The organism is Sphingomonas sp. MMS24-J13, from assembly GCF_044905095.1.
GTDB lineage: Bacteria > Pseudomonadota > Alphaproteobacteria > Sphingomonadales > Sphingomonadaceae > Sphingomonas_I.
Genome location: NZ_CP173258.1, coordinates 4,209,190 through 4,657,349 on the forward strand (window position 1 = coordinate 4,209,190; position 448,160 = coordinate 4,657,349).

452 protein-coding genes, 9 tRNA genes, 1 other RNA gene and 3 pseudogenes (2 of these 465 only partly in view) are annotated in these 448,160 nt (G+C 64.5%); 226 read left to right on the plus strand and 239 right to left on the minus strand.

Going from position 1 to position 448,160, the window contains the following annotated elements; all coding sequences use genetic code 11:
• Both AB4Z44_RS19515 and AB4Z44_RS19520 read right to left on the minus strand, forming a co-directional pair.
• Window positions 1-2,011 carry the 5' portion of a circularly permuted type 2 ATP-grasp protein gene (locus AB4Z44_RS19515; protein ID WP_404711318.1) on the minus strand. 497 nt of this gene lie to the left of the window's left edge, so 2,011 of the gene's 2,508 nt are visible here — the first part of the coding sequence; its start codon is at window positions 2,009-2,011; the stop codon falls past the left edge of the window.
• Between the two features lie 34 nt (window positions 2,012-2,045).
• Window positions 2,046-5,408 carry a DUF2126 domain-containing protein gene (locus tag AB4Z44_RS19520; protein ID WP_404711319.1) on the minus strand — a complete coding sequence of 1,121 codons (3,363 nt, stop codon included), beginning with the start codon at window positions 5,406-5,408 and terminating at the stop codon, window positions 2,046-2,048.
• 160 nt (window positions 5,409-5,568) lie between these two features.
• On the opposite strand from AB4Z44_RS19520, the gene AB4Z44_RS19525 reads away from it, so the two are divergent.
• The 9 genes and pseudogenes from AB4Z44_RS19525 to cutA all read left to right on the plus strand — a co-directional run bounded on the left by AB4Z44_RS19525 (window position 5,569) and on the right by cutA (window position 14,860).
• Window positions 5,569-6,681, plus strand: coding sequence for an S-(hydroxymethyl)glutathione dehydrogenase/class III alcohol dehydrogenase (locus AB4Z44_RS19525; protein WP_404711320.1), 1,113 nt, complete (start codon window positions 5,569-5,571; stop codon window positions 6,679-6,681).
• A 16-nt stretch (window positions 6,682-6,697) separates the two neighbouring features.
• On the plus strand, window positions 6,698-7,075 hold the full coding sequence (locus AB4Z44_RS19530; protein WP_404711321.1) for a VOC family protein: 378 nt from the start codon (window positions 6,698-6,700) through the stop codon (window positions 7,073-7,075).
• A 16-nt stretch (window positions 7,076-7,091) separates the two neighbouring features.
• Window positions 7,092-7,928: an S-formylglutathione hydrolase gene (gene fghA, locus AB4Z44_RS19535; protein WP_404714292.1), complete on the plus strand. Its 837-nt coding sequence runs from the start codon at window positions 7,092-7,094 to the stop codon at window positions 7,926-7,928.
• Window positions 7,925-8,338 (plus strand): annotated as a pseudogene (locus AB4Z44_RS19540) (NAD(P)H-dependent oxidoreductase subunit E); the annotation flags it as partial. The gene fghA and the pseudogene AB4Z44_RS19540, both read left to right, overlap by 4 nt.
• A 171-nt stretch (window positions 8,339-8,509) precedes the next feature.
• Window positions 8,510-10,063, plus strand: a complete 1,554-nt coding sequence (locus tag AB4Z44_RS19545; RefSeq protein ID WP_404714293.1) for an NADH-ubiquinone oxidoreductase-F iron-sulfur binding region domain-containing protein — start codon at window positions 8,510-8,512, stop codon at window positions 10,061-10,063.
• Between the two features lie 6 nt (window positions 10,064-10,069).
• Window positions 10,070-12,916 carry a formate dehydrogenase subunit alpha gene (fdhF, locus tag AB4Z44_RS19550; RefSeq protein ID WP_404711322.1) on the plus strand — a complete coding sequence of 949 codons (2,847 nt, stop codon included), beginning with the start codon at window positions 10,070-10,072 and terminating at the stop codon, window positions 12,914-12,916.
• Window positions 12,913-13,200 (plus strand): formate dehydrogenase subunit delta, encoded by a 288-nt coding sequence (locus AB4Z44_RS19555; RefSeq protein ID WP_404711323.1) that lies wholly within the window; start codon window positions 12,913-12,915, stop codon window positions 13,198-13,200. The genes fdhF and AB4Z44_RS19555 overlap by 4 nt, the downstream gene beginning before the upstream one ends.
• 116 nt (window positions 13,201-13,316) lie before the next feature.
• Window positions 13,317-14,552, plus strand: coding sequence for an NAD(P)/FAD-dependent oxidoreductase (locus tag AB4Z44_RS19560; RefSeq protein WP_404711324.1), 1,236 nt, complete (start codon window positions 13,317-13,319; stop codon window positions 14,550-14,552).
• Window positions 14,549-14,860 carry a divalent-cation tolerance protein CutA gene (cutA, locus tag AB4Z44_RS19565; RefSeq protein ID WP_404711325.1) on the plus strand — a complete coding sequence of 104 codons (312 nt, stop codon included), beginning with the start codon at window positions 14,549-14,551 and terminating at the stop codon, window positions 14,858-14,860. Before AB4Z44_RS19560 ends, cutA begins: the two co-directional genes overlap by 4 nt.
• Window positions 14,861-15,053: 193 nt before the next feature.
• Here cutA and AB4Z44_RS19570 read toward each other — a convergent pair whose 3' ends face one another.
• Window positions 15,054-15,245, minus strand: a complete 192-nt coding sequence (locus tag AB4Z44_RS19570) for a hypothetical protein (protein WP_404711326.1) — start codon at window positions 15,243-15,245, stop codon at window positions 15,054-15,056.
• Window positions 15,246-15,398: 153 nt separating this feature from the next.
• Between AB4Z44_RS19570 and AB4Z44_RS19575 the strand changes: the two genes are divergently transcribed.
• The 6 genes from AB4Z44_RS19575 (at window position 15,399) to hisN (ending at window position 20,301) form a co-directional block, all read left to right on the plus strand.
• Complete coding sequence (locus AB4Z44_RS19575; protein WP_404711327.1) at window positions 15,399-16,583, plus strand: acetyl-CoA C-acyltransferase; 1,185 nt, start codon at window positions 15,399-15,401, stop codon at window positions 16,581-16,583.
• A complete protein-coding gene (locus tag AB4Z44_RS19580; protein ID WP_404711328.1) occupies window positions 16,583-16,954 on the plus strand; it encodes a tRNA-binding protein in 372 nt (123 codons plus the stop codon). The genes AB4Z44_RS19575 and AB4Z44_RS19580 overlap by 1 nt, the downstream gene beginning before the upstream one ends.
• Window positions 16,954-17,325 (plus strand): GFA family protein, encoded by a 372-nt coding sequence (locus AB4Z44_RS19585; RefSeq protein WP_404711329.1) that lies wholly within the window; start codon window positions 16,954-16,956, stop codon window positions 17,323-17,325. Before AB4Z44_RS19580 ends, AB4Z44_RS19585 begins: the two co-directional genes overlap by 1 nt.
• Before the next feature lie 86 nt (window positions 17,326-17,411).
• Window positions 17,412-17,927 carry a hypothetical protein gene (locus AB4Z44_RS19590; protein ID WP_404711330.1) on the plus strand — a complete coding sequence of 172 codons (516 nt, stop codon included), beginning with the start codon at window positions 17,412-17,414 and terminating at the stop codon, window positions 17,925-17,927.
• A 26-nt stretch (window positions 17,928-17,953) separates the two neighbouring features.
• Window positions 17,954-19,540, plus strand: coding sequence for an MFS transporter (locus AB4Z44_RS19595; protein ID WP_404711331.1), 1,587 nt, complete (start codon window positions 17,954-17,956; stop codon window positions 19,538-19,540).
• Window positions 19,537-20,301, plus strand: a complete 765-nt coding sequence (gene hisN, locus AB4Z44_RS19600; protein ID WP_404711332.1) for a histidinol-phosphatase — start codon at window positions 19,537-19,539, stop codon at window positions 20,299-20,301. Before AB4Z44_RS19595 ends, hisN begins: the two co-directional genes overlap by 4 nt.
• Window positions 20,302-20,334: 33 nt before the next feature.
• Here the strand turns inward: hisN and AB4Z44_RS19605 are convergent, their stop codons facing one another.
• Window positions 20,335-22,248 (minus strand): CocE/NonD family hydrolase, encoded by a 1,914-nt coding sequence (locus tag AB4Z44_RS19605; protein ID WP_404711333.1) that lies wholly within the window; start codon window positions 22,246-22,248, stop codon window positions 20,335-20,337.
• Window positions 22,249-22,554: 306 nt separating this feature from the next.
• Between AB4Z44_RS19605 and leuA the strand changes: the two genes are divergently transcribed.
• From leuA to gatA, 3 genes are all read left to right on the plus strand, one after another.
• Window positions 22,555-24,213, plus strand: a complete 1,659-nt coding sequence (gene leuA / locus AB4Z44_RS19610; protein ID WP_404714294.1) for a 2-isopropylmalate synthase — start codon at window positions 22,555-22,557, stop codon at window positions 24,211-24,213.
• Between the two features lie 374 nt (window positions 24,214-24,587).
• Window positions 24,588-24,875, plus strand: coding sequence for an Asp-tRNA(Asn)/Glu-tRNA(Gln) amidotransferase subunit GatC (gene gatC, locus AB4Z44_RS19615; protein ID WP_404711334.1), 288 nt, complete (start codon window positions 24,588-24,590; stop codon window positions 24,873-24,875).
• On the plus strand, window positions 24,872-26,353 hold the full coding sequence (gene gatA / locus AB4Z44_RS19620) for an Asp-tRNA(Asn)/Glu-tRNA(Gln) amidotransferase subunit GatA (RefSeq protein WP_404711335.1): 1,482 nt from the start codon (window positions 24,872-24,874) through the stop codon (window positions 26,351-26,353). Before gatC ends, gatA begins: the two co-directional genes overlap by 4 nt.
• 4 nt (window positions 26,354-26,357) lie before the next feature.
• Here gatA and AB4Z44_RS19625 read toward each other — a convergent pair whose 3' ends face one another.
• From AB4Z44_RS19625 to AB4Z44_RS19635, 3 genes are read right to left on the minus strand one after another with little or no spacing between them, the layout of a single operon-like run.
• A complete protein-coding gene (locus AB4Z44_RS19625) occupies window positions 26,358-27,701 on the minus strand; it encodes an oligosaccharide flippase family protein (protein ID WP_404711336.1) in 1,344 nt (447 codons plus the stop codon).
• The gene (locus tag AB4Z44_RS19630; protein ID WP_404711337.1) at window positions 27,698-28,306 is read right to left on the minus strand and encodes a serine O-acetyltransferase; all 609 of its coding nucleotides are present in this window, start codon (window positions 28,304-28,306) and stop codon (window positions 27,698-27,700) included. Before AB4Z44_RS19630 ends, AB4Z44_RS19625 begins: the two co-directional genes overlap by 4 nt.
• Entirely contained in the window at window positions 28,299-29,315 is a 1,017-nt protein-coding gene (locus AB4Z44_RS19635; RefSeq protein WP_404711338.1) for a glycosyltransferase family 2 protein, read from the minus strand. Before AB4Z44_RS19635 ends, AB4Z44_RS19630 begins: the two co-directional genes overlap by 8 nt.
• Before the next feature lie 102 nt (window positions 29,316-29,417).
• Between AB4Z44_RS19635 and gatB the strand changes: the two genes are divergently transcribed.
• Window positions 29,418-30,911: an Asp-tRNA(Asn)/Glu-tRNA(Gln) amidotransferase subunit GatB gene (gatB, locus tag AB4Z44_RS19640; protein ID WP_404711339.1), complete on the plus strand. Its 1,494-nt coding sequence runs from the start codon at window positions 29,418-29,420 to the stop codon at window positions 30,909-30,911.
• 26 nt (window positions 30,912-30,937) lie between these two features.
• On the plus strand, window positions 30,938-31,936 hold the full coding sequence (locus AB4Z44_RS19645) for a glycosyltransferase (protein ID WP_404711340.1): 999 nt from the start codon (window positions 30,938-30,940) through the stop codon (window positions 31,934-31,936).
• Window positions 31,937-31,955: 19 nt separating this feature from the next.
• Here the strand turns inward: AB4Z44_RS19645 and AB4Z44_RS19650 are convergent, their stop codons facing one another.
• Window positions 31,956-32,123, minus strand: coding sequence for a hypothetical protein (locus AB4Z44_RS19650; RefSeq protein WP_404711341.1), 168 nt, complete (start codon window positions 32,121-32,123; stop codon window positions 31,956-31,958).
• A gap of 115 nt (window positions 32,124-32,238) precedes the next feature.
• On the opposite strand from AB4Z44_RS19650, the gene AB4Z44_RS19655 reads away from it, so the two are divergent.
• From AB4Z44_RS19655 to copD, 8 genes are all read left to right on the plus strand, one after another.
• Window positions 32,239-32,323 (plus strand) — tRNA-Leu (locus tag AB4Z44_RS19655).
• Window positions 32,324-32,374: 51 nt separating this feature from the next.
• Complete coding sequence (tig, locus tag AB4Z44_RS19660; protein WP_404711342.1) at window positions 32,375-34,030, plus strand: trigger factor; 1,656 nt, start codon at window positions 32,375-32,377, stop codon at window positions 34,028-34,030.
• On the plus strand, window positions 34,030-34,983 hold the full coding sequence (locus AB4Z44_RS19665) for a glycosyltransferase family 2 protein (protein ID WP_404711343.1): 954 nt from the start codon (window positions 34,030-34,032) through the stop codon (window positions 34,981-34,983). The genes tig and AB4Z44_RS19665 overlap by 1 nt, the downstream gene beginning before the upstream one ends.
• 76 nt (window positions 34,984-35,059) lie before the next feature.
• Window positions 35,060-36,172, plus strand: a complete 1,113-nt coding sequence (locus AB4Z44_RS19670; protein ID WP_404711344.1) for a glycosyltransferase — start codon at window positions 35,060-35,062, stop codon at window positions 36,170-36,172.
• Between the two features lie 93 nt (window positions 36,173-36,265).
• The gene (clpP, locus tag AB4Z44_RS19675) at window positions 36,266-36,904 is read left to right on the plus strand and encodes an ATP-dependent Clp endopeptidase proteolytic subunit ClpP (RefSeq protein WP_404711345.1); all 639 of its coding nucleotides are present in this window, start codon (window positions 36,266-36,268) and stop codon (window positions 36,902-36,904) included.
• A gap of 129 nt (window positions 36,905-37,033) precedes the next feature.
• The gene (gene clpX, locus AB4Z44_RS19680; RefSeq protein ID WP_404711346.1) at window positions 37,034-38,305 is read left to right on the plus strand and encodes an ATP-dependent Clp protease ATP-binding subunit ClpX; all 1,272 of its coding nucleotides are present in this window, start codon (window positions 37,034-37,036) and stop codon (window positions 38,303-38,305) included.
• 145 nt (window positions 38,306-38,450) lie between these two features.
• Entirely contained in the window at window positions 38,451-38,804 is a 354-nt protein-coding gene (gene copC / locus AB4Z44_RS19685) for a copper homeostasis periplasmic binding protein CopC (protein ID WP_404711347.1), read from the plus strand.
• Between the two features lie 3 nt (window positions 38,805-38,807).
• A complete protein-coding gene (gene copD / locus AB4Z44_RS19690; protein WP_404711348.1) occupies window positions 38,808-39,707 on the plus strand; it encodes a copper homeostasis membrane protein CopD in 900 nt (299 codons plus the stop codon).
• Window position 39,708: 1 nt separating this feature from the next.
• Here the strand turns inward: copD and AB4Z44_RS19695 are convergent, their stop codons facing one another.
• Window positions 39,709-40,467, minus strand: a complete 759-nt coding sequence (locus AB4Z44_RS19695) for a molybdopterin-binding protein (RefSeq protein ID WP_404711349.1) — start codon at window positions 40,465-40,467, stop codon at window positions 39,709-39,711.
• Complete coding sequence (locus tag AB4Z44_RS19700) at window positions 40,460-41,287, minus strand: cytochrome b/b6 domain-containing protein (RefSeq protein WP_404711350.1); 828 nt, start codon at window positions 41,285-41,287, stop codon at window positions 40,460-40,462. The genes AB4Z44_RS19695 and AB4Z44_RS19700 overlap by 8 nt, the downstream gene beginning before the upstream one ends.
• Window positions 41,288-41,400: 113 nt before the next feature.
• On the opposite strand from AB4Z44_RS19700, the gene AB4Z44_RS19705 reads away from it, so the two are divergent.
• Window positions 41,401-41,787: a MerC domain-containing protein gene (locus AB4Z44_RS19705; protein ID WP_404711351.1), complete on the plus strand. Its 387-nt coding sequence runs from the start codon at window positions 41,401-41,403 to the stop codon at window positions 41,785-41,787.
• 42 nt (window positions 41,788-41,829) lie between these two features.
• On the opposite strand, the gene AB4Z44_RS19710 is transcribed toward AB4Z44_RS19705, so the two are convergent.
• Entirely contained in the window at window positions 41,830-42,765 is a 936-nt protein-coding gene (locus tag AB4Z44_RS19710; RefSeq protein ID WP_404710065.1) for an IS630 family transposase, read from the minus strand.
• Window positions 42,766-42,883: 118 nt separating this feature from the next.
• Between AB4Z44_RS19710 and AB4Z44_RS19715 the strand changes: the two genes are divergently transcribed.
• Complete coding sequence (locus tag AB4Z44_RS19715) at window positions 42,884-43,177, plus strand: plasmid stabilization protein (RefSeq protein ID WP_404711352.1); 294 nt, start codon at window positions 42,884-42,886, stop codon at window positions 43,175-43,177.
• Window positions 43,178-43,180: 3 nt separating this feature from the next.
• Here AB4Z44_RS19715 and AB4Z44_RS19720 read toward each other — a convergent pair whose 3' ends face one another.
• Window positions 43,181-44,929, minus strand: a complete 1,749-nt coding sequence (locus tag AB4Z44_RS19720) for a tetratricopeptide repeat protein (protein WP_404711353.1) — start codon at window positions 44,927-44,929, stop codon at window positions 43,181-43,183.
• Window positions 44,930-44,970: 41 nt separating this feature from the next.
• The gene (locus AB4Z44_RS19725) at window positions 44,971-45,774 is read right to left on the minus strand and encodes a helix-turn-helix domain-containing protein (RefSeq protein ID WP_404711354.1); all 804 of its coding nucleotides are present in this window, start codon (window positions 45,772-45,774) and stop codon (window positions 44,971-44,973) included.
• Window positions 45,775-45,875: 101 nt separating this feature from the next.
• Between AB4Z44_RS19725 and AB4Z44_RS19730 the strand changes: the two genes are divergently transcribed.
• Genes AB4Z44_RS19730 through AB4Z44_RS19750 form a run of 5 tightly spaced genes read left to right on the plus strand, consistent with a single transcriptional unit; the run spans window position 45,876 to window position 51,195 of the window.
• Entirely contained in the window at window positions 45,876-47,090 is a 1,215-nt protein-coding gene (locus tag AB4Z44_RS19730) for a Tm-1-like ATP-binding domain-containing protein (RefSeq protein ID WP_404711355.1), read from the plus strand.
• A 2-nt stretch (window positions 47,091-47,092) separates the two neighbouring features.
• Window positions 47,093-47,551 carry an acetyl-CoA carboxylase biotin carboxyl carrier protein gene (locus AB4Z44_RS19735; RefSeq protein ID WP_404711356.1) on the plus strand — a complete coding sequence of 153 codons (459 nt, stop codon included), beginning with the start codon at window positions 47,093-47,095 and terminating at the stop codon, window positions 47,549-47,551.
• The gene (locus tag AB4Z44_RS19740) at window positions 47,548-48,882 is read left to right on the plus strand and encodes an acetyl/propionyl/methylcrotonyl-CoA carboxylase subunit alpha (RefSeq protein WP_404711357.1); all 1,335 of its coding nucleotides are present in this window, start codon (window positions 47,548-47,550) and stop codon (window positions 48,880-48,882) included. Before AB4Z44_RS19735 ends, AB4Z44_RS19740 begins: the two co-directional genes overlap by 4 nt.
• Window positions 48,879-50,357, plus strand: coding sequence for a biotin carboxyl carrier protein (locus AB4Z44_RS19745; RefSeq protein WP_404711358.1), 1,479 nt, complete (start codon window positions 48,879-48,881; stop codon window positions 50,355-50,357). Before AB4Z44_RS19740 ends, AB4Z44_RS19745 begins: the two co-directional genes overlap by 4 nt.
• Window positions 50,350-51,195 carry an HAD-IIA family hydrolase gene (locus tag AB4Z44_RS19750; RefSeq protein WP_404711359.1) on the plus strand — a complete coding sequence of 282 codons (846 nt, stop codon included), beginning with the start codon at window positions 50,350-50,352 and terminating at the stop codon, window positions 51,193-51,195. The genes AB4Z44_RS19745 and AB4Z44_RS19750 overlap by 8 nt, the downstream gene beginning before the upstream one ends.
• Before the next feature lie 38 nt (window positions 51,196-51,233).
• Here the strand turns inward: AB4Z44_RS19750 and AB4Z44_RS19755 are convergent, their stop codons facing one another.
• The 4 genes from AB4Z44_RS19755 to AB4Z44_RS19770 all read right to left on the minus strand — a co-directional run bounded on the left by AB4Z44_RS19755 (window position 51,234) and on the right by AB4Z44_RS19770 (window position 56,598).
• A complete protein-coding gene (locus AB4Z44_RS19755; protein WP_404711360.1) occupies window positions 51,234-52,055 on the minus strand; it encodes an SDR family NAD(P)-dependent oxidoreductase in 822 nt (273 codons plus the stop codon).
• 166 nt (window positions 52,056-52,221) lie between these two features.
• Window positions 52,222-52,755 carry a 2,4'-dihydroxyacetophenone dioxygenase family protein gene (locus AB4Z44_RS19760; protein WP_404711361.1) on the minus strand — a complete coding sequence of 178 codons (534 nt, stop codon included), beginning with the start codon at window positions 52,753-52,755 and terminating at the stop codon, window positions 52,222-52,224.
• 117 nt (window positions 52,756-52,872) lie between these two features.
• Window positions 52,873-55,476: a TonB-dependent receptor gene (locus AB4Z44_RS19765; RefSeq protein ID WP_404711362.1), complete on the minus strand. Its 2,604-nt coding sequence runs from the start codon at window positions 55,474-55,476 to the stop codon at window positions 52,873-52,875.
• 195 nt (window positions 55,477-55,671) lie between these two features.
• Window positions 55,672-56,598, minus strand: a complete 927-nt coding sequence (locus tag AB4Z44_RS19770; RefSeq protein ID WP_404711363.1) for a helix-turn-helix domain-containing protein — start codon at window positions 56,596-56,598, stop codon at window positions 55,672-55,674.
• 387 nt (window positions 56,599-56,985) lie between these two features.
• Between AB4Z44_RS19770 and AB4Z44_RS19775 the strand changes: the two genes are divergently transcribed.
• Both AB4Z44_RS19775 and AB4Z44_RS19780 read left to right on the plus strand, forming a co-directional pair.
• Complete coding sequence (locus AB4Z44_RS19775; protein WP_404711364.1) at window positions 56,986-58,233, plus strand: MFS transporter; 1,248 nt, start codon at window positions 56,986-56,988, stop codon at window positions 58,231-58,233.
• Window positions 58,234-58,270: 37 nt separating this feature from the next.
• On the plus strand, window positions 58,271-59,356 hold the full coding sequence (locus AB4Z44_RS19780; protein ID WP_404711365.1) for a Rieske 2Fe-2S domain-containing protein: 1,086 nt from the start codon (window positions 58,271-58,273) through the stop codon (window positions 59,354-59,356).
• A gap of 42 nt (window positions 59,357-59,398) precedes the next feature.
• Here the strand turns inward: AB4Z44_RS19780 and AB4Z44_RS19785 are convergent, their stop codons facing one another.
• The 3 genes from AB4Z44_RS19785 to AB4Z44_RS19795 all read right to left on the minus strand — a co-directional run bounded on the left by AB4Z44_RS19785 (window position 59,399) and on the right by AB4Z44_RS19795 (window position 61,336).
• A complete protein-coding gene (locus tag AB4Z44_RS19785; RefSeq protein WP_404711366.1) occupies window positions 59,399-59,950 on the minus strand; it encodes a YceI family protein in 552 nt (183 codons plus the stop codon).
• A 112-nt stretch (window positions 59,951-60,062) separates the two neighbouring features.
• Window positions 60,063-60,674 carry a cytochrome b gene (locus AB4Z44_RS19790; RefSeq protein ID WP_404711367.1) on the minus strand — a complete coding sequence of 204 codons (612 nt, stop codon included), beginning with the start codon at window positions 60,672-60,674 and terminating at the stop codon, window positions 60,063-60,065.
• Between the two features lie 98 nt (window positions 60,675-60,772).
• Window positions 60,773-61,336 carry a helix-turn-helix domain-containing protein gene (locus tag AB4Z44_RS19795; protein ID WP_404711368.1) on the minus strand — a complete coding sequence of 188 codons (564 nt, stop codon included), beginning with the start codon at window positions 61,334-61,336 and terminating at the stop codon, window positions 60,773-60,775.
• 256 nt (window positions 61,337-61,592) lie between these two features.
• Here AB4Z44_RS19795 and AB4Z44_RS19800 point away from each other — a divergent pair, with 256 nt between their 5' ends.
• From AB4Z44_RS19800 to AB4Z44_RS19830, 7 genes are all read left to right on the plus strand, one after another.
• Window positions 61,593-62,363 (plus strand): TlyA family RNA methyltransferase, encoded by a 771-nt coding sequence (locus AB4Z44_RS19800; RefSeq protein WP_404711369.1) that lies wholly within the window; start codon window positions 61,593-61,595, stop codon window positions 62,361-62,363.
• The gene (locus AB4Z44_RS19805) at window positions 62,360-62,836 is read left to right on the plus strand and encodes a TspO/MBR family protein (protein ID WP_404711370.1); all 477 of its coding nucleotides are present in this window, start codon (window positions 62,360-62,362) and stop codon (window positions 62,834-62,836) included. The genes AB4Z44_RS19800 and AB4Z44_RS19805 overlap by 4 nt, the downstream gene beginning before the upstream one ends.
• Before the next feature lie 62 nt (window positions 62,837-62,898).
• The gene (locus AB4Z44_RS19810; RefSeq protein ID WP_404714295.1) at window positions 62,899-63,195 is read left to right on the plus strand and encodes an accessory factor UbiK family protein; all 297 of its coding nucleotides are present in this window, start codon (window positions 62,899-62,901) and stop codon (window positions 63,193-63,195) included.
• A 52-nt stretch (window positions 63,196-63,247) separates the two neighbouring features.
• Window positions 63,248-65,053: a translation elongation factor 4 gene (gene lepA / locus AB4Z44_RS19815; protein ID WP_404714296.1), complete on the plus strand. Its 1,806-nt coding sequence runs from the start codon at window positions 63,248-63,250 to the stop codon at window positions 65,051-65,053.
• A gap of 7 nt (window positions 65,054-65,060) precedes the next feature.
• On the plus strand, window positions 65,061-65,957 hold the full coding sequence (locus AB4Z44_RS19820; protein ID WP_404711371.1) for an HNH endonuclease: 897 nt from the start codon (window positions 65,061-65,063) through the stop codon (window positions 65,955-65,957).
• A gap of 13 nt (window positions 65,958-65,970) precedes the next feature.
• A complete protein-coding gene (locus AB4Z44_RS19825; RefSeq protein ID WP_404711372.1) occupies window positions 65,971-66,810 on the plus strand; it encodes a sulfurtransferase in 840 nt (279 codons plus the stop codon).
• Window positions 66,811-66,923: 113 nt separating this feature from the next.
• The gene (locus tag AB4Z44_RS19830; protein WP_404711373.1) at window positions 66,924-67,109 is read left to right on the plus strand and encodes a hypothetical protein; all 186 of its coding nucleotides are present in this window, start codon (window positions 66,924-66,926) and stop codon (window positions 67,107-67,109) included.
• On the opposite strand, the gene AB4Z44_RS19835 is transcribed toward AB4Z44_RS19830, so the two are convergent.
• The 5 genes from AB4Z44_RS19835 to AB4Z44_RS19855 form a co-directional block, all read right to left on the minus strand.
• A complete protein-coding gene (locus tag AB4Z44_RS19835; protein WP_404711374.1) occupies window positions 67,075-67,506 on the minus strand; it encodes a hypothetical protein in 432 nt (143 codons plus the stop codon). The two genes, AB4Z44_RS19830 and AB4Z44_RS19835, sit on opposite strands and share 35 nt — an antisense overlap.
• A gap of 10 nt (window positions 67,507-67,516) precedes the next feature.
• Window positions 67,517-67,939, minus strand: a complete 423-nt coding sequence (locus tag AB4Z44_RS19840) for a hypothetical protein (RefSeq protein WP_404711375.1) — start codon at window positions 67,937-67,939, stop codon at window positions 67,517-67,519.
• 69 nt (window positions 67,940-68,008) lie between these two features.
• Window positions 68,009-68,551 (minus strand): response regulator transcription factor, encoded by a 543-nt coding sequence (locus AB4Z44_RS19845; protein WP_404711376.1) that lies wholly within the window; start codon window positions 68,549-68,551, stop codon window positions 68,009-68,011.
• A 202-nt stretch (window positions 68,552-68,753) separates the two neighbouring features.
• The gene (locus AB4Z44_RS19850) at window positions 68,754-70,091 is read right to left on the minus strand and encodes a sensor histidine kinase (RefSeq protein WP_404711377.1); all 1,338 of its coding nucleotides are present in this window, start codon (window positions 70,089-70,091) and stop codon (window positions 68,754-68,756) included.
• Window positions 70,081-71,496 carry a sigma-54-dependent transcriptional regulator gene (locus AB4Z44_RS19855; protein WP_404711378.1) on the minus strand — a complete coding sequence of 472 codons (1,416 nt, stop codon included), beginning with the start codon at window positions 71,494-71,496 and terminating at the stop codon, window positions 70,081-70,083. The genes AB4Z44_RS19850 and AB4Z44_RS19855 overlap by 11 nt, the downstream gene beginning before the upstream one ends.
• 222 nt (window positions 71,497-71,718) lie before the next feature.
• Here AB4Z44_RS19855 and AB4Z44_RS19860 point away from each other — a divergent pair, with 222 nt between their 5' ends.
• From AB4Z44_RS19860 to cyoD, 8 genes are all read left to right on the plus strand, one after another.
• Complete coding sequence (locus AB4Z44_RS19860; RefSeq protein WP_404711379.1) at window positions 71,719-72,063, plus strand: UrcA family protein; 345 nt, start codon at window positions 71,719-71,721, stop codon at window positions 72,061-72,063.
• Window positions 72,064-72,191: 128 nt separating this feature from the next.
• A complete protein-coding gene (locus AB4Z44_RS19865; protein WP_404711380.1) occupies window positions 72,192-73,499 on the plus strand; it encodes an efflux RND transporter periplasmic adaptor subunit in 1,308 nt (435 codons plus the stop codon).
• A gap of 26 nt (window positions 73,500-73,525) precedes the next feature.
• Window positions 73,526-74,206 (plus strand): ABC transporter ATP-binding protein, encoded by a 681-nt coding sequence (locus AB4Z44_RS19870; RefSeq protein ID WP_404711381.1) that lies wholly within the window; start codon window positions 73,526-73,528, stop codon window positions 74,204-74,206.
• Window positions 74,207-74,334: 128 nt separating this feature from the next.
• Window positions 74,335-76,833, plus strand: coding sequence for an FtsX-like permease family protein (locus tag AB4Z44_RS19875; protein WP_404711382.1), 2,499 nt, complete (start codon window positions 74,335-74,337; stop codon window positions 76,831-76,833).
• A 176-nt stretch (window positions 76,834-77,009) separates the two neighbouring features.
• Window positions 77,010-77,894 (plus strand): ubiquinol oxidase subunit II, encoded by an 885-nt coding sequence (cyoA, locus tag AB4Z44_RS19880; protein ID WP_404711383.1) that lies wholly within the window; start codon window positions 77,010-77,012, stop codon window positions 77,892-77,894.
• Window positions 77,894-79,888, plus strand: a complete 1,995-nt coding sequence (gene cyoB, locus AB4Z44_RS19885; RefSeq protein WP_404711384.1) for a cytochrome o ubiquinol oxidase subunit I — start codon at window positions 77,894-77,896, stop codon at window positions 79,886-79,888. Before cyoA ends, cyoB begins: the two co-directional genes overlap by 1 nt.
• Window positions 79,885-80,484 (plus strand): cytochrome (ubi)quinol oxidase subunit III, encoded by a 600-nt coding sequence (locus tag AB4Z44_RS19890; protein WP_404711385.1) that lies wholly within the window; start codon window positions 79,885-79,887, stop codon window positions 80,482-80,484. Before cyoB ends, AB4Z44_RS19890 begins: the two co-directional genes overlap by 4 nt.
• A complete protein-coding gene (gene cyoD / locus AB4Z44_RS19895; protein WP_404711386.1) occupies window positions 80,481-80,858 on the plus strand; it encodes a cytochrome o ubiquinol oxidase subunit IV in 378 nt (125 codons plus the stop codon). The genes AB4Z44_RS19890 and cyoD overlap by 4 nt, the downstream gene beginning before the upstream one ends.
• Here cyoD and phhA read toward each other — a convergent pair.
• Window positions 80,855-81,718, minus strand: coding sequence for a phenylalanine 4-monooxygenase (gene phhA, locus AB4Z44_RS19900; RefSeq protein ID WP_404711387.1), 864 nt, complete (start codon window positions 81,716-81,718; stop codon window positions 80,855-80,857). The two genes, cyoD and phhA, sit on opposite strands and share 4 nt — an antisense overlap.
• 43 nt (window positions 81,719-81,761) lie before the next feature.
• Here phhA and AB4Z44_RS19905 point away from each other — a divergent pair, with 43 nt between their 5' ends.
• Genes AB4Z44_RS19905 through AB4Z44_RS19915 form a run of 3 tightly spaced genes read left to right on the plus strand, consistent with a single transcriptional unit; the run spans window position 81,762 to window position 85,448 of the window.
• The gene (locus AB4Z44_RS19905; RefSeq protein WP_404711388.1) at window positions 81,762-82,718 is read left to right on the plus strand and encodes an ornithine cyclodeaminase family protein; all 957 of its coding nucleotides are present in this window, start codon (window positions 81,762-81,764) and stop codon (window positions 82,716-82,718) included.
• Between the two features lie 38 nt (window positions 82,719-82,756).
• Window positions 82,757-83,236, plus strand: coding sequence for a (2Fe-2S)-binding protein (locus AB4Z44_RS19910; protein WP_404711389.1), 480 nt, complete (start codon window positions 82,757-82,759; stop codon window positions 83,234-83,236).
• Window positions 83,226-85,448 (plus strand): molybdopterin cofactor-binding domain-containing protein, encoded by a 2,223-nt coding sequence (locus AB4Z44_RS19915; RefSeq protein WP_404711390.1) that lies wholly within the window; start codon window positions 83,226-83,228, stop codon window positions 85,446-85,448. The genes AB4Z44_RS19910 and AB4Z44_RS19915 overlap by 11 nt, the downstream gene beginning before the upstream one ends.
• 176 nt (window positions 85,449-85,624) lie before the next feature.
• On the opposite strand, the gene AB4Z44_RS19920 is transcribed toward AB4Z44_RS19915, so the two are convergent.
• The 5 genes from AB4Z44_RS19920 to AB4Z44_RS19940 form a co-directional block, all read right to left on the minus strand.
• Window positions 85,625-86,080, minus strand: coding sequence for a nuclear transport factor 2 family protein (locus tag AB4Z44_RS19920; protein WP_404711391.1), 456 nt, complete (start codon window positions 86,078-86,080; stop codon window positions 85,625-85,627).
• Window positions 86,081-86,142: 62 nt separating this feature from the next.
• Window positions 86,143-86,619 carry a DUF1348 family protein gene (locus AB4Z44_RS19925; RefSeq protein WP_404711392.1) on the minus strand — a complete coding sequence of 159 codons (477 nt, stop codon included), beginning with the start codon at window positions 86,617-86,619 and terminating at the stop codon, window positions 86,143-86,145.
• Between the two features lie 116 nt (window positions 86,620-86,735).
• On the minus strand, window positions 86,736-87,959 hold the full coding sequence (locus tag AB4Z44_RS19930) for an MFS transporter (protein ID WP_404711393.1): 1,224 nt from the start codon (window positions 87,957-87,959) through the stop codon (window positions 86,736-86,738).
• Between the two features lie 61 nt (window positions 87,960-88,020).
• The gene (locus tag AB4Z44_RS19935) at window positions 88,021-88,146 is read right to left on the minus strand and encodes a MerR family DNA-binding transcriptional regulator (RefSeq protein WP_404711394.1); all 126 of its coding nucleotides are present in this window, start codon (window positions 88,144-88,146) and stop codon (window positions 88,021-88,023) included.
• Window positions 88,143-90,494 (minus strand): heavy metal translocating P-type ATPase, encoded by a 2,352-nt coding sequence (locus AB4Z44_RS19940; protein ID WP_404711395.1) that lies wholly within the window; start codon window positions 90,492-90,494, stop codon window positions 88,143-88,145. The genes AB4Z44_RS19935 and AB4Z44_RS19940 overlap by 4 nt, the downstream gene beginning before the upstream one ends.
• A 308-nt stretch (window positions 90,495-90,802) precedes the next feature.
• Here AB4Z44_RS19940 and AB4Z44_RS19945 point away from each other — a divergent pair, with 308 nt between their 5' ends.
• Complete coding sequence (locus AB4Z44_RS19945; protein ID WP_404711396.1) at window positions 90,803-91,495, plus strand: Spy/CpxP family protein refolding chaperone; 693 nt, start codon at window positions 90,803-90,805, stop codon at window positions 91,493-91,495.
• A gap of 236 nt (window positions 91,496-91,731) precedes the next feature.
• Here the strand turns inward: AB4Z44_RS19945 and AB4Z44_RS19950 are convergent.
• Window positions 91,732-91,822, minus strand: a tRNA-Ser gene (locus tag AB4Z44_RS19950).
• A gap of 85 nt (window positions 91,823-91,907) precedes the next feature.
• Here AB4Z44_RS19950 and AB4Z44_RS19955 point away from each other — a divergent pair.
• The 5 genes from AB4Z44_RS19955 (at window position 91,908) to kdsA (ending at window position 96,549) form a co-directional block, all read left to right on the plus strand.
• Window positions 91,908-92,801 carry a peptidylprolyl isomerase gene (locus AB4Z44_RS19955; RefSeq protein WP_404711397.1) on the plus strand — a complete coding sequence of 298 codons (894 nt, stop codon included), beginning with the start codon at window positions 91,908-91,910 and terminating at the stop codon, window positions 92,799-92,801.
• Between the two features lie 8 nt (window positions 92,802-92,809).
• Window positions 92,810-93,559, plus strand: coding sequence for a metallophosphoesterase (locus tag AB4Z44_RS19960; protein WP_404711398.1), 750 nt, complete (start codon window positions 92,810-92,812; stop codon window positions 93,557-93,559).
• Window positions 93,560-93,921: 362 nt separating this feature from the next.
• Window positions 93,922-94,923 carry an SIS domain-containing protein gene (locus AB4Z44_RS19965; RefSeq protein ID WP_404711399.1) on the plus strand — a complete coding sequence of 334 codons (1,002 nt, stop codon included), beginning with the start codon at window positions 93,922-93,924 and terminating at the stop codon, window positions 94,921-94,923.
• On the plus strand, window positions 94,920-95,717 hold the full coding sequence (locus tag AB4Z44_RS19970; RefSeq protein ID WP_404711400.1) for a 3-deoxy-manno-octulosonate cytidylyltransferase: 798 nt from the start codon (window positions 94,920-94,922) through the stop codon (window positions 95,715-95,717). Before AB4Z44_RS19965 ends, AB4Z44_RS19970 begins: the two co-directional genes overlap by 4 nt.
• A 4-nt stretch (window positions 95,718-95,721) precedes the next feature.
• The gene (gene kdsA, locus AB4Z44_RS19975) at window positions 95,722-96,549 is read left to right on the plus strand and encodes a 3-deoxy-8-phosphooctulonate synthase (RefSeq protein ID WP_404711401.1); all 828 of its coding nucleotides are present in this window, start codon (window positions 95,722-95,724) and stop codon (window positions 96,547-96,549) included.
• A 12-nt stretch (window positions 96,550-96,561) separates the two neighbouring features.
• On the opposite strand, the gene AB4Z44_RS19980 is transcribed toward kdsA, so the two are convergent.
• From AB4Z44_RS19980 to AB4Z44_RS19990, 3 genes are all read right to left on the minus strand, one after another.
• Window positions 96,562-97,323 (minus strand): DUF5672 family protein, encoded by a 762-nt coding sequence (locus tag AB4Z44_RS19980; RefSeq protein ID WP_404711402.1) that lies wholly within the window; start codon window positions 97,321-97,323, stop codon window positions 96,562-96,564.
• Complete coding sequence (locus AB4Z44_RS19985) at window positions 97,305-98,864, minus strand: glycosyltransferase (protein ID WP_404711403.1); 1,560 nt, start codon at window positions 98,862-98,864, stop codon at window positions 97,305-97,307. The genes AB4Z44_RS19980 and AB4Z44_RS19985 overlap by 19 nt, the downstream gene beginning before the upstream one ends.
• Before the next feature lie 114 nt (window positions 98,865-98,978).
• On the minus strand, window positions 98,979-100,154 hold the full coding sequence (locus tag AB4Z44_RS19990; RefSeq protein WP_404711404.1) for a polysaccharide biosynthesis/export family protein: 1,176 nt from the start codon (window positions 100,152-100,154) through the stop codon (window positions 98,979-98,981).
• A gap of 180 nt (window positions 100,155-100,334) precedes the next feature.
• Between AB4Z44_RS19990 and AB4Z44_RS19995 the strand changes: the two genes are divergently transcribed.
• Both AB4Z44_RS19995 and AB4Z44_RS20000 read left to right on the plus strand, forming a co-directional pair.
• Window positions 100,335-102,128: a glycosyltransferase family 2 protein gene (locus AB4Z44_RS19995; protein WP_404711405.1), complete on the plus strand. Its 1,794-nt coding sequence runs from the start codon at window positions 100,335-100,337 to the stop codon at window positions 102,126-102,128.
• An 18-nt stretch (window positions 102,129-102,146) separates the two neighbouring features.
• Complete coding sequence (locus AB4Z44_RS20000) at window positions 102,147-103,253, plus strand: phytanoyl-CoA dioxygenase family protein (protein ID WP_404711406.1); 1,107 nt, start codon at window positions 102,147-102,149, stop codon at window positions 103,251-103,253.
• Between the two features lie 56 nt (window positions 103,254-103,309).
• Here AB4Z44_RS20000 and AB4Z44_RS20005 read toward each other — a convergent pair whose 3' ends face one another.
• From AB4Z44_RS20005 to AB4Z44_RS20045, 9 genes are all read right to left on the minus strand, one after another.
• Window positions 103,310-103,957, minus strand: coding sequence for an ABC transporter ATP-binding protein (locus AB4Z44_RS20005; RefSeq protein ID WP_404711407.1), 648 nt, complete (start codon window positions 103,955-103,957; stop codon window positions 103,310-103,312).
• Window positions 103,954-104,733 carry an ABC transporter permease gene (locus tag AB4Z44_RS20010; protein ID WP_404711408.1) on the minus strand — a complete coding sequence of 260 codons (780 nt, stop codon included), beginning with the start codon at window positions 104,731-104,733 and terminating at the stop codon, window positions 103,954-103,956. Before AB4Z44_RS20010 ends, AB4Z44_RS20005 begins: the two co-directional genes overlap by 4 nt.
• A gap of 2 nt (window positions 104,734-104,735) precedes the next feature.
• Window positions 104,736-105,848: a capsule biosynthesis protein gene (locus AB4Z44_RS20015; protein ID WP_404711409.1), complete on the minus strand. Its 1,113-nt coding sequence runs from the start codon at window positions 105,846-105,848 to the stop codon at window positions 104,736-104,738.
• A gap of 261 nt (window positions 105,849-106,109) precedes the next feature.
• Window positions 106,110-107,228, minus strand: coding sequence for a DegT/DnrJ/EryC1/StrS family aminotransferase (locus tag AB4Z44_RS20020; RefSeq protein WP_404711410.1), 1,119 nt, complete (start codon window positions 107,226-107,228; stop codon window positions 106,110-106,112).
• Complete coding sequence (locus AB4Z44_RS20025; RefSeq protein WP_404711411.1) at window positions 107,225-108,511, minus strand: acetyl-CoA carboxylase biotin carboxylase subunit family protein; 1,287 nt, start codon at window positions 108,509-108,511, stop codon at window positions 107,225-107,227. The genes AB4Z44_RS20020 and AB4Z44_RS20025 overlap by 4 nt, the downstream gene beginning before the upstream one ends.
• A 205-nt stretch (window positions 108,512-108,716) precedes the next feature.
• On the minus strand, window positions 108,717-110,942 hold the full coding sequence (locus AB4Z44_RS20030; RefSeq protein ID WP_404711412.1) for a glycosyltransferase: 2,226 nt from the start codon (window positions 110,940-110,942) through the stop codon (window positions 108,717-108,719).
• A 10-nt stretch (window positions 110,943-110,952) separates the two neighbouring features.
• Window positions 110,953-111,417, minus strand: a complete 465-nt coding sequence (locus tag AB4Z44_RS20035; RefSeq protein WP_404711413.1) for a hypothetical protein — start codon at window positions 111,415-111,417, stop codon at window positions 110,953-110,955.
• A 480-nt stretch (window positions 111,418-111,897) separates the two neighbouring features.
• Window positions 111,898-112,794, minus strand: coding sequence for a class I SAM-dependent methyltransferase (locus AB4Z44_RS20040; protein ID WP_404711414.1), 897 nt, complete (start codon window positions 112,792-112,794; stop codon window positions 111,898-111,900).
• Window positions 112,795-113,084: 290 nt separating this feature from the next.
• Window positions 113,085-113,606, minus strand: coding sequence for a methyltransferase domain-containing protein (locus tag AB4Z44_RS20045; RefSeq protein ID WP_404714297.1), 522 nt, complete (start codon window positions 113,604-113,606; stop codon window positions 113,085-113,087).
• A gap of 31 nt (window positions 113,607-113,637) precedes the next feature.
• Between AB4Z44_RS20045 and AB4Z44_RS20050 the strand changes: the two genes are divergently transcribed.
• Window positions 113,638-113,793, plus strand: coding sequence for a hypothetical protein (locus AB4Z44_RS20050; protein ID WP_404711415.1), 156 nt, complete (start codon window positions 113,638-113,640; stop codon window positions 113,791-113,793).
• Window positions 113,794-113,890: 97 nt separating this feature from the next.
• Here the strand turns inward: AB4Z44_RS20050 and AB4Z44_RS20055 are convergent, their stop codons facing one another.
• From AB4Z44_RS20055 to AB4Z44_RS20065, 3 genes are read right to left on the minus strand one after another with little or no spacing between them, the layout of a single operon-like run.
• The gene (locus AB4Z44_RS20055) at window positions 113,891-115,120 is read right to left on the minus strand and encodes a glycosyltransferase family 4 protein (protein WP_404711416.1); all 1,230 of its coding nucleotides are present in this window, start codon (window positions 115,118-115,120) and stop codon (window positions 113,891-113,893) included.
• Window positions 115,121-115,167: 47 nt separating this feature from the next.
• On the minus strand, window positions 115,168-116,520 hold the full coding sequence (locus AB4Z44_RS20060; protein WP_404711417.1) for an aminotransferase class I/II-fold pyridoxal phosphate-dependent enzyme: 1,353 nt from the start codon (window positions 116,518-116,520) through the stop codon (window positions 115,168-115,170).
• Window positions 116,521-116,554: 34 nt separating this feature from the next.
• Window positions 116,555-123,901, minus strand: coding sequence for an SDR family NAD(P)-dependent oxidoreductase (locus AB4Z44_RS20065; RefSeq protein WP_404711418.1), 7,347 nt, complete (start codon window positions 123,899-123,901; stop codon window positions 116,555-116,557).
• Window positions 123,902-124,232: 331 nt separating this feature from the next.
• Between AB4Z44_RS20065 and AB4Z44_RS20070 the strand changes: the two genes are divergently transcribed.
• The 3 genes from AB4Z44_RS20070 to AB4Z44_RS20080 are packed head-to-tail and all read left to right on the plus strand — an operon-like array spanning window position 124,233 to window position 127,808.
• On the plus strand, window positions 124,233-125,507 hold the full coding sequence (locus tag AB4Z44_RS20070; protein WP_404711419.1) for a capsule biosynthesis protein: 1,275 nt from the start codon (window positions 124,233-124,235) through the stop codon (window positions 125,505-125,507).
• The gene (locus AB4Z44_RS20075) at window positions 125,504-126,283 is read left to right on the plus strand and encodes an SDR family NAD(P)-dependent oxidoreductase (protein WP_404711420.1); all 780 of its coding nucleotides are present in this window, start codon (window positions 125,504-125,506) and stop codon (window positions 126,281-126,283) included. The genes AB4Z44_RS20070 and AB4Z44_RS20075 overlap by 4 nt, the downstream gene beginning before the upstream one ends.
• Before the next feature lie 10 nt (window positions 126,284-126,293).
• Window positions 126,294-127,808, plus strand: coding sequence for an LTA synthase family protein (locus tag AB4Z44_RS20080; protein WP_404711421.1), 1,515 nt, complete (start codon window positions 126,294-126,296; stop codon window positions 127,806-127,808).
• Here AB4Z44_RS20080 and AB4Z44_RS20085 read toward each other — a convergent pair.
• From AB4Z44_RS20085 to AB4Z44_RS20095, 3 genes and pseudogenes are all read right to left on the minus strand, one after another.
• Window positions 127,805-128,995, minus strand: coding sequence for a hypothetical protein (locus AB4Z44_RS20085; protein WP_404711422.1), 1,191 nt, complete (start codon window positions 128,993-128,995; stop codon window positions 127,805-127,807). The two genes, AB4Z44_RS20080 and AB4Z44_RS20085, sit on opposite strands and share 4 nt — an antisense overlap.
• Window positions 128,992-130,010: pseudogene (locus AB4Z44_RS20090) on the minus strand (phytanoyl-CoA dioxygenase family protein). The gene AB4Z44_RS20085 and the pseudogene AB4Z44_RS20090 overlap by 4 nt, the downstream one beginning before the upstream one ends.
• A 50-nt stretch (window positions 130,011-130,060) precedes the next feature.
• Window positions 130,061-130,136, minus strand: a tRNA-Ala gene (locus tag AB4Z44_RS20095).
• 193 nt (window positions 130,137-130,329) lie between these two features.
• Between AB4Z44_RS20095 and AB4Z44_RS20100 the strand changes: the two genes are divergently transcribed.
• Together AB4Z44_RS20100 and AB4Z44_RS20105 are read left to right on the plus strand one after the other, a co-directional pair.
• Complete coding sequence (locus tag AB4Z44_RS20100; RefSeq protein WP_404711423.1) at window positions 130,330-131,274, plus strand: DUF2171 domain-containing protein; 945 nt, start codon at window positions 130,330-130,332, stop codon at window positions 131,272-131,274.
• A 268-nt stretch (window positions 131,275-131,542) separates the two neighbouring features.
• On the plus strand, window positions 131,543-131,815 hold the full coding sequence (locus AB4Z44_RS20105; RefSeq protein ID WP_404711424.1) for a hypothetical protein: 273 nt from the start codon (window positions 131,543-131,545) through the stop codon (window positions 131,813-131,815).
• Between the two features lie 56 nt (window positions 131,816-131,871).
• On the opposite strand, the gene AB4Z44_RS20110 is transcribed toward AB4Z44_RS20105, so the two are convergent.
• The gene (locus AB4Z44_RS20110; protein WP_404711425.1) at window positions 131,872-132,354 is read right to left on the minus strand and encodes a GFA family protein; all 483 of its coding nucleotides are present in this window, start codon (window positions 132,352-132,354) and stop codon (window positions 131,872-131,874) included.
• Window positions 132,355-132,367: 13 nt separating this feature from the next.
• Entirely contained in the window at window positions 132,368-132,970 is a 603-nt protein-coding gene (locus AB4Z44_RS20115) for a TetR/AcrR family transcriptional regulator (RefSeq protein ID WP_404711426.1), read from the minus strand.
• A gap of 187 nt (window positions 132,971-133,157) precedes the next feature.
• On the opposite strand from AB4Z44_RS20115, the gene AB4Z44_RS20120 reads away from it, so the two are divergent.
• Both AB4Z44_RS20120 and AB4Z44_RS20125 read left to right on the plus strand, forming a co-directional pair.
• Window positions 133,158-134,261 carry a Rieske 2Fe-2S domain-containing protein gene (locus AB4Z44_RS20120; protein ID WP_404711427.1) on the plus strand — a complete coding sequence of 368 codons (1,104 nt, stop codon included), beginning with the start codon at window positions 133,158-133,160 and terminating at the stop codon, window positions 134,259-134,261.
• A 142-nt stretch (window positions 134,262-134,403) separates the two neighbouring features.
• Window positions 134,404-135,429: a hypothetical protein gene (locus tag AB4Z44_RS20125; protein ID WP_404711428.1), complete on the plus strand. Its 1,026-nt coding sequence runs from the start codon at window positions 134,404-134,406 to the stop codon at window positions 135,427-135,429.
• A 12-nt stretch (window positions 135,430-135,441) separates the two neighbouring features.
• Here the strand turns inward: AB4Z44_RS20125 and AB4Z44_RS20130 are convergent, their stop codons facing one another.
• A complete protein-coding gene (locus tag AB4Z44_RS20130; RefSeq protein WP_404711429.1) occupies window positions 135,442-135,792 on the minus strand; it encodes a hypothetical protein in 351 nt (116 codons plus the stop codon).
• A 139-nt stretch (window positions 135,793-135,931) separates the two neighbouring features.
• On the opposite strand from AB4Z44_RS20130, the gene uvrA reads away from it, so the two are divergent.
• From uvrA to pbpC, 5 genes are all read left to right on the plus strand, one after another.
• Window positions 135,932-138,883, plus strand: coding sequence for an excinuclease ABC subunit UvrA (uvrA, locus tag AB4Z44_RS20135; protein WP_404711430.1), 2,952 nt, complete (start codon window positions 135,932-135,934; stop codon window positions 138,881-138,883).
• Between the two features lie 35 nt (window positions 138,884-138,918).
• Window positions 138,919-139,428 (plus strand): hypothetical protein, encoded by a 510-nt coding sequence (locus tag AB4Z44_RS20140; RefSeq protein ID WP_404711431.1) that lies wholly within the window; start codon window positions 138,919-138,921, stop codon window positions 139,426-139,428.
• A 378-nt stretch (window positions 139,429-139,806) separates the two neighbouring features.
• Complete coding sequence (locus AB4Z44_RS20145) at window positions 139,807-140,847, plus strand: hypothetical protein (RefSeq protein WP_404711432.1); 1,041 nt, start codon at window positions 139,807-139,809, stop codon at window positions 140,845-140,847.
• A gap of 520 nt (window positions 140,848-141,367) precedes the next feature.
• Window positions 141,368-145,528 carry an alpha-2-macroglobulin family protein gene (locus AB4Z44_RS20150; protein WP_404714298.1) on the plus strand — a complete coding sequence of 1,387 codons (4,161 nt, stop codon included), beginning with the start codon at window positions 141,368-141,370 and terminating at the stop codon, window positions 145,526-145,528.
• Complete coding sequence (gene pbpC, locus AB4Z44_RS20155; protein ID WP_404714299.1) at window positions 145,528-147,654, plus strand: penicillin-binding protein 1C; 2,127 nt, start codon at window positions 145,528-145,530, stop codon at window positions 147,652-147,654. The genes AB4Z44_RS20150 and pbpC overlap by 1 nt, the downstream gene beginning before the upstream one ends.
• Before the next feature lie 141 nt (window positions 147,655-147,795).
• Here pbpC and AB4Z44_RS20160 read toward each other — a convergent pair whose 3' ends face one another.
• Window positions 147,796-148,710, minus strand: coding sequence for an alpha/beta fold hydrolase (locus AB4Z44_RS20160; RefSeq protein ID WP_404711433.1), 915 nt, complete (start codon window positions 148,708-148,710; stop codon window positions 147,796-147,798).
• 101 nt (window positions 148,711-148,811) lie between these two features.
• On the opposite strand from AB4Z44_RS20160, the gene AB4Z44_RS20165 reads away from it, so the two are divergent.
• Window positions 148,812-149,720: a LysR substrate-binding domain-containing protein gene (locus AB4Z44_RS20165; RefSeq protein ID WP_404711434.1), complete on the plus strand. Its 909-nt coding sequence runs from the start codon at window positions 148,812-148,814 to the stop codon at window positions 149,718-149,720.
• Between the two features lie 86 nt (window positions 149,721-149,806).
• On the opposite strand, the gene AB4Z44_RS20170 is transcribed toward AB4Z44_RS20165, so the two are convergent.
• The gene (locus AB4Z44_RS20170; protein ID WP_404711435.1) at window positions 149,807-150,052 is read right to left on the minus strand and encodes a CsbD family protein; all 246 of its coding nucleotides are present in this window, start codon (window positions 150,050-150,052) and stop codon (window positions 149,807-149,809) included.
• Between the two features lie 288 nt (window positions 150,053-150,340).
• Here AB4Z44_RS20170 and AB4Z44_RS20175 point away from each other — a divergent pair, with 288 nt between their 5' ends.
• Complete coding sequence (locus tag AB4Z44_RS20175) at window positions 150,341-150,790, plus strand: hypothetical protein (RefSeq protein ID WP_404711436.1); 450 nt, start codon at window positions 150,341-150,343, stop codon at window positions 150,788-150,790.
• A gap of 38 nt (window positions 150,791-150,828) precedes the next feature.
• Here AB4Z44_RS20175 and AB4Z44_RS20180 read toward each other — a convergent pair whose 3' ends face one another.
• On the minus strand, window positions 150,829-151,215 hold the full coding sequence (locus tag AB4Z44_RS20180) for a type II toxin-antitoxin system VapC family toxin (RefSeq protein ID WP_404711437.1): 387 nt from the start codon (window positions 151,213-151,215) through the stop codon (window positions 150,829-150,831).
• Window positions 151,212-151,457, minus strand: coding sequence for a type II toxin-antitoxin system Phd/YefM family antitoxin (locus AB4Z44_RS20185; RefSeq protein WP_404711438.1), 246 nt, complete (start codon window positions 151,455-151,457; stop codon window positions 151,212-151,214). Before AB4Z44_RS20185 ends, AB4Z44_RS20180 begins: the two co-directional genes overlap by 4 nt.
• A 179-nt stretch (window positions 151,458-151,636) precedes the next feature.
• On the opposite strand from AB4Z44_RS20185, the gene AB4Z44_RS20190 reads away from it, so the two are divergent.
• Window positions 151,637-151,710 (plus strand) — tRNA-Gly (locus AB4Z44_RS20190).
• A gap of 8 nt (window positions 151,711-151,718) precedes the next feature.
• On the opposite strand, the gene AB4Z44_RS20195 is transcribed toward AB4Z44_RS20190, so the two are convergent.
• The 8 genes from AB4Z44_RS20195 to ccmC all read right to left on the minus strand — a co-directional run bounded on the left by AB4Z44_RS20195 (window position 151,719) and on the right by ccmC (window position 157,407).
• A complete protein-coding gene (locus AB4Z44_RS20195) occupies window positions 151,719-152,492 on the minus strand; it encodes a Crp/Fnr family transcriptional regulator (protein WP_404711439.1) in 774 nt (257 codons plus the stop codon).
• 113 nt (window positions 152,493-152,605) lie between these two features.
• Window positions 152,606-153,232, minus strand: coding sequence for a tetratricopeptide repeat protein (locus AB4Z44_RS20200; RefSeq protein ID WP_404711440.1), 627 nt, complete (start codon window positions 153,230-153,232; stop codon window positions 152,606-152,608).
• A complete protein-coding gene (locus AB4Z44_RS20205; protein WP_404711441.1) occupies window positions 153,229-153,648 on the minus strand; it encodes a cytochrome c-type biogenesis protein CcmH in 420 nt (139 codons plus the stop codon). The genes AB4Z44_RS20200 and AB4Z44_RS20205 overlap by 4 nt, the downstream gene beginning before the upstream one ends.
• The gene (locus AB4Z44_RS20210) at window positions 153,645-154,175 is read right to left on the minus strand and encodes a DsbE family thiol:disulfide interchange protein (protein WP_404711442.1); all 531 of its coding nucleotides are present in this window, start codon (window positions 154,173-154,175) and stop codon (window positions 153,645-153,647) included. The genes AB4Z44_RS20205 and AB4Z44_RS20210 overlap by 4 nt, the downstream gene beginning before the upstream one ends.
• Entirely contained in the window at window positions 154,172-156,115 is a 1,944-nt protein-coding gene (locus AB4Z44_RS20215; protein ID WP_404711443.1) for a heme lyase CcmF/NrfE family subunit, read from the minus strand. Before AB4Z44_RS20215 ends, AB4Z44_RS20210 begins: the two co-directional genes overlap by 4 nt.
• Entirely contained in the window at window positions 156,112-156,546 is a 435-nt protein-coding gene (ccmE, locus tag AB4Z44_RS20220; protein ID WP_404711444.1) for a cytochrome c maturation protein CcmE, read from the minus strand. Before ccmE ends, AB4Z44_RS20215 begins: the two co-directional genes overlap by 4 nt.
• Before the next feature lies 1 nt (window position 156,547).
• Window positions 156,548-156,694 (minus strand): hypothetical protein, encoded by a 147-nt coding sequence (locus AB4Z44_RS20225; protein ID WP_404711445.1) that lies wholly within the window; start codon window positions 156,692-156,694, stop codon window positions 156,548-156,550.
• Window positions 156,691-157,407, minus strand: a complete 717-nt coding sequence (gene ccmC, locus AB4Z44_RS20230) for a heme ABC transporter permease CcmC (RefSeq protein ID WP_404711446.1) — start codon at window positions 157,405-157,407, stop codon at window positions 156,691-156,693. Before ccmC ends, AB4Z44_RS20225 begins: the two co-directional genes overlap by 4 nt.
• Before the next feature lie 138 nt (window positions 157,408-157,545).
• On the opposite strand from ccmC, the gene AB4Z44_RS20235 reads away from it, so the two are divergent.
• Entirely contained in the window at window positions 157,546-158,469 is a 924-nt protein-coding gene (locus AB4Z44_RS20235) for a DMT family transporter (protein ID WP_404711447.1), read from the plus strand.
• Window positions 158,470-158,530: 61 nt separating this feature from the next.
• On the opposite strand, the gene AB4Z44_RS20240 is transcribed toward AB4Z44_RS20235, so the two are convergent.
• Window positions 158,531-158,607 (minus strand) — tRNA-His (locus AB4Z44_RS20240).
• A gap of 36 nt (window positions 158,608-158,643) precedes the next feature.
• Entirely contained in the window at window positions 158,644-158,907 is a 264-nt protein-coding gene (locus tag AB4Z44_RS20245) for a DUF2061 domain-containing protein (protein WP_404711448.1), read from the minus strand.
• 228 nt (window positions 158,908-159,135) lie between these two features.
• On the opposite strand from AB4Z44_RS20245, the gene cysT reads away from it, so the two are divergent.
• From cysT to AB4Z44_RS20285, 8 genes are all read left to right on the plus strand, one after another.
• On the plus strand, window positions 159,136-159,981 hold the full coding sequence (cysT, locus tag AB4Z44_RS20250) for a sulfate ABC transporter permease subunit CysT (protein WP_404711449.1): 846 nt from the start codon (window positions 159,136-159,138) through the stop codon (window positions 159,979-159,981).
• Window positions 159,978-160,898, plus strand: a complete 921-nt coding sequence (cysW, locus tag AB4Z44_RS20255; protein WP_404711450.1) for a sulfate ABC transporter permease subunit CysW — start codon at window positions 159,978-159,980, stop codon at window positions 160,896-160,898. The genes cysT and cysW overlap by 4 nt, the downstream gene beginning before the upstream one ends.
• Window positions 160,895-161,929, plus strand: coding sequence for a sulfate/molybdate ABC transporter ATP-binding protein (locus AB4Z44_RS20260; protein ID WP_404711451.1), 1,035 nt, complete (start codon window positions 160,895-160,897; stop codon window positions 161,927-161,929). The genes cysW and AB4Z44_RS20260 overlap by 4 nt, the downstream gene beginning before the upstream one ends.
• A 66-nt stretch (window positions 161,930-161,995) precedes the next feature.
• Complete coding sequence (rnc, locus tag AB4Z44_RS20265; protein ID WP_404711452.1) at window positions 161,996-162,670, plus strand: ribonuclease III; 675 nt, start codon at window positions 161,996-161,998, stop codon at window positions 162,668-162,670.
• The gene (era, locus tag AB4Z44_RS20270) at window positions 162,667-163,560 is read left to right on the plus strand and encodes a GTPase Era (protein ID WP_404711453.1); all 894 of its coding nucleotides are present in this window, start codon (window positions 162,667-162,669) and stop codon (window positions 163,558-163,560) included. The genes rnc and era overlap by 4 nt, the downstream gene beginning before the upstream one ends.
• A 62-nt stretch (window positions 163,561-163,622) precedes the next feature.
• On the plus strand, window positions 163,623-165,188 hold the full coding sequence (locus AB4Z44_RS20275) for an FAD-binding oxidoreductase (RefSeq protein WP_404711454.1): 1,566 nt from the start codon (window positions 163,623-163,625) through the stop codon (window positions 165,186-165,188).
• Window positions 165,185-165,502 (plus strand): c-type cytochrome, encoded by a 318-nt coding sequence (locus tag AB4Z44_RS20280; RefSeq protein ID WP_404711455.1) that lies wholly within the window; start codon window positions 165,185-165,187, stop codon window positions 165,500-165,502. Before AB4Z44_RS20275 ends, AB4Z44_RS20280 begins: the two co-directional genes overlap by 4 nt.
• Window positions 165,499-165,870 carry a hypothetical protein gene (locus AB4Z44_RS20285; protein ID WP_404711456.1) on the plus strand — a complete coding sequence of 124 codons (372 nt, stop codon included), beginning with the start codon at window positions 165,499-165,501 and terminating at the stop codon, window positions 165,868-165,870. Before AB4Z44_RS20280 ends, AB4Z44_RS20285 begins: the two co-directional genes overlap by 4 nt.
• A 91-nt stretch (window positions 165,871-165,961) precedes the next feature.
• On the opposite strand, the gene AB4Z44_RS20290 is transcribed toward AB4Z44_RS20285, so the two are convergent.
• The 4 genes from AB4Z44_RS20290 to AB4Z44_RS20305 form a co-directional block, all read right to left on the minus strand.
• Complete coding sequence (locus AB4Z44_RS20290; protein WP_404711457.1) at window positions 165,962-166,714, minus strand: SDR family NAD(P)-dependent oxidoreductase; 753 nt, start codon at window positions 166,712-166,714, stop codon at window positions 165,962-165,964.
• The gene (locus tag AB4Z44_RS20295; protein ID WP_404711458.1) at window positions 166,711-166,968 is read right to left on the minus strand and encodes a hypothetical protein; all 258 of its coding nucleotides are present in this window, start codon (window positions 166,966-166,968) and stop codon (window positions 166,711-166,713) included. The genes AB4Z44_RS20290 and AB4Z44_RS20295 overlap by 4 nt, the downstream gene beginning before the upstream one ends.
• Window positions 166,969-167,096: 128 nt before the next feature.
• A complete protein-coding gene (locus tag AB4Z44_RS20300) occupies window positions 167,097-167,285 on the minus strand; it encodes a Thivi_2564 family membrane protein (RefSeq protein ID WP_404711459.1) in 189 nt (62 codons plus the stop codon).
• A gap of 124 nt (window positions 167,286-167,409) precedes the next feature.
• A tRNA-Ser gene (locus AB4Z44_RS20305) sits at window positions 167,410-167,496 on the minus strand.
• A 154-nt stretch (window positions 167,497-167,650) separates the two neighbouring features.
• Between AB4Z44_RS20305 and AB4Z44_RS20310 the strand changes: the two genes are divergently transcribed.
• The 7 genes and pseudogenes from AB4Z44_RS20310 (at window position 167,651) to AB4Z44_RS20340 (ending at window position 170,680) form a co-directional block, all read left to right on the plus strand.
• The gene (locus AB4Z44_RS20310) at window positions 167,651-167,863 is read left to right on the plus strand and encodes a hypothetical protein (RefSeq protein ID WP_404711460.1); all 213 of its coding nucleotides are present in this window, start codon (window positions 167,651-167,653) and stop codon (window positions 167,861-167,863) included.
• A gap of 21 nt (window positions 167,864-167,884) precedes the next feature.
• Window positions 167,885-168,064 carry a hypothetical protein gene (locus tag AB4Z44_RS20315; protein ID WP_404711461.1) on the plus strand — a complete coding sequence of 60 codons (180 nt, stop codon included), beginning with the start codon at window positions 167,885-167,887 and terminating at the stop codon, window positions 168,062-168,064.
• A pseudogene (locus tag AB4Z44_RS20320) lies at window positions 168,064-168,695 on the plus strand (SOS response-associated peptidase family protein). The gene AB4Z44_RS20315 and the pseudogene AB4Z44_RS20320 overlap by 1 nt, the downstream one beginning before the upstream one ends.
• A gap of 70 nt (window positions 168,696-168,765) precedes the next feature.
• Window positions 168,766-169,044, plus strand: a complete 279-nt coding sequence (locus AB4Z44_RS20325; RefSeq protein ID WP_404711462.1) for a hypothetical protein — start codon at window positions 168,766-168,768, stop codon at window positions 169,042-169,044.
• A gap of 961 nt (window positions 169,045-170,005) precedes the next feature.
• Window positions 170,006-170,248 (plus strand): hypothetical protein, encoded by a 243-nt coding sequence (locus tag AB4Z44_RS20330; protein ID WP_404711463.1) that lies wholly within the window; start codon window positions 170,006-170,008, stop codon window positions 170,246-170,248.
• Between the two features lies 1 nt (window position 170,249).
• Complete coding sequence (locus tag AB4Z44_RS20335) at window positions 170,250-170,498, plus strand: hypothetical protein (RefSeq protein ID WP_404711464.1); 249 nt, start codon at window positions 170,250-170,252, stop codon at window positions 170,496-170,498.
• A gap of 23 nt (window positions 170,499-170,521) precedes the next feature.
• Window positions 170,522-170,680 (plus strand): hypothetical protein, encoded by a 159-nt coding sequence (locus tag AB4Z44_RS20340; RefSeq protein ID WP_404711465.1) that lies wholly within the window; start codon window positions 170,522-170,524, stop codon window positions 170,678-170,680.
• Between the two features lie 39 nt (window positions 170,681-170,719).
• Here the strand turns inward: AB4Z44_RS20340 and AB4Z44_RS20345 are convergent, their stop codons facing one another.
• Window positions 170,720-171,532 (minus strand): DNA adenine methylase, encoded by an 813-nt coding sequence (locus tag AB4Z44_RS20345; protein WP_404711466.1) that lies wholly within the window; start codon window positions 171,530-171,532, stop codon window positions 170,720-170,722.
• Between the two features lie 229 nt (window positions 171,533-171,761).
• Here AB4Z44_RS20345 and AB4Z44_RS20350 point away from each other — a divergent pair, with 229 nt between their 5' ends.
• The 3 genes from AB4Z44_RS20350 to AB4Z44_RS20360 all read left to right on the plus strand — a co-directional run bounded on the left by AB4Z44_RS20350 (window position 171,762) and on the right by AB4Z44_RS20360 (window position 173,319).
• Window positions 171,762-171,950, plus strand: coding sequence for a type II toxin-antitoxin system HicA family toxin (locus AB4Z44_RS20350; RefSeq protein WP_404711467.1), 189 nt, complete (start codon window positions 171,762-171,764; stop codon window positions 171,948-171,950).
• Between the two features lie 47 nt (window positions 171,951-171,997).
• Window positions 171,998-172,378, plus strand: coding sequence for a type II toxin-antitoxin system HicB family antitoxin (locus AB4Z44_RS20355; protein ID WP_404711468.1), 381 nt, complete (start codon window positions 171,998-172,000; stop codon window positions 172,376-172,378).
• A gap of 158 nt (window positions 172,379-172,536) precedes the next feature.
• Window positions 172,537-173,319 carry a hypothetical protein gene (locus AB4Z44_RS20360; protein WP_404711469.1) on the plus strand — a complete coding sequence of 261 codons (783 nt, stop codon included), beginning with the start codon at window positions 172,537-172,539 and terminating at the stop codon, window positions 173,317-173,319.
• A gap of 72 nt (window positions 173,320-173,391) precedes the next feature.
• Here AB4Z44_RS20360 and AB4Z44_RS20365 read toward each other — a convergent pair whose 3' ends face one another.
• The 12 genes from AB4Z44_RS20365 to AB4Z44_RS20420 all read right to left on the minus strand — a co-directional run bounded on the left by AB4Z44_RS20365 (window position 173,392) and on the right by AB4Z44_RS20420 (window position 191,851).
• Window positions 173,392-173,787, minus strand: a complete 396-nt coding sequence (locus AB4Z44_RS20365) for a hypothetical protein (RefSeq protein WP_404711470.1) — start codon at window positions 173,785-173,787, stop codon at window positions 173,392-173,394.
• A gap of 25 nt (window positions 173,788-173,812) precedes the next feature.
• On the minus strand, window positions 173,813-174,160 hold the full coding sequence (locus AB4Z44_RS20370) for a hypothetical protein (protein ID WP_404711471.1): 348 nt from the start codon (window positions 174,158-174,160) through the stop codon (window positions 173,813-173,815).
• A 246-nt stretch (window positions 174,161-174,406) separates the two neighbouring features.
• On the minus strand, window positions 174,407-174,709 hold the full coding sequence (locus tag AB4Z44_RS20375) for a hypothetical protein (protein ID WP_404711472.1): 303 nt from the start codon (window positions 174,707-174,709) through the stop codon (window positions 174,407-174,409).
• A complete protein-coding gene (locus tag AB4Z44_RS20380) occupies window positions 174,706-175,044 on the minus strand; it encodes a DUF6527 family protein (RefSeq protein ID WP_404711473.1) in 339 nt (112 codons plus the stop codon). The genes AB4Z44_RS20375 and AB4Z44_RS20380 overlap by 4 nt, the downstream gene beginning before the upstream one ends.
• Window positions 175,041-175,736, minus strand: a complete 696-nt coding sequence (locus tag AB4Z44_RS20385) for a glycoside hydrolase family 19 protein (protein ID WP_404711474.1) — start codon at window positions 175,734-175,736, stop codon at window positions 175,041-175,043. Before AB4Z44_RS20385 ends, AB4Z44_RS20380 begins: the two co-directional genes overlap by 4 nt.
• A gap of 22 nt (window positions 175,737-175,758) precedes the next feature.
• Entirely contained in the window at window positions 175,759-176,154 is a 396-nt protein-coding gene (locus AB4Z44_RS20390; RefSeq protein WP_404711475.1) for a hypothetical protein, read from the minus strand.
• Window positions 176,151-176,681, minus strand: coding sequence for a hypothetical protein (locus AB4Z44_RS20395; protein WP_404711476.1), 531 nt, complete (start codon window positions 176,679-176,681; stop codon window positions 176,151-176,153). Before AB4Z44_RS20395 ends, AB4Z44_RS20390 begins: the two co-directional genes overlap by 4 nt.
• A gap of 26 nt (window positions 176,682-176,707) precedes the next feature.
• Complete coding sequence (locus AB4Z44_RS20400) at window positions 176,708-178,168, minus strand: hypothetical protein (RefSeq protein WP_404711477.1); 1,461 nt, start codon at window positions 178,166-178,168, stop codon at window positions 176,708-176,710.
• Between the two features lie 3 nt (window positions 178,169-178,171).
• Window positions 178,172-179,425, minus strand: a complete 1,254-nt coding sequence (locus AB4Z44_RS20405; protein ID WP_404711478.1) for a hypothetical protein — start codon at window positions 179,423-179,425, stop codon at window positions 178,172-178,174.
• A 45-nt stretch (window positions 179,426-179,470) separates the two neighbouring features.
• Window positions 179,471-182,941: a hypothetical protein gene (locus tag AB4Z44_RS20410; RefSeq protein WP_404711479.1), complete on the minus strand. Its 3,471-nt coding sequence runs from the start codon at window positions 182,939-182,941 to the stop codon at window positions 179,471-179,473.
• Between the two features lie 97 nt (window positions 182,942-183,038).
• Window positions 183,039-186,452 (minus strand): hypothetical protein, encoded by a 3,414-nt coding sequence (locus AB4Z44_RS20415; protein ID WP_404711480.1) that lies wholly within the window; start codon window positions 186,450-186,452, stop codon window positions 183,039-183,041.
• On the minus strand, window positions 186,449-191,851 hold the full coding sequence (locus AB4Z44_RS20420; RefSeq protein ID WP_404711481.1) for a phage tail length tape measure family protein: 5,403 nt from the start codon (window positions 191,849-191,851) through the stop codon (window positions 186,449-186,451). Before AB4Z44_RS20420 ends, AB4Z44_RS20415 begins: the two co-directional genes overlap by 4 nt.
• A 53-nt stretch (window positions 191,852-191,904) precedes the next feature.
• Between AB4Z44_RS20420 and AB4Z44_RS20425 the strand changes: the two genes are divergently transcribed.
• Window positions 191,905-192,369, plus strand: coding sequence for a hypothetical protein (locus AB4Z44_RS20425; protein WP_404711482.1), 465 nt, complete (start codon window positions 191,905-191,907; stop codon window positions 192,367-192,369).
• On the opposite strand, the gene AB4Z44_RS20430 is transcribed toward AB4Z44_RS20425, so the two are convergent.
• From AB4Z44_RS20430 to AB4Z44_RS20500, 15 genes are all read right to left on the minus strand, one after another.
• Window positions 192,366-192,686 carry a hypothetical protein gene (locus AB4Z44_RS20430; RefSeq protein WP_404711483.1) on the minus strand — a complete coding sequence of 107 codons (321 nt, stop codon included), beginning with the start codon at window positions 192,684-192,686 and terminating at the stop codon, window positions 192,366-192,368. The genes AB4Z44_RS20425 and AB4Z44_RS20430 overlap by 4 nt on opposite strands.
• 110 nt (window positions 192,687-192,796) lie before the next feature.
• Window positions 192,797-193,213: a hypothetical protein gene (locus AB4Z44_RS20435; protein WP_404711484.1), complete on the minus strand. Its 417-nt coding sequence runs from the start codon at window positions 193,211-193,213 to the stop codon at window positions 192,797-192,799.
• Window positions 193,214-193,325: 112 nt separating this feature from the next.
• Window positions 193,326-193,775, minus strand: a complete 450-nt coding sequence (locus AB4Z44_RS20440) for a hypothetical protein (RefSeq protein ID WP_404711485.1) — start codon at window positions 193,773-193,775, stop codon at window positions 193,326-193,328.
• A gap of 96 nt (window positions 193,776-193,871) precedes the next feature.
• Complete coding sequence (locus AB4Z44_RS20445) at window positions 193,872-194,078, minus strand: hypothetical protein (RefSeq protein ID WP_404711486.1); 207 nt, start codon at window positions 194,076-194,078, stop codon at window positions 193,872-193,874.
• 15 nt (window positions 194,079-194,093) lie between these two features.
• A complete protein-coding gene (locus tag AB4Z44_RS20450; protein WP_404711487.1) occupies window positions 194,094-194,495 on the minus strand; it encodes a hypothetical protein in 402 nt (133 codons plus the stop codon).
• Window positions 194,492-195,019, minus strand: coding sequence for an HK97 gp10 family phage protein (locus AB4Z44_RS20455; RefSeq protein ID WP_404711488.1), 528 nt, complete (start codon window positions 195,017-195,019; stop codon window positions 194,492-194,494). Before AB4Z44_RS20455 ends, AB4Z44_RS20450 begins: the two co-directional genes overlap by 4 nt.
• Window positions 195,019-195,369, minus strand: a complete 351-nt coding sequence (locus AB4Z44_RS20460) for a head-tail adaptor protein (RefSeq protein WP_404711489.1) — start codon at window positions 195,367-195,369, stop codon at window positions 195,019-195,021. Before AB4Z44_RS20460 ends, AB4Z44_RS20455 begins: the two co-directional genes overlap by 1 nt.
• The gene (locus AB4Z44_RS20465) at window positions 195,366-195,977 is read right to left on the minus strand and encodes a head-tail connector protein (protein ID WP_404711490.1); all 612 of its coding nucleotides are present in this window, start codon (window positions 195,975-195,977) and stop codon (window positions 195,366-195,368) included. The genes AB4Z44_RS20460 and AB4Z44_RS20465 overlap by 4 nt, the downstream gene beginning before the upstream one ends.
• Before the next feature lie 2 nt (window positions 195,978-195,979).
• Entirely contained in the window at window positions 195,980-196,324 is a 345-nt protein-coding gene (locus AB4Z44_RS20470; RefSeq protein ID WP_404711491.1) for a hypothetical protein, read from the minus strand.
• Window positions 196,325-196,326: 2 nt separating this feature from the next.
• On the minus strand, window positions 196,327-196,557 hold the full coding sequence (locus AB4Z44_RS20475) for a hypothetical protein (protein WP_404711492.1): 231 nt from the start codon (window positions 196,555-196,557) through the stop codon (window positions 196,327-196,329).
• 73 nt (window positions 196,558-196,630) lie between these two features.
• The gene (locus tag AB4Z44_RS20480; protein WP_404711493.1) at window positions 196,631-197,938 is read right to left on the minus strand and encodes a phage major capsid protein; all 1,308 of its coding nucleotides are present in this window, start codon (window positions 197,936-197,938) and stop codon (window positions 196,631-196,633) included.
• Window positions 197,939-198,003: 65 nt separating this feature from the next.
• Complete coding sequence (locus AB4Z44_RS20485; RefSeq protein WP_404711494.1) at window positions 198,004-198,660, minus strand: HK97 family phage prohead protease; 657 nt, start codon at window positions 198,658-198,660, stop codon at window positions 198,004-198,006.
• A gap of 2 nt (window positions 198,661-198,662) precedes the next feature.
• The gene (locus AB4Z44_RS20490) at window positions 198,663-200,015 is read right to left on the minus strand and encodes a phage portal protein (protein ID WP_404711495.1); all 1,353 of its coding nucleotides are present in this window, start codon (window positions 200,013-200,015) and stop codon (window positions 198,663-198,665) included.
• Complete coding sequence (locus tag AB4Z44_RS20495) at window positions 200,012-201,727, minus strand: terminase TerL endonuclease subunit (RefSeq protein ID WP_404711496.1); 1,716 nt, start codon at window positions 201,725-201,727, stop codon at window positions 200,012-200,014. Before AB4Z44_RS20495 ends, AB4Z44_RS20490 begins: the two co-directional genes overlap by 4 nt.
• Entirely contained in the window at window positions 201,728-202,279 is a 552-nt protein-coding gene (locus AB4Z44_RS20500) for a hypothetical protein (RefSeq protein ID WP_404711497.1), read from the minus strand. It abuts the gene before it with no gap.
• Window positions 202,280-202,646: 367 nt separating this feature from the next.
• On the opposite strand from AB4Z44_RS20500, the gene AB4Z44_RS20505 reads away from it, so the two are divergent.
• Entirely contained in the window at window positions 202,647-202,838 is a 192-nt protein-coding gene (locus AB4Z44_RS20505) for a YodC family protein (RefSeq protein ID WP_404711498.1), read from the plus strand.
• Here the strand turns inward: AB4Z44_RS20505 and AB4Z44_RS20510 are convergent, their stop codons facing one another.
• The 26 genes from AB4Z44_RS20510 to AB4Z44_RS20635 all read right to left on the minus strand — a co-directional run bounded on the left by AB4Z44_RS20510 (window position 202,839) and on the right by AB4Z44_RS20635 (window position 219,202).
• Entirely contained in the window at window positions 202,839-203,180 is a 342-nt protein-coding gene (locus AB4Z44_RS20510; protein ID WP_404711499.1) for an HNH endonuclease, read from the minus strand.
• A 202-nt stretch (window positions 203,181-203,382) separates the two neighbouring features.
• Window positions 203,383-203,634: a hypothetical protein gene (locus tag AB4Z44_RS20515; RefSeq protein ID WP_404711500.1), complete on the minus strand. Its 252-nt coding sequence runs from the start codon at window positions 203,632-203,634 to the stop codon at window positions 203,383-203,385.
• A 17-nt stretch (window positions 203,635-203,651) separates the two neighbouring features.
• Window positions 203,652-203,726, minus strand: a tRNA-Thr gene (locus tag AB4Z44_RS20520).
• A gap of 103 nt (window positions 203,727-203,829) precedes the next feature.
• A complete protein-coding gene (locus AB4Z44_RS20525) occupies window positions 203,830-204,579 on the minus strand; it encodes a transcription termination/antitermination NusG family protein (protein WP_404711501.1) in 750 nt (249 codons plus the stop codon).
• Window positions 204,580-204,653: 74 nt separating this feature from the next.
• The gene (locus AB4Z44_RS20530; protein WP_404711502.1) at window positions 204,654-205,556 is read right to left on the minus strand and encodes a TPM domain-containing protein; all 903 of its coding nucleotides are present in this window, start codon (window positions 205,554-205,556) and stop codon (window positions 204,654-204,656) included.
• 32 nt (window positions 205,557-205,588) lie between these two features.
• Window positions 205,589-206,242 carry a hypothetical protein gene (locus tag AB4Z44_RS20535; RefSeq protein ID WP_404711503.1) on the minus strand — a complete coding sequence of 218 codons (654 nt, stop codon included), beginning with the start codon at window positions 206,240-206,242 and terminating at the stop codon, window positions 205,589-205,591.
• Complete coding sequence (locus AB4Z44_RS20540) at window positions 206,235-207,002, minus strand: hypothetical protein (RefSeq protein WP_404711504.1); 768 nt, start codon at window positions 207,000-207,002, stop codon at window positions 206,235-206,237. The genes AB4Z44_RS20535 and AB4Z44_RS20540 overlap by 8 nt, the downstream gene beginning before the upstream one ends.
• A complete protein-coding gene (locus AB4Z44_RS20545; protein ID WP_404711505.1) occupies window positions 206,999-207,790 on the minus strand; it encodes a PRTRC system ThiF family protein in 792 nt (263 codons plus the stop codon). The genes AB4Z44_RS20540 and AB4Z44_RS20545 overlap by 4 nt, the downstream gene beginning before the upstream one ends.
• Window positions 207,780-208,442 carry a PRTRC system protein A gene (locus AB4Z44_RS20550; RefSeq protein ID WP_404711506.1) on the minus strand — a complete coding sequence of 221 codons (663 nt, stop codon included), beginning with the start codon at window positions 208,440-208,442 and terminating at the stop codon, window positions 207,780-207,782. The genes AB4Z44_RS20545 and AB4Z44_RS20550 overlap by 11 nt, the downstream gene beginning before the upstream one ends.
• Window positions 208,439-209,233 carry a PRTRC system protein B gene (locus tag AB4Z44_RS20555; protein ID WP_404711507.1) on the minus strand — a complete coding sequence of 265 codons (795 nt, stop codon included), beginning with the start codon at window positions 209,231-209,233 and terminating at the stop codon, window positions 208,439-208,441. Before AB4Z44_RS20555 ends, AB4Z44_RS20550 begins: the two co-directional genes overlap by 4 nt.
• The gene (locus AB4Z44_RS20560) at window positions 209,230-210,279 is read right to left on the minus strand and encodes a hypothetical protein (RefSeq protein ID WP_404711508.1); all 1,050 of its coding nucleotides are present in this window, start codon (window positions 210,277-210,279) and stop codon (window positions 209,230-209,232) included. Before AB4Z44_RS20560 ends, AB4Z44_RS20555 begins: the two co-directional genes overlap by 4 nt.
• 159 nt (window positions 210,280-210,438) lie before the next feature.
• Window positions 210,439-210,645 carry a PRTRC system protein C gene (locus tag AB4Z44_RS20565; protein WP_404711509.1) on the minus strand — a complete coding sequence of 69 codons (207 nt, stop codon included), beginning with the start codon at window positions 210,643-210,645 and terminating at the stop codon, window positions 210,439-210,441.
• 34 nt (window positions 210,646-210,679) lie between these two features.
• Window positions 210,680-211,108: a PRTRC system protein E gene (locus AB4Z44_RS20570; RefSeq protein WP_404711510.1), complete on the minus strand. Its 429-nt coding sequence runs from the start codon at window positions 211,106-211,108 to the stop codon at window positions 210,680-210,682.
• 5 nt (window positions 211,109-211,113) lie between these two features.
• Window positions 211,114-211,497, minus strand: a complete 384-nt coding sequence (locus AB4Z44_RS20575; protein ID WP_404711511.1) for a hypothetical protein — start codon at window positions 211,495-211,497, stop codon at window positions 211,114-211,116.
• A complete protein-coding gene (locus AB4Z44_RS20580) occupies window positions 211,494-212,414 on the minus strand; it encodes a PRTRC system ParB family protein (RefSeq protein WP_404711512.1) in 921 nt (306 codons plus the stop codon). Before AB4Z44_RS20580 ends, AB4Z44_RS20575 begins: the two co-directional genes overlap by 4 nt.
• Window positions 212,411-212,713, minus strand: coding sequence for a hypothetical protein (locus AB4Z44_RS20585; protein WP_404711513.1), 303 nt, complete (start codon window positions 212,711-212,713; stop codon window positions 212,411-212,413). The genes AB4Z44_RS20580 and AB4Z44_RS20585 overlap by 4 nt, the downstream gene beginning before the upstream one ends.
• Complete coding sequence (locus tag AB4Z44_RS20590; protein WP_404711514.1) at window positions 212,710-213,261, minus strand: hypothetical protein; 552 nt, start codon at window positions 213,259-213,261, stop codon at window positions 212,710-212,712. Before AB4Z44_RS20590 ends, AB4Z44_RS20585 begins: the two co-directional genes overlap by 4 nt.
• A 74-nt stretch (window positions 213,262-213,335) precedes the next feature.
• Entirely contained in the window at window positions 213,336-213,575 is a 240-nt protein-coding gene (locus AB4Z44_RS20595; protein ID WP_404711515.1) for a DUF2312 domain-containing protein, read from the minus strand.
• 23 nt (window positions 213,576-213,598) lie between these two features.
• Window positions 213,599-214,795, minus strand: a complete 1,197-nt coding sequence (locus AB4Z44_RS20600) for a hypothetical protein (protein ID WP_404711516.1) — start codon at window positions 214,793-214,795, stop codon at window positions 213,599-213,601.
• The gene (locus AB4Z44_RS20605) at window positions 214,788-214,964 is read right to left on the minus strand and encodes a hypothetical protein (RefSeq protein WP_404711517.1); all 177 of its coding nucleotides are present in this window, start codon (window positions 214,962-214,964) and stop codon (window positions 214,788-214,790) included. The genes AB4Z44_RS20600 and AB4Z44_RS20605 overlap by 8 nt, the downstream gene beginning before the upstream one ends.
• Window positions 214,961-216,154: a DNA-methyltransferase gene (locus AB4Z44_RS20610; protein ID WP_404711518.1), complete on the minus strand. Its 1,194-nt coding sequence runs from the start codon at window positions 216,152-216,154 to the stop codon at window positions 214,961-214,963. Before AB4Z44_RS20610 ends, AB4Z44_RS20605 begins: the two co-directional genes overlap by 4 nt.
• Window positions 216,155-216,162: 8 nt before the next feature.
• Window positions 216,163-216,885, minus strand: a complete 723-nt coding sequence (locus AB4Z44_RS20615) for a hypothetical protein (protein ID WP_404711519.1) — start codon at window positions 216,883-216,885, stop codon at window positions 216,163-216,165.
• A 1-nt stretch (window position 216,886) separates the two neighbouring features.
• Window positions 216,887-217,621 carry a hypothetical protein gene (locus AB4Z44_RS20620; RefSeq protein WP_404711520.1) on the minus strand — a complete coding sequence of 245 codons (735 nt, stop codon included), beginning with the start codon at window positions 217,619-217,621 and terminating at the stop codon, window positions 216,887-216,889.
• A complete protein-coding gene (locus tag AB4Z44_RS20625) occupies window positions 217,618-218,151 on the minus strand; it encodes a hypothetical protein (protein WP_404711521.1) in 534 nt (177 codons plus the stop codon). Before AB4Z44_RS20625 ends, AB4Z44_RS20620 begins: the two co-directional genes overlap by 4 nt.
• A 111-nt stretch (window positions 218,152-218,262) precedes the next feature.
• Window positions 218,263-218,736, minus strand: a complete 474-nt coding sequence (locus AB4Z44_RS20630) for a hypothetical protein (RefSeq protein ID WP_404711522.1) — start codon at window positions 218,734-218,736, stop codon at window positions 218,263-218,265.
• A 235-nt stretch (window positions 218,737-218,971) separates the two neighbouring features.
• Window positions 218,972-219,202 (minus strand): transcriptional regulator, encoded by a 231-nt coding sequence (locus AB4Z44_RS20635; protein ID WP_404711523.1) that lies wholly within the window; start codon window positions 219,200-219,202, stop codon window positions 218,972-218,974.
• An 86-nt stretch (window positions 219,203-219,288) separates the two neighbouring features.
• On the opposite strand from AB4Z44_RS20635, the gene AB4Z44_RS20640 reads away from it, so the two are divergent.
• The 14 genes from AB4Z44_RS20640 to AB4Z44_RS20705 all read left to right on the plus strand — a co-directional run bounded on the left by AB4Z44_RS20640 (window position 219,289) and on the right by AB4Z44_RS20705 (window position 226,106).
• The gene (locus tag AB4Z44_RS20640; RefSeq protein ID WP_404711524.1) at window positions 219,289-219,963 is read left to right on the plus strand and encodes a helix-turn-helix transcriptional regulator; all 675 of its coding nucleotides are present in this window, start codon (window positions 219,289-219,291) and stop codon (window positions 219,961-219,963) included.
• A gap of 3 nt (window positions 219,964-219,966) precedes the next feature.
• Window positions 219,967-220,359, plus strand: coding sequence for an HIRAN domain-containing protein (locus AB4Z44_RS20645; RefSeq protein ID WP_404711525.1), 393 nt, complete (start codon window positions 219,967-219,969; stop codon window positions 220,357-220,359).
• 111 nt (window positions 220,360-220,470) lie between these two features.
• Window positions 220,471-220,914, plus strand: a complete 444-nt coding sequence (locus tag AB4Z44_RS20650; RefSeq protein ID WP_404711526.1) for a hypothetical protein — start codon at window positions 220,471-220,473, stop codon at window positions 220,912-220,914.
• Entirely contained in the window at window positions 220,907-221,050 is a 144-nt protein-coding gene (locus AB4Z44_RS20655; protein ID WP_404711527.1) for a hypothetical protein, read from the plus strand. The genes AB4Z44_RS20650 and AB4Z44_RS20655 overlap by 8 nt, the downstream gene beginning before the upstream one ends.
• Window positions 221,050-221,493, plus strand: coding sequence for a hypothetical protein (locus AB4Z44_RS20660; RefSeq protein ID WP_404711528.1), 444 nt, complete (start codon window positions 221,050-221,052; stop codon window positions 221,491-221,493). The genes AB4Z44_RS20655 and AB4Z44_RS20660 overlap by 1 nt, the downstream gene beginning before the upstream one ends.
• On the plus strand, window positions 221,490-221,666 hold the full coding sequence (locus tag AB4Z44_RS20665) for a hypothetical protein (RefSeq protein WP_404711529.1): 177 nt from the start codon (window positions 221,490-221,492) through the stop codon (window positions 221,664-221,666). Before AB4Z44_RS20660 ends, AB4Z44_RS20665 begins: the two co-directional genes overlap by 4 nt.
• On the plus strand, window positions 221,666-222,058 hold the full coding sequence (locus AB4Z44_RS20670) for a hypothetical protein (RefSeq protein WP_404711530.1): 393 nt from the start codon (window positions 221,666-221,668) through the stop codon (window positions 222,056-222,058). Before AB4Z44_RS20665 ends, AB4Z44_RS20670 begins: the two co-directional genes overlap by 1 nt.
• A complete protein-coding gene (locus AB4Z44_RS20675; RefSeq protein ID WP_404711531.1) occupies window positions 222,058-222,984 on the plus strand; it encodes a DUF5131 family protein in 927 nt (308 codons plus the stop codon). The genes AB4Z44_RS20670 and AB4Z44_RS20675 overlap by 1 nt, the downstream gene beginning before the upstream one ends.
• Window positions 222,981-223,361 carry a hypothetical protein gene (locus tag AB4Z44_RS20680; RefSeq protein ID WP_404711532.1) on the plus strand — a complete coding sequence of 127 codons (381 nt, stop codon included), beginning with the start codon at window positions 222,981-222,983 and terminating at the stop codon, window positions 223,359-223,361. Before AB4Z44_RS20675 ends, AB4Z44_RS20680 begins: the two co-directional genes overlap by 4 nt.
• An 11-nt stretch (window positions 223,362-223,372) precedes the next feature.
• Entirely contained in the window at window positions 223,373-224,035 is a 663-nt protein-coding gene (locus AB4Z44_RS20685; protein ID WP_404711533.1) for a hypothetical protein, read from the plus strand.
• Window positions 224,032-224,778, plus strand: coding sequence for a hypothetical protein (locus tag AB4Z44_RS20690; protein ID WP_404711534.1), 747 nt, complete (start codon window positions 224,032-224,034; stop codon window positions 224,776-224,778). The genes AB4Z44_RS20685 and AB4Z44_RS20690 overlap by 4 nt, the downstream gene beginning before the upstream one ends.
• The gene (locus tag AB4Z44_RS20695; RefSeq protein WP_404711535.1) at window positions 224,775-225,041 is read left to right on the plus strand and encodes a hypothetical protein; all 267 of its coding nucleotides are present in this window, start codon (window positions 224,775-224,777) and stop codon (window positions 225,039-225,041) included. Before AB4Z44_RS20690 ends, AB4Z44_RS20695 begins: the two co-directional genes overlap by 4 nt.
• Window positions 225,034-225,525, plus strand: a complete 492-nt coding sequence (locus AB4Z44_RS20700) for a DUF1643 domain-containing protein (RefSeq protein ID WP_404711536.1) — start codon at window positions 225,034-225,036, stop codon at window positions 225,523-225,525. Before AB4Z44_RS20695 ends, AB4Z44_RS20700 begins: the two co-directional genes overlap by 8 nt.
• On the plus strand, window positions 225,522-226,106 hold the full coding sequence (locus AB4Z44_RS20705; RefSeq protein ID WP_404711537.1) for a J domain-containing protein: 585 nt from the start codon (window positions 225,522-225,524) through the stop codon (window positions 226,104-226,106). Before AB4Z44_RS20700 ends, AB4Z44_RS20705 begins: the two co-directional genes overlap by 4 nt.
• Before the next feature lie 29 nt (window positions 226,107-226,135).
• Here AB4Z44_RS20705 and AB4Z44_RS20710 read toward each other — a convergent pair whose 3' ends face one another.
• Window positions 226,136-226,426: a hypothetical protein gene (locus AB4Z44_RS20710; RefSeq protein WP_404711538.1), complete on the minus strand. Its 291-nt coding sequence runs from the start codon at window positions 226,424-226,426 to the stop codon at window positions 226,136-226,138.
• Between AB4Z44_RS20710 and AB4Z44_RS20715 the strand changes: the two genes are divergently transcribed.
• The 7 genes from AB4Z44_RS20715 to AB4Z44_RS20745 all read left to right on the plus strand — a co-directional run bounded on the left by AB4Z44_RS20715 (window position 226,425) and on the right by AB4Z44_RS20745 (window position 231,149).
• Window positions 226,425-227,114 carry a hypothetical protein gene (locus tag AB4Z44_RS20715; RefSeq protein ID WP_404711539.1) on the plus strand — a complete coding sequence of 230 codons (690 nt, stop codon included), beginning with the start codon at window positions 226,425-226,427 and terminating at the stop codon, window positions 227,112-227,114. The genes AB4Z44_RS20710 and AB4Z44_RS20715 overlap by 2 nt on opposite strands.
• Window positions 227,115-227,119: 5 nt before the next feature.
• A complete protein-coding gene (locus tag AB4Z44_RS20720) occupies window positions 227,120-227,713 on the plus strand; it encodes a hypothetical protein (protein WP_404711540.1) in 594 nt (197 codons plus the stop codon).
• Window positions 227,710-228,021, plus strand: a complete 312-nt coding sequence (locus AB4Z44_RS20725) for a hypothetical protein (protein WP_404711541.1) — start codon at window positions 227,710-227,712, stop codon at window positions 228,019-228,021. Before AB4Z44_RS20720 ends, AB4Z44_RS20725 begins: the two co-directional genes overlap by 4 nt.
• Window positions 228,022-228,068: 47 nt before the next feature.
• On the plus strand, window positions 228,069-228,485 hold the full coding sequence (locus AB4Z44_RS20730) for a hypothetical protein (protein ID WP_404711542.1): 417 nt from the start codon (window positions 228,069-228,071) through the stop codon (window positions 228,483-228,485).
• A complete protein-coding gene (locus tag AB4Z44_RS20735) occupies window positions 228,482-228,934 on the plus strand; it encodes a hypothetical protein (protein ID WP_404711543.1) in 453 nt (150 codons plus the stop codon). The genes AB4Z44_RS20730 and AB4Z44_RS20735 overlap by 4 nt, the downstream gene beginning before the upstream one ends.
• A 135-nt stretch (window positions 228,935-229,069) precedes the next feature.
• Window positions 229,070-230,344 (plus strand): hypothetical protein, encoded by a 1,275-nt coding sequence (locus AB4Z44_RS20740; RefSeq protein ID WP_404711544.1) that lies wholly within the window; start codon window positions 229,070-229,072, stop codon window positions 230,342-230,344.
• Window positions 230,345-230,603: 259 nt separating this feature from the next.
• Complete coding sequence (locus AB4Z44_RS20745; protein WP_404711545.1) at window positions 230,604-231,149, plus strand: hypothetical protein; 546 nt, start codon at window positions 230,604-230,606, stop codon at window positions 231,147-231,149.
• Between the two features lies 1 nt (window position 231,150).
• Here the strand turns inward: AB4Z44_RS20745 and AB4Z44_RS20750 are convergent, their stop codons facing one another.
• The 4 genes from AB4Z44_RS20750 to AB4Z44_RS20765 all read right to left on the minus strand — a co-directional run bounded on the left by AB4Z44_RS20750 (window position 231,151) and on the right by AB4Z44_RS20765 (window position 232,789).
• A complete protein-coding gene (locus tag AB4Z44_RS20750; protein WP_404711546.1) occupies window positions 231,151-231,921 on the minus strand; it encodes a DUF4145 domain-containing protein in 771 nt (256 codons plus the stop codon).
• 36 nt (window positions 231,922-231,957) lie between these two features.
• Window positions 231,958-232,359, minus strand: a complete 402-nt coding sequence (locus AB4Z44_RS20755; protein WP_404711547.1) for a hypothetical protein — start codon at window positions 232,357-232,359, stop codon at window positions 231,958-231,960.
• Window positions 232,356-232,520, minus strand: coding sequence for a hypothetical protein (locus AB4Z44_RS20760; protein ID WP_404711548.1), 165 nt, complete (start codon window positions 232,518-232,520; stop codon window positions 232,356-232,358). The genes AB4Z44_RS20755 and AB4Z44_RS20760 overlap by 4 nt, the downstream gene beginning before the upstream one ends.
• Window positions 232,521-232,712: 192 nt before the next feature.
• Window positions 232,713-232,789 (minus strand) — tRNA-Pro (locus AB4Z44_RS20765).
• Window positions 232,790-232,941: 152 nt separating this feature from the next.
• Between AB4Z44_RS20765 and pnuC the strand changes: the two genes are divergently transcribed.
• From pnuC to AB4Z44_RS20790, 5 genes are all read left to right on the plus strand, one after another.
• Window positions 232,942-233,514, plus strand: a complete 573-nt coding sequence (gene pnuC / locus AB4Z44_RS20770) for a nicotinamide riboside transporter PnuC (RefSeq protein ID WP_404711549.1) — start codon at window positions 232,942-232,944, stop codon at window positions 233,512-233,514.
• Entirely contained in the window at window positions 233,511-234,470 is a 960-nt protein-coding gene (locus tag AB4Z44_RS20775; protein WP_404711550.1) for an AAA family ATPase, read from the plus strand. The genes pnuC and AB4Z44_RS20775 overlap by 4 nt, the downstream gene beginning before the upstream one ends.
• A gap of 113 nt (window positions 234,471-234,583) precedes the next feature.
• Window positions 234,584-235,093, plus strand: a complete 510-nt coding sequence (locus AB4Z44_RS20780) for a YbjN domain-containing protein (protein WP_404711551.1) — start codon at window positions 234,584-234,586, stop codon at window positions 235,091-235,093.
• Window positions 235,090-235,902, plus strand: coding sequence for a pyrroline-5-carboxylate reductase (gene proC, locus AB4Z44_RS20785; RefSeq protein ID WP_404711552.1), 813 nt, complete (start codon window positions 235,090-235,092; stop codon window positions 235,900-235,902). Before AB4Z44_RS20780 ends, proC begins: the two co-directional genes overlap by 4 nt.
• 216 nt (window positions 235,903-236,118) lie before the next feature.
• Window positions 236,119-236,895, plus strand: coding sequence for a hypothetical protein (locus AB4Z44_RS20790; protein ID WP_404711553.1), 777 nt, complete (start codon window positions 236,119-236,121; stop codon window positions 236,893-236,895).
• Between the two features lie 37 nt (window positions 236,896-236,932).
• Here AB4Z44_RS20790 and AB4Z44_RS20795 read toward each other — a convergent pair whose 3' ends face one another.
• Together AB4Z44_RS20795 and AB4Z44_RS20800 are read right to left on the minus strand one after the other, a co-directional pair.
• Window positions 236,933-238,111, minus strand: a complete 1,179-nt coding sequence (locus tag AB4Z44_RS20795; RefSeq protein WP_404711554.1) for a glycosyltransferase family 4 protein — start codon at window positions 238,109-238,111, stop codon at window positions 236,933-236,935.
• An 83-nt stretch (window positions 238,112-238,194) separates the two neighbouring features.
• Entirely contained in the window at window positions 238,195-238,731 is a 537-nt protein-coding gene (locus AB4Z44_RS20800) for a CHAP domain-containing protein (RefSeq protein ID WP_404711555.1), read from the minus strand.
• Between the two features lie 243 nt (window positions 238,732-238,974).
• On the opposite strand from AB4Z44_RS20800, the gene AB4Z44_RS20805 reads away from it, so the two are divergent.
• The 9 genes from AB4Z44_RS20805 (at window position 238,975) to rplL (ending at window position 244,379) form a co-directional block, all read left to right on the plus strand.
• Window positions 238,975-239,050: transfer RNA gene (locus tag AB4Z44_RS20805), tRNA-Trp, on the plus strand.
• Window positions 239,051-239,214: 164 nt separating this feature from the next.
• The gene (secE, locus tag AB4Z44_RS20810; protein WP_404711556.1) at window positions 239,215-239,412 is read left to right on the plus strand and encodes a preprotein translocase subunit SecE; all 198 of its coding nucleotides are present in this window, start codon (window positions 239,215-239,217) and stop codon (window positions 239,410-239,412) included.
• Window positions 239,413-239,432: 20 nt separating this feature from the next.
• Window positions 239,433-239,972, plus strand: coding sequence for a transcription termination/antitermination protein NusG (gene nusG / locus AB4Z44_RS20815; protein ID WP_404711557.1), 540 nt, complete (start codon window positions 239,433-239,435; stop codon window positions 239,970-239,972).
• 194 nt (window positions 239,973-240,166) lie between these two features.
• Window positions 240,167-240,598 carry a 50S ribosomal protein L11 gene (gene rplK / locus AB4Z44_RS20820; RefSeq protein WP_404711558.1) on the plus strand — a complete coding sequence of 144 codons (432 nt, stop codon included), beginning with the start codon at window positions 240,167-240,169 and terminating at the stop codon, window positions 240,596-240,598.
• Between the two features lie 4 nt (window positions 240,599-240,602).
• Window positions 240,603-241,295: a 50S ribosomal protein L1 gene (rplA, locus tag AB4Z44_RS20825; RefSeq protein ID WP_404711559.1), complete on the plus strand. Its 693-nt coding sequence runs from the start codon at window positions 240,603-240,605 to the stop codon at window positions 241,293-241,295.
• A 136-nt stretch (window positions 241,296-241,431) separates the two neighbouring features.
• Window positions 241,432-242,565: a GGDEF domain-containing protein gene (locus AB4Z44_RS20830; protein ID WP_404711560.1), complete on the plus strand. Its 1,134-nt coding sequence runs from the start codon at window positions 241,432-241,434 to the stop codon at window positions 242,563-242,565.
• Between the two features lie 118 nt (window positions 242,566-242,683).
• Window positions 242,684-243,109 (plus strand): organic hydroperoxide resistance protein, encoded by a 426-nt coding sequence (locus AB4Z44_RS20835; protein WP_404711561.1) that lies wholly within the window; start codon window positions 242,684-242,686, stop codon window positions 243,107-243,109.
• Between the two features lie 334 nt (window positions 243,110-243,443).
• A complete protein-coding gene (rplJ, locus tag AB4Z44_RS20840) occupies window positions 243,444-243,959 on the plus strand; it encodes a 50S ribosomal protein L10 (RefSeq protein ID WP_404714300.1) in 516 nt (171 codons plus the stop codon).
• A 42-nt stretch (window positions 243,960-244,001) separates the two neighbouring features.
• A complete protein-coding gene (rplL, locus tag AB4Z44_RS20845; protein WP_404711562.1) occupies window positions 244,002-244,379 on the plus strand; it encodes a 50S ribosomal protein L7/L12 in 378 nt (125 codons plus the stop codon).
• Between the two features lie 52 nt (window positions 244,380-244,431).
• Here the strand turns inward: rplL and AB4Z44_RS20850 are convergent, their stop codons facing one another.
• From AB4Z44_RS20850 to gspG, 5 genes are all read right to left on the minus strand, one after another.
• The gene (locus AB4Z44_RS20850) at window positions 244,432-244,926 is read right to left on the minus strand and encodes a GNAT family N-acetyltransferase (protein ID WP_404711563.1); all 495 of its coding nucleotides are present in this window, start codon (window positions 244,924-244,926) and stop codon (window positions 244,432-244,434) included.
• 186 nt (window positions 244,927-245,112) lie between these two features.
• Window positions 245,113-246,330, minus strand: coding sequence for an FAD-dependent monooxygenase (locus AB4Z44_RS20855; protein ID WP_404711564.1), 1,218 nt, complete (start codon window positions 246,328-246,330; stop codon window positions 245,113-245,115).
• A gap of 35 nt (window positions 246,331-246,365) precedes the next feature.
• A complete protein-coding gene (locus AB4Z44_RS20860) occupies window positions 246,366-247,919 on the minus strand; it encodes a lipopolysaccharide biosynthesis protein (protein ID WP_404711565.1) in 1,554 nt (517 codons plus the stop codon).
• Between the two features lie 181 nt (window positions 247,920-248,100).
• Window positions 248,101-250,857 (minus strand): DNA polymerase I, encoded by a 2,757-nt coding sequence (gene polA, locus AB4Z44_RS20865; RefSeq protein ID WP_404711566.1) that lies wholly within the window; start codon window positions 250,855-250,857, stop codon window positions 248,101-248,103.
• Window positions 250,858-250,924: 67 nt separating this feature from the next.
• Complete coding sequence (gene gspG, locus AB4Z44_RS20870; protein WP_404711567.1) at window positions 250,925-251,392, minus strand: type II secretion system major pseudopilin GspG; 468 nt, start codon at window positions 251,390-251,392, stop codon at window positions 250,925-250,927.
• Between the two features lie 23 nt (window positions 251,393-251,415).
• Here gspG and gspL point away from each other — a divergent pair, with 23 nt between their 5' ends.
• From gspL to AB4Z44_RS20890, 4 genes are all read left to right on the plus strand, one after another.
• Complete coding sequence (gene gspL / locus AB4Z44_RS20875) at window positions 251,416-252,537, plus strand: type II secretion system protein GspL (RefSeq protein ID WP_404711568.1); 1,122 nt, start codon at window positions 251,416-251,418, stop codon at window positions 252,535-252,537.
• Window positions 252,534-252,992, plus strand: a complete 459-nt coding sequence (gspM, locus tag AB4Z44_RS20880) for a type II secretion system protein GspM (RefSeq protein ID WP_404711569.1) — start codon at window positions 252,534-252,536, stop codon at window positions 252,990-252,992. Before gspL ends, gspM begins: the two co-directional genes overlap by 4 nt.
• The gene (locus AB4Z44_RS20885; RefSeq protein WP_404711570.1) at window positions 252,989-254,440 is read left to right on the plus strand and encodes a GspE/PulE family protein; all 1,452 of its coding nucleotides are present in this window, start codon (window positions 252,989-252,991) and stop codon (window positions 254,438-254,440) included. Before gspM ends, AB4Z44_RS20885 begins: the two co-directional genes overlap by 4 nt.
• A gap of 160 nt (window positions 254,441-254,600) precedes the next feature.
• On the plus strand, window positions 254,601-255,818 hold the full coding sequence (locus AB4Z44_RS20890; RefSeq protein ID WP_404711571.1) for a type II secretion system F family protein: 1,218 nt from the start codon (window positions 254,601-254,603) through the stop codon (window positions 255,816-255,818).
• Window position 255,819: 1 nt separating this feature from the next.
• Here the strand turns inward: AB4Z44_RS20890 and AB4Z44_RS20895 are convergent, their stop codons facing one another.
• The gene (locus AB4Z44_RS20895; RefSeq protein ID WP_404711572.1) at window positions 255,820-256,488 is read right to left on the minus strand and encodes a hypothetical protein; all 669 of its coding nucleotides are present in this window, start codon (window positions 256,486-256,488) and stop codon (window positions 255,820-255,822) included.
• Window positions 256,489-256,514: 26 nt separating this feature from the next.
• Here AB4Z44_RS20895 and AB4Z44_RS20900 point away from each other — a divergent pair, with 26 nt between their 5' ends.
• From AB4Z44_RS20900 to AB4Z44_RS20910, 3 genes are all read left to right on the plus strand, one after another.
• Window positions 256,515-257,519 (plus strand): hypothetical protein, encoded by a 1,005-nt coding sequence (locus AB4Z44_RS20900; protein WP_404711573.1) that lies wholly within the window; start codon window positions 256,515-256,517, stop codon window positions 257,517-257,519.
• Between the two features lie 292 nt (window positions 257,520-257,811).
• On the plus strand, window positions 257,812-261,030 hold the full coding sequence (locus AB4Z44_RS20905; protein WP_404711574.1) for an autotransporter domain-containing protein: 3,219 nt from the start codon (window positions 257,812-257,814) through the stop codon (window positions 261,028-261,030).
• A gap of 305 nt (window positions 261,031-261,335) precedes the next feature.
• Window positions 261,336-261,545, plus strand: coding sequence for a hypothetical protein (locus AB4Z44_RS20910; protein WP_404711575.1), 210 nt, complete (start codon window positions 261,336-261,338; stop codon window positions 261,543-261,545).
• Window positions 261,546-262,202: 657 nt separating this feature from the next.
• Here AB4Z44_RS20910 and AB4Z44_RS20915 read toward each other — a convergent pair.
• Complete coding sequence (locus tag AB4Z44_RS20915; protein ID WP_404711576.1) at window positions 262,203-262,493, minus strand: DUF1330 domain-containing protein; 291 nt, start codon at window positions 262,491-262,493, stop codon at window positions 262,203-262,205.
• Between the two features lie 66 nt (window positions 262,494-262,559).
• On the opposite strand from AB4Z44_RS20915, the gene AB4Z44_RS20920 reads away from it, so the two are divergent.
• The 4 genes from AB4Z44_RS20920 to AB4Z44_RS20935 all read left to right on the plus strand — a co-directional run bounded on the left by AB4Z44_RS20920 (window position 262,560) and on the right by AB4Z44_RS20935 (window position 266,009).
• On the plus strand, window positions 262,560-263,051 hold the full coding sequence (locus AB4Z44_RS20920) for a MarR family winged helix-turn-helix transcriptional regulator (protein WP_404711577.1): 492 nt from the start codon (window positions 262,560-262,562) through the stop codon (window positions 263,049-263,051).
• Between the two features lie 356 nt (window positions 263,052-263,407).
• On the plus strand, window positions 263,408-264,898 hold the full coding sequence (locus tag AB4Z44_RS20925) for a diguanylate cyclase domain-containing protein (RefSeq protein ID WP_404711578.1): 1,491 nt from the start codon (window positions 263,408-263,410) through the stop codon (window positions 264,896-264,898).
• 743 nt (window positions 264,899-265,641) lie between these two features.
• The gene (locus tag AB4Z44_RS20930; protein WP_404711579.1) at window positions 265,642-265,854 is read left to right on the plus strand and encodes a hypothetical protein; all 213 of its coding nucleotides are present in this window, start codon (window positions 265,642-265,644) and stop codon (window positions 265,852-265,854) included.
• Between the two features lie 26 nt (window positions 265,855-265,880).
• Window positions 265,881-266,009: a hypothetical protein gene (locus AB4Z44_RS20935; protein ID WP_404711580.1), complete on the plus strand. Its 129-nt coding sequence runs from the start codon at window positions 265,881-265,883 to the stop codon at window positions 266,007-266,009.
• A gap of 75 nt (window positions 266,010-266,084) precedes the next feature.
• On the opposite strand, the gene AB4Z44_RS20940 is transcribed toward AB4Z44_RS20935, so the two are convergent.
• The 4 genes from AB4Z44_RS20940 to AB4Z44_RS20955 form a co-directional block, all read right to left on the minus strand.
• Window positions 266,085-266,366, minus strand: a complete 282-nt coding sequence (locus AB4Z44_RS20940; protein WP_404711581.1) for a hypothetical protein — start codon at window positions 266,364-266,366, stop codon at window positions 266,085-266,087.
• A 43-nt stretch (window positions 266,367-266,409) separates the two neighbouring features.
• The gene (locus AB4Z44_RS20945; protein ID WP_404711582.1) at window positions 266,410-266,562 is read right to left on the minus strand and encodes a hypothetical protein; all 153 of its coding nucleotides are present in this window, start codon (window positions 266,560-266,562) and stop codon (window positions 266,410-266,412) included.
• Between the two features lie 847 nt (window positions 266,563-267,409).
• Complete coding sequence (locus AB4Z44_RS20950) at window positions 267,410-268,252, minus strand: hypothetical protein (protein WP_404711583.1); 843 nt, start codon at window positions 268,250-268,252, stop codon at window positions 267,410-267,412.
• Window positions 268,253-270,224: 1,972 nt separating this feature from the next.
• On the minus strand, window positions 270,225-271,733 hold the full coding sequence (locus AB4Z44_RS20955) for a YifB family Mg chelatase-like AAA ATPase (protein ID WP_404711584.1): 1,509 nt from the start codon (window positions 271,731-271,733) through the stop codon (window positions 270,225-270,227).
• Between the two features lie 136 nt (window positions 271,734-271,869).
• Here AB4Z44_RS20955 and AB4Z44_RS20960 point away from each other — a divergent pair, with 136 nt between their 5' ends.
• From AB4Z44_RS20960 to yihA, 6 genes are all read left to right on the plus strand, one after another.
• Entirely contained in the window at window positions 271,870-272,157 is a 288-nt protein-coding gene (locus AB4Z44_RS20960) for a hypothetical protein (RefSeq protein WP_404711585.1), read from the plus strand.
• A gap of 90 nt (window positions 272,158-272,247) precedes the next feature.
• Window positions 272,248-272,382: a 50S ribosomal protein L34 gene (gene rpmH, locus AB4Z44_RS20965; protein ID WP_404711586.1), complete on the plus strand. Its 135-nt coding sequence runs from the start codon at window positions 272,248-272,250 to the stop codon at window positions 272,380-272,382.
• 77 nt (window positions 272,383-272,459) lie between these two features.
• Window positions 272,460-272,726: a ribonuclease P protein component gene (rnpA, locus tag AB4Z44_RS20970; RefSeq protein WP_404711587.1), complete on the plus strand. Its 267-nt coding sequence runs from the start codon at window positions 272,460-272,462 to the stop codon at window positions 272,724-272,726.
• A complete protein-coding gene (gene yidD, locus AB4Z44_RS20975) occupies window positions 272,723-272,935 on the plus strand; it encodes a membrane protein insertion efficiency factor YidD (protein WP_404711588.1) in 213 nt (70 codons plus the stop codon). Before rnpA ends, yidD begins: the two co-directional genes overlap by 4 nt.
• 22 nt (window positions 272,936-272,957) lie before the next feature.
• The gene (yidC, locus tag AB4Z44_RS20980; RefSeq protein ID WP_404711589.1) at window positions 272,958-274,688 is read left to right on the plus strand and encodes a membrane protein insertase YidC; all 1,731 of its coding nucleotides are present in this window, start codon (window positions 272,958-272,960) and stop codon (window positions 274,686-274,688) included.
• Complete coding sequence (gene yihA / locus AB4Z44_RS20985) at window positions 274,685-275,350, plus strand: ribosome biogenesis GTP-binding protein YihA/YsxC (protein ID WP_404711590.1); 666 nt, start codon at window positions 274,685-274,687, stop codon at window positions 275,348-275,350. The genes yidC and yihA overlap by 4 nt, the downstream gene beginning before the upstream one ends.
• 94 nt (window positions 275,351-275,444) lie before the next feature.
• Here yihA and AB4Z44_RS20990 read toward each other — a convergent pair whose 3' ends face one another.
• Entirely contained in the window at window positions 275,445-276,683 is a 1,239-nt protein-coding gene (locus tag AB4Z44_RS20990) for a hypothetical protein (RefSeq protein WP_404711591.1), read from the minus strand.
• A gap of 124 nt (window positions 276,684-276,807) precedes the next feature.
• Between AB4Z44_RS20990 and AB4Z44_RS20995 the strand changes: the two genes are divergently transcribed.
• A complete protein-coding gene (locus AB4Z44_RS20995; protein ID WP_404711592.1) occupies window positions 276,808-277,476 on the plus strand; it encodes a glutathione S-transferase family protein in 669 nt (222 codons plus the stop codon).
• Window positions 277,477-277,512: 36 nt separating this feature from the next.
• Entirely contained in the window at window positions 277,513-278,634 is a 1,122-nt protein-coding gene (dapE, locus tag AB4Z44_RS21000) for a succinyl-diaminopimelate desuccinylase (RefSeq protein ID WP_404711593.1), read from the plus strand.
• On the opposite strand, the gene AB4Z44_RS21005 is transcribed toward dapE, so the two are convergent.
• Genes AB4Z44_RS21005 through AB4Z44_RS21015 form a run of 3 tightly spaced genes read right to left on the minus strand, consistent with a single transcriptional unit; the run spans window position 278,612 to window position 281,116 of the window.
• Window positions 278,612-279,103: a Smr/MutS family protein gene (locus AB4Z44_RS21005; RefSeq protein ID WP_404711594.1), complete on the minus strand. Its 492-nt coding sequence runs from the start codon at window positions 279,101-279,103 to the stop codon at window positions 278,612-278,614. The genes dapE and AB4Z44_RS21005 overlap by 23 nt on opposite strands.
• A gap of 34 nt (window positions 279,104-279,137) precedes the next feature.
• Complete coding sequence (locus AB4Z44_RS21010) at window positions 279,138-280,460, minus strand: murein transglycosylase A (RefSeq protein ID WP_404711595.1); 1,323 nt, start codon at window positions 280,458-280,460, stop codon at window positions 279,138-279,140.
• Window positions 280,461-280,468: 8 nt separating this feature from the next.
• Window positions 280,469-281,116, minus strand: coding sequence for a Tim44/TimA family putative adaptor protein (locus AB4Z44_RS21015; RefSeq protein ID WP_404711596.1), 648 nt, complete (start codon window positions 281,114-281,116; stop codon window positions 280,469-280,471).
• Between the two features lie 222 nt (window positions 281,117-281,338).
• Here AB4Z44_RS21015 and secB point away from each other — a divergent pair, with 222 nt between their 5' ends.
• Both secB and murJ read left to right on the plus strand, forming a co-directional pair.
• Window positions 281,339-281,842 carry a protein-export chaperone SecB gene (secB, locus tag AB4Z44_RS21020; RefSeq protein ID WP_404711597.1) on the plus strand — a complete coding sequence of 168 codons (504 nt, stop codon included), beginning with the start codon at window positions 281,339-281,341 and terminating at the stop codon, window positions 281,840-281,842.
• Between the two features lie 27 nt (window positions 281,843-281,869).
• Window positions 281,870-283,432, plus strand: coding sequence for a murein biosynthesis integral membrane protein MurJ (gene murJ / locus AB4Z44_RS21025; protein ID WP_404711598.1), 1,563 nt, complete (start codon window positions 281,870-281,872; stop codon window positions 283,430-283,432).
• 34 nt (window positions 283,433-283,466) lie between these two features.
• Here murJ and AB4Z44_RS21030 read toward each other — a convergent pair whose 3' ends face one another.
• On the minus strand, window positions 283,467-284,615 hold the full coding sequence (locus AB4Z44_RS21030) for an alpha-hydroxy acid oxidase (protein ID WP_404711599.1): 1,149 nt from the start codon (window positions 284,613-284,615) through the stop codon (window positions 283,467-283,469).
• Between the two features lie 117 nt (window positions 284,616-284,732).
• Entirely contained in the window at window positions 284,733-285,866 is a 1,134-nt protein-coding gene (locus AB4Z44_RS21035) for an acyltransferase family protein (protein WP_404711600.1), read from the minus strand.
• Window positions 285,867-286,013: 147 nt separating this feature from the next.
• On the opposite strand from AB4Z44_RS21035, the gene AB4Z44_RS21040 reads away from it, so the two are divergent.
• The 12 genes from AB4Z44_RS21040 to AB4Z44_RS21095 all read left to right on the plus strand — a co-directional run bounded on the left by AB4Z44_RS21040 (window position 286,014) and on the right by AB4Z44_RS21095 (window position 300,957).
• Window positions 286,014-286,469: a GFA family protein gene (locus AB4Z44_RS21040; RefSeq protein WP_404711601.1), complete on the plus strand. Its 456-nt coding sequence runs from the start codon at window positions 286,014-286,016 to the stop codon at window positions 286,467-286,469.
• A gap of 49 nt (window positions 286,470-286,518) precedes the next feature.
• Window positions 286,519-287,514 (plus strand): C13 family peptidase, encoded by a 996-nt coding sequence (locus AB4Z44_RS21045; protein ID WP_404711602.1) that lies wholly within the window; start codon window positions 286,519-286,521, stop codon window positions 287,512-287,514.
• Window positions 287,515-287,722: 208 nt separating this feature from the next.
• Window positions 287,723-288,508: a succinate dehydrogenase iron-sulfur subunit gene (locus AB4Z44_RS21050; protein ID WP_404711603.1), complete on the plus strand. Its 786-nt coding sequence runs from the start codon at window positions 287,723-287,725 to the stop codon at window positions 288,506-288,508.
• 10 nt (window positions 288,509-288,518) lie between these two features.
• Window positions 288,519-289,631 carry a cell division protein ZapE gene (zapE, locus tag AB4Z44_RS21055; RefSeq protein WP_404711604.1) on the plus strand — a complete coding sequence of 371 codons (1,113 nt, stop codon included), beginning with the start codon at window positions 288,519-288,521 and terminating at the stop codon, window positions 289,629-289,631.
• 124 nt (window positions 289,632-289,755) lie between these two features.
• A complete protein-coding gene (locus AB4Z44_RS21060) occupies window positions 289,756-291,306 on the plus strand; it encodes an O-antigen ligase family protein (protein WP_404711605.1) in 1,551 nt (516 codons plus the stop codon).
• 158 nt (window positions 291,307-291,464) lie between these two features.
• Window positions 291,465-292,301, plus strand: a complete 837-nt coding sequence (locus AB4Z44_RS21065; RefSeq protein ID WP_404711606.1) for a 2OG-Fe(II) oxygenase — start codon at window positions 291,465-291,467, stop codon at window positions 292,299-292,301.
• Between the two features lie 173 nt (window positions 292,302-292,474).
• Entirely contained in the window at window positions 292,475-293,437 is a 963-nt protein-coding gene (gene mdh / locus AB4Z44_RS21070; RefSeq protein ID WP_404711607.1) for a malate dehydrogenase, read from the plus strand.
• Between the two features lie 97 nt (window positions 293,438-293,534).
• A complete protein-coding gene (gene sucD, locus AB4Z44_RS21075) occupies window positions 293,535-294,419 on the plus strand; it encodes a succinate--CoA ligase subunit alpha (protein ID WP_404711608.1) in 885 nt (294 codons plus the stop codon).
• A gap of 85 nt (window positions 294,420-294,504) precedes the next feature.
• Window positions 294,505-297,417 carry a 2-oxoglutarate dehydrogenase E1 component gene (locus AB4Z44_RS21080; RefSeq protein ID WP_404711609.1) on the plus strand — a complete coding sequence of 971 codons (2,913 nt, stop codon included), beginning with the start codon at window positions 294,505-294,507 and terminating at the stop codon, window positions 297,415-297,417.
• A 10-nt stretch (window positions 297,418-297,427) separates the two neighbouring features.
• Window positions 297,428-298,696: a 2-oxoglutarate dehydrogenase complex dihydrolipoyllysine-residue succinyltransferase gene (gene odhB / locus AB4Z44_RS21085; protein WP_404711610.1), complete on the plus strand. Its 1,269-nt coding sequence runs from the start codon at window positions 297,428-297,430 to the stop codon at window positions 298,694-298,696.
• A 122-nt stretch (window positions 298,697-298,818) separates the two neighbouring features.
• Entirely contained in the window at window positions 298,819-300,213 is a 1,395-nt protein-coding gene (lpdA, locus tag AB4Z44_RS21090; RefSeq protein ID WP_404711611.1) for a dihydrolipoyl dehydrogenase, read from the plus strand.
• Between the two features lie 99 nt (window positions 300,214-300,312).
• Window positions 300,313-300,957: a hypothetical protein gene (locus AB4Z44_RS21095; protein ID WP_404711612.1), complete on the plus strand. Its 645-nt coding sequence runs from the start codon at window positions 300,313-300,315 to the stop codon at window positions 300,955-300,957.
• A gap of 19 nt (window positions 300,958-300,976) precedes the next feature.
• Here the strand turns inward: AB4Z44_RS21095 and AB4Z44_RS21100 are convergent, their stop codons facing one another.
• From AB4Z44_RS21100 to sdhC, 7 genes are all read right to left on the minus strand, one after another.
• Entirely contained in the window at window positions 300,977-301,777 is an 801-nt protein-coding gene (locus tag AB4Z44_RS21100; RefSeq protein WP_404711613.1) for a TrmH family RNA methyltransferase, read from the minus strand.
• A gap of 69 nt (window positions 301,778-301,846) precedes the next feature.
• Window positions 301,847-302,548, minus strand: coding sequence for a DUF4136 domain-containing protein (locus AB4Z44_RS21105; protein WP_404711614.1), 702 nt, complete (start codon window positions 302,546-302,548; stop codon window positions 301,847-301,849).
• Between the two features lie 119 nt (window positions 302,549-302,667).
• Window positions 302,668-303,660, minus strand: a complete 993-nt coding sequence (gene trpS / locus AB4Z44_RS21110) for a tryptophan--tRNA ligase (protein ID WP_404711615.1) — start codon at window positions 303,658-303,660, stop codon at window positions 302,668-302,670.
• A gap of 101 nt (window positions 303,661-303,761) precedes the next feature.
• Window positions 303,762-304,097, minus strand: a complete 336-nt coding sequence (locus AB4Z44_RS21115) for a hypothetical protein (RefSeq protein ID WP_404711616.1) — start codon at window positions 304,095-304,097, stop codon at window positions 303,762-303,764.
• A 134-nt stretch (window positions 304,098-304,231) separates the two neighbouring features.
• Window positions 304,232-306,019 carry a succinate dehydrogenase flavoprotein subunit gene (gene sdhA / locus AB4Z44_RS21120; protein WP_404711617.1) on the minus strand — a complete coding sequence of 596 codons (1,788 nt, stop codon included), beginning with the start codon at window positions 306,017-306,019 and terminating at the stop codon, window positions 304,232-304,234.
• Window positions 306,019-306,408, minus strand: a complete 390-nt coding sequence (sdhD, locus tag AB4Z44_RS21125; RefSeq protein ID WP_404711618.1) for a succinate dehydrogenase, hydrophobic membrane anchor protein — start codon at window positions 306,406-306,408, stop codon at window positions 306,019-306,021. Before sdhD ends, sdhA begins: the two co-directional genes overlap by 1 nt.
• Window positions 306,408-306,824: a succinate dehydrogenase, cytochrome b556 subunit gene (gene sdhC / locus AB4Z44_RS21130; RefSeq protein WP_404711619.1), complete on the minus strand. Its 417-nt coding sequence runs from the start codon at window positions 306,822-306,824 to the stop codon at window positions 306,408-306,410. The genes sdhD and sdhC overlap by 1 nt, the downstream gene beginning before the upstream one ends.
• 164 nt (window positions 306,825-306,988) lie before the next feature.
• On the opposite strand from sdhC, the gene AB4Z44_RS21135 reads away from it, so the two are divergent.
• Window positions 306,989-308,371 (plus strand): methyl-accepting chemotaxis protein, encoded by a 1,383-nt coding sequence (locus AB4Z44_RS21135; RefSeq protein WP_404711620.1) that lies wholly within the window; start codon window positions 306,989-306,991, stop codon window positions 308,369-308,371.
• 16 nt (window positions 308,372-308,387) lie between these two features.
• Here the strand turns inward: AB4Z44_RS21135 and AB4Z44_RS21140 are convergent, their stop codons facing one another.
• Window positions 308,388-308,930, minus strand: coding sequence for a type 1 glutamine amidotransferase domain-containing protein (locus AB4Z44_RS21140; protein ID WP_404711621.1), 543 nt, complete (start codon window positions 308,928-308,930; stop codon window positions 308,388-308,390).
• A gap of 100 nt (window positions 308,931-309,030) precedes the next feature.
• Window positions 309,031-310,905: a M3 family oligoendopeptidase gene (locus AB4Z44_RS21145; protein WP_404711622.1), complete on the minus strand. Its 1,875-nt coding sequence runs from the start codon at window positions 310,903-310,905 to the stop codon at window positions 309,031-309,033.
• Window positions 310,906-311,037: 132 nt separating this feature from the next.
• Between AB4Z44_RS21145 and AB4Z44_RS21150 the strand changes: the two genes are divergently transcribed.
• The 6 genes from AB4Z44_RS21150 to AB4Z44_RS21175 all read left to right on the plus strand — a co-directional run bounded on the left by AB4Z44_RS21150 (window position 311,038) and on the right by AB4Z44_RS21175 (window position 317,341).
• Window positions 311,038-311,703 carry an OmpA family protein gene (locus AB4Z44_RS21150; RefSeq protein WP_404711623.1) on the plus strand — a complete coding sequence of 222 codons (666 nt, stop codon included), beginning with the start codon at window positions 311,038-311,040 and terminating at the stop codon, window positions 311,701-311,703.
• Window positions 311,704-311,917: 214 nt separating this feature from the next.
• The gene (locus AB4Z44_RS21155; protein ID WP_404711624.1) at window positions 311,918-312,256 is read left to right on the plus strand and encodes a P-II family nitrogen regulator; all 339 of its coding nucleotides are present in this window, start codon (window positions 311,918-311,920) and stop codon (window positions 312,254-312,256) included.
• Between the two features lie 68 nt (window positions 312,257-312,324).
• Window positions 312,325-313,737: a type I glutamate--ammonia ligase gene (gene glnA / locus AB4Z44_RS21160; RefSeq protein ID WP_404711625.1), complete on the plus strand. Its 1,413-nt coding sequence runs from the start codon at window positions 312,325-312,327 to the stop codon at window positions 313,735-313,737.
• A 366-nt stretch (window positions 313,738-314,103) separates the two neighbouring features.
• Window positions 314,104-314,934: an alpha/beta fold hydrolase gene (locus tag AB4Z44_RS21165; protein ID WP_404711626.1), complete on the plus strand. Its 831-nt coding sequence runs from the start codon at window positions 314,104-314,106 to the stop codon at window positions 314,932-314,934.
• A gap of 89 nt (window positions 314,935-315,023) precedes the next feature.
• A complete protein-coding gene (locus AB4Z44_RS21170) occupies window positions 315,024-316,598 on the plus strand; it encodes a M28 family metallopeptidase (RefSeq protein ID WP_404711627.1) in 1,575 nt (524 codons plus the stop codon).
• Between the two features lie 260 nt (window positions 316,599-316,858).
• The gene (locus AB4Z44_RS21175) at window positions 316,859-317,341 is read left to right on the plus strand and encodes a GAF domain-containing protein (RefSeq protein WP_404711628.1); all 483 of its coding nucleotides are present in this window, start codon (window positions 316,859-316,861) and stop codon (window positions 317,339-317,341) included.
• A 24-nt stretch (window positions 317,342-317,365) separates the two neighbouring features.
• Here the strand turns inward: AB4Z44_RS21175 and AB4Z44_RS21180 are convergent, their stop codons facing one another.
• The 5 genes from AB4Z44_RS21180 to AB4Z44_RS21200 are packed head-to-tail and all read right to left on the minus strand — an operon-like array spanning window position 317,366 to window position 320,586.
• Entirely contained in the window at window positions 317,366-317,866 is a 501-nt protein-coding gene (locus AB4Z44_RS21180; RefSeq protein WP_404714301.1) for an NUDIX hydrolase, read from the minus strand.
• A gap of 26 nt (window positions 317,867-317,892) precedes the next feature.
• Entirely contained in the window at window positions 317,893-318,555 is a 663-nt protein-coding gene (locus AB4Z44_RS21185; protein ID WP_404711629.1) for a TPM domain-containing protein, read from the minus strand.
• Window positions 318,556-318,560: 5 nt separating this feature from the next.
• The gene (locus AB4Z44_RS21190; RefSeq protein ID WP_404711630.1) at window positions 318,561-319,433 is read right to left on the minus strand and encodes a TPM domain-containing protein; all 873 of its coding nucleotides are present in this window, start codon (window positions 319,431-319,433) and stop codon (window positions 318,561-318,563) included.
• Window positions 319,430-319,984, minus strand: coding sequence for a TPM domain-containing protein (locus AB4Z44_RS21195; protein ID WP_404711631.1), 555 nt, complete (start codon window positions 319,982-319,984; stop codon window positions 319,430-319,432). The genes AB4Z44_RS21190 and AB4Z44_RS21195 overlap by 4 nt, the downstream gene beginning before the upstream one ends.
• Before the next feature lie 5 nt (window positions 319,985-319,989).
• Window positions 319,990-320,586, minus strand: coding sequence for a LemA family protein (locus AB4Z44_RS21200; protein WP_404711632.1), 597 nt, complete (start codon window positions 320,584-320,586; stop codon window positions 319,990-319,992).
• Window positions 320,587-320,706: 120 nt separating this feature from the next.
• On the opposite strand from AB4Z44_RS21200, the gene mscL reads away from it, so the two are divergent.
• The 5 genes from mscL to AB4Z44_RS21225 all read left to right on the plus strand — a co-directional run bounded on the left by mscL (window position 320,707) and on the right by AB4Z44_RS21225 (window position 324,101).
• A complete protein-coding gene (gene mscL / locus AB4Z44_RS21205; RefSeq protein WP_404711633.1) occupies window positions 320,707-321,162 on the plus strand; it encodes a large conductance mechanosensitive channel protein MscL in 456 nt (151 codons plus the stop codon).
• 15 nt (window positions 321,163-321,177) lie between these two features.
• Window positions 321,178-321,519, plus strand: a transfer-messenger RNA (tmRNA) gene (gene ssrA / locus AB4Z44_RS21210).
• Window positions 321,520-321,643: 124 nt separating this feature from the next.
• On the plus strand, window positions 321,644-322,390 hold the full coding sequence (locus AB4Z44_RS21215) for a glutathione S-transferase family protein (protein WP_404711634.1): 747 nt from the start codon (window positions 321,644-321,646) through the stop codon (window positions 322,388-322,390).
• 168 nt (window positions 322,391-322,558) lie between these two features.
• The gene (locus AB4Z44_RS21220; protein WP_404711635.1) at window positions 322,559-323,140 is read left to right on the plus strand and encodes a hypothetical protein; all 582 of its coding nucleotides are present in this window, start codon (window positions 322,559-322,561) and stop codon (window positions 323,138-323,140) included.
• 82 nt (window positions 323,141-323,222) lie between these two features.
• Entirely contained in the window at window positions 323,223-324,101 is an 879-nt protein-coding gene (locus AB4Z44_RS21225) for a bifunctional 5,10-methylenetetrahydrofolate dehydrogenase/5,10-methenyltetrahydrofolate cyclohydrolase (protein WP_404711636.1), read from the plus strand.
• 72 nt (window positions 324,102-324,173) lie between these two features.
• Here AB4Z44_RS21225 and AB4Z44_RS21230 read toward each other — a convergent pair whose 3' ends face one another.
• Window positions 324,174-324,980 carry a sterol desaturase family protein gene (locus AB4Z44_RS21230; RefSeq protein WP_404711637.1) on the minus strand — a complete coding sequence of 269 codons (807 nt, stop codon included), beginning with the start codon at window positions 324,978-324,980 and terminating at the stop codon, window positions 324,174-324,176.
• A gap of 80 nt (window positions 324,981-325,060) precedes the next feature.
• The gene (locus AB4Z44_RS21235) at window positions 325,061-325,162 is read right to left on the minus strand and encodes a PEPxxWA-CTERM sorting domain-containing protein (protein ID WP_404711638.1); all 102 of its coding nucleotides are present in this window, start codon (window positions 325,160-325,162) and stop codon (window positions 325,061-325,063) included.
• Here AB4Z44_RS21235 and AB4Z44_RS21240 point away from each other — a divergent pair.
• On the plus strand, window positions 325,161-325,808 hold the full coding sequence (locus tag AB4Z44_RS21240; protein ID WP_404711639.1) for a hypothetical protein: 648 nt from the start codon (window positions 325,161-325,163) through the stop codon (window positions 325,806-325,808). The two genes, AB4Z44_RS21235 and AB4Z44_RS21240, sit on opposite strands and share 2 nt — an antisense overlap.
• A gap of 284 nt (window positions 325,809-326,092) precedes the next feature.
• Here the strand turns inward: AB4Z44_RS21240 and AB4Z44_RS21245 are convergent, their stop codons facing one another.
• The 11 genes from AB4Z44_RS21245 to rimP all read right to left on the minus strand — a co-directional run bounded on the left by AB4Z44_RS21245 (window position 326,093) and on the right by rimP (window position 338,981).
• Entirely contained in the window at window positions 326,093-326,836 is a 744-nt protein-coding gene (locus AB4Z44_RS21245; protein WP_404711640.1) for a PEPxxWA-CTERM sorting domain-containing protein, read from the minus strand.
• A gap of 267 nt (window positions 326,837-327,103) precedes the next feature.
• Window positions 327,104-329,461, minus strand: coding sequence for a polyribonucleotide nucleotidyltransferase (gene pnp, locus AB4Z44_RS21250; protein WP_404711641.1), 2,358 nt, complete (start codon window positions 329,459-329,461; stop codon window positions 327,104-327,106).
• 168 nt (window positions 329,462-329,629) lie between these two features.
• Window positions 329,630-329,899: a 30S ribosomal protein S15 gene (gene rpsO, locus AB4Z44_RS21255; RefSeq protein ID WP_404711642.1), complete on the minus strand. Its 270-nt coding sequence runs from the start codon at window positions 329,897-329,899 to the stop codon at window positions 329,630-329,632.
• 7 nt (window positions 329,900-329,906) lie between these two features.
• A complete protein-coding gene (truB, locus tag AB4Z44_RS21260; protein ID WP_404714302.1) occupies window positions 329,907-330,926 on the minus strand; it encodes a tRNA pseudouridine(55) synthase TruB in 1,020 nt (339 codons plus the stop codon).
• Window positions 330,923-332,335 carry an alpha/beta fold hydrolase gene (locus AB4Z44_RS21265; protein WP_404711643.1) on the minus strand — a complete coding sequence of 471 codons (1,413 nt, stop codon included), beginning with the start codon at window positions 332,333-332,335 and terminating at the stop codon, window positions 330,923-330,925. Before AB4Z44_RS21265 ends, truB begins: the two co-directional genes overlap by 4 nt.
• Entirely contained in the window at window positions 332,332-332,880 is a 549-nt protein-coding gene (locus AB4Z44_RS21270) for a GNAT family N-acetyltransferase (RefSeq protein WP_404711644.1), read from the minus strand. Before AB4Z44_RS21270 ends, AB4Z44_RS21265 begins: the two co-directional genes overlap by 4 nt.
• A complete protein-coding gene (gene rbfA, locus AB4Z44_RS21275; protein ID WP_404711645.1) occupies window positions 332,870-333,271 on the minus strand; it encodes a 30S ribosome-binding factor RbfA in 402 nt (133 codons plus the stop codon). The genes AB4Z44_RS21270 and rbfA overlap by 11 nt, the downstream gene beginning before the upstream one ends.
• 156 nt (window positions 333,272-333,427) lie before the next feature.
• The gene (gene infB, locus AB4Z44_RS21280) at window positions 333,428-336,013 is read right to left on the minus strand and encodes a translation initiation factor IF-2 (RefSeq protein WP_404711646.1); all 2,586 of its coding nucleotides are present in this window, start codon (window positions 336,011-336,013) and stop codon (window positions 333,428-333,430) included.
• Between the two features lie 65 nt (window positions 336,014-336,078).
• The gene (locus AB4Z44_RS21285; RefSeq protein ID WP_404711647.1) at window positions 336,079-336,747 is read right to left on the minus strand and encodes an RNA-binding protein; all 669 of its coding nucleotides are present in this window, start codon (window positions 336,745-336,747) and stop codon (window positions 336,079-336,081) included.
• Between the two features lie 78 nt (window positions 336,748-336,825).
• Complete coding sequence (nusA, locus tag AB4Z44_RS21290; protein WP_404711648.1) at window positions 336,826-338,448, minus strand: transcription termination factor NusA; 1,623 nt, start codon at window positions 338,446-338,448, stop codon at window positions 336,826-336,828.
• Between the two features lie 8 nt (window positions 338,449-338,456).
• Window positions 338,457-338,981, minus strand: a complete 525-nt coding sequence (gene rimP / locus AB4Z44_RS21295) for a ribosome maturation protein RimP (RefSeq protein ID WP_404711649.1) — start codon at window positions 338,979-338,981, stop codon at window positions 338,457-338,459.
• A gap of 317 nt (window positions 338,982-339,298) precedes the next feature.
• Here rimP and AB4Z44_RS21300 point away from each other — a divergent pair, with 317 nt between their 5' ends.
• Window positions 339,299-340,519 carry a PQQ-dependent sugar dehydrogenase gene (locus AB4Z44_RS21300; protein ID WP_404711650.1) on the plus strand — a complete coding sequence of 407 codons (1,221 nt, stop codon included), beginning with the start codon at window positions 339,299-339,301 and terminating at the stop codon, window positions 340,517-340,519.
• A 15-nt stretch (window positions 340,520-340,534) separates the two neighbouring features.
• A complete protein-coding gene (locus tag AB4Z44_RS21305) occupies window positions 340,535-342,172 on the plus strand; it encodes a helicase HerA-like domain-containing protein (protein WP_404711651.1) in 1,638 nt (545 codons plus the stop codon).
• A gap of 43 nt (window positions 342,173-342,215) precedes the next feature.
• Here the strand turns inward: AB4Z44_RS21305 and AB4Z44_RS21310 are convergent, their stop codons facing one another.
• Window positions 342,216-342,965: a metallophosphoesterase gene (locus tag AB4Z44_RS21310; RefSeq protein WP_404711652.1), complete on the minus strand. Its 750-nt coding sequence runs from the start codon at window positions 342,963-342,965 to the stop codon at window positions 342,216-342,218.
• A gap of 43 nt (window positions 342,966-343,008) precedes the next feature.
• On the opposite strand from AB4Z44_RS21310, the gene AB4Z44_RS21315 reads away from it, so the two are divergent.
• On the plus strand, window positions 343,009-343,959 hold the full coding sequence (locus AB4Z44_RS21315) for an isopenicillin N synthase family dioxygenase (RefSeq protein WP_404711653.1): 951 nt from the start codon (window positions 343,009-343,011) through the stop codon (window positions 343,957-343,959).
• Between the two features lie 12 nt (window positions 343,960-343,971).
• On the opposite strand, the gene AB4Z44_RS21320 is transcribed toward AB4Z44_RS21315, so the two are convergent.
• Both AB4Z44_RS21320 and queF read right to left on the minus strand, forming a co-directional pair.
• Window positions 343,972-344,319 (minus strand): hypothetical protein, encoded by a 348-nt coding sequence (locus AB4Z44_RS21320; protein ID WP_404711654.1) that lies wholly within the window; start codon window positions 344,317-344,319, stop codon window positions 343,972-343,974.
• 20 nt (window positions 344,320-344,339) lie between these two features.
• Window positions 344,340-344,786, minus strand: a complete 447-nt coding sequence (gene queF / locus AB4Z44_RS21325; protein ID WP_404711655.1) for a preQ(1) synthase — start codon at window positions 344,784-344,786, stop codon at window positions 344,340-344,342.
• A 78-nt stretch (window positions 344,787-344,864) separates the two neighbouring features.
• Here queF and AB4Z44_RS21330 point away from each other — a divergent pair, with 78 nt between their 5' ends.
• Entirely contained in the window at window positions 344,865-346,427 is a 1,563-nt protein-coding gene (locus AB4Z44_RS21330) for a cryptochrome/photolyase family protein (protein WP_404711656.1), read from the plus strand.
• On the opposite strand, the gene AB4Z44_RS21335 is transcribed toward AB4Z44_RS21330, so the two are convergent.
• Window positions 346,406-347,161: a sulfotransferase gene (locus AB4Z44_RS21335; protein WP_404711657.1), complete on the minus strand. Its 756-nt coding sequence runs from the start codon at window positions 347,159-347,161 to the stop codon at window positions 346,406-346,408. The genes AB4Z44_RS21330 and AB4Z44_RS21335 overlap by 22 nt on opposite strands.
• A 281-nt stretch (window positions 347,162-347,442) precedes the next feature.
• Here AB4Z44_RS21335 and metC point away from each other — a divergent pair, with 281 nt between their 5' ends.
• From metC to AB4Z44_RS21350, 3 genes are all read left to right on the plus strand, one after another.
• Complete coding sequence (gene metC / locus AB4Z44_RS21340) at window positions 347,443-348,624, plus strand: cystathionine beta-lyase (RefSeq protein WP_404711658.1); 1,182 nt, start codon at window positions 347,443-347,445, stop codon at window positions 348,622-348,624.
• 216 nt (window positions 348,625-348,840) lie between these two features.
• Window positions 348,841-349,632: a TorF family putative porin gene (locus AB4Z44_RS21345; RefSeq protein ID WP_404711659.1), complete on the plus strand. Its 792-nt coding sequence runs from the start codon at window positions 348,841-348,843 to the stop codon at window positions 349,630-349,632.
• Between the two features lie 374 nt (window positions 349,633-350,006).
• Entirely contained in the window at window positions 350,007-351,134 is a 1,128-nt protein-coding gene (locus AB4Z44_RS21350; protein ID WP_404711660.1) for an OmpA family protein, read from the plus strand.
• Window positions 351,135-351,215: 81 nt separating this feature from the next.
• On the opposite strand, the gene thpR is transcribed toward AB4Z44_RS21350, so the two are convergent.
• Window positions 351,216-351,749, minus strand: a complete 534-nt coding sequence (gene thpR, locus AB4Z44_RS21355; RefSeq protein WP_404711661.1) for an RNA 2',3'-cyclic phosphodiesterase — start codon at window positions 351,747-351,749, stop codon at window positions 351,216-351,218.
• 205 nt (window positions 351,750-351,954) lie between these two features.
• On the opposite strand from thpR, the gene AB4Z44_RS21360 reads away from it, so the two are divergent.
• Complete coding sequence (locus AB4Z44_RS21360) at window positions 351,955-352,695, plus strand: Bax inhibitor-1/YccA family protein (protein ID WP_404711662.1); 741 nt, start codon at window positions 351,955-351,957, stop codon at window positions 352,693-352,695.
• Window positions 352,696-352,803: 108 nt separating this feature from the next.
• Here AB4Z44_RS21360 and AB4Z44_RS21365 read toward each other — a convergent pair whose 3' ends face one another.
• From AB4Z44_RS21365 to AB4Z44_RS21380, 4 genes are all read right to left on the minus strand, one after another.
• Window positions 352,804-353,403 carry a hypothetical protein gene (locus AB4Z44_RS21365; protein ID WP_404711663.1) on the minus strand — a complete coding sequence of 200 codons (600 nt, stop codon included), beginning with the start codon at window positions 353,401-353,403 and terminating at the stop codon, window positions 352,804-352,806.
• On the minus strand, window positions 353,400-355,445 hold the full coding sequence (locus tag AB4Z44_RS21370) for a prolyl oligopeptidase family serine peptidase (RefSeq protein WP_404711664.1): 2,046 nt from the start codon (window positions 355,443-355,445) through the stop codon (window positions 353,400-353,402). Before AB4Z44_RS21370 ends, AB4Z44_RS21365 begins: the two co-directional genes overlap by 4 nt.
• 212 nt (window positions 355,446-355,657) lie before the next feature.
• The gene (locus AB4Z44_RS21375; RefSeq protein WP_404711665.1) at window positions 355,658-357,031 is read right to left on the minus strand and encodes a glutamate--cysteine ligase; all 1,374 of its coding nucleotides are present in this window, start codon (window positions 357,029-357,031) and stop codon (window positions 355,658-355,660) included.
• Window positions 357,032-357,087: 56 nt separating this feature from the next.
• A complete protein-coding gene (locus AB4Z44_RS21380) occupies window positions 357,088-357,825 on the minus strand; it encodes a 16S rRNA (uracil(1498)-N(3))-methyltransferase (protein ID WP_404711666.1) in 738 nt (245 codons plus the stop codon).
• A gap of 117 nt (window positions 357,826-357,942) precedes the next feature.
• On the opposite strand from AB4Z44_RS21380, the gene ubiA reads away from it, so the two are divergent.
• Genes ubiA through AB4Z44_RS21395 form a run of 3 tightly spaced genes read left to right on the plus strand, consistent with a single transcriptional unit; the run spans window position 357,943 to window position 361,022 of the window.
• Window positions 357,943-358,857 carry a 4-hydroxybenzoate octaprenyltransferase gene (gene ubiA / locus AB4Z44_RS21385; RefSeq protein ID WP_404711667.1) on the plus strand — a complete coding sequence of 305 codons (915 nt, stop codon included), beginning with the start codon at window positions 357,943-357,945 and terminating at the stop codon, window positions 358,855-358,857.
• Window positions 358,858-358,903: 46 nt separating this feature from the next.
• A complete protein-coding gene (locus tag AB4Z44_RS21390; RefSeq protein ID WP_404711668.1) occupies window positions 358,904-360,250 on the plus strand; it encodes a TldD/PmbA family protein in 1,347 nt (448 codons plus the stop codon).
• On the plus strand, window positions 360,243-361,022 hold the full coding sequence (locus tag AB4Z44_RS21395) for an inositol monophosphatase family protein (RefSeq protein WP_404711669.1): 780 nt from the start codon (window positions 360,243-360,245) through the stop codon (window positions 361,020-361,022). The genes AB4Z44_RS21390 and AB4Z44_RS21395 overlap by 8 nt, the downstream gene beginning before the upstream one ends.
• Before the next feature lie 7 nt (window positions 361,023-361,029).
• On the opposite strand, the gene AB4Z44_RS21400 is transcribed toward AB4Z44_RS21395, so the two are convergent.
• Both AB4Z44_RS21400 and AB4Z44_RS21405 read right to left on the minus strand, forming a co-directional pair.
• Entirely contained in the window at window positions 361,030-361,455 is a 426-nt protein-coding gene (locus AB4Z44_RS21400) for a CoA-binding protein (RefSeq protein WP_404714303.1), read from the minus strand.
• Window positions 361,456-361,460: 5 nt separating this feature from the next.
• Window positions 361,461-362,471, minus strand: a complete 1,011-nt coding sequence (locus AB4Z44_RS21405; RefSeq protein WP_404711670.1) for an Mrp/NBP35 family ATP-binding protein — start codon at window positions 362,469-362,471, stop codon at window positions 361,461-361,463.
• Between the two features lie 70 nt (window positions 362,472-362,541).
• On the opposite strand from AB4Z44_RS21405, the gene hflK reads away from it, so the two are divergent.
• The 3 genes from hflK (at window position 362,542) to AB4Z44_RS21420 (ending at window position 366,143) form a co-directional block, all read left to right on the plus strand.
• Window positions 362,542-363,597: an FtsH protease activity modulator HflK gene (gene hflK, locus AB4Z44_RS21410; RefSeq protein WP_404711671.1), complete on the plus strand. Its 1,056-nt coding sequence runs from the start codon at window positions 362,542-362,544 to the stop codon at window positions 363,595-363,597.
• Entirely contained in the window at window positions 363,594-364,454 is an 861-nt protein-coding gene (gene hflC / locus AB4Z44_RS21415; protein WP_404711672.1) for a protease modulator HflC, read from the plus strand. Before hflK ends, hflC begins: the two co-directional genes overlap by 4 nt.
• Before the next feature lie 111 nt (window positions 364,455-364,565).
• Entirely contained in the window at window positions 364,566-366,143 is a 1,578-nt protein-coding gene (locus AB4Z44_RS21420) for a Do family serine endopeptidase (RefSeq protein ID WP_404711673.1), read from the plus strand.
• A 40-nt stretch (window positions 366,144-366,183) separates the two neighbouring features.
• On the opposite strand, the gene AB4Z44_RS21425 is transcribed toward AB4Z44_RS21420, so the two are convergent.
• Genes AB4Z44_RS21425 through AB4Z44_RS21445 form a run of 5 tightly spaced genes read right to left on the minus strand, consistent with a single transcriptional unit; the run spans window position 366,184 to window position 372,265 of the window.
• Window positions 366,184-366,888: a class I SAM-dependent methyltransferase gene (locus tag AB4Z44_RS21425; RefSeq protein ID WP_404711674.1), complete on the minus strand. Its 705-nt coding sequence runs from the start codon at window positions 366,886-366,888 to the stop codon at window positions 366,184-366,186.
• Complete coding sequence (prfB, locus tag AB4Z44_RS21430) at window positions 366,885-368,012, minus strand: peptide chain release factor 2 (protein WP_404711675.1); 1,128 nt, start codon at window positions 368,010-368,012, stop codon at window positions 366,885-366,887. The genes AB4Z44_RS21425 and prfB overlap by 4 nt, the downstream gene beginning before the upstream one ends.
• Window positions 367,912-370,602 carry a penicillin-binding protein 1A gene (locus AB4Z44_RS21435; protein WP_404711676.1) on the minus strand — a complete coding sequence of 897 codons (2,691 nt, stop codon included), beginning with the start codon at window positions 370,600-370,602 and terminating at the stop codon, window positions 367,912-367,914. Before AB4Z44_RS21435 ends, prfB begins: the two co-directional genes overlap by 101 nt.
• A 50-nt stretch (window positions 370,603-370,652) precedes the next feature.
• Entirely contained in the window at window positions 370,653-371,411 is a 759-nt protein-coding gene (locus tag AB4Z44_RS21440; RefSeq protein WP_404711677.1) for a class I SAM-dependent methyltransferase, read from the minus strand.
• The gene (locus AB4Z44_RS21445; RefSeq protein ID WP_404714304.1) at window positions 371,408-372,265 is read right to left on the minus strand and encodes an N-acetylmuramoyl-L-alanine amidase; all 858 of its coding nucleotides are present in this window, start codon (window positions 372,263-372,265) and stop codon (window positions 371,408-371,410) included. Before AB4Z44_RS21445 ends, AB4Z44_RS21440 begins: the two co-directional genes overlap by 4 nt.
• A 459-nt stretch (window positions 372,266-372,724) precedes the next feature.
• On the opposite strand from AB4Z44_RS21445, the gene AB4Z44_RS21450 reads away from it, so the two are divergent.
• From AB4Z44_RS21450 to AB4Z44_RS21460, 3 genes are all read left to right on the plus strand, one after another.
• Entirely contained in the window at window positions 372,725-375,391 is a 2,667-nt protein-coding gene (locus AB4Z44_RS21450; RefSeq protein ID WP_404711678.1) for a ribonuclease E/G, read from the plus strand.
• Window positions 375,392-375,481: 90 nt separating this feature from the next.
• Complete coding sequence (locus AB4Z44_RS21455) at window positions 375,482-376,852, plus strand: M48 family metalloprotease (RefSeq protein WP_404711679.1); 1,371 nt, start codon at window positions 375,482-375,484, stop codon at window positions 376,850-376,852.
• Window positions 376,852-377,583, plus strand: a complete 732-nt coding sequence (locus AB4Z44_RS21460) for a DsbA family protein (protein ID WP_404711680.1) — start codon at window positions 376,852-376,854, stop codon at window positions 377,581-377,583. Before AB4Z44_RS21455 ends, AB4Z44_RS21460 begins: the two co-directional genes overlap by 1 nt.
• A gap of 68 nt (window positions 377,584-377,651) precedes the next feature.
• Here the strand turns inward: AB4Z44_RS21460 and AB4Z44_RS21465 are convergent, their stop codons facing one another.
• The 7 genes from AB4Z44_RS21465 to AB4Z44_RS21495 form a co-directional block, all read right to left on the minus strand.
• On the minus strand, window positions 377,652-379,040 hold the full coding sequence (locus tag AB4Z44_RS21465; RefSeq protein ID WP_404711681.1) for an exopolysaccharide biosynthesis polyprenyl glycosylphosphotransferase: 1,389 nt from the start codon (window positions 379,038-379,040) through the stop codon (window positions 377,652-377,654).
• A 270-nt stretch (window positions 379,041-379,310) separates the two neighbouring features.
• Window positions 379,311-380,183: a glucose-1-phosphate thymidylyltransferase RfbA gene (gene rfbA, locus AB4Z44_RS21470; protein ID WP_404711682.1), complete on the minus strand. Its 873-nt coding sequence runs from the start codon at window positions 380,181-380,183 to the stop codon at window positions 379,311-379,313.
• Window positions 380,180-381,070: a dTDP-4-dehydrorhamnose reductase gene (gene rfbD, locus AB4Z44_RS21475; RefSeq protein ID WP_404711683.1), complete on the minus strand. Its 891-nt coding sequence runs from the start codon at window positions 381,068-381,070 to the stop codon at window positions 380,180-380,182. Before rfbD ends, rfbA begins: the two co-directional genes overlap by 4 nt.
• Window positions 381,070-382,155 carry a dTDP-glucose 4,6-dehydratase gene (gene rfbB / locus AB4Z44_RS21480; protein WP_404711684.1) on the minus strand — a complete coding sequence of 362 codons (1,086 nt, stop codon included), beginning with the start codon at window positions 382,153-382,155 and terminating at the stop codon, window positions 381,070-381,072. Before rfbB ends, rfbD begins: the two co-directional genes overlap by 1 nt.
• Window positions 382,152-382,715: a dTDP-4-dehydrorhamnose 3,5-epimerase gene (gene rfbC / locus AB4Z44_RS21485; protein WP_404711685.1), complete on the minus strand. Its 564-nt coding sequence runs from the start codon at window positions 382,713-382,715 to the stop codon at window positions 382,152-382,154. The genes rfbB and rfbC overlap by 4 nt, the downstream gene beginning before the upstream one ends.
• A gap of 97 nt (window positions 382,716-382,812) precedes the next feature.
• Window positions 382,813-383,577, minus strand: a complete 765-nt coding sequence (locus AB4Z44_RS21490; protein ID WP_404711686.1) for a WecB/TagA/CpsF family glycosyltransferase — start codon at window positions 383,575-383,577, stop codon at window positions 382,813-382,815.
• Window positions 383,578-383,591: 14 nt separating this feature from the next.
• Entirely contained in the window at window positions 383,592-385,055 is a 1,464-nt protein-coding gene (locus AB4Z44_RS21495) for a tetratricopeptide repeat protein (RefSeq protein ID WP_404711687.1), read from the minus strand.
• 299 nt (window positions 385,056-385,354) lie between these two features.
• On the opposite strand from AB4Z44_RS21495, the gene AB4Z44_RS21500 reads away from it, so the two are divergent.
• From AB4Z44_RS21500 to AB4Z44_RS21515, 4 genes are read left to right on the plus strand one after another with little or no spacing between them, the layout of a single operon-like run.
• Window positions 385,355-385,948, plus strand: a complete 594-nt coding sequence (locus AB4Z44_RS21500) for a polysaccharide biosynthesis/export family protein (protein ID WP_404711688.1) — start codon at window positions 385,355-385,357, stop codon at window positions 385,946-385,948.
• Window positions 385,949-385,968: 20 nt separating this feature from the next.
• A complete protein-coding gene (locus AB4Z44_RS21505; RefSeq protein ID WP_404711689.1) occupies window positions 385,969-387,108 on the plus strand; it encodes a hypothetical protein in 1,140 nt (379 codons plus the stop codon).
• The gene (locus tag AB4Z44_RS21510) at window positions 387,105-388,550 is read left to right on the plus strand and encodes a GumC family protein (RefSeq protein WP_404711690.1); all 1,446 of its coding nucleotides are present in this window, start codon (window positions 387,105-387,107) and stop codon (window positions 388,548-388,550) included. The genes AB4Z44_RS21505 and AB4Z44_RS21510 overlap by 4 nt, the downstream gene beginning before the upstream one ends.
• A 52-nt stretch (window positions 388,551-388,602) precedes the next feature.
• Window positions 388,603-389,391, plus strand: a complete 789-nt coding sequence (locus AB4Z44_RS21515) for a CpsD/CapB family tyrosine-protein kinase (RefSeq protein WP_404711691.1) — start codon at window positions 388,603-388,605, stop codon at window positions 389,389-389,391.
• Window positions 389,392-389,498: 107 nt separating this feature from the next.
• On the opposite strand, the gene AB4Z44_RS21520 is transcribed toward AB4Z44_RS21515, so the two are convergent.
• The 7 genes from AB4Z44_RS21520 to AB4Z44_RS21550 form a co-directional block, all read right to left on the minus strand.
• The gene (locus AB4Z44_RS21520; RefSeq protein ID WP_404711692.1) at window positions 389,499-390,413 is read right to left on the minus strand and encodes a hypothetical protein; all 915 of its coding nucleotides are present in this window, start codon (window positions 390,411-390,413) and stop codon (window positions 389,499-389,501) included.
• Between the two features lie 83 nt (window positions 390,414-390,496).
• The gene (epsI, locus tag AB4Z44_RS21525) at window positions 390,497-391,183 is read right to left on the minus strand and encodes an exosortase-associated protein EpsI, V-type (RefSeq protein ID WP_404711693.1); all 687 of its coding nucleotides are present in this window, start codon (window positions 391,181-391,183) and stop codon (window positions 390,497-390,499) included.
• A complete protein-coding gene (gene xrtV / locus AB4Z44_RS21530) occupies window positions 391,180-392,082 on the minus strand; it encodes an exosortase V (RefSeq protein WP_404711694.1) in 903 nt (300 codons plus the stop codon). The genes epsI and xrtV overlap by 4 nt, the downstream gene beginning before the upstream one ends.
• Before the next feature lie 195 nt (window positions 392,083-392,277).
• Window positions 392,278-393,597 (minus strand): UDP-glucose dehydrogenase family protein, encoded by a 1,320-nt coding sequence (locus AB4Z44_RS21535; protein WP_404711695.1) that lies wholly within the window; start codon window positions 393,595-393,597, stop codon window positions 392,278-392,280.
• Window positions 393,598-393,711: 114 nt separating this feature from the next.
• A complete protein-coding gene (locus tag AB4Z44_RS21540) occupies window positions 393,712-394,647 on the minus strand; it encodes an L-threonylcarbamoyladenylate synthase (RefSeq protein ID WP_404711696.1) in 936 nt (311 codons plus the stop codon).
• A gap of 35 nt (window positions 394,648-394,682) precedes the next feature.
• Window positions 394,683-395,030 carry a GntR family transcriptional regulator gene (locus AB4Z44_RS21545; RefSeq protein WP_404711697.1) on the minus strand — a complete coding sequence of 116 codons (348 nt, stop codon included), beginning with the start codon at window positions 395,028-395,030 and terminating at the stop codon, window positions 394,683-394,685.
• A 79-nt stretch (window positions 395,031-395,109) separates the two neighbouring features.
• Complete coding sequence (locus AB4Z44_RS21550; RefSeq protein WP_404714305.1) at window positions 395,110-395,688, minus strand: nitroreductase; 579 nt, start codon at window positions 395,686-395,688, stop codon at window positions 395,110-395,112.
• A gap of 163 nt (window positions 395,689-395,851) precedes the next feature.
• Here AB4Z44_RS21550 and AB4Z44_RS21555 point away from each other — a divergent pair, with 163 nt between their 5' ends.
• The 7 genes from AB4Z44_RS21555 to AB4Z44_RS21585 all read left to right on the plus strand — a co-directional run bounded on the left by AB4Z44_RS21555 (window position 395,852) and on the right by AB4Z44_RS21585 (window position 403,074).
• Window positions 395,852-397,645 (plus strand): peptide MFS transporter, encoded by a 1,794-nt coding sequence (locus AB4Z44_RS21555; protein WP_404711698.1) that lies wholly within the window; start codon window positions 395,852-395,854, stop codon window positions 397,643-397,645.
• Complete coding sequence (locus AB4Z44_RS21560; RefSeq protein WP_404711699.1) at window positions 397,632-399,044, plus strand: amidohydrolase; 1,413 nt, start codon at window positions 397,632-397,634, stop codon at window positions 399,042-399,044. Before AB4Z44_RS21555 ends, AB4Z44_RS21560 begins: the two co-directional genes overlap by 14 nt.
• Window positions 399,041-400,327 (plus strand): amidohydrolase family protein, encoded by a 1,287-nt coding sequence (locus tag AB4Z44_RS21565; protein WP_404711700.1) that lies wholly within the window; start codon window positions 399,041-399,043, stop codon window positions 400,325-400,327. The genes AB4Z44_RS21560 and AB4Z44_RS21565 overlap by 4 nt, the downstream gene beginning before the upstream one ends.
• Window positions 400,328-400,395: 68 nt before the next feature.
• A complete protein-coding gene (gene glmM, locus AB4Z44_RS21570; RefSeq protein ID WP_404711701.1) occupies window positions 400,396-401,733 on the plus strand; it encodes a phosphoglucosamine mutase in 1,338 nt (445 codons plus the stop codon).
• The gene (locus tag AB4Z44_RS21575; protein WP_404711702.1) at window positions 401,733-401,957 is read left to right on the plus strand and encodes a DUF1272 domain-containing protein; all 225 of its coding nucleotides are present in this window, start codon (window positions 401,733-401,735) and stop codon (window positions 401,955-401,957) included. Before glmM ends, AB4Z44_RS21575 begins: the two co-directional genes overlap by 1 nt.
• Complete coding sequence (gene thiD / locus AB4Z44_RS21580) at window positions 401,954-402,724, plus strand: bifunctional hydroxymethylpyrimidine kinase/phosphomethylpyrimidine kinase (protein WP_404711703.1); 771 nt, start codon at window positions 401,954-401,956, stop codon at window positions 402,722-402,724. The genes AB4Z44_RS21575 and thiD overlap by 4 nt, the downstream gene beginning before the upstream one ends.
• Window positions 402,721-403,074 carry a winged helix-turn-helix domain-containing protein gene (locus AB4Z44_RS21585; RefSeq protein ID WP_404711704.1) on the plus strand — a complete coding sequence of 118 codons (354 nt, stop codon included), beginning with the start codon at window positions 402,721-402,723 and terminating at the stop codon, window positions 403,072-403,074. The genes thiD and AB4Z44_RS21585 overlap by 4 nt, the downstream gene beginning before the upstream one ends.
• Here the strand turns inward: AB4Z44_RS21585 and AB4Z44_RS21590 are convergent.
• Entirely contained in the window at window positions 403,071-404,549 is a 1,479-nt protein-coding gene (locus AB4Z44_RS21590; protein ID WP_404711705.1) for a M28 family peptidase, read from the minus strand. The genes AB4Z44_RS21585 and AB4Z44_RS21590 overlap by 4 nt on opposite strands.
• A 161-nt stretch (window positions 404,550-404,710) precedes the next feature.
• Between AB4Z44_RS21590 and modA the strand changes: the two genes are divergently transcribed.
• Genes modA through AB4Z44_RS21605 form a run of 3 tightly spaced genes read left to right on the plus strand, consistent with a single transcriptional unit; the run spans window position 404,711 to window position 406,747 of the window.
• Window positions 404,711-405,457 (plus strand): molybdate ABC transporter substrate-binding protein, encoded by a 747-nt coding sequence (gene modA / locus AB4Z44_RS21595; RefSeq protein ID WP_404711706.1) that lies wholly within the window; start codon window positions 404,711-404,713, stop codon window positions 405,455-405,457.
• Window positions 405,454-406,146, plus strand: coding sequence for a molybdate ABC transporter permease subunit (gene modB / locus AB4Z44_RS21600; protein ID WP_404711707.1), 693 nt, complete (start codon window positions 405,454-405,456; stop codon window positions 406,144-406,146). Before modA ends, modB begins: the two co-directional genes overlap by 4 nt.
• A complete protein-coding gene (locus AB4Z44_RS21605) occupies window positions 406,136-406,747 on the plus strand; it encodes a molybdenum ABC transporter ATP-binding protein (protein ID WP_404711708.1) in 612 nt (203 codons plus the stop codon). Before modB ends, AB4Z44_RS21605 begins: the two co-directional genes overlap by 11 nt.
• On the opposite strand, the gene AB4Z44_RS21610 is transcribed toward AB4Z44_RS21605, so the two are convergent.
• A complete protein-coding gene (locus AB4Z44_RS21610; RefSeq protein ID WP_404711709.1) occupies window positions 406,686-407,804 on the minus strand; it encodes an AI-2E family transporter in 1,119 nt (372 codons plus the stop codon). The genes AB4Z44_RS21605 and AB4Z44_RS21610 overlap by 62 nt on opposite strands.
• Window positions 407,805-407,911: 107 nt before the next feature.
• Here AB4Z44_RS21610 and AB4Z44_RS21615 point away from each other — a divergent pair, with 107 nt between their 5' ends.
• On the plus strand, window positions 407,912-408,571 hold the full coding sequence (locus AB4Z44_RS21615; RefSeq protein ID WP_404711710.1) for a ribonuclease HII: 660 nt from the start codon (window positions 407,912-407,914) through the stop codon (window positions 408,569-408,571).
• Between the two features lie 27 nt (window positions 408,572-408,598).
• Here AB4Z44_RS21615 and folP read toward each other — a convergent pair whose 3' ends face one another.
• Window positions 408,599-409,666 carry a dihydropteroate synthase gene (gene folP, locus AB4Z44_RS21620; RefSeq protein ID WP_404711711.1) on the minus strand — a complete coding sequence of 356 codons (1,068 nt, stop codon included), beginning with the start codon at window positions 409,664-409,666 and terminating at the stop codon, window positions 408,599-408,601.
• 135 nt (window positions 409,667-409,801) lie between these two features.
• Window positions 409,802-410,926: a site-specific DNA-methyltransferase gene (locus AB4Z44_RS21625; RefSeq protein WP_404711712.1), complete on the minus strand. Its 1,125-nt coding sequence runs from the start codon at window positions 410,924-410,926 to the stop codon at window positions 409,802-409,804.
• 265 nt (window positions 410,927-411,191) lie between these two features.
• On the opposite strand from AB4Z44_RS21625, the gene AB4Z44_RS21630 reads away from it, so the two are divergent.
• The 7 genes from AB4Z44_RS21630 to AB4Z44_RS21660 all read left to right on the plus strand — a co-directional run bounded on the left by AB4Z44_RS21630 (window position 411,192) and on the right by AB4Z44_RS21660 (window position 416,078).
• Complete coding sequence (locus AB4Z44_RS21630; RefSeq protein WP_404711713.1) at window positions 411,192-411,326, plus strand: aa3-type cytochrome c oxidase subunit IV; 135 nt, start codon at window positions 411,192-411,194, stop codon at window positions 411,324-411,326.
• A gap of 3 nt (window positions 411,327-411,329) precedes the next feature.
• Window positions 411,330-412,457, plus strand: coding sequence for a Re/Si-specific NAD(P)(+) transhydrogenase subunit alpha (locus AB4Z44_RS21635; RefSeq protein ID WP_404711714.1), 1,128 nt, complete (start codon window positions 411,330-411,332; stop codon window positions 412,455-412,457).
• A gap of 110 nt (window positions 412,458-412,567) precedes the next feature.
• Window positions 412,568-412,936, plus strand: coding sequence for an endonuclease domain-containing protein (locus AB4Z44_RS21640; protein WP_404711715.1), 369 nt, complete (start codon window positions 412,568-412,570; stop codon window positions 412,934-412,936).
• Window positions 412,936-413,217: a proton-translocating transhydrogenase family protein gene (locus tag AB4Z44_RS21645; RefSeq protein WP_404711716.1), complete on the plus strand. Its 282-nt coding sequence runs from the start codon at window positions 412,936-412,938 to the stop codon at window positions 413,215-413,217. The genes AB4Z44_RS21640 and AB4Z44_RS21645 overlap by 1 nt, the downstream gene beginning before the upstream one ends.
• 43 nt (window positions 413,218-413,260) lie before the next feature.
• On the plus strand, window positions 413,261-414,670 hold the full coding sequence (locus AB4Z44_RS21650) for an NAD(P)(+) transhydrogenase (Re/Si-specific) subunit beta (RefSeq protein WP_404711717.1): 1,410 nt from the start codon (window positions 413,261-413,263) through the stop codon (window positions 414,668-414,670).
• A 38-nt stretch (window positions 414,671-414,708) separates the two neighbouring features.
• The gene (locus tag AB4Z44_RS21655) at window positions 414,709-415,611 is read left to right on the plus strand and encodes a hypothetical protein (protein ID WP_404711718.1); all 903 of its coding nucleotides are present in this window, start codon (window positions 414,709-414,711) and stop codon (window positions 415,609-415,611) included.
• On the plus strand, window positions 415,611-416,078 hold the full coding sequence (locus tag AB4Z44_RS21660; RefSeq protein WP_404711719.1) for a DUF3237 family protein: 468 nt from the start codon (window positions 415,611-415,613) through the stop codon (window positions 416,076-416,078). Before AB4Z44_RS21655 ends, AB4Z44_RS21660 begins: the two co-directional genes overlap by 1 nt.
• 33 nt (window positions 416,079-416,111) lie before the next feature.
• Here the strand turns inward: AB4Z44_RS21660 and AB4Z44_RS21665 are convergent, their stop codons facing one another.
• Window positions 416,112-418,280 carry a TonB-dependent receptor gene (locus AB4Z44_RS21665; RefSeq protein WP_404711720.1) on the minus strand — a complete coding sequence of 723 codons (2,169 nt, stop codon included), beginning with the start codon at window positions 418,278-418,280 and terminating at the stop codon, window positions 416,112-416,114.
• Between the two features lie 152 nt (window positions 418,281-418,432).
• On the minus strand, window positions 418,433-419,005 hold the full coding sequence (locus tag AB4Z44_RS21670; RefSeq protein WP_404711721.1) for a hemerythrin domain-containing protein: 573 nt from the start codon (window positions 419,003-419,005) through the stop codon (window positions 418,433-418,435).
• Window positions 419,006-419,098: 93 nt separating this feature from the next.
• On the opposite strand from AB4Z44_RS21670, the gene AB4Z44_RS21675 reads away from it, so the two are divergent.
• Window positions 419,099-419,506: a hypothetical protein gene (locus tag AB4Z44_RS21675; RefSeq protein WP_404711722.1), complete on the plus strand. Its 408-nt coding sequence runs from the start codon at window positions 419,099-419,101 to the stop codon at window positions 419,504-419,506.
• A 149-nt stretch (window positions 419,507-419,655) separates the two neighbouring features.
• On the plus strand, window positions 419,656-419,982 hold the full coding sequence (locus AB4Z44_RS21680) for a hypothetical protein (RefSeq protein WP_404711723.1): 327 nt from the start codon (window positions 419,656-419,658) through the stop codon (window positions 419,980-419,982).
• A gap of 30 nt (window positions 419,983-420,012) precedes the next feature.
• Here the strand turns inward: AB4Z44_RS21680 and AB4Z44_RS21685 are convergent, their stop codons facing one another.
• The gene (locus tag AB4Z44_RS21685) at window positions 420,013-420,186 is read right to left on the minus strand and encodes a hypothetical protein (RefSeq protein WP_404711724.1); all 174 of its coding nucleotides are present in this window, start codon (window positions 420,184-420,186) and stop codon (window positions 420,013-420,015) included.
• Window positions 420,186-420,428, minus strand: coding sequence for a hypothetical protein (locus tag AB4Z44_RS21690; RefSeq protein ID WP_404711725.1), 243 nt, complete (start codon window positions 420,426-420,428; stop codon window positions 420,186-420,188). Before AB4Z44_RS21690 ends, AB4Z44_RS21685 begins: the two co-directional genes overlap by 1 nt.
• A gap of 274 nt (window positions 420,429-420,702) precedes the next feature.
• Here AB4Z44_RS21690 and AB4Z44_RS21695 point away from each other — a divergent pair, with 274 nt between their 5' ends.
• Window positions 420,703-420,951, plus strand: coding sequence for a hypothetical protein (locus AB4Z44_RS21695; RefSeq protein WP_404711726.1), 249 nt, complete (start codon window positions 420,703-420,705; stop codon window positions 420,949-420,951).
• 22 nt (window positions 420,952-420,973) lie between these two features.
• On the opposite strand, the gene AB4Z44_RS21700 is transcribed toward AB4Z44_RS21695, so the two are convergent.
• Window positions 420,974-421,909: an SGNH/GDSL hydrolase family protein gene (locus AB4Z44_RS21700; protein WP_404711727.1), complete on the minus strand. Its 936-nt coding sequence runs from the start codon at window positions 421,907-421,909 to the stop codon at window positions 420,974-420,976.
• Window positions 421,910-422,176: 267 nt separating this feature from the next.
• Between AB4Z44_RS21700 and AB4Z44_RS21705 the strand changes: the two genes are divergently transcribed.
• Window positions 422,177-422,716 carry an acyltransferase gene (locus AB4Z44_RS21705; protein WP_404711728.1) on the plus strand — a complete coding sequence of 180 codons (540 nt, stop codon included), beginning with the start codon at window positions 422,177-422,179 and terminating at the stop codon, window positions 422,714-422,716.
• Here AB4Z44_RS21705 and AB4Z44_RS21710 read toward each other — a convergent pair whose 3' ends face one another.
• From AB4Z44_RS21710 to AB4Z44_RS21745, 8 genes are all read right to left on the minus strand, one after another.
• The gene (locus AB4Z44_RS21710; RefSeq protein ID WP_404711729.1) at window positions 422,717-423,625 is read right to left on the minus strand and encodes a WcbI family polysaccharide biosynthesis putative acetyltransferase; all 909 of its coding nucleotides are present in this window, start codon (window positions 423,623-423,625) and stop codon (window positions 422,717-422,719) included. It abuts the gene before it with no gap.
• A 314-nt stretch (window positions 423,626-423,939) separates the two neighbouring features.
• Window positions 423,940-424,680 carry a hypothetical protein gene (locus tag AB4Z44_RS21715; RefSeq protein WP_404711730.1) on the minus strand — a complete coding sequence of 247 codons (741 nt, stop codon included), beginning with the start codon at window positions 424,678-424,680 and terminating at the stop codon, window positions 423,940-423,942.
• Window positions 424,677-427,373, minus strand: a complete 2,697-nt coding sequence (locus AB4Z44_RS21720; protein ID WP_404711731.1) for a hypothetical protein — start codon at window positions 427,371-427,373, stop codon at window positions 424,677-424,679. Before AB4Z44_RS21720 ends, AB4Z44_RS21715 begins: the two co-directional genes overlap by 4 nt.
• On the minus strand, window positions 427,370-427,702 hold the full coding sequence (locus AB4Z44_RS21725; protein WP_404711732.1) for a hypothetical protein: 333 nt from the start codon (window positions 427,700-427,702) through the stop codon (window positions 427,370-427,372). Before AB4Z44_RS21725 ends, AB4Z44_RS21720 begins: the two co-directional genes overlap by 4 nt.
• A 22-nt stretch (window positions 427,703-427,724) precedes the next feature.
• A complete protein-coding gene (locus tag AB4Z44_RS21730) occupies window positions 427,725-431,888 on the minus strand; it encodes a phage tail protein (RefSeq protein ID WP_404711733.1) in 4,164 nt (1,387 codons plus the stop codon).
• 43 nt (window positions 431,889-431,931) lie between these two features.
• A complete protein-coding gene (locus tag AB4Z44_RS21735) occupies window positions 431,932-432,354 on the minus strand; it encodes a hypothetical protein (protein ID WP_404711734.1) in 423 nt (140 codons plus the stop codon).
• On the minus strand, window positions 432,351-433,208 hold the full coding sequence (locus AB4Z44_RS21740) for a DUF2163 domain-containing protein (RefSeq protein WP_404711735.1): 858 nt from the start codon (window positions 433,206-433,208) through the stop codon (window positions 432,351-432,353). Before AB4Z44_RS21740 ends, AB4Z44_RS21735 begins: the two co-directional genes overlap by 4 nt.
• Window positions 433,205-433,861 carry a DUF2460 domain-containing protein gene (locus AB4Z44_RS21745; RefSeq protein ID WP_404711736.1) on the minus strand — a complete coding sequence of 219 codons (657 nt, stop codon included), beginning with the start codon at window positions 433,859-433,861 and terminating at the stop codon, window positions 433,205-433,207. The genes AB4Z44_RS21740 and AB4Z44_RS21745 overlap by 4 nt, the downstream gene beginning before the upstream one ends.
• 168 nt (window positions 433,862-434,029) lie before the next feature.
• Between AB4Z44_RS21745 and AB4Z44_RS21750 the strand changes: the two genes are divergently transcribed.
• On the plus strand, window positions 434,030-434,587 hold the full coding sequence (locus AB4Z44_RS21750; protein ID WP_404711737.1) for a zinc ribbon domain-containing protein: 558 nt from the start codon (window positions 434,030-434,032) through the stop codon (window positions 434,585-434,587).
• Window positions 434,588-434,597: 10 nt separating this feature from the next.
• Here AB4Z44_RS21750 and AB4Z44_RS21755 read toward each other — a convergent pair whose 3' ends face one another.
• From AB4Z44_RS21755 to AB4Z44_RS21825, 15 genes are all read right to left on the minus strand, one after another.
• On the minus strand, window positions 434,598-435,056 hold the full coding sequence (locus AB4Z44_RS21755; protein ID WP_404711738.1) for a hypothetical protein: 459 nt from the start codon (window positions 435,054-435,056) through the stop codon (window positions 434,598-434,600).
• A gap of 18 nt (window positions 435,057-435,074) precedes the next feature.
• Window positions 435,075-435,611, minus strand: a complete 537-nt coding sequence (locus tag AB4Z44_RS21760; protein ID WP_404711739.1) for a hypothetical protein — start codon at window positions 435,609-435,611, stop codon at window positions 435,075-435,077.
• Window positions 435,612-435,665: 54 nt separating this feature from the next.
• Entirely contained in the window at window positions 435,666-435,836 is a 171-nt protein-coding gene (locus AB4Z44_RS21765; protein WP_404711740.1) for a hypothetical protein, read from the minus strand.
• A gap of 60 nt (window positions 435,837-435,896) precedes the next feature.
• Window positions 435,897-438,326: a hypothetical protein gene (locus AB4Z44_RS21770; protein WP_404711741.1), complete on the minus strand. Its 2,430-nt coding sequence runs from the start codon at window positions 438,324-438,326 to the stop codon at window positions 435,897-435,899.
• Between the two features lie 12 nt (window positions 438,327-438,338).
• Entirely contained in the window at window positions 438,339-438,461 is a 123-nt protein-coding gene (locus AB4Z44_RS21775) for a hypothetical protein (protein ID WP_404711742.1), read from the minus strand.
• Between the two features lie 176 nt (window positions 438,462-438,637).
• Window positions 438,638-439,006: a hypothetical protein gene (locus tag AB4Z44_RS21780; RefSeq protein WP_404711743.1), complete on the minus strand. Its 369-nt coding sequence runs from the start codon at window positions 439,004-439,006 to the stop codon at window positions 438,638-438,640.
• Between the two features lie 59 nt (window positions 439,007-439,065).
• Window positions 439,066-439,824, minus strand: a complete 759-nt coding sequence (locus tag AB4Z44_RS21785; RefSeq protein WP_404711744.1) for a hypothetical protein — start codon at window positions 439,822-439,824, stop codon at window positions 439,066-439,068.
• 83 nt (window positions 439,825-439,907) lie between these two features.
• Window positions 439,908-440,333 carry a hypothetical protein gene (locus AB4Z44_RS21790; RefSeq protein ID WP_404711745.1) on the minus strand — a complete coding sequence of 142 codons (426 nt, stop codon included), beginning with the start codon at window positions 440,331-440,333 and terminating at the stop codon, window positions 439,908-439,910.
• The gene (locus AB4Z44_RS21795; protein WP_404711746.1) at window positions 440,330-440,815 is read right to left on the minus strand and encodes an HK97 gp10 family phage protein; all 486 of its coding nucleotides are present in this window, start codon (window positions 440,813-440,815) and stop codon (window positions 440,330-440,332) included. Before AB4Z44_RS21795 ends, AB4Z44_RS21790 begins: the two co-directional genes overlap by 4 nt.
• Window positions 440,812-441,366: a hypothetical protein gene (locus tag AB4Z44_RS21800; RefSeq protein ID WP_404711747.1), complete on the minus strand. Its 555-nt coding sequence runs from the start codon at window positions 441,364-441,366 to the stop codon at window positions 440,812-440,814. Before AB4Z44_RS21800 ends, AB4Z44_RS21795 begins: the two co-directional genes overlap by 4 nt.
• A 3-nt stretch (window positions 441,367-441,369) precedes the next feature.
• Window positions 441,370-441,585 (minus strand): hypothetical protein, encoded by a 216-nt coding sequence (locus tag AB4Z44_RS21805; protein ID WP_404711748.1) that lies wholly within the window; start codon window positions 441,583-441,585, stop codon window positions 441,370-441,372.
• A 157-nt stretch (window positions 441,586-441,742) separates the two neighbouring features.
• Window positions 441,743-443,368 (minus strand): hypothetical protein, encoded by a 1,626-nt coding sequence (locus AB4Z44_RS21810; protein WP_404711749.1) that lies wholly within the window; start codon window positions 443,366-443,368, stop codon window positions 441,743-441,745.
• A gap of 93 nt (window positions 443,369-443,461) precedes the next feature.
• Window positions 443,462-444,526 (minus strand): hypothetical protein, encoded by a 1,065-nt coding sequence (locus AB4Z44_RS21815; RefSeq protein ID WP_404711750.1) that lies wholly within the window; start codon window positions 444,524-444,526, stop codon window positions 443,462-443,464.
• Window positions 444,527-444,602: 76 nt separating this feature from the next.
• On the minus strand, window positions 444,603-445,520 hold the full coding sequence (locus tag AB4Z44_RS21820) for a PEP-CTERM sorting domain-containing protein (RefSeq protein ID WP_404711751.1): 918 nt from the start codon (window positions 445,518-445,520) through the stop codon (window positions 444,603-444,605).
• Between the two features lie 154 nt (window positions 445,521-445,674).
• Window positions 445,675-445,956, minus strand: coding sequence for a hypothetical protein (locus AB4Z44_RS21825; RefSeq protein WP_404711752.1), 282 nt, complete (start codon window positions 445,954-445,956; stop codon window positions 445,675-445,677).
• A 181-nt stretch (window positions 445,957-446,137) separates the two neighbouring features.
• On the opposite strand from AB4Z44_RS21825, the gene AB4Z44_RS21830 reads away from it, so the two are divergent.
• Window positions 446,138-446,959: an NYN domain-containing protein gene (locus tag AB4Z44_RS21830; protein ID WP_404711753.1), complete on the plus strand. Its 822-nt coding sequence runs from the start codon at window positions 446,138-446,140 to the stop codon at window positions 446,957-446,959.
• Here the strand turns inward: AB4Z44_RS21830 and AB4Z44_RS21835 are convergent.
• A protein-coding gene (locus AB4Z44_RS21835; RefSeq protein WP_404711754.1) for a phage portal protein crosses the window boundary here: on the minus strand, window positions 446,956-448,160 show its 3' portion. 157 nt of this gene lie beyond the right edge of the window; the window shows 1,205 of its 1,362 coding nt (coding positions 158-1,362); its start codon lies beyond the right edge, outside the window — the gene reads right to left on this strand; it ends in the stop codon at window positions 446,956-446,958. The two genes, AB4Z44_RS21830 and AB4Z44_RS21835, sit on opposite strands and share 4 nt — an antisense overlap.

The following is a 448,160-nucleotide window of genomic DNA, read 5'->3' on the forward strand; positions in this document are numbered from 1 at the left end:
CGGCCGCCAGCCCCGCGAGCGCCGCGAAGCGTTCCTGCAGCGCCCCGGTTCGCGCCAGCAGCGCGCCGGTGTCGCCGCCGGCCGCGGGCGGTAAGGGCATATCGATCAACCGCCACACATCGGCGGAGAGACGATCGCGGATGCCCTCTGCGATCCCGTGCGCCGATCCGAACAAGGTGCGAATGCTCGACAAGCCGCTGCCGTCGAGCGCGTCTTCCGCGAGTTCCGCCAGGTCGTGGATCGCGCCATCGTCCTCGTCCGCATGCTCGTCGTCGTCATCATCGATGACGGAAGAGGCGCCGGTCGAAATAAGCAGCGTTGCCAACCGGTCGAGCGTCACCGGTACGAGGCTCGCGCCCGAATCGGCGTCGATCGTGCCGCCAAGCGTCGCGCGCACCAGCCGCAAGGTCGCCTCGCCGCGCTCGAGATAGCGGCCGAGCCAGAACAGATTGTCCGCCGCCCGACTGGGCAGGGTGCCCGGATTGCGCCGGATCGCAACCGAGGTCGGCAGCAGCGACACCTGCTCGACCTGCTGGAGCGCGACGATGCCCACGTCGGCCGAGAAGGCGCCTTCGTCCATGACCGGCGCGCGCTCGTCGGAGGTTTCGCCGAGTCGGGCAAAGCCGCCCGGCATCACCGTCCATGCGCCATTCGCGTCGCGCACCGCGAAGGCGCGCAGGGTGAAGGGGCGGGGCACGAGCCGGCCGTTCACCACGGTCGGCATGGTCGAGAGATGGACGATTTCGCGCCCGACATAATCCTGTGGCCGCAACGCCATCGCCGCATCGAGTGCGGCGCGCTGGTTGCTGTCGAGGGTCGAGCCGAGCACATGCTGGCCCGGCACCGCTGCCACCCGCTCGCCGAAGGCCGGTGCAACGATCAGGTCGTCCAGCCGCCGCCGCATCTCGCGGCACGGCCCCTCCTGCCCGCACCACCAGGTGGCGATATTGGGCAGCAGCAAATTCTCGCCGGTCAGGGTTCGCGCAAGTGCGGGCAGGAACGCGCCGAAGGCCGCGGATTCGACCACGCCCACGCCGGGCGCGTTGGTGACCACCGCCTCGCCGCTCGCGATCGCATCCATCAACCCCGGCACGCCGATCCGCGACTGCGAATCGAAGGCGAGCGGATCGATGAAGCGCGAATCCATCCGCCGCCACAGCGCGTCGACCCGCTTGAGTCCTTCGATGGTCCGCACGTAGAGGCGTCCGTTGCGGACGGCGAGATCGTCGCCTTCGACCAGCAGCATGCCCAGATAGCGGGCGAGATGGGCCTGCTCGGGATAGGATTGGTTGAAGCGGCCGGGCGTGAGCAGCCCGATGCGCGGATCGGAGCGCTTGCACGCCGCGGCAATGCCTTCGCGGAAAGAGGCGAAAAAGGGTGCGAGGCGATGCAGGTTGAGCCGCGTCTGGAGCGTGCCCATCACCCGGCTCGACGCCAGCCGGTTTTCGAGCGCGTAGCCGGCCCCGGTCGGCGTGCGGACATGATCGGCCAGCACGCGCCATTCGCCATCGGGTCCGCGCGCCAGATCGACGGCGTAGATGTGCAGGCGATGGCCGCCGGTCGGCTCCATGCCGATCATCGATCGCCAGAAATGACGCGATCCGCTGATCAAAGGGGCGGGCAATTTGCCCGAAGCAACCAGTTTCGCCTCGCCGTAAATATCGGCCAGCAACCGTTCGAGCACCTCGGCGCGCTGCATGACGCCCGCGGAGATCGTCCGCCACTCATCCTCACCGATCAGCAAAGGCAGCGCGGAGAGCGGCCAGGGTCGTTCGTTCGAATCGCCGGGCAGGCGGAAAGCGGTGCCGATCTCGTCGACCTGCCGGCCGATCCGATCCTGCAGCCGCTGCAACTTGCCCTCGGTCAGCGTGGCGACGCCGTCGAACAGATGGTTCCACCACTTGCCGCCGCGCCCCATGTCGCCGCGCACGACATCGCCCGCGCCGGCCTGCGCGATATAGGATTCGAGCCAGCCCTGCCCCCATGAGGGCAGGCCCGGCAATTGGGCCATGTTGGTCCCCCCCGCCATGGTTAGGTGCCGTTCCTCACAGCCCCAGCGGCCGTCTGAGATCGAGCGTCATCGGAAAATCCCCTGCCCGCTCTTCGGGCGGCATCTCGACTCGTCCGGGCGTGTGGCCGAAGTCGATGAAACGCGCCTTGCGACGGGCTTCCGCCTCGTAATCGTTGACCGGCATCGTATCATAATTGCGGCCGCCGGGATGGCCGACATGGTAGACGCATCCGCCGAGCGAACGGCTGTTCCACGTATCGAGCAGATCGAAGGTCAAAGGCGCGTTCGATTTGAGGCGCGGGTGGAGGCAATTGGCCGGCTCCCACGCCTTGTAGCGCACGCCGCCGACACCTTCGCCCTGCGTGGCCGTAGCGGTCATCGGCACGCGGCGGCCGTTGCAGGTCACGATATGCCGTCCGGGGACGAGCCCCTTGGCGCGTACCTGCAGTCGCTCGGTCGAGCTGTCGACATAGCGTACCGTGCCGCCGATCGCGCCGGTCTCGCCGAGCACCGGCCAGGGCTCGAGCGCGTGGGCGATCTCCAGGGTCACGCCGCCGGCGGTGACGGTGCCGTGGACCGGGAAGCGAAACTGACGCTGTGCTTCGAACCAGGCGGGATCGAAATCATAGCCGGCGCGACGAAGATCGCCGAGCACGTCGAGGAAATCCTCCCACACGAAATGCCCCAGCATGAAGCGATCGTGGAGCGTCGTGCCCCAGCGAACGAGGCTCCCCGATTGCGGTTCGCGCCAGAACCAGGCGGTAAGTGCCCGCAGCAGCAATTGCTGGGCGAGGCTCATCTTCGGCTCGGGCGGCATTTCGAACCCGCGAAACTCGACCAGACCCAGCCGTCCGGTCGGGCCGTCGGGCGAGAAGAGCTTGTCGATGCAGATCTCGGTGCGGTGGGTGTTGCCGGTCACGTCGACCAGCAGGTTGCGGAACAGCCGATCGACCAGCCACGGTTGCGGTGTTTCCGCGCCGCCACCCGCGAACGGATTGGGTACCTGCGCCAGTGCGACCTCGAGTTCGTACAGCCCATCGTGCCGCGCCTCGTCGATGCGCGGCGCCTGGCTGGTCGGCCCGATGAACAGGCCCGAGAAGAGGTAGGAGAGCGATGGATGTTGCTGCCAGTAGAGCACGAAGCTCTTCAGCATATCGGGCCGGCGAATGAAGGGCGAATCACTCACCGATCGCCCGCCCAGCACGATATGGTTGCCGCCGCCGGTGCCGACCGATCGCCCGTCGACCAGGAACTTGTCGGCGGTCAGTTTGATCTCGCGCGCCATCTCGTAGAGGCTCGTGGTCAGATCGACCGTCTCCTCCCATTTGGCGGTGGGCTGGATGTTGACCTCGATGACGCCCGGATCGGGCGTCACCTTGAGCACGTTGAGCCGTGGATCGGGCGGCGGCGCGTAGCCCTCTATACGGACCGGGATGCGGGTCGCCTCGGCAGTTCGTTCGACGGCGGCGATCAGCTCGAGATAATCTTCGAGCCTCTCAGTTGGCGGCAGGAAAACCGCGACATAGGCGCCGCGCGGCTCGACCGTGATCGCGGTGCGGACCGCGCCCTCGATGATGACCTGTTCCTGCCGCTCCTGCGCGCTCTGGCTGCCTTCGGTCGCGACGACCGCTTCGCTGCGCTGCGGATGCTGGTCGATCCCGGCCGGGATGGGACCCTGCGCATAGAAATCGGGCAGTGGCGCGCGCGGCTCGGTGGTATCGCGCGGATGGATGTAGGGATATTGCGCCGGTGGCACATAAGGCAGCGATCCGAGCGGCAGGCGATAGCCGACCGCACTGTCGCCCGGCACGAGGAAGAGCCGGCCGCGTCGCACCCGCCATTGCTCGCTCTTCCAGCGGCGTGGCTCCGGCATCGAGGCTGCCTGCCATGCCTGGATCGGCAGGACGTAGCCTACGGGCCGCGACAGGCCATGCGCGAACGCCTTGACCATCCGCGCGCGTGCTTCGGGATCGTCGATCTCGGGCGAGGTCGGATCGGTATTGTCGGGGAGTTCGGCCTCCTTGATCGACCATTCGACCGGATCCTCGAACGCCGGCTGGACATAGTCCTGCGGCACATCGAGCGCGTCGGCGATCGCCTTCAGGAAGCGATCGGCCTCGTCCACGTCGATCTGGCGGACGGCCTGCCCGTCATCGATCGCGATCAGGCTGGCATCGCGCCACACCGGCATGCCATCGGTGCGCCAATAGACCGAATAGCCCCAGCGCGGCAGGCTCTCCCCCGGATACCATTTGCCTTGGCCGTGATGGATCATTCCGCCCGGCGCGAACTTGTCGCGCATCATGCGGATCAGCTTGTCGGCATAGCCCGCCTTGGTCGGGCCGACCGCGGCGGCATTCCATTCGGGCGCCTCGCCCGCGCCTTCGGCGACGAAGGTCGGTTCGCCGCCGGTCGTCAGGCGCACATCCTGCGCCTCCAGATCGGCGTCGACCTGGCGACCGAGCGCGTCCAGCGCCTGCCAGCGCGGCTCGGTGAAAGGCTTGGTGATCCGCACCGCCTCCGCGATGCGCTGCACGTCCATCGCGAAGCCGAAATCGGTATGGACCGGCTCGAGCACGACGCCTTCGATCGGGGTGGCCGAACGGTAATGGGGGGTCGCGCAGAGCGGAATATGCCCCTCGCCCGCGAACAGGCCCGAGGTCGCGTCCATGCCGACCCAGCCGGCTCCGGGGACATAGGCCTCGGCCCAGGCGTGGAGATCGACCACATCCTGCGCGACGCCCTTCGGGCCCTCGACCGGAACGATGTCGGGGGTGAGCTGGATCGAATAGCCCGAAACGAAGCGCGCCGCGAAGCCCAGCTTGCGCAGCAGCTGCACCATCAGCCACGCCGAATCGCGGCACGATCCGGTGCCGATCTCCAGCGTCTCCTCGGGCGACTGCACCCCCGCTTCCATGCGGATGACGTAGCCCACGGCCTGGTTCACCGCGCGGTTGATCTCGACCAGAAAGTCGATCGTCCCCATCTCAACATTGCGGAAGCGATCGTAGAGCGTGTCGAACAGGGCACCTTGCGGCTCGACCTCGAAATAGGCCGACAGATCGGTCTTCAGGTCGGGCGCGTAATGGAACGGCCGCTGCGTGGCATATTCCTCGACGAAGAAGTCGAACGGGTTGATCACCACGAGATCGGCGATCAGATCGACCGTCACGCGGAATTCGCTGGTCGGTTCTGGCACGACGATCCGCGCGAGCCAGTTGCCGTGCGGGTCCTGCTGCCAGTTGATGAAGTGTTTTTCGGGCAGGATCGTGAGCGAATAATTGGGGACCGCGGTGCGGCTGTGCGGCGCGGGCCGCAGGCGGATCGTCTGCGGCCCGAGCATGACCGGATGGTCGTACCGGTAGGACGTCAGATGGTGGAGGGCAGCCTGAATCACGTTCGCGCTTGCAGCACAGCCATGCAGCATGAGCAAGCAATGCCTGTGTGCGACGTCTTACCCTCCCGCAAATTTAGGATGCAACACATCGCATCGGCTTGTCGATTTGGGGGAAGCGCGCCTAAGAGCGCGCAAAGCCTTTCGGGAGGAGGAGCCACCCATGAAGACCCGCGCCGCCGTCGCGTTCGAAGCCAAAAAGCCGCTCGAGATCGTCGAACTCGACCTTGAAGGCCCGAAGGCGGGCGAAGTCCTCGTCGAGATCATGGCGACCGGCATCTGCCACACCGATGCCTACACGCTCGATGGGCTCGATTCGGAGGGCCTGTTTCCCTCGGTGCTGGGCCATGAGGGTGCGGGTATCGTCCGCGAAGTTGGTGCGGGCGTCACCAGCGTGAAGCCGGGCGATCACGTCATCCCGCTCTACACCCCCGAATGCCGCCAGTGTAAGTCGTGCCTCAGCGGCAAGACCAACCTCTGCACCGCGATCCGCGCCACCCAGGGCAAGGGCCTGATGCCGGACGGCACCAGCCGCTTCAGCTACAAGGGCGAGACGATCTTCCATTATATGGGCTGCTCGACCTTCTCCAACTTCACCGTCCTGCCCGAGATCGCCGTCGCCAAGATTCGCGAAGACGCGCCGTTCAACTCGGCCTGCTATGTCGGTTGCGGTGTCACCACCGGCGTCGGCGCGGTGGTCAACACCGCCAAGGTCCAGGTCGGCGACAATATCGTCGTGTTTGGCCTCGGCGGCATCGGCCTCAACGTGCTGCAGGGCGCGAAGATGGCGGGCGCCAACAAGATCATCGGTGTCGACATCAACCCCGATCGCGAGGAATGGGGCCGCCGCTTCGGCATGACCGATTTCATCGACGGCCGCGGCAAGGATCGCGCGGCGACGATCGCCGAGATCCTCGCGCTCACCGATGGCGGTGCCGACTATACGTTCGACTGCACCGGCAACACCGAAGTGATGCGTACCGCGCTCGAAGCCTGCCATCGCGGCTGGGGCACATCGATCATCATCGGCGTGGCCGAAGCAGGCAAGGAGATCAGCACGCGGCCGTTCCAGCTCGTCACCGGGCGCAACTGGCGCGGCACTGCGTTCGGCGGCGCCAAGGGCCGCACCGATGTGCCGAAGATCGTCGACTGGTACATGAGCGGCAAGATCGAGATCGATCCGATGATCACCCACGTTCTGTCGCTGGAAGAGATCAACAAGGGTTTCGATCTGATGCATGCGGGCGAGTCCATCCGCAGCGTCGTGGTTTACTAAGGGAGAGGGCAAGCTCATGTTCACGCACGCATTTTTGGGTTCGAACGACGTCGAGAAATCGCGCAAATTCTACGACGCGACGATGGCCGCGCTCGGCCACAGCAACTTCTTCCCGCCCGAAAGCGGCAAGCTCGGTTACAATAGCGGGCATGGCACCTTCATCGTCGGTGCGCCGCTGAACGGCGAGGCCGCGACCTTCGCCAATGGCGGTACCTTGGGCTTCGCAGCTTCCAGCGATGAGCAGGTCGATGCGTGGCATGCCGCCGGCGTCGCCAACGGCGGGACGTGCGACGGCGGCCCGGGGCCGCGCGCCGCAGCGCCCGGCAATCCGCGTGGCGCCTATCTGCGCGACCCGGACGGCAACAAGATCTGCTGCTTCAACATGTCGCATTGATCGGGTGACGATGAGCCTGGAAACCGTATCGACCAACAAGGCCTTCGGGGGCGTCCAGGGCGTGTACAAGCACGCTTCGGCCGTCACCGGCACCGATATGACCTTCTCGGTTTTCGTGCCCGCGCATGAAGCGGGCGCGAAATTGCCGGTCGTCTGGTATCTTTCCGGGCTCACCTGCACCCATGCCAATGTCACCGAAAAGGGCGAGTTCCGGCGTGCCTGCGCCGAACTCGGCCTGATCTTCGTCGCGCCCGACACCAGCCCGCGCGGCGACGGTGTTCCCGACGATGCCGCCGCGGCCTATGATTTCGGCCTCGGCGCCGGCTTTTATGTCGATGCTACGGTCGAGCCGTTCGCGAAGAATTATCGCATGTGGAGCTACGTGACCGAAGAGCTGCCCACGCTGGTCGCGGCCGAGTTTCCGATCGATACCGATCGCCAGTCGATCATGGGCCATTCGATGGGCGGCCATGGCGCGCTCACGATCGGTCTGACCTTCCCCGATCGCTACAAGGCGGTCTCGGCCTTCGCGCCGATCGTCGCGCCGTCGCAGGTGCCGTGGGGGCAGAAGGCGCTGCCCGGCTATCTGGGCGGCGATCAGTCGGCGTGGCGCAAGCATGATGCGGTCGCGCTGATCGAGGATGGCGCGCGCGTGCCCGCTCTGCTCGTCGATCAGGGCGCGGCAAACTCGTTCCTCGAGGGCCAGCTCAAGCCCGAACTGCTGAAGGCGGCGTGCGAGAAGGCCGGCATCGATCTGACCCTGCGGCTCCAGCCGGGTTATGATCACTCTTATTATTTCATATCGACATTCATGGCCGATCAACTCCACTGGCATAAAGAGCGCCTGGCATGAGCGCTTCGGTCGATAACACCCCGCTGACCCAACAGCAGATTGCCGACGTCGAACGTCTCGTTGCCCGTCACAGAAGCGAGCGCGGGGCGCTCCTGCCTCTGCTCCACGCCATACGTGACGAGCTCGGCTATGTGCCCGACGCCGCCGTCCCGTTCGTGGCCGAGGGGCTCAACCTCAGCCGCGCCGACGTCCACGGTGTGCTGACCTTCTATCACGATTTCCGCCGCGCCCCGGCCGGGCGCCACATGGTCAAATTGTGCCGCGCCGAGGCGTGCCAGGCGCGCGGTGGCGCCGCCAATGAGATTGCCGTCGCCGATCGTCTCGGCGTGCCGATGGGCGAGACCCGCGCGGATCGCGAGGTCACGCTGGAGGCGATCTATTGCCTCGGCCTGTGCGCCAATGGTCCCAGCGCCTTGGTCGATGGTGTGCCTCTGGCGGATGCAACTCCCGACGCAATCCTGGAAGCCCTCTCCCCTTCAGGGGAGAGGGTTGGGAGAGGGGGAGTCCCCAGCCACGAGCGCTCCGCCGGTTTTTCGGACAGTCCCCTCTCCCCGACCCTCTCCCCTGAAGGGGAGAGGGAGATTAAACGCGTTTACATCTCCGATGACATGGCATCGATCGCGCTCGGTGCGGACAAGGTCGCGGCGGCATTCGAAGCGGCGGGCTGCGAGGTGGTCCGCACCGGATCGCGCGGGCTGTTCCCGATCGAACCGTTGGTCGAGATCGACAGCGAGGCCGGCCGTGTCGGCTTCGGCCCGGTTACGCCCGACGATGTTGTGGCGGTGCTGGACGGTACCCACGCCAACGCCCTCGGCGATGTCGGCGCGCTGCCTTTTTTCACCAAGCAGCAGCGCTTCACCTTCGCGCGGGTCGGTATCACCGATCCGCTGAGCCTCACGGACTATGCCGCGCATGGCGGCTGGAAGGGCCTCGAGGCGGCGCGCGCGATGGCATCCAATGATGTCGTGGCGCAGGTCAAGGCTTCCGGGCTGCGCGGGCGTGGCGGTGCGGGCTTCCCGACGGGCATCAAGTGGCAGACCGTGCTCGATGCCAAGGGGCCCGAGAAGTTCATCGTCTGCAATGCCGACGAGGGCGACAGCGGCACCTTTGCCGATCGCATGCTGATGGAGGGCGATCCCTATTGCCTGATCGAGGGCATGGCGATCGCGGGCCACGCCGTCGGCGCCGCATCCGGTTACATCTATATCCGCTCCGAATATCCCCATGCCATCGCCAAGATGGAGGCGGCGATCCGCCGCTCGGCGCATATTGTAGCCCCCTTCGCGCTCGAGGTCCGCACCGGCGCCGGCGCCTATGTCTGCGGCGAGGAGACGGCTCTGCTCGACTCGATCGAGGGCAAGCGTGGGCAGGTACGCGCGAAGCCGCCGTTGCCGGCGCATGTCGGCCTGTTCGGCAAGCCGACGGTCATCAACAACGTCCTCTCGCTCGCCGCCGTGCCGTTCATCATGGCCGAGGGCGCACAGAAATATGCCGATGTCGGCTTCGGTCGATCGCGCGGGACGATGCCGGTCCAGCTTGCCGGCAATATCAAGAATGGCGGCCTGTTCGAGATCGGCTTCGGCATTACGCTCGGCGAGCTGGTCGACGAGATCGGCGGCGGTACCGAGAGCGGGCGCCCGGTCAAGGCGGTGCAGGTCGGCGGGCCGCTCGGCGCCTATTTCCCGCCCTCGATGTTCCACATGCCGTTCGATTACGAGACGTTCGCCCAGAATGGCGGGCTGATCGGCCATGCCGGCATCACGGTCTTCGACGATACCGCCGACATGGCGCATATGGCGCGCTTCGCGATGGAATTCTGCTCCGTCGAAAGCTGCGGCAAATGTACGCCTTGCCGTATCGGCTCGACGCGCGGGGTCGAGACGATGGATCGCATCATCGCCGGCGGCAAGCGCGGCACCGACAGCGTCGAGGCACTGCCCCAGATCCGCAACGCCAAGGGCGGCAGGCGATCGGTCGCGCAAGAGGTCGAAATCCTCCGCGATCTGTGCGATACGATGAAATACGGTTCGCTCTGCGCGCTCGGCGGGTTCACCCCCTATCCGGTGCTCAGCGCGCTGGACTTTTTCCCGGAAGACTTCGGCCTGACACCCAGGCCGGCCGAAGCGGCGGAGTAGCTTACAATGGCATGGCTCGGTGAAGTGGATCTCGGCACCAAGGCACCGCCGGCGCAGGCGATGTCGATGGTGACGCTCACCATCGATGGCGAGAGCGTGACGGTGCCCGAGGGCACGTCGGTAATGCGGGCCGCGGCCCTGATGGGCACGACCATCCCGAAATTATGCGCGACCGACAATCTCGAGGCGTTCGGCTCATGCCGCCTCTGCCTCGTCGAGATCGAAGGGCGCGCAGGCTATCCTGCCTCGTGCACCACGCAGGTGATGAACGGCATGACGGTCCAGACCCAGACGCCGAAGCTCAAGAAGCTCCGCCGGGGCGTGATGGAGCTCTACATCTCCGATCACCCGCTCGATTGCCTGACCTGCCCCGCCAATGGCGATTGCGAACTGCAGGACATGGCGGGCGCGGTCGGCCTGCGCGAAGTGCGCTACGGCTATGAGGGCGACAATCACCTTGCCCAGGAAAAAGACGTTTCCAACCCCTATTTCGATTTCGACCCGACCAAGTGCATCGTGTGCTCGCGCTGCGTGCGCGCCTGCGACGAGGTGCAGGGAACGTTCGCGCTGACGATCGACGGGCGCGGCTTCGCGTCGAAGATTTCGCCGTCGCAGAACGAGAATTTCCTCTCGTCCGAATGCGTGTCGTGCGGCGCCTGCGTCCAGGCCTGCCCGACCTCAACGTTGCAGGAGAAGAAGGTCGCCGAGATCGGTACCCCCGATCGCGCGGTCATCACCACCTGCGCTTATTGCGGCGTCGGCTGCACCTTCCGCGCCGAGATGCGCGGCGAGGAACTGGTGCGGATGGTGCCGTGGAAGGACGGCAAGGCCAATCGCGGGCATAGCTGCGTCAAGGGCCGCTTCGCCTGGGGCTATGCGCATCATAAGGAGCGTATCCTCAACCCGATGATCCGCGAGTCGATCGATCAGCCGTGGCGCGAAGTCAGCTGGGACGAGGCGATCGCCTACACCGCCAGCGAGTTCAAGCGGCTGCAGGACAAATATGGCACCCGCTCGGTCGGTGGCATCACCTCCTCGCGCTGCACCAACGAGGAGACGTTCCTCGTCCAGAAGATGATCCGCCAGGGTTTCGGCAACAACAATGTCGATACCTGCGCGCGCGTCTGCCACTCACCGACCGGCTATGGCCTCAAGACGACCTTCGGGACGTCGGCCGGCACGCAGGATTTCGACAGCGTTCAGTTTTCCGACGTGATCTTTGTGATCGGCGCCAACCCGACCGACGGCCATCCGGTGTTCGCCAGCCGCATGAAGCAGCGGTTGCGCGAGGGCGCCAAGCTGATCGTCGCCGATCCGCGCCGCACCGATCTGGTCAAGTCGCCGCACATCGAGGCGCAGCACCATCTCCCGCTCCGCCCCGGCACCAACGTCGCCTTGCTGACCGCAATCGCCCACGTGATCGTGACCGAAGGGCTCGCCAACGAAACCTATATCCGCGAGCGCTGCGACTGGGACGAATATCAGGATTGGGCGGCGTTCGTGTCCGATCCCAAGAAGTCGCCCGAAGCCGTCGAGCAGCTGCTCGGCGTGTCGCCGGAGGACGTTCGGGCGGCGGCGCGGCTCTATGCCACCGGGGGCAATGGCGCGATCTATTATGGCCTCGGCGTAACCGAGCATAGCCAGGGCTCTTCGACCGTGATGGCGATCGCCAACCTCGCGATGGTCACCGGCAATGTCGGCCGCCCCGGGGTCGGCGTGAACCCGCTGCGCGGGCAGAACAACGTCCAGGGCGCGTGCGACATGGGCTCGTTCCCCCACGAATTTTCGGGCTATCGCCACGTTTCGGACAACGCCACCCGCGAAATGTTCGAAAAGGCTTGGGGTGTGCCGCTGGATAGCGAGCCGGGTCTGCGCATTCCCAACATGCTCGACGCCGCCGTCGACGGCGTCTTCAAGGGGCTGTTCGTGCAGGGCGAGGATATCCTCCAGTCCGATCCCGACACCAAGCATGTCGCCGCCGGCCTCGCGGCGATGGAATGCGTCGTCGTGCAGGATCTGTTCCTCAACGAAACCGCCAATTACGCCCACATCTTCCTGCCGGGCTCGACCTTCCTCGAGAAGGACGGAACCTTCACCAATGCCGAGCGCCGCATCCAGCGCGTCCGCCGCGTGATGGAGCCGATGAACGGTTATGCCGATTGGGAGATCGTCCAGCTGGTCGCCAATGCGATGGGGCTGGGCTGGCATTACGCCCATCCCTCCGAGATCATGGACGAGATTGCGGCGCTGACCCCGACCTTCAAGCGCGTGAGCTACGATACGCTCGACGCGCGTGGTTCGCTGCAATGGCCCGCGACCGATACCGCGCCGGAGGGCACGCCGACCATGCACATGGAGGCGTTCGTGCGCGGCAAGGGCAAGTTCGTCGTCACCGATTATGTGCCGACCGACGAAAAGACCGGCCCGCGCTTTCCGCTGTTGCTGACGACCGGGCGTATCCTCAGCCACTATAATGTCGGCGCACAGACGCGGCGGACCGAAAATGTCGCCTGGCATCCGGAAGACCTGCTGGAAATCCATCCGCACGATGCCGAAAACCGTGGGTTGAAGACGGGCGACTGGGTCCGTCTGGCATCGCGCGCGGGCGAGACGACGCTGCGGACCAAGGTTACCGATCGGGTGGCGCCGGGCGTGGTGTATACCACCTTCCACCATCCCGACACGCAGGCCAATGTGGTCACGACCGAATATTCGGATTGGGCCACCAACTGCCCCGAATATAAGGTCACCGCCGTCCAGGTCACGCCGTCCAATGGACCGACCAAGTGGCAGGAGGCCTATGAGGAACTGGCCCGTCGTTCGCGGCGGATCGAGGCGGTCGCTGCGGAATGAATTCGATCGAACGGCTCGTTTACATGGCCAACCAGATTGCGAAAAATCTCGCGACGATGGGCGTGGAAAAGGCAGCGGTGGAGACCGCCGACCATATTCACGCTTTCTGGGACCCGCGGATGAAATCGATGATCTTCGCGCGGTTCGATGCGGGCGGCGAGGGGCTCGATCCGATCGCGCGCGAGGCGATCCACATTCTTCGCCACGACGGGCCTCCCGGTTCCGACAATCGTGCGACCGACTTCAACACGGTGGATGAAGTCGGCCATTCGGATGCCGGCTGATAAATCCTGCCAGCACACCTTTCCGTGCGTGATCAGCCAAGTCGATGCAGGATAGGTGATGTCATAAGGCCGGGCCGATCCGTCGGGATCGTCGGGGAGGGAACGAGGGGAGGCTGATGTCTGATCGCTACGATGTCCTGATTGTCGGCGCTGGCCATGGCGGTGCGCAGGCGGCGATCGCGCTGCGCCAGAACAAGTTTACCGGATCGATCGCGATCGTCGGCGATGAACCCGAACTCCCCTACGAACGACCGCCGCTCAGCAAGGATTATCTCGCTGGCGACAAGACGTTCGAACGCATCCTGATCCGTCCGCCGGCCTTCTGGGGTGAACGCGACGTGGCGATGCTGACGAGTCGCCGCGTCGTTGCGGTCGAACCTCAGGCTCATCGGGTAACCACCGATGACGGTACGACGATCGGCTACACATACCTGATCTGGGCGACCGGCGGCGCGCCCCGCCGGCTTACCTGCGCCGGCCACGATCTCGTCGGCGTCCATACCGTCCGCACCCGGGCGGATGCCGATCGGATGAGGGCTGAAATGGCGGGCGTCACCCATGCGGTGGTGATCGGTGGCGGCTATATCGGGCTGGAAGCGGCGGCCGTTCTCGCCAAGTTCGGCAAGAAGGTCACGGTGCTCGAAGCGCTCGATCGCGTCCTCGCCCGTGTCGCCGGCGAACCGTTGTCGCGCTTCTACGAGGCCGAGCATCGCGCGCACGGCGTCGATGTCCGCCTCAATGCGCGGGTCGATTGCATCGTGGAGCAGGACGGCCGCGCGGTCGGCGTGCGTCTGGCCGATGGCGAAGTCCTGCCCGCTCAGATGGTGATCGTCGGCATCGGCATCATCCCCGCAGTCCAGCCGCTGATCGCGGCAGGGGCCGAGGGCGGCAACGGTGTCGCGGTCGATGCGCAATGTCGCACCAGCCTGCCCGACATCTTCGCGATCGGCGATTGCGCGCTACACGCCAATCGCTTCGCCGCAGGGGCGCAGATTCGGCTCGAATCGGTCCAGAACGCCAACGATCAGGCGACCACCGTCGCCAGGGCGATCACGGGCAATCCGGTCGATTACGACGCCGTCCCCTGGTTCTGGTCGAACCAATATGACCTCCGTCTCCAGACGGTAGGCCTCTCGATCGGCTTCGATGAGGCGATCGTGCGCGGCGACCCTGCAACGCGCAGCTTCTCGGTCGTCTACCTGAAGGATGGCCGGGTGCTCGCCCTGGACTGCGTCAACGCGACCAAGGATTATGTTCAGGGTCGCGCGCTCGTCCTGGAAGGTGCGCGGCCCGATCCCGCCCGGCTGGCGGATCCCGCAATCCCCCTCAAACAGGTCCTCGAACCGGCATGACCGGGGTGGTGCTGATCCTCTGCACCACCGGGACGATCGGGGAGGCCGAAGCAATTGCCCGCGCACTGGTCGACGAGCGATTGGCCGCGTGCGTCCAGATCTCGGAAATCGGGAGCTGGTATCGCTGGCGGGGCGAGGTGGAGCATGCGCCCGAACAGCGGCTCCACATCAAGACCAGCGCTGATTGCGCCGATCGGGTAGAGGCCAGGATCAAGGCGCTGCACAGTTATGATCTGCCGGAGATCGTGACGATAAATATCGGCGGATCGGCCGAATATCTTGCGTGGATCGCCACGAACGTGAGTTGAAAAGAGAGCGTCCATTATAGGCCGCCCCGCGATCGCGCCAAATTTGCTCCGGCAACGGCGTGGTCACGCTGAGCTCGGCGCGTGACGACGAACCCGTGGCATGACAATCAATGCTATTCGGCCGATCGCACAACGCGCGATCCGGAGGGCGTGACGGGATTTCGAACCTGCGATCGCCGCACTTGAGCCGAGCTCAGTGTCCCGTGACCGTCGGCGCGGGCTTTGGCATATCCTTCGATGCCAACTCGAAACTGTCCGCAATCATGATCGCCAGCATCTGACAGTCGCATCCCGCGCTCGGCGCCAGCATCGCCGCCAAAGCGGGCCAGCTATTGCTGTTGTCGGCCCAGCGCGGCTGCGGATCGGCAGGCGGGTTCATAGCCATGAGCATGCTCTCCTGCGTCGCCTTATAGGGGGGCGATCGCGGTCACGATTGTACGCCGATTCGGGAAAGCCGCCAAGGCACTGCTGACGGATCGTGCACGCACCCCTATATCGCTGCAAAGCGTGCCCCCAGGACGGCCGTACGGAGACTGAAATGAGCGACGACCCCGTGGTGATCTGCAGCTATGCACGCACGCCGATGGGCGGATTCATGGGCGGCTTGTCGGGCGTCAGTGCTACTGTGTTGGGCGCGACGGCGGTGAAGGCGGCGGTCGAGCGTGCGGGCGTCGCACCCGCCGATATCGAGCGCATCTATATGGGCTGCGTATTGCCTGCCGGGCTTGGCCAGGCGCCGGCGCGACAGGCGGCGCTCGGCGCGGGTCTACCGCTCTCGGTCGAGGCGACCACGGTCAACAAGATGTGCGGATCGGGCATGCAGGCGGCCATCATGGCGGAAGAAGCGCTGAAGGCCGGCGCGATCGATGTCGCCGTTGCCGGTGGCATGGAGAGCATGTCCAACGCGCCTTATCTTATGGCCAAGCATCGCGCCGGCGCGCGTATCGGCCATGATCGGGTCATGGATTCGATGATGCTCGACGGGCTCGAGGATGCCTATGAACCGGGCAAGGCGATGGGTGTCTTCGCGGAGGCGACCGCCGCCGAATATCAATTCACGCGCGAAGCGCAGGATGCCTTTGCGATCGAAAGCCTCGCCCGCGCCAACCAGGCAATCGCGAGCGGCGCCTTTGCCGGCGAGGTGGTTCCGGTGACGGTCAAGGCACGCGGCGGCGACGTGCTGGTCGAACTGGACGAGCAGCCGGGCAAGGCGCGGCCCGACAAGATCCCGACGCTCAAGCCCGCCTTCAGCAAGGATGGTACGATCACCGCTGCCAACGCCTCGTCGATTTCCGACGGCGCGGCCGCTTTGGTACTGGCGCGCGAGAGCGTCGCGAAAGAGAAGGGCTTGGCGATCGAGGCGCGGATCATCGCGACCGCCGCGCATGCGCACGAACCCGCACGCTTCACCACCGCCCCCGTTCCCGCCATTCGCAAGGTGCTCAAGAAGGCAGGCTGGTCGGTCGACGATGTCGATCTGTTCGAGGTCAACGAGGCGTTCGCCACCGTCACGATGATCGCGATGCAGGAACTCGGGCTCCCGCACGGCAAGGTCAACGTCAATGGCGGCGCGACCGCACTCGGCCATCCGATCGGGGCATCGGGTGCGCGCATCGTTGCGACCCTGATCGCGGCGTTGAAGGCGCGCGGGCTAAAGCGCGGCGTGGCGGCGCTCTGCATCGGCGGGGGTGAGGCGACAGCGCTGGCGCTCGAGATCGCCTGATGCACCTCGTCCACGATCCCGCCAGCGGCGCGGCGGATCCGATCGCCTTCGACGATTTCCTGAAGGTCGATATCCGCATCGGCACGATCGTCGCGGTCGATCCGTTTCCCGAGGCGCGCAAACCGGCGCTCAAGCTGACGATCGATTTCGGCCCGGCGATCGGCACCAAGCGATCCAGCGCGCAGATCACCCGCCATTATCGCGCGGAGGATCTGGTCGGCCGTCAGGTTGCCGCGGTGGTCAACTTTCCGCCGCGTCAGATCGGCAAGTTCATGTCGGAGGTGTTGACGTTGGGCTTCCCCGACGGCGATGGCGAAGTCGTGCTGTTCGCGCCCGATCTGCGGGTACCCGACGGAGGGCGATTATTCTGATGACGCAGACGGTGGAGGGGGGATGCCATTGCGGGCTCGTCCGGTTCGAGGCGGATCTGCCCGATGGGCCGGCCGAAGTGCTGGCATGCGATTGCTCGATCTGCAGCATGACCGGCTACTTGCATTTGATCGTGCCGGAGAAGCACTTTCGCCTGATCGAAGGGCGTCGCGATACGACGACTTATCGCTTCGGCACGGGGGCGGCGCGGCACATATTCTGCAGTCAGTGCGGCATCAAGAGCTTCTATAAGCCGCGTTCGCACCCCGACGGCGTAAGCATCAACCTGCGTTGCCTCGACGAAGGCCATGGATTGCAGGTGGCGATCGTGCCGTTCGATGGCCGGAACCATCCGGGCGAGGTCAGGCCCTGACGGGGCGGACTATTCCCGCCGCGGGATGGCGCTATGTTGCGACGACGTGTGCGGCTATGCTGCTGGTGGCAACGGGAGGACGGGCTTTGGCGAAACATGCGTACGCGGGGATAGCTTTGGCGTTGCTGCTCGGCGGCCCGGCGCTGGCCGAGGACAAGGGGCGTCCGTCCGATCGGGCGTTGGCCCCCCTGGTGGCCTGTCGCCCCATACCCGATCCGAAGACGCGTGCACTCTGTTACGATGCTGCGCTCGACAGGCTCCAGCAATCGGTGATCGATCGCAGCGTCGTCGTGATGGATCGCGAGCAGGTGAAAGCCAATTTCGGCTTCGGCGGCACCCAGCCGCTGCCGAAAAGTCCAGCCGCCAGGGCTCAGCCCATCCAGGTCGACGAGGTTGAATCGACCATCACCTCGGTGACGTCTTACGGCTACGACAATTGGGGCATACGCATTGCCTCGGGCGGGCTTTGGCGCACGACCGATTCGGCGCTGCCGTTCCCGCCGAAAGTCGGCGCGACGATCAAGATCAAGCGCGCGAGCCTGGGTGGCTATGTGATGTATCTCGGCAATAACAAAGCGGTGCGGGTCTTACGCTCGAACTGAACGACGGGATTGAGGGGATTTCGGGGGTGGCTGAGACGCGTCAGCATAAGCAATCGTCGGTGCGTCTGGTGATCATCGCCTCGACGCTCGGCACCGTTTTCGAATGGTATGATTTCTTCGTCTACGGGACGCTCGCCACGATCATCGGGCAGCATTTCTTTCCGTCGGGGAATGCCTCGGTCTCGCTGCTGATCGCGCTCGGCACCTTCGGGATCGGGTTCGGCATGCGGCCGATCGGTGCAATCCTGTTCGGGGTGCTCGGTGATCGGTTGGGGCGCAAATACACCTTCCTCATCACCGTCGCGGCGATGGGCGGTGCCACCGCTGGCGTCGGCCTGCTGCCGACCTATCAGCAGATCGGCATCACCGCCTCGTTCCTGCTGCTCGGCCTGCGCGTGATCCAGGGGCTTGCGCTCGGTGGCGAATATGGCGGGGCGGCGGTCTATGTCGCCGAGCATTCACCGCCCGAGAAACGCGGTTTCTACACCAGCTTCATCAACGCGGCTTCGGCGGGCGGCTTCCTGCTCAGCCTGTGCGTGGTGGTCGCCGCCAATCTCTTCATCTCGAAAGATGCCTGGGCCGATTGGGGCTGGCGCGTGCCGTTCCTGTTCAGCCTGGTCTTGCTCGGCGTCTCGCTATGGGTGCGCCTGCTGCTCCACGAAAGCCCGGTCTTCCGCGCGATGCAGGAGCAGGGCGAGATTGCGAAAAACCCGCTGCGCGAGAGCTTCGACACCTGGGCCAAGTGGGGCAAGGTCGCCGTCGCCCTGTTCGGCGTCTCGGCGGGGCTGACCGTCACCTATTACACTGCGCAATTCCAGTCGCTCTACTTCGTCCAGAACGCGGTGCGGATCGACGACACCCCGGCGCGCCTGATCGTGGGCGCGACCGCGGCGATCAGCCTGTTCTGGTATGTCTTCTTCGGCTGGCTGTCTGACAGGATCGGGCGCAAGCCACCGATCCTGATCGGTAATCTGCTGGCCGTGCTGCTGTTGTTTCCGCTTTTCCACTGGGTCGCTGCCGCGGGCAATCCACCCCAGTCCCAGGCGGTCGCGAGCGCGCCGGTCGTGGTACGCGGCAGCGATTGCCGCTTCGATCCCTTCGCCACCGGCAAGCAGCCGACCTTGTGCGGTCAGGCACTCGATGCGCTATCGAAGCGGGGTGTCGCCTATACCAAGGTCGCAGGTGCGCCCGGACTTGCCCCGATCGTCACCGTCGGCGGCACCAGCGTCGATCCCGCCGATGACAAAGCCCTGGAGGCCGCACTCGGCAAAGCGGGATATTCGAACCGGAAGGTCACCCCGCCTCTCGGGAGCGCGCTCAAGGTCGTGTTGGGGATCATGGTCCTCGGCATCATCTCGGGCATGACCTACGGCCCCGCAGGCGCACTGCTGGTCGAGCTGTTCCCGGCGCGCGTGCGCTACACCTCTCTCTCAATTCCCTATCACATTGGCTCGGGCTATTTCGGCGGGTTCCTGCCCTTCATCTTCCAGTACATCGTCGCCAAGACGGGCGATCCGTTCGCTGGCCTCTGGTACACGGTGGCGGTGTCGGGCATGGCGTTCGTGATCATGTTGGTCGGCTATCGCGAAACGGCAGGCAAGACACTCGAATGACCGAAGACGATGTGGCCCTTGCCGGCGCGCTGGCCGATGCCGCCGGCGATGCGATCCGGCCCTTCTACCGCGCGCGTTTCACGATCGAAACCAAGCCCGATCAGAGCCCGGTCACGCAGGCCGATCGCGCATCCGAAAGTGCGATCCGCGCGATCCTGGCGAAGCTGCGCCCCGACGACGGCGTCATCGGCGAGGAATATGGCGCCGACCGCCCCGATGCGCCGCGCGTCTGGGTAATCGATCCGATCGACGGCACCCGCGCGTTTCTGGCGGGGCGGCCGCTGTTCGGAACGCTGATTGCGCTGCTTGAAGAGGGGCGTCCGGTGCTTGGGGTGATCGACCAGCCGATCGCGCGCGATCGTTGGCTCGGGGCGGCCGGAGTGCCGACGACGCTTAACGGCGCGGTAGCGCACAGCCGTGCCTGTGCAACGCTGGCGCAGGCGCATCTTGCCACGACCGGGCCGACTTACTTCGTCGGCGAGGACGGTGTGGCCTTCGAACGCCTGCGTCGTGAGGCGCGCGATACGCTCTGGGGCGGGGACTGCCACAATTACGGCCTGCTCGCGTCGGGACATCTCGATCTGGTGGTCGAAGCCGGGCTCAAGCTCTATGATTATGCGGCACTGGTGCCGGTGGTCGAAGGCGCCGGCGGGCGGATGACCGATTGGCAAGGCCGGCCGCTCGATGCGTCGAGCGATGGCCGGGTGATCGCTGCCGGCAATTCTGCCTTGATCGAAACGACCGTAGCGGCGCTGGCCTGAAGATCCTCCCCACGAATCGTGGGAGGAATTTGGCTACGGCACGACCGGCAATTCCACATAACTCGCCTGCCCGGGCGCGTGGAACACGCGCTGGGTCGCCTTCACATAATCGGCCGGCTTGGCGAGGAAGATGTTGTCGACCCAGCTTTGCGGGTTGCGGTCGTAGAGCGGGAACCAGCTCGACTGGATCTGCACCATGATTCGGTGGCCGGGCAGGAAGACGTGGTCGGCATAAGGCAGCGGCAAGGTGAATTTGGTCGCGACGTTCGATGGGATCGGCGTCGGTTTGGCCGGATCGTCGCGATAGCGACCACGCATGATATCCATCGTGACCGGCAACTCATAGCCGCCGAGCTCGGGCTGGGTCGGCACATAATCCGGATAGACGTCTATCAGCTTGACCACCCAGTCGCTGTCGCGCCCGCTCGTCGATGCGATCAGGTGGGCGATCGTCTGGCCGGCAATGTGGACCGGCGCGGTCAGAACCGGCGTAGTGTAGGTCAGCACGTCGGGCCGGTCGGCGGCGAAGCGCTGGTCGTCGACCAGCCATCGTCCCCAGGTCGAATTGGAGGAATAGGTCGGCCGGATCGGGCGCGGGCGATAGGTGACCGGCTTGGCCGGATCGGAGACATATTCGTCGAACGCCGCGCCACCCGACGGCGGGCTCGCGAAAGCCAGTCGCTTGCCGGGCTGCAGGTAGAGCGCCTGAGACGGCGCAGTACAGCCCTGCGCACAGGATTGCGGCCAGCTGGCATAATGACGCCAGACGTTGGTGCCGGTTTCGAACACCGTGACCGGCGCGATTTCTGCCTTGGGCGCGCCGTCCTTCAGATAGCGATCGAGGAACGGGATCATCACATCGTGGCGGAAGGCGTAGCCGGTGTCCGACCCGAACTTGATCGCGCCCAATTCGCTGCCATTGCCGACGCCGCCACCATGCTTCCATGGGCCGATGACGAGGAAGTTGAGGTCGTTCGCCTTGTCCTTGGCCTCGATCGCGCGATACGCCGCGATCGGGCCGTAAATATCCTCCTGATCCCATTGGCTGTGTATGTTCAGTGTCGGCACGGTCAGCGGCGTGTCCTTGAGCAGCCGGTCGATCGCCTGATCCTGCCAATAGCTGTCATACGCCGGATGCTCGATCACGCGCTGCCAGAAGGGGAGCTTGTCCATCCCCTGCGCGCTTGCCACCGCGCCGGCCGATCCCCCCAGCCAGGTCTCGTACGCGTCGTAGCGCGGCTCGGGCCAGGGCAAGGCGCTGCTCTTGTCGCTCACCAGCGAATAGACCCAGTCGAGATAGGTCTGGCGGAACGCGCCATGGTGGAACAGATCGTCGCCGGTCCAAACGTCCACCACCGAGTTGAACGGTACCGCTGCCTTCAGTGCCGGGTGCGGATCCATCTCGGCCATCAATGTGGTGAAGCCGCCATAGCTGCCGCCGAACACGCCGACGCGGCCGTTCGATTGCGGCACGTTCTTCACCAGCCAGTCGATCGTATCCCAGGCATCGGTGCTCTCGTCGACCTTGGTCGGATTGAGCGGCGTGCCGGCGCGCGGGCGCAGCAGGCGATAATCGCCCTCCGAGCCATAGCGCCCGCGAATGTCCTGCCCGACCAGGATGTAGCCCGCCTGGCTGAGCTCGCGATACATGCCCGACAGCGTTTCGGTGATCGATCGCGCGTTGCGTTTGAAGGCGCCATCGATGCCGTAAGGGGTGCGCGTCAGCAAAATCGGCGCACCCGTCATGGTCTTCGGCATGGCGATGATCGTGTGCAGCTTCACCCCGTCGCGCATCGGGATCATCACCTCACGCAGGATGAAGTCGGTCTGCGGCGCGACTGGCACGAAGCCTGCCGGAATATCGCTCGGGGGAATCGCGGCGGGGGCCGGCAGGCTGGCCATGATGCCGAGCAGGAAAGTCGCTGCTAGCCGCGTCCCAAGCCTCATGACGTCCCTTTCTTATGCCGACCCGAAGCGATCCTAGAGCGATTCCCGCACAAGGAAACAGCTGTCCTAAATTCCTGCTCCGGTTGTGGGGGATTTGGATCAAGCAGGGTGGACGTCAGGGCGCCGCTCCTCTATGCGCGCCGCCATGCCGTCGTGTTGCGACCTTCTTGTGCTTCGACTTACGCGCCCTTAGGCGCGTCGATCGTTCGTGGCCGGGATCGGCCGCCGCTCACCGCCTAAGGGACCGCCGCAGCGCCGCCAGCCAGCGCGCTTTGACGCCTTTTCAGCACGAGACCGCTCATGACCATGCTTGCCGATCCTTCCGTCAAATACCGCCCCTTCCCGCAGATCGCCTTGCCCGATCGCCAATGGCCGTCGCGCACGATCACCAAGGCGCCGCGCTGGCTGTCGACCGACATGCGCGACGGTAATCAAGCGCTGATCGATCCGATGGACGAGGAGAAGAAGACCCGCTTCTTCGACCTGCTCGTCAAGATCGGGCTGAAGGAGATCGAGGTCGGCTTTCCCGCGGCCGGCGCCACCGAATTCGATTTCATCTCCGGGCTGGTCCGCAACGGACGCATCCCCGACGACGTCACGGTTCAGGTCCTGACCCAGTCGCGCCGCGATCTGATCGAGCGGACCTTCCAGAGCCTGGAGGGTGCGCCGCGCGGGATCGTCCATCTCTACAATGCGGTCTCGCCGGCCTGGCGCCGGATCGTGTTCGATATGACGCGCGATCAGGTGCGCGACATTGCCACCACGGGCGCCAGCATCCTGCGCGACGAAGCCGCCAAGCGGCCCGGCACCGACTGGGCGTTCGAATATAGCCCGGAAACCTTCTCCACCGCCGAACTCGATTTCAGCCTGGAGGTTTGCGAGGCGGTGATGGACGTGCTGCGCCCCACGCCCGAAAAGCCTTTGATCCTCAACCTGCCGGCGACGGTCGAGGCGGCGACGCCCAACGTCTATGCCGATCAGATCGAATATTTCTGCCGCAACATCCCCAACCGCGATTCGGTTGTGATCTCGCTGCACACGCATAACGATCGCGGCACCGGCGTTGCCGCAGCCGAACTGGGGCTGATGGCGGGGGCCGATCGCGTCGAGGGCTGTCTGCTCGGCAATGGGGAGCGCACGGGCAATTGCGATCTCGTGACGGTCGCGCTCAATCTTTACACGCAGGGCATCGATCCCGGCCTCGACTTCTCGGACATCGACGAGATCGTCAACACGGTGACCTATTGCACCAACATCGCGGTCCACCCGCGCACGCCTTATGCGGGCGAATTGGTGTTCACCGCCTTCTCGGGATCGCACCAGGACGCGATCAAGAAGGGCTTCGCCGCGCAGGAGCAGCGCAACGATCAGCTGTGGGACGTGCCTTACCTGCCGATCGATCCCAAGGATCTGGGGCGCGATTACGAAGCGGTGATCCGCGTCAATTCGCAGTCGGGCAAGGGCGGGGTCGCCTGGGTGCTGGAGCAGGACAAGGGATTCAAGCTGCCCAAGCGGATGCAGGCCGATTTCAGCCGCTCGGTCCAGGCGCTCGCCGACGAGACCAGCCGCGAACTGAACGCTGCCGATATCTGGGGCCGCTTCCAGCAGCATTACCGGCTGGTGGGGCCGCAGTCTTTCGAACTGGTCAGCTATTCGGAAGGCCATTCGGGCAGCGACCGCATCTTCACCGGCCGCGTGCGCCATGCCGGCGAGGAGAAGTCGGTTTCGGGCCGCGGCAACGGCCTGCTCTCGAGCGTGCTCTCGGCGTTGAAGGAGGGCTTCGGCATCACGCTCGATATCGTCGATTACAGCGAGCATGCGATCGGCCAGGGCGGCGGCGTGCAGGCGGCCGCCTATGTCGAGGCGCGCACCGAAGACGGGCGGACGCTTTTCGGCGTCGGTGTGGACACTGACGTTGCGACAGCCTCCGTCAGGGCGCTCCTGGGCGCGGCAAACGCAGCCTGAATAAGCCCTCTCCCCCTGAAGGGGAGAGGGCGTTTCGCTCAGCGCCAAGTGCAGCGGCGAACCTTGCGATGGTGCACCCAGCGGGTGCTGCAAACCTTGTGGCGGCGATGGTTCACCTGCGGGCGACGATCGACCACGTGGGTCGTCGTCGTCGTGCGCGACACTTCGACATGACGCTCCTGCGCTGCGGCGGGGGGGCCAAAGCGATCGTTCCTGCCAGTGCCGTCGCGAGAAGGGAAAGGCTCGTCAGTTTCATCCTGCGCTTCCTTATTGTTGCGCAGGCAGAACCGGCCCGGCCGCCAAAAGGTCCGTGCCCGACAATCGTTCGGCGGCGGATGTTGCCTAATGGCCTCGGGCTCGCTAGCCGCCGGGCTATGTCCGTAGACGAAAAAGCTGTCCGCAAGATCGCCAGCCTCGCCCGGATCGCCGTGACCGAACAGGAAGTCGCGGCGATGACGGGGGAGCTCAACAATATTCTCGGCTGGGTCGAGCAATTGGGCGAGGTCGATACCGACGGGGTCGAGCCGCTCGCCGCCGTCATCCCCAACAAATTGCGCCTGCGTGATGATGTCGTGACCGATGGCGACATCCGCGATGACGTGCTCGCCAATGCGCCCCAGGCCGAACACGGTTTCTACGCCGTGCCCAAGGTGATCGAATGACCGATATTACCGATCTCGGCATTGCCGACATCCGCGATGGTTTCCGCGCGGGCGATTTCACCGCGCGCGAGGCGGCGGAGGCGTTCAACGACGCAGTCGCCTCCGCACGCGCGCTCAACGCCTTCATCACCGAGACGCCCGAGCATGCGTTAGCGGCGGCCGATGCCGCCGATCAGGAGCGGAGCGAAGGGTCGGTGCGGCCGCTGTCGGGCGTGCCGCTCGGCATCAAGGATCTGTTCTGCACAGACGACGTCCAGACCACCGCTGCGAGCCACATGCTCGAAAGCTTCGTGCCGACCTACGAATCGACCGTGACCGAGCGGCTGTTTCTCGCGGGTGCGGGTATGCTCGGCAAGCTCAACCTCGATCAGTTCGCGATGGGGTCGTCGAACGAGACCAGCTTCTTCGGCAACGTCATTTCGCCCTGGCGGCGCAACGACGGCGGCAATGCGCCGCTCGCACCGGGTGGCTCTTCGGGCGGCAGTTCGTCGGCGATCGCGGCGCGGATCGTCCCCGGCGCGACCGGCACCGATACCGGCGGCTCGATCCGCCAGCCGGCGGCCTTCACCGGTATTTCAGGGATCAAGCCGACCTATGGCCGCTGCTCGCGCTGGGGCGTGATCGCCTTCGCCTCGAGCCTCGATCAGGCCGGCGCGATGGCGCGCGACGTCAAGGATTGCGCGATCCTGCTCGAGGCGATGAGCGGCTTCGATGCGAAGGATGCGACTTCGCTCAAGCTCGATGTCCCTGCCTGGGAGGACAATCTCTCGCCCGATCTCAAGGGCAAGACGATCGGCATTCCGAAAGAATATCGCGTCGACAATATGCCGCGCGAGATCGAGGCCTTGTGGGAACGCGGCATCGCCATGGCGAAGGATGCCGGCGCCGAGGTGATCGAGGTCTCGCTGCCGCATACGAAATATGCGCTGCCGACCTATTACATCATCGCGCCGGCCGAAGCGTCGTCCAACCTCGCGCGCTATGATGGTGTCCGCTACGGGCTGCGCGATCTGCCCGACGGTGCGAGCCTGCAGGATATGTACGCCGCCACCCGCGCCGATGGCTTCGGGCCCGAGGTCAAGCGCCGCATCCTGATCGGCACCTATGTGCTGTCGGCAGGCTTCTACGACGCTTATTACACGAAGGCGCAGAAGGTCCGCGCTTTGATCGTGCGCGATTTTCAGCAGGCATTCGAGAAATGCGATCTGCTGCTCACCCCGACCGCGCCTTCGTCGGCATTCGCGCTCGGCGAGAAATCCGCCGATCCGCTGGCCATGTATCTGAACGACGTCTTCACCGTGCCGTCCAGCCTTGCCGGCCTGCCGGCGATGTCGGTGCCGGGTGGGCTCGATTCGGCTGGCCTGCCGCTGGGCCTGCAGATCATCGGCCGGCCGCTCGACGAACAGGGTGTGCTCGATGCCGGGCTCGCGATCGAGCAGCGTGCGGGCTTCACCGCACGGCCGGGCGAATGGTGGTAGCGGCTCAGATGTGCGGGAAAAGGTGGAGGGTGGCCGTCGCCGCCGCCCAGCCGACCCCCGCTCCCGCGCCGACGCTGCCGAGTTCGAACGCTTCGGAACGGAAATCCAGCAATCCTTCGCGCTGAAGGTTCCACCAATAGCAGAACAGGCTTGGGACCTCGGCTGTCCCGACCACCGCTACCAGCAGCATGATATTGCCGAGCCACAGGCTGATCCCGCCGCCGATCAGCAACCACAGGCCCGAGCATAGATTGCAGAAGAAGGTCGCGCGCGTGCGACCCAGCGCGATCAGCGCCCATTTCGCGCTAAAATTGGGCATGCGCAGCGCGGTCGCGATCAGCAGCAGCTGCAGATAGGGCGTCACCGCATTGTAGCGCGGCTGGTAGAGGATGGCGACGAGCAGCGGCGCACCGCCGATCATCCCGCCCACGCTGAACATGTAGAGCAGCGCAACCTTGCGCCGCCGCACATAGTAGATCTCGCGCAGCTTTTCCCTGCCGGCCCGCGCTGCCTGGGCATAGGCCGACAGGAGCACGCGGGATGAGTAGGGGCCTGCGAGCCCGGCCGGGGCCGCGGCCAGCTGCGACGCGATTCCATAAAAGCCGTAGGCCGCCAGCGGCATCACGCGCGCCAGCACAAGCTTGTCCGATTGCATCACGATCAAGGTCAGAATGCTCGACATCGCAATGTAGCGCGAAAAGCCCCACAGCTCGCGGGATCGGGTGAAATCGAAATGCCAGCGTCGCCGCGATTGCGGAAACATCACGTAGGACAAGATCGTCTTGGTCAGGGCGCCCGTGGTCATGCCCGCGATCATCGACCAATAGCTGTGCGTCAGGAATGCAGCCGTCACCGACATGAGCAGCGTGGCGACGTTGGCGGCCAGTTCCATCATGCTCAGCCGCCAGAATTGCTGGTTGCGGACTGCCACAGCGAAGCTCAGCGATGACAGGCCATCGAGCACGAAGGACAGGCTCCAGACGGCGATAACAGGGCCCAGCACCGGCTTGCCCAGCGCCAGGGCGATGGGATGGGACAGCAGCGCCATCGCCGCGGCGAGCATCGCGCCGCGGGCGAGCCTGATCGTCCAGATCTGGTCCTGGAAGCGTTTCTCGTCGCCCTCCTTGTGCTGGACGATGAAGTCGAAGAGCCCGACGTCGGAAATCAGCACCAGCATCGTCGATACCGAGACGATGATGCTGACGATGCCGAAGGCTTCGGGATCGAGCAGCCGGGTCAAGGTGATGTTGCTGAAGATGCGCAGCACGTTGTTGGCAATGGCGCTGGCAGCAACGCTTGCCGCGCCGCCGGTGGCGGCCTGCTTCAATCGGCGAATCGAAAGGTTCATGCGCGGCGAAGCGTCCGGATCAGCGGTTTGGGAACGGTCACGATGCTATGCGGCGGCACATCTTGCGCCAGCACCACGTTGGCGCCGATGGTCGATCGCTCGCCGACGACGATCGGGCCGACGATGACGGCGCCCGCACCGATCTGGCAGCCAGGGCCGATCACCGGTTTCAACCAGCGCGCATCGCCATGCTGCCGCAGCCCGAACGTCACGTTCTGACGGATATGGACATCGTCGCCGATTTCCAGCGCCTCCAGCGTCATCCCGCCATGATGCCAGATGCGCACCCGGCGCCCGACCTTGACGGTATATTTGATGTCGATACCGCCAAACCATTCGTTGGCCTTGGCCAAGACGCGGTAAAGAAACGATAAAGGCGCCCGCAGGATGCCGACGCGCACGCCCATCCGCCAGTTGCCGAAGCGATGCACCGCAATCGCCCAGAAGCCCTGGCTGAACGGGTCGCGGTCGTGCGTCGCAAAGTCTTCCGCGATGAGCGCGCGCAAGGATAGCCCCGGCGGATTATGATCGAGGCGACCCAGGTCGAGGTCGCTTTGCGGGCGCACGGCAGGGTCGCTCGAAGGATGTACAGGAAGCTCAGCCATTCCCCACGCCCATGGTTCGCGCACGATCGGTCGGCCGATACATGATCCCGCCGTGCCCATAATAAGCGTGGAGGAAGTCAAGCCAAAGACGGGGCGGATCGTCGCGCGTCCGGCCCCGGGCCCAAGCGATGAGCCGCCCCAGCGGATAGCCCAGCAGCCACATCAGATTGGCCAGATGGGTGCACGCCAGGCCGTGGGCGTGCAGGAAGAAGCGCGCACGCGACGCGAACCAGTAGCGTGGGCGCCGTTTCACGGCACGGGCCTCTCCCGTCACGCCGGTTGCCTGGCCGCCGATATGGACGACACGGCTGGCCGGCACCGTCCAGATATCGAAGCCGGCGTCGCGGGCGCGGGCGCAATAATCGGTTTCCTCGAAATAGAGGAAATAGCCTTCGTCCATCAGCCCGATCCGTTCGATCACCAACCGGCGGACCATCATGCTGGTGCCGCTTACCCATTGTGCCTGCATCGGTTCATCGGTCGGCCGCGGCGCGATGACGGGATTGCCGAGCAGCCGGGTCACCGGCCCGAAATTGATCGCACCGTCGAGTTCGCTGCGCACGTCCATGAAACGAAACGCGCTCGGCCAGACCGTGCCGTCGCGCTCGAGGCAGCGGCTGCCGACGATGCCGACCGTCGGGTTGATCTCGAGAAAATCCACGAGCGCGCCGAGCGCACCGGCTTCGGCGATCGTATCGGGATTGAGCAGCCAGGCATATTCCGGATAGCCTCCGGTCCGCTCATGATACCAGCGCAGTCCGGCATTGTTGCCCGCCGCGAAGCCGCCATTCCTGTCTTCGCTGATCAGCGAGCACCAGCTATCATAGCCACGCGCCGCGATCGCGGCCGCGATCGTTTCGGCGGAGCCGTCGCCCGACTGATTGTCGACGATCGCGACATGGACGTCGCCCCGCGCCATCACTTCCGCAGCCAACGCGCCAGCCGCGTCCACGGCCATCACGGGCGTGCGATAGTTGACGATGACGACGAGCACCGAAACAGGCTTCATGCCACCTCACGCACGCGGCCGACCCTGCGACCAGACAATGTTCGGCGCATGCCTAACGGCGGATGGATTGACAATGACCTAATCGTGGGGAACCGGTGAGACATGACAGAAGCATCCTACCGGATCGAAGGCGCGACCGGCCCGTGGGAGGTCGTGATCGGCCTCGAAGTCCATGCGCAGATCACCTCCAACGCCAAGCTCTTCTCGGGCGCGGCGACCGCGTTCGGCGCCGAGCCCAATTCCCAGGTCAGCCTGGTCGATGCCGCCATGCCCGGCATGCTGCCCGTGCCCAACCGTGAATGCATCCGCCAGGCCGTGCGCACCGGCATGGCGCTGGGATCGCAGATCAACCGCTGGAGCCGGTTCGACCGCAAGAATTATTTCTACGCCGATTTGCCGCAGGGTTACCAGATCAGCCAGCTCTACCACCCGCTGGTGGGCGAGGGCACGATGCTGATCGAGCCCGAGGGCGCCGCTCCCAAGACGGTCGGGATCGAGCGTATCCATGTCGAGCAGGATGCCGGCAAGCTGATGCACGATCAGCATCCGACGCGCTCCTATGTCGACCTCAACCGCTCGGGCGTGGCGCTGATGGAGATCGTTTCGCGCCCCGACATGCGCTCGCCCGCCGAGGCCGGGGCCTATCTGCGCAAGCTGCGCGCGATCCTGCGTTATGTAGGCAGCTGCGACGGCAATATGGAGCAGGGGTCGATGCGCGCCGACGTCAATGTCAGCGTGCGCAAGCCCGGCGATCCGTTCGGTACCCGCACCGAGACCAAGAACGTCAACTCGATTCGCTTCGTCATGGCCGCGATCGAGGGCGAAGCGCGGCGCCAGGTCGACGTGCTGGAGGCCGGGGGCAAGATCGTCCAGGAAACCCGGCTCTACGATCCCGATCGCAACGAGACGCGGTCGATGCGCTCCAAGGAGGATGCGCACGATTATCGTTATTTTCCCGATCCCGATCTGCTGCCGCTGGAACTGGACGACGCCTTCCTTGCCGAATGCGAGGCGAGCCTGCCCGAACTGCCCGACGCCAAGGTGAAGCGCTATGCCGACGTGCTCGGCATCTCGCCGGGCAACATAGCGGTGATCATGGCGGATGTGGAGGACGTCCGCTATTTCGAGGCGTTGCTCGCCGAGACCGCACGGCGCCAGGGCAAGAGCGAGGCCGAGGTTGCGCGGGCCGCGTCGAACTGGCTGGTGTCGGATCTGTTCGGTGGACTCAATCGGATCGGGCGTAGCGTGAGCGATTCGCCGATCAGCCCCGCGCAGGGCGCCGAACTGCTCGGGCTCGTCGCCGATGGGACGCTTTCGGGCACGCTTTCCAAGCAGGTGTTCGAGATCATGCTGGAAACCGGCGACGATCCGGCCGAGATCGTCGAGAAACGCGGGCTCAAGCAGACCAGCGATACCGGCGCGATCGAGGCGGTGATCGCCGAGATTTTGGCCAAGAATCCCGGCCAGCTGGAACAGTATCGCGGCGGCAAACAGGCCTTGTTCGGCTTTTTCGTCGGCCAGACGATGAAGGCGATGGGAGGCAAGGCCAATCCATCGGTGGTGAACGAGCTGTTGCGCAAAGCGTTGGACGGCTGAGTCCAGCCGGCACGGGAGGGGGCAACTTGACGGACAAGGTGTCGATCGCGATCGCCAGCTACAATGGCGCCGCCTTCATCGGCGAGCAGCTTGCGAGCATCGCGAGACAAACCCGCCTGCCGGACGAGGTCGTTGTTTCGGATGACGGCTCGACCGACGACACGGTGGCAATCGTCGAGCGGTTCGGGGTCACCGCACCGTTTGCCGTGCGGGTCGTGCGCCGGACCGAGCGGCTCGGCATATTGGAAAACTTCTACGCGGCTTTCGCAGCCTGTTCGGGCGACATAATCGTCTATTGCGACCAGGACGATGTCTGGCGGGAGAACAAGCTCGCTCTGCAACTCGCCGCGCTTGGGCAGGGCGCCGTGCTGACGATGCATCCCAGCCAGATCGTCGATGGCGCGCTTCAGCCGATCGGGGGGCAGGAGCCGTTCAATGGGCGCCACGGCCTGATCCCGGCCCCGTTTGATTCCCAGACCATTTACGGTTTCGGGCATCAGATGATGTTCCGGCGGGTGGTGCTCGATGTCATGGTGCGTGTTCGGCCGGTCGTCGATAGCCTGTCGAAAACGCGCCTGGCGCATAATTTTGATCGCTACATCCCGTTTTGCGCGAGCCTGGTTGGCGGGGTTGTGATCCTACCCGAGGCGCTGACCCTGTTCCGCCGCCATGCCGATGCGACCAGCCCCGCCGGAATCGACACGCACGCCCCCGTTGGGCTCGCTGCACGGGCAGCGGCGGCGATCCGACGCGACGAGGAGTTCGCCGCCGAGGCGGCGGCAATCACGGCAGAGGCCGCGCGCCGGAGCATTGGCGACCTCGCCACGGTACAAGCGCTCGCCCGCGCCTATGAGCGCAAGTCCAGGCTGGCCACACGTCAGGCGGCGATCGTCGGCGCGTCTTCTCGCGTGGCCAAGCTGGCGCGGCTCGTGGCTGCGCTGTTCGTGGCGGCGCGCCCGGCGGGGTTCAGCAACGATCGTTCGGGCCACGCTGCCAAGGTCGCCATCGTGGCCGCCCTGCGCTGAGCACCGAATTCGGGGCCGGCTACTGATCTTGCACGATCTTTTCTCGCGTGCCGGCGGTGTGGCCAAGATCGGTCGGGATATCTTCCACGCTCTCGCGGCCCGGATCGGTAGGCGACGTAATCTGCTCGGGCGAATCGGATGGCTCGGGCGGAACCGAATCGGGATGGGCGTCGGGTATACTCGCCATGATCGCTCTCCTATGCGCTTGAACGCTTGCAACGATCGGGTCGGCAAATGGTCTCCCTTGCGCCTTGCCCTCTCGCTGCCTCTGCTATAAGCGCCCCGCTTCCGAATTGCGTCCCGCGGGCGTGGCGGAACTGGTAGACGCGCTGGATTTAGGTTCCAGTATCGCAAGATGTGGGGGTTCGAGTCCCTTCGCCCGCACCAGCCTTCAAGGCCCGCACGGACCACCCACCCGCAGAGGTTGAGTGAAGACCCATGCAGACTGTCGAGACGTTGAACGAAGGCCTGAAGCGGGCCTACACCCTGACCATCCCGGCGGGTGATATTGCCGCCAAGGTCGATGCCGAGGTCAAGCGCGCCGCGCCGACCGTGCGCATGCCCGGCTTCCGCCCCGGCAAGGTGCCGGCGAATCTGATCAAGAAGATGCATGGGCCGGCGCTGGAGCGCGAGGCGCTCAATACCGCGGTGCAGGAAGGCATCCAGTCGCTGATCACCGAGCAGGGGCTGCGCCCCGCGATGCAGCCGCAGGTCGAGTTGGACGAGGATTACAGCGCCGGCAAGGATGTCGAGGTCAAGATCGCGCTCGAAATCCTGCCGCAGGTGCCGGCTCCCGCCATCGACGCCATCAAGCTCGAGCGTCTGACCGCCGAGCCGACCGACGCGGAGATCGATGCTTTGCTCAAGCGCTTCGCCGCACAGCAGAAGAGCTTCGAGCCCGCGCTCGAAGGCCATCCGGCGGTCGAAGGCGATCAGGTCGTGATCGATTTCGTCGGCAAGACCGAAGACGGCGTGGCCTTCCCGGGCGGCACGGGCACCGGCATGTCGGTCGAGCTCGGGTCGGGTCAGCTTATCCCCGGCTTCGAAGCCCAGCTCGAAGGCGCCAAGGTCGGCGAGGAGCGCACGCTCAACGTGACCTTCCCCGAAAGTTACGGCGAGAAGAGCCTAGCGGGCAAGCCGGCGACCTTCGACATCACCGTCACCGCGGTGAACACGCCCAAGGATGTCGCGATCGACGACGATTTCGCCAAGGGGCTCGGCCTCGAGGGCATCGACAAGCTGCGTGAGCTGTTCAAGGGACAGGTCGAGCAGGAGCTCAACGGCCTCACCCGCACCCATATGAAGCGCAAGCTGCTCGATCAGCTCGCCGCCGGCCACGATTTCCCCGTGCCGCCGTCGATGGTCGATGCCGAGTTCGCCCAGATCTGGAGCCAGCTCGAGCACGAGGCCACGCATGAGGCCGATCCGGCTGCGGCGATGGCCGAGATGGAAAAGGAGCGCGACGATTATGTCGCGATTGCCGAGCGCCGCGTGCGTCTGGGCCTGCTCCTGTCGGAAATCGGCCAGCAGAACGGCGTCGAAGTGAGCCAGGCCGAGATGCAGCGTCTCGTCGCGCAGGCCGCGCAGCAATATGATCCCAAGGATCGCCAGCGCTTCGCCGAATATGTCCAGCAGGATCCGATCGCGGCTGCCCAGCTGCGCGCGCCGCTCTATGAGGACAAGGTCGTCGATTTCCTGTTCGGCAAGGCCGAGATCGCCGATCGTCCGGTGACACGCGAAGAGCTGGAAGCCGCGATTGAGGAAGAGGACGGCTTCGCCAGCGGCACGCACGTCCACAATCACGACGACCATGACCATCACGATCATGCCGGCCACGATCATGATCACGCTGCGCACGATCATGCGGACCATGACCACGACGAGCCCAAGCCGAAGAAGGCCGCCAAGAAGGCTGCCGAGCCCACGGCAGAGGTCGCCGAGGTGAGCGAGGCTCCGGCCAAGAAGCCGGCTGCCAAGAAGGCGAAGAAGGTTGAGGCGGTCGAGGAAGCATCCGCAGAGGAAGCCCCCGAGCTGCATGAGGCACCCGCCCCGAAGAAGAAGCCGGCCAAGAAAAAGGCCGAGGCTGAAGGCTGATGAACTCCGGATCGACGGCGGCGCCCCTGCGCGTCGCCGTCATCCTGCCCTGTTATAACGAAGAAGCTGCGATCGGCTCGACCATCGCCGGCTTCCGAAAGGCGCTGCCCGACGCCCGCATCTACGTCTACGACAACAATAGCGCCGATCGTACGAGGGAGGTCGCGGCCCGCGCCGGTGCGATCGTCCGGCGCGAGCGGATGCAGGGCAAGGGCCATGTCGTCCGGCGCATGTTCGCCGACGTCGAGGCCGACATCTATGTGATGGCGGATGGCGATGCGACCTACGATCCCACCGCCGCTCCCGGCCTGATCGATCGCCTGATCGAAGAGCAGCTCGACATGGTCGTCGGCGCGCGCGCGAGCGAGGTTGAGGAGGCGTATCGTCGCGGTCACCGCTTCGGCAATGCGATGCTTACCGGCATCCTGGCCCGCATCTTCGGCCGCACCTTCAGCGACATCCTGTCGGGCTATCGCGTCTTCTCGCGTCGCTTCGTGAAGAGCTTCCCGATCCTGTCGGCCGGGTTCGAGATCGAGACCGAGATCAGCGTCCATGCGCTGGAATTGCGCATGCCGGTCGGTGAGGTGGTCACACGCTATGGCGCGCGGCCGGAGGGATCGACTTCCAAATTGTCGACCTACCGCGACGGTTGGCGGATTCTGCGCACGATCCTCACCTTGTTTCGGATCGAGCGGCCGGTGCTCTATTTCGGCATGATCGGGCTGGCGCTGGCGCTGTTGGCGGTGATTCTGGCGATTCCGCTCGTGGTCACTTACGTCCAGACCGGGTTGGTGCCGCGCTTCCCGACCGCATTGCTGGCGACCGGCCTCGTCATCGTGGCGTTCCTCTGCTTCTTCACCGGCCTGATCCTCGATACCGTGGTACGCGGGCGGCGCGAGGTCCGGCGGCTCGCCTATCTCGCTTTCTGTGCTCCGACTCGCGACGAAGCCTGAAATAATCTCGCCACATCGGTGGCTTTTAAGGCGGCTGTAAATCGATGAAGGTATGAGCGGCGTGGAAGGCAGGGCAGTGATTCAGCAGGACATAGCCCTTGCCCGGCCGGCCGAGCTCGCGATCATCGTGCCGACCTTCAACGAAGCGGCCAACCTGGAACTGCTCGTCGATCTGGTCGACAAGGCGATTCCGCATATTCGCTGGGAATTGGTGTTCGTCGATGACGACTCGCCCGACGGCACGGCCGAACTCGCGCGCACGATCGCCAAGCGCGATAGCCGCATCCGCGTTCTCCGCCGCCACAACCGGCGTGGGCTTTCGACCGCCTGCGTCGAGGGCATCCTTGCCACCGCCGCCGATTATGTCGCGGTGATGGATTCGGACCTCCAGCATGACGAGCGCATTCTGGGCTTGATGCTCGATCGCCTTAAGCGGGGCGACGTCGATCTGGTCGTCGGCAGCCGCTACGTCGAAGGCGGCTGTGTCGGCGAGTGGAGCAAAGGCCGTGCGGCCGGCAGCATGCTCGCGACCCGTATCGCGCTCAAGCTGACCCGCACCCCGATCAGCGATCCGATGAGCGGCTTCTTCATGATCCGCCGCGATGCCTTCATGCGATCGCTGCCGTATCTCTCTTCGATGGGCTTCAAGATCCTGCTCGATATCGCCGCGAGCGCGCCGCAGCCGATCAAGGTGGCCGAGGTGCCGTATACGTTCCGCTGCCGCCAGCATGGCGAGAGCAAGCTCAATTCGCTTGTATTGTGGGAATATTTCGAGCTGCTGCTCGACAAGGCGATCGGCAAATATGTGCCGGTCCGATTCCTGAGCTTCGCGCTGGTCGGCGGGTTCGGCCTCTTGGTCCATTTCGCGGTATTGACCACCCTGTTTGTGGGGTTGGGTGCCAGCTTCGGCCTGTCTCAGACGGCAGCTACGGTCATTGCGATCAGCAACAACTTCTTCCTCAACAATATGCTCACCTATCGCGATCAGCGGCTACGCGGCCGTGCGCTGCTGTGGGGCTGGATCACCTTCAATCTCGTCTGCGCGACGGGGGCTGCCGCCAATATCGGCGTGGCCGAATGGCTGTTCGGCCGGCACACATATTGGGTCTTCTCGGCGGTCGCGGGGGTGCTGGTGAGCGTCGTGTGGAACTATGCGATGTCCTCGCTCTTCACGTGGCGCCGCAAATAGCCCAAACGACCACCGATGCCCGGGGGCCTTGAACCCGATCGCGCGAACGCCGATGTTGGTGGCCATCAGAGGGCAAAAGGACACAGATACCCCATGACCGACCACGCCGACATCACTGCGGGCCTCGTTCCGATCGTCATCGAGCAGTCCAACCGCGGCGAGCGTAGCTTCGACATTTATTCGCGCCTGCTGCGCGAGCGCATCGTCTTCGTAACCGGTCAGGTCGAAGATCACATGGCCAGCCTGATCACCGCGCAGCTGCTCTTCCTCGAGTCCGAGAACCCGAAGAAGGACATCTTCATGTACATCAACTCGCCCGGCGGCGTGGTGACGGCGGGTCTCGCGATCCACGATACGATGCAATATATCCGTCCGCGCGTCGGCACGGTCTGCATCGGCCAGGCAGCTTCGATGGGCAGCTTCCTGCTCTCGGCCGGCGAGCCCGGCATGCGCGTGGCGCTGACCAACAGCCGCATCATGATCCACCAGCCTTCGGGCGGCGCGCAGGGCATGGCGGCCGATATCGAGATCCAGGCGCGCGAGATCCTGCGCATGCGTCACTCGCTGAACACGCTCTACGCCAAATATACCGGCCAGCCGCTGGAGGCGATCGAGCGGGCGATGGATCGCGACAAGTTCCTGGAAGCGGATGAAGCCAAGGAATTCGGCATCATCGACGAGGTGTTCCACAAGCGCCCGGCGCCGACGGAAGATGCCCAGCAGGCTGCGTAATGGCGACGGCGGCCGTAAACCGCCCGTTTATGGGGTGCTGGCATATAAGCTTGCCGCTCGACAAGGGCGGGGGCTAGGATGCCAGCGACTCGCGAAAGAGCCATGTAAGGCTCGAGGATATGGACGATCATGACCAAACTTAGTGGCGGCGATTCCAAGAGCACGCTCTATTGCTCCTTCTGCGGCAAGTCGCAGCACGAGGTGCGCAAGCTCATCGCCGGCCCGACGGTGTTCATCTGCGACGAGTGCGTGGAGCTGTGCAACGACATCATCCGCGAGGAGACGAAGGCGACCTTCGTCAACCGCAAGGATGGCGGCGTGCCGACTCCGCAGGACATCAACCAGCATCTCGACGATTATGTGATCGGTCAGAAGCGCGCCAAGCGCGTCCTGTCGGTCGCCGTTCATAACCATTACAAACGGCTCAACCATGGCGCCAAGGGCGCCGATGTCGAATTGGCCAAATCGAACATCCTGCTCGTCGGGCCGACCGGTTGCGGCAAGACGCTGCTGGCGCAGACGCTCGCCAAGACGTTCGACGTGCCCTTCACCATGGCTGATGCGACGACACTGACCGAGGCCGGCTATGTCGGCGAGGATGTCGAGAACATCATCCTCAAGCTGCTCCAGGCGAGCGATTACAATGTCGAGCGTGCGCAGCGCGGGATCGTCTATATCGACGAAATCGACAAGATCAGCCGCAAGGCCGACAATCCCTCGATCACGCGCGACGTGTCGGGCGAGGGCGTCCAGCAGGCGTTGCTGAAGCTGATGGAGGGCACGACCGCGTCGGTGCCGCCGCAGGGCGGGCGCAAGCATCCGCAGCAGGAATTCCTCCAGGTCGACACGACCAATATCCTCTTCATCTGCGGCGGCGCATTCGCCGGGCTCGAGCGGATCATCGCGGATCGCCTGCAGGGCAAATCGATCGGCTTCGGCGCGTTCGTGGCTGCCCCCGACGAGCGCCGCACCGGCGAGGTGCTGCGTCAGTGCGAGCCCGAGGATCTGCTGAAGTTCGGCCTGATCCCCGAATTCGTTGGCCGTCTGCCGGTTATCGCCACGCTTGAGGATCTCGACGAAGCGGCGCTGGTCAAGATCCTGGGCGAGCCCAAGAACGCGCTGGTCAAGCAGTATCAGAAACTGTTCGAGATGGAGGGGGTCAAGCTCTCCTTCACCGACGATGCGATGATCGCGGTCGCCAAGAAGGCGATCCTGCGCAAGACCGGCGCACGCGGACTGCGTTCGATTCTCGAGGGCATGCTGCTGGATACGATGTTCGACCTGCCTTCGATGGACGGCGTCGACGAGATCGTGATCGACAAGGACGTCGTCGAAGGCCGCAAGGAACCCGTCCGCGTCTTCGCCAAGAAGAGCAAGGAAAAGGCCGGCGACGCGGCCTGAACTGAACCCGACCCTCCCTTTCATGGGAGAGGTCGGGCGTGTTTGCGAGGGCAGGCAGCTAGCGAAGCCATTTCCCCGGGCGTTCATCAGCCAGCTAACCGTTCACGCGCAACGCGGCAGGACATCTCGGTTGAGGACATTCCCAATGCGCAAAGCCTATATCGCCGCCATGCTGGTTGCATCGTCCGCGGTGACGGCCGCTGAGGCGCATCCCAAGCTTCTGAGCGCGTCGCCGGCGGCGAACAGCGCGGTCGCAGCGCCGGGCAAGATCGAGATGCATTTTTCCGAAGGGCTCATCCCGGCTTTTGCCAGCATCGATCTGGTGGAAAAGAAGACGTCCGCCAAGGTCGCGGTGAAGACCAATGTCAGCGGCGGCGGCAAGACGCTGACCGGAGTGCCCGCCAGGCCGCTGACGCCTGGCGCATATCATCTCACCTATCGCGTCACCTCGGTCGACACGCATCGGATCCAGGCAAGCTACGACTTCACGGTGCGCTGAGGCGTGGCCGATCCGCTGGCCATTGCGGTTCGGCTCGGCCTTTTTCTTGTCCTCGGCCTGCTGTTCGGGCTGCCTGCGTTTGTGCTGATGTTGCTGCGCGACGATCCACGCGCGCTGCGGCTCGGCTCGATCGTGCCGCTCTTGGCGCTGGTGGCGGCCTTGCTTTCGCTCGCGCAGGTCGTGCTGCTCGCGGCATCGATGTCGGGCAGTGATCTCGCCAGCGTCGACAAGACGATGGTCGATGCCGTCCTGACGGCAGGATCTTTGGGCGTGGCGTGGAAGGCGCGGATGATCGCGCTGGCTTTGGGCCTGGTCGCGGGTCTGGGATACCCGCGTCGGCCGGGACCGGCGCTCGCTCTGGGCAGCCTGGCAGGTGCGATCGCGCTTGGCTCGCTCGCCTGGACGGGCCACGGAACGATGGGTGACGATGCGGCTGGCTGGCTCCATCTCGGGGCCGATCTGCTCCATCTCGGTGCGGCTGGCCTGTGGCTGGGGGCGCTAGTGGGGCTGGTCATTCTCGTGGCGCACCCGACGCAACCGGCGTTGTGTGCCCGCGCGCTGAGCGGATTCGCGCATATCGGCACCGCGATCGTGGTGACGCTGGCGATTACCGGGCTGGTCAATGTCTGGATATTGGTCGGTCCGTCGGCGATCGGCGGGCTGGTTACGACCGTCTATGGCTGGTTGCTCGCGGGGAAGATCAGTCTTTTCGCCGCGATGTTGGGCCTCGCTGCGGCGAACCGATTCCGGCTCGGCCCAGCGCTGACGCGGTCACCGGCCGGGGAAAGCGGTCCGGCGATACGGAACCTGAGGATCAGCCTGGCGATCGAGACCGGCTGCATCCTCGCGATTTTGCTGCTCGTCGCCTGGCTTGGCACTCTCCCGCCGACCGGCGACGCCTAGGTCAGATGCCGGCATACCAGGCGTAATCGCTCACATCCTCCCAATAGCCGCCTTTGCCGGCACCGATCGCGTCGAGGCTGGCGACCGCTTCGATCGCGCGGATATATTTGGCCTGCTTGTAGCCGAGCTGGCGTTCGACCCGCAGGCGCAGTGGGGCGCCGTTGGCAACGGGGAGGATCTGGCCGTTGAGCGCCCAGGCGAGGATGGTCTGGGGGTGGAAGGCGTCGATCAGGTCGATACTCTCATAATAAGCGGTGCCGCCGAAATCGTCGAAACAGTGGAAGACGATGTAGCGCGCCGCCGATGCCACGCCAGCTGCGTTGAGCAGCAAGGCCAGCGGCACCCCGGTCCAGCGGCCGATCGCACTCCATCCCTCGACGCAATCGTGGCGGGTGATCTGGGTCCGGGCCGGCAAAGTCCTCATCTTGTCGAGCGAGATACTCAGTGGCCGGCCGACCAGGCCGATCACTTGAAGTCGGTAATCGGCGAAGCCGTTTGCGAGCAGTTGGGCATAAGCCGGATTGTTCGGGCTCGCATTGCCGTTCGAACGGAAGATCGGCGAGATGTCGGCGCCGCTAAATTCGGGGGCGAGCGCGTTGCGCGGGGTGATCAGCCGATTGAAGCGATAGGTCAGGTCCTCGGCGCCCTTGAAGGTCGCTTTGGCGCTCTTGGTGCTCGCGATCCGATCGCAACCGGCGAGCAGCAGGCCGCCGCCGCCGATGGTCGCGATCGCGGTGCGGCGCGTAACGATCTCACCCATGGTCGCGCTCCGGCGGCAGTTTGAACCAGCCGGTCAGCATCGATCGTATTTCTCGGATCGGGCCGGCCAGCAATACCATCGCGAGATGGACGAAAATGAAGGCGACCAGCCCCATCGCGCACAGAAAGTGAATCGATCGGGCAGATTGGCGTCCGCCGAACAGGGTGAGCAATTGCGGGAAGGTCGCGTTGAAGCCCGGGCCCATCGTCAGGCCGGTCAGGATCATCAGCGGTATCAGCCCGAAGATGACGATGCCGTAGCTCAATTTCTGCAGGATATTGTAGCGCGCCGCCGCCTCGCCGGTGGGGAAGCGCAGCCGGGCGTGATCCTTGATGTCGTGCCAGATATGCCGCGGCGCGATCTCGTCGCGCGACGGGAGCAGATCGCGCCGGAAATGGCGATTGATCAGGCTCGCGATGACATAGAGCAAGCCGCCCAGTGCCAGTACCCAGGCAAAGACGAAATGCCAGCGCCGTGCGCCCGACAGGCTGTAATGCGACGGGATCGTCATCCAGTAGGGGAAGGCGCGCGTCTGGACGTGGCCCTGCGGGTCTTTCCAGTGGCCGAGTACGCCAGTGGTCGGGATCTCGATATGCCGGCCGAGCTGAAAGAGGCCGCGTCCATCGGTCGTGCCGCCGATCCGCAGCCAGGCCTGGTCGAAATTGGCGCCATATTGGCCCCAGTAGAGGCGAGGATGGGCGTTGAAGATCATCAACCCGCTCATCAGCATGATGAAGATCGTCAGCGCGTTGAGCCAGTGCCATAGCCGCGTCGGCCAACGATGCCGGTAGAGCCATGATCCTTCGCGCCGTTCCGCCATACATTGCTCCTGCGCCGTCTTCCTTAGCGCAACGATGAATGGTCGTCACGATGCGACGGACTGATACATTATATCATTGCGTTTGGACCGGTCCGCGCCCATGTGGGCTCGCGATGAGACGCTTTCAGGACGTAATCGAGGGACTCGCGGTGGGCGCCACGCTCGCCTGCCTGATCCATTGCATCGCTTTGCCGGTGATCCTCGCGGCTCTGCCTGCGCTTTCGAGCGTCGTGCCGATCCCCGAGACGTTCCACATATTGGCGCTCGCCTTCGCGGTGCCGGCGACCGGCGGAGCACTTTACGTCGGCTATCGCCATCACCGGCTGGCCGCGCCATTGCTGGTCGGGGGCGCGGGCATCGCGTTGCTGGCATTAGGGGTGCTGCGTTGGGGCGAAACTCCGCTGGAGGCCCCGGTTACGATCCTCGGCAGCCTGCTGATCGCCGGCGCGCACGTCGCCAACTGGCGTCTGCGCCGGGCGCGCCACGTGCATCTGGCGTAAGTGGATATTCGGGCTTTCGCAGGCGTTTAGAGTCTGATGACGTTAAGTTGCACCATAGCCTGAGTTTCGCAGGTAATTGCTGCATTCATCGGGTGGGAACCGATCCAGCAGCGCTCCGACGCGCTGCCATGTTGCGTCGTGCGTTCGCTCTGCGGCCTTTCGGAGCAGGTGTTTGAGCTTGGCGAAGACCTGCTCGATCGGATTGAGGTCTGGGCTGTAGGGCGGCAGGAAGAGAAGGCGAGCGCCTCTGGCGCGGATGGCGGCCCTGACGGCGGGTGTCTTGTGGCTGGAGAGGTTGTCCATGATGACGATGTCGCCTGCGCGCAGCGTTGGGCAGAGCTGGGTTTCGACCCACGCGGTGAAGCTGGCGGCGTTGATCGGCTGATCGAACACGAACGGCGCATCGATCCGGTCGGAGCGCAGGGCGGCGATGACGGTCATCGTTTTCCAGTGGCCGTAAGGCACCTTGGCATGGAGCCGTTTGCCGACCGGCGCCCACCCACGCAGAGGCGCCATGTTGGTCTTGGCCCAGGTCTCGTCGATGAAGACGAGGCGCGCTGGATCAGGCCGGCTCTGGAACTTCTTCCACTGCTCGCGCCGCCGTGCCACTGCGGGTCGTAGCTGCTCGGCGGGGAGCACGCTTTTTTTAAAGCTCAGGCCCTCGGCATGGACGAAACGCCAGACCTGCACATAGTCTACCGTGACGTCGCGTTCGGCGAGTTCGGCCACCAGCCCGCGCAGGGTGAAGTCTGTCTTTGCCCGCTCCAGCAACCAGTCGCGGTTGCCGCCCGACAATATGCCGATCTTGTGGCCGCCCACCTTGCCCGGAGCCACGCTGCCCGATCCGCGATATCGCTGCGCCCAGCGCACCACTGTCGCGGCGCTGACACTCAGCGCCTCCGCCACCGATCGAACCGTCTCCCCCGCCAGCACCCGCGCAATCGCGCGATCCCGCAAATCCATCGAATAGGGTTTCATCGTCGCTGGCCTCCAACCCAGCACGAAGCTTGAATCAGAAAATCAGACCCGTGTGAATCCCCCAATTCATTCAAACGTCATCCCGCTCTAGCTGTTTCCTGAGAAATGGAGACGGATCATGCCCCAGGGTGACAAGAGCAGTTACACCGAAAAGCAGAAGCGTCGCGCCGAGCATATCGAGGAAGGTTACGAGAAGCGCGGCACGCCCAAGAAAGTGGCCGAGAGCCGCGCCTGGGCGACGGTGAATAAGGAAACCGGCGGCGGCAAGAAGTCCGGCTCGGGCCGTGGCAAGCCTGAGAATTGTTCGGCCTCCTCACGCGGTGGACGCGCGCACAAATCGGGCTCGCCCGAACAACGCTCCGCGGCGGCCCGCAAGGGCTGGGAGACGCGGCGTCGCAACGCCGGCGCGTGACGATCAGCTGCGTCGTGGCGCCAGGTCGAAGGCTGCGGTGATGCGCTCGCCGCCCTCGATCGGCCTCGTGCCGTGATGCAAGGTGCTCGGGAACAGGACGAGGCGGCCCGGCATCGGCTCGATCGTGGCGATCGGTGCCAAGTCGATGCCGAGATAAGCGGGCGGTCGACCAAGCTCGAGCCATCCGGCGCCATCGGGCCCTGCCTCGCTCGCCTGCGGTACCACCCAGTAAGACGCCGACGACACGATACCCTTGGGGTGGATATGGCTGATATGGAAGCCGCCGCCGCTCAGCCGGATCGACCAGCTTGCCGTCATGCGCCACGCGGCGTCGCGATGGCGTAGGATCGGGTGCGTCGGATCGGCCGGGGGCAGGCCGGCGCGGTATGTTTCGACCGCGTCCAAAATCGCCGCCTTGGCCTGACGTAGTTCGGGCTCGATCCGGTCGAACAGGTTGCCATGCGTTTGCGTCCCGGCGCGGACCGAATGACCGATATGGAGCATCGCGTCGGCGTGGAGCGCGCGGAGACGTTCGATCACGGCGGAGCGTTGGTCGGCATCCAGACCGAGATCGAAGCTTGCGACCATCCCCGACTGGCCGTTTAGCCATTTCCAGCGTGGATCGCCCAAGAGCTGCCAAGCTAGACCGCGCAAGGCCCATGTCTCGACATTCTGGGGTAGAACGGCGAGCAGAGCCTCAGCGCCTTCCGGATCGCGCCGGCGTAGCAAGTGCTTGGCGATCGCCAGCGGGGGAATGAGAGGCGCGATCGCGCGGTCGTCGAGCAGTTCGGCCGCTGCATCCGCTTCGCCGGCCGCATCGTGGAAGGCGAATGCAGCCGCACGGAAGCCGACATCCCCGGTCGTCTGCGCCGCGCGGCGGGCCACGGCGGCGGCGGCGGAGAAATCATCGACGGCATTGTTGAGCTCGATCAGCCCACGCCACAGATCGCTATCGCGCGGGCGGGCCGCGAGAGCCGCTTCGTGCAGCGCCAGCCAGTCGCTGCGTCTCTCGCGCTGGCGGCGATGGAGCGCCAGCGCGCGGCGGCCGGCGTGCCAGCCGGGTTCCGCCGTCAATCGCCGCTCGATCGCCAGAGCATGCTGCGGTTGCCCCAATTCCTCGATCGCTTCGATCAGCAGATCGGGATCGTCGGGATAAGCCGATACCAGCCGCCGCAACCCCTCGTGCGCCTGCGCCTCGCCGCGATCGAGCGCGACCCGCACGCGGGCCCGCGCAACTCCGGCATGGTTCGGCGCCAAAGTCAGCGCGCGGTTGAGCAGATCGGCCGCGCGATCGAGTTCACCCTCGTCCATCTCGAGCCCGGCCAGCGCCGATAGAGCGTCCACATTGTCACCCAGCGCGGCATAGCCGGCCCGCGCTTCCTCGATCCGGCCGAGTTCTTGCAGCGCAGCTCCACGATGCAGCCGGGCGGGCGCGAACGCCGGATCGGCGGCCAGCGCACGATCATAAGCGGTCACCGCTTCCTCATACCGGCCGAGATCGCCCAGCACGTTGCCGAGCGTATCGGCGATGCGCGGGTCGCGGGGGCTGGCGGCATGCGCCGCGGCAATCGATCGCAACGCCTCGTCCTGCCGTCGGAGCGCGCGGAGCAGGATGGCGTGGAACTGGAGGATTTGCGGATGGCCCGGCGCGATCCGCAGCACTTGCTCGATCAGCGGCAGGGCGGCGGCCGGGGCGCCGTTGGCATGATGCTGCTCTGCCGCCCGCAGCAGCGCATTGGGATCGGTGGCCATGGAGCATGCTTATGCGCAGCCTGCGCCGGGCTGAAAAGGGATCAGGCGTGCGCGACGACCGCGCCCTCCGCCCGCGCGGCCACCGTCTGCGCAGTCTCGACCAAAGCAGGCAAATGACGCTCGACGATCTCCGCATAGGTCGATCGGCGCCCCGGCCAGGTGATGTTGATTGCGGCGACCGGTCGTCCGCCGATGCGTACTGCGACCGCGATCGATCGCCGCCCGTCGCGAATCACGTTGATCCGGCTGCGATCGGGCCACGGATGCGACGGATCGCGCGAGGACCAGCCGCGCTGCTGGGTTTCGGCGATGATCGCGTCGAGCTGGGCTTCGCTGGCCGGGCTGGCATCCTCGGGTCGCACCCGAGCGATGATCCGCGCGCGCTCCTGGTCCTCGCATGCGGCGAGATAGGCGCGCCCGACTGCGGTGTGGATATAGCTGAGCTTGACCCCAACCGGACCCAGGGTGGCGGCATCCAGCCGCGCCATCGGGCTGTTGGTCTCGACGATCTCGATATGGTCGGCACGCGGCACCCCAATGACCGATGGCCAGGCGATGCGACGGCTCAGCCGGGCGAGTTCGGGCGAAGCGATCTCGGCCAGCCGGCGGTCGAGATCATGATCTGCCGCCGGCAGTGCGGCGGGCAGATAGGCGCCATCGGCCAGCCGCTGCCAGATCAGCCCGCGCCCCGACAGGGTCACCAGCATCCGCAGCAGGGTCGCCTTGGGCAGGCCGGTGGCGAGGTGAAGATCGTGCAGGCTCGATGCCCTACGCTGCTGAATTTCGAGCAGGACGTCCAGACCGCGCTCCAGTGCGCGTACCGATTTGACTTTTCGTTCGATCATGAGCGCCGTGCCCTATTTCACCTGGTGCAAGATAGCCACTGTCAGCCGGTTCGACTACATCGTTTGCGGGAGTATGATCTGTGAAAATCGGAGGGGATTTCGTGGCAGACAAACCCAAGGTGATGTTGATCATCACGCAGGACACGAAGGGCGAAGAGGCGCGCTTCATCCGCGCCGAGCTCGAAAGCGCGGGCTGCGAGGTCGTCCACCTCGATCCCAGCGTGCGCCGCACGGTCGGCGGCGCGGAGATTTCGCCCGAGCAGATTGCCGAGGCCGGGGGCAGCACGATCGAGGAGGTCCGCGCGCTCGGGCATGAGGGGAAGTGCCAGGCGGCGATGGTCGCCGGCGCGATCCCGCTCGCGATCAAGGCGGTTGCGGAGGACGGGATCGCCGGCGTGCTCGCGGTCGGCGGATCGATGGGCACCGGGCTGGCCGGCGCGGTCATGCAGCAATTGCCGTATGGCCTGCCCAAGCTGATCGTCTCGACCATGGCCTCGGGCTTCACCGCGCCTTATGTCGGCCTCAAGGATATCGCGATGATGAACGCGGTGACCGATATTGCCGGCATCAATTCGATCAGCCGCGAAGTCTATCGCAACGCCGCGCATGCGGTCGCCGGCATGGCCAAGGGCTACGAACCCACGACCAAGAGCGACAAGCCGCTGATCCTGATCGGCACGCTCGGCACGACCGAGGCGGGCACCCGCCAGATCCGCGAGCAGCTCGAGGCATTGGGGTGCGAGGTGATGGTGTTCCACACGTCGGGGGCGGGCGGGCCGACGATGGATTCGATCGCGGCCGAGCGCGATGTCGCCGCCGTGCTCGATCTGTCGTGGACGGAGATGGTCGATCAGCTCTTCAACGGGCTGGCAGCGGGCGGGCCCGATCGCGGCAAGGCGGCGCTCCGGCGCGGCATTCCGGTGATCTTCGCGCCGGGCAATATCGACTTCATCATTGGCGGCCCGATCGATCAGGCGCGCGAAACCTATCCGGGCAAGCGCTACCACGTCCACAATCCGGCGCTGACTGCGGTGCGCACCGACATCGGTGATCTGAAGACGATCGCCGAGCATATCGCCGGGCTGGTGGCCGAGGCGAAGGGACCGGTGAAATTGTTCGTGCCGCTCCAGGGCTTCTCCAGCCATGATAGCCCGACCGGACATCTTCACGACCCCAGCCTGCCACCGCCCTTCGCCGAGCATCTTAGGAAAGTCGTGCCGGAAGGAACCGACGTGCAGGTGCTGCCGCATCATTTCAACGACCCTGAATTCGCGGGCGCGATCGTCGCCGCGACGCGTGGCCTGATCGGAATCTGACCTTGGCAACCGACCTTCCCCTGACGCCCGAGGATGTGGCTGAGATCGTCTCGATTCTCGATGGCGGCGGCTACGACAAACTCGATATCGCCACCGCGCGCTTCCGCCTGCGCGTCCGCCGCGAGGGCGACGGCTGGACCCAGGAATGGGATTATAGCGGCGGCGAGGCATCGCCCGCGGCAGCGATCGACGCGGCCGCGGTGGCAGTCGAGGAAGATGGGGAGGGGCTGGCCGTGCGGGCGGCGCTGCCCGGCACCTTCTATCGCGCGCCGCAGCCAGGGGCGCCAGCCTTCGTCGACATCGGCGACGAGGTCGTGCCCGATACGGTCGTCGGGATCATCGAGACGATGAAGCTGATGAATCCGGTTCATGCCGGTGTGACCGGCAGGGTCACTGCAATTCTTGTCGGCAATAGCCAAGCAGTCGATGCGCAAGCGGTGCTGATGCGGGTCGAGGCGTGATCCGGCGCCTGTTCATTGCCAATCGCGGCGAGATCGCACTGCGCGTTATCCGCACCGCGCGGAGGCTCGGCATCACGACGATCCTCGGCGCATCCGAGGGTGATCGCGACAGCCTGCCGGCGCTGCTGGCGGACGAGGTGGTCATCGTCGGTCCGGCCCCCTCGGCGCAAAGCTATCTCGCGATCGATCGCGTCGTGGCGGCGGCCAAGGCGGCCGGCGCCGACGCGGTCCATCCGGGCTACGGCTTCCTGTCTGAGAATGCCGCGTTTTCGCGCGCATTGACGGCAGCGGGGATCAAACTGGTCGGGCCCGATGTGAGCAGCCTCGAAGCGATGGGCGACAAGCTGCAAGCGCGCGCGGTCGCGGTCGAGGCGGGACTTCCCGTCGTCCCCGGCGGCGAGGCGGCGGACAAGGCGGCGGCAAAAGCGCGCGCCGAAGAGACCGGCTATCCCTTGCTGCTGAAGGCCGTCTCCGGCGGCGGCGGGCGCGGCATGAAGCGGGTCGATATGCCATCGGATCTCGATGCGATGATCGATCTGGCGATGGGCGAGGCGCAGGCGGCGTTCGGCGATCCGCGCGTCTATGTCGAACGCTTCATCACGCGCGGCCGCCATGTCGAGGTGCAGGTGCTGGGCGACGGCAAACGCGCCGTGCATCTCGGCACGCGCGATTGCTCGATCCAGCGCCGCTTCCAGAAACTGGTCGAGGAGGCGCCGGCGCCCGGCATCCCGCCCGACAGGCTCGACGCGCTCTGCATGACGGCGGTCCGCATCGCCGAGTATCTCGGCTACAAGGGGGCGGGCACGGTCGAATATCTGGTCGATGCCGAGACGTTCGATTTCTACTTCCTCGAAATGAATGCCCGCATCCAGGTCGAGCATCCGGTGACCGAGGAGGTGACCGGGATCGATCTGATCGAACAGCAATTGCTCATCGCGGACGGCCAGGAACTGGGCCTGGCGCAAGGCGAGATCCGCATAACCGGCCATGCGATCGAGGTTCGGCTCAATGCCGAGGACCCTACCCGGGATTTCCGGCCCAGCCCGGGCCGCGTGACGCGTGCGGCGTGGCCGGCTGGCGAAGGCATCCGGGTCGATACGCATATTGCCGGGGGTGGTGCGGTGCCGCCTTATTATGATTCGCTGATCGGCAAGCTGATCGTGCGCGGCGCCGATCGCCCGGCGGCGGTCGCGCGGCTGGCCGAGGCGCTCGCGACGCTGAAGATCGAGGGCGTTCCCACCACGGCGGAGCTCCACCGCACGATCGCCGCCGATCCGCGCTTCGTGGCGGGCGGCGTCGATACGCGCTTCTTCCAGAGGCTGACCCCATGACTGAAATCCAGCTCACCGACGTCTCCGTCCGCGATGGCAACCAGTCGCTTTGGGGCGCCACCGGCCTCGGCACGCACCACATGCTCGAGATCGCTGGCTTGATGGACCGTGCCGGCTTCCGCGCGATCGATTTCACCTCGTCCAGCCACATGGCGGTGGCGGTCCGTTACTTCCAGAACGATCCATGGGAGCGGATCCGCCGGATGCGGGCCGCCATGCCGCGCACCCCGCTGCAGTTCATCACCACCGGGCTGCGCTTCATCGCCTGGCAGCAGGCCGATCCGGAATTCATGCGGCTGGTCTATCGCCGGCTGCAGGCGAACGGCATCCGCAAGGTGATCGTGCTCGATCCGATGCACGATGCCGATGCGGTGCTGGAGGCGGCACGGATCGTCAAGGAAGAGGGCGATGCCGAGGTGATGGGCGCGCTCACCTTCACGCTTTCGACCGTCCACGATGATAAATTCTACGCCGATTTCGCCGCAAAACTGGCGAAAAGCCCGCATATCGATCTCTTCTATCTGAAGGATCCGGGCGGACTGATGTCGCCCGATCGCGCCCGTTCGCTGGCGCGCGCGGTCAAGGCGGTGATCGGCATCAAGCGGCTCGAGGTCCACGCCCATTGCACGATCGGTTACGGCCCGCTCGCGAGCCTGGCGGCGATCGAGACGGGCTGCGTCGATACGGTCCATGTCGGGATCGGGCCGTTGGGGGAGGGCAGTTCGCTGCCCGAGGCCGAACGGATGGTCGCCAACCTGCGTGAAGCCGGGCACGAGGTCGCGATCGACGACAAGGTATTGGCCAAGCTCAGCGACTATTGGTGGCGCCTCGCCCGTGCCGAAGGTCTCCCGCCCGGCACGCCGCAGCCGTTCGACGCCAGCTTCCTGCGCCATCAGATCGCCGGGGGCGTCATGACCACCACCCGCCGCCAGCTCGAGGAACTGAAGCTCGGCTATCGCTTCGACGAGGTCGTCGCCGAGACGCAGCGGGTGCGCGAGGAATTGGGCGCGCCGATCATGGTCACGCCCTTTCCGCAAATGGTCATGAGCCAGGCCCTGTTCAACGTGATCGGAACCAAGCGCTATGCCCAGGTCTCCGATCAGGTGCTGCGTTACGTGCTCGGCAAGTTCGGGCGCCCGACCGCGCCGGTCGATCCGGCGGTCGAGGCGGCGATCCTCGATCGCCCGCGTGCGCGGGAGATCGAGGCAGAGCCGACCTTTCCGTCCTATGTCGATCTGCGCCGGCGCTTCGGCGTGCATATGGATGACGAGGAGTTCCTGTTGCGTGCGGTAATGCCCGCGGAGCAGGTCGATGCGATGCGCTCCGCCGGACGCTCGCGCGGAACCTACACGCCTGAGGCGGCGCCCTTGCTGTCGCTGCTCAAACAACTCGCCGCCAAGCCTGCCGCACGCGACATCGTCGTCGAGCGGCCGGGTCTGCGGATTGCCCTGCATGCCGGAGCCGGCCTTGACTGATCTCGATCTCAAAGCGCGCCTCGCCGCCACGCGCGGTGTCATCCTCGATATGGACGGCACGTTGGTGCTGGGCGATCATGCCAGCGGCGGGCATGTCGCCCTGCCGGGCGCGATCGATCTGATCGCGCATATCCGCGCGAAGGGCATTCCGTTCCGCATCTTCACCAACGGCTCGGCCAAATCACCCAGGACCTATGCCGCCAGCCTGCGCCGCGCCGGTTTCGAATTGGCCGACGAGGAGTTCATGACGCCAACCACGGTCGCCGCCTCCTGGTTTCTGCAAAAGGGGATCAAGCGGGTGCGCGTGCTCGGCGATCCCGGGGTCGAGGTGCCGCTGCAGGAGGCGGGGCTCGAGACGATCGCCGGTGACGACCCGACCGGCGATGTCGAGGCTGTCTACAGCGCGTGGTTCCGCAGCTTCACCTTCCCCGCGCTGGAACTGGCGTGCCGCGATATCTGGGCGGGCGCGATCCTCGCCACCGCCAGTCATGTGCCCTTCTTTGCAGCGGCGGGTGGTCGCGCGATCGGATCGTCGTTCGCGATCAATGCGATGCTGAAGGCGATGACGGGGAAGAAGGCAACGATCGTCGGCAAGCCCTCTCTGGTGGCTTTTCAACAATCGCTGCGGCTGATGGGGCTGAAGAAGGCCGACGCGCCGCATGTGATCGTGGTCGGCGATGATTCGGCGCTGGAATCGCGCATGGCCAATGCGGCGAGTGCGATTTCGGTCGGCGTGGCGACGGGATTGAACCCGCTCGATTTCTGGCACGCGCTGCCGCCGCGCGATCGGCCGTTGCTGGCGCTGGAGAAAGCGGCGGAACTGATACCGATGCTGTAAAGATACTCCCCTGCGAAGAGCAGGGGAGGATCTTCAGGTCACCCGAACTTGCCCAGCGACATGCCCCCGTCGATCATCATGTGCGCGCCGGTCACATAGCTCGACGCATCCGACGCCAGGTACAACGCCAAAGGCTTGATCTGATAGGTTTCGGCGATCCGCCCCAGCGGCACCGATTTATCCCATGCCTCGCGCACGACCGGATCCTTGAGCGATCCGCCGCCGATGTTGGTGACGAACGGCCCTGGGGCGATCGCGTTCACGCGGATGCGGTATTCGGCAAGCTCCAGCGCGACATGCCGCACCATATGCGCCACGCCGGCCTTGGCGGCCATGTAGGGCATGCCGACGATCGGCTCGCAGATCACCGCGGCGTTGGAGGATGTGGCGATGATCGCGCCACCTTTGCCCTGCGCCTTCATGTGGCGCGCGGCCGCGCGGATCGAGGCGTAGACGCCGCTCAGATTGACCGCGATCGTCTTGTCCCATTTGGCGGGATCGTAAGTATCGATCTGGCCGATCGGGTTGCGGTGGCCGTTCGGGTCCCAGAAGCCCGCACCGGCATCGATGCCGGCATTGGCAAAGGCGATGTCGAGGCTGCCATAGGTGGCGGCATGATCGTCGAATACCTTGTCGGTGGCGTCGCGATCGGCGGCGTCGAGGCGTACCGCGCGTGCTTCTAAACCCTGCCCACGCAGACGTTCGGCATGGGCCTCGGCGGCGTCCAGATCGATATCGGTCAGCGTCACCTTGCAGCCGGCCTCGGCCATGGCCTCGGCATAAGCGAGGCCGATGCCCGATGCTGCGCCGGTGACGATCGCGGTGCGGCCGGCGATATTGAACTGATCGAGCGTGTTCATGAGGGGCTCCTGTCAGATCCTCCCCTGCCATAGCAGGGGAGGGGGACCACCAGCCGCAGGCTGGTGGTGGAGGGGCCGCCGTCGCAGACGGCGGTTTGCACCGCCGCCCCTCCACCATCCTTCGGATGGCCCCCCTCCCGGCAAATGCCGGGGAGGAATTTATGGTTTACCGAAACAAAGTATCCACATAGTCCGCGCCGATGCCGTTGGCGGCGTAATGCGTCCGGGCGGCGGCGATATAATCGTAGACGTCGTAATGGGCGACGCCGTTGCCCGCTTCGTCCAGCCAGATCAGCGGACCCGAGACGACGAAGAAGACCTTCATCGGCTCGTCGCTCTCATAGGCGACCAGCGTATGCCCCTCCCCCGGCGATTCGTAGACGAAGTCGCCCGCGGTCGCGGTCCAATCATGCTCCAGATAGCCCCATTTGCCCGAGATCGTGTAGGCGAACACCTGGTGCGGATGGTAGTGGCGGTTGACCAGCCCGGCCGAACTCGCACGCAGGATATCCGCCCACATGTTGCGCTGGGGCGAGATCCAGATCGGGCGCGACGACACTGTCTCGCTGATCGGCACGAAGTAGCGTTCGTCGCTGTTCGCCGGATCCTTCACATAATGTTCGGGCAACGCGTGCGGTTTGAAGCTGTTCGCGATCGGCTTCAGGTCGCGCCAGAATTCGGTGGTGGCGGCTTCGGGCATCGGGCTCTCCGGATGGACGTTTTGTGTAGAATGCTAGGCTTTGCTGGCGGCTCTGGCACGCAAAAAAAGGCCCGCGGCTTGGTAAAAGCCGCGGGCCGATTGGGCGAATGCGGACTTTTAGAAGTTCCGCTTCACCGTCACCATCCAGGTCCGTGGCAGGCCCGGGGTGCCGGTAACTTCGCCGAGCGAGGTGGTGATGTCGCTCTTGGTCATGAAGTAATATTTGTCGAACAGGTTCTGAACTTCCAGCGAAATGCGCCAGTCTTTGTTGTCGGAGGTGAAGCTCAGGCGCGCATTGCCGAGGAAGTTTCCGTCGATCTTGCTCCAGACAGAGTTGGACGGATCAGTGTAGATTTTCGACTGATAGCTGCCGTCGAAGCGGAGGCTGACAATACCAGGCTTGATGGCATAATCATATTGCGCGCCGATGCTGCCCGTCCATTTTGGCGTATAGGGCGTCGTGTTGCTGAGCGGTATGCCCGACGAGCCCGTGGTCTTGTACTTGAAATCGATGTAGCTCAGCGAGCCATCGAAGCTTAGACCTTCCGCAGGACGGATCGTCGTTTCGAGCTCGAAACCCTTCACGTTGGCCCGGCCGACATTGGATGGCTTGAGGCAGGGCGTCGCGGGGCAGGCCGAGAGAGTCAGGATGATGTCGTTATATTTGTTGTAGAAGACGGCACCGTTGAGCCGCACCATGCGATCGAAGAGATCGGACTTGAAGCCGAGTTCGTAGGTGGTGATCGTTTCAGGCTGGAAGCTGCCAAGCTCGTTGCAGGGCGCGCCGTTGACATAGCCCGGCGCGGTGCATGACCCGGCGGATGGCCCGAAGAACGGACGCGGATTGACGCCGCCGCCCTTATAGCCGGTCGAGATCGATCCATAGGCCATCAGTTCGTCCGAGAAGCGATAATCGGTCGAGATGCGCCAATCCCAGCGGCTGCCCTTGAACGTATCCGAAATGCCGAAGAGGCCGGCCAGCAGGCAGTTCGGGCTGTTGCCGACTGCGGTGGGCAAGGGCGCCCCATTGGGCGCCGTTGGCCCTGCTCCATAGAAGGACTGACAAATCGGCGGAGCACCCGCAGGTGGCGGTACCGTCACGAACGGGATCGTGCCGTCGGGATTGCGGCGATAGTAAGTGTAGGTCTTCTCGTCCTTCGTATAGCGGACGCCGCCCGAGAAGCTCCAGGCCGAAGTAACGTGGTAAACGCCGTTGGCGAACCCGGCCTTCGATGTCGATGGCGTCGTATCCGGGCCGTGCAGGAAGTCGATGCCGGCATAATTCAGATCGACGCGCGCCGTGTAGCGGCCATTCTGATCGAAGTAGAAGCCGCCAAGGGTATATTCCAGCTTCTTGTCGAATAGCGAGCCATTGAGACGCAGTTCCTGGCTCCAGGCACGGTGGTTCAGCTGGTTGTCGAGCTGCGATGATGGAACCGGCGTGATGTCCTGGTCCTGTCCCCAGTTCGACTGATATTTGCGGTAGGAGGCGATCCAGACGGCGCTGAGATTGTCCGCGAAGCGATAGGTGACGTTGCTGGCCAGGCCCCAGCCGGTGAAATCCTGGTTCTGGAGTGCAGCATAGGGTTTGTAGGGTGCCTGGCTGGTCGGCGTCATGCCATCCAGGAAATTGGCATAGCTGACATAGCCACTATTGACCTTCACACCGGTGAGCCCGGAGTCGCAGCTGTAGGGCCCCGAAGGCACAAAGTGGCAATCGATCGGCACCGGCTGACCGTTCTTGCCTACCAGCCAAGCGCCGCCATTGGCGTTGGTGGCGGGGTTGACCGATTTCGGATTGAAGGCGGCCGGTGTCCCCGAAACCGCGCCGGCGGCGATCAGCACATCGGGGCTCGGCTCGCTGCGGTCGCGCGTGTAGTCGCCGGTCACGTTGATCTCGAGCCGTTCGCTCGGCATCCAGCGCAAGGCGATGCGGCCGGCCACGTAGGACTGGCCACCCTGCGTGCCGACCTTGCCTTCAGCGCCGCGGGTGTTGGTCGGCAGGACGTTGGACGACGGGTGCGTATAGCCATAGTCGAGCACATCGACATAACCCTTGCTGCTCTTGGCGGCGGCCGAGATGCGCGCGAAGAAATTGTCGGCGACCTTGAAGTCGGCCATGCCGCGCGCTTCGACCTTGTTGAACGAGCCGTAGCCGACCTGCAGCGATCCCTTGCCCGATCCGTCCGGCTTGGCGCTGAACAGCTTGATTGCGCCACCGATCGAGTTCTTGCCCGCCAGCGTGCCCTGCGGGCCGCGCAGGATCTCGATACGGTCAAGGTCCATCAGGTCGAGCAGCGAACTCGACAGCGTCGGGATATAGACATCGTCGATATAGACGCCGACGCCGGGATCGAGCGCGAAGTTGAAATCGGTCTGCCCGACGCCGCGGATGAACGCGATCAGGCCGGCACCGCCATTTTGCGGCTGCGGCCGCAAGGTCACGTTCGGTGCCTGCGCGGCGACCTGCGCGATGCTGGTCTGGCCACGCGCTTCGAGCAAAGCGTTGTTGACCGCCGTGATCGCCAGCGGTGTGTCTTGCAGCTTGGTCGAGCGGAACTGCGCGGTGACGACGATGTCGGCTACGCTGTTCGCTGGTTCGGTCGCCGCCGACGGCTTTGCACCAGTTTGCGCCGCGGCATCCTGCGCCTGGACAGGCGCGGCGAAGGCGAGCGCCGCCGCCAGCGAACCCAAAGATACGAGTGCCCTATTCGCCCCCATTGTCGATTCCTCTCTCTGTTCCGGTTCAAGCCGGTTTGAATTCCTTTTCGGGGACTATGCGCGCGGCGGCTTGCACTAGGGCGAAACAGGCCGGGACGGAGACGCAAGATCGAAAGAGTGGCGCCGGCGCAACAGGGGTGTTGCGGGTAACAGGTCGGATCGAGCGGCGCCCTCTCTTCTCAGGGGCGGGTTATTTCAATGCCGCGCGCGCCAGGCACTCGGTGGAGCGCCGAACTGCTGGCGGAAACAGCGCGTGAAATAAGCGCTGTCGTTGAATCCCAGTTCGAAGGCGAGGGCGGTTATGCTCAAGTCCGGATCGCCCGAGAGCAATTCGGCCGCGCGTTCCAGCCGGCGCCGCAATATGTAGGCCGATGGCGTCGTCGCGCGCTGTGCGAACAGGTTCTGCACCGATCGCGGCGATATGCCGAGCTCGTCGGCCAGCATCGCGGTGGACAAGGCGGGATCTGTCAGCCGGGCGTCGATCAGCGCGTTGAGCCGCCGGGTCGCATGGCCACCGTCGCGCGCGATCGGCATATCCTCACGCAGCGCCAGCGCCAGCAGATCGAGGAAGATCGTCGATACGCTCTCCTGCCACGCCGGTTCGGCATCGCTCTGGTCGCCCTGGCGCCAGAGCGAGAGCAGGAAATCGTGGAGCAGCCGCACCGCGGGCGATGTACCGCGCATCGCGAGTGCGATCCGGTCGTCCAGATGGGGTATGCGTGCATCCAGCGCCGCGCGCGGCAACTCGACCGCCAAAGTAGCATGATCGTTGGAGAGCGACAGGCGGTAAGGCTCGTTCGATGCGCAGACCGACATGTCGCCCGGCCGCATCAGCACCGTCTTGCCACGGTGGACCTGTTCGAACATGCCGCGGCTCTGCAGGTGCAGGACAACGCGATCGCCGGCGTTAGGGTCGCCCGCACGATGGACGGTCGAGGCTTCCGATCGTGGCTGGATCAGCACAAGCTCGCCCAACCGCCAGCGCAGCATCTCCCCCCGGAAAGCCGGATTGGGCGAATCCACCCGCATGCTGCCGAAGGTGCGTTCGGCAAGCTCGTTCCAAAAGGCCAGCCGTCTGGCCGGTTCGATATCGTGCGTCGTAAAGCGTTCCACCAACGCCATATCGCCTCCCCAGGGCCCGCGCTCTTCGGCGCATCGCCCACACGATCAAATATCGCTGCCCGTAACAAAGCACGTCGGCGTTTCGATTTCCATGCTAAAATGTAACAGCTGTTATGATGCATAGCGGATATTCATGCAGCGTGGCGGGATCATCGCGCGCTCATCCTTTATGGCCGCTCAAATAAGTCGCAAAATGATGGATTTACTTGATGAAAGGGAAGGCGGGCAGCGCTGGCCGCTGTGTCCTGTGTGACGCTTGCCAAAAAAGATTTCACCAGACGGATTTGCCGGGCTTAGGGTTGCTTGGATCAGCCGACGCGCTTTGATAACCTGTCGATGATCCGCAAAGAGCGCAGCGCCGGGATCGCGTGGAGGGGATTGAGGTTCATGTTGATGACAAGTGCGGCTGCAGGCCGCGGGGCGCGAAACAGCACCCGATACCAGATCGTCCTGGTGGCGCTGCTCAGCCTGAATTTCGGCATCGTCTTCTTCGATCGCAATTCGCTGAATTTCCTGATGCCGTTCGTGCAGCCCGAACTGCATCTCACCAACACCCAGATCGGCAATCTCGCGAGCGCCCTCTCCTTCACCTGGGCGATCGCCGCGTTCGCGATGGGCGGGCTGTCGGATGCGCTCGGCAAGCGCAAGCTGCCGCTGGTGGTCGCGACCCTGCTTTTCTCGGTCTGCTCCTTCATAACCGGTATCGCCGGCACCTTCGGGATGCTGCTTGCGGCGCGGCTGCTGATGGGCGTGGCGGAAGGCGGCGTGATGCCGATCAGCCACGCGCTCGTCGCCGAGGAGGTCGATCCCAAACGACGCGGGCTCGCGCAGGGAATCGCGCAGAATTTCGGATCGAACCTGCTCGGCTCGTTCGTCGCGCCGGTGCTGCTCGTGCTGGTCGCCAAGGCGTTCGGCTGGCGCCACGCTTTCTATCTTGCCGGCCTCCCCGGCATCTTCTCGGCCCTGCTGCTGATCTGGCTGATCAAGGAGCCGGCAATGGCGCCGAAGAAGGCGCGCGAGAAGGTGGTCGGCCCGCGTTACACGATGTGGGATGCGCTCAAGGAGCGGAACATCCTCATCTGCGTGCTGCTGGCGATCCTGCTGGTCGGCTATCTGGTCACCTGCTGGGCGTTCATGCCGCTGTATCTCGATCAGGTGCTGCACGTGTCGAAGGAGACGAACGGCTGGCTGATGGGGACTCTCGGCATCTCGGCGACGATCGGTAGCTTCGCCGTCGCCGATCTGTCCGATCGCATCGGGCGGCGGCCGGTGATGATCGCAGCGCCCTTCATCAGCATCCTGCTGCCGCTGGGTGCGCTCTATTTCGGTGGCACGGTGTGGCTGCTCTTCCCGATCTTCTTCATCGGCTGGTGCGTCAACGGCATCTTCCCGCTGTTCATGGCGACCGTGCCGTCCGAGACGGTCGATGCGCGCCACGCGGCGACGGTGCTCGGCCTTTGCATGGGTGCCGGCGAGATATTGGGCGGGGCGGGCGGGCCGACGATCGCGGGCATGGCGGCGGACAGTTTCGGGCTGATCGCGCCGCTCTGGATCATGGTGGGCCTGGCCGCAGTCTCGGGTTTCATCGCCATGGGGTTGCGGGAGACCGCACCCTCGCAAATACGAGCGGGCTGATCGCGGCCCGGCTCGATCGTGTGACGGGAGAGTGGGTATGAACATCGAACGTGGGGCAATTCCCCGGCTGGATCGATCGGGTGCGCCGGGCCGCTATCTGCGCAACGCCTGGTATGTGGCAGGCTGGGCCGACGATCTCGGCGAGGAGCCGGTCGCACGCATCTTCCTCGAGGAGCCGGTCGCCCTGTTCCGCGACGAGGCGGGAGTGGCGCACGCGATCGGCGGGCGTTGCCCGCACCGCTTCGCCCCGCTCGGCCACGGCAAAGTGATCGATGGACAGCTCGAATGCCCCTATCATGGCCTGCGCTTCGACGGCGTCGGCAAGTGCGTGTTCAATCCGCACGAAAAGGGCGTCGTCCCGCGCGTCGGGGTGCCTGCCTACCCCTTAGTCGAGCTCCACAATCTGCTGTGGATCTGGATGGGCGAAGTATCGGCGGCCGATCCCGCGCTGATCCCCGACTTCGGCTGGCTCGCCGATCCGAAGTGGGAGCCGGTGCGCGGTGCCACGATCGCCGAAGGGCATTACGAACTCTACAGCGACAACATCCTCGATATCTCGCACTCAAACTTCGTCCACCCGGCGCTCAAGGCCGATGCCTGGACCATCGGTAAGCGCAGCTTCCGCACCGATGGCGATACGGTCTGGACCGAATATGATCATCTCGACGATTATCTGTCGGACGGCATCAACGCGATCCTCGGCACGGCGGGCAAGAAGCAGGATTTCTGGTGCGGCATCCGCTGGAATGCGCCGGCCGTCCTGCTGCTCGATTACCGCGCTGCCGATCCCGGCACCCCGCGCGAGGATATGACGATCCTGCCGTCGCTCCACGCCTTCACGCCCGAAACGAAGGATACGACCCACTATATCTGGGCGGTCGCGCGCGATTTCGCGCTCGGCAATCAGGAATTCAACGCGGCGATGAAGGGCGCGCTCGAACATGCGTTCGAGCATGAGGACATGCCGGTGATCCGCGACGCACACCGGCTGATGGGCGGTCAGGAATTCTGGTCGCTGAAGCCGATCGTGCTGACCGGCGATTCGGGCGGCGTGCGCGCGCGGCGCGTGCTCGAGCGGCTTATCAGCGCCGAGGAAGAGCTGATGAGAGCGGCGGCGGAGTAGGGATCAGGCCCTCTCCCTAATGGGAGAGGGCGTTTTGCCGTCCTACTTCCTTGCGGTCACTGCGATCGTCAGCCCGATCTGCTTTGACACCCACTGCCCGCTTGGGTCGGATTTAGCACCCATGCCGAAGGCGAGCCGGTCGACCGCGACCGCGCCGTTCATCGTCGCCACATTGCCCGCAATCTTCAGCGTGAAAGGCAGTTTCACCGGCACGGCCTTGCCCTTGATCGTGAGTAGGCCGTCGGCAACGTAGCGGCCCGGTCCGGCAGCGCTGATCTTCGTGGTGGCGAAGGTGGCGCGCGGGAAATGCGCCGTATCGAACCATTCTTCCTGATCGAGCGAGGCATCCTTCATCCCGTCGCCGGTCTTTCCGGTCGCGGTCGCGATCACGACACGCGCACTCGAATGCGGCAGATCGGCAGGATCGAACACGATCTGGGCGACCCACTGGCCGAACTTGCCGGTGAAGGGAGTGCCCGATTGCGTGCCGGAGAAAGTGATGCTGCTGCTCGCCGGCATAACGGTCCATGCAGTGGGGGCCGCCATGGCGGGTGCGGCGGCGATCAGCGCTAGGGCGGGCAAGATGAGGCGCATCGGTCACTCTCTCCGGAATTTGTTGATAAAGTCATCGGAATGGTTGCTCTAGTCATCGCCGTATGAACGTGGCTTGTCGAGGCAGCGTGTCTTTCGGCGCCCCAACCCGGCCTTATCCGCGCGGGCGTAGCAACGGCACCATCCGCGCCAACACGTCGTCGCGGTCGAAGACGTGGTGCTTCAGCGCCGCGGCTGCATGCAGCGCGACCAGGGCGACCGCCCCCCAAGCCAGGCTCGAATGGATCGCCATCGATGTCGCCGCGGTGCTCGCCCGCGTCGCGTCGGACGCTTCGGCGATGCCCGGAATATGCGGCCACTGGAACAGCCCGAACCAGAAGGTGGGAACCGGGAATGGCACGTGCATCTGCACGTTCCAGCCGGCCGAGACATAGATCCAGCCGGTCAGCGGCATCGCGATCATGATGACATAGAGCAGGACATGGCTGATCCGCGCCGCCGCTTTTTCCCAGCCCGGCATGTGCGGCGGCAATTCGGGGAAACGGTGGGTCAATCGCCACACCAGCCGGAGCAGGCTCAGCACCAGGATCGTCAGGCCGATCGACTTGTGGATCTGGTAGGCCTTGAAAGCGCGCGCGGTCTGGCTCGGATCGGTGATATGGTCGGTCATCCACCAACCGAGCGGGATCATCAGGATGATGCCGAGTGCGATCGCCCAATGGAGCAGGATCGCGATCATGCTGTAGCGGCTTCTTGTGTCCTGCATCTTCGCTCCCCGTCTTGCCGTTCGCCGTCATCTTAAGCGGTCGGACGGGGTTTTTGAACTCATCATGCGGAAAGCATGCGGTGACGGAATTTGGCTCCTTAAAGCTCGCGCACGAGCCGCCGCGCAACCGCGATCCAGGCTGGTTCGGTGAGCACGGTCTGCCGGCTGCCGCTGACGAGTGGGAGCAACAGAATGCGATCGCCCTCGCGCTGGATCATCCGACCGAACGCGAAGCGACCGCCGGGGCGTGGCGCCAATATGTCGCGGTTGAGCGCCTGGCCGAACGCGTCGGACGCCAGTTTCTCGCACCAGATCACATCGCCCGCGCGATAATCGCCGACACCCTCCTCGACGACCAGCGCGATCGTGCCCGGTTCGGGCTGGGGCGGCGTGGCTTGCATTGACTTGGCCGGAGCATCGGCCCCGTTGCGATTGAGCAACGCCGCGACCGGCAGTTCGGCACGATCGGGGGTCTGCACCAGATCGGCCGCCGTGACGCCCAAGGCTGCTGCGATGCGGTTGAGCCAGCCAACCGACACCGTCCGGGTTCCGGTCTCGAGTTGGCCGATCGTCTGGGCGGTGGTCGGCGGCGCGCAGGCGGACGCGACATCGGTCAGCGTCATCCCTTTGGCGCGCCGCACCTCGCGAATGCAGGTCTTCATCGGCGCTCTCCTATAACCGATGCGGTTCGTTTCTTGTCCGGCGGGGCGGCGGATTTGGCAAGCGAAAAGCGCGGGATGGCGATTGATCGGATCAGCCGCTATCAGCGGGCGATGATCGAAAATCCTCCCGGGAACGGGGAGGGGGACCATGCGCAGCATGGTGGAGGAGACCCGCCACGAGCGCTGCGTCCCGCCGAGAGCCCCTTCCATCACCGCTTCGCGGCGGTCGCCCTTCCCGTTCCGGGGGGATTTAGACGTGGCCAAAATCCGCGCCGACCAGTTGCTCGTCGATCGCGGGCTTGTCGAAAGCCGAACCCGCGCGCAGGCCCTGATCCTCGCCGGGCTCGTTTTCTCCGGTGACCGCAAGCTCGCGAAAGCGGGCGAACAGCTCCAACCCGATGCCGCGCTCGACGTGCGCGGCCGCGATCATCCCTGGGTCTCGCGTGGCGGCATCAAGCTCGATCACGCGCTTACCCACTTCCGATGGGACGTCGCCGGCGCCATCGCGATCGATGTCGGTTCCTCGACCGGCGGCTTTACCGACGTCCTGCTGACACGCGGCGCCACGCGGGTCTATGCGGTCGACAGCGGCACCAACCAGCTTGCCTGGAAGCTTCGTCAGGACGAACGCGTGGTGGTGCTGGAACAGACCAATGCTCGGAGCCTCACCGAGGCCGAAATACCCGAGCCGGTCGATCTGATCGTATGCGACGCCAGCTTCATCGGCCTCGCCAAGGTGCTCGATCGCCCGATGACTTTCGCAAAGGCTGGCGCCCGTCTGGTCGCCTTGATCAAGCCGCAGTTCGAGGCCGGGCGCGAGGAAGTCGGCAAAGGGGGTGTCGTGCGCGATCCCGCCGTTCACGACCGTGTCTGTGCCGAGGTGCAGACGTGGGTGGAGGGGAAGGGCTGGCATGTCGAGGGGATCGAGAAGAGCCCCATCACCGGCCCCGAGGGCAATGTCGAATTCCTGCTGGCCGCAAGACTTTGGGATGAAGAAGAAACGAGGGCAGGAGGCACATGCTTGTGAAGAGGTCGCTTGTTTTTGGCCTGATCGCCGCGCCGATCATTGTCGCGCTCGGCAGCGCATCCGGGCTGCTGTCGGGGTCGGGCTACGGCAATCCGTGGTTCGATGGTATCGCGAAGCCCTGGTTCATGCCGCCGGGCTGGGTCTTTCCGATCGCATGGACCACGCTCTACGCCCTGATGGGATTCGCGCTGGGTGACGTGCTGGCCGCTCCGCCCTCCGCTGCGCGGCGTACGGCTTTGGGGTTGTTTGCGCTTCAGTTGCTTCTCAACCTCGCCTGGTCGTCGATCTTTTTCGGGGCGCATCGCGTCGGTCTCGCTCTGGCAACCATATTCGCGATCGATATCGTCGTGATCGCCACGATTCTCGCGTTTCGGCGCGTCCGCCCCTGTGCCGCTTTACTTCTTATACCGTATCCGTGCTGGCTGGTGCTCGCGACCGCGCTCAACTGGTCGATCCTCCGTCTCAACGGCTGACCGTTGCAAATTCCGGCGCACGGGCCATCTATTCCCCTAACACACCGTATCGGAGACCGATGATGCAGTCCGACAACAAGATCTTCGAGGATTTCGTGAAGATGGCCAACGGCTTCGCCGGCACGATGGCGGGGGCTGCGCGCGAGGGCGAGAATGCCTTCAAGGAGAAGGTGAAGGCCTGGGTCGGTGGCATGGACTTCGTCAGCCGCGAGGAATTCGAGGCGGTGAAGGCAATGGCAGCGGCCGCGCGCGATGATGTCGAGGCGCTCAAGGCCGAGCTTGCGGCTGTCAAAGGCAAGGCCAAAAGCAAGGGTGCCGCCCCGGACGATGAAACACCCCCGCCGGGCGCCGGAATCTGATCGGCGAAGGCTGGCCTTTGCGGGCGCGGCAATGCCCTGCTAGGCGGCCGGGATCATGACACCTCTCGACAAGATCCGTAACTTCTCGATCATCGCCCATATCGATCATGGCAAGTCCACGCTTGCCGATCGTTTGATCCAGCGCACCGGCGGCCTCTCCGAACGCGAGATGTCCGCCCAGGTGCTCGACAATATGGACATCGAGAAGGAACGCGGCATCACCATCAAGGCGCAGACCGTGCGCCTCGACTGGAAGGGCTATGTCCTCAACCTGATGGACACGCCCGGGCACGTCGACTTCGCCTACGAAGTGTCGCGCAGCCTCGCGGCCTGCGAGGGCGCATTGCTTGTGGTCGATGCGGCGCAGGGCGTCGAGGCGCAGACGCTCGCCAACGTCTATCAGTCGATCGAGCATGATCACGAGATCGTGCCCGTCATCAACAAGATCGATCTGCCTGCGGCCGAGCCCGAAAAGGTGCGCAAGGAGATCGAGGACGTCATCGGCATCGATGCCTCCAACGCGATCCTCGCCTCTGCCAAGTCGGGCATCGGTATCGACGAGATCCTCGACGCGATCGTCGAGCGGATCCCCGCGCCGAAGGGCGATATCGACGCCCCGCTCAAGGCGATGCTCGTCGATAGCTGGTACGATCCGTATCTCGGCGTCGTCATCCTCGTGCGCGTGGTCGCGGGCGTGCTTAAAAAGGGCCAGCAGATCGCCTTCATGGCGGGCGGCACCCAGCATCTGGTCGATCGCGTCGGCTGCTTCCGCCCCAAGATCGAGCAATTGAACGATCTCGGCCCGGGCGAGATCGGCTTCATCACCGCGCAGATCAAGGAGATCACCGAGACCCGCGTCGGCGACACGATCACCGATGCCCGCCGTCCTGCCGCCGAGCCTTTGCCGGGCTTCAAGGAGGTCCAGCCGGTCGTCTTCTGCGGCCTCTTCCCGACCGACGCGAACGATTTCGAGAAATTGCGCGACAGCATTTCCAAGCTGCGCCTCAACGACGCCTCGTTCAGCTTCGAGATGGAGACATCCGCGGCGCTCGGCTTCGGCTTCCGCTGCGGCTTTCTCGGCCTGCTCCACCTGGAAATCATCCAGGAGCGGCTGACGCGCGAATATGATCTCGATCTGATCACGACCGCGCCGTCGGTGGTCTATCATATCCATCTCTCGCACTCGAAGACCGAGGATGCGAAGACGATCGAGTTGCACAATCCGGCCGACATGCCCGATCCCAACCGGATCGAGGTGATCGACGAGCCGTGGATCGAGGCAACGATCTATGTGCCCGACGAATATCTCGGTTCGATCCTGAAGCTGTGCCAGGATCGGCGCGGCATCCAGAAGAACCTGACCTATGTCGGCGGACGGGCACAAATCACCTACGAACTGCCGCTCAACGAGGTCGTGTTCGATTTCTACGACCGGCTGAAATCGATCAGCCGCGGCTATGCCAGCTTCGATTATCACCAGATCGGCTATCGCGAAGGCGATCTCGTCAAGATGCAGATCATGGTCAATGGCGAGCCGGTCGACGCGCTCAGCATGATCGTCCATCGCGGCGTCGCCGAGGCGCGCGGGCGCGGCATGTGCGAACGGCTCAAGGATCTGATCCCCCGTCACCTGTTCAAGATCCCGATCCAGGCGGCGATCGGCGGCAAGGTGATCGCGCGCGAGACGATCGCGGCGATGCGCAAGGACGTCACCGCCAAATGCTATGGCGGCGATATCTCGCGCAAGAAGAAGCTGCTGGAGAAGCAGAAAGAGGGCAAGAAGCGGATGCGCGAATATGGCTCGGTGAGCATTCCGCAGGAGGCGTTCATCGCGGCGTTGCGGATGGGCGAGGAATAGGAACGCGATGGCTCGGGGTGTATTCCTTCACCGCGCTGACTCCATCTACGATGACCGCCCTGCCGAACAATATCAATTTCCGAAGCAATATCTCTCTCGTGCGTCACAGTTCGTCGGGGACTGGATTATCTACTACGAACCGCGGAAAGGCGGCGGGCGCGGCTATTATGCTATCGCAAGGGTGGGTAAGATCGTTCCCGATCCGATTGCGGCTGACATGTATCTCGCTTTGATTGAGCCGGGCAGCTATTTGCAGTTCGAGAATGTAGTTCCCTTCAGCGATGCCGAAGGCTTGGTCGAGCGCGGGCTTCTCAACGACACCGGAGCAATATCGGGACGAGCGCAGGCTGCGGTTCGTCCGATTTCTGCTTCTGATTTCAATCGTATCGTCGATCGGGCGTTTGACGAAGAAGCTGACCTGCTCCCGCGCGTCGACGACCCGAGCGCTGCATCTGCCTTCCATGAAGCGCGCCTGCCTTTCTCCTACGAAGTAGATAGGGATCGGGTGATATATCTAACGTCGCGACCAGTGCGCGATCGGATTTTCCGCAAACTGGTTCTGGATGCCTATGACTGCCGATGTGCGCTGACCGGCTTGAAGCTGATCAACGGCGGCGGCAGGGCAGAGGTTGAAGCCGCACATATTCGTCCCGTCGAGCATAACGGTCCCGATACCCTCAGCAACGGCATCGCTCTTTCGGGCACAGTACACTGGATGTTCGATCGCGGTCTAATCTCCCTTTCGGAAGATCTGGATATTCTCGTCTCACGTCAGGTGAATGATTCGCAAAGCGTCTGGTCGCTGATGAATCCGGAGCGCAAAGCGCGCTTGCCGGTTATTCCGGGGGCCAGACCCAATCCAGCGTTCACGCGGTGGCATCGCGAAAATTGCTTCAAGCATTAGGTCGGAGGCGATCATGTATCGAACTTTGGTTGATGTGGATGCTCTGGCCGTCATGGTGGACGAGGGCCGAGTGGCGCTGTTCGACTGCCGCTTTCACCTTAACGATCCCGATGCCGGCCGCGCGGCGTTCGAGGCCGGCCATATTCCCGAGGCCGAGTACCTCGATCTGGAGCACGATCTCTCCGCACCGGCGAGCGTCGAGGGCGGGCGGCATCCCTTGCCCGATCGTGAAGGTTTTGCTGCCCGGCTGCGGACATTCGGCGTTCGGTCGGGCGATCAGGTGGTCGTCTACGACGATGTCGGTGGATCGCTTGCCGCGCGCGCATGGTGGATGCTGCGCTGGATCGGGCATGAGGCGGTGGCGTTGCTCGACGGCGGGCTTGCGGCCTGGGCGGCGAGCGGACGGGCGCTGGAGAGCGGGCTCGGCATGCCCCGGCCGGAGGGTGATATTATGGTTGGGCCGGCGCTGGTCGGCACGGTGGACACTGCCGATATCGTCGCGGCGCTTGGCAGCGATCGCCTGCTCGTGATCGATGCACGCACTCCAGCCCGATTTGCGGGCAAGTCGCACCCGCTCGACACCGCTGCGGGACATATCCCGGGCGCGCGCAATCGCTTCTGGGGCGATAACCTGATCCAGAATGGTCGGTTCAAGCCGGCCGAAGCATTGCGCGCCGAATTCGATGCGGTGCTTGCCGGCGTTTCTCCGGCCAATGTTGCGCTGCAATGCGGATCGGGGGTGACGGCCTGTCACGACCTGCTGGCGATGGAGATTGCGGGGTTGAACGGCGCGCGCCTCTATCCTGGCTCATGGAGCGCCTGGACCGGAGATCCTGCACGACCGATCGCGTGAGGCGAGGCCACCAGATTGTGTGACGGCCAGCGGTGTTTACTTCCTGCGGGAGTACGCTAACTAAGTCGCATCGACGCGGATCCGGGCGCGCAGTCTGATTGGAGACGTTTCGGATGAATGCACCGGTCGCAGCCTCGGTTCTGAGAGAGGTCGAGCAGCATCTCGCCCAGGCCCTCGCGCTGCTCGATCAGCACCAGCTCGGCCTTGTTGCAGCGCCGCATATCGACTTTGGCCTGAGCTATGTGCGCGATGCTCTGACCGAACTCAGTTCGCGTTTGCCGGAGCGATCCGCGGGTTGATCCGCTCCAGATAGGCCGTCATCTGCGCGTGCGCGGCGGCGGTCAGGGTCAGCCATTTGCGCCGCCCGTCGGCGGGATCGGGCTGGTCCTCGATCAGCTTCATCGCCTTCAACCGTGCGATCCAGCGCAATGCGGTGGTCGAGGGTACGGCGGCGGCGATGCACGCGCTCGACGTAGCGACCTTCTTGCCTTCCGTTACTGCCGCATAGAGATCGAGCAATATATCCAGTGCCGGATCGGCAAAGAGATCGGGATCGAAATAGCGTGTTATCAGCCGACGCGACGTCAGCAACTCGCGCGCGAAGGCGCCATGCGCGGTCCAGTCCTCCGGGCGACGAACGCTCACCGGCTGGCGCGCTTTCCGGCGCGATCGGGCATTGGCATAAGTCCGGTCCATTCCATTCCCTTTACCAGCGGATCGGCGACCAGCAGCGGTCGCTCCCATAAATCTGCAGGCGCCGGCGGTGCCGCCAGGTGCCGGCGATGATCAGAATCAGGATGACGTAAGACCATCCCTTGAGCCCGACCGCATAAGCGAACGGTGCGATATCGGGCGCGATCGCGCGGGTGATATGGACCAGCACCGCCGCCTGCTGCAGGCCCGCCACCCAGGTCGTCCAGAAGCGATCAGCCGCCAGAGCCAGCGACTGGAACGCGATCAGCATCGCCAGATCGAGCAGGAACATGCCGACGGCGATCGATCCATAGGGGTGCAGTCCGAGCGGCTCCGCCACGAAGGCCAGCACCGTGCCGATCACGACGATCACGGCCGCCGCGCGCTCGGGGCCGCCGCCATAGAGCAGCGCATAGCCTGAGCTCAGTACGGCCAACGCCAGGAAGATCGCGACGTGTACCAGTGTTCGTTCCGATGATGCCGCCGCCGTCAGCCATCCTCGCCGTCATCGCGGAAGGCTATGGCCTGTCAGGATCAGGCTGATGTGCAGGATGCCGTAGAGCCCCGACGCCATCGCCCCGATTGCGAAAACCGCGAGCAGCATCGCCTGGACGCTATCGCGGAGTCTTTGCCTTATGGTCAGATCATTGCCCCGCCCCGTCTGTCTCTCTGCCGGCATGCGGAGCAGTTGGCGGAGCCAATCGACGAAATGTGCCGGCCGGCCCGTGCTTCCCTCCCCATGCGGCCCCCCGCCTGAAGTCGATGATGGCGTACTTATGGGCAATGGATCGGGGTCGGGAAGGGGGGCCGGCTGGTCTCCCCCAAATTGGGGAGGCGTCGGGCTCGCTTCATGATCGCGCAGCATCTGGGCTGCACGCACGCTGCTGCTGACGTCGAGCTTACGCATCGCGCTTTTGAGGTGGCCATAGACCGTGTTCGGCGCGATGCCGAGCAACCGGGCAATTTCCTTCTGGTTGTCGGTCGTGAGAACGAGGCGCAGGCAATCGCGCTCGCGTTCGGTCAATTTCGACAGGCCATCCGGGTCCATCAGCACGCCATCCACACAATCACGCTGCACGATATAGGGACGCCGTGCCGACAAAGTTAACGGCGGCCGAGAGAAAGCTTCATGCTGCGCGCGCGGCGCGGACGGAGCGTACCCCCCGGAGGCCCTCGAAGTGCAGGCATATCAGCGACGTTGCAGCGAAGCGAGCGAGGCTTTGCTCGAAATGGTAAAAAGTTAACACAAATCAGATCGTCAGTTCGAAGCAGGCACCGCCTTCGCGCGGCTCGCCGAGTATGATGGTGCCGCCATGCGCGATCATGATCCGTCGTGCGAGGCTCAGGCCGACCCCGGTGCCCGAGCCCTTGGTGGTGAAGAAGGGCAAGAAGATCTCCTCCGCCAGTTCAGGTGCGATGCCGGGACCGTTGTCCGACACGATCAATTGCGATCGCCCGCCGGGCAACATGCCGATCGAGAGACGGATATGGGGATTGGCGGCATGGCCTGTTGCGGCTTCGGCGGCGTTTTTGAGCAGGTTGATCACCACCTGGGCAAGCAGATCGGGATCGGCATCGAGGATGAGGTCGGCGGGATCGACACCGGTTTCCAGGGTCACTCCCGCCGCCTGATCCGATGCCTCGAACAGCCTTGCCAATTCCTTTACCCAGGGTGTCGCGGCAAAACGCCGCCGCTCGATCACCGGCGCGCGGCTAAAGGCGCGATAGGCCTCGACGAAATGCATGATCCCGCTCGCACGGCGCGCCAGCGTCTCGATCGCGCCGCGCGCATCCTCGATCGCGGGATCGTCGCTTTCGATCTCGGCCATCAGGCGCTCGGCGCTCCCGGCCAGGCTGACCACCGGGGTCATCGAGTTCATGATCTCGTGGGTCAGCACGCGCACCAGATCGGCCTGTGCGGCGAGTTCGACCGTCGACAGCTCGTTCTGGATCGATTGGATCGAAACGATACCGAGCGTGCGGCCGGCACGGCTGACCTCCGCGCGGGCAACCACGGCGCGCTGGACCACGCCGTCGATGCGGAGCGGCATCACCTTGCGGGTGCCGGGAGCGCCGTCGCGCAACAGGCCCACAAACTCGACCCCGAACGTGGCGAAATCCTCGATCCGCGTGCCGGGTAAGCGGTTGAACAATTTGCGCGCCGCCTTGCTGGCAAGCGTGATGCGGCCATCCTCGTCGATGAGGAGCAAGGCAGCTGGCGCTTCGTCGGCGAGCGCAGCCTGGACCCGACTTTCTTCAGTGATCCGGACGCGTTCGGCACGGAGCTGGCGAATCGCATCGTCGAGAGCGATGCCGAGCTGATCGAAGCTGCCTCCGCCGCCACGTCGAACGAAGCCTTGGGTGAAATCGCCGTAACGGAGCGCTTCGAGGAAGCGGGCAATGTCGCGATTGGTCCGGCCGACATGATACCAGAGCTGCCAGACGGCACCGGCGAGGATCAGAACGGCGACGATCCGTGCCGCGGCGAGGCCGGGCGTCCACAGGGTGAAGGCCAACAGGCCGGCGGCCAACAGCAGCCCGAGCACTCGCCGGCCATAGCCGGCCGCGAAACTGCGGCTAGAGGCCATATTTCTCCATGCGCCGATAGAGCGAACCGCGGGTCAGCCCCAACTCCCCTGCCGCCGCGGAGATATTATAGGCGTGCTTTTGAAGTGCGCGCTCGATCATCTGCTTCTCGGCCTTGCCGAGATGGAGTTCGGCGGCGGCGCTCGTCTGGACGGGGGCAGGGTCTGGCACGAGGCGAATCGGGGCGGCGGTGACGCGCGGTAGCGGGAAGTCGCTCAGCGCATAAGCCGAACCCTCGGCCAGGATCACCGCGCGTTCGGCGGCGTGGCGCAAGGCGCGGACATTGCCCGGCCAGTCATAATCGGCCAACGCGAGCAGCACCGAAGCCGGGAGCGCGCGCACGGGTTTGCCATATTTGCGGGCGTAGAGGCCAAGAAAATGGTCGAGCAAGGGCGGGATGTCTTCGCGCCGCTCGCGCAAGGGCGGCAGCTCGATTTCGATCGTATTGAGACGGAACAGCAGATCGGTGCGGAAAACGCCCGGGTCGGTCAGCCGATCGGGGGTGAGATTTGTGGCCGAGACGATGCGGACATCGATCGGCACCGGGCGGTTGGCGCCGACGGGCGTGACCTGGCGTTGTTCGAGCGCAGTCAGCAATTTGGGCTGGAGATGGAGCGGCAGATTGCCGACCTCGTCGAGGAATAACGTGCCGCCATCGGCGGCCTGCATCCGTCCGACCCGATCACCGCGCGCATCGGTGAATGCCCCCTTCACATGGCCGAACAATTCGCTGTCGATCAAATTCTCGGTGACCGCGCCGAGATCGACCGACAGCATCAACTTGGCGGAACGACGCGACCGGCGATGGATTTCGCGCGCGACCAGTTCCTTTCCGGTGCCGTTCTCGCCGAGGATCAGCACGTTGGCCTCGGTCGGCGCGGCGCGATCGATCAGCGACTGGACATGCGCCATCGCCCGGCTTTGCCCGAGCAAGGGCGCCTCGCCCGCAGGTGTTGCGATCGTCTCGACCTTGGCTTTCTCGATGCCGGTCGCGCGGCGCTGGCCCCTCAGCTGGGCGGCGGTGCGGACGGTGGCGAGCAGGCGCTCGTTCGACCATGGCTTGGTGACGAAATCGGTCGCCCCCTGCTTCATCGCCTGCACGGCCACCTGGATACCGCCATGCGCGGTGATCAGTACCACTACCGCATCGGGATCGCGCTCGAGAATGCGGCCGAGCCAGAGGAAGCCTTCGCGTCCGTCGGTGGCGCCGCGCATGAAATTGGCGTCGAGCAGGATCGCATCGGGGCTGCGCTGCCCGATCAGGTCGATCGCCTGCTCGGGAGAGGCCACGCCGACGACCTCGGCGAACAGCTCACGCAGCAGCAGCCGCGCGGAGAGCAGGATGTCCGCATCGTCGTCGATCACCACGCACAGATCGAAAGCCGGTTTGCCTGCCACCCGCACCATCCTCTTGTCGCGCCTTGCGGCCCCGACCGTTCCCAAATCAAATATCGTGCCAGACTGTCCGGGACCGGACACCGTTCTGTCCGGCCGCGAACAGATTACAGACGTAGTCTTCAGCGTGCCAGCGCATTTTATCCTTTGATATCAAATCGATATAAAACTGGCACGGACGATGCTGAGGAGAGGCGGTCGGCAAATGGCGCCGGCTTGAAGAGGATTTCCATCATGGCCCGTCTGTCTCCCCTCGCACTGGCCGCCGCTATGATCGCGACCAGCCTGTCCGTCCTCGCACCCGCTGGTGCGGCGTCGACCTACGATCCTGATGTACGGATCGTCCACTACGGCGATCTCGATCTTTCGACCGAGGCCGGCCGTGCTGTCCTCGACCACCGCGTGCGGAGCGCGATTAACCGCATTTGCCATAATGGTTCGGTGGTCGATCTCGAGGCGCTCCGGCTCTGCCAGGAGAATGCGATGGCGGCGACCAGGCCGGCGGTCCAGCTCGCGATTCGCAACTCGGAAAATCTGCTTGCCACGGCTGACAGCGCCTTCCGCACGGTACTGCGCTGACTGGCGGTGGTGCCCCTGCCTGTCCACGACCGGACACCATAGTGTCCGGAACCGGACAGGCGGGATGGCGCCTAATCGTCGCTACCGCTTCGTCGGTCATTTGGCACGGCAGGTGCAGGAAGAACGTCATGAGCGTCGTCCGCATGAAATCCGATCAACCCACGCCAGCGCCGGTCACCGGCGGCATGGATCGCGTGATCGAGAAGAAACGCCTGCCCGTCTGGGTAAAGATCGCCGCTGCCGGCGGGGTGCTGCTGGTCCTCGCCTTGGTCTGGTGGCTGGCGCCGAGCGCGGGCAGCCAGACCGTCGATGCCGATCGCGTTACCATCTCCGAAGTGCGGCAGGGCACGTTCGACGACTTCCTGCCGCTGCGCGCCCGCGTCACCCCGCTCGTCACCGTCTATCTCGACGCGGTCGAGGGCGGCCGGGTCGACAAGGTGCTGGTCGAGGATGGTGCCACGGTCACCAAGGGCCAGCTGCTCGCGGTCCTGTCCAATGCCGAACTGCAGCTCTCGACCTTGCGCGACGAGGCCGAGGTCGCGAACCAGCTCAACAATCTGCGCGTGACCGAACTCAATCTCGCCCGCACCCGGCTCGACAATCAGCGCGCGGTGACCCAGGCGCAGACCGATCTCGCCAAGGCCAAACGGCTCAACGACCTGCAGGCGCCCTTGTTCGCGCGCGGCTTCGTCGCCTCGAAGGTCTATGGCGACACACGCGACGATCTCGATAACGCCCAGAAAAGGCTGGTCGAACTGCGGGAGGCGCAGGCGACTGACGAGCGGCTGCAATCGAGCCAGCTTGCCGAGCTCCAGACTTCGGGCCACTCGTTGCGCTCGGCGCTGGCGGTGGCGCACGCCAATCTCGACGCGCTCAACCTGCGCGCGCCGGTGTCGGGCCAGCTCACCGCCTTCTCGATCCAGGTCGGTCAGTCGATGAATCGCGGCGAGCGGCTCGGTCAGATCGATAGCCCCGGCCGCACCAAGCTCAACGCCGATGTCGACGAATATTATCTCGGCCGGGTCCAGCCCGGTCAGTCGGCAACGCTGGAACGCGACGGCAAGACGTACCGGATGAAGGTCGCGAAGATCTATCCGCAGGTGAAGAACGGCGTCTTCCAGGTCGATCTATGGTTCCTCGATGCCGAACCGCAGGGCATCCAGCGCGGCCAGACGCTGCCGGTCAAACTCACGCTGGGCGATCCTTCGCCCGCCCGCCTGCTCCCCAATGGCAGCTTCTACAGCGATACCGGCGGCGCCTGGGTGTTCGTGGTCGCGCCCGACGGCCGCAGCGCAACCAAACGCCCGGTCCGCCTCGGGCGCCGCAATGCCGATTTCGTCGAAGTCCTCGACGGGCTCGATCCGCACGAAAAAGTGATCACCTCGCCCTATGCCGGGCTTACCGACAAGACCCGGCTCGATATCGCCCGCCCCTGAAGACACGTGGCTTGAAAGGAAAGCCGATGCTGAGCCTGCGCAACCTTTCGCGGACCTACCGCACCGACACCGTCGAGACGACCGCGCTCGATTCGATCGATCTCGATATCCTCGATGGCGAATTCGTCGCGATCATGGGGCCTTCCGGGTGCGGCAAATCGACCCTGCTCAATATATTGGGCCTGCTCGATAGCCCGACCAGCGGCTCCTATCGCTTCGGCGAGAAGGAGGTCGCGGGCCTGCGCGAGGCGGAATTGGCCGACGTCCGCAAGCGCCACATCGGCTTCATCTTCCAGAGCTTCAATCTGGTCGATGAATTATCGGTGCGCGAGAATGTCGAGCTGGCTTTGCTCTATCACGGCATCCCGGTGAGCGAGCGGCGCCAGCGGGTCACTGCGGTGATGGACAAGGTCGGTATCGGTCACCGCGCCGATCACCGGCCGAGCCAGCTTTCGGGCGGCCAGCAGCAGCGCGTCGCGGTCGCGCGCGCGGTCGTCGGCAATCCCGATCTGATCCTGGCGGACGAGCCGACCGGCAACCTCGATACCGTACATGGCGAAGAGGTGATGCGGATGCTCCAAGCCTTGAACCGCGAGGGGACGACGGTGGTGATGGTCACCCACTCGCCGGCGCATGCCGATTATGCCGGCCGCGTGGTCAACATGCTCGACGGGCAGGTGCAGGCCGAGCGCCGCCGCGCGGCGTGAAACGAGACAGCCCTGCCTGGTAGTGCGGGCAGGGCGGGTGGGGGCTTCGTTCTTTCGGTGTGGTTTACCCTTGGACCGCGCACGGCAGGCGAAACCCTCACCCAACCCATGATTGGAGGACGCGGGCGATGCTGCGCAATTATTTCACGGTCGGGCTGCGCTCTCTGTTCAAGAACCGCGTCTACGCGCTGATCAATATTTTGGGCCTCGCCATCGGCATGGCAGCCTGCCTGATGATCCTGCTGTTCGTGCGCTACGAACTCGGCTTCGATCGCTGGATCCCCGGAGTCGAGCATGCCTACCAGTTTCAGTCCTGGTATCACGGCAAGGATACAGGCCAGCCTGCTTATCTGCAGATGACCGCTTATACGGCGGGCAAGGCATTCAAGAAGGATTTTCCCGAAGTCGAGCAGGAGGTCTATGCAGCCAGCAGCGCACCCGCGATCGTCAAGGATGGGCAAGCGCTGGCGGCCGATGATTATCTCTTCGCCGACGGCAACCTGCTCGACGTGATCCGCCTGCCGGTCGTCCGCGGCAGCGCCGCCGGTCTGGCGGCGATCGATACGATCGCGCTGACACAGAAAGAGGCGATCGCGCGCCTTGGCAGCGAGGACATCGTCGGGCGCACCGTCTCGCTGATCTCGAAGGGGGAGACGCGCGATTATCGGGTCGTGGCAGTGCTGAAGGACATTCCGCGCAACAGCCACATCAAGCTCAATGCGATCGTCCATGTCGACTTCCCGCGCTGGATGGCCAAGGAATCGCAATTCCTCAGCTGCTGGGGCTGCCAGGGCGGATTCGTCTACGTGACCTTGCGTCCGGGCGCGGATGCCGAAGCGATGCAGGCGCGCGTGACGGCGTGGAAGAAGCGCAACATCCCCGACGATGTCAGCGATGGCGTCCGCACCAATCAGGGCGACGATCAGGATTTCCGTATCGTCAATCTGGCCGACATCCATCTCGGCAGGGGCCAGGTCGGCGCGATGACGCCTGGCAATGACGAACGCTCGATCGCGACCTTCGCGGTGGTCGCGCTGCTGATCCTCGCCATGGCGGTGGTGAACTTCACCAATCTGGCGACCGCGCGCGCCAGCCAGCGCGCGCGCGAGGTCGCGCTGCGCAAGGTGCTGGGGGCCAGCCGCCAGCAGCTGATCGCGCAGTTCGTCGGCGAGGCGACGTTGGTCGCGGCGATCGCGATGCTGGTGGCGCTGGCGATCGTCGAGCTTTCGCTGCCGGCCTTTGCCAATTTCCTCGATGCCGATCTCGCGCTCCATTATTTCGGGCGTGACGGCATATTGCTGCCGGTGATCGGGCTGGTTTTATTGGTGGGTGTGCTGGGTGGGCTCTATCCGGCCTTCTTCCTGTCGCGTTTCCAGCCGGCAGCGGTGCTGCGCGCCAATCGATCGGCTGCCGAAACCCCCGGATCGGGGCGGTTGCGCACCATCCTTGTGGTGGGTCAGTTCGCGGTCTCGATCGGCCTGATCATCTGCACGGCGACGATCTATGCGCAAACCGTCTACGCCCGCACCGTCGATCCCGGTTTCAGGCGCGACCATATCCTCCAGATCAATGGCCTGTCGCGCTACCAGATCATCCACCTAGGCGACCAGCTCGTCGAGCGGATGAGGCGGGTGCCGGGCGTCGATGCCGTCGGGCGGACCCGAATCGGCGTATCCACCTATGACAGCAGCAATACCGGCGTGTTGCTGCCCGGCGCGACCCAGCCGATCACGCTCGGCAGTTATATCGTCGATACCGGTTTCAAGGATGCGATGGGGCTCGAGCTGATCGCCGGGCGCTGGTTCGATCGGAACCGGCCGATGGACGATACGACGATCCCGTTCCCGATCACCGATGAGGCGCAGAAGGCGTTGGCGCAGAGGGGCGGCAATGTCGTGATCAACGCGCTCGCCGCAAGCAAGCTCGGCTTTGCCCATCCGGCCGATGCGGTCGGCAAGCTCATCCGCGTCGGGCTGGTCGATAACGCTTATGGGCTTGTGCCACTGACGATCGTCGGCGTGGTCAAGGACTCACGCTTCCGATCGGTGCGCGATCCGATCGATCCGATCGTGTTCGGCAATGCCCATGAAGGGCACAGCTATATGGTGATCCGCTACCATGGCGATCCCAATGCGGTCCGGGCCGCTGTCGAACGCGTGTGGACCGGCTTCACCCGGGAGGTGCCGTTCGACGCGAAGTTCAGCGAGGATATTGTCGGCGAACTCTACCGGGCGGAGGAAGGCCGCGCGAAGACCTTCGCCGGTTTCGCGGTCCTCTCGGTCATCGTCGGCTGTCTCGGCCTGTTCGGCCTCGCTTCCTTCACCGCCGAGCGGCGCACCAAGGAGATCGGCATCCGCAAGGTGCTGGGTGCGCGTACGCGGGATATCGTGCGATTGCTGGTGTGGCAGTTCAGCCGACCGGTCTTGGTCGCCAATCTGATCGCCTGGCCGATCGCCTGGTGGGTGATGCGCGACTGGCTGGACCGCTTCGACGCCCGCATCACCCTCGGGCCGGGACCGTTTCTCGCCGCGGGCGCGCTGGCGCTGGTGATCGCGGTGCTGACGATCGGTAGCCATGCCGTTCGGGTGGCGCGGGCGAATCCGATCAACGCGCTGCGGTATGAATAGAACGGAACCGTTCCGGTCGAGCGGGGTTCGGGGCCAAGTGAGGTTATGGTAGGCTAGCCTCCGGACTTGCTCGGGACGGACACGTGGCGGCTGGAGCAGTGCACCTCGGAACGACGGTAAGCGATGCCGTCATCCCCGCGAAGGCGGGGATCCATAACCTCCGAACTCTTGAGAATATGGATTCCCGCCTTCGCGGGAATGACGGTATTAAGGACGCAATTCGTCGCGTCGCATGCTCCGTAAGCCTCCTGTTTCTCGCCGGCTGCGGCAAGGGCGTGCTCAACCCGCAAGGCCCCATCGGCGCCGCCGAGCGGACGATCCTTGTCAACGCGCTGGCGATCATGCTGGCGATCGTGGTGCCGACGATCATCGCAAGCCTTGTCTTTGCCTGGTGGTTCCGCGCTGGCAATCCGCGCGCGAAACGGCTGCCCGATTGGCAATATTCGGGGCGGATCGAGCTGATCGTCTGGTCGATCCCGATCCTCGTGATCATGTTCCTCGGCGGCTTGATCTGGGTCGGAAGCCATCGGCTCGATCCCTACCAGCCGATCGCGTCGCGCGCGGCACCGATCGAGGTGCAGGTCGTGGCGCTCGATTGGAAATGGCTGTTCCTCTATCCCGGCCAGAATATCGCGAGCGTTAACCAATTGGTGGTTCCGGTGGGCGTGCCGGTCCATTTCACGCTGACCTCGGGCAGCGTCATGAACAGCTTCTTCGTGCCGCAGCTCGGCGGGCAGATCGCGGTCATGAACGGGATGGTGACCCAGCTTTCGCTTCAGGCCGACAAACCGGGCACCTATCGCGGGCAATCGGCCCAGTTCAGCGGCGATGGCTTTTCGGGCATGGGCTTCACGCTACGGGCGGTGCCGCAGGCGGATTACGACGCCTGGATTGCCGGTGCTCACGCCGGCGGTCCGAGCCTCGATCTGCCCGCCTATCGTGCGCTCGCCCGCCAGAGCCAGAACGTGCCACCCACCACTTGGCGCGCGATCCAGCCGGGCTTGTTCGAAGCGATCGCGCACCAGCAGGTACCGCCCGCCGGCGGCCCGGAGACGCATTGATGCTCGGCAAGCTCAACTGGGCGGCGCTGCCGCTCGATCAGCCGATCCCGATGGTCGCGTCCGCCGTGGTCGGTCTCGGCATTCTCGCGGTGCTCGGCTTCGCGACGTTCAAGGGCTGGTGGCCTTATCTCTGGAACGAATGGCTTACGAGCGTCGATCACAAGCGCATCGGCGTGATGTATTGCCTGCTCGCGGGCGTGATGCTTTTGCGCGGTTTCTCCGACGCGATCATGATGCGCAGCCAGCAGGCCCTGGCCTTCCATGCGCCCGGCTACCTACCGCCGGAACATTATGATCAGGTCTTCTCGGCGCACGGGACGATCATGATCTTCTTTGTCGCGATGCCGTTCATGGTCGGGCTGATGAACTTCGCGGTGCCGCTGCAGCTTGGGGTTCGCGACGTCGCCTTTCCCACGCTCAATTCGGTCAGCTTCTGGCTGACCGCGTCGGGCGCGCTCCTGGTCAATGTCAGCCTCGTGATCGGTGAGTTCGCACGCACCGGCTGGCTGCCCTATCCGCCGCTGTCCGAACTGGCTTACTCGCCCGGCGTGGGCGTCGATTATTATTGCTGGGCATTGCAGATATCCGGCGTGGGCACGCTGATGGCGGGGATCAACCTTGTCACCACCATCCTCAAGTTGCGCGCGCCGGGGCTGACCTACATGCGCATGCCGATGTTCTGCTGGACGAGTCTGGCGGCGAACATGCTGATCGTCGCGGCCTTCCCGATCCTCACCGCAACGCTCGCGATGCTGTCGCTCGATCGCTACCTCGGCTTCCATTTCTTCACCAACGAGGCGGGCGGCAACATGATGATGTTCGTCAACCTCATCTGGGCGTGGGGTCATCCGGAGGTCTACATCCTGATCCTGCCCGCGTTCGGCATCTTCTCCGAAATCTTCGCGACCTTCTCGGGCAAGCCGTTGTTCGGCTATCGATCGATGGTGATGGCGACGCTCTTCATCACGATCGTCTCCTTCCTCGTCTGGCTGCACCATTTCTTCACGATGGGTGCCGGCGCCGACGTCAATGCCGTGTTCGGCATCGCCACCTCGATCATCGCGGTCGGCACCGGTGTGAAGATCTACAACTGGCTGTTCACCATGTATGGCGGGCGGGTGCGGTTCGAGACGCCGATGCTATGGGCGTTGGGCTTTCTCGTCACCTTCACCGTCGGCGGGATGACCGGAGTGCTGCTCGCGGTGCCGCCGGCCGATTTCGTGCTTCACAACAGCCTGTTCCTCGTCGCGCATTTCCACAATGTGATCATCGGCGGCGTGCTGTTCGGGGCGTTTGCCGGCTATTCCTACTGGTTCCCCAAAGCGTTCGGCTTCCGCCTCCACGAAGGCTGGGGCAAGGCGGCCTTCTGGTTCTGGCAGATCGGCTTCATCCTTGCCTTCGCGCCGCTCTATTGGCTCGGACTCGAGGGGATGACGCGCCGGCTCCAGCATTATGACGTCCCAGGCTGGCATCCCTGGCTCTTGGCGGCGGCGGCGGGTGCGGCGGTGATCGCCTGCGGGATCGCCTGCCAGCTCATCCAGCTCATCGTCAGCATTCGCCGACGCGAAAGCCTGCGCGATACAACCGGGGACCCATGGGATGGGCGCAGCCTCGAATGGGCGACGCCCTCGCCGCCGCCGGCGTTCAACTTCGCGATATTGCCCCATGTCGAGGGCGAGGACGCCTATTGGGGCGCCAAAAGGCGCGCGCGCGAGCAGCTGAGCTTCGGCGACGAGCCGGACTACGAACCGATCGAGATGCCGCGCAACAGCGCCACCGGTTTCATAACGGCCTTTTTCGCCACGTTGATCGGCTTTGCCCTGATCTGGCACATTTGGTGGCTGGCAGGCGCAGGCTTTGTGGGGGCTTACGCGACCTTCGTCGCATTCGCCTGGCGCGATCGGAGCGAGGACGAAATCCCGGCCGACGAGGTCGCGCGGATCGACCGCGCCGCCCGCGCGTCGCGCCTTTCGCTGCTGGAGCGGTCGGCATGAGCGCGGCGGCGATCCCGGCCGCAGACGGGCCGGCGCCGATCCGCGTCGTGGTCGGCTACGGTTTCTGGATCTTCCTGCTTTCCGATATCGTCATGTTCTCGGCCTTCTTCGCCGCCTATGCGGTGCTGGTCGGGGCGACGGCCGGCGGCCCGGGCCCGCACGAATTGTTCGATCTGAAGCGGGTGGGGATCGAGACCGGATTTTTGCTACTCTCCAGCTTCACCTGTGGCGTCTCTTATGTCGGCGCACAGGCGCGCAGCCAGATCGTGGCGCAGGCAGGATTGCTGATCACCGGCCTGCTCGGCTTCGCTTTCGTCGCGATCGAGGTTCAGGAATTCGCGCATATGATCGCCGAAGGCGCCGGCCCGCAGCGCAGCGCCTTCCTGTCATCCTTCTTCGCGCTGGTCGGCTGCCACGGGTTGCATGTCAGCGTCGGTTTGCTGTGGCTGGGCACGATGATGGCGCAGCTGTGGGTCAAGGGCTTCCGCACGGACATCATGCGGCGCCTGCTCTGCTTCAACCTGTTCTGGCACGCCCTCGACATCATCTGGGTCGCGCTCTTCACGATCGTCTATCTGATGGGGACGCTGACATGAGCCAACCCGACGAGCCCAAGACCGACGCCGTCGCCGGTGAAGGTGACGGGGGGCGGCACAGCATCGCAGTTTACCTGATCGGTCTCGGGCTGGCGGTGGCGCTGACCATCGCCTCGTTCCTCGTCGCCGCCACCAATCTGATCTGGCCACCGGCCATCCCCGCCGCGCTGATCGCGCTCGCGGTGGCACAGATGGGCGTCCATCTGGTCTTCTTCCTGCATATTACGAGCGGGCCGGAACACACCAACAATGCGATCGCTCTGGCGTTCGGCACGTTCGTGGTGGTGCTGGTGATCGGTGGATCGCTGTGGATCATGGGGCATCTGGACCACAATATGCTGCCGATGGATCTGGTGATGCAGATGCAGCGCTAGCCCTCCGCCCGCTCCAGTGCATATGCCTGAGTACCTCGCGTGATCACCGTGTCGTCCGGCAGGATATCGGTGATCGCCAGATCGGGCAGGTCCTTCAGCCGCGCGTAAAGCGGTGCGAAATCGGTATCGAGGGTCGCGCGCAGCAACTGATCGAAGCTGTCGATCACGAAATAGGTCTGCTGGTAATCGTCGATCCGGTAGAGCGTGCGCATCACGCGCTCCAGATCGAAGCCAATCCGGTTGGGCGAGGGATCGTCGAGCGCGAACAGGCTCTCGCCGCGCGAGGAGACGATGCCCGCGCCGTAGATCTTCAGTCCAGCGCCCGATCGAATCAGCCCGAACTCGACCGTATACCAGTAAAGCCGCGCCAGTTTCTCGATCGCGCCATGGCGCATCGCGCGCAGCCCGCCCTGGCCATAGGCCTGGATATAATCGGCGAAGACCGGGTGGGCGAGCATCGGGACGTGGCCGAACACGTCATGGAAAACGTCGGGCTCTTCCAGATAGTCGAGCTGGTCGGGTTTGCGGATGAATTGGCCGGCGACGAAGCGGCGGTTGGCGAGATGCTCGAAGAAGACGTCGTCGGGCACCAGCCCGGGCACCGCCACCACCTGCCAGCCGGTCGCCTTGTACAATTTGTCCGAAAGCTCGTCGAAATCGGGAATGCCGGGGCGCGACAGATGCAGCATCTCGATCCCGGCAAGAAACTCGTCCGCCGCGCGGCCGGGCAGCATCGCCGACTGGCGTGCGAACAACGTGTCCCACGTTGCATGCTCCGTGGCGGTGTAGGAGGCCCAGTCCTGCGGGATGGTCCAATCGGGCGCGGCGCCCGGGGGCGGGGTTGAGTCGGTTGCGGCCATGGTCCAGCCTTATAGCATGGGCTTGCCGCGAGACATGGATGCGATGACGATCAGGGTTTACGAGGCGGATCGGGTGCGGGCCTTGCTCGATTATCCGGGCTGTATCGATGCGGTCCGGCGCGCGATGGCGGCGTTCAGCGCGAGCGAAACCGAGCAACCGTTGCGCCAGATCGTCGAACTCAGCGAGGGACGGCTGTTCGGGCTGATGCCGGGCAGCCAGCCCGATGCGCCCGGCTTCGGCGCGAAGGTGATCAGCGTGTTCGGCGATCCTGCCCGCCCGGGCCGCGCCGAGCATCGCGGGGTCGTGGTGCTGTTCGATGGCGTGAGCGGCGCGGTCGCCTGCATCGCCGATGCCGCTGCGGTGACCGAGATCCGGACCGCGGCCGCCAGCGCGGTCGCGACCGATGCGCTCGCGCGGGCCGATGCGCGCACGCTCGCGATCTTCGGCTGCGGCGCGCAGGCGGAAAGCCATATCCGCGCACTTGCGGTGGTGCGGCGCTTCGATGCGATCATGGTGTGGGGCCGCGATCCCGTGCGGGCTGCTGCTTTTGCGGAACGGCTGGCGGGTGAGACGGGCCTGCCGATCAGGCCCGAACCCAATCCGAAAATCGCAGCGAAGGCGGATGTGATCTGTACCGTCACCGGCGCGCGCGAGCCGATCCTGCTCGGCGAATGGGTGCGCCCAGGCACCCACATCAATCTTGTCGGATCGAGCCATCCGGGCCCGGTCGAGGTCGATCATGCGCTGGTGGTGGCGAGCCGCTACATTGCCGACAGCCGGCGATCGGTGCTGGCGGCCGGCTCCGAATTTCTCGATGCCAAGGCGGCCGAGCTGATCGGCGACGATCATATCGCGGCCGAGATCGGCGAGGTCCTGCTCGGCCGTATCGCCGGGCGAATATCGCCCGATCAGATCACGCTCTATAAATCGCTCGGCCATGTCGTGCAGGATCTTGCTGCTGCGGCCTATATCGATGCTGCAAACGCCCGCATGAGATGATAGCATGATAACGGGCTGATCGAGCGGGAGGCGTAGCTGTGGGCTACAAGCTGAATATCAACGGGGCGGTGCGCGAAGTCGATGCGGCGGAGGACATGCCTCTGCTGTGGGTGTTGCGCGACGAGCTCGGCATGGTCGGCACCAAGTTCGGTTGCGGCGCCGGTCTGTGCGGGGCCTGCACCGTCCATGTCGACGGCCAGGCGCAGCGCTCCTGCCAGCTCCCGGTCGGTGTCGTCGGCACCCAGAAGATCACGACGATCGAGCATGTCGGCGCGAGCGAGATCGGGGCGAAGCTGCAGGAAGCATGGCTTCAGGTCGACGTGATGCAGTGCGGCTATTGCCAGGCCGGCCAAATCATGTCGGCCAGCGCCTTGCTCGCCACCACGCCCAAACCCAGCGTCGCGCAGATCAACGAGGCGATGGAGGGCAATATCTGCCGCTGCGCCTGCTACAACCGCATCAGCGAAGCGATCCAGATCGCCGCCGCCAATCTCGGGGAGAAAAAGCGTGCGGCATGATCGCGTGAAGGGCGGCATGGACCGCCGCACCCTGCTCAAGGCGTCGCTCATGGCGGGCGGCGGGCTGATGCTCGAGGCCTTGATCCCGTTGCCGGCCCATGCTGCGGTCAGCGGCAAGGCCGGCGCCGATGCGGCGCGGGTCACGGCCTATGTGTCGGTCGCGCCCAGCGGGCTCGTGACGATCGTCTCCAAGAATCCGGAGATCGGGCAGGGCATCAAGACGACCCTGCCGATCCTGATTGCCGAGGAGCTCGATTGCGACTGGAGCCAGGTCGTGATCGCCCAGGCCGATTTCGATCCTAAGATCTATTTCGCCCAATTCGCCGGCGGCAGCACCGCGACGCCGATGAATTATATGCCGATGCGGCAGGCGGGCGCGGCCGCACGCGCGATGCTCGTGCAGGCGGCAGCAACCCAGTGGGGTGTCGATCCCGCCACTCTCGCCACTGCCAAGGGGCGTATCCTGCACGCCGCCTCGGGGCGCTCCTGCGGCTATGGCGAGGTCGCGTCGGCGGCGGCGAAGCTGACCCCGCCCGATCCCAAGACGGTGCCGCTCAAATCGCCCGACAAGTTCACGATCATCGGCAAGCGCACCGTCGGCGTCGACAGCCCGCGCATCGTCAAGGGCGAGCCGATCTACGGCATCGATACGCGCCTGCCGGGCATGCTCTATGCGACCTATGAAGTCGCGCCGGCTTTCGGCGGACGACTGAAGCGTGCCGATATCGCCGCGGCCAAGGCTTCGCAGGGGGTGAAATATGTCATCCCGATCACCGGCGATGGCGACAATGACGGCCTGGTCGATGGCGTCGCGATCGTCGCGACCAACTGGTGGTATGCCAATCAGGCGCGATCGAAGCTCAAGATAGACTGGGACCTGAGCGCGGCGCAGGGTCATGGCACCGCGGCCTACGACAGCAAGGCCAAGGCGCTGATCGCCGCCGGGCCGGGCAACGACATCCGCCGCAACGGCGATCCCGCCGCCGCGCTCAAGGGCGCGAAGACGCGGATCGCCGCGCAATATTCCTATCCCTTCATCGCGCATGCGCCGATGGAGCCGCAGAACTGCACCGCGCTCTATCAGGACGGCAAGCTCACCGTCTGGGCGCCGAGCCAGATGCCGCAGGGCGGGCGTGACGGCATCGTCAAGGTACTCGGCATCCCGGCCGACAACATCACCATCCACCTGACCCGGATGGGCGGGGGCTTCGGCCGGCGGCTGCTCAACGATTATATGATCCAGGCGGCAGCGATCGCTAAGCAATTGCCGGGCACCCCGATCCAGCTGCTCTTCAGCCGCGAGGACGATATCCGCCGCGATTTCTACCGCGTCGGCGGCTGGCACAGCTTCGAGGCCGGCGTCGACGGGAACGGCAAGCTGATCGCCTTCACCGATCATTTTGTCACGTTCGGCGACGGCAAGACGGCGGTGCGCGGCGGCGGCCTCGCGCCCAGTCTGGTTCCGGCCGGGCTGGTCGACAATCTCGCCTTCACCCAGTCGATGATGCACACGGTCGTGCCCGCCGGCTGGCTGCGGGCGCCCGAATCGAATGCGCTCTCGTTCGCGTTTCAGTCCTTCATGGACGAAGTGGCGCAGGCAGCCGGCACCGATCTGCCCGCGCTGATGCTGACGACGCTTGGCGACCGCCGGATCGTCACCACGCCCGCCGAAGGCAACCGGCCACCGCCGGCCTTCGATACCGGCCGCGCGCGCGACGTGATCGAGAAGGTGGTCGCTGTGGCCGACTGGAAGACCAAGCCCAGGGAAAAGGGCCGCGGCAAGGGCTTTGCTTTCTACTTCAGCCACCAGGGCTATTTCGCCGAGGTGGTGGACGCCAGCGTCACCAAGACGGGGGAGGTTGCGGTCCACAAGGTGTGGGTGGCGGCCGATGTCGGCAACCAGATCATCAACCCGATGCACGCCGAAAATCAGGTGCGCGGATCGATCATCGATGGGCTCGCTCAGGCGATTGCCGGCCAGTCGATCGAGATCGTCGACGGCGCCGTCCAGCAGAGCAACTTCCACGATTTCCCGCTGGCGCGCATCCCGATCACGCCCGAGATCGAGATCCACTGGGTGATGTCGGACAAGCCGCCAACGGGGCTGGGCGAGCCGGCGCTGCCGCCGGTAATCCCGGCGCTGGTGAACGCGCTTCATGCGGCAACGGGGACGCGGATTCGTTCGCTACCGGTAAATCTGACGAAGGCGTGAGCGTAAAGCCCCTCTCCCCTTCAGGGGCGGGTGTGCGGCCGTTTCGGCGATCATCCGGGGGATGATCGCTCGGCCGCGCAGTTGGGAGGCGGGGCCGAAGGAGCGGTGAAAATGCGACATTTCGGCAGGACGCCCGGCACCACCCCAACCCTCCCCTGAATGGGAGGGAGTTCGGGTCATCCTTGACCGAACCGTGACAACACCGCACCGGCCCAGCCCATGATCTCCTTGGATCGGATCAGCCACACGCCATCGACCTTGGCGACGACGTCGCGCACATGTCCGCACCAATGGAGATAAGGGTGCGCCGGCGGGCGGTTGATCGTCGCCCAGGCGTAGGAGCGCACCACCCAATGATCGGCCCGCTCTTCGGGGTCGGGCTCGAACACGAATTGTGCCATCTGGTGCTGGTGGCCGGGGAAGTCAGGCCGGTCGTGAAATTTACGCACCAGCTTGCGGAGCTCGTCGCGGCCCTGCCGCACTTCGATCTCGCCGCCGCTCGTCTCCTCGGTCGCGATCGCGTCCGCGGTGAAGAGGTCGAGATAGCCTTCGGTATCTCCGGTATCGAGCGCCCAGCTGTAGCGGGCGTAAAGCTCATAGATCTCGGTACGGTCCTGCGTGCTCGGGGCCATCCTGCTCCACCTTCTGCTGTTTGGCCCAGCTTAGGCGGGGTAAGGCTGCCACCGCAATGCCGCTAGAAGCCCAGTGCGCTCAGGCCCGGATGGTCGTCCGGCCGGCGGCCCTGCGGCCAGTGGAATTTACGCCCGGCCTCGGCGATCGGCGCGTCGTTGATGCTCGCGATCCGCCGGCGCATCAGGCCGTTGGCTGCGAATTCCCAATTCTCGTTGCCGTAGCTGCGATACCATTGGCCGCTATCGTCATGCCATTCGTAGGCGAAGCGCACGGCGATGCGATCGTTGGTGAAAGCCCACAATTCCTTGATCAGGCGATATTCGAGTTCGCGTGCCCATTTGCGCGCGAGGAAAGCCTGAATCTCTGCGCGGCCTTCAATGAATTCGGCGCGATTCCGCCAATGGCAATCCTCCGTATAGGCGAGCGAGACCCGCTCGGGATCACGGCTATTCCAGCCATCCTCGGCCAAGCGCACCTTCTGCAGGGCTGTTTCGTGGGTGAAGGGCGGCAGCGGTGGGCGTTCGGCTTCGATCGTCATGTCACTCTCCGAATCTGTGCTTTGCGAGGCGTGGCTCGTATAGAATGCAGCAATCGAACGCGCACCGGCATAGCCGGCCTGACCGAGCAGCTTACGAATTGCCGCCTCGGCCGACCTCAGCGTCCGGCGATCACAATATGATCGGCGTGTTTGTGTTTCACCATCAGCAAGGCAGCCGCGGCAATCGTGAAGGCTGCGCCAGCGGCGAAAGTCGCGGTGGGGCCAAACGAGTCCCAAAGCCACCCGGCCAGCAGGCTCGCGGCGAGCAGGGCGACACCGGTAGCGAGGTTGAATATTCCGTACGCCGATCCGCGCAGGGCGGCCGGCGCGTTGTCCGCAACCAGCTTGGCAAGCAACCCCTGCGTCAGCGCCATATGCACACCCCACAATGCGATACCGACGAACGCTCCGGTCAGGTTCGGCAGGAATGCGAGCGAAAGATCGGCAAGGAATAGCGCCGCCAAGCCCCAGATCAGCAGCTTTTCCGGCGCCGCGGTATCGGACCATCGACCCGCAGGATAAGCGCCGAGCGCATAGACCAGGTTCATCACGACGAGCACGAGCGGAGACAGTGCGAGGGGCAGGCCCTCACCGCTGGCGCGAAGGATCAGGAATGCTTCGCTGAACCTCGCGAGCGTGAACACCACGCCGATAGCAACTACCTCCCGAAAAGGGCGCCCAAGCTGCTTCAGGTCACGAAAGCGGATAGGAGGTTCGACCGACCCGGCATTCCCGCTCGGTCTGCGATCCTCAACGCCGAACACCACGCACAGCACGGCCAGGAGCGCTGGAATGACCGCGATCCAGAAGACCCGTCGCATGTTGTTGCCCAGCAGGAGCATCAGCGCGATTCCGAGCAGCGGCCCCAGGAATGCCCCGACAGTGTCGAGGGACTGGCGCAGGCCAAAGGCGCGGCCCCGAATCGCCGGTGGCGTGACATCCGCCACCAATGCATCGCGCGGCGCACCGCGCAGTCCCTTCCCGATACGGTCGGCGAACCGCGTGCCGAGGATGACCGGCGCACTCCCGGCCATGGCAAAAACCGGCTTCGACAGCGCGCCGAGGCCATATCCCAGCAGAATCAGGGGCTTCCTGCGGCCGATGCGATCAGAGACATATCCCGAAAAGACCTTGGTGATCGAGGCGGTCGATTCCGCGATGCCGTCGATCAATCCGACCACCGCCACGCTCACACCCAGCGTTGTCGTCAGAAAAAGCGGCAATAGCGCGTGGATGATCTCGGACGAGATATCCATGAACAGGCTGACTAACCCGAGCGCCCAGACGGTGCGCGGGATCGCGCCGGTCGAGGATATCCATCTCGCGCCCGCGTCCTTCAAAACCGGCCCTCCTGTCCCGGCCTCGCCCATCGCCCGCGCAGCCGGCCGCATGACGCGCCACCTATAGCCCGCCCGATGCTAACGTTCGCGCATCGAGGATCGGGCAGCCGGGCCGCCCGATCTCTTCGTAATGGCGGACCATCCGACGCGAGATGCCGCTCGCCTTCGATACCTGACCCATGTTCATAGCGCTTGCCGGTTGAGCCGGAGCGCGTTGGCGACAACGCTGACCGACGACAATGCCATCGCGGCCGCCGCAATCACCGGGGAGAGCAGGATGCCGAACAACGGGTAGAGCAGCCCTGCCGCCACCGGGATGCCGGCCGCATTGTAAATGAAGGCGAAGACCAGGTTCTGACGAATGTTGGACATCGTGGCCCGGCTCAGCCGGCGTGCCCGGACGATCCCCATCAAGTCGCCCTTCAGCAACGTGATGCCCGCGCTTTCGATGGCGACGTCCGTACCGGATCCCATGGCAATGCCGACCTCGGCGGCAGCGAGCGCGGGCGCGTCGTTGACCCCGTCGCCGGCCATCGCGACGATGCGGCCTCCGCGTTGGAGCCGCTCGACGACTTCACTCTTCTGGTCGGGCAGCACCTCGGCCTCGACCTCGTCGATGCCGAGCGTCCGGGCGACCGCTTCGGCCGTCGTGCGGTTATCGCCGGTCAGCATCACCACCCGGATGCCCTCGGCTCGCAGGCTGGCGAGTGCTTCGGATGTCGTCTTCTTGATCGGGTCGGCGATGGCGAGCACACCGGCAACGGTGCCATCTACCGCCGCGAAGATCGCGGTCGCCCCATCGCGCCGCAATTCGTCGGCCTGCGCTGCGAGCGCCGCGGTATCGACCCCGTGCTCTTTGAGAAACGCGGCGTTGCCAAGCAGCATGCGCTTGCCTTCGACGGTGCCGAGCGCACCCTTGCCCGTAGGAGAATCGAAGTCCGCAAGCGCGGGAATCGCGATCTGGCGACTGGCCGCTGCCTCGACGATCGCGCGGGCGATCGGATGCTCGGAGGCACGCTCCACGCCGGCCGCAAGCCGCAGCACCTCGTCTTCGGTGAAACCTGAAGCAGCCACGATCTTCGTAACCGATGGATGACCTTCGGTCAGCGTGCCTGTCTTGTCGACGACCAGCGTGTCGATCTTCTCCATCCGTTCGAGCGCCTCGGCGTTCTTGATCAGGACGCCGAGCGTAGCCCCCCGGCCGATGCCGACCATGATCGACATGGGTGTGGCGAGTCCCAGTGCGCAGGGGCAGGCGATGATCAGCACCGCCACTGCGGCGACGAGGCCATAGGCGAAGCGTGGTTCCGGTCCCCAGATCGCCCAACCCGCAAAGGCAAGCACCGCGATCGCCAGCACCACCGGCACGAACCAGCCCGAGACCCGATCGGCCATGCGCTGGATCGGCGCACGCGATCGTTGCGCCGCTGCGACCATCTGGACGATACGTGCAAGCATCGTGTCGCGGCCGACCTTGTCGGCGCGAATGACGAGCGCGCCGGTCTGGTTGAGCGTACCGCCGATCACCTTGTCGCCGAGCGCCTTGGTCGTCGGCATCGATTCGCCGGTCACCAGCGATTCGTCGAGCGAAGAGCGACCGTCCTCGACGACGCCGTCGACCGGCACCTTCTCGCCCGGGCGAACCCGCAGCCGATCGCCCACCACGATCTGGTCGAGGCTTACCTCGACGTCGATGTCGTTCGCGTCGATGCGTCGCGCGGTTTTGGGCGCGAGGTTGAGAAGCGCCTTGATCGCACCCGAGGTCCGCTCGCGGGCGCGCAGCTCGAGCACCTGCCCGAGCAACACCAGCACGGTGATGACGGCGGCGGCTTCGAAATAGACCGCGACCGTGCCGTCAGCCGAGCGGAAGGCAGGAGGAAAGACGCCGGGCGCGAGCGCCGCAACCATGCTGTAGGTCCAGGCGATCCCGGTTCCCATCGCGATCAGGGTGAACATGTTGAGGTTGCGCGTCCGCACCGACGTCCAGCCGCGTTCGAAGAACGGCCACCCGGCCCAAAGTACGACGGGGGTTGCCAGCACGAGCTGAATCCAGATCGCGATCCGCATCGGCACGATGTGATGAACTGCCGGGACGATATGCCCGCCCATTTCGAGGGCGAAGACCGGCAATGCCAGCACAAGCCCGACCGAGAAGCGCCGCGTCATATCCGCGAGCTCCGGACTGGGGCCGCTCTCGGCGGCAACGGTCAACGGCTCCAGGGCCATGCCGCAGATCGGGCAATTGCCCGGGTGATCCTGCCGAATCTCCGGATGCATCGGGCAGGTCCAGATCATGCCGGCGGCTGGTTGGGATGCGGCAGACGCGGCAGGCGCGGCAGGAACGAGGTAACGGTCGGGGTCGGCAACGAATTTGCTGCGGCAGCCCGCGCTGCAGAAATCATAGGTGGTTCCGCCATGTACCGCGTGGTGGGCCGTCGTCTCCCGATCGACCGTCATCCCGCAGACCGGGTCCTTCGCTCCGCCTCCCGGGGTGTGACGTGAATGGTCGTGTGCAAGAGGCTCGGTGCGCGTCATCGCGATGCTCCTGGTGACGCCTCATCATATGGGGTCTGACACCGCGTTAGGGTCAAGAGCCTTGCCAGGCACTCGGGGTCATTACGTACAGCAATCCTCTGCCGTTACGATATTGCCCTGTTGCGGAAGGGCAGGGTCATGGCTCTGGGCGACGCCGATACGCACTGTCACCGTAACAAGGCGCCACGGCGCGCCAATATCGTATTCTCGGCTTCCTTCTGCATCTTGGGCAATTGCCAGCGTCAACCGAACCCCGGGGCCAGGCTCTTGCGGTCACCCGTTCCCCGTCCCTTTCCAGGAGATAATGCATGATCAAGTCGCACATATGGGCCGGCGCGGCTGTGCTTGCGCTTGTTGGTGCAGTGCCGGCAATGGTTAGCGCGCAAAGTGCTCCGGACCCCCATGCCGGGCATCATCCGGGGCAGGTCGTCACACCTGCAACGCCACCGTCACCGGCACCGACTGCGACCACAAAGCCGGGCGGGATGATGGACGGCGGCTCGGCCATGATGAACGGAATGGGTGCCGATGGCGGCAAGATGCCGATGGTGGGGATGATGGGCGGCACGGGCACGCCGATGGGCTGCATGGCCGGCGGTGGAATGCCAATGACCACCGACGTCGAAGGGCGGATCGGGTCTCTGCGGACCGAACTCAAGATTGCCGGCGCGCAAACAGGTGCCTGGAGCGCATTTGCCGACGTTCTGCGCGCCAACGCCAGGCGAGCGGGTCCAGTACATGCGGCGATGATGTCGCCTTCGAATGGGCGCGCGCCTCTGTCCCTCGAAAAGCGACTGGAACTGCACGATCAGGCGCTGACAACCAGCCTGGCCAATCTTCGGGCGCTGAAGCCCGCGCTGGTGCGACTCTATGCCGTTCTGTCGACCGAACAGAAGGCGACGGCGGATCGGCTGCTCGTGCATGAAACGGACATGATGTCCGGCATGCCCATGTCCGGTGTGCCGATGTCGGGAATGCGTGGCTGCATTCGGAGGCAATAGCAGGAGCCGGAATAGCGACGATTGGCTATTTACTGTTCTGGGCCGTGTTGTTTCCGGTAATGACGCGGTTTGGCCGCGACGCACACGTATGGGGCGCCACCACCGGGGCCACGGGAGTGCTTCGTCCGGCAGGACGGCAAATGGACCCCGCCCGTCTAGGGTCGCGAACCTGCTTGTGGGAAGATAATGCCGACCGCAGGCGCCAAATCTGGGATCAGGCCCGACGAAGGGCGCGATGGCGGAGCGGGAGGGATTCGAACCCTCGATACGGTTTTGCCGTATACTCACTTTCCAGGCGAGCGCCTTCGACCACTCGGCCACCGCTCCGTAACGCAAGGAAGGTGGGCCCCTAACGTGCGGCCGCCCCTTTCGCAAGGCGCGCGCGCGTGGCAGTGCATATGGGATGCTGGATATGCTCCGTCGCACCCTGATTGGCACGGCCGCCCTCGGTCTGATCGCGGCCGCGCCGCCGCCGCCGTCGAAGCCTGCGACGCCCATGTCGGTGCTCGCGGCCGCATTGCCGGCCGACTGGAGCAGGATCGATCCGCAGGATCTGCTGGTGATCGATCTCGCTAATGGCGGCCGCGTGGCGATCGCGCTCGCGTCGGCATTCGCGCCCGTCCATATCGCCAATATTCGAACCCTCGCGCGCGCCGGCTGGTTCGATGGCCTTGCGATCGATCGGGTGCAGGATGGCTATGTCACCCAATGGGGCGACATGGAGGGGACGAAGCCGCTGTCCGCCGGAGTCGTCAAGCCGACCCCGGCCGAATATGAACGGTCTGCGGCAGGCCTGTCCTTGGCGATGCTTCCCTATCGCGACACCTTTGCCCCCAAGACGGGCTATGTCGGCCCGTTTCCGGTCGGAGCTGACGGCGGCCAGGCGTGGCTGGCGCATTGCTACGCGATGGTCGGCGTCGGCCGCGAGAATAATCCGGATACGGGGACGGGCGCCGAGCTTTATGCGGTGATCGGGCATGCACCGCGCCAACTCGATCGCAACATCGCCTTGATCGGCCGCGTCGTCGACGGGATGGAACAACTGACCGCCTTGCCGCGCGGCGGCGCCGATATGGGCTTCTATGCCGATCCGAAGCAGCGCACCGGGATCGTGCGCGAACGGATCGCTGCCGATCTGCCCGCGGCCGAGCGCCCGGCTTACGAATATCTTCGCCCCGACAGCGCCAGCTATCGTGCCTGGCAGCATGTCCGGGCCAATCGCCAGGACGATTTCTATCTCCGTCCCGCCGGCGCTGCCGATCTGTGCGGCGTGCTGCCGCCGGTGCGTGCGGTGCCGCGGTACTGACGCCCCGCATGTTCGGCCTTGGCAGGAAAGCGGCCACCGGGGCGCAGGTGCCCGACGGGCTTCGCATCTATGCGATCGGCGACGTCCATGGGCGGCTCGATCTCTTGCGCGCGCTGCTGACGATGGTGCAGGCGGACGATGCGGCGCGGGGCGAGGCCGAAACCCATGTCGTCATGCTGGGCGACCTGATCGATCGGGGACCCGAATTGGCCGAAATCATCGATTATTTCCTCGCCGGCCCGCCCCCCTTCGCGCACTATCATTTCATCATGGGCAACCATGAGGAGATGCTGCTCAAGCAGATCTACGAGCCGAGCGAGGAGAGTCTCGCGCATTTCCTCCGCTTCGGCGGGCGCGAGACATTCGAAAGCTATGGCGTCCCGCAGCGTGTGCTCGACATGCCCGAGCGTTATTCCTTCGCCGGGCTCACCGATGCCGTGCCTGCGCGCCACCGCACTTTCCTATCCGCGATGGAGGACATGGTCCGCTTCGGAGATTATCTGTTCGTTCATGCCGGCATCCGCCCCGACGTGCCGATCGACGAGCAGAAGCCGAGCGATCTGCGCTGGATTCGGCAGCAATTCCTCTACAGCGACGTCGATCACGGCGTAGTGGTCGTCCACGGTCATACGATCACCGAAGAGCCCGAGCTTCGGCCTAATCGTATCGGCATTGATACGGGCGCCTTCCAGAGCGGTCGGCTGACCGCGCTCGGGCTCGAAGGCAGGGGGAAGTGGTTGATCGTGACGGGGGATTGATCCCGCGCGCGGACGCTTTGCACTGGCAACCCAAGGTCTGGGAACCTTATCTAATCCCAAGCGCTTGGGCGGCTTCTAACGCTGCTCCGCAGCGCTTAGGAGTAGGGTGCCCGTCGAACGATTGCGGAATGGGGAATTTTAATCGTCAAGCTCTGTGACTGTATCAGGGTATGGCTCAGTCCCGCGATATGCAGATACCATTGAATTTGCGATACTTTCTCCATTGAGGGCTTCGGGTTACTTTTGTCCGAAATGGTTCAGCCTCTTTCGTTATGACACATGGATGCAGCAATTTGGCGCTCGCCACTTTTGTGCGGCGCGGGTAGGAAGCCGGCGCGCCCCCGGGCGTGGAGGATTAAGCGATGGGCGTAGCAGAGTTTTCCCGGCATTTGTCGGTCACCGATCAGGCTGATCTGATCGCTTATGGCCGGCAGGTTGTTGCAACCGAGGCGGCCGCACTCACTGTCCTCGGCGCATCGCTCAACGCCGGTTTCGCGCAGGCGATTTTGACGATCATGCAGTTGCGCGGACGCGTAATTGCCACGGGTATCGGCAAGTCGGGCCATATCGCGCGCAAGTTCGCAGCGACCTTGTCCTCGACCGGTACCCCGGCGCTGTTCGTCCATCCCGCCGAAGCAGCGCATGGCGATCTGGGCATGCTGGCGCCCGGCGACGGGCTGGTGGCCTTCTCCAATTCAGGCAGCACCGCCGAACTCCAGCCGGTACTAGTGTACGCCGCCAAGCTGGGCCTGCCCGTCATCGGGATTGCAAGCCGGGCGGATTCGCTTGTGATGCACCATGCCGACGTCCAATTGTTGCTGCCGCGGATGGACGAGGCGTGCCCGGCCAATCTTGCGCCGACTACATCGACGTCGATGATGATGGCGCTGGGCGACGCATTGGCCATGACGATCATGCGCGCGCGCGGTATTTCGCGTTCCGGCTTCGAGGCGCTGCATCCTGGCGGCACGATCGGCAAGAAGCTGATGCGGGTCGCGGCCGTCATGCACGGGCGCGATCCGCTGCCGCTGGTCGGCCTTGACGAGCCGATGCGCAACGTGATTTTGACAATGACGACGATGAGCTTCGGTATTGCCGGCGTGGTCGACGACGCCGGGGCGCTGATCGGTGTGATTACCGATGGCGATCTGCGTCGCAATCTCGACGGTCTGTTCGATTCAACGGCGCGCGCCGTGATGACGCCCGATCCGGTGTGGGTTTCGCCCGGCTGTTTTGTCGAGGATGCGCTGAACATTCTGAACCAGCACAAGATCACCGCGATGTTCACGATCGAGGATGCGGTGCGCCGCCGCCCGGTCGGGCTCGTCCACGTCCACGATTTCCTTCGGCTTGGGCTAGCATGAAGACGGCGATCATCGTCCCCGCCCGTTTCGCCTCCACTCGTTATCCTGGAAAGCCGCTCGTTCCCCTGAAGGGGGCGCGTGGAACGAGCAAGCCGCTGATTCGCCGCAGCTGGGAGGCGGCTATGGCGGTGCCGGGTATCGAACGCGTGATCGTTGCCACCGATGACGACCGCATCGCCGATGCCGCGCGGGGGTTCGGTGCGGATGTGGCGATGACATCCGAGGCCTGCCGCAACGGCACTGAACGGTGTGCAGCGGTACTACCGCTGCTTTCGGGTATCGAGCTGGTCGTCAACCTTCAGGGCGATGCGCCGCTCACGCCACCGGGTTTCGTGGCGGCTCTCGTGACAAGCATGGCACGGGACGACACGATCGGGGTCGCGACGCCCGCGCTCCGCGTGACCCCGATCGTGCACGCCCGATTGCTGGCGGACCAGAAGGTGGAGCGGGTCGGCGGCACGACCGTGGCGATCGGTGTGCGCGGCGATGCGCTCTATTTCTCCAAGGCGGTCATTCCGCATATCCCGCCCGCCCGCGCCGACGATCCGGCGCTGCCGCGCTTCCTCCATATCGGCGTCTACGCTTATCGGACCGCCATGCTGGAGACCTATGCGGCGTTGCCGCCGGGTCCGTTGGAAGAACTGGAAGGGCTCGAACAATTACGCTTCCTAGAGCATGGCCTGCCGGTTCGGGTGGTCGAGGTTCCGGCACCTGGCTATGACCTGTGGGAGCTCAACAATCCCGAGGATGTCCTCGCGGTGGAAGCGGCGCTGGCACAGGGCGGTCTGGACTGAACATATGACGGCAACAATATTGAGTGGCCGCGCGATCGGTCTGGATCAGCCGCTCTTTCTGATCGCCGGCCCCTGCGTGATCGAATCCGAGGCACTGGCGCTGGCGGTGGCGGAGACCCTGCGCGCCATCGCGGATCGGCTCGGCATGCTGGTCATCTACAAAAGCTCGTTCGACAAGGCGAACCGCAGTTCGGGCAATTCCTTTCGCGGCCCGGGCCTGGAGGAGGGACTGCGCATCCTGGAAAAGGTTCGGGCCGAAACGGGCCTGCCCGTGCTGACCGACGTGCATGAAGTAGCCCAGGTCAGGCCCGTGGCCGAGGTGGTCGACATGCTCCAGACGCCTGCCTTTCTCGCGCGCCAGACCGATCTGATCGAGGCGGTTGCCATGTCCGGCAAGCCGGCCAACATCAAGAAAGCGCAATTCATGGCCCCGGGTGACATGGTCCACGTGATCGACAAGGCCCGGAGCGCGGCATCGGCAGCGGGTTTGGCCGATCCCGTGCTGACGGTTGCCGAACGTGGCACGTCGTTCGGCTACAACAATCTTGTCGTCGATATGCGGGGGCTGGTGATCATGCGCGATACCGGTTGCCCGGTCGTGTTCGATGCGACCCATTCGGTGCAATTGCCGGGCGGTCGCGGCACGACCTCCGGCGGGCAGCGCGAATTCGTGCCCGTTCTGGCACGCGCGGCGGTGGCGGTCGGCGTGAGCGGGTTGTTCATGGAAACGCACCCGGAGCCCGACAGTGCCATGTCGGACGGGCCGAACGCCTGGCCGTTGGCGGCGCTGGAAGGTCTGATCGAGGATATGGTCTCGCTGCGGCAAAGGTAGGCTTGTCGGCGGCTACCGCCGTCGAGCAGCGCGCGCGCGCATCCGTCGCCAGATCGTCGATGCCAGCCGCACGTCGCCCCGTCGCAGCGCCCCGTACAGGATTTCCTTATGCTCGCGGCGGTTGAGCAGGCCAGGTTCCAAAGCGGCGAATAGGGCGGAACAATCCGGCCGCGAAAGATGATCGATCAGGTTGAAGGCGCCATGGAAACCGAACTCGCGGCCGGTCGGTGCGAGTCTCTCATAGGCGAAACGACGCGCCACGTCCTCGGGCGCGAACCGCAATCCGAACCGCTTCTCCAGCATTGGGCGGTGTGTCCGGCAGATGGCGACGTCTTCCGAATCGTCTGTAATGGGGAGGGTCGTGCAGGCTTCGACGAGTCTGCGTGATCGCAGCGAGAAGCCGCCATTGCCGACACGCATTCCGTCCCCGAACTGCGGCCACGGCGCGCCGATATAATCATAGTCCAGAAATGCCGGGTCCCAGGCGGCCGGATCGAGCACATAGCCATCCCATTGGACGCACAGCACATACGGTGTCTGCAGGTGCGCGGCGAGTTCGCGGAGCATGAAGGTCGAATATTCGTGCCGCGAGCCGATCGGCGCGATCTGCCGCCAGGCGGCTGGTGTGCCGGGCGGGGGCGAATGGTCGCTCAGCAACAGTGCCTCGCCAAAGCGGAGCCCTTGCTGCGACAGGGTCAGTGCTCGAGCGGTGGCGGGAATCGCGACGCTGGTGACGGCGACCAGCGCAACGTCGGTCAGAAGGCCAGCAGGCATCGTTCGGATTGGCGACGAAAGAGCGGGTTATGATAGGGGTCGCGGACGTCGCGCGTGTCCCAGCGCGAGCGGAGCGCCGCCAGTTCGCGCTCGAACCGGGCAAGGTCGGCCCCGTGCCGCGTCGTGCCGCGCGAGCGCGATTCGTGATGGATCAACGTCGCGGCTGCGCAATAGACCGTGCGCCAGCCCCTTGCAGCCAGCCGCAGGCACAGGTCGACATCGTTGAAGTCGATCGTGAACCGTTCGGCATCCATGCCGTCGACGGCGATAAATTTGTCGCGCGCGACAAGCAGGCAGGCTGCCGTCACCGCGGAAACGGTCCGGGTCTCGTCATGCCACGGCGCAAAGACGCCGGGCTGCGGCAACGCTCCCTTCTCGACGTGACCGGCGGCGCCCCCGATGCCAATCGCGACCCCGGCATGCTGGATCGCGCCGTCCGGATAGAGCAGGCGCGCGCCGACCGCGCCGATCTCATCTCGCACGGCCCAGGCCGCCATCTGCTCCAGCCAGTCGGGCGCGATGATTTCGATGTCGTTGTTGAGCAGGCAGACCAGCTCGCCATGCGCCGTGGCGACGCCAGCATTGCATAGCGCAGCAAAGTCGAACGGCCCGTGTTGTGGCACCACGCGCGCTGCGCCGCTTGCCGCCAGCTGCGCAAGCAGGGCTCTGGTGCGCGGATCGCGGCTGTCATTGTCGACCACGATGATCTCGCGCTCGCCGGGAAAGTGCGTTCGCGACAGGCCATCGAGGCAGGTCTGTAGCAGATCGGCACGGTCGCGTGTGGGGACGATCACGCTGATCGCGACGGGCGGGTTTGCGACATGCTGGCGCGGAGCCGCGATGCGGCTGGCCGCGCGGTGAGTCAAGATGCGCGGCAGGTGCCGCGCATCGCTCCCGTTCGCAAGGGCATATGCCAGCGCGGTCCAGTCCGTGATCGGATCCTCGCCGAGGGTATCGCTGCGCAGAAGGCAGCTTCCTATCAGGCCGTCATGCGTACCGAACAGGATGGGGTCCCAATCGGGCTTGATCCAGGGTTCGGTGCGGCGGCCTTTGTCGAGGCGATCCTCGTCCCAATAGATCAGGGTTGGCGCGCCTTCGCCGAGATGAGCATCGAGTACCGATCCGAGCGCGACCGCAACACGGTCGCCTGCGCGGATCGGCAGCAACCAAGCGGGCCTGCTCGCGGGCAGCGGGGCGGTACCATCGAAGATCGGCATATCGCGCCCGAAGGCGGCGATCAGGCTGGCGCCGGTCACGGAGCTGGAGCCGCCGATCACTACAGCGCCGACAGATACAGGGCTCGCCAACCCAGGATTGGCGGGCGCAGCCGGCTGCAGGGCGGGCTCGGCCGCCGCGATCCACGCCGCATAATAGCGGCGATGCCGGGCCGCGGCGAGTGACAGCAGGTTCCAGCCGCGCACCCGCCGCCCGCGGAGAAGCTCGACGAGGGCGAGGATTGTCTCGCCGGGGCGTGCCGTCAGGGCGAGACCCAGCACGGTGCGCCAAGCCCGTGGCACGACGCCGGCTAGTTGCGCCGGCATCGTTCGGCCCCACATCTGCCTTGCGGCGACGCGCCGGGCCGGGCGGCATGAGCGCTTTTAGGCCGCTTTTTGGCGCGCTGGTTCAGTGTCGGCACCCGTCCTGTACGATCGAGCTTATTTCAGCACTTGGGCTGCGCTGGCCACAGTCACGATCGGCGAGAAGAGCTGGCTGATCATCTGGATCAGCTTGCCCGGTTGGTTTGCGCGCGCGTTACCAACATAGATTAGGTCCTTGTCCTCCATCGCAAAGCGCTGCGACAGCAGATAACTGCCGGCCTTCATCATATTCATATGGAAGACCACCGGACGCGCGACGCCGTCCTTGTCGGCTACATAGCGGAATACGAAGATTGCCGCAGGGTCGCCAACCGCCGGGTGCGAGCCGCCGGCCTGCGCCACCGCCTCCGCCATCGAGACGTTCGGGGTTCCGAATGCAAAGAGCTGAACCTGGCCCGGCGCACCCATCACCGAGAAGCTGCGCGGCGCCCGCAGGATCGAGAGACGGTCGCCCGGATAGACGCGGAGTTCCTCCTCTTCGCCGCTCAGCGCATCGCTCAGTCGGAATTCGCCGGTACGGCTCTGGCGTTGCAACCGCACCTTCAGGTCCTTCGCATCGCCCCTATAGCCCCCGGCGAGCGCGATGGCGTCCGACACGGTTTCCCGGTTGGTCGGCAAGACCAGGCGGCCGGGTTTGACAACCTCGCCGCCGACAATCACGCTGTTCGTAATATTGTCCCGGATGGAGACCAGCACCTGCGGATTTTGCGAAAAGCCGCTTAGTGCCCTGCGGATCTGTTGCTCCACCTGGCTGATCGTGGATCCGGCGACATGCAGTCGTCCGGCATAAGGCAGCTGGATATTCCCCGCATCGTCTACGCGACTGCCTGCCAGACGCTCGACCCTTGCGGACGAGTCGAAGCTCGCCGATTCGGCTGCTGCCTTCGCGGTGCCGCCGAACAGTGTCACCCCCGCTTCGTATATCGCGATATCGAGCACGTCGCCCGGGCCGACCATGTCAGTCGGCGGAGGTGTCAGATTGGTCAGCGACAGCGGTATCCGGGCTGGCGGTGGGGGCAATGCGGAAATGTCGTCGAGTTCGACGAGCTGGATGGGAGGCGAAATCCCGCGCTCGATCTGCCTCCCGGTCGGGCCGCTCGATGGCAAAGTCGCGCAGGCTGACAGGCAGATCGCGCCGAGGACTGCGGGAAGGAATCTGCTCAAGCCGTAAGACACTTGAGAGGTTGAAGAAAAAATCATTGGCTCCTGGCGGCAATCTGCGATGGAAAGCACGTGCCCGCCCTAGCATTACCTTTCCGCCGGAGGCAAACGTCTTCGGTCAGCGCCCCGATGCGATGGTATCCGGACCATGTCTGGTGCGTGGTGCCGGATCTTGCACCGTAACGGGGGAGATTGTAGCGCGAAGAGCCACCGACCAGCCGATCCCCATCTTCGGGGTCAAGGGGGCAGGGCATGACCTATCGAGGCGCGTCGCCTTCCGTTTTACCGGCCTGGGCCCAATTGTTCCTCGGCGTGCTGCGGCGTCGGCCAGCACGGGCCATCGCGATCGCATATTGGTTTGCCACGCGGCGGCGTGTTCGGGCTCGCAACTGGTTGCGCGACGCAGCGGTCGAACTACTTCCGCTCTATCCGACGTGGATCCGGCTCATCGAGGACGCTGAAACCCGTGTTCTGCGTGACGCGGTGCGGCTGCCGCCCAGCTTTCCGCGGCCGAGATTCAGCCTGTTGGTGCATGCGCCAGCCTGGAGTGGCGCGGTCGCGCTCGATCGCACGCTGGGGTCGATCGATGCGCAGATCTGCCGCGATTGGGATTTGATCATCACTGGCGCGATACCGCCGGAACTCGAGGCGGGCGGCCGGTCCTTCGAGCAGATTGCAACCGACGCTCCGGATGGTGTGAACGCGCTCCGCGCGGCGCTGGCAGCCGCCAGGGGCGATTTCGTCATGATCGTTCCGCCGGATGCCGTGCTGCCACCAGGCGCGCTTCTGCGTTACCAGCAAGCCGCGCTCGTTGCGGCGGACGTCGCCATTTTCTATGGCGACGAAGACGCCATCGATCCAGACGGGCACCGGTCGAAACCCTGGTTCAAGCCGCAATGGGACGCCGAACTCGTGCTTGCGCTGGATTATGTCTCGCGTGCGTGCGTGTTCGCGCTGCCGGTCGCACGGGCGGTCGGGGAGATTTCGGCCGACCTTGCCGATTGCGTCGGCTACGCGTTTCTCCTTGCGGCGGCGGCGCAACCGGGGGTCACCGCTCGGCACATCGCGCATGTCTTGTGCCACCTTCCGAAACGCCGCGATCATGACGATCCGGCCGCACGCCTGCGGGCGGTGGCGCGATATGTCGAAAGGCAAGGCGGCCGCGCACTGCCGGGCCCGTTCGGAACTGTAAGGGTCCGCTGGCCGCTGCCCGATCCGCCGCCACCCGTTACGATCATCGTACCCACCCGCGACCGGGCCGATCTTCTCGAAAGCTGCATCGGCAGCCTGCTGCGGGAAACCCGCTATCCGAATTACGATATCCTGATCGTCGATAATGGCAGCACCGAGCCGGCTACGCATGCCTGGTTTGCTGCGATCATGGCGGATCCGCGCGTGTCCGTCCTCCGGTACGATCATCCGTACAATTATTCGGCGATCAACAATTTCGCCGCAGCGCGCGCGCACGGCGCCTATCTGTGCCTGCTCAATAACGATACCGAGATCATTGACGGTGCATGGCTTGATGAACTCATGCGTTATGCGACACGGCCCGGCGTCGGCGGAGTTGGCGCCAAATTGCTCTACGAAGACGGCAGCATTCAGCATGCGGGCGTGGTGGTAGGGCTCGGGGATGCTGCCGGGCATGCGCATCGGGCGCTGCCGGACGATCAACCCGGCTATTTCGCGCTGGCACATTGCGCGCATTATGCGAGCGCGGTGACGGCGGCCTGCCTCGTCGTCGAGCGTGCCAAATATGAGGCGGTCGGCGGCTTGGACGAGATCAATCTGCAGATTGCCTATAACGATGTCGATCTTTGCCTGAAGCTGGACCGTCAAGGCTGGCGCAACGTCTATGCTCCCCAAGCGATCATGATCCACTATGAGAGCAAATCGCGCGGACAGGACCTCTCCTCCCAGCATGTCGAACGGTACAGGCGCGAATTGGCGGTCTTGCAGGAGCGATGGGATACGGCAGTCATCATCGATCCCATGCATCATCCACGCCTCGATCGATCGAGCGAAACCTACCGCATTCATCTTTGACGGAGAGATTCGAGCCCAATGTCGATTTCAGCGCAGCTGCTGCCGGGAGTGCCGCTGATCGAGTCGCCGCTTTTTGCGGCGTCGATCGATGCTTCGGGAATGACCGAGCAGGATATCGCCATCGCGCGGAGCCTCAACGAGCGTGGCTATGCCGTCGTCGATTTTCCGGATCCCGAAATCCATGAACGGATCGCTCGGATTAAGGCCCGGCTGGCCGCGTATTTCGGTATCGACCCCGACGATACGACGGTCTCCAAAAACCCGGGGAAGCTCCGTGTCCAGGATGCCTGGACAACCGATCCCGACGTCAAGGCGATCGCTGCCAATGACGCGGTCATCGCGCTGTTGGGAAAGCTTTACGGCCGCGAGGCGTTTCCGTTCCAGACCCTGAACTTCCCGGTCGGGACCGAGCAGCATCCCCACAGCGATTCGATCCATTTTTCTAGCCTGCCGGAACGGTTCATGTGCGGGGTGTGGCTGGCGTTCGAGGATACCCATCCCGATGCAGGCCCGCTCGTTTATTATCCGGGCTCGCACAAATGGCCGATCGTCACCAATGCCATGATCGGCCGCCGCGGCTGGCGGAGCCAGTCCCCTTCGGCGCAGGCTCCGTTCGAGAAGGTGTGGCGGGAATTGGTGGCCGCCTCCGGCGTGCAGCCGGACCATTTCTTCGCACGCAAGGGCCAGGCGCTGATCTGGGCCGCGAACCTTCTTCACGGCGGCAGCCGGCAGAACGACCCGACCCGTACGCGCTGGTCGCAGGTGACGCATTATTATTTCAAGGACTGTATCTACTATACACCGGCTTTTTCGGACGAGCCGTTGGGCCGCCTGGATCTGCGCTCGATCGTCAACATCGCCAGCGGCGCGCACGAGCCCAACACCATTCTTGGCGAAAAACCGATTGCGGCGACGCGGCCGGCTGCAAGGAAGGCGAAAACCAGCCTGTTGCGGCGGATTTTCCCGCGCAAGGCGCCTCCTGTCAGCGTTGATCCACTCCCGGAGGATTTCGAGCGGAATGTCTATCGCGATCTGAATCCTGATGTGGCCACGGCCGGGGTCGATCCTGCGGAGCATTATCTGAAGCACGGCCGGGAGGAAGGCCGACGGTATCGGATCGACTGATCGGCAAAGTTGGCAACGCGTTGCGGAATGGTGTGCGATCGGGTTGGGGGGACGCTTCATAGCGCGTCGTAAACAGCCAACCCCTCGTTGATATCCTCGTAGACTATACCCTGGCCCTTGTTGAGCACGACCGCGCGATTGCAGAATTCGCGAATCAGATCGGCACTGTGGGACGCGAGCACCAGAGCGCGGTCATGGCGCTTCTCGAACAGCTCGTAATGGCATTTGCGGTGGAAATTCTGGTCGCCGACCAGGATGACCTCGTCGATCAGATAGCAGTCGAATTCGATCGCCAGCGATAGCGCGAACGCCAGCCGGGCACGCATGCCGGACGAATATGTCTTGACCGGCATCTTGAGTTGACGGCCCAGCTCGGTGAAATCCTCCACGAAGCTGCGGATTTGCGCATAGTCTTGGCCATAGATGCGTGCAATGAAGCGCGCATTGTCGTAGCCGGTCAAGCTTCCCTGAAATCCGCCGGAAAAACCCAAGGGCCACGATACCCTCATTGTCCTGACGATGCTTCCCGACGTCGGCATCTCGACCTGGCCGATGAGCTTGATCAGCGTCGACTTACCCGCACCGTTGCGTCCCAGCACGCCGACGCGCTCGCCTGGATTGACTTCGAAGTTCAACCCTTCAAGCACACGCTTCCGCCCGTGCCCCATTGGATAGGACTTGCAGAGATTCTCGCAGCGTATCACTCTACCACCAAGGTACGCCGCACGCGCCGGCAGAGCGTCAGGCCGATCGGCAGAAGCACGATCGACACCGCCAACGGTACGGTGGGGTCGTAATAAGCGGTGATATCGTCGCCGAAGACGCCGTAGCGCATCATTTCCATCGCGTTCACGGGTGGCGACCAATATAGCACATCGCGCAGCGTTGGGGACAGCCAGGACATCATGTTGAACGTGCCCGAGAAGGGAATCATAATGTATGTGCTGACAGGAATGAATTTCTCCAGAGCGTCCGACATTTCAGAAGCAGGTGCGAGGATAAGGCAAAGGGCCAGGGTGAACAGGCAATAGAGTATCCAGCCCATGATAAGATCAAGATAATGCGCAGGGGCGGGAAACAGCTTGAGTGCATATAGGATTGTGCAGATGAAGACATAGGCCATCATCGTTCCGATCATCTCGATCGCAAAGCGTACGAAAATGAAATCCACGATCTTGATCTGGCTGTGATACAGCAAGCTGCCATTGGCGGAGAACGCCTTCACGGATCTGGAAACCGCATGGCGGAATAGGGTGAGCGGCAGATATCCGGTCACGACGAAGGCGACTACGCCGATCCCATGCTCCTCGGCGCGCAGGACGCTCCACATGATGCTGACCAGGATCGCGAAGAGGAGCGGTTCCACCATCATCCACAGGAAACCGATATTCTCGCGCCCGAACCGTGTGGTCAGCTCGCGGATCATCAGCGCCTTGATGACGCGGGTTTGAACCTTCCATCCTGCACGCAGCGAAGCCATGATCAGTTGTCCGGCGAATGTTCGATGATGCCGACGATCAGCATCCACCCAACCAGATACAAGCAGAGTGCGACACCAGCTACAGTGAGGATGCTCCACAGCCGTTGCGGATAGCGGGATATGTCAGGTTCCTGGGGTTCGACGACACGCTCCAGGTAATATTGCTGGCGCTGGGCTTCAGCACGCGCCTGCTCGAGCGACGCACTGGCTGCCGTCAGGTTTTGCGAGGCAAATTCCTGCTCGAGCGCGAGATTGTCGTAACCGCTCATCTTTGATGACAAAGCGGAAGGGGTGCCGACAGCACGGCTGTTCTGGTGCGCTATGGCGCTGCCTATTGCGGCAATGCGGCCCCGCAGCGCGGGGATTGAGGGGTTTCGGGGGGTGGCGCGGACCATCAGTTCCAACTGCGTCTGGAGCGCCGCCTGCGCGGAGATGAGCTGGTCGGAAATGGCGAGCACGCCGCCGGCTTGCTTGAGCGGGTCGATGAGTTCCTGGCTGTTGCGATACTGCCCCATAGCCAGCCGCGCCTTGCGGACGCGCTCCTGCGCGCTTGCGACGCGCTGCTCCGCTTCGGCGATCGCCTTATCCCGCGCGCGGCCATTCAGGCGGTTGACGAGCCCTTCGCTCAGATCCAGCAGGACCGAGTTGATCTGCCGGGTGTCAGCTGGCGTGAAGGCCCTGACGGTAAGGACTGCGAGACCGGTTTCGGAATCCACCTTCGTGCCGATCTTGCTGAGATAATAACGATAGAAGTTTTCGAAACGATCCTTTTTCCAAAAAGAAGGATAGCGTGAAAAGGGGTCGATACCCGAAAGCTTAAATTTTGCTTGAATGTCGACTCGTCGTTGCAATTCCATCAAGGCGTTTCGTGATCTTATATAGTCGATTACCTCGTTTGTCTGTTCTTGGCCTGACGACAAGCCTCCGACTTGAACTAGGCTGGCGAGGCCGGAAAGCTGATCGGAACGACCCGAGCGTCCTTTCACGACGAAGCGGGATTCGGAAACATATTGATCTGAAGCTACCAAGCCATAATATAATGCTGCAATTAAAGTGGGTAAGACAACAAAAATTGCAAACCAGTTGTTCAGGCGAATAAACTTCAGATTTTTCATTATACTGCCTGACTCACCAATATAATCCGTTTGATTTTGCTACAGAAAAATGGATCGGGTAAATGGACCGATGCCATGTGCTTGTCAATTCCACCGTGCTCGAAGAAGGTGATTCGAGTGGCGTGGCCGTCCCTGCACCTCTCCCAGGCTTTGGGCCTGGCGCTGCCCCGCGGCGCTGGTGGTACGGCTCCTCGATTCGATGCGACCGCCGGCACCGAACGCCGATCGAGGCGACCGCTCAAGGCAGTTTCGCCGTCATGATCAGACCAATGCGGCCGCAGTCTGGACAATCTCCTTTACGTCGTCCTCGGTTACGTCCCTGTGAATCGGCAGGCATAGGGCGCGCTCGGCACCCCAGGCCGCGGCGGGAAGATCGATCGAACCGATCTGGTCATATGGCGAGCAGTTCGAAATCAAAGGGTAGAAATATTTACGGGCGAAAATCCCCTTCTGCCGCAGGGCCGTCCACCAGGCATCCCGGCTGAATCCAGCCTGCTCGGTCACAAGAACGGGGAAATACATGTAATTACGCGTCACGGAAGCGCGGAACGTGGGCCGTATGACGCCGGGCAGGCGGGCGAGCATGGCGACGTACAGATCGTGGACGATCTTGCGGCGGGCGATCTCGGTACCTACCATCGGCAGGACGGACAGGCCCATCGCGGCGTTGACCTCACTCATCTTGCCATTGAAGCCAACCCCGGAAACGATCTCTTCCCCTTCGATCCCGAAGTTGATCGCCTGTCTCACACGATCGAGATAGACGCCGTTGCTAGCGCACAGCAGTCCGCCTTCGCCGGTGTGCATAAGTTTGGTAGCATGCAGGCTACCAACGCTGAGGTCGCCTTCGAGATAGATCGACCTGCCATTTTCATAGACGTCGAAGCAGTGCGCGGCGTCGTAGATCAGCGTGACCCCGAACTCCCTGCCAATGGCGTCGAACGCCGGCACATCGCAGGGATTGCCGTATACGTGCACCGGAAGGATGGCGACGACGTCATCGGTCATCACCGAGCGGACTGATTCTGGCGAGAGATTGAGCGTGTCGCGATCGACATCGGCGAACTTGACCCTGAACCCGGCCAGAGTGATGGAATGGACGGTTGCTGCGAAGGTGAAGGGCGTGGTGATCACCGTGCCGCCGATTTTGCCCAGAGCCAGAAGCGCGGCGAGCAGTGCCGACGTCCCGTTGTTGGTCAGCATCATGCGTCGCACGCCGAATCTGTGGCTGAGCCGCTCGGTCAGGTCTCGCTCCAGCGGGCCAAAATTGGTGTAGATGCCCTGCTCGACCATGCGCTGGACGAGATCGTCGAACACCGCCCGATCCGGCGGGATGGGTTTCGTGACGTAGAGGGGGGTCACCCGCTCACGGCCGGTCATCGATGCCATCCTTCGATAATTCCTTCCAAAGTTTCAAGGCATTCCAGCGGGAAGGACGCGATTCCCAACTGCCGTGATACCTCCTTTCGCTCGCTAAATGAATCGTCAATGAACAGCGCTGCCGGCCCTGCAATCACCGAAGATTTCAATTCGTTGCGCTGCAGATGGTGAACGTGATCGAACAGATCCGTAAGCGCTAGGGTTTTAAGCTTTTGCTCCACAATGCCGTCATGGCGGGTGATGAGTTGTATCGAGCAGCCGCACCGGTACTTCAAGCCGAACAGCAGCCCGACAAGCCTGTAATTGATTTCACTGTTCGATAGGATGATCGTGTCGTCGAAATCGACGTAGATGGTTTCGGGACGAAGGGCGACGTGCACCTTGGAGTAGAGGGCGCGATCGCTGATTATTTCGAGAAATGGGCCCTCGGGCATTGCGACGGTTCGGCCCGCCTTTTGGTGCAACCATGCTTCCATAAGATTGACACCGCGCATGCGCTGGAAGCCTGAGGAGCCGGCGATGCGGTTGGCCACCTCCAACAGCTTGGGTCTGCCCTGCCGGTCCATCTTGACCTGAAAGAACCAGGCGCCGCTGATCTTCAGCCTGGAGGATATAGCTTCGGCTTCGGCCCGCAGAAAATCGTCCGGCATGCTCGCCGTTCGGGTGGCGATGCCGCCGGAGGTGCGCAAGCGGACTCGCCCGTGTGCATAGAGCAGGATATTCTCCCGATCCGAGAAGCAGTCGATCGTGATTTCTTCGCCGGGCAGAAGCTCTTGAAGAACGCAATCGCTCTCCCTTGCCAGCGCCGCTTCGAGTTCCTCAGCATCGCGGATGATCATTGCACCCCGCGAACCTTGGCCGCGATCGGGCTTCAGGAACATGGGGAAGGTGGCCGCATTGCGAGAAATCTCGGTCGGCCCGGCAATGACGTCGTCAAGTGCCGCGATCGTTCGTGTCTTCGAGCGCAGGACGGCGGCGAGATTCGGCTCCGGACCGACCAGCATTTCGGCCGGAACCGTGCCGGCAAGGCGAAATACAGCCTCGTCATGTGCCGGTATAACGAAGCGTGCATCAATCCGCGCGGCGAGGGCTATCGCGGCATCGACGAACTCGTCGTGATAGACGTTTGGTAGGCCGAGATGGATGTTTCGGTAGATCAGGCTCGAGTGATCGTTCACCTCGTTTGCGCCATGAATTTCCCAAAATCGCGAGAATTCAAGAGAATCGTGTATCTCGTGGCCGATTTCCGTGCCGGCGGGGAGGACAAGGACGCGATCGGCCACGTGAATTCCTTTATGGAAAGGCGATCAACAAGCAACTTGGTGTCGGCTTTCGATTTCTGCTGTCTATGAAGTACAAGAGTGTCGCACGTTGATGTGGCCGACCGGCATCGAGGAAAGCGCTCTCATCGGAAGAAGGCCGCAGCAGTCTAGGCATTCACCCAGGATCCACCTGACATCAGGAGCTTCCGTCGGTCAACGTGGTGCATCAGCTATCCAATACGAATACATAGCGAATGCGCTGCCAGGGTATTGGGTCGCTTTCTCCGGCCTGAACCTCGATATCGATCATCCCTTCACCGTGAGGGCTGAAGCTGATGTGGAAACCGCATTTGGGGTCGGCATTGTCAAGACCCAATGTGACCGGTACATCCATTCTGGGCTGATTGAGATCGATCAGATAGCGCTCTCTGCCGTGTTTGATGACAAGATTGATCTTCCGGTTTCGATCGTCGACTACCCATCCGCTGATGTCCAGCCGACCGTGCCTAAGGTCGGTTGCACCTTGTTGTGGTTGATCCAGACACCCCAGCAGGGGGGCTGGCAGGCGGCGCTCATATGTTTCAATACTATATTTTCCAACCTTCAGGCTGCTTCCCAGCGTTGCCTTCGCCAAACGCTGGGCTTCTGCGAAGGTCGCCTTTTGCGAGGTCGGGAGGAGTTTGCTCCATTGGCCACCCGAATGAATTCGATAAACCGATAGCAATTCGCGGATAAAGCCGATCTGGCCGCGTTCGGTGGCGAACAGGTTGAACAGCCAGTCCGCGGCGCCTCTAGTCGCGTAGTAGCGGTCGTCGATTTCGCTAAGGCTGGAGGCGCGATACATACAGCAGGAAAAGTTCGCCGTTATCGGATTTTCGAAGATTTCTTGCTGGGAAAGAATGGAGCCGTATATCTGCTCCTGTTGCGGATGCGGCGTCAGAGAGTTATCGACCTGATTCTCCAACAAGATCCAGTTAAAGCACATCGACAGGGAAAGGTCGCCCTGAAGACAAAGTACCTGCTTGATGATCTTAAGCGGCGATAACCAATAATCATCACCTTCGCAAAATGCTACATACTCTCCCGTTGCAGCATCCAGACATCGTCTAAGATTGGCCTGCATGCCCATATTGCTTTCCGCGCGGAAAAACTTGACGGTTAAGCCGGGCTTGGCCTGTGCAAAAACGCGGTCAATAATATTGCAGGTTTCGTCCTTCGAAAAGTCATCGCCGATGATCAGTTCGATGTTGAACGGCCCCTGCTGGCAAATCACGCTGCGCAGGCATTCTTCGATCGTAGTGGCATGGTTATAGGTCAGCACGATCACGCTGATGAGCGGGAGCGACACCAAATCTGCCCACGAAATCTGATCGTTATCGGCGAACGATCCGGTGAAGCGAAAGCCGAGTTGGTCCAGCGCAACCAAGGTGGCCGGGTGATCCGCATCCAGAAGGCGCCGGAATGCCCCGTGATCGTCGTTGACGATATAATGACGGGATAATTGGAACGCCAATTCCGCGCGGACCTGGGCGCAATGCTCCGCAAAGGCGCCGCCGAAGAGCGTGCCTAGTCCGCGAAAGAACGCAATCTCGCCGGATCCGTAGCGAAGCCGGTGAACGAGCGACCCGGCGCCCCACCAGATGCCGCCGCTATGTTTGCGGTACACGGCCATCGGGCGATTGATGAACCCGATCCCGCCGATTTCCGCATGTTGAAGATGCAGGTACCAATCCGACGGCGTTATGGCCGGGGAATAGCTTCGGGCGAATTCGCCCTCCGCCCAGCGCCAGCGATACATGACGCTATTGGTTTGGATGAAGTTGCCGAATGCGAGCCTATGAGCATGAAACGGCCCAGTATCCGGCGGGAAGATCTCGCTCTTCTGATCACCCTCATATTCGACGACGACAGGATGGAAACATATCGAGCAATCTTGATTTTCATCAAGAAAATCGACTTGCAACTGCAGCTTTCGATCGTCAGTCCAGTAATCGTCGCCTTCACAGATCGCAACATATTCGCCACGGGCGAGCGCGAGGGCATCGCCGAAGTTTTGAGGCGAACCGACATTGGTGGTTCGTGCAATGAATTTCGCCCGTGGATCGTTTGCGATCAGGGGTTCAATGAGAGAAGGTGTGCGATCGGTAGAGCAATCATCGACGACGATGATCTCGATCGGAAAAGCGACTATTTGACTCAATATGCTCCGAATCGTTTGCTCGATGAACCGTTCCTGATTGTAGCAAATACAGACGACCGACACCTTCGGACGATCAATCGGCGGTGATACGGTCTGTCGTTTTGCGTCAAGAGTGCGGCCGAGCGCCTTTCCATACCGTCTGTAATGCTCCTGCGGGGACAGATTTGACAAGACGACATCCGGATATTCGCTGCTGTACCACAGCGGATCGAAATTCCGGATTGTTTCCGGCGCGGTTACTGCATCGCTCATGGCTCGCCCGTCAGTTTGCTGGGCTGAACTGAAAGACGGGCGATGCAGCGCGGCGTTCGTGTATGCCATGGTGCAAATAATGTTGCAGCGGATCCTGGCCGCTCTTCCGGACATCGGGATAATGATCGAGATACCAGCTCGGGTTGAAGGCACCGGAGCGCAACAGCGCATTCCTTACCACGCGTTGCGCGAAAGATCGCCCGATCCAGCGCGCGAGAGCGTCGGTCATCGTGCGGATCGTCCGGTTGAACTGATCTGCGACGGCTTGTGAGGCGGTTGAATCAATCACGTTTGGCGCGGCGGCATCGACGGTGGCGGCGCGGCTTTCTTCCAGCAGGCGTACAAGCGTGCCGATCTCCGTATCCCGGCGTCTTATCGCTGCCTCAAGCCCGGCGATGATGCTTTGCGCATCGGGCTCGCCGCTCTTCGTATCCGCTTCCCGAATGGCGCGACGTTTCGTCTCGTCGTAGAACATTAGGCTTCCATTTGCTTTCAGAAGAAAACTAAGATGCCGATCCCAAACGGGACCGAATCGACGTCATCCCGCTGCCGGTCTGCGCGATGCGGGCTATAGACCATCCCCTTTTGCGCGCGCAATCGCGTGGGGTCAGCGGTCGGTTTTCATGGTCCTTCAAGGTGCACCGGTAGCCGTAAAAGCACAAACGGGTAATGATCTTTGAACCGGCAGGGATGAATAGCGTGCGCAAGGGGGGGCGATTCCGCCGCTCGGCCCCGACCTTCCATTTCTGCTGGGCTTCCGGCCCGGCGTGATGCCGGATGTGCGCAAACCCATTGTGCTTTGCGTGCCTTCGCCATGTGCGTTTGCGGATGTGTAGCCCGCGACGAGAGCGCGAACTCGTCGCAACGGACCGCTCCACGATGCTGTTCGCCGCGGCAATGCCGTGGGCACGTCGGAGCGCTTAAGTGGATAATTCCGGCCCGTTTAAGTGGGATTTTAAATGACGACGTCGCCACTTCTCATCCAAGCATTCACCCCTGGCTTTCCGAATACGACGACATCCTGCGTAGCGTCCCAACCGCGTTCGGAATAATCCATGATGCGGATCTGCTGCATATCTTCGAGTTGCTTCATCAACCAATGTGGCCTGCTGATCGTGACGCCATATTGATCTTGTTTGTTCCATGTCTCCGTCATGAACTTGTGATTATAATTCACGTATCCAAATCCGGTTTCGGGAACAGTTGACAGTGCGACCTCAAACAGATCATCTTCAATGACCTTGTACTTGTTCTTCTGAACAAATTCAGCATAGCGGCCTTGAGTGGTCACAACGGCAATCCCGGTATCCGACAGTGAGCTTGCTATCAGGCGTACGGCATCCATGAATTCGCGTTCAGGCAAGTGGGTGAGCAACGATCCGCAAAATATGACGTCAAATTTATCGCCGAAATCGACTTCGTTTAAGTTCGCTCGCGACATGACGCCCTTGGCACCGATGATATCACGGCAAAAATTCACATGATAATCGTATAGATCACATGCTGTTACATCTGCCTCAGGAAAGAATGATTTCATATGCCGAGTTACCCGGCCAGATCCACACGGGAAATCCAGTAATTTCTTCGGGGGGTCTTTCAGATTGCTGATAAGCGCATTGACAATAACACGTATAGCGTCGGATCCGGTCTCGAAATAATGCGGAATCTTCCATTCTGCGTCGAATGTGTGTTCCTTGTCGTTCGGGTCCAGATCGGCAGCAACGCCTCTTTCCATATAAGCATTGTGCAGTGACCTGTATACTTCAGACAGATCAAATGTCCGCTGCAGAATACTGTTCTTGTCAATCTGATGCTTCTGCTTCGCTAGGCTGGTCGTATCAGATAAAATCATGATTGCATTCCCGCTTGGATGACACCGGAAATGCAAGGAAGATAGCGGAGGGTCAAGTGGCGACGGGATGAAAGCGGCAAAAAGGGGTGATTGCTCCTCGCGGACGGCGCTAGCCGCCCGCCAAGCTTCCAGGCCATATCGCCGGGCCCGAAACTTTGCCGATCACCTTCGGTGACGGTGAAATGCAAATACGTGATGGGATGATCTAAAAGTCGTCCATAAAGCTGCTGCAGAGTTGCAGGAGGCGCCCCGCAATCTCCTGGCAATCCGCGTTATATTCAGGGCTTCTTTCAAATGGCTGGCCGTTTCGTCATCGAAACCAACGTCTGCCAGAACGGCGGATGATTCGTACCATCGGCGCCATCTGTAAACGCCATCCGCGAGAAGCCGATCTGCTCCGCCCAGAGCGCGATCCAATCGCGGTGGAGGAACGTGTCGAGGAGGTTGAGCGGCTTGCCCTTTTTGATGCGCTGCACCCGATGCATGAAGTTTGGCCAATGCTGCGGGTCCGCGAATTCGAGAAACGAAAATACCATCTTTCCGCCGGGCTTCAGCGCGCGATAGCTGTCTTCCATGTAGAGGAAGCATTCTTCAGGCGGAATATGGGTGAAGACCGACCAGTGATATAGCATGTCCAGCGACTGATTCTCTGCGCGAATCGTCGGCGCGGTATGAACATGTGCCTCATAGGACGGGCATTTGGCTGTAAGCTCTTCGATAAAACCGGGGATGATGTCGGTTCCCGATATAGCGTCCGCTCCAGCCTGAGCGCTGCAAAGCCTGTGCCGTGCGCCCGCAGCCGCAGCCGAGATCGAAGATGGTCATGCCATTCTGGAGGCCGTGATGGATGAGCGCCGCGACGTGGACATCGCCCTGCCGCCGGAACAGCTCGGCCGAGACGGATCCTATCGCGTCTGCAAACGCGAGATCGCGATCGGCGCCGTGCAGATCCAACTTGCTGTCGAGATGGCGCTGGTATGCGGCGACCGGATTATATGACCGAAGCCTGCCAGTGCTCCCCGCTTCTTGAGACGGAACAATTTCATGCTTTCCCCTGTCGCATCGATGTTCTGGCCGCAAGCAGAGCGGCAGCTTCTTACCTTGGCAGCTTCTTGTGGACGGGGCCGAGACGGTCCAAGACGTCCAACAGGATCTGCAAATGGCGCTGCCAGCTTCGATCGGAACGCAGGTCGGGCCTGGCGACCCGTTCGGCGACCGGCAGCGATGCGAGATCCTGGATCGCTGCCAACCATCCCGGTCCGTCGAGCGGATCGATGAAGCGGGCGTTGCCGAGCGCGGCTTCGCGCAGCGCCGGAATATCGCTGCAGACGACCGGCACGCCAAGCGCGATCGCCTCGCTGACCGGCATTCCGTAACCCTCCGCAAACGAGGGTATGAGCAGGCCCTGCGAGTATCGGAGGAGCCGCTGCACCTCCCTGTCCGGTAGCCGATTGTGCTCCTCGACACAGCCTTCGAGCGCGTCGCAGCGTTCGAGCATGTCGATGACCTGCTCATTCTCCCAGCCGCGCCGGCCGATGATCAGCAGCTTCGGAATGTTGCCCGCGCCATGACGTTCGGACATCCGTCTCCACAGGTGGAGCAGCAGCAGGTGATTTTTGCGCGGTTCGATGGTGCCGATGCAGACGAAAAAGGGCCGCTCATCCCGGTGCGGCGGAAACGCCATCGGCGGATCTGTGCCGAGATGGGCGACGGCCGTGATCGGCTGACGGCCGCTCCGGGCGAGATAGGGCTTCAGCGCGTCGAGCGTGGCCTGCGAATTCGCGACGATACCATCCGCCAGGGTCACGATCGTCTCGACGCGGCGGGCATGGAGGGCGGCGCCCCCGGGACGGGCATATTCCGGATATTCCAGCGGGATGAGATCATGCACCAGGCACACGAAATGCGCCTGCTCGCGCGTCAGGATATGCTTCACCCGGTCGGGGCGCGTCAGGTTATTCGGCGATGCCTGCACGTAGGCCCGCCGGACCGAGCGATCGACCGATACCCGCCGCGGGCGCAACGCGACGAGTGAGGCGAGCGCGAAGCGGCGCCGGTCCCAGGCAGAGCTGAATCCGCGATGCTGCCATCGCAATTCAGTCTCATCGAGAAATCGCAATACCGCGGCTTTGTCGAGCCGCCCGTAGAATGCCGACGGATGCACGGCGGCGAAAGCGAGCCGTTCCGGCACCATCGCTATAAGCCCCCGTGCATAAGCCATCTCGCAGCGGTCGACCCCGGTCGGGGTCGGATGAAGAATGCGCGAGACAAGCCTCGAAAGATCAAGGACGATCTCGGTATCGCCTGGCCGCGCGTCGGCAATCATGCCCGGACTGACGATGTCGGCATCGGCGATGCGCTTTCGAACGTCGCTCACAGCGCGCCGGAGAGCTTGCCCGTCAGCGCTCCGAGGTCGATCGTCTCGCCGGTCAGTGTGGTGAGGATGGCGGCGATGTGTCGCGCGACATCCTGCAGTTGCGCCGGCTCGTGCAGCGATGACAGGAAGAAGCGCAGCCGGGCGCCGTTCTCGGGCACCGCCGGATAGATGATCGGCTGAACGTTGAGGCCCGCCCGAAACAACGCATCCGCCGCGCGTGCGGCAACGATCGAGCTCCCCGTCATGACCGGTACGATCGCGCCGCCGATCGAGGAGCCGGTATCCAGCCCACAGGCGCGGCAGGCTTCCAGGAAGGTCCGGCCGTTGGCCTGAAGCCTGGCCACACGTTCTGGCTCGGCATACATGATCTCGAGGCTCTTGAGCGCCGCCGCCGCCACCGGTGGGGGCAGGCCAACCGAATAGACGAAGCCGGGCGCCGAATGCTTGAGATAGTCGATCAGCGCTGCGGAGCCCGCAATATAGCCCCCGCAGCCCGACAGCGTCTTGCTGAGCGTTCCCATCCAGACGTCGATCTCGCGCGGATCGACGCCGGCATGCTCGGCGATGCCGTGCCCGCGTGCGCCAATCACGCCGAGCGAATGCGCCTCGTCGACCATCAGATGCGCGCGGTGGCGCTTCGCGATCTCCACCAGCCGGGCGAGATCGGGCACGTCACCATCCATGCTGTAATGGCCTTCCACGACGATGAGCGCACGACTGACCAGGCCGCGCGATGCGCCCAGCAGCCGATCAAGCTCGTCCATGTCGTTGTGCGGAAAGGAGATGCGCCGCGCGCCGCTCATCAGCGCGCCCTGGACGATGCTGTTGTGGCTGAGCGAATTGTGCAGGATCAGATCGTCGCGGCCGACGAGATGCCCGATCACGGTCACGTTGGTGGCATGGCCCGAGACCAAGGCGATCGCATCGTCGGCCTGATAGACCGCCGCCAGTGCCAGCTCGAGTTCGCGATGGATCGGGCGCTCGCCCGACACGATCCGGCTCGCCGAGACCGATGTGCCGTAGCGGTCGATCGCCTCCTTGGCGGCGTCCGCCACGCGCGGATCGCCGTTGAGGCCGAGATAATTGTACGACACGAAATTGTCGTAGGTCCTGCCGTCGATCACGCTGGTCGCGCCGGCAATCCCTTCGTGCGCGCGGAAGAAGGGGTTCCGAATGCCGAGCGCCTCGCCCGCGCGACGTACCATCGCGATTTCGCTCGCGACCTCGGGCTTGCCGAGCGGGGGTTTGGGCTCGGGCACCGGCTCGACCGTGGTCGCGGGGCGGCGGTTGGCGAGACGTGCAAGCAATGCCGCTTTGGCATCGCCGGAAAGGCCGAACGAATTGTTCATAGTGTCCAATGGTCGCATGGTGGCCGGGGCCAGATTAAGGCGAAGTTGCCGCGGCCGCCGCGAAGCCGGGTTCGGTGGGAGCAGTGGCGCCGTCCGCCGGGCCCGTCGCAGCGGACCCTTCGTGTCGGGCGAGCCATTCGGCCAGATCGGGCGTCCCAGCGCTTTGCTCGGGCGCCGCAGGTTCGCCAAGCCCGCGCACGATTCGCCCGGCCATGGCCGAAAGGGTCGCGCCTTCGGATAGCGCCAACAGCGGCACGGTCACCCCGAAACGCTGCTCGACCGCGAGCCGCAGTTCGACCGCCATCAGGCTGTCCATGCCCAGTTCGGTCAAGGGGCGGCTGGGCTCGATCCGATCGGCCGCAAGCTTCATGATCCGCGCGACCTCCTCGATCAGCAGTCCGGTGACCTTGGTCCGAGCCTCCTCAGGCCCGCAGCCCGCCAGCATCGCGGCGAGATCAAGTTCGCCCGCCTCCTCGCCGACCGTGCCGCCCATCTCGGCAAACAAGGGCGACGCGAGCAGGGGCAGGCGTGCCTTCATCGCCGCCCAGCGCACCGTCGCGACTCCCGCCACCGGAATGCCGGCGGCAAGCAGGCTCGGGATCGTGTCGAGCGCTTCGGCCGCACTCAGATGCGCACCGCCGAGCTGGCGCGCGAGCATCTCGCTCACCTGCGTCTCGCGCGCGAGATAGCCGGCATCGCCGATCGGACCCCATTGCACCGCAAGCGCGGGCAATCCCTCGGCATGGCGGCGCTCTGCCAGTGCCTCGATCGCGGCGTTGGCCGCGACATAATTGCCCTGGCCCGGATTGCCGAGCGGTGTCGTGACCGAGGAGAAAAGGATGAAATGCTCGATCGGATCGCTCCGCGTCAGGCGATCGAGCAACTCGGCGCCCCGCAGCTTGGGGCGCAGAGCGCGATCGAAGCGAGACGCGTCGAGAGCGGTCAGCAACGCGTCGTCCATCGCCACGGCGGCGTGAATTATGCCTGCGATCGGGGGCTGGGACGTGCGGATGGTCTCGAGCGTTTCGGCCAGTGCTGCCTCGTCTGCGACATCGACGGCATAAGCGCGAACATCGATTTCCTCGAATGCCGCGAGCTTCGCCGCCGCGTCGGGGGTAGCCGGGCCTCGGCGGCCGAGCAACGCGATATGACGTGCCCCGCGACGCGCGAGCCACCGCGCAGTCTCCAGCCCGAAACCATCGAGGCCACCCGTGACGACATAAGTACGGTCGTCGCGCAACGCGAAGGCGGGGGGACTGGGCAGGGCGACCGGCAGCACCGCGCCGGGCGTGAGCACGATCTTGCCGACATGGCCCGACGCCTGCATCAGCCGGAACGCATCCTCGGCATCGGCGAAATCATAGACGCGGTGCGGAAGAGCCCGCAGGGCGCCTGCTGCGAACATCGCGCTGATTTCGGCGAAGAGCGCGCCTGCCAGCTTGGGACGCCGCAGCGGAAGCTGATCGGCATCGATCCCGAAATAGCTCACATTGTGACGGAAAGGGCGCAGGCCGATGCTGCTATTCTCGTAGAAATCGCGTTTGCCGAGCTCGAGGAAACGCCCGAACGGGCGCACCAGCGCCAGGCTGCGGCGCATCGCCTCGCCCGCCAGCGAGTTGAGCACGACATCGACACCCTGGCCGTCGGTCAGCCGCATCACCTCGTCGGCGAAGCTCAGGCTGCGGCTGTCGAGCACCGCCTCGGCGCCGAGGTTCGTCAGCAGCGCGCGCTTGGCCGGCGAACCGGCGGTCGCGAAGATCCGCGCCCCGCGATGTCGCGCATATTGGATCGCGGCAAGGCCGACGCCACCCGCGCCGCCATGGATCAGGATCGTCTCGCCTTCGCCAAGCTGGGCGAGATGGCCAAGCGCATAAGCGACCGTCAGGAAGGCCACCGGCACGGTTGCGGCGGCGGTGAAATCCATGCCGGCGGGCATGCGCATCACCGCGTGCGCCGCGGTCACGGTATGGGTCGACAGGCTGGCGGGCGCGAACGCCATCACGCGATCGCCGACCGCGAAGTCGCCGACACCCTCGCCGATCGCCGTGACGATGCCGGCGCATTCCAGGCCCAGTGTCGGCCCGGCAAAGCCATCGAGCAGGGCCTCGTCAGGCAGCAATCCCATCGCCCACATGACATCGCGGAAGTTGAGTCCCGCAGCCCGGACTTCGATCGCCAATTCGCGCGCGCCCGGAGCATCGGGCTTGGCGACCTCCCAGCCGAGCGAGTCGAGCAGGCCCGGGCGCTGGATCGCGAGGCGAAGCGTCCCCGGCGCCGTGTCCCGTGCCACCGGCAGTCCACGACGGACGCGGGCGACATGGCGGCCGTTCCGATTCCAAGCTACTTCCTGTTCGGAATCGGGATAGAGCAGCTCGGCCACGGCGTAAGCGGTGGCCTGCTCGGCCGTGAGATCGGACGACAGCCGGATCAGCCGCGACGCGATCTGGCTGGCCTCGTTGGCGAGGACCCGGCGCACGCCCATCATGGCCGCACTCTGCGGATCGGCCGATGCTTCGCCATGGATCAGGATCGTCACCATCGTCGGCTCATCGCTTGCCGGCCAGCTTGCCAGCCCGGCGATCAGCGCAAGTCGCTCGGCCAGCCCGGCTTCATGGCCCTCGATCAGGATAGCGATCGGTCCGGCCGAGTGGGTAAGCCCGGCGGGCGGCCGGATCGTAAGATCCGTGCCGGCCTCTCGCAATCCAGCGGCGATAGCCTCGGCAGAGGGCGACGCGTCGGCGAACAGGGTCAAAGATGCAGTGGCAGGTTGCGCTGAGCGGATGGCCTCGTCGGCGCGGGCGGCGATCAGGCAGGCGGGCCACAGGCCGGTCGGCAAGGGGCGGCTGCCAGTCTCGGCAAAGCCGGCGGCGTCGAGCTGGGTGCGCCAACGTGCGCCGTCCGCGAGCGGCGGCGCATCGGGGCGCAGTAGCTGCCACAACCGGCTTGGGGCCGGCTCGGCCGCGAGCAGCATTCCGCCCGGCGCCAGCAGCGGCCGCAGCGAGGCGAGACCAGCCGCGCTGGGATCGCCGAGGCTGAGACCATGCGCCGAGACGATCAGATCGAAGGGTGGCTCATCCAGCGGCTGGCCGGGAGCCCAGGTGATCGCGCGGGCACCCGCGCTCTTTTCCAGCAGAGCGGCGAGCATCGGCTGGTCGTCCGCTTCGGTTGCTGCGACGATCACCGGAGCGTTCGCGTGCAGGGTCCGGAGCAGCAGGCGGGTGAAGCTGCCGCGCCGCGCGCCGATTTCGAGGATGCGCAACGATCGGCCACCCGGCCGGCCTGGGGCCACGCGCGCGACGGCATCGGCCAGCGCTTCGGCGGCATCGGTGCTGGCAGGCGAAGCCGAGAGCAACTGATCCCACAAAGCCGCTGGCAAAGCGGGATAGGCCCCCGGTCCCTCGCGCAATACCGTCGGCAGCGCATCGCCGGCCAGCGCGAGCAACGCCATTTCGGCGACACCGCGCGGACTGTCGAACAGCAAGGTGCGCAGGATCGCGTCGGCCCGCGGCAGGTCGGCGGCAGCGAAGGTCCAGCTGCCATCGGCATGCTGTTCGGCGAGGGCGTCGGCGTCGAGCCAGCGCAGAAGCCGATCGAGCAAAGGCCGGCTGGAGGCGGCGATCCGTTCCTCGCGGAGCAGCGCTTGTGGGCGGAGTACGCCTTTGTCGGCAAGCGGTAGCAAGGCCGCGAGAGCTGCGGATGTCGCATAGGCATCGACCAGCAGGCGGCTTTCCTCGCCAGCATCGGCACCGGTCTCGCCGAGTGCGATCGCGATGTCGCCCATGATCGCCGCGGGCTCGCCGTCAGGAGCGAGACTGGAGACGATGGCCGGGTGGAAGAATTGCTCTTCCGCGCGCGCCGCGCGGCCCAATATGACGCGAACGAACCAGCAATCGCCCAACATCGCGACCGCTGCACCGGCGGCGTCGAGCAGGACGATATCGGCGCGCACCGACCTCGGGCCGATACGGGTGACGTGAAGTCTCGCGGCAGCGGGTTCGGCACCTTCGGGCGTTAGCAGGCGCAGCCGGCCGAAGCGCCAGGGCAGGATGCCATTGGCACTGCCGAGCCGATCGGCAGCCATGGCCAAGAGGCCCTGCAATGCGCCATCGACCAGATTGGGGGGCAGGAGCAACCCTTGTTCCAGCACGGCGGCGGTCCCGAACCGAACCAGCGCGCGATCGTCGCCCAACAGGTCGATCGCTTCGACCGCACGGAAGGTCGGGCCGTAATCCAGCCCCATCTCGTGCGCGATCGCATACAGTGTCTCGCCGTCGACACGGCCCTGCGGCACTGGTTCGGCGAACGGTGCGTCCGGCATCGGCTCGCCCTCGGCGATGCGGCCGCTCATATGCGTGATCCACGCCTCTCCGGCCAAGCGCGGGCGCGAAGACAATTCGAAATCGCCCGCTGCCGATCCGATGCGCAGCCGCATCTCACGGATCATGTGCTGCTCGACCACCAAGGCGCGACCGATCTCGACGTCGAGCAGATCGAGCGCGGCGGCGTTCGGGTGGCGGGCGCGTGCGGCGGCCAATGCGATTTCGAGCAGCGCGGCGGCGGGCACCACCGCTGCGCCGCCGACGACGTGATCGGCAAGCCAGGGCTGGAGCTCGAGCCCGATGTGACGCCGCCATTCGAGCGGCTGATCGCCGCGCCGCTGTCCCAGCAACGGATGTTCGAACGGCAGCACGACCGTGTCGGTCGCCTCCTCGGTACGCGGCACCCAGAAACGTTCGCGTTGCCACGGGTAGGATGGCAGTCCGCGAACCGCCGCCTCGCCGACGAACGCATCCGCGCGGCGGATATCGGCACCGGCGGCATGCGCGCGTGCCGCGATCGTGGCGATCGGATCATGTTTGAGCGGCCGGCGCGCGAGGCTGCCAAGCACGCGGCCTTCCTTGTCGGCAGCGCTCAAAGCGTCGGTCAGATAGGCGCCGAGGATCGCGTGGGGGCCGATCTCGACAAATATCCGTATGCCATCGTCGACCATCGCCCGGGCCGCCTCGGCGAAAAGCACCGGCGCACGCACGTTGCGCCACCAATAAGCGGCGTCCAGCGCCTCGCCCTCCAGGATCGCTCCGGTGACCGTCGAAAAGAACGGAAGGCGCGAACCGATCGGCGCGAGCCCCTTCAGATCGACGGCAAGCTGCGGCTGGATCGGGTCCATCGCCGCGCTATGGAAGGCGTAATCGAGGTCGAGTTTGGTAAAGCGCCAGCCTTCGCGCTTCGCTTCGGCCTCCAGCAGAGCGATGCCCGCGATCGGCCCCGCGACGGTCGTGCCGCGGCTGCTATTGTGTGCCGCCAGCTCGACGCCGGATTGCGCCAGATTGGGGGTCGCGAGCGCCGCCGCGCTGGTGGCGGCGTCGAGCCCGAGCACCGCCATCGCGCCGATGCCGTGGCGGGTCTGCTGGGCCCGGCTGCGCGCCGCGATGACGCGGGCGGCGCCGGTGAGATCGAGCGCCCCCGCGGCCCAGGCGGCGGCGACCTCGCCGACGCTATGGCCCATGCAGGCGTCGGGCTCGATCCCTTCCGCGCGCAATCCCATCACCAGCGCGACCTGGATCGCGAACAGCAAAGGCTGGGCGATGTCGGTATTGCGGAGCGCCTCCGCATCCGCATTGGCGAGCGCTTCGCCCACCGACCAGCCGAGCCAGGGCGCCAGCGCCGCATCGACCGTGGCGATGGCATTGCGGAAGGAGGCGCTGCCGGCCATGGCGTCGGCCGCCATGCCCGCCCATTGGCTGCCATTGCCGGAGAAGACGAAGCCAACGCCGCCCGCCACCGCAGTGTTGGCCGCGGCCGCGCTGGGCTTGCCAGCGAGATGCGCCTCGATCGCCTCGATCGCTTCCGCGGCGGTGCCGGCGGGTATGGTCAGTCGGCGCGGGTGCTGGCTGCGACGGAGGGCCGCGCCGCGTACCAGCGCCGGCAAGTCGGCCGGTTGTTCTGCAAGGCGATCACGCCACGCGGCGGCCAGCGCACGCAGAGCTCCCTCGGAACGCGCCGAGATCAGCAGCGGCGGCAGTCGATCGGAGGCGCGCTCGTGCAAAGCGGGCCGGCGATCGGCGGCTGCCAGCACGGCATGCGCATTGGTGCCGCCGAAGCCGAATGAATTGACACCGACCAGCCGCGTCCGGCCGTCGTCGGGCAACACGATAGCGTCTTGCGCAAGCGTCAGGTTGAGATCGTCGAAAGGAATATTCGGATTGGGCGTCTCGCTGTTCAGCGAGGCGGGGATGATGCCGCGCTCGGCCACCAGCATCGCCTTGAGCAGGCCGGCCATGCCGCTGCCGGCCTCGAGATGCCCGACATTGGTCTTGACCGACCCGATCGGCAAAGGCGCCGTCCGATTCGCGCCGAGCACGCTTCCCAGCGCGCCTGCCTCGATCGGATCGCCGGCAGGCGTGCCTGTGCCGTGCGCCTCGACGTAGGCCAGGTCCGAACAATCTAGTCCGAAACGGGTATATACGTCGCGCAGGAGGGCCGCCTGGGCCAGCTTGTTGGGCAGTGACAGGCCTGGTGTACGCCCGTCCGAGTTGACGCCGGTACCGCGGATGATCGCGCGGATCGGATCGCCCGCCTCGAGCGCAGCGCCGAGCGGCTTCAAGACCACCATCCCGCCGCCCTCGGCGCGGACATAACCGTCTGCACGCGCGTCGAACGCATGGCAGCGGCCCTTGGGCGACAGCATCGATGCCTGGCAGAAGCCGATGAAACTCTGCGGCGCCAGCAGCATGCCGACCCCGCCGACCAATGCGGTATCGATCTGCCCCCCGCGCATCGCCTCGCACGCCTGATGCAAGGCGACGAGTGAGGAGGAACAGGCGGTATCGACCGTGAAGCTCGGCCCGTGCAGATCGAAGGCGTAGGAGATGCGGTTGGCAAGCGGCGAGAGCGTCACGCCGATCATCGAATAGGCATCGCTTGTCGACGGGTCGCCCGAGTTCAAGTTCATGTAATCCCACGACGAACCGCCGACGAACACGCCAACTTGCCGGCCCGCGAGCGTCGCCACGTCGATCCCGCCATCTTCGATCGCCTCATAGGCAAGCTCGAGCAGGAGGCGCTGCTGGGGGTCCATCTGGGTCGCTTCGCGCGGGCTGATTCCGAAGAAAGCCGGGTCGAATCGATCGACATTGTCGAGCACACCGGCGGCAAAGGTATAGGCTTTGCCGCGCTGTCCGCGCTCGGGATGGAAGAAGGCGCCCTTGTTCCAGCGATCGTCCGGAATCGTGGTGACCGCATCGATTCCGTCGATCAGCAGGCGCCAGAATGACTCGAGATCGGGCGCCCCCGGAAGCCGGCACGAAGCGCCGACGATCGCGATCGGCTCGCCGCCGAGAACTTCATGGCCAAGACCAAAATCATGACGTGATCGATTCAAACGCGCACTCCAACCGGGCAACCAATACCCGGAAAGCCAGTTCCCTGTCGGGGCTATAGCGCACCCTAACCGCCGGGCAAGGCACCCGGATCAACGCACGCGCTGCGTTGCAGCATTTTTGCTGGTAGCTGAACTTTGCCTTCGATAAAGGTCCATAATATTTTGTCGTTCAAACGCTTGGGCCTTTCGCGCCGCGCAAAGGCCGCGTGTCGCCCTTGTGGCAGGATAGTCCGTGCGGTGGACGGTTGTGCGTGGCGTGATCGAAGTGCAAAGAACCTTTGCCACCGACATTGCGTTGGGCACCGATAGAAACAGGGAACGGGTGAGGCGCGTGCCGCGAAGGGAATTTCTCTTTCTCCAGGGGCTGGCCGGCCCGTTCTTCTCGCGGCTGGGGCAGGCACTGGCCGAGCGCGGTCACGGTGTCCATCGCGTCAATTTCAATGGCGGCGACAAGATCTATTGGCGCGGGCCGAATGCGGTCGACTATCGTTGGGGGCTTGGCCGCTGGCCAAGCTTCCTGACCGCGCTGCTGCAGGAGCGCGGCATCACCGATCTCGTCCTGTTCGGTGATTGCCGGCCGCTGCATGAGGCAGCGATCGCGGTCGCGAAACGCCTGGGGCTGCAGGTCCATGTTTTCGAGGAAGGTTATATCCGCCCCGATTTCGTGACGCTGGAGGCGGGCGGCGTGAACGGCCATTCGCGCCTGTCGCGCGACCCCGAATATTACCTGGAGGCAGCGCGCGCGCTGCCTCCGATGCCGCAACTCGGTGGATTGCCGTCGTCGTTCGCGCGGCGCGCGTGGGAAGACGTGAGCTACAATCTCGCGTCGCTGGCGTTGGTGCCGCTCTTTCCCGGCTATCGCACGCATCGGCCATGGCATATCCTTCACGAATATTTCGGCTGGGTGCTGCGGCTGCTGCGAAAGAAAGCGGAAACCATCCGTTCGGCAGCAACGCTGGAGCGGTTGGAGGCAAGTGGGAAACCCTATTTCGTCTTCCCGCTCCAACTGACCGACGATTATCAGATTCGCGTTCATTCGCAGTTCGACGGCATCGAGCCGGCGATCGAACTGGTGATGGCCTCTTTTGCCCGGCATGCACCGGATGGGACGGTGCTGCTCGTGAAGGGGCACCCGCTCGATAACGGGCTGGTCGATTGGGAGAAACGCACGCTGGCGATTGCCGCACGGCTCGGAATAAGCGAGCGGGTGTTTTTCCTCGAAACCGCCGATATCGATATCATCGTCCGCTCGGCGCAGGGTGTCGTCACCGTCAACAGCACCACCGGGACATTGTCGCTGCGCCACGGCGTGCCGACGATCGTGCTGGGCGATGCGGTCTACGATATTCCGCGCATTACCCATCAGGGCGGGCTCGATTGCTTCTGGACCACGCCAACGCCGCCCGAGGCGCCGGTATTCGATGCGTTCCGGAGCGTTCTGGTCGATCGCTGTCTCGTCCATGGCGGCTATTTCAGCGAGTTTGGGCTGGCGATGCTGGTCGCCGGATCGATCACTCGGCTTGAGGCGGCGGAAGCGCCGCTCCCGGTGATGCGGCTGGTCGGGTCGACACGGCCACAGCTGGCTGCCATCGCCACGCAACGGTGACGGCGGTCCGCACAATCCTGATTACCGGCGCATCGAGCGGGCTCGGCGCCGGGCTTGCGCGCAATTATGCGGCGCCGGGCATCCGCCTGGTCTTGACCGGCCGCAATGAGGATCGGCTGGAAGCAGTGGTCCACGATTGCCGCGTAAAGGGGGCGGAGGTGGTCACGGGTCTTTTCGACGTCGGGGTTGCCGAGCCGTTGGGCTCGTGGCTGATCGCGCAGGACGATGCGGCGCCGTTCGATCTGCTGATCGCCGCCGCCGGCGTTTCGGCGGGTGCGGGCGTCGATGGCCAACCCGAAGGCACCGCTTTGGCGGCGATGCAGGTGCGAACCAATCTGCTCGGCACGATTCACACGATCGAGCCACTCCTGCCGCGCATGATCGCGCGCGGTCGGGGGCAGGTGGCGGTGGTATCGTCGATAGCGGGGTTGAAGGGCCTGCCCTACAGCGTTGGCTACAGCGCCAGCAAAGCCGGAATCCGCGCCTATGGCGAGGCGCTGCGCGGATTGCTTCAGCCGAAGAATATCGCGGTCAGCGTGATCGTGCCCGGCTTCTTCGATACGCCTATGACCGACCGCTGGAAGGGGCCGACTCCTTTCATGGTCGGGCTCGACAAGATGGTGGCGGTGATCCGGCGCGGGCTCGATCGGCGGCGCCCGCGGATCACCTTCCCGCACCTTCTGGCGCTGGGCAATCGCGCCGCCGATCTGCTGCCGGCGACGATCGGCGACAGGATCATGCGCGGCTTCCATTTCCATATCGAGCCGGGGCGCTAAGCAGCGGTCCATGATTCTGCTGGTTGTCGGACTCCTCATCGTGGTGGCGACGTGGCTTGGGCTGCGGTGGCAGGTCGGCGCGCCGTTGTTCGGCGTGCCCGGACGCAGCCGGCTGCTCGTCCTCGCGATCGATGCGTTCGCACCCTTGGTCGGCTTCGGGCTGTTCCTGCTGGTAACGCAGCGGCCGATCCTGTCGGCACTTGCCGTGCTCGCGCTCGGCATCGGCATGGGCGTCGCCGATCGGATCAAACGCATCGTGCTCGGCGAGCCGGTGGTGTTCGCCGACCGCGCCGAACTGATAGAGGTGGTGCGTCATCCCCGCCTCTATCTCGCTTTCGTCGGCATATGGCAGATGGCGGCCGGGACGGCCGCCTGCCTGGCGATCGTGGGCGGGCTGGTCTGGATCGAGCCGACCCTGTGGGATCCGGGCATATTCTTCTTATGGCCGCGCCTGATTCTGGCAGCCCTGACCGGGCGATTGCTATTTCGCGTCCCCTCGCGGCCGCCCTTGGTCGACTGGCTGGCACTGCGCTATGAGCGGCTCCGGCCCAGCCGGGATCCGATCGCCGACTGCAAGCAGTTCGGTGTGTTCGCGACCTGCATAATCTACGCGACGATCGCGCGCCACGAACGGCCCGAGCGGCAGCGCGCGGCACAGGCGCGCGGCTGGGCGCCGCTGCCCGATGTCGGCCCGATCGTGATCGTGCAGGGCGAATCGTTCGTCGATCCGCGCCAGCTCGATCCGTCCTTCGCCACGCTTGTGCCGGCGTTTGCTCAGTTGCAGCGCGAGGCCGTCTTGCAGGGCCACCTGACCGTGCCGTGCTGGGGCGCCAACACGATCCGGTCCGAACTGGCGATGCTGACCGGACTGGGCGATCGGGATATCGGGCTCGATCGATTTAACCCTTACGAATATTTCGCCCGCGTGCCGCTGCCCTCGCTCGCCAGCGCCGCGCGTGCGGCGGGCTATCGGACTATTTGCATCCACCCCTACCAGCCGGATTTCTACTATCGCGACAAAGTGATGCCGCTGCTCGGCTTCGATCAGTTCGTCGGCATCGAAGGCTTTGCCGGTGCTGCGCGCACCGGGCCTTATGTCGGCGATGTCGTGGTGGCCGAACGGATGGCCGGGTTGATCGCCGAATATGGGCCAAAAATCCTGATCTTCGCGATCACGATGCAAAATCACGGGCCTTGGGATGCCGCGCACGATTCGATCGATCCGGTCCCGCTGCCGCCTGCATGGGGCGATGTGCCGCAAAAGATCGCGATGGGGCGATGGCTGCGTCACCTCGAATCGACCGATGCGATGATCCCGATCCTGCGCCGGGCGATCGGCGGGAAAGGCTGGCTGATTTTCTACGGTGATCATCAGCCGAGTCTGGCCGGCCCGTTCCATGTCGCGGGCGCGACCGGCAAGCGCTCCGATTATGCAATCTGGCGCGCGGGTGGTGCCGCTGGCGATCGGGTCGATCTGGCGGCGGAGGGTATTGCGGCAGCCTTCATCAAGGCCGCCCGCGCTTAATCGGTGGTCGTGCCGAACAGGCGCGCCAGGCGTCCCTGAAACTGACGCAACCGAATCAGCAGGCTTGGCTTGGGGCGCCAGCCCTCGGCAAAGCGATCGAGCAGGATTTCGGGCGGGCAGGGCAGTTCGGTGACCGGGTCGATATAGCGCGGGTAGAGGATCAACGTGCCTGCGATCAGCTCGGCCAGCGTCAGCCTTCGGGTGCGGCGCGGCAATGGACCTGCCAGATCGCGGGTCAGTCCCCAGCCCGCATAGAACGGGTGGCCGTGAACCGTCACGTCGACGCCGCGGAGCAGCGCTTCGAATCCGGTGAGCGATGTCAGGACATGGACGCCGTCGATCCGCGCCAGCAGCGACGGTATCGCCTCATCGCGCACGATCGCGTCGGCATGTGCCAGCAGGGCTGCGTCGGGAACGCGGCCCTTGCGGTGGCCCGCATCCACATCGGGGTGCGGCTTGAACAGGATATGGGCGTCCGGCTCGGCGGCACGGGCGCGGGCGAGCAGATCGAGATTGCCGGCAACCCCCGCTCCGCCGAGCCGGACCGAGGCGTCGTCCTCGACCTGGCCGGCGACGAGGATCGTGCGCTTGGTGTTCGCGTCGCGCGGTTTCGCCGGCGCAGGGCTTGCGCCATATTTGCTGATGCCGCCGGTGACGATCCGTTCCCGCAGCCGCTCGGCGCGGTCGAGCAGGGTTGACGGAAAGCGCGTCGTTTCGAGGATGGTCTCTAGGGCGCTCGGCCTGGTCGGGTCATAGTAGATCCCCAGATCGTCGACCACGATCGATAGCGGTGGATGGAGCGCCGCCCCCAGCCCGATCGAGCGGATGAACCCGTCCTCGATCCGCACCAGCCGGTCACCGGCCGCTTCTGCCAATCCAGCCGGCATGCGCGACGGCCAGACGGCGATGCGTCCGTCATTCGCGGCTGCCGCTTCGGTCTCGTTCGCGAAGTGCAACGGCGTCGCGCGGTCCGACTGCAGGAATTGCGCGATTCGTGCACGCTTCCACCACGCCATGCCGCACGCGACGGTAATCGCGCGGTTCGCGTCGGTCAGGGATGACCACAAGGCATGAATCTGGCTGGCTTCATCGTGCGAAATGGGCTGGCCGGTGAACGGGTTATGCGGCCCGGGGCCGCTATCCTGCGGCGGGCAGGGGCGCGCACCGGGAAAACGGGCCGGGTTCATGTGTCGCCCGGCCGTTTGAGGCCGACATAATCCCAAGGCGGCAAGATCCAGCGCTTCAATCGGTCGTGCAGGCGCCACCATAAAGGCACACGCCGCTCGGCAAGGCCGGGCAACCCGGTCAGGTTCAGCCCAGTCCAGGGCAGGAACGGATTGCGCCGTCCATCGGCCCAGATTTCGACGCGCGTCGACGGATGCCGCGAAAGCCCACGCGCATGAAATCCGCTCGTATCGGCGACGACCAAGGTGTTGGCGGGGACCGCGAAGCGGATGGCGGGGGGCAGGCCGAGCGACGGCAGCTCTTCTTCGTTGATGCGCAGCGACCCGCGCGCGGAAAGCCGGTCGAGCCCGTCATGCACGTGGAGGCTGCGCTCGCGCTCCCAATCCAGTCTGGCCTGCGTCATGCGATGCGATCCCGCGACGTAGGTCAGCGGTCCTTCGTCATCCGCCACATCCGTCAGAAAGAGCCACGCTTTGACCGTCGGGTGGAATGTATCGGCGTGGAGCGACGTCTGGGGATCGGGCGGAGCGTCATAGCGATGCGATAGGATCGACTGGATATAGATTAGCGGCTCGGCATCGTAGCTCCAGGCGTAGCGAAGCAGGCCGCGCCAACGGACGTTGTCGAGCAGCGTCCGGACAGCCGGCAGTGCGGCGCGGGCTCGCGGGCCGAGCGAGTATCGGCGGGTAATCGTATCGCCTTGCGCCTGCTCACGCGCCGGAGCGGCATAGCTCAGTACCTGGTCGCGCAACTCGGCAAAGGCTTCGGGCGGGAGAAGTCGGAGACGCAGACGAAGCCGTCGCGATCGAAGGCAGCGGCATCTTCAGCGCTGACCAGATGGCGTAGCCGGCGGCGGCGCCAGCCGGCCATGCGATGGGCCAGACGGACGCGCGCCGCGTGCAGGCCCAACGCGTTGAGCCTGCGCGATCCGATCAGGGGATTGTCGCTAAACCCCTTCGCGCTGGTCGCCAGTTGCAGCACCCAAAGAGGAGCCAGGATGTAACGCGCGGGGTTCATATCGTCCCTATTTGCCGGGGTGGCGCGTCACGCAATCTGCGGCCGAAGGCTGGTGGAGCTGAGGGGAATCGAACCCCTGACCTCTGCAGTGCGATTGCAGCGCTCTCCCATCTGAGCTACAGCCCCGTCACCAGCGAGATGCGCGCTTAGCGGCGCTTGCGCGCCGATGCAACGACGCTTTCATCACAATCCCGACGATGATCTGCCCCTTCCGCGCGGTGCCGTGCCGGAACGTCGCCACCCGTTGAAGGGTTTTACCTCCAGACCGCGCACCGCCCCCGGACGCGCGGCACACCCGAGAGAGGCACAGGAGGTTTCAATGGGTTACGAGCGTAACGACCGTCGTTTCGGCGCTTCGAACGATCGTTCGGGTTATGGCGGATCGGGTGGCGGCTACGGCGCCGACCGACCCCGTTATGGCAGTTTCGACAACCGCGATTACCGACGCGACGATGATCGCGGGCGCGCTTACGGCGGCGATCACGGCCGCCGGGATTATGGTGCCGGGCGTGCGGACGATTATCGGGAGCGCGCGCGCTGGGACAATCGCGACGACAATGGCGATCGCGGCTTCTTCGATCGCGCGTCGGATGAGGTTCGCTCCTGGTTTGGCGACGACGACGCCGAACGCCGGCGTCAGCGCGACGAGCGTGAAAACGAGCGCGATTATCGCAGCCAGTACGGCTCCAATTCGGGGCGCGGCCATGGCGATTATTATGGCGACCCCGGCTATCGATCGGGTCCCGGCATGACCGGTCCCGAATTCGGCCCGATCTATGATGCCGGACGGCGCGATCGGGCGCAGGGCCAGCACGATCACGGCTATCGTTCTTGGCGCGATCGGCAGATGGATGCGTTCGACCGCGACTATGACGAATATCGCCGCGAGCATCAGAGCAAGTTCGACAGCGAGTTCGGCCAGTGGCGCCAGCAGCGCGCGGGCCAGCGCGAGCTGCTGAGCAAGGTCCAGGAGCATCAGGAGGTCGTCGGTTCGGACGGCACGCATATCGGCGAGGTCGATCATGTTCGCGGCGACCGCATCCTGCTGACCAAATCGGATCAGGCGGCGGGCGGCCATCATCATTCGATTCCCTCGGCCTGGCTCCAGTCGGTCGACGACAAGATCACGGTTTCGAAGACGGCCGAGCAGGCCAAGCAGCATTGGCGCGACGAGGAGCGCGGTGAGCGCGGCGCATTCGGCTGGCGCGACGATGACCAGCGTGGGCCAACCAATCTCAACCGGAGCTTTTCCGGCACCTATTGATCGCCCGTCGGGGTATCGAGGAAAGGGCCCGGCGGCGACGCCGGGCTCTTTCTTTTCATCTCACCGACCTGTGTTGCGATGCAGCGCAAAATCCGGCCTCTTCGGACCTGTAAGCCTTGCAATCGTTATATAACATTACATAATTGCACGATTTGCAACCGGAATGCCCAGCAATTCACTCTACATAAAATCGAGCACGCGCTAATTGCTGCAGCGCACAACAGAAACGTATCAGCGAGAGGGCAACCCAGCAAATTGGAGCTTGCTCATGAACCGCATTGCACTTTTCACCGTCGCCGCAGCAGCCATCGCCGCCCCGGCGTTCGCCGAGCCCGCCACCGAGCTCAACTTCGTTCGTGATGGCGTCGAATATCATGCCACCTCGGTCGAGCAGGGCGGCGTCCGCCTGATCAACGGCTATGAGGTCGGCAGCAACCGCAAGTTCAACCTCCGCGTCCAGGACGGCTACGTCACCGGCGATTATGACGGTGACAGCGTTGCCTATACGGCGCCGGTCAAGTCGCCGCGCGCGAAGAAGTAAGCGCGACACTTCGGTCGATGACGGAACGGCGGGGCGAAAGCTCCGCCGTTTTTATGTCAGGCCATGGCGGCCTTGTATCGCGCCTGCGCCTCGACGGGCCACGCCTCCTTCGGTCTATAATATTCCTCGAACGCCGCCGCGCCCTCCGGCAAGACCACCCAGGGCAGCTTCGATCGCGTGAAGATATGGACATCGGGCGGGCAGGCGCCGGGCGCGTCGAGCGTCCCGATTCGCACGAATGCGATGCGGCGTCGGGCCGAGCCATAATGGCTCCACAGCGCGACGTGGCATTGCGGGCAGCGCATGATCTCCTGCCCCTTGCCGCTTTCGGACGGGGTCATCACCGCCTGGGGCACGCCGGCGACGAGTTCGACCCGATCGCCCTCGATCATCGCGTTGAGGGCGAAGGCCGATCCGGTCTCGGTCTGACATGACGTGCAGTGGCAGCAATGGACGAACATGGGTGCCGTGGTGAGGCGGTAGCGAATTGCGCCGCAGGCGCAGCCGCCCTCGCAATCTGAAGACGTCGGATCGGTCATCGCCGGAGCTCCCTCATTCGGTCAGCGTCGGTGGGGGCAGGGGACGCGACACCACATCCGTCACACGATCGTCCGGGACGCCGAGCGCGCGCAAGATGAGTCGCGCGACCTTTTGCGGCTGATCCGCGTCGGCACCTTCGCGCAATTGGGTGATCATCGCCGCCAGCGCGGTGCCGAGAATCATGTCGCGCCCGACTCGGGCATCCTCGATCACGAACTCGCCGCGCGCAATTCCCTCCTCCACCGTCGCCAGCGCCGACGCGAAGGTCTCGGCGCCGAACAGCGGGCCGGTTGCGCTGATATGGACCATCGCCCAGCCCCATTGCGGGTTGCTGCGCGCGCGCTCCAGATAATAGCGCATCGCTGCATCGGTGCGTGCCGCCATGTCCTCCATCCGCGCCATCGTCGCCAGCACCGCGCTGTTGAAATCGTGGCTGAGATCGAACGACAGAGCGTCGAACACCTGATCGAGGCTGGTGAAATAATTGTAGAACGTGCCGCGTGAGATACCGGCCTCGGCGCAGATCTCCTCGATTCGCACCGCCAGCCCGCGCTCGTGTCCCATCAGGATGAAGGCGGCGTCGAGCACTCGTCGCCGCGTCCTCTCGCGGCGCATCGCGGTATCGCGCGTTCGCTTCGGTTCGGCCGGCCTTGGCAGCATCTCATCCGTCACCGCCCGTAAAGAGCCGATGGCCGCCGCTTCGACAAGCTTCGTGCTTATATTTGACGGATTGTGCAATTTAGTGGATATCGATGTCGACTGGATCGGCAAAGACCGACAAGCGAGGGAAGAGGATCGCTTCATGGGTAAGTTTCTCGAAAATGCCTGGTATGTCGGCGCCTGGGCGGACGAGGTCGGCGCCGCGCCGCTCGGCCGGACGTTGCTCGATCGGCCGGTGGTCTTCTACCGGCGCGCGGACGGCACCCCGGTCGCCATGGACGATCGCTGTCCGCATCGCTTCGTCAAACTGTCGGGTGGAGTCGTCAGGAATGACGAGATCATGTGCCCCTATCACGGGCTCACCTTCGACGCCGGCGGCCGCTGCACCCACGCCCGCGCCAACGAGGCCACCCGCGATCGCTTCGTGCTCAACACCTATCCTTTGGTCGAGCGCTATCAGGCGATCTTCATCTGGATGGGCGATCCCGCGCTCGCCGATCCGGCGCTGATCCCCGAATTCAAATTCTTCGGCGAGCCCGGCCGCATGATCGCCGGCAAGGGCACCACCTATCTCAAGGCCAACTATCTGCTCGAGATCGACAATCTGCTCGATCTGTCGCACCTCGATTTCGTCCATGCGAAGACGATCAGCAACGGCTGCGTCACCGAGGGGCAGTATGACGTCTACCAGCGCGGCACGACCGTCCATTCGGACTGGTTCATCCCGGCGACCAAGGCGCCAGTCCAGTTCGCCGATCTGATCAACCTGTCGCGCAACCCGGCGTGGGACGGGACCAAGGCCGAGATGATCGTCGATCACTGGCTCGACATGCGCTGGGATGCGCCCGGCACGCTCTATCTCGATGTCGGCGTGGCGCCGGCCGGCACCAAGCGTGCCCAGCCGATCGACATGGCGCAGGCGCATTTCGTCACGCCCGAGACCGAGTCCACGACGCATTATTTCTGGATCTACAGCATGACCGATGTCGGCCAGGGCCAGGACATGCTCGATTTCTTCCTGAAGGTCGTCCACATCGCGTTCGACGAAGAAGACCGGCCGATGCTCGAAGCCCAGCAACTGGCCATGAAAAGCAACGATTTCTGGGCCGAACAGCCGATGATCCTGGCGGAGGATGCCGGCGCGATCCGTGCGCGGCGGGTGTTGGACAAGCTGATTCGCGAAGAACAGCGCGCTAGGCCCAACGGTGAAGCGCCGGTGATGGAGGAACTCGTCGAAGCCGGTTAAGTCGGCCTGCGCCGCCCGCCAAGTCCATCCGAAATCGAACGATCTGTTCGCGTGATCGTTCGTCCTGCATCGTCTGGGTTATTGCAGAATCCGCCGGATCGTGTCTCAATGCCGCCGACGCATGCCGATCGGGGGATAGGCGATGAGCGACGCATCGGACGGGGAGGATTTCAGGCAGCCGCTTCCGGAGCCCGAACCGGAGCCGTGGTGGCGGCTGACGTCCCGATTGAGATGGATCTTCGGGCTGGACCGGTCCCAGCTTGAGGGGCAGGCCTTTGCCGGGGTGATCTATGCCGCCGCCGCGGGCAGGAGCCGGCGCCTTCCGGCACTGCAGGCGGTGGCCGAGTCTCTCCAGGCGCTGCGCAGTCGTCCCGACCTGACCGCGGCGATGGCGTGCGAGCGCCTTTATTACGATGCCCTGCCGCCCGCGGACCTGCGTGCTGAGCTATGGGCGTTGCGCGATCGTCTCGTGCGCGTCGGCACCGCCGATGCGCTGGCCGCATTCAAGGCGAGCCGGATCGAGAACGTGGCGAAGGCTACCGACCTAGAGGTGCGCGCCGAGGTCGATTCGATCCTGAGCTACACGCATAAGAGCTATCAGCTCGCCACCGTTCGCGAGGTTGCGGCCCGGGGTCTCAAATTCTGGCTGACGCTGCTCACGCTCGTGACCTTCATATGCTTCATGGTGCTCCTCTGGTACGAGGCGCCAAGCCTGGGGGTGGCGCATCCGGGGTCGCTCTTCCTGGGGTTCGGCGCGATCATGGTGACGGGGGTGCTGGGGGCGATGATGAGCATCGGCCGCCGGCTTCAAGGCGCGATCAGCAGCAAAGTCATGCAGGACGATCCCTTGTTCGAGATTGCGGCGCTCGAGCTGGGCCAGGTCAGCATTCTGCTGTCCTGCCTGATCGGGGCGATCTTCGCGCTGCTCGTCTACCTCATCTTCTTCGGCGCGATCGGCAAGGCATTGGGGCTGGACGGGGGAATCGTGCTGCCCAAATTCACCTTCGACTCGCTCGGGCGCGAACAGAGCATGGCCCGCGCGCTCTGCCTGGAAAGCGATCGGGAACTCGCGAAGATGCTGGTCATCGCCTTCGTGGCGGGCTTTGCCGAGCGGCTGGTCCCAGATGCGATCGATCGCATCCTCAGCCAGAGCAACGACAAGAAATAGCCGGTAGGCGGATTAGCCGCGCGGCTTGCCGGCAATGAGCCTGCCGAGCACGTCCTGGGCCAGCGTGCCCAGCGCCACGCCGATATCGTGGGGGTCTGCCGGGCCTTTCACCGGTTCCGCCCGCTTTGCGTCGTTCGCCGGCACCGCCTCGGGTGCTCCCGCCCTGGCCGCCGCCCGTTTCTCCCGTTCCTTCCTCGCCGCCGCTGTCGCGGCAGCCGCCGCCATGCTCAGCCCCGCCGCGATCAGCTCGCGCCCGACCGGGCTGTTCGCGGTTTCCAGCAGCCTGCCGCCAGCCTTGCGCAACTCCTTGGTGAGCTTCACCCCGCCGATCCGCTTCGGCAATTTCATCGTCTTCTTCGCCATCTCGATACCCTCACGTGTATCATTAAGATAATACACATCCGCCCGGATGCAACCGGGTGGTGGCACAAGCGGTTTCGGCTTCCTATTTGAAGGTCAGGCTACCCTTGCCCTCCGAACAAATCTGGAACAAACTGGCGTTATGAGTCTCACCCATATCCGCGTCCGTGGCGCGCGCGAGCACAATCTCAAGGGCGTGGATGTCGATATTCCGCGTGAGACCTTGACGGTGATCACCGGCCTGTCCGGATCGGGCAAATCCAGCCTCGCCTTCGACACGATCTATGCCGAGGGGCAGCGCCGTTACGTCGAATCCTTGTCGGCTTACGCGCGCCAGTTCCTCGAGCTGATGCAGAAGCCCGATGTCGAGCATATCGAGGGGCTCTCGCCCGCCATCTCGATCGAGCAGAAGACGACCAGCCGCAATCCGCGCTCGACCGTCGCGACCGTCACCGAAATCTACGATTATATGCGCCTGCTGTGGGCGCGGGTCGGCATTCCTTATTCGCCCGTCACGGGCCTGCCGATCAGCGCGCAGACGGTCAGCCAGATGGTCGATCGCGTGATGCAATTGCCCGAGGGTACGCGCTTCTATCTGCTCGCGCCCGCGGTGCGCGGCCGCAAGGGCGAGTATAAGAAGGAGCTCGCCGAGTGGCAGAAGGGCGGCTTCACCCGCGTCCGCATCGATGGCGAGATGGTGGAGATCGAGGACGCCCCCGCGCTCGACAAGAAATTCAAGCATGACATCGAGGTCGTGGTCGATCGCCTCGCCATCCGCGAAGGGATCGAGACCCGCCTCGCGCAGAGCTTCGAAACCGCGCTCAAGCTGGCCGAGGGCATGGCCTATGTCGATCTCGCCGAGGGCGTCGTGCCCGGGCGCGAGAACGAGGCGGGCAGCGGCACCAGCAAGAAGGGCGCGGCCAAGGGATCGGCCGCGGCCGGGGTCGGCGGCGTGCCGCTCAACCGGATCGTCTTTTCGGAGAAGTTCGCCTGCCCGGTGTCGGGCTTCACCATTCCCGAGATCGAGCCCCGGCTCTTCTCGTTCAACGCGCCGCAGGGCGCATGCCCGGCCTGTGATGGGCTCGGCGAGAAGCTCTATTTCGATCCGCAGATGGTCGTGCCCAACGAAAATCTGTCGATCGCCAAGGGCGCGGTCGTGCCGTGGGCCAAGTCCAATCCGCCAAGCCCTTATTACATGCAGGTGCTCGCCAGCCTCGCCAAGGCCAACGGCTTCAAGCTGGAGACGCCGTGGAACGAGCTTTCGGCGGCGGATCAGGAGGCCGTCCTCCATGGCACGAAGGGCAAGGCGATCCCGCTGACCTTCGTCGACGGGCGCAAGAGCTACACCGTCACCAAGCCGTTCGAAGGCGTGATCGGCAATCTCGAACGCCGCATGGCATCGACCGAGAGCGCGTGGATGCGCGAGGAATTGTCGAAATATCAGGGCACGCGGCCCTGCGAGGTGTGCAACGGCGCGCGCCTCAAGCCCGAGGCGCTGGCGGTGAAGATCGGTGGCGAGGATATCTCGATGTCGACCCGCCGTGCGGTCGGGCCTGCATTGGCTTTCTTCCGCGCGATGCCCGAGCATCTCAACCCCCAGCAAACGCAGATCGCGACCCCGATCCTCAAGGAGATCGTCGAGCGGCTCGGTTTCCTCGACAATGTCGGGCTCGACTATCTCAATCTCGATCGCACCTCGGGCACGCTTTCCGGCGGCGAGAGCCAGCGTATCCGGCTGGCATCGCAGATCGGCAGCGGGCTGTCGGGCGTGCTCTATGTGCTGGACGAGCCCTCGATCGGGCTCCACCAGCGCGACAACGACCGGCTGATCGTCACGCTCAAGCGGCTGCGCGATCTCGGCAACACCGTGCTCGTGGTCGAGCATGACGAGGATGCGATCCGCACCGCCGATTATGTGATCGATATGGGTCCGGGCGCGGGCGTCCATGGCGGTAACGTCATCGCCGCCGGCACGCTCGACGAGGTGCTGGCGAACGAGGACAGCCTCACCGCCGATTACCTCACCGGCCGCCGTTCGGTCCCGCTGCCGGCCAAGCGCCGCAAGGGCAATGGCAAGAAGCTCACCGTGCGTGGTGCGCGCGCCAACAACCTCAAGGACGTGACCGCCAGCATCCCGCTCGGCACCTTCACCTGCATCACCGGCGTGTCGGGGTCGGGCAAGTCGACCTTCACGATCGACACCTTGTTCGCCTCGGCCAGTCGCCAGCTCAATGGTGCCCGCATCATCGCCGGCCATCACGAGACGATCGAGGGGCTCCAGCATCTCGACAAGGTGATCGACATCGATCAGTCGCCGATCGGCCGCACCCCGCGTTCGAACCCGGCCACCTATACGGGCGCCTTCACCCAGATCCGCGATTGGTTCGCCGGCCTGCCCGAGGCGCAGGCGCGCGGCTACAAGCCTGGGCGCTTCAGCTTCAACGTCAAGGGCGGCCGCTGCGAGGCATGCCAGGGCGACGGCGTGCTCAAGATCGAGATGCACTTCCTGCCCGATGTCTATGTGACGTGCGATGTCTGCCACGGTGCGCGCTACAATCGCGAGACGCTGGAGGTGAAGTTCCGCGATAAATCGATCGCCGAGGTGCTCGACATGACGGTCGAGGATGCGGTCGAATTCTTCAAGGCAGTGCCGAGCATTCGGGATAAGATGGCGATGCTGGCCGAGGTTGGCCTCGGCTACGTCAAGGTCGGCCAGCAGGCGACGACCTTGTCGGGCGGCGAGGCGCAGCGGGTGAAGCTCGCCAAGGAACTGTCCCGCCGCGCCACCGGCAACACGCTCTACATCCTCGACGAGCCTACGACCGGCCTCCATTTCGAAGATGTGCGCAAATTGCTCGAGGTGCTCCATGCTCTGGTCGAGCAGGGCAACACCGTGGTGGTGATCGAGCATAATCTGGAGGTCATCAAGACCGCCGACTGGATCATCGACCTCGGCCCCGAAGGCGGCGACAAAGGCGGCGAGATCGTCGCCACCGGCACGCCCGAGCAGGTGGTGAAGGAGAAAAGGTCCTATACGGGCGCGTATCTCAAGCCGCTGCTGGTGACGAAGCGCGAGGCCGTGGCGGCGGAGTGAGCCCGTACCGCCCCGAATTCGAGGCGGGGCTTACTTTGCTTGCGCGCGTCGGTGAAAGGATGCGCCGGGCGGGGTGCCCTCTGCCGGTGCTGGTCGGAGGCGGAGCGGTCGAGGTGTATACGAATAGTGCCATCACCACCGGCGATTTCGACGTGTCGACTCCGCGGCAGGATTTGTTTGATGAGTCGTTGCAAGCCGAGGGCTTTATACGGCCGTCCGGCCCCGGCATGGCAACTCGGGGGTGGATCCATCCCGATCTCAAGCTCGGCTTCGAGGTCGTTTCCGATAGCTTATTGGATGGCAACGCCGATCGATCCCGTGTTCGGCTGATCAGTATCGGCGATGCTGGCGAGGTTGCCGTGCTCTCGGTCGAGGACATGATCGCGGATCGTATGGGCCAATATGGATCGGGCACCGCCCGCGATATGCTGGGGCAAGCTCGAGCCTTGTTCCGCCTGTATCCCGACGCCGATCGCGACTATATGGAACGGCGCATCCGCGAAGAGACGGCAGGCGATTATGGCATCGACGCGCTCGAAGACTGAGCCAAAGGCGATATCGCTCGAAGAGTTCGGGCGCGATGTCGAGTGCCGTCGCGAGATGGCCGGAGTGGTCGATATTCCCCGCAACACCGGCGATCGCCGCACCCCAAGCAAGCGCGCTTTGCTCAAGGCGATCGAAGAGGCTGGCGGCAAGTGGTGACGGCTTGAAAATCGCCGGAAACACGACACCGGTCTCAAGCTAAAGCCGCCGCGGCGTGCTGAAATAAAGTTGAACCTTCGTGGGGATGACGGCCACCTCGAAGTCGCCGCGCTCCAACGCTTCGCCGCATTTAACTCATTCCATCGATGAAAGTGCACGCCTCGCCGCTCGACGGGCGTGTGGCGGCAGTGTAAAACCGCGTCGTTCGGGAGAGTGAGCTTATGCGTAGTGTATTGGCCTGGTTCGTCGCTGCGCTGGCCTTTGCTCTCCCGTTGAACGCGTTCGGTGATTCGCCAACTTCGGTTGCCAACGTCTCCATCGGACATGACGGCAGCGGGATCACGCGCCTCACGATGCGCTTTTCCGCCGCGATGGTGCCTTTGGGGCAGGGTGATGCGCCGCTGACCATGGCCTGCCCCGTCGAGGGCGCCGGGCGCTGGATCGATCCGCAAATCTATGTGTGGGAGTTTGCCAAACCGCTGCCGGCGGGGCTGGCCTGCCTCGCCACGCTGAAGGATGGGCTCAAGGACGACAAGGGCGCCGAGGTTACCGGCACGCGACGCTTCCCGGTCAATAGCGGCGGGCCGGCCGTGCTGGCGATGTTGCCATCGGTCAACAACACGATCGAGGAGAAACAGACCTTCTTCGTCGCCGCAAACGGCGCGGTCGATCGCGCCTCGATCGCGTCGGGCGCCTATTGTGCGGTCGATGGCATCGGCGAGCGGATCGCGGTCGATGTGCTGCCGCCGACCACCGCCGCCGATATCCTGCCGAAGATGGCATCGCGCTGGCCGACGCGCAATTTCCTGGAGAGCGCCGGGCTGCCGCAGCCGCTGCCGGCTTCGGCGAAGGATCGCGCCACCGCGCTCGCCAACGTCGTGGCGCTGCAATGCCGCCGGCCGCTGCCGCCGGGGCGCGACATGGCGCTCGTCTGGGGGCGATCGATCCGCAGCCCGAGCGGACAGATTGTCGGCGAGGATCATCGCTTCGATTTCAGCGTGCGCAAGGAATTCAGCGCGCGGCTGACCTGCTCGCGCGCCAACGCCAATGCCGGCTGCGATCCGATCGAGGCGATCACGGTTCGAGTTCACCGCACCGGTCCTGCGCACCGATGCGATGCAGATCCGCCTGCAAACCGGCGCCACCGCCATCGCCCCCAAGCCCGAAGCCGGCTCGAGCCCGACGACCGAATCGATCAGCTTTGCGGCACCCTTTCCACCCTCGATCACCGCCAAACTCGTGATGCCGGCCGGGCTCCATGACGAGAGCGGGCGCGTGCTGGCCAATGCCCGCCGCTTCCCGCTCGATGTCGAGATCGCCGACTCGCCGCCGCTGGTGAAGTTCGCCGCCCCCTTCGGCGTGATCGAGGCACGCGAGGGCGGGGTGCTGCCGGTGACGGTGCGCAATGTCGAGCCACGGTTGGGCGGCGTGGTCGGCGCGATCGCCGGGGCACGCGCGCGGATCGCGGGTGACGATGCCACGATCGCCCGCTGGATGCAGAAGGTCGCCAAGGCGCAGGCCAATGATTTCCGCGAGGAGAAGAAGGGCAAGGACAGCGTCACGGTCAACCACACCGGTGATCGGCCGGTGCTGGGCAAAGGCGTCACGACCAATGCGATCCGCATCACCCCGTCGGGCGGCGGGCACAAGATGGAGGTGGTCGGCATCCCGCTCGAACAGCCGGGCTTCTATGTGGTCGAGCTGGCGAGCCCCCGCCTCGGCCGCGTTCTGCTCGGGCGGCCGGCGACGCGCTATGTCGCGGCGAGCGCGCTCGTCACCAATATGGCGGTCCATTTCAAATGGGGGCGCGGCGCATCGCTTGCCTGGGTGACCTCGCTTGCCGACGGCAAGCCGGTCGGCAGCGCGGTCGTCACCGTCACCGATAGCTGCTCCGGCAAGCGCCTCGCGGTCGGGACGACGGATGGCAGCGGGCGCCTGATGATCCGCAACCTGCCCGATCCGTCGTCCGCCAGCGGCTGCGAGTCCGAAGGCGAGGAGAGCAGCGAGAGTCCGCCGCTGATGATCTCGGCGCGCAAGGACGGCGATATGTCGTTCGTGCTGACCAGCTGGGGCGATGGCATCCGCCCGTGGGATTTCGAACTCTCCTACGGCTATCAGGCACCCGAGCCGATCCTCCACACCATCTTCGACCGCACGTTGCTCCGCGCCGGCGAGACGGTGCACATGACCCACGTCTATCGCGCGCCGACCCTCACCGGCTTCCGATCGGGCGGCGCGCTCGCCGGTACCCTGCAGATGAAGCATCGCGGATCGGACATGGAGTTCGATCTGCCGCTCCGGATCGGCCGCGACGGCATGGGTGAATCGACCTGGACGCCGCCCAAGGGTGCCCCCACCGGTGATTATGACCTGAACTTCAAGGTGGGCGAGGAAACCACATCGACCGGCCAGTCGATCCGCGTCGACGAATATCGCCTGCCGACGATGCGGGCGAGCGTCAGCGGCCCGCGCGCGCCCGCGATCCGCCCGAAGCAACTGCCGATCGATCTCTATGTCGGTTATCTCTCCGGCGGCGGATCGGCGCATGCGCCGGTGCGGGTACGTGCCGCCTTCGCGCCTTTGACCGACACGCCCAACGGCTGGGACGGCTGGACCTTCGGCGGCAAAGCCGTGCGCGAAGGCACGGTTGCGCTCGACGAGGACCAGAACGACCTCTCCGCCGCGACCCCGCCGGGCGCGATCACCATGCCGCTCACGCTCGACGCGCATGGTGCGCTGCGCACCGCGATCGCGATGCCGGCGCTGGGCGACGCGACCCGCATGACGGTCGAGATGGATTATGACGATGCCAATGGCGAGACGCTGACCGCATCGGCGTTCATCCCGGTCTATACCTCGGCGATCCGGCTCGGCATCAAGCCCGACGGCTGGATGCAGCGCGCGGGCGACATGCGGCTCAAGCTCGCCGCGCTGACCCCCGACGGCAAGGTGGTGCGCGGCCAGCGCGTTTCGGTCGCGCTCTACACGCGCGAGATCGTGTCGGCGCGGCGGCGGCTGATTGGCGGCTTCTACGCCTTCGACAACAGCGCGCGCACGACCCGGATCAAGGCCGATTGCAGCGCCACCACCGATGCGCATGGCCTCGCCAGTTGCGAACTCGATCCGGGCGTCTCGGGCGAGGTGATCGCGGTCGCGACGACCAAAGACGATCAGGGCAATCAGGCGCGCGCGGTCAGCTCGGTCTGGCTCGCGGGCGACAATGACTGGTGGTTCGGCGGCGACAATGGCGACCGGATGGACGTCGTCCCCGACGCCAAGGCCTATCATGCCGGCGATGTCGCGCATGTGCAGGTGCGCATGCCGTTCCGCGAGGCGACGGCGCTCGTCACGGTCGAACGCGAGGGGGTGCTCTCCTCGTTCGTGACGACGATCTCGGGCAAGGATCCGGTCGTCGATGTGCCGCTGCCGGGGGCTTACGCACCCGACGTCTTCATTTCGGTGATGGCGGTGCGCGGGCGGATCGCCGGCTGGCGGCTGTGGCTCGCCGATCTGGCGCGGCGCTGGCATCTGCCCTTCTTCAGCCAGGAGGGCGCCTATCCGACCGCCTTGGTCGATCTCGCCAAGCCATCCTACCGCATCGGCATGGCCAAGGTCGCGGTCGGGTGGGAGACGCATCAGCTTGCGGTGACGGTGCAGGCCGATCATGCGCGCTACCGGGTACGCGATCAGGCGCATGTCGCGGTGCGGGTGCTCGGGCCCGACGGCAAGCCGCCGCAATCGGCCGAGATCGCCTTTGCCGCGGTCGACGAGGCTTTGCTCCAGCTCTCGCCCAATCCGAGCTGGGACGTGCTGGCGGCGATGATGGGCGAACGGCCTTTGTCGGTGCTGACCTCGACCGCGCAGATGCAGGTGGTCGGCAAGCGCCACTATGGCCTGAAGGCAGTGGCGAGCGGGGGAGGCGGCGGCGGCGACCTGTCGGCGCTGACCCGGTCCGATTTCCGGCCGGTCCTGTTGTGGCGCGGGCGGGTGAAGCTCGATGCGCAGGGGCGCGCCAATCTGGGCTTCGCGCTGGCGGATTCGCTCTCCTCCTACAAGCTCGTCGCGGTGGCGACGGCGGGGGGCGATCTGTTCGGAACGGGCAGCACGAACATCCGCACCGTGCAGGATCTGACCGTCTATTCCGGGCTGCCGCCCTTGGTACGGTCGGGCGATCGCTACGGCGCGACCTTCACCCTGCGCAACGGCAGCGAGCGGCCGCTGCGTGTGACCGCGACGGTCGATCTCAAGCCGGCGATCGCGCGCGGCGGGCCGCTGACGGTGACGATCCCGGCGGGCGGCGCGGTGCCGGTGACCTGGTATCTGACCGCGCCGGCGCATATCGATACGCTCCACTGGACGGTGACCGCACGATCGGCCGACGGGCGCGCGAACGATCGGGTCACGGTCGATGAGCGGGTAATCCCCGCCGTGCCTGAACAGGTGTGGGCGGCGTCGCTGATCCGGGTCGGGCCGGGCACGACCATTCCGGTCGGTGCGCCCGCTGGCGCGTTGCCGGGGCGTGGCGGGATCGATGTCGCGCTTATGAACTCGCCGGTGCCGCCCTTGACCGGGGTGCGGGCCTATATGCTCGCTTATCCTTACGGCTGCTTCGAGCAGCGGCTGTCGAAGGCGATTGCGCTCGACGATCGCGCTGCGTGGGCGAAGCAGATGGCGGATCTGCCGACCTATGTTGCCCGCAACGGCCTGCTCCATTATTGGCCCGATCCGAACGAGACCGGATCGATCGCGCTGACCGCTTATGCGCTGTCGATCACCGCCGATGCCGGGCTCGCCTGGCCCGATGCGGCGAAAGCCGGGCTGATCGAGGCGCTGCGCCGCGTCGTTGACGGGCGCCTGGCCGAAGAGGGCACCAGCCGGGGCGATACGCGCCTGCTGCGCCTGTCGGCGCTGGCCGCGCTCGCGCGTAACGGCGCCGCGACCCCGGGGATGATCGACCAGCTCGCCATGCCCCTCGGCGACATGCCGACCGCGACATTGGCGGATTGGCTGGTGACGCTCGATCATGTCCAGGGCGTCGATCCGCGCCGTATCCAGGCCGCCGAGGCGGCCTTGCGCAGCCGCATCGTCTATGAGGGCACCAGGCTGGATCTCACCGATCGCGCCGCCGCGCCCTGGTGGATGATGACGAGCGGCGACGAGATGGCGGTGAAGGCGCTGATCGCCGTCACCGGCCGGCCTGGCTGGGATGTCGAGGCGCCGCGCATGATGATCGGTGTGTCGCTGCGCCAGCGGCAGGGCCATTGGGACACGACTCTCGCCAATGCCTGGGGCACGATCGCCGCGCGGAAGTTCGGGCAGGCTTACCCGCCGGCGGCGGCAGGCGGGGTCACCACCGCCAGCCTGAACGGACGCAGCGTGACCAGCACGGCGCTCAAGCCGCCGATGCTGAGCCTGCCCTTGCCAGCCGCGCCGGGGTCGTTGCTGCTCAACCATGCCGGTGGTGCCGGGCCATGGGCGACGGTGTCGGTGCGGGCCGCCGTGCCGCTGACCGCGCCTGCCTTTGCCGGCTATCGAGTCAGCCGAACGGTGACGATGATCCAGCGCCAACGACCCGATCGGATCAGCCGGGGCGACGTCGCCAAGATCACGATCACGGTCGATGCGCCGGTCGATCGTACGTGGGTGGTGGTCGAGGATCCGATCCCGGCCGGATCGTCGATCCTGGGCGCGGGCGGCGGCCAATCGGCCTTGCTGGCGGCGCAGGCCAATGGCGGCACCGCCTCGCCATCCTATGTCGAGCAAGGGCTCGATGCGTGGCGCGGCTATTTCGGGTGGCTGCCCAAGGGGCGGAGCGTGGTCGAATATACGGTGCGGCTCAACGCGGTCGGGAGCTTCCAGCTGCCGCCGACCCGGGTCGAGGCGATGTATTCGCCCGAGATCCACGCCGCTTTGCCCAACGCGCCCGTGACGATCGTGCCGTGATCCGAAAGGTCCAGGAGTGGCTCCGCCGCCGGCCGAGCCTGTGGCTGGTGCCGCCCTTGCTGATCGTCATTGCGCTGGCGCTGTGGACCGCCCCGCCGCCGATGCCGTCCTACGCCGCGACGCGCGGCGACTGGCGATCCAGCGAGGCGTGGCTGCGCGATCGCGACGGGCGGCTGCTCGATACCGTGCGAATCGATTATTCGCTCCGCCGGCTCGATTGGGTGCCGCTCGATCGCATCGCGCCTACGCTGCGGGATGCGGTGATTGCGGGCGAGGACAAGCGCTTCGCGACCCATGGGGGCGTCGACTGGATCGGGCTGGGCGGATCGGGCTGGGCGGCCTTGCGTGGCCGTCACGCGCGTGGTGCCAGCACGATCACGATGCAGTTGGCGGGCTTCCTTGCGCCCGAATTCGGTTCGCCCGGTGCGCGCGGGCTGCGCGGCAAATTGCGGCAGATGCGGGCGGCCCGTGCGATCGAGGCGTCGTGGTCGAAGGATCAGATCCTCGAAGCCTATCTCAACCTCGCCTCGTTCCGCGGCGAGGCGCAGGGGATCGGCGCGGCCAGCCAATCCCTGTTCGGCAAGCCGCCTGCCATGCTCGATCGCGATCAGGCCTTGCTGCTGGCGGCTTTGCTGCCCTCGCCGCAGGCCGATGCGGGCGCGATCGCGCGGCGCGCCTGCCGCATCGGCCATCGCGCCGATTGCGCCTTGATGCTCGCGGAAGCCGAGGGGATGACCGGCACCGCGCAACGCGACGCGTCCGATCCCGGCCTCGCCCCGCATCTGGCGCAGCGGCTGCTGAGCGAGCCCGGCCAGACGGTCACCACCACCCTCGACGCCCGTATCCAGACGATCGCGGCGACCGCCTTGCGCCAGCAACTGGCGGGGCTCGGAGGCGAACGCGCGCGCGACGGTGCGGTGGTGGTGGTCGATAATGCGACCGGCGACGTGCTGGCCTATGTCGGCGGGATCGGCGGCGCCTCGACCGCATCGCATGTCGATAATGTCGCCGCGCCGCGCCAGGCGGGATCTACGCTCAAGCCCTTCCTCTACGGCCATGCGATCGAGCGCGGTTTCCTCACCGCTGCCTCGATCCTCGACGATAGTCCGGTCGAGCTCGACACCGCTTCGGGCCTCTATGTGCCCAAGGATTACGACCATGATTACAAGGGGCCGGTGAGCGTCCGCACCGCGCTCGCCAGCTCGCTCAACGTGCCGGCGGTGCGCGCGCTGTTGGTGGATGGCGTCGACGATTTCCGCGATCGGCTGTGGGACATGGGCTATCGGGGGCTGGTCGAGGACGGGGCTTATTATGGCTTCAGCCTTGCGCTCGGATCGGCCGAGGTAACTTTGCTCCAGCAGGCCGCCGCCTATCGCGCGCTCGCCGATGGCGGGCGCTACCGGCCGCTGCGGCTGCGGCAGGACGATCCGCACGAGCCCGCCAAAGCGGTGATGACGCCCGCGGCGGCATGGATCGTTGACGACATCCTGGCCGATGCCGATGCGCGCACGGTGACGTTCGGGCTCGATTCGGCGTTGCGCCTGCCGTTCTGGGCGGCGGCGAAGACCGGCACCTCGAAGGCGATGCGCGACAATTGGTGCGTCGGCTTCTCCGATCGCTTCACTGTCGCGGTGTGGATCGGCAATGCGGAGGGCGACAGCATGACGCGCGTCTCGGGCACGAGCGGCGCGGCGCCCGTTTGGCGCGACGTGATGCTGGCGTTGCACCGGGACCATCCGGGCCAAGCGCCGAAGAAACCCGCCGACGTCGCGCAACACCCAATCCGTTTCGCCGGGACCAACGAAGCGCCGCGCGCCGAATATTTCCTCGCCGGCACGGGGCAAACCCTGCTCGCTCAAGCCCCTGCGGCGGGCCGCCGTCCGCATATCGTGAGTCCGGTCTCGGGCAGCGTCTATGCGCTCGATCCGGATATTCCGACCGATCGCCAGCGTATCCGGCTGGCCGCGACCGGGATCGTCGGGGGCGAGCGCTGGCGGCTCGACGCACGCGATTTCGGCGCGACCGCCGCCAATGCCGCGATCCTGCCTCCGCCGGGCGCCCACCGCCTTGCGTTGATCGATGGCGGTGGGCGTCAGGTGGACGAGATATTGTTCACGGTGCGCTGATCGGGCGCTGAGATCGTCCCCCCACCCGTCACTCTGAACGCATTTCAGGGTCCACCGTGCGTGCCGCACTGTCTGTGCGGAGACTCGGTGGATGCTGAAACACGTTCAGCATGACGAAGAAGATACAGATCGGCATTGTGCCTATTTGTGCGCATCCAGGAACTGGCGGACGAGCGTGACGGTCGCGGCCGGCTGCTCTTCCATCAGCCAGTGGCCCGAATTGGGGACGACCGCCTGGGTCACGTCGCTCGCGGCGAAGCGCATCACCGTCGCCATCATCGGCCCGAACGATTTCTCGCCGCCGATCGCCAGCACCGGCATGGTGAGCTTGCCCTGTGCAACGAACGCCTTGTCGTCGATCGCATCCTGGTCGAACGCCGCGAATTGGGCGAAGCCGGCATGCATCGCGCCCGGCATGGCGTAGATCGCGGTATAATGGACGCGCGATGCCTCGCTGAACCGTTCGGGCCGCGCCGAGAACTCGTTCCAGAAGCGATCGAGATAGATGCGCTCGCGCCCGGCGACGAGTCGCTCCATGTCCGGTCCGCCGAAGCGGAAATGCCAGAGCAAGGGGTTCTTCAAAATCTCGTCCCACGGGCCGATGCCGGGCAGGGGCGCGTCCATCAGCACGAAACGGGTCACGCGCGTCCGGTTTTGCGCGGCAAAGGCATAGCCCACCATATTGCCGATATCGTGGGTGACGAGATCGGCCTTGGGGATCGCCAGCGCATCGAGCACGCCGGATATGTCCTGCCCCTGAGTCTTCTTGTCATAGCCGCCCGCCGGCCGCGCCGAGAGGCCCATGCCGCGCAGATCGGGCACGATCACGGTATGATCGCGCGCCAGATCGGCTGCGAGCGGCGCCCACATGTCACCGGTTTCGCCATAGCCGTGGAGCAGGATCACCGCGGGGCCTTTGCCCCCGATCCTGACATGCAGGGTCGTGCCGTTGGTGGCGATCTCCTGCGTATGAAAGCTGGCCGGATAAGGCTCCACCTGCGCCGCCGCCGGAATCGCCAATAAAGCCCCCGCGACAGCGGCGAATATCCTCATCATGCTATATCTCCCCATTGATCCTGCTGGACAGGAAGATGGGCGAACCGCATCGTGCGCACTAGCCGGCGCTATCCGAAACCGGCTTTCGGGAATGCCGAACGATGATGAAGCTCGATGGCGTGGCGGCATTCGTGTGGGTCGCGGAATCCGGTTCGATCAGCGAGGCGGCGCGGCGACTGGGCCTGGCCAAATCGGTGGTGAGCGAAAGGCTCGCCGAGCTGGAACGTAGCCTCGGCGTGACCCTGATGCAGCGCACCACCCGTAAACTCGCGTTGACCGAGGACGGCGATGCGTTTCTCCCGCGGGCGCGGCGGATCGTGCATGAGGCGACCGAAGCGGCAGCGGAACTGTCCGAACGGCGCGGTACCCTGTCGGGCCCGTTGCGGCTGGCGGGCCCGGTCGGGTTCGGCGTTCTTCATCTGGGGCCTGCCATCTATTCGTTCCTGGCGGCACATCCGGCGATCGATCTGACCTTGGATTTGGACGATCGCTTCGTCGATATCGCGTCGGACGGTTATGATGCGGTCATCCGCCACGGCCCGATCCGCGACAGCCGGCTGATCGCCAAAAGGCTGGGGGCGAGCCGTCGTATCCTGGTGGCGTCGCCCGCGTTTCTCGAAGCGCATGGCACGCCGGCTTGCGTCGCCGATCTCGAGCAATGCTGCGCGATCCTCTACACCAACCGCAATACCGACTGGCGGTTTCGCGATGGCGAGAAGGAGATCGTGGTCAGGCCTCGCGCGGCGTTGCGTGTCAACAACGGCATCGTCATGCGGGATGCCGCGATCGCGGGACTCGGTATCACCCTGCTCCCTGCTTTCTTCGCGCATCAGGCGGTAACGGCAGGTGCGCTGCGGCGTGTGGATGTCGGCGCGGAGGCGGAAGGGGCGGAGCTCCACATCGCCTATCCCGCCAATCGCAACTCGTCGGCCAAGATCATCGCCCTGACCGCATGGCTGCGGCAATGCTTCGGCGCGCCGCCTTATTGGGAACTGCCGGCCGCACTCTAGGTAGCGCCCGGCGGGAGTCGTTTTGCCCCCAGCGAAGTCGAGGGACTATTCAGTCCGTCCGACTTCGCTCGACGCGACGGTCTTCTTCAGGCGGTCTTGCCCCGCAATGTGTTCAACAGCGCCAGCCCGACCACGCCGGCCAGGGCCGCCGAAGCAAACGGGCGCTCCCGGGCGAAGTCACGCGCCTTGCCATAGGCATTCTGCGCGATGCCGCTGATCTGATCGGCGACGCCCGATGCCTGCAATTGCTCGTCGCCGGTCGCCTTGCCGACCACTTCCTTGATCTGGCCGCCGACGTTGGTACCCTGGCCCGCAAGCGTATCGCTGTTCATGATGGTCCTTTCGCATCCGACGATGATTGTCGGGATCGCGAACCAAAACTCCCGCGCGCGCAAAAGGTGCCTTGGTCCGCAGCCGTCCAGCGCATTTCCGGGATCGAATCGCTTGCCTTCATGTTCTCTTTGTGTTCTTTTCGACGTGTTCTGGAGGATGGCGCGGCCCCATCCCGATAGGAGATTGTCATGCGGAAACACGTGCGGCGTCAGGCGGCTGCGCGGGCGATTTTGAGCGCCTGCGAAACGGCGATCACGCAGCAGGGGCTGATCTAGATGGCGGCGGCGGTGTCCCGGCCATCGGATGGACCCTGCCAGCTGTGGCTGGATGTAGCGCGCCCGATCCAGACGCGCCCGCGCGTCACGCCCGAGCAACGCGAGCGCCGGGCGAAGAGTGATTTCGTGGCGTCGGTCGGCAGCCAGATGGAACTCCGCATGGTCGCTGCCCCCGCAGTCGTCGCGCCGGCCGAGACGCCGCCGCCGATCCGCGCCCGGCCGAAGACCGAATATGCCGCCCCCCTTGAGGCCCCGCGCGCGCCATCGTTTGCGGCATGGCTCCTCAACCAGACCAAACAATCGGGAACGTTGGGCGAACTGGCCAAGGCCGCGAAGCTCGACCGGCTATTCCCGAGGACCGGCAGCGCCGACGATGTCCGCGCGCGTTTCAGCGCGGCCGGCGCGGATGGGGATGCGTTCGAGGCGCTGGACGACGCGGAGCGCACGTTCGATCGGTTGTAGGAAATCCCCGGTTCGGGGACGATTTCAAACGCGTTTCGTCAAACCTTCAAGATCGAACCCGGATAGCCGTCCAGCTTGTCGTCCGCGGTGACGAGGGTCAGCCCCTCGACCAGAGCCTGCGCCACGAGGATGCGGTCGAAGGGATCCCTGTGAAGGTCCGGCAAGCGATCGATCGAGACGGCGTGCTCGCTCGTCAGCCCGAGTTCGATATAGCCGTTATCGAGCAGGCCGCGCCGGAGGAGGCGCGGATCGACCTGGAAATCCGGACGATCGAGCATGCGTTTGATCGCAACTTCCCACAGGCTCGCGGCGCTGAAGAGAAGATCATTGTGCTGGTCCTCGATCAGCGCGCGCGCCGCCGCGGAGAGCCGGTCCGGATGGCCGGCCGCCCAAAGGAGGAGGTGCGTGTCGAGAAGCAGCTTCACCCTTCACCATCGAAGGATGCGGCGATCGTCTCATCACCCATAGTGTCGAAATCGTCTGGAACGGTGATCCGATCCTTGAGGAAGCCGAGCCGGCGGCGTTGGTGCGGTTCGGGCGCATCGAGCGGCATCACCTTGACCATGGGACGCCCGGCCTTGGCGATCACGAATGCCTCACCACGCGCCGCACGCTCGACGAGACGCGACAGATGGGTCTTGGCGTCGTGGATGTTCACCGTTTCCATGGCAACTCTTCGATGTGGACTAGACTAGATAGACTAAGTCTAGCATGCATCAAGTCGATAGGCGCTACCGAATCTTCGTTGACGATGACGCTGGCGCCGTGGCACTGGGAGCGCGACGCTGACGCATGCCGCAGGACGGCGGCGTGCCAAGTGGTTTGACGGCGCCAGCGCGTCGTGTTGCGGGTGTAGCTCAATGGTAGAGCAGAAGCTTCCCAAGCTTACGACGAGGGTTCGATTCCCTTCACCCGCTCCATGCCGCGATCAGCGCGGCGTTTGCTCCGCATAGAGATAGGTCGGATCGAAGCCCGCGAAATCGCGCAGTTTCTGCAGGTCCGGAATCGAGGCGAGGCCGTCGCGGACGATCGCGAGTTCGGATTCGCGCAATTTGCGCAACGTGCGGTTGATGTGGACCGCGGTAAGCCCCGCCATGTCCGCCAGATCGCCCTGCGTCAGATCGAGCACGAACCCCTGATCGGTCGCGAGGCCGACGATCGCGAGGCGGACCTGCATTTCGCATAAGAGGTGCGCGACCTTCACCGCCGCCGAATGGCTGGTGCGTGCGATCCATTCGCGATGGACCGCGGCGTCGATCACCGTCAGCAGCCAGAGCATCCTCGCCAGATGCGGCTCGGTCTCGGTCAGGCGGCGGAGCGCAACGTGGGGGAAGAGCGCGACCTTGACGTCGGTCAGCGCAGTCACGTCATGATCGAGCTTCTTGAGCAACAGGCTGTGCAGATCGACGAAATCGCCCGCGATATGCAACGCCACGATCTGGCGGCGACCGACCGCCGAACTGAATTCGCGCGCGAGCATCCCCTCGATCAGGAGCGTGCTGGCCTCGGCCGGGCGGTGCGCGCGGATCAATGTGTTGCCGGCCGGATGGATCCGGATCTCGCCCACCGCCGCGGCCAGCGCATCGCGTTCGCGCTCGGATACGCTGTCGCGCCGCTCCAGCGCGCGCACCAGTGCATCGACGACGTGGCCGTTGTTTTCCATATTCGTCAGCGGCGATGCCACACCCCCCGGTCGCGACATCAAAGACCCGCCGGCACAGCGTGCCGTTCAAACATGAGGTGTGCAATCCTTATACCGGGCGGGCTAAGATGTCGGCCGTTACGGGCCGAACGTCAATCACATGGATCAGGCCGTCAACCACCTGCTCGCACGCGCGCCAGCACCGCGAGTTTCTGGCCGATAAGCGGCCGCCACGGCGCATCGGCAGGGGAGGTGGCGAGGATCTGGCGCCAGATCTTCTCGGCAGTGTCGAGATCGCCCATCTGCGCATAATCGAGCGCCATGAAATAGGCCGGCGCCGGATTCTTGGGCGCGAGCATCGAGGCATGTTCGAACGCATAGCGCGCCGGTGGGGTCACCACGCCATCGGCATACGTCACGAGCGCGTTGGCAAGCCCGAGCCACAGGATCATGCTGTCGGGTGCGCGCTGGATCCCACCGCGCAGGACGGCGATCGCATAATCGGGGTCGTTCGACTTGATCAGATTGTCGGCCGCATCGAGCACCTGGACCTCGGGCCCGACCGTACCGAGCCAGATCTTGCGCTCGTCGGCGAACAGGGTGTCCGACGCGGGATGGTTGGCCCGTGGCGGGGTCGGCTTGCCGATCAGGGCCGGACTGCCCTGCCACGCATAGCCGGCGATCCCGAGCATCAAAGCGGCGCCGAGCAGTTCGAGTGCGCCGCGCTTCGGACGCGCCACCAGGATCAGGCCGCCGAGAGTGACGGCCGCAAGCACGAACAGGATGATCCAGCCGCTCATCGCCGTCGCCTCCGCAGGGTGCCGCCCGCGACGACGATGCCGAGCAGCAGGAACAAAACCGGTGCCGCCCATAGCGCGAAGGTCATACGATCGAGCGGCGGCTCATAGGTCACCCAATTACCGTAGCGCCGCACCAGCCAGGCGCGGATCGATTCGGGCGTCTCGCCGGCCTGGATTCGCTGGCGAATCAGGCTGCGCATGTCGCCGGCCAGTTCGGCATTGCTGTCGGCGATCGACTGGCCCTGGCAGACGAGGCAGCGGATCGTTTCCATCAGCGCCTTGGCCTCGGCCTCCTTGGCCGGATCGGCGAGCTGGGTGTCGGACAAAGCGGCTGCCGGCATGTTGCTGTCGGCGGCGGCAGACGTCGCCAGTGCAAGGCATAAAGCCAGCGCCAGAGCAGGGCGGAGCGCTTTCATCCGGCGTTCTTCACGGCGGCGATCACACCCGCGACATCGTCGGGATTGATCGGGCCGATCGTCTGCTGGACGATGTGACCCTTGCCGTCGACGACGAAGCTTTCGGGCACGCCCGAAGATCCCATCGCGATCTGGACCTGGCTCGCATTGTCGGCGCCGATCTTCTGGAACGGGTTGCCGTAACGCTGGAGGAAACCGGCGACCGCTTCGGGCCGATCGCGGATCGCGATGCCGACGATCGGCACGCCCGCATCGGCGATCTGCCGAAGCTGCGGCGCCTCGGCCGCGCACGGCACGCACCAGCTGGCGAAGATGTTGACGAGATGCGGCTTGCCCTGCGCCAGTTCGGCGCTGCTGACGCCGGCCACGCCAGGGGTCGCCGCCGGGAGCGTGAAATCGGGCATGCTCGCGCCGATCATCTTCGACGTGATCGAGGTCGAATTGGGTTTGGCGAGCCCGTACATCATGAAGGCCGCGAGCAGGATGAAGGTCACCAGCGGCGCCCACTTGATCGTCTGGCCCTTCATGCCAACACCTCCCGCCGCCGCGCGCGGGTCTCGCGCCAGACGCGTCCGACCAAGGCGAGCACCCCGCCGAGCGCGACCAGCGCGCCGCCCAGCCAGATGAGGGTGACGAACGGCTTCCACCACAGCCGCAGCTGCCAGCGTCCGTCATCGGCCTGCTTGCCGAGCACGGCATAAAGCTGGCCATCGAGCACGGTCATGATCGCGCTTTCGCTCGTTTCGGTCGCAGGCGACCAATAAGCGCGCGCCTGCGGCAAGAGAAGGGTCGGATCGCCCGCGCCGCGCCGCGCCTCGAGGCTGGCCTGCATCGCCTCCCAATTCTCGCCGAAGGTGGGTTCGACCTTGGCGAAACGCACCGCATAGGGCCCGACCTCGACCGTATCGCCGATCCGCGCCGCGACGAGCCGCTCGACCGTGAAGGCGCTCTCGCTCGCCATGCCGGCCAGGCTGACGGCGATGCCGAGATGCGCGATCACCATGCCGTACGTGTGGAGCGGCGTGCGGCGCAGGTTGCGGCCCCACAATGGCGCAAGGCTGGCCACGCCGACGCCGATCGCGAGCGCGAGGCCCAGCAGCGGCAAGATACCGATCGTCGGCGCGGAGAGCTTGACCGCGATCAGCGCGATCACCACCAACGCTGCCGCCGGCGCGATGCGGCGGAGCAGCGGGCCGATCTCCTCGCGCCGCCAGCGCATCAGCGGACCGGCCGCCATCACGACCATGATCGCCAGCCCGACCGGGCCGGCCGCGCTATTGAAATAGGGGGGGCCGACCGAGATCTGCCCGCCGAACGCCTCGACGACCAACGGATAGAGCGTGCCGATCAGCACGATCCCCAGCACCGCCGACAGCAGCAGATTGTTCACCACCAGCGCGCCCTCGCGGCTGACCGCATCGAAGCGCGATCCCGCGCGCACCGTGCCGATGCGCAGCGCGAACAGCGCCAGGGCGCCGCCGATATAGATCAGCAGCAGGGCGAGCAGAAAGCTGCCGCGCCGCGGATCGACCGCAAACGCGTGGACGCTCGTGAGAATGCCCGAGCGCACGAGGAAGGTGCCGACCATGCTCATCGAGAAGGCCACCACCGCCAGCATCACGGTCCAGGCGCGCAGGCCGTCGCGCGTCGCCAGCACGGTCACCGAATGAAGCAAGGCCGTCGCCGCGAGCCACGGCATGAGGGACGCATTCTCGACCGGGTCCCAGAACCACCAGCCGCCCCAGCCGAGCTCGTAATACGACCAGTAGCTGCCCGCGGTGATGCCGATCGTCAGCAGCACCCACGCGCCCAGCACCCACGGCCGCATCGCGCGGGCGAAGGCCGGGCCGACATCGCGCGTGACCAAGGCGCCGATCGCGAAGGAGAAAGCGATCGAGAGGCCGACATAGCCCATGTAGAGCGATGGCGGATGGAAGGCGAGGCCGGGGTCCTGCAGCAGCGGGTTGAGCCCCTGGCCCTCGGCCGGCGCCGGGGTGATTCGCGCGAACGGGTTCGAGGCGAACAGCAGGAAGGCGTAGAAGCCGATTCCGATCACCGCCTGCCCGCCCAGAGTGGCGATCAAAGTGCGCTCTTCGAGTCGCCGCTCGAGCAGCGCGACCGCGGCCCCGGCTATCGCCAGGATCGTCACCCACATCAGCATCGAGCCTTCGTGATTCCCCCACGTGCCGGCAAAGCGGTAGAGCAGGGGCTTCTCGCTATGGTCATTCTGGGCGACGAGCAGGACCGAGAGATCGACGCGGATGAACAGCCAGATGAGAGTGGCAAAAGCCAGCGCGGTGAGCAGCGCCTGTGCGACCGCGACGGGGCGCACGAGCGGGAGGAGCTGGTCGGCGACACCCTCTCCCTTGCCGGTGAGCGAGCGCGTCACCGCCACCGACAGCATCAGCTGAAGCACGCACAGCGCGGCCCCCAGCCACAGAGCGGCAAGGCCGGCCTCGGCGATCACTTCTTCAGGCTTTCGGATTTGTGCATCGCGCCCGCGACCTGCGGCGGCATGTAGCGCTCATCATGCTTGGCGAGGATCGAATCGGCGACGAAGGTACCGGCCGCGTCGAAGCGTCCGTCGGCAACCACCCCCGATCCTTCGCGGAACAGGGCCGGTACGATGCCCGAGAAGCGCACCGGCACGCTCGCGGCATTGTCGGTCACGACGAAATCGATCGTGACGCCGTCGGGCCGGCGCTTGAGCGAGCCGCTGGTCACCATCCCGCCGAGCCGCACGGCGGTTCCCGGCGCGACATGATCCTTCATCACGTCGCTCGGCGTGTAGAAATAGGCGGCCTGGTCCTTGAGCGCCGACATGGCGAGCAGAGCCGCACCGAGCACCGCCACCACCGCCAGCAGAGCCAGCGTGAGCCGTTGATTCTTCGCCTTCACGTCAGCTCTTTCGGTTGCGGTCGAGCGCGTCGGCGCGCGCCTCGGCCCGGCGCAATGCGACGAACGACCAGATGGCGAGCCCGATCGTGCCGCCGACGGCAATCCCATAGGCCGCGAGCACGAACGGCCAGGCGATTCCAGGCGTCACGCCGAGGCCATCCTCTTGAGCCGCGCCTCGACCTTCGCCTCGGCCAGCATCGCGCGCATTCGCATCAGGACGATGCTCGCGAAGATCAACGTGAAGCCCAGCGCCGATAGCGGCAGCGGCCACAGGATGCTGCTGTCGATGGTCGAGCTGGTCAGGCCGATGCTCTGGCCCTGGTGGAGCGTCTTCCACCACAGGACCGAATAATGGATGATCGGCAGGTTGATCGCGCCGACGATGCCGAAGATTGCACTGATCCTTTGCCCGCTCTCCTCGCGGCCCGACGCATTCGCGAGCGCGATATAGGCGAGGTAGAGGAAGAACATGACCAGCATCGAGGTCAGCCGCCCGTCCCATTGCCACCATGTGCCCCAGGTCGGCCGGCCCCAGATCGATCCGGTCAGCAGACAGATCGCGGCATAGACCGCACCCGGCGCCGCCATCGCGCGCGCGGCGACGCTGGCGAGCGGGTGACGCCAGACGAGCTGCATGAAGCTCGCGACCGCGATTCCGCTCCAACCCGCCATGCCGAGCCAGGCGGCGGGAACGTGGATGTAGATGATGCGGACGGTATCGCCCTGCAGATAATCGGGTGGGGTCAGGAAGAGGCCGCCGGCGAGTGCGAATGCCGTCAGCAATGCGCCGCTCAGGCCGAACCACAAGGTCAGCGGGCGGGCAAGGCGCAGGAAGCGGACGGGATTGGCGAAGCGGTGCATAGAGCTCAGGCGATGGCCTTAGAACAGAGACGAGCCGGGTGGAAAGGCTTTCGCTAATCGCACCTCCTTTGCCGCCCCCTGAACGATGGCCGAACGATCGGGATTGCGATTCGGCATTTCGGCCGCCAAGCGCTCGCCATGGCCGCAGCCTCGTTCTCCTCCCCGCCCGAGCGGCGTATGCTGGGTGTTGGCCTGCGCATCGTTTCGGCCACGGCGTTCGCCTGCATGTCGGGCCTGCTCAAGCTGGCGAGCGGGCATGGCGTGAATACCGCGGAGATGATCTTCTACCGCAATGCCGGCGCGATGCCGATCGTGGCGGCGTGGGTGGCATTCGGGCCGGGCTGGCGCGCGATCCGGACCCGCCGTCCGATCGCGCACGTCACGCGATCGGGGCTGGGGCTGGTGGCGATGTTGCTCTCGTTCGGGACGCTCTCGCTGCTGCCGTTGGGCGAGGCGACCGCGCTCACCTATGCCGCGCCGATCCTCTCGACCCTGCTGTCGGCCCTGTTCCTGCGCGAGGTGGTCGGCGTGCACCGCTGGACGGCAGTGGCGACCGGCTTTGCCGGAGTGCTCCTGGTCGTCCACCCGACCGGCGAGAGCCTGCCGATCTTGGGCGTGATCACCGGCATCTGCGCCGCCTTCGGCCAGGCCGCGGTGATGATCACCGTCCGCCAGATCAGCCGCAGCGAGACGATCGCCTCGATCGTCTTCTGGTTCACGACGATGACGATGCTCGCCGGCGCGCTGATGCTCCCGGTCTTCGGCCATACCCACGATGGCATCACCTATGCGATGCTGTTCGGTGCCGGCCTGTGCGGCGGCTGCGCGCAGATCACGATGACCGGATCGCTCCGTCACGCCCCCGTCGCGGTGGTGATGCCGTTCGATTATCTCCAGATCGTATGGGGAATAGCGTTCGGCTGGCTGATCACGACATTGCCGCCAACCCCGACGACGCTGGGCGGCGCGGCACTGATCGCGGCGAGCGGGATCTATACCGCCTGGCGCGAGAGCAAGCGCGGCTACGAGCCGGCGCAGGCGCAGGTCGTGCCCGAAGCATGAAATCCTCCCCGGCCCGGGGAGGATTTTGGGCCGCCCCGTTCGGAGCGTAAATCATAAGAAGTGGGGCGATCGACGGGGATTGAACCCGCAACCTCCGGTACCACAAACCGGCGCTCTAACCAATTGAGCTACGATCGCCACAGGGGGTGCTGCGCTTCAACGCAGACGCGCCCCTTAAGAGCCAGTGGGCGGGCTGGTCAAGGTCGGTGAGTGAGGAAGCCTCGCATGACCCCACGGAACCAGCGCCCAAACCCGCTCGTGAAAATAATAAAGCAGGATCTTGGTCACCACCTCGGTGCCCGCGATCGAGCCGGCGACCTTCACGTCGGAGGTGAAGATCAGCCCGAGCACGAACGTGTCGATCGAACCCAACGTGCGCCAGCTGATCGCCTTTACGATCGAGCGCGGATGTGATTCGCGACCTCGAAACAGAAACATGGGCTTGCCCTTCCCGTGCGATATCTGGAGCAGCCGGGGCGGCAGTGGACATCTGCACCGTCGGCGGCTTTGTGGTTAAGCCAGTCTATTTAGCCGTATATATGAATTGCATGGACAACATATCCTAGCTCCGTAGTAGGAAACCCGTCCAAGATTCGCGCGATATGGGGCTTTCATGATGATTTCCGGCGACCGGTCGCCCGCTAGCGAGCGCGGCTGAGCGTGGCAATGTCTGCCACGGCAAGGCGGCGCGCACGCGCGCCCGGCACGGTGCTGCCGGGCTTCGGGCTTACGCTCGGCTTCGCCATATTCTATCTCTCGATCATCGTGTTGCTCCCGCTCTCGACCGTGTTCGTGAAGAGCGCGGGTATGGGCCCGACCGCGTTCGCGCATGCGGCGTTCAACACGCGCACGTTGATGGCCTATCGGCTGAGCTTCGGCGCGGCGGCGGCGGCGGCGGCGATCAACATGGTGACCGGGCTGCTCGTCGCCTGGATCCTCGTGCGCTATGAATTTCCGGGCAAACGGCTGATCTCGGCGATGGTCGACCTGCCGTTCGCGTTGCCAACCGCGGTCGCGGGCATTTCGCTCACGGCAATCTATGCCAATACCGGGATCGTCGGAAGCTGGCTGGCGCCGCTCGGGATCAAGATCGCCTACACGCCGCTCGGCATCGTTTTTGCGCTGATCTTCATCGGGCTGCCGTTCGTGGTGCGCTCGGTCGAACCGGTGCTGGCCGATGTTGGTGCCGACGTCGAGGAGGCGGCCGCCTCGCTTGGCGCCGGGCGCTTCACCACTTTCCGGCGGGTGATCCTGCCTGCCGTCGCGCCCGCGCTCATCACCGGCTTCGCGCTCGCCTTCGCGCGCGGCATCGGCGAATATGGATCGATCATCTTCATCGCCGGCAACATGCCGTTCTCCACCGAGATCGCCCCCCTGAGGATCGTCCAGCAGCTCGAGCAATTCGATTATGCCGGCGCTACCGCGATCGCCACGGTGATGCTGCTGTTCTCGTTCGGCATGCTGCTGGTGATCAACCTGATCCAGGTGTGGTCGCGCGGGAGGATGGCATGAACGCGCCGCGCGAGAGCGAATGGATGCGCCGGCTGTTGATCGGGCTGGCGCTGATCTTCCTGCTCTTCTTCCTCCTGCTGCCTTTGCTGACCGTCTTCGCACAGGCGATGCCGGCAGCGATTGCGGGATTGGCGCTTGCCGGACGCGCCGTCGCGCATGGCGCGATCGGCAGTGCCGTCAGCCATGTCATCGGCGGGTTCGGCACCGCATGGGGCGCCTATACCGGCGCGATCGACAATGCCGACGCGCTCGCCGCGATCCGGCTGACATTGATCACCGCGGCGATCGCGGTGCCGCTCAACCTGGTCTTCGGGCTTGCCGCATCCTGGGCGATCACCAAGTTCGATTTCCGCTTCAAGGGCTTCCTGATCACCCTGATCGACCTGCCGCTGTCGGTCTCTCCGGTGGTGGGCGGCATGATCTACATCCTGATGTTCGGTGCGAACGGCTGGATCGGGCCATGGCTGGCCGAGCATGATGTGCAGATCGTGTTCGCGGTGCCGGGCATCGTGCTCGCCACCACCTTCGTCACCTTTCCCTTCGTCGCGCGCGAGCTGATCCCGCTGATGACCGAGCAGGGGCGCGACGACGAGGAGGCCGCCGTCTCGCTCGGCGCGAATGGCTGGCAGACCTTCTGGCACGTCACCCTGCCCAATGTCCGCTGGGGGCTGCTCTACGGGGTGCTGCTGTGCAACGCCCGCGCGATGGGCGAGTTCGGCGCGGTCTCGGTCGTCTCGGGCCATATCCGCGGCGAGACCAACACGATGCCGCTGGAGATCGAGATCCTCTACAACGAATATAATTTCCAGGCGTCCTTCGCGGTCGCTTCGCTGCTGGCGCTGCTCGCGCTGGTGACATTGGTGGTCAAGACGCTGCTCGAATGGCGCTACGGCCAAACTGGGGGCGCACGGCATTGACCGCCATTACTGTTCAAGACGTCACGCGCCGGTTCGGCCGCTTTCCGGCGCTCGACAGCGTCGATCTGCAGGTCGAATCGGGCGAATTCCTGGCGCTGCTCGGCCCTTCGGGTTCGGGCAAGACGACTTTGCTGCGCATCCTTGCCGGCCTCGATTTCGCCGATGAAGGCGCGGTCCTGTTCGATGGCGAGGACGTGTCGGCGGTGCCGATCGCGGCGCGCAAGGTGGGCTTCGTCTTCCAGCAATATGCGTTGTTCCGCCACATGACGGTGGCCGACAACGTCGCCTTCGGGATGACGGTGCGCAAGCGCAGCGAACGCCCGGCCAAGGCCGCAATCAAGGCAAGGGTCGAGGAGTTGCTCCAGCTCGTCCAGCTCGGCGGCCTGGGCGAACGCTACCCGGCGCAGCTTTCCGGCGGCCAGCGCCAGCGCGTCGCACTCGCCCGCGCGCTCGCGGTCGAGCCGCGCATCCTGCTGCTCGACGAGCCCTTCGGCGCGCTCGACGCCAAGGTGCGCAAGGATCTGCGACGCTGGCTGCGCGAACTGCACGATCGCGTCGGCCTCACCTCGATCTTCGTGACCCACGATCAGGAGGAGGCGATCGAACTCGCCGATCGTATCGTCGTCGTCAACAAGGGCCAGATCGAACAGGTCGCGACCCCCGAAGAGCTTTACGCCAATCCCGCGTCGGCGTTCGTGTTCGATTTCGTCGGCGAATCGAACCAGTTGCCGGTGACGGTGTCGAGCGGCGCGATCCGCTTCGGCGATCGGGCGCTGGATATAAGCGCGGCCGATGCCGCCGATGGACCTGCAACCCTGTTCTTCCGCCCGCACCATTTCCGCCTGGCCGATGGCGAGAGCGCGATCCTGGCCAATGTCACGCACGTCCGTCCGAAAGGTGGGATATTCCGGGTCGAGGGCGTGATCGCAGGTGCCGATGGGCTGTTGGAACTCGATTATGCCGAAAATGCCCCGGCGACGGGTACGCAGATCGCGGTATTGCCGACCCAGTTCCGGCTCTTCCCGCGCTAAAGCGCCTCCCTGTCGCGCAACGGGGAGGCGCTTTAATAAGTCGCCCCACCGCGTTAAGGGCTACGGATGGCGGACACCGCACTTTCCGACTGGATCACGAAGGCCCTCGGCCACACGCCCCGCGATCCCGGGTTGTTTTCGCGTGCCCTCACGCACGGCAGCCAGGGCGGGCCAAGCTATGAGCGGCTTGAATTCCTCGGTGATCGCGTGCTCGGCCTCGCGGTCGCGGACTGGCTCTATGGCCGTTTTCCCGACGAGCCCGAAGGCAAGCTCTCGGCACGGCTGAACGCCCTCGTCAGCCGCGAGAGCTGCGCCGATATCGGCCGCGCGATCGGTGTTCCGGAACGCCTGATCCTGGGCAAGCAGGCGCGCGAGGACGGTGCGACGCTCAGCGACAATGTCGTCGGCGATGCGGTCGAGGCGCTGATCGGCGCATTGTTCCGCGAGACGGATTTCCCCACCACGTCGGCCTTCGTTCGCCGCGCCTGGGGGCCGAAACTCGATCTGCTGATCGAGGCGCCCAAGCATCCCAAGTCGGGCCTGCAGGAATGGGCGGCGGCACACCAGTGCCGTCCTCCGGTCTATACGCTCGAAGGCCGCAGTGGGCCGCATCATGCGCCGCGCTTCACGGTCCGGGTCGAGGTCGGCGGCAAGAAAGGCGGCAGCGCTACCGCCGAAGGAACATCCAAGCAGGAGGCCGAGACTGCGGCCGCTGCAACCCTGCTGGAGCAGCTGACATGACCCAACATTGCGGCCTGATCGCGGTCGTCGGCGCGCCCAATGCGGGCAAGTCGACTTTGGTCAATGCATTGGTCGGCCAGAAGGTCGCGATCGTCAGTCCCAAGGCGCAGACGACGCGCGCGCGGCTGATGGGCATCGCGATCGAGGGCGAGGCGCAATTGCTGCTGGTCGATACGCCCGGCATATTCACGCCGCAACGCCGGCTCGATCGGGCAATGGTCGCTGCCGCCTGGGGCGGTACCGAAGGCGCGGACCTGATCGCGCTCGTGATCGATTCGAAGGGCCGCTTCAACGCGGCCGCGCGCGCGGTGGTCGAGGCTGTCGCAGCCCGGTCCGAACCCAAGATCGTGATCCTCAACAAGGTCGATATCGCCGACAAGGGGCCGCTGCTCGGCCTGGCCTCCGAACTGCAGGCGCTGTTGAATCCGGAAGCGATCTTCTTCGTCTCCGCGCTGTCGGGCGATGGTGTGCCCGAGCTCAAGGCCGATCTTGCGCGGCGCATGCCGGAAGGCGCGTGGCATTATCCCGAGGACCAGGTCTCCGACGCATCCGAACGGATGCTCGCGGCCGAGGTGACGCGCGAGCAGCTCTATCTGCAGCTGCGTGCCGAGCTGCCCTACGACAGCGCGGTCGAGACCGAGAAATATGAGGAGCGCCGCGACGGATCGGTCGCGATCCACCAGCAGATCCTCGTCGCGCGCGAGACGCAGCGGGCGATCATCCTCGGCGCGCGCGGCGCACGGCTGAAGGAGATCGGCCAGAAAGCGCGCGAGGAACTGGCGCGCATCACCGGCCAGACGGTGCACCTGTTCCTCCACGTCAAGGTCAACCCGCGCTGGGAGGAAGATCGCAGCCTCTATCGCGATATCGGCCTGGAGTGGGTGGACTAGCCCGCAGGCTTGCACACTCTCCCACGGAATTGTAACATCCGTGACAAAGGAGAGGGGCAAGAATGGACCCGATTTTCCCGCCCGGCGTCACCGCTGCGGCCATGGATCGCGCGCTCAAGGCGTTTGCGCGCGTGGTGGGGGCGGAGAATGTCTTCGCCACTGCCGAGGACCGCGACACCTATGTCGACAAATTCGCGGTCGATGAGGGCCGCCACCATGCTTATGGCGCGGTAGCCCCGATCAGCACCGAGGAAGTGCGTGCGATCGTGAAGATCGCAGCCGAGAATCGCATGCCGATCTGGCCGATCAGTCGTGGCAAGAATTTGGGTTACGGCGCGTCCGCGCCCGAGCTTTCGGGCTCGATCGTCCTCGATATGTCGCGGATGAAGAAGATCGAACTCGATCTGGAGAGCGGCTCGGTCCTGCTCGAGCCCGGGGTCGGCTTCTACGATCTCTACGATTATCTGCAGGCGCACAAGGTACCGCTGTGGCTGTCGGTGCCGGGCAACAGCTGGGGATCGGTGATCGGCAACGCGCTCGATCGCGGGCTCGGCTACACGCCCTATGGCGAGAACACGACCAAGCTGTGCGGGCTCGAGGTGGTGCTGCCCGATGGCGATCTGGTGCGCACCGGCATGGGCGCGATGGCCAATTCGCCGACCTGGAATCTCTATCGCTACGGCTTCGGGCCGGCGTGGGACCAGATGTTCGTCCAGTCCAATTTCGGCATCGTCACCAAGGCCAACATGTGGCTGATGCCCGAGCCCGAACAGGTCCGCGGCATGGATGTCGAGATGGACCTGCCGGAGGATCTGGGGCCGCTGATCGACACGATCGGCGCGCTGCGGCGCGAGGGGTTGCTCCAGCAATCGCCGACGATCGGCAACTGGTTCCGTGCCGCCAATATCCTCACCACGCGCAGCCAGTGGACCGACAAGCCCGGCTCGCTTTCGGACGAGGTGATCGCGAAGATTCGCAAGCAGTTCGGGCTCGGCTGGTGGGGGGTGAGCCTGCGGCTCTACGGGCGCGAATCCGTCACCAACGCGGCCTATGCGATCCTCGAACAGGCGCTCCAGGCGATCAAGCCGATGGCGATCAAGCCTCAACTCTGGCGCAGGGGCGACGCGATGATCCCGAGCCAGGGCGGTTGGTACGGCGTGCCGATGACCTTCCCGATGCAGAACATCAACTGGTTCGGCGGGCGCGGCGGCCATATCGGTTTCTCGCCGATCCTGCCGCAATCGGGGAAGCTGGCGGTCGAGCAATTCCACCGTACCTATGCCCGCTACAAGGAATATGGGATGGATTATCAGGCGAGCTTCGCGTTCGGCGAGCGCCACCTGATCAACGTTAACGCGCTTCTGATCAACAAGGACGATCCGGCCTTCCTGAAGCGGGTCGATCCGTTCCTGCGCACCCTGATCGCGGACGCGCGCAAGCAGGGCTATGGCGAATATCGCACGCATCTCGATTATATGGATACCGTCGCCGATACCTATGATTTCAACGATCATGCGCTCCGGCGGCTGAACGAGAAGGTCAAGAACGCGCTCGATCCCGCGGGCATCCTCGCGCCGGGCAAGAGTGGCATCTGGCCTGCCGCCTATGCGAAGGAGCGCCGGTCATGAGAGCCGCCTTGGGAATGCTCGGGCTCGTTTTGCTGGGCGCATCGGCGAGCGCGCAGACGCCAGGCGACGGCAAGGCGCTGTTCCACGAGAAATGCGCGATGTGCCATGGGCCGGGCGGGATGGGCACCGGCCTGCTCGCGCGCCGGGTAGACCCCAAGGTGGCCGAACTCGAGAAGCGGGACGATCTCACCCCGGATTACGTTACGACCGCGGCGCGCACCGGCATTGGCAACATGCCGGCGATCTCGCGCGGCGAGGTAAGCGACAGACAGCTGGCGGCGATCGCGGCCTATCTGGCGAGGGGCAAGAAATGAGCGGGCCGCAGATCGATCGCCGTGCAGCCCTCGGCCTCGGCGGCGCGGCTTTTCTGGCCCCGGCGGTGGCGTCGGCGGGTACGACGCCGCGTGCGTCCGGGGTCCTGCTGTTCGACCCGGCCTCGCCCGAGGCTCGCGCGATCGCGCAAGCGGCCAGGGGCCAGCGCCTGATCGCGCTGGAGGGCGATCCGGTGCGATTGTGGCGGGATATGTTGCGAAACGTGAGCGGTCCGATCGGGGGTATCACGCGCTGGAGCGACTATCTGATCCTGCGCGGCCTCGCCGCCGAACAGGGGCTGCGCGTTCGCGACGAGGATTACGTCCCAGTCGAAGGCAAGCCGATGCTGGTGCGCTGGACGGCGGTTTAATTGAAATAACCCGTCATTCCCGCGGAGGCGGGAATCCATATTCTCAAAGGTTCGGAGTCTATGGATTCCCGCCTCCGCGGGAATGACGACGTTATTGTAGACTCACGCCGCCATCGACCGCCATCAGCGCGCCGACCATATAGCTCGCTTCTTCCGACGCCAGGAACAACGCCGCCCGCGCCGCTTCCTCGGGCGTGGCGATCCGGCCGATCGGGGTGGCGGCCTTCATGCCCGCCAGTACTTCGGGGATGGCGGTCGCGGCGGCGAGCATCGCGGTATCGACCATGCCAGGGCAGATCGCGTTGACGCGGATATTGTGCTTGATCAGGTCGATCGCGGCGGCCTTCACCAGCCCGCCGACACCATGTTTGCTGGCAACGTAGGCCGCCATGCCCGGCGCGGCGATCAGGCTTGCGATCGATGCAGTGACGACGATCGAGCCGCCGCCGCGTGCCTTCAGCGCCGGCACCTCGGCCCTGATCGAATAGAAGACGCCCGAAAGATTGGTCGACAGGATCCGTTGCCAGTCCTCGATCGCGAAATCCTCGAATTCGCCGCCGATGCCGGAAGGGATGCCGGCATTGTTGAACGCGATATCGAGCCCGCCAAAGGCCCGGGTCGCCGCCGCGACCATCGCCTCGCACGATGCAAAATCGGAAATGTCGGCCGCTACCGCTATGGCCTCGCCGCCAATCGCATGTGCCGCATCCTCCGCGCCAGTCAGATTGCGATCGGCCAGTACGAGTTGCGCGCCCTCTTCGGCAAACAGCCTGGCTGCCGCCCGCCCGATCCCGCTCGCAGCTCCGGTCACCAGTACGATCTTGCCCTCGAATCGCGGCGTCATGCCTTCTCCCTGTCCTTCTCGTGTTCCGGGAAGCTTTTGCCGCACTTCAGGCAGAAGCGTTCCCGGATATGCTGTTCGGCATAGCTGCGATGAAGGCAATCGGGGCACACGAACGATTTCGCCGGTTTTATCCCCGAAGGACGCCCATAGGTGTCGAGCTTGTAGCGGGCGCGATGGCGATCGACGAGAAGATAGGCGATCACCGTGCCGCCCGCGGCAGCGATCGCCAACGCGATGAACAGACCCAATACCATGGCGCGTGTCTACCCCAATTCGCGTGACGCTGGCGAGTCTGGGCGCACTCGGCCCGGCGCCGGAAACAGCGAGAGCGCGGTCCACCATCTGGACCGCGCTCCCGGAAAACCCTGACTACCAGAGCGGCTTAGCCGACGTGAACGCCGCCGAGCGAGCCCAGAAGACCAAAGGACTGAAGCAGCCACAACACCACCAGAATGACCACGACGACATTCAGGATGTTTTTGATCTTGCCGTCCATCGGAATGTAATTGTTGACCAGCCACAAGAGCACGCCAACCACGACCAGGGTTATAATCAGCGAAAGCAGCGTCATGGATGATCTCCGGCGCCCGTCTGCCCCTGCAGACGTGCTGGATTTTAAACTGCCGCTGATGGAAATCGTTCCACTTGGTCAACGAAGGTCGCCCGAAGGCCAGTTCGTCGCAAAATGAAATGGTCGGGGAGAGAGGATTCGAACCTCCGGCCCCTGCCTCCCGAAGGAAGAGGACAGATCGGTTTTGCGCAGTTTTTAGCCGTTGTTCCCCTCTAGGAGATACGGAACGTATAAGAAACATCAAGCGAACATCGGGCAATTGCACCGGAGTTGCACCGGACCGATAACGCTTGGCCATGCCCCCGAATCAACCTTTATCCGCCGACCAGGCGTTTGCACTCCAAGTGCTCCACGATGCGCTGGCCGTGAGGGAAGGGGAGCCGGTCGATCTGCCTGCAATTCGCGATGCCCTGCGTGCGCTCAAGGATGGCTGCCACGAACGCTGGCCGCTCGATCAGTTCTGGGTCGCCGCCAACTGGGGCAAGAAGATTGGGCGTTGGCAGAACCTGAGCGCTTCGCTCAATGGCATCCAGTTGCAGCTGGGGCTGCCGGCCGGTTGGGAGCCATCGAACTGGTGACCACCTGGGCACTTCGGCGATTTGCGCTCGGCGGTTCCGCACCATATCCTCGCCGACATGGATGACCTCAACTCGCTGCGCACTGCCGTCGGCACAATGACCGACAAGGACCTGGTCAGGCGGTATGATGCGACCGACGTCGAGGATCCGGCAGGCGACATTCTCATCGCGGAGATCGAACGCCGCGAACTCGATACCTGATGTGCAATCGTGCGAGGCACGACGGCGATCCGGAGACGCTATTCGAGCGGTTCGGTGCAACCTGGCTTGCGCCGCGGCCGACAGATAACCGGTTCAACTGGAAAGAGTTGATGCCGAAGAGCCGCGCCTATGTTGTCCGCGAAGAAGCGGGCGAGCGTGGCGTCGACATCATGAGCTGGGATGTCCTCGGCGGGCAAGCTGCCTGGGCAATGACAAATGTCCGCCAGCTCGGGTTGCCGCAATGGCGGCGTCTGGCGGCAAACCCTGAGAATCGTTGCCTGATCCCGCTGACCGAGTTCTGCGAGTGGACCCCGGACAAGGTCGACCTGGGCGACGGCAAGCCGCCGCTCAAAGGCGAAATGTGGTTTCAGGTGGCGGACCAGCCGTTATTCGCGATCGCTGGCTTCTGGCAGCACGTGAAGGACGGGGGAAAGGCTTCACGATGGTGACGTGCGACCCGAATGAGCTCGTCGCGCCTATCCACCCGAAGGCGATGATCACGATCCTGCGGCCCGAAGATCACGAGCGGTGGCTGCGCGGGTCCTACGACGAGGTGGTCGCGCTCCAGCGACCTTATCCGGCGGACCGCATGACGGTGCGCGGCCCGGTATTCCCAACGCGAGGCCGGTAAGGCGAGTCGATCTCTTGCCCTGATGTTCTCATTGTGTTCTCATGATGGGGAGACAAGGAGTCGAGTCGCGATGCATACGAACGTCACCCCCGAAGGCCCGCAGCCGATCGAAACCTATGATTTCGTGAAAGCTCCGGTTGCTTGGCTGATCAGCGCGACCGGCGAGCGCAAGCTCGGTTCGTGGGGCCGCCAGGTGCTTGATGAGAAGACCGGCGAGTTCCTGATCGCAGCTCCGATGGGCTGGGGGCAAGATACCGGCGGCGATTTCCGCCGATTCGAGGGTTTTGAGCCGGTCTCATTTGAGGCAGCAGACGAAGCGTACGTGCGGGACACGATGTTCGACCTTTAAAAACCTACTGAAGAGCGTGAACTGCTGTGACGGCAACAGGCCCGGGCTCGACGCTCGGGGATTTGCTCAGCAGGCGAACGCGCGTCTCCGCGGCCTGCTCAAAATGCGGCAAATCGCGCGATGTCGATCTCATCGCCCTGATCGGAAAAGTCGGGCTCGAATATCGCTTATGGAATCGCCGCTGCCGGTGTCGGCTTACGCCCGGCTGTCGAGGGTGGAACCGGTTTAAGACGGGGTCCCCTTGGCCCGAGCCCGCGTACGATAGCGCGGCCGAGGCACGGTGGGCAAAGCAAGACGCTCGCGAGAGGATCGAAAGTCCGCCGGAACAGACTGTCGTCGCCAAGCCGAAGGAGCGCCTTCGCGGGCCTCGGGGATGGCTGCCCGGCGGCGCATCAATTGAGCCAGCGGCGGCGATCGAGATCCTGTGCGCTGCGCGAGATCGCGCCCATTCCGGGGCGGTCAAAACCCGCGAAGTGCGCCAGGCGTTGATGTCGCTGCTCCCGCTTTGCGGCTCGACGGATCTGGCCGATTGCTTCTGGGAATGGGCTGGCGCGGAGAGCGACGCTCTCCGCTCGGATTTGCTATGGGCTGCTATGGACGCGATCTTGCGCCAGGTGCGCTTGCCGCCCGCGGCATAGCGCCGGATGGGTTGGCCCGTATTTCGGTCTCTCGATCAGATGGCAGCCCACGGCGCCAACATCTTGGTTACCTGCATGCGATGTTCAAACCGAACGGCCCTGCCGGGCCCCGCGTTGGTGCGCTATTTCCGGATGCGCGGATGGCCGCGTAACAACGAGGCGGCGGGAAAGCATTTGCGCTGCTCGAGCTGCGGCGGGTGCTGGCCGCGCATCCGGCCTACCTTCGATAGTCCAGGATCCGCGTGGCGGCCGCCGGCCAGTGAGGATGAGTGGTTAGCGCTGGAGCGGCACCTATCAAGCTTGCGCGATCACGCGAACGGCCGATGATGCGCCGCGCGACTCAAAGGAGGAATGCCATGAAAAAGCTGATGCTTGCGCTCACTGCCGCCGCGCTGATCGCAGCGCCGTCGATCGGCGCTCCGTGCAAAGATCCGAAGACCAAGCGGTTCATCGCATGCCCGCCTGCTGCCGCTGCGCCCGCGGGCGACACCTACAAGGACAAAACCGGCAAATGCCATTGGTCCGCCGGTCCCAAGAAGGGCAAGTTCGCGCCCTGCCCGAAATAGGGTGGCCGACGACCGCCTGACGGCAGAACAAATCCGCGACCTGCTGGCGACCTTGCTGGCGGGCGCGGTTGGACGTGAGCCCGCGGCGTGGCTAGACGCGATCGGACCGATAACCATCCACGACATTGTCTGGCGCCCGCGCTGCAACTGGAGCGTCGAGCCGAAGGGCTCGCGCGCCCAGATTGCAGCCATCGAGAAGGCGGTCGCGATCGTGGCAGCCGAGCACCCTTATGCCCGCGCCGATAGTTAAGCGGGGACAAAGGGGACGCTGCCATGACCGAGAACAAGCTACGGGTGATCGACGACGATAGCCTGCTCGAGATGTACGAGACCGCACGGATCGAGGAGGACGGCGAGCAATGTGACCTCATCACCGCGGAGCTCCACTGGCGTGGAATAGAGGTCACGCCCTGCGGTTGGCAGCCGAAATAGTCGGCTTCGCACCTCAGGCCGCCGACCGCCTGCATCCACCTACGGGACGACGCCCTTGCTGACGATCAGTTCGCCGGCGCGTTGCCCGGCGCCGTGACTGGTGCCGATGGTATAGGTCACCGGCACCGCCTCCATATCGAACCGGCCGAACACTTCCCGCGCCAACGGCGTATCGTTGATCGACAGCAAAAAGCGCCCTGCAATGCCGGCGAGCTGCTCGGCCATGCGCGCGAAATCCGCCTCGTCGAAGCCAGCGCCATAGTCATCCTCGCAACCGACATAGGGCGGGTCGAGGTAGAACAAGACGTCCGGCCCATCATAGCGGCGTATCAGATCGCCGTACGGAAGCTGCTCGATCACCACGCCCGCGAGGCGCTCGTGGATTTCGGCGAGCATCGGCTCCAACTTCGTCACATCGAACCGGCCGGACCTTCCCCGGCTGACACCAAACGTCCTGCCCTCGATCTTGCCGCCGAATGCCAGGCGCTGGAGGTAAAGGAAGCGGGCGGCCCGCTCCAGATCGGTGAGTGTGGAAGCTTCCTGCTGGCGCAGCCGATCGAACTCGGCCCGGCTGGTGAGCTGCCACCGCAACATATCCATGAACGCCTCATAATGGCGCTGGAGGATGCGGAAGAGCGTCGCCACGTCGCCCGACAGATCGTTGATGACCTCGGAGCGCGGCCGCCGATCGCGGCGCAGGAAAATGCCGCCCATGCCCACGAACGGCTCGACGTAGGTTTGATGCGGGATTTCGCGGAGGATTGCGCAGATACGGCGCGACAGATTGCGCTTGCCGCCAAGGTACGGCGCGGCCGGCAAAACCGGCTGCACGTCATTCAGTATAGACTCCATCTTTTATTTGCTCTCAGGGAGCCCCGCCCGGTGCACGGGTGCGGGGCGATGCGGCTGGCCGGCCGCTAGTGACGGGTTCGTGCCCGTCGGTTTCCGTGTTGACGCACGGAACCCCCGCCGGCCGATATATCAGCGAGCGGGCGTGTCTCGTTGTGTAATTATTGTGTATAAATGTCTTGCAGCCCGGCTCACAGTTGTGTATAGAATACACACACAGGGAGACGAGACGATGCGAAGCCGGGACGTCATCAGGAAGATCGAAGCGGATGGCTGGTACGAGGTGCGCCAGACCGGAAGCCACAAGAGCTTCCGCCACCCGGTGAAGCCCGGGACGGCGACGGTCCCTCACCCGAAGAAGCACCTGCCGATCGGGACACTCAAGAGCATCAGCAGACAGACCGGGGTGCCCCTCCCCTGAGGGGCCCCGAATTTCCTACCCTACCCTACCCTACCAAGGAGCCGGCCATGGCAACCGTATATTATCCAGCGATCATCGAGCGCGACGCCGAAGGATTTGGCGTCTATTTCCCCGATCTGCCCGGCTGTGTGTCGGCCGGCGCGACTGTGCAGGAAGCCGCGCTCGGTGCCGAAGAGGCCCTGCATGGGCATCTGGCGGTTATGGCTGAACATGGCGATCCGTTCCCCGAGGCTTCGGATATCGAGGCGATCGAGCCTGAGGAGGGGAGCCACGAAGTCGGGCGCATCCTCGTTCGGGGCGAACGGCCGGGCAAATCGGTTCGCGTGCAAATCTCGATCGAGGAAGGGCTTCTCGCGCGCATCGACCGCGTCGCCGCCAATCGCTCGCGGTTTTTGGCTGACGCCGCGCGCGACAAGCTTGGCGCGTAAAGCTGATCCTAAAACGCGGATCGGTCTTGATCTGCAAATGGGCGGCGAACAGTACGTCGACAGCGGTCGGGGACGCGGGCATGCGCTCGAGCCCCGTCCTTCGATGAGCGCGCGTGTTTGTTTCGCATTAGTTGGCATTGCCAGTAAGCTCGCTCTTAGTGTCTGCTAAAAAGCCAAAAACTCGCTTCCAGCTCACCGTCGGCGGGGTGCCAAAAGAGCTATTCGCGGTGCGCGAGCGATCCGCGGACCAAATTGTTATCTTAACGCCCAAGCCAGTTAATTTGGGGTGGGATGGGGACAAGGGCCTGATCGAAGATCACATTTCTGTGCACGGGGGCGAGCGAAGCACTGGATGTACGATTAAGCGAACGCGCCTGCTCGACTCCGGCGATCTGATTGAGACTGTCAAATTCATGCCGAGGCGACCTGAAGGCTGGGCAACAATTTTCCATGCAAAGGTTGTCCAGGATCTAAGCGAGTCAAAATACAATCTCAATGCCAACAATCGTGATACCGTAATCGATATCGCTGCCCACGATCCCCGCACGTCGACATTTGTATTTGCTTTGGTAATTTCCGAGGTTCCTTGGAACATGGCCACCCTGCAGGGGATGGGTCTCAATTTTAAATTTGTTCAATTCACGAGATTTGGAATTGGCGTATTTTATGGTTTCCAAATATTTCCATCTACGCCGTGGGGATATTACCTAGACGTTAATACAAGCATTCCGCGCATCAATCGAGGGGCGGTGCATCAGCTCCCGCAGAAAGCCGCTCCGGTGGTGCCGTTGGAAGTGGCGCAAGATGCGTTCATATTGATGAACGAATTTATTGCTAGAAACGTCGCAAGCGTGGCCGACTGGATGGCCAGAGAGGGATTGATGTTGGGGAGCTCGCGGAGCAGGAGGTCGTCCTCACCAACTCCACGCTGGAAGACGTAATAAAGGGTCAGGCCGGTTCCTAAGATCGACGCCCTGATGGGGCCAAATTGAGATTAAGCGACCGCCGACCCATCAGGTCTCCTTCTGCGTCGCGAGCAGGCGGGTGGCGGCGGCGGCATCCGCAGCCTTCGTCGCCGAACCGATCACGTCGTTGTAGAGCGACTGGACCAGCTCGCGCGCGAGATCCTTGGCGTCGCCCACGATCGTCGAGAAACCGCCGCCGACCACGTATTGCAGAACGAGCGGCGCGGTATTGGCGACCACCTTCTCGAACTTCTCCGCGCCCGACAGCGACGAATCGGTGAGCGCCTTGATGTCGCCGACGACGGCCGCGCCGATTGACGTGCCCTTGAGCGTAGCAACGAGCTGCTGACCGGCCGAGAGGGCACGGCTTTCGAGCACATGGCCAGCCGCATGCAGCGCGGCGAGCTGGGCGGCATTGAGGAAGCCGACAAACAATTTCGACATATCAAACTCCGATCGGGAATGGTGGTCAGGCTGCGGGCCCGGCGCTGTCGGCCTGACCGGCGGCAGCGGGGGAAAGAGAGGCCATCGCGCCGGCAACGCCGGCCGACTGCTGCTCGCCGTTGAGAGCGGCCCAGGCGGCGGCAAAGCGGCCGTGCGACATCCATGCGCGGAACTGCCCCCAGCAAGTCGCCCCGGCGACGATCAGGGCGCCGACGACCATCTCGACACCAGTAGCCATGAACCCGTCGACCGCACCCTGATCGACCAGGCCGCGCGTGACGAGCGCAGTACCGGCGGCGGTGAGGGCGTGACGGACGGCAGACGCGAGAAGTGCGCGCGCGGCCGTTGCGGCCGGCGCTGGGATATCGGACATGGACTATCCTTTAAAACAATAATGCGGAGCCGGCCGAAACCGAATATGATGAACAAATCGTCGCTGTTGACGAATTCAGAAAGGATGATTTAAGTGAAAATTACTCTTCCCGTATCAAAACTCGCCGATATTCATAAGGGTATGGCGATTGGCCTCATCGGTAAAATAAGTTTCTGCTCACCTGAACAGTTTTACCTTACGATCGATGAATCGGACATAACATTGTGGGCGGTCTACATTTGATCGTCAGACTCTTTTGAGAGAACCGCGCGGATCACCCTGCCGATCAAGAAGGTGAAGCGCGCCCATCACCATGATCTGATGGGCGCGATCATCATGAACGAGCGCTCCCATTCTCAAGCCGGCAAGGGCGTGAGCGAGTTCGCGCCAGCTCATGCCACCACGCTCGGCGATGCGCTCCAGCGTCTGCCCGCCGCACATTTCTTCGCACTGGTGACGGAATGCTTCAACAAGACGCCACGGGATGCGCGCGTTGATGCTTTTGCCCTGGGTGTCCCGCGCGATGACCGGAAATAGGCGTTCGGTCATAGTTCAAACGCCGACAGGTCGATCGTTTGCCCGGCGAGCGCATGCGTGCTGTCGGCGAGAAACTGGATACGGCCATCGATAATGTAAGAGTGGCAGACCTCCGGCGGGTCGCCCGGCTCTGGAACGAACGACGGATCGACTGCACGGCAGGTCCGCACAAGCAAAGAGGGCCGGAAGGTCGGCCGGTCCGCGTTGCCGTTCCAGCTCCAGTTATCGCCGTGAGGCGTGCGGATCCTCAAGCTGTGCTCGCTTTCGCAGCCTGGGCAATAGATCCACAGGTACAGCCCGCCCGCGCTATCCGTCACCTCTTTTAGGATGGGCGAAAGCAGCTTCATGCCAGCACCTGCAACAGCCGCGTGCGGATCGCCGCAACGGCGGTCAGGCCGATCGCGCCGCCGTTCGTGATCTGGCGTGCGTTGACGAAATCGCCTTTGTCGATCGCGTCGTTGACGCGGCCCTTCCGCCAGAACTCGCGGGCGATCAGGAGGCTATCGGCCGGATCCGCGGCGAGGTCAGGCTGCGCAAGCAGGGGCAGCCCCAGCAGCTCCCCATAGATGGCATAATTGCTCTTGCCGGTGAGCTGGAGCATGCCGCGGCCGCGATAGGTGAAGCCGTCGCGGGACGGGTAGGGGGCGTTGCCGTTGCGCCCGCCATAGGCGCGGCTGGCGATCTCGATCGGCCGGCCGACCGCCGCAATCGCTTGCGAAGGCGTGAAGTGCGTTGGCCACGTCTTCAGCATGCCGCCCGCGCTGTAGCGCAGATCCTCTTCGAACCGGACGAAGCCGCCCGTCTCGTTGCAACACTGGGCGAGGAACTCAGCCAGGCGCTGGGGCGTGCCGCAGATCGCGTCATCGCGAAGCCGCGCCGCGCCGGCGCGGCCGAGCGCGGCAATCGTCTCGTCCGGCTGACGGCCGGCGGCGAACGCGAACAGGGCCGTGAACGTCTTCACGCGCGGGTCGCCGTCGGCCGCCCCACACGGATAGCCGGCACGCGTCAGCGCCGCCTGGACCTTCGCCCATTCGATCATCAGACCGTTCCTTGATTTAAGGTTATGCGTCCGGGTTTTCCGGTGGCCGTCCGGCGCCAAGGCTGCGGACAAAGGTATGAAGTGCGGCACGAAACGCGATCGTGGCCTGGCTCTTTGCGAGGCCGATGATGCCGATGCCGAGCGCCCCGAAGGCGATGCCCGACAGCCCCGCCGGCAGGAGGGCGAGGTCGTTCGATTGCGTCCAGAGAGAGGCGACCAGCACTGATAGTGCGGTCACCGAGACATCGAGCAGCACGCGCTTACGGCCGCCGGTGTTGAGAGAGACGATCAGGCGGGTCATCAGCGTGGCGCAGACGGTGATGACGAACGGGCCGGCCTCGAAGCTATAGCCCAGAAAATCCCACATGACCGGGACGGAAACCGCGGTCGCGGCACCCCCGATTGCCACGGTCTTCACCGCAGGATGACAGCGGCGAAGGCCATCACCATACTGAGCACGAGGACGCCGAGCGCTCGCACGAGCGTCGGCCATCGCGACCACATATCAACGGGCAGCGGCGCCTTGCGCAGCTGGTGCTCGATGCCGGGTTCGCCCAGCATCACGATCGTCATCCACAAGATGCCGCACCAGACCGCCAGCGGATCAATCCAGCGCTTTGCCATGACGACGCGCTTCGTCACTTCCACATCGGTCGGTGACCATCCCCAGAGCAGAAGAGCCTCGGCGCCGCATCGCAGGAAGACGGCCAGCGCCGCCAAGAATGTGATGCATCGATAGAGCGAGACCGGATCGAGGGGATGATCATAGTTCCGCTGCGCCCAGATCCGGCTCGCCTGTCGGCAGGCCAGCATCAGGCCGAGGAACGTCATCGCCGTCATGAGAAACAGGTTAATGCCGTAGAGGGACAGATCCCCGTTGAAGCTCGACGGGATCGGGTTCCTGTTCGCCGTGATCATCTTCATCACGATCCGGTCATCGCTCATCGCGTTCGCCTTTCCTGATGTGCTGATTAAGGCGCGGTGATCGGGCTCACCGTGGCGTGCGGCTGGGCGATGCTCACCGTGAAGTTCGGCGTGACGCCCGGCCGAGTGACGATCTGGATAACCGCCTGCGTGGCCGTCGAGGCCTGCCCACCGTCGCATGTCGCCGGGACCGTCTCGAGCACATAAGTTCCGTCGACGAGATCCATGCCGGTCGGGGTGGTCGGATTGACCGTCGCCGACCCGAGCTCGCCGGCGCCGAACTGCGTATTGACGACGCCGTTCTGCGTGCAGCGGAAGAACCACCGGACTTGTGTCAAGCCGCTGCCGGGGCCCGCGCCAGCGATATTGACCAGGACGCCGGTCCGGAAACGAACCTGAGTTCCCGCCGTGCCGATCACGCCGGTAGGATTGTTCGTGTTCGAGAGGTTGATCGTCGCGGTCGCGGTGGTCGCGGTGTTGGTGGTGGCATAGTCCGCGTTGCGAACGTTGATGACCAGCGCCTTAAACGACCGCCCCTTATAGGTCAGCGTACCGGCGGCAGAAGTCGCGGCAGCATTGGCGCCGGCAGTCATCGTCGACGTGAAGCAATAGTTCGTCAGGGTAGTGTCGCACATCTGGACGCCGCTGATCGCGAGCCCGCCCGGAATCGCCTGAAACGTCTTCAGATACCCGCCGAACATATTGCACCATGGGCAGGTGCTCGCATTGTAGCGATCGCCGGTGAAGGTCGCCGCCGGCGTGATCGGCTGGAAGCCGTTGAAGTCGAGGATCTGCGAGGCGAAATCGGCCGCCGCGCCGCGCGCTGCCAGCGGAGACCAGTGGACCGCGCCGCCCGCATCGCTTTCCGTCGTGCCGGGCAGGGCCGAGTGATAGGCAACGGTGCCCTGATCGTCGACGTTGTAGATCGTGGTCCCGAAGAACCGCACCTGGTTGTTCGGGTAGCTCTCGGCCAGCGCGCGCAGCAGGATGTGGGAATAAAGAAAACCGCCGCTCGCGCGCGACGAGGTCGAGCCCTGCGCCGAGCTGTCGAGGATGTAGAACGTCGTGTTCGGCCAGCATGCCGTGAGCGTATTCAGCGCCGTCTTGTAATTCGGATATCCGAACGTCTCGAACGTGCCGGTGGTATCGTTGCCGGGAGGCGAGCCGACGATCGCGACCTGGGGCGGCGGCCCGAGTTTCTGCGAACATGCGGTCACGACTTGGGTCAGGAGATTGTCGAAACCGCCATTCTGCCCGCTGCCGCTCGTGGTGCCGCCGACGGCGTAATCCTGGAGCTGGGCGATGTTGCGCGGCTGGATCATCAGCGCCATGCCGAGCATGCTATCCCAGCCGATATTGCACAAGCGGTTGGTGAAGCTGTCGCCAAGGCACGCGATCGTGTTCGGAACAACCTTCGTGCTCCGGACCGAAGGCGACAGGTAGGCGTGGGCCGGTTGCGACACGGCGAGCGCGAGGAACGCGCAAATGATGCTGGTCAAGCGGCGCATGGATCAGAGCTCCCGAATGTAGAGGCCGGTGGCGCCGTCGCAGATCATGCCGACTGCGCCCGGGCCAACGTGGTAGGCTGGGCTCTCGTAGTAGCCCTTGAACTCGACCTTCAGACTATTGATGTCGGTCGTTGCGGTGCTCGTGCCGTTCATCCAGCAGCTCGCGGATCCGCTTGGGTTCTGGATGATGACACCGCGGCGGGCTGAGTTCGCCGGCATGACCTGTTGCGGGCCGGTGCTGGTCAAGGCCGAGCCAGCCGGCACGGTAGCCGCCGCGCTGAGCGTGAGAGTGAACGTCGGGCTGCTGCCCGATACGGCCGTGATCGTGGTGCCGGTGGTGATGCCCGATCCGGCAATGATCTGCCCGATCATGGGAATGCCCGACGTCGCGCCGGCCTGGTTGGTGAAAGCGGTGGTGATCGTGGCGGTGGTCAGCGTCGTTGACGCGGTCGTTGCCGTGCCGGAGGTTCCGATAAAGCCGATGTACGCGCTGCGGTTGGTGGCCGTGCTCACGATCACGGTGTCGACCTTGCCGGTGATCGATACCGCGCTGGTAGCGCACGAGCCGACGCCTTGCAGCAGCGCATAGAGGCCGGTCGGCGAGCCGCCGGTGACGGTCGCACGAACGCTCGAGCCCTGGCCGACCGCGACACAGATCGAGCCGGCGGCCGTGAAGCTGGCGCCGCTGACGTTCTGCAGGGCGCCCGACGCATCGGTTGCCTGGAGCTGGACGGTCGATCCGCCAAAGGTGCCCGTTGCCGAGAAGATATATCCGCCGCCCTGCGCGCCGCTGATCGTCGACCCGGTCGCGCTCGCGTTGCTCAGCAGCGTGTAGCTTTGCGGCGGTGTCGAAAGCGTTTGATCGGAGGGGAAGACGACGGGAAGGCTTTGCGCGCTGGTCTTCTGGCCGAGCGTCGCGGGGAGCTGCGCCAGCGCCGGCAGCGTATTGACGTTGACGAACAGCCGCCCGCTTGAGTCCGTGAGGAACCGGCGGAGGTTCGTGCCATCCCACCCGCCGACGACGCCGATGTTCGCGGGGATGGTGGTCGAGGCATTGGCGCCGGTGTAGCTCGGGTCGCCGCCTCCGCCTGGCCCAGCTGAGCATATCACCGCGTGCCCGGTGCCATCGTCGCAATAGCTGACGACGCCCGGAACGTAGCCGGCCGGCGCCTTGATCGACAGGCCTACTTGGGCCGGCGATGGCGCGCAGGCGAAAAGCGCAAGCGCCAGGGCGCCCGCGAGGTGCAGGATTTTCATGGATTTTCCTTTAGTTTTGAGGGGGCGCGGCGGGCGGCGGCCTGATCAGGCGATAGTCAGGGTTCCGCCGATCGCGTATCCGAGCTTTATCGGGGCACCGAAGCTGAGCTGACCATCGGCCGAGATCCCCCATGCGCCACCATCGGCGGTCGCACCCGCGATATACTCCCACCAGATCCGCTTCGTCGTGATCACCTCGTCGTCGCCGCCCGCCAGGATGTCGCGGATGGTCCAGCCCAAGATAGGATCATTGCCGATGACGACTGTAGCCGTAGCGCCCGTGCCGCCGCCGCCCGAGATCACAACCGTGGCATTGGTGTAGCCCTTGCCGCGCGTGGTGGTGATGCCGGTGACAACGCCGCCCGCGATCGTGACTGTCGCCGTTGCCCCGGTGCCGTCGCCCACGATCGTTGCGGTCGGGACGCTCGTATAGCCGGTGCCGCCGGCCGTGACCTTGCCGCCGGCGATCACGCCGACCTGCGCCAACTCGACATGGCCACGAGAAACGCGGGTGACGAACCGCCCCTTGGGGATCGTCGTCGCCGTGCTGTTGCGCATCCGGCGACGCGGTGAAGCATGGGGAAATGCTTCCAACCGAAGATCGACCTGCGTGAGCTGCACGCCGGTTGCCGCAAAGATCGCATCGGTAATCGCGGTGTTGCTCGCCAAGGTAAGGTCCGTCGTCGGTGTCCACGACTGGCCGTTGAGCGTCAGGGAGGCGCTGTTCCCGGTCATGTCGCCCAGGCGCGCGCCAAGGCTCTTGGTCGAGCCCGCCTTGATCCACTTCGCGCCACGGCCAAGCGCGTCGACCGCGCCGAAGATCGTCGCTGCGAGCGCTCCGGTGATGACCGTTCCGACCGGCGCGGCCAGAACCCAGGCGCCATCGGAATCCTTGTAGCGAAATGGGCCGGCATAACTGCCGACAATGTCCCAACCGACACGATCAGCGGCCAGATCGGTGATGACCTCGCCGCCCGATAAGACCTCGTGCTGGACCATTGCAAAGTTGTCGCAGTCGACCAGCTCGAGCGTGCACAGCGCGACGCGCTCCAGCGTCGAAGTATAGACTGCTTCGAAGGTATCGTCGCTGCTGCCACAAGCCACCATCTTGACGCGGCTCGGCATCGTCGAAGGCCGGATCTGCGGCGCATTGAGGGTTGGACCGGTGTTGTGAAAAAACCATCCGGTAGCGACATAGGTCGATCCGGGAAGGTCGGTCCGCTCATGATAGGCACGGCACGCGTGGAACTCGATCAAAGCGCCAGACGGTATCCCACAGCCGAAGCCCTGTCCGGCGTTGGTGCCCGCCATGACGAAATCAACGCGTTCCCATTTTTGCCGAAAGAACCGCGTCTGGTATCCGCTGGGATCGAAGCACATCCCATTTACCGGATCGTTGTGATCGGGATATTGCGGATCCATGTCAGAAATGATCTTGAGATCTCTGACCTTTGTTTCGACGTGCGTCTGAATGACCGCGGCTAACGCGTTCCCGCTTCTGCGGATCTCAGTCCGCGTCCGACCCGAGCCCTGGAGCTCGACGAAGGCAGGCACGAACCTATTGACATCGGTGTGCCCACCTTCCGCGAGGAAGAGGCGAACGGGGTTCGCGTAGTGGGCCTTGGATGAGATATTGGCGGGTGTCGCACCGCCACTGGTGTCTTGCAGCGCGACGATCGTCGCGTCGAACGTCGCCCCATCGGCCGGCACGTTGATGCGGGTGCCATACCGATCGCGATCGAGGTAATCGCTTCCCCCGTTGCCGTCGTCATAGATCCGATCCGGGTGAATGCCGCCGGCCGAGAACGTCGCGTAGAGCTTGGTACCATAGGGGAAGTTGGCCAGTTGCGACCAATCCGGCGTCATGTAGGTGTGAATGTTAGAGAAACTGAACGCCTCGTCGGTAAGGACGATCGTCGAATAGTTGGCCTGCAAATATGCAATGAACGTGGCCACAGCGACGTCAGCCGACGCGGCGGGCGTCGGTAGCGAAATCTGCTTAAAACAAACCTGCGTGTTCGTGGTCAGGTTCTTGATGTAAATCCGCAGGTACGGACTGAGATTGCCGGCGCCCCCGAAAAGGTCGATCTCGCTGATGATAAACTGATTTCGCCGATCCTTGGTATAATAGACCCGGATATCCTGCACGAAGGCACGGAGAAACGGGTCTCGCACTTGCGGCGCCATGCCGCCAGCGGAGAGCAGAGCCTCGGTCGACAGCGATGATAAAACCTGCGCCGCGATGGCCGCCTTGATGTTCGGCGAGTCGACGAAGGTCTTGCCGTTGTCGAGCAGAGCGGTGGTGCTGGATCCGGTGACGAACCAGGTTTCGACGCCCGTCTTGAAATTGATCCGCATGGAAACGGTCAGGCCGGAACCATTCGTGATGGGCAGCGAAACCGGCTTCACGCCGATCAGCGTCGTCGTCGGTAGGATGTTGGTATCGGCGACGACGGCGTTGTCGGATTTCCGCCTGACATCAACATGGAACCTACCGGCCCCGCCCGTTCCGAAATTGTCGCGCAGGAACGTGCCGACATAGTAGGCATCGTTGGGGTCGCCCCCCACAATATCCACGTCCTGGATAAGGTCCCACGGCGCCGCGACAGACATGGCGAAGGGGCTAATCTCGGCCGCAATAGTCGCGGTTGCCGCCGCGATCGCCGGAGTGACCAGCGCGTTCACGGCCCCTTTCCAGATCGGCAGATCGATCATCGTACGCGAATTGTCAACCCTGCTCGCCGCCACAGTGCCGCTGAGGACGGACCATGTTTCGGAGCCGGTCCCGAAATCGATCGGCGCCGACATGGTAACGCCCGAGCCGTTGACCGTCGGAATCGAGATCGGCTTGACGCCACTCAGCCCTGCGACCGGCAGAATGCCGGTGTCGACCACGACGACGTTATCCGATGCACGCGCCCAGGCGATCCGGAACCTACCGGCCCCGCCGGTGCCATTGTCGTCGCGGAAGAAGATAGCGACGTAATAGGCATCGTTGGGGTCGCCGCCCGCGATCGAAAGCCCCTTGATGCGATTATATGGCGGCACGACGGGAATGGCGAAGGGCAGTAGCGCAGCGTTGCTGGCGGTGACCCGATCGCCCACCTTCTTCAGCGTGTCATTGTTCGTGTCGGCGCCGCCGACCGTTGCCGTGATACGGTCCCCGACCTTTTTCAGCGTGTCGTTATTCGTATCGGCGCCGCCCTTGAGCGCATCGACCGAACTTATGACCTGATCTTTGGCGCCGACAGCCTGCGTTGCTGCGGTGCTCGCCTGTGTCGCTGCGGTGGTCGCTGCGGTGACCTGCGCCGCAAGCATATTCTGGATCGTCGCTGGATCAGCCGAAGCGGAGGCGATTGCCTGCAGGCGCTGCAGGCAGGGGAAATACATCGTCGTCGTGTCGGGAAGCGTGACCGGATAATAGCCGAGCAGGCCGGTTTTCCCGCCCGTGGAGTTGAAGCTGTCGGGGTCGGTCACACTCCCGACGATGAGATCGACGTTGGCGCCGATCATCACGCCCTGGCGCGCAAGAAGATCCCCCACCTCCGTCAGCAGGGTGGCTGTATCTGCCATTCGATGCTCCGATTAGAAATTGACCTGCCGTGATGGCCGATCAGGGGAGGTCCGCGCCGCGGCTCCAGCCACCACCGCCAGCGCCGCCACCGCCGGTCCCGCCGGCGCCATAGTCGCCACCATCGCCTTCGTCGGTCGGCGGGACGGCACCGGGCATCGCTTCGATTGCGAAGCTCCGCATTCCGAGCTGGATGGTGTTGTGGGCACCCCAATGCGCGGTAATGGTGAAGTCGCCGGCTCCCGGCGCGTAAAAATATCCGACCGTTGAAACGCTATCCCCGGGCACCGTGCCGAAGCGCAGGCTCTCGGGCCGCTGGACGCCGTCGACCGCGACATAGGCGATCCAGGGGCGGCTGGTCTGGCCCGAGGTAAAAGCCTGCGCGAAGTTCAGGCTGATCTTGACCAGGCCGGCACGGTTCATCGTGAGCGTGCGGCTGAAGATGGTGTAATAAGGCGTCGGCGCGACCGGCGAGCCATTGGTTGAGGAGCTTGCCCCCGAGAGGGTCGTGCTGGACATGCTCACGATCGGCTTGATCGCGCTATTGTCGGCGAGCGTGTCGACCTCGACGTCGGGCAGCTTCACCGTGTCGCCATCATTAGTGAACAGAACGGTTCCGTTCGGGCGCCGGAAGATAAAGGCGTCGAACAACATGTCGAGGATGCCGACCGAGCCATTATTCGTGGCAACGATGCCGACAACCTTGCCATCGGCATTGATGGCCAAAACCGCCTTGGCCGTCACGCCGGTCTGCGGATCGACGACAACCTCTTGCAGATTGGTCACCGATCCCGAAAGGTCATCGACGCTGGCTTGCACGACGCCGATCGCATGGGCCGTCGCATCGTGCTCGGTAGAGATCGCATCGGCGAGTTGCGTCACCGATGCCTTGGTATCGATCGCTCCCTGCAATTCGGTCTGCACGTCGGTCAGCGCTGTCGCCTGCGCACCAGAGGCGTCGCTGATCGCTTGGCTGAGTTGAGTGACCGAAGCCTTTTCGTCGATCTGCCCCTGCAGTTCGGCTTCGACCTGCCCGAGTGCTTCAGCCTGCGCGCCGGACGCATCGGCGATCGCCTGCGTCATCTGCGTGGTCGAAGCTTTCGTGTCGATCTCGGTTTGCAGTTCGGCCGTCAGCTCGCTCAGCCGCGCCGCGAACGTCTGGGTCGGGCTGACCTTGACCCGATCGAGGTCAATAATGAATGCCGATCCGTCTTCGTTCACCAAACCGATCAGGTTCAGGACCTCATAGATCCGCGTGTCGCCGTCCTCGCGGTCGCTGATCTCCTGTCGCACGACGAGCTTGATCTTCTTGCCATCGATCAGTTCGAGCGCCGCGGTGCGTGCCGCCTGCGCCTCGCTCATCAGCACGGCCTGCAGCGCGCCCCGCACCAATGCGTCGGCGCGATCGAGCGCGTCCTTGACCGTGCCGTCGATGCCGAAGGCCGAGAGCGGATCGCCCGAGTTGGTGGCGCCATCGGCCGGCTTCGGGTGGTCCGGATCGCTGTCGATCGTCTCCGACCAGGCGACGCCTCCGACCTTTACCGGGGCGGTCCAGTTCGTAAGCTGCTGTTCGGCCCGGAACTCGGCCTGGCTCCACCAGCGATATTCTCCGGCAGCGAGCGGCTGCGGCGCGCCTGACCAGCCAGTGGGCGTCGGCCCGCTATTGTTGGCCGGCGTGTCGGGCACGGTCGCCGCGTTCCGGTAGATCGGCCGGACATAATTGAGGATGCCGGTAACGCTCGTGTCGTCGATCTCGGCCGCGGTGAGCCCCTCAAGGCTGAGCATGCAGACGCTGATGTTGCGCGTCAGCTCGATCGAGAAATCCTTGAAGAAGCCATAGACGGTAAGCGTGTCGTAGCTCTCGCCGCCGATCCAGAGCGCGGGCGTAGCGCGCAGCGACGCGACATAGGCCAGCACATCATTCGCCGCCGAGGTGTCGATCAGCGACTTGATCGCCAGCGTCTTCGCCCAGGGCCGCTCGACGATGGTGGTAACGCCGAAGCTGTCGGTATCCTTGCGGCTATAATCCGTGATCGCGGCCGTCGGACCGGCAAGCGCCATCCCGATCGCGCCGATCGCGCCGATCATCACCGTGCCGATCGCGAGCTGCGCGCCCGTGAAGGACAGCGAAATCTGCGCACCGACGACGGCGGGCAGATCGTCGAACAGAAGCGCCGTCGTGCCGTCAGGCGAGCGGGTTGCGTCGTAGATCGTCGCGCCGCCCAAGGCGACCTGAACCCGCGTCGATATGGCATTGCTGTCGAGCACCGCCAGCGCGCCGACCGGGCTGCCAGGCGCAAGCGTGACGTCGATCGTTCCATCCGCGCTCGTGGCCGAGCCAAGGGCCTGATCGAACATCGCCCAGCGATTGGTCGAGCCGATATCGATCCATTTCGAACTATCGCTGGTCGTCGGGTCGTTGCCGATATTGCTGTCGGTGACGCTCTCGTAAATCCGGTGCGTGGCTTTGCTGATGACGCGCGCGCCGGTCAGGTAGCTCCAATCGATCTCCCACTCGCCATAGTCGCTCTCGGGCACGCTGCTGCTGACCAGCATCGCGGTGGTGAGACGCACCGGCTTGAGCACACGCAGCGCGTCGTCGTCGCCTGCCGGCATCGACGGCGCCGTCGCGCTGGTCGGCAATCCCTCGATCGTGACCGTGCAATAGCTGGTCTCGGGCAGTTCGAGATCGAGCGAGAAATCCTTGAAGAAGCCATAGACGGTAAGGACATCAAAGCCGGCCTCGCCGAACCACAGCGCCGGGGTGCCGCGGATCTCCACCAAGGAGTTCCGCACCGCATCGACATCGGCGGTATCGAACAGCGCCTTGATCGAAAGCTGCTTGGACCAATCGCCTTCCGCAACCGTGGTCACCCCATAATCGTCGGTCGACCGGCGGCTATAATCCTTGATCCCGGCCGTCGGCGATTCCTCGGTGCAGCCGAGGTCCGCCATCTGGCCGGCCAGCAACGTCCCGACCGCGACCGCAGCCCCGTAGGCGGTGACGATGATATCGGCGCCGGCCGCCGCCGGCACGTCGTCGAAAAGCACCAGCAGAGCTGCGTTGGGTACAAGGGTTCGATCGTAACCCGCGGCGTCGACCTGAACGCGGACCGTATCGGCCTGCACGTCGAGCAACGCGATCGCGTCGACCGCGCTGGGCAAACGCAGCGTGACGCTCAAGCTGTCGGGCGCAGTGCTGGCGGTGCCGACCGCCCGATCGAACATCGCCCAGCGATTCGTGGGCCCTATGTCGATCCAGTGCGTGCCGGCGTTCGGATCATTGCCGAGGTTCGCGGCATGCGCGCTCTCGTAGATCCGGTGCGTCGTCGGCAGGATGACCAGCGCGCCGCCGCCATATTCGGTGCCGGCCGACCACGCGGGATAGTCTGTCTCGGCGATGCTGCTGCCGAGCAAGGTGGCGTCGTTGACCGACGCTGGCTTCAGAACCTTCACGCAGAGACCGAAACCGCGTTGCCGCCGCTTTTTTGGGTCACATTGTCGAGCGTCTTGCTCATCTTCGCCAGAGGCCCGGCGATCTGGGCATTGCCCGCATTGCTGTCGGTGCGAAGCCCGGCGATTTCGTCGCGCAATGCCTGGATCGCGGCAACGACATTGTCGTTCGCCGCCGCGCTGCTCGCCGAAGAGGACGCGATGCTGCTCAGCAGATCGGTCGGGTCGGCGGCGCCCGATCCGGACTGCCCGGTGAACGCCATAATCAGGGCATTGGTCTGTTCGAGGCTGGCAGCGGTTTGTGCCTGGACCCGGTCAAGCTCCTGCCGGCTGGTCGCGGCGGCGGCGGCGGCCGTGAGCAGGTTCTGCGACAGCGTTGGCAGGCTCTTGGCCGCGTCCTGATCGCCGCCACGCGCTGCGGCGGTCGCGGCGTTGAATTGGGCCATCAGCGAGGCGAAGTTGCCCCCGGACGCGGTGTCAGCGAGCCCACGAATGCGATTGACCTCGTCCATGATGCTCGATCCGACCGACTGCCACGCTTGCCGCAGATCGTCGGCAGCCTTGGCGGCATCCTGCGCGTCCTGGATTGCGTAGATCTGTTCCTGCAGCGCGCGGTTGCTGGGATCGAGCGTGGCCAGCTGGGCCGCCCGAATTGCCGCCGTGTTGCCCTCCAGCTGCCAGAGCTGCGATTGCAGATCCTGCCGCTCTTTCAGGATGGCCGCCGCCGTGGCGGCATCCTGCATCGATCCGACCATTTCGGAGAATGCCGGCGCGAGCTGGAGCAGCGTGACATACATCTGCTGCCCTGCGGCCGTGGTGAGATCCTGCGCGTCGACCAGCTGGCGATAGCTGGCGATGCTCGTCGGCAGCGTCAGGCCGAGCCCATCGAACGCCTTGGTCAGCCGGGCGGTCTCGGCCGCGGATTTCTCGGCCGCGGTGTAGAAATCGTCGAAATAGGTGTTCGCTGTGTTCGTGAAATCCGACACGCTGTCGAACATGTTCGCAACCGCCATGTCGACATCGACCCCGAGCGATGTCGTGGTCTTGCCCAGCCGCTGGAATGTCGCATCCACCTGTTCGACGGTGGATGCCACGCGCACCAGCGTTTCGAGATAGCCTTCGCCAACCTTTTCGAACCGCTCCAATCCGGGGATGGCGGCTTGGGCCATAGCATCGCCGGCGGCACCGAAGACGGCCTCCAGCTTCGCCTGGATCTGATCGCCGGTAAGGCCCTTCAGGTCGATCTTGCCGAGCGAAAAGACGAAGTTGTTAAGGGTGGCGCTGATGTCGCTCGTGCTCTTGCCGAGCGGCCCGGCCGCCGCGACGATCGCATCGTCGAAACTCTTGAGGATTAGCGCGAACTGGTCGGTGATCTGGCTATCGACGGCGCCGCCGTAGACGGTCGAATAGCTGGTGCCCGTCGTGATGCCGAGGAACTTGTGCTTCTTCTCGATGTCCGAATAGCTCTGCGCATCGAAGCCATTCGAGAGGATGCTGCCGATCGCCTGCGGATCGGCAGCGATGCCCGAGCCGACAACGGTGGTCTTCGTACCGAACAGCGACGAGATCACACCCGCGATGCCATTCAGAATTCCGCCGATGACCGGAATTTTCGATACCAGCAAGCCGACCGGCCCGCCGAGGATCGCGGTCACGGCGGTAGTGCTGAGCGCCCTGTTGAAGCCCTCGGTGATCCCCGCGCTCGCGTTGATGTCGCCCGCCCTGACGATCAGCGACGACACGCCGGCCAGATCGGTTTCGATGTTCCGCAGGCTGGCGAGCATCGCCCGGTTCACGGTCAAGGTCGCATCGTCGACGCTCTTGAGAAGGTCGATCGAGCGCTTGATGCTGTCCGATTGCGCGCCATTGTCGCCTAGCACCGTGCCGGTGCCGGTGTTGCCCTTGGTATAGTCGGCCTGCGAGACGCCGGCGCCACCGCCCCCGAACCCAAGCGAAGCCATGACGCCGAGCATCGCGGCGACCGCCGGGAAGGCGAACGGGCCAAGCTCGGCGAACATCTTCGCGGCGCCGCCGGCGACATCGATCGCGGTGCGTGCGAGCTGGACGATAGCGAGGGCCTTCTCGGCTGCCTCCATCGCCTTGTAACCCCTGCTGTGCTCGTCGAACATGCTCTTCGCGGCAGCGGTGAGACCGATGAAGCCCTGCATGCGCGCGTCGGTGGATTGGCGCTCGAAAAGGCTATTTGCCTGATCAATCGCTCCCTGATCTTTGCCAGCCTGCTTCAACGCGGCGGTGTGCGCCGCCTCGAGCTGTGTCTGCTTCGCATAATAGCCGGTCACCGCCGAAAGGGCATCACCTGCCGCTTGCCCGGCCTTGCCAAACGCATCGGCCATACTCTGGCCCGTGAGACGCGCCGTCTCATCGATCGCGGCCATTTGCTCAGCTGTGTACTGGAGGGCCTCGTTGTAGTGGCGCTGGGCGTCAGCCTGGGACTGCGTGTTATCGGCGATCGCGACCTGCTGTTTCACATATTCTGCAGCCTTGGCCGGATCGAGGCCTGCGGCGATGAGCTTATTCGCCTCCTGGGTAGCTTTAAGAGTAGCCAACGCATGCACCCTGGTGGCATCGTTAGCGCCGATCAGCCGCGTTTCCTCGGCGAGGTACGCCAACTGATCGCGCCCATTGGACAGGGCGACGTCAGCCTGCGCTGTGGCTTCAGCTCCGCGCAACCGCACACGGACCGCGCGTTGGGCCTCCAACGCTTCCGTTACCTTCTTTGTCCCCGCAAGGTCGTGCATCTGCTGAGCGGCGGCAAGCGCATCCAGCAGCGGCAAATCGGCGATCCTGTCTCGAACGACCTGCGCCGCTTGCGAAGCAGGGATCAGACCGGCCGCAACCATGGCATTGGCTTGCTCTTGAGCTGCCGCTTGATTGGCGGCCGTGGCAAGTGCCTTATCTGTGTCGGCAACGCGTTGCGCGAGTAGCAACCGAAGTTGGCGCGAGACCGCAGCCTCGATATCGCCGCGATCCTTGATCGCCTTACTCTCGGCTTTTTCCCGCGCTTCGGCGATGAGCGCCGCGCCACCGGAGATCTTGTAGGCATCCCCAAGCGCGTACAGGTTCCGGATCTGCGCCTCCTGCGCCAGCGCCTCGCGCGCGAGAGTGGCAGCATGATTTTCGCCGGCCTTGCTGGCAGTCGCGAGCGCCTGCGCGCCCTTCGAATGCGCCTCGGCCTCGGCCTGCGCGCGCGTGATCACCTGGCCACTGAGCTCGATCGCCTTCTTTTGCGCCTCCAGTGCCGCCTTTTGCGCCGGCCCCTTGGTGGCGGCGATTTGAGCATCGAGCGCAGCGATCTTCACCTGCTTATCGGCCGGCGAAAGATACGTCTGGACGGCATGACTGTATGCGTCTTGGGCCTGCCGCGCGTTCGCCAACTGCTCCGCGCTCAGTCCTGCCGCCTTGCCGCCATCGGCAAGGAGCTTGTTGACCGCGGTCAGATTGGCCCTCAGGTCGCCCAGCTTGTCATCGCCCGTGAAGCTGTCGACCAGCTTAAGACCGGGAACGGCATCGGCATGGGCCCTCGCGTTGTTCTGCTTTGCCTGTTCGGCCGCCAGCTGCGCCCTGAGATCGGCAATCTGCCTGTCGATCCCGCCGACCGCTCCATTCGCGTTCGATGCCAGCAGATAGGCGCGCTGCTGCTGGAGATCGGTGATCCGCTCAGTCAGGGTTCCACCACCGAGCGCACGGTCGATCGCCTTGCCCATCCAGTTCCAGGCGTCGGACGCCTCAGTTTTGATTGAGGCCCATGCGCGCGCGAGGATGTTGGCATGATCGGCGGCTCGATCGAACGCGCTCTCCAGCCCCTTCAGGAGAACCTGCTGCGCCTCGACCTCACGTCCCTGCTCGACCAGCGTGTGGACATAGTCGAGCGTCTTAGCGTCGAGGATGCCATATTTGGTCGTCAGTTCATCGGCGCCCTTAGCCGGATCGGTGAATGCTGCCGCAAGCACCTTGCTCGCCTCGCTCGCATTCTGCTGCGTTGCTGCGCCGAAATCCTTGGTGAGGCCGATCAGGCCCGGCAGAACGGTTTGACCGATCCTGCCGGTCTGGACGTAAGCGGCTTCGAGATCGCGAGCCGCGCTGACCGAGATATTGCCCGCCCTCGCTCCGGCTTCCGCGATCGTCTCCAGCTGCTCGCCGGTCGCGCCGATCATCCGACCGGAGCCTTGCGCAAGCGCTTCCAGCTTGTCCATTGCGTTGGAGTAGCTGAGCCATGCGGCAGCCCCGACGACCACCACGGCGGTCAGTGCGGCAATTCCGATGCTGAGGGGATTGATCAGCCCGCGCACCTTGGCGAACCCGCCCGCCAGGCCACCATTGTCGGCCTGCAGGACGCCGACGACGTCGCCAGCCTGCATCATGAAGGCGCGCATCGGCGGCGTACCAGCGAGGATGCTATCGGCGAAGCGGTGAGCAGCGCTGACGCCGATCGTCATTTGCAAGCTGTTGAGACCGAGAATGCTGGCGTGCTCCCGTAGCGCACCGCCGCTCGCGCGCGCCTGATCGGCGAGCCTCTGCTCGACAGTCGCCATTTCCTCGGCGCTGAAACCGGCATCGGTCATGACGCGCCGCGCCTGAACGATCACGTCGTTCAGATTGCGCTGGGCCGCTGCGGCTGGATCGAGCATGTCACGGAGACGCGCGGCGGCCTCCGCGTCCTTGAGCGCCGCCTGCTCTTCCTCCCGCATCGCCGTCGTGCCCGCGCGCACGCGCGCCTCGAATTGCTGGTGGGCGATTGCCGCATCGCGCAGATTGACCCGCTCGAGCGCCGCCTCTTCTTCGCGCAAGGCGGCTGCGCCGGCGCGAACCCGCACCTCGAACATCTGATAGGCCTGAGCAGCCCCCCGAAGCTCGGCTTCGTTCATGGCGAGAGCGCCGGCGCGCGCCGCCTGTTCGAACTGCTGATAGGCGATTGCAGCATCGCGCACCGCGGCGGCATCGGCAGCGGCGGCGATCGTCGCCTGACGCTCCAGCTCGACGAGCTGCTGCTGCTGCGTGCGCAGCCGCTCCGCCAGCTCGGTAAGGCCTGCCGTCTCGGCCGCCGCTGCACGTGTCTCGACCTTCATCGCGCGGATCTCGGCAGTGGTGAGGCCGAAGGTCGAAATCTGACGTTCAAGCTGGCGAGAAAGTCCCTCGCCCGCCTTCTCGATCCTGTTCACCTCTGCAGCGGTGCGCGCCACGTCATCGCCGAAAGCCTTGATGCTGGCGGATGCACCGCCGAAGCTCAGCGCGTTGGCCGCAGTCTCCATCTTCTGGAACGAGCGGACGGCATCGGCCTCGGTTTTGCCGATAATATCGTCGAGTGTCTGCAGCGTGCCGAAGCTTGCACTCGGGTTGATGTCGAAGCCGACCTCAAGGGTCGGCACGCCGTCATCGCTCATCTCGACCCTCCCTCAATTTGTTGCGATGGTTCCCGATGATTCGGGAGGCTATGATGCTGCGGACTATTCTTGTGACGGCCGTCGTGATCGCCACACCGGCGAAAGCGGATTGGCAAAACACGCGGTGGGGATCTGCGCCAGCGGCGGTCGAGAAGGCGATTGGCAAGAAATTTCAGGCCGGAGACCCACATCCCGCATCGCCCGATGACGGACACACCTATGCAAGCAGCTCCTATAGCGCCGGCACCTTCAAGTTTTCTGCGTTCTTTGAATTCACATCAGCGAAGCTATCTGCTGTCCAGCTCACGCTCGATGATGGTACGGAAAGCTGCACATCCCTGTTGCAAAGCTTGCTCAGCAAATACGGAAAGCCGGTTGAGTCCTCTACCACTGTACCTCAGCGCAAGCTCTGGCGAGATCCAGCCCGAAATACAGTGGTAGAAATCGCCGTGTACGCGGACACTTACTGCCCGGTGAAATACAAGCCGCTACACTCTGCCTCGCTTATTGGGCTCTAGCCGAGAATTGCATCGAGCAACGACGCCTCATGCTCGATCTCCGCACGTGACACCTCGGCCTTCCAGGGTGGCGGGCAATTCTCCGCCTCGGCCTTACGGCCGAAGGCGATATATTCGACCGACAGGCGCCGGATAAGCCGAGCCTCCCATGGGGCGATCTCTATGCCGGTGCGATCACACCAGGCGTTGATTTCGCTCCAGCTGAGCGGCGCCACGCCCATGCCTGCCGGCTGTGTCGGCCCGATCTCCATCAAACGGCTGGCGATATGAGGCATGGACGTGGGCGGCAGCGGCGGCTTGATGCCGCCCTTCTTCATACGTTCGATGCGACTGACAGTCGGGGAGGTCGCCGCGTTCTTTGCCCGCTTCGAACCCTCCGGCGGCTTCGGCGTGGCAGCAAGCCATGCCATCTGCCGTATGTAGAGGATCAGTTCCCCGCTGATGCGGGCATGAAGTTTCCCCACTTGTTCACGCCGGCCGCGACCTGGTCCTTGAAGAAGCCCATGGCCGGGTCGGCGTAGAAGGCGGCGAATAGCGTCGAGCCCTGGGCATCGCCAGCGGGTGGATAGGTGATGTTTTCGAAGGAAACGGTCAGCTCCGCCAAGTCCTGCGCCTGCTGTTCGCGGCGCTCGTCACCGGGGATCGGGCTGATCTTATTGTCGTTGTCCTGCATGCGCTTCAGTGCGCGGGCCGAGCCCCGATCGTCGACGATCGCATATTGCTTGCTCGACGGGCCGTAGACCGTAACGCCGACCTTCTTGCCGTCGTCGTACATATAGGCGCCGTCCGGCCCCTTGAAGTGGATGAAGGCCGTCTCCTTGGCGGCAAATTTCGTGAAATCCATGGTAGTACCCTTTCGCGGGAAGGATGGTGCACCGGACCCGCCCGCAGCCCGCGACAAGCGGGGCGAGCCGGTGCATGGGGTAAGCCGGCGTCGCGGGCGCCGGATCGGGTGATTACGGGGCGGCGACGCGGACGATCGGCGTGTTGATCTCGATCGTGGGGGTCGACATGTCGACCGTATCGACGCCGTCGATGGTCTCAGGCAGGCCGAACACGAGCCCCTGGAAATAGCGGATTGCGCCGTTCTGCTTGATGACCTTGAACGAGTAATATTTGTTCGTCTGATCACTCGCTGCGGTCAGCAGCAGAGTTTGGCCGGCGTCGGTCTCGTCGATGCCGATCGAGGGCTGAAGCGTGCCATAGTCCGGCTGTCCCTTCAGCTTCTTCTTGCCGCCCTTGAGCGGGTTGAATTCGACCTTCGAAAAGGTCGCGCCGATGCCGCCGATCTTCTCGATCGAGCCGACCTCGGTATAGGTCAACGCAGCGTATCCGGCTGCGTCCTGCGTAGCGGGGGCGGCGACAGAAAGGGCGATCGAGGCGCCCGCCGCAGTATTCAAACCCATGTTCGTTCTCCATGAAAAAGCCCGCCAGAAGCGGCGGGCAAGGTATTGCCTGGCGGGCAATCAGGGAGCCGAGCGGGTCGCGGGCCCGCGCAGCGATCAGGCGTCGGTCTTCGGCGCCTTGGTCGGAGCAGTCGCCTGAGGCTCGCGCACCAGGCCGGCATGTTTGAAATTGAGGAATTCACCCTCGGTGAGGTCGGCCGTATCGTTCTCACCCTTGCTGGCGGTGAACTCGCGGTCGGTGCCGGCATCCTTGAAATCGCGGATGATGAACGCCTTCTTCGTCTTCTCGGTAGTGTCGGGCATGGTACGTCTCCTTCGCTATGCCTGGATCTCGTAGGAGACCCGGAAATCCTGTCCTCGTTCGTAGCTGTTATTCGGGCCGATCAGATCGGGCCCACCGCCGGAATTCGAGACCGACACCGTGCCCACGCCGGCGATCGGGCCGACACGGCCGGCGCACGCATCGCGAACCATTTCGCGGATGATCCTGGCATCGCGATAGGATGCCGCCCGCACCGTCACCTCGATCCGCTCGGTAATCATCACCGAGCCGATCCGGCGCAGCTTCTGGCGCTCCACCTCACTGATCGACCGCACCAGCAGGGACGGCAGCGGCGCATCCTCTGGCAATGCCCCGGCCTTGATCTGGGCAACCGGCACCTTCGCGACAATCTCGGCGTCGGCAGTCAGAATCGCCCCGATGATATCAACCCCGTTCATTCGTCGGTTCCAACGTCGTCGATCTGCGCGCCGCGCTTCATGAGGGCGACCTTCGAATTGATGTAGTTCTGCGCCGCCTGCACCGCTTCCTGCTCCTTCATGTCGAGCGCGGGGCGCAGGAACGGATGGGGGCGGGCGCCAGGGTGGTGGACGGTCTCGCCAACAAACTTCCCGCCGATCACCAGCGAGCCCTCTTTCACCCTCTCGTTCACCTTGCCGATGCTCAGCCCGCGCCGCTGGTCAGCGGCGACGCTGATGAAGTGCGGAGCGGTTCCATGCTCGAGCCAAGGTGCGATGTAAGCGCCTTTGCCCTTCGTCTGGACCTTCGCGACGATCCGGCCTTTTTCTTCTTTTACCGTCGTCTTGATCGAACCGCGAACCTCATCCGAGGTAACGCGCTGCTTCGCCTCGTCAGCGATCACCTTCGCGCCAGCTCGGCCGGCGCCGATCAGGATCCGGCGGATGCTCGACGGCGCGTCCTTAAGGAATTGGCTGACCTCCGCGCGCCCGCGAGACGTCGCCATCAGGCTGGATTGCCCGCTGGGCTGTATTCCTCGACCATGAACTCGAGCCCATCACGCCGGCCAAGTTCAGCCGGCCCGGCGATGATCTGCATGATGCGCGTGCCGAGAACGAAGCGCATGTTGGGCGTCACGTCGTCGCGAAAGCGTATCCGGACACGCGCGGGGCGAGCTGAAACGTTCACTCCGTCGGCGAGCCGCTCCCCGCGGCTCGGCAGTGCGTCTTGAACGCTCGCCCAAACCGTCGCGACGAGTGCCCACGCTCCCGATCCCGCGCCGTCGAAGGAGTCGTCGGCGACGGGGCGCTCGATCCGCAATTCCCGGTCCAGCGTACCAGCATCGAGCCCGTTCATGCGAACACCCGGAACGGACCGAGCAGCGTTTCGACCTTGGTCGACATCGGAATTGCTTCGGTCTTCGCGCTGCCCGCCATAACGGTCTCCCGAAAACGATAAAGGTCTCCGACCATTAGCAAAATGGCGGTGATGATCGCGGGCGGTACCGTCGACACGGGCGGATCCGCATTTGTCGCCGGATATCCAGCCCGATAACGGACGCGGACGCTTTCTCGCTGCCAGCGCGGCGTCGGCCAAGCGGTGCCGAACGCAGGAACGAGCGTTTGACCGAGCATCTCGTAAGCCGACGGGTCGACAGTCTGAACAGCGCCGCTGCCATCGATATAGGAAACCGAAACAAGCTCGATCAGAGGCGGAAATGGCAGGATAATCTCGCCGCAGCGCAGCTGATCTTGGTGGCAGAAATGGTCGAACCGGGCTTCGATGGTCTGCACGCCGATAGCCCGGCCTAGATAACCGTCGGGCCCGTCGATAATGCCCGTAGCCGCCGCAATCATCCCATCGACATCAGCCCGCTCGCCATCGCCACCACCTAGCTTCAGACGTGCGACCGCCTGCTCATAGGTGACGACGGGACCGGGCGGGGTGATGACGACAGCACGCATGATCAGGCGGCCACGGTCACGGGGGTCGGCCTCGGCGAACCCGTCGCGCCCGCCAACGTTTCCACCAGACCATTCGCCGTCGTACCTGCAGCGGCGGTGCCGTCGAAGGCGTAGGTGCGGGCCGCCGAATTGACGGTGAGCCCGGCCACGTTGCTGACGATTCCGGAGCTTGCCGTCGCGCCTGAGATCATCCCGTTCGATGCAGTCCCGTGTTTCAATCCGCCCGATAGAACGAGGGGTTTCAGAACAGACGACACGAAGGCGGCGCGATCCTGCCCCCCGCGGGTCCCGCCGCTATAGGCAGTCCGGCCGGCATTGCCGTAGGACCGCTGACCGCCGCGCGCCATGGTCAGGCGGCCTTGTTCGAGGGCGCCTTGCCCTCGGCCTTGTTCGCCGGAGCCTTGCCCTCGGATTTGCTGTTGAACTCGGCCTCAGCCTTCGCGTCGTAGGCACCCAGCGTGCCGCCGTCGATCAGGTGCTTGATGATGTTTTCGTCGTCGACCTCGCGGGTTTCGCCGGGCTGATACGGCTCGTACGGGCGGTCACCGATATGCGGGACCAGCGTCGTGAATTTCGGCATGAAACGTCTCCTGGGTTAAGCGGACGGCGGCGCACCAGCCGCCGCCCGCCAAGGTTCGTGGTGGAAGGACGACTTAGAAGGTGCCCTTGGTCAGCGCGGCTGGTCGCTTGACCGCGAGGGCAAGGCGCTCTTCACAGCGCATCGTCAGAAGGTTCTTCTCGAAATCGTCGACGTTTTCCGACGAGATCAGAACCTCCGGCGTCAGTCGGTCGTACAACGTCGCTGCCACCTTGAACGCGCCGATGAGGAAGGATCCGACCGTCATCGACTGCGTCGAGGCCACCGGCTTGCCCCAGAGGACGGGGCCGGCCATCGCGAGCGGGTTTGCGAAGATGTAGCCCCCCGCCGCATCCTTAGTGGTCTCGATGTTGAACCAGTCGACCGGATTCAGCACCATCGCATCGGCGGGATAAAGCGCCAGGACCGACTGCAGGAGGGCCGCTCGCAGCTTGTCGATCGGCGTGGTGGGTGCCGAAGCGCCGGACGGCAGTGCATAGCTCGTCGCCTGCGGCATCAAACCATAAAGGTTTTCGCCCGTACCGTCGCCCAGCAAGATCTGCGCGTCCTCCTGGAGCTGGAGGCCGTAACGCATTTCAGCGTCCACCTCCGCTTGGAGGCGCGGCGCATCGTCGAGGGCCTGGCGGGTGAGCTTCGCCAGGTGCGCGATCGTGCGAACGGTGGCGGAAGCACGCGACCAGCCATAGTTGCTGTAAGGCTTGGCCGCCGCCTCGGCGACAGGCGCTGCATTGTTGGTGCGGAGCGTCTGCTTCGGATAATCGACCGAACCGGTGTCGATGGGGATCACGGAGAGAAGGTCGCGCAGAACGATATCGGTGCGCTTCGGCATCCCCACGATATCGGTTTCGCGCTGGCTGACGATCATGCCGCCGGCCGATCCCGATGCTGTGGTGATCGCCTTGAGCTGAATTCGGACCGCATTTCGCTCGTTGCCCGACAGCGACTTGATGCTCTCGTGCTCCGCGACCTGCTGACCATAGGACTTGAATTCGTCCTTGCCACCGCCCTGCGGCCTGGTCGCCTTCTGCTCGAGATCGGTGATCCGGTTCTTCAACTCGTCGAGCGTGTTGAGCTGGGTGAGCGCCTTGTCGACGGCCGCCTTGGTCTCGACGTGCATATCGCCGAACTTCGAGGCCTCGGTCAGCGCCTTATCGGCGATCGACTTCACCGAATTGAGCGAGGCCTTGATCTTTTCTGCGATTTGCTCGGCGGTGAGGCCGGTCCCACCGCCATGATTCTCTGCGTCGCGCATAAGGCGGCCGCGCTTCGCTTCGGCGCCCGACATCGGGCCGAACACACAGGAGGGAGGGAGGGTGAGCAGGCGCGCGGTGGCCGCGTTCACCATCAGCGAACGATTTTTCATATCGGAAATCCTCGTGGAGAAAGAGACAGAGAGAGAAAGTCAGCCCAGGGCAGCGCTGATCGCCTTCAGCAGGGCATCGGCTTCGGCCTTCTCCTCGGGCTCCCCCGAAGATGCGGCTTGGCTGCAACGGCGATCGCCGCAGCCTTTGACTTCGAGAATCCTGCATCCCGCAGGATCTCCTCGAACTCGCGCACGGTCGGCATGGTGCCGGCCGCAACGAAACTCTTGACGGTGTCGACGCGCGCGCGATCATTCGCAGCGAACGTCACGATGCTGACCTCCTTGAGATCGAGCTTCTTGAGCGACAGTACGCCCGATTTGTCGGGATGCGGCGCCGCCTCAACGACACGATAGCCGATCGACAGGCCGTCGAGCGCGCCGGCCTTGAGCAGGCCATAAGCAGCAGCAGCCTGCGGGACGCTATCCTTCAGCAGGTGGCCCTTGACGTAGAGACCCTTGCTGTCCTCGGACAAATCGTCCCAGACGCCGATCGGCTGGGACGGATCATGCTGCCAGAGCATTTTGACCGAGCGTCCCTTTTGACGGGCGCCGACCAGCGAAGCAGTGAACGCGCCGGGTTCGACGACCTCGCCATAGCTGTCGACATTCTTGAAGACCGAGCCGTAGCCCTCGAACGATCCGTCATCGTTGAGTGCCTTCACATCCAGCGCGATGTCGCTGTTTTTGGTCAGCAGGCCGGGGGCGGCCTTGAACATGAGCATAGTCAATCCTCCAGCCGCGGGCCACCATTGTGGCCGATGAGCGATTTCACGCGGGCATCGATCATCGCGTCGATGTCGCCACCAAAGAGCAGGTTCATGAGTGCCGAGCGGGCCTGATCCGCGGCCGGCGGCGCGGCACCGAGCTGATCGAGCGAGATCAGGTTCGATTGCACGGTGAGTTTGTCGGCGCCTGGGCTCGCATCGCGCGGCAGGTTTTCCTTCGCGCGCATCTCGTTGCGCTTCATCACGCCATTTTGACCGAGCGCGGAATAGAGGGCGGCGCGGCCAGCGCTGTCGGCCCGCAGGAGCCCCTCGACACTCGTCTCGACTTTGTAGAGCCCGCGGTCCTTCGGCAGCAGCAACTGCTTCTGGAACGCCTGCTCGATCCGCTCCAGTTCGGTGCCGAGGCCTAAGGTCAGCCATGCGAGCATGATCTGCTCGATACCGGTACCCCACATCGTTTGGCCTTGGGACGCGTGCCCGATCAGAATCGGGAACGTACCGAACCAGCGGCAAATCTCTTCGACCGAGAAGCGGCGCGATTCGAGCAGCTGCGCGTCTTCCGGGCTGAGCCCGAGCGCCTTGAACGCCATGCCTGGCGGCAGCGGCATCACTTTGCCCGTCTGACCCGAGCCGGCGAACTTCTGGAACAGCGCTACCAAATCTTCCCGCTGCGTTTGCGTCGTGCGCGCGCCCGGCTGATCCTCGACGAAGCCGGAAAGCTGAAGGCCGTTGCCGAACGTACCGCCGGCAACCTCCTCCATCGCAAGCGCGGTCGCTATCGTCTGGCGACCGAACGAGATCGGGGACAAGCCCATGTCGCCGCCCGCGCCGAAGCCGCGGAGGTGAAAAACCTCACTTTCGGGGAGGTCCTCGGTGCTGCCGCCATTCCAATGCATATACCGACGCTCGCCCGCGTCGGTACGGTAGACCCTCGTTACGTCGGGTGGCATCGGCCAGAGAGCGACGGGCTGCCCGTCGCCTCGGCGCCCGATGCGGGCGTAAGCGTTGCCCCGTAGATTGAGCGCGACTGCCTGCCCCTCCCAGAACTCCATCGCCGTCTGATCGGGGTTCGGGTTGTCCAGCAGGAGGGAGAGCGGGTGATCTTCCGCCGGCTGCTGTTCACCGCCCGCCGATCGCCGCATCAGCTTGCGCGGGAGTGCCCCGACGGTGCGTGAATTGAGACGGGTGCAGGCCCAGGCAGTGGACAGGCTGAGCGCGCTCTCGGGTGTGACCCGCTTGCGCGCGTAAGTATTGCCATCGCCCCAGGCGATGCTTTTCGGACCGTCCATTTTGGCCGGGGAGTACGACGTCGAGCCGGTGATCCAGCCGGTGATGACGCTGACGACGCTCATGCGTGCATGAGCCCGGCACGGAGATAGTCATCGATATTGCCGCCGGCTGCGACCGGATTGCGGCTCATCAGCATGACCGCGTCGAACAGCGCCACCAGCGGATCGATCTTGGCACTTCCGGAGATCTGCTTCGTGATCAGCACGGCATTTCCCCTTTTCTCGGTCTTCGCGTTGCCGACGCACCAAGCCATCAATGACTGGCCAGCGTGCAGCAGGGTGCGCGCCTTCAGCTTGCGCTCGCTGCCCAGCACTGCGCTGTTGAGGCGGAAGCCCTGCGCCACCGCGTTCAGGTGCTTCTCGGTGAAGCCCCGCGCCACCAGCGCGTCGATAATGGCGGCGACCCCTTGGGGGTCGAGCCCGATCGCATATTCCTCGGGGAACAGCCCCAGATCGAGAACGCGGCCGAGAATTTCGACCAGCCCATCGATGTCAGCGGTCGGGTGTTCGAGATCCTCGCACTTTGTCAGATCTTCGTCGCGGATGAAGCCTTCGAGCGCGCTGACGATTCCCTCGCGCCGCTCCCAGACATCGAGGTGAGCCCACGCATGCGACCAGCTTAGCCAGATGGTAGGATCGGCCTTCAGCCTGCCGAGCAGGGTCAGGCCGAGAAGATCGTCCAGGCCGCCGCCGTCGACACCGGCGACAGCAACCTCGACGATCTGAAGGAAGTGTTCGAGCGTGCCGTCCCAAATCTCGGGCGGCGCCTTTGCCTGCTCCCAATACTTCGCCCCGGCCCACGCATCATGGAGCAGGCCGACGCCCATCTCGACGTTCAGGTGCTTGGCAAAGAAGACCTGCCGCTTCGCCATATCGGCGCGCATCGCCTCGGCGAACTTCGTCTCAAGCCATTGCTGGCTTACCGATCGGCCGAGGTTCGGGTTCGTGACATAGAAGTTGGCGGGAACGAGGTGTTCGCCGGAGGCGATCATCTCTGCCGGATGTTCGTACAGGACCGGCAACTTGGTGGGCGCTTCGATTTCGCCGTCGCGGATCTGGCGATATTCGGCGAGCTTCTCCTTGAACACGCCCTGCGGCGGCGCATCAGATTGCGTCGTCAACCAGAGGGTATAGCCCTCTGGCCGCGACACCTGACCGCCCGTTGCCTCCTGAAACATCGCCTCGGCCGTGGCGACCTTGCCGAACAACCAAAGCTCATCGACCAGCACCCGACTGGCCTTCTTGCCTGAGACGGTGTTGCTGTCGGCCGCCACCACCTTCAGGGTCGCTTGCGTCACCCGATTTGTGATGAGCTTCATGTGCGACTGAATGTGGAGGAGGTCGCTCAGCTCCTCGTCAGCACGGATCATCGCCGCAGCCGGCTTAAACGAGTTGTCCGCCACCTCCTTGGTCGGCGCGAGGATCAGGTTTTCGTCATCGTGCCGCCAGCCAAGCGCCAGTTCGGTGACCATGATGCCGGCCGCAATCGTCGACTTCGTGTTCTTTTTGCTGACGAGCAGCATCAATTCCTTGATGAGTTGCTCACCCAGATCAGGATCGTAAGCGCCGAAGATCGCTGCGGCGTAGTCGAGCAGCCAGGTATCGCAAGCCTCGCCGATCGTCGGCTGGCCGGTCACGTCCATCAGCCGCAGCGAGGTGAACAGGGCCATCTTGGCCTCGGCCACCTCGGGGAACAGCGGCGAGAACGGGATCAGCGATCGGCGGTCGCGGATGCGGTCGCGCCAATCCGGGCAAGCCGTCGTCCAGACGGGCAATTACACCACCTTCAGCTTGGGCGGTCCCACCCCGGCAAACCGGTTGGCGACCGCTTTCGCCTTGTCCTGCTGCTGCGCCTTCTTCCCCTGCGGCGCCGCTGCCTCATTCAGAGTCTTGAATGCCAGCGCGATCGTCTTGAGCGTGTTCGCTCGGCTGGGCAGGCTGATCGCCCGCGCCATAGCGTCCCGGCGGTCATCATCCTCGTCGCCCTCGGTCGCCGCGACGATCATGTCCTCCAGTTCGCCGCGGCGACTGGTGGTAACGTCCAGCTCGTCCAGCATCCGGGCAACCAAGGCTCGACCGCCCTCGGCGATCTCAGCCGCGTCGAGCGGCTTCTCAGGGTCCGACGGTGCCGGCGGCGGCGGCGACCGGTCCAGTTCGCGCCGGTTCGCGGTGCGAACTGGCCTCGTCCAGCCTTCAGCCTTTGCGCGCTTACGAATAGCCGTGTCCGAAATCTCGTGCCGGTCAGCTATTTCCCTAATCGAATCTTCGCCGCCGCAATATTCGATCTCGATCCGCTGCCACTCGGCAGTTGTCTTGGGCTTGGCCATCAAATCTCACTTTCGGGCCAAAGTTCGCACCTCGATCCGTCCACCGGAAAATAATCTCTACGTGGGGCGAGAGGCGGTCCAGGGGGTCGGCGGTCGCTGGACTTTTGACCCGCCCCCCCTCAGCAGGTCCGAACGGCGTTTGGGCGAAGGCACACGGCCGGCAATTGGCTTCGCAGCGGTGTCGCCGTCAGCCAAACGACCGTCGCCATATCGGATCGAACTGCGATAACGAGGCCCTGTGGACTCCCGCTCGCCAGCCGGACAAAGTCGCCCAGCACGACGGGCTCATGAGTCGCCGCTTCGACGATCTCGAGGTCGGTGGACCTAAAGGAAGCTTTGCGCTGCATAAACGCCTCTGGGAGGGAAGATGACTGATTTCACAAAGGGCTTGAAAGTTCGCTTGAAGTCGGGCGGACCCAACATGACCGTGACCGACGTTGGCACGGACAGTTACGCCGAGAACGCGCCGCACGACCGCGTGTGGTGTCAATGGTTCGATGACAAAATGAAGCTGCAAAAGGGGGATTTCCCCTTTGAGGCCGTCGACATCATCGAATGATCAGCGAAACTCTCCCGCCTGTTCCATCGCCTGCTTATGCTTGGAGTGGCAGGGCGACGCGCAGAGCGTCTTCAGGTTGTTCGGATCGAAGAAGAGCGCGCGATCGCCGCGGTGGGGCTTGTCATGGTCGGCAACCAGCTTCGACGTGTCGCCCTCGACCTTGCCGCACATCTGGCAGGTGAACATGTCACGGACCAACGTGGCCCAGCGCAGATCGCGCCATTCCTTCAGCTTGTACCAGGCGCGATACGGGTGGAAGCGGTTGCGCTCCTGATCCTTGCCGGGCGCATCTACGGGCGCCACCGCCAAACGTGGCGGCGCGCTCCCGAGGCGAGGCGGCATGCACCTGAGCCGGCCCACCTTATCGGCCTAGCACCAGCTGCCGCATCTCGGCAGATATCCGCTCGACTTCCGCTATGATGCGATCGGCTTCGGCAACTGAACGTCGCGGCTCGCGCATATCAAAGGCGAGCGCGTGAGCGTCGCCAGCGAGCTGCTCCATTCGCTCTGAGGGGTCGACCTTGGGCACGGCGCCTCCGAATACCTATCGTGCAGCGGGCGGCCCGTTCACCCACACCCGAATAGGGCGCGACCTGATCCGCTTTTTAGGCTCGGGCTCATTGGGCAGAACGGTGACGGTACGAACCACGCGCTCTTTCACCCGGGCGACAGCCAGGCTCTCATCGCCCAGCGCGCGGCGGTGATCCTGCGCCGCGTCCTCGTCCGTGAACTTGAACGGCGCGGCGGTCTTGCCCTTCGCGTTGACGATCTCGAAGTGCGCGGAGGCTTTGGCCATAAGGCGCCTCCGAGGGCTGGAGCCAAGAGCCGGGATCGAACCGGCGACCCGCCCATTACGAGTGGGCAGCTCTACCACTGAGCTATCTCGGCGAATGTTGGGCAGATCTTTAACACCCACCGCGAACACTCGGGTGGGTTGATGACGACGGTGGCCCTGCCAGCGCGATCGCCAAAGCCGATCCTGTCGGCTCGCCTATGCGGCTTCGGACACCGTCAGTAACGCATCTTCGAGCAGCCGCCAAGTATCGATCTTGAAGGACTGCTTGCCGCCGAAATTGATCATGGCCGACCGCCCGTCGCACGCTTCGACCACGCCCACCATGCCCAAGAAGTTGCCGTCCTCCTTGACCTTGACGGTGCTGCCGATCGCCAAGTCGCGGCGCACGCGTGAGTTTCGGGCCTTCGCGCGATCCTCCAGCTTGCGAATGGCGAGCGTCTCAAGGCGGCGCAGTTCATCCATGCTCCTGTCGCCAATCAGCGGCGCACGACCGGCATGAACGAATATGGAGAAGCTGGGGTGAGGGCTGGAATGCATGCCGATTATGCCGAGCAGCTCACGGATGTGCTCCTCCCGGGCAAAGACGAAGCCGGGCATCATTGGGGCATCGACATACTCTCGGGCGCGTGATCGCCCAGAGCGGCGCTCAGCCTCTTCTACCGGCGTCCAGGCGTCAAAGCCGGCTTGTACGAGAGATTCCGCCAGCGGAAGCGTCCTCGCCCGTGAGGTGCGCAGGATGCACCAGCGGCCCACCGGTGCGGGATGATGATGCTTGGCTGCAGTCTTCAGCCGGGCCATGCGCTGGTGGAACCGCTCAACTGGCTTGGCGGCGTGAGCAGCTGCCAAGCTCGCCTGCGCCTTCGTCGCACGGAGTGCCCGCACGCGCGCCAGCTTCTGCCGCGCAATGCGCTCCCGGATTTTTGCTGCCTCAGTCTGTTCGCCCACCGTTAGCCCCGCTCTTGCCCCGGAACGTAAAGAAAACAGCGCTGGAAATCATGCGCTTTCCCGAGCCATTCCAGTCACCAACTGCTGTCCGATCCACCTCCGCCGAACGATCCGCCGCCACTGTCGAAGCCTGAGCTGGACGAACTGCTGTCGCTCGATCCGTAACTCGGGCTAGACCATGATGAAGATGAACTGCTTTCCGATGGGCTTGAGCGGTAGCCGCTGTCGTAGCTCGGCGGCGGAGAAGGTGGCGGAGATGGTGAGGGCGTGTACGCCGACTGAGCCGTGCGCCGCCGCGGCGCGCGGCTTGCGCCCAAGGTGAACCGCTGCGCGTCTGCGGCGCGCGTTAGCTGCGCGGCTTCCACACAATTCCTGCGGATCTGCTCGTGCACCCTGCGCTTTTCCCGGGAGATCCAGTACCAGACCCACACGCCGAGCGCGGCGAACAGCCCGGCGATCGCCGAGATTGCCCACCACCATCCTGCGAACCCTTGCTCGGTCGGAGCAACGATGGCCTGTGGCGCATCGGCTGGCGCGGGCGTGGCCGCCTGCATGATAGCCTCAGCGCCGTCCTTCAGCGCGGCTGGCGCGTCGCCTTCGCGCAGGTGCGGCACAACCCGATCGTGCAGAATGACGCTGGTCAGCGCATCGGTGAGCACCGGCTCGAGCCCGTACCCTACCTCGATCCGAACCTTGTGCTCCTTCATGGCGAGCAGCAGGATTGCGCCGTCGTTCCGCTGCTTGTCGCCGAGTGCCCAGGCACGGCCGAGCTGATAGCCATAATCCTTGATGTCGCCGCCCTGCAGGTCGGGCACGGTCGCGACGACCAGTTGGTGGCCCGTGGATCGATCCCAGTCGACGATCTCGCGATTCAGTGCCTCCAGATCGGATGGCGGCAAGACATGAGCGGCATCGATGACGCCGGCGCGCCCGCGATCAGGGAATGTGAATGTGTTCGCCGATGCCGTCGCGGCCACCAATGCCGCGAAGGCGAGAATGATTGATCTCATCAGGATTGCCTCTCGGTTTCCGGGAAGAGGGTGGGGTGAAGGCCGGCGGAATCTCCCGCATCGGCTTCGTCGATCTCGGCCTGGGTGAGGGCACCGCAGGTTAGGCCGATGCTTCGGATGTGCGGCGACATCCGACGGATTTCCTCCGCCGTGTATCGCTCGAAGGGATCGGGCGCCGACAAGGCTGGCTGCGGATTGGCGGCGCGCAGGATTTCCGCCTGCATCGCGTGGAGGCGGCGCAGCGCCGTCTTGTGCCGGCCCATGATCTTGATCGCCTCGGCGCGCACATGGCCGTCGACCTCGTTCATAAACGACATCGGGATGTGGATTGCGGCGCGGGCCGCTTGCGTGGCTACCTTCGGGGGAAGGTCCGACAGAGCGATCGCAACGGCCGTCAGCCATGCCGAGCATTGCTCGGGCGACATCGTCGGCGAAATCTTCATGCCGATCGGCTTCAGCCAAGTCCGCAATTCGGTCATCCATCGGCCGAAATGCCCGTTCTCATCGCGCTCCAGCCGCTCGATCTCGTTCAGCGGTGCAAGACTGGCCTCGTAGGCCGTAATCGTCGCGCCCAGATCTTCGCCCGCCAGCGAATCCAGTGCGCCGGCCAAGGTCCATTCGAATGAGAGCGCGAGGCGCGCTGCATCACGCATCGAGCCACCCGCTGGGCCTGCCACCAGTTCCATTTGCACGGTTTGCCTCCAACGCTTTGGTGATGAATGAGATTGGATCGATCGCGCCCTCGCGCTGGGCCCGGCCAAGAGCGACGATCAATGCCTCAGCGCCGAAGTCCCGCCGCCACTTGCCCAGCATCTGGCCAGCTTTGCCTGCCTCGATGCCGGCATCAGCCAGCAGGCGCTTGCCGGCATCCCACATCACCTTTTCCGGGTCCGGCGGCGCGGCGCCGCCCGATGCGTCAGCATCGGAATTATCTGGAGATGGAGACGGAGAAGAAGATGAAGATGAAGGGGAGGGTTTTGAAACCCCCCTTTCCTCGCCGCCCAAGGGGGGTTTTTCTTTGCGAGGACGCCCCCCTTTTGCTCCGTGAGAAGCCCCCTTGCTGCCGTGTTCGGCACCAGCGATGCCGCCAGCGGCCCGAGCGTCTCGAATTTGCTCGTCGCGGACCATCCGGCGGCTGAAGATCACCCCTTCGTCATTGCGCGAGCAGACGTCGTTCGCCTCCAGCTCGCCGAGCCAGCGCTTGATCGCGGCCGGTCCCTCGCCGGTCAGGCGTGCCAGCGAATCCGGTGTCATCGGCCGCCCAAGAACGGTCAGGTGCCCGTAGGGCGAGCCGTCGTGCATGAGGCACATCATCTCCATCCAGAGGCCGCGAGCACCCATCGAGCAAAGCCGCAGGCCGGCATCGTTGCGCCAGTCGGACGGGTAGAATTGAAATGCCGGGCGCTTACTCATTGTTCTCCCTTTGACGGCTGAGCGATCGCCGCAGCCGGTTTCGGCAGCGCGATCGGGACAACCTGTCCGCACGCCAGATTTACGAAGCCGCCGGCGTGACCGATGGAGCCGCGGCCGAGCAGATCGAACAGCAAGGCAAGGGCGTGGCTCGCGACCACGCGGTTCACGAAAAGCGATTGGCGCTGGAGCGCCTCGGCGACCGAGCAGGACGGAGCGTCGTCCTCGACCAATGTCTCGTCCGATAATTCCGGAAAATATTCCAAGACCGTCGGCAGCCGCTGATCGCTCTTGCCGAACGACGCGACCGGGCAGCCGATCAGGAATTGCCCGTCGGTCGCGCGGTTGCCGAGATCCAACCAGTAGGCCGGTGCTGGCTTATTGTCGGCCAGTTCGGCGCCGAGCGACCGCCGCGCCGCAGCCGTGTCGACGCAGGTGATAAGGATATCGATGCCCGACAGGCCGATCGCTTTGGGCGCGCGGCCGTGGATTGCCGTCCAGTTCAGGCCGTGCGCGAGGTTGACCCTCTCCGTCAGGGTATGGGCCTTCGAGTTGCCCAGGTCGCATCTATAGAAGGGCTGGCGGCCGAGATTCGCTTCGCTGACGGTATCGTCGTCGACGACCGTCACATGCAGCGAGCGCGACGAGATCTCGCGCAAGGCGGTGTCGAGTGAGGCGAGGCCCATCAGCATCTGCCCGCCGTTGCCGCCGCAACCCACCAGCAGGATCTTGATGGCGCGATCGTCGAGGCCGCGGCGGAGGTAGTGACGGTTTTCTACATCAGGCTTCATCGTGATCTCCGCCGAACGGAATGCGCGGCAGCGGCAAGAACATGCCGGCGGCGCAAAGGCGCGATGTCAGGGTGGGACCGTCGACTTGGCCGATCCGACCGAAGACAAGGGCAATCTTCGTCGAGTGCGCGTCGTCCGCATCGTCGGTGGCGCTGAAGAAGGCCGGGCCGGCGCCATGACTGTGGATGTCGCAGATCATGTGCCAGCCGTGCGGCAGTGCCGGTGTGCGATAGACCAGGCGCGACGGCGTGGCGGCATCGATGGCCGGGATTTCCACCGCGAACTCACCGGTCTCTTCGCACCAGACCACGAACGCGGCAGCCTCGTTCGGAAGGGCGGCGCGGAAATGATCCAGGATTTGGCGCAGCAGCTGGGGCGGTATAAGCCCGCAACGCAGATCAGCTTTGGGCTCCCCGGCTTTGCCGTAAGGCAGGTAAGCCTCGATCGGCGAGGTGATAGGCACGTCGAGCGCGAGCCACGGCCGGCGCAGGATGAGCATCACACTGTCGCGGCCTATTGCGAGGCCATGGCCGGCCCGCATAGCGCGCAGTGCGTCGATAGCGGGCGACGTTCCGATCGGTGGGACCGGATAGCAGGGCATCGTTTCGAGGACCGCCGCGGCTGTCTGGTCATTGGCGAGCGCCGAGGTCATCGTGCAGCCCTCCCGACGATCTTACCGAGAGTGAAAGGCTCGGTGGCGTCGCGGCGAGGGCTGGGATCGAATGGCTTGAGGCGGTCGACAGGGAACCGCTTTGCCCGCTTCGCCGCGAGGTCGTCCCATAGCCGCACCAAGCCGCCCTTGCCAGTGACGGTCAATTCCTGGCCCGGGTTCGGATGGGTCGACCAGCTATCGAAGACCGCACGCTCGTATTCAGCCATGGCGGAGACGGCGAGCGTCTTCGGCTGGGGAATGTTGCCCCAGCACAGCGAGCCTCTGAGGAAGACGTTAAGTACCGGCGAGTGCAGAAGCGGTGTCGTGGCGATCGGGCGCCGGTTCTCCCGCAATGCATAGACGCCCAGCCCCCGCCGCGTCGCGACGAACAGGTGAGCGGGATAGGGCAGCGCCAGCGTGGTCCGTTGGCTGAGCGCCTTGAGCTTGGGGGGCGGGTTCGTCAGCGCGAAATACGAAGCTCTGACCTTCTCCGGCACCCACCATGCGAGCATGTCGGGGTGGGAGACGAGCACGTTGTCAGGGAGGATTTCCGGTGCGACGTTCCGCCCCAGTGCCTCTGTCCATTGGCGCAGATGCGCGCGCGTCAGCGGTTCGCCGGCGGCGATCGTCGGCTGGCTGGCGTTATGCTCGACTTTGTGGATGCTGGCGAACGCCGTGCCCGCCGCCACCTGCTGGCCATGGCCTCCGTGCGCGGCTCGATAGAGCAGGATCGCATTGGTCAGGACCATGTCGCTGGCCGTGCCCTCAAACTGCGTGGCATGTGCGGTCATCGCGCGCACTCCGTAGCCGGGTCAGTTTCGATAAGGTCTTGCGCAGCGAGCAGCAGCTCTGCTCCGAGACGCAGCGAGGCGAACCAAGCATCGATCCGATCGACGTCGGAAAGCATGCACAGTCCCGCGCAGTCCATGAACCGCGTCTCCATCCCGATTCGGCCGACATCGTCGAGCTCGCGTGCGAACTGCTCGAACGGGACGAGCGTCATCGGCGGTAGGGTCGAGCTGTCCTCGTAATCGGAAACGTATTCGCAGATGACATGGAAATCGAAATGCCAGGCGCCGCCGTCCGACCCGGCATCCTTGACCGCTTTGTGTGCCGCGCGGAGCCTGCGGATCCGCGCGCAAAGGCCCTTGGGAAGATGCTTCAGGGGGGCGGCGTTGTCCGCATGCATCCAGGCCGGGCATCGCGCCTTCACTGCCGATGGCAGCATCTCTTCATCGATCTCATTGGGGTCTTGGCCCTGCCACTCGATGAGGGCCCTTGTGGCGCCCACGTCGTCGGTTTCGCCCTCCCAATAATAGGCGGAGAGCTCTTCGAAGAGATGCTCGAAACCGAAAATCGGGAGAACGGCGGGCAGCGCTTCGGTCAATGCCTTATAGGCTGCCGCCTGCCATCCCACCGGCGCGATCGGACCCGCGAGCGCTTGGGAGAGGACGTTGCTCTTCTCGATCCACTCGAGATCCAGCGCCCCGACGCTATCGCAGATAACCGCCAGCGCCGGCGGTAGCGCGCTATCCCCGACCAGCACAACGACGCGCAGGTCCGCGAGTTTGATTGGCTCCAGGATCTCGAGCACCGCTGCCTGAAACGTGCGTTCGATATGCCGGCGGGCGTCAACCCGACTGTACTGTTGCGCCGCCGCCTCGCGCGCCGCGGCCCATCGCCCGATCGTCTTGTGATGCTGTGCGAGCGGGCCGTCGAACGCGACGGGCACATCCAATGACAGCCGGACGGCGCGCCCTGCGAGATTAGCCGAGGGGCGCGAGGTGGAGACCGCGGGGCGGGTGAAGCGGTTCTCGCCGAGCGTCGGCAAGCTCATCCGGCGCACTGGCGACGCGGGCGTGGAGCGCCTGGTCCTTGGTGCTGCAGGCCGGCTGGTTGGAACGGGGTGTGTCGCTATCATCTTCTTGCTCGATCCATTCGAGGAGCGTCATGCGGGGGGCGGCGGGGATCGCCGCGGCGGCGCGGCGCGCCACAGTCAGCCCTTTGTCCCGACGGCGCGCCGGTATTCGGTGACGTGGACCGCGCCGGAGACGCCGGCATCGACGAGCTCGGCGTTGAGGATCGCCGGGTAGAGCGTCGCGTGATAGGAGCGCAGCCCCTGCGGATCGTCGGCAAGATGCGGCGGTACCGGCAGGTCGATGCCGTCGTAGCGATAGACGCGGGTCAGTTGGTTGATCTGCATTTTGGCTTCTCGACTGAGGGTTGGGGGGCGGCGATCACCAGAGGCTGGCAGGCTCGCCCGGCTTGGCCGGTACCGGTGTTGGGGCCGCTGCTGGCGCGGGCTGGGCTGCGGGTGCCGGAGTCGCCGCCTTCGCAGGCGCCGCGGCTGGCTTCGCCTTCGAAGCTGCTGCCGTTTTCGCCGCCTCCGCTGCCGCGCGCTGCTCCGCGAGCTGGTCACTGAGGGACTTTCGCGCGACGATCAGCTGGCCGAGCGCGCCCTCCTCACCCTTGGCGAGTTCGGCGTCGATTTCGCCGGCGGCGGCAGTGATCGATATTGGCCGGACCTCGCTGGCCTCGGGGGCCTGCTTGGCGCCGGCGGCCTTGCGCGGGATGACGGTGAGAGTGACCGTATCGTCGGGCCCGGCGACGAGATCGAAGCCCAGCGAATAGCGCGAGAGCAGCGGCAGGAGGCTGGTGATCAGCATGCGGATCAATCCTTGTAAGCGCGAGGGGCAGCCGCCGGCGGCGGGCTGTATTTGCCGTCAATCGTCATCGAGCTCGGCAGGCGCCCGGCCCAATTGAAGCCGGTCGCGTTCAGCATGCCGGCGACGATCTTGTCGTTCGGGGAGGCCAGCAGCTTCGCGAACGCTTTCTCGCCCATGTGCGCGACCAGGCCGCATTCGTGGGCGATGAACTTCAACTCGTCCTTGCTGAACCGGGACAGAAAGGCGCGATCGACCCGCCACGTGCTGCGAAGGACAGCGTCGAAGGCGCTCGCTATTTCGGGATCCCCCTCGACCGCCTTCACGAGCGCGGTGCGCCATGCAGCTTCGCGCAAGTCGACGACATGCTTGGCGACCGATGCCGAGGTCACCTTGGCCTTCGGTGCAGCTGCCGGGGCGCTCGGTGCCGGCTTGGCAGCCGCCTTGGCAGGCGCCGCGTTATCAGCTGGCTCGGGTGAGCCGGGGTTGGCGGGTGCTTCCGCTTCCGTCGCGGGGGGCTCGCCGGCTCGGCGTGCGTGCGTGCCTTGTCCGCCGCCTCCGTCTTCAGCTGAAAGCAGCCTGGGTTGGTGCAATGCCCGTCGTCGACGTGCGTTTCGAACAGGGCCCGTTGCGACGCCGAGTTGAACGGGCAGGTGGTGCATTCCGTCTTGTCGAAAACGGCAGCGCCGAGGCTCTGCGTGACGCGCATGAGCAGCTCGCGGGTCTTTGCCACGTCCAGGCCTGCGCTGAGGATCGTCTCGAGCGCCTTGCCCTGCTTGTCGGGTGGCACGACCGCGAGCAGCTCGGCGTGACCGATCTTGATCCGCCGCTCGTCGAGCGCGGTCTTCACCGGCTCCGATAGGCCAGCGAGCGCGATGCGGCGGTCGAGCTTGGACGGTGACCAGCCGAAGCGGCGGGCGGCTTCCGCGCGATCGCCATGGCATGCTGCCAGCACGCGGACCGCGGCGTCGGCTTGCTCTGTCTCCGAGGCGTCCTCGCGGATGTCGTTCTCATCGATCGCGGCTTCGAGCGCCTCCTGATCGGTCATCGCGCGGATGGTGACCGGCACCGAACCGTCGGACCCGAAGGCTTCGAGGGCGGCCTTGTACCGGCGCTCGCCAGCAACGATGACGAACTGGTCTTCGGAATCGGCCGCCGGGCGAAGCAGAAGCGGCTGCAGCAGCCCGCGGAGACCGATCGAGGTCACCAACTCGGCATGCTTCACCTTGTCGAAGTACCGGCGCGGATTGTCTCCCGGTCGGATTTGGGAAAGCGGGAGCAAGGTCCGCTCGGTCGCAGACGTCGTCATGCGGATGTCTCCTGTTCTTGGATAAGGGCGGCCAGGCGCGCGGCCAGTTCGACCGTTTTGCTGGCGCGGGCGTTCAGCGCGGTGACCGCGAGCCGGAGATCGGCATCGCTGATCGGCCGCTCGGCAGAGATCTTGAAGCGCAGGAGCCGCGGATCGATGCCGAGCGCTGCCGCCAACGCGGCTTGACCGCCGAGCAGGCCTGCGGCACTTTCCAGCCCTGTCATGCGGCGGACGTCGCGAACCGCTCCGTTTTTCCGGAGCGTGTTTGCAATGACGCCGGGCGTGTCGGTCGCTCTCATAGTTGTGCGCCGGGTTCGGTCGGCGCCGAGGAGAGCTGAACGACCTTGCTGACGTCGGGCGTCCACGAGGATGCAGTCTGTGCCTTGTTGAAGGCGATCAGTGCGGCCTCGATCGCTTCACCGAGGGCCTCGGCGCCAATCACATGGTCCTCGGCATCCTCGAACGCTTCCTCGCACATGTCCTCGATCGCGCGCTCGACAAGCGCGTCAGCAAGGCGCTTCGGATCGACGTGCAGCAATTCGCTGTCGCACGGATGGGCCCATTGACCAGCGTGCGTCTCTTCTGCGCTCTCGATGTCGTAGAAGAAGGTGTCGGTGCCGACGATGCAAAGAGGCGATCCATCGTAATCGACAACCGTCGCCTTCGCGACGATGTCGGCATCCTGGCAGGATCCGCACTTGGTCTGGTTCAGGAAACGGAGGAGTTCCCCGCATTCGCAGCGTCGCTCCGGCGGCAGCGGGGGTGGGACGCAACAGGCCTCTGCGCGCCTAAGCGCTTCGGCGCGGCCAGCATCACCGCCGCCGAAATGGCGGGGCGAGGTGGCCATGCCGCATTTGCCGCAAGCATACAGGCGAGGCTGTTGCTCTGGGTCATCGACGAAGATGAGAGCACGCGTCTCCATCAGTCGAGCCCCAGCGCCGCTTTGTAGGTATCGAGCAAGGCCTCGGCCTCGTCGCGGACGTGCTTGTCCAGCTTCCGCAGGCGCACGATCGCGCGCATCGTCTTGGCATCGAAGCCCTGCGATTTCGCCTCGGAGTAAACATCGCTGATGTCCTCCGACATGCCCTTTTTCTCTTCCTCCAGACGCTCGATGCGCTCGATGAAGAGGCGCAGCTGCTCGGCAGCGATATTGTCCGACATAATGGTCTCCCGAGATCCGGCGCTCAGACGCGCATCGGCATGAGGACGCCGTTCCAAGCGGTATCGGCGGGGTTGCGCATCAGGGCCGGCGCCACAGGGTCGTCCAGGCTGAGAACAAGCTCGCCGGGACCGGCGGCATCTATCATCGACAGGAGGTAGCCGCCGTTGAAGCCGACCTCGAAACCGGCGTGCTTGTGCTGGCAACCAACGCGAATGGAGGACGAAAGCGCGACGTCCAGGATTTGCGCAGAGAGCAGCGCACCTTCCGTATCGAAGCTGACCTTTACTCCGCGCGCCTCGTCAGTGACTACATGGCTGAGTGCCGAGATCGCGCGGCGCAATTCCGCGCTTTCGAAGACGAACGTTTTCGTGGATTCGCCCGGCTGCGGAATGACGCGCTGATAATCAGGGTAGGTGCCATCGATCAGCTTCGTCGCCAGGCAGACGTCGACCTTCCCCGCCCGAATCTGCATGCTCATTCGCGTTTGGGCCGCAGATCGCTCCGGGGCAGTGCTTGCCGTGCGGTTCGGTGCATTGATCCCGCCGACGGCCAAGCGAAGCCCTTCGTCTTTCGGCGACGGCTTCCCTGCCAACGCGAGCATCAGCCGCAGCGATTTCCGCGGAATGATGATTCCGGGCAGCTCGCCGCGCGCGTCGGGCAATTCCAGGTCGATTACGCTCAGGCGGTGGCCGTTAGTGGCTGCGGCGCGGAAATGGGTGCCGGCGATCTGATGGAGGTAGATCCCGTTGAGATAATACCGGGTCTCTTCCGTCGACACAGATGCCGCGATCCGATGGAGCGAGCGCAGCTGCGCGTGGCTCATGGTCGAGGTGAACGTCTCGTGCGCCATCTCGCCCAAGGACGGAAAATCGTCGACTGGCGGCAAATTGCCGACCTTCATCGTGAGGGCGCCGGCTGTCACGCCGAGCTCGCTGTCGCCGAGCGTGAGCTCGACCGAGTGTGCGCCAGTACCGCGAGCAGCTTCCGCGACAGAGCGGGGCTTGGCGAGCATGAAGCTACCCTCAGGACCGCCGCCGTGGTCGAACTTCGCACTGACCGTTATGTCGAGGTCGGTGCCAGTAACTTCGAAACTGCCGTTTGCGCGGCACCGAACCATCGAAAGGATGGGAATGCTGCTGCGCCGCTCGAGCGGCATGGTCGCGATCGCGATGAGGTGCCGAAAATCCTGCGTCGGCAACGCAATCGAAGCATCAGCCACGGGCTGTTCCTTTCGTTTCTGGGGTGGATGCGCGCCGGCTTTCGATGATCCAGGCGGGCGGGTCGTACGCTGGCATCGGAACCGAGCACTCAGCGCAGATCGGCGCCTCGGCCGCCGGCACGAGCGGCTGAGCGCGAAAGCCGCAGATGCAGGCGAAGTCGCGCTTCATGCGGCCTCCGTCTTGACGGGATCGGTCGCGGGGGACAGGCCGAGGCGCCTTTCGGCGAGCGCGGCATATTCCGGGTTCAGTTCGATCAGGATGCTGTCGAGGCCGAGCCGCTCGGCCACCATGCCGACCGTGCCCGCGCCGCCGAACGGGTCGAGCACAACGCCAGGCACGCGCTCGAAGGTCTCGCAGATCGGGCCGCAGCCCGAGACGGCACCGCAGCAGCCGCATACTGTCTTCGGCACGCCGGCGAGAATGCAGCGCTCGGCCAGCGCGGGAGGAAAGGTCGCGAAGTGCGCCTCCCGATATGCGCGCGGCGCGATAGTCCATACGTTGCGGGCGTTGCGAGTGGTGCTGACGATCGCGGAGATCGCCGGCGCCATGCTCGAATTGTTTTTGATACCGCTACCCGGCAGGGCAATCTTCCGGGCCTTGATCCGATCGCGACCCCGGTCGGCCTCGCTGGGGTTGACGCGATCGAGCCTTCCCCAGCCGACGCCGGTCCCTGGCGCGTCGGCCACATTCTGGGCGATGCGAGCATGGGTGTTCGGGCTGCAAGGCTCGCGGATCGCCTCGTGATCGTAGAAATAATCCTCGCCCTTGGTGAGGAGCCAGATTTTCTCGTGCGCCGAAGTCGGGCGATCATAGACCGATTCCGGCATCGGGTTGGGCTTGTGCCAGATGATCTCCGACCGGACGTACCAACCGTCGTCCTGCAGCGCGATCGCGAGCCGGTTCGCGAGCATGCAGAGGTCTTTGGGCTTCAGGAAACCGCCAGCGACAACGCGGCCACCATGGTCGACACGGGATTGACGATCGCCGGCGACGAATTCTCCGCGCGGGTTACTGTGGTTCGGCTGGTAGATCGGACCGACTGTCGAAAATGGCTTATCGCGGAAGGTGCGGTCGTCGGTGCCGTCCTCCTTATAGGCTTCGGCCGACTTCCCGTTCGGAGCGGCAGCGTAGCAATCCCCATAATTGAGCCAGACGGTGCCGTGCGCCTTCAGCACGCGCCGGATCTCGCGGAACACCTCCACGAGCACGGCCAGGTGCTCGCCCAGCGTCGGCTCAAGCCCGATCTGGCCGGGCACGCCATAGTCGCGCAGCCCCCAATAGGGCGGCGACGTGCAGACGCAGTCGACGCTCGCCGTTTTCATCTTGGCGAGCTGCTCGCGGACGTCGCCGATCAGCATGAGGACGCTCACAGCCGTTGATCCCCGGCCGTGCTCTGGCGCTTATGTTCCGCGAAGCCGATCTGGATCAGCGCCGCGACGAACTCGTGGAGGGGTTGACCGCGCTCGACCGCAGCTGCTGCCACCGCGGCCGATATGAGCGGCTTCTTCGCCGGGACGTCGAACGTCGACAGGAAGCGTTCGCGCGCGCGCCGACCGGGTGCGATGCCAGATTTCTCGGCCTCGGCGACAAGGACCTCATAGATCGGGGCATCGACATCGAAATTGATCTGGCGCCTCGGGGCAGGCTTTCCGATTGCCGCCGGTGCCACCAAAGGCGCTGGCGTCGCGGCCACGGGCTTGGCCTGGCTCGCTGTGTCATCCTTCGACGCTTTGACGGCGCTGGCGGTCGCTTCCCGAGTGCGGCGCGCGAGGATCTCGCGCATGATTTCAAGCCGCGGTTTTGTCCGCGGAGGCTGTGGGGTCTTGATCGTCGGCGTCGGGCGTCCGACGCCTATCAATGCGGCAGCCGACTTCCGGCCCATGGTGATGCCGACGCGATCGCCATTCACGCGCTGGATCGTGATGGCGCCCCGATCGGCAAGTTCGGCGAGCAGAGTCCGGGCCCGCTCGACGTTGTCGAACCCAAAATGCTCCTGGATTTCGGCATCGGTCGGCGCCGGGATGCCCTTGTCGATGCAAGCCCGGATCCAGTCCAGCATGCGGCCGATGGTGAGTTTCGAGAATGCCATCTCAGTGCCTCAGAAATGCGATGGTGCGGGTCGACTGCCAGCAAAGGGCGCAGGTGGCGCAGCACGCGGTTGCGCCGGTCTGGGCCGGGCAGATCAGGTGATCGGTGTCCGCCGCACGATCGACGACCATGGAGCCATGGTCGGGCGCATCGAGCCCGCTGAACCGAACGGCGAACCGGGAGGGATAGAGGCCAATCAGGCCGGCGATGACCTCGCCGATCTCGCTCTCCGGCTCGCGCGCGGTGTAACCGAAGATCTGCAGGGCCGGGAAAGTCTCAAGCGCCTCCGCCCACATCTCGGCGTAACCGACCGAATAGAAATCGCCGAGGACGTGGAGGCGCACGACGAAGCCGCGCGGGTGAGCCGCCTGCTTCTCGCCCAGCTCGTCCCAGATCCGAACTTCGAAAGCGGGCCCATGCTTTATGCGCCGGGCCCAATTCATTGAATTGCCGTAGCAGGCGGTCCATTCGGTGCAGGATCTCGGACAGGTCGCTCGCTCCTCGAGCGTCAGCGTGAAGATGGGCATGCCGCGCCACCGGCCCTTGGCCACGGTCTTCCCGATTTTGCGGCTGTTGTGGCCGCTGATCAGCAAGCGTGGGAGAGCGGCCTGGTCATAGACGCGAGCGCCCATGATCGTTCGGCCGGCGATCACAGCCGGATGGTTTTTCAGCTTGAAGCGCGAGCCCTTGGGTTCGATCGAGCCGTGGCGTCGAAGGGTTTGCGAGTGGGCGTTCATCCGCGCGCCTCCGCAACATAACGCTCGGCCCAGCCGATGCGCGGGGTGCGCGCGGCCCGCTCGCGGATGATCGTCTTGCGCTTCCGCTGGACAGGGAGACCCGCCGCCGTGCGCCAGGCAATGAATGTCCGCTGCGTGACGCCGAAGGATTTCGCTGCCTCGGTCGCGCCCAACTCGCTGATTCGCGCTGCCATTTCCGCGCGGGTTGGTCGTTCCTTGCGAACCACCGCAGAGGTCTTCGGCTGATAGGTCCGCTCGATGCCCACGAGCCAGCGCGCGACCTGATGCTGGCCGGTCTGGTAATGACGCTGGAGTTCGGCCAGCGTCATCCGGCTTGCCTGAATGACGAAGTCGTGGGGACGCGGCCGACGCCGTGCGGCGACCCCATCGGCCATTCGCCAGCCGCGACGCTTGATGCCCGACGCCGCCGTCATGCTGATGCCGACGATTTGCGCAGCGATGGTCAGGTTATGCGTCGCAGCGAGCCGGCGAAGGCGGTCGCAGCGATCCTGGGAGATCGGCGCATTCATCGCGCGATCTCCGCAAGGCGCAAGTTTTCCCCGCTGCGGTGGCCATCGCCACGGCAGCGCTGCCGTTCTCAATCATCGGTACTCCCCGCCGGCGGGCCGGCTATTTGGTCCTCAGTCCGGTTTGGGCAGCCTCAATCGAAGCCGCTCGCGATATTGGTTGAACACGCGGCCGCCCGCCTCGATCAGCGCACGCCGGTCATCCAGTTCCTCGTCGTCGACGATGTTGTCGTTCTCCAGTGCCTCCAGCAGCGCCATGCCTGCGCGCATCACGGTCGTGACGCCCTGGCGATCGTTGCCGTCGCTGGTATCGAGCGGAACCAGCTTCATGCCGATCTGCGCCAGCACTGGATTTGCGAACCGTCCGTCCCATTTCGCGCAGCCGCGGAGGAAGGAGATGGCGCCCATGTCACCGATGGCCTTGCGATACCGCTCGGCGCTGTCCTTGCTCTTGCCCAGGACGGCGCCGAGGTCAGCATCAGTAGCGCGATCCTCGTCAGCGATATTCTGAAGGCTCGCGCCGATAGCATCGAGGAGCAACGATGCCGTAACGGTACGGTGCTGGGGGGCAGATTTGCCCGCCATCATGCTGCACCTGCAAAATCATGAGACGCACCGGACAGATGCTTGATTGGGCAACCCACCTTTTCGCACGTGCGAGCGGTTGGATGGACGGTGTCCGCGGAGCAGCTCGGGCAACGCGCAACCTGCGGGAGTCGGTCGTCATTGGCACTGGGCCCGATTGGCAGGAAGCGGAGCAGCTCTACCGGGCGACCGTCAATCAGACGGTAACAGTCGCGGGAGCGATCGACAGCGAAAGCGATCATGCTGCCGCCGCTGCTTGCGGCTCGGAGGGCGGGTAAATGTCCGAACGGAGCTCAAAGCGCGGGATCGAGGTCGCTCGTTCGACCGCAAGCACAAGTTCGGCTGGGCAAGCATTGCCCCTCTGGAGGATGTACGACACCCGCTGTTGCGAGGTCCCGATCGCCCGCGCGAACTCTGACTGGTTGCCGTCAAACCGGGCTAGTGCCCGCCGGAAAGCTTCGTGGCTCATTTGCTTCACCTACAAGAGCCTTGTGGCATATGCAACAAGTATCTTGTGAGAGCGCGAGCGCCAAGATTTTTGTAGGGCTGTTTCCCATGGACGTCCTGGTGAAACAACGCTGGCTGAAGGCCGAACGGGAAAAGCTCGGCTGGTCGCCGAGCGACCTTGCAAAGCGCGCTCAGCCTTTTGCTGATGCGGAAGGATACTCGGTCAAGTTCAACCAGCAGCTGATCTGGAATTTCGAGAACACCGGCAAGAAGGTACCGGGCTGGTTCCGATACGCGGTAGCGGCGCTCGAAGCGGGCGGCAGTCCCGTCGAAGCCGAGCGAATTTCCAACGAGGATGAAGCCTTAGACGAGGCGGCCGTCTTGGTGGAGATGCTCCCGACTTTCGCGGGAGCCGGCGGCGGTGGTACAGGTGAGGGCGACGCGCGAATGGCTGTGTTCTCTCGGGCGCTTGTGGAAGATTTTCTGCGCCTCTCTGCGGAAGATCTGCTGGCTATCGAGATCGACGGCAATTCGATGGAGCCGGCGTTCCTGTCCGGGGATCAGATCCTCATTGACCGCCGCAAGAAAAGCGTGGCGCAGCCGGGAGCATTCTGCCTGTGGGATGGCGATGGTTATGTGGTCAAATATCTCGAGAAGGTGCCGGGATCTAAACCGCCGTCCCTCCGCGTCATCAGCGGCAACCCAATCTATTCGACCAACGAGCGCTTGGTCGAAGAAGTAGAAATAATGGGCCGCGTGATCTGGTTCGGTCGCCGGGTCTAATCTGTGCCCATCACCGAGCTCTCCCTGGCCGTCGTCGGGGTGCGTTTTCCCAATAGCGATGGTTCGAATCGGCGCTTTCTCGTGATGCTCTGCGAGCCGGGCGATCCGATTGAGCTGCGCCTCGAACCGAAAAACCCGCACGATCCGCGTGCGGTGGCCGTGCTCACCGAGCGGGGAGGTCAGCTCGGCTACATATCGGCAGAGCGGGCGCCCTTTCTCGGATCGGTAATCCGGTCAGGCGCCCCGATACGCGCGGCATTCCAAGAGGCCACCGAGCACGGAGCAATTATCCGGGTGACGTTCGACGGGAATGAACCGGATCTGCCGCCCGCGTTTGAGCAGCAGACGGACATTGATCCCGACTGGTGGCCGGATGAGATCCCTCCCGACGATTAAGCCACAAGAAACTTGTTGACGGACATCACAAGAGACTTGTAGGTGAGCCCCACGTTCCGCAGACCAGCCGCACCCGCGGCTCGCGAGAAGCGGTGATGATGGGGACTGGATGTGATACACCAGAGGATCGAACCGCCGGTCGGTAGCGATGCCGCAATTGCAAGCGCGCTCGAAGACGCTGCGCCCGACATCGCTGAGCTTCGCGCGGTAACCAAGCGCATTGCAGACGCCCAGCCGGGAACGCCGGCCTACGAAGGCGATCAGGCTTATATGGCCGAGTTGGTGGAGCGGATCGGCGCGCGCGCTGCCCGCATAGACCTGGCCAATGGCACCCTGACGGCTGATGATCTGCTCGCGATCGCTAACGAGCGGGCTAGGGATCCGCGCCGCGCGATCGAAGAGCGCCGGGCGGCACTGGCCCGCGCCGTGGCCTTCGCCACTCGTCAGTCTGCAGCGTCTCAGCGCGCACTGGTCGAAGCGCAGCAGGCCCACCACCGCAACCTCCAAGCCGAGCAGGCTGCATGGGATGCCTATCGGGCGATCGACAATGGCTGATCTGTCGCCCGAGCAGCTGAAGAAGATTCGCGCGCAGTCCGACGCGTGGGTGATCGCCCTCAACAAGGGGCTGATCAGGATGGTGTTCGCGGTCTTCCTGGTGCTGGCCGCCTTCTATTTCACGAGGCCGATGTGATGGACGCGGCGCTCGCAGATAAAGCGCACAAGTTGGCGCTCGCCGGTAAGTCCGGGCCAGAGATCGCGAAGGCAATCGGCGTACGCTATGCGGCCGAAGCCCATAGCTTCGCGAATGTCGGACGTCAGCGCGCTGCCATATACTCAGCCGTCCTCACGGATCCCGAGCTTGTTCTAATCGAAGCACTCGCGGCGGAACATCTCGACCTGCTGCGCCGCGGTGAGGTGCGATCACCCGAATCGAAGTACGTCTCTTGGCGAGCGGGAAAGTCGAGCGGCTGGGCGACATCGACCGCAGCGAAACGGCTCGGTTCTCATCGCAAGGGTGAGATCGAAGGACGGTTTGGCACTGGCCTGAACCTGGTCACGGTGAGCGGGAACGGCTACCTTTGGTTAACGGATACAGGATGGGCGCTGGCCCACGCCGTCCGGAGCGGCAAATGAGCGCCGCCGCTGATGTCCGCCGGCTGCTGCCAGCCGTGGAGCGCGCCGAAGCCCGCGCGCGCCAGCTGCGCCAGCGTCTCACCGATGCCGGCGCCCGCTTCTCCTATGAGCGCGGATATCGCGTGCCGCTTCGGCCGGAGCAGCTGAAGCGCGAGCTGGAGGCGCAACGCTGATGTCGCCGGCCCTCCATATCCTGCAGCACGCACTCGGCGTCGACGAGTTCGGCCGCGGCACGCAGTACCGGCGGCACTTCGTCACGGGCCCAGGCAGCGAGGATTTCGCGACCTGCTGCGCGCTGGTCGAGGCTGGGCATATGGTGCGTCGGGACGGCGGGCCGCTGACCGGCGGCGATGACCTGTTCCTCGTGACCCACGAGGGCCGCCACTGGATGGCGGAGAATAGCCCGGCACCGCCGAAGCTGACCCGATCTCAGGCGCGCTACCAGCGATATCTGGATGCCGATTGCGGCGTCTCGTTCCGCGAATGGCTGAAATACGATCGCGAGCCAGCGCGTGTCCGGATTCCGACGTGCACTGATATCGACGCCACCGAGGTGCCGTTCTGATGGCCGAAACCTCGGGGATTGAGTGGACCGACAGCACGGTCAATTTCTGGTGGGGCTGCACGAAGGTAGGTCCCGGCTGTGACCATTGTTATGCCGAGGCGTGGTCGAAGCGGACTGGAGGCGGCCTGTGGGGAGTGGGCGCGCCGCGGCGTAAGATCAAAGGCGCGGTCGCGCTGATCCTCAAGCTCCAGAATAGCGCGTCGTGGTTCTACGCTGACTTCGATCGGCGTCGGCGCGTGTTTATCCAGTCCATGTCGGACCTGTTCGATCTGGAGGTGCCAATCGAATGGCTCGCTGAGGCTTGGTACCGCATCGGGCAGTGCGACGGTCTTGATATTCAGATCGTCACGAAGCGGATCTCGGCAGTTGAAAAGCGGCTCGCAGCGATCGGCGGCAACTGGCCGAAGCACGCCGGCTTACTGGTCTCGGTCGTCAACCAGGCGGAGTGCGATCGCGATATCCCGCGCCTGCTCGCGCTGAAGGCGAAGCTGGGCATTCCGTGGGTGGGTCTCTCGATCGAGCCGATGCTTGGCCCGATTGTGCTCCGGCAGGAGTGGCTGAAGCATCTCGATTGGGTGATCGTCGGCGGCGAGAGCGGCGCGGGCGCGCGCCCGTTGAACCCTCTGTGGCCCACGGCGGTGCGGGACCAATGCGCCGCAGCGGACGTGGCGTTTCTATTTAAGCAATGGGGCGAGTGGGCGCCGATGCAGGTCGCTCGGATCGTACAAGATCGGCCGGTCACCGATCGGCGCGGCAATGTCCGCGACTGGATGCAGCGTTACGTGGTTTTCGCCGATGATGCTGGCGCATCCCGGGTTCGAGGGCACAGCTTCACCGCCCACGCGACCGATCTCGTTTACCGGGTCGGGAAGAACGCCGCCGGCCGTTTGCTTGATGGCGTCGAGCACAACGGATTCCCGGTATGAGCCTCGCCCGGACACGCGCGCGCCCTCGCCGCGAGAACAGTTGGCGCGCCGACGCGGAGAAGCGGTGCCCGCCGTTCCTCCAATGGATCCGCGGCCGTCGCTGCACTTTGGCTGACAAGCGAGGCCACATCTGCCGCGGCACGGTTCGCGCGTGTCATGTGGATCACGCGGGAGGGAAGGGCGTCGCTACGAAGGTCGCGGACATGCACGCCATCCCGATGTGCGACGGCGCGCACGAAGAGCAGCACCGGATCGGCTGGCGCACATTCGAGGCGAACTGGTCGATCGACGCCGTCGACATGGCCGCCGGCCTCTGGCGCTATTGGTTCGATGGGACCGTCATGGGCGCCAATTGGAAGAAGGCGCACGAGCAATGAGCCGCCGCCCAATGTCCGCCGGCGAGTTCGCCTCGCTCCCGCGCACCACGCCAACTCAACAGGGGGAAGATGCCTATCAGGCAAAGCTCCGGCAGCGCCGGCCGATGCCCGTCGGCCCGGCGGGCTTCCCGGTACCGGACGCGAAGGCGATCTTCCGGAAGACCGAAGATGCGCAGCTGCTCAGTGTGATCGCGCGGCAGGCGTACCTCGCCCATTCGCGCTCTGTCCTGCCGGTGGCCGAGCAGGAGCGAATCCTCGCCGAGCTCCACCGGCTGGCGCTCGAGCGCTTCCCGCCCGCCGATATGGCGGTGCTGGACCGCTACCAGCTCGCACGATCTTGGAAGAAGGTCGGCGTCGAAATCGATGCGGCCGGCGGCTATGAGAAGTCTGCGGTCTTCGACCTGCCCTCGCCAGTGCTGGCGCCGACCGCCATCAACTTTCGCGCGGATCTCGGAGGGGCGTCCAGCACCGCCCCGAATCTGCCTGACGATATCACGGCCTATTTCCGGACGTTCCTGACCCTGCGCCGCGATCGGAAGCGCTTCGATGACCTGGTCGCGTTCCCTGGCCAATTCCGGGGGCGCGAGGGGCGCTATCCTCGGTGGTTCGAAATCGAGCGGCAGGTGCCCGAGGTGGGCGCCTGGCTGGCTGGTCAGCGTGGAGAGCAGCCATGAGCCGTCTCTCGAAAGCGCAGATCAAGGCGCACACCGAAGCCGTCGCCATGCTCCAACAGGACCGCCTGTCGGATGACGATCGCGAGTTCGTGCTGAACAACTGGCAGGAGAGCGCGACGCACATCAACTCGGCCGCAGGTGCGTTCTTCACGCCCTCGGCTTTGGCGCACGATGTCGCATATTTCTCGCAGGCTGATCGGATCATTGATCTCTGCGCCGGCATCGGCGCGCTCGCGCTGTGGAACTGGTGGATAAGCGGCTGCCGGGCGGAGGTCACCTGCATCGAGCTCAATCCTGGCTATGTCGAGGTCGGCCGAAAGATCTTCCCCGAGGCGCGCTGGGTCTGTGTCGGCGTCGAGACGGCACCCACGCTCGGTCACTTCGACCTCGCGCTCAGCAACCCGCCGTTCGGGAAGACGGCGAAGATCTCCAGTCCACGCTATTCCGGCGAGGACGATCTCGCCGTGCTCGACATCGCGAGCGAGTGTGCGGACTTCGCGACCTTCATCCTGCCGTCAGGATCTTGTCCCTTCGAATATAGCGGGCGGCCGAATTACCGCCGCCGGCCGAGCACGAAGTTCGATCGGTTTCACCGCCTCACCGGGATCGAGATCACCTGCGAAAGCATCGACTGCGCCTTCAGCGCCGATGCCTGGCGCGGCGTGTCGCCGAAGGTCGAGGTGATCGCGGCCGATTTCACCGAAGTGCGCGCCGCCCGGGCGCTGGAAAGGCAAGCAGCATGAGCCCGTGGCGCTGGTGGGTCGGCTTCGACGAAGACGGCGAACCCGAGACCTACAATATCGGGGAAGTGGGCTCGCGGGTACAGGCGATCGCGCTGGGCCAGCGCGAGACCCGCGCCGGTGACCGCTTCTGGATCATCGAGGCGCGGTCGTCCGAGGACATGCGCCACGAAGGTGCCGACAGTGTCCCGTTCCTGCGCAAGCGGAACAGGGAAAGCTTCGTGAATGGGCCGACCGCCGCCGGTGCGGAGAGTGCCGGTGGATAGCGCGATCATCTCGCCATGCGGGCTCTACCGCTATCGCTTGGACCGGACGGGCCAAGGATCGGGCGCGACGGCGGTCATCATGGTCAATCCGTCGACCGCCGATGCCCAGCAGGACGACGCCACCATCCGAAAGCTAAAGGGCTTCGGGGCGCGCTACGGCTGGGGCCGGCTGATCGTTGGGAACCTGTTTGCTTACCGATCGACCGATGTGCGGGTGCTTTCGAGGGCCACCGATCCAGTCGGACCCGACAACGATGCTCACCTCATGGAAATGCTGCGCGAAGCCGATCGCTTCGTGGTGGCGTGGGGCCCGGCGGCCAAACTGCCCGCACGCCTGCGGTGCCGATACCGGCGCGTCCTCGAAATCGCCCAGATGGTGAGCCGACGTCCGATGTCGATCGGCGCGCCAGCGAAAGATGGGCACCCCTGCCACCCGCTCATGCTCGCTTACGAGCGTGAGCTCCAGCCTTGGATCCCAGCATGACAACCGCATTCCCGATCGCTTGGCCGATCGGCGTACCGCGCACTGAGCCCGGCCGCCGCGCGACCAGCCAGTTCAAGACGAGCTTGGGCCCGGCCCTCAAGAATGTGGAGGGCTCGCTCCGCCGCTTCGGCGAAACGACCGGCAAGAGGGTCACGGACGTCGTGATCTCGTCGAATTACTCGCTCGGGGTTCAGAACCCGACCGATCCCGGCGTGGCCGTCTGGTTCGTCTGGGACGGGAAAGAGCGCTGCATCGCGGTCGATCGCTACCCGAAGCTCGAGCACAATCTTCAGGCGATCCATTACGTGCTCGAGGCACGGATCACCGAAGCCCGGCACGGCGGCCTTCGCATTGTCCAGCAAACCTTCACCGGCTTCATCGCGCTGCCGTCGCCGACGATGATCGGCGAGAAAACATGCTGGGAAATCCTGGGCATTCAGCCAGGCGCGCCGCGAGAGAAGATCGAGGCGGCACACAAGGCGAAAGCCCGGAGCATCCATCCTGACGCCGGCGGTGATGGGGTCGGCATGGCCGAGCTGAACGTCGCGCGCGATGTCGCGCTCGGACAGGTGCTGGCATGAACGCGGCCGCTGCAAATGATCGATCGCGCTTAGCCAAGGTCGCCCGCGTCGAGCTGGATCAACCGGTATTCGGGGCCGCCCGCTGGGTGGAGCAGGACCAGTTCGTAATCGCCCTCCTCGAGCTTGATGCTGGCGGCGGCTTCGATTGCGGGGAGGTGGACGGAGATCGGACCGCCGTCTCCCTGCAGCGAATTGGCCAACCCGTCGGAGAGGTAAACGCGGACCAGCACATCCTCGCTGGTCCCGTCGATTTCGAGCCCCGATCCCGGTGCGGGACGGATCTCCAAATCCAGTTTCACCGATTTCCGGCTGGTCGCCATGACTGATCGCCCCATCATCTTCTCGGCGCCGATGGTGCGCGCGCTGCTTGCCGGGCGCAAGACGCAGACACGGCGTATCATTAAGACGCCACCGGCGCCCCATCACCTCGGCGCGTGGGAAGTCTCGACGATCGGCGGCAGCGGCGTGACCGACATCCGCGGTCGGCCGGTGCCGGAGCAGACGTGCCTCTGGCATTCCCGGAACGGCGTGATCGTCATGCCGCGCTACGCCGTCGGCGATCGCCTCTACGTGCGGGAGCATTGGCGCGTCTCGAGCGCGCAGGATAACGTTCCGCCCCGCGAGCTGTCCAAGGATCTCACCGTTGAGTTCGTCGCGGACAGAGGCGGCTATTTTGACGGTAAGCATCGCCAAGGCATGCACATGCCCCGCTGGGCATCGCGCCTGACGCTCATTCTCGAATTGGTGAAGATCGAGCCCCTGCAGTCAATCAGCCGCGACGACGCCATCGCCGAAGGGCTCGAGGCGTTCCCCCAGACCTTCGGTGCATCCGCCTGGGGCGTGGACACTCTGCCGGAAACTGCCCACCGGCTCGATCCGGCCAAGGCCTTTGCAGAGCTGTGGCGGTCGCTCCACGCGAAGGAGGGCGAGACCTGGGAGGATAACCCGTTCGTGGTCGCGCTGCAGTTCCGCGTCGAGCGCGGCAACATTGATCGGCTTGCCGGATGATCAGGATGTTCGGCAACACGCCGGTCCCGTTCACGGCGTCCTGGTCGGCCGAGGAGCGATTCCACATCGCTGAGTGCCGGTATTTCGGCCGGCCCGCTGTCTTTCAGGATGAGCAGCCCGGCGTCGGCAAACCGCTGTTCGGCAAGCCCCACATGCAACGCCAGCGGCAGGTCATAGCGCGCTGCCAATGCGATCTGTGCGGACTCTCGCTGCTCACCAGCACGAAGGTCTCGCTGTCGCACGCCCGACCGCAGCCGCACGGCGCTTCCGGCTGGGCGGTGCTGCAGGTCGAGCCGATGCTCCACAAGCGCTGCGCGGCGACCAGCATCCGCTTCTGCCCGTCGCTCCGCGCTGACGTCGAGCGCGGTACCCTGTTCGTGCGGCAGGTGACCAGCCATCGCGTCCAGTGCGCGATCTTGAGCGAGGCTGCCGTCCTCGAATTTACCGGCGAGCGGCGCACCGCCCTCGGCCACGCCAAGGTGGAGCTGCTCCGCTGGATCGATCGGGACGCCGCCTGGCTCGAGCCCGACGCCGAACCGCGCCGCCGCGCGGCATTTCCCGAACAGCGAGAAGCAGCACCGGGAGGCGCGAGGGCATGAGCCGGCCGATAAATTTGGAAACCTCCGGATGGGGCCAATTCGACGGGTCCAATCCAACCGATGCGATGTGCGAACGCGAGAGACAGGCCTTCACGCAATACACCCTGAAGCGCCTGCAGAAGATCCCGAAGACGGGCAGCACCCAGGATGCGATCTGGGTCGGTGGCGTAATGGCTATCGTCCAGATGGCCTATGCCGTTCACGCTGGAGCGCCGCCTGAAAGCGCGCGCGAAGCCCTGCACGACGTTCTCGATTTCGCATGGCTCCAGTGCGCCAGCATGGCGTCAGGCAAGGAGGACATGAATTGACTGGACTCAGGCGCCGGCGAAAGCCGTGGGGCCTCGATCCCGAGCACGTGCGCTCGCTCGAGCACTATAAGCGCAATCCCGACCGGCTGCCGCTCGGCGTGCGAGTCCGCATTTGGTCGCAGGAGCATAGCGCCTACTGGCGGCCCGGCGGCGCTGGCTACACGAGCAAGCGGGCCGAGGCCGGCACATGGGCTTCGCAAGACGCGTTTGCGGAGGTGCGCCATTGCGATCCTGATAAGAGGATCTGGTTTGAATTCGTGCAGCCGGGCGATCTGGGCGAGGAGGCCCGGCATGGCCGCCATTGGCACGAAGATCTCGGCAACGTGCTCTGGTGGAAGTTCCCGGTGGAGGAGCCGCCCTATGTCGGCTCGCCGCTGGACGCCGCTTGGCCGGGCTATCACACCCATTTCACACCGCTGCCGCCCATCCCGCATAAACCGAAGCGAGGGAGCGCCGCAGCATGAGCGGGGGAGAGATCGAGCCTTGCCCGGCTTGCGGGGCGTTGCCGTGCGATTGGTCGGATAATCCCGCCGGCCTGAAGGAGAGGCTTCGGCAGGAGGTTATAAACACCCCCGAGACCGCCGATTTTATGGACGCCGTGCCGATGGAGGCCGCTCACCAACGCGAGCGCTGGAGCGTGGATCACGACGCGGGGAAGTCGCCTTTCGATTGGTTCTGGTTGATCGGATACCTCGCCCAGAAGGCCGCCGACGCTGCCGTTCGTGGTGATGCCGAGAAGGCCAAGCACCACACGATCAGCACGGCCGCAGCGCTGGCGAACTGGCATGCCGCCCTGATCGGCGCCGACCGCCGATTCCAGCCAGGTATTACGCCCAAGCCATCCTTCGTGGTCGGGCGATCGTCCGACATCGAATCGCAGTCAGAAGGAGGAAGTCGTGACCAGCATAGCTGAACTCGCGCGGCACTGGTCGCGCCAAACGGACAAAGGGAAGGGCATCAGGATCGAGGCCGACGCGCTCGACATCCTGAATGCGAATGGGGTCGGCGAGATGCTCCAGAGACTCGCCGCCGAAGCACAGAGAGAAGCATGCAACCAGCGGATCAGGAACTCTACTCCCGAGGGAAATACCGGCTCAAATGGGACCGGCGAGCCGACGGGAGCCTTCGATCGCCCTTCCTCCAGATCGAATGGTACGACGCGGCCGCGCGACGCAACCGCAGCCGGAGCACGGGCACAGAGGACATCGTCCAGGCGGAAAATGAGTTAGACGCGCTCTATCTCAAGCGGGAGCGGGGGCAGGCGGTTTGCGCGACCTGCGGTCAAACGCTGCGCGCCGGCGCGCGCCACCTCGTCGCCGACGCGATCGCCGATTATCTCGTCGCGCGCGAAGAGCGCGCCAGCATCGGAGCGATTCGGCCCCGCCTCGCGCACTTCACCGCCTATCTGACCGATACCGATCGACTCGAAACCGCATGCGAGGACGTCGACGAGGATTGGATCGATGCTTTCCGGAAATGGGCGCTGCAGCGGCCCATCGTTTCGACCGGTGGGAAGGAGCGCCAACGCTCCCAGGGCACGGTCGAGGCGAGCGTCGGCGCGCTCGCGGCCGCGATCAATTTCGCGCACGCCCGCAAGGATACGCTGTTCAAGGCAGCCTTCGCTGCCAAGGGTCACGGCGAGGTCAGCCGGACGCCGGGCTATCGGGCGGATGTGAAGACGCTGGCCGCGATGTTCCGTTTCTGCATCGACCCTCAGCACCCAACCGAGTGGAACACGGTGACGCGGATGCGAATCGCCCGCGCCCAGCTGCACCGCTTCCTTCAGATCAGCGTTGCGACTTGGGCCCGGCCCGACGCAGCGCATGACGTCTCGACGGCGCGCGATCGTGACCAGTGGCATTCGAACGCGCGCGCACTGAACCTCAACCCGAAGGGCCGGGCGCAGACGAAGAAGCATCGCCCGATCGTGCCGATCGGCCCGCGGATGGCGGCGCTGCTCGATTCGGAGAAAGGCCCGAAAGGGCAGGGCGGCTTTTACGTCTCTATCGGATCGGTGCGTCGGTCGTTCGAGCGGATGCAGGAGGAGCTCAAGCTCCCGCGAGACGGCGAATTGGGGATGAAACTTATCCGCCGGTCGATGTCGCACCTTGCCCGCGAGCGACTCGGCGAACGCGATTGGGTCGAGGGCCAGATCATGCTGGGCCACCGGAAGATCAGCACCTCGGACACCTATGCGCCTTTCAGCGTCGGATATCTCGGCCGTGTGCTGGAGGTGACCGATCAGATCATTGAGGAAATCGAGAGGCTCTGTCCCGGCGCTTTCGGCACGCCGTACCAGTACATCCCTGAAGCAGATCAATGACGTGCGAGCATGTCACCCTGCCCGGCGGCGCGCGGGCGATCGTATGCGGCACCCGCCGCCGACAGCGCTGCAAATGCGGTCGCGCTGCCAGTCTGCTCTGCGATTGGAAGCTGCCGGCCGGAACATGCGACGCACCGATCTGCGACCGATGCACGATGTCGCCGGCGGCCGGCAAGGATCTGTGCCCAGCGCACGCGCAAGCCTTTGCAAAATGGAAAGCGCAGCGGAGCGCCGCCGAAGTATCGAAGGAAGGTGAACGATGACCGACACGATAGATATCGGCGCGCTCATTCGGGAGCGTGATGACGCCGATCGCCGCGCCGGCGCCGCCGAGCGCCGGAGCGAGCAGCTGGCCGAATCGGCTTCCGCGCGGGAGCTGTGGCTCCGCCAGGCCAAACAGGACGCGGGTTTCTCCGACAACACGTCCTTCGATGCCGTGTGGCGCATCGCCTTGGAGGCGCTGCGCGAAAAGCGCAGCCAGCCGCCGGCCATCGACAGCATGCCGGTACTCGATAATGGCTTGTCGACGGTGATCGAGGGGGCGCTCGCGATCGTCCGCAAGCATGATTCAGGTATGTCGGGGTTGATCTTCAACCTCATCCGGTTGCAGCGCTGGTTGTCGCTCTACGTCGCGCGGGCTCGCGCTGGCGAGCTCTCGCCCGGCTCGGGCGATGCGATGCGCAACGCCGCCATCGCGGCTGTCGAATTGGCGATGGAGGAGCCGGACGTGTTCGGCGGCGATTTTGGAAAGGGCCGAACGGCTGGGCTTCGGGAGGCCCGCAATATTTTACTAGAGGCCGGTTGATTCAGCCGCCGCCTGTTGGCGCCGGGAGTGCTTTGCTAGCCGCGCGCGCGTCGGCGATCACCTTAGCCTTCTCAGCGCCGAGGTCACTTATTCGCGCGAGGCGTTCACGCCTCACGTGGGCCGCCACATACCACTCCGCGAACAGCATCTCGATCAATTCAATCAGCAGCGAAGCCTCGCCTGAGTCGACCGGGACAAGAAGGTCGATGTCTTTTTCCATGTGAGCACCGATGTTTCCGATCGATCGCACTTGGTCGATGGCGTCAATCGTTTCCACGGTGACCCCGGACGGCCCCACTCCGCTTTCGACTGCTTTCCGCAAATCGGCAATCTCGTCGGCGAGCCGGCTGCGAGCTATTTTGCAAAAATCCCGGATCATTCCCTGTATGCAGCGCCGCGCGAGAGTTGCTGCTGCCTTAGGGCTATCGTTAACGATCAAGCATGCCTCGAGGTAATCCTCTCGAAGCGCGGCCGGGATGTAGCTCGGTTGGGGCTTTGCAAAGCTTTCAGGTATAGCTCGGCGCGCATAAAGCGGATCATCGCTATAATCCACCGAAGCTGCGGCATTGTTCTGATACAGATTTTTCCGAATGCTGAAATTGATTGTGAGCTTGTTGCAGACGGGGTTGGAACAGCCGATTGCGAAGAAGCAGGCTGCCACGTTGCCCTCGACTGTGCCGCCCACACGGATCGGCGATTCGACCGCGTGACATCGATGGTCGACCACCGACTGGGCATGATTGCAGTGCGGGCACGTCCAATTGAAAGCCATCGCCGTCCTATCGCTCTGTTTGGCGCCCCGCGCCGTTCACTCCTCCGGTGGTGCGGCCGAGCGCTCTTCGTTGAAGAGCGCTCGTATCTCGCGGATCGTCCACATGAAGCCGCTGGCCGCCGCGAGTGCGATCAGAAACCGCTCCTCCTGAAACATAGCCGCGAGATCGTTGTCGAACGGCATGCATGGCAGGAAAAGGTACACGGGGAGGGGGCCGGCTGCGAAGCCAACGCGGATGAATTGGTCCGGCGGCCATTTTTTGCCTGTCATCCATTGGTGAGTGACGGCTGCGAGGCCCGCGACGATCACTGTGCCGATCGAGAGCGCATCGAGCGCTGCCGAGCTATGCGGCAGCGTCGAATGAAAGAATGCTCCTAGTCCGGTAACGAAGCTATGCTGAGAACTTGCTGCGACTGCCGCCGCGGCAGGCGCCGTCAAGCAACTTTGGCGCCGGCCAGCATACCCGCAAGAGCACTAACACCCTCAATGGCAAGTGGAACAGGCGCACCCAAAAGCCCGGCAAAAACGCCGGCAAGGGCAACGCCGAAGATACCGCCGCCGAGCACAATCGACAGCTTTCCGGCTGTGAAGTCCTTCATGCTCACTCCCTCTCGTTCGCAGATCGGTGGCTGCGAAACGGCGGCCGAAGACGATAGTTTCATCTCCCGACCTTCCCCTTGAGCACCATCCTTTAATAGGACGTTAATGGTGCGACAAGCGGAAATGCCATTTCACCGGAACAACACCGGAATAAGAATATTCCAAAATGGTGGAAAACCGGCGTTTTTCAATGGTCGGGGAGAGAGGATTCGAACCTCCGGCCCCTGCCTCCCGAAGACAGTGCTCTACCAGGCTGAGCTACTCCCCGACGGAGCGACGGTCCTGAATGCCTTGCGGGGGCGGACCGGCGAGCTAGCGGTGGCGCCTGTAGCCAAGCATGAGGGTGCCCGCAAGCGCTAACCGTCGTCTTTCCGTCACATCGCTGGCGTGCGCGGTCGGTGCTTGCTATCGCCGCGGCCTGTGAGCCCCCTCGAAATCGTCGCGACGCTGCTCGGCGTCGCCAACATCGTCCTCCTCGTCCGCCGCAGCATCTGGAACTACCCGTTCGGGCTGGCGATGGTGGCGCTCTATGCGCGGATTTTTTTTGACGCGCGGCTCTATAGCGACTCCGCTTTGCAGGTGTTTTTCTTCGCGATCCAGCTTTACGGCTGGTGGGCTTGGTGGCGTGCGGGCGGGGTCGAGCATGCGATCACGGTCGAACGGCTGACGCCCGCGGCTCGCGTTGCGTGGATGATCATGATCGCGGTCACCAGCATCGCCTGGGGGGCCATCATGCACACATATACCGATGCCTCATTCCCGTGGATCGACGCCGCCATCGCGATGGCGAGCATAGCAGCGCAGCTATTGCTGGCCCGGCGCTGTATCGAGAATTGGGTTTTGTGGATCGCGATCGATGTGGTGTCGGTCGGGGTCTACCTCGCCAAGGGGCTGTATCTGACCGGTGGGCTCTACGGGCTGTTCCTGCTGATCTCCGCGGCCGGTCTGGTCGAATGGGCGCGGGTCGAGCGACGCGCGCTGGCGGCGTCATGAGCAACGGCTTCCTGCTCGGCAAATTCATGCCGCCCCACGACGGTCACGTCCTGCTGATCCAGACCGCGCAGGCGCTGGTCGATCGACTGACGATCCTTGTCTGTTCGCTTCCCGACGATCCGATTCAGGGCGAATTGCGGCTCGACTGGATGCGGGAGATGTTCCCCACCGCCCGGATAATCGACCATCGGGGGCAGGTGCCCGACGAACGTCCCGATTTCTGGCCGATCTGGCGCGACATTGTCCGCACCGCCCATCCCGAGCCGATCGATGTGGTATTCGCTTCCGACGCCCATGGCGCGCGGCTCGCGGAGGAGATCGGCGCGCGCTTCGTCATGGTCGATCCCGGGCGTGTGGCCGTGCCGGTCTCGGGCCGCGCGATTTGCGCCGATCCGTTCGCGCATTGGCGGCATATCCCCGCGCCGGTGCGCCCCTATTTCGCACACACCATCTGCCTGCACGGTCCCGAAAGCACCGGCAAATCAACTCTTGCGCCGCGGCTCGCGCGCCATTTCGACACGCTCTACGTGCCGGAATATGGGCGTACCTATTGCGAGCAGCATGGCGTCGATCTGGCGATGGAGGATCTGCTCGCGATCGGGCGGACGCACGTTGCGATGACGCGATCCTTGCTGCGCCAGTGCAACAAGCGGCTGATCCTCGATACCGATCCGGTGATGACCGCGGCGTGGGCGCGCATGCTGTTCGGGCGGCAGGATCCGTGGTTCGAAAGCTTCGACGAAACCGCCGACCTCTACCTTCTGCTCGATATCGACATTCCGTGGGTCGATGACGGTACGCGCTTCTTCGGCGACGACGGCCGGCGGCAGCGATTCTTCGATCTGTCGCGCGACGAGCTGGAGCGACGCGGCCTCCCCTATGTCGTTATAGGCGGGCCGCCGGACGAGCGTTTTGCCCGCTCGATCGAGGCGATTGCGCAGGCCGGCTTCGGCTGAGCGATTCCGCCCCCTGTCTATCCACAGCTTTGTCACCATATTGGCGCACATGGGGTTGCGCCATGTGCGCCGTGCGTTACCCTTTTCCAAGGATCGCCCGCTGAAAGTGTCCGATGATCGCCGACGAATATGAGGATGAAGGCGCCGAGGAAGCGCCGGTCGATACGCTCGAAGCCTATTTCGAAGCGCATAGCTGGAGCTTCGAGCGGCTGAGCGACGACGAGATCGTCGCGACCGTGCCGGGGAGCTGGACCCAATATGAGTTGCGCGGCGTCTGGCGCGAGGCCGATCGCGTGCTGCAATTCCTGGCCTTGCCCGATATCCGGGTCGCGGCCGACAAGCGTGCCGCAGTCTATGAGACGATCGGGCTGGTCAACGAACAGCTCTGGATCGGCCATTTCGAGATCTGGTCGTCGAACGGCATGCTGCTCTTCCGTCATGCCGCCTTGCTCGATCCGGGGGCCGAGGCTGCGTTGACACTGGCCCAGGCCGGGACGCTGATCGAAGCGGCGATCGACGAGTGCGAGCGTTTCTACCCGGTTTTCCAGTTCGTCTTGTGGGGCGGCAAAACCCCGGCCGAGGCAATCTCGGCCGCTCTCATCGAAACCCACGGGGAGGCGTGAGCATTTTCCCGATCGAGGGCCCGGTCTGGGCGATCGGCTGCGGCAATATGGGCGGCGCGATGCTGCGCCGCTGGCTCGCGTGCGGGCTCGATCCAGCCCAGCTTATGATCGTGCGCAAATCGGGCGAGCCTTTTGCAGATGGCGTGACGGTGGTGTCGGCACCACCGCCTGACGGGCCGGCACCGGCTCTGGTGATATTGGGCGTGAAGCCGCAGATGCTCGATCTGGTGGCGCCCGATCTGGCGCCTGCACTGGCCCCCGAAACGATGCTCGTTTCGATCCTCGCCGGCGTCGAAGCGCACGCGCTGCGCCGGCGCTTTCCCCAGCCGCATGCGATCGTCCGCGCGATGCCCAACACGCCGGTGGCACTGGGGCAGGGGGTGATCGCGCTGACCGGCGAGGGGCTGGTCGCCGATGCGCGCGCGCAGGCCGAGGCGCTGATGGCGCCGCTCGGATTGGTCGAATGGGTCGACGAAGGCCTGTTCGATGTCGTGACCGCGCTTGCCGGATCAGGCCCCGCTTTCCTGTTCCGCTTCATCGATACGCTTGCCGAAGCGGGCGCCGACGCCGGTTTGCCTGCCGATCAGGCCGCCCGGCTCGCATTGGCGACCGTGGCCGGGGCAGGCGCGCTCGCAGCGGCGTCGCATGAAAGCCCGCGCGCTTTGGCCGATCGCGTTGCCAGCCCGGGCGGAAGCACGCGGCGCGGCCTCGACGTGCTCGATGAGCCGGAGGGGCTGATGCCGCTGATCCGCGACACGCTGACCGCCGCGATCCTGCGCAACCGCGAGATGGCGGCTGCCGCGCGCTAGCCTTTCCGGCGCCGCGCAATTCCGTTCATCTCGAAGGAAGTCGCCGGACGCTAGAAAGCGTGTTTCGATTTCGCTCGAGACGAACGGGGCATCAGCATTCTTATCGAATCCGATCAGGTCGAGCTTGGTCGAAGCCCATCCGAACGCCCTCGACCCATGAGACGGACTGAGAGCGCAGCCGATTGCGGCGACGCAGCACGCAGTGTAGGCGCCCGAATGATGCATTCGGCGTCGGACCAGCCTTCGTCGGAAAAGCGGCGTTTCACGCTGCCCCGCCGCACCACCTCGATCATCATCACGTTGATCGTGCATCTGCTGCTGTTGCTGCTGCTCATCACGTTGTCGCCGCCGCGCACGTTCATCCCGATGGGGGGTGGGCATCTGATCTCGATTTCGGTCTCCGATCAGAACGACGCCGCGAAAGCGAAGAGCCAGAGCAAGGCCAAGGCCGCCACGAAGCAATCCAAAACCACCGCGGCCGCAGCCGCGTCGAAGCCGGTTCCGCCCCCGCCCGTTCCGAATCCGAACTCGCCCGAAGTTCAGGTGCTCAGGCTGACGCATGACGAGATGGTCGGGCTCGACGCCACCTTGCGCTCGCATTCCAACAATAGCGGGCAGCAGAGCGCGGATGCGAGTGCGGGCGATTCGTCGGGCGATTCGGAGAAAGCCGGCACCGGTGCGCATGGCGAGCAGCTTTATGCCGCCGAATGGTATCGCAAGCCGACCGACGCCGAACTCAACACCTATATGCCGCATAACAAGATCGGCTGGGGCGACGTCGCCTGCCGCACCGCGCCGCGCTACCATGTCGAGGATTGCTACGAACTCGACGAATCGCCGCGTGGCTCGCAGATTTCGCGGGGCGTGCGCGAGGCCGCGTGGCAGTTCCTGGTACGGCCGCCGCGCATCGGTGGACACGTGATGGTCGGCGAATGGGTCCGCATCCGCATCACGCTCTACGATAGGGAAAGCGACCTGCCGGCGGGGCGGTAGGTGATCGTATTGTCCCCATTCCGGGACGACTGATACGTTACCGCGGACGGTTGATCGGGTGGCCGCCCATTTCGCGATGGCGGATGATGCGCAGATAGCCCTCGACCAACGCATGGTTGACCGCGTCCCACGAATAGCGCTCGCTCACCGCACGGCCGGCGGCGCCGGCCGCGGTGCGGGCTTCCAGGTCCTGGCAATAATATTGGAGCGCCAGCGCGAAGCTCTCGCTCGCGCCGGGACGGATCAGTCGGCCGGTGACATTGTCCTCGACCAGGCTCAGGCTGCCGGTCGCGCGCGCCGCCACCACCGGCAGCCCGCACGCCATCGCCTCGAGCGTCACGTTGCCGAACGTCTCGGTCACGCTCGGATTGAGCAGCATGTCCGAGCTGGCGATCGCGCGCGCCAGATCCTCGCCGCGCTGAAAGCCGATGAAGATCGCGTCCTCGCCGAGCCGCGTCGTGAACCATTCGCGCGCCGGCCCCTCGCCGATCACGACCACGCGCGCCTTCACGCCGCGGCGGTGAAGCGCGTCCATGCTCTCGGCGAATACGTCGAGGCCCTTTTCCATCACCACCCGGCCGATGAAGCAGATCAGCGGCTCGTCGTCGGCGATGCCGATCGAGCGGCGCCACGCCATGTCACGCTTGGCCGGGGAGAAGATCTCGGTCTCCACCCCGCGCGACCAGATACCGACATCGTAGCTCATGCGCTGCTCACGCAGCACCTGGGCCATCGATTCGGATGGCGCGAAGATCGCGTCGCAGCGCCGGTAGAGGCGGCGGATCATCGCCTCGACGAACGGCTCGAGGAACGCCATGTTGTAATAGCGGAAATAGGTCTCGAAGCGGGTGTGGACCGATGCCACCACCGGAATGTCCCACCGCCGCGCGAGCGTCACGGCGCGGTGGCCGAGAAATTCGGGCGAGGAGATGTGGAACATGTTGGCGCCGAACTCCTTGAGATCGCGCTGCACCCACCAGGGGATGCCCAGCGGCACGCGATATTCGCCGCGGCCGGGGAATGGGATGGCGGGGACACCCACGACCTTGCCGATCGACGGGAAGGCCGGCGTCTTGCTCTTGGGGCTGTAGATGCGGACCTTGGCGCCCTGATTCAGCAGATAGCCCGACAGTCGGTTCAGCGCCTGGTTCGCGCCGTCGCGGACATAGTTATAATTGCCCGAGAACAGGGCAACGCGGAGGTCGGAGATTTCCATAAGCGAGGCTGGTTAATCACGCGCACGCCAAAAGGCCATGGGAGAACGAGGGCGGTGCGATCAATCGCGCGTGCCGTGCCGGATCAGTTCGAGGCGGTCACGCCCTCGTCGCCGCCGGCCAAATCCTGCGCCGCCAGCTCGGCGCTATGGGCTACCGCCTTGGCACCGGCATAGATGAAGCCGTAAGTCGGGTAAGCGTGGGTGCCGATATCGCCGATCGGGCCGTACCAGACCTTGACCGCACTCCAGTCACCCTTGGCCGACGCGTCCATCACCGTCACGTCGCGCTCGATGCGGCCGTGGCTGCTCCAATTGGCGTGCGTCACCTTGACGATGCGGTCGGAAATCACCTTGGTGACCGTCGCGACATGGCCGGACCGCATGGACCCGATCGCCTTGAACACCAGCACCGAGCCGAGCTTGGGGGCCGACCCTTGGGCATATTTGCCGATCGCCTGCTTCCACCAGCCACCGGCGGCGCCGAACAACTGGATGCCCGAAAAGACGCGGGCGAACGGGGCGCATTGCCAGAAGGTCGACTGTGCATTCGCGGCCGAGGGGGCTGCAAGCGCGGCCATGAAGAGGACGGAACAGACCGCCACTTTAAGACGTTGTAGCATGTTAGGTAGAATTCCCCGATCCCGCTCGTCATGGTCTGGGTATCCGGTCCGGCGGACGATGTAAGCTGCACTGCGGCGAAGCGAGCCGTCGCCGCGTTCATCCGGGGTTTATCCACAGGCCGGTTTCAATTCGCCGCCGGAATCCCCCGATCCGGCGGGGCCGAAGCCGCGAATCACCCGCGGAAAGGACTGCCCTTGCGCTCGATCCGGTGCGCGGTTAAGGGACCGCACCCTCCGGGCTGGAGGAGTGTAGCTCAGTTGGTAGAGCATCGGTCTCCAAAACCGAGGGCCGTGGGTTCGAGTCCCTCCACTCCTGCCATTTCCTGCCCGTGTGGTCGCCGTGGCGGCGGATTTGGCCCATCTTGCGGAAGCGTAGGCGAAGGTCTAAGTGCTCTGCCTAATCCAAAAGCGACGTAGGATTGCCATCGGCCGACCGGCCGGTAGCGGTCCCATGTCTCGCTGAACCAATTTGTGAGGGGCCCTGTGGCTAAGGTTTCGCCCATCGAGTTCATGAACCAGGTGAAGGCAGAGACCGCCAAGGTCGTCTGGCCGACCCGCCGTGAGACCGTGATGACCGCCATCATGGTGATGGTCATGACGATCGTGCTCGGAATCTTCTTCTTCAGCGTCGATTGGGCGTTCAGCCGGATCGTCAAGCTGCTGCTGTCGCTCGCCTCTTAAGTTTCGGGATAAGAACAAGAATGTCGCGCTGGTACATCATCCACGCTTATTCGGGCTTCGAGAACAAGGTGAAGGACCAGATCCTCGCCGACGCGGTCCGCATGGGTCTCGACCAGCTGGTCGAGGCGGTCGAGGTTCCGACCGAGAAGGTCACCGAGGTTCGCCGCGGCAAGAAGGTGACCTCCGACCGGAAGTTCTTCCCCGGTTATGTGCTGCTCAAGGCGGCCATGAACGATGACGTCTATCACCTGGTGAAGAACACGCCGAAGGTGACCGGCTTCCTCGGCTCGAGCGGTCGCCCGCAGGCGATCACCGATGCGGAAGCCTCGCGCATCCTCAACACCAAGGAGGAAGCGGCGGTCGCGCAGCCCAAGGCCAAGATGAAGGTCGATTACGATATCGGCGATTCGGTCAAGGTGCTCGAAGGCCCGTTCGCAAGCTTCAACGGCCTGGTCGAGGAACTCGATTTCGATCGCAGCCGCGTCAAGGTGTCGGTCTCGATCTTCGGGCGCGCGACCCCGGTCGAACTCGAATTCGATCAGGTCGAGCGCAGCAAGTAAGAGGTTCCAGATCCTCCCGGCGAAATCGTCGGGAGGATTGTTTTTCGCCCCGCTTTCGGCTAGGGGCGCCCCCTTCCACAGCACCAGCTACGGAAAATCGTGCGGGAGGTCGTCTTCGGACGTCCGCTTGAACCGCTAGGCTTGACCGGGACGAGGCGGTTTCACCACCAAATCCCGCTACAGAGTGACAGATCATGGCTAAGAAGATTACCGGTTACATCAAATTGCAGGTGCCGGCCGGCAAGGCTGCGCCGTCCCCGCCGATCGGCCCCGCGCTCGGTCAGCGCGGCGTCAACATCATGGAATTCTGCAAGGCGTTCAACGCGCAGACCACGGGCGAGGAAGTCGGCACGCCGCTCCCGACCGTGATCACCGTCTATGCCGATCGCAGCTTCTCGTTCGTCACCAAGACGCCGCCCGCCACCTATCTGCTGAAGAAGGCCGCCAACCTGAAGTCGGGCTCGAAGGAGCCGGGCAAGCTGTCGGCCGGCACGATCAAGCGTTCGCAGGTCGCCGAAGTCGCTCAGGCCAAGATGAAGGACCTGAACGCCAACGATATCGAGGCGGCGACGAAGATCATCGAAGGCTCCGCACGCGCGATGGGCCTGCAGGTTGTGGAGGGCTGATCCGATGGCAAAGCTGAGCAAGAAGCAGAAGGCCTGGTCGATCGATCCGATCAAGCTGCACGGCGTCGACGAGGCGATCGCACTCGCCCGCACCAACGCCACCGCCAAGTTCGACGAGACGATCGAGGTCGCGCTCAACCTGGGCGTCGATCCGCGTCACGCCGACCAGATGGTCCGCGGCGTCGTCACCCTGCCCAAGGGCACCGGCAAGTCGGTCCGCGTCGGCGTGTTCGCCCGCGGCGCGAAGGCCGATGAAGCCCGTGAAGCGGGTGCCGAGGTCGTCGGTGCGGAAGATCTGCTCGAGACGATCCAGGGCGGCACGATCGATTTCGATCGCTGCATCGCCACCCCGGACATGATGGGCCTGGTCGGCCGTCTCGGCAAGGTGCTGGGCCCCAAGGGCCTGATGCCGAACCCGAAGCTGGGCACGGTCACCATGAACGTCGCCGAAGCCGTCAAGGCGGCCAAGGGCGGCCAGGTCGAATATCGCGTCGAGAAGGCGGGCATCATCCATTCGGGTATCGGCAAGGCGTCGTTCCCGGCGGAGGATCTGCGCGCCAACTTCGACGCGCTGGTCGATGCGGTGGTCAAGGCGAAGCCGACCGGTGCCAAGGGCAAGTATCTGAAGAAGATCGCCGTCAGCTCCTCGATGGGCCCGGGGATCAAGGTCGACGTCGCCGAGATTTCGGCGATCTGATCCCGATCGATCACTTCGAAGACTATGAAAGGGCCGGGTTATCCCGGCCCTTTTTTCATGGCCTAACCGATCGTTAACCGCCCTCTGTCATGAGCCGCGCGGGGCCGTCAAAATCGGCGGCGGGTGGGATGAGTGCATGAGTGGGAACTTCGCTTTCCTGCTTCCGATCATGATGGCCACGTTCGGTTGCGCCTTCATCGCCGCGTGGCGTTGGGGGGCCGCGTCGGCGGCCTGGTGGGGTGCGGGCTATCTGTGCGCGGCGGTCGCCTTCTGCATTCCGTTGGTGCCGCACGCCGTGCCGGTGGCGATCCGCTCGGCTGTGGCGAATGCGTTGTTCGGCATCTCGTTCCTGCTCTACGGGCAGGCGCTGCAGGTGCGGTTGGGCGAATTGCGCATCGGCTGGCGGCGACCGCTTGTCCTCATCCTGTCGATCGCGGGTTGCGTCATTGCCCAGCATCTCCACAATCTGTGGGGCGAGTTGGTGTCGTCGGATCTCGGCTGCGCCCTGTTGATCGCGATCCCGATGCGGTCCTGGCGGCGCCATATCGCGCTACCCGGCGGCAAGTTGCTGATGATCACCACCTGCCTTGCTGTGTTCGACAATGTCTCGCGCGCCAGCACGGTGTTCCTGACCGTGCCCGCCAATGGCGGCAGCCTGCTCGCGACGCTGTACGGCTTTCTGATGCAGAGCATGGCGATGGTGTTCGGGATGATGATGGCGCTGGCGGCGTTGCGCAGCATCGTCGTCGAGGCGCTGGAGCGGTATCGCAACCAGGCGCTGATCGATCCGCTCTCGGGCGTGTTCAACCGGCGCGGGTTCGAGGCGGCGCTTGCAGGCCAGAGCCTGCCCGGATCGAGCATCGTGCTGTGCGATATCGATCGGTTCAAGGCGATCAACGATCGTTTCGGCCATGATGCCGGCGACAAGGTGATTGCCGCCCTGGCACAGACGATCCGCACCAACATGCCGATCGGCGCGACCGCGGCGCGCATCGGGGGCGAGGAGTTCGTTGTCCATCTGCCCGGCATGGCGCCCGCGGCGGCGGCCTTGTTCGCGGATCAGATGCGGCTCGCCTTCACCGCGCGGGATTGGCGTGCGATCGGGCTCGACCTCGATCCCACCGCCAGCTTCGGGGTCGCGCCGGTGGCGGCGCATGACGCATCGGTCCATGACGCGATCCGTCGCGCCGATGCGCGGCTGTACGAAGCGAAGCAATCCGGTCGTAATCGCGTGTCGGTGACGCCGGCCGCTGTGCTGGTCGCCGCCTGACCGCTCGATCAGAGTGAGCCAATTTCCCGTCTGGACGTTTCCGGGCCGCATCCCCAGCTAGGCCCGCAAGGCTGGCCATGCCGGCCAGCCGCTTTGCCGAGACAAGGAAGCACCCCAAATGTCGGTTGATGTGAAATATAAGACGTCCGCCACCGCGACCGGCGGCCGCGACGGATCCGCCCGGACTGCGGACGGCACCTTCGCCGTGAAGCTCGCCACACCGAAGGAGCTGGGCGGCGCCGGCGGCGAGGGGAACAATCCCGAGCAATTGTTCGCGGCCGGCTATTCGGCCTGCTTCCTCGGCGCGATGAAGGCGGTGGCAGGATCGCTCAAGCTCAAGGTACCGGCCGAGACGACCGTCACCGCGACCGTCGGCATCGGCCCGCGCAGCGAGGGCGGCTTCGGCATCACGGCCGATCTCGAGATCAGCCTGCCCGGGCTCGACCGTGCCGATGCGGAGAAGCTGGTGGAGACCGCGCATCAGGTCTGCCCCTATTCGAACGCGACGCGCGGCAATGTGGATGTCGGTTTGACGGTGGTCTAAACACTGCGTCGACTCCCTCTCCCCGGCGGGGAGGGGGAGTCCGCGAATCGCTGGACTTTTGCTCCACCCTCCGCTAAGCGCGCACCTTCTTCGCCTCCGGGTGAGGATTCCGTCCGAGACAGCAGGTGAAGGGAATTTGCCCTTCTTAATGCCCTGCCTAGACGGGGAAGAGATTTTGCCGGCGCGTCGTGCGATGTGCTCCGGTCTGCCTGGCGAGCCATAGGCTCGGCCCGGGTCAGGCATCCATTCCCCTTCGGACATTTGCCGTTCCGGCTTCGGCTGGAGCGGTTCGACCCGTTCGGCGCATGTCGCGCCGGACGAAATGGAGATGGCAATGGATCGTGCTCAAAAGTCCGAGCAGGTTGCTGCGCTGAACCGCACGCTGAACGAGACGTCCGTCGTCGTCGTGACGCGCAATCTCGGCATGACCGTCGCCCAGTCGACGGCCCTGCGCGTGAAGATGCGGGAAGCCGGCGCCAGCTACAAGGTGACCAAGAACCGCCTTGCCCGCATTGCTGCGGAGGGAACCCCCTACGTGTCGCTCAGCGATCTGCTGACCGGCCCGACGGCTCTCTCCACCTCCGTCGATCCCGTTGCGGCCGCCAAGGTGGTGGTCGAGTTCGCGAAGACCAACGACAAGTTGGAAATCGTCGGCGGGGCGATGGGCGACACCGTGCTCGACGTCGCAGGGGTTAAGGCTCTGGCCGAACTCCCGTCGCTCGACGAGCTGCGCGCCAAGATCGTGGGCCTTATCCAGGCTCCCGCGACCAAGGTTGCCTCGGTGCTCCAGGCTCCGGCCGGGCAGCTTGCCCGCGTCTTCGGTGCCTATGCGGCCAAGGAAGAAGCATAAACCTGACTTACATGGGCGCGTGGCGCCCACATGGAGAATATCATGGCAGACCTGCAGAAGCTTGTTGACGACCTGTCCGCTCTGACCGTCCTCGAGGCGGCCGAGCTTTCGAAGCTCCTCGAAGAGAAGTGGGGCGTTTCCGCTGCCGCCGCTGTTGCGGTTGCGGCTCCGGCCGGTGGTGGCGCCGCTGCCGCCGCTGTCGAAGAGAAGACCGAGTTCGACGTGATCCTCACCGGCGACGGTGGCAAGAAGATCAACGTGATCAAGGAAGTTCGCGCGATCACCGGCCTCGGCCTGACCGAAGCGAAGACCCTGGTCGAGAGCGCTCCGAAGGCGATCAAGGAAGGCGTGTCGAAGGACGAAGCCGCCAAGCTCAAGGCGCAGCTCGAAGCCGCCGGCGCGACCGTCGACGTCAAGTAATCGCGTCACAGCGATTGCCAAGGAAGGGCGGCCCCGCAACGGGCCGCCCTTTTTATGGCAGCGCGCGTTGCATCAAGACGACATCCAGATCGCGGCCGAACTTGTGCCCGGCATCGTCGAGCGTCCCTACCATGGTGAAGCCGGCGCGTTCGTGCAGGCGGATCGAGCCCTTGTTCCCGGAATCGCCGATCACGGCGAACATCCGCCTGAAGCCGCTCGCGGCGGACGCGGCCATCAACGCCTGCAGCAGCGCCCGCCCGATCCCGCCGCCCACCGCATCGTGGCGGACATAGATCGAATCCTCGGCCGAATACCGATACGCAGCGCGATCGCGAAACATCGCCGCATAGGCATAGCCGATGACGCCGTCATCGGTTTCGGCAACCAGCCACGGCCAGCCGCGCGACACTATTGCTTCGATCCGCCGGGTGATCTCCGCGCCACTCGGCGGCTCCTCCTCGAACGTACCGGTCCCGTGGAGGACATGGTGGGCGTAGATGTCGGTGATGGCCTGGGCGTCGGCCAGGGTTGCGGGTCGGATATTCATCGCTCTGCATTCTTCCAGAAGGACGAAGGCGTTACAACGCGCCAAGATCGATCGACTGGTGGCGATCGAGCCGGCGCGACACATCGGGCAGGGGACAGTCGAGCCCAATCGCGGACAGAGCGATGAGACGGCCGGTGCCCCAAGGACATGGGTTCCGGACCAGGTCGTCGCCTATGGTGCACTCTGTTATACGGTCATTCCGCTGAGCAGCTTGGGCAGCTTGCCGGTCTCGCCGCGTGCCTCGGCCACGAAGCGATCTTTAAGCGGGGCGATGCGCGCGACCATATCGAGCCCGAAGCGCCGTACCGCGCGCGGCGCCTTGCCCGGCAGGCCGAACAGGCGGGTGAGGCCATCGGTCGTCGCCGCGACGACGAAGCTGTCGAGCGCGCGCCAGCGTTCGTAGCGCGCCAGCAATTGCGCGTCGCCCGGATCGAGGCCGAGCCGCGCCCCTTCGACCAGCACCTCCGCCAGCGCCGCCGCGTCGCGGAAACCGAGGTTGAGCCCTTGTCCTGCGATCGGATGGATGCCGTGCGCCGCATCGCCGACCAGGGCGAGGCGCGTGTCGGTGATCCGTGCGGTGTGGTGGAAGCCGAGCGGATAGGACGAGCGTGGCGAGGCCGAGCGCAACGTGCCGAGCATACCGCCCATGCGTTTTTCCGCCTCGGCCAGGAAGGCACGGTCGGGCAAGGCCATCATCGCCGGCCCATCGCGCTCGTCCATCGTCCACACGATCGCCGAACGATGGCCGTCGGCATCGTCGGTCATCGGCAACAAGGCGAAGGGGCCGGACGGATAGAAGATCTCGTGCGCGACATTGTGGTGCGGGCGCTCGTGGCCAAGGGTCGCGATCGTAGCGGCGTGATGATAACTCCAGCGCGCGACATTGATGCCCGCCGCGGCGCGCGTCGGCGAATTGCGACCCTCGGCACCGATCAGCAATGACGCCGCCAAAGTGCGGCCGTCCGCCAGCGTGACGCGTGCGCTCGTGGCATCGCGCTCGACCGTGGCGGGATGCGCCTTCATCAGCAGGGTGACTCCTTCGGCCGCCGCCGCCGCCGCGTGGAGTGCCTGCCGCAGCAGCCGGTTCTCGTACATGATGCCGAGCGGTTCGGACGCGGAGCTGGCATCGAACGCCAGCACGCGGGGCGTGAGGCCGTCGCTCACGCGGATCGTATCGATCGGGCAGCCCTGGCCTGCCAGCCGATCGGCCACCCCGATCGCCTCGAGCATGTGGTGGCTCGCGCTCGCGACCGCCGAGGCGCGGCCGTCGAAACCCTGGGCGAGTAACACAGCGGGATCGGCCGGATCGACGATGATGCTGGTGAGCCCATGCGCATCGAGCGCGATGCCGAGGGTAAGCCCGACCAGGCCACCGCCGAGGATGATGACGTCTGCGCGTTCCATGCCGGCCACCTAAACCAATCCCATCCATTCGTCGCTCACGCTTCGGCTGCCTTGTCGTTGAACCGAAACAGCGCGCGATCGTCCCTGTTGAAGCCCTTATACCAGATCACCCAGCCATAGACGCCGAGAATGAGCGGCACGCCGACGAGCAGTTCGAACCATTCGAAGCTGTGCGGCAGCCGCGTCACGCTCCAGCCGACCACGCCGGCGATCACCGCCGCCCAGACGATCGGCCAGCGCCAGCCCGATACCGGCGCACCGAGCAGCCGCTTGAGCAGCCACGCCTTGGCGAAGGAGGCGAGGCCCAGCCCGATCATCAGCGCCACGGCGGGGCCGGCGGCGGCGATCGTATCGTCCTTGGGGTTGGGGCGCGGCGGCACCCATCCGGCCATTTCCAGGGCGGGCAGCATGCGCCGGATCAGATAGACCAGCACCACCGACAGGGCCGCCTGGATCAGAATCATCGCGACCGAGATGGCGAGATTGCGCTTGGGCGCGATATAGATCAACGCCGCCTCGCTTACGACCGCGGTGGCTGCGATCGCCTCGGCGGCGAGCAACACTGCCAGCGCGCCGGTGCCGCCGACGAAGCTCGGGCCGACCAGGCCCATGACCGCCTTGCCCGGAATCGCCAGAGCCAGCGCGATGCCGACCTGCGCGGCAATGATCCAGAAGCCGACCTGGCGGACCTGCTTGGCAACGGCACCGAGATTGTCCTCCGCCAGATTCTGGGTGATCACCGGGCCCAGGATCGGATCGAAGCTGGTCTTCAATTTTTGCGGCAGCGACGCGACTTGCTGCGCAACATAATAGATGCCGACGATGCCGGGTGAGAAGAACAGGCCGAGCATCGCGATATCGAGCCGGCGCGATCCCCACTCGATCGCGTCGGCGCCCGCCAGCGGCAGATTGTGCGTTGCGATCTTCCACAGCCGCAGCGGCTCGGGCTTCCAGCCCTTGGGCCAGCCATAGGAGCGCAGCAAAGGCCAGAGCGATGCCGCCAGCGCCGCCGCCGCCGAGATGGCATAAGCGAGGATGAGGCCGTCGCGCAGCGAATACCAAGACAGGACGAAGGCGGCGATGCTGATCCCCCACGGTTCGATCAGCGAGCGCGCCTTCACCGTGGCGCCGACGTCACCGCGATAAGCGAGGGCGGCGAGCGCGATATCCGATCCGGCCCACCCGAAGATGGTCAGCGGGAGCAGATAATCGCGCTGGTTGATTGTGCTGTTGGGAAACATCAGTTCGGGAACGACCATCAGCACGCCGGCTGCGATGGCCGACGCGATCCAGCCGACGAGCAGCCCATCCCATACGACATGGACGTGCGGTCGGTGCGTATTGGCGAGATATTGCGCCAGCCCCCGCTTCAGCCCGATCGTGGCGAGCTGGCCGGCAAATTCGACGATGATCGTGGCATAGGCGAAGCGGCCGAGCGCATCGGCGCCGTACCAGCGGCCGGCGATGAACAGGAACGGCAGCCGCGCAGCAAGCCGCAGCAAGAAGCCGAAAAAATTGGTGCGGCCGCCTTGGGCGAGCGTCTCGATATCGCCGGGGCCGGTGGCGTCGATCGGCTTACAGGACTTCATTCCCCGTCGCCCCTGCGCAGGGCCCCTGCAAAGTAGTACTTTGCAGGGAACCCGTGGAGGCAGGGGCCCATGTCTCTAGAAACAAAGGACACCGCATGACGAGACAGCGATGGGCCCCTGCCTGCGGGGTCCCACCAAAGTAGTACTTTGGTGGGTGCCCCGCAGGGGCGACGTTGGTTGATCAATGCGCGGCGCCCCAGCTCGGGCCGGTGCCGATCTCGATCCCCAGCGGCACCGACAGCTGGACATGCGGCTCGGCCGCGCCCGCCATGACGCGTTCGATCACCGGCTTGGCCGCTTCCACATCCTCTTCCGGCACTTCGAACACCAATTCGTCATGGACCTGCAGGAGCATGCGAACGCGGCCGAGCCCGGCTTGCTCCAGTGCGATCGGCATCCGCACCATCGCGCGCTTGATGATGTCGGCGCTGGTGCCCTGGATCGGGGCGTTGATCGCCTGCCGCTCGGCGCCCTGGCGTTCGCCGACCGTCTTGCCCTTGATGCCGGGCAGGTGGGTCTTGCGGCCGAACAGGGTGGTAACGAAGCCCTTCTCGCGCACCTCGGCGATCGTCAGTGCGATATAATTGCGCACGCCCGGGAAGCGATCGAAATAGCGATCGATGATCGCCTGCGCCTCGCTGCGATCGACGCCGAGCCGCCCCGCCAGCCCCCAGGAGGAGATGCCGTAGAGGATCGCGAAATTGATCGTCTTGGCCTTGCCGCGCGTGTCGCGGTTGACCTCGCCGAACAATTCCTGCGCGGTGAGATTGTGGATGTCCATGCCTTGCGCGAACGCCTCGCGCAGTTGCGGCACGTCGGCCATGTGCGCGGCGAGGCGGAGCTCGATCTGCGAATAGTCGGCCGCGAGCAGCACATGGCCGGGCGACGCCACGAAGGCGTGGCGGATACGGCGGCCGATCTCGGTGCGGATCGGGATATTCTGCAGATTGGGATCGGTCGACGACAGCCGCCCGGTCTGCGCGATGGCGAGGCTGAAGCTGGTATGGACGCGATCGGTGGCGGGATTGATCTGCTGCTGGAGCGCGTCGGTATAGGTCGATTTGAGCTTGGAGAGCTGGCGCCATTCCAGCACGAGCCGCGACACCTCGGCGCCCGGTCCTTCCTCGCCCGCGGCGATGCGCTCCAGTTCGGTGACGTCGGTGGAATAGACGCCCGACTTGCCCTTGCGCCCGCCCTGCAGGCCGAGCCGATCGAACAGGACCTCGCCCAATTGCTTGGGGCTGCCGATCGTGAACGGGCCGCCCGCGGTCTCGTGGATCACGCCTTCCAGGCGCAGGATTTCCTCGCCGAATTCGGTCGAGAGGCGGTGGAGCTCCTGCCGGTCTACGAGGATGCCGGCCCGTTCCATCTCGGCGACGATCGGCACGAGCGGGCGATCGACCAGCTCATAGACCCGCGTCGCGGACTCGCGCGCCAGCCGGGGCTTGAGTCGCTGCCATAGCCGCAACGTGACGTCGGCATCCTCGGCGGCATATTCGGTCGCGCGATCGAGTGGCACCTTGTCGAACGACACCTGATTCTTGCCAGCCCCGCACACGTCCTTGAACTCGATACAGGCATGATCGAGGTGGCGTTTAGCGAGATCGTCCATGCCGTGCGCGCCGAGCCCGGCATCGAGATCGTAGGAAAGCAGCATCGTATCGTCGTAAGGCGCGATGTCGATGCCGCTGCGGCGGAACATGATCAGGTCGTATTTGAGGTTCTGGCCGACCTTGAGGATTGCCGGATCCTCCAGCAACGGCTTGAGTTTCGCCAGCACCAAAGGACGATGGAGCTGGACCGGCGGATCGCTCAGCAGATCGCCATCGGCAAAGCCATGGCCCACCGGAATGTAGCAGGCCTTGCCCGCCGCGGTGGCGAGGCTGATGCCGACCATGTTGGCGCGGATGCAATCGAGATCGTCGGTCTCGGTATCGACCGCGACCACGCCAGCCGCGTAGGCCGCCGCGATCCAGCGATCGAGCGCGTCCTCGGTAACGACGGTCTCATAATCCTTGTGGACGAACGGCACCGCCGCTTCGACCCGCGCCGGGAGCGCCGCGGAGGCTTCCTCGCCGCCGAGCTTGGTCAGCAGCGAGCGGAAACCCATGTCCATCAGGAAGGCCTGGAGCGGTTCCTTGGGCAGGCCCTTGAGCGCCAGATCCTCGAGCGGCTCGGGCAGCGGGCGATCGCACACCAGTCGCACCAGTTCGCGCGACAGCCGCGCCGAATCGGCATGCTCGATCAGGCTCTGGCTGAGCTTGGGCTTCTTGATCGTCGGCGCTGCCGCCAGCGCGCCTTCGAGATCGCCATAGGTTCGGATCAGTTCGGACGCCGTCTTGGGGCCGACGCCCGGCACGCCCGGCACGTTGTCGACCGCATCGCCCATCAAGGCGAGCACATCGCCCAGCTGCTCGGGCTCGACCCCGAATTTCTCCAGCACATGCTCGCGGCCCAGGCGGCGATTGTTCATCGTATCGAACAGATCGAGGTTCGGCTCGATCAGCTGCATCAGATCCTTGTCGGACGAGACGATCGTCACCTTCCAGCCGGCGGCCAAAGCGGCCTTGGCATAGCACGCGATGATATCGTCGGCCTCGAGCCCCGCTTCCTCGATGCAGGGCAGCGAGAAGGCGCGGGTGGCCTCGCGAATCAGCGGAAATTGGGGAACCAGATCCTCGGGCGGCGGCGGGCGGTGCGCCTTGTACTGATCGTACATGTCGTTGCGGAACGTCTTCGACGAGGCGTCGAAGATCACCGCCATATGCGTCGGCCCGTCGGCGGCGTGGAGATCCGCCACCAGCTTCCACATCATCGTCGTGAAGCCGTAGACCGCGCCGGCGGGCACGCCATGCTTGTTGGTGAGCGGCGGCAGCCGATGATAGGCCCGGAAGATATAACCCGAGCCGTCGACCAAATAGAGATGGTTCTGAGACATGCGGCGCCTGTCTAGCAGGGCTGGCGGGGGAGTGCGAGGGAGCCCGCGACGAGGTGCTGACGACGCGCTACCGCGCGCTCACCTTGACGTCGGCATCCAGGCCTTCGCCGCCCGGTTTGCCGTCCTTGCCGTTCGAAACCAGATCGAAGCCCGTGCCGCCCTCGCCGGGGCTGCGGTAGATATAGGGATGGCCCCACGGATCGATCGGCACGGCATCGAGATAGCCGCCGCTGTTCCAGTTGCGCGCAACCGGTTCGCCGGTCGGCTTGGTGACCAGAGCGGCGAGGCCCTGCGCGGTCGACGGATAATCGCCATTGTCGAGCCGGTAGATCTTCAGCGCCGAGGCGATGTTGCGCATATCGACCTGCGTCGTCGTGCCGCGCGCCTGATCGGGGCGGTTGATCACGTTGACCACGATCAGCCCGGCGATGATCGCAATGATCGCCAGCACGACGATCATCTCGATCAGGGTCAGCCCCTGCTCGGACGTCGGGATCGTGCGGCGGGCGCGCAGCGCGCTTGGATTCGAAGCCATCCCGGTTACTATAGGCGCATCCCATGCCGAGGTCATCGCCCCCGCAGATCGCCGCCGCCGCCGCTGCGGATCGGCGGAATGCTGCGGGTCTCTGGTCGCTGGTCGACGGGGAAATCCGTCAAATCGAGCGCTTCGATATCGGCCCTGCGATCGTGCTCGTGCCGACCGAGCAGGTCCTGTTGCTGACCGCCGATCTGCCGCTGCAAGGCTTGCGCCGTCGTGCCGAGGCCTTGCCATTCGCGATCGAGGATCGCATCGCCGAGCCGCTGGGTGCGGTGCATATCGCGCTCGGCGCCGAGGTTTCGCCGCAGCGCCATGTCGCGGGCGTGGTGTCGCATGCGGCGATGCGCGATTGGGTCGCAGCGATCGATGCGGCGGGATTGGGGCATGCCCCGATCGTGCCCGATGCGCTCACCTTGCCAATGCCCGCCGCCGGCGGTTGGTCGGTCGATCTCGCCGGCACGCGCGCGCTTGTGCGAAGCGATAATGGCGCAGGGCTTGCCGTTCCGCTTGGCCACCTCATCCCTGCATGGATCGCCGCCGGTCGGCCGCGCTGCACCGCTTACGGCGATCAATTGCCGTCGGAGATGGCGGGTGAGCGGGCGGCGCTGCCGCCGATGACCGATACCGCGCTCGATCTGCGGCAGGGTGCTTATGCCTTGCCGCGTGCCGGCTTGCCGCACCTGGCGCGAAGGATCGCCGTGGTCGCGGCTTTGGGGTTGATCGCCCATGGCGCGATCGCTGCGGTGGATACGATTGCGATCCGCCATATCGCCGCCCGCCGTGCCGCTGAGACGCGCACCTTGCTCGCCGAGGTCGCGCCGTCCGTCACCGTCGGCGAGGATGTCGCCGCGAGCGCCACGGAAATCTTGCCGGTCGAGGGTGCGGGCCCGTCGCAATTCCTGCCCTTGCTCGTCCGCGTCGGCGGGGCGCTGAAGCAATTGGGCGCCGGCGCCTCTTTGCGCTCGGTCGCGTTCGATGCGGCGGCGGGGACGATGTCGCTGCAGGTCGAGGCCGCCGATATGGCCGCGCTGCAAAAGGTGACCCCAGCGCTCGCCGCCCAAGGCCTTTCCGCCGAAAGCGGCACGGCATCGTTGAATCAGGGAAAGGCGGTCGGCTCCTTCCTCGTGCGGGGCTCGTCGTGAGGGCGGCAGCGCGCGACATGTGGCAGGCGCGCTCATCGCGCGAGCAGATATTGCTCGCCGTGCTGGCCCTGCTCGCGCTCGCGGCCTTGCTGCTGGTCGCGGTGGTGCGCCCGCTCGAGACGGCGCGCGCGCGCGCCGCAGCAGATATCCGCACCTACGACATGCTGGCGATGCGCTTGCGCGCGGCGGGGCCGGGGCTGGCCGCCGATATGCACCGCGGACCGCCCGCCCAGATCGTCTCGCAGACTGCGGCGGCGAGCGGGCTCACCGTCCAGCGGGTCGAGCCCGAGAACGGCAAGCTGCGGGTCGTCTTCGCCGATGCTCCGTTCGAAGCGGTGCTGCGCTGGGTGTCCGAAATCGAGCGGACCAGCGCGCTGCGCATCGGCGAGGCGCAGATCGAGCGATCGGCGCAAGGCAATGGCGTCTCGGCGCAATTCCTGCTGGCGGGCGGATGAGCGAGTCTTTGCCCTACGGCTTCGCGCGGACGAACGGCGTGCTGGTGGCGGACGATGCCTGCCTCCATCGCGCCAATGCGCCGCTCGCCGCGCTGATGGAGGTGCAAAGACTTCACGGGAGCCTGCTGCCGTGGCGCCAGCTCGACGATGCGACGTTCGAGCGGGCGCTTCAAACGCATTACCGCGATGTCGCGACCGGTGCGGCGGGGGCAGCCGCCGAGGCGGATGTGGATCTTGCCGCACTCGCCGACAGCGTCAGCGCAGTCGAGGATCTGCTCGACACGTCCGACGATTCGCCCGTCATCCGCCTGATCAACGCCTTGCTGCTGGAGGCGGTGAAGGCGCATGCCTCCGACATCCACATCGAGACGCAGGAGCGCCGTCTGATCGTCCGCTTCCGGATCGACGGCATGCTGCGCGACGTGATCGAGCCCAATCGCGCGCTGGCGCCGTTGCTGGTGAGCCGCATCAAGGTGATGGCGCGGCTCGACATTGCCGAGAAGCGCGTGCCGCACGATGGCCGCGTCACGGTCCGCGTCGGCGGGCACGAGATCGATGTGCGCGTCTCGACCATCCCGACCCAGCATGGCGAGCGCGTGGTGATGCGCCTGCTCGATCGCGGGCAGGTCCAGCTCGATCTGACCACATTGGGCATGAACCCGCCGGATCTGGCGCTGTTCGAGCGGCTGCTGGAGCGGCCGCACGGCATGCTGCTCGTCACCGGACCGACCGGATCGGGCAAGACGACCTCACTCTATGCCGCGCTGCGCCAGCTCAACGATCGCAAGCGCAACATCATGACGATCGAGGATCCGATCGAGTACGAGCTACCCGGCATCGGCCAGACGCAGGTCAATCCGCGCACCGATCTGTCGTTCGCACGCGGTCTGCGGGCGATCCTGCGGCAGGACCCCGACGTCATCATGGTCGGCGAGATCCGCGATCAGGAGACCGCCGAAGTGGCGGTGCGATCGGCGATGACCGGCCACTTCATGCTGTCGACGCTGCACACCAATTCGGCGGTCGGATCGGTGACGCGCCTGGTCGACATGGGGGTGGAGCGTTATCTGTTGGCGCCGATGCTGGTGGGGCTGGTCGCGCAGCGGCTGGTGCGGCGGCTGTGCCCGGCGTGCCGCGTGCCGGCGGAGGCGGATCCGCGCGACAGTCTGCTGCTCGATGGCGCGATCGCGGTGGGCGAGGGGATCTTCCGCCCGGTCGGTTGCCCGGCTTGTCATGGAGAGGGGTATCGCGGGCGGATGGGCCTGTACGAGATCGTCGCGGTCGATGCGGCGATGGCGCAACTGATCCACGACGGGGCGCCCGAGGCGGCCCTGGTCGAGCATGCGCGGGCGAACGGGCCGAGCCTGCTGGAGGATGGAGCCGCCAAGGTGCGTGTGGGCGAGACGAGCGTCGATGAGGTCGCGCGGGTGACGAGGATGGAGGGATGAGCCGCGTGCCTCCTTCCTTCCGTCATGCTGAACGTGTTTCAGCATCCGCCGGGCAACTCGCACGGACAGTGCGGCACGCACAGCGGACCCTGAAACATGTTCAGGGCGACGAACGGGTTGTTGGAGTTCCCGTCCCCCCTGAACGCCCGAGGGGATAGTCGTGGCCGCCTTCACCTATCGAGCGGTGGACGCTGCGGGAAAGCCGCAAAAAGGCGTGGTCGAGGCCGCCAACGCTGCCGGCGCGCGCCGGCTGTTGCGCGAGCGGGCGCTGCTGCCGGTGTCGGTCGAGGTCAGCAACGATCGCACGCCCGCCGCTCCCCGTCTCCGCTGGCCGTGGCAGCGCGTCGGCCAGCGCGCTTTGGCGACGATGATCCGCCAGCTCGCCACGCTGATCGGCAGCGATATCCGGATCGAGGAGGCGCTGCGGCTCGTTGCCGACCAGGCCGAAACGACGCGCATGCGCTCGCTGTTGCTCGATCTGCGCGGCGCGATCCTCGACGGGCGCAGCTTCGCCGGCGCGCTGGTGACCCGCGGCGACGCCTTCCCCGAATATGTGCGCGCCGCGATCGCCGCCGGGGAGCAGAGCGGGCGGCTCGCGGATGTTCTCGCCCATCTCGCAGATTTCGTCGAAAGCCGTGCGCAGGCGCACAACAAGGTCCAGCTCGCGCTGCTTTACCCTGCTCTGCTGGCCCTCGTGTCGCTCGGCATGGTCGTGATGCTGATGGTCTATGTCGTGCCGAATATCGTGCGCGTCTTCCAGCAGCATGGTGCCGATCTGCCTTTTCTCACCCGCGCGCTGATCGGGCTCAGCGGCTTCGTGCGCGGTTTCGGCTGGGTGTTGGCGGCCTTGCTCATCGTAGGCGGGATTGCATCGCGCCGCTGGATCGCGGCCCCTGCCAACCGGCTGACGGTCGATCGTTTTTTCGCGACGCGCCAGCCGTTCGCGCGGTTCAGCCGGCAGATCTCGGCTGCGCGTTTCGCCGGGACACTGGCGCAATTGGTGCAGAGTTCGGTGCCGCTGGTCGATGCGCTGGCGGCGGCGGCGGCGGTTACCCCCAACCGCCACATCCGCGCGCGCGCCTTGCTCGCCACCGAACGGGTCCGCGAGGGCGCCAGCCTCCATGCCGCGATGACCGAGGCGGGGGTGTTCCCGGCGATGCTGCTCGCGATCGTCGCCTCGGGCGAATCGAGCGGCCGGCTCGGCCCCGCGCTCGCGCGCGCCGCGACTGAACTGGAGCGTGAGCTGGATGCGCTCGTGTCGATGCTCGTTTCACTGGTCGAGCCGGCGGTGCTGCTGGTGATGGGCGCGATCGTGCTGCTGCTGGTGCTTGCGATCCTGCTGCCGATCGTCAACCTCAACAATCTGGTGGCGACATGAGTTACAGCGGCTGGTCGATCCGGAAATCGCCCATGAACGGAAGCGCGGCCCGGCCCGCCGGCGTAAGCGACACCGTGAGCCGCCCATCGGCGATCGACCCTTCGGCAAGATGGAGTCGGCCCTGGCCGACCGGCGCGAGCTGGCCGAACGTCATGTCGTCCGGGCCGGTGCGTATCGCCGCGACGAGGGGCGGGACGAGCGCGCTGGTGGCCGCGCCAGGTGCGGCGCAGCGGCCGCTGCCGGCACGCACTTCGCCCACTGCCGAAGAATACGGCCCATCGATGATCAGGCGCGACAGATCGATCTCCAGCCCGACCTCGCAGCGGAACGGCAGCGCAGGATCGAGTGCGGCGAGCAGCGCGCCGTCGCTGCGGCCCGACAGGCCGTCGAAGCGCAGCCGCCGGCCGCGCGCCATCACCGATCCGGTGATGTCGGTACCGCTGCCGTCGAGCCGGACGTCGGCGGCAAAGGCCAATGCGGCGAGCGATCGCAAGGGCGCCCAGCGCCAGCTCAGCCGATATGCCCCGTCGAGTACGGCCTCGCCGGACCACAAGGTTCCTGCCATCTGCCAGCGTGGCCCCCAATCGAGCATGAACTGTGCCGGCAGTGTCGATATCAAAGCGATCAGATATGCTGCCAGCCCCAGCGCCGCGAAGCGCTTCCACCGCAAACGCGGTTCGAAAGGATAGCCCCGAGATGAATCCGGATCGGCGTCAGATATTGCGATCGCTGCGGTCGGGCCTTGTCGCATCGCTCGCTTCCTCGTTCCTGCCGGCGCTGGCGGGTGCGGCGAAAACGCCCCCGCCCGCCGCCTTGCTGCTGCCTTTGACCGGGCCGCATGCCGCGCTTGGCCGCAGCATGGCGCGGGCGGGTGCCCTTGCGCAAGGCGGTGACAAGAAAGGCCTGATCGTCCTCGATACGGGCGGCTCGGCGGCCGGCGCTGCGGCGGCGGTGGGTGCGGCGCTGAAACGTGGTGCCGGGCTGATCCTCGGCCCGGTCTTTTCACCCGAGGTGCAACCGGCGGTCGATGCGGCCGGCGGGCAGGTTCCGGTCGTCGCTTTTTCCAACGATGCAGGGCTGCTCGATCGCGGCGCCTTCCTGCTCGGCATCACCGCCGACCAATCCGTAGCGCCGTTGCTGGCCTATGCGCGCGGGCGTGGCGTGCGGCGCATCGCGATCACGCCGGGCGCGACGGCCTGGGATAGCCAGGTCGTTGCCGCCGCCATTCGCGCAATTCCGCGCCTCGGCCTGACTTTGGTCGAACGCGAGGCCGATGCGCGGCTGGTTACGGGCGATCCGGCGGCGATGGCGGCTGCCGCGCGCACTATCAGGGGCAGCGGGGTGCAGGTGCTCGGCGCGTCCGCCGGGTTGGACGCCGATCCCGCCATCCTCGCTTCACTCGACGGCGCATGGCTGAGTGCGCCCGACCCGGCTGCCTTTGCCGATTTCGCGTCGGCCTATGAGGGCCAGAATGGCACGCCGCCAGGGGTGATTGCGGGGCTCGCCTACGATGCAGTCCGGATCTCCGTGCTGCTGCGCCACGGTGGCGGAACCGATCGTTCGGCCCTGCTCGCGGCGCAGGGGTTCAAGGGCGTATGCGGCGATCTGCGCTTCCGCGACGACGGCAGCGCCCAGCGCGACATGGCGATCCTGGCGGTCGATTCGGGCCGCTACCGGCTGGTCGATCACGACGCCGCGTAAAACGGACCGGATAGCGTGCCGTCTGCGCATACGGTTCGACGACAGCTAGCGATGCGGGTCCGCTCGGCTCCTATCGGCACCGCCCTGTCGGGGCGATGCGGCTGCATGTGAACTTTGCAACATCACGACACATTCCCGCAAGGCAGTGCGTAGAGGGCAGGCGTGACCCAGATCACGATCCGTCAGCATCGGTTAAGGCGGACGGGGGAATCGCGGTCTGACTATACGAGGCCCCGATTATGGCCAGGCTCTGCCAGCCTGATCGGATCGCGGCCCAGTCCCGGGGACCCCAATGACACGACGCCTGCTTGCCGCCACCTGCCTGACCCCGATCGGGCTGGCGTTGGCCTCTCCCGCTCTGGCCGATACCACGATCAGCACCGCCACCTCCACGCCCGTCAGGACTTCGACCGCGGCCAGTGGCTCGCCCGACAATCTGGTCGTCGCCAGCGGCGGCACGATCACGCCGACGAGCAGCGCAACGGCGGTTACGATCGACAGCAACAACACCGTCAGCAATGCCGGCACGATCTCGTTCTCGGGGATCGACAACGCGATCGCGATCGGTGGCGGCGGCGGTTTCACCAGCGGCATCACCAATAGCGGCACCATCACCGTCGACGAAACCTACACGCAGACCGATACCAACAGCGACGGCGTGGTCGACGGCCCGTTCGCGAACGGAACCGGACGCTACGGCATCCTGCTTTCGGGCAGCGCGCCGTTCACGGGGTCGATCACCAACAGCGGTACGATCACGATCAAGGGCAATAATTCGGGCGGGCTCGTCTCGAATGTCGGCATCGTCGGCAATGTCACCTCGAGCGGCGCGGTCACCGTTACCGGCGACAACGGCACCGGCATCAAGCTGGGCGACGTGACCGGCAAGGTGACGATCAGCGGCGCGGTCACCGCCACCGGCCAGAATTCGGCGGCGGTCGCCCTCACCGGCAATGTCGGCGGTCAGGTGACGATCCACTCGGCGCTGGTCGCGACCGGTTATACGTCCACCTCGTTGCCGAGCACCTTGACCTCGCTCACGGCGGACAATCTGAAACAGGGCGGATCGGCGCTGGTCATCGGGGGAAATGTCGGCGGCGGCGTGCTGCTCGGCACGGCCACGAGTTCCACCGATACCACGCTGGACGCCGATGGCGACGGTATCGTCGATACCAGCGAGGGCGCCAGTTCGCTCACCAGCTACGGCTCGGCTCCGGCATTGCTCGTCGGATCGTCCACCCAGTCGGTCACGCTAGGCCAGGTCGCGTCGAGCACCGGGGGCCTGGTCATCGGCGGCTCGATCACGGCCAGCGGCGTCTATGCGGGTTTCAATGCCACCGGCGTCCAGCTCGGTGGGCTTGGCCAGCCGGTGACGATCACCGGCGGTGTCGTCGTGACGGGCACGATCGCGGCCACCTCCAACGCCAAGAACGCTACCGGGATCGACTTCGGCAGCGGCACGACGGCCCCGTCGTTCACCAACAGCGGCGCGATCAGCGCCACATCGACCACCACCACCGGTGGGCTCGTGCGCGCGGTCGCGATCGAGGCTGGCGCCAGCGTGCCGAGCATCGCCAACAGCGGTACGATCGTCGCGACGCCGTTCGATACGACCAACACCGCCTACGCCATTCTCGACAGCTCGGGCACTCTGACCAAGGTCAGCAACACCGGCACGATCAGCACCGGGAGCAACGCCACCGCCACCCTGCATGCGATCGACGTCAGCGCGAACACGACCGGCTTCACCTATACGCAAAGCCAGAATTCCTCGACCACCACTGCGCCGGCGCTGATCGGCGCGATCACGACCGGAAGCGGTAACGATGTGATCTCGTCCTCGGCTGGCGCGATCACCTCGACCCTCACGACCGGCGCGGGCAACGACACGCTGGCGCTGAGCGGTTCGGCGACCTTCACCGGCAACACCGTCTTCGGCGACGGCAACGACACGCTGACGATGGCGGGCACCAGCAAATATACCGGCAACGTCACCTACGGCGCGGGGGCCAACACGCTGACGATCGGCGATACCGCGGTCTTCAGCGGCCAGCTGCTCAATACGGGTGCCAATCTGGCGGTTACGGTGAGCGGCGGCACGCTCGGCCTCACCAGCACCGGTGCGACCACGATCGGCAGCCTGAATGTGAACGCCGGCACGATCGGCGTCGCGATCAATCCGCAGACTGGCGCCCATACCGAGATCGACGTCACGGGGGCCACTGCCATTACCGGTGCCTCGACAATCAAGGTCTCGCTCGCCAACCTGGTCTCAGGGACCGCCACGAGCAGCTATACCGTGCTCAAGAGCGGCGCCCTGACCGGCAGCGGCAATCTGGGGGTGACGCTCGAAGGGCTGCCCTACCTTCTCGACGGATCGCTGACCGCCAGCGACAGTGCCGGCACGGTCGCTGTCAACATCCAGCGCAAGACCGCGGCACAGCTCGGGCTGCTGCGATCGGAGGCAGCCGCCTATGATGCGGTCTATGCCGATATCGCCGGCAACAGCCAGCTTACCAGCCTGTTCCTGGGCTTTACCGATCGCGCCTCGCTGATCCAGCGCTATCGCGAGATGCTGCCCGATCATGCCGGTGGCGTGTTCGATCTGCTCTACACCGGAGCGCGCAACATGGCGCCGAGCGAGAGCGTGACCCCGTGGACCCGCGTCGGCGGGCTGGCACTGTGGGCACAACAGAGCTTCTGGAATGCGAGCCAGAATGCGGTCGACACGCCGGGCTATCGCGGTACCGGCTATGGCGCGTCGGTCGGCGGCGATGTCGGGCTGGGCGACGTCGGCCGGGTGGGGCTGACCGCCTCCTATATTTTTGCCGACGTCAAGGATCGGCCCGACAGCTCGGTCAATGCGAACCAGTTCAGCGTCGGCGCCTATTGGCGCGGCGATTGGGGTGGCCTCCACCTCGCCGGGAGCGGTGGTGGCGGCGTCGTGAACCTGTCGAGCACGCGCTCGCTCGCCAGCACGTCGTCGGCGGTACCCGAGCTTCTGTCCACGAAGGGCAAATGGCACGGCACCGTCATCCAGGGCAGCGGCCGTGCCAGCTACGAAGCGCATATCGGCGCGCTCTACGTGCGACCGGCGGGGACGATCAGCTATTACCGCCTGCAGGAGAACAAGCATAGCGAAAGCGGCGGCGGCAGCGCCTACGATCTGATCGTCGACAGCCGCAAGAGCGACGAACTGGCGGCGACCGGCACGGTGGCGCTGGGCTTCCGCACCGGCGGCGGCAAGGATCCCGATGCGACCAACATGACCTTCGAGGTCGAGGGAGGCCGGCGCGAAATAATCAGCAGCGCGATCGGCGCCACCACCGCGCAGTTTGCCGGCGGCCAGAGCTTCACCCTGCTGCCCGAGGACCGCAAGAGCGGCTACACCGGCACGGTCAGCGTCTCGGTCGGCTCGCAGCTGTTCCGCTTCGTCGCGTCGGCCACGGGCGAGCAGCGCAGCGGCTATCACACCGTGCTGGGCCGCGTGGCGCTGCGGGGGATCTTCTAAAGCATCGTGTATCGATTCGGCGCAGGTGAGGCCCGTTCGTCCCGAGTGAAGTCGGGGACGCTGCGCAACACGTCTCGACTTTGCTCGACACGAACGGGGGCGCCGTAGCGATATAGATGCTGGTCAGATCGCCGAGCGGCAGGGGCGGCGCTAGCGCGCTGCGTGGCCGGACGGCTGACGAGCGTAACGCACTGTCTCAGCCGCAAAATGCGACGGGTCGCTGCACCCGGATGCAACCTTGTCCGACCTGTCCGGTTCACCCCGCAACTGGGCGCAGGCCTGCACAAGGATTTCGGGAGATTGATATGAAGGCACTGTTGATCGCCGCGGCGGCCATGCTGGTGGCGAGCCCGGCCCTGTCGAAGGGCTGCATTCGCGGCGCGGCGGTCGGTGGCGTGGCGGGCCACTTCGTCGGCAAGGGCCATGCGGTTGCCGGTGCCGCCGTAGGATGCGTCGTCGGCCACCATCGCGCCAAGGTCGCTGCGCGCAAGCAGGCGGCGCCGCCACACCAATAAGCTGCTCGTTGTGACCACATCGGAACGGCAGCGCAGCGCGGCCACTTCCCGCGTTTGGTGGACGGCTCGCTAGCCATCTGCCGCCCTCTGGCGGTCATGTCGGAAAAGGGGTCGGTGGACGCCCCGGACCGGCGCGCAAAGCGCGGCCCGCCCACCTTGGGAAATAGGCCGGTGTTAACGCCACCCTGCCTGTTGCCTGCCGACAGGTATCGACGAAAATGCTTAACGATTCGTTTAACACGCTTCGCGGAACCGGGATTTCTGAAAATCGATGGGCTTGCGGGTCAGGCTGTGCCAAAACGTCGACCGTCGGCCGCGTGCCAGCCAAGTGGAGCCGAAGCAAAGCGCCGCGTCGCGTCATGGGCGCACGGTGCACGGCTATGCAACGCCTGCCTGTCGCTCGCCCTGCGTGGTCGGGGCGAACTGATGGCGGCGATGCAGCACTGAGCCCGCATGCCCGACCATGCCTCTACCGCGCCCGCGACCCAGCCGTTCTCACACAGCCTCGGTGGATTGCGGGACGGCGGTTCCGAGGACGGCTCTGTGCCAGCTGCCGTCGCCCTGCGTGGCCGGATTTCCCAAAAAGCATCGGAAAATGGGAAAGGAATCGACGCGTCGGTCACGGCTGCCACCTGACGAACGCGGTCTTGAAAAGACTTAGCCTGCGTCGACAACAAACATGCGCGCTTCCTGCGCCGCATCGCGCTCAAGCTTGATCGGCGCGTACTCAGAGGACTGATAAAACGCGAGCGCGTCGGCGAGGGTCGCGAATTCGAAGATGCCGGCCACAGGCAATGGCGTCACGTCGCCTTCCAACATCTGGGCCACTGGCCCAAAGTGGAGGATACGGCCTCCCGCTGCCTGTAGCGCCGCCTGAAAGCGCGGTGCCAATGCGGCTTGCCTAACCGGATCTTTGATACGCAGATTGACGTGGACGTAGGCCGTCATGGTGCAAACCCCTAATAATACTGTATATGCAGTATTATATGAGTTGAAAGGTGTCGAGACCGGTAAATGACGGAGGCTGCTGATTTCTATCGCCGCATCGAAACCGAATGCCCGGCATTCCGGGCCCGGGTCACCGCGCGCGCGCTCACACGCTACTACAATGCTTGCTTTCAGCCCTTGGGGATCACCGCAGAGCAGTTCAGCCTTCTCGTGGGGATTGGAGGCAGCCACGAGCCAACGCTCGCTGAACTGGCAGCGCGCGCCGGGGTCGACGCCACCACTCTTAGCCGCAGCGTAAAGAGCCTCGAACGGAGCAATCTCGTGCGCAGTCATGGGGGGCGGGGCCGGGCCGGTAAACGCTTGGCGCTTACCGACGAGGGGGGCCGGTTGATGAAAGAGTCCATGACCATATGGGAGCATGCCCGCATCCGGTTGGCTGACGCTCTTGGCGAGGAGACATCGCATGTCGTGGGGGTTGTCATGTCCCGACTTGCTGTCGCCGCGCAGGTTGCCATCTCGACGGCCGGTTCCGGGGCGCCCTGCGACGCCACGGAATGACAGGGATTTTGTGACGGAGCAGCCAAAGGCATGCCATAGCGAGGGGTCAAATCACTCGTTGCCCTCGCACGGTTGGCGAGTTTTGGCCCAGCCTGGGCGAGCGCCACGACAGCTGTCGTTTCGCGCCGCCGTCGTCGATCCATAGACAGTAAAGCCTGCAGGTCGAAGACCGACGCTCTTGATTGCATTCCCCCCTCGGCCACATTGGCTGTGCAGCAAAAATCGCCGTCGATCGGCTCAAGTTTAATCCGCCTTAACCATCCAGGGTTCAGGTGCCGGAGCTTAGACGTTTGATATCGCGTAATGGCTCATCCGCGCGGCGCGGCATATGGCCAGCCACGCTCGGAGGTTGACCAATGTCCCTTGATGCTCCCGGCAGCGACGATGCGGGGATGTTCGATCTCGCGCCGGTTTCGCTTTGGCTCGAGGATTTCAGCGGGGTAAGCCGGCAGTTCGACGAATGGCGCGCTGTCGGCGTGACCGATCTTGCCGCGCATCTGCAGGCCGATCCGGCCCGGATCAGGGCCTGTTCGGAGGCCATCCGCGTGCTCAAGGTCAATGCCCGCACGCTCGCATTGTTCGAGGCCGCCGATCTGGCCGATCTCGTCGCCAATATCGGCCGCGTTTTCCGCGACGAGATGCTCGACCGGCATGCCGAGGAACTGACCGCCTTATGGGAGGGGCGGACCATGTTCTTCAGCCATTCGGTCAATTACAGCCTGTCCGGCCGCCGCATCGACATCCAGATGACCGGCCGGGTGCTGCCCGGCCACGAGCAGAATCTCGATCGGGTGCTGATCGCGATCGAGGATGTGTCCGAGCGGGAAGCGGCACGGCGCGAGCAGATGGCGAGCGAGAATTATGCCCGCGGACTGTTCGAGCACTCGCCGGTCTCCTTGTGGGTCGAGGATTTCAGCGCGATCAAGCTGCTGCTCGATGAGATACGCGATCAGGGGATCGAGGATCTGCGGGTCTTCACCGACGTCCACCCCGAATTCGTCGAACGCTGCATGCACGAGATCCGCGTGCTCGACGTCAACCGGCAGACGCTCGAGCTGTTCCAGGCGCCCGACAAGCTCACCCTGCTCCATCGCCTCGGCGAGGTGTTCCGCGACAATATGCACGGGCCGTTCCGCGAGCAGCTGATTGATCTGTGGAACGGCAAGCTCTTTCAGCAGCGCGAGGTCGTGAATTATGCGCTCGGCGGCAACGAGCTGCATGTCCTCATGCAATTTTCGGTATTGCCCGGCCACGAGCAGGATTGGTCGCTGGTGCAGGTCGCCCTGACCGACATCACCGCGCGCAAGAAGGCCGAGAGCTATCTCGAATATCTCGGCAAGCACGATGTGCTGACCAAGCTGTTCAACCGCTCTTATTATGTCGACGAACTCAACCGGCTCGAGCGCAAGCATATCCAGCCGGTGACGGTCATCGTCGCCGATCTCAACGGGTTGAAGGCTGCCAACGATCAATTGGGGCACGGGGTGGGCGACGCTTTGCTCCGCCGGGCGGGCGAGGTGCTGGGCAAGGCGATCGAGAAGCCGTCATGCGCGGCGCGGATCGGCGGTGACGAGTTCGCGCTTCTTCTGCCGGCGGTGGATGTGGCTGGTGGCGAGGCGGTGATGGAGGAGATCCAGCGGCTGGTCGATCTCAACAACCAATTCTATCCGGGCGCTGTGCTCAGCCTGTCGATGGGCGCGGCCACCAGCGCGGCCGAGGAGCGGCTGGAGGATGTCGTCCGCCGCGCCGACCTGGCGATGTACCGCGCCAAGCGGGATTATTATGCGGGCGTCACCTCAGATCGCCGGCACCGCCTTGGAGCGGGGGAGGTTGGCGGGGCGAAGTGATGTCGTGCTGGAACCCTCTCAGCGGGTTCCGTGCGCTAACGCACGCTCCCGAAGCCGTTTGTTCCGGGCGAAGTCGAGGCGCGTCTTATTGAACGGTACCTCCGAACAAACGCATCTCGACTGGCTCGGGATGGGCGGATCAGAATGTGCTCGTCACGCCCCAATCGACCGCTCAAAGCGCAGCCGGGGGCATGACTCCGATCCAGGGCGGGGTACTTCGCTCCACGTCGCCAAGACTCTTAGGACGTCGTAACGATACCGGAGTACTCGGCATCCTTACTCCGCCATGGACCGGGGCGTGCGTCCATGGCTTTTCGTGCGGCGTGAGCCGGTACGATCGATCATCCTAATGCGAATACTATGGAAATCAGCGGGTTTCGCTCTCGCATCTCAACGGATGGACATATTACCTTCGTGAGGACGGGCCGCCGGATCGGGGCCTGATCGCCATGCCCCGTGATGGGCCCGTGGCGTCATTGGGTAAGTATTTCGATGGCCGTAATGATGATCGGGCTGCACCGGACGTCTTCGTCCCGCCCGCACCGCCCTTGCCGGGTCGTGTCCGAGCGGTTTTGCAGCGACTGCGCGAAGCTGCGGCGCTCCACACCACGCTCGGCTTTCGTGATCCGGTGAGGCCTCATTCCTTTTTCCCCGCGCCGCAAGGGGCGGTCAGCACGCGGCTGACGGAAGCCGTAGCGCCCGCCGCGGGCCGCTCAAAGATATGGAACAGGTAATGAATCGTAATGACGCTCGAAGGACTTTGGATGCTGATCCTGCTCACGTTCGGGCTGCTCGGCGCGTGCATCTACACCGGGCTCGTGATGCTTCTTCGTCGCCTGCGCGAACGATGGCGGATCGCGATCGGTCGACGGCAGTCGATCAAGAGCGGGCGCCTTCGCCAGCCGGACGCATCAGCGGGACCTTATCGGTCCGGGCGCGATAAATTCAGGCCATGAAACCCCCGATTCATCAGCGACGGCCGATGGCCGTCGATCGCGCACCGGGCAATCGACGGCGCTTCGCGCTCTGGTGCTCGCTGCTGTTTCGCGCGCTGGCGGCGGTGGCGATCATCATCGGCATCGTTGCCGGCCTTTTGCTCCTGCGCGGTTGAGCGCTCCGGTTGATCAAAAGGGGCGATGTCGCGGCCTCGGGCGGGGCGGCATCACGCCGCCGCCGGCTAACGGCTTCATCGTTCGGGTGATCGAACGAAGCGGCGGTGGAGAACGACAAGGGCGGCAGTGAAAGCCGAAGCGACGAGCGTCGCGCACAGCAACGCGGTGAGGACCGTCGCTCCGTCGAACGGCAGCGCACCGCGCACGATCCGTGCTAGCCCCAGGCCACCGAAAAGCGCCCCCAGAATTCCCGCCGATACCAGGTTGAAACGCTGCTGGTGCGTCCGCAGACCGGCTGCGATCGCGACGGTCAGGCCAACCGATCCGCCCAATCCGAAAAGGATGAGGGTGAACATCCGCAACGTCATCGGGCAGACCGCCATGATCGACCGATCGCCATCAGCGACGGCCGCGCGGGCGATGGATGCGGGCGATTTCGATCTTGTCGATCCGCTCGATCAACGCGCGTCGTTTGCGGCGCCCGTTATGAAGCACGCGCAAGAGCATGATCACGTTCAGCGTGGCGACGATCGCGATGATTCCGGTCATCATCGATCTGCCGCCCTATGATCTCTTCCAACCGGTCGCGGCGTGGACCATCGCGCAATGCGGATCGCGCTGCACGCCGCGATCGGCGCATAACGGCAGCAATATTCCGGATGGATACTGAACACGACCGGCAAATACCCTGGCAAACCGCCTTTTCAGGCAACTTGGATTTATCGCTTCAGGGATTTGTTAGCTATCGGTGAGATGCCTCAAGATCATATGTTTGCCATATGACACTCGTGGACAGGCGGATTCGGGTCGAATCGAGATTCTGAATCTTGATCTCTTCTGTTCGTGCTCGTCCCTCGGAGGCGCCCGGCTGCGCGCCGATCGACCCTTTTTCGCACGGCGGCAGGTGGGGCGATTTCGAACCGGGCGGGGTGTTCGCACGGTGTCAGGATGGCTGCCAACCCACGATCCAGATAGGTTTCGACAATCGCCTTCCCCCGGCATTATGTAGCAGATGCACCAAAAACGATGCATAAGCATCACAATTGATGGCGCGCGTTCATAATGGTTAACAAATCATTAGCGAATCGCGGATTAACCGGTTTTTGCTAACACTATTTTAACCATACGTTGGGTAGCGCTTGATAGGAGGATCGGGCGATTGTGTATGCGGAGGTCATGATGCGACCGGGATCGATTGTCAGGATCGTGGAATCGTTCAATGCGAGCGGTAAGCCGCTTTATGGTCTAATCGTTTATGCCATCTATGCGGCGGCGACGGTTGCGGTTTGTTATCTGGGTGGAATGCAAGTTGGCGGTTTGGCATCACGCTTGATCCACTGAGGCAATCGTTTTTCGACTGCGCCGTCATTTAGAAAATGCGCAAACTTCCCGCTGTCGGTCATAGGTCTGTCGTGCTTCTTAGATAGCTTGCGATATGCATCCCCGCGACTAGTTCCACAGTTGTATCGTCAAGCCACTTGTCTGGATTTCCCGCGAATTTAGTTGTCAGCATATCGATTTTACCGAAGACATCAGCGTAGGCGATCGAGGCTTCCACAACGATTCCGGCCCACATTTTTGCTTCTGAATCAACCAAATAGCAATACGCCATGTCCTCCGTCGTTTGGGCAGTGATGTTGTGTTCATGCTCTGGCATTAGCGTTATCCACTCTCCAGAAGGACGGATAATCTTCAGCTGAATTTGGGCGGAAAGCGCCGGGGACTGACCGCTGTTGTGAACCACAGGCTGGAACTCCAATCCCTCTTTCATTTTGCGGACTGAAAGCGACTTGAGGGAGAGATAGGCTCTCGTTTGGGCTTCTCCGATGCGGCGTGTTTCGTGGATCGATCCCCATGCAAATCCGGCGGCTGCGATAGCTGCGCACATTGTGAGAAGGCCAGCGCCAGCGCCGATTGCTGCTATTTTCGTTTGCTGAAGGGCGTATGCGGCTTGAGCCTCTGAAGCGTCAGCGCTGCGTCTTGATTGTATGTAGTTGTTTCGATCGTGGGAGGCGTTTTCGCAAGCAACTCGCTTCGCTTGTCTGGCTTGATCAGTGAGGCGATTAATCTGGGCAGGCGAGCAATTTCGATCTTGGATCGTTGTCGTTTCGGAGGCTGTGTCGCCGGTTAGGCGCATCTCGCTTGGGTAAAGATGGGATGTCAGCCAGATGGAAGCGGAGATGGCGATCAGGCATCCGCAGATCGTTATTATAATGCGATGGTGTTTACGCATGGTCGTCATCGTCCGAGATTATCTTTATAGCGGCGATATTTAAGCCGCACCGATAGCGAATATGCTGCTTTAGAGCGTGAAGATAAATAGGTCACCATTTAATGAGGTGACAAATGAAAGATTCCCACGACCAGCGCAAAATCTGGACATACATCGGCAGAAACGGAGCAATTGGATATCTTGACGCTCGGTCTATTCCGAGAGACCAGACGGAACATCAAAACCGTGAGCAAGTTCGACTCCAAGATCAAAAAGCTTCTTCCGCGCTTGGTCCTTTGCCAGATTGGTCGGACCATCCACACTGATCGTCAATTTCCACTCGCCAATGGTGTTTGTTTGAACGGTGATGGAAACATCGCAACCGATCGTGGACGGTGTTATCTTATCACTTTACCGGTTGCCATATGGTCCTCCCTGAATTTGGATCAACATCGTAGCTTACTCACTTATCCCGGGGCCAGCGCGATCTAGCGATGGTGGCGCAGCAGATGATCGAATGGTCCCTGTTAGCTCACGCCGAAAGTTGCTCCACTAAGCCTTTGTTTTTAAGCTATATCCGATATATCCTGTGGACAACCTCGATCATTAATCGGGGTCAAGGCTTGTCATTGGATAAAAATGGTGTCTCACTCTCCGAAGGAGTGACAGCCTCTCCCAACGGACTCATGCTCTGGCAGCGGTAACGATTTCGCGGATTTTGCGAGATGGTTTTGCGCGGAGGTGGTGATGAGGCCGGGATCGATTGTCAGAATTGTGGAGTCGTTCAATCGGCGAGATAAGCCGGGGCATGCCTTGCTCGCACTGGCGATGATCCTGCTGACGCTTGTGGCGATTTGCTATTTGGCGGGGCCACAGGTGGGGGCTGCTTTGCGGCTCATCCCGTGACCGTTTTCGACCGGCTTCGATCTGGACATGATCGAATGCTTGCTCAATCCGATCGCATCGATTTTATCGGACGGAAGTGGCGGTTTCCGTAGGGTATTGACAGGCTTTACGCTGGAAATGTTCGGGGGTTGAACTGGAGGGGCGGCAATAACCCTTGCGTCTGTGTCAAATGTGTGTCTCACTCTCCGAAGGAGTTGATCCTAAGCTTAGCCTGACCGTCATGGTGGCCTGAGCGCGGTAACAATCTCGCGGCTAACGCGATTGATATTCTGCGCGGAGGTAGGTCCAATGAAGTGGTCGGAAGCCGGGGTTAAGATCGTCCAATCTTTTAACGACGCGGGAAGGCCGGGCTACGCCTTAATGGCATGGTTGGGGCTGCTTCTATTCATATTCCTTGGAACAATAGTTAGTGGGCTAATCATCAAGTTGGCCATGTGACGCGTCGGGCGAGGAGGCCTCATCGTCCCAAAGGACTTCAAAAAATACGACTTCCCTTCCATTTGGGCGCCTAAGATAAGCCTTTGTGATTTCCGGAACTCTAATGGCATGCGCGTAACTGCGCGCTGCCTTTATTAAATCTCGCGCTGGAACAATACTTGAATTCCGGAATTCCGGGGACACAGTACCAATTGCTGACTGCGACACGATGGTTGCGAGCGGCAGAATCTCGGTGCTTTTTAGCACGTGCCTCTTCCCGGTTGCGGTTGCCCCGAAAGGAGGCATCGCCGCCGCCCATGCTATACTGGGCGGGAAAGGAGGCGACACACAATTGCATCCGGAAAGCGATCCGAAATCGACTGTAATGCACTTGCATTACGTGGCACGGCTGCGCCGATTGGGGCGGGGCGTGCGCATGTCATTGGCAAGCGTGCATATTACTTCTGATCGTTCGCTGTTCGCGCGAATAACCGCCCTGTTTCACCGATTTAAATTCCCTGTTCCGGGCAACAGGGAAAACTCGGCGAATCGCCTTTATATTCAGTATGTTGTGGAGGAGAATCCGCCACGGCGATGCCGAGGAAAATGCCGGTTTTCCCTGTTATTTGCGCATAACAGGGAAAAACTACCAAAAATGACAGCGAAGGCCGGGCCCGGCTCAGTTGGTCGGCGGGCGCAGGCGATAGCTGAGCGCCTCGGCGATATGGACGCGGCCGATCTGCTCGGCGCCGGCCAGATCAGCGATCGTCCGCGCGACCCGCAGCACGCGGGTATAGCCGCGCGCCGACAGGCCCATCGCGGCGGCGGCCTGGGCGAGCAGGGTGCGGCCGGGCTCGTCGGGGGTGGCGACGGCGTCGAGCAAGGCGCCATCGGCCTCGGCATTGGTGCGCACGCCGTGATCGGCATAACGCCCGGTCTGGATCGCGCGGGCGGCGCCGACACGGGCGCGGACCTCGGTCGATCCCTCGGCGGGCGGGGGCAGGACGAGATCGGCGGCGCTCACCGCCGCCACCTCGACATGCAGATCGATGCGATCGAGCAGGGGCCCGGAGACCCGCGCCTGATAGTCGGCGGCGCAGCGCGGGGCGCGGCTGCACGCGCGTGCGGCGTCGCCGAGATAGCCGCATTTGCAGGGGTTCATCGCCGCGACGAGCTGGACGCGGGCCGGGAAGGTCACGTGACTGTTGGCGCGGGCGACCGAGACCTTGCCGGTCTCGAGCGGCTGGCGCAGCGCATCGAGCACCGATCGCTGGAACTCGGGCAGTTCGTCGAGGAACAGCACGCCGAGATGGGCAAGGCTGACCTCGCCCGGGCGCACCTTCAGCCCGCCGCCGACCAAGGCCGCCATCGAGGCCGAATGGTGCGGCGACCGGAAGGGGCGGGTGCGCGACAGCCGGCCGTCTTGGAGCAGCCCGGCGACGCTCGACACCATCGACACTTCGAGCGCCTCGCTTGGGGTAAGGTCCGGGAGAATCCCGGGCATGCACGCGGCCATCAGCGATTTGCCCGATCCCGGCGGCCCTGCCATCAGGAGGTTGTGGCCACCGGCCGCTGCGATCTCGAGCGCGCGCTTGGCGCTCTCCTGTCCTTTGACCTGCGAAAGATCGGGGCCGCCCGTGGCCGCCTCGGCCTCGCCGGGTGTGGGCTGAGCCAAAGGCCGCACGCCGCGGAAGTGATCGAGCAATGCCATCAGATCGGTGGCGGCGACCACCTCGATCGACCCCGCCCATGCGGCTTCGGGCCCCTGCGCGGCCGGGCAGACCAGCCCCTGTTCGTTGGTGCTGGCGTGGAGCGCTGCGAGCAGCACGCCCGGCACGGCCATGATCCGGCCGTCGAGCCCGAGCTCGCCGACCACGACATGCCCCGCCAGGGTCTCGGCATCGACCACGCCCATCGCGCCGAGCAGGCCGAGCGCGATCGGCAGATCGTAATGCGATCCCTCCTTGGGCAGATCGGCGGGCGACAGGTTGACCGTAATCCGCTTGGGCGGGAGCGCGAGGCCGATCGCGGCAAGCGCGCCGCGCACCCGCTCGCGGCTCTCGCCCACCGCCTTGTCGGGCAGGCCGACGACGAGGAAGGCGGGCAGGCCGGGCGTGACCTGGACCTGCACCTCGACCGCGCGCGCCTCGAGCCCCAGGAATGCGACAGTGGAAACCAGTGCGACCAAGTGCGTGCCCCTCACCCCGGAACCGTTGCTAGCGGCCGGACGCTATTCCTGCCAGCGCCTCGAACCATCCGTATCGAAAAGGGTCGGGAGGGGTCTTGTACATGTAACACACCGTACGCATCTGGAGTCCATGAGTATGCCGGCACCCCCCTCTTCGCCGTGGCGGATCCCGCTGATGTCGCTCGGCTGGCTGCTGATGGCGCTCGCGCCGGTGGTCGGCGTGCTGCCCGGGCCGGGGGGCATCTTCGTCTTCGCGGCCGGCGTGATCCTGCTGCTGCGCAATTCGGCCTGGGCCAAACGGCGCTATGTTGCCCTCAAACGGCGCTACCCCAAGCTCGGTCATGGGTGCGACAGGGTGATGCGCCGCGCGAGCGCGCTGCGCCGGCACGCGCTCCACAAGGCGCGTGCAGTCCAGCCCGATTGACTTTCGGGGCCGATTTGCCTAGAGGCGCACCCCTTACCGGCCGCCGCTCGTTCGGCGGCCTTTTGCATTTGATATCCGAGGACGATACCGATGAAGCGGACCTTTCAGCCGAGCAACCTCGTGCGCAAGCGCCGGCACGGCTTCCGCGCCCGCACCGCCACGGTCGGCGGCCGCAAGGTGCTTGCTGCCCGCCGCGCGCGCGGCCGCGCCAAGCTCTCTGCCTGAGCGACACCCCGCTCACGCTGCGGCAGCTCACCCGCCGCGCTGATTTCCTGGCTGCCAACAATGCGCGCCGGGTGCCGATGCCGGGATTCGTCCTGCTCGTGCGCCCGCGCGGCGATGGCGATTCGACCGTCGGCGTCGGCTTCACGGTCACCAAGAAGATCGGCAATGCGGTGATTCGCAACCGCATGAAGCGTCGCTTCCGCGAACTCGCGCGGGCGCATCTTCCCACCATCGGCATCGCGGGCGCGGATCATGTGCTGATCGGACGCGCCGGCGGGATCGAGCGCGATTATGCGGCGCTCGATTCGGAGCTGCGCAAGGCGCTCGCCAAGGCGGCACGATGATCGCGCGGCCGCTGATCCTGCTCGCCCGACTGTGGCAGATCGGCCCCTCGCGCGTCTTGCCGCCGACATGCCGTTATTCGCCCTCATGCTCGGCCTATGCGATCGAGGCCTGGTCGCGCTATGGGGCGCTCGCCGGCTCCTGGTTGGCACTCAAAAGATTATTGCGATGCCACCCCTGGGGCGGGTGCGGCATCGATCCGGTCCCCTGATCCCCAAGGTTAAGAACAAGACGTGCAAAACCAGCGCAACCTGATCCTGGCCATCGTGCTTTCGGTGCTCGTCTTCGTGGGCTGGACGCTGATTTCCGAGCGTTATTTCCCGCAGACGACCGAGGTGGTGAAGGGCAAGCCGGTGCCGGTGCCTGCCGCGCAGCCGTTGCCGAGCGCGCCTGCCATCGTGCGCGATCGTGCGGCGGTGCTGAAGGATTCGCCGCGCGTCACGATCGCCACGCCGCGCGTGGCCGGATCGATCAACCTGAAGGGCGCGCGGATCGACGATCTGGTGCTGCTCGATCATCGCGAGACGATCGCGAAGAATTCGCCGCCGGTGCGGTTGCTCTCGCCCAACGGCACCCCGGGCGCCTATTTCGCGACCTTCGGCTGGTCGGGCGACGGCGTGGCTTTGCCCGGTGCCGATACGGTCTGGACCGCCGACAGCACGCAGCTTTCGCCCGGCCATCCGGTGACCCTGCGCTGGAATAACGGTCAGGGTCAGGCGTTCGAGCTCATGATCGCGATCGACGCGAACTATCTGTTCACGGTGCGTCAGACGGTTGCCAATAGCGGTTCGGGCGCGGTCGCGCTCAAATCCTATGGGCTCATCAGTCGCCTCGGCGCATCGCCCGATATCTCGACCTGGACCTTGCATACCGGCCCGATCGGGGCCTTCGGCAAGGGCGCCAATTACGATGTCGGCTTCGACAATCTCGACGGCAAGGAGCCGGGATTCTTCGCCCGTGCGACCGGCACGTCGGCGCGGGCCGGGGTCAATGATTATAGCACCAGCAACGGCTGGCTCGGCTTCGGCGACAAATATTGGCTGACCGCTCTGGTGCCGCCGAGCGGGCAGCAGGTCGCCGCCCGCTTCGCCCCGGCGGGCGACAAGCGCTATCAGGCCGATTATGCCGGCCAGCCGGTCGTGGTCGCACCCGGCAAGGTGAGCGCGGTGACGAGCCGCTTCTTCGCCGGCGCCAAGGAAGTCTCGGTGCTCGATGCCTATGAGCGCGCGGGCATTCCTTACTTCGATCGCGCGATCGACTGGGGCTGGTTCGTCTGGTTCGAAAAGCCGATCTTCAGCCTGCTCGACTGGCTGTTCCACCATGTCGGCAATTTCGGCGTGGCGATCATCCTGCTGACCTGCGTCGTGCGCGCCTTGCTGTTCCCGGTCGCGCAGCGCCAGTTCGCCTCGATGGCCTCGATGCGCCGCGTCCAGCCCAAGATGAAGGCGCTGCAGGAGCGCCACAAGGACGACAAGCCGACGCTCCAGCAGGAGATGATGAAGCTGTATCAGGCGGAGAAGGTGAACCCGCTGGCGGGCTGTCTGCCGATCTTCATCCAGATGCCGATCTTCATCGCGCTCTACAAGGTGCTGATGCTGTCGATCGAGATGCGCCATCAGCCGTTCGTGCTGTGGATCCGCGATCTGTCCGCACCCGATCCGCTGACCCCGCTCAACCTGTTCGGCTATCTGCCGTTCGATCCGCCTTCATTCCTGCATATCGGCGTGCTCGCCATCTGCCTCGGCATCACGATGTGGCTGCAGATGAAGATGAGCCCACCCGCGGCCGATCCGGCGCAGCAGCAGGTGATGATGTTCATGCCGTGGATGATGATGCTGTTCTTCGCCCCGCTCGCCGCCGGCTTGCAGGTCTATTACGTCATGAACAACCTGCTGAGCCTCGCGCAGCAGCAGTTCCTCTACCGGCGCACGCCGGGGATGCGGGATCCGGTACCAAAGACATGATCGATCGCGACAGCCACCAGGACGACGAAGGCGCAGCCGAGCTGATCGAGGCGGCGCGCAAGCTGTTCTCGGGGCCGATCGGCTTCCTGAAGTCTGCGCCGAGCCTGGATTTCCTGCCGCCGGCCGACATCCCGGAGATCGCCTTTGCCGGCCGGTCGAACGTCGGCAAATCGTCGCTGCTCAATGCACTGTGCAATCGCAACTCGCTCGCGCGGACATCGAATACGCCCGGCCGTACTCAGGAGCTGAATTTCTTCGAGGTCGGCGATCCCGCGACGATACGGCTGGTCGACATGCCCGGTTACGGCTTTGCCGAGGCGCCCAAGGATATCGTCCGCAAGTGGCGTTTCCTGGTGAACGATTATCTGCGCGGCCGCGCGACACTCAAGCGCGCGCTTGTGCTCATTGACAGCCGCCACGGGCCCAAACCGGTCGATGGCGAGGTCATGGAGATGCTCGACAAGGCGGCCGTCTCGTACCGCATCGTCCTGACCAAGGCCGACAAGATCAAGGCGAGCGAGCTGGAAAAGGTCAAGGCCGTCACCGCGGCGGAAGCGCGCAAGCACCCGGCCGCGCATCCCGACATCATCACCACGTCGAGCGAGAAGGGAATGGGAATCCCCGAATTGAGAGCCGCGATCCTCGAGGCGGCGACGATCTAACCCGTCGCCCCTGTGAAAGCAGGGGCGCATGTCTCTCGTATGTGAGGCCACCGCGGATAGCGCGATAGGCCTCTGCCTTCGCAGAGGCGACGGGTCATGCCCGCGCCGTCACCTCCGCCGCGGCACGCGACTGCAGGGGCACCCAGCCATGACGCCTCTGCCGCTCGGCGATCACCTCCAGCACCACAGCGGCGGCCCGTTCGCTGGAGAGGCCGTCATCGGCGCCCATCATACGCTCGACATAAGCGCGCTGGATCGGGGCGTAACGCTCGATCGCGGCGGGCGCAGCCGCCAGTGCGCCATCCAGATCGGCGATGTCGCCGATCACGTCGCCCATCGTCCAATGGCTGAAGCGCGGATCGGTGCGCCAGTCGACATGGTCGGGGTTGAGGAAGATGGCAGGGCGGGGGTGCTCGGCGAACTCGACCACCTGGCTCGAACCGTCGCCCAGATAGATGTCCGCGCCGTTGATATAGCTCTGGTCGATCAGCCGGAACGATCCCGAATCGATATGGATGTTGGGGGAGCGCAGATAAGGGCGAATCGTGGACGCGAATTCGGGATCCACTTCGGGCAGGCGAATATGCGGGGCCAGGATGAGGTTATGCGTTTTCGATCGCGCAAAATGATCGAGCACCTGCTCGCCCATCGCCCACCAGCTTGATTTGCCCTGAAGCCAATGGGGCACATAGACCACCGTCGGGCGTTTTTCCTTGAACGGCGGCAGGGTGCCGGTGCCCGAGATCTCGCGAATGAAATCGCGCTTGATATAACCGACCAGTTCGATCGGGGCGTCCGCATGCCCGCTGTCCCGCACGCGTTGCGCCATGCCCGCACCCGGCATCAGGATACGCGTCGCGAAGCGATTGCGTACCGTGCCGAAATTGGCGTGCGGCGCCGCGCCATGTTCGTTGTAGATGAAATTCGCCCCCAGCCGGCGCGCTACGCGCGGCAGCCAAAGGCTGGTCCGCTCCGCCACCACGGCCACGTCATGGCGCAGGATCGCGGGCGCGTTGAGCGCGAGCACGAGCAATTTGGGTGGCAGATCGGGCATGTCGCGGCAGCCGGCAGGGAAATGACGGAAGCCCAGCGCGCGGCGGATCCGCACCTTTTCCGTAAGCCCGAGCCGCTCGACCGCGTCGCGGATGATCTCTTCATGAATCGTCGTGATCACGAACAAGGTGATGCGCGGCGAATCGGGCGTTCGCGCCAGTGCGGTCGCGATCGGCAGCAGGTGAGGGATCAGGAATAGTTCACCGAAAAACAGGAAGGCTGCCGATCCAGATGCTTGTGCACCTTGCGATCGCCACAGCCCGAAGCTGGCTTCGCCCATAAGATCCTTCTTCCCCGGAAGAGTTAGGCACGCTTTCTACCATGATTGTGGCAGGCGCGCCACATGGTTCACTCCGGGTTCGCTCGGGTTGTCCTGCCCCGCGTCGCCGACTATCGGAAGCGCCATGCTCAAGCTCTTCATCGGCAACAAGGCTTATTCCTCCTGGTCGATGCGCGGCTGGCTTGCCGTCAAGCAATCGGGCCTGCCGTTCGAGGAGGCGGTCGTGCCGCTTTACGACGAGGAATGGGACAGGCGGCGGGAGGGTGCGGAGTTCGCGCCGTCGTCGGGCAAGGTGCCGATCCTGTGGGATGGCGAGGCGGTCGTGTGGGACAGCCTGGCGATCATCGATTATCTCGCCGACAAGGTCGGCCGCGCGCCATTCTGGCCCGAGGACGAGGCTGCGCGCGCGATGGCCCGATCGATGGCAGCCGAGATGCATTCGAGCTTCGTGGCGCTCCGCCGCGAGTACAGCATGAATATCCGCCGGCAGTTCCCGCCCCAGCCGATCAGCGAGGCCGCTACGGCCGACATCCAGCGGATCGTCACTTTGTGGGCGCAGGCCCGCGCGCGCTGGGGCACGGGGGGCGATTTCCTGTTCGGGCAATGGTCGGCGGCCGACATCATGTTTGCGCCGGTGGTGACGCGCTTCTTTACCTACTCGATCCCGATTCCGCGTTTCGCTGCCACTTATGGTTCGGCCGTGCTCAAGCATCCGTTCGTGCGCGAATGGATCGAGGCCGCGCAGGACGAGCCCTGGGTCATCGAGAAATTCGAGCAGCCCGTTGCAGGGTGACCTGAAAATCCTTTCCGGAACGGGGAGGAATTTGTCTTGATCGATCCTGTCGACCTCACCCGGCGCCTCATCACGTGCCCCAGCGTCACGCCGGCTGACGCCGGAGCGCAGGACGTGCTCGCCGAAGCGCTCGAAAGCATCGGGTTTACCGTCTACCGCTTTCTCGACGGCGAGGCGCCCGATGGGCCCGTCCACAATCTTTACGCCACGCGGGGCGCCGGCGCGCCGTTCTTTGCCTTTGCCGGACACACCGATGTCGTGCCCCCGGGCGATGGCTGGAGCGGTGGCGCCTTCACGCCCGAGATACGCGGCGATCTGCTCTACGGGCGCGGCGCGGTCGACATGAAGGGCGGGATCGCCGCCTTCGTGGCGGCGGCCGCCCGGATACCTGAGCATACCGGCACGATCGCGCTGATCATCACCGGCGATGAGGAGGGCCCTGCCACGCACGGCACCGTCGCGCTGATCGAATGGATGAAGGGGCAGGACCTCCAGCCCGACCTCATCCTGGTCGGCGAGCCGACTTCGTCGGCGCGGCTGGGCGATACGATCAAGATCGGCCGGCGCGGATCGGTCAATATGTGGATCGAGGTGCCCGGCACGCAGGGCCATGTCGCTTATCCACATCTGGCGGACAATCCGATTCGCCCGCTCGCGCGGATGCTCGATCGGCTCTGCGCGCTGACGCTGGATGAGGGGACCGACTGGTTCCAGCCTTCCAATCTGGAGGTGACCGACATCGATGTCGGCAACGGCGCCACCAATATCATTCCCGGCCGCGCCGGCGCACGGCTCAATATACGCTTCAACGATCTCCAGCGGGGCGAGGCGCTGGTCGAGCGCGTGCGCGGGATCGTAGCCGACGAGTCGCCCAGGGCGACGGTACGGGCAACGATATCGGGCGAGGCATTCCTGACGCCGCCGGGCGACTTTTCGACCTTGGTCTCGGATGCGATCGCCGCGGTCACCGGCGTCACACCCGAACTCTCCACCAGCGGCGGCACGTCCGATGCCCGCTTTCTCTCGAAGCTGGCGCCCACAGTGGAGTTCGGGTTGCTCAACGCGACGATGCACAAGCTTGATGAGGCGGTCGCGCTGGCCGATCTCCACGCGCTGACAGATATCTACGCCGCGATCATCCGTCGCGTTTGCGCCTGAAGATGAGATAGAGCGCGCCGGCGCCACCATGGCGCGGGTGGGCATTGCGGACGGCGGCGATGCGGCTCGAATGCCCCGAGTGCGCGATCCAGTTGCCGATATTGGCGCGAATCAGCCCGCGTTTTCGATCGTCCGGTCGTGGCTTGCCGGTGACGACCAGCAGTACCCGGACCTCGTCCGCGACTGCGCGCGCGAGTGCATGATCGAGGGCGTCGTGTGCGGTGGCGAGTGTATGCCCGTGTAGATCGATCGTGCGGTCGGGCAAAACCATGCCGCGTCGCAGCCGGCGATCCCAGCCTCCGTCGAGCGTGTCGGCGGGCGGGGCGGCCGCCTTCACTTTTTTGACGTCACCCCAACGAAGGGCGGGGTCTCGCACGATCGGAGCGCTCTCTTGCTTCAAGAGAACCGAACCTTCGGCGGGAAGACGATCGAGGGGTGAAACAGCTTCGCGTCCGGCCAACGGTGTCACCGTCGCCGCGACGCGCGCCCAGAGCGCGCGCTCCTCAGCGGTGAGACGGTTGCGAGACATTGGCGGGCGACGAAGCAATCGCTGGGGCCGGCGGCGATGCCGGTGTAGCGGTGAGCCCTGCCTTGGGCGCAGCAAGTCGCGCCATCGTCCCGCGCGGTACGAGAATCAGTGCCTGACCGCGCGCCGACATGCCGCCCGCCGTAATCCGTGCCAGCACGCCGGCGCCCCAGAATGTATCGAAGCGGTTGGGTCCGCGGATCGCACCCCCGGAATCCTGTGCGACCCATAGGCCGGTCACCTCGGGCCGATCGGCCGAGATCCAGACTGGCGCGCCGAGCGGGGTGAAATTGGGATCGGCCGCGATGCTTACATGTCCCACCACCGGAACCCCGAGCGCGCCGATCGGGCCCGGGCCAGTCAGTTCGCGGAAGAAGACATAGCTCTTGTTCTGCTGCATCACGCCCGCTGCCTGATCGGGATGATCGCGCAGCCACTGCATGATGCCCTGCATCGATGTCGCATAGCCGGTCGTGCCGCCGATCATCCCCTGATCGCGCATCCACTTGCCGATGCCGACATAGTCCCGCCCGTTCTGGCCGTCATAGCCGATCCGCATGATCGTGCCGTCGGACAGGCGCAGCCGGCCCGATCCCTGGATCTCGAGGAAGAACAATTCGACCGGATCCTGCGCCCAGGCGATTTCGAGATCCTGGTTGGCGAGCGCGCCATTATCGATCTCGGCACGCTCGTAATAGGGTACGAGTTGCCCGTTCTGCATCCGCCCGCGCTGCTTCTTGCCGGTCGCGGTACGGCCTGCAGCAATGCCTGGATCGATCTCGACCAGATCGGGCGGGCGGCGATAGACCGGGGTGTCATAGCCCGGATCATGGGTGCGCGATCCCTGGATCTCGGGCTCGTAATAGCCGGTATCGTAGGTCGCGCCCGATCCCACGATCGCGGTTTCGAACTGCTGCTGGAAGAACAGCACGGGGTCGCTGTCGGAGGCCGCCGCCGCGGTGCAGGCGGGTAGCCAGTCGGACGGCCGCGTGAGCTTGCTTGCGTCGTTGCGGCGCGTCAGCACGCGGCACGAGCTCAGGAAGGCGCTACGCGCGGCGCTCGCGGTATCGGTCGACAAATCGAGCGACGATACCGGCGGCCCGTTTGAGACGCCGAGATCGACGGCATTCTTCGGAGGCGGAGGCGCCGGCGGCTGCGGCTTGGGCTGCGGCCTCGGTGCGGGGGACGCGCGATGTGGCGGCGGTCGATGGCTGACGGGGGCCCGCTTCGGCGGACCGACGCAGGCGGCGACGGCCAGGGTCAACGCCAGCGCAAGCCCGGCGCGGAACGGCCCCCGCATAAACTCGCTCAGGCCGCTTCGTCGGTCTCGGTCAACACCCAGTTCGGATCGCGCGACTTGAGCACACGGCTGAAGGTCCACACGTCATGGGTCGGCACCGCGTCGCTCAGCGAGCCGGCGACGACATTGCCGTCGCGATCGCGCGTCACCGCAGCGACGTCGGCCTCGAAGCGGATGCGAATATGCGCATTCTGCCCCTCGACGCTGGCATCCTCGATCTGCGCCTGCTCGATCGAGACGAGCCGGTTGTCGAGCTTTTCGCCCGCCGCCTCGCGATCGGCGATCGCTTGCCGGAACGCGCCGGCAACCTCGGGATCGACCATTTCGTTGAGCGCTTCCATGTCGCCACGCCAGAAAGCCTCGAGAATCATGCCATAAGCCTGCTTGGCGCCGTCGATGAAGCGTCCCGTGTCGAATTGCGGCTCGGCGGCGGCGATCGCGCGCAACCCGATGGCAGCACCGGGCGAGGTCGCGCTCTCTTGCGCGATCAGCAACTGGGGGTCGGTCTGGGGGGCGGTGTGCGGCACGGTGCGTGGCGCCAGCACCGCATCGGGCTTGGCGATCGGCTGTTCATGGCCCGTGCGCCGTCCGAGCACGCTCCACAGCCGGAGCGCGACAAAGACGAACACCATGGCGAGTATGATCAGCGTAGTCACCCTGCCTCCAGAAAACTTGGCATCCTTACATATAGGGCGCCGGGCCCTTTCTGCAAACACGCAAGCCCAAACACTATACGATGGCGCATGGCTCCTGGTTCCACCCCGGACAACCTTGTGTTGATCGGCTTGCGGATTGCTCCGCCGTCCTGCCAATGCTAGCGGGCTGGCGGTCCGGGCCGACGCCACGGCCTTTCCAAGACATTCAGGATAAGCAGAATCATGGCCGAGAACGAGTATGATCTTAACCCGGTGGCCAATGGCGCCGACACCGCGCCGCAGATCGGCCTGATCGCGCAATATGTGAAGGATCTGTCGTTCGAGAACCCGAACGCGCCGGGTATTTATCAGGCGCAGATCCAGCCCCAGTTCGACGTCCAGATGAATGTCGGCGCGACGCCGGTGGCGGAGGACGTCCACGAAGTCGCGATGAAGGTTGAGGTTCGCGCGATCGGCGAAAACGATGTGACCGCCTTCGCCGTCGAGCTGCTTTATGCCGGGCTGTTCGGCGTGCGCAACGTGCCGGACGATCAGCTTCACCCGTTTCTCTATGCCGAGGCCCCGCGCCTGCTTTTCCCCTTCGCCCGGCGGATCATCGCCGAGGTCGTGCGCGACGGCAATTTCCCGCCGATGCTGCTCGATCCGATCGATTTCGGCGCGATGTACCTGCAGCAGGTGCAGCAGGCGAACGGCCTGGCGACGAGCGAGCCCGCCGGCCAGGCGTGATGTTGGTCCGGCGGCAGCCCTGACCGCATGAGCCTGCTCCGCAATACCTTCACGATCGGCGGCCTGACTCTGGTAAGCCGAGTCGCCGGTTTCGTGCGTGATATGCTGATGGCGAATTTCGTTGGCGCAGGTCTCGCCAACGACGCCTTCCTGATCGCCTGGCGGCTGCCCAATCTGTTCCGCGCGCTTTTTTCGGAGGGCGCGTTCGCCTCTGCATTCGTGCCGATGTTCAATCGCGAGATCGCGCGCGAAGATGGGGGGCTGCCGGCGGCGCTCGTCTTCGCCGAACAGGTGCTTGCGATCCTGTTCCCGTTCCTGGTCGTCTTCACGATCGTGATGATGGTCGCGACCGCGCCGATCGTGTGGGCGATGACCGGCGGGTTTCCCGATGGCGGGCCGGACAAGTTCGCGCTGACGGTTGCGCTGACCCGGATCACATTCCCCTATCTGGCGCTGATCAGCCTGGTATCGCTGCTCGGCGGCATCCTCAATTCGATCGATCGCTTCTGGGTCAATGCGGCCGCGCCGATCCTGCTCAACATCTGCATGATCATCGGGCTCGTCTTCTTCCGCGGCCATACGCCGATCGAAACCGCTTATACGCAAGCGATATCGGTGACGGTGTCGGGCGTGGCGCAACTCGCCTGGCTGGCTTGGTCGTGCGCGCGCGCCGGCACGAGCCTCAGGTTCCGCCGGCCGCGCCTCAATCCGCAGGTGCGTGAGCTGTTGTGGATGATCTGGCCGGCCGCGCTCGGCGCAGGTGCGGTCCAGTTCAACCAGCTCATCTCGACCAGCCTGGCGGCGCGCTTCCTGCCGCAAGGGTCGGTCTCCTATCTTTATTATGCCGATCGGCTGAACCAGCTGCCGCTGGGACTGATCGGAATCGGGGTGGGCACGGCGATGTTGCCCAGCCTGTCGCGCCAGATCGGCTCCGGTAATGTGTCGGCCGCCAATACCACCCAGAATCGCGCGATCGAGCTGGTCTTGGTACTGACCCTGCCCGCTACCGTCGCGTTGATGCTGGCGGCGACCCCGATCATCCGCGCATTGCTCCAGCATGGTGTGTTCGGGCCCGCCGATACGATCGCCAGCGCGCAAGCGCTCGCGGCCTACTCGATCGGGCTGCCGGCCTATGTCCTGATCAAGGTGCTCGTGCCCGGTTTCTACGCCCGGCAGGACATGAAGACACCGGTGCGGATCGCTTTGGTGGCGATGCTCGCCAACCTGGCGATGAATCTGGTGCTGATCTGGCCGTTGCGCCACGTCGGGCTGGCGCTGTCGACCGCGTTGTCGGCGTGGGTAAATGCGGGACTGCTCTACTGGACCCTGCACAAGCGCGGTCATTTCGCGAGCGACGAGCGCCTGCGCCACAGCACGCTCAAGCTGACCACCGCGACGGTGGCGATGGGCATATTGCTCGCCTTCGCCAGCCCGCTCGTCGATTCGCATATGGGCCGCGGCCTGTTCGAGCGCGGCCTGTGGTTGGGCGGGCTGATGGCGGCGGGAATGATCGTCTATTTCGGCGGCGCCATCGCGCTCGGCGCGTTCCGCCCGGCGGAGATCAAGGCGCAGTTAAGCCGGCGGCGGTAGGGGCGACTTGCCCCGGCCAGGACGGGGGCAGCGTCTACCGCCAGCGCAGATTTTCCCGGGTCAGATCGCTGACCTTGCGCGCGCCCATCAGCTTCATGCCGCGTTCGATCTCGTCGCGCAGCTTGCCGACGATGCGATCGACCCCGGGCTCGCCCGCGGCGGCAAGCGCGTAGAGATAGAGCCGGCCGCCCGACACCGCCTTGGCCCCGACCGAGAGCGCCTTGAGGACATGGCTGCCGCGCCGCACCCCACCGTCGAGGATCACGTCGATCTTGTCGCCGACCGCATCGACGATCTCGGCGAGCTGATCGAATGGCGCGCGGCTGCCGTCGAGTTGCCGGCCGCCATGATTCGAGACCATGATCGCGGTGGCCCCGATATCGACCGCGCGGCGCGCATCGGCGACCGACATGATGCCCTTCAGACAGAATTCCCCGCCCCAATCGGCGCGGATCTGCTCGGCCATTTTCCAGTCCATCGACTGATCGAGCATCTTGTTGAAATAGTCGGCGATCGACAGCGCGACGTTGGTGCCCTCGGCGACATGGCCGCTGAGGTTGGGCAGGTTGAACGGCTCGCGGAACAGATAATCGAGCGTCCACTTCGGATGCGCGGCAAAGCTTACTGCCGATCGCGGGGTAAGCTTGGGCGGAGAGGTGAAGCCGGTGCGCAGGCAGCGCTCGCGATTGCCCGAGACGATCGTATCGACCGTCAGCGCGATCGCATCGAACTTCGCCGCCTTGCACATGTCGATCAGCGCGCGGTTCAGCCCTTTGTCCTTATGGATGTAGAGCTGGAACATCTTGGGCGTGTTGATGGTGCGTCCGATCTCCTCGACGCTGACCGTGCCGAGACTGGAAATGCCGAAGAAGGTTCCAAACCTCTCCGCCACGCGCGCCACAGCGCGCTCGCCCTGCCAGTGGAACAGTCGCTGCAGCGCGGTCGGCGACAGGAACAAGGGCATCGCCAGTTCGCGGCCCATGACCGTGGTGCGCATGTCGATGGACTCGACGCCGGCGAGTACGTTGGGGACGAGATCGCAATCCGCGAAGGCATCGGTGTTGCGGCGTTTGGTCGCCTCGTCGTCGGCCGCGCCGTCGATATAATGGAATACCGGGTAAGGTAGCCGCTTCTGGGCGAGCCGGCGGAAATCCTCGACATTGTGGCAATCGGTCAGGCGCATGGCTGTTTGTTAGCGACGACCGACCGCGGCCGCCATAGCTCTGCAACCTCCCGACGCGGTCGTACTATTATAAAGCGGCACGGTCTTGATGCCTGCGCAGGGTAAATCGATCGTTGATCAGGGGGCGACGATGGCCGCTTCTTCCTGCAACGGCAGGCTGTTCCGCTTGCGATCGTGCTGGCGCCTGGCGCGCGGCAGAAACCATCGCTCCACCAGATACCAGCTTGCGACGCCAGCCGTCAGCGACAGCAGCATCGCCAAAAGCACGAACGACCAGAACGGGATGACGCCTTTCAGGCTCGCCGCCAACATCCGCTGGATAGGGAAAGCGTAGAGATAGCAGCCATAAGAGAAATCGCCGAAGCTTGCGGCACCGTGGGCCGGTATTCGCGGCTCGAACGCCAGATAGAGCACCCCGTAGACGAGGGTTGGCGGCAACAAGGTCCGCGTGATCACGGTGCGCAGGGGATCCGCCAGCGGCAGATGCGAGACGGCGATCGTGGCGACGATTAAGGCCATCGCCAACCATCCGCTGCGCGGCAAGCGATCCCTGAACAGCCAGGCGGCCCCCCCAAGCAGGAAGGGCGGTAAGACGTTGAACCAGAAATAAGCGAAACCGATAATGGGCTCGAGCATACCGCCAGCCGGGCGCCGGCCGGTCATGTCCAGCCATGCGCGGACGAGGATGACTGCCACCGCCAGCAGCGGATAAATTGCCCGCCACCGGATCAACCCGGCCATACCCAGTGCGAGGACGCCGAGATAGCACCAGAATTCGTAGGGAATGCTCCAGAGCGATCCGTTGACCGCACTGCCATGGAAAGCATCCGATGGGATGATGTAATTGCGGAGCAGAAGATTGCCGACCATGCCGCGCCACTCGGCTGGCGTGAGATATCCGAAATGGCGCGACGAAAATGCGGGGACGATCACGAGCGAGCAGAGCGTGATAGCCACCAGATAGCCGGGGTAGATGCGCAAGACGCGCCGTTTGAGGTAGGCGATCGCGCCAGCCGAGCGCTCCCAGCTCAAGGTAATGAGGAAACCGCTGATCGCGAAAAAGGCGAGGACGCCGATGTTACCGCTGTTGTAAACGCCAGCGGTCAGACGCGACAGCCATTCGTCCCTTTCGTCGCCGAACCATAAGGCGAACGAATGCGACCACACCACCAGCAGCGCCATCGTAAGCCGGATGGCATCGAAATTGTTCCGGCGCAGTGTCGCGGTATCCGCCGGTACCAACAGGCGCATCGGCAGCATGTCCCCCTAAGATTGCCCTCGTCCTTACACAGGTTTGGACGCAAACCCCAATAGCCGAGACGGACGATAATATGTGCGTTACCAACACAGGACCATGCGTCCGGACGCCGTTTCGGAAGAAGAGTCAGGAGGGATCGAATGACGGAGGATGTGCTTGAGGGTGGGTGCCTGTGCGGTGCCATACGGTATCGGCTGAGCCCGCCGATCCTGTTCGTCAGTCAATGCGCCTGCAAGGATTGTCAGAAGGCGACCGGCACCGGCCACACCACGATCGTCGGCATCCATCGCGATCAGCTCGCGCTGACCGGCAGCCCCACGACCTACACCAACCATGGCGATACCGGCGGCGACGTGACGCGCCATTTTTGCGGGACGTGCGGCGGGCGGCTTTACACGTCTGGCACGCTGCCGGGGCCGGTCATCATGATCCAGGCGGGCTCGCTCGACGATCCGAGCGCGGTCAGTCCGCAAAGCGTGATCTATCGCAAGGATGCGGCGGCGTGGGATCGCTTCGATCCCGATCTGCCGAGCCACGATGGGATGCCCGTCCGCCAGGAGATCGCGGCGGCGAAAGCCGCCGAAGCGTCGAACTGACTATTTTTCTCCAGCCTCGCGCCCGCTATCCATGTGGTGGGGGAAAGGCATGGCAGGACGAATCGGGCGATATCTTAGAGCCTTGGTCGGGGTAGCGCTGCTGGCTCGCGCGATACAGGCCGCCGCCCAGGCGCCCCACACGGTGGCATCGCCGCTCTTTTCAGCCATGCCCGACGCCTCCACCCAGGCCAATGGCGCGACTCAGCTCGAGCGCGATCGGGCGGTCGGCTGGGCCTTGGCGCAGCATCGCAAGCTCGATGCCGTACTGAAGGGGCTCCAGCCCGGTCGGAAAGGCATGATCAACGCCTTCGTCGTTTCGGTCGCGCTCGACAGCGATCCGGTGTTCGCGCGCGAGGCACGCGAGGCGGGCCGGGTACTTGCCCGTCGTTACGATGCGGCAGGCCACACAATCGTACTCGCTGGGCCGAGCGGTCTCGGCACGCCTGACGATCTGCCGATGGGGTCGCCCGCCAATCTTTCGGCGGCGCTGGCGCGTGTCGCCGAATTGATGAACCTCGATCAGGACGTGCTGGTGCTCTACACGACCAGCCACGGCGCACCGTTCGGCATCGTCTATAGCGACGGCGATCAGGGCTATGGCGCGATCTCGCCGTCGTGGCTGTGGTCCACCCTCGGCGAACTGCAGATCAAGAACCGGCTGGTGATCATCAGCGCCTGCTTCTCGGGTGTGTTCGCGCCGATCCTGGCGAACGACTTTTCGGTCGTGATCACCGCGGCGTCCTCCGATCGCACATCGTTCGGTTGCGTATCGGAAAATGACTGGACCTTTTTCGGCGACGCGATGATCAACCATGCGCTGCGTCAACCGCAGCCGATCAGCACCGCTTTCAATGAGGCGCGCACGATGGTCGGCAACTGGGAAGCGCAGGGCCGCATGATTCCCTCGCTCCCGCAGATTGCCATGCCCGCCGAGCCGCCGGCCTGGCTGGCCACGCTGGAGAGGCGGATGCCGTCTACGCCCACCGATCCGGTCGGCAAGCCGGCGGTCGCCGCGCTCGAAGACGCCCAGCGCAACAACCATTGACGGCGATTCGCACCTTCCGGCCGGCCTGGACAGGCGGATGTCGGCAGAAAAATGTGCGGAAGATCGGGTCAGGGATGCAGGAGCCTCAATCTCCACTAGCGATTCTGCAGCTGCACAGTCTATGGCGGCCGCCTACACCAAGCTGATCCGTTCCGGCAGCCCGGAGCGTTTCTGCCCCCACAGCTGACCAGCTGACAGTGGATAGATGATGGCCGAGTTTGCGCTTCCCAAGAATTCCCGCATCACTGGCAAGTCGCGCAAGCATGCGGCGGCCCCCGAGGCGACGCGAAAGCGCCGTTTCAAGATCTACCGCTACGATCCCGAGGGCGGCGAGAATCCGCGCTACGATACGTTCGAGCTCGATCTGGATCAGACCGGGCCGATGGTGCTCGACGCGCTGATCAAGATCAAGAACGAGGTCGATTCGACCCTGACCTTCCGCCGCTCGTGCCGCGAGGGCATTTGCGGCTCATGCTCGATGAATATCGACGGCAAGAACGGCCTCGCCTGCACTACCGCGATCGAGGACGTGAAGGGTGAAGTGCGCATCACGCCCCTGCCGCACATGGACGTGATCAAGGATCTCGTCCCCGATTTCACCCATTTCTACGCGCAATACGCCTCGATCAAGCCATGGCTGCAGACGGTGACGCCCGAGCCTTCGGCCAAGGAGCGGCTGCAGTCCCCCGAGGATCGTGCGAAGCTCGACGGCCTATACGAGTGTATCCTGTGCGCCTGTTGCTCGACTTCGTGTCCCAGCTATTGGTGGAACAGCGACAAGTTCCTCGGGCCGGCGATCCTGCTCCAGGCGTATCGCTGGCTTGCCGACAGCCGCGACGAGATGACCGGCGAGCGGCTCGACGAGCTGGAGGATCCGTTCCGCCTCTATCGCTGCCATACGATCATGAATTGCGCGAACGTCTGCCCCAAGGGGTTGAGCCCGGCGCGCGCCATCGCCGAGATCAAGAAGATGGAGATTGAGCGCCAGCTCTGATCCGCTTCGAATGACCACTGTCCTCGCGCGTTATCAGCGGCTCGTCGCCGCCGGAGAATTGAAGCCCGATGCCGCGCAGGCGAGCATCGCCGGGCGGCTCGATCGCATCGCGCGCGAGCTGGAGCAGGTGCCGACGCGCGGCAGCGTGCTGTGGCGCATGCTCGGTCGCAAGCCCGATCCGGTGCGCGGCCTCTATCTGTGGGGCGGGGTCGGTCGCGGTAAGTCGATGCTGATGGACCTGTTCTTCGGCTGTGTGAACGTGAAGGCCAAGCGCCGTGTCCACTTCCACGAATTCATGCTGGAGGTGCACGATCGGCTGCGGGTCGAGCGATCGAAGGAAGCAGGCGCGCCGATCACACCCGTCGCGCGCGCCATAGCCGCCGACGCGCATCTGCTCGCCTTCGACGAAATGGTGATCAACAATACCGCCGATGCCGCGATCATGAGCCGGCTGTTCACCGCCATCCTCGATGCCGGCACGACGCTCGTCACCACATCGAACCGGCCGCCCAAGGATCTGTACAAGGAAGGGATCAACCGGTCGCTCTTCCTGCCCTTCATCGATCTGATCGAGACGCGGCTCGACGTGATGACGCTCGACGGGCCGATCGATTATAGGCTCGAGCGGCTGGGCGGCGTCCCCACATGGTATTATCCGCTCGGCGACGTCGCGACGCGGGCGGTGAGCGCCGCTTTCTTCCGCCTGACCGATTATCCGCCGGAGGATCGCGCCAACGTGCCATCGCTCGATCTGGCGGTACAGGGTGGTCGGACGCTGCACGTGCCCAAGGCACTCAAGGGTGTTGCCGTCTTCTCGTTCAAGCGGCTGTGCGGGGAACCGCGTGGCGCGGCCGATTATCTCGCGATCGCGCGTGCGTTCCATACGGTCATCATCGTCGGCATTCCGCTGATGGGACCCGACAAACGCAACGAGGCGGCGCGCTTCAAGGTGCTGATCGACACGCTCTATGAGCATAAGGTAAAGCTGCTCGTGACCGCGGCGGCCGAACCTGGCGATCTTTACCCGCAGGGTGACGGCGCGTTCGAATTCGAACGCACGGTATCGCGGCTGATGGAAATGCAGTCCGCCGATTATCTGGCCGAGGGGCACGGGCAGCACTGAGCGCATGTGACGGACGGAGTTGGTCTTGCCACGAACGCAAGGCTATAGCGGCATTTGCCCAAGGCGTTTTTCGAAGGCCGTCCTTCTTCGATCTTTAATGCAGGAGCCGTGAAAAGTGGGCCCGTTGGTCATCATCATCGTCCTGTTTTTCGTGAGCTACGTGCCGCTGCGATGGAGCGCGGCGCGGCCGCTGCGGCGCCATATCGGGCCTGGCTTCGTCATCTCCTGCCTCGTTCCCTACGCCCTGGGCCTATTCATTCATAACGGCCCAATATTTCTCGTATCGGTTCTGATCCTTTTCGTTGCGACCACGCGTGATCGGCTCGATGCGATATGTCGTTTCGTGATGCTGGCATTATTGTTGCCGCAGGTTTTGTGGTTCATTCACCTTGGATCCTTGTACATCGTCACGCTCAATACCTTGCACGTCCTCGGTATCGGTCTCTTGATATCGTATTTGATCAGACCCGATCGCAAGAGTGTGCCGCTCCGGGGCATGACGATCGAAGATGCGTTTGTTGCGGTTATGGTTCTTATCCTCTGGATCGGCGCTGGGCGGTTCCCTTCGTTTACCATTTTCTTGCGTAATGGCGTCGCGGCTGGGTTGATGATGCTTCTGCCCTATATAGCGCTGCGGCGCGGCCTCCGAACCTCGGAAGAATTCATGCGGGTCGTGGCATGCTTCGCTCTGGCGTCGGTCATTGTCGCGACCTTTGCGGTTTACGAAACATTGCACGGCTGGGCACTGTTCGACACATTCCAGATGATCGGCAATCCCGATGCCATAAGCAGCAGCGTCTATCGGCGCGGTGGCGTGTTGCGGGCGCCTTCGACCATGGGTAGCGCCCTGATGGTCGGCATGGTCATGCTGATCGGTTTGACGGCGACCTTGTATTCGCGCCGCTACGTCCGCTCGGGCTGGATGATATACGGTTGGGGATGCGCTCTCTTCTTGGGAATGCTGATGGCCCAATCGCGCGGCAATATGGCTCTGCTGCCCGTGGCAGCTTTGATCTACTTCATTCAGCGTCGGAAATATGGGTTCGTTGCCGCGATCGTGGCCGGCGCCCCGATCGCCTTCGGTGTGCTGCTCGAAGCGGCGAGCGTGTCGCCCAGGATTGCGGGCTTCCTGCAGATCGGCGTCAATTCGGGCGGATCGTCCGACGTCTACGATTATCGTCAGCTGCTCTTCAAGCGTGGCATGGAGGAAGGCGCGATGCATCGCTGGACGGGGCAGGGTATTAACGATGTGATTGCCGATCTCGCGGATATCACCCAGGGCCAGCACATCGTCGATCTGGTCAATACCTATCTGACTTTCTATCTGACGTCGGGCCTCCTCGGCATGGTGCCGTTCTTCCTTCTTTTTGCCGGCATCTTCTGGAAGCTTGGAACGGTGCGGATCGGCAGGCTTGGTAATCCGGTTCTGGCGGCCATGCGCGGTTTTGCGCTTACCGCGCTGGTCGTCGTGGCGGTGCAATTGACGTTCGTGAGCTTTATTGACCGTACGCCCTGGTGTCTCGTCATCGCGCTTGTCGCAGGACGGATGATCGGCCTGGAGCGGGCCAGATTGATGAAGTCGAAAAACGTCGGAGGCGTCGCAACTGAGGCCGCGTCGTCGACAGAATCGCTGCCCGTGCGCGGGCGCGACGCTATCACCGCTTCGCCGGCCTGAAGGCGCCCGATCATCCTCTGGATGAGCAGCGTGCCCGGTCGGCGGCGGGAGGAATTTCGGGCGGAGCGCGTCGAACCGGACGCCGTCGGCAATGCCGTGGCGATATGGGGGTATGAATGCTATTCGGCGGTCGAATCGCTACATGATGGAGCCGTCGGATGGCCGTGCTGACGTTGCAGGATGATGGATACCTTCGTTTCGACGAGGATGAGTGCCGTGCTGCCGGTCGCGCTCGCGCTGAAGCCTATCAGAATGCGAAGCCGTTCCCGCACATCATGATCGACGATCTACTTGACAAGGACTTGCTGCGTCAGGTCGCTGCCAATTATCCTCCACTGGATAACAAAACCTTTTTTGATCGTGATCAGGAGCGTCTCAAATTTCAGTTTGTCGCGCAGGAGGTTCCTTACGGCCGGACGCGCAACCTGCTGGCCGAGTTGAACAGCCAGGCCTTCCTGGGGTTTCTCGAGGAGATGACCGGCATCACCGGGCTTATCGCCGATCCTTATTTCAGCGGTGGCGGACTGCATCTGACGAAGCGCGGCGGCCACCTCAGCGTTCACGCCGATTTCAACATCCACAAGAAGATGAAGCTGGAGCGCCGTTTGAACCTGCTGGTCTATCTGAACGATGATTGGCAGCCCGAATATAAGGGTGAACTCGAGCTGTGGGACAAGCAGATGACCCATTGCGAGCGTTCGATCGCGCCACTGATCGGCCGTGCGGTGGTCTTTAGCACGAATGCGGATAGTTTTCACGGGCATCCGGATCCTCTCGCGTGCCCGCCGGATCGCGATAGACGATCGATCGCAACCTATTACTATACCGCTCTAGAGGACGGGATCAGCGCCGTGCCGAAGCGGACGACAGTCTTCAAGGCCAGGCCGAACTCGGGTGACGTCAAGGATCGCAGGGTCAGGGTCGATCACTTCATCGGCGATTGGGTGCCGCCGCGCCTGCAGAAATTCGCCCGGAAGCTGAACCGCTTCAAATGAGCGCGGGCGCAAACGCCTAAAATGGTCAAGTCCTTGGCTGATGCCGCACATCGTACCAAAGGCGGTTGTGCACCGCGGCGCACGGGTCTAAGCGCACCCCGCTGATCCGTAGCCGCAAGCCTGTGGCTGCATGCTGGACAACGCCTGACTCGCTGGCACCGGAAAGGGGTCTAATGGCTCGGAAGAAGATCGCGCTTATCGGCGCGGGTAATATCGGCGGCACTCTCGCCCATCTCGCCGCATCGAAGGAATTGGGTGACGTCGTCCTGTTCGACGTCGTCGAGGGCGTCCCCCAGGGCAAGGCGCTCGATCTGTCGCAGTGCGGCCCGATCGAAGGCTTCGACACGAAGATCACCGGCACCAACGATTACAAGGACATCGCCGGCGCCGACGTGATCATCGTCACCGCCGGTGTCGCCCGCAAGCCGGGGATGAGCCGTGACGATCTGCTCGGCATCAACCTGAAGGTGATGAAGGCAGTCGGCGAGGGCATCGCCGCCAACGCGCCCGACGCGTTCGTGATCTGCATCACCAACCCGCTCGACGCGATGGTGTGGGCGCTGCGCGAATTCTCCGGTTTGCCGCACAACAAGGTCGTCGGCATGGCGGGAGTGCTCAACTCGGCGCGTTTCAGCACTTTCCTCGCCGAGGAATTCGGCGTCTCGGTCAAGGACGTGAACAGCTTCGTGCTCGGCGGCCATGGCGACACGATGGTGCCCGTCCCGCAATATTCGACCGTCAACGGCATCCCCATCCCCGATCTCGTCAAGATGGGCCGTTCGACCCAGGAGCGCATCGACGCGATCGTCAAGCGCACCCGCGGCGGCGGCGGCGAGATCGTCGCTTTGCTCAAGACCGGATCGGCTTATTATGCGCCTGCCACCAGTGGCATCGCGATGGCCGAGGCCTATCTCTACGATCAGAAGCGCATCATGCCCGCGGCGGCTTATGTCGACGGCCAGTATGGCGTCGACGGCCTCTATGTCGGCGTGCCGGTGGTGATCGGTGCGGGCGGCGTCGAGGAGATCATCGAGATCACGCTCGACGATGAGGCGAAAGCGAACCTTGGCGTGTCGGTCGACGCGGTCAAGGAATTGCTGGTCGCCTGTCGGGCAATCGACCCCAGCCTGGGATAAGTTTTTGGTGCGGCTTCGGCTGAGGCTGGAGCCGCACCCTATACATCTATGATCCGGGCTTTCGCCGGGATGCGGAATAAGGATTGCGGAACCTCCGATGAGCATCCTCGTCAACGCGAATACCAAGGTTCTCTGTCAGGGCTTCACCGGCACGCAGGGCACCTTCCACTCCGAACAGGCGATCGCCTACGGCACCAAGATGGTCGGCGGCGTGACGCCTGGCAAAGGCGGGATGACCCACATCGGCCTGCCGGTGTTCGACACGATGTACGAGGCGGTCGCCAAGACCGGCGCCGATGCCTCGGTCGTGTACGTGCCGCCGCCATTCGCAGCCGACTCGATCCTCGAGGCGATCGATGCCGAGGTGCCTTTGATCATCTGCATCACCGAGGGCATTCCGGTGCTCGACATGGTCAAGGTCAAGCGCGCGCTCTCGGGATCGAAGAGCCGCCTGATCGGGCCGAACTGCCCGGGCGTGCTGACGCCGAACGAGTGCAAGATCGGCATCATGCCTGGCAACATCTTCTCGAAGGGGTCGGTCGGCGTCGTCAGCCGCTCCGGCACGCTCACCTATGAGGCCGTGTTCCAGACGACCAACGCCGGCCTCGGCCAGACCACCGCGGTCGGCATCGGCGGGGATCCGGTCAACGGCACCAACTTCATCGACATGCTTGAGCTGTTCCTCGCCGACGATGCGACCAAGTCGATCATCATGATCGGCGAGATCGGCGGATCGGCCGAAGAGGAAGCCGCGCAGTTCCTGAAGGACGAGGCCAAGCGCGGCCGCAGCAAGCCGATGGTGGGCTTCATCGCGGGCCGTACCGCGCCTCCGGGCCGTCGCATGGGCCATGCCGGCGCGATCGTGTCGGGCGGCCAGGGCGGCGCTGACAGCAAGATCGCGGCGATGGAAGAAGCGGGCATCCGCGTGGCGGCGTCGCCGTCGGAGCTTGGAACCACGCTTTCCGAACTACTCAAGGGTTGATTCAGCAACCGGTCAGGCTCACCTGATAGGGCCCACGCCGCGACGGAGCGTTCCGATCCGGCGATGAAGCGATGAAGGACGTAGAATGGGTATCGAAGGTGTCGGCTTCGACGGGCTGGAGGGGGTAAGCCCCTCCTTCGCGGAGGCGCTGTACAAGCGGTACCGCGCCGATCCACAGAGCGTGGAGGCCGATTGGCGCGACTATTTCCAGGCGCTCGAATCGACCGTGTCGGGCCCAAGCTGGGCCCGCACCAATTGGCCGCCGAGCGAGACCGACTCGCTCACTGCGGGGCTCGATCCGACGCAGATGGCGGTCGAAGCGAAGCCGGCCAAGGGCGCCAAGCCGGTTGCAAATGCGCCTGCAGCGGTTGCGCCGGCTGCACCCGCGTCTGCTGAAGCGATTGCGAACGCCGCCCGCGACGCGATCCGCGCGTCGCTCCTGATCCGTACCTATCGCGTGCGCGGTCACCTTCTGGCCGATCTCGATCCGCTCGGCCTGTCGCGGCAGGAGATGCCCGAAGATCTGACGCCGGAATATTTCGGCTTTACCGAGGCCGATATGGATCGCCCGATCTTCCTCGGCGGCACGCTCGGCTTCCAATGGGCATCGGTGCGCGAGATCATCGCCGTGCTGCGCCGCAATTACTGCGGCAAGGTCGGCCTCGAATATATGCACATCCAGGATGTCGAGGAGCGCAAGTTCCTCCAGGCCCGGATGGAAGGCAAGGACGCGGAGATCAGCTTCACGCCCGAGGGCAAGAGGGCGATCCTGTCCAAGGTGATCGAGGCGGAGCAGTGGGAGAAATTCCTCGCCCGCAAATATGTCGGCACCAAGCGCTTCGGTCTCGACGGCGGCGAGAGCATGATCCCCGCGCTCGAAGCGGTGATCAAATATGGCGGCCAGGCCGGCGTGACCGAAGTCGTGCTCGGCATGGCGCATCGCGGCCGGCTCAACATCCTTACCAACGTGATGCACAAGCCCTATCGGGTGTTGTTCCACGAATTCGCGGGCGGCTCGGCGAACCCCGAAGATGTCGGTGGTTCGGGCGACGTCAAATATCACCTCGGCACCTCGACCGACCGTGAGTTCGACGGCCACAAGATCCACCTGAGCCTCGCGCCCAATCCGTCGCACCTCGAATGCGTCGATCCCGTCGTGCTCGGCAAGTCGCGCGCCAAGCAGACCCAGCTCAAGGATTTCGATCGCAACAAGGTGATGCCGATCCTGATCCACGGTGATGCGGCCTTCGCCGGCCAGGGCGTGGTGATGGAATGCTTCGGCTTCTCCGGGCTGATCGGCTACAATACCGGCGGTTGCATCCATTTCGTAATCAACAACCAGGTGGGCTTCACCACCTCGCCGCAATTCGCGCGCTCGTCGCCTTATCCTTCGGACATCGCAAAGATGGTCCAGGCGCCGATCCTGCACGTCAATGGCGACGATCCCGAAGCGGTGACCTTTGCCTGCAAGGTCGCGACCGAATTCCGCGCGAAATTCAAACGCGATGTCGTGATCGACATGTGGTGCTATCGCCGCTTCGGCCACAATGAGGGCGATGAGCCCGGCTTCACCCAGCCGTTGATGTACGAGGCGATCCGCAAGCATGCGGATGTGTCGAAGCTCTATGGCGATCGCCTGATCGCGGAAGGGCAGCTCGATCAGGCCACGCTCGACAGGATGCAGTCCGATTTCGTCGCCAAGCTGGAAGACGAGTTCGAGGCGGGCAAGAGCTACAAGGCCAACAAGGCCGAGTGGTTCGAGGGCGAATGGGCCGGTTATGCCGCGCCGCGCGAATTGATCACCGAGCGCCGAGCCGCGGCGAGCGGCGTGACCCGCGAAACGCTCGATGCGGTTGCCGCCAAGCTCACGACCGTGCCCGAGGGGCTGGTGATCCACCGCACGCTCAACCGTATTCTCGACGCCAAGCGGGGCATGTTCGAAAGCGGCCAGGGATTCGATTGGGCAACCGCCGAGGCGCTCGCCTTCGGCACCCTGCTGCAGGAAGGCTATGCGGTCCGCCTGTCGGGCCAGGATGTCGGGCGCGGCACCTTCAGCCAGCGTCATGCCGTGTGGGTCGACCAGACCGACGGGCACAAATATATCCCGCTCTCGCAGATCGATCGCAGCTTCCAGGTGCTCGACAGCCCGCTCTCCGAATTCGGCGTGCTCGGCTTCGAATATGGCTATGCCGGCCAGTCCCCCAACACGCTCGTGATGTGGGAAGCGCAGTTCGGCGATTTCGCCAACGGTGCGCAGGTGATCATCGATCAGTTCATCGCCGCTGGTGAGGCCAAGTGGCTGCGCGCCAACGGACTCGTGATGCTGCTGCCGCATGGCTATGAAGGGCAGGGCCCCGAGCATAGTTCGGCCCGGCTCGAGCGTTACCTGCAGCTGTGCGCCGAGGATAATCTCCAGGTCGTCAATTGCACGACGCCGGCGAACTATTTCCACCTGCTGCGCCGCCAGATGCTGCGCAAGTTCCGCAAGCCCCTGATCGTCATGACGCCCAAGTCGCTACTGCGGCACAAGGCGGCGGTGTCGACGATCGATCAGTTCCTCGGCGAGAGCCACTTCATGCGGATCCTGTCCGATCCGAAGGCGCCCGCCGACGATCAGGTCAAACGGCTCGTCCTGTGCTCGGGCAAGGTCTTCTACGATCTGGCCGACGCGCGCGATGCCGCAGGCGACACGAACACGACGATCATCCGGATCGAGCAACTCTATCCTTTCCCATCCGACGCGTTGGCGCTGCGCATGAGCCGCATGACCAACCTCGAGACGGTGGTGTGGGCGCAGGAAGAGCCGCGCAACAATGGTGCCTGGTTCTTCGTCGATTGCCTGATCGAAGAGGCGTTGAAGGACGCGGGCAAGGCCGGGATGCGGCCGGTCTATGCGGGCCGCAAGGCATCGGCCGCGACCGCGACCGGGCTCATGAAGAATCACGCCAAGCAGTTGGCGGCGTTTGTCGCCGACGCGCTTGGGCACGAACCGAACTGAGGAAGAGACAATGGCGACCGATGTTGTGGTGCCCACGCTGGGCGAATCGATCACCGAAGCGACGCTCGGGCAGTGGCTCAAGAAGCCGGGCGAGGCGGTGAAGCTCGACGAGCCGATCGCCAGCCTCGAGACCGACAAGGTCGCGGTCGAGGTGAATGCGCCCGTCGCGGGCGTGCTCGCCGAACTGGTGGCGGGTGAGGGCGATACGGTCGAGGTCGGCAAGGTGATCGCGCGGATCGCCGCCGGTGCTGAGGCCGTGACCAGCGCGACGCCCGCGGTCGAGGATCGCACCGCGGTCGGCCAGGCCGAAGCCGCCGAGCCACCGGCCCCCGCAGCCGCCCCGGTCAGCCAGGACGAGCCGGTCGCGCAGACCCTGTCGCCGTCGGTGCGCCGCGCCGTGCTGGAACATGGTGTCGATCCGTCGAAGATCCGCGGCAGCGGCAAGGATGGCCGCATCACCAAGGACGACGTGATCATTGCGGCCAAGAGCGGCACTGCCGAGGTCCGCGCGCCGTCGCCCGCACCCGCCCCGGTTCAGGCAGCGCCCGCCGCCGCCCCGGCTGCATTGTCGGCCGATGGTCGCAAGGAAGAGCGCGTGCGTATGTCGCGCTTGCGCCAGACGGTCGCGCGCCGCCTCAAGGAAGCGCAGAACACCGCCGCCATGCTGACGACGTTCAACGACGTCGACATGACCGCCGTGATCGAAGCACGCACCAAGTATAAGGATCTGTTCGAGAAGAAGCATGGCGTCCGCCTTGGCTTCATGGGCTTCTTCGTGAAGGCGGCCTGCATGGCGCTGAAGGACGTGCCGTCGGTTAACGGATCGATCGAGGGCGACGACATCGTCTATCACGATTATGCCGACATATCGGTCGCGGTTTCGGCGCCCAACGGGCTTGTCGTTCCGGTCATCCGCGACGCGCAGTCGCTGTCGGTTGCACAGATCGAAAAGACGATCGGCGATTTCGGCAAGCGCGCCAAGGACGGCACACTCAAGATGGACGAGATGAAGGGCGGCACCTTCACCATCTCGAACGGCGGCGTGTTCGGCAGCCTGATGTCGACCCCGATCATCAATCCGCCGCAGTCGGCGGTGCTCGGCCTCCACCGCATCGAGGAGCGTCCGGTCGTCAAGAACGGCCAGATCGTCGCGCGCCCGATGATGTATCTGGCACTCAGCTACGATCACCGCCTGATCGATGGCCGCGAGGCAGTGACCTTCCTCGTCGCGCTCAAGAACGCGATCGAGGATCCGACACGTCTGCTGATCGACCTGTAAGCATCTGTTCCCCGGCGCAAGCCGGGGTCCGGTGGGGAAGGGCGATCGTGGCGAAACGCCTTGCCTCTCCCCATATATGACCCTGACTGGACCCCGGCCTTCGCCGGGGAACGGAGACCATAATGGCTGACTATGATTTCGACGTCCTGGTGATCGGCTCGGGCCCGGGCGGCTATGTCGCGGCGATTCGCGCGGCGCAGCTGGGGCTCAAGACGGCGTGTGCGGAAAGCCGCGCGACGCTTGGCGGCACTTGCCTCAACGTCGGGTGCATCCCCTCCAAGGCGCTGCTGCACGCATCCGAACTGTACGAGGAGGCCGCCAGCGGCGCGCTCGCGAAGCTCGGCGTCAAGATCGACAGCATGAGCCTCGATCTCGATACGATGCACGGCCAGCGCATCGATGCCGTCAAGGGCCTGACCGGCGGCGTCGAATATCTGTTCAAGAAGAACAAGGTCGAATGGCTCAAGGGCCATGCGACGTTCGTCAACGCCGATACGGTCACGGTTGGCGATCGAACCGTGCGCGCGAAGAATATCGTCATCGCCACCGGCTCGTCGGTCACCCCGCTGCCCGGCATCACGGTCGATCAGGAGCGGATCGTCGACTCGACCGGCGCGCTTGAGCTTCCGGAGGTGCCGAGCCACCTCGTCGTCATCGGTGGCGGCGTGATCGGGCTCGAACTCGGGTCGGTGTGGCGCCGCGTGGGCGCGCAGGTGACCGTAGTCGAGTTCCTCGACCAGATCCTGCCCGGCATGGACGGCGATGTCCGTAAGGAAGCCAACAAGATCTTCAGGAAGCAGGGGATGACCTTCAGGCTTTCGACCAAGGTCACCAAGGCCGAACGTATCGGCGACAAGGTCGTGCTGACGGTCGAGCCCGCTGCAGGCGGAACGCCCGAGACGATCGAGGCCAGCCATGTGCTCGTGTCGATCGGCCGCCGCCCCAACACCGAGGGGCTCGGCCTCGACAAGGCCGGTCTTACCGCCAACAAGCGCGGCCAGATCGAGACCGATCATGATTTCGGCACGAGCGTTCCCGGCATCTGGGCGATTGGCGACGTCATCCCCGGGCCGATGCTCGCGCACAAGGCCGAAGACGAGGGCATTGCGGTCGCCGAGAATATTGCCGGCCTCACCGGCATCGTGAACCACGATGTGATCCCGAGCGTGGTCTATACCAGTCCCGAGATTGCCGGCGTCGGCCTGACCGAGGAGCAGGCGAAGGAGAGAGGCGAGATCAAGGTCGGTAAATTCCCGATGCTCGCCAACAGTCGCGCCAAGACCAACCACGAGCCCGACGGCTTCGTGAAGGTGATTGCCGACGCCAAGACCGATCGCGTGCTCGGCGTGTGGATGATCGCCTCGGTCGCCGGCACGATGATCGCGCAGGCGGCGCAGGCCATGGAATTCGGCGCCACCAGCGAGGATATCGCCTATACCTGCCACGCGCATCCGACCCATTCGGAAGCGGTGAAGGAAGCCGCGATGGCAGTGTTGGGCAAGCCGATCCATATCTGATCGAATCCCTCCTCCCGACCGGGGCGAGGGATTCCAGGCAACCCAAAGCGCGCTTGCACGTACTTTGCGTGAACGTAACGATTTCGGGACACGTAGACGATGACGAGCAAGAGCCTCCTGCTGCCATTGGCGGCGGCCCTGACCCTGCCCGGCTGCGCCAGCAAGGCGCCGACCCTGCCCGACGATCCGATCGAGAAAGCCGCCACCTGCGGCGTGGTTGCGGCGGCTGGCGAGCGTGAGAAGGCGGGCGTGAAAGGCGATCTGCCGGCGGACGCGCAGGAGCGGATCTTTCATTATCCGTTGCTCGCGGGATCTACCGGCAAGAGCTTCGACGACGATCGCGCACAGGCAGTGTTCAAGCGCACCCCCAAATTGTTCGACAGCGTTATCCAAGGCAAATGGCAGACGCTGCGGCCGGCCTGCGCCGCTGCCTTCCCGCAGACCCAGATCGCGCAGCCGACCCTGCCGGCCAAGCCGCTCGACCGGATGCTGCAATGCTATGTGCTGGCCGATTTCATGCGCAAATCGCTTGGCTCGATCGGCGGCTCGTATAGCGAGGTGTCGATGCATTACTCGATCTTTACCGCGAAGCTCGACGGCAAGGTTTCCGGCGCTTTGGCCAAGGCGGGGATCAAGAACGGGCCGGCGCTGCAGGATCGCCGCGCCGAGGCGTTGGCATCGGCGGCGCGCATGGGACAGCCCGGTGCGGTAATTGCGGCGTGTACGAAGGCGTACGACGGATAACCGCGTCGCGGTCTTGGTTTCATCCCTGCCGCTGGCCCAGAACCTCATAGGCCATCACCGCGCAAGACACCGCCGCATTGAGGCTGTCGGCCTTGCCCAGCATCGGGATCTTCACCCGCAGATCGCATGCAGCTGCGTAGTCAGCCGGCAACCCCTGTGCCTCGTTGCCCACCAACAGGAAGGTCGGTGCCTCGTAATGGGGCCGGCGATAATGCTCGCTCGCCTCGAGACTCAGCCCGACCAACTGCCCAGGCCCTGAACGCAGCCATGGCAGGAACTCCTCCCAGCGCGTCTGGGCAATGCGCTGGGTGAACATCGCCCCCATGCTGGCGCGCACCGCCTCGACCGAGAAGGGATCGACCGTGTCGTCGATCAGGATGAGGCCACCCGCGCCGACCGCATCGCCGGTGCGCAGCATCGTGCCGAGATTGCCCGGATCGCGGATGGCCTGCCCCACCAGCCAAATGCCGGATGCCGTACGGTCGATCCGCGCCAGATCGGTATCGAACTGGCGGTAAACGCCGAGCACGACCTGCGGATTATCCTTGCCGGAAAGCTTGTGAAGAATGTCGCGGCTCGTCTGGATCGCCTCGCCGCCGCTCGCCTCGACCGTCGCCGTCAGCCGTCGCACGATAGGGTGGGCCGCGCTGTCGGCGGCGAAGAACAGATAATCGGGCAGTATCCCAGCTTCATCGGCCTCGGCGAGAATGCGCAAGCCCTCGGCCAGGAACAGCCCTTCTTCGCGGCGATGCCGTTTCTCGCGCAGATTGCGGACGCGCTTGATCAACGGGTTCGAAAAGGCGGTGATCTCGCGCGGCATGGCCCACCCTTTAGGCCAAAGCTGCTCAAGAAAAACCCCGGGATCTTGGGGATCCCGGGGTTTCGTAAATCAATGGGCGGGGATCGGCGTGGCCGTGATCGGCTTGGGTGCCTCGCCCGGCTTGGGTGGCGGCGGTACGGTAATCTGGATTTCCTCGCCGGACCGGCCGGGGAAGCCGGCGAACATCGCCTCGACCAGATTGGGCACCAGATGCGGCAGCGAATCATCGAGCGAGCGGGCCCGTGCTCTGCCTTCGAACACCGCGCGGCCATCGGCGGTGCGGCGGATCTTCAGCTCAAGCGAACTCACATAATATGTGTAGCTGTTGACCTCGGGATAGCCGAAGCCCTGGTACCAGAACGGATCGGCCCAGCCATAAGCGAAGCGGCCGCCATAATAAGGTCGCCCGAAACCGCCATACCCCCAGCCCGGGCCGAAACCAGGGCCGTAGGCGCCGGGCGATGTCACGACCTTCTCATGCCCATTGTCGACGCCGTAATCGAGCGTGACAACCAGCGTGGCGCCGGGCCCCTCGACCGGGCGATAGCCCAAAGCCGCGAGACGATCGCTGACCATATGGGCATATTGCTGGAATTCGAGTCCGCCCTGAAGCCGCGGATCGGCCGCCTGGACGACGAAGGTCTGCCCCTCCGGCGGCGGCATCTGCTGGAATCGCGATACGTTGGCACGGAACGATGTTGCGCAGGCGCTAAGCACCAGCAGGAGCGCGGCGGGCGCCGCGATGGAGAAGATGGAGCGGCGGAGGGACATGCTTTAGCGTCCTACAGGATTTTACCGAATATAGGTAAGCGTTGTTGACTGAACCGCAATTGAACGTTCCGGGAACGGTGGGGTTTCTGGGCCAGATGCCCATTTGCGCCCAACCGAATTTATAACCCCATCGCGTCATAGGCTTTTGTCAGCGTCGGGCCGGCCACCTCGTTCGCGCGGGTCGCGCCGATCGCCAGCAAGCGATCCAACTCCGCAGGATCGGCATTCAGTTGGGCGATCCGCTCCCCGATCGGTCCCAGGCTCTCGACCATCAAATCCGCCAGCGCCGGCTTGAACGCGCCGAAGCCCTGTCCGGCAAAGCGCGCCAGCACCGCCGGCACGCTTTCGTTCGCCAGTGTTGCATAGATGCCGACGAGGTTCTTCGCTTCAGGCCGCCCCTCCAGCCCGGCCGGATCCTCGGGCAAAGGCTCGGGATCGGTCTTGGCCTTGCGCACCTTCTGGCTGATCAGATCGGGCGTGTCGGTCAGATTGATGCGGCTCATGTCCGATGGATCGGACTTGGACATTTTTGCGGTTCCATCGCGCAGCGACATGATCCGTGCCGCCGCCGGCGGGATGATGGGCTCGGGCAGGGTGAACAGCTCGACCGCATAGTCGGTGTTGAACTTGGTCGCGATATCGCGCGCCAGTTCCAGATGCTGCTTCTGGTCCTCGCCGACCGGCACATGCGTGGCCTGATAGAGCAGTACATCGGCGGCCTGGAGCACAGGGTAGGTGTAGAGCGCGACCGAGGCGCCCTCGCGATTCTTGCCCGATTTGTCCTTGAACTGGGTCATGCGGTTGAGCCAGCCGACCCGCGCGGTGCCATTGAGCAGCCAGGCGAGCTCGCTATGGGCGGGCACGTCGCGCTGGCGGAACAGGGTCGATCTGGACGGGTCGATCCCGGCCGCGATCAAGGCCGCCGCCATCTCGCGAATGCCGCGGCGCAGCCCGGCCGGCTCCTGGTACAGGCTGATTGCGTGCAGATCGGCAAGGAAGAAGAAACATTCGCCCTGCCCCTCGTTCTGCATCCGCACCCAATTGCGGATCGCCCCCAGATAATTGCCGAGGTGGAGATTGCCCGTAGGCTGGATACCGGAGACGATGCGCATGTCCGCGCCTCTCGGGGAGGTGCGCGCTCAGGTCAAGCGGCTGTCCATAGGAAAAGGGCCGGAGCAATGCCCCGGCCCTTCCACCTGCGACGAACCTGACCTTAGTAAGGGCGGGTCTTCGTCTTCGTTTTGGTCTTCGTCTGGGTCACGCCATCGGGCGACATGGTGGTCGTCTTCTGCGTGGTCGTGGCATTACCGGCCGCATCGACCGCGGGCGACGTCACCGTCGTGCTGCTTGCCGCCCCCGTCGCGTCCGGCGTGCTCGTCACGGTCGTCGAGGTATTACCCGATACCGGATCCGGCGCGGTCGTCACCGTGGTCGACTGGGGTGCCGCCGACGGATCGGCAGGCACGGTCGTGGTCGTGGTGCTCGTAGCCTGAGCCAGCACGGCGGCTGGCGTCAAAGCAACGGCGGCGGCGATCATCAAAGTACGCATCGTCTCTCCGTCCATTTCCTGTTTAGACGGGATATAAACGCGTTACGGAGAGGATCGACGCTCGCAAGGGCCTGCGGATGCACTCGGTTCGTCGCGCCGGAGCCGTTCCGATCGACCGATGAATGCAAATCGGCTCAGTAGACCCGCGCCTTGGGCTTGATATAATCGATATCGTCGGTGAGCGTGTAATCATGCACGGGACGATAATCGAGCGTCACGGCGCCCTTGTCGAACCACGAAATCGTGTGCTTCATCCACTCGTCGTCATGCCGCTCGGGATAATCCTCGTGCATGTGCGCGCCGCGGCTTTCCTTGCGATTGGCAGCCGAGTGCATCGTTACCACCGCCTGCGGCAGCATATTGTCGAGCTCCAGCGTCTCGATCAGATCGGTGTTCCAGATCAGCGAACGATCCTGGATGCCGACATCCTGCAGGGTAGCGTAGCAATTATCGATCTTCTCCAGCCCCTCGCGCAGCAGCTCGGTGTCGCGGAACACGGCGCAATGCTTCTGCATCGTGCGCTGCATGTTGAGCCGGATCGCGGCGGTCGGCGTGCTGCCGGCAGCGTTGCGATAATGATCGAGTCGGGCGAGCGCCTTGTCGTCGGCCGCGGTGACGACCGGGCCATGCTTGCTATTGGGCTGGACCAGCTCGGCGATGCGGAAGCCGGTGGCGCGGCCGAACACGACCAGATCGATCAGGCTGTTCGAGCCTAGGCGGTTGGCGCCGTGGACCGAGACGCAGGCCGCCTCGCCGACTGCGAACAGGCCCGGCACGACCGCATCGGGATTGCCGTCCTTCAGCGTCACGACTTCGCCATGATAGTTACAGGGAACGCCGCCCATATTGTAATGGACGGTCGGCGTGACAGGCAGCGGCTGGCGGGTGAGATCGACGCCGGCGAAGATCTTGCCGGTCTCGGTAATGCCGGGCAGGCGCTCGGCCAGCACCTTCGGATCGATATGGTCGAGGTGCAGGTAGATATAATCGCCATGCTCGCCGACGCCGCGCCCTTCGCGCATCTCCATCGCCATCGAGCGGGAGACGACGTCGCGGCTGGCCAGATCCTTGGCGCTGGGGGCGTAGCGTTCCATGAAACGCTCGCCATTGGCGTTGGTGAGGTAACCGCCCTCGCCGCGCGCGCCTTCGGTGATCAGCACGCCCGCGCCGTAGATGCCGGTCGGGTGGAACTGGACGAATTCCATGTCCTGTAGCGGCAAGCCCGCACGCAGCACCATCCCGCCGCCGTCGCCGGTGCAAGTGTGTGCCGAGGTGGCCGAAAAATAGGTGCGCCCTGATCCGCCCGTCGCCAGCACGGTCGCGTGCGATCGGAAGCGGTGGATGGTGCCATCCTCCATGCATAGCGCGATCACGCCCTTGCAGGCGCCGTCTTCCATGATCAGATCGAGCGCAAAATATTCGACGAAGAAGTCGGCATCATACTTCAGGCTCTGCTGATAGAGCGCGTGGAGCATGGCGTGGCCGGTGCGGTCGGCGGCGGCGCAGGTGCGCTGGACTGGCGGGCCCGCGCCCATATTCTGCATGTGGCCGCCGAACGGACGCTGGTAGATCGTACCGTTTTCGTTGCGGCTGAACGGCACGCCGGCATGTTCGAGCTCGATCACGGCGGCGGGTGCCTCGCGCACCATATATTCGATCGCATCCTGATCGCCGAGCCAGTCCGATCCCTTGACGGTATCGTACATGTGCCAAGTCCAGTGATCGGGCGTGTTGTTGCCGAGGCTGGCGGCAATTCCGCCCTGTGCGGCCACGGTGTGGCTGCGCGTCGGGAAGACCTTGGTGATGCAGGCTGTCTTCAGCCCCTTTTCGGCGCAGCCCATCGTGGCGCGCAGGCCCGATCCGCCGGCTCCCACGACCACCGCGTCATAGACATGGTCGACGATTTTGTAGGCTTCGGCCATTACGAACCAGCTCCGGGCAGCAGGGCGACCTTGAGGATCGCAAAGATGGCGAGCGCGGCGCCGCCGATCGCGTAGAAGTTGAGGAACACCAGCGCGACGACGCGGGTGAAATCGTGCTGATAATCCTCGATCACCACCTGCAGTCCAAGGCGCAGGTGGTAAAAGACCGAGATGGTGGCGAGAATGAGCGGAACGCTGACCCATGGGCTGGAGAGCCACATCACCATCGCGCGATAATCGTGGAGCGGGAGGCGGAAGAGCGAGGCGACCGCCCAGGTCACGAGCAGCAGGTTCGCGCCCGCCGTCAGCCGCTGGTGCCACCAATGATGCGTGCCGCTATGCGCCGATCCCAGACCGCGCACCCGGCCGATGCCGGTTCCGTTACCCATCAGTTTGTCCTCACGAACATTGGCACCCAGATCGCCAAGGTCACCAGCACCGAAACGACGAAGGTCAGGATTGCGCCCAGCCGGTTGCGGCCCAGTTCATAGCCGGCACCCGTATCGAGCAGCAGGTGGCGCACCCCCGAGCAGAGATGCTGCAGGAAAGACCATGTAAGCCCGATCAGGATGATCGCGGGAAGCCAGGTAAGCTTGCCGGTCTGTTCCGACGTCACGAAGCCGACGAAGCGGGTGTAGGATGCCTCGCCACCGGCCAGCGCGGTCAACCACCACACGAACAGGATGCCACCCCCGATCGCGCAGGCGACCCCGGTTGCACGGTGAATGATGGAGACCGCCATTTGCGGCGACCATTTCCAGATAGTGAGATGGGGCGACAGAGGCCGCCCGGGATTGCGCGCCATGGCTCGTGCCTGACCCCCGGTGGAGAGAATGAGCCCCTTTAGCCCAAAGATGCCGCCATGCAACGTGTGGCCTGCGTGCGGAGGGGATAAACGGGCCATTTACCTTTCGCCGCTAGGCTCGGTGGGCGATCGACAGAAAAGCCGGGGAGGCTGCAAGCGCGCCGATGGACGATTATTTCATGGTTCCCCTTCCGCCCGAGGCGCTTGTACCCATGCCGCCCGAAGAGGTGTCGTGCCGCCTTGCCGCTTATAATGCCGGCGATGCTCTGGCGACCGATATCGCGTTTTTGTGGGGCCATGCCGAGTCCATCATCATGTCGACCGCGCGCGAGATGTGGCGCGGCCTGGCCGAAGCCGGATCCTATAGGGACGGCGACGAGGTCAGGCCGACCGCGCTTCCGGCGCAACAATTGCTGGCTCGCGTCGAGCAGATAACGCGTGCGAAATATACGACTCCGATCGATGCAAAGTGGATCAATCTGGTTGGTCTGCCCGGTCGCGAAATGTTTGCTACCGGCATCTCGGTACCAACCGTCGTTGATGGGCTGGCGGTTCATTCGGCATTGCTGGTCAAGAATGTCCGCGAAGCGTTCATCGATGATCAACCGATGCTGGGCCGGCTGGTCGATACGATCCAGCGCATGGCGTGCGTCGAAATCGAGATCATCCTCGCCCAGCTTTCGATGCTGGAGAAGAATCGCATCGCCAGCCAGCGTGCCGAAGCGGGCGAGCGTTTTCAGCGGCAGGTGATCGCGATTCTCCAGGGCGCGGTCAGCGATGCCGGTGCGCTTCAGAATCGCACCGCTTCCACTGCCGCATCGGCGCGCGGCATGCTGGGCAAGGCCTCCGAAGTGGCGGCCGCATCCGAACAATCGGCCTTGGCGATGCGCGAGGCGGCGCAGACCGCCGCCGGCCTGATCCGCGCGATCGAGGAGGCCCGCCGCGAAGTCGAAACCGCCGCCCAGGTGGCGGTGCGCGCGGGCGAGCAATCCGACAAGGCAGTCAGCGTCAGCCGCGCGCTGTCCGATCATGCGCTGGCGATCGAATCGATTCTGGGGCTGATCCGCGACATCGCCGGCCAAACCAACCTGCTCGCGCTCAACGCCACGATCGAGGCGGCGCGCGCGGGTGATGCCGGGCGCGGGTTCGCCGTGGTGGCGCAGGAGGTGAAGAGCCTCGCCAACCAGACGGCGCGCGCGACGGACGACATCGCCGCCAAGATCGGCGCGATCCAGGGCGCGGCACGCCTGACGGTCGAGGCCAATGGCACGATCCGCACCACGATCGGCGACGTCCAATCGTCGGCCGAGCGTATCCGTCGCGCGATGGAAACGCAGGCGCAGACAGTGACGATGATCACCGCAGCGGTCGATGAGACCGCGCTCGCGGCGGATGCAATGTCGACCACCATCGCGGCGATCCGCCTGGATACCGAGCAGGTGGCGCGCGATATCGACGAACTCGAATCCGGTTTCCGCTCAGTCGACCGTCAACTGGCGGAGTTGGACGCCACGACCGGCGATTTCATCGAACGCTTTGCAGCGTAACCGCGCAAGGCGATCCTCACGCGTCCTCCAGCAGCCCCAGCTTCTCCAGTAACGCCGTGTTGAAGGCCGGGATATCGTCGGGCTTGCGGCTCGTAATGAGGTTGTCGTCCACCACCACCTCACGATCGATTACGGTAGCGCCGGCATGGCTCAGATCGGCCCGGATCGAGGGCCAGGATGTGACCGTGCGGCCGTCGATCGCATCCGCCTCCGCCAGCAGCCATGGGCCGTGGCAGATCGCCGCGACCGGTTTTCCCGCACTCATGAAATCCCGCACCAGCCGGATCGCCGCCGGCTCCATCCGTAGCCGATCGGGGTTGGCGACGCCGCCCGGGATAAGAAGGGCGTCGTAATCGTTGGCATCCACGTCGGTCAGGAGAGCATCGGGCTTGATCGTGTCGCCCTTCTCCTGATGCTGCATGCCCTGGATCGGCTCGAAACCGATGCTCGCCAGGGTCACGTCGGCGCCGGCGTCCAGCAAGGCCTGGCGCGGATCGAACAATTCGGCCTGCTCGAAGCCGTTGGTGGCGATGATCAGGACCTTGGGGGTGTCGGACATTCGGGGGCACTCCTTGGGAGAATTCCCCAGGCCAACCCCGCGTGCGGACCGCTGTTCCGTCCCGGGCGCGGAGCCGTGCCGCATCCGCGCCCGTTTGAATTCATGCCTTGCCGAGCAATGCCTCGGCCTGGTCGAGCACGTCGGAGAAGGCCTTGATCAACGTCTGGTATGGCGTAGGGGTCGCCATATCGAGCCCGGCCTTCCTGAGGATGGCGTAACCGTAATCCGATCCGCCCGCGCGTAGCACCGAGAGGTAATTGTCACGCTCCTTCGCCCCGCCATGCAGCACCTGCTGGGCGAAGTAGGTTGCCGCCGTGATCGATGTCGCGTACTGGAAGACGTAGAAGCCGTAGAAATAATGCTGAATGTAGGTCCACTCGATCCCGTAGAGAGGATCCATCACGAAATGGGGGCCGTGGTATTTCTTCAACAGGGCAAGGTTGATTTCGGTCATCTTCGCGCCTGACAAGCCCTCACCCTTTTCGGCCAGATCGTGGATCGCGAGCTGGAATTCGGCGAACATCGCCTGGCGGAAGAAGGTGCCGCGGAAATTCTCCATCATCTGGCCGAGGATGAAGAGCTTCTCGTCCTTCGTCCTGGCATTCTTGAGCATGTAATCGGCCAGGAACGCCTCGTGCGCGGTCGATGCGATTTCGGCAGTGAAGGTCGGGTAGTTGGCCGTCTCCCAGGGCTGCGCCTTGTTGGCGAGCAGCGAGTGCATCGCATGGCCCCATTCGTGCGCGTAGGTGGTGAGGCCGTCATATTTGTCGCTGAGGTTCAGCAGCAGATAGGGGTGCACCTCATAGGCGCCGGGATTCATGTAGGCGCCCGATTGCTTGCCGGGGCGCGGGCGCGGATCCATCCACTTGGCGGCGGTCACCTTGCTGAACTCGGCGCCATAGTCGGCGCCGAGGGGCTTGACCGCCTCGATCGTCAGGGTGCGCATCTCGGCCAGGCTGAAGCTGCGGTCCAGCTTCACGAGGCTCGGATAGATATCGTAATAAGCGATGTCGGGCAGGCCCAGCATGCGCCGCCGCAGATCGAAGTAACGATGGAGGACCGGCAGGCCCTTGTTGGTCTCCGCAATCAGCGTGCGATAGACCGCCTCGGGGATGTTCGGCCCGGACAAGGCCGCGTCGAGCGCGCTCGGATATTTGCGCGCCTTGGCCGTGAACATCTCGCCCTTGACCTGGCTGGCCAAAGCCGTCCCGAGCGAGTTTTCGAATCCTTTGTAGCTAGTCCAGAACTGGTCGAACACCAGTTTGCGGTCGGCGCGATTGGGTGCCGCGCGGTGGATCGTATAGCCCTGGTCGTCGAGACGCGCCTTGGTGCCGTCCGACAGGGTCACCTCCGGGCGCGGAATATCCGACGAGACGAGCTGGACGCGGATATCGCCGGGCCCCGCCAGCGGCGATCCGGTGCCGGCGAGGATCGCCTCGCTCTCGGGCGAGAGCGTGTGCGCCGCCTGGCGGAGCTGATCCTCCAGCTGGAGCCTGAACTTGGCGAGCGCTGGATCGGCCTTGAGGAAGCCCTCGATCTTCGCCTGGCCGATCGTCAGGATCTCGGGGCCCATCCACGATCCAGCCTCGCTATAGGCGGTGGCGAGGTCGGTGACCTTTTGCGAGCGCTCCTGATTGGCCGAGACGCGCAGATCCTCGTCGCGCTTGAGGCTGGCATAGGCATAGAGGCGCGAGACCTTGAGGCCGATGTCGGACTGGAGCTGGAGTGCGGCCCTGAGCGTCGCAGCGCTCTCGCCGAGCTTGCCCTTGTAGGCTGCGATCTGCGGCAGGCGCGCGGCGATCGCGGCGCGCTCGGCCTCCCACGCGGCATCGCTGGGATAGATGTCGGTCAGGTCCCAGGCGGCGGCACCGGCAGCCGGGGCATCGGCATCGGCAGCGGCGGCGCCACCGGCCAAGGCGAGCGCGCTGATCGCGGCGGCGGTTACCATGGCGTCGCGGCGGGTAATTTCGGTCATTCAGATCGTCCCTCGGTAACGAAAAGATCGGCCCCTTTCTTGGGGGGGGCGTTGCCAGCGGCATACACAGGTAGTGCACCGATGCACAAACCGCGTTCCGGAAACGGTCGGTCGATCCCGCAAGGCCGGCGGATGCGCTCATATCCGTCGGGGCAATTGCCGATCGTTCCGGCTTCGCGCAATATCGGGCAGGGCTGGCGGGGATTCGGCGTGGCGGATACGGTTCGGCATAAGATAAGGTTCGGGCTGGCGGCATGGATCACGCTGGTTTTGTGCGGTTTTGGGGTTTCAGCCTGCCATCGCGCTGCGCGGGACGCGAAGGCGCAACAGGCCGCCGCGCGCAAGGCAGGCGCGATGGAGCGGATCATCGTCCTGCCCGACAGCGCGATCGCGGTGCAGCGCGGATCGCCAGAGGAGCAGCTTGCCGATTACCTCGCCTCCGATGCGCCGGCGCCACGCACCTTCCGCTTCCAGGGCAACGAATATGAATCCTGGTCGTCCAAACCCAACGAGCCGACCCTGCGGCGCATATTTTTGATGACGCAGATTCTGCGCGCCTATCCGCACGCCAAGGTCAGGTTGGTGGGCTATACCGACAATGACGGTACCGCCGCGCAAAACCTGACGCTCGCCACCGATCGGGTCGACAAGATGGCCGAGATTTTGGTCCACGGTGGCGTGCGGCCGAGCCGGATCGAGACGGTCGGCAAGGGCGCGGTCGATTTCATCGGCGATAATGCGACGCCGGAGGGGCGCGCCCGCAACCGCCGTATCGAGCTGACCGTCACCGCGAAATAAGTGCGAACGCGATTCGTTTCGCATCTGTTGTACGTTTCGGGCACGGTCCACATCGCGGACTGAATATTGCTGAAATTTCAGGCAATCACGTCCCGCCGTGCCCCCTTTGCGGGCAATCGCGCACGACTTGTCAGGGTTCGTCCGGCGCCCGCTTGCGCGGGCTCGGCTGGCACGCTTATTGAAGGCAACGGCCGGAGCGGCCGGGGAGGGCGGCATGAAGAAGATCGAAGCCATCATTAAGCCGTTCAAGCTCGACGAGGTGAAGGAAGCGCTTCACGACGTCGGCGTCAGCGGCATCACCGTCACCGAAGCCCGCGGCTTCGGCCGCCAGAAGGGGCATACCGAACTGTATCGCGGCGCCGAATATGTCGTCGATTTCCTGCCCAAGGTGAAGCTGGAGGTCGTCGTCGACGATCCGCTCGCCGAGCGCGTGGTCGAGGCGATCCAGAATGCGGCGCAGACCGGTCGCATCGGCGACGGCAAGATTTTCGTCACGACCATCGACACGGTCGTGCGCATTCGTACCGGAGAGAGGGATGCCGACGCGGTCTAGACCCCGCGCCAAAGGCTTTTAGCGCGGCCAACGAGCCGCATCAGGATTTCACGGGGAAGGGCATTTCCATGGCGAATAAGGCGTCCGACGTTCTCAAGCTTATCAAGGACAAGGAGATCGAGTGGGTCGATCTTCGCTTCACCGATCCCAAGGGCAAGTGGCAGCATCTGACCATGGTGGCGGGCGTCGTCGGTGAGGACGAGCTCAACGATGGCTTCATGTTCGACGGTTCGTCGATCGACGGCTGGAAGGCCATCAACGAATCCGACATGATCCTCCAGCCCGATCTGGATGCGGTGTGGGTCGATCCCTTTTCCGCGACCCCGATGCTGATCCTCGTATGCGACATCGTCGAGCCTTCGACCGGCGAGCTTTATGCCCGCGATCCGCGCTCGACCGCCAAGCGCGCCGAAGCCTATGTCAAGACGCTCGGCATCGGTGACACCGTCTATGTCGGCCCCGAAGCCGAATTCTTCATGTTCGACAACGTCACCTTCGATACGACCTACAACGAGTCGTATTTCAAGATCGACGATGTCGAGCTGCCGACCAACACCGGCAAGGAATATGAGGCCGGCAATCTGGCTCACCGTCCGCGCGCGAAGGGCGGCTATTTCCCGGTCGCGCCGGTCGACTCGGCCGTCGACATCCGCGCCGAGATGGTTTCGACCATGCTGGAAATGGGCCTGCCGTGCGACAAGCATCACCACGAAGTGGCGGCCGCCCAGCACGAGCTCGGCCTCACCTTCGGCACGCTCGTCACCACTGCCGATCGCATGCAGATCTACAAGTATGTCGTGTGGAACGTGGCGCAGGCCTATGGCAAGACCGTAACCTTCATGCCGAAGCCGATCGCCAAGGATAACGGCTCGGGCATGCACACCCACATGTCGATCTGGGATGGCGGCACGCCGCTGTTCGCTGGCAACGGCTATGCCGGCCTGTCCGACATGTGCCTCTATTTCATCGGCGGCGTGATCAAGCATGCCAAGTCGCTGAACGCCTTCACCAACCCGACCACCAACAGCTACAAGCGCCTGGTGCCGGGCTACGAAGCCCCCGTTTTGCTCGCTTATTCGGCGCGCAACCGTTCGGCGTCGTGCCGCATCCCCTACGGTGCCGGCACCAAGGCGAAGCGCGTCGAGTTCCGTTTCCCCGACGCGATGGCCAATCCGTACCTCTGCTATGCAGCGCTGCTGATGGCCGGCCTCGATGGTATCGAGAACAAGATCCATCCCGGCGAGGCGATGGACAAGAACCTCTATGATCTTCCGCCGGAAGAGCTGGCGCAGGTCCCGACCGTCTGCGCGTCGCTGCGCGAGGCGCTCGACAGCCTGGCCGCCGATCATGCCTACCTCACCAAGGGCGGCGTGTTCACCGAGGACCAGATCGAGAGCTACATGGAACTCAAGTGGCCCGACGTCGCCCGCTGGGAAATGACGCCGGCTCCGGTCGAGTTCGACATGTATTATTCCTACTGATCCCTCCGGATCAGCGGATTGGAAGACGCCCGCGGAGCGATCCGCGGGCGTTTTTTTGTGCGCTAGTGCTCGTCCGGTCGGGCGAACAGTCCGACGCCCCACGGCGGCCTGGCCTGCGCGCCGCCAACCTGGCAATTTGTCCCCATGACGTCATTGTTCGCTCGCCCGCGCGCAGGCTATGCCGCCAACACCGCCATCCCGCTTCTGCAATGATCTTACATTACCGGCAGAGCATGCGGGGTCGGGTCAGGAGAGATCGATAAAAATATCGCATCGATCATGTGAAAATATAGCATCTTATTCACTGACGTATTTTCGGCCATTCATTCGCCAACGCAATCGAGCGTGGTTTGCAGGAGACACGGCATGGCTTTCATCACCACCCAGGACGGTACGCAGATCTTCTACAAGGATTGGGGTTCGAAGGACGCGCAGCCGATCGTGTTCCATCATGGCTGGCCGCTCTCGGCCGACGATTGGGATGCCCAGATGATGTTCTTCCTCGAGAAGGGTTATCGCGTGATCGCGCATGACCGCCGCGGCCACGGGCGCTCGAGCCAGACCGATACCGGCAACGAGATGGATACCTATGCCGCAGATGTGGCGGAACTGACCGACGCGCTCGATCTCAAGGACGCGGTCCATATCGGCCATTCGACCGGCGGCGGCGAAGTCGTGCACTATGTGGCGCGCGCCAAGCCCGGCCGCGTCGCCAAGGCGGTGCTGATCGGTGCAGTGCCGCCGATCATGGTCAAGAACGAGGCCAATCCGGGCGGCCTGCCGATCGAGGTATTCGACGGTTTCCGCACCGCGCAGATTGCGAACCGCGCCCAATTCTTCCTCGATATCGCCAGCGGGCCTTTCTACGGCTTCAACCGGCCCAATGCGCAGGTGTCCGAAGGCGTGATCCGCAATTGGTGGCGCCAGGGCATGATGGGCGGCACCAAGGCGCATTATGATTGCATCAAGGCTTTCTCCGAAACCGACTTCACTGAGGATCTGAAGGCGATCACGGTGCCGACCCTGGTGCTCCATGGCGAGGATGATCAGATCGTGCCGATTGCCAATTCCGCCCTGCTATCGATCAAATTGCTGCAGAACGGCACGCTCAAGACCTATCCGGGCTTCCCGCACGGCATGGCGACGACTCATGCCGACGTCATCAACCCCGAACTGCTCGCCTTCATCGAGGGCTGATCGCATGAGAGCGCCGGGGCGGATACGCTCCGGCGCTTTACAAATCCCCGCCCACGGTCATGTTGCCGCGCAACAGACCGGGGAAAATCATGATCGCGCGTATTGCTCTTGCCGTCTCGCTCGTTGCTGCGCCCGTGCTTGCCGAAACGCGCGGCGATATGTGGTGGGGGCATATTCGGGCGATCGCGTCCGATGAGATGCGCGGCCGGCTCACCGGCTCCGAAGATTACCTGCGCGCAGCCGATTATGTGATCCGCCAAGCCAAGGCGCTGGGGCTCCAGCCCGCCGGCGTCGACGGCTATTTCCAGCCGGTCGCCTTCACAGAGCAGAAGGTGCTGCAAAGCGAGGCGCGGGCCACTTTATCGGGGCCGAACGGCGTCACGGCACTGGTGGCCCCGCGCGATCTGATCATTTCGGGCGGCGGCGGCCCCGCACCCGACATGGTCGACGCGCCGCTCGTCTTTGCGGGCTATGGTCTGCACATACCCGATGCCGGTTATGACGATTTCGCCGGGCTTGATGTGAAGGGAAAGATCGTCGTGGTGGTGGGCGGCGGGCCGGCCGATATATCGGGAGCGCTCAAGTCGGATGCGCGCTCGGCACGCTCCAGATATCTGGCCGAGCAGGGCGCAGTCGGCATCATTTCGCTGACCACGACGAAGCAGATCGAAATTCCGTGGGAGCGGCGCATGCTGATCGCCTCGCAGCCGGCCATGTACCTCACCGACAGTAGCCTCCGCCCGGTCAAAGTACCCTTCTTCGCGGCGCAGTTCGAAACGGCCAAATCCGATCTGCTCTTCGCCGGGTCGGGCCACGATTTCGCTGAGGTTTCCGCGCTGGCGGATGCTTCGAAACCGGTGCCGCGCTTCGATCTCACGCCGCGGTTCAAGGCAAGCGTGGTGGCCAACCGGCGCCCATTGGTCTCGCCCAACATCGTCGCGCGCATGCCCGGAAGCGATCGGAAGCTGAAGAGCGAATATGTCGTCGTCTCGGCACACCTCGATGGTCTCGGCGTCGGCGAGCCGATCAACGGCGATACGATCTACAACGGGGCGATGGACGATGGCTCGGGCGTCGCCAACCTACTCGAGATCGCGGCAAAGCTCCGTGCCGACAAGGTGAAGCCGAAGAGATCGATCCTGTTCGTATTCGTCACTGCCGAGGAAAAGGGCCTGCTGGGCTCGCATTATTTCGCCGAGCGGCCGACCGTACCCAAGGCCTCGATCGTCGCCGATCTTAATTTCGATATGCCCTTGCCCCTGTGGAAGCTGACCGGGGTCACCGTGCTCGGCGCCGACGAGAGCAGTCTGGGCGACGTCGCCGCCGCCGTCGCCAAGGCGCGCGGGTTGGCGCTGACGCCCGATCCCTTGCCCGATCGCAACAGCTTCACGCGATCGGATCAATATAGCTTCATCCGCGCCGGTATTCCCTCGGTCGCGTTCAAGTTCGGCTTCGCGCTCGGCACGCCCGAGGAGAAGATCGAACGGATCTGGCGCACCACGCGCTACCATGCGCCGTCCGACGATATCGACCAGCCGGTCGAGAAAGAAGAAGCGGTGAAGCTCAACGATTTCGTCGCCGATATGGCATTGCGCGTTGCCAACGGCGTGAAGCGCCCCGCCTGGCATGAGACGAGCTTCTTCAAGCGTTTCGCGAAGCCTTAGGTTTGGCCGCGATCTGCCCTTTGATCATGGTCAAAGCCTGAGCCGCACGACGCCATAAACATCTCGCATCGATGTAAGGAGATGCGAGATGGGCCATTCGATCGGTGACATCATTCTTTATTGCAGCATAGCGGGCGCGGTGCTGTTTCTGGCGACGCTCGGCTTCGTCTCGGCCGAGGAGCTTCGACGCCGCTGATCGTCTACTTGATCGGCACCGGGCGGGCCGCCATGTGCGGGGTGAATCACGCAAGGCCCGCCTCATGTATCAGTTCGACGTCGCTGCCGGGGACAAAGCCGGACTCTACCGCGATTTGTTGTCAGCACTCGACGGCCTGACCGCGGATGAGCCGGATGCTATCGCCAACATGGCGAACGCGGCGGCTTTGCTGTGGGAGTATCTGCCCGATCTCAATTGGGCGGGTTTCTATCGCAACATCGGCGGCGAGCTTGTGTTGGGGCCGTTCCAGGGCAAGGCGGCCTGCATCCGCATCGCGTTCGGATCGGGCGTATGCGGTGCGGCAGCGGCCACGCGCGAAACCCAGTTGGTCGAGGATGTGCATGCCTTTCCGGGGCACATCGCCTGCGATGCGGCATCGGCATCCGAGCTGGTGGTTCCGATCGTGGTGGGCGGGCGGCTGATCGGCGTGCTGGATCTCGATAGCCCCTTGCCGGCCCGATTCGACGCCGAGGATCGTAAGGGATGTGAGGCGCTGGTGGCGTTGCTGGGGCCGCGGATCCTCTAATCCTTCCCGTGCCGGGGAAAATTTTCAGCGGGCCGCCAAGATTCCCGCGCTCAGCAAGATCAGCAACTTGACGTCCATGATCATGCCCTCGTGGCGCTTATGCGCGACGAAGTCCGCGATGCTGTCCAGTGGCACACGATGCACCGTAATCCCTTCGCCTTCCACGCCGCCGCCGTCGCCGACGCGCACCAGTCCGGTTGCCCGCACCAGAGTAAAGGTCTCCGACACCATGCCCGGCGACGATGCGAAGCGTCCGATCACCTCGACCTGGTTGGCGCGGTAGCCGGTCTCCTCCTCCAGCTCACGCGCCGCCGCGATCTCGATCGCCTCGCCTTCGCTCTCATCACCGACCAGTCCGGCTGGCAGCTCCAGGCATGGCCCGCCGAGCGGGACGCGATATTGCTCCACCAGCAGCACGTCGCCGTCGACGATCGCGAGGATCACCGCGGCGCCGATGCCGCGCGCGCGGCCGACATATTCCCAGTTCGCCCATTTGCGGACGGTGATGAACTTGCCCTGCCACATGATCTCGGGCGCACCCGGGGGATTGCTCACAATTCGATCAACCTGTCGGGCAGTTCGTTGGGGTCGCTTCCGGTATAGGGAAAATGCTCGGCCAACACGGCGCCGATCCGCTCGACCGCGGCGGCGATGCCGTCACCGGGCCGGTTGTCCTTGAGCGCCGCGATCAGCGCAGCCATCGCCTCGCCCCACGCTTCCTGCGGTGCGCGGCTGTGAATGGCGGCGTCGGCCACGATCTCGGCGCGATGTTCGGCCAGGCTCAAATAGAGCAGGACGCCGGTCTTGCTGAGCGTGCGTTGCTCGGTGCCGGTGCGGAACAGCATCAGGGCGCGACGGCGCACCCGGCGCGTCTCGATGGCGGCGGGCGTCAGGACCGTGCGGATCGCCGCGATGCGGAAAACCGCCCAGGCGATCAGGAACAGGCAGGCGGTCTCGATCGTCAGCAGGGTGAGCATGAAGCGCAAAGTCGGCTCCTCCCACCCACCGGTCAGCAGCTTGGCCCCCGATTCGAGCACCCCGGGCCAGGCAGCCGACACCGCCAGCGGCAACAGTGCCACCAGAGCGGCGGCGACGAACACGACGTCGCCGTAGGAATCGGATGACGCCGCGACGATCGTGCTGATCTCGCCATCGGTCTTCGCTTCGGCGGCTTTGATAGCAGCAGCTACCTTGGCCCGATCTTCCGGCTTCATGTGCATCACCAGCTCCCCGACGCGCCACCGCCGCCGCCCGATCCACCGCCGCCGCCGGTGAAGCCACCGCCACCCCAGCCGCCACCACCGTCGTCGCTGCCACCGCCGCCGCCGAAGCCCGATCCCCAGGAACCGCCGCCACGGTGGTTGGAGCGGGAAAGGTCATCGACGATTTCGCTCGCCGCCCACAGCCAGATCGGCCAGTTGCTGCTCGATTGGCGATAGGCGGCCCCGCGTCCCGATCGGCGCAGGCCGGCCACCAATATGATCCCGCCGATGATGACGAGCCAGAAGATCACCGCGACCGGTGCGGCGCCTTGGCCGTTGCGGCGTTTGTGCGCGGCATCATAGGCCTTGACCGCCTCGGCTACCTTGGCCTTGGCCAGATCGTCGGGCAGGCTCAATTGCTGGACGAGCGCGTCGGTGCCCGCGACGATCCCGCCGGGCATGTCGCCCGCCTTGAACGCGGGGACGATGCGCGTCTGGATGATCACGCTCGACAGCGCGTCGGTCAGCACCGGCTCGAGGCCGTAGCCGACCTCGATCCGGACCTTGTGCTCCTTGGGCGCGACGATCAGGATCGCGCCATTGTCGGCGCCCTTGAGGCCCACGCCCCACTTGCGGATCAACTGATTGCCGTAGTCGGCGATCTCGTAGCCCTGCAGATCTGGGATGGTGGCCACGACCAGCTGGCGATTCGTCTGCTGCTGCAGCGCTTCCAGCTTGGCTTCGAGCGCCGCTTTCTGGTCGGCGGGGAGTATGCCGGCGGCGTCGGTGACAAGGCCGGTGAACTGCGGGAAGGTTGGGGCTGCTTCAGCGGTCGGCGCGAGAAACGCCAACAGAAGTGAAAGGAACGGCCACAAGCGGCGCATCGTCATTGTCCTGCTGTTTCGAGCGGTGCGGCTGCATTCAACCGTGCGATGATCGCATTTGCGCCGGCGTTAATGCCGCCGGCGAAATTGCCTTTGGTAAAGGCCGGTAGCATCAGATCCCGAATGATCGCTGCACAGCGCGGATCGGTCAGCGTCGCCTCCAGTCCATATCCAACCTCGATCCGCACCTTATGGTCTTTTGGCGCGACAAGGATGACGACCCCGTCATCGTAATGCTTCCGCCCAACGCCCGAGGTGCGGAAGAGGCGTAGCGAGTAATCGTTGATCGGCAGGCCCTGAAGGCTTGAGACGGTCACGACAGCCAATTGGTGCCGCGTGCGTTTCTGAAGATTCGCCAGAGCATGATCCAGCCGTGCCTCGTCGCCAGACGGAAGGATGTTTGCCTGGTCGACGACGAAATTGGTGAACGTCGGAAAGCTCTGTGCGGATGCGGGCACCGTGACGAACAACGCCAACGCCCATGACAAAGCGCGGATGGCCCGCTTTAGAGCATCCCGGCCAAAGCCGGGATACCTGTCATGAGCGTCGATGCCCATGATCGTCAGAAACTGACCGTCGGCGCGGTCTGGGCGTTGGGGGTCGTGGCTTCGAAGGTCGACATCGGCTTGGCGCCGTAGAACACCTTGGCGCCGATCGAACTCGGGAAGGTACGGATCAGCGTGTTGTAGCTCTGCACCGCGCTGTTGTAATCGCGTCGCGCGATCGTGATCCGGTTTTCGGTGCCTTCCAGCTGCGACTGCAGCGCCAGGAAGTTGGTGTTGGACTTCAGGTCCGGATAATTTTCCGTGACCGAAAGCAGCCTGCCGAGCGCCTGGCTCAGCTGGCCTTGCGCCGCACCGAACTGCTGGAGCTTGGCCGGATCTTTCAGATCGTCCGCCTTGACCTGGATCGAAGTTGCCTTGGCACGCGCCTCGGTCACGCCGACCAGTACGGACTGCTCCTGTTTCGCATAGCCCTTCACCGTCGCGACGAGATTGGGGACCAGATCGGCGCGGCGCTGATATTCGTTCTGCACGTCGGCCCAGCGCGCCTTCGCGGTCTCGTCGGCGGCAGGAATTGTGTTGAGGCCGCAACCCCCGAGCGCCAGTGCGGCCACCGGGGCGAGCAGGGCAGGGGACAGACGGGTCAGGCGCGACATGGTGGGTTTCTCCGCAAACGGTCGAGGACTGGCGTCTTACTCGTGCAAGACAGTCGGCGCAATCGGGGTTGATCGCGATCGTTCCAGGGATGACAAGCGTTGCAGCAGAAGGAGGTTCCCATGTTCAAGGAATTCAGGGCGTTCATCATGCGCGGCAACGTGCTCGATCTCGCCGTCGCCGTGATTATCGGCGCCGCGTTCGGCAAGATCGTTACCAGCCTGACCGACGACGTGATCATGCCGGTGATCGGCAAGCTTTCGGGCGGCCTCGATTTCTCCAGCCATTTCATTCGCCTGGGCGATATCCCGGCCGATTATAAGGGCTCTCTCACCAGCTATGCCGATCTCAAGAAGGCCGGCGTGCCGCTGCTCGGTTATGGTGAGTTCATCACGCAGGCGGTCAATTTCCTGATCGTCGCCTTCATCATCTTCCTGCTCGTTCGCGCGGTGAACAAGGCGATGACGCTCGGTGCCAGGCGTGCCGCGGCGGAGGTCGCTGCCCCACCGCCCGAATCGGCGGACGTCATCCTGCTGCGCGAGATCCGCGACGAATTGCGCGCCCGCGGCCGGCAATAACGGAATCGGGATGGCACCCTTCACAGCGCCGTCCGGCCTGCCTATATCCGCCGTGCCGGCTTCGGCCGGATATGGCGATAAATTGCATTGTGTTTGGCGCAGCGGACCCGGGGGCGGTACCCGGCGGCTCCACCATAACCCGCTCCGCAAGGGCGGGCTCTGATGGGGCCGAACTAGGATCGACGTGTGTACGGGCATTCTGTTTTCGCCCGGGCTGAGTAACCCGTAAAAGGCTCAAAACTACAAGTGCCAACGATAACGAGGCGCTCGCGATTGCTGCGTAATCACGGCCTAACGGCTTAGATTACAAAGCTTGAACGCGGTTCGGGCCGAACCGGGCAACAGAATCGGATTCCGGCGGTACGGGGAGCACCGAGCAACAGAAGCTCCCCACTTTCATTCGTCGAACCAGCCTGAAACGACCCGTGCGCCGCGCCGCGCGGGGCGCTATGGCCTGCTCAAACCAGATCGGGAGAGAGCAATGCTGAAACTCTACAGCTTCGGGCCGGGCGCCAATTCGCTCAAGCCCCTGCTGACCCTCTACGAGAAGGGCGTGCCGTTCGAGGTCGTCCGCCTCAACCCGGCAAAGTTCGAGCATCATGAGGATTGGTTCAAGGCGATCAATCCGCGCGGCCAGGTGCCGGCGCTGGAGCATGACGGCCGGATCATCACCGAAAGCACCGTCATCTGCGAATATGTCGAGGATATCTTCCCCGATGCGGGCACGAAGTTGCGCCCCGACGATCCGTTCGAGCGCGCGAACATGCGAATCTGGACCAAGTGGGTCGACGAATATTTCTGCTGGTGCGTATCCACGATCGGCTGGGAGCGGATGATCAAGCATATGGCGCGCCAGCTGACCGACGAGCAGTTCGAGGAGCAGGTCAAGCGCATTCCGGTGCCCGAGCAGCAGACCAAATGGCGCAACGCCCGCAACGGCTTCCCGCAGGATGTGCTGGACGAGGAGATGCGCAAGATCGCGGTTTCGGTGAAGCGACTGGAGGAGCGACTGAAGGATCATGAATGGCTGATCGACAGCGGCTATTCGCTCGCCGACATTTGCAATTTCGCGATCGCCAACGGGATGCAGAACGGTTTCCCCGAACTGGTCAACAAGACCGACACGCCGGGATTGCTGGCATGGATCGCACGCATCAATGCACGGCCCGCAGCCGTGAAGATGTTCGCGGAGGTCCCGCGCGAGTTGCTGCCGCAGGCAAAAGCTTAAACGGCGCCCACATCCTGAACATGTGTAACGTTTCTTGAAACCTTCTACCAACCGTAAATCTCTGCCCAAAACCTCCGAGAGGGTGCAAGGGAGAGCGGATATCGACGCGTGATCGACGCGCGGGGCGGATGATGGGGAAGCGGCATGCCAACGGGAGCGGTTTTGAAAATGGTGCGGGACGCCGGTGCTGTGGCGATGTTGCTCGTACTGGCTGCCTGTTCGAAACCCGGCGGAACAGTGGAGCAGCAGGCGCAGAACGAGCAAGCGGCAAACGCCACCCAGGCCGCCGACGATGCCGGCCCGATGATCCCGGCGGAAAAGGCCGCGCGCGCGGCCGCGTCGGGGGCCAATGACAACGCCCCTTATTATCTGAAACTCCAGCTCAAGGAATTCATGCCGCACGTCATGCAATATGCCGGCGACGGCATCTGGAAACGGCAGGGCTTCATCACCGACAAGACGGGCGAACATTCGCTCTTCCCCAAGAACGACAGGGAATGGGAAGATGCCGAAAGCGCCGCGCGCACGCTGGCCGAGGTTACCAACGTGCTGCTGATTCCCGGCCGCCGCGTTCCCGATCCCAATTGGGACAAGGCCGTACTGGAAGTGCGCAAGGTCGCGCTCCAGGCTGCTGACGCGGCGGAAAGAAAGGATCAGGATGCCTGGTTCAAGGCGGGCAGCGATCTCGATGAGGCGTGCAACGTCTGTCACAAGCAGTTCGATCCGACCTTCAAGCCCGGCGGCCGCTAATCGGGGTCAAACCCGCCCTGCGCTGCTGACGCCACGGTTCGATCGCGCTATCGCAGGCGCGAGCAGAGTTGGAGGGCAGCATATGACGGCGGAGATCATCGACGGACGGGCACTCGCGCGCCGGGTGGTGGAGCAGGTGAAGGCCGAAATGGCCTCGCTGCCGCGTCTGCCCGGCCTGGCGGTGATCCTGGCGGGCGACGATCCGGCCAGCCACGTCTACGTCAACAGCAAGATCAAGCGTGCGCGCGACGTCGGCTTCAACGCCGAGGTGAAGATGCTTCCCGCCGGCGTGAGCGAGGAGGAGGTGCTGGCGCAGGTCGCAGCATTTAACGAGCGCGACGATATCGACGGCATCCTCGTCCAGCTGCCGCTGCCGCCGCAGGTCAACACCTTGCGCGTGATGGCGGCGGTCGATCCGATGAAGGATGTCGACGGGCTGCACGCGCTCAATGCGGGCCGGCTGCTCCAGGGGAATGACGCCTTGATCCCCTGTACGCCGCTCGGCTGCCTCAAGATCATCAAGTCGATCGTCCCCGATCTCACCGGTAGTCATGCGGTCGTGATCGGCAGTTCGAACATCGTCGGCAAGCCGATGGCGTCCCTGCTGCTCGAGGAGCGCGCGACCGTCACCACGACCCACATCCATACGCGCGACACCCAATTCATCTGCCGCGGTGCCGACATATTGGTGAGCGCGGTCGGCAAGCCCGGGCTGGTGCGCGGCAGCTGGATCAAGCCGCGCGCGATCGTGATCGATGTCGGCATCAACCGCATCACCCGGCCCGACGGCACGACGCGGCTCGTCGGCGACGTCGAATTCGACGAGGCGCGCGAAGTGGCGGGCGCGCTCACCCCCGTACCGGGTGGCGTCGGCCCGATGACGATCGCCTGCCTGATGGAGAATACGCTCAAGGCTGCACGGATGCGGATCGAGGTGCAGCGGGTCGCCCAAGCGGCCTGAGCCCCGCGGGTATGGCGGGGCCGCCTTGAGGGGCGGTGCCATGCCGCTGTCGGACGCCCCTCCACTACGCTGCTATGCAGCGCGGTCCTTCTCGCCGTGCTGCGGCGGATTGAGGTCCGTCCGATTTGTCTCCACGATGCCGTAGCTCTCCGGCCACGCCCTGGGCGCATGCAGCGTGCCGAACAGCCGATCCATCACCGGCAACGTCGATGCATAGTTACGGTTGATCGGCCCTTCGCGCACATGGTGCCAATGGTGGAAGCGCGGGCTGGCGATCAGATGCTCGAGCGGGCCCAGCCGCCAGCGGACATTGGCATGGAGGAAGAAGCCCCACACCGTGCCGAACAGCAGGAAGATGATCACCGGCAGGCTGTCCTTACCCGCACCGCGCCCGGCCAGCCCGAGCAGGACGATCGGCACCAGCCCGCACAGCCGGCCGAAGACCATGTCGATCGGATGGGCGCGGGTGTTGATCAGCCAGTCGAGCCGCTCGGGACGATGATGGACCGCATGGAAGCGCCACAGGAAGGGGATTTCGTGGCTCCAGCGGTGGCCCCAATAGAAACCGATCTCGCCGACCACGAAGGCCACCACCATCTTCAGCCACAAAGGCCAGGCGTCGACCCAATCGTAATAAGCGGCCGGCACGATCCGGTGCGACACGGCGATCACCAGTGCCATCGGCAGGCTGAGCAGGAAGGCGGGCAGCAGGCTGCTCAGGAAATAGAAGCCCAGATCTTCGAGCAGGGCGGCCCGCGACCGCGGCTTGCGGGCGTGAAGCGCGAACAGGCGTTCGATCGGCACGAAGATGACGGCCAGGATCACCAGCCACAGGCAGAGGCGGACCAGATCGACGATCAGCGCTTGAACGGCATGCATGGAGGCAGTCTAGCACGAACCTGTTAAAAAAGACGGGCGCCCGTTTCGGGGCGCCCGCCGTTTGATTTACGCGAGCGCGCTCAGGCGGCGACCACCGCGCGACGACGGCGCATCGCGCCACCCAACGCGCCGAAGCCGACGATCATCAGGCCCCAGCTGGCCGGCTCGGGCACGGCCGACATGCTCACGCCGTCGAGGAACGAGATTGGCGGGGCGCCGCCGGGCGTGCCCTTGGCGAAGAAAGGTCAGGACCTGCGACGTCGCGGTGGCGGTGAAGGTCATGGTCTGAGCCTGCCACGGGCCGACGCCACCCTGCGGGAGCGAATAGAGGCTCGAGAGATACGTCTCGCTGCCGAAGCTGACCTGCCATTGCTCCGTGGTCGGGCCGGTGAAGTTAAGCTGCTGGCCGGCCGCCTGATAGAAGGAGAGCTTGTACTGCTGACCGACCGTCAAGCCGTCGATCGTCTGATAGATCGCGCCAGAATAGTTGGGATCGCCATCGGCCTCGACGAAATTGCCGCCGTCCGGGCTGGTCGCCGGGAATGGGCCGTAGACCGTCAGATACTTGCTGGGATCGTCGGCGGTTCCCGGGAAATCGATGAAAGTGAGGTTGGTGCCGCCGCTCCAACCGGCCACCTGGCCGTTGAAATAGGTCTTGTCGGTGGCCGTCGTGCTCTCGAACGAGCCGTTGGCCACCAGATTGGCGATGGGAAGCGGTGTCGCCGAAGCCGGTGCAGCCACCGCAACAAGCGCGGCCGCCGAGCCGAGCAGGAACGCACGTATAGCCATGATAATCACCCCCAAAAGATACCGTTAATTTTTAATTAACGACAGTCCTATGGACCATTGCAGGGGCGTTCGCAACATCCCGATGCGCTTATCAAGGTTAATGGGAATGATCGAAAACGGGAACGAGGCGTAGCAGCTTATGATAGCTGCCTATTTTGACCGGCCTCGCTTTATCACGGCGATGATAGCTTGCAGGGCCTCGTCGGGAGTGGCGCTGGGCTGATTGCAACGCCGCAAAAGTGTTTGTGAAAGATATGTTACTTAGACGAAACAGATCGTGGGCGGCACCGGTGGGACCGGTGCCGCCCACCGATCCAGTAGGATCAGGCGATGACGGCAGTGCGCTTGCGGAAGCGCATCGCGCCGCCGACTGCGCCGAAGCCGACGATCATCATCGCCCAGCTGGCCGGCTCGGGCACTGCGCCCATCGAAACGCTGTCGAGCAGCGAGAAGGGCGGCTCGCCGTTCGGCGTGCCGTGGGCGAGGAAGGAGAGCGTCTCGGTCGCGTTGGTCGCGGTGAAGATGTAGCTCGCGCTCTGCCAGCCGGTGAAGCCATGATCGGCATTGGTCACGGTCGGCGTGGTGAAGCTCTGGTTGCCGAGCGAGACGGTCCAGTTTTCGGTGGTCACGCCGTTATAGCCATATTGCTGCGCACCGGCCCAGTCGAAGCTGACCTTGTACTGCTGGCCGACATTCAGGCCGTTGATCACCTGTGAGATCACCTCGGTCTGGTAGGCGCCGTCGGCGGCGAGGAAGTTGCCGCCCGACGGGCTGGATGCGGTCAGGCCGTTGTTGGCGCCGTTGGCCGGGCCCCACAGCTTCATGTTGCCATATTCGCCGTTGGCGCCGACCGAGTCGGCAGTGCCGGGCTGGAACACGAAATTGTAGCCGGTGGTCGTCCAATAGGTGGCATTGTTCGAGGGATAGAGCGAGCCGATGCCGTACGAACCGTCGGTGCGCGTGGTCTGCTCGAACCCGCCATTCTGCACGAGATTAGCGGCTGGCGAGACGCTCGCGACGGTCAGCGCGATGGCGGCGGCGACGACGGACTTAAGAATGTGAGCCATGATGGTGTTCCCCAGAAAGCTGTCGGGGACGCAATGATCTTGGACGGGCTTTTCGGCGACTGCGGAATTCTACTTATTTTGTTATAATGATAGTTAATACGTTAACCATGATTGTCGAGCGCGCAGCGAAGCTTCGGAAGTACGTGGTGTATTGGTTAACTCCAGCGACGCGACGTGAGCTTAACATCCTGAACGGCGGAAGAAGGCTGTTGAAACAAAAAGGGCGCCCCGCGGGGCGCCCTTTCCGTTTCAGCCGGCTGCGGACAATCAGTCGTCGTCGCGCTGCAGGAAGGCCGGTGCGAATTCGGGCGCCGGTCCCTCTTCGTTGCCGCCTTCGGTGCGCTCGCGGCGCGGGCCCCGATCGCCGCGGCCTTCGCCGCCTTCGCTGCGCTCACGGCGCGGGCCACGATCGCCACCCTCGCGACGACGGTCGCCATCGCGACGCGGGCCGCGATCACCACCACGATCACCGCGGTCGCCCCGCGGACGATCGCCGCCTTCACGCGGTTCGCGTGCTGGACGGGTATCTTCCAACTCGGCGCCAGTCTCCTGATCGACAACGCGCATCGACAGGCGCACCTTGCCGCGCGGATCGATCTCGAGCACCTTGACCTTGACCTCTTGGCCCTCGGTCAGGACGTCGGAGACCTTGGCGACGCGCTCGTTCTTGATCTCGGAGATGTGGACCAGGCCGTCCTTGCCACCCATGAAGTTCACGAACGCGCCGAAATCGACCATGTTCACGACCTTGCCGCTGTAGACCTTGCCTACTTCGGCTTCCTGCGTGATGCCTTCGATCCACTTGCGCGCTGCCTCGATCTTCTCGGGATCGGACGAGCTGATCTTGACCGTGCCATCGTCCTCGATGTCGACCTTGGCGCCGGTGGTGGCGACGATCTCGCGGATCACCTTGCCGCCGGTGCCGATCACTTCGCGGATCTTGTCCTTGGGGACCTGCATCGTCTCGATGCGCGGTGCGTGCGCCGAAAGCTCGGTGCGCGTGCTGTCGAGCGCCTTGGCCATCTCGCCCAGGATATGCGCGCGGCCTTCGTTCGCCTGAGCGAGTGCGACCCGCATGATCTCCTCGGTGATGCCCGCGACCTTGATGTCCATCTGCAGGCTCGTGATGCCCTGGCTGGTGCCGGCCACCTTGAAGTCCATGTCGCCGAGATGATCCTCGTCGCCCAGGATGTCGGACAGGATCGCGAATTCCTTGCCTTCCAGGATCAGGCCCATCGCGATGCCCGAGACCGGGCGCTTCAGCGGCACGCCGGCATCCATCATCGCGAGCGAACCGCCGCACACCGTCGCCATCGACGAAGAGCCGTTGCTCTCGGTGATGTCGGACAGGACGCGGATCGTGTAGGGGAATTCCTCCAGGCTCGGCAGCACCGGATGCAGCGCGCGCCAGGCCAGCTTGCCATGGCCCACTTCACGACGGCCCGGCGCACCGAAGCGGCCGACCTCGCCCACCGAATAAGGCGGGAAGTTATAGTGGAGCAGGAAGCGCTCGTACGACAGGCCGGTCAGGCCGTCGATCATCTGCTCGGCTTCCTTGGTGCCAAGCGTGGTGGAGCAGATCGCCTGCGTTTCGCCTCGCGTGAACAGGGCCGAACCGTGGGTGCGCGGCAGGAAGTGCACCATCGCCTCGATCGGACGGACGGTCTTCGTGTCGCGGCCGTCGATGCGGACGCCTTCCTTGAGGATCTGGGTCCGGACGATGTCGGCCTCGACCTTCTTGGCGAGCTTGCCGATCTTCATCTTCGTGGTGCTGTCGGCGTCGGCAAAAGCCTCCTTCAGCGGCGCCTTGGCAGCGGTGATGGCGGCAACGCGCTCGGCCTTCTTCGTAAGCTTGTAGGCGGAGGCGATGCCCTTGCCGATCAGGTCCTTGACCTGCTTCTTGAGCGCGCTGTCGTCGCTCATTTCCAGATCCCACGGATCCTTCGCAGCCTTTTCGGCGAGATCGATGATCGCGTTGATCACCTTCTGGCTCGCCTTGTGTGCGAACATGACCGCGCCGAGCATGACCTCTTCCGAAAGCTCCTTCGCTTCGGATTCGACCATCATCACGGCATTGCCGGTCGCGGCGACGACGAGCTCGAGCTCGCCGGCCTTCACCTGCTCGTTGGTCGGGTTCAGGATATATTCGCCGTCGACATAGCCGACGCGGGCAGCGCCGATCGGGCCCATGAAGGGCACGCCGGAAATGGTGAGCGCGGCGGACGCGGCAACCATCGCGAGGATGTCGGGCTCGTTCTCGCCGTCATAGCTCAGCACCTGGGCGATAACGTTGATCTCGTTGTAGAAACCCTCGGGGAAGAGGGGGCGGATCGGGCGGTCGATCAAGCGGGAAACCAGGGTTTCCTTCTCGGTCGCGCCGCGCTCGCGCTTGAAGAAGCCGCCGGGGATGCGGCCGGCAGCGCTATATTTTTCCTGATAGTGGACGGTGAGCGGGAAGAAATCCTGCCCTTCCTTGACCGAGCGCGCGGCGGTGACCGCACAGAGCACGACCGTCTCGCCGAGCGTGGCGACGACAGCGCCATCGGCCTGGCGGGCAACGCGGCCCGTTTCGAGCGTCAGCGTCTGGCCGCCCCACTCGATTTCCGTCTTCTTGATATCGAACATTTGCTTTCCTTCACCCGCAGGCCGGATGCCGGCGGGACCTCGTGTGCGAGCTAGCCGGCTCGCGGCGGTGCGGGACTTTTCGTGTCCCTGATGAGCATCGGCCGAATTGCCGAATTGCCCGGGTGGGTAGGGTCATAAAGCGAAAAGGGCGCCCGAAGGCGCCCTTTGTTACTTGCGGAGACCGAGCTTGGCGATCAGTGCGCTGTAGCGGTCGGCGTCCTTCTTCTTGAGATAATCGAGCAGGCTGCGGCGGTTGTTCACCATCATCAGCAGACCGCGGCGCGAGTGATTGTCCTTCGCGTGGGTCTTGAAATGCTCGGTCAAATTGGCAATCCGCTCGGTCAGGATCGCGATCTGTACTTCGGGCGAACCGCTGTCGCCCTCCGAACGGGCATTGTCCTTGATGACTTCGGCTTTGCGTTCGGCAGTGATCGTCATGATATCTTCACTCCGACATCAGGTTGAAGCCGCGCACCACCTTCGTTTCAGGCCCTACCTCGACGAGTGCCACGGGCGTATCGCCCAGCATCGCGAGGGTAAGTCCAGGTGGTGCTGCGATCCCTGCAAGCGTGCGCCCCTGGCGGAGCGCGACGGTTTGTTCGGGGGAGACGGCGAGGACCGGGATGTCGTCCAGTCCGGCCGTCAGCGGCAGGAGCAGCTCCTGCAGCTCCGCGGCTCTAGCGGCTTGGTCCAATATGTCCAGCGAAATCGCGGATTCAAGGGTGAACGGCCCCGCCTTGGTGCGGCGGAGCATGGTGACATGGCCGACCGTGCCGAGCGCGTAGGCGATGTCGCGCGCGAGGCTGCGGATATAGGTGCCCTTGGAGACGCGGGCCGAAAGGGTGATGCTTTCCAATTCCTCCCCGGAACGGGGAGGGGGACCAGCCGCAGGCTGGAGGAGGGGGCCTACCTCAAGGCTCGCGCTTCGTTCGAGGTTGGCCCCCTCCTTCACCGACGGCGCCGGCGGTCCCCCGCCCCGTTGCGGGGAGGATCTTAGTTCGTGAATCACCACATTGCGGCTGGCGAGCACCACCTCTTCACCCGCGCGCGCCAGATCGTAGGCCCGCTTGCCATCCACCTTCAGCGCCGAAAAAGCCGGCGGCACCTGCGCAATCGGCCCGGTGAAGCGTGGTAGCACCGCCTCGATTTGGGCCAGGGTCGGCCGAACCGCACTCTCGCCGACAACTTCACCCTCGGCATCCAGCGTCGAAGTCTCCGCCCCGAACGTGATCGTGAAATCATACGCCTTGTCGGCGTCCAGCATCCGCCCCGAAAGCTTGGTCGCCTCGCCGATGGCGATCGGCAGTACCCCGCTCGCGAGCGGATCGAGCGTGCCGCCATGGCCGACCTTGGCCTTGGGGTAACCGCCCGTGCGCAGCGCGCGCTTGACCGCCGAGACGGCCTGGGTCGAGCCCAGCCCGACCGGTTTGTCGAGGATCAGCCAGCCGTGGAGGGGCGCGCTCAGCGGGGGAACTGCCCGAGCCAGTCGATCACCCGCGCTTCGAGCTCGATGCGATGATCGGAGAAAGGATGATCGGTCGGCACGATCACCAGCGCGACATGCTTGCCGCCCGCGGCACGCGCGGCTTCGGCGACTGCCCTCGCGGTCGGCGCACCGGCGCGTTCGGCCCCGATTACCAGCAACGGCATATCCTTGATCTGCGCTGCCGTCGCGGCGAGGTCGAGCGACGGCGGCGCATGGGCGATCTCGTCGACCAGTGCTGCCTCGCTGGTGCCGGCGAGCGGCGGCAGATCGCCGCGCACTTCGTCACGCGCGAGCGCGTCCCTCGCCTTCGGATCATTCGCGATCCGGCGGCCGTCGCTGGCGATATCCCAGGCGTCGATCAGGATCGCGCCCAGCACGCTCTTGTCGCTGGCGGCGGCGTGCGCCGCCATCATCCCGCCCATGCTGTGGCCGGCAACCACGATCCGCGCCGGATCGATGTGGAAACGCGCCGTCGCGTCGGGCGATTTGAGGAAAGCGAGCGCGGCATCGGCATCCTCGGCGGCATGGCCGAACGAGAAACTGCCCGGGCTGCCCCAGCTGCCGCGGTAATGGAGCGTCAGCACGTTCCAGCCGGCACGACGGACCGCTTGGGCGAGGTCGAGATTCTGCTCGTTGCCCGGAAAGCCGTGGAGCAGCAGCATGGTCGGATGCGGCTCCGCGCCCGACGCGGTGTACATCACCGCGTTGAGCAATGCGCCGTGGCTCGGCAGCTGGAACGCTGCCATCGCGGCGGGATTGGCCGCATCGGCGACCGGATCGGTGGTGATCGCCTTGGCCGGTACGACCGGCGTAGCCTGCGGCGCGAGCGCGGTGGGGACGGGCAGGTCGTCGGTGGGCTTGGGTGGCACCGGCTGCCCGCGATCGGCGGCCAAAGCGACGCGGAGCCGGGCGGCAAACGGCTCCAGCACCTCGTTGGGCTGACGCAGGCCGCCGCCGCGGCAGCGATTGAAGCCGATGTAGCGCGGCAGCACATGGACATGGAGGTGCGGCACCGATTGCGGCAGGCCGTTATTCTGTTCGACAGTGAAACCGTCGGCACCCAGTCCGCTGATCTCGGCGCGGCCGACGCGGCGGGCGACCACGAGCAATCGGGTGAGGTCCTTGTCGCTCACCTCCAGCAGGTTGCGGGCCTTGGATGTCTTGGAGATGACCAGCACATGGCCGGGCGAGGCCGGCTCGTAATCCATGAAGGCGATGACGTTCCGGTCTTCGTAGACGACCGGAACCCTGGTCTCGTGCCGAACGATCTTCGCGAAGGGATTCTGCTCGTCATAGGCTTTGCCGATCACGACCGCATCGGGCACCTTGGCCGGCGGCACGCCCCAGGGCGCGCAGGCTGCGATCAACGGCGCCACCAGTGGAATCATGCCTGCCATTCCCCCGCAAGTATGGAAAACAAGGCCGTATCACGGACATGGCCGGTCCAGGTGATGCGATCCGCGCGCAGCACGCCTTCCAGCACACCGCCGATCTTGGCGACCGCCGCCTTCGACCGCGCATTGCGATCGTCGACCCGGAATTCGACGCGACGGATGCCGCTCGCGAAGGCGTGGCCCAGCATCAGTCGCTTGACCTGGCCGTTGAGCCCGGTGCCGCGAACGGTGGGTACGAAATAGGTCTGGCCGATCTCGACCGTCTGGCGGCCGGGATCGAGCCCGAGATAGGCGCTCATGCCGACCAGCCTATCGTCCGCAAATATTGCAAACGGAATACGGCCCGGGTTGGCGAGGACGGCGTCGAAGGTCGCGTCGAAATGATCGGGATCGAACGGGGCGGCATAGATCGGCCAGATGTCGGAATCGAGCGCACAGGCCGCCTTCAGCCCAATGCGGTGCCGCTCCGCCATAGGTTCGAACCTGATCGTGTCGTCGACGGGCGGCACGCCGAGCGCCGCCTTGAAATCAATCGGCATCCTGCTCGCCGAGATCGCGGGCGACGATGGGGGAGCGCAGCAGCGCATCGATCCGCTGACCTTCGTCGAAACTCTCGTCGGGCAGGAACTTGATCTTCGCCGCATATTTGAGGTTCACGCGCTTGGCGACCTCGCTCTGGAAGTAAGCGGTGTTGGTTCGCAGCGCCTTCAGCACCTTCTCCTCGTCCGCCCCGAGCAAGGGTTTCACGAACACGATGGCGTGCTTGAGATCGGGCGACATGCGCACTTCGGTCACCGAAACGTGGTGCGCCGCAAGCGTCTCGTCATGCACGTCCCCGCGCATCAGGATTTCGGCAAGGATATGGCGCACCTGTTCGCCGACGCGGAGCAGGCGGACCGATTTGCCTTCGGATGTGGCGTTGTGGCGCATCGTTCACCTGAAGAAAAAGTGAGACCCACCGCTAGAAGAATGCATGGCAGGGTCAGTGCCATGTATCCTCAGCAAAACAGCTACTGAACAGCTCGCCGAGCCAGCCTCCGGCAAGGCGAGACGCCTTGCCGGATAACGGTTCGCCGTTTTGCGCGCTCACAGCGTCCGTGCGCGCTCCTCGACCTCGAAGGTCTCGAGATAATCCCCGGCCTTGATGTCGGTCGAGCCCTCGAACGTGACGCCGCATTCCAGTCCGGCGCGGACCTCGGCGACGTCGTCCTTGAAGCGACGCAGCGAGGCGATCTTGCCGTTGTAGACGATGACGTCGTCGCGAGTGAGGCGTGCGCGCAGGTCCTTCTTGATGAACCCCTCGGTGACCAGAAGGCCGGCCGCCTTGCCGTGCTTGCCCGCCGAGAAGACCTCGCGGACTTCGGCGCGGCCGACCACGGTCTCGAAATATTCGGGACCGAGTTGGCCGGCCATCGCGGCGCGGATGTCGTCGAGCAGATCGTAGATCACGTCATAATATTTGAGCGCGACCTGATCCCGCGTGGCGATCTCGCGTGCCTTGGCATTGGCGCGAACGTTGAAGCCGATGATCGGCGCCTTGGACGCCGCGGCCAGGCTGACATCGCTTTCGGTGATGCCGCCGACGCCCGAGCTCAGGATGCGCACCTGGATGTCGTCATTGCCGATCTTCTGCAGCGAACCGATGATCGCCTCGACCGAGCCCTGGGCATCGGCCTTGATCACCAGCGGGAACTGCTGCGCCTGCTTGTCGCGCAGTGCCGAGAACATCGACTCGAGCGAGGCGGGTGCCGTCGTCGTGCGCTTCTGCTGGATCACGCTGGCGCGATAGGCGGCGACCTCACGGGCACGTGCCTCATTCTCGACGACGGTGAGCTGATCCGCCGCACCGGGCACGCCCGAGATGCCGAGGATTTCGACCGGAACGGAAGGACCGGCGCTTTTCACCTGCTTGCCCTTGTCGTCGATCAAGGCACGGACCTTGCCGCTTTCCGGCCCGACGACGAAGATGTCGCCGGTCTTGAGCGTGCCGCGACGTACCAGGATCGTCGCAACCGGGCCGCGGCCCTTGTCGAGCTGCGCCTCGATCACGACGCCTTCGGCTTCGCGATCGGGGTTGGCGGTGAGTTCCATGACCTCGGCCTGAAGCTGGATCTTCTCGATCAGCTCGTCGAGCCCGGTCTTGGCGAGCGCCGAGACCTCGACCTCCTGGACATCGCCGCCCATGCTTTCGACCTGGACGTCATATTGCAGCAAGGCTTCGCGCACCCGCTGGGGATTGGAACCCGGCTTGTCCATCTTGTTGATGGCGATGATCATCGGCTTGTTGGCCGCCTTGGTGTGATTGATCGCCTCGATCGTCTGCGGCCGGATGCCATCATCGCCGGCAACGACGATCACGACGATGTCGGTCACGTCGGCGCCACGGGCACGCATCGAGCTGAAGGCTTCGTGACCCGGCGTATCGAGGAAAGTGATCTTCGATCCGTCTTTCTGCGTCACCATATAGGCGCCGATATGCTGGGTGATGCCGCCGGCTTCGCCCGACGCGACGTCGGTCCCGCGCAGCGCATCGAGCAGCGACGTCTTGCCATGATCGACATGGCCCATGATCGTGACGACCGGCGCACGCGGCTTCAAAGTCTCGGGGGCATCGACGTCGCTCTCGGTGACGATATCGATATCCGATTCGGAGACGCGGCGGATGTTGTGGCCGAACTCGGCGACGAGCAACTCGGCCGTGTCCTGATCGATCACCTGGTTGGAGGTGACCGGCGTGCCCATCTTGAACAGCGATTTGACCAGATCGGCGGTCCGCTCGGCCATACGATTGGCGAGCTCGGCGACGGTGATCGCCTCGGGCACGACCACATCGCGCACCTGCTTGGCGGCCGGGCCCGACTGGTGCGATCTCTTGTCCTTCTCACGTGCCCGCTTGAGCGCCGCCAGGCTGCGCGCACGGGCACCCCCGGCATCGTCGTCGAGCGCGCGGGTGACGGTGAGCTTGCCCGATTGGCGGCGATCGTCGCCCATGCGGTTCCGCTCGGGCCGCTTGGGTGCGATGACCGGGGTGAAGCGGCGCGGTGGCGGCGGGGCGACGACGCCCGGGCGCGCCGGGGCCTGTTCGTCCGTTGTCGCCGCAGCGGCTACGGGTGCCTCGGCCACGGGTTCGGCCACTACGGGTTCGACAGGGACCGGCTCGGGTGCCGGGGCAGGCTCGGCTACGACCGGCGGAGCCTCGGGGGCCTCCGCGGCGCGACGATTTTCCTCGGCACGGCGCTTCTCTTCCTCGATGGCTTCACGGGCAGCGGCTTCCTCGCGGCGGCGCGCATCCTCCAAGGCATTCATGCGCGCCTCGTCGGCCTCGCGCAGCAGACGCTCCTGCTGTTCGCGGCGTTCGAGCGGCGTCATCGGCCGGGTGATCGGGGCAGGCTGCGGGCGTGGCGGTGGCGGCGGCGCTACCGGCGTCGCCGCCGGACGCGGTGCGGCCACCGCTGCCGGTGCTTCGACCTCGACGGGCGCGACGGCGGGCTCGGGTGCCTCGACCGGTGCCGGATCCCCTGGCTTGCGGAAGATGCGGGCCTTTTTGGTCTCCACGATCACCGTGTTCGAGCGGCCGTGGCTGAAGCTCTGTTTCACCTTACCGGTCTCGACCGTACGGCGAACGCCGAGCGGTGCACTGAGACCCAGTTTTGGCTTTTCGTTATCGCTCATCTGGTAAACCGAACCCTCAAAATCTTTTTCATGCGCCAAATGGCCCTGCGAACGCCTCGCAAGGCTTACGGCTTGTCATCAAGGCCAATATAGCCGCGCCACCGGCCGAGTGCTTCAGACACGCGCGCTGCAGCTGCAGGCGCGACAAGCGCTAGATGTACCACATTCTCGCGCCCTAACGCCATCGACAATATGGCGCGTGTCGCGGGAATTGCGAGGCCCTGCAGGTCGGCGCCCTCCATGCCGAGACCGACTCGCAGCGCCTGATCGAGCTTGCGGGTGCCATCGGCCGCAGCATCGCGGGCGTGGAGCAGCAGTTCGACCGTGCCCTTGCGCGCCGCATCGACGATCCGCTCGGAACCGGTGACGAGTTGGCCGGCGCGCGCTTCCAGCCCGAGCCGATCGAGCGCGGCGCGTTCCAGCGCCCGCTCGATCTGATCGGCCAGGTCTGTCGGAACGTTGACCGCGCCTTTGAATGCGCGGGCGAGCGCCTTGGTCAGGCGCCCCTTGGTGATGGCTTCTTCCAGGGTCGCGCGATCGACGCCGATCCACGCGCCACGGCCGGGGGCCTTGGCGCGCACGTCGGGCGCGACCGTGCCATCGGGACCGAGCGCGAGCCGGATCAGGCTGTCGGGCGGCGCCTTGCGGCCGGACAGAATGCAGGTGCGCTCGCTCCCGCCCTTTCCGCTGGCGGAAGGAACGTGCGACTCGCCGTCGATCGAGGCTTCGTCCACGGACGCGAAGTCGCTCGCGTCCGTGACCCCTCCCGCAGGGGGAGGGGAGTATGGCCGTCGTCTATGCCGTCAGGGCGATCATTGTCCGACATCCGCAGAAGCGTCCTCCTGCGTCGTTTCCTCGTCGGCGAACCAGCCGGCGGCATGGCGCGCGGCCATGATGATTTCCTGGCCCTGCTCGTCGCTCAGGCCATATTCGGCGAGTACGCCGCCCTTGTCTTCCTTGGGTGCGGGTGCGCCTTCCTTGCGGCGGCGCGGTTCGGCGCGCTTCTTCTCGACCAGTTCGTAGGTGGCGAGATCGGCCACATCGTCGAGCGTGCGGACGCCGGCCTTGCCGAGCGTGACCATCATGGCTTCGGTGATGAAGGGCAGCTCGCCGACGGCATCCTCGACGCCGAGGCCACGGCGCAGCTCGCGTGCGGCGGCTTCGCGGCGTTCGATCGCCTCGGCGGCGCGGCTCTGGAGCTCGCCCGCGATATTCTCGTCGAGACCCTCGATCGATCCCAATTCCTCGGTCTCGACGTAAGCGACTTCCTCGAGGCTGGTGAAGCCCTCGGCGACCAGCAACTGGGCGAGCGTCTCGTCGACGTCGAGCTCGTTCTGGAACATCTCGCTGTTCTGGACGAATTCGCGTTGGCGCTTCTCGCTCGCGTCGGCCTCGGTCAGGATATCGATCGCCTTGCCGGTCAGCTGCGAGGCGAGACGCACGTTCTGGCCGCGACGGCCGATCGCGAGGCTCAACTGATCGTCAGGAACGACCACCTCGATCCGGTCTTCTTCCTCGTCGATCATCACGCGGCTGACCTGGGCCGGCTGGAGCGCGTTGACGACGAAGGTCGCGTTGTCGGGCGACCAGGGGATGATGTCGATCTTCTCGCCCTGCAATTCCTGCACGACCGCCTGGACGCGGCTGCCCTTCATACCGACGCAGGCGCCGACAGGGTCGATCGAGCTGTCGCGGCTGATCACGCCGATCTTGGCGCGGCTGCCCGGATCGCGCGCGGCGGCCTTGATCTCGATGATGCCGTCGTAGATTTCGGGCACTTCCTGCGCGAACAATTTCTTCATGAAATCGGGATGGGCGCGCGACAGGAAGATCTGCGGGCCGCGATTCTCGCGCACCACCTTCATGATGAGCGCACGCACACGATCGTCCTTGCGGAGCACTTCGCGCGGGATCTGCTGGTCGCGGCGGATCACGCCCTCGGCGCGGCCGAGATTGACGACGACATGGCCGAACTCGACCGACTTGACCGTGCCGACGATGATCTCGCCCGCGCGATCCTTGAATTCCTCATGCTGGCGCTCGCGCTCGGCATCGCGGACCTTCTGGAAGATCACCTGCTTGGCGGCCTGCGCGGCGATGCGGCCGAACTCGATGTTGGGCAAAGGATCGACGATATAGTCGCCGATCACGGCACCCTTCTGCAGCTTCTGCGCCTCGGGCACCGAAACCTGGGTGAAGTAATTCTCGACGTCCTCGACCACCTCGACGACGCGCCACAGGCGGACGTCGCCGGCCGACGTGTCGATCTTGGCGCGGATGTCGTTCTCGGCACCATAACGGGCCTTGGCGGCGCGCTGGATCGCGTCTTCCATCGCCTCGATGACGATACCGCGGTCGATCAGCTTCTCGCGCGCAACCGCGTCGGCGATCGCAAGCAGTTCGGCCTTGTTGGCGGAAATGGCGGACGTTGCCATGACTCGTACTATCCTTCCTGTGAAATCTTGTCCGCACCCTCGATCGAGAGTGGCGCGGTTGCCTTGATCAATGCGTCGGTCAGCAGCAGCTTGGCGCTGGCGATCTGGCCGAACGGAATTGCGATTTCGCCGACGCGGTCATCATACACCGTCACGATCCCGTCTTCGAGTCCGTTCAGGCGACAATCGAACTGCTTGCGGCCATTGAGTGGTTCGGCGAGCCTGATGCGCGCATCGAAGCCGGCCCAATCCTTATAATCCTGCGGACGGGTCAGCGGGCGATCGATGCCGGGGGAGGACACCTCCAGTCGATAGGCCTCCTCGATCGGATCGGCTTCGTCGAGTATTTCGGAGACTCGGCGTGACAGCGTTTCGCAGTCGGAAAGATCGAGCTGCCGCGTGTCCGGGCGCTCGGCCATGATCTGCAGCGTCGGATCCGATCGGCCGCCGAACATCGCCACGCGCACGAGATCGAAGCCCAGAGCCTTGGCTTCCGGTTCGATCAGTTTGGCGATTGCTGCAATGTCGGTCATGGAGCTCCGGATATTGGGTACGCACCGTCCCGTGCCGGAACCCTGCGGGTGCCGGCCTCGTCAGTGTTACCAATGTCGAGGGACAAGGGCGATATAGGATGACTCAAAGACGGGGGCAAGCCCGCCTTTGCTGCCAGACGGGTCGAATGCCCAACTGATCGAGCGCGGTATCGTTCGAGATCAGCACCAGATTGCCGGTGCGGCTGCGTCCCGGCGAGGCGACCCCGGCGACCGAAAAGATAGACCGCAATCATCCTGATGCAATGTGAACGGTGCAGTGTATGAGGCAGCAATTCTTTCAAAATAAGGGATTGCCGATGCGCCTCACGATCCTGACCGCCCTGCTCGCCACCACCTTCGTCACAGTCCCGCTTCACGCGCAGGAGAATTTCGGCGGGAACAAGCCCAATCCCGACAAGCCCTTTGTTGCGACGCCCGTGGCGACCTTCGAATTCCCCTGGTCGATGACCTTCCTCGCCGATGGCTGGATGCTGGTGAACGAGAAGCCCGGCCGGATCTGGCTGGTCGATGGCAAGGGCACAAAGGTGCCGGTCGCGAACGTGCCCGCAGTCGAATATAAGGGGCAGGGCGGACTGCTGTTCGTGACGACCTCGCCCAATTATGCGCGCGATCATCAGGTCTATATCACCTATTCCGAGCCCGGCGAGGGCGGCTCCAGCCTCGCGCTGGCGCGCGCCAAGCTGACGATCGGCACCGGGACCGCCAGCCTTGATGGCCTCAAGGTGCTGTGGCGCGAATTCCCCAAAGGGCAGGGCGGCCAGTTCGGCGGCTATATCGCGTTCGCGCCCGACAAGAAGTCGCTTTTCCTGACGGTCGGTGAGCGCCAGCGCTTCACCCCGGCGCAGGATCCGAACACCGAACTCGGCAAGATCCTGCACCTGACGCTCGACGGCAAACCGGCGGCGGGCAATCCGATGGCAGGCAAGACCGGCGCCGACACGTTGCCGCTGTTCGCCCCGCCCAAGGATACCGAAGCCGCCAAGACGGTCACGCCGACCCAGGTCAAGCTGCCCGGGCCCAACCTGGCGCCCTCCGAAACCTGGGCGACCGGTTTTCGTACCCCTTACGGTCTCGCGTTCGACAGCGCCGGGCGCTTGTGGGAGGTCGAACATGGCCCGCGCGGCGGCGACGAGCTCAACCTGATCGAGCGCGGCAAGAATTACGGCTGGCCGCTCGTCTCCTACGGCATGAACTATGATGGCGTGCCGATCCCCAATCCCGATACGCGGCCCGATCTGCAGAAGCCCGCCCTATACTGGGTGCCGGTGATCGCGCCGGCGGGTCTTACCTTCTACAAGGGCAAGCTGTTCCCGCAATGGAACGGATCGGCCTTCATCGGTGGCCTTGGCTCGCAGTCGCTCGTGCGGGTGGCGTTCGACGGTACCAAGGCGCGCGAGGCCGAGCGCTGGGCGATGGGCGCGCGCATCCGCTTCACCGCGGAAGGGCCGGATGGCGCGCTCTACGTGCTGGAGGATGCCAAGGAAGGCCATCTCGTCCGGTTGACGCCGAAGCCGTAAGCGAAGCGAACAAAGATGGAAGACGGAACGATCTTCGTGGGCTCCGCATCGGTCGGCGCCCACGCCGCGATATGTCTCGAGCTCAAACGCGCCAACCGCCACGGGCTGATCGCGGGTGCAACCGGCACCGGTAAGACGGTCACCCTGCAGGGCATGGTCGAAGGTTTCAGCCGTGCCGGCGTGCCCGTGTTCGTGGCCGACGTGAAGGGCGATCTGGCGGGCCTCGCCATCGCCGGATCGCCGACCGCGCGCACCCACGAAGCGTTCGCCGCGCGCGCGGCCGAGATCGGGATGGCGGACTGGTGCTATGGCGACAATCCGGTGATCTTCTGGGATCTGTTCGGCCAAGCCGGACATCCGGTGCGCACGACCATATCCGAGATGGGACCCTTGTTGCTGGCGCGGCTTATGGGACTCAACGACACGCAGGAAGGCGTGCTCAACCTCGTATTCAAGGTTGCGGACGAGCAGGGCCTGTTGCTGCTCGATCTGGCGGATCTGCAAGCGATGCTGGCGTGGACGGCAGAGAATGCCGCCGATCTGTCGGCGCGCTACGGCAATGTCACCCGCGCCAGCGTCGGCACGATCCAGCGCCAGTTGCTCCAGCTCGAAAGCCAGGGAGGCGACGGTTTCTTCGGCGAACCGGCGCTCGACATCGCCGATATGATGCTGGTCGACGAGGCCGGGCGCGGCACGGTCAGCGTGCTGGCGGCCGATCGCCTGATGGCGGCGCCCAAGCTCTACGCCACCTTCCTGCTCTGGCTGCTGTCCGAACTGTTCGAGACGCTGCCCGAGATCGGCGATGCCGACAAACCCAGCCTCGTCTTCTTCTTCGACGAAGCGCATCTGCTGTTCGACGACGCCGCACCGGCTTTGGTCGACAAGGTCGAGCAGGTCGTGCGGCTGATCCGCTCCAAGGGCGTCGGCGTCTATTTCATCAGCCAGAACCCGATCGACATCCCCGACGATGTCGCCGGCCAGCTCGGCAACCGCGTCCAGCACAAGCTCAACGCCTTCACCCCGCGCGAGCAGAAGGCGGTGCGCGCCGCGGCCGAGACCTTCCGCGCCAGCCCGGGGCTCGACGTCGCCGATGCGATCACCGAATTGAAGGTCGGGGAAGCCCTGGTGTCCCTGCTTCAGCCCGATGGCGCACCGAGCCCTGTCACCCGCACCTTGATCCGGCCGCCATTCTCGCGCGTCGGGCCACTGACCCAGGAGGAGCGTGCGATCTTCGTCTCCACCTCGCCGGTTGCAGGCAAATATGAGACGCCGGTCAACCGCGAATCGGCTGCCGAGATGCTCGCTGCCAAAGCGGGCGGCACTAAGGCTGCGGCGCAACGGGCAGCGGACGAAGCGGGCACCGCCCGCGCGCAGGCCGAACAGGCACGGATGAACGCCGCGCAGGCCCGCCTCGACGCCCAAGCCCAAGCCCGCGCTGATCGTGAGGCGGCGCGCGCCGCCGAGATGCAGGCGCGGGCCGAGGCACGCGCCCGCGAGGCGGCGATGCGTGAGGCGGCGCGACCGACGCTTACCGATCAGATGCTCCGATCGGCGGCGCGGTCGGCCGCCACCTCGATCGGGCGACAGATCGGGGGCCAGGTGGGCGGCCAGATCTTGCGCGGCCTGCTCGGCGGCCTGTTCAGGGGGCGCTGATCGGACGCGCAACCCTCGGTCATCCGGCGCGCTGCGCCTAACTTCAGGCGGGCGATCCCGTCACCTGGATGAGGTGCGTTCCCGAGTCATCTATCGCAAGGCAGGTCAGCCTCCCCGATCGATAGGCGCCGGTATCGATGCCGATGCGATTGAAGCGGAATACCGGCTCTTCTACGATGAAGTGGCCGTGAACGATCCTATGGCCCCAATCCTGCTCGGCGCTGAGGAAAGGCTCGCGGATCCACATCAGGTCGCGCGGTGATTGTTCGGTCAGCGGCTTGTGCGGATCGATGCCGGCATGGACGAACAGATAGTGCCTCCAGTTCAGGCCGAGTTGCAGCCCTTCCAGGAAGCGAAGATGTGCGGGCGGTAAGATCTTGCGTAGCGCATCGCGCAGATCCAGCCAGCCGTCACCCTCGATCGTCTCCGGCACGTCCAGCCCATAGCTTTCCATCGCCTCGCGCCCGCCGAACTTCATCCAGGCCGGGCCGTTTTCCGTCGGAGCATCGAGAAACGCCATCATCCGATCCTCGTGGTTGCCGCACAGGAAGACCCGGGTGATGCCATCCGCAAACACCCCGCACAGCCGCTCGATCACCTGCGCCGAATGCGGGCCGCGATCGATATAGTCGCCGAGGTAACAGAGCAGAGGATGTGTCGGCTGCCTTGCCGCAATATCCGCAGCAATCGCCTCCTCCATCCGCTCCAGCAGATCGAGACGGCCGTGAATGTCGCCGATTGCATAGACGATATCGGCGTCGGGTTGGGGCGACAGTTTGGTGGCGTCGATCATGGGCATCCTTCCATCTGTCGCTCCAAGTGCCTAAAACACCCCCATGTCCAGCATCATCGAAAAACCCGCCGTGCCCACCGTCAGCCTCGCGCAGGAGCTGGATGACCCCGAGGGTTTCGCCCAGGCTTTCGGTGGGTCCTTCCAGCGTTTCGGCTTCGCGATCGTGTCCGATCATGGCGTCCCGAGTGAGGTGATTGCGCGCGCCGAGGCCAAGGCGAAGGAATTCTTCGCGCTGCCGGACAATGTGAAGAAGGCCTATCATCTCGCCGGCTCGGGCGGGCAACGCGGCTATATCCCGTTCGGCATCGAAACCGCCAAAGGCGCCAAGGCCTTCGATCTCAAGGAGTTCTGGCACATCGGACGTGAGCTACCTGCCGGCGATCCGCTGCGCGAGGTGATGCCCGACAATGTGTGGCCGAGCGAGGTGGAGGAATTCCGCCAGGCCGAACTGGCCTTGTACGAGGCGCTGGAGACGGCCGGGCTTCGGCTGCTGCGGGGGATAGCGCGCTACCTGAAGCTCGACCCCGAATTCTTCGACGCCACGGTCGAGAATGGCAACAGCGTGCTCCGCTTGCTCCATTATCCGCCCACCGAAGGCGGCGGCCCCAACATCCGCGCGGGGGCGCATGAGGATATCAACACGATCACCCTGTTGCTCGGCGCCGAGGAAGCCGGGCTGCAATTGCTCGATCGCGACGGCAATTGGCTGCCGGTCCAGCCGCGCGAGGGCGAACTGGCGGTCAATGTCGGCGACATGCTCCAACGGCTGACGAACAATGTGCTACGCTCGACCACGCATCGCGTGATCAATCCGGCGCCCGAACGCGCCTCGATCGCGCGTTACTCGATGCCTTTCTTCCTGCACTTCCGGCCGGATTATGTGATCCGGACGCTGCCGCAATGTATCGGCCCCGATCGGCCCAACCTCTATCCCGAACCGATCACGGCGCATGATTATCTTTACCAGCGCCTGCGCGAGATCAAATTGATCTGATCCGCAAGGCCGTTACCCAATCTTGCGGCAGGCCGGCCATTTGACCTTGATGAGGTAAGCGCAATCGCTCACCTGAACTGTCCCGTCGGGGCCGATAAAGGCCCCGTAGTCCAGATTGCCGGTGCAACGCGCGACCCACATTTCGAGATTCTTGTAGGGCCCCTGATAGACAGCCTTCTCGACCCGCACGCACTTCTCGCCTGAATCGAGCACCGCGCGCCGCAAGGCCGCGCGCCGCTGGATATCGGTAAGCTTGGTGAGTGCGTCGCTATAGGTCTTGGCGGTGTCCGAACGGACCTGGGCGACGGCCGAGCCCGTCAGCAGGACGGCGGCGGCGAATGCGACGATCGAGCGAGTCATGGCGTCTACCATAGCGCCGATCAGCCCCGGCCGCGATAGGAAGGAACGCCCTGATCGGGCAGCCACAAGCCGACGGGCGGCGGACCCGATTGCCAGAAGACGTCGATCGGAATGCCGCCGCGCGGATACCAATAGCCGCCGATCCGCAGCCAGAGCGGATCCATCTCCGCAAACAGCCGCTCGGCGATGCCGACGGTGCAGTCCTCGTGGAAGGCGGCGTGGTTGCGGAAGCTGCCCAGGAACAGTTTGAGCGACTTGGATTCGACGATCGTTTCGCCCGGCGCATAATCGATCACGAGATGCGCGAAATCGGGCTGGCCGGTAACCGGGCAGAGCGAGGTGAATTCGGGTGCGGTGAAGCGGACCAGATAAGGCCGGCCGGGGCGCGGATTGGGCACATAATCGAGGATGGCCTCTTCCGGACGCGCCGGGAGCGCCGAGGTCTGGCCGAGATGGGTGATACTCATGCGCGGCATGTAGGACTTGTGCCCGCGATCCTCAACGCATGGCTGGACGTAAGAACAAAAGCGGATCAGGTTCCGCAGGTGTCGACTCTCGTGCCGATCCTGGGCGATCAATTATCGTTCGCCATATCGTCGCTGCGCGACGCCGACCGCGCTGCGACGACGATCCTAATGATGGAGGTCGATGCCGAGACCCGCTACGTCCGCCACCATCGGCGCAAGATCGCCTACATCCTTTCAGCGATGCGGCATCATGCCGAAGCGCTGCGGGCGCTGGGCTGGACGGTCGATTATGTCCGGCTCGACGATCCCGCCAATCGCGGAAGCTTTACCGAGGAATTGCAGCGGGCGATCGATCGACACCGCCCCGAGCGGATCGTCGTCACCGAAGCGGGCGAGTGGCGGGTGCAGGCGATGCTCGAAAGCTGGGAGAAATTGACCGGGCTCAAGGTCGAAATTCGCCGCGACACCCGTTTCCAGATTGGCCGCAAGGCATTCGCGCATTGGATGGCGCAACAGGACGTGCCGCGGATGGAATATTTCTACCGCGCCATGCGGCGGCACACCGGCCTGCTCATCGACGGCAATGACCCCGTTGGCGGACGCTGGAATTTCGATGCGGAGAATCGCAAGCGGGCCCCGCCTGACGCTTCCTATCCGCGTCCGCCCGAGTTCGAGCCCGATGCGATCACATGCGATGTGCTGGCGCTGGTCGAGACGCGCTTCGCCGATCATTTCGGCAGCCTGGACGCTTTCGGTTTCGCGGTGACCGCGGCGCAGGCCGAAACGCTGCAGGCATGGTTCCTCGATCATGCGTTACCGCACTTTGGCGATACGCAGGATGCGATGCTGGTGGGCGAGCCGGTGCTTTGGCACTCGCTGCTGTCACCGTATATCAATTCCGGGCTGCTCGATCCGCTCGCTCTGTGCCGCGCGGTCGAGGCGCGTTATCGGGCGGGCGAGGTACCGATCAACGCTGCCGAAGGCTTCATCCGCCAGATCATCGGCTGGCGCGAATATGTCCGCTGTATCTATTGGTGGGCCGGCGCGGATTATGGCCGCCGCAACGCGCTCGGGGCGACCCGCAAATTGCCCGATTTCTACTGGACCGGCAAGACCCGGTCGCGCTGCCTGAGCGAGACGATCGGACAGACCTTGGACCTTGCCTACGCGCACCATATCCAGCGGCTGATGGTGACGGGCAATTTCGCGCTTCTGATCGGTGCCGATCCGGCCGAGGTCCATCGCTGGTATCTGGAGGTCTATGCCGATGCCTATGAATGGGTCGAGCTGCCCAACACGCTCGGCATGAGTCAGTTCGCCGACGGCGGGCTGCTCGGCTCCAAGCCTTATGCGGCGAGCGGCGCCTATATCAACAAGATGTCGGATTACTGCCGCCATTGCGACTACGACGTGCGCAAGCGTACCGGCGACGATGCCTGCCCGTTCAATTCGCTCTACTGGGATTTCCTGGCGCGCAACCGCTCGGCGCTGGGCGACAATGAACGGCTGGCCATGCCTTATCGCAATTGGGATCGCTTCGGCGCCCGGGAGCAGGCAGCGATCCGGGCGCGGGCGGCGGAGGTGCTGGCCGGGCTCGATCACGCACGGCCACGGACCGATCAGAGCCGCAAACTTCTCTGAATCGGTTGGGATTGCTGGATGGGTGGAGCATCCTTCATCGCGTCGAACAGCCGATAGTCATCTGCATAGAGATTGCGGAGGCGCAGTCGCTGCTGGGCGGTGAGGGCAAGCGCGAACGGCTCGCTCCGATTCAGATGGGGCACATCGATGCCGAGCGAAGGCATCAAGTCGCGCAGGCGCGGCAGCTGATCGAACGACACGAGATTGTGGACCGCCAGCGCACCGGCATGATCGGTCAGAAACCAACGTTGGGTGCGGAAGATATTGTCGAGCGCGTAGGGTGATCGCGCGGCTTCGATGTGGTCAAGTGCGTCGTCGATCGACCGAAACGCCCGATAGGTTTCCCGAAAGGCGTCGTGGATCACCGTATCCGCGGCCACGCCGAGCCGCGCATGGCGGTAAGCCGACAGAAACCGCGCTTCGGGCTCGCGCAGGACCGCAAAGGCGGGGCACGTACGCATGATCTTCCCCGCCGCAGTCAGATAAAAGCGCGCCGAAGCATGCCCGACCGGCATCCCGTACAAGGCCTGGCCGATCGAGGTTCCGCCGTTCTTCGGGACATGTACGAACAATATCCCGCGTTTCGCGATCCGCGACAGGCGTTCGCGCCGCTTGGCTCCTGGCGGCAGGCGCAGGCCCCAGTCGGCGGCGCGCTCATGGATGTCGGTCGACAGACGTACCCCGAACAGCCGCAGCAAGGCCGATTGCGCGGCGATACGCAGGCGATCAGGCACGATTGCGATCTCTGGTCATAGCTGCGCGTTCCCCCGGATGTCGCGACGACGGGCCGAGTCGCGATCGTCACCAACGGCATGACTGGCGACGGCCTGGATCGATTCCTGGCGGGCCTGATGTGTGACTTTCATGCTGGCTCCCCGGTTAACGAACCTGACGGCATGATGCCGCGGTCACCGCAGTTGCCGGCGCCCAATTCCGGAGGCTGATCGATGCGTAGGCGTCGCCTGCTTGCTGCATCCCTCTATGGCCCGTCAAAGACCGCTGATAGAGCGGCCTGATGAGCGACAAGGACATGAAAGGCCCCGCCACGCGGTTGGTGGAGGCGGGCAGACGCAAGGATTGGACGCGGGGGATCGTCAACCCGCCGGTGTGGCGTGCATCGACCATATTGTTCGACGATGTCGCGGCACTGCGGGACGGGGTGAAGCACCCTGATGACGGCCTTTATTACGGCCGGCGCGGGACCCCGACCCAATGGGCGCTGGCGGATGCTCTGACCGCGCTCGAGCCCGGGGCGGCGGGCACGACCCTGCATCCCTCGGGTGTTGCCGCGATAACGACCGCGTTGCTGGCGGTGCTCGAGCCCGGCGACGAATTGCTGATGGTCGACAGCGCCTACGAGCCGACCCGCGCTTTCTGCAACGGGCTGCTCCGGAAGATCGGGGTCACGACCCGTTATTATGATCCGCTGGTCACCGGCGACGCGATCGACGCGCTGTTCGACGAACGGACCAGGGCGATCTTCATGGAAAGTCCCGGCAGCCTCACGTTCGAAGTGCAGGATGTCCCCGCGATCGCGCGGGCGGCGAGGGCGCGCGGGGTGGTGAGCCTGATCGATAACACCTGGGCCACGCCCTTGCTGTTCCCTGCGATCGCGCATGGGGTCGACGTCTCGATTCTCGCCTGCACCAAATATATTGCGGGCCATTCAGACGTGATGCTCGGGTCGGCGACCGCTGTTCCCGGGGTGTTCGAGAAGATCCGCAAGATGGGGCAGGGGCTCGGTCATTGCGTGAGCGCCGACGATGCATTTCTCGCCTCACGCGGCCTGCGCACCATGGGCGTCCGGTTGAAGGCGCACGAAACGGCGGCGCTGGAGATCGCCCGCTGGCTGGAAGCCCAGCCACTGGTAGCAAAGGTGTTGCACCCCGCACTGCCGGGAACACCGGGGCATGCCTATTTCAAGCGCGATTTCACGGGGGCCGCGGGCCTGTTCGCCTTCGCTATCCATGGGGACGATGCGGCACGCGTGCGGCTGATCGATTCCCTCGATCATTTCGGCATCGGATTTTCCTGGGGCGGCTTCGAAAGTCTGGCGCTGCCGATCGATCCCGAACGCATCCGCACCGCAACACGCTGGGTCTCGCCGGGGCCGATGATCCGCCTTCAGATCGGCCTGGAGGATCCTGCCGACCTCATCGCGGATCTGGCGCAAGCTTTTGAGGGCACTGCGCAATAAGCTTGCGGAACCAGATCCGGTACGTTGCTGGTCTGTTGCTGGACCGCAACAGTGCGTGGCTGAACTTATGCTGCACTGCAGTTTGGATTTGTCTGGCGGGGTCTCTTCGCGCAGAGCGGTTTTACCGTAATGCAGCCCCCCCGGTCTTCGGACGCAGAGGTGAGGGCGCAAACGGTGCGCAGTGGAACGTGACCGCAATCGCGAGAAGGATTCTATATGCGCACCACCCTCGTCGGGCTTTCGCTCCTGGCTGCCTTCGCTGCCGCCGCTCCGGCTCTGGCGGAGGATGCTCCGGCTGCTCCGGCCAGCGACTTCACCGTTACCGGCGGCGCCACGCTCGTCAGCGACTATCGCTTCCGTGGCGTTTCGCAGACCAATACCCACTTCGCCATGCAGGGCACGTTGGGCGTCAGCCATTCTTCGGGCTTCTACATCGGCACCTGGGGTTCCTCGATCGACGATTATATCTCGGCGGGCAGCGATCAGGAGATCGATCTCTATGCCGGCTATAAGAAGACGATCAACGGAACGACGATCGATGGCGGTGTCCTCTATTATTTCTACCCGGGCAACGCCAAGGGCAGCACGACCGACTTCGTCGAGCCCTACCTGAACGCGTCGCACACGTTTGGCCCGATCGGTGCCAAGATCGGCATGAACTACGCGCCCAAGCAGCATGCGCTGCGGTGCGACTATGATGTCCGGTGCGCCGGGAAGGCCCGCGAAGACAACCTCTACACTTATGCCGAACTCTCGGGTGCGATCCCGGGCACCGGCGTGACCGTCACCGGTCACCTCGGCGAGAGCTGGGGCCGTTCGTATCTGACCAACGGCCTCAAGGACTATACCGACTGGAGCCTGACGGCCGCCTACACCTGGAAAGCGCTGACCTTCAGCGTTGCCTATGTCGATACCGACTTCAAGAAGGGCGAGATCACCAGCGGCGATCCGACTTTCCGCAACATCGGCAAGGCAGGCGTCGTCGGCTCGGTCGGCGTCGCTTTCTAAGCAAGGCAACCCCTCCGTTCTCAAGCGGGACGGAGGGGTTGGTATTATCGTTGAACAAAACGTGAACTTGTCACGTTCCGGCATCCGAGCACTGGCGCAACGATAGCGCCCTTAACGCCGCCGGCGCCCGGATTTTGTTGCCCCGCACAACCGCCAATTTAGCACAGTGCGAGAAAATTTTTGGAGCGACGAAACCGTTCCGCTGTTTTGGGGTTTAGCCGTCGTGTCGAGAGGTTGCGCATTCGTAACGGTTTGTCGTTGTAGGCGAGACATTTCGGCAACAGTCCACGTTTTTGCGTGCTTGCGTAGAACCATGGTACTGACTAGTACGTTGCACCACCTGCACGGACCCACCGAAGCATAAGGGGATCGGAATGCGTAATTTCGCCATGATGGCCATATTGGCCTCGACGGCGCTGGCCTCGCCCGCGCTGGCGAAGGACAAGGCCTGGTATGTCGGCGTCGAAGGCGGCGGCATCATCGTTGAGAATACTAAGATCAATATCGGTGCGACTGACAACGCCGATACTGCGAAGCACAAGAATGGCCTGTTCGATGTCGATGGCATCGTCGGCTATGATCTTGGCATGGTTCGCCTGGAAGGCGAGGTCGGCTACAAGCGGACCGAGGTTAAGAGCCACACCACCACCACCACGATCAACGGCAGCCCTGCCGGGATCTACGATAGCCAATATAGCGGCAACACGTCGGTGTTGAGCTTCATGGGCAACGCGCTCCTGAACTTCGGCGACGACAAGGGCATCAACGGCTACGTCGGTGCCGGTGCCGGTATCGCACGCGTCCATTACGGCATCTATCGCCTCAATGGTGGCCAGAGCTTCCTCGACGGCAGCGACTCGCGCTTCGCCTTCCAGGTTCTGGCTGGCGTGCTGTTCCCGATCAACGACCACATCGACATCGGTGCCAAGTATCGCTTCTTCAACGCTTATGGCGTCCGCGTTCCCAGCTCGACCGGCAATGCGGCCGCAGCTGGCCTGTCGACCGCCCGCTATCGTTCGAACAGCATCCTGGCGAGCCTGATCTACAACTTCGGGGAACCGACGCCGCCGCCGCCGCCGCCGCCGCCGCCGCCTCCCCCGCCGCCGCCTCCCCCGCCGCCGCCTCCTCCGCCCCCGCCGCCGCCGCCAGTGGCGACTCCTGGGCCGTTCATCGTGTTCTTCGACTGGAACAAGTCGGATATCACGCCTGAGGCAGCGTCGATCCTCGACAATGCGGCGCAGGCTTATGCGACCACGGGCCAGGCCCAGGTCATGCTGGCCGGCTACACCGACACGTCGGGCTCCGCGAGCTACAACATGGGGCTTTCGCAGCGCCGTGCTGACTCGGTGAAGACCTATCTTGGCGGCAAGGGCGTTCCTGCCGGTGTCATGACGACGCAGGCCTTCGGTGAAACGAAGCTGCTCGTTCAGACCGCCGACGGTGTGCGCGAACCGCAGAACCGCCGCGTGGAGATCACCTTCGGTCCGAATTCGGGCCAGTAAGGGATCGCTTCGGCGAACAGGATCGGGGTCGGCTGGCAACAGCCGGCCCCTTTTCTTTGGTAAGGCTCTGGCGCTGGGGATTTAAGTCAACGGATAGCGCGCAACCGCTTCATAGATCGGGCCGCCATGGCCGAGCGTGCTTTCGTAGAGAAGAAACGCGTCCAACGTAGCCGGCGGGCTCGACAGATCAGTCGTCCGGGCGAGGAAGGATTCCACCGGACCAGCGGCGCTGTTCAGCCGGGCGAGCGTGATATGCGGTGTGAAGGCGCGTTCGTCGGGACCCACCGAGGCTCTGATCAGTGCGCGGTTTATCCGCTCATATAGTGCGCTCAGCCCATCGTCGCGGGCAACACCAGCCCACAACGTATGAACCTTGCCCTTCCGATCGAATGCGCCAGAGCCACGAAGCGTGATGGTCGGGCGGGGTTGGGTGATCGTTCCCAAGGCGGCAGCGATATCCTCGGCCTGTGGGCGATCGACTTCGCCGATGAAGCGCAGTGTGAGATGAAGCTGTGCGTCATCCTGCCAGCGCGCGCCCGGCACGCCCCCCATCCGACTCAGAAGATAGGTACGCATCGCGAGCGGCGGACGGAGGGCTACGAACAGGCGATGCACGGCTTTGTCCTCGATCCCCGGGGGTGGCCCGGCCTGGTTTGTAAGATATTGTTGCTGCGGATCCGAAGGAAGCCCGCGTTCATTCGGATGCAAGGCGGTCTGCACCATAGCAGGCCGCGATCGTCACCGCTTTCTCTTGAAAAGACTGCGAAGCGGAACGATATTGCAGGCCGCGCCACTGTGGCGCTTGAGGAGCTTATTCGAGATGGCAAACTGGTCCGACCCTAGGGCGACCGCTGCGAGGCCGACGATCGTCGACGCGCGCGGGGCCGCATACGATGCGGGTCTTCGGTCCTATATGCTTTCAGTCTACAATTACATGGCGTCGGGCGTGCTGCTGACGGGCGTCGTGGCGTTGCTGTTCGCCAATAGCCCGTACATGTCCCTGCTGTTCAGCCCGCAGGGCCGTCCGTCGGGCCTCGGCTATATCGTCATGTTCGCGCCGCTCGGCGTCGTGATGTGGCTGAGCTTCGGCATCAACCGCATCAGCGAGACGACGGCTAAAGCCCTGTTCTGGGCCTATGCCACGCTGATGGGCCTGTCGCTGTCGACCCTGCTGCTGGCTTACACCGGTGCTTCTGTCGCGCAGACCTTCTTCGCCTCGGCAGCGGCATTCGGTTCGCTGAGCCTGTGGGGCTACACCACGAAGCGCGATCTGTCGGGCATGGGCAGCTTCCTGATCATGGGCGTGATCGGCATCGCCGTCGCCATGCTGATCAACCTGTTCATGCAGTCGAGCGCGCTCGATCTGGCGGTCAGCGTGATCGGCGTGCTGCTGTTCGCCGGCCTCACCGCTTACGACACGCAGCGGATCAAGAGCATGTACTTCTCGGTCGCGGGTTCGTCCTTCGCCGGCAAGTCGGTCGTGATGGGCGCCCTGCAGCTCTATCTCGACTTCATCAACATGTTCCTGTTCCTGCTCCGCCTGTTTGGCGATCGCCGCTGATCGGCACAGGAGATAGTTCGGGAGCCCCGCCGGAGCGATCCGGCGGGCCTTTTTTGTGGGTGGATGCCTGATTGACTTTATCTCCTCCCATCCGGGCACGAGACAAAGTCAGACCAGACGTTCTCGCAGATAGGCGAGCGCACGGGGCCACGCTTCGGCCCAGTCGGCCGGCTCGCCTGGGTCGACCGGGCTGACCCAACCACTTCCCGCGCGCCTGTAGGCAAGGATAGGCGTGTCAACGACCGTCAAGGTGTCACCGAAAGTGACAGCCGCCGTGACGGTCTTGGTGGCCGCCAGGGCGATTACCGTGTCGACCCCGCCTGCTACGCCGATCGCGCCTACGCGGCCGGTGCCATAGCGACCGTTGGCCAGCCAAGCGGCGGTGGCGCGCATGTCGTCGGTGAGCCGCGCCGGCGTCGTCGTCGCTCGATTCACGGTGCAGGCGACGAATCCTGCTTGCGCTACGCTCTTGGCCAGCGCGCGTGCGAAACTGTCTGGTGCGTCGAGGCCGCCGATCACGAGCACCGCCGGCTGGCGCCCGCGCGCACGGGCGGGAATCGCCATATAGCCATGAAGCTCGCGGCCCTCGCCGATCGGCCAGTGAACCGCCGCTTCGTTGACCTCAAGATCGGGCGGGGCCAGCTTGGCAGCGAGCGCGGCGCCTGGCAGCATAAGCCCGCTTGCCAGCAGGGCGCGGCGATCGATCAAGGCTTGGGCTGCTCGCCGCCATAGCGCGCGAACCAGGCGAGGATCGCCGACGCCTTGGCCGCCGCCTGCGATGGTCGCGCCGCGATCCCGCCATGGCTTGCACCCGGCACCTTGACCAGCGCGGTCGGCACGCCGCGGATCTGGAGCGCGGCGTAGAGCTGCTCGCTCTCGCTCACCGGCGTGCGATAGTCCTGGCTGCCGACCACGACCAGCGTGGGCGTCTTGATGTTGCCGACCAGGCTTAAGGGCGACCGTGCCCAATAGGCCATGGGATCCTCCCACGGCCGCTTGCTGAACCAATAGGCCGAGGTGAAGGTGGTCGCGTCCATCGTCAAAGCTTCGCTGATCCAGTTGATCACCGGCTTCTGCGCGGCGGCCGCCTTGAAGCGATCGGTCTTGCCGACGATCCAGGTGGTCAGCACGCCGCCGCCCGATCCGCCGGTGACGTAGAGCCGGTTGGGATCGGCCGCGCCGGCGGCGATCGCCGCATCGACCGACGCCATCAGGTCGCCATAGTCGTCGCCCGGATATTTGCGGTCGATCAGATTGGCGAACTCGGCGCCGTAGGACGTGCTGCCGCGCGGATTGGTATAGAGTACGGCATAGCCGGCGGCGGCATAAAGCTGATCGTCGGTCGAGAATGCCGGGCCGTAGGCCGAATTCGGGCCGCCATGGATTTCGAGGATCAGAGGCAGGCGTTGTCCCTCCTTGCCCGGCGGCGTGACCAGCCAGGCATCGATCTCGCGCCCGTCGGGGGCCTTGACCGGCAGTTTGCGAACGCTTGCCAGCGCCTTGGCGCCCAGGATGTTGTCGTTGAGATGGGTGAGCTGACGCCCGGCCACATAGACGTCGGCGGGGTGAAGCGCATCGCCGCCGGTATAGGCGACCATACCGCTGCGCGATACGCTGAAACTGCCACCGGTATAGGGCCGGTCGAGTTCGCCGCCGGTAAGCCCCTCGGCGATCCTGGTGACCTTGCCGTCGAGCCCGATCCGCGCAACCCGCTTCACGCCATGCTCGTCATAGGAGACGATCAGCGACCGGCCTTCCGCCGCCCAGTACGCGCGGTCGATGCTCTGATCGAGATTGGCGGTAAGCGAGCGTGGTCCGCCGCCGTCGATCGCCATCACGTAAAGCTGGGTGTTCTCGTACGAGCGGCGCTTATCGTCGAAGCCGAGATACGCGACATTCTTCCCGTCGGGCGATACGACCGGATCGCTGTCGGGGCCGAAGCGCTTCGTCAGCGCCGTCAGGCTGCCGCTGGCGATGTCGAGCGCATAGACTTCCGAATTGTTCGGCTCACGCTCCCAATCGGGGGTGCGGACCGCGCTGAACAGGATGCGACGCCCGTCGGGCGTCCAGGACAACGGGCCCGAATCGTCATGGTCGCCGAAGGTCAGCTGGCGTGGCGCGCCGCCATCGGCATCGACGATGAAGATATGATCGAAACCGGGCTTGAGATAGCCGCCGCCATCGGCGCGATAGGTGACCTTGTCGATCACCTCGAGCGGATCGGCCCAATTTGCGCCCTCGGGCTTGGCGGGCGCGCTGCCCAAGGTCGGGGCGGTGCCGGGAACGGTGAGGGTGTAGGCGATGCGCTGGCCGTCGGGCGACCAGCTGATCGCGCTCGGGCTATCGGGCAGCCCGGTGATGCGCGCGGTGGCGCCGGTTGCCATCCAGCGCACGAACAATTGCGGATTGGCACCCTCCGCGGTCGAGACATAGGCGAGCCGCTTGCCGTCGGGGGACCAGCGCGGGCTCATATGCGATCCGCTCCCGGCGACGAGCGGGGTCTGCACGCCGGTGCGGACGTCGACCAGCCACAATGTCTTGCGGCTGCGATCGGTCATGATGTCGTTCGATTCGCGGGCGTAGACGATCTGGGTGCCGTCGGGGCTGATCTGCGGCTCTGTCGCGACCTCAAGATCGAACAGATCCGCGCCGGTGAAGGCGCGGGTCGGCCCGGTCGGCGATGCGGCGAAGGCGGGCATCGCCACGGTGGCGAGGAGGAGGGCGGCGAGGGGGAGGAAGCGGTTCGTCATGCCACCAGCATGGGCGGCTTGCGGGCGTGCTGGCAAGAGGGGTGTCCGGAGGCGGACAGGTATACCCACCGCGTGGCCCTGCAGGGCACCCGCCAAAGTACAACTTTGGCGTGACCCGGTGAAGGCGCAGGGCCCCATGTCCCTTCCCACGAGCGCTGCCGATGGTTGATAGAGAGATCGGCCCCTGCCTGCGCAGGCAGGGGCGACGGGAGCTAGAAACTCATCTCGTCATAGACCTTGCTCAGGTCGCCTGCCCATTCGCCATGGTAACGATCGAGCAGGCGCTGTGCCGGCACCTTGCCGCTCTCGACGATCTCGCGCAGCGGATCGAGGAAGCCGGTCTCGTCGTCGCCGGCACCATTGAGCCGCTTGCGCGCGGCGAGGCCCTTGTGCGCGATCTCGAGGATCTCCTTGCCAAGCTGCTGGAAGGTGCGCCCGCGCGGGCCCTTCGCCGCCAGGCCGAGCCGCGGCACTTCGGCGCGGATGCGGTTATGATCCTCGATCGTCCAGTGCTTGATCTCGTCCCAGGCGGCATCGAGCGCCTGATCGTCATAGAGCAGCCCGACCCAGAAGGCCGGCAGCGCGCAGATCTTGTTCCACGGCCCGCCGTCGGCGCCGCGCATCTCGAGAAAGCTCTTGAGCCGCACCTCGGGGAAGGCGGTCGACAGATGGTCCTTCCAATCCTCCAGCCGCGGCGTCTCGCCGGGCAGGACGGAGAGTTTGCCGTCGAGGAAGTCGCGGAAGGAGAGGCCCGCCGCGTCGATATATTTGCCGTCGCGGAAGACGAAATACATCGGCACGTTCAACATGTAATCGGCATAAGCCTCATAGCCGAAGCCCTCGTCATAGACGAACGGCAGCATGCCGGTGCGATGCGGATCGGTGTCGGTCCAGATGTGGCTGCGATAAGAGAGAAAGCCGTTGGGCTTGCCCTCGGTGAAGGGCGAGTTCGCGAACAGCGCGGTCGCGAGCGGCTGCAGCGCCAGGCTGACGCGGAATTTCTTCACCATGTCCGCCTCGCTCGCATAATCGAGGTTGGTCTGGATGGTGCAGGTGCGCAGCATCATGTCGAGGCCGAGCGAGCCCACGCGTGGCATGTGGCGCAGCATGATCTCATAGCGGCCCTTGGGCATGATCGGCAGTTCGGCGCGGGTCTTGTCGGGCCAGAACCCTAGCCCGAGGAAACCGATGCCGAGCTTGTCGCCGATTTCCTTGACCTGCTTCAGATGGCGGCCTGCCTCGGCGCAGGTCTGGTGGAGATTGTCGAGCGGGGCGCCCGAAAGCTCGAACTGGCCCGCAGGCTCGAGGCTGATGCCGCCATCGGCGCCGCTCAGCGCGATGATGTTGCTGCCTTCGTAGACGGGTTCCCAGCCGAATTTCGTCATCCCGATCAGCAGCGCGTGGATGCCGCCCTTCTCCTCGTAGGAAGGGGCGTGATGATCGGAACGGGCGTACGTGAATTTCTCGTGCTCGGTGCCGATCCGCCAGTCTTCCCTCGGCTTTTCGCCTCCGGAAAAGACACCGATCATGTCGGCGCGGCTCTCGATCAGGGGGTCGTGGCCGGCGTCGGCGCTGCGTGTCGTCATGGGCGCGCCAATAGCTCTGTACCGATCGGTACGCTAGCGGATTTGGAAGCGCGGTTTCACCAGTCGCCGGCAGCCGCCATCCACACCGCGATCGCGGCGGCGGCGGCAGTATCGGCGCGCAGGATGCGGGGGCCGAGGCTGACCGGGCAGGCGCCGGCTACCCCGGCGATGATCCCGCGTTCCTCGTCGGTGAAGCCGCCTTCCGGGCCGATCAGGATCGCCGCGGGGCCTTGCTTCGCGACCTGCGCCAGCGGGGCACCGCCGGTTTCGTCGGCGAAGATCAAGGCGCGCCCGGCGTCCCAGCTGCGAAGCAACGTCTCCAGCTTCACCGGCTCCTCGAGCACGGGGAGCGCCGTTCGATCGCATTGCTCGGCTGCCTCGATCGCATGCGCGCGCAGCCGATCGAGGTTGAGCCGGTCGACGATCGTGCGCCGCGTGATCACCGGTTGGAGCCGCGCGACGCCGAGCTCGGTCGCCTTCTCGATCAGCCAGTCGATTCGGCCTTTCTTGATCGGCGCGAACAATAGCCAGAGATCGGGAACGGCCTCACGCTCGCCGAGTTTGTCCTGGATGCCGAGGGTGATGGCGCGTTTCGCGACATCGCTGACGGTCGCGAGCCATTCGCCGGTGCGATCGTCGAACAGCCGGACGGGATCGCTAGCCTTGAGCCTCATCACATTGGCGAGATAGTTGGCAGGCGCGCCATCGAGGGTAATGACGGTGCCTGCCTCAAGCGGCTCGTCGATGAACAGGCGAGGCGTGCTGGCAGGCGGCCAGGCGGGAGTAGCGGGCATTTTTCTCACATATATCGTCGCCCCTGCGCAGGCAGGGGCCCATCTCTCTTCCCACGAGTGCTGTCGATGGTCGATAGAGAGATGGGCCCCTGCCTGCGCAGGGGCGACGGAAAAGAGATGCAGCAACCCACAATCGTTCCCGATAGCGAACACCGCCGGCCGCTCGCCTTGCTCCCGAGTCGCGTGCGCGATCTGGTCCAGCTTGCCCGCTTCGATCGTCCGATCGGCGCATGGCTGCTCTACTGGCCCGGCGCATGGGCGGTCGCGCTGGCCGGCGGCGCCTTCGCCCGCTGGGATCTCCTGCTCTGGATCGCGCTCGGCGCGCTTGCAATGCGCGGCGCCGGCTGTGTCTATAACGATATCGTCGATCGCGATCTCGATGCACGCGTCGCCCGCACGCGCGATCGTCCGCTGGCGAGCGGAAGGCTGCCGCTCAAGCTCGCCTGGGCGTATCTGATCGGCCTTTGCCTGATCGGCCTGGTGGTTCTGCTCCAGATCAATCGCACCGCGCAGATCATCGCCTTGCTCAGCCTTGCGCCGGTCGCGGCTTACCCCTTCATGAAGCGGATCACCTGGTGGCCGCAGGCCTGGCTCGGCATCGTTTTCTCGTGGGCAGGGCTGGTCGGCTGGCCGGCGGTGACCGGATCGGTCGCGCCGGCGATGCTGCTTCTCTATCTCGGCGCGATCTTCTGGGTGATCGGCTACGACACGATCTACGCCTTGCAGGATGTCGAGGACGATGCGCTGGCGGGGGTCAAATCCTCGGCCCGCGCGCTCGGTGCGCATGCCCGCGGCGGGATCGCAATCTTCTATGCGCTTGCGCTCGTCCTGTGGGGAGGCGCTTTCTGGGCGGTCCGCCCCGATCCGCTCGTGCTCGTCGCGCTGCTCCCCGCCGGCCTGCATTTCGGCTGGCAGGTGATGGGCCTGCGCCGTGACGATCCCGCCGATGCGCTGATGCGTTTCCGCGCCAACCGTTTTGCCGGGCTTCTGGTCTTCCTCGCCTGCCTTGCAGTCGGCACGGCATCGCGCTGACATTCAGGGGGTGACCTCGCCTCTCATGCTGCTTAAGGGCAGGCTCATGTTTTCCGTTGCCGATGCAGAATCCCGGGTCGCCGATCTCGTCGCGGCCGCACGCCGCGCCGGGGCCGATGCCGCCGATGCCGTCTATTTCCGCAACCAGTCGACCGAGGTGCAAGTGCGCCTTGGCGCGCTCGAAGACGTAGGTCGTTCCGATGGTGAGGAGATCGGGCTGCGTCTCTTCGTCGGCAAGCGTTCCGCCAGCGTCTCGTCTTCGGATCTTTCGTCGGACGCGCTGATCGCGTTGGTCGATCGTGCCGCCGCGATGGCGCGCGAGGCGCCCGAGGATGAGTATGCCGGCCTGGCGCCTGCCGATCGCCTGCTCACCGGCAGCGCGATCGACGTCGATGGCGACGATGGTGCCGATCCTTCGCCGGCTGCGCTTAAGGAACGTGCGCTTGCCGCCGAGGAAGTCGCACGCGCCGTAGAAGGCATCACCAACAGCGAAGGCGCGGGCGCGAGTGCGGGCCGCACCCTGATGGCGCTCGCCACCTCAACCGGCTTCGCCCGCGGCTCGATCACGTCGGGCTATGGCTGCTCGGCGAGCGTGATCGGCGGCACCGGTGCCGGCATGCAGCGCGATTATGCCTATCATTCGACGCGCCATCTCGTCGATCTCGAGGATCCCGAGGCGATCGGCCGCCGTGCTGCCGAGCTGACGGTTGCCCGCCTCAATCCCGGCAAGCTCGCGTCGGGGCCGATGCCGGTCGTATTCGATCCGCGCGTGGGGAGCAGCCTGCTCGGCCATCTCGCCGGTGCGATCACCGGCGCCGCGATCGCGCGCCGTACCAGCTTCCTGCTCGGCAAACTCGGTGAGCAGGTGTTCGCCAAGGGACTCACCATCCGTGATGATCCGCATCGCCCGCGCGGGCTGCGCAGCCGCGCCTTCGATGGTGAAGGTCTGCCGACCAGCGCGATGGACATCATCGCTGATGGCGTGCTCACGACCTGGCTGCTCGACAGTGCTTCGGCCCGTCAGCTCGGGCTCGCGCCGACCGGTCATGCCAGTCGCGGCGGCAGTGGCGCGCCCGGTGCCGGCACGTCGAACCTCTTTCTCCAGCCGGGAACGGTTTCGGTCGATGGCCTGATCGCCGACATCAAGCTCGGCGTGTTCGTCACCGAACTGATCGGGCATGGCGTCAACGGCGTCACCGGCGATTATAGCCGCGGTGCATCGGGCTTCGCGATCCGCGACGGCAAGCTGGTCGAGCCGGTCGCTGAGATCACCATCGCCGGCAATCTCAAGGACATGTTCCTGAACATGGCCGCGGCCGACGATCTCGAATTCCGCCGCGCGATGGATGTGCCGACGGTCCGTATCGACGGGATGACGGTCGCTGGTGCCTGATCGGCTGATCGACGCGGTCGCGGACATCGCGGCCGAGGCCGCCGCGTTGGCGCTCAGCCGCTGGAAGACCGATTATCGCACGTGGGAGAAGGAGCCCGGCCATCCGGTATGCGAGGTCGATCTCGCGGTGGATCGCCTGCTCAAGGCTCGGCTTCACGCGCTGCTGCCCGAAGCCGGTTGGTTGTCGGAGGAAACCGCGGATAGCGAAGAGCGGCTTGGTCATCCCCGTGTGTGGGTGGTCGATCCGATCGACGGCACGCGCGATTATCTGCGCGGGCGAACCGGCTGGTGCGTCTCGGTGGCGCTGGTCGAGAATAATCGCGTTGTGTTGGGCGTGCTCGATGCCCCGGCGCGCGATGAGCGTTGGCGGGCTGTGCTAGGCGAAGGTGGCACCCGCAATGGCGTGCCGCTTCGCGCCTCGACCCGCACGGAGATGCCCGGCGCGCGCGTGCCGGCCGACACCTTGCCCAAGATCGATAGCGATCTGGTCCTGGTCCCCCGGCCCAACTCGATCGCGCTGCGCATCGCGAAAATCGCCGCCGATGAGGCCGATCTCTCCGCCAGCCTGCGCTGGGGGCATGAATGGGATATCGCCGCTGCGGCGCTGATCGCCGAGGAAGCGGGCGCCGTCGTCACGGATGCGCTGGGCGTCCCGATCCGCTACAATTCACCGAAAGGCGAGGCATTCGGCGTTCTTGCCAGCGCGCCAGCGATCCATACCGCTGCGGTGGCAAGGCTCAGCGAGCGGGCGATCGTGGCGAGCATTCGCTGAGAATCGTCTAGCGGCGCGGCACCCTCAACCGTGGCAATTCGATCGCCGGGCAGCGATCCATCACCACCTTAAGCCCCGCCGCCTCGGCCCGTGCCGCGGCGGCTTCGTTGACCACCCCGATCTGCATCCAGACCGATTTCGCCCCAGCCGCAATCGCCGCATCCACTGCTTCGCCGGCAGCTTCGGGGCGACGAAAGATATCGACCATATCGATCGGCTCACCGATCTGGCCGAGCTCGCGCCAGACATATTCGCCATGCACATGCTCGCCGGTGATCTGCGGATTGACCGGCAGGACGCGATAGCCCCAATCCTGCAGCACCTTCATTACGCCATAGCTCGGCCGACCGGGGCGATCGGATGCGCCGATCAACGCGATCGTGCGGGTTTCGGTGAGGAGTTCGGCGATATCGGCGTCGGATGTGAGTGGCATGATCGTCAGAACACCGGGGAGGCGGAAGGGTTCAGCCAAGCGCGCACCGCTTCGGCGATAGCGCGAAACGGCGCAGCCTCGGCGCCGAAGCCGGCCGCCGGGGGATCGCCGGCATCCGATGCGCGGCGGATGTCGATCGAGAGCGGCACCCGGCCCATGAAGGGTATTTCACGCGCCTTGGCCTCTGCCTCGGCACCCCCATGGCCGAAAGGATCGGAGACCTCCCCGCAATGCGGGCAGACGTAACCCGCCATATTCTCGACCAAGCCGATGATCGGAATGTTGGCCTTGGCAAACAGATCGATCGCGCGCATCGCGTCGATCAACGCCAGGTCCTGCGGGGTCGAAACGATCAGCGCGCCGGCCGGGCGGTGCTTCTGGATCATAGAAAGCTGCACGTCGCCGGTGCCCGGCGGCATGTCCACGATCAGCAACTCGGTATCGCCCCAGTGGGCGTCGACCAACTGGCCGAGCGCATTGCCCGCCATCGGCCCACGCCAGGCGATCGCCTGGCCCGGCGCCACCAATTGCCCCATCGACAGCATCGGCACGCCGAAGCGGGTGGGGACGGGGATCAATTTGCCGTCCTCGGCGGTCGGTTTCTCGTTGGCATCGAGTAGTCGCGGCTGCGAGGGGCCATAAATATCGGCATCGACCAGCCCGACGCGCAGGCCGGTTCTGGCCAACGCGACGGCGAGGTTGGCGGCGAGAGTCGACTTCCCGACCCCGCCCTTGCCGCTGGCCACTGCAAGCAGGCGCGGGCCGCCACCGCCGCGCTCGGCGGTCAGCGCGATCCGTACCGTTTCGACATCGGCCTCGGCCAGGAGGGCGGTGCGTACCTGCTGCTCGAGCGCGGCGCGGCCGACCGGATCGATCCCGCCGACCTCAATGACGACATCGACCGTTCCGCCCGATCGGGTCGGCCGGGCGGCGCGGCCGGAGGTGATCAACCCCCGGCCGGAAACGGGATCGGGCACGCTATCGAGCGCATGGGAAAGAGCATCGGGATCGGTCATGCGCCGTCACATAAGCACGCCGCGCGGGGAGACCACTGTTTTTCCCCAAGACCAGCCCTATAAAGGCCAAATGGACAACAAGATTAGCGGACCCTTGCTGAATGAGGGCGGCCCTTGGGGCAGCGGCTCGGGTGGTGGCGATTCGGATGGGCCGAAAAGCCCGTGGAGCCCGCGTCGCAAGCCCGACGGCAAACCCGGCCCCTCCGCGCTCGACGCGCTGATCCGGCGCGGGCGCGCGCGTCTCGGTGGCGGCGGCGGGGGCGGCAGCGGCCCGATCAACTTCGATTTCGGCGGGATCGGCCGGTGGGTCGTGCTGGCCGTCATCCTGCTCTGGATCGCGCTGACCAGCACCCATACGATCGGGCCGCAGCAGCGCGGGGTCGTCACCCGGCTTGGCAAATATGTCAGCACGCTCGGTCCAGGCCTCGGCTTCTCGCTACCGGCGCCGCTCGACATCGTCACCAAGCTCGATGTCGACAATATCCATGTCATCGATATCGATGGGGCCGGCGAGAGCAACGGCGGCCAGAATCTGATGCTCACCGGTGACGAGAATATCCTCGATCTGGACTATTCGGTGCGCTGGAACATCCGCGATCCCGAACTCTACATGTTCGAGCTCCAGGATCCCGACGGCACGATCAAGGAAGTCACCGAAAGCGCGATGCGTGAGGCGATTGCCCGCGTGAGCCTTAATGACGCGATCGGTCCGCAGCGCGGCCAGATCGAGGCGCGGGTCGCCGCCCGCGCCCAGGAATTGCTCGATAGCTATCGATCCGGCGTCGCCATCCAGGGCGTGGCGATCAAGAAGGCCGATCCGCCGAATGCGGTGATGGACGCCTTCAAGGAAGTCTCTGCCGCGCAGCAGATGGCGCAATCCTATCGCAATCAGGCCGGCGCCTACGCCACCCAGGTCACCGCCCGCGCCGATGGTGAGGCGGGCGCGTTCGATCGCGTCTATGCGCAATATAAGCTCGCGCCGGGGGTCACCCGCCAGCGCATGTATTACGAAACGATGGAGAAGGTGCTGGCCAAGACCGACAAGACGATCGTCGAGGCGCCGGGCATCACGCCCTATCTGCCGGTTCTGCCTGCGCAGAAGGCACCGCAGGGAGCGGCGAAATGATCGACCTCGTTCGCCGCAACCCTTTGCTGTGGGGCGGTTTCGCCCTGGTCGTCCTGGCCTTGGGCGCAAGCTCGCTCGCGGTCGTGCCCGAAACCAAGCAGGCCCTCGTGCTTCAGTTCGGCAACCCGGTTACGATCGTCAACGGCTATGACCGCAAGGAAGAATTCGGACGTACCGGTGCCGGCGTCTTCTGGCGGGTCCCGTTCGTGCAATCGATCGTCTGGGTCGACAAGCGCGTGCTCGATTTCGACATGCCGCGTCAGGGCGTTCTCTCGACCGATCAGCAACGGCTCGAGGTCGACGCCTTCGCGCGCTATCGGATCGTCAATCCGGTCAAGATGTATGTGGCTGCCGGCAGCGAGCGCCGTGTCGCCGATGCATTGAAGCCGATCCTCGGTTCGGCGCTGCGCAACGAGCTCGGCAAGCGCGAGTTCAAGGACTTGCTCAGCCCCGAGCGTGACGAGGTGATGGGCAATATCCGCACCGCCCTCGCTCGAGTCGCCGCGCAATATGGCGCGGAGATCGTCGATGTCCGGATCAAGCGTGCCGATCTGCCGGACGGCACGCCGCTCGACAGCGCGTTCAATCGCATGAAGACCGCGCGTCAGCAGGAAGCGCGCTCGATCGAGGCCGAAGGCCGTCGCGCGGCCCAGATCATCATGGCCGATGCCGATGCCAAGGCGGCACAGACCTATTCGGCCAGCTTCGGCAAGGATCCCGATTTCTACGATTTCTATCGGGCGATGCAGTCCTACCGGGTGACCTTCGGGACGGACGACGAGAATCCGCGTGGGGCCGCTTCGGTGATATTGTCGCCGGACAATGCCTATCTGCGCCAATTCAAGGGCCAAAAATAACAGCCCGCCGCCATTCAATATCCGTTCAGCCGTGGATCGGCACTCCTCGCCGCCCGTTACGGTCCGCGGAGTCCTTCCGACGGCTTGTCAGCGAATTAGGAGTTTCGCCCAGTGCGATATGCTTATGCGATCACTGCCGCTCTTTTGGTGGGGGGTGCCGCCGCGACCGTCGCGTCGCAGCAGCCTTCCGGCGGAGGTGTAGCCCAGAACGCGCCCGAGCAGATGGCCGCGGTGGCGCCGCGCGGCGCGCCGATGAGCTTTGCCGATCTCACCGCCAAGCTAGCGCCCGCAGTCGTCAACATCTCGACCACGCAGAAGGTGCAGGTCAATCGCCCGCAGAGCCCGTTCTCGGGCACCCCTTTCGAGGATTTCTTCCGTCAGTTCGGCGGCCAGGCTGGCCCGGGCGGTGGAGGCGGCATCGGCGACGATGGCAAGCCGGTCACGCGCGAGGCGACATCGCTGGGATCGGGCTTCATCATCTCGTCGGACGGTTACATCGTCACCAACAACCACGTCATTTCGGGCGTGCCGACCGAACAGGGCAAGGTCACCGTCTCCACGGTCACCGTCACCCTGTCCGATCGCAAGGAGTATAAGGCGACCATCGTCGGCAAGGACGCCACCTCCGATCTGGCGGTGCTCAAGATCGAGGCGAAGGGGCTGCCCTTCGTCCAGTTCGGTGATTCGACCCGCACGCGCGTCGGCGATTGGGTGATCGCGATCGGCAATCCATTCGCGCTCGGCGGCACGGTCACCGCCGGCATCGTCTCGGCGATCCACCGCTCGATCAGCCAGGGCGGCGGCGCCTATGATCGCTACATCCAGACGGATGCGGCGATCAACCAGGGCAATTCGGGTGGTCCGATGTTCGACCTGAACGGCAACGTCGTCGGCATCAACACCGCCATCTACTCGCCCACCGGCGGCAACGTCGGCATCGGCTTCGCCATTCCCGCCGAGCAGGCGAAGCCTGTCGTCCTACAGCTGATGAAAGGCGAGCGCGTCCATCGCGGCTATCTGGGCGTCGGCATCCAGCCGATGACCGAGGATATCGCGGCTGCGCTCGGCTTGCCCAAGGATCATGGGCAGATCGTTTCGCGCGTCGAGCCGAGCCAGCCGGCGGCGCGTGCGGGTATTCAGCAGGGCGACGTCATTCTCAAGGTCGCCGGGCAGGAGATCACGCCCGACAACACTTTGTCCTACATCGTCGCGCGCCTGACGGTCGGCTCCAGGGTCCCGATCGAGTTGCTCCGCAACGGCAAGCCGATGACCGTCACCGCGGTCCTGTCGGAACGTCCGCCCGAGGATCAGCTTGCCTCGACCGACGACGATCAGGACGACGGCAACCCGGCCACCCCGCCGGGGCAGAGCGCCCCGGCCTCGGTGCGCGCCGCCATCGGCCTGTCGCTGCAGACGCTCACGGCAGCGCTCGCCCAGCAGCTCGGATTGCAGGCGCCGGTGAAGGGCGTGGTGGTGACCGGGGTCGATCAGTCGAGCGACGCCGCCAGCAAGGGCATCCAGCCGCGCGACATCATCCTCGCGATCAACCAGCGCCCGGTGGCCAGCACGGCCGAAGCCGCCGCGGCGATCGATGCCGCGAAGAAGGCCGGGCTCAAGACGGTGCTGTTGCTGATCCAGCGCGGCAATCGTCCGGCGACCTATCTGGGCGTCGATCTGCAGGGTAAATAAGGCAGGGGCGGGCGGTGTGAGCCGCCCGCCTCCACCCGGGTCAAATTTTACAGGCGTTCATCGCCCGCGGCTCGGGCCTCGGCCCCTGGGCTTTGTAGAGCGCCAGATAGCCGCCAGCCTGCGGCATCTTCATCCGCTTCACCAGCATATAGCCCACCGTCTTGAATTCGCAGTCGAGCAGGGCTGGCGGCGTGCCATGATTTTGCGTCGGCCGGTCGGCATCGACCACGACGACCTCGCCGCCATTCGATAGTGCCGGCCGCATCCGCCATAGGAATTCGTACGGCTCACCCACTTCATGGTACATATGGACCATGAAGATCCGGTCGAAGCTGCCGGCGGGCAGGCCGGGATCGGTCGGCTGGCCGAGCCGGACAGAGACATTGTCGAGATGCTCGCGATAGATCCGGTCGGCCAGCTGGTCATGATAGGCGGGCACGATATCCTCTGCCAGCACGCGGCCCCTGGCGCCGACCTTCGCCGCCAGCCGCACCGTATAATAGCCTTCGCCGGCGCCGATATCGGCCACCGTCATGCCCCGGACCACGCCAGCGGCCTTCATCACCGCTTCGGCCTCGCCGCGGCGATCGCGATCGGGTTCGTTCGACCATGTCGCCGATACGATCTTCGCCACCGGCCGGTCGGCCTGGGGAAAGCCCGCCGACGTGCGCGTTTCTTCTGCGGCCTTATGGAGGTGGCACCCGGCTAATGACAGCGCCGCGATCAGCGCTGTGGCCTGTCTCACTCGACGTCCTCCACCTCGACCGTCTCGCCCGTCACGCGCTGCGAGAGGGCAGCGGCCATGAACTTGTCGAGATCGCCATCGAGCACGTCGGACGGCGCGGTCGAGGTGACGCCGGTGCGCAGGTCCTTCACCAGCTGATAGGGCTGGAGCACGTAGGAGCGGATCTGGTGGCCCCAGCCGATATCGGTCTTGCTGGCATGCTGCGCGTTGGCGGCCGCCTCGCGCTCGGCCAGTTCGCGCTCGTAGAGGCGCGCACGCAGCTGGTTGTAGGCTTCGGCCTTGTTCTTGTGCTGCGATCGCTGATTCTGGCACTGGACGACGATGCCGGTCGGCAAGTGGGTGATGCGCACCGCCGAATTGGTCGTATTGATGTGCTGGCCGCCCGCGCCCGAGGCGCGATAGGTGTTGATCCGCAATTCGCTTTCGTTGATGTCGATCTGGATGTCGTCGTCGATCACCGGATAGACCCATACCGACGAGAAGCTGGTATGGCGCCGTGCCGCGCTGTCATAGGGGCTGATCCGCACCAGCCGGTGGACGCCGCTCTCGGTCTTGGCATAGCCATAGGCATTCTCGCCCTTGAGCAGCAGAGTGGCGGATTTGATTCCGGCCTGCTCGCCCGAATGGTGATCGATCAGCTCGACCTTCATGCCGCGGCGTTCGGCCCAACGCGTATACATGCGCTGGAGCATTTCGGCCCAATCCTGGCTCTCGGTTCCGCCGGCGCCGGCATTGATCTCGATATAGGAGTCGTTGGCATCGGCCTCGCCGGCCAGCAGCGCCTTGATCTTGTCCCGCTCGGCACGTTCGGCCAGCGCCGCCAGCCCGGCGACGCCCTCGTCGACCATGCCTTCGTCGCCTTCGGCCTCGGCCATCTCCATCAATTCGATCGTATCATCGCGTTCGGACTGGATCGCCTTGACCGCCTCGATCGCCTCGTCGAGCCGACGGCGCTCCTGCATGACGCTCTGCGCCTGCTTGGGATCGTCCCACAGCTTCGGATCTTCGACGCGCGCATTGAGCTCATGGAGCCGGCGGACAGCGCGGTCCCAGTCGAGAAAGCGGCGGACCAGCGCCAAAGCGGCGTCGATCTGGTCGATATGGGTTTGCGCTTCGGCGCGCATGGGCGAATCTCCGGTGTTCTGATGGTCCGCGACACCCGCCGCGATCCAGGCCCGTCAGTCGAACTGGGCCCCGGCGATGATTGCCGGGGGACGGGATGATCTCCCAGTTAGTAGATACCCCCCGACTTGCCAAGAAGTCGCTGTCGCTATGGATCGCACGGCGTGGGGCGGCGCGGACGGTTTCCTGATGATTGAGCGCGCGGCGCGGCTCGCTCTCGGGCTTGAATGCTTCCCATATCACCGGCGCCTTGGGATCGCCTTCGGTGGGCCAGCTCCCGAATATCTTGCGGCCCGAACGGCGATCGATCGCAACCATGCGGATGCCGGGCGCGATCTTGAACGGGACGATCGGCATATCCTTCATCGCCACCTGCGCGAACTGGCGGAAGATCGGTGCGGCAATCGTGCCGCCCTGGACATAGCCCCCCATCGGGCGTGGCTTGTCGTAACCGATATAGACCCCGCCGACGAGATCGGGCGATCCGCCGACGAACCACACGCTGGTCGGGCCGCTATTGGTGCCGGTCTTGCCGAACAAGGGCCGGCCGAGATCACGCAACACGGTCGCGGTGCCACGCTGGACGACGCCCTCCATGATGTGCACCATCTGGTAGGCGGTCATCGGATCGATCACCTGCGCCGATCGCGGGCGCGGGCGCGGCATCGCGCCGCCATTCCAGTCCCTGGCATTGCAGCCTTCGCATGGACGGTTGTCAGCCTTCCAGATCACCTTGCCGCGGCGATCCTGGACGAAATCGATGAGGGTCGGCTTCAAACTGCGCCCCTGATTGGCGAGCATCGAGTAAGCATTGACCATCCGCAGCACGGTCGTGTCGCCCGCGCCGAGCGAGTAAGCGATATAGGGTTTGTAATCGCCTACGCCGAACGCCTTGGCGACCGCGACGACCTTCTCCATGCCCGCCTGCGATGCCGCGCGTACCGTCATCAGGTTGCGCGATTGCTCGACCCCCCAGCGCATCGTCTGCGGCCCGGCATAGCCGCCCGAGAAGTTGCGGAAGCATTTGGTGCCGAGCTGCGCGGTCTGGAAGACGCAGAACGGCCCGTCCTCGATGATCGAGGCCGGCGTCATGCCGCTTTCGAGCGCCGCCATGTAGACGAACGGCTTGAACGAGGACCCGGGCTGGCGCTCGGCCTGCGTGGCGCGGTTGAACGGCTCCTTGCTGTCGAACCCGCCCTGCATCGCCAGAACCTGGCCGGTGTGCGGGTTTTCGGCGACCATCCCGCCCGAAATCTCGGGGATCGATCGCAGCGCCCAGCCGCTGCCCGCCGGCGCCACGATCACGACATCACCGGCCTTGAGGAAATCGAACGCGCGGCCACCGACGCCGCGCTTGGGCGCGGCCGCACCCCACGGGAACAGGCTGGAGGTGGTTCCGTCGGTGAAGCCCAGATCAGCCTTGGCCTGGTCGCGCGACAGGATCACCGCGACGCGCCAATTGCTGTAGCCGGCGCCGACCTGGACATGCGCGAGGCGATCGGGCCAGCCTGGGCCCGGATCGATATGACCCGCGCGTCCGCGCCAACCGCCGGCGGCCTCGAACCGCGCAAGGCCATCGCGCAACGCCTGCTCCATCGCCTTCTGGGCGACGGGATCGAGCGAGGTCCGTACCCACAGGCCGCCCGAATAGACGCTGTTCTGGCCGGTATCGGCATCCTCGCCATATTTGGTCATCAATTCGCGCCGGACTTCCTCCATATAATAACCGTCGAACGCGCGCTCGGCATCGCGGCGGGCATCCGAACGCTCGACCGTCCCGAGCGGGGTCGCGTTGGCGGCCTGCGCCTCGGCCGCGGTGATGTAGCCGTTGGCCACCATCTCGCGCAGCACATAAGCGCGCCGCTCCAGCGCGCGGGCAGCGTGGCGTTCGGGGTCGTAATTGGAGGGCGCCTTGGGCAGCACCGCGAGATAGGCCGCCTCGGGTACCGTCAGGTCCTTGGCCGATTTGTCGAAATAGGCGCGCGCGGCCGCCTCGATGCCATAAGCGTTCCGGCCGAGGAAAATCTGGTTGAGGTAGAGTTCCAGGATCTGCTGCTTGGTCATGGCGCGCTCGATGCGCATCGCCAGCGCGACTTCCTTGACCTTACGGGTAGGCGAATATTCGTTGCCGAGCAGCAGGTTCTTCGCGACCTGCTGGGTGATGGTCGATCCGCCGCGCGCGCGCTCGCCAGTGCCGCTTTTGCGGGCATAGTCGAACACCGCGTACAGGAAGCTCATCGGATCGACGCCGTGGTGGTGGAAGAAATCCTTGTCCTCGGCCGAGAGGAAGGCGTGGACCACCTGCGGCGGCAGTTCGTCGTAGGAGAGCTCGACGCGCCGCTCGCGCGCGAAGCTGTAGATCGGCGTGCCGTCATAAGCGCGCACGTTGGTGGGCAGAGGTGGCTGGTAGTTCAGCAGCGCTTCCGCCGACGGAAGCCCGCGCAGGAAGAGCATCCAGAAGGCCGCATAGCCGATGACGAGCATCGCCAGGATGCCGACGGTCCAGCGACCGCGCCGCCGTCCGAGAAAACGGCGCGCGCGTTCGCGCAGCCCGAGATGCGGGAGTCGCCAATGGGGGAGAGCAAGCTTCACCGGGTTGCGTCTAGAGCTTGATCACCTGAGGTGGAAGCGCCTTGCGGCGTTCAGCCGGCTTTGCCCGGCTTGCGGAAACGCAGCACGAACTGATCGGTGTGGCCGCGGATCGAAGGATCGAATATTTTGACCGTGCGCGTATCGGCGGGATTGGCGAGCACCTTGCTCTCGCCGTCGAAGACGAAGCCGGCGGCTTCCACTTCCTGCCGCACCAAAGCCGCGTCGATCCGGTGCAGATCCTGCGTGTTGGCCGCACCCGATCCGGCCGGAGCCGAGTGATCGAGCACGATATAGGTCCCGCCCGGGCGGATCATGCGGAACAGCACCTTGTTGGCCGCGACCATGTCGATGCCCGGCAGATTGTGGAAATCATGATAATTTTGCGAGGTCCAGGCGACGTCGATCAGGTTGTCGGGGCCGGGCTGCATCAGCGGATCATGCTCGACCGTGATATTCTCGCGGCCCGACTCCTTCGACAGCGCCGTCACGCCATCGATCGCACGAGTGGATTTGGTCAGGAATTCGTCGGGGACATAGGCCATCACCTTGCCCTTGGGGCCGACCATGTCGGAGAAGAGGCGGGTGAAATAGCCGCCGCCCGGCATCATCTCCAGCACGACCATGCCCGGCTTGATCCCGGCGAACGCAAGCATTTCGGCCGGCTTGCGCTCGTCATCGCGTGCTTTGTCGCTCGCCGGACGGGCCGGATCGGCAATCGCTGCCGCGATCGCGGGTGAGGGGGTGGCGGCGGGCGCGGTACAGGCCAGCAGAAGCCCGATGGTCGCGGCGGCAATGGTCGAACGGATCATGGCATCTCCTCCCTGTCCCTGGTCTTTTCGACCAGTTGGCGCGCGAAATGCGCCTCGATCGCACGGCGTACCCCCAAAGCGATCTTGTGACGATAGCTGGAAGAGGTGAGGAGCGCGAGATCGTCGTCGTTCGAAATATAACCCGTCTCGAGCAGCACCGAAGGTACGTCGGGGGCCTTCAGCACCATCAGCCCGGCAAATTTGTGGAAGGTCGGTTTCAGCCCGATCAGCGGCGCCAGTTCGCGCTGGAGCCTGGCAGCAAAGGCCGAGGAGGTATTCATCGTCTCGCGCTGCGCCAGATCGATCAGGATCGAGGATACATCGTTCGACGCGCTCGACAGATCGACGCCGTTGATCACGTCGGCCTTGTTCTCGCGCGTCGCCAGCGCTGCCGCGACCCGGTCCGAAGAGGTTTCGGACAGGGTGTAGATGCTTGCGCCCCGTGCCGCCGGCGTGGGGGCGCTGTCGCAGTGGACCGAGATGAAGAGATCGGCATGGAGCGCGCGAGCGATCTCGCGCCGTTCGGCCAGGATCAGGAAGCGGTCGTCGGATCGGGTGAGCGCCACACGCACGCGGCCGCTTTCGACCAGTTCGTCGCGAATCGCCTTGGCGATGGCAAGCGCGATCGTCTTCTCGCGTTCGCTATCGTCGGACGACGACGATCCCGGGTCGTGCCCGCCATGGCCGGCATCGATCACCACCAACGGCAGATCGGATCGTTTGGGCCCCTCGATCCTCGGCAGCTGGAGCCGGGCCGGACGCGGCGGAATGGCGGCAGTCGCGCGATTGGGTGGCAACGCAGCTTGCGCCCCGCTTGCCGCCAGCAAGATCGCACCGAAGATCGCCGCCTGCATTCGCACGAACAGCCGTTTAACGCATTGGCGAGTCGGAGGGAATCCATTGCCGCTTACTATTGCGACGGCACACCGCGATACCGATATCGGGATGGATCGGTCAGCGCGGTGCTTTCGGTTGCCGGACAATAAGGCAGATGCTACGCACCCGTGTCCAGCTTGGGCGGATACCATTCCGTCCTCGCCGGTCCGCCCCCGGCGCGAAGCATATCGCGGCCGGCGATCCAGGTTGAAGCCGCATGCGCCATTTCTCCCCTGTTCCACGTCAGACCGCACCGGGGTGCGGGACGTGGGCGCGGGACCTTTCCGGAATCCAGTGTGGACCGGGTGGCCATGCCGCAGAGGCATATTCAAGCATCATCGGGGCTGATGCGGCGCGATCAAACGCGCCGGATGCGCCCCCTTATCATCGCGCCCCGCGCCGTTCGTCGGCAAAGCCGGGCGCCCGGAGACCAGTGAATGTCCATGCGCATGTTGATCGACGCGCGCCACCGGGAGGAAACCCGCGTGGCCGTCGTCAAAGGGAATCGAATAGAGGAGTTTGATTTCGAGTCCGAAGAGCACAAGCAGCTCAAGGGGAATATCTATCTAGCCAAGGTTACGCGGGTCGAGCCGTCGCTGCAGGCGGCGTTCGTCGATTATGGCGGCAACCGTCATGGTTTCCTCGCTTTCTCGGAAATCCATCCCGATTATTACCAGATCCCCAAGGAGGATCGCGAAGCTCTGCTCCGTGAGGAAGCCGAGCATGCCGCCGAAGAAGAGGCGCTGCGCTCGCGTGACGACAATGAGGATGAGGACGAGGATGAGATCGAGGCCAATGAGCGCCTCGACGACGACGGCGGGCGCGAGCTGCTCGATGCGGCCGAAGATCATGCCCATCATGACGACGAGGAAGGCGCGCCGCCGCCGCCGCAGCCGACCTCTGCCGGTGGCGACGATGGCGGCGTAGAATCGCTTCGTCAGCGGCGCATGAACCTGCGCCGTCGCTACAAGATCCAGGACGTGATCCGGCGCCGTCAGGTGCTGCTCGTCCAGGTCGTCAAGGAGGAGCGCGGCAACAAGGGTGCGGCGCTTACCACCTATCTGAGCCTTGCCGGCCGCTATTGCGTCCTCATGCCCAATACCAGCCATGGCGGGGGCATCAGCCGCAAGATCAGCAACAGCGCCGATCGCAAGCGCCTGAAATCGATCCTGTCCGATCTCAATCTCCCGCGTACGATGGGCTGCATCGTCCGCACCGCCGGCCTCCAGCGTACCAAGCCCGAGATCAAGCGCGATTTCGACTACCTCGCCCGCCTCTGGGACGAGATCCGCGAGAAGACCTTATCGTCATCGGCCCCGGCCGAAGTTTATCGCGACAATGATCTGATCAAGCGCGCCATCCGCGATATCTACAGCAAGGATATCGACGAGGTCATCGTCGAGGGCGAGGAGGGCTATCATGCCGCGCGCAGCTTCATGAAGCTGCTGATGCCGAGCCATGCGCGCAAGATCCTGCCTTATTCGGACGCCATTCCCTTGTTCCAGCGCTTCGGCGTCGAGGATCAGCTGGCGGCGATGTACCAGCCGGTCGTCCAGCTGAAATCGGGCGGTTACATCGTCATCAACCCGACCGAAGCGCTCGTCTCGATCGACATCAACTCGGGCCGTTCGACGCGCGAGCACAATATCGAGCAGACCGCGACCGCGACCAATCTGGAAGCAGCCCAGGAGATCGCGCGTCAGCTGCGCCTGCGCGACATGGCGGGCCTGGTCGTCATCGACTTCATCGACATGGAGAACGGATCGAACATCCGTAAGGTCGAGAAGGCGCTCAAGGAGGCGCTCAAGAACGATCGCGCGCGCATCCAGGTCGGCCGCATCTCGGGCTTCGGTTTGTTCGAGATGAGCCGCCAGCGGCTGCGCACGGGTGTGCTCGAAGCATCGACCCGCCTGTGCCCGCATTGCGAAGGATCAGGCTTCATCCGCACCGCTTCCTCGTCCGGCCTGCAGGCGCTGCGCCTGCTCGAGGAGGAGGCTGCGCGCGGCCGCGGTTCGCGCCTGTGCCTGCATGCCAGCCAGGAGGCGACGCTGTACGTCCTCAATCGCAAGCGTGCGGAGCTCGCCGACATCGAAGAGCGCTATGGCGTGATGATCGAGGTTCTGAGCGACGGTACGCCGGAAGGCGCGCGCATGGCGGTCGAGGCGTCCGGACCCCCGCCGTCGCATGCGCCGCGCCTGCCGCAGCAGATCATCGCGGAGCCCGATGACGAAATCCTCGACGAGATCGAGGAAGAGGAGATCGAGGAGACCGTCCAGCAGGCCGACAGCCGCGGTGAAGGCCGTGGCGAAGAGGGTGAAGGCGATAGTGACGGCCGTCGCCGTCGTCGTCGTCGTCGTCGCCGTGGTGGTCAGCGCGAACGCGGCGAGGGCGAGCAGTCGATCGAAACCGCGAACGAGGATGGCGAATCCGAGGGTGAAGCGGACGAAGGCGAAGACGCCGAAGCCAAGCCGGCTGTAGCCGGGGACGGTGAGGAAGCCCGCGGCGAAGACGGTAAGCGCCGCGGTCGTCGTGGCCGTCGGGGTGGTCGCCGTCGCGGCGGTCGCGACGAGGCGCCGGGTGAAGCCGGGATCGAGGCAGTGTCCGAAGCCGCGCCCGAGATCGTGGCAGAGGCCGAACCGCAGCCTGAAGAGACGGAAGAGAAGCCCGCCCCGCGTCGCCGTCCGCGCGCACGCAAATCGGCCGAGCCGGTGGCGGAAGTGGCTGCGGTGGCCGAAGTGGCAGCGCCCGAGCCAGCCGCTGCAGAGGAAGCGCCGGTGGCCGAGGAACCCGTCGCGAAGCCGCGTCGGGCCCGTCGCAAGCGCGCTGATGCCGATGTGGCTGTCGGGCCCGCTACCGAGGTCGCACCCGTCGAGGTCGCGGCCGAGCCGGTCGCGATCGTTGCCGAAGTAGCCGAGCCGGCGCCCAAGCCGCGCCGCCGCCGTGCAGCGGCGGCTACTGCCGGTCAGCCGGTCGCTTCGGTGGCCGAACCGGAAGCTGCCGTGGCAGCGTCGGCGGAGGAGGAAGCGACCGAAACGGTCTCGGCCGAACCCGGTGAGGGCGGGGCGCCGCGCCGGGGTTGGTGGCAGCGTACGTTCGGCGCGTGATCGTCTTGCGGCCCGCTTTGCTTCGGAAGCAAAGCGGGCCGCCTGATGTGTGTTTAAGCCACGGTTCAGCGGGCCTAGAACAGTGAGGGGATGATGTTCGGCCATTTCCGTTCGCTGCGACTCGCCTGCACGGCATTCGTTTCGCTGGCGTTCGTCGCGGAGCCGGTACTGGCGCAATCGGTGTTGCGCGATGCCGAGACCGAGCAATTCTTCAGCGATATCACTGCGCCGATGGCGGTCTCGGCCGGGCTTTCGCCCAACGCCGTCAAACTGGTGCTGATCAACGATCCGGAGATCAACGCCTTCGTTGCGGTCGGCCAGGCGATCTTCATCAATTCGGGCACGATCGAGCATGCCGACACGGCCAACGAGGTCGCGGGCGTCATCGCGCACGAACTCGGCCATATCGAAACCGGCGGTTCGGCGCTGACCGCACAGGATGCCGCGAAGGCCGCGACCCGCGTCACCCTGCTGTCGCTGCTGCTCGGCGCCGCGGCGATTGCCGCGGGTGCGGGCGAGGCGGGCATGGCAGCGATGATGGCCGGCCAGAGCGCCGCAGAAGGCAAATTCCTGGCATTCAGCCGCGCGGTCGAGGGCGCAGCCGACGCATCGGCGGTGCGTCACCTCAACGATTCGCATTATTCGGGCAAGGGGATGGTCAGCTTCTTCGAGAAGCTGAAGCGCGAGGAATATCGCCTTACGCCGAGCTTCACCCATGTCGATCCGTTCGCGGTCGATCACCCGATGACCGAGGATCGCCTGCTCGCACTGCGCGCCGATCTGGAGAAATCGCCTTACTGGAATACGGTACCTGATCCGGCGCAGCAGGCGCGCTTCCTCCGCATCAAGGCGAAGCTGATCGGCTATCTGGAAGAGCCGCGCATCGTGATGAACAAATATCCGGTGAGCGATCAGAGCCTGCCGGCGCATTATGCGCGGGCTTATGCGTGGCATCGCAGCGGTTACCCCGATCGCGCGATGCAGGAGGTCGATGCATTGACGGCGATGGCCCCGCAAGATCCCTATTTCCTGGAATTGAAGGGGCAGATCCTGCTCGAATCGGGCAAGCCCGCGCTGGCAATTCCGCCGCTGCGCGAGGCAGTGGTGCAGTCGCGATCGACACCGCTGATCGCCTCGCTACTCGGCGATGCGCTCGTCGCGACGGATGATCCGGCGAACCTGAAGGAGGCCGAGCACGTGCTCAAGGTCGCGGTCCAGCGCGATAACGAGAACCCGCAGGCATGGTATAATCTCGGCCTGATCTACACCAAATTGGGGGATGAGCCCCGCGCTTATCTGGCTAGTGCGGAGAAGTGGAGCCTCGAAGGCAATCCGCGTCTCGCTATGGCCAATGCTGAGAATGCGATGCACGGCATTCCGGTCGGCACCCCCGATTACCTCCGCGCGCAGGATCTTGCGCTGACCGCCCGCGACGAAGCCCAGAAGAAGAAACGGCGATAATGGCACATATGACCAGAGGTTGGACACTCGCCGGCATGGCGCTGACGGGGTTGGGCGGTGTGGCGGCCGGAGTCTTCATCGCAGGTGGCGCGCACGGTACGTCCGACAAGGCCGCGCTCGAGGCGGTGGTGCACGATTATGTGCTCGCGCATCCCGATATCATTCCCGAAGCGATCGATCGCTTCCATGCGAACGAGACCGCCAAGGTCATCTCCGCGGATCGCACGGCGATCGAGACGCCGTTTGCAGGCGCCTGGGCGGGCAATCCCAAGGGCGACGTGACCCTCGTCATGTTTACCGATTATAATTGCGGCTATTGCCGCGCGAGCGCGCCCGATATCGATAAATTGCTGGCCGAGGATCCCAAGCTCAAGGTCGTCTGGCGCGAGATTCCCGTGCTGGGGCCGCAGAGCGATGTCGCTGCCCGCGTCGCGCTCGCTGCGGCCAGGCAGGGCCGCTATCTGCCCTTCCACCGCGCGGTCTTCGCCGATGGCCGCCCCGATGACGCGCATCTGGCCGCCGCCGGCAAGGCGGTGGGGCTCGATGCCGGCCGTGTCGCCGTGGACAGCAAGAGCGCCGCGGTTGCCCGCGAGGTCGATGCCAATCTGGCCATGGCCACGCGGATCGGTGTTACCGGCACGCCGGCCTTCGTCATTGGCGATAAATTGATATCAGGCGCCGTGGGGCACGACTCGCTGGCGAAGGCCATTGCAGACGCACGGAAAAGCTGAACAGCTTCGCACGGATCGACAAGGTTGCTCCCCGGAAGGGGAGGATCATCGTGACCGCCGATCAGTCCTCAATAAGCATTCCTGTGCACGACCACCCGGATCGTTGACATCAGGATCGATATATCGCGCCAGATCGTCCAGCCGTTCAGATATTCCAGATCGGCGCGCAGCCGGTTGGCCAGGTCGACCCGCTCGCGCGTTTCGCCACGATAGCCACGGACCTGCGCCAGCCCGGTGAGGCCCGGCTTGGAGGCGTGACGATGCCAGTAGCGCTCGTCGACTTCCCAGAACAATTCGGTGCCGGCGAGGCTGCCGAGCGCGTGCGGCCGGGGCCCCACGAGGCTCATTTCGCCGCGCAGCACGTTGAACAATTGGGGTAGCTCGTCAATGCTGCTCGATCGGATGAATCGGCCGACCCGGGTCACGCGATCGTCGTCGCGGCTGGTCGACTTGTTGCCGTCATGATCGCTCAGATCGTGCTTCATGCTGCGGAACTTGTACATCAGGAAGATGCGGTTGCCGCGCCCGACGCGCGGCTGCAGGAAGAAGACCGGCCCCTTCGAATCGAGCTTGATCGCGATCGCCACGGCGATCAGGAGCGGCGCCAGGAAGATCACGCCGGGAATGGTGAGGATCAGGTCGAGACCGCGCTTGACCGCGCGGCGGCTGAGATCGAGCGGCGCATGCGCCACCGCGAGCGTGTGATTGCCGGAGAAGGTGCCGATTCCGATCGCGCCCAACTCGTCGAGTTCCTCGGCGATGATGTGGCCGTTGACGTTCGATCCCTTGAGCAGCATCGCCCAGACCTGTCGGCGCTCGGGCGGGCAGGCGATCACCACCCGGTCGACGCCCTGCAAATGCATGCCGAGCCGGTTGAGCATGTGCGGATCGTGGACGTCCGGGCACAAATCGTCTTCGGTGGTGCGGAGCACGTGGACGCCCGGCGGCGGCGTGATCGTGACCCCGTCGATGATCATGAGATCGTAGACCAGCTTCATGCCGGTCAGGCGCTTGATATAGAGGAAGCACAGGTAGCGGCCGGCGGCCATCGAGCCGAGCGTGGTCAGGATCGCGATGCCCGACGTGACGCGCGACAGATCCGACGCCACCTTCATGTAGTAAGCCAGAAAGAAGACGGCGAAGACCGCGAAGATATAGGCCATCGCCGCGCGCGACAGGCCGGTCTGCACATCCGGCAGTACATCGGCGGCGTAAGCGTCGCTGTTGATCGCGATACCGACATATATGGGTAGCACGACCGAGAAGAGATTGAGGCCTGTGGCGGCGAACGGATCGCCGAAGCGGATGACGTTGCCGAGGATGCAGCCGAGGAAGACCGTAAGGCAGTCGACGACCAGCAGCATCAGGCACAGCCTGACGCGCATCGCCTGAATCTCGCTGAGGGGAACGCGCGACTTTGGCGGGTGCAATTTGGGATCAGCGATATTCATGTTCATCGCACGCCCCCATGCCGCGGCCCCTTGCCGCTATGCTCCGCCAATCTACGCTTCTTCGTGTCGATCTGCCACACCGGTCGCCGCAACTCCCTGGCGTGCCGATCGCGCCTTGCCTGCGGGACCCGGCCTGCCTGCGACAGCACGAGGCTCGCACCTCTGTCAATGTCGATCCTCCGCGTTGCCCCGCCCAGGCGGTGAATTGCGGGAGGTGCGAAGAAAATCCCCGGTTCAGGCCCTCGTTCGCCACGCAAATCCATGAATTCGCACGATCTACCGCAATCCGTCCGCCAGCGAGAGCAGGTATCGGCCATAGCCGGTCTTGGCAAAAGCTTCGCCGCGCCGTCGCAACTGGGCAGCGTCGATGAAGCCGTTGTCGAACGCTATTTCCTCGAGGCAGGCGATTTGCAGCCCCTGACGATGCTGAACCGTGCGGACGAATTCGGACGCTTCGAGCAAACTATCATGCGTGCCGGTGTCGAGCCAGGCATGGCCGCGCGACAATTGCTCCACATAGAGTTCGCCCATTTCCATATACATGCGGTTGAGATCGGTGATCTCGAGCTCCCCGCGGGGCGAGGGGCGCACCTGCCGCGCCAGCTCGCAGACACGATCGTCATAGACGTACAGCCCGGTCACCGCCTGGTGGGATTTGGGCTGCTTGGGCTTCTCCTCGATCGAGATGGCGCGACCCTCGGCGTCGAGTTCGACCACGCCATAGGCTTCCGGTTGGTCGACATGATATGAGAAGACCGTCGCTCCGCGCTCGCGCTGGACCACGCGACGCAGGCGCTCGCTCAGATCGGCACCGAAAAAGATGTTGTCGCCCAATACAAGCATGCCCGGGCCACCTTCGAGGAAGGGCGCGCCGATCGTGAAGGCTTGCGCCAATCCTTCCGGTCGCGGCTGGAGCGCATAATCGATCCTGATGCCGAACTGGCTGCCGTCCTCGAACAGCCGGCGATAATTATCGAGATAGTCGGGCGAGGAGATGATCAGAACCTCGCGCATGCCGGCCAGCATCAGCACCGACATTGGATAATAGATCATCGGCTTGTCATAGATCGGCAGCAGCTGCTTGTTGATCGCCAAGGTGGCCGGGTGGAGCCGCGTGCCGCTGCCGCCGGCCAGGATGATGCCCTTCATGCGCCCTCGCGCTCCTTCGAAAGAAGTTGGTCGACGATACCGTCGATGGCCGTCCGCCACGGCCGCGGCACGACCCCGAAATCGCGTTCGATCCGCGCGGTCGACAGCCGGGAATTGGCCGGCCGCCGTGCCGGGGTGGGATAATCGGCGGTGGTGATGGCGGCCACTCTGGGTTGCGGCCGGCCATGGGTCGCCGCGCGGGCGAACACCGCTTCGGCCAGTTCATGCCAGGTCGCCTCGCCGCCATTGACGAAATGATACGTGCCCCAAAGCGGTGCGTCGCCGGTCGCGGCGCGCAGCAGCACGATCAGCGTGCGGGCAATATCCTCGGCCGCGGTCGGGCAACCATGCTGGTCGCCGACGACGCGCAATTCGGGGCGATCGGCGCCCAGACGGAGCATCGTCTTGATGAAATTGGCGCCGTCCGGGCTCACCACCCAGGCGGTGCGCAGGATGATGTGATGCGGGTTGGCGGTGCGCACCGCCTGTTCCCCACCCTCCTTGGAGGCGCCATAGACCCCGATCGGGCCGACCGGATCATCCTCGACATAAGGGGCGGCGCTCGCGCCGTCGAAGACGTAATCGGTCGAGACATGGATCAGCGGAATCCCCGCCGCGTGGCTGGCGGCGGCGAATGCGGCCGGCGCGAGCGCATTGATCTTCCAGGCAGAGACGACATCACCCTCAGCCTTGTCGACTGCGGTATAGGCGGCAGCATTGATCACTGCCGCCCACGGCCGTGACCCGACCATTGCCGCGATCGCGTCCGGATCGGCCAGATCGAGCTCGGTGCGGTCTGGCGTCACCAACTCGAAATCGTCCAGCGTCAGCCGTTTGAGCGCGGAGCCGACCTGACCGGATCCGCCGGTGACCAGAACGGGACGCATCAGCCGCTCAGCCCGACGCGTTTGACCGCGCCCTTTTCGACGACCAGCGGGCGCCACCAGGCTTCATTGTCGAGATACCAGCGGATCGTCCGTTCGATGCCCGAATCGAAGCTTTCCCGCGCCGTCCAGCCCAGTTCGCGCTCGATCTTGCTCGGGTCGATCGCGTAGCGATGGTCGTGGCCAGGCCGATCGGTGACGTAGGTGATCTGGTCCTTGTAGGATTTGCCGTCAGCGCGGGGGCGGATGCCGTCGAGCGTCTCGCAGATCCGGGTGACCACCGCGATATTGGTCTTCTCGGCGCGTCCGCCGATAATGTAGCTCTGGCCGGGCGTTCCGGTTTCGAACACGCGGGTCAAGGCGCGCGCATGATCCTCGACGAACAGCCAGTCGCGTACGTTCAGGCCTTCGCCGTAGACCGGCAGCCCCTCGCCCGAGAGCGCCTTGATGATGATCAGCGGGATCAGTTTCTCGGGAAAATGGAACGGCCCGTAATTGTTCGAGCAATTGGTCACCAGGACCGGCAGGCCATACGTGTCGTGCCACGCGCGAACCAGATGATCGGACGAGGCCTTCGATGCCGAATAAGGCGAGTGCGGATCGTAGGGCGTCTCCTCGGTGAAGAAGCCGTCGTCGGCGAGCGTGCCGAACACCTCGTCGGTCGAGATATGGTGGAAGCGGAACTCCGCTTTCGCCGCGTCGTCCAGCCCGCGCCAGTAATCGAGTGCTGCGTTCAGCATCGTGAAGGTGCCGACGATGTTGGTCTCGATGAAGGCGGCCGGGCCATCGATCGAGCGATCGACATGGCTTTCGGCGGCGAGATGCGTGACCACATCGGGCCGGAAATCCGCCAGCGCCTGCGCGATGGCGGGCCCATCGCAAATATCGGCCTGAAGGAAGCGGTAGCGCGGGCTGTTGTCGATCGGCGCCAGGCTGGAGAGATTGCCCGCATAGGTAAGCTTGTCGACGTTGAGCACCTCATGCGGCGTCTCGCGGATCAGGTGACGCACCAGCGCCGATCCAATGAAACCCGCGCCGCCGGTCACGAGAATGCGCAACGGCTTCGAGGATGAAACGGTCTCGGTCATGCGTCGATCGGCTCCAGCGGTTGACCGTCATAGTCGAACGGGCTGTTGGCCTCGCTCAATGGCGGCAGGATCTCGTCCTTGGGCGACAAGGTCGGCGAGCGGCCGGCGAGCGGCCAGGGCAGACCGATCGCGGGATCGTTCCAGATCACCCCGCCTTCGGCCTGCGGCGCGTAGAGACCGCTCACCTTATATTCGACCTCGGTATTCGGTTCGAGCGTGACGAAGCCATGGGCGAAGCCAATCGGTACGAACAGTTGGTGCCCGTTTTCCGCGCTCAATTCTGCGGCGACCCACTTGCCGAAGGTCGGTGAGCCACGCCGGGCATCGACCGCGACATCCCAGATGCTGCCGCGCACGCAGCGAATCAGCTTGTCCTGTCCGAATGGCGGCGCCTGCCAGTGAAGGCCGCGTAATACGCCGACGTCGCGCGACATCGAATGATTGTCCTGCACGAAGGTAACGCCGATGCCCATTTCGGCGTAGCGTTCGGCATTGTAGGTTTCGACGAACCAGCCGCGGTCGTCGCCGAAGCGGCGCGGACGGATCAGTTTTACGCTCATGACAGGCCCCCGGAGCACAGGCGACACAGGGTCGCGCAAAGGTCGCGGCGACGGCTACCGGAAACGAGCGCTGGTGAAAAGCGATTGATGCACCGCGTCATTTTTCGGGCCTCGCCTTTTGCGCACGCGACCAGCGCCATACCAATCCGAATACGGCTGGCCCATCGACCAAGTAGCGCCGCCATAGCCGTCGCGGCTGGCTCGCCAGCCGCCAGGCCCATTCCATCCCCGCTTTCTGTACAATTCGGGGTGCGCGTATTTGCTCGCCGGTGATGAATTCGACCGCGGCGCCGATGCACAGGCCGAAGCCCGTGACCCGGCCGTCCTCCCGCATCTCGCGCGCCAGCACCTCCTGCTGCGGCGATCCCACCGCGAGCAACAGGATACGGGCATGGGCATTGGCGGCGAACTCGATCGCCTTTGCCCGTGCCGGCGCGTCACGCAGCAATCCCATCGGTGGCGAATGCTGGAGGACCGTGACGCCCGGGTGGCGCGCGCCCAATCTGGCGGCGGTTTCGGACGATCCGCCGATCAGGCACAGCCGGTCGCCAGGGGCGATCATCCGATCCATGATCTCGCGAACGAGATCGCTCCCAGGAACGACCGTCAGTTCGACGCCGACGAGCCTGGCGAGACGGCTTACCACGCGGCTGTCGCACAGGCAGAGTTCGGCTTGCTCATAGGCGGCGCGGATTGCCGGCTCGGCCTTTTCGAGCCGCACGATATGATCGACGTTCGGGGTGACGAGGTAGCCGAACGGCGCGTCGGGATCGCGCGCCGCGATCAGGCAGAACGTCTCCTGCAGCGACAAAGGATCATAGTCGACGTCGAGGAAGCGCGTTCGGGCGACGGGTGCTGTCATCTGGCTTCGCCGGCTCAGGACAAACCGGCGATCGCCTGCCGCGCTTCCGCAGCGCAGTCGGCATTTCCGGCCGTCGTGCAAACGTCGCGATAGATGCGCCAGCCATCAAATTGACGCGAATGCGTATGGGCGAAGGCGGCAGCGGTATCGGTTGCCTCCTTGATACGCTTGCGGCTCAGCAGCCACTTCGTCTGCGCGTCCAACAGTCCCGTGCTGTTCGGGAAACTCCCGCGCGCCTCGCCAAAGGCTTTGGCGGCGAGCACGTCGTTGCCCTGTTTGGCGTAGATGGTCGCCAGCAGCAGTGCCGCCTCTTCGTTGGAGCTGTCGTCGCTGACGACCACGCCTGCATCGGTGGCCGCCTTCATGAAATCTCCCCGTTCAAGCGCGATCCTCGCTCGTAAAAGGAGGCCGACGGGATTGACGCTGTCGAAAGCAAGCAGCGCATCGATCTTGCTCTGGAGTTCGCTCGTGCGGTTCAGAGCGTAGAGTGCGCGCGCATAGCTTGCCTGAATGTCGACATTGCCGACAGAGACCGGCTGGGGTGCGATGAACGCCAGCAAGGTCGCTGCGCGCGCGGGTTCGCCCATGGAGGTCAGGATGTCGGCAAGCGCGGCCCGGACGTGGGGCGGCGTCTTCGTCGCCAGCGCGACAATCCGGTCGATGGCGGCCGGCCTGGTTTCGATGTCGCGCCAGAGGCCGGCTACGGCCGTCATTACCGATAAGCTGCCCGACTGCCTTTGCGAAAGCTCCAGGATCAACGCCCGTGCTTCGTCGTCGCGGCCCATCGCGTGGTAGGCGCGCACCGCTTCGAGGGCATATTTGGTGTCGTCGGGGAATTTGGCATGCAATGTGATCGCCATGCGGCGTATCCCCGCCAGATCGCCCCGCCGCCGATACATGTTCATCAATTCGCGTGGCACATCGTTGTTGGCGGGATCGGCCTTCTGTCGCTCCTCCAGCAAGGCGATGGCATCGCGCGGGCGGCCCGATAGTTCGGTGATGCGCGCGCGCAGGATATAGCCTTCCGCAAGCCCGGGCGCCTGGGCGATGATCGAGCTGGCGATTTTCTCGGCGTCGGCGAACCGCTTGTCGTTCATTGCGACGGCGCCCGACGTTATCAGGCCGGCAAGGTCGTTGGGCTGGAGCAGCAGCAGCGGATCGATATACTGCTTGGCAAGGTCGAACTGGCCGGCACGGACCGAAAGCACGGCGAGATTTTCCAGGGCCTCGATATTGGTCGGTTCGAGATCGAGCGCGCGCTGATAGGATATTGCGGCAGCGCTCGAGTTGTTAACCATATCCTGCACTTTCGCGAGCTTCAGCCAGCGGCGCGGTTCGTTATCGTCGAGCTTCACCGCACGGGAAATCGATTCGAGCGCAGCCGGATAGGCTTTCACGCTCATTTCGCGATCATAGAGCGCCTCATATCCGTCGGACTTCTCGATCTTCGAATGGCACGCCGCCAAAGCGAGCAGCACGACCAAGGCGGCTGGGATAACCCGGATCGATGTAAGTGACGGGAAAAGCGCAGATTTATTTCCAACCCTGGTCATCCGCTGCCCATTCCCGCCATCCGGCAATCGTTTCTTTCAAGGCCGATATCAGGCAAAGCCTAATTCAGCGTTCACCGGGTGCCCATATCAAAGCGCGGTTGATCGGGATACGGCTGCGCAAAGTGGCACCTCGCTTGACCGGTGGGGGGCATGGCACATAATCGGTGGCCAAGCTTTTTCGCAAGTGCGATAGGTTGTGTTGGTAAACAAAGGGGCTGCCTTACATGAAGATCAGTGTAGCGATCGTTCTAGGGCTCGTCGCGCAGGTTGGCGTGGCTCAGGCTCAGGCTCCGGCGAAGCCTGCCGCAGCCACATACCATATTAGTGCAGGCGATCAGCTCGACATCTATGTCTGGGGCGACGAACGCCTGCAGCGTTCGATGAATGTGCTGCCCGACGGCACGATCGCCTTCCCGCTCGCGGGCACGGTCGCCGCAGCCGGCCGCACGCCGGCCGAGGTGGAGAGCGATCTCTCCAAGCTGCTCGCACCGCAATATAAGGGCGTGCCGCCGCAGGTCACGGTATCTGTGAAAATGTCGTCCGGCATGCAGGTTTCGGTCATCGGCAAAGTGCGGACGCCCGGCAATTTTACGCTTACGCGCTATATCGATCTGCTTGGTGCCTTGGCGCTGGCGGGCGGCACGACCGATTTTGCGGATGTCGGCAATATCGTGATCCTGCGGCGCGTGGGCGACCGCAACACCGTGATCCACGCCAGGCTGTCGAGCATCCTCAAAGGCAAGCCGTCGGAAGAGGACCTGGCATCACCGACCGCCGTGCCGCAATTGTTAGCGGGTGATACGGTGATCGTCCCATGAGCGGCGCGCGGATCGCCGGAGTGGCATTGCTGTTCGCGGCGGCCCCGGTGGGTGCCCAGCCGCTCGATTTCTCGGCCACCGTCGATGCCCATCTGGGCTACGCGGTCAATCCGCAGCTCGTGACCGGGGAGGATGCCGGTTCGGGCTATGGCGGGATCACGGTTTCGCCGCTGCTCAGCAAGGCCACCAGCGTATCGCAAACCACACTTGGTGGGACGTATAGCCGGGAGCAATATTTTTCCAATTATGGTCATACCGAGTCCGAGTCGGTAACCTTCAATCACAACCAGACATTCTCCGAATATCTGCGGGGTGGCGTTAATGCCGGTTATACGCGCAGCAATAATTTGCTGCTCAACGGCAATGAGGATCTTGTCCAGCTGGGGAATTTCGCGACCGGCGGCACGACTTCGATCCTCAGCGCCGGCGCCAATCTTTCGTGGCAGGCAACCGGCAAGGACAGCTTCACGGCGGATGGCAACTACATCCACCAGAAGACGGATAACTTTGGTTTCAGCAATACATTCGACGAATATGTCGCCGATGTCGGTTACATGCGCGCGCTAAATGCGCGAACCAAGATTGGTGTCAGGACGAACGTGACGTTCTACCATTCGCCGATCCAAAATTTCGGCGGTGGGCCAGAGGGCGGCAACAACCGCACGATTGGGCCGGCATTGGCGTGGCAGCAGATAATCAGCCCGATCTGGAACCTGGATGCGGACGTCGGCATCATTTTCCAGCATAGCGGTACGCCCTTTCCGAGCGACAGCAAGGGATTGGGATTCCATGCGCGGCTGTGCGGCACCTATCCGCGTAGCACCATCTGTTTCAGCGGTGCGCGGCAGAGTTCGGGCAGCGCCTTTGGCGGCCTGCGCCAGCAGCTGACATTCTCGGTGACCTATACATACCGGCTGACCGAGCTGAGCTCGTTTTCGCTCAACGGGATATATTCGAAGAATTCCAATGGCAATGGCAACGGCATCAACAACGCGTTTGCGGATTCCGATGTCTTCCGCGGGAGTATCGACTATAATCGCAAGCTGACCGACAGATTGTCGGTGGGCGTGGAAGGCCGCGGCGGGTATCTCAAGCGCCGCTCGTTCGGTTCGGCACGGTCGCTCGCGGGCAGCGCATATCTGAGAGTGAAGATCGGATGACGACGATGACGATCGCGGGGCAGGACGATGCCGAGGAGGTTTCCTCCGGCTTCATCGCCGCGTTGCCAACCGTGCTTTGGCAGCGGCGCTGGTGGATCCTGATCGCGGCGGTGCTGACGACTATTGGCGGCACCGTGACGGCTTACATGATGCACCCCGTCTATGAATCGAGCGCGACGATATTGATCGAGGCGCAGCAGATATCGGACAATCTGATCAACAATGGCCGCGATCCCACTACCGATGCGATTACGCAGCGGGTCGCCCGTGCCCGCGCCCGCGTGCTCAGCCGGCAGGATCTTATTCGCCTGATCCGCCAATATAACCTCTATCCCGATAAGCAGAGATCCCTGCCGCTTTCCAAGATCGTCGACACGATGCGCGATGCCACTACGATCGCCGCCGTCGATAACGCCATCAATCTCGGCCAGCGGAACGCGAACACGATCGCGATTTCGATCGCGTTCGATTATGACGATCCGGTCAAGGCACAGGCGGTCGCGCAGCAGTTCGTCGATCGGTTCCTCGAGGTCGATGCCAGCACGCAGGCCGGCCAGGCGACGGATACCGTCAACTTTCTGACCGAACAGGCGAACCAGATTCGCGGGCAAATCCAGGCGATCGAAAGCAAGATCCTTGCGAGCAAGGCCCAGAACGGCACGATCCTGGCGCTGGGTCAGTCGACCGGTAATCAGGCCGATGATGTTGCCCGCGTCGATTCGCAGATCGTTTCGCTTCAGGCCGATAATGCGCGCTTGTTGGCGACCGGCGGCACGAAACCGGATACAGCCGTCGCGGCGGCGGAAGCGCAACTGCGCGTGGCTCAGGCCAAATATTCGGACAGTCACCCGGACGTCCTGGCTGCGCGGGCTCAGCTCGATGCCGCGCGCCGGGCTGCGGCCAGCACGCCGGCCGCAGCCGATCCGACTGCGGCGCAGATTGCCGCCAATCGTTCCCAAATCGCGGCGTTGCAGCGCGCGCGCTCGATGATCCAATCGTCTTCGTCGTCGACATCGGCGGCACAGGCACGGGCGCCTTTGATCAACGCGGAGATCGAACAGCTTCAGAAGCAGGCCGATAATCTGCGCGATCAGTCGGTCGGCATCGGTACCAGGCTGCAGGCGGCTGAAATCCAGCAACGGATGGAAAACGAGCAGAAAGGCGAGCGTCTGACGCTCGCCGATCCGCCGGTCGTGCCTGATCGGCCGACCAAACCCAACCGTCCCGTGCTGATCCTCGGTTCGCTTGTCGGCGGGTTGGCGCTGGGGGCCGGTATCGTGCTGCTGATCGAGTTGCTCATGCATCCAATTCGCGGCACGGGCGCGGTGATCCATGCGCTCGGCGTGCCACCACTTGCGGTGGTTCCCGACTTCGATCGCAAGCCGAGCTGGATCGCGCGTATGATCGAGCGGCGCACGCGCAAGAAGTTTGCGCGGGGTTAACGAGAGTCCGTCACACTCTCGCTGTTGTTTGTGTCCCAGGAGCCGCAGTTCAATGATGATCGAGAACAAGGACGCGTCGGTGGCGGACGGTCCACAGATTTTCGCATTGCCCGAGCATTCGCTGAAGGTGGATGTATCGCCCGAACAGCTCGATGCGCAGAATATCGTCGGTTTCCGCAATGCGGATACGCGGGCACGACCCTTCAAGTTGCTGCGCTCGCAACTTCTAAAAATGGCCGAAGACGACGGGATCAAGCTGATCGGCGTCACGTCCGCGGCGCCCAACGTCGGCAAAACCTTCGTCGCGTCGAATCTGGCGGCGGCTATGTCGCGCATCGCCGATCTCAACGTCTATCTCATCGATCTCGATCTGCATCGCCCTGCCATCGCGTCGCGCTTCGGGATCGAAGAGGGCGCGGGCGTGCACGATTACCTGACGGGGGCCGAAGCCGACATGACCGGCATTGCCCGACGCATCAATGACGAGCGGCTGGTGGTCGTTCCGGGCTATCGCCGCGACGTCGCGACCGGCGAATTGCTGACCAGCACGCGCGCCGACGACATGTTCGCCGGGTTGCGTAGCCTGCCTTCCAACACGATCGTGATCATCGATATGCCGCCCATCTTCGCCGACGACGATGCGGTGATCATTGGCCAGCGCGTCGATGGTTTCGTGCTTGTGATCGAGGACGGACGCAGCACGCGCAAGCAGGTGCAGGAGACCGTTCGGATGCTCGCGCCGACGCCTTTCCTGGGAAGCGTGCTGAATCGTTTCCAGAACCAGCTATTCAATGACGAATATGGTTATGGGTTCAGCTACGGCTATGGCGGCTATTATTGATCGGCAAGCGCGACGGCAGGGCGAATGCCTCTTCCTCGCGTTGGAATCGATCCGGATGGCAAAAAAGGGGGAGGCTGATCGCAGCCTCCCCCTTTTCACGTCAGCGGTCAGTTGCCAGGCGCGGGGGACGAACTGCTTGCTGCGCCGGGCGCTGCCGCCGGCGCTGCGGGGACAGCGGACGTCGTCGCCTTACCCGCCGGCGCATTCGGCGGAGGCGCGAAGCCTTCCTGATACGTGATCTTGGCCGAGTTCTTCAGGCCGGTGACCTGCTGGCTCAGCAACTCTTCGAACTTCTGCTGGCGCCATGCCGAGACCGCGCCGGATTTGGCTTGCTGGGGATCGATCTGGATCGGGCGTCGACCGACGACGAGATTGACGGTGATCATGCCGCGATCGGGGATCACGAACGGTTCAGACGGCGGCGAGCTGTTGATGAGCTTGATCAATTGCGTCGGCGCCTGGCCGCTATCGAGGTTGGCATTCCCGCGGACGAACTTGATACCCATCTGTGTCAGGTGGGCTGCGACCGCGTCCATGGTGTGATCGCCTTCGAGAGCCTTCAGCGATTTGATGTCTTTCGGCATCGGGAACCGGATCTGGTCGAGCGAAAGCTGTTCGCGCTGCAGGAAGACGTTGGGGTGATCCGCCATGAACTGGTTGATCTGGGCGTCGGTCGGCACCGGCACCGCTGCCAGCTGCTTCTTTGCGTAAGCCTGGGCAACCAGCGTTTCGTCGATACGCCGCTTGGCGCTGATGAAGTCAGCCGTCTTGTCGAGGCCTTGTTCCGACGCGGCGGCGACGAGCAGTTTGCGCTCGATCACCCGCTGCAGCATTGCGCGCTGTGCTTCCTTCTTGTCGACATTGGCCGGAAGATTGGCCGCGCTGAGCTCGGCGTTGAGCTCCTGCAGCGTCACTTCCTCGCCGTTGACGGTTGCCGCGACCTGTCCCTGCGGCGTCTTCGGCTTGCAGCCGGCAAGTAGCGCCACGGCGCAGATCGCGCCGACCCCAAGATGTTTCATCATATCCAAACTCCCTTGCACCCTCGAAGCCACGTGACCTGTTTTCTCACAATGGCGTTACCGCGCGGCAAACAGGATCGCCAAAATCAGACATTCGGGCCGAGCAATTGTTGACGGCCCTTCGCGCCGATGCTGGCCAGCATCGTGCTGGCGAAGCGTTCCAGCGACTGCTCGGCCTGCGCCGGGTCTTCCGATATCGCCGACAATCGCACAAGCAAGCCATCCGGAATATAGCCCGTCAGGTTGGCGCGCATGACCGCGATGCGCTGCTCGGCCCAACTGACCGGCAGATCGTTGCCGATCCGCGTCCAATACATGACATGCTCGACCCGCGTGTCGCTCTGCGCACTGAAGCGGCGAACCGGAACATGGTGGCCAGGGGCCCATTCCCACGATACTTCGCGTGTCCCGCTCAGCCGGAAGCCCGATGCGGGATAGCAGATTTCCGGCCGATGGATTTGCAGCATCCCGCCCTGGCTGCTGCCATACGCCATCAGCAGCATGATGGGCAGCGCATCGTCGGCGGTGTAGGTTCGCGCAACCTGCTGGTTGTAGAGCAACTGTGCCAGCTGATCTGGTGGCGGCAATACCAGGCCGCCGATCGCCTCTTCATTCCAGCCGCCGATCTGATGCGGCACGATCTTGTCGAGCTCACCATCACCAATCATTCGCAGCTTGGTGCGTGGCGTGCCCGCATAGGTGGTGGCGGCCGTCGCCACGGCCAACCCGCCGAACAGCATATCGCGCCGCGAAGGCCCCTGACCGACGCTCATGCCGGCACCGCCGCCGGACGATGGCTTTCGAGGCGCGTTCGCAGCGGTGAGGCCAGCATGTCGATGCCGAAGATACCCAACAGCGCCACCACGAACATCACCATGCCGGCAAAGCCGTGCAGAAAGCCCTGGGCATAGGCATCGCCGAAGAAATAGGTGATCAGGATCAGCAGCAGCACGCGCACGAAATTTGCGAGCAGCGCCACCGGCACGATCGCAACCATCAGCAGCACGGCATAGCGCCAGTTCGCGTTGTGCCGCATGTAGATATAGAAAAGCCCGATCGCGGACAGGCTGATGATCGAATTGAGGCCCGCGCAGGCGGCGGCGACCAATATGTCATATTGATCGACCTGGATGATCACACCCTTGCGCGCGATCGACATGCCGAAGCCGTCGAGTAACGCGACCGCAGCGCGCGAGATACCGAGCTTGAGCGGTTGGGTGATCGTCGCGACCATGCTGTCGGGCGGCGGAAAGAGAAAGGCGAAATAGACGGTCGGGAACCACATCGTCCGGACGACCTTCCCGCCGCACATGCCGTAGAAGATTGCGACCATCGCGCAGTAAAGGGCCGCGCCTTCCAGTTCGAGCGTCGTGGTAATCCGCGCGACGACGTAGATGAGCAGCGAGGGAAGCAAGACAGCCAGCGTCAACAGGATATTGCCGGGGCGAATCAGCGGCGTCACCTCCTTGCGCAGGGTCATGACCAGCCAGATACCTGTCGCAAGCACGATCGGGCCGTGGGCGCCCTGTTCAGTCGACCAGGATTGGCGCGCGACGTCGATCATCGTCGGCACGATCATCGTCGCCAGGCCAAGATAGAGCAGCCAGTGCGATTGCCACGAACGTGCAGGGCCGGCAGTCGGCTGATCGCTGCCCCGGGCTGCGCCGATCAACCCTCTCTCCATGTGCGACATGATCTATTCCAACTCGAAACACGCGTGGGTCCTGCGCCGATGACATCGGCACGGGCTTGCCAGCCATCGATGCAGCGCTCCGCCCGCGCGCTCCATTCGCCGCCGATACCCGCTTCTGGTGCAACTGCCAACAATAGCCGGTTAAGTATCAATCCGGAGACCGGGTGTCGTCGTTCAACCCTTGGCCGTCGTCTTCCGCCCGATGGCGACATAGGTGAAACCGGCTGCTTCCGCCTCCTCACCCGAATAGATATTACGCATGTCGAACAGCAGCGGCTTCGCCATCAGGGACGCGATGCGCGGCAGATCGAGCCCGCGATAAAGGTCCCATTCGGTGACGATCGCGAGCGCATCCGCGCCCTCGACCGCTTCGTAGGGACCGTCGACCAACTCGACGCCCGGCAGCAGGCCGCGTGCATGTTCCATGCCCTCGGGATCATGCGCGCGGATCTTGACCCCCGAATCCTGCAGTGCCTGGATGATCGACAGCGACGGCGCCTCGCGCATGTCGTCGGTATTGGGCTTGAAGGTCAGGCCCAGCACAGCGACCGTCTTGCCCCGCGGATCGTCGCCAAGGGCCTTCAGCACCTTGCGCCCCATCGCGCGCTTGCGGGTCTCGTTGACCTGGACGACGACATCGACGACGCGGATCGGCGACTGGAAATCCTCCGCGGTCTTGAGCAGCGCCAGCGTATCCTTGGGGAAGCAGGAGCCGCCATAGCCGGGACCGGCATTCAGGAAGCGTGAGCCGATCCGGCTGTCGAGCCCGATGCCGCGCGAAACGTCGCGCACATCGCCGCCGACCGCCTCGCAGAGATCGGCGATCTCGTTGATGAAGGTGATCTTGATCGAGAGGAAGGCGTTGGCGGCATATTTGATCAGTTCGCTCGTGCGGCGTGCCGTATAGACGATCGGCGAGCCATCCTTCTCGATGGGTTCGTATATGCCTGCCATCACGGCGCGGGCATCGTCCTCCTCGGTGCCGATCACGACGCGATCGGGCTTCATGAAATCGCCGATCGCAGCGCCTTCGCGCAGAAATTCGGGGTTCGACGTCACCATGAAGCGGATATCGGGCCGCGCCTCGGTCAGGATGCGCTCGACCTCGTCGCCGGTGCCGACCGGAACGGTCGATTTCGTCACGACCACGAGCTGGCCGGTCGCGGCTGCGGCGATCTCGCGCGTGGCGGCGTAGACGTAGGACAGATCGGCGTGGCCGTCGCTTTTGCGCGATGGCGTGCCGACCGCGATGAACACCGCGTCCACACCGGCCACCCCTTCGGCCAGATCGGTGGTGAAGGCGATGCGGCCGGCCTCGACGTTGCGCTCGACGAGTTCGGCAAGGCCGGGTTCGTAGATCGGCATGATATTCTGTTTCAGCCGCTCGATCTTGCCGGCGTCCTTGTCGACGCAGATCACGTCATGGCCGATTTCAGCGAAGCAGGCACCGGACACGAGGCCAACATAGCCGGTCCCAATCATCGCAATTCGCATAGAAGCTCCGCTTTAGATCGCCTGCTCTGAAGCCCGTGGGATGTCAGGATGCAAGCTCTAACTCGCCCCGGTTCGGTCGGACCGGCCCATTGTCGGATAAAGTCCTAAGTAAATTCAGGCTGCCGCGCGTTTCAGCCGGTCGTTTATGGCCAGTCCCAATCCTCGATCCGGTATCGGTGCGACCGCGATCCGTTCGGCCGGTCCCGCATCGGCGGCATGGAGCAGCCCGAACAAGCGTGCCGCCGCCTCGATCAGATCGCCGTCGGCTGACAGCGAGGCATTGCCGGCAACGGCCCCGAACCCGATCAGCCATTCGTCTGGCGCGGCATCGATGGCGTTCAGGCGCAGCGGCTTGGCGGGAGCGTAATGCTGGAGCATCTGCCCTGGCGCCTCGAGCTTGTCCGATCCCGATCCCGCAATCGGCAGACCCGCCGCCGCAGCCAGTTGCTCGGGCGTGATCGGGCCGGGTCGGAGCAGCCGCAAGCGATCCGCTTCGACCGCGACGATGGTCGATTCGAGCCCGACCGCGCAGGCGCCGCCATCGATCACGAGCGGAATGCGGCCGCCGAGCGAGCGGAGTACATGATCGGCACTGGTCGGGCTGATCGTGCCGCTGGCATTGGCCGATGGTGCCGCCAGTGGCCGCCCGCAGGCAGCGAGCAGATCGCGCATCGCCGGGTGCGCTGGCACGCGTAACGCGACGGTGGCGAGGCCAGCGGTGGTCAGCGCGGCGATCGGCGCACCCGCCCTGAGCGGCGCGACCATCGTCAGCGGACCCGGCCAGAAGGCGTTGGCCAGTCGTATGGCCGGTTCGGGCAGATCGGCCAATGCTTGGGCCGCTGTCAGATCCGGCACATGGACGATCAGCGGATTGAACGACGGACGCCCCTTCGCTGCATAGATGGTCGCGACCGCCTCGCCTTGGGTCGCATCGGCGGCGAGGCCGTAGACCGTCTCCGTCGGCACCGCGACCGGCTGCCCATCCGCGATCAGCCGTGCGGCGCGCGCGATCGTCTCGGGCGAATAAGGAAGGCGTTCGGTCTGAATCATGGTGCAGGTGGGCGCGGCTGATACCGCCGGCTTACTCAGCCCGCCACCCGCTCCAGCAGATCGGCGGGATCGATATCGAGCCGGCGGATGCGTTGCGCGATTTCGGGCCATTCCTCGTCGAGAAACTGTGCGCGCGCCGCGCGGCGCAGGCGATCGGCCGCGCCTTGGTCGACAAACATGCCGATACCGCGGCGGACAGTGACGAGCCCGTCATCCTGAAAGCTCTGATACGCTTTGGCGACGGTCAGCGGATTGGCGCCCTGATCGGCGGCGAAGGCGCGCACCGACGGCAGCGCATCGCCCTCACGGATACGGCCGTCGAGGATCATCGCGACGATTTCGTCACGCAGGCGCAAATAAACGGGGCGATCGGCAGTGGCCATTGTGTCATGCTGACCTAACACAGCATGGCGCGGAGAATCAACCCTTTTGGAGGCTAATCTGAACGCGCGCTTTAAACGACTAGCCGTTCCAGACGGAAGTCACCGCGTCGCGTTCGGGGCGGGGGCGCTCTTCCAGCTCGCGGGTCGGGGTGCCGATGAAGATGAAGCCTGCGATGCGCTCGCCTTCCTTGCCGAATGCATCGCGCACCATCGTCGAATAGCTCGCCCAGCCGGTCAGCCAGCCGCCGACCAGGCCCTCGGCGTGGGTGGCAATGAGCAGGTTCATGCAGGCTGCACCCGCCGACAATTCCTGCTCCCAGATCGGGATGTGGCTGGCATGCGCGGGGGCGGACAAAGCGACGACCAGAGCGGGCGCCTGCAGCGCGAACTGGCGCACCGCCTCCAGCTCGACCTTGCCCGGATCGGGGCGTTCGGCGCGATAGGCGCGCTCGAGCATGGCGGCGAAAGCCTCGCGTTTCTCGCCAGGCACCACCACGAAGCGCCACGGTGCGAGCTTGCCATGATCGGGCACGCGGATCGCGGCCGAGAGGATTCGATCGAGCTGCTCGGGCGTAGGGCCAGGCGCGCCCATGTCGCGCGGCTTGCCCGAGCGGCGGGTGGCGATCAGCGCGGCGGGGGAGGAGAGATCGTTGAACATCGCCACCGCGGTTACCAGCGCCGGGCCATCGTCACAATCGCCACACAAAGTGAGTTCCTGTCCGCGTCGCGCAACAAAATTCTTCACAGAGACAATATTAGCGTTAGTCTCCGGGGTTTCGCGCCTTCGTCCAGGGGCGCCAAGACCTCAAGGAAAGGTCCGTATGGAGACCCCGACCGCCGACTCCCCCGCAGAGCCGGACATCAGCCATATCAATCCGGCGGCGGAGGAGGTCTGGTTCGGGCATCCCCGCCAGCTCGCGCGCCTGTTCACCACCGAAGCGTGGGAGCGTTTCGGCTATTACGGCATGCGGGCGCTGCTGACGCTGTACCTGACCAAGCATTTCCTGTTCTCGGACCAGACCACCAACGGCCTCTACGGCGGCTTCACCGCGCTGGTTTATCTCACGCCGCTGATCGGCGGGCTGATCGCGGACCGCTATCTCGGCTCAAAGAAGTCGGTGAAGTTCGGCGCGCTGGTGATGTCGGCCGGTTATTTCCTGCTCTGCTTCGGCGGGCCGACCGCGACGCCTTATGCCAAGATCGACGGCCAGCGCTACGAAGTGCAGGTTGCCACCGTCGGCGATACCGAGACCCAATATGTGATCGATCATGGTCATCGCCTCGCGGTGAAGGGGCAAGACGACGGCAGCGTCACGCTGACCGACGCTACCGGCGCCGTGCCCGCCCGCACGATCGCCAAAGGCGGCTTCGTGCCGGGCGCGGATCGCTCGGCATTCTATACTTTGCTGACCCTGCTCTCGCTGTCGCTGATCACGATCGGCAACGGCTTCTTCAAGCCCAACATCTCGACGATCGTGGGCAATCTCTATGCAATGGGGGACCGGCGACGCGACGCGGGTTTCACCATCTTCTATATGGGCATCAATCTCGGCTCGCTCTTCTCGCAGATCCTCTGCCCCTATCTGGCGACCGCTTACGGCTGGTGGGTCGGCTTCCTGCTGGCGGCGATCGGCATGCTGATCTCGTTCGCGTTGATCCAGTTCGACGGCGGCAAGCTCGATGGCTATGGGGAGCCGCCCGCGGGCCAGGCCAAGGATCGCTCGCTGCTCATCTATCTCGGCGCGCTGATCGCAGTGCCGATCGCGTTCTTCCTGTTCTGGAACATGATGAACTATGTGAAGCCGCCTTCGGGATCGGGCATCATCGGCTATGTCGCCGCGCTGCCGATCATGGGCAAGGCATTGTTCCTGACCTTCCTGATTTCGATCCCCGGCGTGCTGATCTGGTCGTGGAAGGTCGGCTCTAAGGTCGAGTTCGAGATGATGCTGGCGTCGATCGTCATGGTCGTCTTCAACGTCGTGTTCTGGACCCTGTTCGAGCAGGCCGGTTCGTCGCTGACCCTGTTCGCCGATCGCAACACCGATCTGTCGGTATTCGGCCTCTTCACCATGTCGGCCGGCCAGACTCAATTCTTCAACGCCTTCTTCATCGTGGCGTTGGCGCCACTCTTCTCGATCATGTGGAACGGGCTGGCGAAGAGGGGGCTTGAGCCATCGACTCCGATCAAGTTCGGCATCGCGCTGATCGGCGTCGGCGCAGGCTTCCTCGTCCTGGTATTCGGGTCGCGCTTCGCCGGGCCCGATTTCAAGGTCTCGGTCTGGTGGCTGGCCTTGCTCTATCTGATCCATTCGGCGGCCGAACTTTGTATCTCGCCGGTCGGCCTGTCGATGATCTCGAAGCTCTCGATCGCGCGCATCGTCGGCATGATGATGGGCGTGTGGTTCCTCTCGATCAGCTGTGCGCAATATGTCGCGGGCGTGGTCGCGCAGGTCGCCAGCGTTGAGACGGTGGGCGGGCAGGTCACCAACCTCCAGGTCAGTCTGAACACCTATAGCGGCGTCTTCTGGACGATCGGCCTCGTGGCCGCGGGCATCGGCGTCGTCCTGCTCGCAATCTCCCCGTTCGTGAGGAAGTGGATGAATGGTGTCCAATAAGGCCGTCGCCGCCTGTATCGCGCTGCTTCTGGCGGGCTGCGCCAATACCGCCCCCAAAAGTGCGAGCGCCGCGCCATCGTCCAACCCGCGTGTGCCGGCACCATGGACGACCGATCCCTATCCCTCGACTTATCGCGCCTATCCGGGCGTGCCGACGCTAATCACCAACGTCACCGTGCTCGATGGCGATGGCGGCCGGATCGAGCACGGATCGGTCCTGTTCGCCGACGGCAAGCTGGTGCAGGTCGCCCCATCAATCACGCCGCCCGCCGGCGCGGTCGTGATCGACGGCAGCGGCAAGTGGGTCACGCCGGGCATCATCGATATCCACAGTCATCTCGGCGACTATCCCTCGCCGCAGGTGCAGGCGAACAGCGACGGCAACGAAGCGACCGCGCCGACCACGCCCGAAGTGTGGGCCGAACACAGCGTGTGGCCGCAGGATCCGGGGTTCAGCCGCGCGCTCGCCAATGGCGGCGTCACCACGCTCCAGATCCTGCCCGGATCGGCGAACCTGATGGGCGGCCGATCGGTGGTGCTGAAGAATGTCTACGCCCGCACCGCGCAGGGCATGAAATTCCCCGGCGCGCCCTATGGCTTCAAGATGGCGTGCGGCGAGAATCCCAAGCGCGTCTACGGCGCCAAGGGTCGCGAGCCTTCGACCCGCATGGGCAATATCGCGGTCGATCGCATGACCTGGCAGCGCGCGGTCGAATATAAACGCCGCTGGGACAAATATGAGAAAGATGGCGGCGAACCCCCGACCCGCGACATCGGCATGGATACGCTTGCCGGCGTGCTCGACGGCAAGATCCTCGTTCACAATCATTGCTATCGTGCCGACGAGATCGCCAACGTGATCGATATGTCGAAGGAGTTCGGCTACCACGTCGCCGCCTTCCATCACGGGGTCGAGGCCTATAAGGTCGCGGATCTCTTGAAGGCGAACGGCATCTGCGCTGCCGTCTGGGCCGATTGGTACGGCTTCAAGATGGAAAGCTATGACGGCATTCCGGAAAATCTGGCGCTGCTGGAGAAGGCCGGCGCCTGCGGCATGATCCATTCGGACGATCAGAACGGTATCCAGCGCTTGAACCAGGAGGTCGGCAAGGTGCTATCGTCGGCGCACCATATGGGGATGGATATTCCCGACGAGGTGGCGTGGCGCTGGTTGAGCCTGAACCCGGCCAAGGCGCTCCACATCGACGACAAGACCGGCAGTCTCAAGCCCGGCAAGATGGCGGACGTCGTGTTGTGGAACGGACGGCCGTTCAGCGTCTACACGCGGCCCGAGAAGGTCTGGATCGACGGGGCGTTACTCTACGACATGAACGATCCGAAGCGGCGACCGGTCTCGGATTTCGAACTCGGCCAGCCCGGCGAAGGAGACGTCAAGTGAGGGTGCTCCTGCTCGCGCTGACGGCGCTCGCCCCCGTCCCTGCCGCGGCCGAGACGATCGCCTTCACCAACGGCATGGTCGCGATCGGCGATGGTTCTCAGCCGATCCCCAACGGAACGGTCGTGATCGCCAACGGCCGCGTCACCGCCGCCGGTGCCAACGTGCCTGTCCCTGCCGGCGCCCGCACGATCGATGCCTCGGGCAAATGGATCGCCCCCGGCATCGTGGCCGGCATGACCACCCTCGGCATCGTCGATGGGTATGGCATGGGCGAGACCAACGATGCGAGCGCGCGCAGTTCGCCTTTCTCCGCCGCTATCGATATCGCCCCCGCGCTCGATCCGAGCGGGCAGGGGATCGCGACCGAGCGGATGGGTGGTGTCACCCGCGCGCTCGTCATGCCCGCGGCCGCGAATACGATGTTCGCGGGGCAGGGCGCGGTGATCGACTTGGGGGCGGACGTCGATCCGCTGACCAAAGCGCGCGCTTTTCAATATATCGAACTAGGGGAGACCGCCGCGCAGCGTGGCGGCGGCAGTCGGCCGGCGGCGCATGTGCTGCTGCGGGCTGCGTTGGCTGCGGCGAAGAACCCGGCTCTTGCCGCTGGGCTCGAACGTGATGCGCTGATCACCCGGCAGGATGCGGTGGCGTTGCAGCCGGTGATCGAAGGCAAGATGCCCTTGCTCGTCCATGCCGAGCGCGTGACCGACATTCGTGCCGCGCTCGACCTCAAGCGCGAATTCCCCGCGCTCAAACTGGTGCTGGTCGGCGCAACCGAGGGCTGGCGGATCGCCGGCGACATCGCCGCCGCGCACGTTCCGGTGATCGCGGCGTCGCTGATCGACCTGCCCGAGCAGTTCGAGAATTTGTCGGCCACCCAATCCAATGTCGGCCGCATGACCAGGGCCGGGGTGATGGTCGCGATTTCGACCGTGGATATGTCGGAAGGGCCGTACCAGTCCAAGCTGGCCCAATATGCCGGCAATCTGGTGGCGCTCACCAAGGTGCCCGGCGCATCGGGGCTCGATTGGGGGCAGGCCTTCGCGACGATCACCTCGAAGCCGGCCGCCGCGATCGGCATGGATGGCGAGATCGGCTCGCTCCGCCCCGGCCGCCGCGCCGATGTGGTGGTGTGGGACGGCGATCCGCTGGAACTGTCGTCGGCGCCCGTCGCGATCTATATCGACGGCGTCGCGCAGCCGATGGTCGACCGCCAGACCAGGCTGCGCGATCGCTACGCGACGCCGCAGGAGGGTAAGCTGCCCAAGGCTTACGAACGGTAATTCCCCAAGCCTCTCCCGCGGAAGCGGGAGAGCGCCTATAGGGGCGGTGCAAACAACCGGACGGACTCATGGCACGCAAATATTTCGGCACCGACGGCATCCGTGGGCGCACCAACGAAGGCGCGATGACCGCCGAGATCGCGATGCGGGTCGGGCAGGCGGCGGGGGCGCATTTCTTCCGCGGATCGCACCGCCACCGCGTGCTGATCGGCAAGGATACCCGCCTGTCGGGCTACATGATGGAATCGGCGCTGACCGCAGGCTTCACCAGCGTCGGCATGGATGTGTTGCAGGTCGGCCCGATGCCCACGCCGGCCGTGGCGATGCTCACCCGATCGATGCGCGCCGATCTGGGCGTGATGATCTCGGCCAGCCACAATCCCTATGCGGACAACGGCATCAAATTGTTCGGGCCGGACGGCTACAAATTGTCCGACGAGGACGAGCTGAAGATCGAACATGCGATCGACAATCCGCCGCCGCTCGTCCCCGCCGAGCTGATCGGCCGCGCACGGCGCATCGATGATGCCCAAGGGCGCTATATCTCGGTCGCCAAATCGAGTTTCCCCGATCATCTTCGGCTCGACGGGCTACGCATCGTCATCGATTGCGCCAACGGGGCCGCCTATCGCGTCGCGCCGACCGCCTTGTGGGAATTGGGGGCCGAACTGATCGAACTCGGCGTCAGCCCCAACGGCACCAACATCAACGACAAGGTCGGCTCGACCTCGCCCGAGGCGCTGCAGGCGCGCGTCCTCGAAACCCGCGCCGATATCGGCATCGCGCTCGATGGCGATGCCGATCGCCTGATCGTGGTCGACGATCGCGGGCAGATCGTCGATGGCGATCAGCTGATGGCATTGGTCGCTTGCGCGGCGGTACGCAACGGTACGCTCAAGGGGGACGGGATCGTTGCGACGGTCATGTCGAACCTCGGGCTCGAGCGCTTCCTGTGGGGGCAGGGTATCGCGCTCCACCGCACGCCGGTGGGCGATCGCTATGTGGTCGAGGCGATGCGTGCCGGCGGCTACAATGTCGGCGGCGAGCAATCGGGGCATATCGTGCTGGCCGACCATGCCACCACCGGCGACGGCCTGATCGCCGCGCTGCAGGTGCTGGCCGAACTGGTCGCCCGCAAGCAGCCGGCGCATCAGGTGCTGCACCTGTTCGATCCGCTGCCGCAACTTCTCAAGAATGTCCGCTTCACCGGTGGCAAGCCGCTGGAGGACGCGAAGGTCAGGGCGGTGATCGCCGATGCCGAACAGGAACTGGGCAGCACCGGCCGCCTCGTCATCCGCAAATCGGGCACCGAACCGCTGATCCGCGTGATGGCCGAGGGCGAGGACGAGGCTTTGGTCGGCAAGGTGGTCGACAGCATCTGCGATGCGGTGCGCAAGGCCGCGTGATGCTGGCGATGCGCCCCGATTGCGAACGTTGCGGACGCGATCTTCCGGCCGATCAGCTTGGTGCGATGATCTGCTCGTTCGAATGCACGTTCTGCGGGCCTTGCGCGGACACGATGGACCGGATTTGCCCCAATTGCGGCGGCGGCTTCGGGGAGCGGCCGACCCGCGTCGGTGAAATGCTGGCGCGCAATCCGGCCGATACGCAGCGCCGTTACACGCCATGATCCCGCGCGTGCTGGCGATCGCCGGCTCGGATTCGGGCGGCGGCGCCGGCATCCAGGCGGATATCAAGACGATCATGATGCTTGGCGGTCACGCCATGACCGCGATCACTGCGATCACGGCGCAGAACACGCTCGGCGTAACCGGCGTGATGCCGGTGCCGACCGACATGGTGCTGGCACAGATCGATGCCGTGGCGAGCGACATCGGGGTCGATGCGATCAAGATCGGGATGATCGGATCGGCCGAGACGGCCGCTGCAGTGGCGGATTGGTTGGAGCGGGTGGACATGCCGGTCGTGCTCGATCCCGTCATGGTCGCAACAAGCGGGGCGTCGCTTGCCGATGCCGCGACGATTGCAGCGCTCAAGCGATTAATGGCGCTGGCCCGGCTCACCACGCCGAATCTACCCGAGCTCGAGGCGCTGGGAGGCATCGATCTGCTGACAAACCGCGGCGAGACCATATTGGTCAAGGGCGGCCATGCCGAAGGCGAAGAGGTGGTCGATCGCCTGATCGGGCCCTCGGGCGAGATCGCGGTCTGGCGTGGATCGCGCATACACACGCGACATTCGCATGGCACGGGCTGCACATTGTCGAGCGCGATCGCCACGGGCTTGGGCTCGGGACTGAGTCTGGTGGATGCGATCGGCCAGGCGGGGGATTATGTTCGCGCGGCTATGCTGGCTGCGCCTGCATTCGGCGAGGGGCATGGGCCGATGGGCCACGGACTGGGAAAAGCCCATTTCCAAGGGGAAAAGCGAGCATGACCGCCAAGCTCAAGCTCAAGGCGCAACTCTTTGCGGGCGAGGAGATCGCGATCGGGCCGGGCAAGGCGGCCTTGCTGGAGGCGATCATCGAGCATGGCTCGATCTCGGCCGCCGGCCGCGCGCTCGGCATGAGCTATCGCCGCGCATGGCTCCTCGTCGATGTCATGAACCGCTGCTGGGGCTCCCCGCTGGTCGAAACCACGGCCGGTGGCGCGCACGGCGGTGGCGCGCGGGTGAGTGCCGCCGGGAAGACGGTGCTGGCCGCCTATCGTGCGCTGGAAGCGAAGCTCGCCGTGACGAGCGGCGCGGCGGAGGAACTGGCTTCGCTATCGGCGATGCTGCGCGCCTAAGGCTTCGGCCGATATGGGCTGGACGGCGCCCAAACCGGCGACCCGTCCGTGTCTGCGACGCGATCCACCAGTGCATAGAAGAAGCGGTTGAAGTCCGCCGCAGCCTTCCAGTCGATCGCCTGCTTCAGATCGTCCTGCGGGCGGTGATAGCCTTCGCGATACCAGCGCCGGTAGATCGCCTCGCTCGGCGTCCCCGGTTTGTAGCCGAACACGAAATTGACCGCGGGAATCCCGGCGCGGAGAAAATTCCAGTGGTCGGCGCGCTGGATCAGGTTGCGTGCGGGTTCGGGATCAAGCTGGACCTGGATGCCGAGCTTATTGGCCACGGCACGGGCGTCGCCGCCCAGCGTCGAATCCTCGAGTCCATGGACGGTCATCAACGCGAGCGGGAAGATCGGCCGCAACTGATCGAGATTGATGTCCGCCGCGAAATGGGCGTGCCCCGCCGGACGATGCGCGACCAGCCAGCGCGATCCCCACAAGCCCTTCTCCTCGCCGGTCAGCGCGGCGAAGATGATCGGGTGGCGATAGCCCTTGCCGGCGCGGTGCACGGCCAGTTGCGTCAACAGCGCGACATAGGCGGCATCGTCGAGCGTGCCATTGTAAAGCCCGTCGCCCTTGACCGGCTGGCCATGACCATAGCCGTCGAGATGTGCGGTCAGCACGATCGGCTCGTCCGCCAGCGCCGGATCGGTGCCGGGCAGCAGGGCGACGACGTTGGCGGACGTCAGTGTCCGGCGGGTGATCGTGAAACGCGCCCGCATTCGGCCAGGCACGTCGAATGCCGGCAGCGGCCCGCCCTCGCTGCCCGCCCGGATGAGTGCTGCGGCATCCTGACCGCTGCCGGCGATCAGCGTGTCCAGCGCATCGGCGTTGAGCGAGAAGGTCGCGATGGGCGGTTTCGCCGGCGGCGATCCGGCGATCCACACTTCGCGGGCATAGGCGGCGGGCCAGCGCGGCGGCTCGATCGTGAAGCCGGGATCGGCGATCGTTGCGATCCCGGCCGCGCCGGCCTGCGCGGCTGCGTTCACCCGGTCGGCGGCGCTCGGCATGTCGTCGCGGCGCGAGCCATGGCAGATGACAAGCTTGCCGCGCACGTCCCCGATCTGATCGGGCCGGCAATAGCCGCGATAGGCGATCGGGGCATCGAATGTTGGGCCGACGCTGCTGGCCGTGACGGTGATGTCGGAAAGGAAAGCGAGGCGCTTGCCGTTTGCGGTGATGGCGGCCTGCGTCACGGCGATTTCTTCGAACGGGATCTGCTGGAACCAGCCGCCATTGTCGCCGATCGGTTTCAGCCCGGCGGCCGTCCATTTCTTCGCGACCAACGCCGCGGCGCGGTCATAGCCTGGCGAGCCGGTGTCACGGCCTTCCATCGCGTCGTTGGAGAGTTCGCCGGTCGTGTGCCACCAAGCGGCGGTGTCAGCGTCGAGCGGCACCTGAAGCAAAGCCAATACGATTGCGGCAAGCGTCATTGTCGATCCCCGAGCACGATCTGGCCGTCATGGCAGGTCGGGTCACCGGTGCAAATCCTTCCTGCGCCATCGTGGAGGCATCAATTTAATTCCACTCGTTTGCTAGCGACTTGCCGCCTGACGCAATATACGTGGAGATATAGCGTCTGTCGGAGAGCCCAATGCGTCGTTTCCTGCTTCTGTGTCTCGCCTTCCTCGCGACGCCGGCATTCGCCGCGCCCCCGCTCGTGCTCGCGGCCGCGAGCCTGCAGGAATCGCTGAACGCCGCTGCCAATGCCTGGGCGGCGCGCAAGCATGACCGGCCGATCTTGTCCTTCGCGGCCTCGTCCGCGCTCGCGCGCCAGATCGATGCGGGCGCGCCGGCGGACATCTTCATCTCGGCTGACGAACCGTGGATGGACGACGTCACCAGGCATAACCTCGTCAAGCCGGGTACGCGCGTGTCGTTCCTCGCCAACCGGCTGGCGCTGGTGGCGCCGGTCGCGCAGGCCAGGCCGGTGACGATCAAGCCGGGCTTCCCGCTCGCGCAGATGATCGGCAACGGCAAGATCGCGATGGGCGAACCCAATTCGGTGCCCGCCGGCAAATATGGCAAGGAAGCCCTGACGAAGCTCGGCGTATGGAACGCCGTCGGCCCCAAAGTGGCGAGCGCCGACAATGTCCGCTCCGCCCTGGCCCTGGTCGAGCGCGGCGAGGCGCCCTACGGCATCGTCTATGCGACCGACGCAATCGCATCGAAAGGCGTCAGGGTCGTCGGCGTCTTCCCCGAGAGCAGCCACGCGCCGATCACCTACCCGATCGCGGTGCTGACCGCATCGACCAGCGCGGACGCGGAGGGCTTCCGCCGGTTCCTGATTTCCGGCACGGGCAAGGCCATCTTCAAGAAATATGGTTTCGCCACCAAGTGACCCTGACGCCCGACGATTGGGAGGTCATCGCCCTCTCGCTCAGAATCGCGATCGTCGCGGTGCTCATGGTGCTGCCGTTCGCGTTCGGCCTTGCCTATCTGCTCGCCCGTGGACGTTTCCCCGGGCGGACCTTGCTGGATGCGATCGTCCATCTGCCGCTGGTGCTACCGCCGGTGGTGACCGGCTGGCTCCTGCTGATCGCGTTCGGGCGGACCGGGCCGATCGGCGGCTGGCTCGAACGCTGGTTCGGGATCACGGTGATGTTCCGCTGGACCGGCGCGGTGATCGCCGCTGCGGTGATGGCACTGCCTTTGATGGTGCGCGCGATGCGGCTGTCGATCGAGGCGGTCGACCGGCGGCTGGAGGGCACGGCCCGCACGCTCGGCGCCGGGCCGTGGCGCACCTTCTTCACGATCACCCTGCCGTTGTCGCGCGCCGGGGTGATTGCCGGGCTGGTGCTGGGCTTCGCGCGCTCGCTCGGCGAGTTCGGCGCGACGATCAGTTTCGTCTCGAACATTCCGGGCCAGACCCGTACCCTGCCGATCGCGATCTATACCGCCTTGCAGGTGCCGGGGGGCGAGGGCGTCGTTACGCGGCTGGCGATCATCTCGGTGATCCTTTCGCTCGGTGCCTTGGTCGCGTCCGAACTGATCGTCCGCACGCAGGCGGCGCGTGCGCATGTCCTTTGAAGTCGATGTCGCGAAAAAGCTGGGCGACGTCGAATTGGCCTTTGCTTTCTCGGCGGGGCCGGGGCTGACGGCTTTATTCGGGCCGTCAGGCGCCGGCAAGACCAGCATTCTCAACATGATCGCCGGGCTGCTCCGCCCCGATCGCGGTCGCATCGTCGTTGCCGGCGAGACCCTGTTTGACGAGGGCATCGATCTCCCGCCCGAGCGCCGCCATGCCGGCTACGTCTTTCAGGATGGGCGGCTGTTTCCGCATCTCAAGGTGCGCGCCAATCTGCTCTACGGGGCGCGCCGCGGCTTAGGTTTGATCGCGCTGGACGAAGTCGTCGCGCTGCTCGGGATCGGGCATTTGCTCGATCGCTGGCCGCGCACGCTATCGGGCGGGGAGGGGCAGCGCGTCGCGATCGGCCGGGCCTTGCTCTCCAACCCGCGCTTCCTGCTGATGGACGAGCCGCTCGCCTCGCTCGATTCGGCGCGCGCGGAGGAGATCATGGGAATGATCGAGCGTATCCGGGACGATCTGAAGCTGCCGATCCTCTACGTCAGTCACAATCGGGCGGAGGTGGATCGCATGGCGACACAGGTTGTACCAATCCATCGATGATGCCGTCCGCGAAATAGTCGCGCCACAACAGGATCAGGGTCGCCATCGCCGCCGGGCCGACGAACAGGCCCAGCAGCCCCAGCGTCTCGACGCCGCCCAGGATGCCGATCAGCACCCACAGGAACGGGAGGCGGGTCGCGCTGCCGATCAGCACGGGGCGGAACACATGATCGGCGATCGCCACCACGACCATGCCGATCGCGAACACCGCAATCGCCCAGCCGATCGATCCTGCACCGACCAGGAGCGCCGACGCGACGCCGAACAGGACAGCGGCACCGAACGGGATCATCGCGGCCACGGCGGTCAAAGTGCCGAGCAGCAGCGGGTGGGGCACCCCGGCGATCAGGTAGACGATCGCCATTACCGCGCCTTCGGCGATGCCGACCAGCACCAGCCCGTCGATCGTGCCGCGTACCGACAGGATCAATTGATGTCCGATCCGCCCGCCCGACGGGCCGAACACGCGCGCCGCCGCGGTCCGCAGCTGCGCGACCAGCAGATCGCGGTCGCGCAGCAGGAAGAAGAGGGCGATCAAGGTGAAGGTGAAGACCACCGCGCGGTGGATCAGCCCCTTGCCGACCAGCTGCGAGTGCTGGAGCAGCATCGATGTTCGGAAGGCATGGAATTGCTGCGCCGCCTCGGGCGTGCCCAGATTTTGCTGCCACCAGACCGACATCTCGTTGGCCATCGGTAGATGCTTGAGGATTTCGGGCTCGGGCACGCCATTGGCGCGGACGTTGGCCCACCACTCGATCAGCACATGCGCCTCGCGCGCCGCCTCGATGATGCCGAGCGCAAGCGGGGCGAGCACCAGCAACGCGATAAGCAGGGTCGCGGTGGCAGGAAGCAGCGCCTTGCGCCCGCCCGGCCAGCGGCATTCGGCGCGCGTGTAGAGCGGATCGATCGCAATGCCGATGATCGCTGCCCAGATGAGCGCCGGCAGGAAGGTCGCGCTCAGCCACAGCCCGAACGAGGCCAATGCCACCGACAGCACCAATTTGGCCTGACGCTGACGGCGGGCGCGCGGGTCGATCGGTTCGGCCAGGGAATCCATGTGGCGTTCCTGCGCCGGGCGTTCGGCGGGCGCAAGGCTTGTGGATCATGGGGAATAATCGTGGGTGATGGATGACGCCGCCGATCGCGCATGGCATGATGGCGTCCGTGCCTGAACGCAAACCGATCCTCCGCCCCTTCGCCCGTAAACGCGCCAGCCTGTTTCCGCCGGTGATCGGCTGTGACGAGGTCGGGCGCGGCGCTCTGTGCGGCCCGGTGGTGGTGTGCGCGGTGTGGTTCGAGCCCGAGGCTTTGCCGAAGGGCGTGCTCGGCCGGCTCGATGATTCGAAACGGATCGATCATGCCGAGCGCGAGCAACTCTATCCGCTCATCGCCAAGGCCGCCCGCATCAGTTTCGCCGCGCGATCGGCGCGCTACATCGACGTCTACAATATCCGGAACGCGACCTTGCAGGCGATGACGCAGGCGGTGACCCGGCTGGAGATCGACGCGCCGGTGCGTATCGACGGGATCGATGTCCCGCGCGGGCTTGCCGGGGATGCCCTCGCCGTCGTGAAGGGTGACGGCAAGGTTCCCCAGATCGCCGCAGCATCGATCATGGCCAAGGTACTGCGTGATCGGCTGATGGCGCGGCTCGCGCAGCGACATGTCCATTATCGCTGGGAGCAGAATGCTGGCTACGGCACCAAGGCTCATCGCGACGCGATCGTTACCCATGGCCATACGCGTCATCACCGCCGCTCGTTCGGCGATCTGTTCGAACTGCTGGCTGGGGACAAGGCGATGGTGGCGCTCGACGCGGAATAGCGTCGCCCGACGACCGCCGGGCTTCCTCTACACGGGTGACAACGCCTCATCGCGCAGCCCGCGCCAGATGCGAGTCGCCTGGACCGTCTCGAACGCGTCGTGGACGCGCAGCAACTGAACCCCCTGCGCCGCACCGGCGAGTGCGGTCGCGATCGATCCACCGAGACGCTTCTCGACCGGCGCTTCGCCATTCAGCGCGCCGATGAAGGTCTTGCGGCTCGCGCCGAGCAGGATCGGGCAGCCGAGGCCGTGGAGCAACGACAGGCCGTTGATCAGCGCGAGATTGTCGCGGACGCTCTTGCCGAAACTGCCCGCGCCGAGCCCTGGATCGACGATGATATTGGCACGATCGACGCCGGCCGCGACCGCGGCTTCGATCCGTGCCTCGAGCCAGTCATAGACCTGGATCAGCACGTCGGTCCGCGTATCGGGCTTGGGGCGGTGGTGCATCAGCACGATCGGGCAGCCGCGCTCCGCCACCACCTGCATCGCGCGCTCGTCGTAGGTAAGCGCCGAGACGTCGTTGACGATCGCCGCGCCGGCATCGAGCGCGGCCTCCATCACCGCTGCCTTGCGCGTATCGATCGAGACGGCCGCGCCCGCCGCCGCCAGCCGCTCGATCGTGGGCACGACGCGGGCGATCTCGTCGCCTTCCCACACCGTCGCGGCGCCGGGGCGGGTCGATTCGCCGCCGACGTCGAGGATTGCAGCCCCCGCCTCCAGCATCCGCATCCCCGCCTCGGCCGCGCCCGCCGGATCGCCGACATGCTGCCCCCCATCGGAGAAGCTGTCCGGCGTGACGTTGAGGATCGCCATCACCTGCGGTTGATCGAGCGGGACCGTGCGGTGCGCAAGCTTGATTGGGGGACGAGGGGCGGTGATGCGGGCGAGGATGGCGTGGCCTGCCTCGTCGAGTTCGGCATCGATCCGTTCGACCGGGACCAGTTCCTGCCGAACCCGCTGTCCATTCTCGACCGCGATCAATTCGATCGCGGAGAACCAGATGAGCCCGCCGGCGAGGCGCAGCACCTGGCCGTCATGCCCGAACGGCGCGTCGACGTAGCCGGTGGGGCGGAGGTAGAGGCGAGCAGTCAAGAAATCCTCCCCGGTACGGGGAGGGGGACCAGCCGCAGGCTGGTGGAGGGGGCCCTCCGCGAGCGCTGCGTCTGCCGGGGGGCCCCTCCACCGCTCTTCGAGCGGTCCCCCTCCCCGTACCGGGGAGGATTTAGATTAAACAAATTCCGCCAGATGCCGCTGCCGCAGTGCATCGATCGCCACCAGCGCGCCGGCTTCCTCGATATGCCAGAAGGTCCAGCCGTTGCACGATGGTGCACCCTGCAGCAGTGCGCCCAGGCGGTGGATCGATCCGCCCTGCGTCTCGCACACGAGCGATCCGTCGGCTTTCACTTCGGCGCTCCAGCGGCGCTTGACGTCCATCAGGATCGTGCCCGGCGCGACCATGCCATTCTCGACCAGCAGGCCGAACGCGACGCGCGGCTGGGAGGCCTTCTCCGGCACGCCCACCATCGCGCTCTCGTCGAGCGGCAGGGTCGAATGGATGCGCGCCTGCGCTGCCTCGACATATTTGCTCTCGCGTTCGATCCCGATCCAGCGCCGCCGCAGCCGCCGCGCGACCGCCCCGGTCGTGCCAGTGCCGAAGAAGGGATCGAGCACGATGTCGCCCGGCTTGGTCGCTGCCAGCAGCACCCGATAGAGCAGGGATTCGGGCTTCTGGGTCGGATGGGTCTTGTGCCCGTCATCGTCCTTCAGCCGCTCCGCGCCCGAGCAGATCGGCAGGCTCCAGTCGGAGCGCATCTGCACGTCGTCGTTCAGCCCCTTCATCGCGCGATAATTGAAGGTGTAGCGCGCTTTCTCGCTCTTCGAGCACCAGATCATCGTCTCGTGCGCATTGGTGAAGCGCGTGCCCTTGAAATTGGGCATCGGGTTGGCCTTGCGCCAGACGATATCGTTGAGGATCCAGAAGCCCGCATCCTGCAGCGCCGCCCCGACCCGGAAGATGTTGTGGTAGCTGCCGATCACCCAGAGCGTGCCGTCATCCTTCAGGATACGGCGCGCCTCGTGCAGCCAGGCGCGGGTGAAGCGATCATAGGCTTCGAAGCTGTCGAACCGATCCCAATGATCCATCACGGCATCCACCTTGCCGCCCTCGGGCCGGTGGAGATCGCCGCCGAGCTGGAGGTTGTAGGGCGGATCGGCGAAGATCATGTCGATCGATTTGTCGGGCAAGGCCGCCATTTCGGCGACGCAATCGCCCCGCAGGATGGTGTCGAGCGGCAACAGCGCAAGCGCCGGCCGCGCCTCCGCAGGCTTCCTCAATGCGCGCACAATCCCCATTCGGGCGTCCCCCGGCCAAACCAACGCGTATGGTTGAGTCCTCGATCGCGTGGGGTCAAGCCTTGAAAATCCGCCATTTCCGTGCGGGGGTTTCGCGCGGCATATCCTGTGGATAACTTTATCCACAGGATATGGAGTCTCGGGCGGCCGATAGACTCAACCCCTAGTGGTGTTGCCAGAAAGACTCGTGCCGTCACGATCTGCGCTTGAGGCCGCGCCAAGCTCCGGCTAATCAGCAGCGGAACAGTTACGGGGACGATCAAGCATGGCCGATCATGGCGCGCCGATGGATATGCCTGCACACCAAGCCACCTATTCAGGCTTTCTCACCGTTTTCAAATATGGTGCGATCGCCGCCTTCGCCATTGGTGCGATCGTCGTCCTGATCATTGCGCGCTGATAGGTGAGCGTCCGCATCGCAGTCGTTAAGGAGACTGCGGTGGGGGAGCGGCGCGTCGCCGCCACTGCGGAGACGGTCAGGAAGTTCATCGCGCTCGGTGCCACCCTGGCGGTCGAAGCCGGGGCGGGCGAGGGTGCGTCGATCGGTGATTCGGCCTATGCTGATGCCGGCGCGCAGATCGGCGATCGCACCGCGATCCTGGCCGGCGCGGATATCGTTCTGGCGGTGCAGGGCCCCGATCCGGCCAGCCTGAACGGGGTGAAACCCGGCGCCTGGGTGGTGGCATCGCTCAATCCGTTCGGCGATCGCGCGCGCATCGATGCTTATGCCGCGGCGGGGCTCGAAGCGCTGGCGATGGAATTGATGCCGCGCATCACGCGTGCGCAATCGATGGACATCTTGTCCTCGCAATCCAACCTGGCGGGCTACAAGGCGGTGCTCGATGCGGCATCCGAATATGGCCGCGCTTTTCCGATGATGATGACGGCGGCGGGCACGGTCAGTGCAGCGCGGGTGTTCGTCATGGGGGTCGGCGTGGCAGGCCTGCAGGCGATCGCAACCGCGCGGCGGCTCGGCGCACAGGTTTCCGCGACCGACGTGCGATCGGCGACGAAGGAGCAGATCCAGTCGCTCGGCGCCAAGCCGATCTTCGTCGAGAATGTGAAGGGGATCGAGGGCGAGGGATCGGGGGGCTACGCCATTGAAATGTCGCCCGAATATCAGGCCGCGCAGGCCGAGCTGGTGTCGGCGCATATCGCCAAACAGGATATCGTCATCACCACCGCCTTGATCCCCGGCCGTCCGGCGCCGCGCCTGATCAGCGATGCGCAGGTGGCGAGCATGCGGCCCGGCAGCGTGATCGTCGATCTCGCGGTCGAGCAGGGCGGCAATGTCGAGGGCGCAGTGGCGGGCGAGGTGGTGGTTCGCCATGGGGTGAAGATCGTCGGCCACCGCAACGTGCCGAGCCGTCTGGCGGCCGACACCAGCGCGCTGTTTGCCCGCAACCTCTACAATTTCCTGAGCGCTTTCTGGGACAAGGACGGCGGGATGCCGGCGCTCGATGACGAGATCGGCGGCGCGATCCGGCTGACCCAAAGCGGCAAGGTCGTGAACCCGAGGCTGCTCGGATGAGCGCCACCCCAAATCCTCCCCATGCGCAGCATGGGGAGGGGGACCAGCCGCAGGCTGGTGGAGGGGCAAAAGCACAGACGGTGCGGAAAGCGCGCGCCTTGCGGAAGGGGATGAGTCTGCCAGAGGTGCTGCTGTGGCAGCGCCTTCGTCGCCGTGCCGGGGGAGTGAAGTTTCGCCGGCAACATCCTGTGGCTGGCTTCATCCTCGACTTTTATTGTGCCGAGGCCGGGCTGGCGTTCGAAATTGATGGCGAGGCGCATTCGCGCGGCGATCGTCCAAATCGTGACATTGAGCGCGATGCAAAACTGGCAGCCGTAGGAGTAAAGGTTGTCCGCATCCCAGCATCGAATGCCCTCGCCGACGCTGACGCTGTTTCCGAAGCTATTGTCGCGATGGTTTTGCCCCTCCACCACGCCGCTACGCGGCGCGGTCCCCCTCCCCATGCCATGCATGGGGAGGATCTTACAGGAGCACACTGATGGACTTTCTTTCCATCCTTTCGATCTTCGTGATGGCCTGCTTCGTCGGCTATTATGTCGTCTGGTCGGTCACGCCGGCGCTGCACACGCCGCTGATGGCGGTGACCAACGCGATCTCATCGGTGATCGTCGTCGGTGCGCTGATCGCGAGTGCGGCGGCCGGATCGGCGACGTCGAAATGGTTCGGGCTTCTCGCGGTCGTGCTGGCCAGCATCAATATCTTCGGCGGGTTTGCGGTGACCGAGCGCATGCTCGCCATGTACAAGAAGAAGGACAAGTGACCGGGCGGCGATCGATCGCGCCGGCGCAGGGGAGGGGCTGACCATGGAGCATGCCGTCAATCCGTGGGCGATGCTCGCCTATCTGGTGGCGGGTGTGTGCTTCATCCTCGCACTGCGCGGGCTGTCGAGCCCGGCAAGCTCGCGGCGCGGCAACCGTTTCGGCATGTTCGGAATGGCGCTGGCGGTGGGCACGACCCTCGTCACCCACGGGGTCGCGTCCCTGCCCGAGATCGGGGCCGCCATCGCGATCGGCGGCGCGATCGGCCTCGTCACGGCGCGGCGCATCGCGATGACCGCGATGCCGCAGCTCGTCGCCGCCTTCCACAGCCTCGTCGGGCTCGCCGCCGTGCTGGTGGCGGTCGCCGCTTACCTCAATCCCGATGCTTTCGGGATCTCCGATTCCGACGGGGCGATCCATCTCGTCAGCCGGATCGAGATGGGGCTCGGCATCGCGATCGGTGCGATCACCTTCTCGGGATCGGTGATCGCCTTCCTCAAATTGAACGGCACAATGTCGGGCAAGCCGATCATGCTGCCCGCGCGCCACGTCATCAATCTCGGCGTCTTGGCGGGGATCATCGGACTGATCGGCTATTTCCTGCTCGATCAATCCCCGTGGGTGTTCTTCACGATCACGGGGCTGAGCTTCGTGATCGGCTTCCTGCTGATCATCCCGATCGGCGGCGCCGACATGCCGGTGGTCGTGTCGATGCTCAATTCCTATTCGGGCTGGGCGGCGGCGGCGATGGGGTTCACGCTCCACAACAGCGCGATGATCATCACCGGTGCCTTGGTCGGCAGTTCGGGCGCGATTCTGAGCTACATCATGTGCCGCGCGATGAACCGCAGCTTCATCTCGGTGATCGCCGGCGGGTTCGGCGGCGATGCCGGCGGAGCGGCTGGGGCCGCCGCCACCGATCGCCCGTGGAAGCGCGGATCGGCCGAGGATGCCGCCTTCCTGATGAGCCAGGCCGAGCAGGTCATCATCGTTCCCGGCTACGGCATGGCGGTGGCGCAGGCGCAGCATGCGTTGCGCGAGATGGCGGACGTGCTGAAGGCCGAGGGCGTACGGGTCAAATATGCGATCCATCCGGTCGCAGGCCGCATGCCGGGCCACATGAACGTGCTGCTCGCCGAGGCCAATGTGCCCTATGACGAGGTGTTCGAGCTGGAGGATATCAACGGCGAATTCGCGCAGACCGATGTCGCCTTCGTCATCGGCGCCAACGACGTCACCAATCCCGCGGCCAAGACCGACAAATCCTCGCCGATCTACGGCATGCCGGTGCTCGATGTCGAGAAGGCCAAGACGGTGCTGTTCGTAAAGCGCAGCATGGGCGGCGTCGGCTACGCCGGCGTCGATAACGAGCTCTTCTATCGCGACAACACGATGATGCTGCTCGCCGATGCGAAAAAGATGGTCGAGGACATCGTGAAGGCGCTTGCGCACTAAGGCGGGCGGTGGGGCAGGATAGGCTGAAGGGGGAAGCTATGGTCACGGTCGGATCGATCATCGGCGGGACGTTCCGCTTCGTGATGGCGAACCTGCGTTCGATCGCGGTGTGGGCGGGCATCAATCTGCTGCTCGGCATCGTCATGCGTCTCGGGATGGCGCCCTTCTACCAGGCGCAGGCGGCGGCGATCACCGCACGGGCGCAGGGTCTGCCGCCCACGACGCCGCCGTTCGGCAGCTTCTTCCTGGTCATGCTGGCGATGATGTTGATCCTGCTGGTGCTGTACAATGCCGTCTTTCGCGCGGTGCTGTTTCCGGAAGATCGCGGCTTCGCCTATCTGCGCGTCGGTATGGACGAGCTGCGCCTGCTCGGCCTGATGGTCGTCCTCACCGTGGCCTATTTTCTGTTCAGCTTCCTCCTGGGGCTCGTGATCGGTGTGCTGGGGGCGATCCTGACCCTTTCCATGGGCGCCGGCAGGGGGGCCATGCCCGTGATTTTTCTGCTGCTCGCGCTGGTCGTGTTCATCCCCTTCATCTTTGTCGCCATCCGCCTGTCGGTGGTGGGGCCGTTGACCTTGTGGCGGCGCGAGATCGTGATCGGCCCGGCGTGGCGGCTGACCAAAGGACGCTTCTGGACCCTGTTCGGCGCCTATTTCGTGGTCTGGCTGGTGTTGTTGATCGCGATGCTGGTCGTGATGCTGCCGATGATGGCGCCGATGTTCGCGGCAATGGGAACGGCCATGTCGCAGCCCGGCAATCCGGAGGCGGCGCAACGCATGGCCGAGGCGCAGATGGCGATGATGCAGCTCAGTCTGACCCCGTTCGGGATTCTCTGGCTGATCGTCTCCAGCCTGTTCGGGGGCGTGCTCGTGGCGATCTTCGGCGGGTTGCCGGCGGTGGCGACCGCGCAACTGCTCGACGAGCAGGCCGGGCGGCTCTGATGGACAGCGGGGCGCCTTCGCTCTCGGCCGAACCGTGGCTCACGGTGGTGGCCGAGGTCGCGCCGCCGCAATTGTTCGGTCGCGCAAGCGGCTCCGAGCGGCGCTGCGTACCGATCCTAGGCGGGTCGGCGAGCGGGCGGTTCGACGCGACGATCCTGCCCGGCGGGGCGGATTGGCAACGCGTCCTGCCCGATGGGACGACCGAGCTCGAGGCGCATTATGCGCTCCGCACCGACGCGGGCGATCTGGTCGAGGTCAGCGGCGGCGGTATCCGATCGGGGCCGCCCGAAGCCATGCAGGCGTTGCTGGCGGGTGAAACGGTCGATCCCGCGCTAATCTATTTTCGCGCGGCCTACCGCTTCGCGACCGCCGCGCCCGCATTGGCCGATTTCACACGGCGGCTGTTCATCGGCGTCGGCCGGCGCGAGCCGCGCCGGGTGCTGATCGATATCTACGCGGTGGAGTGAAGTCGCTCCTCCCCGGCGCGGGGAAGGGGTTGTTCACAAAGTCTTGGTGATCGAGAACCGGGCCGAACGCGGCTCCAGCGGGTGGGTCTGGAAGTCGGTGACGCCTTCCAGCGGTTCGCCTTTCAGGCGGCTGGTATAATAATAATCCGCCGCCTGGTCGTGGCTGTTGAACAGGTTGAACACGCCCACTCCCAGCCGCCAGCCGTGGGGCAGCGTGTAGGCTATATCGAGGTTGAACTCGCTATAGCCCTTGTCGATCGGATAGGCTTCGCCATCGCTCAGATGGTGGTTGCCCAGCCGCCGCCAGATCAGGCTGCCCGACCACGGCCCCAGCTTGTCGACGAGGATGCCCGCCGAATAGATGAAGGTGGGCGCATCGGCGATATAGGGCGCGTCGAGCCCGTAGGCTGCAAGATCCTTCACGTGATAACGCGGCTTGGCGAAAGCCAGATCGGCGTTGAGTTCGAGCCAGCGGAACGGGTGATATTGCCCCGATACCTCGATGCCCTTGCGCCGGCTCGGCGCACCGGCCTCGTCCTGGCCGGTGTCGGGATTGTAGACCAGCTCGGACTTGAAATCCTGCTGGAAGGCGGCGAGCTGCAGGGTCAGCTTGGGGATGATGTCGGTGCGCAGCCCCACTTCGTAGCCGGTCGTACTGGCAAGCAACTGGGTCACCCCGCCCGAGAGCGGCGTGCCTTCCTCGGGCACCGTGCCGAACACGCCGCGCACGTCGTCCGAGTGGAAACCGCGCCCTGCGCTGAAATAGAGCTCGGTCCTGGCCCATGGCCCGAGGATCAGACTGCCCTTGGGCTGGAACAGCCATTGGCTGCCGCGCCCGCCGGTGCCGGTGACCTGGCTATGATCGGTGGCGTGGTAATAATCTTCGCGGATACCGGCGACAGTGCGCAGCCACGACGTCCAGTGCAGCGTGTTCTGGATGTACGGCGACAGATCGAGCAGATGCACGCGATCGGCGTTGCAGTAGGTATTGACCGTCGGATAATCGATCGCCGGGCCATCCGCCTGCTCGAGCGTGCAATAATCGAGCACGGTCTTGCGGTTGAGCGTGTGTCGGCGCGTGACGAGGACATTGTCGTAGCGGCCCTGCAATCCGACGATCGTCTCGCTCTGGATCCCGGCAAGATCGTTGTGCAGCGTATAGGCCGCCACCGCACCGAACGTATTGCGGCTCTCGCTCTGGGCTTCCTGATCGCCGTTGATCGGATCGTCCAGATAATGGGTGAAGTTGTTCCACAGCGTCATCGTGCTGTGGATGCCGTAAAGGCTGAGCGCGAACTGGCCCGGCCCGATCGGCTTGTCGAGATGCGCCGACAGGCTGTAGCGGAGCGACTTGCTGTGATCGGTCGGATCGAGCGTCCCGAAGCGATCGATCAGCCCGGATTGGATCGCGCGCAGCGGCTGATCGGTGATGAGCCCGCCGGCGCTCTTGTAATACAGGCCGGTCAGGCTGAACCCGTCGAGCGACGTGCCCTGGCTGTAGCGCAGGGCGGCATTGATCTTCTTGAAATCCTGTCCCGGATGCCACGGCCCGTCATAATGGCTCATGTCGATCGCGGCGAGCAGCCGCCGGTCGCCCTTCAGCTGGAAGGTCGTGCCGCCGTACAACTCCTGATATTTATCGGTGCCGATCGTGACCGTCAGCTGGGTGGGAATCTGGTTGGCGAGCCTCGTGTGCGCCGAGGCGACCGAGCCGAAATCCCCGATCGCGGCATAATAAGGCCCCTTGGTGTAATCGATGCCGCTCACGATCTGCGGGATCAGGAAGTTGAGATCCGCATAGCCCTGGCCATGGGTGTTGGTCGGGCGGTTGACCGGCATGTCATCGACGAAGCTGGCGAAATCGGTGCCGTGATCCAGATTGTAGCCGCGGATAAGATATTGCTGCGCCTTGCCCTCGCCCGAGTGAATCGTGACGACCAGCCCGGGGATGCTCTCGAACAGCTGGCTGGGGCGATAAATCGGGCGAAGGTCAACCTCTTTCGCCGTGATCGTCCCCTGGCTGGCGGTCGACGCCCGGCCGAGCAGATCGAGCCGTGACGCGGTGACGGTGATCGTGCCGCCATCCTCGACCGGCGCGGGGGCGGCCGTGGGCTTGGCGGGCGTGCTCTGGGCCACCGCGACGCCGACCGGCGCGGCGGTCGACAGGACCAAGGTAAGGAGATGAACGGAGAAGCGGGCCAACAGCAGTTCCTACGGCCGGGATGGCGTCGGCGGCCGCTGGCACGCATTTTCGGATCAAGTCATGTAACGTACCGTTTCCCGCGGGTTACACCGGGGTTACAGGCTTTCGCGCGAATGAATGACGTCGAGATCCGCCCCGTGTCGGGAAGGACTCAAGCCGTCGGAATTTCCTCGGCGTCTGCCTCCTCGGTTTCGCCCTGATCGCCGGTCTCGAGGATCTCGCCGTACAATTCGGCCTGCCGATCGCGCATCGCCTTCCCGAGCGCGTCGAGATCGACCTTGCCTGCGGCGTGCGCCTTCTTGCCGTCCTCGAACAGCTCCCCATCCTCCTCGTCGATATGATGGATCGTCTGTTCGCCCAGCACATGGACCTTGGCGGCGTACAATTCCTCGGTCCCGTCTAAATTCTCGATCTCGACGATCAGCTTCTTGCCGGCGTCATGCTCGACAATTCCCTCGTCCACCTCGTCGGCACCGATCACCGCTTTGAGCGCGGGATAGAGCAGCTCCTCCTCGATCGTCATATGGACTTCCAGCCGCATACATAGTTCGCGTGCGATCGAGACCAGTTCCGTACCCTCGGCATCGCGCGCCTTGTCGAAAAGATCGCGGAAGCGGTGATGCTCGCGCTTGAGCAAGGCGATCGCCGAGGGATCGTCGTCCGCCACGATGTGCGGTGCCTGCTCGTTGCGCGCCGAATATTTGCCCATCGTTTCGCCTTTCACTGTCGCCGCCTGAACGGCGCGAAGTGCACGGCGGTTCCGGCGCCGTCGCGATTGGTCGCATCCTGTCGACACCCGGCTTTCCGGGGGAGGGGATTGAGCTATAGCGCGCGCATGCGGTTGGGTCCGATTCAGATCTTTCTGGTCCCGTTGGGGCTGGTCTTATCGATAATCCTGATATCTACCGGCCTGCGCCATACCAGTGTTCAGGAAACCAGCCCGATCATGGGCTCTGCCGAAGCCGTTCAGCGGTGGGCCGATCAGGAGAGCAGGGTAAAGGAATGCCTTCGGTGGTCGATCGACGTCGATACTATCGATCAGGATGCGCGGCCTGCCGCGCCCGGCGAGGGGCATTGGTTTGCGACGCTGCGCTGCAGCCATCGTAGCATCTATGTCCAGTGGGTGATCCTGATTATCGGCCCATGGTTGTTCATGAATCTGGTGCTGCTGGCGCTCATGCGGATGATTCCGGAGCAGGTGCAGAACGATGACCATGCCGATTAAAGCGACGGCGCAGGTCGAGACATCAGCGCTCGCCGCATCCGCGTCTGCCGGCTTCCCGACGCCGCCGATTTTGCTATAGCGCGCGCATGCGGTTGATCCCGGCTCAAATCGTCCTTGTCCCATTGGCGCTGTGCATCTCTGCGATGATAATGGCCTTTGGCTGGGGCCATATGAGCGTGCGCGAAGTCAGCCCGATCATGGGATCGCAGGAGGCGATCCAGAAATGGCTGGATCACGAAACGGCGGTCAATCATTGCCTGCCCTGGTCGATCGATATCGATACCGTCCAGCAGGATGCGCTCCCGACCGATCCGGGCAAGGGGCATTGGTTCACGACGTTGCGGTGCAATCGTCGCTCGATCTATCTGCAATGGACAATCCTGATCGTCGCGCCGTGGCTGATCATGAACGTGATTCTGCTCATCTTCACCCGGCTGATCCCGCGTAACACCAAGGACTATGATTATTACCGCTAGCGTGCGGCACACGGCGCGGGCCCGGTCCGCCTAGCCGATCGTATCGAGCAGATCCTCCGCAAAGCCCGGATCGTCCGGAGGCGGGTAAGCGGTGCGTAGCGGCGTCGCGATTCCGGGATGCTCGCGCCGGTACGCGGTCAGCCGCTGGATGGGGGCTACCAGCATCACGGTCATCCCGATCAGGATCAAGGTCAGTCCGCCCATCAGTGGCCCCCCTTGTCGCGCATCGCATCCAGCCGGCCTTCGATCCGCGCGAGGCGCGCATCGATCGTCGCCAGCCCATCGTCGCGCCGCTGCGCGCGATCCTCCAGCACGGCGATGCGGCGTGTATTGTCGTCGACGCGCGCGGCATATTGCGCGCCCATCCAGATCAGCCCGCAGATCGTGAGGATCATCCCGACGACGGGCAGCCAATCGAGCCAGCGGGGTTTCGCGGGCGCGGTCATGCGGTCCGCCGGGCGACGATGCGGTGTGCCATGGTCCTGGTCTCCCGAGCGGGTGAGGGGGTGCGGAAGCTGTGTTGTCGGTTCGCCACAGCGAGCAGGATTTCGCCGCTATCGTTACGGCGCCGATTTCACTTTTGTCTGCGGCTACGGCATTAAAAGATCGGGGGCGGATCGAGCGCTACGCGATTGGCAAGAGCGTTCATCATCCAGCAACCCCGCCGGGACGAGAGGCGCCGCCGCATTGTCACCGCGCATCGTTGGTGGGAGGGGCGAGATGTTCGACGTTAGTGTGGGCCCCGATCCCGATCAGGAGCCCGAAATGGCCTGTCGCCGTCCGGCGGATCCGATCGACGAAATCGAAGAGCCCGCGCCCCTGGCCTATCCTGGCGGGACGACGCCGCCGATGACGGTGACCGAATATATCGCCTGGATTGCCGAGAATGACGCGCATGAGCATGCCTGGGCGGAGCAGGAGCGCGCCGCGCGGGCGCAGGAAAGGTCCGCATCCGGATCGGACGAATGACCCGCCTGGCGTCACGCCACAATCAATATGCGATGGTCTCTCGCGCGGCACAGCGCTGAAGATCAGCCGGCGGCGCGATCGCGCTGATCCAGCCCGGCCGCGCCTGGATCGCGGCGATCTCGTTGGCGGCGAGCACATCCTGCCCGCCCGGCTTGAGCCCGCCACGCTGGCGGATGCAGTTGAGATGCTGGTTGTTGGTGGAGGTGGCCCAGCAATCCGAATGCAGTGTCTCGACGCCCGCATCGATCAGTGCGCGCATCGCCGCCAGATTGTCGACATAGGCCAGTTCCACCCCGGGCATCGTCGCGATGTCGTCACGCGCCAGGCGCTGCTGGACGCGGATACCGGCATAGACCGGATCCTCGCTCTCTATGCCATCGCCGCCGATCGACCAGTTCTTCATATGCATTTCGTGGAGGACGACGCGCGCCACGTGCGGCCCGCGCATCGCCTGGTAGATGCGCACGATCTCGACCAGATTGGTGCGGGTATCGATCGCCACCGGCGTACCGTCGGCCGGCGCTGCCGCAAGCGGGCTGGCCAACATGATCGCACCGTCGGCGATGGCGCCGATCTTGCGCGATGCGCCGTCGATGATGACCCAACTGCCCACCGCCATGCCGTGGCCGGCATCGAAGCCCGGCTGCGCCGCGAGCGGGATCGACATGGTGGTAGCGGCATTTCCGCGCACATGGCTCGATCGAAGCGGATCATTGGCTCCGGCATAGAGGCTGACGAGATCGGGAATGCCGCGCACGACGAGTGCGATCCGTGCCCGGGCGAGGATCTGGCCGCTCGTCTGCCCTGCGACGCCGAACCGCCGCGCCGTTATATCCGTGCCATATTGCCCATCGATCGCCTGCTTGATGCGATGAGCGCGATAGTCGGCCGGCGCCAGATCGAACATGTCCTGCGCGTCGGTGAGCGAATCGCCGATGAAGCATGCGTAGAAGGGCATCGTGCGGCTTTGCCTAGGCGGAGGTGAGACGAGGCTCGGGCGATAATTCGGTAGCCGTCATAAGCAAGGCCCTGCAGCGGATGGGCCGGGGTGAGCCGGCTCGCCGCGGAATCGCGGTTGCGCCCAGGGGCTGGAAGGGACGAAAGTATGCTTCGTTCCCCAGCAGTCCGATAACACTTTATCAAACGCCTTGTCCGTGCAATCGGTTGATCGAAATCCGATCAAATGGTTGGAGGACGGTGCTGAATTTCGTTACGGGGGTATAACGTGCAGCTCGATCAACTGCCCAAGAATGTTCGGATCGAAGGGGATGTTACCAACAACACGGTTATAGTAGAGCCATCTATTCGTCACATCAATCTCGTGATCACGCTTCGCGGCTCGGGATCTCGTGTGGAAATTGGCCCGGATTGCGCACTTAACGGGCAATTGTTTGCCGCGGATGGCGCCACTATTCGTATTGGTCGACGTACCGCCATGTTGGGCGTGCACGTTGCCGCCCATGAAGGCTCCACCGTGGAAATCGGCGAGCGTTGCCTTTTCTCAAATACTATCCGGATCCGCCCATCCGACGCGCACAAGATCTTCGATATAGAATCAGGCCTCCGGATAAACGATCAAAGGCCGATCGTTATTGGCGACGAGGTCTGGGTCGGCGAATATGTGCAGATTGCCAAAGGAGCGCGTGTTGGTTCTGGGAGTATCATCGGAGCGACGTCGTTTGTGTCGGGCGAATTTCCGAATAACTCGCTGATTGCCGGTTCACCTGCCCGCTTACTGCGATCCGGCGTCAGATGGGAGCCCTAATCACACACTTTGAACCGCTATAGTGGTTGGTTTTGTTACGATTTCCGGCAGCAGTCCACGATTTTTTAGCTCACCAGGTGAACTAATGGCGATCGGCTCCTCGCGAAGATTGGCAATGTCATATTGTCGATAGCTTCCCCGAATAAACGCATCCGCAGTAATGAATTGGGCGCCACTCATTTTATAGAATTGGGTCGATCGAAAACGCAGGTTATGATGGCCAGCCAAGAAATCAAACACTGGCGGCATTCCATATTCATATAGTGGATCCGCCGTCATCCAAAGCCGGGTTGCGGGAATTTGCAGCCCAAGTTTCTTGCAAACGTCGCTTAGGTAATAAGCGATTAGATCTATTGTTGGATGGTTGACAGTATGGAAAATTTGCCTGTCAACTGCAAATTCTTCAACTAGATCAGCTATAGGATAGTCTACCGTAGCGTCCCGCCCTCGAAGTGCTTCCAGCGAAATTTTCCAATCTTCAAAGAAGCCAAACTCCGAATATTTTTTCTCGGAGAAATCAGCCAAACACTGTTCCGGCGTTTGGCCCAGTAAATATGACCGAACCACAACGATGCTGTGGTAGCTAAGAAGATTTGGTAAACGCTTCCCAATTCCGCCGATGTAGCAAATATCTGGAAAATATCCTCGGAAGTAAAAATTCCCGATCAAGGCGAGTTTTTTGCCTAAAAGATTGCGAAGCTCTTCTGTTGAAACGTGAGAATAAACATTAGGGTGAGCGAAGACAATGTCGCATTCACTCAGTTGTCCAGAGAAAACTTCACGTTTTGCCGCGTCTTGCCATTCGGGCTTTGAGAAATCGAGCACAGAGAAGATCGATCCGGGCAGCATAACCCCTAACACCGCCTCCAGGGTCTGGACTTGGCAATTCCCGATAAGACCGATTCTCATGCGTACCCCATGCGACAGGATTTACGCAGGTAGCGGGCCAAAGGCCGTGATGCCACATTAAATGAGCGCATGATGCCTTTGGATCGGGGTGAAACTAGCTCAGGAATGCCCAGGCTAGGGGGCCCGCGTCGCCGTTGTAGGTCGTGCCATCGCCGCGGGCTTGCTCTTGGGGGAGACCGGTTCGTGTGGTGCCGCACATTCCCACTTGATACTCGCATTGCAAATGAGTCACCGAGCTTCGGTGTCGGTTCGGGCGCGCGCATGGGCAGAACGGGCCTTACTCACGTGTCTTTTTGATCGCTGCGTGTATGTGATTAGGCAATCGAGACGCTGCTACCGTATGCCGCACGGCAGTATGTTTTGATCAACTCGATCAGCGCCGCATTAGCGGTTGGTGAGCCCGAGAGCATGATCAGATCGGCAAATCCACCCGTAAGTGGGTAGGTCAACGACGCGTTGTTTGCGCCCAATTCCAGCACCAGCGTGGAGGCATTATTGTCGGTTGCGTGCGTAACGGCCGTTCCGCCGTCAACGGCGATGCTGGCCGTGTTCCCGTCGTGGCCGCAGACTATGAAATGCCAACCAACCGATGGGGGCGTCGACATAGCAGCAATGCCATTACCCTGCGCGAAAGCGAGATAGCCTTGGGACGTAAGAATGAGCGAGCTGCGGGCCGATCCGTTCTGATTGTCGACGATCGACGTGGTGCTGTTCGAGGCGACGAACCGCATGACTGCGACCCACGTAAATGGCTGCGTAAGATCGATTGTGGAGGACATGCGCATCACTTGCGCGCCGGTAAACGTGATCTCCGAATAAGAGCCAATAGCGCCAGCCGCGGATAGGGCTGGTCGATTGCCGCTTGCTGCCTGTCCCAATGTCCGCCCACCGGGCTTGCGGCTGATTAGTGTCTGCACCGCTGGAGCTGTACCAAGCGTATATGTTCCACTGTCGAACCATTCGACCAGCGCGGGAGACGCGAGAATCTGGTCGGCATAGGATTGATCGAGCGGGAGTGCTGGATTGCTGCCCGCTCCGGAAATTACGATGCTCATAGGTTCGCTCCTGTGTCGCCAGTTTTCCATTCTTCGCAGCAGGCGTAGGCGTAGATGAATTGCGGAATATTCAGCCCCTCATCGCGGAGTCGCGATTTTCGGAGGCACGAGCGCAACGAGCCGCGCACCGATGACCATCCGTCGGCCGATCCGGAATCGAAAACGTGCCGAGCGTAACAGAGGAAGCGGTTCGAGACGCCATCGGGGTTGCCCGAGAGCGTGATGACCACTTTCGTAAAGTAACCCCCAGCGTCAGTCGCAAGCGCCACATTGGTGATGTGGTTGCCCGCATCGTCTGAGTAATAGAACCCATAGTAAGGGTCGCTGACGGGTTTCACCCAACCGTCGTTGGGGCCCGGCTCCCAGCCGCCAGTGTTCGACACGGCGCCGCCCGGGTCGAACTCCAGCCCCGTCGGGAAGCGGGTATATTGGATCGTTATGGTGTTGCCCGACCGATTGACCCGGTATCCGCCATTCTCGCCGCTCATGATTGTCGACCACAGCGGCGTCCACGTCCCGCCCTTGGCGATGGTGCAGACCGCTTCTCCGATAACCTCTCCCTCCATTGCGCGGCCCTCGGGTAGCGCATGGATATTATCCGGGATCGGCGCGAAGTAGGACGGCCCAGCCATGGCGGTCGTGGTCGGCAGGTTGCGGCATATCTGCAACTGCTCAAGCTGCACGCTGGTGAGTGTGGTCTGATTGTCGTTTGCGTTGGTTTGGCTGAACAGGACGACCGGCGCGGCAGTGCCACCATAGGGGGCTATGGCCGCCAGCACATCGGTCCGGATGTCGCTTACCATCTGGGTCGCAAGTGTGAGCCACGAGCCGTCATACGGCCCGCTTTCGCCCTGAATGAACGAGATTGCTGGATAGGACGGCTGTCGACCGTAAATGGTCCCGCCGAGTTTCGCCATCAACCCCGCGTGCTGGATGAGGTTTGTGTATAGTTGCGTGCCTTTGATGAACGTCGTGAGCGGCTGGCCGCCATACCAATCGAGGTGGCCGACAATTCCGGGGCCGGTCTCACCCCGCGCGCGATAGGCAGCCTCGATGCCAAACATGCTCATCGTATGCTGGCTTTGCGGGATGCCGGTGGTGATCGAGTTTCCGCCGGCGTCCGCCATCGGATAGAAATCGTTCTCGAGTCCGTCATCGACGATATCGGCAGACGTGGCGGGCCATGGCTGGCCCCCCTTTGCCATGCTGAAGACGCTGTACGGATATAGCGGCCCTATAATCTTGCGCGGGTAATTGGCGTTGGCGAGCGTGCCACCCCAGCCCGCATTCGACTGACCATAAGTGGCGAAGATCACCAGCTTGCGCGGATCGTCCGGGACCGCCGTAGAATACGTGCTGGCGTTCGCCTGCTTGACCACGATGGTGAAGCCGTCGCGGCTGTTCACCTTGCCGAAGAGATAGGTCGTGCCCTGTACCGGATCGATCAGCGTGCGGCCGTCTCGGAGCTGGCCGGGCGGGCTATAGCCCAGCGCGCCGCCGGCAAGTCTGACGAGGCGCGTGGCCTCGGCCGGACTGAGCGCGAGATGGCTGATCTGCGTTGTGACCGGATCGACGCCGAGGAGCGCCTGCCCGTTTGCCAGCTTGATCGACCAGGCGAAGCCGCCGGCAAGGCGGCCGGTGCCGCGCGTCGCCACGCCGACATCGCCAAGATGATTGGTCCGCAGCGCGTTGGCGACGAGAAGCCCGGATGTCGTGAGGCCACCGCCGACGCCGATGATGCGCGCGGCCTCGGTCGGGTTCACCGCGATGTAGCTGATCTGCAGGGTGGCATCCACGCCGATCAGGGCGCGATTGTCCGAGAGTTTGAGCGACCATGCGAAGCCGCCCGCATTGCGTCCCGTGCCACCCCCGGTTCCCACGCCGGTATCCGTGACGGTGTTTGCGGAGAAGCTATTGGCGGTCTGGTAGGCCGCCGACCCCAGCCCAACGATGCGCTTCGATTCGGCGAGGTCCGGCGCGGTATAGGTCGATCCGCCCCCGAGCGCGCGTAGGCGCGTCGCCTCGGCAGTCGTGAGCGCGAGGTAGCTGACCTGATATGTCGCGCCGTCGATGCCGAGCGCGACCTGATCGTTGGGGAGCTTGATGGCCCAGCCAAACGGCCGCGCAAGACGGCCCGCCGTGGCGCTGTCGCTGAAATCCAGATCGTGCGAACCCATGAGCTTCGCGCGGCCGCTGTTGGCCGAGAAGGAGAGCAGGCTGCGCCAGGTTACGTCATCGACGATGCCCGGCACCCAACGGCCTGCGCTACGGCCGCCGATGCTGCCCTTGATCTGCACGCTCATGCGGGTGACATCGGTCACCGATTCCGACAGCGATGTCGCGGCGGCCGTTGCGGTGCCCGCAGCGCTCACCGCCGTGTCGCGCGCCGCCATGATGGTCGGGCTAGCATCGACCACCGCCTGCGCCCCCGCCGTGGCGCTCACCGCCAATCCCGCTTTCTCCTCCGCCAACGCCGCTGCCGCATTCGCCGCATCGGTCGCGTCCACCGCCGGCGCGCGCAGGAAATCGTTGGTCGCGTCCAGCGACGGCGTGTCGATCAGATCGGCGTCGAACAATTGTTCGGGGTAGGAGAGGCCGCGCGGGCCCGGCGTGCCCAGCGTCAGGGTGGTGCGCGTCGCGCCGTCGACGATCTCCACCCGGGTCGTGCTGCCCGGCGATGATGCGGCGCTCACAGCGTCACCGGCGCGGTGAACAGCACGCGCACCGTTGCGGTCGCGCTGGCGAAATCGCCGTTGGCGTCGCGATAGCGTATGTCCCAGGTCCAGTAGCCGGGGTCGAAATCGGCGGTCTCGGTGCGCAAAGTGTAGCGGCCGGGATATTGCGCCTGGTCGAGCGGCGTGACTGCCAGATCGACGCGGCGGCTCTCGTCGGGGCTCAACAGGCTGCTGGTGACACTGACCTGTGCCGCGTCGAGGCTCACCGGCGCGCCGTCCGATCCCTCGAACGTGCATTCGGCGTAGAAGGTGTCACCCACCTTCGTCGAATAAAGCGGTGCGGCCATGCGGACCTCCTTTCGATGGTGATCAGGCGACGCTCGGCTGCATGTAGCTGCCGCCCTGGACGGACGGCGTTCCCCCGACGTTCGTGAGCAAAACCCGGAAGCTCACGACCTGGGTGGCGCCGCTCGTGTTGGTGTAGGTGCCGGCCACCCCCGGGCCATCGGTGTCGTTGTGCAAGATGGTCACGGTGCTGGTGTAGTCGCCGCCCATGTCGATGAAGGCGGAGCCGTCGAGCGAATATTGCGCGGTGAGCGTGACCGTCGGCGATCCACCGCCCGCGAAGATGATCGCAATGGCATTGAGGGTGACCGTCTGCCCGTTCGCGACGACGACCGTCCCGGCATAGGAGGTCGTGCCCATAGTATCGATACGGGTCGCGCTATAGGGCGCCGCGCCCGCACCGCCCGCACTGCCGTCGCGTGCCTTGGCGATGCTGATCGATGGCTGCAGCGTCACGCCGCCATAGTTGACCGTCACGACAGCCAATGCGTGATCGTCGGACAGAGCGGTGATGCTCACCTGACCGGTGGCGTTGACCGTTGCGGTGCAGTTCGTGTTCGTGATGGCATAGCTCGCGCTCGCACGGACATCGATCGCGCCGTCGAACAAGGCGATCTGCGCGCTCGCCGGCAGGCCGCTCTTCGGGGTCCCGTCGGATGTGCACGGGATCGTCAGCGCCGCCGGCGAGATCGAGGCGGACAGGCCGTTCGCGCCGTTCGCCCCGTTGGCGCCATTGACTCCCTCCACCTGCACCGGCGGATTCCAGCCGGTGTAATTGTAGCCGTCGCCGCCGAACCGGGCGAACGTCATCCAGAGCAGACCCGCGCCGCCGGGATCGGCCGCATACCAGCCCGCGGGCGGGCGATCGTTGCTGCCGGGCGCCGAAGGCGGGGCCGCCGGCGTGCCGGCGGAGCGGGCCCACGCATAAGTGACGTCGCCGCCCCGGATGAGCTGCGCGTTCCCCCAGGTCGCGCCGCCATCGGCGGACAGACGCATATAGACGTCGGACCCTGCGTAGGTGCCGTGCCAGCTCGATCCGTCCCCCGAATATTCGATCTCCAGCAGCGGGGCGTTGGCGCCGTCGGTGCCGTTGGTTCCGTTGGTGCCGTTGACTCCATTGGCGCCGTTCGCACCGGCCACGCCCGCGCGCGACTTCGAGATATTGTAGACCTTGTCGTAGTCCACGCCGGCATAGGTGGCGCGCAGCGTCGCCACCCCCTGATCGGCCGACAGGGCCGCGATCGAATAGGCGCCCCCGCCATCGATCGCGATCGTCACGCCGCTCGCCGCCGCCACGCTGTAGCTCACGCCGCCGGTCAGCAGCGTCGAGCCCCGGTACAGGAGCATGCTGCCCCCGGCGCCGGCGAACGACGCCACCGTGCCGGCGCTGTCGGCCGCGACGGTCGCGCTCTCGTTAGTCAGCAAGGCGGCGATCGCGCTCGATCCGTTGCGGAGCCGCACGATCGTTTCCTGATCGCTCAGGCCGCCCAGGGTCGCCGTGACGATCGCATAGGCCGCGGCCGAAAAGTCGCCGATCGCGAGTGTGCGCGAATTGCCCGATCCGCCGAGCGGGGCGGCTCCCAGGCTGCCGTTCGCGGCATCGTAGAGCGTGGCCGTGAAGCTCGCCGTGCCCGTGACGTTCTGCAACTGCGCCGTCAGGGTGATCGTCTGGCCCGACGGCGCCGCGGCGCCCGTGCCGTCGTAGGTGAAGGTCTGCGCGGTGGAGGACAGCGTGAGGAGCGGCGCCGAAATGCCCTGAATGCCGGTGCCCGCGAACGTGAGGTTGGTGACCTTGCCGCCGACGGTGGCGAAGGCGGTGTCGAGATAGAGCTGCAATGTCGATGCGATCCCGGTCGTGACGTGTCGCACCGCGCCGCTCTGCAAATAGGAGACCGCCGCGCCGTCGTAGCGGACCATGAAGACGTCGCCGGCCGCATAAGCGAACGGGCCGGCCACCGGGGCGCCGCTCTCATAGGGATAGGCATTGCCGACACCATCGACATACCAGGCGAAATCGAGCGATGCGTAGCTGTCGTCGGTCGCCGGATCGGCGTTGAGGCCGACCATGATATACGCATTGGTCTGGAGCGGCTGGAAACCGCAGAAGCATCCGCCGATGAAGCTTTCCTGGCTCACGACCGACCCATCGCCCCAGCCATTGGATCCGGTGATCTTGGTTATCGTCCGGCCATCGACGAAGCAATTCTCACGGTTCACCAACGTGTAGGCGCCAAGCGAACCGGTGCCGACCGTGACGTTCGGCGAGAGCTGGACCGTATAGGCCGCGAGCGCCGCGAGATCCTCGATCGCGCGCCCGAACACGTTGTACGAGGGCAGCTTCACATAGACGGTCGAACCCAGCGAGAGCGCGCCATAGCCGAATTTGAAGACCGCATCGTCCAGCCGCGCGAACGACTGGCCGGCGGCGTGCGACTGGACCGCGGTGCCATACAGACCGCGCCGCAATGTCGTCAGGTCGTAATGCCAGGCCGCGGTGAGCGTGGCGGTCTGATAGGCGACGAGCTCGGTACCGATGAGGCACAAAGTTGCGCCGGCATTGGCGTTCGGCGCGGTCGAGCTCGCCAGCTGGCCCGCACTCGCGCTGAGATCGACCGACAGCGTGTTGGCGGTGTCGGGGTCGGCATGGCTGGCCAGCGGGCCGGTCGATACGCCGATCCGCGCCGCGGCCACGATCGCGCCGACCCGCTGATATTCGATGTCGTCGGCGCTGATCCAGACCTCGCAGCCGCCCCAATTCGGGTTGGAGGAGGCCACGGCGCACCAGATCTCCGCTGTCCCGCCGGTGAGCGAGGTCGGCGCATTGATCAGGATCGGCGCGGAGACCGGGCCCGGGGAAATATCGAGGTTCGGCGCATAGCCCGATCCCGAATGGGCGTTGTACTGCGCGGCCGAGGCGACGCCGATGTCCATGCCGATCGCGGTGATGGCGAGATTGCCATCTTCGTCTTCCTCGATCCCGGTGATGCGCACCTGCTTGCGATCCAGGCGCAATTCGTCGGTCGTGGTGGTGAGGGTGACGGTGTCTATCATCGGCTCGAGCCGCGCGAAATTCCACGGCAGGGTGAAGCTGTAGGTCTCGCGCATGTAGAGCGTGCGCTGGAGCAGCAATTGTGCCGCATTCTGCGCGATGGTGGCGTCGCAGATGCTGTGGAGCGTGGTCGGGTCCTGCTTGCGCCGGCCGTACTGGACGATGTTCGCGAGGTCCTGCGCCGGCGCGATCGCGGTGTTGTACTGGTTGGCGCGATCGAGATATTCGACCTGGACCATATTGTAGGCGTCGGACTGGTCGACGATCTCCAGCTTCACCGGCTTGCCGTCGTCGGGGATCAGATCGTCCTCGGTCAGGTCGTAGCGCGGGGTCAGATCGGGGGTCCAGTCGACGCCGTTGGCGCTGGCGGGGGCATCGCCATAGCTCGCAATCTTGAGCTGGCCTTCGGACCAGACTGCGTCCGAATTGGTCGCCTTCATGATCTCGCCGAGGAAATCGGAGGCCTGGCGCTGGCTGTCGATCACCGGCGACAACAGCAGGTTGTTCGCCCGGCACGCGCGCGACCAATCGCTCAGGTCGCCGATCAGCCCCGCCGGCCAGCCCGGCAGCCCGGCATTGGCGTTGGTCAGGAAATCGCTGACGATGTCCTTGGGGTCGGCATCGTGGACGCCACCGCCGAGCTGGACCGCGAAATCCACCTCGAAGCTGTGATTGGGCAGGGTGGCATTGTCGCCGAGCGCATAATCCTGCGCATAGACGTAGGCCATGCCGCTATAGTTGAGCGCCTGCGCCGGGAAATGGCTGGTCAGATAGCCCCATGTCGGCTGCGCCTGCGCGCCGTTCGCGAGGCTGAGCCCGCAATCGGCGAGTGCGGTCGCACCCGTGAAGGTCGATTTGTCGCGATAGACCGTGTTGATGCCGCCGATCTGTCCCTCGCCCAGCGCGAGGATCACCGATGCGGTATAGCTGTAATCGGTCGTACTGCCGCCGCCGCCCAGCCCCTTGCCGCCCGCCTGCTTGCTCTTGTGCGCGATCGCCTGGAAGCCGCCATACCAGATCAGGTTGCACTTCACCCGTCCGCGCCCCCAGCCGATCGTCAACGGCACGCCGAGCGTGGAGGATTGGACGCTAATCTGGTTGAGCTTGGTCGGCCCGGTCGAGGCTGGCTTCCCGCCCATAGGAGACTCCTCCAAATCCTCCCCGGCTTCGCCGGGGAGGATTTTATTCAAACAACGTGAAGAACTTGACCGGTCGGCTCGCCAGCTCGCTGTCGCGATCCATATCGCCGCGGCAGACGCCGCCGCCGCGGATCACCGCGTGGATCACCTGCGGCGGCTCCAGCACGATCGCGCCATGGCTGTAGCAACGCCCATATTTCCAGATCGCGAAATCGCCCGGCCCGATCGCGTCGCGCCCGATCTCGCGTGCATGAAGCCGCACCCAGCCGAGAAACTGCTCCTCGTCGCGATGAAGCATCCATTGCGGGGTATAATCGGGCGCTATGTGCGGGATCAGGCCGGCCGCCTCGTACACCGCCGCCGGAAACTGCGCGCAATCGACGCCCACGCCCAGAACCCGCGCCTGCGGATGATAGGGCGTCCGCTCCCAGCGCAGCGCCTCGGCCACCACCGCGTCGCGCATCACAGCACGGTTTCCGGGACCGGGCAGAAGGGCGTGCCCTTGAAATGGGCGATATTGTTGAACCGACTGGTGCAGGTCGCGCTCGTCAGATCGCAGCCTTTATAGGCCGTGAAGGCGTCTCCGGCCGCCAATGGCGCCGGCAACGGGCTGATCAGCATGAAATTGCCGGCTCCGTCGTTTGACTTCACCGTGCGCGCGATGCCGGTATTGGCGCCGGACGTGAATTTGACCCTGCCTTGCGCAAACTCGCCGTTGTGGCCTGTCAGTCCGCTCGCGAAAGCTGTTCGGGACGGCGTGCCGGAAACCGTTGCGGCCGATGCGAAGCTGTCGGCATTCAGCGCGCATCCGGCATCGTAAACCGTATGCAGGCAGGCCGATTGATAGAGATTGGGCGGCATGTTGACGTTGAGCAGGATCATCCAACTCGACACGGTCAGCTCGACCGAGGACCCCGCAATCTCGCCGACCGAGGTGACCCGCCCCGCGAAGCGCAGCAAGGTGCCGGTCACCGCACTGCTCCAATCGGGCAGGAAGGCGCGCTCCAGCCGCACGTTCGCGCCATCCAGTCCGCGTCCGGCGATGAACGGGATGATCGGCGTGCCGTTGATCCGATCGTCCGCATTGGCGGTGATCGTCATCGTCAGCGTGCCCACCTCGAGCCCGATCTTCTCCGCGATCGATCCGCGATCGATCGCGGGACCGAGCATGTAGGTGTTGCCGTTGGCGACCAGCGGGATGTCCGCGCCCGACCAGCGCACCACCGCGCCGCCCGACAGGGTGAGCGTCCACAAATCGGCCATCTGGAAATCGGCACCGCTGTCGAGCAGGGTCGCCAGCGCCGGCGAGGCGGCCTTCACGATTTCACCGTGACGAACGCGAGCCCGGATTGGGACCATAATCCCTGCATCAACTGCTGCGTATCGAGATCGTCCTGATCGAAGCGGCACAGGAACAGGAAATTGCCCGACCATGTCAGGGCCGTGCCCGGATTCGGTGGAGACGCGAAGGTGATCCGGCCGAGGGGGCCGATCGTGAAGCCGCTGGTGACGGCACCGTCGACCTTCATGATCGGCGTGTTGAAGAGGCCGCGCACCGGCTCCGCGAAAGTCAGATTGCCGGCGCCAATCGTGCGGTTCAGCTGAAAGCCGGTCGTCACGCCATCGCCGGTGCCGAACCTTTGGTCGGCCACATGATTGTCGGACGGATCGCAGAAGAAGAATTCGGCATATTTGCCGGCATGGGCGTTGAAGAAGGCCTGCAGCCGCTCGAGTTCGCGATAGTTGGGCCCGTCGCGCAGCACCTCATAAGCGACCTTGAAATTCCACAGCGGGTACGACCATGCCATCCGCCGCCGCTCGCGGCCCGAGGAGGCCTGGCTGACGGCAGTATTCCACTGCGGCTGCTTGGATGCGACGAAGCCGAAGCCGGGCAGTAACGGGAAGACATCCACATCGTCCGCGAAGTTCGGCGCCGTGATCAGCCACCGCGAAGGCAGATAAGATTGCGTCACGTCACCTCCTGCGCACGCAAAGGTGCGGTCGATTGCTCAGGATGTTGAAAAATAGTGCTTTTATGGTGCTGGAAGACTGTCCGGATATTTCCGGGGCGAGAACATTGCCAATCGGACAGTTGAAAATCGCTATACCCACCGCTAGCGTAACGAAAACGGGGGAATTAGATGGCCAAGGAAAAGAAGTGTCCGCAATGCGCCGAGACGGTCAAAGCGGAGGCCGATGTTTGCCGGTTTTGCGGCTATAATTTCCCGCCTTCGGAAAAACCCAAACCGCGACGCATCCTCAAGATTATCGGCATCGGCGTCCTGATCATCGTCGGCATCGATTTGATCGCGGCTTTGACGATGGGCCACCACGCGGGCGGCAATGCGATGGGCAATTCATCCGATACCGACATTCAAGATGGCACCGCACAGGAGGATCCGAAAGTGAAGGCGGGGCGTGACCTGCGGGGCGTCACCGCGCTTGCCGCGGGGCAAGCACTCGTCCGCAACGTCCGGAACCCGGATTCCCTCACGATCGAAGGGGCATGGGCCAGTGACGACGGCAAAACATTATGCATTCGCTATCGCGCCCAAAACGGCTTTGGCGGGATGAACCGCGAGACGGTGGTCTATCATAATGATACCCCCCATCAGGACGGCAAAAGCTGGAACAAATATTGCCCGAATCTCAAGCTCGATATGACCTCGACGGTCAAGCTGGGCGCCCGTCTCCAATGATCGCGATGCGCTAGCGCGCCGGATCGGGGCCGATCAGCCCGTCCCCCGGGCCGTCGGCGATTGGGTGGATCGATCCGGTCTTGAGCGCGCGCTCGCACATCGCGGTGACCATATCGGCACCGTCGCGCTGGCCCAGTTCGGCAAACACAGCCTGGTCGTCGCGAACGAGCGCGATCACCCAGACACGGCCCGAATAGCCGCCGAAGTGGTTCTTCGAATTGACGAAGCCGCACGTGTAATAGCCGTTTCTGGTCTTTTCGAAGGGCATCTTGAGCGTGCCTCGCGTCACCTGATTGGGCCATTCGAACCGGGCTGAATCGGGATCGTCCAGCAGCGACCGGATATAATCCTCGGAGAGATCGATGGCGCGCCGCCAGGTCGGCGCCGGGCCGTAATCCATCGGCGGCGCGGCAGCGGCGAGCAGCCACGCAGAAGCGCAAATCGCGAGGCTCCCCCGAACTTGTAGCACTGACCTTATCTTCTCCGCTCAATCGTCACCGAAATCGTATCTTCGCCGGAAAGTATAGAAAAATGCGTAAAAAGGTAACCACATGCCACTGGTAAGCACCGATATCACGATGTGCGGCCAATGGTTGAACGGAATTTCCACCGGTGCCGAAACAGGGGCGCTGATCGTATTGGATATGGCTATCTGCTCTTCAGCGGTTGGGACGGGAACCTTCATGCGCACAATCGAGAGAAGATTTGCATGCACGCGCTCGATATCGTGCAGCGCCCGATCGACGCTCTTCGATGTCGGATCGGCGCCTGCGCCGAACGCCTGAAAGAAACGGATCCGGTAGACCGGATTTGCAGTATCCTGAACCGTGACCTTCAAAGTTAACGCCTTGATCGTCTCCTGCGCGCGGATCGTGCCGATCCTGTAATCGCCCGATCCGATGGTGAAGGAGTTGTCGCTTCCCTTCAAACCATGATCGACCATGATTTCCGCATCGACCAAAGACGAAAAGTAATAATAACTGGGGGCCGTCATCGTGCCGAGTGCGATGATCTTCGACTCCATATTGATGCCGATGATCTGGTCATCGCTGACCGATTGTACGACATCCCCGCCCGCCTAGATCTGGGTGCGTATGGCGGTGCTCTCATAATATTCCTCGAAGCGGCGCGCGTTCGCGCGCGACGTCCCGATTCTGCGGATGGCCCTGTAAACGCCAAAGATGACGGCGCCTGTCAGCAGTACCCACAAGGTGACCGTCACTGCGATCTCGATTGGCGTTGCTTGCATCCCCGGCCCCTGTCCCCGGACCCACCATGCCTGATCCCGCGGGGGGAGCGCAATTCCCATTCAGATATTAAGGTTCATTCCGGCGAAATGTCCTTCGCGGTGCGCCATTCTGAACGCCTTGGCGACTGCCGCGCGGTTGGCGACGATCTGCGCCGGCGTCATGGTTCCGCTATGGTCGTGATAGTGGAAGGCATTGCTGTTGCCGGCGTCGTTGGCGGCAAACGGCGCGTTCATATTGGCCGCGCCGCCTTGAAGCATCGCGCGCAGAGGGCTCGCGAGACTGGCGGGGAGCACCATCTCGTTCCGGTGCAGCAGGAAGGGGGCGTTGTCGTAGGGAACCGAGCCCATGCCCCCTTCCGCGCTGAAAACCGATTGGCCAAGCTTGATCACACCGAACAATGCGCCCGCGGCGAGCGCGGGCGCGATGATCCAGCCATAAGGGCCCATCTTCGCCACGGCCGCCCATACATTCGCGGCGGCGACGCCAGCGGCATGGGCGATCTGCTTGATCGCGGTCGACGCCGATAGCACCAGCGATTTCGCAGCAGCGCCCTCTTCCGCAGTGGTCCGGGTGCTCGTCCCGAAAAGAACAGCCGCGGTTTTGGATAGTTCAGCCGAGATCCAGCTCTGCAGCGTCTTGGCCAACGCATCCGAAACCATACTGACCATGCCTTGATAAATGTTCTTCAAGGTTGCGCCAAAGCTCTGTTGTAGGGTCAGCAGCTTGGAGATGTTCTGCGCCCACAGGGACGAGGTCGCGCTGATAGCCTGCTTCTCGATCTGCGATCGCTGGGCCTCTCCATCCCGCTCCGCTTTGGTCCGTTTCGCCTGCGAGTTCACTGAAATGGCGTCGGTTTTATCCGCTAACTCCTGGTACACCCTGATTTCTTTGGCGGGGGAAAGCGCGGTCGGCATCGGGGGGAGTTGCAGGTTCAGGTCTTCCTGCAAGCCTCCCGCGGCCTTCTTCCTTGATCTCGCCGAGGCGCCGCGGCCTGTTTTCGGCTTCGCGCCTTCGTCTTCTCCGCCCTCGCTCCTACCTTGCGGCAGGTTGAGATGCGGTGCGGTGGCAGGCGGCGGCGCCTCGCCACGTGTCGCCGCAGCCATCGCCGCGCCGGCCTCGTGCATCGCGGCTGCGATCCTGCCCGCCGTCGTTTCGACCTTGGCCGCCATGCTGTCGATGCCGGCTTGCCAGTCGCCGGCGATCTTGCCCCACTGCAGCGTGAAGGCATCGTGCGCCACGGTGGCGAAGGCACGTAGATCGCCTACGATGACTTCGATATGGCCGCGAATAATCTCGATGACGACGATAACGACGTCCTTCAGGACGACGAAGGTGTCCTTGATGACGTTCAGCCAGGTATTGCCGATTTTGACGTCGCTGGGCAGCTTTTGACCGAAAAGATCGGTAATCGCCGACGCGATATCATGCGTGATTTCGCTGACAGCGTCCCAAAGATCGCTGAACACGCCGGCCAAGGCGTCGATTGCAGCGCCGACCTCGCCGACGACAAGTTTGATCTCGGAAAAAAGGAGGGCGGCGATACCCCCTTGAGTATAGCTGTCGATGAAGGCCTTGATCAGCAGATTCATGCGATCGACTATGACGGTGAAGATGGGGGCGAGCGCATCGGTCAGGATGTTGTTGAGGCCTTGCATCGCGATCGTGTTGGTGGCCCACGCGCCAGCCAAAGCGTTGCCCTTGGCCACCGCCGCATCATTGCTGACGCCGTAATCGTTCAGCACCTTGGTGAAGGTGCCCATCTGCTCTTTATTCGCGTCCAGAACCGGCAGCAGATCGGCACCGGCCTTGCCGAACAATTGTATCGCGAGCGCTGTTCTGGCCGGCCCGTCCGCCATCCCGGAGAATTTGCCCATCGCAGCGGTGAGCACCTGCATCTTGCCGTAGGAACCGTTGGCCGACAAGCCAATCGCTTTGAGGGCATCATTCTGTTGTTTGCCGCCCGCCTTGGCAGCGGCGAAGGTATGATCGAGCCCCTGCATCGCCCCGGCGAACACATCGATCTTGGTACCGGTTACCGATGCCATCGCCTGCATGGCCTGGACGTCGCCGGTGGTAGTGTGGAGGTGGTGGGAGAGTTGGGTGGTTTCCTCCGCTGCCTTGCCCATGCGCTGGGAGAATTCGGCCACGGCGCCTACCGCACCTGCGATATCCTTGACCATGTCGAATTTGTCTTTGAATTCCTTATAGGCACCAGCGCCTTTTTCAGCTCGAGCCGCAGCCTCCTCCAAGTTTTTGTTGTTGCGCTCGATCTCACCGTGCATCTCCCGCATGGCCTGCGTCAGATGTCCGCTGGCGCCTGCAGCGGCGGACATCGATGTGCCGATTTGCGATCCCATCCCCTGAAATGCACCGGTAAGTTGCTGGACGATCGGCGCCAACGTGGCGACCTGTTCTTTTGTCGCATTGATGCCGGCAATCAGGCCCGCCATTTCGGAGCCGAATATGACCTTGAAATGCGTGTCGGCCATGGCAGCTTCCTCTCATTCGGACGTGGACGGCAGCCCCAGCCGTGGCTTCTCCAGCCTGCCGGCCGGCAGAGCGCCGAGGCTTTGGAGCGGGTCGTCCGGGACGATCGGCACCGATGCCGCTTTCGTGAGCTTCATTCCCCAGCCCTCGGCCAACGCGGCCAAGGCGATGTGGAGCGGCGGACCATATTCAGCCCAATGATCGCGCAGGCAACCGATGTCCCACAGTGTCCAGTCGGCCAGAAGCGCGCTTTTCGATCCGCCTTCGATACCGGCTGCGATCAGTTCGAACAGGATAGTGCGAAGTTGTGTCTCTAGGCTCCCGCTCCGTCGCTCAATGGAGTGGGAGCCGCCGCTTCCCCCTGGTTCAGGCCGCTCTGACCGAGCACAGCCAGCATTCCTGCTATGATCGCTCCGATGCCTTCCGGGGTTGGGTCGACATCATCCAGCAGTTGCTCGATGCTGATCGACGGATCGATCCTGGCGATGCCGATATGAAGGATGCGGATCGCGTCCGCCGCCTCCTGCAGCGCCTCGGCGGTCGTCATGGCGGCGGTGATCTGCCGGGACTTTGCCAGCCGCACATCGGCCGGGTCGGTCGGCAGGATCGTCACGCCGGCCCGCTCCCCGATCGCGGCATTGCGCGCCTGTTGCGTGTCAAGGATCGGCGCCGCTTCCAGCATCTGGCCGAGCTTGTACGGCGCGAGCTCGAATGTGCGGCCGAGGAAATGGACGAGGGCGCTCATTCGGCGGTACCGATCGTCAGCACATTGCCCTGCGGATCCGCGAAGACCGTGAACTCGAAATCGGGCAGCATGAAATCGTCGAGCTTCGTCGCCATCGACAGCTTGGTCGACAGGCAGGCGTTGGCGCTGACGATCAGCGGCTTATTGTTCTGCGAGACGAAGAAATCGATGCGGAAGGTCGGCGCGTAGCCCATCGGGATATTGACCACGGCGAGCTTGCGGCTGGTGGTCGAACTGGCCGTATATTGGTAGCTGATGATGACGGTCTTGCCGGTATCGCCCGCGGCGAAGGTATAGACGCCGGCGGCGACGCTATATTGTCCGGCCGTCGGCGCCGAAACGACGCGGGTATAGGGGAGGCCGCTCACGTCAGTGACGCCCAGATCATTGGCCCAGGTGCCCGATGCGGGGATCGTCGGCGTGATCGTGAACGGGGTCGCCGGAATGGCCACCGCCGGCGGGTTGATCACATCGCTGATCGAGCCGTTCGTCATCGCCTGGCCGAAGAACAGGCTGTTCAGCAGCATGCCGTTGATCTGCGCGAACGATGCCTTGCCGCTGATCTTGCCCTTGCCGCGGCCGACCGCGATCGGAAACTGGTTCTGGCCGTAAAGCTCCTTGGTGTCGAAGCTCATGTCGAGGCTGACATTCTGCAGCACGCCGAACTGCACCGGAGTCGGGTCGGACAGCGTGTTGCCATAAGCGTCGGTGGTCGCGGTGCCGATCAGGCTACCCGCGCCGAATATTGTTTGCATGGGACATGCTCCTGGTTGTGGCCGCACATGGCGGACCGAGTGATGGGATTGGAAAGCCCGCCACGCATGGGCGAGAGGAGGGGCTAAAGTGTCAGCATCCTCACCGGGATGATCGCGACCTCGTCATCGCCGAGCGCGCCTTCGGAGGTTTCGATCGCGCCGTCGATCCGGGCATATTCGACGAGGCCGTCCAGCGTCTGCGGTGCCCCCGCAGGTGTCGGGTCGAGGGCGGCGGTCACGGCATCGAGGATCGGGTTGAGCACCTCGCCGGGTGACAATGCACCTGACGTGGAGACATAGACATAGAGCGTTGCCTCCAGCAGCCATCGCGACGGCAGCCCGTTGGCGGCAGTGGCCAGCACCGTCTCGCGGCCCTGCGCCTGGAACAGCGCCGGGCGCTGGCTGGCCGGTACGTCCGACCAATGCTTGAGCTTGCGTGACGTAGTGACGAGGCCGTCGGCGGCCGAGACGAGCGCGAACAGGGCCGCATGGATCGCTTCGCGGTTCATGGAATGGCCCTCGTCATGCCGGCGTCGATCGTGCCCTGGACCGCGCCCGAGGCCTGCAGATCGGCGAGGGCCGATCGCAGGAAGGATCGTTCGGGCAGGTTCATCCGCATAGCGTGTGCGCGGACGGTGATGCTTTTCTCGGCGATGGGCCGGCCGAACGCCTGCCTGATCCGGCGCAGATGCTGCCGCACCGAAACCGTGCCGTGAAAGCCGAATTCGTGGGCCGCCGCATAGGGGGCATCGGCGGTCACGGTGGCGGTGATCCTGCCGCCGTCGCTTTCGATCACGGGCCGGATCGATCGTTGCAGGCGGCCGCTGCGTGTCTGCAGCACCGCACCGGACAATTTGTCCTGCTGGATCATGCGCGTCAGCCGCAGCGCCAGATCGCCGACGCTGGTCTGCAATTCGGCGGTGAGCCGTGGCGCGAGGCTGTCGAGCCCGGCGGCGATCGCGTCCGCACCGATCATCTGCAGATCGATCATAGCGCCACCACCGTCTGCCAGCTTTGCAGCAGCGTCGCGACCGACGCGGGCATGTCCTTCTGCACGAGCGACACGGTCTCGCCGGCAAGCGACTTGGACGACCATTCGGCCTTGTCGCGCAGCTTGTAGCGGAGCGTCACCAGTTCGTTGCAGGCCTGCCGGATATCGGCGGGCACGACATCGTAACCCGCATCATATCGAATGCGGATATTGGCGATGCCGCGGGTGAAGAGCTGACCCACCAGCGCGACCTGATTGTCGTCATGGTAGAAACCAGGAAGGCCCCATGCGGCCTGCGCCGGAATCGGCTGGCCGTCCACCTCCAGTGTGGCGATTGTCCGGATCGGGGTCTGGGGCAGTTGCAGCGCAGCCGTCCCGCGCCCCGATCGGCGGATGTCATAGCTGGCGGTGGTGATGTCGCGATTGAGCCACGCGCGGATCCACGCCGAGCAGGCGGTGACGAGCGTCGCGATCACGACATCATCGGCATCCCCCTCCACCCCGCAATAGGATTTGACCGCTGCGACCGAGGTGAGATCCGCCAGCGCCATGGCTCAGGCGCCCTTCTGCGGGGACGGCTCGGCCTTGGCCGGGGGCGTCTTCGCCGCGACAGTCTCGGCAAGCGCGAAGCCGTGGGCGATAAGCCCGATCCAGTCGCCATGCGCGATATCGCCGGCCAGTTCGAGGACGCCGTCGACGACGGCGACCTTGCCGCGCGAAAGAAAGGCCGCATCGACATGCGGCGGCGCGAGGAAGCGGGTGATGTTCATGATCGTCTCCCGGAAAGTCTTCTCCCCGGAACGGGGAGTGGGACCGTCGCGCCAGCGATGGCGGAGGGGATGGCACGACGGTGGGAAAATCCCCTCCACCACATCGCTGGGCGATGCGGTCCTCCTCCCGAGTAAGGAACCCGGGGCGGAGACAAGATTACGGCGTCGGCGCGATGTTCGTGATCACGCCCGCGGCGAACGGCGCGTAAACCGCCAGCGCTTCCTGCGCGTAGACGCCATAATCCTGCTGACGCGTCACCTTGGGCCACATCTGGGTGTAATAATCCTTGCGGGTCAGCATCTCGGCGACCAGCGGCGTTTCGTTCGAGACGTACCAGGCGGGCAGTTTCTCCGCCCACGCCAGGATCGTGCCGGGCGCCAGATTGGGGTGGATCTTGACCGGGATCTTGGTGCCGCCATCGGGCGTGTAGGGATTGAAGTAGAAAGCGACCGCGCCGTTCGCGGTCAGGCGATAGCCGTCGCCACCATCCGCCTGCGCCTCATATTTGAGCAAGGGCGAGGTCGCGTTCGACAGCACCAGCTTGGTGATCGATTTCAGCTCCTGCGAGCTGACATAGATCACCGTCGGGCTGATCCGGTAATTGTCCCACATACTCTTCAGCATCGTGTCGATCTCGTTGACCGAACCCACGCCCGATGCGGTGAGCTGCGTGCCGGTGCCCGCGGTGCCCGAGGGCAGGCAGGCGAAATAGCTGTTGGCGCCGGCATTGAGGAAAGCGGTCGTCATCAGCCCGTCGAAGGCCAGGCCGCTATTGCTCGAATAATCCGCCGCAATCGCGGTCGCCGCCTGACGGCTGCCGGCGAGCGGTGCTGCGAAGCTCGCCGAGTTGATCGTGGTGATCGCCTGCAGCGTTTCGTTGCCCGACGTGCCGACATACCAGGCATAAGCGACCGCGCCGGTCACCGGCGCGACGGTGGCGAACAAGGTCTGGCCGAGTGTCGCCGCCTGGGTCGCGGCCGCGGACTTGTTGGAGGCGCCGCCGTTGAGGGTGAAGGTGCTGCCATCGGCCGAGGCGACGTTCTGCGTCGTCGCGACGCCCCCGCCGAGCGTGGACTGCATATAGCCGAGCTGGGTCAGCGCGACGGCGATCACCGAATAGGTCGCGGCCGGCAGGGTCGCGCCCGATCCCGAAGCCGAGAGGGTGGGGGTGGCGGGTGTGCCGAGCGAAAGCGAGTTGTTGCCAGCAAGGATGCCGGCCTCTTCCTTGACCATCGTCTTCAGCATCAGCCGCAGCTGGATCATCGAATTCTCGTCCTCGAACCCTTCGGAGGCGTACATCGCCTCCTCCGTGATCGAATCCTCCTCGCCGATCGTCGCGTAAGAAAGGGTCCTGTTGACGAGGCTGTAGGTCATGCGGCCGGCGCGTTTCCCTTCGGGAACGAAGGGCGTCCAGTTGTAGCCCGAGCCGTTGATCGCGGTGATCGCCTTGTAGCGCAGCGCATCGCCCGGATTCTTGCGCTGGTTGCGCGGGATGGCGTTGCGCAACGGAGTGAGGGTTGGGAACAGGTTCAGCGCGGGCGCGCGCAGATCGTAATAAGTGAGGCCCGTCCCAAGCGTAACGGTCTTGGCCAGATCCTCGGCGCCGTCATAGAACTGATCGCCGCTCATTGGATTGCCGAGCGTCGCCTTCAACAAATCGAGCGTCTCGTTGGCGCGGTTGAAGGTGAGGAAGCCGTGGCGCCGGTCGTCGGCATTCTGCACGCCGTTGATGTCGAGCATGAGCCGATCGGCGAACACCGATCGCGGGGTGATGGCTGTCATGAAGCTTTCTCCAAAGAAAAAGCCGCCCGGTGAGGAGCGGCCTGAGAATGTTCGAAACCTGTAATTCTCCCCAGCGCGGGGCTGATCTTTTGGTTAGCGCCGGGCCGCGCCTACGCTGGCCAGGATAGCCGCCTGCTTGACCGGCCCGTTGGGAAGCGCGGCGATCCGTTCGGCCAGCGTCTCGCCACGCTCGGCCGGCACCGCGCTTTTCTCCATCGCGATCAACTGGCCCTTGGCGGGCTGCGGCTGGCGCCGGAGCATCTCGATTTCGGCGAGCGCCTGGGTCAGCCGTTCGGTCAGCGCCTCGACGCGCGGGGCCGACTCCTCGACCGCCTTGGCCAGCCGGTCCCGATCCGCCACTATTGCCGCGAGCGCATCCTTCTCGGCCGGGGTGCAGACGGCGCCGAGGCAAACCGCATTGTCATGGATGGACTGGATCTGGTCGGCGTCCGACGTCCCGCTTTCGGTCGCTGGGGCGGCGGTGGAGGCATCGTCTGGCGGCGGAGCATCTGCCATCTTGGCCAGTGCCTCGTCCGCATTTTCCGCGATCAGCTCGGCGCGCGCTTTGGCGACGAAGTCGTTTCGGCGGCCCGCTCTGCCCGCCGCCTGCGCCAGCGCGGCGGCGCGATCGAGGGTCGCGTCATTGCCGGGCTCGTAAGCCTTGGCCAGTATGAAGCGCACCGGCTCTTCCGCCCCATCGGCCTTGATCATCGTGAAGGTCGCGGCCGGGTTGCACGGCACATCGACGATCGAAAGCTCGCGGACGTCGGCGGTGTAGCGTTTGACCGCGCCGTCCTGCCATCTTTTAGCATAGCGCCCGCCGGGGCTGAAACCGGTGTAGACACCTTCTTCCACTTTCCGCCATTCGTCGTCATCGACGATCTTGGCGACGAAGCCGACCTTCTTCAGCTCATCGTCGAAGCTGATATCGACCAGCTTGCCGCACGCATTGCGGCCATGCTGCGCGCGGATATTGCCGTAGCTCTTGCCGTCGGACGCCTTGGCGATGCCACCCGACCAGGCGGCGATATGGGGTTTGCTGCTGGCATAATCGAACACCTCGCCGGCGCGATCGGGGGTCTCGTCGAAATGGCCGTAGACGAGCCGCCGGGCGGCATCGGCCTTGGCGAGCGGAATGAAGAGGGCCAGACGGTCCATCGGCAAGCTCCTGTGGCGATTGATGAAGAGCGCCGCGCCGCGTGGCGCCGGCGAGAATGACAGACCGTCGCGGCGATCAGGCGTCGCGGCGCAGGCCGCCCGCCGCCGGGCGACGGCGCGTGAATCCGATCAGGCCGAAACCGATGATGAAGCTGATCCAGCTTGCCGGTTCGGGTACGGGCGTGACCGGCGGAGTTGGTGTGCCGGGCTGGTTGCTCGAGCCGGTTCCGGCCGGCGAGGTGGGAGAAGGTGGCGGAGGCGCGTGAAAGACAGCCGGTGGCGACGGCGGCGCTGTGACGGCCTGAGGCAGCGTCGGTGATGTGGACGGCGCGGGATCGGGTGTCGTGGTCAAGGCCGGGGCAGGCGTGCTGTCGGCTGCGGCAGTCAGTGGGCCGGGCGTGCTCGTGGCAAGCGCCGCAACGGCCACGCGCTCTGCCGTTTCGGCACTCTTGGTGAAAAGGTCGTTTGTCGGGCTGCCGGGAATGACGATGAACGGATCCCAGGCGGCCAGGCCGCTGATCGCCGAAAGCTTGCCCCAGGTCGGCGGCGATGCGTCCAGGGTCCGATATGCCAATGTCGCAGTGGCGCCGATCGGCTTCACCGCGCCGATCGGCGTGACCGAGATCGGCAGATCGTGCGGCGCACCCGATGCGCCTGCCAGCATCCGCTGCCAGGCCTCGTCACCCGGATCCTGTGCGATGAGCATCTCCGGATAGATGGGCGTGTCGGCCGAAGGAGGCGCCGTTGCCGGCGACGAAATGCCGTCCAGATGGATCGAAACGCTGGGCGCCCGTGCGCTATCCTTGTGCGTGAAAGGACCGATATGCAGCGTGGCGGCCGATGCCACCGCGATCAGGCTCGTCGCGAGGACCAATCCGCCGGACACGATCGCGGTCCGGACCATGCCGATCAGCTCGATATCCGGTGCGCCGAGCCGCCCGGCTGATCCCGGCGGATCGAGAAAAAGGGCCGACAGGTCCTCCATCTGCTCCATCGATCGGGTCTTTCACAAAACGCGACTGCACCACGCGGGCTATCTTTCCGCTTGTCCCAAGGCGGCAGCCGAGCTGGTTCCCGAGACGCATTAATGATGGGTAATAAGAGTTAAAGACTCATTAAGTATGATCTCTTCATGCAGTGGGATCGTGTCATTCGACTGGCTCGCCACTCTCTCCGGCTTCTGAATCGCCGATATCCTTCTGCTTCTCGATAATTTCGATGGCGGCGCGCCGTGCGGGATCGAGCAAAGCCGCAAAGGCGAAGCCGATCGCCATGGCTGCACCCGCCATGCGGCCTTTCGTCGATTTCTTGGCGGCTCCGATTGCAGACGGCAGCGTGATAGCCAGCAGCACCGTGAGCACAGCGGCGACGAGCCATTTCATCGTGTTCGCCCCGGCGATGCGGGACCGGGACGGCGCAGCGTCGGCCAACTATCTCCAGCCATGAGTTCGCCGCCCATCGTCCCACCTCCGCCACTGAGATGGCGACAGATCGGCCGATGACAACGCTGCAGGCGCGGGACGGTCAATAGCTGTGACATTTCGGCGCCAGCCGGCTAAAAGAGGCGGTGGCCGATTATCGTGAGCGCCTGTTACCGACCGAAGGACGCCGATGAACGCCGATACGCTCCCCAACAGCGCCCCCGACCGCCGCATCGCTCTGCTGATCGACGCGGACAATGTTTCGCACGGGCATATCGCGGCGATGCTGGCCGAGCTTTCGAAATATGGCACCGCCAATATCCGGCGGGCCTATGGCGATTGGGGCAGCAGCGGCCTCAAGGGCTGGAGGGGGAAATTGCTCGATTTCGCCATCCGCCCGATCCAGCAATTCAGCTATACGACGGGTAAGAACGCAACCGATATCGCCCTCGTCATCGACGCGATGGAATTGCTCTATACGCAGAAACTGGACGCCTTCTGCATCGCCTCGAGCGATGGCGATTTCACCCCGCTGATCATGCAGCTCAAGGCCAATGGCCAGGACGTCTACGGCTTTGGCGAGCGCAAGACGCCATCCTCGTTCGTCAATGCGTGCACGACCTTCCTTTATCTCGACAGCATCGACGACGGTGCTTCGTCCGTGTCCGTTGAAGAGCAGGACGCGAAACAGAAACCGAAGGCTGAATCCAAACCCAAGGCCAAAGCGGGCAGCGTTTCGCCCTCTAAATCCCTCGCCATGGATGCCAAACTGATCGCCATCCTGCGCGGCGCAGTGGAGGCCGTGGCCTATGACGATGGCTGGGCTTCCATGGCGGCGGCCGGCAGCGCGGCCAAGCGGCAGGCGCCGATCGATCCGCGCAATTATGGCGCCAAAAATTTCCCCCGCTTGTTCGAGGCGACCGGCCTGTTCGAGATTTTCAAGGCGGAGAGCGGCCAGAGTTACGTTGCCGACAAGAGCAACAAGGATCGGGCCAAGGAACCCTTGCTTTAGGGGAGTACCGATCGGCTAGGCTCAGTTCCGCTCGTGCTTGCAGTTTCTCCCACCGGCACCGCTCCAGCCCCCGTATAGATCATCGGCCGTGCGCCTCTGCCATCCGGCAGCGGGTCATCCCCGTTGCGATCGCGCACCTCGTCCAGGCTGAGCGATCCGTTGCGGAGCCGGCGATCCTCGATCTGCGACTTGATGTCTGGATCGAATTCGCGGTCCTCGATCCAGGTGAATTCCAGGTCGGGCCGGGCAAAATCCTCCGCCAGGATGCGGTTCATCAGGCGGCGGACGAACGCCATCAGATTGGCCAGCCCCGCCGCCTCGGCCGCGGCATGATCGCTCTGCGCCGATCCCTGGCCCAGCCCCTGCTGCTTCAGGAACGGCGTAGGGGAGGTCGAAAAGGTGAAGCAGATCAGCCGGATCAGCCATTCGTCGAACATATCCTGCAGCGGTGGCTGGCCGATCGGATTCCATTTGAATCCCGCCGGCAGGAATTGCGCGATCCGCCGGTTCTCGACCCCGGCCGAGGTGAGGTTGTTCCAACGCGTCTCCACCTGCGCCACCTGATCGGGCTGCACGCCCTCGGGCGCCTCGAAGAAGCCGTCGCTTAGATTTCCGTCGCGGAAATAGGCCTTCTGGCTTTTCATCCGATCGATCGAGGTCTCGACGATGTTTACGATCATCTCGACCCGGCTGAAGCCATAGGCGTGATCGGCGCGCGGATTCTGCGGATAATAAAGCAGTTCGTCGGCCGTATAATCGACCGCCGGCACGCCCTTCAGGATCTGCTGATAGCCGGGCAAGGGCGGGGCAGGGCGCCGGCCGCCCGGATCGAGCAGAACCTTGATCGTGGCGCCGTCGAGCAGTTCGAACGCATAAGGCCGGCCGGTCACGTCGCGTCGGCGGTAGATCGAGGTCGCGTCCAGCACGAACAATTGCTCGAGCAGCATGCGCGACCATTGCGCCCAATCATGGACGCGATCGGGATATTCGAGCTGTGCCTGGATCTGCGCCACCGCCGGATCGGTCGCGCCGCGTATATGCCCGGCTTTCTCGCGCGGCTTGATCGCCCATTCGAGGCTTTCGAACTTGTCCTTCTGCCCCTCCATCACCATCCGCAGAAGATCGCTGTTGCGCGCGAGCCGCTTGAGCTTTTCGAACCCGACCGGCTCTTCCGAACGTGGCGTGAGGTTGAGATTGAACC

Bases quoted from the DNA above. Each gene is read 5' to 3' on its own strand.
- AB4Z44_RS21555 (WP_404711698.1), top strand. From the start codon at position 395,852: ATGGAGACCCCGACCGCCGACTCCCCCGCAGAGCCGGACATCAGCCAT.
- AB4Z44_RS19605 (WP_404711333.1), bottom strand. From the start codon at position 22,248: ATGAGGCTTGGGACGCGGCTAGCAGCGACTTTCCTGCTCGGCATCATG.
- AB4Z44_RS20100 (WP_404711423.1), top strand. From the start codon at position 130,330: ATGGGTTACGAGCGTAACGACCGTCGTTTCGGCGCTTCGAACGATCGT.
- AB4Z44_RS21315 (WP_404711653.1), top strand. From the start codon at position 343,009: ATGTCCAGCATCATCGAAAAACCCGCCGTGCCCACCGTCAGCCTCGCG.
- AB4Z44_RS19725 (WP_404711354.1), bottom strand. From the start codon at position 45,774: ATGATCGAACGAAAAGTCAAATCGGTACGCGCACTGGAGCGCGGTCTG.
- tig (WP_404711342.1), top strand. From the start codon at position 32,375: ATGCAGACTGTCGAGACGTTGAACGAAGGCCTGAAGCGGGCCTACACC.
- AB4Z44_RS20245 (WP_404711448.1), bottom strand. From the start codon at position 158,907: ATGTTTCTGTTTCGAGGTCGCGAATCACATCCGCGCTCGATCGTAAAG.
- AB4Z44_RS20675 (WP_404711531.1), top strand. From the start codon at position 222,058: ATGGCCGAAACCTCGGGGATTGAGTGGACCGACAGCACGGTCAATTTC.
- AB4Z44_RS20380 (WP_404711473.1), bottom strand. From the start codon at position 175,044: ATGAAGCTGCTTTCGCCCATCCTAAAAGAGGTGACGGATAGCGCGGGC.
- AB4Z44_RS21465 (WP_404711681.1), bottom strand. From the start codon at position 379,040: ATGAACATGAATATCGCTGATCCCAAATTGCACCCGCCAAAGTCGCGC.
- AB4Z44_RS19560 (WP_404711324.1), top strand. From the start codon at position 13,317: ATGTCTGATCGCTACGATGTCCTGATTGTCGGCGCTGGCCATGGCGGT.
- sdhD (WP_404711618.1), bottom strand. From the start codon at position 306,408: ATGGGTAACGGAACCGGCATCGGCCGGGTGCGCGGTCTGGGATCGGCG.
- AB4Z44_RS21760 (WP_404711739.1), bottom strand. From the start codon at position 435,611: ATGGAGTCGAAGATCATCGCACTCGGCACGATGACGGCCCCCAGTTAT.
- AB4Z44_RS20925 (WP_404711578.1), top strand. From the start codon at position 263,408: ATGTCCCTTGATGCTCCCGGCAGCGACGATGCGGGGATGTTCGATCTC.
- AB4Z44_RS20125 (WP_404711428.1), top strand. From the start codon at position 134,404: ATGAGCGACGCATCGGACGGGGAGGATTTCAGGCAGCCGCTTCCGGAG.
- AB4Z44_RS19790 (WP_404711367.1), bottom strand. From the start codon at position 60,674: ATGCAGGACACAAGAAGCCGCTACAGCATGATCGCGATCCTGCTCCAT.
- AB4Z44_RS19875 (WP_404711382.1), top strand. From the start codon at position 74,335: ATGCTGCGCAATTATTTCACGGTCGGGCTGCGCTCTCTGTTCAAGAAC.
- AB4Z44_RS19625 (WP_404711336.1), bottom strand. From the start codon at position 27,701: ATGAACCTTTCGATTCGCCGATTGAAGCAGGCCGCCACCGGCGGCGCG.
- AB4Z44_RS20515 (WP_404711500.1), bottom strand. From the start codon at position 203,634: ATGGCCAAAGCCTCCGCGCACTTCGAGATCGTCAACGCGAAGGGCAAG.
- AB4Z44_RS21370 (WP_404711664.1), bottom strand. From the start codon at position 355,445: ATGACGAACCGCTTCCTCCCCCTCGCCGCCCTCCTCCTCGCCACCGTG.
- AB4Z44_RS21575 (WP_404711702.1), top strand. From the start codon at position 401,733: ATGCTGGCGATGCGCCCCGATTGCGAACGTTGCGGACGCGATCTTCCG.
- rpsO (WP_404711642.1), bottom strand. From the start codon at position 329,899: ATGACGATCACTGCCGAACGCAAAGCCGAAGTCATCAAGGACAATGCC.
- AB4Z44_RS19585 (WP_404711329.1), top strand. From the start codon at position 16,954: ATGACGCAGACGGTGGAGGGGGGATGCCATTGCGGGCTCGTCCGGTTC.
- ubiA (WP_404711667.1), top strand. From the start codon at position 357,943: ATGCAGCAACCCACAATCGTTCCCGATAGCGAACACCGCCGGCCGCTC.
- AB4Z44_RS21095 (WP_404711612.1), top strand. From the start codon at position 300,313: ATGACGAGCAAGAGCCTCCTGCTGCCATTGGCGGCGGCCCTGACCCTG.
- AB4Z44_RS21375 (WP_404711665.1), bottom strand. From the start codon at position 357,031: ATGACGACACGCAGCGCCGACGCCGGCCACGACCCCCTGATCGAGAGC.
- rplK (WP_404711558.1), top strand. From the start codon at position 240,167: ATGGCTAAGAAGATTACCGGTTACATCAAATTGCAGGTGCCGGCCGGC.
- AB4Z44_RS20430 (WP_404711483.1), bottom strand. From the start codon at position 192,686: ATGAAGAAGGGCGGCATCAAGCCGCCGCTGCCGCCCACGTCCATGCCT.
- gatB (WP_404711339.1), top strand. From the start codon at position 29,418: ATGACAGAAGCATCCTACCGGATCGAAGGCGCGACCGGCCCGTGGGAG.
- AB4Z44_RS19700 (WP_404711350.1), bottom strand. From the start codon at position 41,287: ATGGCGGAACGGCGCGAAGGATCATGGCTCTACCGGCATCGTTGGCCG.
- AB4Z44_RS21490 (WP_404711686.1), bottom strand. From the start codon at position 383,577: ATGACAGCACCCGTCGCCCGAACGCGCTTCCTCGACGTCGACTATGAT.
- AB4Z44_RS20490 (WP_404711495.1), bottom strand. From the start codon at position 200,015: ATGAGCGTCGTCAGCGTCATCACCGGCTGGATCACCGGCTCGACGTCG.
- AB4Z44_RS21590 (WP_404711705.1), bottom strand. From the start codon at position 404,549: ATGACGCTTGCCGCAATCGTATTGGCTTTGCTTCAGGTGCCGCTCGAC.
- rnpA (WP_404711587.1), top strand. From the start codon at position 272,460: ATGCCGGGATTCGTCCTGCTCGTGCGCCCGCGCGGCGATGGCGATTCG.
- AB4Z44_RS20945 (WP_404711582.1), bottom strand. From the start codon at position 266,562: ATGATGACCGGAATCATCGCGATCGTCGCCACGCTGAACGTGATCATG.
- AB4Z44_RS20015 (WP_404711409.1), bottom strand. From the start codon at position 105,848: ATGAAAAATCTGAAGTTTATTCGCCTGAACAACTGGTTTGCAATTTTT.
- phhA (WP_404711387.1), bottom strand. From the start codon at position 81,718: ATGGCCGCAACCGACTCAACCCCGCCCCCGGGCGCCGCGCCCGATTGG.
- AB4Z44_RS20995 (WP_404711592.1), top strand. From the start codon at position 276,808: ATGCTCAAGCTCTTCATCGGCAACAAGGCTTATTCCTCCTGGTCGATG.
- AB4Z44_RS20855 (WP_404711564.1), bottom strand. From the start codon at position 246,330: ATGGAACGCGCAGACGTCATCATCCTCGGCGGTGGCCTGGTCGGGCTT.
- AB4Z44_RS20930 (WP_404711579.1), top strand. From the start codon at position 265,642: ATGACGCTCGAAGGACTTTGGATGCTGATCCTGCTCACGTTCGGGCTG.
- copC (WP_404711347.1), top strand. From the start codon at position 38,451: ATGCGCAAAGCCTATATCGCCGCCATGCTGGTTGCATCGTCCGCGGTG.
- AB4Z44_RS20210 (WP_404711442.1), bottom strand. From the start codon at position 154,175: ATGAAGGGCCAGACGATCAAGTGGGCGCCGCTGGTGACCTTCATCCTG.
- rimP (WP_404711649.1), bottom strand. From the start codon at position 338,981: ATGACCGACATTGCAGCAATCGCCAAACTGATCGAACCGGAAGCCAAG.
- AB4Z44_RS20685 (WP_404711533.1), top strand. From the start codon at position 223,373: ATGTCCGCCGGCGAGTTCGCCTCGCTCCCGCGCACCACGCCAACTCAA.
- AB4Z44_RS21765 (WP_404711740.1), bottom strand. From the start codon at position 435,836: ATGCAAGCAACGCCAATCGAGATCGCAGTGACGGTCACCTTGTGGGTA.
- AB4Z44_RS20170 (WP_404711435.1), bottom strand. From the start codon at position 150,052: ATGAACAGCGATACGCTTGCGGGCCAGGGTACCAACGTCGGCGGCCAG.
- AB4Z44_RS21510 (WP_404711690.1), top strand. From the start codon at position 387,105: ATGACGACGATGACGATCGCGGGGCAGGACGATGCCGAGGAGGTTTCC.
- AB4Z44_RS21795 (WP_404711746.1), bottom strand. From the start codon at position 440,815: ATGATCGATCTGCAGATGATCGGTGCGGACGCGATCGCCGCCGGGCTC.
- AB4Z44_RS20500 (WP_404711497.1), bottom strand. From the start codon at position 202,279: ATGGCCAAGCCCAAGACAACTGCCGAGTGGCAGCGGATCGAGATCGAA.
- AB4Z44_RS21150 (WP_404711623.1), top strand. From the start codon at position 311,038: ATGCGCTCATATCCGTCGGGGCAATTGCCGATCGTTCCGGCTTCGCGC.
- AB4Z44_RS19845 (WP_404711376.1), bottom strand. From the start codon at position 68,551: ATGGACCCGGATGGCCTGTCGAAATTGACCGAACGCGAGCGCGATTGC.
- AB4Z44_RS20900 (WP_404711573.1), top strand. From the start codon at position 256,515: ATGAATCCGGATCGGCGTCAGATATTGCGATCGCTGCGGTCGGGCCTT.
- AB4Z44_RS20670 (WP_404711530.1), top strand. From the start codon at position 221,666: ATGTCGCCGGCCCTCCATATCCTGCAGCACGCACTCGGCGTCGACGAG.
- AB4Z44_RS20385 (WP_404711474.1), bottom strand. From the start codon at position 175,736: ATGATCGAATGGGCGAAGGTCCAGGCGGCGCTGACGCGTGCCGGCTAT.
- AB4Z44_RS20345 (WP_404711466.1), bottom strand. From the start codon at position 171,532: ATGGAGTCTATACTGAATGACGTGCAGCCGGTTTTGCCGGCCGCGCCG.
- AB4Z44_RS20465 (WP_404711490.1), bottom strand. From the start codon at position 195,977: ATGCGTGCTGTCGTCATCACCCCGCCCGGTCCCGTCGTCACCTATGAG.
- rplL (WP_404711562.1), top strand. From the start codon at position 244,002: ATGGCAGACCTGCAGAAGCTTGTTGACGACCTGTCCGCTCTGACCGTC.
- AB4Z44_RS19575 (WP_404711327.1), top strand. From the start codon at position 15,399: ATGAGCGACGACCCCGTGGTGATCTGCAGCTATGCACGCACGCCGATG.
- AB4Z44_RS20630 (WP_404711522.1), bottom strand. From the start codon at position 218,736: ATGATGGCGGGCAAATCTGCCCCCCAGCACCGTACCGTTACGGCATCG.
- AB4Z44_RS19705 (WP_404711351.1), top strand. From the start codon at position 41,401: ATGAGACGCTTTCAGGACGTAATCGAGGGACTCGCGGTGGGCGCCACG.
- metC (WP_404711658.1), top strand. From the start codon at position 347,443: ATGAGCGACAAGGACATGAAAGGCCCCGCCACGCGGTTGGTGGAGGCG.
- AB4Z44_RS21270 (WP_404711644.1), bottom strand. From the start codon at position 332,880: ATGCCGATTGATTTCAAGGCGGCGCTCGGCGTGCCGCCCGTCGACGAC.
- AB4Z44_RS20235 (WP_404711447.1), top strand. From the start codon at position 157,546: ATGGCCGCAGCCTCGTTCTCCTCCCCGCCCGAGCGGCGTATGCTGGGT.
- AB4Z44_RS20560 (WP_404711508.1), bottom strand. From the start codon at position 210,279: ATGAGCTTGCCGACGCTCGGCGAGAACCGCTTCACCCGCCCCGCGGTC.
- hflK (WP_404711671.1), top strand. From the start codon at position 362,542: ATGGACAACAAGATTAGCGGACCCTTGCTGAATGAGGGCGGCCCTTGG.
- AB4Z44_RS21360 (WP_404711662.1), top strand. From the start codon at position 351,955: ATGGCAAACTGGTCCGACCCTAGGGCGACCGCTGCGAGGCCGACGATC.
- clpP (WP_404711345.1), top strand. From the start codon at position 36,266: ATGACCGACCACGCCGACATCACTGCGGGCCTCGTTCCGATCGTCATC.
- AB4Z44_RS19525 (WP_404711320.1), top strand. From the start codon at position 5,569: ATGAAGACCCGCGCCGCCGTCGCGTTCGAAGCCAAAAAGCCGCTCGAG.
- AB4Z44_RS20165 (WP_404711434.1), top strand. From the start codon at position 148,812: ATGATGAAGCTCGATGGCGTGGCGGCATTCGTGTGGGTCGCGGAATCC.
- AB4Z44_RS19780 (WP_404711365.1), top strand. From the start codon at position 58,271: ATGAACATCGAACGTGGGGCAATTCCCCGGCTGGATCGATCGGGTGCG.
- AB4Z44_RS20565 (WP_404711509.1), bottom strand. From the start codon at position 210,645: ATGCAGATCAACCAACTGACCCGCGTCTATCGCTACGACGGCATCGAC.
- AB4Z44_RS21685 (WP_404711724.1), bottom strand. From the start codon at position 420,186: ATGGGCGGACTGACCTTGATCCTGATCGGGATGACCGTGATGCTGGTA.
- infB (WP_404711646.1), bottom strand. From the start codon at position 336,013: ATGAGCGATAACGAAAAGCCAAAACTGGGTCTCAGTGCACCGCTCGGC.
- AB4Z44_RS19555 (WP_404711323.1), top strand. From the start codon at position 12,913: ATGAATTCGATCGAACGGCTCGTTTACATGGCCAACCAGATTGCGAAA.
- AB4Z44_RS20760 (WP_404711548.1), bottom strand. From the start codon at position 232,520: ATGAAGGACTTCACAGCCGGAAAGCTGTCGATTGTGCTCGGCGGCGGT.
- AB4Z44_RS19795 (WP_404711368.1), bottom strand. From the start codon at position 61,336: ATGAAGACCTGCATTCGCGAGGTGCGGCGCGCCAAAGGGATGACGCTG.
- AB4Z44_RS19945 (WP_404711396.1), top strand. From the start codon at position 90,803: ATGATCAAGTCGCACATATGGGCCGGCGCGGCTGTGCTTGCGCTTGTT.
- AB4Z44_RS20205 (WP_404711441.1), bottom strand. From the start codon at position 153,648: ATGAAAGCGCTCCGCCCTGCTCTGGCGCTGGCTTTATGCCTTGCACTG.
- hflC (WP_404711672.1), top strand. From the start codon at position 363,594: ATGATCGACCTCGTTCGCCGCAACCCTTTGCTGTGGGGCGGTTTCGCC.
- AB4Z44_RS21400 (WP_404714303.1), bottom strand. From the start codon at position 361,455: ATGCCACTCACATCCGACGCCGATATCGCCGAACTCCTCACCGAAACC.
- AB4Z44_RS20625 (WP_404711521.1), bottom strand. From the start codon at position 218,151: ATGAATGCGCCGATCTCCCAGGATCGCTGCGACCGCCTTCGCCGGCTC.
- AB4Z44_RS21650 (WP_404711717.1), top strand. From the start codon at position 413,261: ATGGAGCATGCCGTCAATCCGTGGGCGATGCTCGCCTATCTGGTGGCG.
- AB4Z44_RS20550 (WP_404711506.1), bottom strand. From the start codon at position 208,442: ATGACCTCGGCGCTCGCCAATGACCAGACAGCCGCGGCGGTCCTCGAA.
- AB4Z44_RS21655 (WP_404711718.1), top strand. From the start codon at position 414,709: ATGGTCACGGTCGGATCGATCATCGGCGGGACGTTCCGCTTCGTGATG.
- AB4Z44_RS21245 (WP_404711640.1), bottom strand. From the start codon at position 326,836: ATGGCTCACATTCTTAAGTCCGTCGTCGCCGCCGCCATCGCGCTGACC.
- AB4Z44_RS20795 (WP_404711554.1), bottom strand. From the start codon at position 238,111: ATGGAAATCTCCGACCTCCGCGTTGCCCTGTTCTCGGGCAATTATAAC.
- AB4Z44_RS21690 (WP_404711725.1), bottom strand. From the start codon at position 420,428: ATGACCGCGCCCGCGAAACCCCGCTGGCTCGATTGGCTGCCCGTCGTC.
- AB4Z44_RS20610 (WP_404711518.1), bottom strand. From the start codon at position 216,154: ATGCTGATCGGCGACGTCCGCGAGCAGCTCGCCAAGATGAAAACGGCG.
- AB4Z44_RS20950 (WP_404711583.1), bottom strand. From the start codon at position 268,252: ATGACGACCATGCGTAAACACCATCGCATTATAATAACGATCTGCGGA.
- AB4Z44_RS21460 (WP_404711680.1), top strand. From the start codon at position 376,852: ATGGCACATATGACCAGAGGTTGGACACTCGCCGGCATGGCGCTGACG.
- AB4Z44_RS20790 (WP_404711553.1), top strand. From the start codon at position 236,119: ATGATGCATTCGGCGTCGGACCAGCCTTCGTCGGAAAAGCGGCGTTTC.
- AB4Z44_RS19695 (WP_404711349.1), bottom strand. From the start codon at position 40,467: ATGGGTGAGATCGTTACGCGCCGCACCGCGATCGCGACCATCGGCGGC.
- AB4Z44_RS20535 (WP_404711503.1), bottom strand. From the start codon at position 206,242: ATGCGTGATGCAGCGCGCCTCGCGCTCTCATTCGAATGGACCTTGGCC.
- AB4Z44_RS21175 (WP_404711628.1), top strand. From the start codon at position 316,859: ATGTATCAGTTCGACGTCGCTGCCGGGGACAAAGCCGGACTCTACCGC.
- AB4Z44_RS20000 (WP_404711406.1), top strand. From the start codon at position 102,147: ATGTCGATTTCAGCGCAGCTGCTGCCGGGAGTGCCGCTGATCGAGTCG.
- hisN (WP_404711332.1), top strand. From the start codon at position 19,537: ATGACCGAAGACGATGTGGCCCTTGCCGGCGCGCTGGCCGATGCCGCC.
- AB4Z44_RS19720 (WP_404711353.1), bottom strand. From the start codon at position 44,929: ATGGCCACCGATCCCAATGCGCTGCTGCGGGCGGCAGAGCAGCATCAT.
- AB4Z44_RS20400 (WP_404711477.1), bottom strand. From the start codon at position 178,168: ATGCGCCGCTTGACCAGCATCATTTGCGCGTTCCTCGCGCTCGCCGTG.
- AB4Z44_RS21640 (WP_404711715.1), top strand. From the start codon at position 412,568: ATGAGTCTGCCAGAGGTGCTGCTGTGGCAGCGCCTTCGTCGCCGTGCC.
- AB4Z44_RS20640 (WP_404711524.1), top strand. From the start codon at position 219,289: ATGGACGTCCTGGTGAAACAACGCTGGCTGAAGGCCGAACGGGAAAAG.
- cysT (WP_404711449.1), top strand. From the start codon at position 159,136: ATGTCTGCCACGGCAAGGCGGCGCGCACGCGCGCCCGGCACGGTGCTG.
- AB4Z44_RS20105 (WP_404711424.1), top strand. From the start codon at position 131,543: ATGAACCGCATTGCACTTTTCACCGTCGCCGCAGCAGCCATCGCCGCC.
- AB4Z44_RS20425 (WP_404711482.1), top strand. From the start codon at position 191,905: ATGCTGCGGACTATTCTTGTGACGGCCGTCGTGATCGCCACACCGGCG.
- AB4Z44_RS20660 (WP_404711528.1), top strand. From the start codon at position 221,050: ATGGACGCGGCGCTCGCAGATAAAGCGCACAAGTTGGCGCTCGCCGGT.
- AB4Z44_RS19570 (WP_404711326.1), bottom strand. From the start codon at position 15,245: ATGGCTATGAACCCGCCTGCCGATCCGCAGCCGCGCTGGGCCGACAAC.
- AB4Z44_RS20295 (WP_404711458.1), bottom strand. From the start codon at position 166,968: ATGGTATTGGGTCTGTTCATCGCGTTGGCGATCGCTGCCGCGGGCGGC.
- AB4Z44_RS19920 (WP_404711391.1), bottom strand. From the start codon at position 86,080: ATGGCCCCGAGCACGCAGGACCGTACCGAGATCTATGAGCTTTACGCC.
- AB4Z44_RS20285 (WP_404711456.1), top strand. From the start codon at position 165,499: ATGAGCGGGCCGCAGATCGATCGCCGTGCAGCCCTCGGCCTCGGCGGC.
- AB4Z44_RS19935 (WP_404711394.1), bottom strand. From the start codon at position 88,146: ATGAACATGGGTCAGGTATCGAAGGCGAGCGGCATCTCGCGTCGGATG.
- AB4Z44_RS21630 (WP_404711713.1), top strand. From the start codon at position 411,192: ATGGCCGATCATGGCGCGCCGATGGATATGCCTGCACACCAAGCCACC.
- AB4Z44_RS19530 (WP_404711321.1), top strand. From the start codon at position 6,698: ATGTTCACGCACGCATTTTTGGGTTCGAACGACGTCGAGAAATCGCGC.
- AB4Z44_RS19665 (WP_404711343.1), top strand. From the start codon at position 34,030: ATGAACTCCGGATCGACGGCGGCGCCCCTGCGCGTCGCCGTCATCCTG.
- AB4Z44_RS20370 (WP_404711471.1), bottom strand. From the start codon at position 174,160: ATGTCCGATATCCCAGCGCCGGCCGCAACGGCCGCGCGCGCACTTCTC.
- rplA (WP_404711559.1), top strand. From the start codon at position 240,603: ATGGCAAAGCTGAGCAAGAAGCAGAAGGCCTGGTCGATCGATCCGATC.
- AB4Z44_RS21300 (WP_404711650.1), top strand. From the start codon at position 339,299: ATGCGCCTCACGATCCTGACCGCCCTGCTCGCCACCACCTTCGTCACA.
- AB4Z44_RS20910 (WP_404711575.1), top strand. From the start codon at position 261,336: ATGAAGGCACTGTTGATCGCCGCGGCGGCCATGCTGGTGGCGAGCCCG.
- AB4Z44_RS21545 (WP_404711697.1), bottom strand. From the start codon at position 395,030: ATGGCCACTGCCGATCGCCCCGTTTATTTGCGCCTGCGTGACGAAATC.
- AB4Z44_RS21050 (WP_404711603.1), top strand. From the start codon at position 287,723: ATGGCCGAGTTTGCGCTTCCCAAGAATTCCCGCATCACTGGCAAGTCG.
- AB4Z44_RS21785 (WP_404711744.1), bottom strand. From the start codon at position 439,824: ATGCAAACAATATTCGGCGCGGGTAGCCTGATCGGCACCGCGACCACC.
- AB4Z44_RS21550 (WP_404714305.1), bottom strand. From the start codon at position 395,688: ATGTTCAACGATCTCTCCTCCCCCGCCGCGCTGATCGCCACCCGCCGC.
- AB4Z44_RS21515 (WP_404711691.1), top strand. From the start codon at position 388,603: ATGATGATCGAGAACAAGGACGCGTCGGTGGCGGACGGTCCACAGATT.
- AB4Z44_RS20010 (WP_404711408.1), bottom strand. From the start codon at position 104,733: ATGGCTTCGCTGCGTGCAGGATGGAAGGTTCAAACCCGCGTCATCAAG.
- AB4Z44_RS20590 (WP_404711514.1), bottom strand. From the start codon at position 213,261: ATGGCCACCTCGCCCCGCCATTTCGGCGGCGGTGATGCTGGCCGCGCC.
- AB4Z44_RS20735 (WP_404711543.1), top strand. From the start codon at position 228,482: ATGAGCGGGGGAGAGATCGAGCCTTGCCCGGCTTGCGGGGCGTTGCCG.
- AB4Z44_RS20860 (WP_404711565.1), bottom strand. From the start codon at position 247,919: ATGAAGTCCTGTAAGCCGATCGACGCCACCGGCCCCGGCGATATCGAG.
- AB4Z44_RS20705 (WP_404711537.1), top strand. From the start codon at position 225,522: ATGACAACCGCATTCCCGATCGCTTGGCCGATCGGCGTACCGCGCACT.
- AB4Z44_RS21225 (WP_404711636.1), top strand. From the start codon at position 323,223: ATGACGGCGGAGATCATCGACGGACGGGCACTCGCGCGCCGGGTGGTG.
- AB4Z44_RS20680 (WP_404711532.1), top strand. From the start codon at position 222,981: ATGAGCCTCGCCCGGACACGCGCGCGCCCTCGCCGCGAGAACAGTTGG.
- AB4Z44_RS19630 (WP_404711337.1), bottom strand. From the start codon at position 28,306: ATGGCTGAGCTTCCTGTACATCCTTCGAGCGACCCTGCCGTGCGCCCG.
- AB4Z44_RS21805 (WP_404711748.1), bottom strand. From the start codon at position 441,585: ATGAACATCACCCGCTTCCTCGCGCCGCCGCATGTCGATGCGGCCTTT.
- AB4Z44_RS21770 (WP_404711741.1), bottom strand. From the start codon at position 438,326: ATGGCCGACACGCATTTCAAGGTCATATTCGGCTCCGAAATGGCGGGC.
- AB4Z44_RS20365 (WP_404711470.1), bottom strand. From the start codon at position 173,787: ATGTCGAAATTGTTTGTCGGCTTCCTCAATGCCGCCCAGCTCGCCGCG.
- AB4Z44_RS20110 (WP_404711425.1), bottom strand. From the start codon at position 132,354: ATGACCGATCCGACGTCTTCAGATTGCGAGGGCGGCTGCGCCTGCGGC.
- pnp (WP_404711641.1), bottom strand. From the start codon at position 329,461: ATGTTCGATATCAAGAAGACGGAAATCGAGTGGGGCGGCCAGACGCTG.
- AB4Z44_RS21445 (WP_404714304.1), bottom strand. From the start codon at position 372,265: ATGCAGGCGGCGATCTTCGGTGCGATCTTGCTGGCGGCAAGCGGGGCG.
- AB4Z44_RS20830 (WP_404711560.1), top strand. From the start codon at position 241,432: ATGAGTGGGAACTTCGCTTTCCTGCTTCCGATCATGATGGCCACGTTC.
- AB4Z44_RS20200 (WP_404711440.1), bottom strand. From the start codon at position 153,232: ATGAGCGGCTGGATCATCCTGTTCGTGCTTGCGGCCGTCACTCTCGGC.
- leuA (WP_404714294.1), top strand. From the start codon at position 22,555: ATGCTTGCCGATCCTTCCGTCAAATACCGCCCCTTCCCGCAGATCGCC.
- AB4Z44_RS19985 (WP_404711403.1), bottom strand. From the start codon at position 98,864: ATGCCGGCGCAACTAGCCGGCGTCGTGCCACGGGCTTGGCGCACCGTG.
- AB4Z44_RS21135 (WP_404711620.1), top strand. From the start codon at position 306,989: ATGGACGATTATTTCATGGTTCCCCTTCCGCCCGAGGCGCTTGTACCC.
- AB4Z44_RS20330 (WP_404711463.1), top strand. From the start codon at position 170,006: ATGATGCGCCGCGCGACTCAAAGGAGGAATGCCATGAAAAAGCTGATG.
- secB (WP_404711597.1), top strand. From the start codon at position 281,339: ATGGCCGAGAACGAGTATGATCTTAACCCGGTGGCCAATGGCGCCGAC.
- AB4Z44_RS19785 (WP_404711366.1), bottom strand. From the start codon at position 59,950: ATGCGCCTCATCTTGCCCGCCCTAGCGCTGATCGCCGCCGCACCCGCC.
- AB4Z44_RS20405 (WP_404711478.1), bottom strand. From the start codon at position 179,425: ATGAAAATCCTGCACCTCGCGGGCGCCCTGGCGCTTGCGCTTTTCGCC.
- AB4Z44_RS21310 (WP_404711652.1), bottom strand. From the start codon at position 342,965: ATGATCGACGCCACCAAACTGTCGCCCCAACCCGACGCCGATATCGTC.
- AB4Z44_RS19770 (WP_404711363.1), bottom strand. From the start codon at position 56,598: ATGGCGTTGGTGGAACGCTTTACGACGCACGATATCGAACCGGCCAGA.
- AB4Z44_RS20055 (WP_404711416.1), bottom strand. From the start codon at position 115,120: ATGATTGCCGACGCGCGGCCAGGCGATACCGAGATCGTCCTTGATCTT.
- rfbB (WP_404711684.1), bottom strand. From the start codon at position 382,155: ATGACCGAGACCGTTTCATCCTCGAAGCCGTTGCGCATTCTCGTGACC.
- AB4Z44_RS20940 (WP_404711581.1), bottom strand. From the start codon at position 266,366: ATGTTCACCCTCATCCTTTTCGGATTGGGCGGATCGGTTGGCCTGACC.
- AB4Z44_RS20440 (WP_404711485.1), bottom strand. From the start codon at position 193,775: ATGGGTTTGAATACTGCGGCGGGCGCCTCGATCGCCCTTTCTGTCGCC.
- AB4Z44_RS20960 (WP_404711585.1), top strand. From the start codon at position 271,870: ATGCCGGCACCCCCCTCTTCGCCGTGGCGGATCCCGCTGATGTCGCTC.
- AB4Z44_RS20885 (WP_404711570.1), top strand. From the start codon at position 252,989: ATGAGCGAGTCTTTGCCCTACGGCTTCGCGCGGACGAACGGCGTGCTG.
- rfbD (WP_404711683.1), bottom strand. From the start codon at position 381,070: ATGCGTCCCGTTCTGGTCACCGGCGGATCCGGTCAGGTCGGCTCCGCG.
- AB4Z44_RS20030 (WP_404711412.1), bottom strand. From the start codon at position 110,942: ATGAGCGATGCAGTAACCGCGCCGGAAACAATCCGGAATTTCGATCCG.
- AB4Z44_RS20145 (WP_404711432.1), top strand. From the start codon at position 139,807: ATGCGTAGTGTATTGGCCTGGTTCGTCGCTGCGCTGGCCTTTGCTCTC.
- AB4Z44_RS21750 (WP_404711737.1), top strand. From the start codon at position 434,030: ATGGCCAAGGAAAAGAAGTGTCCGCAATGCGCCGAGACGGTCAAAGCG.
- AB4Z44_RS20195 (WP_404711439.1), bottom strand. From the start codon at position 152,492: ATGTCGCGACCGGGGGGTGTGGCATCGCCGCTGACGAATATGGAAAAC.
- AB4Z44_RS21190 (WP_404711630.1), bottom strand. From the start codon at position 319,433: ATGACGATGCGCCGCTTGTGGCCGTTCCTTTCACTTCTGTTGGCGTTT.
- AB4Z44_RS20570 (WP_404711510.1), bottom strand. From the start codon at position 211,108: ATGCTGATCACCAGCCTCCTGCCGCTGCTCTCGCGCTATTCGCTGGGC.
- AB4Z44_RS21030 (WP_404711599.1), bottom strand. From the start codon at position 284,615: ATGCGCCTGACCGATTGCCACAATGTCGAGGATTTCCGCCGGCTCGCC.
- AB4Z44_RS20615 (WP_404711519.1), bottom strand. From the start codon at position 216,885: ATGGCATTCTCGAAACTCACCATCGGCCGCATGCTGGACTGGATCCGG.
- AB4Z44_RS21045 (WP_404711602.1), top strand. From the start codon at position 286,519: ATGGCAGGACGAATCGGGCGATATCTTAGAGCCTTGGTCGGGGTAGCG.
- AB4Z44_RS21240 (WP_404711639.1), top strand. From the start codon at position 325,161: ATGCTCACGCCGTCGAGGAACGAGATTGGCGGGGCGCCGCCGGGCGTG.
- AB4Z44_RS19970 (WP_404711400.1), top strand. From the start codon at position 94,920: ATGAAGACGGCGATCATCGTCCCCGCCCGTTTCGCCTCCACTCGTTAT.
- AB4Z44_RS20035 (WP_404711413.1), bottom strand. From the start codon at position 111,417: ATGTTCTACGACGAGACGAAACGTCGCGCCATTCGGGAAGCGGATACG.
- AB4Z44_RS20665 (WP_404711529.1), top strand. From the start codon at position 221,490: ATGAGCGCCGCCGCTGATGTCCGCCGGCTGCTGCCAGCCGTGGAGCGC.
- prfB (WP_404711675.1), bottom strand. From the start codon at position 368,012: ATGCGCGCCGAAGCGCAAACCCATATCGACCAGATCGACGCCGCTTTG.
- AB4Z44_RS19855 (WP_404711378.1), bottom strand. From the start codon at position 71,496: ATGGTGCGGGTGGCAGGCAAACCGGCTTTCGATCTGTGCGTGGTGATC.
- odhB (WP_404711610.1), top strand. From the start codon at position 297,428: ATGGCGACCGATGTTGTGGTGCCCACGCTGGGCGAATCGATCACCGAA.
- AB4Z44_RS19745 (WP_404711358.1), top strand. From the start codon at position 48,879: ATGACTGAAATCCAGCTCACCGACGTCTCCGTCCGCGATGGCAACCAG.
- AB4Z44_RS21345 (WP_404711659.1), top strand. From the start codon at position 348,841: ATGCGCACCACCCTCGTCGGGCTTTCGCTCCTGGCTGCCTTCGCTGCC.
- AB4Z44_RS20920 (WP_404711577.1), top strand. From the start codon at position 262,560: ATGACGGAGGCTGCTGATTTCTATCGCCGCATCGAAACCGAATGCCCG.
- AB4Z44_RS21350 (WP_404711660.1), top strand. From the start codon at position 350,007: ATGCGTAATTTCGCCATGATGGCCATATTGGCCTCGACGGCGCTGGCC.
- AB4Z44_RS20510 (WP_404711499.1), bottom strand. From the start codon at position 203,180: ATGCCGCCTCGCCTCGGGAGCGCGCCGCCACGTTTGGCGGTGGCGCCC.
- AB4Z44_RS21535 (WP_404711695.1), bottom strand. From the start codon at position 393,597: ATGCGAATTGCGATGATTGGGACCGGCTATGTTGGCCTCGTGTCCGGT.
- AB4Z44_RS19960 (WP_404711398.1), top strand. From the start codon at position 92,810: ATGTTCGGCCTTGGCAGGAAAGCGGCCACCGGGGCGCAGGTGCCCGAC.
- gatC (WP_404711334.1), top strand. From the start codon at position 24,588: ATGTCCGTAGACGAAAAAGCTGTCCGCAAGATCGCCAGCCTCGCCCGG.
- AB4Z44_RS20340 (WP_404711465.1), top strand. From the start codon at position 170,522: ATGACCGAGAACAAGCTACGGGTGATCGACGACGATAGCCTGCTCGAG.
- AB4Z44_RS20780 (WP_404711551.1), top strand. From the start codon at position 234,584: ATGATCGCCGACGAATATGAGGATGAAGGCGCCGAGGAAGCGCCGGTC.
- AB4Z44_RS19635 (WP_404711338.1), bottom strand. From the start codon at position 29,315: ATGAAGCCTGTTTCGGTGCTCGTCGTCATCGTCAACTATCGCACGCCC.
- AB4Z44_RS21790 (WP_404711745.1), bottom strand. From the start codon at position 440,333: ATGAACCGCGAAGCGATCCATGCGGCCCTGTTCGCGCTCGTCTCGGCC.
- AB4Z44_RS20635 (WP_404711523.1), bottom strand. From the start codon at position 219,202: ATGAGCCACGAAGCTTTCCGGCGGGCACTAGCCCGGTTTGACGGCAAC.
- AB4Z44_RS20470 (WP_404711491.1), bottom strand. From the start codon at position 196,324: ATGGCGCGCGGCGGTCAGCGGTCCTACGGCAATGCCGGCCGGACTGCC.
- AB4Z44_RS19580 (WP_404711328.1), top strand. From the start codon at position 16,583: ATGCACCTCGTCCACGATCCCGCCAGCGGCGCGGCGGATCCGATCGCC.
- AB4Z44_RS21710 (WP_404711729.1), bottom strand. From the start codon at position 423,625: ATGAGAATCGGTCTTATCGGGAATTGCCAAGTCCAGACCCTGGAGGCG.
- murJ (WP_404711598.1), top strand. From the start codon at position 281,870: ATGAGCCTGCTCCGCAATACCTTCACGATCGGCGGCCTGACTCTGGTA.
- AB4Z44_RS21195 (WP_404711631.1), bottom strand. From the start codon at position 319,984: ATGGGCATCGACGCTCATGACAGGTATCCCGGCTTTGGCCGGGATGCT.
- AB4Z44_RS19905 (WP_404711388.1), top strand. From the start codon at position 81,762: ATGACGATCAGGGTTTACGAGGCGGATCGGGTGCGGGCCTTGCTCGAT.
- cyoB (WP_404711384.1), top strand. From the start codon at position 77,894: ATGCTCGGCAAGCTCAACTGGGCGGCGCTGCCGCTCGATCAGCCGATC.
- fdhF (WP_404711322.1), top strand. From the start codon at position 10,070: ATGGCATGGCTCGGTGAAGTGGATCTCGGCACCAAGGCACCGCCGGCG.
- AB4Z44_RS20455 (WP_404711488.1), bottom strand. From the start codon at position 195,019: ATGGCGACGTCTCGCGGGCGCGCGGAGGTCAGCCAATTCCTTAAGGAC.
- AB4Z44_RS19995 (WP_404711405.1), top strand. From the start codon at position 100,335: ATGACCTATCGAGGCGCGTCGCCTTCCGTTTTACCGGCCTGGGCCCAA.
- AB4Z44_RS20020 (WP_404711410.1), bottom strand. From the start codon at position 107,228: ATGACCGGCCGTGAGCGGGTGACCCCCCTCTACGTCACGAAACCCATC.
- AB4Z44_RS21660 (WP_404711719.1), top strand. From the start codon at position 415,611: ATGGACAGCGGGGCGCCTTCGCTCTCGGCCGAACCGTGGCTCACGGTG.
- AB4Z44_RS21390 (WP_404711668.1), top strand. From the start codon at position 358,904: ATGTTTTCCGTTGCCGATGCAGAATCCCGGGTCGCCGATCTCGTCGCG.
- rfbA (WP_404711682.1), bottom strand. From the start codon at position 380,183: ATGAAGGGCATCATCCTGGCCGGCGGCAGCGGCACGCGGCTCCACCCG.
- AB4Z44_RS20850 (WP_404711563.1), bottom strand. From the start codon at position 244,926: ATGAATATCCGACCCGCAACCCTGGCCGACGCCCAGGCCATCACCGAC.
- AB4Z44_RS20835 (WP_404711561.1), top strand. From the start codon at position 242,684: ATGTCGGTTGATGTGAAATATAAGACGTCCGCCACCGCGACCGGCGGC.
- AB4Z44_RS21105 (WP_404711614.1), bottom strand. From the start codon at position 302,548: ATGTCCCTCCGCCGCTCCATCTTCTCCATCGCGGCGCCCGCCGCGCTC.
- AB4Z44_RS21115 (WP_404711616.1), bottom strand. From the start codon at position 304,097: ATGCGTACTTTGATGATCGCCGCCGCCGTTGCTTTGACGCCAGCCGCC.
- AB4Z44_RS21380 (WP_404711666.1), bottom strand. From the start codon at position 357,825: ATGCCCGCTACTCCCGCCTGGCCGCCTGCCAGCACGCCTCGCCTGTTC.
- AB4Z44_RS20160 (WP_404711433.1), bottom strand. From the start codon at position 148,710: ATGATGAGGATATTCGCCGCTGTCGCGGGGGCTTTATTGGCGATTCCG.
- glmM (WP_404711701.1), top strand. From the start codon at position 400,396: ATGGCACGCAAATATTTCGGCACCGACGGCATCCGTGGGCGCACCAAC.
- AB4Z44_RS20915 (WP_404711576.1), bottom strand. From the start codon at position 262,493: ATGACGGCCTACGTCCACGTCAATCTGCGTATCAAAGATCCGGTTAGG.
- AB4Z44_RS20355 (WP_404711468.1), top strand. From the start codon at position 171,998: ATGGCAACCGTATATTATCCAGCGATCATCGAGCGCGACGCCGAAGGA.
- lpdA (WP_404711611.1), top strand. From the start codon at position 298,819: ATGGCTGACTATGATTTCGACGTCCTGGTGATCGGCTCGGGCCCGGGC.
- AB4Z44_RS19955 (WP_404711397.1), top strand. From the start codon at position 91,908: ATGCTCCGTCGCACCCTGATTGGCACGGCCGCCCTCGGTCTGATCGCG.
- sucD (WP_404711608.1), top strand. From the start codon at position 293,535: ATGAGCATCCTCGTCAACGCGAATACCAAGGTTCTCTGTCAGGGCTTC.
- AB4Z44_RS21680 (WP_404711723.1), top strand. From the start codon at position 419,656: ATGGCCTTTGGCTGGGGCCATATGAGCGTGCGCGAAGTCAGCCCGATC.
- AB4Z44_RS20445 (WP_404711486.1), bottom strand. From the start codon at position 194,078: ATGCCCGACACTACCGAGAAGACGAAGAAGGCGTTCATCATCCGCGAT.
- AB4Z44_RS21140 (WP_404711621.1), bottom strand. From the start codon at position 308,930: ATGTCCGACACCCCCAAGGTCCTGATCATCGCCACCAACGGCTTCGAG.
- AB4Z44_RS21815 (WP_404711750.1), bottom strand. From the start codon at position 444,526: ATGGACCGTCTGGCCCTCTTCATTCCGCTCGCCAAGGCCGATGCCGCC.
- AB4Z44_RS20290 (WP_404711457.1), bottom strand. From the start codon at position 166,714: ATGACGCCGCGATTCGAGGGCAAGATCGTACTGGTGACCGGAGCTGCG.
- AB4Z44_RS20715 (WP_404711539.1), top strand. From the start codon at position 226,425: ATGACTGATCGCCCCATCATCTTCTCGGCGCCGATGGTGCGCGCGCTG.
- AB4Z44_RS21730 (WP_404711733.1), bottom strand. From the start codon at position 431,888: ATGGGCGGGAAGCCAGCCTCGACCGGGCCGACCAAGCTCAACCAGATT.
- AB4Z44_RS19835 (WP_404711374.1), bottom strand. From the start codon at position 67,506: ATGGACCGGACTTATGCCAATGCCCGATCGCGCCGGAAAGCGCGCCAG.
- gatA (WP_404711335.1), top strand. From the start codon at position 24,872: ATGACCGATATTACCGATCTCGGCATTGCCGACATCCGCGATGGTTTC.
- AB4Z44_RS19810 (WP_404714295.1), top strand. From the start codon at position 62,899: ATGCAGTCCGACAACAAGATCTTCGAGGATTTCGTGAAGATGGCCAAC.
- cyoA (WP_404711383.1), top strand. From the start codon at position 77,010: ATGGATTCCCGCCTTCGCGGGAATGACGGTATTAAGGACGCAATTCGT.
- AB4Z44_RS20745 (WP_404711545.1), top strand. From the start codon at position 230,604: ATGACCGACACGATAGATATCGGCGCGCTCATTCGGGAGCGTGATGAC.
- AB4Z44_RS19965 (WP_404711399.1), top strand. From the start codon at position 93,922: ATGGGCGTAGCAGAGTTTTCCCGGCATTTGTCGGTCACCGATCAGGCT.
- AB4Z44_RS19830 (WP_404711373.1), top strand. From the start codon at position 66,924: ATGAATGCACCGGTCGCAGCCTCGGTTCTGAGAGAGGTCGAGCAGCAT.
- AB4Z44_RS20060 (WP_404711417.1), bottom strand. From the start codon at position 116,520: ATGAACAATTCGTTCGGCCTTTCCGGCGATGCCAAAGCGGCATTGCTT.
- AB4Z44_RS21100 (WP_404711613.1), bottom strand. From the start codon at position 301,777: ATGCCGCGCGAGATCACCGCCTTTTCGAACCCGTTGATCAAGCGCGTC.
- AB4Z44_RS20300 (WP_404711459.1), bottom strand. From the start codon at position 167,285: ATGACGCTGCTTTCGCTGATTATAACCCTGGTCGTGGTTGGCGTGCTC.
- sdhA (WP_404711617.1), bottom strand. From the start codon at position 306,019: ATGGCCGAAGCCTACAAAATCGTCGACCATGTCTATGACGCGGTGGTC.
- AB4Z44_RS19850 (WP_404711377.1), bottom strand. From the start codon at position 70,091: ATGGCCTCTAGCCGCAGTTTCGCGGCCGGCTATGGCCGGCGAGTGCTC.
- AB4Z44_RS19760 (WP_404711361.1), bottom strand. From the start codon at position 52,755: ATGCCCGAAGCCGCCACCACCGAATTCTGGCGCGACCTGAAGCCGATC.
- AB4Z44_RS21405 (WP_404711670.1), bottom strand. From the start codon at position 362,471: ATGACCGATCCCGATGCTCTTTCCCATGCGCTCGATAGCGTGCCCGAT.
- AB4Z44_RS20710 (WP_404711538.1), bottom strand. From the start codon at position 226,426: ATGGCGACCAGCCGGAAATCGGTGAAACTGGATTTGGAGATCCGTCCC.
- AB4Z44_RS19925 (WP_404711392.1), bottom strand. From the start codon at position 86,619: ATGACGATCGAAGCCGAACGCCCACCGCTGCCGCCCTTCACCCACGAA.
- AB4Z44_RS20505 (WP_404711498.1), top strand. From the start codon at position 202,647: ATGACTGATTTCACAAAGGGCTTGAAAGTTCGCTTGAAGTCGGGCGGA.
- AB4Z44_RS21775 (WP_404711742.1), bottom strand. From the start codon at position 438,461: ATGAAGCTCACGAAAGCGGCATCGGTGCCGATCGTCCCGGACGACCCG.
- yihA (WP_404711590.1), top strand. From the start codon at position 274,685: ATGATCGATCGCGACAGCCACCAGGACGACGAAGGCGCAGCCGAGCTG.
- AB4Z44_RS20050 (WP_404711415.1), top strand. From the start codon at position 113,638: ATGGATGAGCGCCGCGACGTGGACATCGCCCTGCCGCCGGAACAGCTC.
- rbfA (WP_404711645.1), bottom strand. From the start codon at position 333,271: ATGCGCCACAACGCCACATCCGAAGGCAAATCGGTCCGCCTGCTCCGC.
- AB4Z44_RS21185 (WP_404711629.1), bottom strand. From the start codon at position 318,555: ATGAAGCCGGAAGATCGGGCCAAGGTAGCTGCTGCTATCAAAGCCGCC.
- AB4Z44_RS21715 (WP_404711730.1), bottom strand. From the start codon at position 424,680: ATGAGCATCGTAATTTCCGGAGCGGGCAGCAATCCAGCACTCCCGCTC.
- AB4Z44_RS21695 (WP_404711726.1), top strand. From the start codon at position 420,703: ATGTTCGACGTTAGTGTGGGCCCCGATCCCGATCAGGAGCCCGAAATG.
- AB4Z44_RS20555 (WP_404711507.1), bottom strand. From the start codon at position 209,233: ATGACCGCACATGCCACGCAGTTTGAGGGCACGGCCAGCGACATGGTC.
- AB4Z44_RS20435 (WP_404711484.1), bottom strand. From the start codon at position 193,213: ATGGATTTCACGAAATTTGCCGCCAAGGAGACGGCCTTCATCCACTTC.
- AB4Z44_RS20475 (WP_404711492.1), bottom strand. From the start codon at position 196,557: ATGCCGAAATTCACGACGCTGGTCCCGCATATCGGTGACCGCCCGTAC.
- AB4Z44_RS21200 (WP_404711632.1), bottom strand. From the start codon at position 320,586: ATGTCGCGCCTGACCCGTCTGTCCCCTGCCCTGCTCGCCCCGGTGGCC.
- AB4Z44_RS19820 (WP_404711371.1), top strand. From the start codon at position 65,061: ATGGCTCGGGGTGTATTCCTTCACCGCGCTGACTCCATCTACGATGAC.
- AB4Z44_RS20775 (WP_404711550.1), top strand. From the start codon at position 233,511: ATGAGCAACGGCTTCCTGCTCGGCAAATTCATGCCGCCCCACGACGGT.
- AB4Z44_RS20695 (WP_404711535.1), top strand. From the start codon at position 224,775: ATGAGCCCGTGGCGCTGGTGGGTCGGCTTCGACGAAGACGGCGAACCC.
- AB4Z44_RS21625 (WP_404711712.1), bottom strand. From the start codon at position 410,926: ATGGGGATTGTGCGCGCATTGAGGAAGCCTGCGGAGGCGCGGCCGGCG.
- AB4Z44_RS20585 (WP_404711513.1), bottom strand. From the start codon at position 212,713: ATGAGAGCGACCGACACGCCCGGCGTCATTGCAAACACGCTCCGGAAA.
- AB4Z44_RS20545 (WP_404711505.1), bottom strand. From the start codon at position 207,790: ATGAAGCCTGATGTAGAAAACCGTCACTACCTCCGCCGCGGCCTCGAC.
- nusA (WP_404711648.1), bottom strand. From the start codon at position 338,448: ATGGCAACGTCCGCCATTTCCGCCAACAAGGCCGAACTGCTTGCGATC.
- AB4Z44_RS20080 (WP_404711421.1), top strand. From the start codon at position 126,294: ATGATTCTGCTGGTTGTCGGACTCCTCATCGTGGTGGCGACGTGGCTT.
- AB4Z44_RS19765 (WP_404711362.1), bottom strand. From the start codon at position 55,476: ATGGGGGCGAATAGGGCACTCGTATCTTTGGGTTCGCTGGCGGCGGCG.
- AB4Z44_RS21520 (WP_404711692.1), bottom strand. From the start codon at position 390,413: ATGATGAAACATCTTGGGGTCGGCGCGATCTGCGCCGTGGCGCTACTT.
- rfbC (WP_404711685.1), bottom strand. From the start codon at position 382,715: ATGAGCGTAAAACTGATCCGTCCGCGCCGCTTCGGCGACGACCGCGGC.
- clpX (WP_404711346.1), top strand. From the start codon at position 37,034: ATGACCAAACTTAGTGGCGGCGATTCCAAGAGCACGCTCTATTGCTCC.
- AB4Z44_RS21725 (WP_404711732.1), bottom strand. From the start codon at position 427,702: ATGGCCGCACCGCTTTATTCGACGAAGGTGGGTGACACCTTCTACGCC.
- AB4Z44_RS20655 (WP_404711527.1), top strand. From the start codon at position 220,907: ATGGCTGATCTGTCGCCCGAGCAGCTGAAGAAGATTCGCGCGCAGTCC.
- AB4Z44_RS19890 (WP_404711385.1), top strand. From the start codon at position 79,885: ATGAGCGCGGCGGCGATCCCGGCCGCAGACGGGCCGGCGCCGATCCGC.
- AB4Z44_RS20280 (WP_404711455.1), top strand. From the start codon at position 165,185: ATGAGAGCCGCCTTGGGAATGCTCGGGCTCGTTTTGCTGGGCGCATCG.
- cutA (WP_404711325.1), top strand. From the start codon at position 14,549: ATGACCGGGGTGGTGCTGATCCTCTGCACCACCGGGACGATCGGGGAG.
- AB4Z44_RS19710 (WP_404710065.1), bottom strand. From the start codon at position 42,765: ATGAAACCCTATTCGATGGATTTGCGGGATCGCGCGATTGCGCGGGTG.
- AB4Z44_RS20480 (WP_404711493.1), bottom strand. From the start codon at position 197,938: ATGAAAAATCGTTCGCTGATGGTGAACGCGGCCACCGCGCGCCTGCTC.
- AB4Z44_RS21605 (WP_404711708.1), top strand. From the start codon at position 406,136: ATGTCCTTTGAAGTCGATGTCGCGAAAAAGCTGGGCGACGTCGAATTG.
- AB4Z44_RS21080 (WP_404711609.1), top strand. From the start codon at position 294,505: ATGGGTATCGAAGGTGTCGGCTTCGACGGGCTGGAGGGGGTAAGCCCC.
- AB4Z44_RS21320 (WP_404711654.1), bottom strand. From the start codon at position 344,319: ATGACTCGCTCGATCGTCGCATTCGCCGCCGCCGTCCTGCTGACGGGC.
- AB4Z44_RS20085 (WP_404711422.1), bottom strand. From the start codon at position 128,995: ATGAACCCGGCCCGTTTTCCCGGTGCGCGCCCCTGCCCGCCGCAGGAT.
- AB4Z44_RS21585 (WP_404711704.1), top strand. From the start codon at position 402,721: ATGACCGCCAAGCTCAAGCTCAAGGCGCAACTCTTTGCGGGCGAGGAG.
- AB4Z44_RS21810 (WP_404711749.1), bottom strand. From the start codon at position 443,368: ATGACAGCCATCACCCCGCGATCGGTGTTCGCCGATCGGCTCATGCTC.
- polA (WP_404711566.1), bottom strand. From the start codon at position 250,857: ATGTCTCAGAACCATCTCTATTTGGTCGACGGCTCGGGTTATATCTTC.
- AB4Z44_RS21215 (WP_404711634.1), top strand. From the start codon at position 321,644: ATGCTGAAACTCTACAGCTTCGGGCCGGGCGCCAATTCGCTCAAGCCC.
- trpS (WP_404711615.1), bottom strand. From the start codon at position 303,660: ATGCGCATCGTCTCCGGTATCCAGCCTACGGGCAATCTCCACCTCGGC.
- AB4Z44_RS20040 (WP_404711414.1), bottom strand. From the start codon at position 112,794: ATGATTTTATCTGATACGACCAGCCTAGCGAAGCAGAAGCATCAGATT.
- AB4Z44_RS21265 (WP_404711643.1), bottom strand. From the start codon at position 332,335: ATGATTCCACTGGTGGCGCCGTTGATCGCAGCCTGCGCGCCCTGGGGC.
- AB4Z44_RS21455 (WP_404711679.1), top strand. From the start codon at position 375,482: ATGATGTTCGGCCATTTCCGTTCGCTGCGACTCGCCTGCACGGCATTC.
- AB4Z44_RS20130 (WP_404711429.1), bottom strand. From the start codon at position 135,792: ATGGCGAAGAAGACGATGAAATTGCCGAAGCGGATCGGCGGGGTGAAG.
- AB4Z44_RS20375 (WP_404711472.1), bottom strand. From the start codon at position 174,709: ATGACCGAACGCCTATTTCCGGTCATCGCGCGGGACACCCAGGGCAAA.
- AB4Z44_RS21145 (WP_404711622.1), bottom strand. From the start codon at position 310,905: ATGACCGAAATTACCCGCCGCGACGCCATGGTAACCGCCGCCGCGATC.
- AB4Z44_RS20740 (WP_404711544.1), top strand. From the start codon at position 229,070: ATGCAACCAGCGGATCAGGAACTCTACTCCCGAGGGAAATACCGGCTC.
- epsI (WP_404711693.1), bottom strand. From the start codon at position 391,183: ATGAGCGTCGGTCAGGGGCCTTCGCGGCGCGATATGCTGTTCGGCGGG.
- AB4Z44_RS21800 (WP_404711747.1), bottom strand. From the start codon at position 441,366: ATGGCGCTGGCGGATCTCACCTCGGTCGCAGCGGTCAAATCCTATTGC.
- AB4Z44_RS20485 (WP_404711494.1), bottom strand. From the start codon at position 198,660: ATGCTCATGTTCAAGGCCGCCCCCGGCCTGCTGACCAAAAACAGCGAC.
- AB4Z44_RS21450 (WP_404711678.1), top strand. From the start codon at position 372,725: ATGTCCATGCGCATGTTGATCGACGCGCGCCACCGGGAGGAAACCCGC.
- zapE (WP_404711604.1), top strand. From the start codon at position 288,519: ATGACCACTGTCCTCGCGCGTTATCAGCGGCTCGTCGCCGCCGGAGAA.
- AB4Z44_RS21220 (WP_404711635.1), top strand. From the start codon at position 322,559: ATGGTGCGGGACGCCGGTGCTGTGGCGATGTTGCTCGTACTGGCTGCC.
- AB4Z44_RS20420 (WP_404711481.1), bottom strand. From the start codon at position 191,851: ATGAGCGATGACGGCGTGCCGACCCTTGAGGTCGGCTTCGACATCAAC.
- AB4Z44_RS19940 (WP_404711395.1), bottom strand. From the start codon at position 90,494: ATGACGCGCACCGAGCCTCTTGCACACGACCATTCACGTCACACCCCG.
- AB4Z44_RS21180 (WP_404714301.1), bottom strand. From the start codon at position 317,866: ATGTGGCAGGGCAAGTTCATCACCGTCCGCAAATGGGCGAACTGGGAA.
- AB4Z44_RS21780 (WP_404711743.1), bottom strand. From the start codon at position 439,006: ATGCTGGAAGCGGCGCCGATCCTTGACACGCAACAGGCGCGCAATGCC.
- AB4Z44_RS20725 (WP_404711541.1), top strand. From the start codon at position 227,710: ATGAGCCGGCCGATAAATTTGGAAACCTCCGGATGGGGCCAATTCGAC.
- kdsA (WP_404711401.1), top strand. From the start codon at position 95,722: ATGACGGCAACAATATTGAGTGGCCGCGCGATCGGTCTGGATCAGCCG.
- modA (WP_404711706.1), top strand. From the start codon at position 404,711: ATGCGTCGTTTCCTGCTTCTGTGTCTCGCCTTCCTCGCGACGCCGGCA.
- AB4Z44_RS21235 (WP_404711638.1), bottom strand. From the start codon at position 325,162: ATGTCGGCCGTGCCCGAGCCGGCCAGCTGGGGCCTGATGATCGTCGGC.
- AB4Z44_RS21820 (WP_404711751.1), bottom strand. From the start codon at position 445,520: ATGGAGCAGATGGAGGACCTGTCGGCCCTTTTTCTCGATCCGCCGGGA.
- AB4Z44_RS21610 (WP_404711709.1), bottom strand. From the start codon at position 407,804: ATGGATTCCCTGGCCGAACCGATCGACCCGCGCGCCCGCCGTCAGCGT.
- AB4Z44_RS20720 (WP_404711540.1), top strand. From the start codon at position 227,120: ATGTTCGGCAACACGCCGGTCCCGTTCACGGCGTCCTGGTCGGCCGAG.
- AB4Z44_RS21500 (WP_404711688.1), top strand. From the start codon at position 385,355: ATGAAGATCAGTGTAGCGATCGTTCTAGGGCTCGTCGCGCAGGTTGGC.
- AB4Z44_RS19715 (WP_404711352.1), top strand. From the start codon at position 42,884: ATGCCCCAGGGTGACAAGAGCAGTTACACCGAAAAGCAGAAGCGTCGC.
- AB4Z44_RS20935 (WP_404711580.1), top strand. From the start codon at position 265,881: ATGGCCGTCGATCGCGCACCGGGCAATCGACGGCGCTTCGCGCTCTGG.
- era (WP_404711453.1), top strand. From the start codon at position 162,667: ATGACCCAACATTGCGGCCTGATCGCGGTCGTCGGCGCGCCCAATGCG.
- AB4Z44_RS21700 (WP_404711727.1), bottom strand. From the start codon at position 421,909: ATGCCCTTCTACGCATGCTTCATCGGCGATTCGCTCACCGACGCGCAG.
- AB4Z44_RS20750 (WP_404711546.1), bottom strand. From the start codon at position 231,921: ATGGCTTTCAATTGGACGTGCCCGCACTGCAATCATGCCCAGTCGGTG.
- AB4Z44_RS20150 (WP_404714298.1), top strand. From the start codon at position 141,368: ATGGCGGTCCATTTCAAATGGGGGCGCGGCGCATCGCTTGCCTGGGTG.
- AB4Z44_RS21170 (WP_404711627.1), top strand. From the start codon at position 315,024: ATGATCGCGCGTATTGCTCTTGCCGTCTCGCTCGTTGCTGCGCCCGTG.
- AB4Z44_RS20800 (WP_404711555.1), bottom strand. From the start codon at position 238,731: ATGCTACAACGTCTTAAAGTGGCGGTCTGTTCCGTCCTCTTCATGGCC.
- AB4Z44_RS20120 (WP_404711427.1), top strand. From the start codon at position 133,158: ATGGGTAAGTTTCTCGAAAATGCCTGGTATGTCGGCGCCTGGGCGGAC.
- nusG (WP_404711557.1), top strand. From the start codon at position 239,433: ATGTCGCGCTGGTACATCATCCACGCTTATTCGGGCTTCGAGAACAAG.
- AB4Z44_RS19755 (WP_404711360.1), bottom strand. From the start codon at position 52,055: ATGAACACGCTCGATCAGTTCAATATCGCCGGCCGCACCGCGATCGTC.
- glnA (WP_404711625.1), top strand. From the start codon at position 312,325: ATGGCGAATAAGGCGTCCGACGTTCTCAAGCTTATCAAGGACAAGGAG.
- AB4Z44_RS20185 (WP_404711438.1), bottom strand. From the start codon at position 151,457: ATGGAAACGGTGAACATCCACGACGCCAAGACCCATCTGTCGCGTCTC.
- AB4Z44_RS20395 (WP_404711476.1), bottom strand. From the start codon at position 176,681: ATGAGCGATGACCGGATCGTGATGAAGATGATCACGGCGAACAGGAAC.
- AB4Z44_RS20450 (WP_404711487.1), bottom strand. From the start codon at position 194,495: ATGAACGGGGTTGATATCATCGGGGCGATTCTGACTGCCGACGCCGAG.
- rnc (WP_404711452.1), top strand. From the start codon at position 161,996: ATGGCGGACACCGCACTTTCCGACTGGATCACGAAGGCCCTCGGCCAC.
- gspL (WP_404711568.1), top strand. From the start codon at position 251,416: ATGCCGAGGTCATCGCCCCCGCAGATCGCCGCCGCCGCCGCTGCGGAT.
- AB4Z44_RS21065 (WP_404711606.1), top strand. From the start codon at position 291,465: ATGGCCGTGCTGACGTTGCAGGATGATGGATACCTTCGTTTCGACGAG.
- AB4Z44_RS19775 (WP_404711364.1), top strand. From the start codon at position 56,986: ATGTTGATGACAAGTGCGGCTGCAGGCCGCGGGGCGCGAAACAGCACC.
- AB4Z44_RS20595 (WP_404711515.1), bottom strand. From the start codon at position 213,575: ATGTCGGACAATATCGCTGCCGAGCAGCTGCGCCTCTTCATCGAGCGC.
- cysW (WP_404711450.1), top strand. From the start codon at position 159,978: ATGAACGCGCCGCGCGAGAGCGAATGGATGCGCCGGCTGTTGATCGGG.
- AB4Z44_RS20620 (WP_404711520.1), bottom strand. From the start codon at position 217,621: ATGAACGCCCACTCGCAAACCCTTCGACGCCACGGCTCGATCGAACCC.
- AB4Z44_RS21440 (WP_404711677.1), bottom strand. From the start codon at position 371,411: ATGATCCGTTCGACCATTGCCGCCGCGACCATCGGGCTTCTGCTGGCC.
- AB4Z44_RS20540 (WP_404711504.1), bottom strand. From the start codon at position 207,002: ATGAGTAAGCGCCCGGCATTTCAATTCTACCCGTCCGACTGGCGCAAC.
- AB4Z44_RS21165 (WP_404711626.1), top strand. From the start codon at position 314,104: ATGGCTTTCATCACCACCCAGGACGGTACGCAGATCTTCTACAAGGAT.
- ccmC (WP_404711446.1), bottom strand. From the start codon at position 157,407: ATGCACCGCTTCGCCAATCCCGTCCGCTTCCTGCGCCTTGCCCGCCCG.
- cyoD (WP_404711386.1), top strand. From the start codon at position 80,481: ATGAGCCAACCCGACGAGCCCAAGACCGACGCCGTCGCCGGTGAAGGT.
- AB4Z44_RS20115 (WP_404711426.1), bottom strand. From the start codon at position 132,970: ATGCGCCGCGAGAGGACGCGGCGACGAGTGCTCGACGCCGCCTTCATC.
- AB4Z44_RS19650 (WP_404711341.1), bottom strand. From the start codon at position 32,123: ATGGCGAGTATACCCGACGCCCATCCCGATTCGGTTCCGCCCGAGCCA.
- AB4Z44_RS19825 (WP_404711372.1), top strand. From the start codon at position 65,971: ATGTATCGAACTTTGGTTGATGTGGATGCTCTGGCCGTCATGGTGGAC.
- sdhC (WP_404711619.1), bottom strand. From the start codon at position 306,824: ATGGCGCGCAATCCCGGGCGGCCTCTGTCGCCCCATCTCACTATCTGG.
- AB4Z44_RS20580 (WP_404711512.1), bottom strand. From the start codon at position 212,414: ATGACGACGTCTGCGACCGAGCGGACCTTGCTCCCGCTTTCCCAAATC.
- queF (WP_404711655.1), bottom strand. From the start codon at position 344,786: ATGAGTATCACCCATCTCGGCCAGACCTCGGCGCTCCCGGCGCGTCCG.
- AB4Z44_RS20905 (WP_404711574.1), top strand. From the start codon at position 257,812: ATGACACGACGCCTGCTTGCCGCCACCTGCCTGACCCCGATCGGGCTG.
- AB4Z44_RS20460 (WP_404711489.1), bottom strand. From the start codon at position 195,369: ATGAACGGGCTCGATGCTGGTACGCTGGACCGGGAATTGCGGATCGAG.
- AB4Z44_RS21155 (WP_404711624.1), top strand. From the start codon at position 311,918: ATGAAGAAGATCGAAGCCATCATTAAGCCGTTCAAGCTCGACGAGGTG.
- AB4Z44_RS20990 (WP_404711591.1), bottom strand. From the start codon at position 276,683: ATGGGCGAAGCCAGCTTCGGGCTGTGGCGATCGCAAGGTGCACAAGCA.
- AB4Z44_RS20605 (WP_404711517.1), bottom strand. From the start codon at position 214,964: ATGAAGCGCGACTTCGCCTGCATCTGCGGCTTTCGCGCTCAGCCGCTC.
- AB4Z44_RS21560 (WP_404711699.1), top strand. From the start codon at position 397,632: ATGGTGTCCAATAAGGCCGTCGCCGCCTGTATCGCGCTGCTTCTGGCG.
- thiD (WP_404711703.1), top strand. From the start codon at position 401,954: ATGATCCCGCGCGTGCTGGCGATCGCCGGCTCGGATTCGGGCGGCGGC.
- gspG (WP_404711567.1), bottom strand. From the start codon at position 251,392: ATGGCTTCGAATCCAAGCGCGCTGCGCGCCCGCCGCACGATCCCGACG.
- AB4Z44_RS20350 (WP_404711467.1), top strand. From the start codon at position 171,762: ATGCGAAGCCGGGACGTCATCAGGAAGATCGAAGCGGATGGCTGGTAC.
- rplJ (WP_404714300.1), top strand. From the start codon at position 243,444: ATGGATCGTGCTCAAAAGTCCGAGCAGGTTGCTGCGCTGAACCGCACG.
- AB4Z44_RS19865 (WP_404711380.1), top strand. From the start codon at position 72,192: ATGAGCGTCGTCCGCATGAAATCCGATCAACCCACGCCAGCGCCGGTC.
- AB4Z44_RS21035 (WP_404711600.1), bottom strand. From the start codon at position 285,866: ATGCGCCTGTTGGTACCGGCGGATACCGCGACACTGCGCCGGAACAAT.
- AB4Z44_RS21230 (WP_404711637.1), bottom strand. From the start codon at position 324,980: ATGCATGCCGTTCAAGCGCTGATCGTCGATCTGGTCCGCCTCTGCCTG.
- AB4Z44_RS21645 (WP_404711716.1), top strand. From the start codon at position 412,936: ATGGACTTTCTTTCCATCCTTTCGATCTTCGTGATGGCCTGCTTCGTC.
- AB4Z44_RS19860 (WP_404711379.1), top strand. From the start codon at position 71,719: ATGGCCCGTCTGTCTCCCCTCGCACTGGCCGCCGCTATGATCGCGACC.
- AB4Z44_RS21830 (WP_404711753.1), top strand. From the start codon at position 446,138: ATGAACGCCGATACGCTCCCCAACAGCGCCCCCGACCGCCGCATCGCT.
- AB4Z44_RS21540 (WP_404711696.1), bottom strand. From the start codon at position 394,647: ATGATTCAGACCGAACGCCTTCCTTATTCGCCCGAGACGATCGCGCGC.
- yidD (WP_404711588.1), top strand. From the start codon at position 272,723: ATGATCGCGCGGCCGCTGATCCTGCTCGCCCGACTGTGGCAGATCGGC.
- mscL (WP_404711633.1), top strand. From the start codon at position 320,707: ATGTTCAAGGAATTCAGGGCGTTCATCATGCGCGGCAACGTGCTCGAT.
- AB4Z44_RS20325 (WP_404711462.1), top strand. From the start codon at position 168,766: ATGCATACGAACGTCACCCCCGAAGGCCCGCAGCCGATCGAAACCTAT.
- AB4Z44_RS21305 (WP_404711651.1), top strand. From the start codon at position 340,535: ATGGAAGACGGAACGATCTTCGTGGGCTCCGCATCGGTCGGCGCCCAC.
- AB4Z44_RS19980 (WP_404711402.1), bottom strand. From the start codon at position 97,323: ATGCCTGCTGGCCTTCTGACCGACGTTGCGCTGGTCGCCGTCACCAGC.
- AB4Z44_RS20690 (WP_404711534.1), top strand. From the start codon at position 224,032: ATGAGCCGTCTCTCGAAAGCGCAGATCAAGGCGCACACCGAAGCCGTC.
- AB4Z44_RS21010 (WP_404711595.1), bottom strand. From the start codon at position 280,460: ATGCGGGGGCCGTTCCGCGCCGGGCTTGCGCTGGCGTTGACCCTGGCC.
- AB4Z44_RS20275 (WP_404711454.1), top strand. From the start codon at position 163,623: ATGGACCCGATTTTCCCGCCCGGCGTCACCGCTGCGGCCATGGATCGC.
- uvrA (WP_404711430.1), top strand. From the start codon at position 135,932: ATGAGTCTCACCCATATCCGCGTCCGTGGCGCGCGCGAGCACAATCTC.
- rpmH (WP_404711586.1), top strand. From the start codon at position 272,248: ATGAAGCGGACCTTTCAGCCGAGCAACCTCGTGCGCAAGCGCCGGCAC.
- mdh (WP_404711607.1), top strand. From the start codon at position 292,475: ATGGCTCGGAAGAAGATCGCGCTTATCGGCGCGGGTAATATCGGCGGC.
- AB4Z44_RS21040 (WP_404711601.1), top strand. From the start codon at position 286,014: ATGACGGAGGATGTGCTTGAGGGTGGGTGCCTGTGCGGTGCCATACGG.
- AB4Z44_RS19870 (WP_404711381.1), top strand. From the start codon at position 73,526: ATGCTGAGCCTGCGCAACCTTTCGCGGACCTACCGCACCGACACCGTC.